The organism is Prodigiosinella aquatilis (genome assembly GCA_030388725.1).
Lineage (GTDB): Bacteria > Pseudomonadota > Gammaproteobacteria > Enterobacterales > Enterobacteriaceae > Prodigiosinella > Prodigiosinella aquatilis.
In genome coordinates this window covers 977,677-1,439,049 of record CP128857.1, presented here as the reverse complement: position 1 = coordinate 1,439,049, position 461,373 = coordinate 977,677, and the positions used below count along the sequence as shown (strand labels likewise).

Genomic DNA, 461,373 nt, shown 5'->3' with positions numbered 1-461,373 from the left:
CAACCTTGCCATTGCGGTCGCTCACCTTGATTGAAATCACACCCTTGGTAGCACGGGATTTCACTGGATATTCGATGACCGCAGTACGCTTGCCAAAACCATTCTGCGTTACCGTCAGAATATCGCCTTCACCTCGAGGAATAATCAGGGAAACCACCCGATCTTCACCCTGCAAGTTGATACCTCTCACGCCTGTCGCTGTCCGGCCCATGCAACGTACTGCGCCTTCGGAGAAGCGAACCACTTTACCGGCAGCAGAGAACAACATCACTTCATCGCTACCATCGGTGAGATCAACCCCGATCAGCTCATCACCGTCATTCAGATTCACAGCAATGATACCGGCGCTGCGTGGACGGCTGAATCCGGTCAGTGCGGTTTTCTTCACTGTACCGCTGGCCGTTGCCATGAACACACTCTTCCCTTCTTCGTACTCACGTACCGGTAGGATAGCCGTAATACGTTCATTTGGCTCCAACGGCAACAGATTCACGATCGGGCGACCGCGTGCTCCACGGCTGGCTTCCGGCAACTGGTAAACTTTCATCCAATAGAGTCGGCCACGACTGGAGAAACACAGGATAGTGTCATGGGTATTAGCCACCAGCAGGCGATCGATGAAATCTTCTTCTTTAATACGCGCAGCAGATTTTCCTTTACCACCACGACGTTGTGCTTCGTAGTCGCTCAGCGGCTGATATTTGACATAACCCTGATGAGACAACGTCACCACCACATCTTCCTGGCTGATCAAATCTTCGATATTGATGTCAGCAGTGTTATGGGTGATTTCCGTACGACGAGGATCGTTATACTGCTCTTTGATCGCTTCCAGCTCTTCGCGGATCACTTCCATCAGACGTTCTGGGTTCTGCAGAATGTACAGCAGCCCGGCAATCTGAGTCAGAAGTTCTTTATACTCATCCAGCAATTTCTCATGCTCAAGACCAGTCAGCTTCTGCAAACGCAGATCCAGAATCGCCTGAGCCTGAGGCTCGGTGAGATAATATTTCCCGTCATGAATACCGAATTCCGGCTCCAGCCATTCCGGCCGTGCGGCATCATCCCCCGCACTTTCCAGCATGGCGGCAACGGAACCCAAATCCCAGGGTTTGGAAATCAATCCCGCTTTGGCATCCGCCGGTGTTGAAGCATGACGAATCAACTCGATTATCGGATCGATATTCACCAGAGCAATCGCCAGGCCTTCCAGGATATGGGCCCGCTCGCGTGCTTTACGCAGTTCAAAGATAGTTCGGCGGGTAACCACTTCACGACGATGACGGACGAATGCAGATAAAATATCCTTCAACGTCATAAGCTTAGGTCTTCCCTGATGCAGGGCGACCATATTGATACCAAAAGAAACCTGCATCTGCGTCTGGGAATACAGATGGTTCAGCACCACCTCACCAACCCCATCACGCTTGATTTCAATCACGATGCGCATACCGTCTTTATCCGACTCGTCACGCAGCGCGCTGATTCCCTCAATACGCTTATCTTTTACCAGCTCGGCGATTTTCTCAATCAGGCGGGCTTTATTCACCTGATATGGAATTTCATGCACGATGATCGTCTCACGACCACTTTTGGCATCAGCTTCTACCTCGGCGCGAGCACGGATATAAACCTTGCCACGACCGGTACGGTAGGCTTCCTCAATACCACGCTTGCCGTTAATGATGGCAGACGTAGGGAAATCCGGCCCTGGTATATGGGCCATCAGGCCTTCGACGCTGATATCTTCATCGTCAATATAGGCCAGGCAACCGTTGATCACTTCAGACAAGTTATGAGGAGGAATATTGGTCGCCATCCCCACCGCAATACCGGACGAACCATTTACCAGCAGATTCGGAATGCGGGTAGGCATAACGTCAGGAATCTGCTCCGTACCGTCATAGTTCGGTACAAAATCGACGGTATCTTTTTCCAGATCGGCAAGCAGTTCATGGGCAATTTTCGACATGCGAACTTCGGTATAACGCATTGCAGCGGCGGAATCGCCGTCAACGGAACCGAAGTTACCCTGACCATCTACCAACATGTAACGCAATGAAAACGGCTGCGCCATACGCACAATAGTGTCATATACCGCGCTATCACCATGTGGGTGATATTTACCGATAACATCCCCGACCACACGGGCCGATTTTTTGTAAGGTTTATTCCAGTCATTCCCGAGTACACTCATCGCAAACAGTACGCGACGATGTACCGGCTTCAGGCCATCACGAACATCTGGCAACGCACGCCCGACAATAACAGACATGGCATAATCCAGATATGAGCTTTTCAGCTCGTCCTCGATGTTGACCGGTGTAATTTCTCTGGCAAGGTCGCTCATGGAGCCGCTATCCCTCTATTAATGCATCCACCCGGGTTCAAAAGGTGAAAAATTATAGCACAAAGCGCAGTTTCTGGGAAAACTCCACACCCGTTACCCGGCTTTTATTCATCAGAAAAAACGTCACCCGGACAGAAAAGAATCGCCACATCACATTTATCCCTTCATACCGACAAGAATAACCAGCCGACTACAACATCGGTTGCAGGATAGATATACTCGCTATAGCGAAAATAAAGACAAGGTTATAAATACCCATGAATGCAGACACCAAACCCCTGAATGTCGATCACCAGGAAATTGCCAAATTTGAGGCAGTAGCCTCCCGCTGGTGGGATCTGGAAGGTGAGTTCAAACCATTACATCGTATTAACCCACTGCGCCTGAATTATATTGCTCAACACGCAGAAGGTATTTTTGGCAAAAAAGTACTGGATGTCGGCTGTGGTGGCGGCATTCTGGCAGAAAGCATGGCCCTGGAGGGAGCCAGTGTTACCGGGTTGGACATGGGTAGCGAACCGTTACAGGTAGCGCGGCTGCACGCACTGGAAAGCGGTATTATCGTTAACTATGTGCAAGAGACGGTAGAAACGCACGCTGAAGCCTATGCTGGTGAATATGACATCGTCACCTGTATGGAATTGCTGGAGCATGTCCCAGACCCACAGTCAGTAGTGAAAGCCTGCGCCAGGTTGGTGAAACCGGGAGGGCACGTCTTTTTCTCCACCATAAACCGTAATGCCAAGGCCTGGCTAATGTTGATTGTCGGTGCCGAATACATTACCAATATGGTTCCTCGCGGTACGCATGACATCAAAAAATTTATCCGTCCGGCGGAACTGTTGCAGTGGGTTGACGCCACTCGTCTGCGGGAGCGTCACATCAGTGGCCTGCATTACAATCCACTAACCGACCGTTTCCGGTTGGGAACAAATGTAGACGTCAACTACATGGTACATACCCGGTGCGACAGTTAAAAAAAACCAAATAATTTTTAAAACCAGTGCCTTTGTAACACTGGTTTTTTTATATCCAAAGCTCAAGAATAGATGCCCCTTCCACTCTCCCGGCTATTTAACGCATTTCGGCGTCAGCAGATTATTCCGAACGCTTCGTACTTGAATCTTCTTCAGATCAAGAAGATAATTTTCACATCGGACAAGAAACCGGCATTCGATCAATTTTTTTATTTTTCCATTCGTTCGGTTGACAAAAAAAGAAGCCGCATAGGGGCTGGGATTTAGCGCATTTGTAACATTTTGTCCCTATGTTATCCACAAACCCGCAGTTTTTGTTCACTTGCAATCACTGACTTTTCCCACTATCTTGTTATCAAAACCAACCCAACCCCCTATATATAGTGTTTGCTTCTGACAAAAAACACTATTTTCGTTTTTGTTATAATAGGGTGTTAAAAGAAATAACAGGTACTAAGCCACATGAATCAGAGTCTGCTCGTTACCAAACGCGATGGCAGTAAAGAACGCATCAATCTGGATAAAATCCACCGGGTGATCGCCTGGGCTGCAGAAGGATTACACAACGTCTCTGTTTCGCAGGTTGAATTGCGTTCCCACATTCAATTTTATGACGGTATAAAAACCGCTGATATCCACGAAACCATTATCAAAGCGGCGGCCGACCTTATTTCCCGGGAAAGTCCTGACTATCAGTATCTGGCCGCGCGTCTGGCCATTTTTCATCTGCGTAAAAAAGCTTACGGTCAATTTGAACCACCATCACTGTACGATCATGTGGTGAAAATGGTTGGGCTGGGCAAATACGATCATCATCTGCTGAAAGATTACACGCCTGAAGAATTTACCCAGATGAATATGTTTATCGATCACTGGCGCGATATGAACTTCTCTTATGCTGCTGTCAAGCAACTGGAGGGGAAGTATCTGGTGCAAAACCGCGTCACGGGCGACATCTATGAAAGCGCCCAGTTCCTGTATCTGTTAGTCTCAGCATGCCTGTTTTCGGGCTATCCGCGCGAAACGCGTCTGGATTATGTCAAACGCTTCTACGACGCCATTTCCACGTTCAGGATTTCACTGCCGACACCCATTATGTCTGGCGTGCGTACCCCGACCCGTCAGTTCAGCTCTTGCGTACTAATCGAATGCGGCGACAGCCTTGATTCCATCAATGCCACGTCCAGTGCGATTGTTAAATATGTTTCCCAGCGAGCAGGTATCGGTATCAACGCCGGTCGCATCCGTGCACTGGGTAGCCCGATTCGCGGTGGTGAAGCCTTTCACACCGGCTGTATTCCTTTCTACAAACATTTCCAGACGGCAGTGAAATCCTGCTCTCAGGGCGGTGTACGTGGTGGTGCGGCCACATTGTTCTACCCGTTGTGGCATCTGGAAGTGGAAAGTCTGCTGGTGCTGAAAAACAATCGGGGTGTGGAAGGTAACCGCGTCCGTCATCTCGACTATGGCGTACAACTCAACAAACTGATGTATCAACGGCTGGTTAAGGGTGAAGACATTACGCTGTTCAGCCCGTCAGATGTTCCCGGTCTCTATGACGCGTTCTTCGCCGATCAAGATGCATTCGAACAGTTGTATGTGAAGTATGAACAGGATGACAGCATCCGCAAAAAGCAGATCAAAGCGGTAGAACTGTTCTCCCTGATGATGCAAGAGCGCGCGTCCACGGGCCGCATCTATATTCAGAATGTGGATCACTGCAATACCCACAGCCCATTTGACGCACAGGTAGCGCCAGTACGTCAGTCCAATCTGTGCCTGGAAATCGCGCTGCCCACCAAACCGCTGAATGACGTCAATGACGAAAGTGGTGAAATTGCGCTTTGCACGCTTTCCGCTTTCAACCTTGGCGCCATTGACAGTCTGGACGACCTGGAAGAGTTGGCGACACTGGCGGTACGCTCGCTGGATGCTCTGCTCGATTATCAGGACTATCCGATCCTTGCTGCAAAGCGTGGTGCTATGGGTCGTCGCACATTAGGTATTGGTGTCATTAATTTCGCCTACTATCTGGCTAAAAACGGCGTGCGCTATTCCGATGGCAGTGCTAATAACCTGACGCACAGAACCTTTGAAGCTATTCAGTATTATCTGCTGAAAGCATCGAATGCATTAGCCCGCGAACAGGGTCCTTGCCCATGGTTCAACGAAACCACGTATGCACAAGGTCTGCTGCCGATTGATACATATAAACGCGATCTGGACACCATTTGCAGTGAACCTTTGCATTATGACTGGGATGCGCTACGTAAGGATATTAAACAGTATGGTCTGCGTAACTCTACGTTGTCCGCGCTGATGCCATCCGAAACCTCATCACAGATCTCCAATGCGACCAATGGTATTGAGCCGCCACGGGGTTATATCAGTGTGAAAGCGTCCAAAGACGGTATTCTGCGTCAGGTGGTGCCTGAATATGAACGTCTGAAAGATGCATATGAATTACTCTGGGACATGCCTAACAATGATGGTTATCTGCAACTGGTGGGGTTAATGCAGAAGTTTGTCGACCAGGCAATCTCCTCTAACACGAATTACGACCCGGCACGTTTCCCGTCAGGGAGAGTTCCGATGAAACAGCTCCTGAAAGATTTGCTCACAGCGTACAAATTTGGTGTGAAAACGCTGTATTACCAGAACACCCGTGACGGTGCCGAAGACACGCAGGGCGACCTGTTGGATACCCCTCAGGACGACAGTTGCGAAAGCGGTGCTTGTAAGATCTGAGTCTATTACAGAGGCTGCTCCACAGCCTCTGTTTTTAACAAGAGAACCATTACTGCCAGATCGAGATACTCATGGCCTATACCACTTTTTCACAGAATAAAAACAACCAACTACTGGAACCGATGTTCTTCGGCCAGCCAGTCAACGTGGCGCGTTACGATCAGCAAAAATATGAAATTTTTGAAAAGCTGATCGAAAAACAGCTTTCTTTCTTCTGGCGCCCGGAAGAAGTCGATGTGTCCCGCGACCGTATCGACTATCAGGGTATGCCCGAACACGAGAAACACATTTTTATCAGCAACCTGAAATACCAGACGCTGCTGGACTCCATCCAGGGACGCAGCCCAAACGTGGCCTTGCTGCCACTGATTTCCATTCCCGAGCTGGAAACCTGGGTGGAAACCTGGGCGTTTTCAGAAACGATTCACTCCCGCTCCTACACACACATTATCCGTAATATTGTCAACGACCCGTCACTAGTATTTGATGACATTGTGACCAATGAGGAAATTCTCAAACGGGCAAAAGATATCTCCGGCTTTTATGATGATCTGATTGAAATGACCAGCTACTACCACCTACTGGGAGAAGGCACACATCAGATCAATGGCAAGAGTATTACTATCAACCTTCACGTATTGAAGACAAAACTCTATCTATGCCTGATGAGTGTCAACGCACTGGAAGCCATTCGTTTCTATGTCAGTTTTGCCTGTTCATTTGCTTTCGCTGAACGCGAGCTGATGGAAGGCAACGCCAAAATCATCAAGCTGATCGCCCGTGACGAAGCCCTGCATCTGACAGGAACGCAGCACATACTAAATCTGATGCGTGCTGGTCATGACGACCCGGAAATGGCGCAGGTGGCGGAAGAGTGTCAACAACAGTGCTACGATCTGTTCGTACTGGCAGCGCAGCAGGAGAAAGAGTGGGCAGATTATCTGTTCCGCGATGGCTCGATGATTGGCCTGAACAAAGACATTCTTTGCCAGTATGTGGAATATATTACCAACATCCGTATGCAAGCCGTTGGTTTACCACTACCGTTTGAAACCCGCACCAATCCGATTCCGTGGATCAACGCCTGGCTGGTTTCAGACAACGTACAAGTGGCACCACAAGAAGTTGAAGTCAGCTCTTATCTGGTCGGTCAGATTGATTCGGAAATCAACGCCGATGACCTGAGCGATTTCCAACTGTAATTTCCATGAATATTTCAACAATTACTCTGCGCATCTCTGGTGCGCAGCTTTCCTGTTCAGACGAACACTCGTCACTGCTGGATGTTCTTGAATCCCACCGGATAAATGTCGACTATCAGTGTCGATCTGGTTATTGCGGCGCCTGTCGTACCCGACTGCTGAAAGGGAGTGTGGTCTACCGACAAGCACCACTGGCCTGCCTTCGACAGGATGAGATTCTGCCCTGCTGCTGCATGCCTGTGGATGATATTGAGCTGGATATATAATAATGCCTTTGTAACTGCACTATTATTCTGTTTATTTTTATAGCTACAGGCGTTGCTTAATCATTTCGGATAACGCAGGTTATTCTAGTTAGCAATATTTCATTTTATGGTTTTCTAGCAAGACACTATACCCCCAAATAATTCGAGTTGCAGGAAGGCGGCAAGAGAGTGAATCCCGATGAGCTTACTCAGATAAGTGATTCGGGTGAACGAACGCAGCCAACACACCTGCAACTTGAAGTATGACGGGTATATTCCCTCATACTAATTACGTTCAATAACAAATAATTGTCGGCACCTGCTTGTCCCGCCATCTTCCGGTCGTCTCAGTGAAGCCATATTGCTCAATCCAGTTGAAAACAGAGCGATGAAATCAGCAGATCGGCAAAGCAATTGGGCAAATTGCAGTATCTCCGATATTATCATTAACAAACAATCCCGAATCAGCAGATAACGGGGGTTTGGTCGCTTGCTGGGAATAGGCAGCAGCCACTCCGTCGAGCGTCGTTCCCCCCCCGATGATGTGTAATGAGATATCGGCTTAATCGGGATATAAAAAACCACTGGAGGCTCATTGATGTTTACGTTTATTCCTGTCGTAATTTTTGTCGCGCTGATCATTGTCTGGTCAGGTATCAAGATCGTGCCACAAGGTTACCAATGGACGGTGGAACGCTTTGGGCGTTATACCCGCACGCTGATGCCCGGACTGAATCTGGTGGTGCCGTTTATGGATCGCATCGGCCGCAAGATCAACATGATGGAACAAGTGCTGGATATCCCGTCACAAGAAATTATCTCACGTGACAACGCCAATGTAGCCATTGATGCCGTTTGCTTTATTCAGGTTATCGATCCTGCACGAGCGGCTTATGAAGTCAGCAATCTGGAGCAGGCTATTGTTAATCTGACCATGACCAACTTCCGTACCGTGCTGGGTTCAATGGAACTGGATGAAATGCTCTCACAACGCGACAGCATTAATACCCGTTTGCTGCACATTGTCGACGAAGCAACCAATCCATGGGGTATTAAAATCACCCGAATAGAGATCCGTGACGTTCGTCCGCCAGCAGAGTTGATTGCTGCCATGAACGCGCAGATGAAAGCCGAACGTAACAAACGTGCTGATATTCTTGAAGCGGAAGGTATCCGTCAGGCCGCGATTCTGAAAGCCGAAGGGGAGAAACAGTCACAGATTCTGAACGCGGAAGGTCTTCGTCAGTCCGCATTTTTAGAAGCCGAGGCCCGCGAACGTGCAGCCGAAGCCGAAGCCCGTGCCACGCAGATGGTATCTGAAGCAATTGCGGCGGGTAACATTCAGGCAATCAACTATTTTGTAGCACAGAAATATACTGATGCGCTAAAAACCATCGGCTCCGCCAGCAACAGTAAAGTGATTATGATGCCACTGGAGGCCAGTAATTTGATGGGGGCGATTGGCGGCATTACCGAACTGATAAAAAGCAGCCAGGATAATCGAGGTCAATGATGGGAATTGAACTGGTGATGGAAAATGCGCACTGGTTCTGGTTATCACTCGGCGGCCTGTTGCTGGCAGCCGAGATGCTGGGTACCAGCGGCTATCTGTTATGGAGCGGGATGTCCGCAGTACTGGTTGGATTACTGGTCTGGCTGGTGCCGATAAGCTGGCCGTGGCAGGGGACCGCATTTGCCATTCTGACCATTATCACCGCCCTGCTCTGGTGGTATTGGCTGCGTAAACGCGCACTAAATCGTCCCCCCTCTACACTGAACCAGCGTGGACAGCAATTGGTCGGACTACGAGTCACACTAACTGAACCGGTCGTGGACGGGTTTAGTCGCGTCAGAATCGGTGATAGTACCTGGCGGGTGACAACCAGACAGGATTTGGCGGCAGGTACGGTCGTGGAAGTGATCGCCGTTGAAGGCATTACACTACATGTCCGCGCCCTTAACACCTAGCGGGAGTTATTCTCTCTCGACGGCAGTACGGTATCCTGATGGCAACACCCGGACAGATGGCTCATAATCGGACACTCTGCATTATTGTCACCAGGACACTCATCGGCCATCGCCATCAAGCGCTGACGCATGTGTTTTAATTCTTCAATCTGTACTTCAATGTCCCGAACTTTTTGCAGGGTTCGTGCTTTGACATCAGCACTGTGCCGCATCGGGTCATTAAACAGCGTGACCAGCTCACGACACTCTTCCAGACTAAACCCAACCTGGCGTGCCTGGCGCAGTAGTGTCAGTTCTTCAACATGATGAGCGTTATAACTACGATAGCCATTTTCACAACGTAATGGTGCCGTCAATAACCCTTTTTCCTCATAAAAACGGATTGTCTTGCTGCTAAGACTGGTTTTTTTGGCTACGTCGCTAATGTTCATTATTCCCCCTTGACCCTCCCCTTGCTGGAAGGTTTAACCTATCCTATAACTAGTGGAAATCATACGACCGGTCAACGAATTTGACCAACGGTTGTGATCACGGGAGAAAATTATTATGTCTCAAACTATTGTATTGTCACTACAGGGTTTGTCCTGCGAGCACTGTATTGGGCGAGTAAAAAAAGCACTGGAAGATCGTCCGGATGTGGAACATGCAGAGGTATCACTAAAGTATGCCAAAATTACCGGCGAAGCAGACAACCACACGCTGATTGCTGCGATAGAGCAGGCTGGCTATAAAGCCAGCCCCGCCACCATACCGGACGTCACCTTGCAGCTTTCCGGTCTGAACTGCCAGCATTGTGTGGCGTCGGTCCGTAAAGCGCTGGAAGCCGTTCCTGATGTTAGTGCAGTGGATGTTTCACTGGAACAAGCGCTGATTTACGGTGACGTAACCCCAGACACACTAGTGCAAGCTGTTGAACAGGCTGGTTTCCATGCCAGCGACACTACAGGTGCTGCTCACCCAAAAACTGAGCCGCTGACACCGATAGCAACTACGCCGGAAATGCTGTCAGCGGCTTCAGTATCCATTCCGGCCATCACTGAAAATACAGATGACGAAGAGAGTATTCAGCTCTTACTGCAAGGTATGAGCTGCGCCAGCTGTGTAAATCGGGTACAACAGGCGCTTGAGAACGTCAGCGGCGTCACCCAGGCCCGGGTCAATCTGGCCGAGCGTAGTGCATTGGTCAGCGGAACAGCATCGCATCAGGCATTGATCGACGCAGTGGAAAACGCGGGCTATGGCGCTGAGATCATTCTGGACGAAGAGGAGCGACGGGCGCGTCAGCAGCAAACAGCACAGCAAAACGTTCGGCGTTTCCAGTGGCAGGCGGCACTGAGTTTACTACTGGGTATCCCGTTGATGTTGTGGGGCGTTCTGGGCGGTAGTATGACATTAACCGCCGGGAATCGTACTCCGTGGCTGATGATAGGTGTGCTCACACTGGCCGTGATGATCTTTGCCGGAGGACACTTCTATCGCAACGCCTGGCGCAGCCTGCGCAACGGCGGCGCCACCATGGATACCCTGGTAGCGTTGGGGACGGGTGCCGCCTGGCTATATTCCATCACCGTCAACCTCTGGCCGGATAGCTTCCCACTGGAAGCGCGTCACCTCTATTACGAGGCCAGCGCCATGATCATCGGTCTAATTAATCTCGGTCATGCACTGGAGCAACGAGCCCGTCAACGGTCATCTCGTGCACTGGAACACCTGCTGGATTTAACCCCCCCGACGGCACGAGCCGTCACTCCACAGGGAGATCAACTTATCCCACTGGCGGAAGTGAAGAGCGGAATGACACTGCGTCTGACCACCGGCGACCGAGTGCCAGTTGATGGTGAAATTCTGCAAGGCGACCTGTGGATGGATGAAGCCATGCTTACTGGTGAGCCGATTCCGCAACAAAAATCAACCGGCGAGAAAATCCATGCCGGTACACTGGTGCAGGATGGCAGCGCCACTTTTCGGGCTGAAGCGATTGGCAACCAGACTACCCTGGCCCGAATCATTCACATGGTTCGTCAGGCTCAGAGCAGCAAACCTGCCATTGGCCAACTGGCAGACCGAATTTCTGCCGTGTTTGTACCAATAGTGGTCGCGATTGCGCTGATCAGCGGAGCCATCTGGTATTTCATCGGACCACCACCGCAAATCATCTACACACTGGTGATCGCCACCACAGTACTGATCATCGCCTGCCCTTGTGCATTGGGTTTGGCGACCCCGATGTCCATTATCTCTGGCGTTGGGCGGGCCGCCGAACTGGGTGTACTGGTACGTGATGCGGACTCACTGCAACAGGCCAGTCGACTGGATGTACTGGTATTCGATAAAACCGGGACATTGACCGAAGGGCAACCACGGGTAGTGAAAATCCATACTTTTGGCGACATCAGTGAGCAACAAGCGCTTATCTGGGCGGCATCGCTGGAACAGGGGGCCAATCATCCACTGGCAAAAGCTATCGTCAACCAGGCTGACGGACTGCCTCTCAGTGAAATCACCCAATTTCGGACATTGCGGGGGTTGGGTGTCAGCGGGCAGGCTGATTCGATATCCTTGTTATTGGGCAATCCGTCACTGCTAAGCCAACACCAGGTTGCACTTACCACCGTCCAACCTGATGGGTTATCACCTCAGCAACGCTTGCAGCAGCAGGCAGAGCGTGGCGTTACCCCGGTGTTGTTGGCGGCGAACGGTCAAATCGTCGCACTGTTCTCGATATTCGATCCACTGCGCCAGGATAGCGCAAGTGCGTTACAGCGCCTGCATCAACAGGGATATCAATTAGTCATGCTGACGGGAGATAACCCGGTGACCGCCAACGCGATTGCCAAAGAGGCCGGTATCGATCAAGTCATCGCCGGAGTGTTGCCAGACGGCAAGGCGGATGCGATTAAAGCCTTACAGGCACAGGGTAAACGCGTTGCCATGATTGGTGATGGTATCAACGATGCACCAGCGCTGGCTCAGGCAGATCTGGGAATCGCCATGGGCGGCGGCAGTGATATCGCTATCGAAACGGCCGCTATGACGCTAATGCGCCATAGTTTGCATGGCGTGGCCGATGCGCTGGCGCTATCGCGCGCTACGCTGCGAAATATGAAACAAAACCTTATGGGAGCGTTTATCTATAACTCGCTGGGTATCCCTATCGCTGCCGGCGTGCTTTACCCCATTACCGGAACACTACTCAGTCCGGTCATCGCCGGAGCAGCCATGGCACTCTCTTCCATCACGGTAGTCAGCAACGCTAACCGATTGCTGCGTTTCACTCCCCGCTCCTGATGTAAACACCTGACCACTCAAGGGTGGTCAAACAAACTCTCTCTTTTCGGTCTAATACCGATACAACTTGTCCCTTGATGCGTTTAGCATGGAGAGATCATCACAGGAGACAATGCGTATGAGGCAACTGCTACGACAAATGGCGACATTTCTGGGTTTTATCTCTCCAGGAGGCTATGCCTACCCCGCCGTCGATGTTCAGGTAGCAAACCAGCGGCAATTTCATCTGGTGGGCAGTATTCACATGGGAACTATTGATATGTCTCCGTTGCCCGTTGAATTACGTCGGCAACTGCAACACGCTTCAGCACTGGTGGTAGAAGCCGATATTTCAGACCAAAGCTCGCCATTCAGCGATATTGAGAGCGAACCACCGCTGGCGGAGCGGCTGGATACAAAAACCGACGCGTTATTGAAAAAATTATGTACCGAGTTGACTTTCAATTATGACAGTATTGAACATCTCCCCGCCTGGCAGATAGCCTTAATGCTACAGGCTCGGCAGGCCCTGATGCTGGGATTGCGACCCGACTATGGTATCGACTATCAGTTGATTACGGCGGCCAGAGAGCAAGGGCTGGAAATTATTGAACTGGAAGGTCAGCAAGCACAGGTAGGATTGCTACAACAATTACCCTATGGCGGAGCGCAACTGTTAGAGGACACATTAATCCACTGGCACACCAACGCCCGGCTACTGCAAACCATGGTGAGTTGGTGGTTAAACGGCAAACCCGTTTTAACTGAGCAGATTCCGCCTACATTTGGCAATGAAATGTCGGAACTGTTAATGAATCAACGTAACCGTCACTGGAAACAACGGTTAATAACGCTGCCTCCCGGGCAGTATGTCGTGGCCGTCGGTGCACTTCATCTGTATGGCGACGGCAACCTGCCCCAATTATTACAGACTCATTGAACAACCTATCCCATGTAAGGACCGTGACATCATGACTCCCGCAGTAAAACTGCTTGAGAAGAATAACATCACCTTTACGCTTCACAGTTACCATCACGATACTGATGAAACCAATTTCGGTGAAGAAGCAGCAAGCAAGCTTGGCCTGGATAAGCAGCAGGTCTATAAAACACTGTTGGTCGCATTAAACGGCGATGCAAAAAAACTGGCGGTGGCTGTCACCCCCGTCGCCAGTCAGCTGGACTTGAAAAAAGTGGCAAAAGCGCTGTCCGCCAAAAAAGCCGATATGGCCGACCCACAAATTGCCCAACGGGTTACGGGCTACCTGGTCGGTGGGATCAGCCCGCTGGGTCAAAAAAAAATTACTGCCTACCGTGATTGATGAAATGGCACAACAGTTTGGCACCATTTTTATTTCCGGGGGAAAACGCGGTCTGGATATTGAACTGGCCGCATCAGATCTCGCGCATCTGCTGAAAGCCAATTTCGCCGATATCGCCAAACGAGACTAAAAAAGTTGGTAGTCGGGGGTTTCGCGGCCAGTGGACTCTCGGCTACCGCTTCGTAACACAGTAGCGGATAACGTTCCCCGTCACACAAAGCGTATCATCGGACCACTCTACACAGTCACCGTTAAATCACGGTTTTTCAGTTCTGCCTGACGATCACCGATCCCTTCTGACATCAGCCCTCATATTGGTCCTACCAATCAAATAGAAAATGTGACCGTTTTAGGCATAACGACAAAAAAAACAACACATCCATTGCCATTTGTTAACACTGGATCAACGATTGGTCATCATTTGTCTTACATAACAAGATTGGTCCTACCAATCAAGTAAGAAATAATAAGTACATCACGTTCTGGAGATACCTGCATGCAAGTCTGGCAACAAGTCTACGATCCGGTCGGTAACATCTGGCTATCAAGCCTCATCGCCGCCATCCCGATTCTGTTTTTTTTTCTTCGCGCTGATAAAGCTCAAACTTAAAGGCTATATGGCAGCTACCTTTACTGTGGCTCTCGCCCTACTGGTAGCACTTTTTTTCTACCACATGCCGGTTGACCGCGCTGTCGCCTCGGTGGCTTACGGTTTCTTCTACGGCCTGTGGCCGATTGCATGGATCATTATCGCTGCTGTGTTCGTCTACAAAATCTCGGTAAAAACCGGGCAGTTCGACATCATCCGCTCATCAATTCTCTCCATCACCCCCGACCAACGTCTGCAAATGCTGATTGTCGGCTTCTCCTTTGGAGCGTTTCTTGAAGGGGCCGCTGGCTTTGGCGCGCCAGTCGCGATCACCGCCGCACTGCTGGTGGGACTGGGTTTTAACCCGATGTACGCCGCCGGGCTGTGCCTGATTGTCAACACCGCCCCCGTCGCGTTCGGTGCCATGGGCATCCCGATTACCGTTGCTGGTCAGGTCACCGGATTGAATAGTTTTGAAATCGGCCAGATGGTTGGCCGTCAGTTACCCTTCCTGACTATTATTGTGCTGTTCTGGATCATGGCGATCATGGACGGCTGGCGTGGTATCAAAGAGACCTGGCCAGCGGTCATGGTCGCCGGCGGCTCATTTGCCATTGCCCAGTACCTCAGTTCCAACTTTCTCGGGCCGGAACTACCGGATATCATCTCGTCGCTGGTCTCATTGGTATGTCTGACAGCATTCCTGCGCGTCTGGAAGCCAGTGCGTATTTTCCGCTTTGGCGATCTCGGTGCCTCAATGGTGGACAAGACGCTTGAGCGCGGCAACTACTCTATCGGGCAAGTGATTCGCGCCTGGATGCCGTTTATCTTCTTGACCGCCACGGTCACGCTATGGAGCATTCCGCCGTTTAAAGCGTTGTTTGCCTCGGGCGGTACGCTGGCAAACTGGGTTATCAATGTCCCCGTACCGTTCCTCAACGAACTGGTCGCAAAAATGCCACCCGTGGTAGCTAACGTTCTGCCGTACGCAGCGGTCTACAAATTTGATTGGTTCTCCGCCACTGGCACCGCCATTCTGGTCGCCGCGCTGATGTCCATTGTTTATCTGCGCATGAAACCCGCCGCCGCCGTGGCCACCTTTACGGAGACCCTTAAAGAGCTGGCGCTACCAATTTACTCCATCGGCATGGTGCTGGCGTTCGCATTTATCTCGAACTACTCTGGCCTTTCCGCCACACTCGCTCTGGCTCTGGCGCATACCGGCCACGCGTTCACGTTTTTCTCACCGTTTCTCGGCTGGCTGGGCGTGTTCCTCACCGGATCCGATACTTCATCAAATGCGCTGTTTGCCGCGTTACAAGCCACCACAGCACAGCAAATTGGCGTCTCCGACCTGCTACTGGTGACTGCCAATACCACCGGTGGCGTTACCGGGAAGATGATCTCGCCACAATCCATTGCCATTGCCTGTGCAGCGGTGGGTCTGGTGGGTAAAGAGTCTGAGCTGTTCCGCTTTACCGTGAAACACAGCTTAATTTTCACCTGCATGGTAGGGGTGATCACTACCCTTCAAGCCTATATCTTAACCTGGATGATTCCATGACGCTGTCTGCTCCACGCCTCACCGACCACTTGGTGGAACAGGTGAAGGCACTGATTCATGAACGAAAATTGGATGCGGGCATGCGCTTGCCCGCGGAACGGCAGCTCGCCACCGAACTGGGTGTCTCTCGCTCATCGCTGCGCGAGGCGATCCAGAAATTGATCAGCGAAGGGGTGCTGATCAGCCGCCGTGGCGGTGGCACCTATGTGCGCTACGAGCGCGAACCCTGGTCGGAACAGCGTATCGTCCAGCCATTGAAAACACTGGTGGAAAACGACCCCGGTTATCGCTACGACATTCTGGAAGCACGTCACGCCATTGAGGCCAGCACTGCCTGGCACGCAGCAATGCGCGCCACCGAGGCGGACAAAGAGAAACTCAGAGCCTGTTTTGATGCTACGTTGAAATTTAAAGAGAGTGACAACCCAGATTTGGCTGCCCAGGCCGACGTGCGTTTTCACCTCGCTATCGCCGAAGCCTCGCACAATGTGGTGCTACTCCAGACTATGCGCGGTTTTTTCGATTTACTTCAGTCTTCGGTGATGCACAGCCGCCAGCGCATGTACACCGTACCGACCATCTTTGCCCACCTCACCGAACAACATGATGAACTGCTGCGGGCAATTCTGGATGGCGACCCGGAACGCGCGAGCAAAGCCGCACGAGCACACCTCGGGTTTGTCCACACCACCATCAAAAACCTGCACGAAGATGAAGCCCGGCAATCACGCATTACCCGGCTACCAGATGAAAATACCGATGTTAAAAGGAAAGACAAGCCATGATTATTTCCGCTGCAACTGATTACCGCGCCGCAGCACAACGCAGATTACCGCCGTTTCTGTTTCACTACATTGACGGTGGTGCGTATGCCGAGCACACGCTGCGCCGCAACGTGGAGGACCTGGCACAAGTGGCGCTGAAGCAGCGTGTGCTGAAAAACATGTCGGCACTAAGTCTGGAAACCACTCTGTTTAATGAGACGCTCTCCATGCCGGTCGCCCTCGCCCCGGTTGGGCTATGTGGCATGTACGCACGTCGGGGAGAAGTACAAGCCGCGCAAGCCGCCGCAGACAAAGGCATTCCCTTCACACTGTCCACCGTGTCGGTATGCCCGATTGAAGAGGTTGCCCCAGCCATCAACCGTCCAATGTGGTTCCAGTTGTATGTGCTCAAAGATCGCGGGTTTATGCGCAACGCGCTGGAGCGCGCCAAAGCGGCAGGCTGCTCCACACTGGTATTCACCGTGGACATGCCGACGCCGGGGGCTCGCTACCGCGATGCGCACTCCGGCATGAGTGGCCCCAATGCCGCGCTACGCCGCTACTGGCAGGCAGTGACCCATCCGCAGTGGGCCTGGGATGTAGGTCTGCATGGCCGTCCGCATGACCTGGGAAATATCTCCGCGTACCTGGGAAAACCGACTGGGCTTGAAGATTACATCGGCTGGCTGGCGAATAACTTTGACCCGTCCATTTCGTGGAGCGATTTAGAGTGGATCCGCGAATTCTGGGATGGGCCGATGATCATTAAAGGAATCCTGGATGCTCAGGACGCCCGTGATGCGGTACGTTTCGGTGCCGACGGGATTGTCGTCTCCAACCACGGTGGCCGCCAGCTCGACGGTGTGCTCTCATCGTGTCGCGCCCTGCCCGCCATTGCTGATGCGGTGAAAGGCGATATCACCATTCTTGCCGACAGCGGTATTCGCAGCGGACTCGATGTGGTGAGGATGATTGCGTTGGGTGCTGACAGCGTACTGCTAGGTCGTGCGTACCTATATGCACTGGCCACTAACGGTAAGACGGGGGTGGCCAACCTTCTGAACCTCATCGACAAAGAGATGCGTGTAGCAATGACGCTAACCGGCGCGAAAAACATTAAAGAAATCTCCCGTGAATCACTGGTGCAAGAAGGTCTGCACGATGTTTTGCTGGCTGAAGGCATTGCGGTTAGATTCTGATACATATCCTGCATCTCAAGATGCAGGTTCCCCTTCCCCCTACCGAAAACACCATGAAGGTTCTGGAGCGATTCACAAAGTAATCATCGATAAAAAGAACCTTTCATGTAATTGCAAGCCATCAGGCATATAACCCTGCATTTTCCCATGTAATGACAGTCAGAATATGATCTATCATCGCCAATGTGTCTATAAGCCCATCGTGAAATCATCAATGATTAGATTTACAGTAATTAATTATTCATATAATTCAATTACAAAATAACCAATATACCGATAAATACATGTTATAATTCAAAACATGGTTTAATTAGGATTTATCACAAAATTCTTTTATTTCCCCACATTATGTTTTTCATATACATGTACACTTAATTAATGAGCCTATCTCACAAACGCTTTAATCTTATGCATGGCGTATAAGCGATACAGTAAGGTTAAAAAGCGGCATGAGTTATCCAACCCCATCGGTTATGGAACCTTCGCTCATTCACGTTTACCTATAAGCAAAGGAGTCGGGATGCATGACACAACACCACTAATATCCACCATGGCTGTAGGTCTGGTACTTGCTTTTCTACTGGGTATTCTGGCGAATCGTTTGCGGATTTCCCCATTGGTAGGTTATCTGCTTGCTGGCGTGCTGGTCGGTCCTTTTACCCCCGGTTTTGTAGCTGATGCCAAGTTAGCGATCGAAATTGCTGAATTGGGGATAATTCTGTTGATGTTCGGGGTTGGCCTGCATTTTTCCCTGAAAGATTTGATGGCAGTAAAATCTATCGCTATCCCCGGCGCCATTGCACAGATTGCGGTTGCCACACTGTTGGGTATCGGTCTTTCTTCCCTGCTGGGCTGGAGTTTGCCAAACGGGTTGGTTTTCGGATTGTGTCTTTCCACTGCCAGTACCGTGGTACTGCTACGTTCACTGGAAGAACGCCAACTCATTGATAGTCAGCGTGGGAAAATAGCCATTGGCTGGCTGATAGTGGAAGATTTGGTCATGGTGCTCACACTCGTGCTATTACCGGCATTCGGCCATATGTTTGAATCGTCGACCACCAATATCTATCAGTTACTGTACGATTTAGGCTGGACACTCGGTAAAGTGATTGCCTTTATTACGCTGATGGTGATAGTTGGTCGTCGTGCTGTGCCGTGGATACTGGCCAAAAGCGCCAGTACAGGTTCACGGGAATTATTCACATTGGCAGTGCTGGCGATGTCACTGGGCATTGCCTTCGGTGCCGTCAAACTGTTCGATGTCTCTTTTGCCTTAGGCGCTTTTTTTGCTGGTGTAGTGTTAAACGAATCAGAACTCAGCCAACGGGCAGCCCACGACACACTACCGCTGCGAGACGCCTTCGCAGTACTGTTTTTCGTCTCTGTGGGTATGCTGTTTGATCCGATGATTCTGCTCAACGAACCTATTGCCGTACTAGGAACACTATTAATCATTGTATTGGGTAAATCAGTGGCCGCTTTTGTACTGGTGAAACTGTTCGGACACTCTAAACGTACCGCGTTGACGATCTCCGTCAGTTTGGCACAAATCGGTGAGTTCGCGTTCATTCTCGCCGGACTGGGTATTTCGATCGGCTTGCTGACCGAGAATGCTCGCAATTTGGTCCTGGCGGGCGCTATTCTTTCTATTATGATCAACCCGCTGCTATTTTCCTTGCTGGGTCGTTATCTGATGAAAACAGAAACTATCGAAGAACAAATCGTGGAAGAGGCGATTGAAGAGGAAAAACAGATCCCGGTAAATTTATGCAACCATGTGCTGCTGGTGGGTTACGGTCGAGTCGGAAGCTTAATCGGATCACGCCTGCACCAGGCCGGCATCCCGATAGTAGTGGTCGAAACTTCACGCACCCGTGTCGATGCCTTACGTGAACAAGGCATCAAAGCCATACTGGGCAATGCCACCAGGCCAGACATTATGGACATTGCGCGTCTGGACTGTGCTCGTTGGCTTCTGCTGACCATCCCCAACGGTTATGAAGCCGGAGAAATCGTGGCCGCAGCCCGTTCCAAACGGGAAGATCTGATCATTATCGCCAGAGCGCATTATGACGATGAAGTTAACTACATTACCGAACACGGCGCCAATCAGGTCATTATGGGCGAGAGAGAAATTGCAGACGCCATGATTACGCTACTGAATATTGATGAAGCACAATCGGTAAAAACATGTCCACTTTAAATCGGAAAACATCAGACGCGAATGCAGCGTCTGATGTTCAATGCGTCAATTACCCTGTGTAACTAATCGCTCAAACAAATCGATATGCATAGGATCGGCATTCAGTGCAGGAATGTAGGCAAATTGCTCCCCACCCGCATGTAAAAAAACGTCCCGGTTTTGTTCCTGAATTTCTTCCAGTGTTTCCAGACAATCCGCAGCGAAACCAGGACAAATGATCTGAATGTGTTTCACACCCTGCGCTGGCAATCCTTTCAGCGTCTCATCAGTATAAGGTGTCAACCAAGGCTCACGACCAAAGCGGGATTGATATGTCATCAGCACTCGCTCTTTCGGTAATCCCAACGCCACAGTCAACGCGTCAGCCGTTGCCGCGCAATGCAACGGATAGTCATCCCCTTCATCAGCATAACGCTGCGGAATACCGTGAAAAGAGATAACCAGTTTATCCGGCACACCATACTCGGCAAAAGATTGTTCTGCGCGATGCTTCAATGCGGCGATATATGCCGGATGTTCCGCATAGTCACGGATAAAACGGATGGCGGGTATCCGCCGATACTGTTTCAAAAGAGTAGCCAGGCCATCCCATACTGCTGCTGTGGTGGAACAGGAATATTGTGGATAAAGCGGTAAAACCGTTAGCTGAGTGACGCCTTGAGTCAACAAACTATCCAACGCAGAGTGCAAACTGGGTGAGCCATAGCTCATACCTAACGCAACGGGGATGTTCGGCAAGCGTTCAGCCAATGCCTGTTGCTGTCGACGACTGAATACCAGCAGCGGGGAACCGTCTTTCATCCAGACAGACCGATACAATTTTGCCACCCGAGGCGCACGAATCGGCAGGATAATGCCATAGAGAATAGGCCACCAAATCCAACGGGTAAGATCCACAACTCGCCGGTCGCTGAGAAATTCGGCCAGATAGCGCTTTATCGCCTGAGGCGTAGGTGAATCGGGTGTTCCCAGGTTAACCATCAGCACACCACGTTTTTCTTGCCTCATTGACATTATCCTCTCCCAGCTACAGGGCTGGCGTATTGTTTTAAATCCCATTATCAGACCGCTATTGTAGCGAAAAAATCGAATAAAAACGGGCAGACAACATGGTTAAAATCAATACTAGCGATTGCTGAAGCTGATGTAGTGAAAAAACCATAAAAAATGCCAGACATAGTGTCTGGCATCATAATTAACACCGTACCGCATAACGACCGAACAGCAATTTGCGACGATATCTATTAGCCCAGAATACCAGCCAGTTCGGCGCTGACTTCACTCACTTTACGAGTACCATCCATTTTATGGTACAGCGTATTACCCGCAGACGCTTCTTTCTGATAGTAGGTCACCAGAGGTGCTGTTTGCTGATGGTATTCCACAAGACGTTTGCGCACAGTGTCTTCATGGTCATCCTTACGGATCGTCAGATCTTCACCAGTGACATCATCCTTACCTTCCACTTTAGGTGGATTGAACTTCACATGGTATACGCGACCTGACGATGCATGAACACGACGACCCACAATACGTTCCACAATCAGCTCATCAGGCACAGCAAACTCGATAACATAATCAACGTTGATGCCCGCTTCTTTCATGGCATCAGCCTGAGGAATCGTGCGAGGAAAACCATCTAGCAAGAAACCGTTACGACAATCATCCTGTGCAATACGCTCTTTCACCAAGGCAATAACCAGTTCGTCGGTGACCAACTTACCCGCATCCATGATTTCTTTTGCTTGCTTGCCCAATTCAGTACCAGCTTTTACTGCTGCGCGCAGCATGTCACCGGTGGAAATCTGAGGAATTCCATATTTTTCCATGATGAACTGAGCCTGAGTACCTTTGCCTGCGCCCGGAGCGCCCAGCAGAATAATACGCATCGCGTAAATCCCCTTGCATGTAATTTTTTTAAAATAAATTTGAAAATCGCCAAACCATACCATTCCATGCGCCCATCCTCAAGGAACGGGCTCGGTTCAGCTTTTTTTCGCGCATGAAATCATGACCCGCCAGTGCTATAACGGGTGTTATGACAGTGTAGACGATGAATTAATTAACAATCCAACAACAAGAAAAAAACATTTTCGAGACATTGCCCCAGTTGTAAAACCGGGGCAACAGAGGACTTAAGCCGTTAACAACTGATTCACACGACGAACAAACTGATTCGGATCATCCAGAGTACCGCGTTCTGCCAGCAGAGCCTGATCCAACAGTAATTCCACCCACTCAGTAAACTGAGTGTCGTCGGCAATATCAGATGCCCGCTTCACTAGCGCATGCTCTGGATTCAGTTCAAAAATGTATTTCACTTCCGGTGCAGCCTGGCCCGATGCAGCAAACAATTTCGCCATCTGAGTGCTCATGTCACTAGCATCAGTAGTAACAATCGCTGGCGTATCGGTGAGCCGATGAGTCAGACGAACATCTTTTACTCGTTCACCCAACAGATTTTTCACACGATCAACAAAAGGTTCCAGCGCTTTGTCTGCTTCCTTCTGCGTGTCGCTTGTTTCATCCGCCAGTTTGTCCAACGCTTCATCCGCCTTGCTGACTGACTGGAAAGATTTACCATCAAACTCCGTTAGATAGCTCATCATCCATTCGTCAATGCGATCGGAAAGCAGCAGTACCTCAATGCCTTTTTTGCGGAACAGTTCCAGATGAGGGCTACTCTTGGCTGCGGCGTAGCTGTCGGCAGTGATGTAGTAAATCTTGTCCTGACCTTCAACCATACGGCCAACATACTCTTCCAGCGATACCGTCTGGACAGCGCTATCAGTATGCGTAGAAGCAAAGCGTAACAGTTTGGCAATCGCTTCACGGTTGCTGCCATCTTCTGCCGGCCCTTCTTTCAGCACCAAACCGAACTGTTGCCAGAATTGCTGATATTTTTCACTGTCGTCTTTCGCCAGTTTTTCCAGCATCTGTAATACACGTTTAGTCAATGCGGTACGCAGGTTCTGAGTAACACGGTTATCCTGCAAAATTTCACGGGAGACATTCAGTGGCAGATCATTAGAGTCGATCAGACCACGAATAAAGCGCAGATAATTTGGCATAAACTGTTCAGCATCATCCATGATGAACACCCGCTGTACATAAAGCTTCAGACCGTGTTTATGGTCGCGGTTCCACATATCCCACGGCGCCTGGGATGGAATATATAGCAGACTGGTATATTCCTGTTTCCCTTCAACCCGGTTATGGCTCCAGCTCACCGGATCGGTAAAGTCATGGGCAATGTGTTTATAGAATTCGGTATATTCTTCGTCGCTGATTTCAGACTTGCTGCGTGTCCATAACGCCTGAGCCTTGTTAATCTTTTCCCAGCTTACTGTCGCTTCGCCACCCTCTTCTTCGCTTTCAGTACGGGACTCAATCTCTACCGGCAAAGCGATGTGGTCAGAGTATTTGCTGATGATGGAACGCACGCGCCAACTGTCAAGAAACTCGTCTTCCCCTTCACGCAGATGCAACGTAATTTCCGTGCCACGCTCTTCTTTGGTGATATCGGCGATGGTGTAATCCCCTTCGCCTGTGGATTCCCAGAATACCCCTTGATCAGGGCTGGTACCCGCAACGCGAGTGCGGACAGTGACTTTATCCGCCACAATGAATGCAGAATAAAAACCGACACCGAATTGACCAATAAGCTGGCTATCTTTTACCTGATCAGAACCCAACGACTCTAAAAAGGATTTAGTGCCTGATTTGGCAATCGTTCCCAGATTATCAATGACCTCATCACGGGTCATCCCAATACCGTTATCGGCAATGGTAATAGTCCGTTTTTCTTTGTCAGTAGAAACTCGCACCCGCAACTCGCCATTGCCTTCATACAGTTCAGCGGCAGACAACGCACGGAAGCGTAATTTATCAGCCGCATCAGAAGCATTGGAGATCAATTCACGCAGGAAAACCTCTTTATTGGAATAAAGTGAATGGATCATCAAATGCAGCAACTGCTTCACTTCAGACTGGAACCCGCGGGTTTCTTGGCCTTTCATACTCATTGTGGCTTACCTCAATATCTGTTTTATTCCGACTGATTAAACAAAGATGAGCATGAGGTGGGGATAAAACAGTGGGATTTCAAGGGAGAAACGAGAAATTAAACGCAGAAAATAGTAAGTAGATGACAGCCGCCGACCAAAACGCCGACAGCCACGAGATCAAAACGTGATTGGATGCCGTCCTGCCAGCGAATGAGATAAGGTGGTACCATCCACCATTTCCAGTTCACCACCGACTGGAACACCATGAGCAATACGGCTGGCCATAACGCCATACTGTGAGCACAACTCGGCAATGTAGTTTGCCGTAGCGTCACCTTCGACTGTCGGATTGGTCGCCAGAATCACCTCGCTGATAGATTCCGTAGACAAACGCTCTTCCAAACGCCCCAACCCGATATCATCAGGACCTATGCCATCCAAAGGTGAAAGGTGCCCCATCAACACGAAATAACGCCCGGAAAACTGACCTGTCTGTTCTATTGCATGGATATCAGCCGGACTTTCCACCACACAGATTTGTCCTGTTTGCCGACGACGCGGATTAGCACAGATAGTACAAACATCCTGTTCGGTAAAGGTACGGCAATCGGCACAATGTCCGATTTCAGACATCGCACGGGTCAACGCCTGCGCCAACCGCATACCACCGCTGCGATCACGCTGCAACAGATGGAATGCCATACGCTGCGCCGACTTCGGCCCCACGCCAGGTAAACAGCGCAGGGCTTCCATCAACGACTCAAGAAGTGGACTGGTCTGCATCAGAACGGCATTTTGAAGCCCGGTGGCAACTGCATACCACCGGAGACTGACGCCATTTTCTCTTTCTGCGTTTCGGCGATACGGCGTGCCGCATCGTTAAATGCCGCAGCGACCAGATCTTCCAGCATTTCTTTGTCGTCTTCCATCAGGCTGGGGTCAATTTCCACACGACGGCAGTTATGAGCACCATTGATAGTCACTTTCACCAGCCCGGCACCCGACTCCCCCGTGACTTCCAGATTGGCAATCTCTTCCTGCATCTGCTGCATTTTCTCCTGCATCTGCTGGGCTTGTTTCATCAGATTGCCTAAACCACCTTTACCAAACATATCGCTCTCTCTATCACTTCGGGCTGCTTATTCAGCAGCAGTTAAACGGGGCGGATACTTTCTTCGTCCAGTTCCGCGTCAAAGAAACGCCGCAGCGTTTGAATATTATTGTCCGTCATAATGGACTGACGAGCCTCGGTCAGCATCTCTTCATAGATAACCTGTCGCCACTCCAGCGGTGTATGCACCGTAAGGTCATCATCTTCAACTACGGTCAGCACTATCGGACGACCGTAGTGTGCCATCAATGTCTCTGCCAGCGTTTTTTGCGCCACAGCACTATTCAGGTGGCGCAGAGAAGAACGCAGATGTAACTGCACAACCCCCACTTCCGGCTCTTTTTTAAAAGCATTCAATGCCAGCTGTTGTACCAGTTTTGGCAACGTCAAACTGTGGACTTCCGCCGCCCAGGCATCCCTTTCTATCGATTCTTCAACCAGACGAGCCACCAATTCCGGTGTTTTCTCATGTTCCAATGCCGAACGCAATGCCTTGGGCGTTGTCGTGACATTTTTCTCTACCACTTCAGTTTTTTTCTGTGCTCGCCAGCGATAAGCTTCCTGCTTTTTCTGCTCCGGCTGTGCGGTTTCTTTAGCAGACATCTGTTGTTGACCACGCTCAGCCACGGAAGCCAGACGCTCCAATGCCGAGGTTACCGGCCGCGTTTTACTGAACGCCGCCGCTTCACTCTTTTTTGGTGGAGTTGCCTCTTGCTTGCGTAACAGTTGGCTACGAGCGTGCAACAGTTGCGCGGTAGAGTCAGACAGCTCACTACTGTAGTTATCGTTTTCCGGACGGCTCCCCGCAGGCTCGGGTTGTTCGGCTGTAGCAGCTGGCGCCGGGTTTTCTGACGGCACCATCGTCCGGGGGTGATTTTCTGTTCGCGACATTGAAGTCGCTGGCTGATGTGGAACAATCACTGGCTCTATGGCCGAAGGAGTCGGTGTAGAAACCGGGGCCTGGGATTCAATGATCTGATTGGGATGAAAAGCCAGCGCCCGCAGCAGCGTCATTTCTACCCCCATACGGCGATCTGGCGCATATGGCAACTCTTTGCGGCCAATCAGCAAAATTTGATAGTAAAGCTGGACATCCGCTGGTGGTAACACGCGGGCCAAATCTCGCAACCGTGGTGCCACCATCGCATAATCATCACCCAATGCAGAAGGCAGTAGCTGCACCATCGCGATACGATGCAGAATGGTGAGTGTTTCTACCAGCAGCGACTCCCAATCAACCCCGCGGGAAGCCGCCTGCGCCAACAGCATCATGACCCGTTCACCATCCGCTTTCACCAGTGCTTCAATTAGCGCCAGCGGTTGTTCATCATCCAATGTCCCGAGCATCTGGCTTACCGCGGCTGTCGTCACCTGCCCCTGTCCAATGGCAATCGCCTGATCGGTCAGACTTAATGCATCACGCAGGCTACCATCAGCCGCACGGGCCATCAGTTGTAACGCCCGCGGCTCAAAAATCAGTTGTTCTTCCTGCAGAACATGTTCCAAATGTGCGCGAATTTGTTCAACATCCAGCGCTTTCAGATGAAATTGCAGACAACGTGACAGAATGGTGATCGGCAACTTTTGCGGGTCGGTGGTAGCCAACAGGAATTTAACGTGGGCGGGAGGTTCTTCCAGTGTTTTCAGCAGCGCATTAAAACTGTGGCGTGACAGCATATGCACTTCATCGATGAGATAAACTTTGAAACGACCGCGCGCCGGAGCATATTGCACGTTATCCAGCAGGTCGCGGGTATCTTCAACTTTTGTACGTGAAGCCGCATCGATCTCAATCAGATCGACAAACCGCCCTTGTTCGATCTCTCGGCAACTGTCGCACTGACCGCAAGGTGTCGCAGTGATGCCCATGTCACAATTCAGCCCCTTTGCCAGCAAACGCGCGATGGTGGTTTTCCCCACACCGCGAGTACCAGAGAAAAGGTAGGCATGGTGAATCCGGCCTAGAGAAAGACCGTTAGCCAACGCTGTCAGCACATGCTCCTGGCCAACCACATCAGCAAAGGTTTGGGGGCGCCACTTACGGGCAAGAACCTGATAGCTCATCAATACCGCAACAGTTGAGTTATTGAAGAGGTGATGCTAACACAGTCTCGCCACTATCGGCGAGACTGTTATGCTTAATGTCCGGGGAAGTCAACCAGGCTGTAACAGTTCACGCCTATGCTTTCAAGACGTTGGCGGCCACCTAAATCGAACAGATTGATAATAAACGCCGCATCAGAAACCTGCCCACCTTGACGACGAATAAGTTTCACAGTGGCTTCAATTGTACCGCCTGTAGCCAACAAATCATCAATCACCAGCACCCTATCACTGGAATCAATCGAATCTGCATGCATTTCCAGCGTATCGACGCCGTACTCCAATACATAGCTTTCACTGACAGTAGCACGCGGTAGTTTACCTGGTTTACGCACTGGAACAAATCCTACGCCTAACGCCAAAGCTACCGGAGCACCAAACAAAAAACCACGGGCTTCAGTACCCACAACTTTGGTAATCTCAGCATCCCGATAATGCATTACCAGCATCTCAATACTCATTGAGTATGCCTGAGGGTTTTCCAACAGGCTCGTGACATCCCGGAACAATATGCCCGGTTTAGGGTAATCTCGAATACTTTTGATACTATTTTTAATTAATTCTGGCTGCAGTGTTACGGTCATAATCTTGTGCCTGATAAAACGTTCTGTTTACTGAATAACCCGCTGCGGACCTTCGCTTCATCAATAATAAAGCGCCATTTACCGAAAAGAAGGAAAGTGGTGATCTACACACGAAAACGCCCAAATCTAGTCAAAGTGCTCGGTAAATGCAACCGCCCCACCAAAATCAACTTGTCTTTTGTTGCTCAGGATCAATAACGGGCAGGCGCAGCATAAAAACCAGCAACACAGCCAAAATAGCCAGTAGCAAGCCTCTGACCCAGGTAATTTCCACCATCCAGAGTGATAAAACAAATGTTGCTATAATTACAGCAATCGCTTTTCCTTTCACCCGTGGTGGCAAAGCACGGTATTGCTGCCAGTGACGAAGATAACCGCCAAACAAAGAACGGTAAAGCAACCAATGATGAAAACGTGGCGATGACCGAGCAAAACACCAGGCAGCCAGTAGCAGGAAAGGTGTCGTCGGCAATAACGGTAATATCACGCCAAATGCCGCCAGAATCACCGCCAACCACCCGATGACGATCAGAAATCCACGATACATGCACACCTCTTTTCTAAATGATAGCTACCCGCATTTAACTTTATCATCACATTTGGCTTTTTACCGGATAATATCCTCTGTACTGTAAAAGCTGAAATAGGGCCTACGTATTGTATCTATCAGGATTAACAGGCAAGCTTGCCGCCCATGCCAATGGTGAGGAAACTGTGTGAATACGCAAACATTGTTGCAAGCGCTGGAACACCAGATAACAACCCTGGCGCAGGAAATCGCCTCTGTTGCCACACATCCCGCTTCACAATCTCGGTTTGATCGTCAGTTGTTCAGCTGTTACGGCACTCGATTAGGCGATTATCTGCATGAAGTACAACAAAACCATCAGCATCTCCGGCAATATGTTGCGGAAAAACGCACCGAACGAGTAGCATTTATGGCGGAAAAGCTGTTGGCGCAAATCACAGCGCTACAACGTGAATTAGCGACGCAGCAATTACGCCAGCAAGAACCAACTTCTGCTCCACCGAAGGATCTTTACCATAAACTATCCGAACATCAAGATTTTGAGCGCCGTCTGCTGGCAATGATTCAAGATCGTGAAAGCCTGTTATATCAACAAACTATACTCAGCGAACAACAACGACTGCAAAAAGAATTGGCTGCATTGGAAGGTCGGCTCCTGCGATGCCGGCAGGCATTGTCTCGTTTAGAAAAACAGATAGAGCGACGGGAACAGGGCCATTAAGCCTCGTGGTATCAGGCAATATCTGCTATATCTAAAAACCGGACTTAGAGCAATAGGAAAGTGGACTCACTATGTCACTGGAAAATGCAGCTCCCGAAGTCAAGCTGGCGGTAGATCTCATTATGTTGTTAGAAACCAATCATGTTGAGCCTGAAATCGTGCTGGCTGCGCTGGATATTGTACGCAGGGATTATCAGCAAAAAACACAGCACAAAGAAGACAACATGGCAAGATAAGGTGTTTGCTCCGCCGGAGCAAGATTGCCCTTTCTTGCTCCGACAGACTCTGGCTTATTCGACATTCAGACTATCATCTGTCTGTTAGCGGGAAACTTCTTTAAACTCAGCGCCCTGATTGTTATGCAGATAAACTTCCAACTGATTGAAAGCAATATTAATATTATTTTCCCGGCACAGGCGATCAATCGCTCGATTGAGCTCATCCACGGTATAGCTGCGGTCACCCAGTTCCCGGACATACAATCGCAGCTCGTGATCCAATGAGCTGGCACCAAACTCCAGGAAAAAAACTTGTGGTTCAGGGTCAACCATAACTCGAGGGTTCTCCCGAGCCGCCTGTAACAGCACCTCTTTTACTTTGTCCAGATCCGAGCCATATGCCACACCAATACGAATAATGACACGCGTAATCGTATCTGACAGTGACCAGTTGATCAGCCGCTCTGTCACAAAGGCCTTATTAGGGATGATGACTTCCTTGCGGTCGAAATCCGTAATCGTGGTGGCACGAATACGGATTTTGCTCACTCCACCGGAAAACGAACCAATGGTGATGGTGTCGCCGATGCGCACTGGACGCTCGAACAGAATAATCAGACCAGAGACAAAGTTGGCGAAGATCTCCTGCAAGCCGAAACCTAATCCGACAGATAATGCTGCCACCAACCATTGCAGCTTATCCCATGATACGCCCATCGAACTTAAAGAAGTTGCAGCACCGATAATCGTAATCAGATAAGTCAACATCGTGGTAATGGCATAGGATGTCCCCTGACGTAGTTGGAGTCGGGAAAGAACCAGTACCTCCAGCAAACCGGGGAGATTTCGGGTCATCACATAAGCCACAACAATAATCAACAATGCGACCAGAAGATTACCCAGTGTCACCGCCTGCAAAACACTACTGCCAGCAACAGAGGTGTTGTAGTGCCACAACGTAATGCTGTCCAGATAAGAGAATACGGTGATCAGTTCTGACCAAATCCAGTAGAACGCCACGGAAAAAACAAGCAACAGCACCATCGTGGCCAAACGCAACGACTGTTGACTGATCTGCTCTAGCGCCAGAGGTGCTTCCGGAACTGGCTCACTGCCTTCCGCGCCCTCTTTAGCCATATTCTGCCGTCTTGCCAGCGCACGACGATAAGCCAGACGACGGGCCGCAACACTGAGTCCTCGGATTATTGTCATATAAACAATATTCCATACCATCCATAGACAGAGTGTTTCTATCCAGCGTGCCGATAGCCGTAAGGTAGTATAGAAATAACCATTGAACATCAAGCCAATCAGGAATAGCGGCATGAGAACAATGACAGTCACAATGATAAGTCTGGCAGTATGACGATCTTTTTCACGCCAACTGTCTCGGCACAATGGGAAAACCAGAACAGTCAGCAAAATCAGGTTACAGACGATAATAATCTGTCCAATAACATCGTCAGCCAGATAAAGTGGCATTTTGTCGCCGATCACTGACCAAAAAACCAGCGGCAGTAATGCGCTCCCCAGCCTCACCGTTTGTCGGCGATAATGCGCACAACGTGAGGATGGAATACTAAAATGGTGTTCACAAAGACCAGCGGGTTTCAAGCTGATATAAGTCATCCCGAATACCAGCCAGAGCAACGCTAAATTTTCACTCAGTAGCCAGGAAAAACTACTGATCTGGCTATCCATCTTTTTCAACCATATCCCCAGGGCAAGAATAATCAGCACCCCGGGTAAGGTTTTTAACACAACCAGCAGAATAACCTGCGGCGTGTGAAGCTGGCTGTCTCGCTTAAGCTGACCGACATCATCCGACAGCTTGTTCATGTAGTTATCAATCGCCTTGCGTCGCCAATAAATCAGCCCGATAGCAAGCAATGATGGCACTACAAACAACAGTGATTGCAGTGTGCCCTGCAATAATTGTGCTGGCTTCAGCGTCAAATGCAGATCATTTACCTGCTGCTTCAGCGCTGATGGCAAATCTTCCAGCCAGCTCCAATCCATTGGTTTATTGCTGTTTACCCAGAAAATCTGCTGCGTTAACGTGTGCTGCAAAGAGGTATTAATACCCAGTAACTGCTGCCTGTTGATTTGTAGGTTTATAGCCAACATCAGTTGATTACCCAGTTGCTTGTTGAGCTGATCAAGCAACTCTCTTCGCATGTCCAGCACTTGTCCCAAAGCATCGGTTACTTCCGCATCAACCGGCTTATTACTGCGTGCTAACAATTTCTGGATATATTCGTCCCCGCGGAACAACACATCACGTTGCTGATTAATATCGAATTGCTCAAGACGTAAGTCAGCAATCTGCGCACTCATGTCACTCAGTGAATCAGCAGAAGGCAGGTTAAGCTGCTGCTGATAGAGAATCCGCGATAATAACAAACTGCCCTTTAATACTGTCACCTGCTCTTTCAGATTACGCTCAGACTGAGAGGCGCGATCCAACCAATTTTTTACCTGAATAGTTTGCTGGACCAGCGTATTGCTCTCTTCGGTAGCTTTGATCAAGCGCTGACTAAGCTTTTGATTTATATCCATTTCCATTTTCACTAATGGATTTTCTTGGATGCGTTGTAAATCTTCGGAATTTTGCGCTTCTTTGGCAGTTTTTTCAGAAAGGTTCAGACGCTTGCCATTAATAATGCCTTGCAGTGCCTGAACCATGCGTTCCAGTTGGTTAATTTGTGCCGCAGTATAATCACGCTGTTTCTGTAATAAATCCTGCAAGGTCGTATTCACCTCCAGGCTTTTACGCTGCTGCTCCATTTGCAACGTCACCAGAGCTTGCTCTGCCTGCAACAATACCTGCTGACTCGAGCGCAAAGGCGCTTGATTCGATTCCAATCCATTGAGTTGGTTACGTAACTTCTGGCTACGCTGCAAAGCAGCAACCAGAGCGCTTTGTACACGCTCTGGTTGAGTTTGCAGAGAAATTAATTGACTGTTGTAGGTAGAAAGGTTTTCCTGAGCAGATTGTAAATCATTCAGTGTTTCGTTCAGATGTGCTTCGAGCTGTTTGAGGGATAGAGATTCTAATGATTTAGGTACATCATCCTTGCTCGTCGCATTGAGAGCATCCAGATCTCCGCTGACCTGTTTTAATTTGGCAGGTGCCTGCGCTGCCTCCTGTTTAAGCTGACTAGTCTCCTGCTTTACCCGATCAATGGTATCCAATACATCAAGAGTTTGTGTTAAATCCTGCTGGGTCAGCTTATCCATCGGCGTGAGGTTTTTTTGTTTATTCAGTATATTCAGCCGACTTTGGATTTCACTATGCGTTGGCAAATCACTTCCAGCTTCCACCGCGGGTGAAAACGAGAGTATGGCAAGACATATCATCGATATGTGTAACATATGACAAAACACAAAATCGAGGCGATAATCAGAAAAAACTGAACGAAGACGGAGCGAAACCACTGGCCAGTAAACCATGATACATCATCAAGTTGATGGAAATACTTTAGCTTACCATGACTCGTTACAACAAAGTATGAGGATTGTCAGGTAAAAGTAACACTTTCCTCCACGCATTATCTACCGGCACAGGATTACTCACGTTGACCGCGCAATGCCGGACTGGTACGAAGCATATCAATTAAAATATCCACCAACAGAGGAGATTCCTCCTTCAGGTTAAAGCTGCTCGGCATAAATAACCAGTTTTCCATGATACCGGAAATATAAGCGCGCGTTACAATAGCGGCCCGCCTTACGTGAAGATTGATAGGCAGCAACCCTTGGCGAATACAGTGCTCCAAGTTTCCTTCTATTTGTAGATAACAATCGAGATACAATTCTTTACGTCCGTTGTATAATGGCATCATTTCCCCGACAAATTCACACTTGTGAAAGATTATTTCCATCATCGAACGCCATCCTGGATCAGACTCGGTGAGCTTCAGGATATAAATCAGTATTTCTCGCATCACATGCAGTGGATTATCGGGAAATTTTGCCTGATACTCGGTTTCGAAATCAGTAATTTTAGACTCTGCTCGCGCCCAAATTTCATCAAAAAGTTCAGCTTTGTTTTTAAAATGCCAATAAATAGCGCCACGGGTCACACCGGCAGCAATTGCGATGTCAGACAATGATGTAGAAGAAACCCCACACTCAGAAAAAAGATGTAGTGCAGCATCCATTATTTGGATTTTTGTTTCCTGAGCTTGTCGTTTGGTTTTTCGTGCCATAGCGCCGCTTTTACAAAAAAGTGCGATTTACATACATTCGAGAATGTATGTAACATAGCATGAGTAGAACATTACCGCAGCAATGGGTTTAAAAGCTTGTGATCCATTGACCAATTTCAAATCGGACACTTGAGGTTTATTTATGAACAAAAACAGAAGGCTTACACCTCTGGCAGCAGTGCTGATGCTTTCTGGCGGCTTAGTGCTCACGGGATGTGATAATAAAGGGAACCAACAGGGGGCACATCAAAGCCTTCCTGAGGTCGGCATCGTCACGGTAGCGGCACAACCTCTCAATATCACAACAGAACTCCCCGGGCGCACGAGCGCTTATCGTATTGCAGAAGTTCGCCCTCAGGTAACCGGTATTATCCTGAAAAGAAATTTCGTAGAAGGCAGCGATGTCAAGGCAGGCTCATCGTTATACCAAATTGATCCTGCTACCTATCAGGCACAGTATAACAATGCCAAAGCCTTACTGTCTCAGGCCCAGGCTAACGCAGCAATCGCTCATCTGACAGTTAAGCGCTATAAACCATTGTTGGGTACCAATTACATCAGCAAGCAGGATTATGACCAGGCGGTTGCTACTGCTCGTCAGGATGATGCATCAGTAGAAGCCGCAAAAGCGTCTCTGGATTCAGCACAGATCAATCTGGCTTATACGCGGGTGACCGCGCCGATCTCCGGTCGAATCGGTAAATCGACCGTCACTGAAGGTGCGCTGGTTTCCAACGGTCAGTCCACAGCTTTAACAACTATTCAGCAGCTTGATCCAATCTATGTTGACGTAACCCAATCCAGTAACGATTTTTTGCGTCTAAAAAGAGAGATGGAAGACGGCACACTGGAGCAGAGTAATGGGAAAGCCAACGTCCGATTATTACTAGAAAATGGGACTGAATATGCCCAAAAAGGTACGCTGGAGTTTTCTGATGTCACTGTAGATGAAACCACCGGTTCTATTACTCTGCGAGCCGTATTTCCCAATCCACAGCATAACCTGCTGCCAGGTATGTTTGTGCGTGCGCGTTTAGATTCCGGTATAAACAACAACGCCATTCTGGTACCTCAACAGGGAGTAAGCAGAACACCACGCGGTGATGCCACAGTAATGGTGGTGGATAAAGATAATAAAGTAGAAGTTCGCTCGATTGTCGCCACTCAGGCTATTGGAGACAACTGGCTGGTGACATCCGGTGTTAAATCTGGTGATCGCGTGATTGTTTCTGGCCTGCAGAAAATCAGACCAGGTATCCAGGTAAAAGCCCAGGAAGTGACCTCCGATAATACCCAACAACCTCAGTCACAGCCCGCTAAGTCTTAACAGGAGCCGGTAATCAATGGCTAAGTTTTTTATAGATCGCCCCATCTTTGCATGGGTAATCGCCATTATGGTGATGCTTACCGGGATGCTGGCAATTGTTAAACTGCCCGTTGCGCAGTACCCGACTATTGCACCACCAGCAGTACAGATCACCGCATCTTATCCAGGTGCTGATGCTAAAACACTTCAGGACAGTGTCACGCAGGTTATCGAACAGAATATGAATGGTATCGATAATCTGCTGTATATGTCTTCCAGTAGTGACTCTTCAGGTACAGCGCAAATTACCCTGACCTTTGATGCCAAAACCAATCCCGACATTGCCCAGGTTCAGGTACAGAATAAGCTACAGTTGGCAATGCCGCTGCTTCCTCGGGAAGTACAACAGCAAGGCGTGAGTGTTCAGAAATCCAGCAGCAGCTTTCTGATGGTTATCGGTTTTATCAGTGATGATAAAAACATGACTCAGCAGGATATTGCTGACTACATAGGCTCCACTATTAAAGACCCAATCAGCCGTGTAATGGGCGTAGGTGATACTGAGTTGTTCGGTGCCCAATATGCCATGCGCATCTGGCTCGATCCTAACAAGCTGAATAACTATCAGCTCACCACATCAGATGTGGTGAATGCCATTACAGTGCAAAACAACCAGATTGCCGCTGGTCAACTGGGTGGTACTCCGTCAGTTCCAGGGCAAAAACTGAATGCGTCCATTATTGCGCAAACTCGCCTTAACTCCCCTGAGCAGTTCTCTAACATAATCCTTAGGGTCAATAAGGATGGCTCTCAGGTGCGTCTTAAAGACGTAGCAAGAGTAGAGCTGGGAGGGGAAAGTTACAGTACTGTCGCACGCTACAATGGTCAGCCAGCCTCTGGTCTCGGTATTAAACTTGCTACTGGAGCCAATGCGTTAGATACCGCCACTGCTATAAAGGCGGAAATAGCAAAACTGCAACAGCAATTCCCGGCAGGGATGAAGGTAGTTTACCCCTATGACACCACACCTTTCGTTACGATTTCGATCAACGAGGTAGTGAAAACCCTGATCGAAGCTATCGTTCTGGTGTTTTTGGTGATGTATCTGTTCTTGCAAAACTTCCGTGCAACGCTGATTCCTACTATTGCAGTGCCGGTAGTATTGTTAGGGACTTTTGCGATTTTGTCTGCGTTTGGTTATTCCATTAATACACTGACAATGTTCGCGATGGTGCTAGCCATCGGTCTGCTGGTAGATGACGCCATTGTTGTCGTGGAAAACGTCGAACGCATAATGACCGAAGAAGGTCTGTCCCCCAAAGAAGCAACACGCAAATCGATGGGGCAGATTCAGGGGGCATTGGTCGGCATCGCGCTTGTTCTATCAGCTGTATTCGTTCCTATGGCTTTCTCTGGCGGTTCAACCGGGGCCATCTATCGACAGTTTTCTGTAACCATCGTGTCAGCCATGGTGCTTTCAGTGTTAGTGGCGTTGATTCTAACCCCTGCGCTTTGTGCCACAATTCTGCAGCCAACCATCAATCATGGTCACGATGAAAAAAGAGGCTTATTTGGTTGGTTCAATAAACTATTTGGAAAAAGTACCACTCACTATTCTGATAGTGTTGCCAGAATACTGCACAGTACCGGCCGCTATGTTCTCCTTTATATGATTATCGTGGTGGGCTTGGGGCTGTTGTTTACACGGATACCAAGCTCTTTCCTACCAGAAGAAGATCAAGGGGTTCTGTTGACCATGGTGCAATTACCTGTCGGGTCGACACAGGAAAGCACACAGAAAGTTCTCGACAAAGTAAGTAATTACTATCTGGAGCATGAAAAAAATAACGTTAAGTCCGTTTTTACTGTTAATGGCTTTGGTTTTGCTGGTCGAGGCCAAAACATGGGTCTGGCGTTTGCCAGCCTGAAAGACTGGAAGGAACGTCCTGGTTCGAAAAATAAAGTTAGTGCTATTATCGGAAGGGCTTACGGCGCACTTTCACAGATTAAAGAAGCGTTGGTCATCCCTTTTAATATTCCGGCTATTGTTGAGCTAGGCACTGCCAGCGGATTTGACTTCGAGCTCATTGACGAGGGTAATCTTGGCCATGAAAAATTGATGGCAGCTCGTAACCAACTGTTGGGAATGATTGCTCAACATCCTGATACGTTGATACGCGTACGTCCGAATGGCATGGAAGATACGCCGCAATATCGGATTGACATCGACCAGGAGAAAGCAGAGGCATTGGGAGTCTCGATTTCTGATATTAACTCAACGCTTTCTACTGCATTAGGTGGTAGTTACGTCAATGACTTCATTGATCGTGGCAGGGTGAAAAAAGTTTATGTTCAGGCTGATGCCCCTTTCCGTATGTTGCCCAAAGATATCCAGAACTGGTATGTCCGTGGCACATCAGGGCAAATGGTCCCTTTCTCCGCATTCTCATCAGCACATTGGGAATACGCCTCACCTCGTCTGGAACGCTATAACGGCTTACCTTCTATTGAACTGGTGGGTGAAGCTACTCCGGGTAAGAGTACTGGTGAAGCAATGGCAATGATGGAGAAATTGGCATCGCAATTACCGAAAGGTATTGGCTTTGACTGGACCGGGATGTCTTATCAGGAACGTTTGGCTGGTAACCAGGCTCCTGCATTGATCGTTGTTTCAGCCATTGTCGTGTTCTTATGCCTGGCAGCGCTGTATGAGAGTTGGTCTATCCCATTCTCAGTTATGCTGGTTGTTCCTCTTGGTGTATTGGGTGCGGTTATTGCAACCAGCATGCGTGGCTTGGAAAATGACGTTTACTTTAAGGTAGGGCTGCTGACCACCATCGGGCTTTCAGCGAAAAATGCTATTTTGATCGTCGAATTCGCCAAAGATCTGATGCAAAAAGAAGGTAAGGGTTTAATAGAAGCAACGTTGGATGCCAGCCGTATGCGTCTACGTCCTATTCTGATGACATCATTGGCCTTCATTCTCGGTGTTCTTCCGCTCGCTATCAGCACGGGTGCTGGTTCTGGCGCACAGAATGCTGTCGGCACCGGTGTGATGGGGGGGATGATTACGGCAACAATACTCGCCATTTACTTTGTGCCTGTATTCTTTGTTGTCGTTCGACGCCGCTTCGATAAAAAGAAAGGTAATGATGTGGTAGATCAATCTATAGAACACCATTAAAAATATCTATTAGTAGTGATTAAAAGGCCGATGACGCGCTGAGGGATCCCCACAAAATCAGCGCTAATAAACCAACACCATACTTCGGTAGGTTTTGGCGAGGTGATTAAGAACAGCGTGCAATGCTGTTTGTTTTAATGTCAGCGGAGAGTGTCGCAAGACATTCTCCGCTAATGTCAGATAATAGATAACCCGTCGTGATTTTACGCTGTTGGCCTGATATCTCAGATGTAACCTTTTATTTTCAGCGTCACAGCCCAACAACCACTGTACGGCTGTGGCTAGTCTCGCCAGCAGACTCAGGACCAACAGGCACCCTGACGTACTACTGTGACCACCACGCAGACCAAAGCCAAAGCGTTCGCTTTTCTCGTCACGAAAGTTCTGCTCAATCTGCACTCTGTAGCTGTAAAGTTTCATCACTCCACGCGGCTTAAATTCGTCTGTGCTGCTGAAAATAGACGCAGCAGGGTATTTCCCCGCCCCCACCCAATAAAATCCCAGCCCAGTGTTTGATATGCCGGAACCAGGCATTCTGGAACCCGGCATCAGCAACAATAATGACCTTCTTATCGGGCGCAATGGCATTGTGTAGCACATCCAGAAAAGCCGTTTGAATTTGGGAGTTCTGCTGCTTGTCAGAAGGGACAACCTGGCGCATCAGGGGGAGGGAGCGGCTATCGGCGCGCAGAACATGGAAAGTCTATGAAGGGTAACCTCCCAGTCGACAGCGATAACACACAATGAAAGTCGCTGAGTCAGTAGTGAGGTAGTATTTTTGAATATCAGTGGGGTATCGCTGTGAAGTGGGACATTCCCCAGCAAACGGTCAATGCGTTTAGTCTTGTTTTTTACCTGTGCAGACCTGGGTAGATATCATCCGATACGGGTCAGGGTGAGCGATGCGCCACGCGTTAAAGCCACAGTCGCATCGAGAAGGGCATTCTGTCGATATTGGTGAAACGAGGCTAAAGCGCCCTGGAAAAAGTTCTGGCATACTTGTCAGGCAGACATAGAGATGATCTTATTGAATTGGTGGAACAATCAGTAGATCACATAACGCTATGCCTGTCCTCTTTTACCCGCCATTACTGGGGATCCCTCAGCGCTGACGCAGCTTTTTTTATTCACTACTTAAGCCAACAAAACGCCTACGCCCCTTGCCTTGAAGCTTCAAACCATATTTCTACACCTCGTTTTCTTTCACTTTAAAATCCAATTGTTGATCAATCAGTCAAAAAAGAGCAACACAAAAGTTATGTTATAACATTATATTAACATCTTTATGAAACCCGTCATCCAGACGAACTATCGTACAAAGGTATTTTATGACATCAGTGATTGTATTTTTTTACAAGGTAGGTCCAGCGAAGATTAATGCATAACCCATTAAGCGGAAAGGAAAGATGTATATCTATACCCAATAGATTTCAAGATGCAGGAAGACGGCAAGAGAGAGTCTCAATGAGCGTACTCAGGTAAATGATTCGGGTAAACGGACGCAGCCAACACACTTGCAACTTGAAAGATGACGATTATATGTTAATGTTGATATTTCCCTTGTCTCACCTCCTTACTACACGGGAAAACAGAAATAATGTTTCACAGTAGGACGCGCTACCGGCGCTCTCGAAATGCTTTGGCTGACTTTTGAAATCCTAGCACTATCCATGCAGGTACTAAGCGCACACCATGCAGCTAAAACACCTCATAAAGATTGTATTGCTGTTCAACGATACGAGCATCGCGGTGTAATTTGTAAAACAAACCTTCGATTCCACACCATACGATGGAAAAAAGAAATGGTGATAATGTGGCTGAACAGATAACCATTAAAGAGATGTACCAGTATAGCGTTTCTCTTTTATTTTAATTATTTATAAAACAATAGGATAAATATTTTTTACTTTTTATTGATACTCATCGGCGAGACAGACATATAAGCTCAACCAAATAACCGGTACCCAATCACGGATTAAAGGTAAAAAAAGGTAAATAAAATTAGACAATGGCCGATTAATATACTGCAATGTGGAAAAATGGGGCAACCCCGATAGCAATGTTAGGTACAAAAAATGACACCAAGGTACAAGTAAGACTGATTTTTTTGCTATAGTTAAGACAGAATAATTTTTGATAGTGAAGTTGGGTCATTCTTTAACATTCACCTCATCGCCTTTGTTTGGTCTTCACCCAGTAATTCGAGGCATACTGAGGGGGCATTCTATCTTCTGCAATTCATCACTCTACCTGTTTAGCAGGTGTTAACCCTAGTAACACTGATCGCGGTTTAACGGAGGGATTGAAATGGATGAGTACTCACCTAAACATTATGATATTGCCCAACTCAGATTCTTATGTGAAAATCTGCGCGATGAAAGTATCGCTACGTTAGGTGATAGCAGCCATGGCTGGGTTAATGACCCTACATCTGCTGTCAATCTTCAGCTAAATGAACTTATTGAACATATAGCTGCATTTATTGTCACCTATAAAATTAAATACCCGAACGACGAAGAACTTTGCGAGCGGGTTGAAAAATACCTAGACGATACCTATATTCTTTTTAGTAACTATGGCATCAATGATGGCGAGTTACGTAGATGGCAGAAATCCAGGTCACAATTATTCAGAATGTTCTCGGAAAAGAGCATCTGTACGGCAGTCAAAACTTAAGCAATAATTTGTCTTATACTTATTCTAATCCAGGAAAATTCATAAAGGTTATTATGAAAAAAATAGATTATTTGATGCGTTTACGTAAATGCACCTCCATCGACACACTTGAACGTGTTATTGAAAAAAACAAGTATGAACTTTCAAACGATGAGTTGGAAATGTTCTATTCTGCAGCTGACCACCGCCTGGCCGAGCTGACTATGAATAAGCTTTATGACAAGGTTCCTGTTGCTGTTTGGAAATACGTACGCTAGTTGTTAATTAATTGCGAGAGCATTAGCAGCGCTAAATACACTGGGCCGGTATCAATATCGGCTTTTGTTTTTATAGGCTATGTAGTGTTATAGCAAAAGTTGTAACAAACTGTATGAGAGAATCGATAATGTATTGTTCTACTTTTAAATTATGACTTAACCAATACAGACAATATAATCACTTCTTTTTTGTCAAATGCATCCTGCCAACAGCATTGATAAATAAAAATTTTGTTTTTTATATTATGCGATAAGCGTACCAAAAACCATTTACGACTGAATAACGATTAAAGAATCGCTGTCGTTAGTCACGAACGGAGAAAGACTGAAATTGACATTACAAAAATGGTGGGGGCCCTGCCAGCTACATCCCGGCACACACATCGTCTGCTGCGGCTGCTTCCTTCCGGACCTGACCGAATTCACAGAGTAGTGTTGCGGGAGAACCGACAGAGCCCCCATTGACAGCTCAACTAGTGTAAAGCGGTGGGCATTATCTGTGATGGACTATGTAATTGCAAGCCTACATCATCTAATCGCTGTTTTCTTACTCGCTACCCGTATTATACTTCCTATTTTATCATCTAAATCAGTATGAGACTTACAATGCCTAACAATAAGGATAATTTTCGTCAACGCGTTTTTCATATTGTTTCGGCCATTCCCTATGGAAAGATTGCCACCTACGGGGATATTGCATGTTTGGCAGGCTCCCCACGAGCAGCTCGTCAGGTTGGCGGAATATTGAAAAATCTCCCTGAATGCACCAAGCTACCATGGCACCGGGTTATTAATCGTAAGGGGGAAATATCGTTGATAGGTAACGACTATCTGCGACAAAAAAACGCACTTGTAGCCGAAGGGATTCAATTTGATGAAACAAACAAAATAAATTTACATCTCTTCCGTTGGCAGTACACATCCTAGATTTCCTTCAGAGTGTATAGCATCAGGGTCGTGGCTCAAGGTTATTACGCTGAAGTTAAATAAACAGATCATGCAAAGAATTATTATAGGTTATGCATCCGTATCGCCAGAGGTCTAGTTGGAGCAGGCCTTGCGATACAGGATAGGACACTGAAAGTTAAGATTACAGGGACCCTGTAGGTTGGAAGCCCTATCATAACGACGATTCCCCTCCCCAGCGAGTATAATTGAAAATGCGATACCACCCAAGGTAGATCATAATTTCATGTGACAGGTCTCTTTTTCTTATTGTCTGATTATAATCTCCTCATGTGGAACTCTCTTATAGCTACTATTCCAGTCAATTTGCTTTTTTATAGACATCTTATTTATAAGGATAAAACTATGAGTCAGGCATTGCAGAATCTGCTTAATCTGCTTAATTTGGAGAAACTTGAGGAGGGGCTATTTCGCGGACAAAGTGAGGATCTTGGATTACGGCAAGTATTTGGAGGACAAGTTGTAGGACAGGCGCTTTCAGCTGCGAAACAGACAGTTCCCATTGAAAGATTCGTTCACTCCTTTCACTGCTACTTTTTATTACCTGGAAATAGTCAAAAACCGATTATTTATGACGTAGAAAAATTACGTGATGGAAATAATTTCAGTACCAGACGCATTCGCGCCATCCAGAATGGAAGGCCTATTTTTTATATGACCGCCTCTTTCCAAAACCGAGAGGTCGGATTCGAACACCAAAATGTCATGCCTCAGGTCCCATTACCAGAGGGGCTACTTTCCGAACAAGAGATTGTACGAAGCATATCGCATCTGTTACCTGAACAATTCAGCGACAAGTTTACTCGCGAAAGGCCCATTGAGATACGTCCGGTAAAATTTCACAACCCTTTCAAAGGCGAAGTAGAGAAACCATGCAGGAATGTATGGTGCAAAGCCAATGGCGACATGCCGGACGATGAACGGACACACCAGTATCTGTTGGGCTACACGTCAGATTGCAACTTCTTATTGACGGCATTACAGCCTCACGGTGTTGGGTTTATGGAACCGGGGATGCAAGTCGCCACCATCGATCATTCAATGTGGTTCCACCGCCCTTTTCGCTTAGATGATTGGCTGCTTTATTCAGTAGAAAGTACTTCTGCTTCTGGATCCAGAGGATTCGTCCGCGGACAGTTCTACTCCCGTGATGGTATCTTGGTTGCCTCCAGCGTTCAGGAAGGTGTAATACGCCGTCATAGTGTTTAAAATTCAGACATAAAAAACCACCTGCTAGAGGTGGTTTAATGGTAAAGGAGTGAAGTCCCACGCCTTGGGATAATTAACGATTACTGGTTGTATGCATTCTCACCATGGCTGTTCACATCCAGACCTTCGCGTTCCTGTTCTTCCGGTACGCGCAATCCAACAGCCATATCCGCAACTTTGAAAGAAATAAATGCGGCGACGCCAGACCATACAATACAAACGACGACGCTGAATAGCTGCACCCACACCTGATGAGTCATGGTTACACCTTCAGCATAGCCCGTACCACCCAGTGAGGCAGAAGTGAACACGCCAGTCAGGATGCAACCGACAATACCACAGACGCCATGAACACCGAACACATCACACGGATCATCGACACGTAACCATCTCTTCAATACCGTCACGCCCCACAGACCTGCGAAACCTCCAGCCAGACCGATGATCATTGCACCGCCGATACCAACAGTACCTGCAGCAGGCGTGATAGCCACCAGACCGGCGATACAACCAGAGCAAGCGCCAAGTAAAGAAGGTTTGCCTCGAGCAACCCACTCACCAAACACCCATGCCAGAATAGCGGCAGCGGTTGCAATCACAGTAGTCAAGAATGCTAGTGCAGCGATACTGTTGGCACCGCTGGCCGAACCGGCGTTAAAACCAAACCAACCAATGTACAAAATAGCGCAACCGATACATACCATTGGCAAGTTGTGTGGTTTAAATGCTTCTTTACCAAATCCAACTCGTTTACCCAACAATAATGCGCCAACCAGGCCGGCAACAGCAGAATTAATATGCACAACCGTACCACCGGCAAAATCCAGTGCACCATCAGCCGCCAGATAACCACCACCCCAGACCATATGTGTCATCGGCAGGTAAGACAACGTGAACCAAATCGCAACGAAAATCAGCACAGCAGAGAAACGGATACGTTCTGCAATAGCACCAATAACCAGGCCAACAGTAATACAGGCAAACGAAGCTTGGTAAGCGACGTGAATAAACTGGTAGAACGTCCCGCTCTGCGAGTTAATATTAATGCCATTCAGCATAAAGTTAGTCAGGCTACCGAAGAACGCATTGCCTGAACTAAATGCAATACTATATCCATAAACTACCCACAGGATACAAACTAAAGCAAACGACACCATTACTTGAGTCAGCATGGATAACACGTTTTTAGAACGGTTTAAACCACCGTAAAACAATGCAATACCAGGTATAGTCATGAAAAGTACCAGAGCGGTACAGATCATCATAAAAGCGTTATCCGCTTTATCAATAGCAACTGTATCTGCCATCGCCCATGTGGGGAGCATGGCTGCCATACCGAGGCTCAACGAGAAAGAAAGTTTCTTCATTTTTCACTCATCCCTATTCATAAAACCAAATCAGGTAGTTGTTATAGTGCGGCTTCGTCAGTTTCGCCGGTACGGATGCGGATAACACGCTGTAATTCAGCGACGAAAATCTTACCGTCGCCAATTTTTCCGGTATAAGCCGCTTTACTGATCACATCAATGACCTCATCAAGCTGATCGTCAGCAATAGCAATATCGATTTTCACTTTCGGCAAAAAGTTAACACTGTACTCTGCACCACGATACAGCTCCGCATGCCCTTTTTGACGTCCGAACCCTTTCACCTCAGTGACGGTAAGCCCCTGGATGCCCACAGAAGATAAAGCCTCACGTACATCTTCCAGCTTGAACGGTTTAATCACTACAGTAACCAGTTTCATCCTCATCTCCCTAACCATTAAGTCCAGGCCTTCGCCCGTCACTATCAAATGTGTATACGCCATCAATAAAGCAAATGGTGTGCCATAAAATGATTTATCTTAACCAAAGCGGTAAAACATGACAGGCTCACGTTAACAAACAGATGATGGTTTATAATATGAGCACTAGAGAAGAATATAGTACATTCTGGTAGCACTATTTTGGTGCAATACGCCTAATTGCAGTGCATCTTAAGGAGGCAAAAAAGAAACAGCTGCTAATTTATGGTGCGTGTCTTTGCACTGAAGAAAGACCACAGGGACTCAAGAGAGCTCGGTAATAGTTTCATGTCGTTCCGTGGCTGTGAGCTCTTTCCCCGCCAATTGCAGTTGATACATTTGATAATAGCGACCCTGAAGGGTAAGTAACTGTCCATGTGTACCCTGCTCCACCATCTTTCCATGATGGAGCACCAGGATGCTATCTGCGTCTACAATGGTCGATAGCCGATGTGCAATTACAATCAGTGTGATTTGTTCGCGGATAAGCTTTAGTGCCTGTTGAACAGCCTGCTCCGTCCCGGAATCAATATTAGCCGTGGCTTCATCAAGGATCAGGATCTTTGGCGCTTGCACCAACACTCGAGCTAACGCCAATAACTGTTTCTGTCCCACAGAAAGGTTATTGCCCTGTTCTCCAATACGACTATGGATACCTTCCGGCATTCGGCGAACCAGTTCGTCAAGCTGAACAGCTTCCAGTGCTGCCCAGACTTTTTCTTCACTGATAGCACGTCCTAATGCCACGTTAGCGTACATTGAATCCGCCAGCACCACTGGATCCTGCTGTACCATAGCCACATTATGGCGCAAAACCTGATGAGACAGTGTTGACAATGGTCGGCCGTCAAGACGAATCTCCCCACTATCAAGCGGGTAATATCCCATCAGCAAATTTGCCAATGTACTTTTACCGCTACCAGTATGCCCGACCAATGCAACAAAGCCGCGTTCGGGTACGGTAAAAGAGATATGTTGTAATACTGGTTTCCCTGCATGATAGGAAAATGTGACATCATCAATATCAATACGCCCGCTGGCGAGCATCTGTTGATCGCTACCGTACTGCTGCTGAGCCCCATCCATCAGTTCAAAAATTCGCTCACCCGCCACTACAGCCTGCTGCAACATAGATTGTTGTGTCGTCAGTTCTATCAATGGCTCATTCAAACGCCCCAGATAGTTAACAAAAGCATACAGAACCCCGACGCCAACAGAACCGATGGAACTGAAACCGAACTGGATCAATAAACCACATAGCACCAGCGCTGAAAACAGGCTCATCAGTGGACGCAACAAAAAGCCGTTCAACCTCAGTGTTTGCACACGTGTCTGATAATGTAACTGACTTGCAGAATTCAGCTTTTCACCGAAACGGATTTGCTGACGGAATTGCTGGATAACATTCATACCATTAATAACTTCATTAAAGCCGTCATTAATATCTGCCAGATAGCTACGCATCCGACGAACGATAGGCGTGCTGTAGCGTTGATAAATTATCATCACAATGATAACTGCCGGGAAAATAGCTAAAACCACTAAAGCCATACGCCAATCCAGGCTGAACATTGCCACCAGCATTGCACCAATCAAAGCAGCACTGCGTAATACGGTGGAAACCACCATCACATAAAGATCTTTTACCACTTCAGTATCATTGGTGACACGGGAAATCAGTTGCCCAACAGGTTGTGTATCAAATGTAGACAGCGGCTGGCGCAACGCAGCATCCATAACATCAATTCGCAACTGCTGCACCACGCCAACCGAAACACGATTGAACACGATGGCCTGAAAATAGTGCAATGTTGCAGCCAGCACCTGTAAAAGCACATAAGCCACGGTCAGGCCCGTGACTATCAACAGCGGGAACTTCCCTTTCGCTACCAGTTGGTCAATGAAATAACTGACTAATGCTGGTCCGGTGACTTCAGCCGCAGCAGCAATCCATAACATCAACACACCTTGGGCTAGTGGTTTACGCCATGGAGAACCATACGCAAGCAATCGTTTCAGCGTCGGCCATAATGGATGGGAATTATCCATCTTTCTTTTCCCCATCAACAGGTAAGTCGTCCAACGCCGCTTCCAATTGCTGATAACGATACATGTCCCGATACCAACCTGCCTGCTGTGATAACGCCTGATGATTTCCTCGTTGCACAATACTTCCCTGCTGAAGAACTAAAATTTCATCGGCATTGGTCAATGCTGAAAGCCGATGAGCACAGATAATTAACGTTCGTTTTTCACCCCACTGGCGAAGGTTGTGCAAAATGCGATGCTCAGTACGACCATCAACAGCTGACAACGCATCATCCAGCACCAATATCTCAGCTTTTAGCAACAAGGCACGGGCGATGGCAATACGCTGTTTTTGCCCCCCAGACAACATCACCCCCTTGTCTCCGACTTCAGTCTGATATCCTTGAGGTAAACGTAAAATATCGTCATGTACACTGGCTAAACGAGCTGCCTCTTCGATTTGCTGCTGAGTAGCATCCGGCCTTCCCAATGCAATATTATTCGCTACTGTATCAGAGAACAGAAAGGGCGTTTGTCCGACAACAGCAAAGCGGTGACGCAAGTCATCCAGTGATATCTGACGCAATGGCGTCTGGTGATAATGAATTTCACCTTGCTCAACATCGAAATAACGCAAAAGTAACGACAGTAAGGTACTTTTCCCTGAACCAGTCTGACCACATAACCCCAGAACATCGCCTGGTTTCAAGGTAAAACTAACGTGGTTAAGCACCGATTGAGTATGGTCGGGATAATGGAATGATTGAATATCCACCACCAAGGTTCCTGCGCTTGCGGGAAGTGAGCAGTTACCATCTGCAACAACCGGCTCCTCCGAGAGTAACTGTCGTATACGGCTGTACGCTGCGCTACCTCTCTCAACGATATTGAACATCCAGGCCAGTGCCAACATCGGCCAAATCATCAGTCCTAAATACATCACAAAGCTGGTTAATAGCCCCAGCGTCAACGAACCATTAATCACGAGCCAACTCCCCCCACCGATAGCCAGCAAGTTTGAAAAACCAACCGCAATATAAATAGTGGGGTCAAAGCGGGCATCAACGCGGGCAACATGGATATTTTTTTCCCCCGCATCCGCAGCAACCAGAGCAAAGCGATGTGACTGATAATCTTCCAGACCAAAAGCTTTAATCATTCGGATACTGGTCAGGCTTTCCTGCGTTTGATCGTTCAATGAGGAGAACGCAGCCTGCGCCGCTCTAAAACGCTGATGGAGCTGCGTACCATAATACTTGATTACCATTGCCATTACCGGCATTGGTACTAATGCCAATAACGTCAGTTGCCAACTGATCTGAGTACACATTACAACCAGAACTGCGCATCCCATCACCAGTGAATCAACCAGCATCAAGACACCTTCACCCGCAGCAAACACTACGCGATCCACATCATTAGTGGCGCGGGCCATCAAATCACCCGTACGGTGATGCAAATAAAAAGCGGGGTTCTGGCGACTTAACTGGCAATAAAAATCTTTGCGCAGTTCTACCGCCAACTGGTAGGACGCACTAAACAACAACACGCTCCATAAGTACCGGAGCAGGTAAATAATAATTGCCGTAAGCAGAAGAATACCAATCCACCGAGTGATAGCTGCAGCAGACATGGTATTTTGAGTAACGCCATCAACAATAATTCCAACTACTTTAGGTGGCAATAATTGCAGAATGGCAATAATGATTAACAGTATTACCGCGCTCAGATATCGTTTCCATTCGCGGCGAAAATACCATCCAAGTTGAGTAAAAAGTCTCACGCAGTCTTAATTCCAGTTGCTAAGCAAGCGTCGTTGTTATATTGAATAGAGAAATATTATACATAAAGCTGATAACTGATAGATTTTATATCTGAAGCGGCAAAGCAGTAGTATGTTTTATACGTTCCATAGCAAAACTGGAAGTTACATCCACCAGACCGGGAATACCATTAACCAGCCGCTTGTAAAAATTATCATAGCTCTTCATATCAGCTACCTGAACCTGCATCAGATAATCATACTCGCCAGCCATCCTGTAAAATGCCAAAACTTCTGGCATATCCGAAACAAAACTGGTGAACTCACGATACCAGGAACTGTTATGCTGCTGAGTTTTCAGCAAGACAAATGCCGTCAACACCAATCCAAGTCGATCGCTATCCAGCAATGCCACACGCGCCCGGATGTACCCATCTTCATCAAGACGCTTAAGGCGTTTCCAGCAAGGTGTCGACGTCAGATTCACTGCATCTGCCAGCACTTGCAATGACAAGGTACAGTCCTGTTGCAACAACGAGAGTAAAGTACGGTCAGTTTTATCTAACATTCCGTCACCCAATAGAAAATATTTCTCCTATTTAGTGCATATGCAGTGAAAAAGGCAATCTTTTTTTCCTGAGTAACCGTTACGCTACTGCTATCGTTGCCAACAGAGTTTTTCATTATGACCAACACCTGGATAAAAGAAGCCATCAGCACCATTGAAGCAGACTATCAACGTTCGGCAGATACCCATTTGATCCGCGTGACATTACCACACTATCCCGGTATTTATTTTTATTTAAAAGATGAGAGCACTCACCCCAGCGGCAGCCTGAAACATCGGTTGGCTCGCTCACTGTTCCTCTACGGCTTAAGCAACGGCTGGATAAAAGAAAACACCCCGATCATTGAGGCATCTTCAGGCAGTACTGCTGTTTCAGAAGCCTATTTTGCCCGCCTGTTAGGGTTACCGTTTATTGCCGTCATGCCTGCATGTACCGCAAAACGCAAGGTGGAACAAATTGCGTTTTACGGTGGCAGTTGCCATTTTGTCGAACAGTCCAGACAGATTTACGCGGTTTCAGAACAACTCGCCCGAGACCTGAATGGTCATTACATGGACCAGTTCACCTATGCAGAACGAGCAACCGATTGGCGTGGTAACAATAACATCGCCGATAGCATTTACCGGCAAATGTCCCGTGAACCATTTCCAGTACCCGATTATCTGGTCATGAGCGCCGGCACTGGGGGTACCTCGGCCACATTAGGACGTTACATTCGCTACAAGGGACTGGATACACAATTGGTCGTCGTAGATCCGGAAAACTCGGTATTTTATGACTGTTATCAGCATAAAGATCCCATGATTACCGGTCAGTATAGCAGCCGTATTGAAGGAATTGGTCGCCCACGTGCGGAGCCGTCGTTCATCCCAAGCGTTATTGATGAAATGATCAAAGTACCCGATGTTGCCAGCATCGCCACTATTTACTGGCTGGAAAGTATTCTGGGCCGCAAAGTCGGTCCGTCCACCGGAACCAATGTCTGGGGGATGTTACAACTGGCTAAAAGAATGGTAGATGAAGGACGCGGGGGTTCTATCGTTACCCTACTGTGTGACAGTGGTGAGCGTTATCTGGATACCTACTACAACCCTTACTGGGTAGCGGAGAACATCGGCAATATTGCACCTTATTTCCAACAATTAGCAGAAAAAACCACCGATGAATTCACACCGGTTTGATCCCCTAGAATCCTTCTCTGAACAGCGGGAGAGTTTTCAGGTACCATATCTTTTTCTATGATACGTGAAGTTATATGACCGACGTTATATAACAGCATGGAGACCCATCCCCGGTAAGGTGAATCAGAATGAAAAGCGCAGTTGTTGTTTTTAGTGGTGGACAGGATTCCACGACCTGCCTGATACAGGCACTGAAGCAATATGATGAAGTCCATTGCGTTACCTTCGACTATGGACAACGTCATCGAGCTGAGATTGAAGTAGCCAAAACGCTCGCACAACAACTGGGAACCAGATCGCATAAGGTGCTTGATGTCGGTTTACTTAATGAATTAGCCATAAGCAGCCTGACCCGTGACAACATTCCGGTACCTGAATTTGAAGCCGACCTTCAGGGACTTCCCAGTACTTTCGTTCCCGGACGTAATATTCTGTTTCTGACGCTAGCCTCAATTTATGCCTATCAAGTTGGTGCCGAAACCGTAATCACTGGTGTTTGTGAAACGGATTTTTCCGGCTACCCAGACTGCCGAGACGAATTTGTCAAAGCGCTTAATCAGGCAATTGCTCTCGGGTTAGCCAAAGATATTCGTTTCGTAACACCTTTAATGTGGCTGAATAAGGCTGAAACCTGGGCCTTGGCCGATTACTACCATCAGTTGGATACGGTCAGAAATAATACACTGACTTGTTACAACGGTATCAAAGGTGAAGGGTGCGGCCACTGTGCAGCCTGCCACTTACGCGCCAAAGGTCTGGAAGAATACCATCGGGACCCCGTTGGGGTCATGGCATCACTGCGCCATAAGACAGGCTTGTAGTAATTATACAAAGACGTTCAGACAATTATCACTGTCTAGTCTGAACACCGTCCTTTGATATGACTCTCTCATCTATTATCTGAGATGGCTGTAATCTCAAACACAATTTGGTCCATTCTCCGGAGAATGGACCGGACGAATATCCTCCAAACGTACTGCCTCAAGGCAGGTAGAAAGCACTGTTTACATGATGAAATGCCCAATATTATAGCCACGAACAGTGATATGGGTTTGTGTTGTCTTACAATAGTCGTCTCAGGAAAGAACCTGTTCACTTGATACGCACGACAAAGGTTCGCAGCCAGGTGAATCTGCCACACCAGGCCGCGAACGATATCACAGTTTTAAACGAGACAGATTCCGTCCGACTAGCGAGGCACCAATCCCTGGAACCTCCTGTAGTTGTTCTATCTGGGTAAAAGGACCATTTTGTTCACGGTAGGTAACAATAGCTTGTGCTTTTTTCAAGCCGACCCCATTCATAATCGCCGCCAGTTGCTCTGCTGTTGCCGTATTGATATTTACCTCGTCTTCATCGCTGTCAGCTATGATTGCTTTTTCCAGTTTCTGTTTTGGTACAGACGATCTCATAACCTCCGATGATTTTTCCAGTGCACCTTTCTGTTCAACCGTAGTGGCTTGTACCATTACCGTTAAACCAGATAATCCCATTCCAACAATCAGGCAAAGCGCTTTTATTCCTGACTTTTTCATGCTGTTTCCTCCTTGTGTTTGACAGCATCATCACATTGCCGCAACGTCAGATAATCAGCAAACCTCAAAGTTAAAATGTGGAAAAGGCCGCGAAAGCGGCCTTTGTTTATTGCAGAGATTTGCAAATGTTTGCGAGGACGATTACTGTTCCTGGACGACTCTACCCAGTTTGATTGTTGCTTTGCTACGCAGGCTGCTAATCAGCGAATCAAACAGTGTGCCAACAGCCCCTTGTTCAAGCTGGGAAACAAACTGCGTTTTCTGTTGTTCTTCCAGGGTGTGCGGCTTAACGCTATCTAGCGCTACCAACACAATATTACCGGCCTGATCCTGAGCAATTCCATAAGAAGGTTTATCCTTCTGCGGATGTGGCAAAGAGAAAACAGACTCAGCCATCACATCATTCTGAGCAACAGAGGACATAGTTCTTGGTTCGCTGAAACTCAAGCTTGCGGCCTTGAGACTATCATCCTTGCCTTGTTTCAGATCGACCAGAATTTTTTCAGCTTCTACCCGGGCCTGTTGCTCCGCTTTCTGACGCTTCAGGGTCTGAACCACCAGATCATGAACCTGGTCCAGTGGTTGAGTAGTTTCAGCTTTATGATCAGTGATCCGAAGAACAAAAGCACGATCACCATCAACGGTGATGACATCAGAGTTATTGCCCGGCGCACCATTTTCACCTAACAGGGAACCGCCAAAAATAGCCTGGGTTACCGGTTGGAAATTCAGCGCTGCTGGCGGCTTGTCACGTGTAAACCAACCCGTCGATATAGCTTTGGTGCCTGAAACCTGCTCAGCCGATGCCAAAGATTCGTTATCATTGGTGGCAGCGTCACTCACTTTCTGCTGCAACGCATAATATGCATCCAGCGCCTTCTCGCGCTTAACCTTGGCAACCACCTCGTCTCTGACATCATTCAGTGGCTTGATACGCTGAGGCTGAATGTCATCCAACCGAACAATCAGATAACCGACTGAAGACTTGATCACACCAGATAATTGGCCCTTCTTCGTCAGGTTAGCCTGTTTCAGTTCATCCACCGTGGAATCAGCATCCATCCAGCCCAGATCACCACCCTTAAGACGAGAAATGACATCTGTCGATTCTTTTTTAGCCAAGGTAGCAAAATCAGCCCCTTTCTTCAGCTTATCCAGAACAGCGTTAGCATCAGATTCACTTTTAACCTGAATCACGCTATATCTCTTACGCTCTGGCTGAGAAAAATCGCTTTTATGCTGATCGTAATACTGAGTAACGGCTGCATCATCTACCGTGGTTTTATCCATGATAGCGGCAGCATCCAGCATGATATAGCTGACTTTAAACTGTTCAGGCGCGAGATAACGACTCTTGTTCTGATTATAGAAGTTCTGTATCTCTTCATCGGTAACCGTTTGGGTTTTCGCACGATCAGCAATATTGATAGTCGCAGTACGAATAGTCCGGTCCTGTGCCGCCATAGAAATCAAGTTATCGATTTCCTTCGGTAACAGAAAATCGGTATTACCTAGTCCATGAATCAATTGCTGTGTAATCAACTGTTTGCGTAATAATTGAGCGTAAGCATCGGCTGTCAGACCAAGACGACGAACCTGAGCCAGGTATTTTTCGTTATCAAACCGATTATTGGTCTGGAATGCGGGCACTGCAAAAATCGCCTGTTTAACTTGCTCATCGCTAATGCTCAAACCAAGCTTATGTGCATACTGATCCAACAACACTTCATCGATCAATTGTGACAATACCTGATTACGCATCTGCTTCATGTAACCATCGTTACCAGCCAAAGCGGAAAAATTGTCCCCCAGCATTTCCTGCTGACGGCTACGCTCGTTCTGTACCGATTGCTCCAGTTGAGCACGGGAAATTTCCTGTCCATTAACCTTCGCAGCATAATCACCTGAGCCACTAACCAGGTAACTGCCTACGCCAGTCAACACAAATGAACCGATGATCAAGGCCAGAATAATTTTAAGCACGACGTTATTAGCGGCCGCGCGTAAATTGTCCATCATAATGTGACAACACTCCGCTGTAGAATGGATAAAACTCCCTGCGCAAGCCGTAGCCATACGTCCTTGCTATTGCTATAGCCGAAACCGGCTAGGGCGCATTCAACCTTTTGACTGATAATAATAATCCTGACTATCAGTAAAAAAGGCACACCATAAAATGGCGTGCCCTCTATCTTACCCTACCAGTAACTTTGCGTCAGGTAATGTTTCCGGGAGAAACCAGCATTCCCAGAGCTTTTCTGTTCAATGATCAGTTAACTGCATCCTTCAGCACTTTACCGGCACGAAAGCCCGGCACTTTTGCTGCCGGGATACTAATTTCTTTTCCAGTCTGTGGGTTGCGGCCAGTACGTGCTGCGCGTTCACGCACAGAAAAAGTGCCAAATCCCACCAAAGCAACATCATCTCCTGTTTTCAGAGATTCGGTAACAGACCCGATAATTGCATCTAACACCCGCCCTGCTGCCGCTTTGGAAATATCAGCATCTGCGGCAATTTTATCGATCAATTGTGACTTGTTCACACTTTCATCCCCCTCTGAAATCTTGTAATCATGATGTCTTTTTTAAAAACACGATACGTAACTTTCATATAGATTCTGTCAAGTCATCCCAAACGTTATCGATAAACCTAACAGTGCTCTAAATTAGCGGTACAAAAAAAGGCTGGCAAGCATCATTTCACCTACCAGCCCTTATTTTATCAATGGTTTTTGCTATAGGTCACTATTTGGCCGTAGCTGTGACCACTTGCATACCATAAGGTGCATTCAGCAATGCTATAGACAGAACTTCCTCAATGCATTTCACTGGATGAATATCCAAGTCAGCAATGATATTCTGTGGAATTTCTTCCAGATCACGTTTATTCTCTTCAGGAATCAACACTGTTTTAATCCCACCGCGATGAGCTGCCAACAGTTTTTCCTTCAATCCACCAATGGGCAAAACCAACCCACGTAGCGTAATCTCACCAGTCATGGCCACATCCGCTCGAACCGGGTTCCCCGTCAGACAAGATACCAGCGCGGTACACATGGCAATCCCCGCACTTGGACCGTCTTTTGGCGTTGCCCCCTCGGGCACATGTACATGGATATCCCGTTTCTCATGGAAATCCGCATTGATACCCAGTTTATCTGCTCGGGCTCTTACTACTGTCAGCGCTGCCTGAATGGATTCCTGCATCACTTCACCCAATGAACCGGTATAGGTCAACTTCCCTTTACCTGGCACACTAGCCGTTTCGATAGTCAGCAAGTCCCCACCCACTTCCGTCCAGGCCAGCCCGGTTACCTGACCGACTCGATTTTCATCATCTGCCCGGCCATAGTCATAACGCTGTACACCCAGAAAGTCCTTCAGATTATCGCCAGTGACTTCAATATGCTTGACAGATTTATCCATCAGTAATGTTTTCACTGCCTTACGGCATAGTTTGGAGAGCTCTCGTTCCAGATTACGCACACCCGCTTCTCGAGTGTAATAACGAATAATGCCAGTAATAGCACTATCCTCAACGGTCAACTCACCTTTCTTCAGCGCATTGCGCTCAATCTGCTTTGGCATCAAATGCTTTTTAGCGATATTGAGCTTTTCGTCTTCGGTATAACCGGACAAACGAATCACTTCCATACGGTCCAGCAGTGGTGCCGGAATATTCATGGAGTTGGATGTCGCAACAAACATCACATCAGAAAGGTCATAATCGACTTCCAGATAATGATCGTTAAATGCCACATTTTGTTCAGGATCAAGTACTTCTAACAATGCCGATGCTGGATCACCACGCATGTCCGAAGACATTTTGTCGATCTCATCCAATAAGAACAGTGGGTTTTTCACCCCCACCTTCGCCATTTTTTGGATCAATTTACCTGGCATTGAACCAATATAAGTCCGTCGATGACCGCGGATTTCTGCTTCATCACGCACTCCGCCTAACGCCATACGGACATACTTACGCCCGGTCGCTTTGGCAATAGATTGACCCAAGGATGTTTTACCCACTCCCGGAGGCCCGACCAGACACAGAATGGGCCCCTTGATTTTACTCACGCGACTTTGAACAGCAAGGTATTCCAGAATACGATCCTTAACACGTTCCAGACCATAATGATCGGTATCCAGCGTTTCCTGTGCCTTAACCAAATCTTTTTTCACTTTACTGCGCGCATGCCAAGGAACCTGGATCATCCAGTCAATATAGCTACGAACCACTGTCGCTTCAGCAGACATCGGCGACATCATCCGCAACTTCTGCAACTCAGCTTCGGTTTTCTCCCGCGCCTCTTTCGGCATATTAGCGGCATCAATCTTACGTTTCAGCGCTTCATGCTCATCGGGCGTATCATCCATTTCACCCAGTTCCTTCTGAATAGCCTTCATCTGCTCATTCAGGTAATACTCACGCTGGCTTTTTTCCATCTGTTTCTTAACGCGGCCACGGATCCGTTTTTCAACTTGTAACAAGTCGATTTCCGATTCCATCATCGCCATCAGGTACTCCAGACGCTCGGTCACATCTGACATTTCCAGTACAGACTGCTTATCCGCCAACTTCAGCGGCATATGCGCCGCTATCGTATCAGCAAGACGAGCTGCATCTTCAATGCTGTTCAGTGAGGTAAGTACCTCAGGAGGGATTTTTTTATTCAGCTTGATGTAGCCTTCAAACTGATTAATAGCCGTGCGCATGAGAACTTCTTGCTCACGCTCTTCAATTGCCGGCGAATCCAGATACTCGGCCTGAGCAGCAAAATGCTCACCGCTGTCAGATAACGTCGTAATACGAGCTCGCTGTAGGCCTTCTACCAGTACCTTAACAGTGCCATCGGGCAATTTCAGCATCTGAAGAATGGAGGCTACCGTCCCCACCGAGAAAAGATCGTTAACACTTGGCTCATCCGTTGATGCATCTTTCTGCGCCACCAACATGATTTTTTTATCATGATCCATGGCGGCTTCAAGGCACCGAATCGATTTCTCCCGACCAACAAACAACGGAATGACCATGTGCGGATAAACCACCACATCGCGCAATGGCAATACGGGGATTTCTATGCGTTCGGAACGCTCAGGGTTCATAGAGCTCTCTCTTAGTTTCATTTCCGCCAGGTTAAGGGAATCTCGTGAAACTCGGTCATCACGGGTTTCACCTCTAGGTATCGAGTATATGGGGATAAATGTCTTACATTCAACGACCAGAATACGCGTAAAAACGAATGGGGGGGATAAACCCCCCCATTTTATCGCTTAGTTTCATTTTTTCGGCTATTTATTCGCCAGAGGCCTGCTGAGCTTCCGGTTTACCGTAAATCAGCAGCGGTTCAGATTGGTCAGCGATGACTGATTCATCAATCACAACTTTATCAACATTTTCCAGAGAAGGCAGATCGTACATAGTATCCAGTAAAGCAGCTTCAACGATGGAACGAAGACCACGTGCTCCTGTTTTACGAGCCATTGCTTTCTTGGCAATTGCTGTCAGTGCTTCATCACGAAACTCCAGATCCACACCCTCCAGTTTAAACAGTGCCTGATACTGTTTGGTCAAAGCATTCTTCGGTTCACGCAAAATCTGGATCAGCGCCTTCTCATCTAGCTCTTTCAATGTCGCGACAACAGGCAAACGGCCAATAAACTCAGGAATCAAACCAAACTTGATTAGATCACCCGGTTCAACCTGGCTTAACAGCTCACCTTCCGTCACTTTCTGTGACGGACCTTTGACTGTGGCACCAAAACCGATACCACGCCCAGTATCGGTACGCTGTTCAATAACCTTGTCCAGACCAGCAAAAGCACCACCGCAGATAAACAGAATTTTAGACGTATCTACCTGTAAAAATTCCTGTTGGGGGTGTTTACGCCCCCCCTGAGGAGGAACCGCTGCAATAGTGCCTTCAATCAGTTTCAACAGCGCCTGCTGAACCCCTTCACCCGAGACATCACGAGTGATAGATGGGTTGTCTGATTTACGAGAAATTTTGTCAATTTCGTCAATATAGACAATACCACGCTGTGCCTTCTGTACATCGTAATCACATTTTTGCAACAGTTTCTGGATAATATTTTCGACATCTTCACCTACGTAACCGGCTTCGGTAAGCGTAGTAGCATCCGCCATGGTGAAGGGGACATCCAGAAAACGTGCCAGCGTTTCTGCCAATAGCGTTTTACCGCTACCGGTTGGGCCAATCAGCAGAATGTTACTCTTACCCAGCTCAATACCATTCTTACTGTCACCGTTCCGTAAGCGCTTGTAGTGATTGTATACCGCGACTGCCAGTACTTTTTTCGCCGGTTCCTGACCGATGACATAATCATCCAGGTGGTGACGAATTTCGTGTGGCGTTGGTAGCGCACTACGTTCACGATGCGGGGCCACCTCTTTAATCTCTTCGCGAATAATGTCGTTACACAAGTCAACACATTCATCGCAGATATACACTGACGGCCCGGCAATCAGCTTACGAACCTCGTGCTGGCTTTTGCCGCAGAAAGAGCAGTACAGCAACTTTCCTGAACCGTCTTTGCGCTTATCTGTCATCAGTAAACCTCTTCTTTAGTCTCTTGCCCGCAGGACAACCATACAGCGATAGCGCCACAGCGATCACCGACATTTCTAGCCAATACGCGCAACAACGACTCGCACAACAGACTATTCGGCCGAACACTGATTCTAACTACTACAAACCACTCCCTCGCGCATAACATTATTCACGATGGGTTAATACGGAATCTACCAAACCGTAGTCTACCGCTTCATTAGCGGAGAGGAAACGATCTCGCTCAGTATCTCTTTCTATCGATTCAAGAGACCGTCCCGTATGAGTGGCCATTAATTTATTCATCCTTGCTTTCACTTTAAGGATTTCTGTGGCATGGATTTCAATATCTGTGGCCTGTCCCTGAAATCCTCCCAACGGCTGATGAATCATCACCCGTGAGTTAGGTAAACAGAAACGCTTGCCTTTGGCACCAGCCGTCAACAAGAATGCCCCCATTGATGCAGCCTGCCCCATACAAATGGTGCTAACATCCGGTTTAATAAACTGCATGGTGTCATAAATCGACATACCGGCAGTAATGACCCCGCCTGGAGAGTTAATATACAGGTAGATGTCCTTTTCAGGATTTTCGGCTTCCAAAAACAGCATCTGAGCCACAATCAGGTTTGCCATGTGATCTTCTACCTGACCAGTCAGGAAAATCACACGTTCCTTCAGTAATCGTGAATAAATATCGTAAGAACGCTCTCCACGCGAAGTCTGCTCAACCACCATCGGCACCAGAGCCATATGTGGAGCTTGTGTTTCTTGTTCGCCACTGTATGACATTAATGTCTCCTAGATAAATACATTCGGCGTATATCGCCTGATTCTACTTGAGATATAGAGTGAAGACCATGCTCAGGCATCCAGTTCGCCAATCCCTTTAATACAACAAAACCAATCGAAAAATCCTGAAGGTGCGACATGTACTGTTGCTAATCAATTGGGGTATCCTGCATCCGTTTTCAAGCTTACACCAGTGATTAATCTTGATTAAAGCCTTATCGTTATGAAAACAGGCTTCATCACTAATGATAGTGCAAATTCGGTAGCGTTAGCCGGGGATTTCATATCAACGACCGTAAGTAGCCGGGTAGAAAAAAGCCCACAGCGGCAAGACTGCGGGCTCTACCTGACTCAACGCTTCCCCAAGGGGAATCGTTATTATGCGGCAGTGGTCTGGTTCATCAGCTCATTAAAGCTGACAACTTTTTCAACCACTTTCGCCTTGGATAACAGCATTTCAACCGCCTGTTCTTCCAAAGCGACATTGCGCATATTGTTCATCATTTCTTTATTTTTTTTGTAGAAATCAATGACTTCTTTTGGATCTTCATAAGCAGAAGCCATTTCTGCAATTAATGTATTAACGCGAGCGTCATCCACTTTCAACTCGTTGACACTAATAACTTCACCTAACAGCAGCCCAACAACCACACGGCGTTTGGCCTGTTCTTCAAACAACTCGCGTGGTAATTCCAAAGCCTGCTTTTCATCGCCACCGAAACGCTGTGCGGCCTGGCGACGGAGAACATCAATTTCACCATCAGTCAGTGCAGCAGGGACATCGATTTCATTCGCTGCCACTAGCCCATCGATAACCTGTGATTTCACACGGTTACGTATAGCACTTTTCAGTTCACGTTCCATGTTTTTACGTACTTCGGCACGCAGGCCGTCAACAGAACCGTCTTCAACACCAAAACGCTCGATGAATTCAGCCGTCAATTCTGGTAGTTCACGCTCTTCAACCTTTTTCAGCACAATAACAAACTTGGCCGCTTTACCTTTCAGGTTTTCAGCATGGTAATCTTCAGGGAAATTTACATCAATCGTAAATTCTTCACCGGCTTTATGACCCACAACACCATCTTCAAAACCAGGGATCATACGATTCTGACCCATTGCCAGTACAAAATCGGACGCTTTACCACCTTCAAACACCTCACCGTCAACAGAACCGGTGAAATCGATAGTTACACGATCTTCTGCCGCGGCTGCGCGATCAGTTTCTTTCCATGTTGCCTGCTGTTTACGTAACGTTTCCAGCATGATGTCAACATCTGCATCAGTCACTTCAACCAACGGTTTTTCGACTTCAATCGTATCCAGACCTTTCAGCTCCACATCCGGATAAACTTCAAACTCCACAGAGTAAGTGAAATCAACACCTTCCTGATATTCACCCGGAACATAGTTCGGAGCACCAGCAGGATTAACTTTTTCTTTGATGATGGCGTCAACAAAATGACGCTGCATCAAATCGCCCAGCACGTCCTGACGCACGGAAGCACCATAACGCTGAGCAACGATGTTCATTGGCACTTTGCCTTTACGAAAGCCGTCGATACGAACTTTTTTAGACACGCTGATCAGTTCGTTCTTAACAGCAGTCTCGATACTATCAGCAGCAACGGTAATCGTTACTCGGCGCCCAAGGCCTTGAGTGGTTTCAACAGAAACTTGCATCTTGTTACCTCAAAAAATCACAGTGCTCGGTCAACCCCAAGAGCCATTTTCATGAAGAACATCTCAGTAGATGTTCTGCTGATCACAGTCTCACAGAACCAGGATGGCTACTTTACCAGAGCCCTGTTCCCTTTAGTCAGAAGCGTCCCGAATACATTCCGGAAAATAAGACGCAGCATTATAGCGATATAGATAGAATGAGTCGAGGAGAGTAACCACTCTATTAGAGAAGGAGATTCACACTTTTCGCACCATAGCATCCATGCACTCTCGAAAAGCGTGCCTGAAGGTCTAAATTGTCAGCCCTGCGCCACCACAAGGCGGAGAAGAAGGCACTGCATTTTTCAGGTCATTCCACTCTTTTGGGGTATAAGTATGCAATGCCAGCGCATGCACCGAATCCGCCAACTCTTCGGCTAATACACTATAAATTGCACGGTGGCGACTGATCACCTTCTCACCGGAAAAATGCTCACTGACCACGACAACTTTGAAATGGCTTTCAGAGCCAGCAGGTACGTTGTGGCGATAGCTTTCATTGATCACTTCAAGGTGCTCTGGTGCAAATGAGGAACGTAATTTAGCTTCAATATTCTCACGAATCATACAATTACCCTTTTAGAACTTAGGGAAAGGAGCAATATCTATCGGTGTTTTCATCATGTTATGAACTCTCTGTTCAATTCAATATTAGCGGTGTTTTCACTGATATGAATAGCTTTACTCAAGTGATAAGTAACAAAAAAACGCGCACACCGCCAGCGTGTATTACGCCGTCAGTTTATAGTAAAAAATTAAACGTCTGGATTAGCCCGAAAAAGAGAGCATTCGGACGATATTAACCACTCTCAGCTCTTTCCCTTATTAGTGGCAATGATATGATGGCAGGAATGTTTATCAGCTAACGCCCCTAATCATTACTGAGAAAATACGCATGTTAAAAAAATTCATTTTACCCCTGTTCGCCGCACTCATACTCGCAGGATGCGCGAGCAAAAGTAATACGCTTGAGATTACTCCCAAGATTACGCTTCCTTCGCAGGATCCTACATTGATGGGGATAACAATTAGTATCAATGGTGTTGATCAGCGAGCTGATCAAGCCTTGGCCAAAGTTAACCGTGATGGTCAACTGGTTACCCTGAAAGCTTCCCGCGATCTGCGTTTTCTGTTACAGGAAGCCCTGGAAAAACAAATGGCGGCCCGTGGTTATATGATTGGTACCGGTGGCCCAGTAGCATTGCAGATCGTTGTTAATAAACTGTACGCCGATGTCACTGAAGGCGACCTGCGTTATAGCATCACTACTCGTGCGGATGTTTCTATTATCGCTCAGGCAACAAATGGTAATAAACAAGTAAAAAACTATCGTGCTACTTATGACGTTCAAGGCGTATTGACCGCCACCAATGAAAAGATAACCAAAGCAGTTAATCAGGTGTTAGGTGATGTCATTAACGATATGGCACAAGACACCAGCATAAGTAGTTTTATCAAGACCAATTCCCATTAACTGTTCATTCCGCTTCCCTTGCCCTGATGAAACCTTTCAGGACAAGGGAAAGGATCTCTCATGTTAAGTCGTATTTTCGCACTGTTAAGTCAACGTAATGCCATTTTTCTGCTGGTGTTGGGATTCGCTTCCGGACTACCACTGGCATTAACGTCAGGTACGCTTCAAGCATGGATGACAGTGGAAAATATCGATCTGAAAACGATAGGTTTTTTTTCACTGGTCGGTCAAGCCTACGTTTTTAAGTTTCTCTGGTCCCCGTTGATGGATCGTTACACGCCGCCTTTTGCCGGACGCCGTCGAGGGTGGCTTCTACTAACTCAACTTGCTCTGGTAGTTTCCATTACGTACATGGGCATGCTCACACCATCAAGCGACTTATGGTTACTTGCCACATTGGCCATTTTCGTCGCCTTCTGTTCGGCCTCACAAGATATTGTTTTCGACGCTTACAAAACGGATCTGTTACCCGCCCAGGAACGGGGTAGTGGCGCAGCAATATCCGTATTGGGCTATCGCTTGGCCATGCTGGTATCGGGAGGTCTGGCATTATGGGTAGCCGACAGATTTTTAGGATGGCATCTTACCTACTGGCTCATGGCTGGATTAATGCTGCTTTGTGTTATCGCTACCGTATTCGCCCCTGAACCAGACAATAAGCCAGCACCACACAATATGGAACAGGCGATTGTTGCACCATTGAAAGACTTTTTTGGCCGTAATAATGCCTGGCTCGTGTTGATATTGATCGTTCTGTACAAGCTCGGCGACGCTTTTGCTGCCAGTCTCAGCACCACATTTCTCATTCGTGGTGTGGGTTTCAATCCAGGTGATGTCGGACTAGTGAACAAAACGCTGGGGCTGTTTGCCACCATCGTAGGCGCACTCTACGGTGGCCTGCTGATGCAGCGTTGGTCTCTATTCAGAGCTTTAATGATATTTGGCATTCTTCAAGCGGTGTCCAATGCCGGATACTGGTTTCTCGCGATCACTGAGCGGCATATGCTAACGATGGCCAGCGCCGTTTTTCTGGAAAATATTTGTGGTGGTATGGGGACGGCGGCATTTGTAGCCTTACTGATGACACTTTGTAACAAGTCATTTTCCGCAACACAATTCGCGTTACTATCAGCGATTTCAGCGATAGGACGTGTATATGTCGGTCCAATATCAGGGTGGTTTGTCGAATATTATGGCTGGGGATGGTTTTATCTGTTCTCTATTTTTATCTCTATTCCTGGATTACTACTGCTACTGTTATGCCGACGCACCCTTGAATATACACAAATAAATGACACCTTCATGCCACGGGATTCGTATCCTAAATTTTATACTGCTGCGGTAAGGATGTTTTTCATCGGTTGTGTAGTCGTGGTTGGTGGTGCGGCCTTATGGATACTTCATCGACTGGCGTGGTTTCACACCACTAGCGTCTTTGATGGTATGTTGCTACTGGGAATGACATTGGCAATATCCGGTATTCTTCTAGGCGGCCTACTGGATTACCTATCGTTACGCCGTTTGTAAACTTGTTTACTGCATCGATGAAACATAGAAATAAAGCACTAATAAGTATTTAATCACTTCGTTGAATTATTTTTTCCCTGTCAGGATAAAAGAAGAAAAAATTTAATTTTGCTACTGTAGTAATTATTTCAACTGTTTTTTTATTATGACGGTACACCATTCAGTGTTATGCATTACATCTGCAAAATTAATCCACAGAGTCAATTGTATTTTTTAACATGAATCCATATTTTCTTTTAAAATATGTTACTTACTGTTTTTAAAATAATTTTTCATAATAGGTTACATATGTGACAAACAGAGCAAATTTTAGCAACAAAAAAGTGACATACCCTTAATAATGTTTACAGTACGGTAACATTCCCGTAAAATGCCCGCTCGCGTAAATGACAATAGAGCCCTTGTAATTGAGGTCGCTAGATGAGACTCAAGAAATACAATAAAATTTTTGGGATGTTGTCTTTATTTGCAACTACTTTACTACTTAGTGGTTGTGATATGGCACTAATGAACCCCAAAGGACAGATCGGCTTAGAGCAACGTTCGTTGATACTGACAGCCCTTGGCTTAATGTTGATCGTCGTTATCCCCGTGATCGTTATGACGATTACTTTTGCCTGGAAGTTCCGTGCGTCCAATGAGAAGGCGAAATATACGCCAAACTGGTCCCACTCCAATAAAATCGAAGCCGTAGTCTGGACAGTGCCAATTATCATTGTTGTGATCCTGGCTACCATTACCTGGAAGACAACTCATTCGCTTGATCCATACAAGCCACTGGATTCTGATATCAAACCTATCACTGTCCAAGTCGTTTCCCTTGACTGGAAGTGGCTGTTCATTTACCCCGAATTGGGTATCGCCAGTGTAAACGAACTCGCTTTCCCGACAAACGTACCTGTTTCGTTTAGGATTACGTCTGATTCAGTGATGAATTCCTTCTTTATTCCTCGTCTTGGCGGACAGATCTACTCGATGGCTGGGATGCAGACGAAGTTACATTTGATCGCAAATGAACCTGGGAAGTATAAAGGAATTTCAGGCAGTTATAGCGGAAAAGGATTTTCTGGAATGAAATTTACCGCTATCGCCACACCTACCCGAGAAGCATTTGATCAATGGGTCGATAACGTCCGTAAATCATCCCATACACTGAGTAATATGGATGAGTTTGACAAACTGGCGCAGCCGAGCGAGTACCATCCAGTGGAATACTTCTCGCAAGTACAACCGGATCTGTTCCGTCAGATCATCAAAAAATTCACTGGCAACGACATGATCATGCAACACCATGATGAAAGTGCATCTAAAAAAGATGACACGCCAAATCATGAAAACATGAACATGAGCGAGCACTCCTCTCATTGAGGAACCGAGGGATAATACGATGTTCGGAAAATTAACTCTTGATGCGATTCCATACCATGAACCAATCATCATGGTCACCGTCGCAGCGATCATTCTGGGTGGATTAGCGCTGTTGTCCGCTATCACCTATTTCGGCAAATGGAAATGGCTGTGGTCGGAGTGGTTTACCTCTGTTGACCACAAAAAAATCGGCATAATGTACATTATCGTCGCTTTTGTCATGATGCTGCGCGGTTTCGCTGATGCCATCATGATGCGTACCCAGCAGACACTGGCCTCTGCTGGCGAAGCCGGATTCCTGCCGCCTCACCACTATGACCAGATTTTTACCGCACATGGCGTTATCATGATTTTCTTCGTGGCAACGCCTTTCGTCGTGGGTTTGATGAACCTTGCCGTTCCGCTGCAAATCGGTGCCCGTGACGTTGCCTTCCCCTTCCTGAACTCGCTCAGTTTCTGGTTTTTTGTGGCTGGTGTGATTCTGGTTAACCTTTCGCTCGGGATTGGCGAGTTCGCACAAACTGGCTGGGTAGCCTACCCGCCCCTTTCAGGTAAGGAGTATAGTCCTGGCGTAGGTGTCGATTACTGGATATGGAGTCTACAGATATCCGGCATAGGTACCACACTGACCGGGGTGAACTTCTTCGCCACGATTATGAAAATGCGCGCACCGGGCATGAGCCTGATGAAAATGCCGGTTTTCACTTGGACAGCATTATGTACCAACATATTGATCATTGCTGCGTTTCCGATCCTGACGGTTACTATCGCATTACTGACGCTTGATCGTTACCTTGGCACCCATTTCTTCACTAACGATATGGGTGGCAATATGATGATGTATATCAACCTGATATGGGCGTGGGGACATCCAGAAGTTTACATTCTGATACTGCCGGTATTTGGTGTTTATTCCGAAGTAGTAGCGACATTCTGTAAAAAACGTCTGTTTGGGTATACTTCCCTGGTTTGGGCAACAATTGCCATTACCATTTTGTCTTTCATTGTCTGGTTGCACCACTTCTTTACAATGGGATCCGGTGCAAACGTCAATGCTTTCTTCGGCATAGCGACCATGATTATTTCGATCCCAACCGGGGTTAAAATATTTAACTGGTTGTTTACCATGTATCAGGGACGCATCCAGCCTCACTCTTCAATGTTGTGGACTATCGGTTTCATTATCACCTTCACTATTGGCGGCATGACAGGTGTACTGCTGGCGGTTCCCGGCGCCAATTTTGTGTTGCATAACAGCCTGTTCCTGATTGCTCATTTTCACAACGTGATCATTGGTGGTGTGGTATTTGGCTGCTTCGCAGGTATCACGTATTGGTTCCCGAAAGCCTTCGGTTTCACATTGAACGAAACCTGGGGTAAACGTGCTTTTTGGTTCTGGATCATTGGTTTCTTTGTCGCCTTTATGCCGCTATATGCATTAGGTTTCATGGGCATGACCCGTCGTCTGAGTCAACACATCAACCCGGAATTCCATCCGCTGCTGGTAGTGGCATCAGCTGGTGCCGGATTAATTGCACTCGGTATTTTATGCCAGATAATCCAGTTCACTGTTAGTATCCGTGATCGCCATCTGAATCGCGATCTGACGGGTGACCCATGGGATGCACGTACACTGGAATGGTCGACATCCTCTCCACCGCCGTTTTATAACTTTGCCATTGTTCCACACGTTAATGAACGCGATGCCTTTTGGGAAATCAAAGAGAAAGGTGATGCTTATCGTAAACCAGCTAAATATGAAGAAATTCATATGCCTAAAAACACTGGTGCAGGGGTAATCATCGCAGCGTTTGGCCTGGTGTTTGGTTTCGCCATGATATGGGATATCTGGTGGATGGCGATTATCTGTTTCGTCGGCATGATTTCGACCTGGATCATACATAGCTTTAACGAGGATGTTGATTACTACGTTCCAGTTAAAGAAATTGAGCACATCGAGAATCAGCATTTCGATCAAATCAGCAAGGCAGGCGCGAAAAATGTCCACTGAAACTCTGACTAACCATAATGCAGCCCATGTTGAGCATGGGCATCATGATACAGGAGCGACCAAAGTATTCGGCTTCTGGATCTACCTGATGAGCGACTGTATTTTGTTTGCGTGTCTGTTCGCAACGTATTCAGTACTGGTGAATGGCGTAGCGGGTGGCCCAACAGGAAAAGATATTTTCGAGCTGCCCTTTGTTCTGGTTGAAACCTTCGCGTTGCTTTTCAGTAGTATTACTTACGGCATGGCTATCGTTGCCATGAACAAGGGCAAAAAATCACAGGTTACCACCTGGCTAGCACTGACGTTTCTGTGCGGTCTCGTGTTTATCATGATGGAAGTTTACGAATTCCATCACCTGATTGCCGAAGGATTTGGCCCGGATCGCAGTGCCTTCCTGTCTGCCTTCTTTGCACTGGTGGGAACTCACGGTATTCATGTGACGTCCGGTCTGATTTGGATCATTATCATGATGATTCAGGTATCTCGCCGTGGTCTTACTGCTACAAATCAAACACGGCTGATGTGTCTCAGCCTGTTCTGGCACTTCCTTGACGTGGTATGGATTTGTGTCTTCACCGTTGTTTACCTGATGGGGGCGATGTAATGAGTCATTCAACATACGATCAGGCAGGCGCCAGTCACGGCAGCGTAAAATCGTATCTGACAGGTTTTATATTATCGATTATCCTCACTGTCATTCCCTTCTCCATGGTGATGACTGGCTCAGCTTCCAATAGTACCGTTATTCTTACCGTGGTAGGTTGCGCGATAATTCAGATCCTGGTGCATTTAGTGTATTTCCTGCATCTGAACACGTCTTCAGAAGGACGGTGGAATGTGGTAGCACTTGTCTTCACCGTCCTGATTATCGGAATTGTGGTAACGGGTTCCATATGGATCATGTGGAGCACACACTACAACATGATGCTTCAGTAACAGAGCCGTAAATGATGATTAAGCAATACCTGCAGGTCACCAAACCAGGAATTATTTTTGGTAATCTAATTTCTGTTATTGGCGGTTTTTTACTGGCAGCCAAGGGAGTCATTGATTATCCCTTGTTTGCTGCGACGCTGATTGGTGTGTCACTGGTTGTCGCATCAGGTTGTGTCTTTAACAACGTAATCGATCGTGACATCGACAAAAAAATGGAGAGAACCAAGAACAGAGTGCTGGTTAAGGGTCTTATTCCACTGAAGGTAACTCTAGTTTACGCGTCTCTGTTAGGTATTGCTGGTTTTGCATTACTGTACATCGCAGCAAATCCGCTGGCCATGTGGTTGGCAGTGATGGGTTTTGTGGTTTATGTCGGCGTATATAGTCTTTATATGAAACGGCATTCTGTCTACGGCACATTGGTTGGCAGTTTATCCGGGGCTGCGCCTCCGGTAATTGGCTATTGTGCAGTCAGTAATCAGTTTGATGCGGGAGCCTTTATCCTGTTACTGATTTTTAGTCTTTGGCAGATGCCACATTCCTATGCCATAGCTATTTTCCGTTTTAAAGATTATCAGGTAGCCAATATTCCCGTGTTACCGGTGGTAAAAGGTATCTCTGTCGCTAAAAATCATATCACGCTCTACATTCTGGCATTTATGATCGCCACGCTGATGCTTTCTATCGGCGGTTATGCAGGTTATAAGTATTTAATTGTAGCTGCAGCTGTCAGCGTATGGTGGCTGGGAATGGCACTTTCTGGTTATAAAACACTCACTGATGACCGGGTATGGGCGCGAAAATTATTTGTGTTCTCTATTGTGGCGATTACTTCATTAAGTATCATGATGTCCGTAGACTCCATCGCTCCGGCACAAGAAGCATTACTCACCTACCTGCACTGATCAACCGTTTCACACTATAGCAGACGAGAATGCTCGTCTGTTTTTTTACACCCTCCTGTCGTCATAGCCAATCACATATCAGTTAACAAAGCTGTCGTTTACGGGTTGACGCTTAGCGAACTAAAATAGCGCTGACTGATAGCTAGAGGTATTAATGAACGACAATAGAATGACACCTACAGAATTGCGTGCGACATGGGGACTTGGCGCAGTATTTTCTCTACGCATGCTTGGCATGTTCATGGTTCTCCCGGTTTTGACCACCTACGGTATGGCCTTGCAGGGTGCCAATGAATCTCTTATTGGTATTGCGATCGGAATTTATGGCCTGATGCAGGCAATATTTCAAATTCCGCTGGGCCTTATGTCAGATCGTATTGGCCGTAAACCACTGATTGTTGGTGGATTGCTTGTATTTGCTCTGGGGAGTGTTGTTGCAGCTCTCAGCAGTTCAATATGGGGGATTATTCTCGGACGTGCTATGCAAGGTTCCGGCGCTATCTCTGCGGCGGTGATGGCGCTACTTTCTGATTTGACACGTGAACAAAACCGAACAAAGGCAATGGCTTTTATTGGTATCAGCTTTGGCATTACTTTCGCCATTGCGATGGTTATTGGCCCTATCGTGACGCACACTCTGGGGCTACATGCCCTATTCTGGGGGATTGCAGTATTATCCGGTCTGGCGATTATCATCACATTGATATTAATTCCCACCTCATCAACGCATATTCTTAATCGAGAATCCGCAATTGTCCGTGGCAACTTCAGCAAAGTATTAACGAATAGCCGCCTGCTGAAACTGAATGCCGGTATTATGTGTTTGCATATTCTGCTGATGTCGAGCTTTGTCGCGTTACCTCGAATAATGGAACAGGCTGGTTTAGCACCGCAGAATCACTGGAAAGTCTACCTGGGAACCATGCTTATTGCCTTTGCTGCAATCATTCCCATCGTCATTTATGCCGAAGTCAAGCGTCGCATGAAACAGGTATTTATCTTTTGTATCCTGATACTTATTACCGCTGAACTGGTGTTATTCATTTCGGGCCATCGTCTGTGGTATATCATTTTCGGGATTCAGTTATTCTTCCTGGGCTTTAATGTCATGGAAGCACTACTACCATCGTTGATCAGTAAAGAGTCTCCTGCCAGTTATAAAGGTACGGCGATGGGTATTTACTCCACAACACAGTTTATTGGCGTTGCCATCGGCGGAAGTATGGGAGGGGCTCTGTTTGATTTGCACGGTGCACCGCTGGTGTTTGGTGCAGGGGCCGTAGTGGGTATAGCATGGCTGCTGGTGAGTTTCACTATGCAAGAGCCACCGTATCTAAGCAGTTTAAGACTTACTTTATCGGATCTTGCCCTACAGGATAATGCTCTGGTTCAGAAACTGTGTACGGCTCCTGGCGTTGCCGATGTCGTCATCGTTCCGGACGAGTACAGTGCCTATGTAAAAATCGATAATAAAAAAACCAGTAGGCAAAATCTGGAACAATTGCTCAGTCAATGCTGATAACGCCGTAGTATTGTCATGGAAATCATCACATTGAGCTCTCGGGGGAACGTCGAAAATGGTGTTCCCCCAAGTCTGTTTTTCTCAATGGACAGGCACTACCGCTATGCGAGTCCTTTAGCACTAATCACGGAAGTTGCTGAACTGAAACGGTTGCCCTAATTCAGCACCACGCACCAACGTAATAACGCTTTGCAACTCATCACGGGATTTGCCTGTTATCCTAACTTGCTCACCCTGAATTTGTGCTTGCACTTTAAGCTTGCTGTCTTTGATCAACTTGACGAGTTTTTTCGCCAACGCGGTTTCGATACCTTGTTTCAGTTTTGCCTCAACACTATATGTCTTGCCGCTGCGTTCCATTTCTTCTGGGATTTCCAGCGCACCACCGTCGATCCCGCGTTTAGACAGTTTCTCCCGCAAAATGTCTACCAACTGTTTTACTTGAAAATCAGACTCACTAGTGACCTTGATCGTTTGCGCTTTCTCATTTAGATCAAAGCTGGCAGGAATATTACGAAAATCCCAACGGGTACCGAGTTCACGTGTGGCATTTTCTACTGCGTTACGCGTTTCCTGCATATCAATTTCCGAAACTATATCGAAAGATGGCATAATTTTCTCTCCTGACAAAATCGCTGCCGAGCATAATAACCGTTCCCATCTCATAAACAAAATGCGAGGCAACACGAGGATTATTGTGGTTAGACTTTATTCTACAATCACAGCTTATTAGTCTGTTCTAGGCTACTGGTAGGGGGAACAGCCTATTATAGGCCTAAACAAGAACGAGAGTTCCCGCCTTTATAAAGGGAGATATGCATGAAAATTACCGTTCTTGGTTGCGGTGCAATCGGACAACTATGGCTCGCAGCTTTACATCGGCAGGGCCATGACGTACAGGGATGGTTACGTATTCCACAACCGTTTTGTCCAGTGAATGTCATGATGCTGAATGGGCAGCACTGTAATCTGAATCTAACTGCAAACGATATTGAACATCTGGCACAAAGCGAATTATTACTGGTAACACTCAAGGCATGGCAAGTTTCTGATGCTGTGACCAGCCTGATCTCACGGCTTGATCCCAACTGTACCATTCTGCTGTTGCATAATGGCATGGGTGCCCGTGAAGAGCTGCCGACGCTTAAGCAACCTGTACTGCTTGGTGTGACAACCCACGCTGCACGTCGCGATCCCACTACCGTTGTACATATGGCTGCTGGGATAACACATATTGGTTCAATAAATGGCGTTGATACGCAAAGCCACTTTGCAGAAATACTGCACCATGCCCTTCCGGATGTTGCCTGGCATAACAATATTACCGTTACCTGCTGGCTGAAATTGGCGGCAAACTGTGTCATCAACCCGCTTACTGTTGTACACCACTGTACCAATGGTGAATTACGGGCTTACCCGCAATTACTGCAATCTCTTTGTCAAGAAATTGCACTGGTGATGGAGCGTGAAGGGTTCCATACTTCAACCGAAAGCCTGCTACTCTATATAAACCAGATTATTCAGAATACGGCAGACAATACATCCTCCATGCTGCAAGACGTATTGGCACAAAAACACACTGAAATTGATTACATCACGGGTTATCTGTTGAAGCGCGCTCGCGTTCATGGATTGTCATTGCCGGAAAATAGCCGTTTGTTCGAATATATTAAGCGAGAGGAGAGTGACTATGAACGCATCGGTACTGGTATGTCTGGCACCTGGTAGCGAGGAAACGGAGGCTGTCACCACTATCGATCTACTGATAAGGGCTGGTATACGGGTGGTCACCGCCAGTGTGGTGAGTGATGGTCATCTTGAAATTATCTGTTCCCGTGGTGTCAGACTGGTAGCGGATGCGCCGCTGGCTGCTGTCGTCGACCAAGAATTCGATGCTATTGTTCTTCCGGGAGGGATGCAGGGTGCAGAATGCTTCCGTGATAATCCGTTACTGATTGAACGAATTCGTCAGACACACCAGGAAGGAAAAATTATCGCAGCAATCTGCGCTTCTCCTGCAGTGGTATTGGAATATCACCAGATCTTCCCGATGGGGAACATGACCGGATATCCGACCCTGAAAGCGCAAATCAGCATAGATAAATGGGTGGATAAACGAGTGGTTTTCGATCCTCGTGTCAATCTACTGACCAGCCAAGGACCAGGCACCAGCATGGACTTCGCACTAAAGCTGATTGATCTACTCTTGGGAAAAAAGAAAGCGGCGGAAGTGGCGGCACAATTGATATTGCCGTCGGGAATTTATAACTATCAAGACTGAATGCAAAAAGGCGCGCCTGCGCCTTTACAATCGCTCTACTATCGCCGCCGCTATGTGCACATTGTCACCAACCTCAGACGTGCCAGTGTTTTCCTCAGGGACGATAAACTTTCACATTACTAAAGCCCTGTTCGCGCAGATAAAGCGCCTGTAATCGGCTCATCACACCACGCGCACAATAAAGCAAATAGGTTTTGCTTTGGTCCAAATCGCCAAACTCGGTCGCCAGCTTATAGAAAGGCAAACACTTGATCGTTACCTGATCCAGCAACAACGGCTTCTCTTCCTGCTCATCAGGCGAGCGGATATCCAGCAAAACATCATTGGCGACGAAGCCCGCCACGGTTTCCACCTCAACGACTTCCTGACGGGTTTGCTCTGCAATCTCACGGATATCAATATTGCGGGCTTCGCTAACCACTCGGTCCAGAATGGAAAAGTCAAAATGAGCTTCTTCATGCTCAATTTTTGCTTTTACCGCTTTTACCGTCGGGCTCTTGGAAATCACACCACAATATTCCGGCATGGTCTTGGCAAAATCTTCAGTGCCCAGCTCGCGCGCCAGCTTGATAATGTGTTCTTTATCATGAGAAATCAGTGGGCGCAAAACCAGTGTATCGGAAGCATTATCGATCAAGCGTAGATTGGTCAGCGTCTGGCTGGAGACTTGCCCCAATGCTTCGCCGGTAACCAGTGCTTCCACACCATAACGCTCGGCAACTCTCGACGCCGCACGCACCATCATACGCTTCAGGACAACACCCATTTGGCCATCATCGACGTTCTCCAGAATTTCTCCCACCACTGGCTCAAAATCAATAGCGACAAAACGAACCCGGTGTGAACTGCCAAAACGATTCCAGAGATAATGAGCAACCTGCTTCACACCGATTTCATGTGCCGCTCCGCCTAAATTAAAAAAGCAGTAATGGACACGGCAACCACGACGCATCAACATATAACTCGACACACTGGAATCAAAACCGCCGGAAATCAGAGATAACACATCCTCCTGGGTACCAATCGGGAAGCCGCCGATACCTTCATGGCGCCCTTTAATCAACAGCAGGCGATCCTGCTCGATTTCCAGATGCACCGTAACCTGTGGAGCAGTCAGATTGACACGCGCGCTTTCGATATGCTGGTTCAAGCCACCACCGACATAACGCTCTACATCCTGAGAGCTGAAATCATGCTTACCACGCCGCTTGACTCGGACACAAAAGGTTTTCCCTTCCAACTGTTCCCGATACATTGCCAGTGTTTGTTCAAAAATATGGTGCATATCCGTATAGTCACGATCTTCGACTTCCAGAATATGGTGGATGCCAGGAATTCGAGTCAGCGCATCACATATGCTATCGTGCTGAAACTCGTCTTGTGCCCGAACTTCAATATGATCCCAGTGACGGACAACCGCCAGTGTTTCATCATGGGATTTTAAAACGTTACGAATATTACTGGTGAGAATTTTAATAAAACGTAACCGCACAGATGAGCTTTTGATGGTAATTTCTGGGAACAATTTAATGATAAACTTCATGGTGGCTTTCGTTACTTGGTCTGAAAGGCGTAAATAAATTTACCCCGAGCGCTAAAATCGCGTTATCGGTAAAACCAGCCGTTTATATGACGGTTTTACCAATAGCATCTAAAGCGCGGAGTATATCACCATATTGCGGATGGCTGCGTGCTTTAAGCGTATAATTGCAGCGATATTTCAAGCTGGTACGCTGATAATTGAGTGGCGTCCTCACAGCCAGACGAGAATAAACAGGAGTCTGAAATCGACTATGCCGAAAAAAACTGAACAACCCGTCAGCTTTGAAAGTTCACTCAGTGAACTGGAGCAAATCGTAACGCGTCTGGAATCTGGCGAATTACCGCTGGAAGAAGCGCTGAATGAATTTGAGCATGGCATTCAACTGGCGCGCCAGGGTCAACAAAAACTTCAACAGGCTGAACAACGTGTGCAGATTCTATTAAATGATGACCCGGAAGCAGCATTAACATCTTTCACTCCGGATAATGAAACGCTATGACAGATTTCGATACGCAGCTAAATGTTCTCTACCAGCGCAGCAATGCTGCTTTGAGCTGCTTTATCTCAGCACTACCTTTTCAGCGTAGTCCATTGGTAGACACCATAACTTATGGCACGCTTCTCGGAGGGAAACGGCTGCGTCCGTTTCTGGTTTATACTACCGGACACCTTTTTGGATTAGCCACAGAAAGCCTTGATGCACCAGCGGCAGCGGTTGAATGTATTCATGCTTATTCACTCATTCATGACGATCTGCCCGCGATGGATAATGACGACCTGCGCCGAGGACAACCTACCTGTCACATGAAATTTGGCGAGGCCAGCGCCATTCTGGCAGGAGACGCGTTGCAAACGCTGGCGTTCTCTATACTGGCTGACGCGCCTATGCTGCATGTCAGTGACCGTGACCGGTTGGCAATGTTATCTGAACTGGCTCAGGCCAGTGGCGTCAGCGGAATGTGTGGTGGTCAGGCGCTGGATCTTGCTGCGGAAGGACATCAGGTGGATCTGTCCTCGCTCGAACAGATCCATCGCCACAAGACCGGCGCATTGATTCGAGCCTCCGTGCGATTAGGTGCACTGGCGGCTGGCGAGCGTGGACGGGATGCCTTACCTTATCTTGATCGCTACGCCAATGCTATCGGGCTGGCTTTTCAGGTTCAGGATGACATACTGGATGTCATTGGTAATAGCACCACGACGGGGAAACGTCAGGGAGCCGATCAACAATTGGGGAAAAGTACCTACCCCGGCTTATTGGGTCTGGAGAACGCGAAAGCCAAAGCTCGAGATCTTTATCAGGAATCTTTAGCCGCGCTGAATGATTTGGTGGCTTCCAGTGATATTCCATTAGTCGTAACACCACTGCAAGCCTTAGCGAATTACATCGTTGAACGCGATAAATAACACCAATACAAGCAACTCCTTAATGGGCATCCGATGAGCTTTGATATAGCGAAATATCCCACGCTGGCGTTAGTGGAAACTCCAGAAGAATTGCGTCTGCTGCCAAAAGAAAGCCTGCCAAAACTATGTGACGAACTACGGCAATATTTGTTAGATAGCGTTAGTCGTTCGAGTGGCCACTTTGCTTCCGGTTTGGGTACAGTTGAGTTAACGGTCGCACTACATTATGTCTATAACACCCCTTTTGATCACCTGGTGTGGGATGTAGGCCATCAGGCTTATCCACACAAAATTCTGACCGGACGCCGTGATCGTATATCCACTATCCGTCAGAAAGACGGTCTGCATCCGTTTCCCTGGCGCGAAGAGAGCGAATACGATGTTCTCAGCGTGGGACACTCATCCACGTCCATCAGTGCCGGGCTGGGTATGGCCGTGGCGGCCGAACGTGAAGGTATGGGACGACGTACCGTCTGCGTCATCGGCGATGGTGCCATTACAGCAGGAATGGCATTTGAAGCCATGAATCATGCAGGCGATATCAAGCCCGATATGCTGGTGGTTCTGAACGATAACGAGATGTCGATTTCAGAAAATGTCGGTGCATTGAATAATCACCTTGCTCAACTGCTGTCTGGGAAGCTTTATTCCACCCTGCGTGAAGGCGGTAAAAAAGTCCTTTCGGGATTACCCCCCATCAAAGAATTGATGAAACGGACTGAAGAACATCTGAAAGGCATGGTGGTGCCTGGAACCTTGTTTGAAGAACTAGGCTTTAATTATATTGGCCCGGTTGACGGTCATGATGTTCAAGCGCTTGCGCAAACACTGAAAAATATGCGTAGCCTGAAAGGTCCACAACTGCTGCATATCATGACCAAGAAAGGCAAAGGTTACGCACCTGCCGAACAAGACCCCATTAGTTGGCACGCAGTGCCAAAATTTGACCCGGCCAGTGGCACTCTGCCTAAAAGCAAAGAAAGCCTGCCGACCTACTCCAAGATTTTTGGTCAGTGGTTGTCTGAAACGGCCGCACAAGACAGTACACTGATGGCTGTCACTCCTGCCATGCGCGAAGGGTCAGGGATGGTGCAATTTTCCCGCGACTATCCGCAACAGTATTTTGATGTTGCGATCGCTGAGCAACATGCCGTTACCTTTGCCGCCGGTCTGGCAATTGGTGGTTATAAACCTGTTGTAGCTATTTATTCAACGTTCTTGCAACGCGCCTACGATCAAGTGATTCACGATGTCGCCATCCAGAATCTGCCAGTACTGTTTGCCATCGATCGTGGTGGCATTGTCGGTGCTGACGGGCAGACTCACCAGGGTGCTTTCGACCTGTCCTTCCTGCGTTGTATTCCCAACATGGTAATCATGGCTCCCAGCGATGAAAACGAATGCCGTCAGATGCTGTATACCGGTTACCATTATCAAAAGGGCCCAACGGCAGTACGTTATCCCCGAGGCTGCGGGATCGATGCCGAACTCATGCCGTTACAGGCATTACCCATCGGTAAAGGTATCATCCGTCGACAAGGTGAGAAAATTGCCATACTAAACTTCGGCACACTGCTGCCAGAAGCGAGGACAGTAGCTGAAACGTTGAACGCTACGCTGGTGGATATGCGATTTGTCAAACCGCTGGATGAAGCATTGGTTGAGACATTGGCGAGCACTCATCAAGCATTGGTGACACTGGAAGAGAACGCCATTATGGGCGGAGCCGGCAGTGGCGTGAATGAATTCCTGATGTCAAAACGACTTTTGGTCCCGGTGCTAAACATCGGATTACCGGATCGTTTTATTCCTCAAGGGGTACAGGGAGAGATTCGGTCCGATCTAGGTCTGGATGCTGTGGGTATTGAGCACCAGATAACGCAATGGTTGGCATAAAGGGCTGATAAAAAAACAAGGTAGTAGCGACGCGTCCCTGATAGTGTTCACTTAGAACAATGGCTACAAAAATACGGAGTGAGATCCTAAGGAAAAGGTATCGTCACTCCGTATCGGCTATCCTGATTGCTTCACTGACCGGTATCCATGTTTAAAAAAGATTCCAGGCATCCAGGGTGACAGCTGCTGCCAAAACTCGTTGCCAGAAAATGTAATGGATTACGATGCGCAAACGGTTTTTGGCAATTTAAGCGCTTTTCTTATCATGAGCCAAAATGGTCATAACCCTTCAGATTCAGTTCAAGGGGTTTATCATGCTGAAAAAAACGTAATCCTTCAGAAGAGGGACCAATCTGCCCGATACAGGTATAGCGAGCCCCCAGATGGCCCAGGGCCACATCCAGGGCACCACGATTAAGCTCTGGGACGGTAAAACACAGCTCATAATCCTCACCACCACTGAGCGCCAAGTTCATTGCCCAGGATGGATCGGCGTGCGCCAGCAAGGCATCAGAATAAGGTAATGCATCAAGGTTGATTCGCGCACCACATCCACTTGCTTTCAAAATATGCTGGATATCGGATACCAATCCATCGGAAAGATCGATAACCGCACTGGCCAGATCGCGCAGCGCCTGCCCTTGTAAAATCCGCGGATGTGGGCGTAAGTGGCGTTGAATCAGCGTCTGATGTGCTTCAGGATCAGTAACTTCCCATTGATTCCGCAAAATCGCCAGACCAGCCGCACTGTCCCCCAGTGTGCCAGTGACGTAAATCCAGTCACCAATACGAGCCTTGCTACGTGTCAATGCACGCCCGACCGGAACCAGGCCATGGATAGTCAGTGTCATACTCAGCGGACCGCGAGTCGTATCACCACCGATTAACTGCATGCCATAGTAATCTAACTGCTCAAACAAGCTATCACTATAGGCCGTCAACCACGCGTGGTCGACTTCCGGCAATGTTAATGCCAGCGACAACCAGGCAGGATCAGCGCCCATGGCAGCCAAATCGCTCAGGTTAACCGCCAGGGATTTATAAGCCAGATCAGCGGGATCAATATCAGGCAGGAAATGAATCCCGGAAACCAGTGTATCGGTACTTATCGCTAACAGTTGCTTGTCAGCGACGGTTAACAGAGCACAATCATCACCGATTCCCAGTTCGACATCCCGGCGTGAAGTTCTTACCCGATCAAAATAGCGGGCAATAATCTCAAACTCACCTTCAACCATAACCCTTCCAGACTGTGGTGAATCAAAAAAGCCAAGGCCGGTAAACCGGCCTTGGCTATCTTATCTTCTGCCTTTACGTATGTGAGGAGCAGCTTTATCCAGCACGCCATTCACAAATTTATGACTATCTTCTGCACCGAAAGTCTTGGCCAGTTCAATGGCTTCATTAATTGCCACTTTATAGGGCACATCCTCACGTTTGCTCAATTCGAACAGAGCCAAACGCAGAATGGCTTTTTCCACCTGACCTAATTCTCCCAATTGACGGGACAGATAAGGAACCATCAAGGCATCAAGCTTATCAGCCTGACTGGCAACCCCCGACAGGAGTTCACGAAAATAGGTGATGTCGACATCTTTGACATCCTGCTCGCTCAAAAATTGTAGTTCAATATCGGCAATATCGTTCTTTGATAACTGCCAAGAATAAAGCGCTTGAACCGCACATTCACGAGCACGGCGACGAGCAGCAGGTTTCACGGAATTCCCCTTAACTTAATAAATCAGGCTTACTTGATAGCGTTTAATACATTAATCATTTCAAGTGCGGTCAGGGCTGCTTCCGCCCCTTTATTACCCGCTTTGGTGCCTGCACGCTCAATGGCCTGCTCAATACTTTCTGTCGTCAATACCCCGAAAGCGACCGGAATATCACTACTCATGGCGACATGAGACAAACCAGAACTACACTCGCCGGCGACCAATTCAAAATGCGCAGTACCACCACGGATAACCGTTCCCAGAGCAACTACGGCATCGTACCCACCATTTTCAGTGCTTTTGGTCAGCGCACGGACTGCCAGCGGTAATTCATAAGCACCTGGGACCCAAACGACGGTAATGTTCTCATCTTTAACCTGGCCAATACGTTTCAGTGCATCGATGGCACCTTCCAGCAGGCTATCATTGATAAAATGGTTAAAGCGGGCAATAGCAATCGCCACACGGGCATTAGGAGTAGCAACAACACCTTCAATAACGTTCATAGCTTTCCTTTGACTGTTTTATTACCCCGCAGGGGGGCGGATTCTATCATATTCTTTTGGTCGGCGTATCCGCTTTTGTCGGAGCAGGAGAGCCGCCTGACACCGGTTATTACTCTGGGTGGTCAGTACTGTGGCTTCAGGATAATCCGCAGGTCCGGCCCAACCAATCGGACATCTGTCATTGAGAATTCAGGTGCCCGCGCCAACGTCTCCAGTCCCGGCAACACACACAGCGGACGAGCCAAATCCCCAAGCAGTTTGGGTGCCATGTAGATAATCAACTCATCCACCACATTTGCTTGTAGTAACGCCCCGGCAAAGCGAGCACCGGCCTCCACCCACACCGAGTTAATCTGACGTTTTCCCAGCAGCATCATTAATGCCACCAAGTCGCTGCCATCACCTTGTTGCGGAACCAAAAGCTGTTCAACCGTATCTGGCCACGGTTGTTGATCCCGCTGGGGACGCGCCAGCCAGGTCATACCCGGCTGATGGATAATACGATGCTGCGGTTTCACCCGCAGTTGGCTATCGACAATAATCCTCACGGGCTGACGCAGTTGGTCTTGCGGATAGACACGTTGCGTATCCTCATCCAATTCCGACCAACGGACGGTAAGTGAAGGGTCATCAGCCAGCACAGTAGCACTACTGCTCAGAATAGCGGCACTCTGTGCCCGAAACCGCTGCACATCCTGCCGTGCCTGCGGTGATGTAATCCACTGGCTTTCACCGGAAGCCATTGCCGTACGTCCATCCAGCGAAGCCGCCATTTTTAACTGTACATAGGGGAATCCGGTACGCATCCGCTTGAGAAACCCCCGATTAAGCTTTTCGGCTTCTGCCATCATGACACCGTGGGTAACATCGATACCGGCCTGCTGCAAACGATACAAACCGCGCCCTGCCACCTCGGGGTTGGGATCCTGCATTGCCGCGACAACTCTTGCTACTCCCGCCTCAATTAATGCATCAGCGCAAGGCGGAGTACGGCCATGATGGCTGCACGGTTCCAACGTTACATACACCGTTGCACCGTTGGCCTGCTTTCCCGACATTCGCAAAGCATGGATCTCTGCATGAGGTTCACCGGCTTTATGGTGATAACCTTCGCCGACAATTTGTCCATCACGCACAATGACGCATCCCACATTCGGATTCGGCATTGTCGTAAAGCGACCACGCCGCGCCAGCGCCAATGCATGAGCCATATAAAATTCATCAGACTGTATAGCCATCCTGCGAGTCCTTTTTGCGTGAAGAAAAAACAGTTTTATTCTTCTGAAAGAAGCGGGTTAATCTTGCAAACGGGCAATTTCTTCACCAAATTCGCGGATATCTTCAAAACTACGATATACCGAGGCAAAACGGATGTATGCGACTTTATCTAACTTTTTCAATGCATCCATCACCAGATTTCCCACCATCTTGGCAGTAACTTCCCGTTCACCAGTAGCCCGGAGTTGGGATTTGATATGACTAATGGCCATTTCAACGTCATCGGAACTGACGGGCCGTTTTTCCAACGCCTTTAGCATTCCACTACGCAGTTTATCTTCGTTGAAAGGTTCACGGACATCATTACTCTTGATTACCCGGGGCATCACCAGTTCGGCCACCTCAAAAGTCGTAAAACGTTCATTACATACCAGGCACTGTCGGCGGCGGCGGACCTGAGAACCTTCCCCAACCAAACGGGAATCAATAACTTTGGTATCAACAGCAGAACAAAATGGGCAATGCATAAGATTTCCCGACCATAACCATCAACATGGATATAGTTTACCCTGAATTCCCCGCGTGACCAAAATCCCGACACCAATCCGCGTGTGAAACACCCGCATTTGACCGAACTCGCGACAAACTGTAAAAAATTCATGTTAATTATACGAAAGAGTAACGGTTTAAGCTTTATTGAGGCTAGATCAGCTAAAGTAGCCCCGCGATGTGGTCGTCCTATGCGCCAGTTTAGTGAAAGCTGCCGATAGCGATTAGACCCACCTGTAATATCGCAGACCTACCCTATCGTCTGCGCATGTTCAATAACCGGAGAACCCCTAATGGGACCAGACCCTAATCCTCACCCGAAAAACAGAGTCATCCACCGGTAAGCCAGCTTTTTTGCTGCCTTGCCGGTAAACAGGCAAGGCAGTGACGTCTTCGTTCGTCCCTGCTGAAAACAATGAACTGCACGCTGGTGTATCGCCGCCACGTGTTGTTTTTAGTCGTGGTATCTCCGATACCGCGGCAGGGAGATTTTTATGTTGTTTATTCGTCTCACACGGCAGCTGTTGGCACAGCTCAGCCGCCATTTACCACGCCGCCTGTTCCAGCGCGATCCGCTGCCAGATGGGCACCTGACTGCCACTCACGCGATGGCAGATACCATGGCCGAACGCTGTCTACGTCTTTCCAGACTAGGTGAAGTCGCGCTATATCAGGAATTTGCCAGTCATCCAGAAGGGCTACTGCCTGTCGAAGTGGTGCAGGCAAGAGAAACACACGGCGAAAACCGTATCCCCGGAGAGCAACCCGCGCCCTGGTGGATCCATCTGTGGCACTGCTACCGCAACCCGTTTAACCTGCTGCTAACACTGCTAGGGATGGTTTCCTACGCCACGGAAGATATTACCGCCGCGTTGGTGATTGCCCTGATGGTGTTAATCTCCACCCTGTTGCACTTCATTCAAGAGGCACGTTCAGGTAAAGCGGCTGACGCCCTGAAAGCGATGGTCAGCAACAAAGTGACGGTACTACGCAGCGATGCGCAGACCGGCTATAGCGACTATCAGGATATTCCACTGGTTCAGTTGGTCCCCGGTGATATCGTCAAACTCGCGGCCGGGGATATGATCCCGGCGGACTTGCGGGTACTGCAAGCACGCGATCTGTTTATCAGTCAGGCTTCGCTGACGGGTGAATCCATCCCAGTCGAGAAAGTGGCTCAGTCCCGGCAACGGAACAGTGTAGCTGCACTGGAATGCGATACGCTCTGTTTTATGGGCACCAATGTGGTGAGTGGTACCGCGTTGGCTATCGTGATCGGCTCTGGGGCCAATACCTGGTTTGGCCAGCTAGCTAGCCGCATAGTTCATCAACCCGGAGAAGAAAATGCCTTCCAGCGGGGTATCAGCCGGGTCAGTTGGCTATTGATCCGTTTCATGCTGGTGATGACGCCGGTAGTGTTGGTGATCAACGGCTATACCAAAGGTGACTGGTGGGAAGCAGCCTTGTTTTCACTCTCTGTTGCCGTAGGCCTGACACCAGAAATGCTGCCGATGATCGTCACCTCGACGCTAGCCAAAGGCGCAGTGAAACTGTCGCATCAAAAGGTGATCGTCAAACGCCTGGATGCAATCCAGAACTTTGGCGCCATGGATATTTTATGCACGGATAAAACCGGCACGCTGACACAGGACAAAATTGTACTGGAGTGCCATACCGATGCGTTTGGCCGCGCCAGTCAGCAGGTACTGCATCGTGCCTGGCTCAACAGCGCCTACCAGACCGGATTACGAAATCTGCTGGACCAGGCGGTACTAGACGTTATGCCACCCGATCAACAGCATTCTACCCTGTCTCGCTGGCGGAAAGTGGATGAAATACCGTTCGACTTTGAACGTCGTCGTATGTCGGTAGTGGTGAGTGAGAACCACAGTGGACATTTGCTGATCTGCAAAGGGGCACTAGAAGAGATGCTCAGCGCCTGCTCACAGGTACGGCGGGGCGAACAGTTGCTGACATTAGATGATCAATTGCTGACACAAATCCGCCAGTTGACTGATGATCTCAACCGCCAGGGGCTGCGTGTGGTGGCTGTCGCCAGCAAAATGATGGCAGCTGACCGCCAGGATTATAGCCGTGTAGATGAATCCGATTTAATTCTGGAAGGCTACATCGCCTTTCTTGATCCGCCGAAAGAAAGCACCGCGCCGGCACTAAAAGCGCTGAAAGATAACGGTGTAACGGTCAAGATCCTTACCGGCGACAGCGAACTGGTAGCAGCCAAAATCTGTCGGGAAGTTGGTATTGAACTCGAAAGCAGTCTCATCGGCAGCGATATTGATGCGCTCACCGACAAACAATTGGCCACAAAAGCACTCACCACTACACTGTTTGCTCGTTTAACGCCGCTACACAAAGAACGGATTGTGAGGCTGCTACGGTCTGAAGGACATGTGGTGGGCTTCATGGGTGACGGTATCAATGATGCTCCAGCTCTACGTGCCGCAGACATCGGTATCTCCGTTGATTCAGCAGTGGATATCGCCCGTGAAGCCGCAGACATCATCCTGCTGGAAAAAAGCCTTATGGTGCTGGAACAAGGCGTGATTGAAGGACGTCGCACGTTTGCCAACATGCTGAAATATATCAAAATGACTGCCAGTTCTAATTTTGGCAATGTTTTCAGTGTGTTAATTGCCAGTGCTTTTTTACCGTTCCTGCCAATGTTGCCGTTGCATTTGCTGATTCAGAATCTGATGTACGATATTTCGCAGATTGCCATCCCGTTTGACAATGTGGATGAAGAGCAACTCCGACAGCCACAACGCTGGAACGCCAGAGATCTGGGGCGTTTCATGGTGTTCTTCGGTCCCATCAGTTCGATTTTTGATGTACTGACATTTGCGCTTATGTGGTGGGTTTTTCATGCCAATACACCGGAACTACAGACGCTGTTCCAGTCTGGCTGGTTTATTGAAGGCCTATTGTCGCAGACGCTGATTGTGCATATGATTCGTACCCGCCGGATTCCCTTTATCCAAAGTCGCCCGGCATGGCCACTGGCAATGATGACACTGTTGATCATAGGAACGGGTATTGGACTTACCTTCTCGCCATTGGCTGGCTTCTTGCAATTGCAGGCGCTGCCCCTCAGCTACTTCCCGTGGCTGATCGCGATTCTGGGTAGCTATATGTTGTTGACGCAGGCAATGAAAGGCTTCTTTGCCCGTCGCTATGGCTGGCAGTGATACCTCTGCTTCTATTCCTCCAATACAGCGGGCAGCGTCCCGCTGTATCTTTATTTTTCACTACAATTCAGCATTCTCCACCTATCTTTCCCTGAAAGTTGTCAGTCACTATAGAGGAGATTAAATCACCTCTACACTGATGATCATTAAATAGCTCATGTACACAGTCCAAGGGAGAAACACGACATGACCATCCGCTATCGCCTCATCTTCATGCTGTCGGCTATGGCATTGCTGGCAGGCTGCGCCCAGCCTCAAACAACCCATGTACAAAATGAACTCGGTCAGCTCAATCAGAAACTGCGAGATCTGTCCGATCGCGCCGCAGCACTGGAACAGCAAAATTCGCTGAATGCCAACTCAACCTCCGGGGCATATCTGTTGCCTGCGGCGAAGGACAGCGCACTCATTGATAGCAGCATCGGCAGACTGAGTCTGTCACTCAGCCAGATCGAGCCCGAGGCCAATGGCACTCGTGCATTGCTGGTGTTCCGCACGCTTAATGACACAGTTTTGCCCGCTTTTAGTGTCCAGATCAACTGGGGCCCGCTCGATCCAGTCAGCGGAAAACCGTTGGATATTGATATGCAAACCCTGTCACTGACAGTTCCACAACCCTTGATACCAAAACCAGAAGTCACCGTAGAAGTCAGGTTATCTGGCTTCTCCCCAGAACAACTCGGGTTTGTACGTATACACCATATTATTGCCGAACCATCAACTCATGGTGTTAATGAGTCCGCCGGGACGTCAGGACGGAATTAATATCCAGAACTAAAAAACCCGCCAATTGGCGGGTTTTTTAGTTCAACTGAAGGTCAATCTTTATTAAAAATCCGAAAAACCAACAGATTACGGCAGCAGTGACGGTTGGTCAGCCCCTTCTTTCTCTACTTTCTGCTGAAGCATATGTTCACGCTTCATACCGAGTTTCAGCGCCAGCGCAGAAGCTACGTAGATAGAAGAAACCGTACCAACTGATACCCCGATCAACATGGAAAGTGCAAAACCATTCAGCATCGCACCACCAAAGATATACAGCATCAGTACCACTACCAGCGTAGTGGCGGATGTCATAATCGTACGGCTCAAGGTCTGCGTCAGAGAGACATTCATGATTTCATACGATGTACCACGGCGAATTTTACGGAAATTTTCACGGATACGGTCAGAAACCACGATACTGTCATTCAGTGAGTAACCGATAACGGACATCAGCGATGCCACAATAGTCAGGTCAACCTCTATCTTGAACAGTGATAACACCCCTAACGTAATAATGACGTCATGAGCCAAGGCAATAACTGCCCCAAGGGCCAAACGCCATTCGAATCGGAAGCCCACATAAATCAGGATACAAATCAGTGCAGACAGCAATGCCATAGCACCGGCTTGCGCCAAATCACTACCCACGCTGGGGCCGACGAACTCAATCCGTTTTACTACTGCATTCTGCCCGATTTTCTGGTTAATCACGCTCAATACCTGATTACCCAACTCCTGTCCAGAATTGCCCACTGACGGTGCCATGCGCACCATAAGATCACGGCTGCTGCCGAAATTCTGAACCAGCGGATCAGCAAAACCCGCTTGTTTAAGCGCATTACGCATCACATCCAGATTGGCTGGTTTCTCAAGGTGAATTTCAATTACCGTACCACCGGTAAAATCTAACCCCCAGTTAAAACCACGAACACCTATCAGGACGAGAGCGATAACCACCAGTGTCCCTGAAATCAGGAAGGCAAGATTATCCCAGCGCATAAAGTCAATGACCTTACGCCCGTAGTTGAGTTGCTCAACAGTATATTCCTGTGCCACAACACACTCCTCAGATAGACAGCTTGTTTATGCGTTTACCGCCGTAAAGCAGGTTAACGATGGCACGAGTACCAACAATTGACGTGAACATAGAGGTAAGTACCCCGATGGTCGTCGTGATGGCAAACCCTTTTATGGAACCGGTACCGACGGCATACAGGATCACCGCAGTAATCAACGTGGTCACGTTCGCATCAATAATACTGGAGAATGCGCCTTTATAACCTTCATGGATCGCCTGCTGAACAGTACGGCCGTTCCTCAGCTCCTCCTTGATACGCTCGTTAATCAGTACGTTGGCATCAACGGCTACCGCCAGCGTTAGCACGATACCCGCGATACCTGGCATCGTAAGTGTTGCCCCTGGCAACAGCGACATCACGCCAATAATCAGCACCAGGTTAGCGATCAACGCAGTGGTCGCTATAACGCCGAACTTACGGTAGTAAACCACCATAAACAGAATAGATGCCACCAATCCCCATAGGCAGGCTTCCAGACCCTGTGTGATGTTCTGCATCCCTAGTGTCGGCCCGATGGTCCGCTCTTCAACAATCTGAATAGGTGCAATCAATGCACCAGCACGCAGCAGCAGTGACAGCTGACGCGCTTCATTTGGATTGCTGATACCTGTAATTCGGAAGCTATTCCCCAGACGAGACTGAATAGTCGCAACGTTAATCACTTCTTCATGTTTCACCAGGATGGCGCGACCTTTGGCATCTTTCTTACCACTGTCTTTATACTCTACAAACAGTGTTGCCATCAGCTTACCGATGCTGTTCTTGGTGAAGTTGGACATGATGTTTCCACCAGTGCTGTCCAATGAAATATTCACTTGCGGACGGTTATATTCGTCAGTGCTCGAAGTAGAGTCAGTAATGTGGTCACCGGTCAGAATCACGCGTTTGTATAGCACTACCGGAGAGCCATCCTGCATGTACTTCACTTCTGAGTCGCCTGGTATATGACCACTGGCCGCCGCCGCTGCGTCAACATTACTGTTTACCAGACGGAATTCCAGCGTTGCGGTAGCCCCAAGGATCTCCTTGGCTCGCGCGGTATCCTGAATCCCCGGCAATTCAACAACAATACGGTCTGACCCTTGACGCTGCACCAATGGTTCAGCCACACCCAGCTGGTTTACGCGGTTACGCAGAATGTTAATATTCTGCTGTACAGCATATTCGCGAGCTTCCCTCAAACGGGCATCACTCATCACGGCATGCAGTATGTCGTTACCTGAAGCATTGATAACCAGATCACGGTGACGTGGCGTCAGATAGTTAACAGCTTCATCGCGGGTCTGACTGTCGCGGAAACGAATCTCGACACCATAATTATCTGACTTACTAACTGAAGAATAAGGGATACCTTTATCACGAAGGTCGCTGCGCAGGGAATCCATGGTCTGCTCTTGCAGTTTACTTAGCGCGGTACCCATATCCACTTCCATCAGAAAGTGAACGCCGCCACGCAGATCGAGCCCTAGCTTCATGGGCTCGGCTCCCAGCATTCTCAACCACTGCGGTGTAGCCGGAGCCAGGTTAAGCGCCACTACAAATTTATCGCCCAGCGCGCTGAGCAGCGCTTCCCGGGCACGAAGCTGAATATCAGGATTAGAAAAGCGAGCCAGAATCGCACCATTTTCCAGTGCAATCGACTTACTGACGATGTTTTGTTCTTTTAATACTTTCTGGACCTGGACCAGCGTAGATTCACTGGCGGCGACACCTCGCGCGCCAGTAATCTGTACCGCCGGATCCTCACCATACAGGTTAGGAAGTGCATAAAGCAGACCGACAGCAAGAATCACGATCAGCATGATGTACTTCCACAAAGGATAACGGTTCAACACGGTAGTTCCCTTCGGGAAAGTCGAAAATTACAGGGCTTTCATAGTACCCTTCGGCAACACTGCCGCCACGAAATCACGTTTGATAATGACTTCATTATCATCATTCAAGGCAATCGAAACATAACCAGTATCGGACACTTTGGTTACACGGCCAACCAAGCCGCCGGTGGTCAATACTTCATCACCCTTGCTGATAGAATCCATCAGCTTTTTGTGTTCCTTGGTACGTTTTTGCTGGGGACGCAGGATCATGAAGTAAAAGATCAGACCGAAAACAGCCAGCATAATAACCAGAGAGTACGGGCTTCCCTGAGCCGGAGCACCAGCGGTTGCTGCTACAGCATCGGAAATGAAAAGACTCATTTAAGTTTCCTCTTTGTTATCAACACAAAAATGTTATCAATAAAACGATATTTAAAGGTGACCACCCTTATCATCTACAACATCCTGTTCAGCCAATGGCGGAACCGGCTTACCCATACGCTGATAAAACGCGGCCACAAAGTCCTCTAATCTACCCTTTTCAATGGCCTGACGTAAACCTGCCATTAGCCGCTGATAATAGCGCAAATTATGGATAGTATTGAGTCGTGCACCAAGTATTTCGTTACAACGATCAAGGTGATGCAAGTAGGCACGGCTATAATTGCGACACGTGTAGCAATCACAGTGTTCATCCAATGGTCCAGTGTCGTCCTTATACCTGGCATTACGGATTTTTACTATCCCATCGGTGACAAACAAATGACCATTACGGGCATTGCGCGTTGGCATTACGCAGTCAAACATATCAATGCCACGTCGCACCCCTTCAACCAAATCTTCCGGTTTTCCGACCCCCATAAGATAACGGGGTTTATCTGCCGGAATTTGCGGACAGACATGTTCCAGAATACGGTGCATGTCCGCTTTAGGTTCGCCAACAGCCAAGCCGCCCACAGCGTACCCATCAAAGCCAATGTCTACCAGTTCTTTTACCGAGACATCTCGTAAATCTTCGTAAACACTACCTTGAATAATTCCAAACAGCGCATTCTTGTTACCCAGTTCGTCAAAACGCTGACGACTGCGTTGCGCCCAGCGCAGCGACATTTCCATTGAGCGCTTGGCATAATCCCAGTCAGCAGGATACGGCGTACATTCGTCGAAAATCATCACAATGTCGGAGCCCAGATCATGCTGGATTTCCATGGATTTTTCCGGGCTCAGAAAAATGGCATCACCATTAATCGGGTTACGGAAATGGACACCCTCTTCCGTAATTTTACGGATATCTCCCAGGCTGAACACCTGGAAACCGCCGGAATCAGTAAGAATAGGCCCGTGCCACTGCATAAAATCGTGCAGATCACCATGCAGCTTCATGATTTCCTGCCCAGGACGCAGCCACAGATGAAAAGTATTACCTAACAGGATCTGCGCACCGGTTTCCTTGACTTCTTCCGGTGTCATTCCTTTAACCGTACCGTAAGTACCTACCGGCATAAATGCCGGTGTTTCCACTACACCGCGTTCAAATACCATGCGACCACGGCGAGCGCAACCATCGGTATTTAATAATTCATACTTCACTTAACCTCCAGCATCAGAGAAACAGTCTGATGTCATTGTTGATTGCTTATAAAACAGTCATACCCACAGAACCTGGTCTGTAGTACGTCATAAAGGGAGTTACCCGATTTTTTCCTGCTCAGCCTCAGCATTGCGCGTGATAAACATCGCATCTCCATAACTGAAAAAACGGTATTGCTCTGCCACTGCCTGCTGATAGGCGCTCATGGTATGGTGATACCCGGCGAAGGCTGAAACCAGCATGATCAACGTGGATTCAGGCAGGTGAAAGTTAGTCACCAGCGCATCGATCACCCGATAGTGGTAACCGGGATAGATAAAAATGCGGGTATCACCAAAAAAAGGGGAAATTAATCCATCCTGGCTGGCCTGCGCCGCACTTTCCAGCGAACGGACTGACGTGGTGCCAACAGCAACAACCCGATTGCCTCGCGACTTACAGGCCAATACCTCATCCACCACATTCTGTGGGACTTCAGCGTACTCCGCGTGCATGATGTGCTCTTCGATGGTTTCGACCCGTACAGGTTGGAAAGTACCCGCTCCGACATGCAAAGTGACAAACGCCATCTTCACACCCTTGGCACGCAGAGCAGCCAGCATCGGTTCATCGAAATGCAATCCAGCGGTAGGTGCAGCCACCGCACCTGGTCGCAGGCTGTAAACCGTCTGGTACAGCTCCCGATCGCTTTCTTCATCAGGGCGGTCAATATAAGGCGGCAATGGAATATGGCCAATATCATTGAGGATGGTCAGCACATCGCGCGCGTCATCAAAGCGAATCTCAAACAAGGCATCGTGACGGGCCAGCATCGTTGCCCGTACGCCCTCATCTTCACCAAGAATCAGCACCGCATCGGGTTTCGGCGACTTAGACGCACGAACATGTGCCAGTACACGGTGTTCATCCAGCACTCGCTCCACCAGCACTTCCAGTTTGCCACCGCTGGCTTTACGACCAAACAGGCGAGCCGGAATCACTCGGGTATTGTTGAAAACCAGCAGATCGCCAGCATCCAGTTTGTCCAATAGATCGGTAAACACGCCATGCGTTATCTTTCCTGTCGGCCCATCCAGTGACAGTAAACGACAACCACTGCGTTGTGGCTGTGGATAATGGGCAATAAGAGATTCAGGAAGTTCAAACGAAAAATCGGTAACACGCATGACAATTCACTTAGCTTTTCGACATAGTAAAAAAAGAGGCGGCCTAGTCTAGAGCCGAGAGAGGATGGCTGCAAGAAATAAGCAAGGAATACAGATAAATTGCACTATACTGGGCAGATGAATTTTCTCGCGCACCTCCATCTGGCCACACTGTCCAACAGTTCTCTGATCGGGAATCTGATGGCTGATTTTGTACGGGGTAATCCCCAGGACCATTATCCGTCTGACATTGTGGCAGGCATCCGATTGCATCGTCGCGTCGATGTCCTTACCGACAGTCTGCCTGAAGTACGGGAAGCCTGTCGCTGTTTTAGTGCGGACTATCGCCGAGTCGCCCCGATCACACTCGATGTTCTGTGGGATCATTTTCTGTCACGGCATTGGTCGACTCTGGAACCTACAACGTTGCTGGATAACTTTATTACTACGGCGCAATTGCAAATAGTTCCCCATTTGTCCCAAACGCCAGATCGCTTCCAGAACCTAAACCGTTATTTATGGCCGGAACGTTGGCTGGAGCGCTATGCCGAGCTCCCCTTCATTGCCGATGTACTGCATCGGATGTCAGTGCGTCGCCCGCGCCTAGCCGCACTTTCCGGATCTTTTAGCGATATTGAACGTCACTACCACCAATTTGAAACATTATTCTGGCAATTCTATCCTCGTATGATGCAGTTGGCGAAAACGGGTCAGCTTTAGATCTTAAGCTGGTCTGCTATAGTTTTGTCGATACTGCTTGCCCTTTTACGATACTGCTTGCCCTTTTAGACAAAGGGATTAATTTAAGTATCAGGGGTAAATACCAATTGATTCGATAGACAAAAGCTATCTCATTGATTGGTCACTTTACCTTTATTCACTAGTATGGAGTCCCTATACTTACTAACGTTTTCTACATCAATCCATCATTCACAATTATTTACAGGAGTAATTATGGTCCTGGTAACTCGTCCAGCCCCCGACTTCACTGCTGCAGCTGTTTTAGGAAGCGGAGAAATTGTTGAAAATTTCAACCTGAAAAAGCATATCAGTGGTAAACCTGCTGTGATCTTCTTCTGGCCGATGGATTTCACTTTCGTTTGCCCTTCCGAGCTGATCGCATTCGATCACCGCTATGAAGAGTTCCAGAAACGTGGTGTTGAAGTTGTTGGTGTTTCTTTCGATTCTGAATTCGTACATAACGCCTGGCGCAAAACGCCGATCGATAAAGGCGGTATCGGCGAAGTGAAATATGCAATGGTCGCAGATTCTAAACGTGAAATTCAGAAGGCATATGGTATTGAACATCCAGATGCTGGCGTGGCACTGCGCGGTTCTTTCCTGGTTGACAAAAATGGTATTGTCCGCCATCAGGTTGTTAACGATCTGCCGCTAGGCCGTAACATCGACGAAATGCTGCGCATGGTTGACGCATTGCAGTTCCACGAAGAGCATGGCGAAGTATGCCCGGCTCAATGGGAAAAAGGTAAAGCCGGTATGGGTGCCTCCCCTGATGGCGTAGCTAAATATCTGTCTGAAAACGCGGCCAAGCTGTAAGAAACCACTTCTCCCGGTTATTCGTTTTCATCAGTGTTAAAAAGCCAATTGCTAACGCAATTGGCTTTTTTCTTATCTTTAAGATTTATCTAACGGAAAATACCTGGCAACAGCAATGCCGTTATCAACAGGTAGCTGTTTCAAGTTTTTTGCGACGTTGATAAATGGCATAGCTTAGCAACAACATAACTATCCACAGCACCCCGACATACAGAGAAATTCGGGTATCAGGGAAATAACCAATCAAACCAATAATAAAAATCAGGAAAACCACCCCGACAACTGAGGTGACAGCGCCACCACGTAACGGGAAGGCCAGCGCTTTTGCTTCTTCACGGCTGAGTTTGCGACGAAAGGCGATTTGAGAACACAGGATCATAATCCACACCCATACTGTCGCAAATGTTGCCAGAGAGGCGATCACCAGAAAGACTTTTTCCGGCATGATGTAATTCAGGTACACCGCCACCAACAACGCCATGGTCATCACCACTACTGTCACCCAGGGAATGCCATGTCGTGAAAGTCGGGTAAAGATCCTGGGTGCTTGCCCTTGTTCCGCCATGCCGTGCAACATACGTCCGACACCAAAAACATCGCTGTTAATCGCGGAAAGCGAGGCAGTAATTACCACAAAATTCAGAATACCCGCTGCGGCGGTAATGCCCATATGCTGGAACGTCAGCACAAACGGGCTACCGTTAGTCCCTACCTGATTCCATGGATAGATGGACATAATCACGAATAGTGTACCGACATAAAATACCAGAATACGCCACGGCACTGAGTTGATGGCCCGGGGAATCGATTTACGAGGGTCTTGCGCTTCCCCAGCGGTAATACCGATAATTTCCACACCGCCATAGGCAAACATCACCATTTGTAGTGAAATAATCATTCCCATAACCCCATGGCTGAAAAAACCACCGTTGGACCACAGGTTATGAATACCGGTCGATTCACCACCATTGCCGATTCCCCAGACGATAATACCGACACCAGCGATAATCATGACAATAATGGTTGCCACTTTGAAAAAGGACAACCAGAACTCCAATTCACCAAACACCTTGACGTTCATCAGGTTAATCGCGCCGATGATCATCACCACGCTCAGCACCCATACCCAGTGCGGGACATCGGGAAACCAGACGCTCATGTAGATGCCAAAAGCGGTAACATCGGCAATCGCAACGATCAGCATCTCAAAACAATAGGTCCAACCGGTGATATACCCCGCCAACGGCCCAAGGTAATCCAGGGCGTAACGTGAAAAAGAACCGGCCTGGGGGTTATTGACCGACATCTCCCCCAAGGCGCGCATGATAATGTAGGCCACCACGCCCCCTATCAGATAAGCCAGCAACACGCTGGGTCCCGCCATCTGAATAGCGCTGGCTGAGCCATAGAACAAGCCGGTACCAATCGCCGAACCTAAAGCGATAAAACGGATGTGCCGCGCACTTAACCCACGCTTGAGCTTGGATTGTTGTTCCATAAATAAGCAACCCTGTTTTACAAACGAAAAAACCACAGGCGCTGCCTGTGGTACAAAATTCAAACAATCACGACTTAAAGATGCACCCTGACTTCTTGATGACCAGACACCCGGTCGTAAATAATCGCCACCAGCAACACCGCCATGGATGGCGGCAGCCAGGCCAACCCTTGTTCACTCAACGGCAAATGCAATATCCACGGTGGCAGCAACGGCTGGAAGGCGGACGATTTTATACCATCAACCATGCCAAATAACAGGCTAACCAACATCACCGGCGCGATAATGTGCGCACTGTTATTCCACCAGCGAAGCGTAAAACTCAGTAAAACCAGCACAATACAGGGTGGATAAATCGCCGTCAGCACCGGAATGGACATTTGAATCAAGTGGCTCAATCCCAGATTAGACACCACCATTGAAAACAGCCCCAGGGTGAAAACCAGTGTACGGTAGGAAAAAGGCAGATACTGGGAGAAAAACTCCGCACAAGCGCAAGTCAGCCCTACCGCGGTCACCATGCAGGCGGTAAAAATCAGCAATGCCAGAAAGCTACTGCCCATATTACCAAAGGTGTGCTGAACATAAGCATGCAGAATTTCAGCCCCATTCTGCGCTTCCGGCACCAAAACACCGCTGTTCGATCCCAACTGGAACAGACTCAAATAAACCAGTGTTAAACCAACACCCGCAATCAACCCCGCCAGCATGGTGTACCGGGTAAGCAGGGCAGCATCGACGACCCCTCGGGAACGGGCGGCGTTAACTATCACAATACCGAATACCATCGCCCCCAGCGTATCCATAGTGAGATAACCGTTAATAAACCCGCTGGAAAAAGGTACATGCTGATAGATATCAGTAGCCGGAATGGGAGCACCGACAGGCCATAATAGCGCCGCCGCACCCAATATCGTCAGAGCGATAATTTTTACCGGTGCCAGAATATGGCCGACAGTATCCAGCAAACGCCCCGGATACAGGGAAATCCCGATGACAATCGCAAAATAAATCAGGCTATATATCAATAGCGGTGTGGTGCCCTCACCCACCAACGGTGCAATACCTACTTCAAACGATACTGTTGCGGTACGAGGGGTTGCAAACAATGGCCCGACGGCCAGGTAGCATACCGTCGCCAGCACAACGCCTGCTTTCTTGCCAATCGGACTGCTCAAGGTATCGATACCACCGCCAACCCGTGCCAAGGCAATAATGGTTAGGACCGGTAGCCCAACGGCAGTGATCAAAAAACCGAGTGCGGCGATCCAGACATGTTCTCCCGCTTGTAAACCCACCATCGGGGGGAAAATGATATTCCCCGCGCCGACAAACAGGGCAAAGGTCATAAAACCCAATGCCATGATATCTTTGGACGTTAAACGATGACTCATAGTTATGTCGTGTTGCCTGTATAAACTCGCTAAAAAAGAAAAAAACCGGGTAGAAAAATCAGCGACACCAGATTTTCATTCGGGCAATGTGCAGAATTATTGAAATAATTGATTGGCGTATATATCCGTCATCTTTCAGGTTGCAGATGCATTGGCTGCGCTCAGTTATCTGGCTGCCATCTTCCTGCATCTTGCAATTTATTGGATATAGCCACAATGGGGGCTAAGTAAAGCGTTTATAGCGAAAAAATACAATACTTGATCTAAAAAGCAGAATATTAAACTAAATTTAATTATCAAGATGGCATATTGAGTTAATTTAGGACAATCGACCAATACATGATTTGTGCATCATAAGAATATTTAGTGCAATAAAATCCCATTAAATACTTAAATTGTACAAAATAAAACCATAATAAAAACTTATAGAAATAAAAAACGCCGGCGAAATATGCCAGCGTTATAACAAACATAAACGGGTACTGAATCACCACACACGCTGGGCGATATCGACCACGAGTTTCAGCTTGTTCCACTGAGCGTCTTCGCTCAGGCTGTTGCCCTCTTCCGTTGACGCGAAGCCACACTGCGGACTCAGACAAAGCTGTTTTATGTCGACATATTTTGCCGCTTCAGCAATACGACTTTCTACATCCTGTACATTTTCCAATTCGCCATTTTTAGTCGTGATAAGCCCCAGTACAACTTGTTGGTGTCCCGGCTTGATATAGCGCAACGGCTCAAATCCCCCTGCACGCTCCGAGTCATACTCCAGAAAGAAAGCATCGACATTCACTTCACCAAACAGGGTTTTGGCCACCGGTTCATAGCCCCCTTCGGAAATCCAGGTCGAACGGAAATTCCCCCGGCAAACATGCAGTCCGATAATCAGATCGTCTGGTTTGCCAATCAACGCTTTATTCAGCACATCCGCATAAATACGGCACAGTTGTTGTGGATCTTCACCACGTTCACGGATTTGGCGCTTCTGATCGTCAGAACACAGATAAGCCCATACCGTGTCATCCAGTTGCAAATAACGGCAACCTGCATCATAAAACGCTTTAATGGCATCACGCCAAGTCTGTGCCAAATCGTCAAAGTAGGTGCCCAGATCGGGGTAAATGGTGCTATCAATAGCCTTACGACCGCCACGAAAATGCATCACGCTTGGACTGGGTATGGTCATCTTCGCCACCGCATCGCCCGCAATAGCGTTCAGATAACGGAAGTCTGCCAGCATGGGATGTTGTGGGTTGAAACTCACTTTACCGGTTACTTTTATGCCACGGGACTTGGTCTGAATACCGTTGAACTGAATGCCTTGCTCGGCTTCATAACGCTCAACACCGTTCAACCCTTCAAAAAAATCAAAATGCCACCAGGCACGACGAAATTCACCATCAGTCACCACCTGCAATCCGGTGTTCCGCTGCAACTCAACCGCACGCAGAATTTCCTGATCTTCTATGGTCCGCAATTGAGCGGCGTCAATCTCACCTGCCTGAAACTGCTCACGAGCCTGTTTAATTGCTGCGGGACGCAACAAACTACCGACAACGTCGGCACGAAACGGAGGAAGTGTTTGTGTCATGTTTTGCTCCTGACAGCCTGTTGACAGCGCGATTACTGCCACAGAGTTATAGTTTCATTATAAAATAATTACGCCGCCGCATTTAATAGACATCTAGACGGCTAAAAGTGATAGCATATTGGCATGAGTATTAATCAATGACAAGGGAGTAATTTTCACATTGCATGAAATAAATTCATCTTTCCGTGACAAGTATTCATGAATGTATAGCGAGGTTGGGTACCGCAAACAACACCGAGCAGCAACAACGTAGCTGCGGCGGCGTGGATAGCGGATTTCATCAGGTATTTAAGTCAGGCTAACGGTTTAGCCGTATTTTGGTTCAGGGCGAAAGACACTATCAACCGGTTTGGCAGGGTAAACATAAAGCGAGAACCAATACCTTCTTCGCTAATAACTTCCAGCCTGGAGTCATGATGGCCAAGGGCGTGTTTCACGATAGCCAGTCCCAGTCCGCTACCCCCGGTCTGGCGGGAACGGGCTTTATCTACACGATAAAACCGCTCGGTCAGGCGAGGTAGATGTTTGGGGGCAATACCCGGCCCGTTATCGCTCACCTGAAACTGTGCGCCCGATGGCGTCTGTTGCCAACACACCTCAATACGGGTTCCCTTCGGCGTATGATTCACCGCGTTATACACTAAATTGGAAACCGCGCTGCGCAGCTGATCTTCATTACCGAACACTTTTAATTGTTCATTAACACGAAAAATGATCTCATGGCGCCCTTGACTCAGCGTCTCCGCTTCACGCTGTAACACCCGCAGCATCAGCGGAATGTCCACTTCCTCGCTCAGATCGATAGCGGTTGCCGCCTCGATGCGGGATAGCGTCAACAGTTGTTTAACCAGACCATCCATCCGCCGCGTCTGCTCCTGCATGGTATTGAGCGCTTTTGCCTGTAAAGTGGCATCCAGCGATTCATCACTCATCATTTCCAGATAGCCTTGCAACACTGTCAATGGTGTACGCAGCTCGTGACTGACATTAGCAAAGAAATTACGGCGGGCACCTTCAAGCTGACGCATCTGCGTCACGTCGCGAGCCACTATCAGCAGTTGTCCCTCTGAATAGGGCATCACGCGGAACTCGACATGGTACGAATTATTCAACAGCAACATCAGCGGCCCACTGAAGTCCCGTAACTGCATATATTCGGTAAATTCAGGATAACGCAGTAAATTGAGAATATTTTGACCATTATCCTCTGGCCAACGAAATCCCAGTAGATGCTGGGCCAACCGATTACACCAGATCATGGTGCCTTCTTCTGTGGTGATCACTACCGCGTCAGGTAGTGACTCAGCGCCGCTGCGAAAACGTTTGATCAACAGAGCCAGTTCGCGCCGACGTCGACGGTTGCGCAACTGCATCTGATAAAGACCATAAAACAGCGGTTCCCAACTCCATCGACCGGGAGGTGGCGTCATGCTGCGGTCAATCCACAGCCAATGAGAGAGTTTAAGCTGATTGTAAAAATTCCAGAATAAAGCCGCCAGAACAAAGACCAGAAGAAACCAGGGCAGATAACCAAAAATCAGCCCAAGCAACAAAGCAGGAGTACAAAAAAAAGCCAGCTCCAATGCCAGCTTTTTCCAGGATAAACGTTCTAGCACGTTAGAAAATCTCCAAAACTAACGCTGTCAGTAACGCGTCGAGAAACGATAACCGGTTCCACGAACGGTCTGCACCATTTTGTCATGCCCACTGGTCTCCAGCGCTTTACGAAGACGGCGGATATGAACATCAACAGTACGATCCTCAACATAAACGTTAGTGCCCCAAACATGATTCAGCAACTGTTCACGACTATATACCCGTTCAGAGTGCGTCATAAAGAAATGCAGCAATTTAAATTCAGTTGGCCCCATATCCAGCGCGTACTCATCCGTCGTCACTCGATGTGAAGAAGGATCAAGGCTTAACCCGCGCATTTCAATCAATTCATCCACCGCCATGGGTGAAATCCGACGCATCACAGCCTTGATACGCGCTACCAGTTCCTTGGGGGAAAATGGTTTGGTAATGTAATCATCTGCACCAACTTCAAGCCCACGTACCCGATCTTCTTCTTCTCCGCGCGCGGTAAGCATCATTACCGGAATATCCCGGGTCAGTGTTTCACGTTTCATGTGCTTGATGAATTGCAAGCCTGAACCGCCAGGCAGCATCCAGTCAAGCAGAACCAATTCAGGGTATGGTTCAGTCAGCTGGTTTATCGCGCTATCATAATCTTCCGCCTCAACTGGCTGATAACCGTTCTGTTCCAGCACAAAGCACACCATCTCACGGATAGGCGCTTCATCTTCCACAACCAAAATACGTCTTGCCATCGTTAATCCTGCCATTAATCATCGCTATTAGCGTGCGGAATGCATTATGCGTCACTTTTGTGACAGATTTATGAACAGAAACCTGCCCCCGGATACACTCTTCTGGTCTGATTTAACCTGACGTAATTACTACTATTCTTTGCGACAGCACTAAACTGACCACCTATAATCGCCGATGATAACTATTACATACCCCATCAGCAGGGAGTTTCATGCGAATTATTCACACTTCTGACTGGCATCTTGGTCAATATTTTTATACCAAGAGCCGTGCCGCTGAACACCAGGCCTTTCTATGCTGGTTGATTCATCAAGTTCAACAACACGATGTGGATGCAGTAATAGTAGCAGGTGACATTTTCGATAACGGAACCCCGCCCAGCTATGCACGGGAGATGTATAACCGTTTTGTCGTGGATTTGCAGCACACCGGTTGTCAGTTGGTGATACTTGGCGGAAACCATGACTCAGTGGCCACGCTGAACGAATCCCGCTCCCTGCTGGCCTGCCTGAACACGCAGGTCATTGCCAGCAGCGATAACGATATTGACCGGCAAGTGCTGGTACTGAATAACCGTCAGGGGGAACCGGGTGCCCTATTGTGCGCCATTCCTTTCCTGCGTCCGCGCGATTTGCTAACCAGCCAGGCTGGCCAGTCTGGTGCAGATAAACAGCGAGCGCTGCTGGACGCCATTGCCGAACATTATCAGCACTGTTACCAGGTTGCCTGTCAGCGACGTGATAAGCTGGGATTGCCGTTGCCCATCATTGCCACTGGTCACCTCACCACTGTCGGTGTCACGACATCGGATTCAGTACGTGATATTTATATTGGCACGTTGGAAGCCTTTCCAGCTCAACTCTTTCCCCCTGCCGATTATATTGCCCTCGGGCACATTCACCGCCCTCAACGAATCGCAAAGACCGAACACATTCGTTATAGCGGCTCCCCCATCGCATTGAGTTTCGATGAGTTGAATCACGAAAAATCCGTTTATCTGGTCACATTTGACCAGGGATCACTCCACACTGTCGATACGTTGACCATCCCAGAAACACAGCCGATGCAGTTGATCAAAGGCGATTTGATAGAAATTGAACGTCGCCTGAACGGATTCAGGGAGTATCAGGGAGCATCGCCAGTCTGGCTGGATATTGAAGTCGCCACACAGGACTACCTGAATGACATTCAGAAACGGATTGAAGAACTGACGGTGGGGCTACATGTTGAAGTGCTGCTGCTGCGCCGGGCACGAGAACAGCATTTACAAATGCTGATACAGCAGGAAAAAGAGACACTGAACGAACTGAAACCGGAAGAAGTCTTCGAACGGCGCCTGGCGTTGGAACCCGACCTGGAGACACCACGCCGGCAACGACTTCAGACACTGTTTACGCAGGTCATGCATGACATCGTACAGGATGAACACCGGCAGGAGGACAAGGTATGAAAATACTCAGCCTGCGTTTAAAAAACCTCAACTCGCTACAAGGCGAGTGGAAAGTTGATTTCACTCGCGAACCTTTCGTCAGTAATAGCCTGTTTGCCATCACCGGGCCGACCGGTGCTGGTAAAACCACACTGCTCGACGCCATCTGTCTGGCGTTATATCACCAGACACCGCGGCTGAAAGTGACACCTACTCAGAATGAACTGATGACGCGACATACCGCTGAGTCGCTGGCCGAAGTTGAATTTGAAGTCAAGGGTATTGCCTATCGGGCCTTCTGGAGTCAACGTCGGGCCCGTAATTCACCGGAAGGGAATCTACAACCACCAAAAGTCGAGTTAGCTCGGTGTGCCGACGGCAAAATTCTGACAGAAAAGATCAATGACAAGCTGGCGATGATTGCCGATATCACCGGCCTTGATTTCGACCGGTTCACCAAATCCATGCTGCTATCCCAAGGGCAATTCGCCGCTTTTCTCAACGCCGATGCCAACGAACGGGCAGAATTACTGGAAGAACTGACAGGTACGGAGATTTACGGCCTCATTTCAGAACGGGTATTTGAGCAGCATAAAGAAGCACAGATTCAATTGGATACATTCCGCGCACGCGCCAGCAGCATCGAATTGCTGAGTGATGAACAGCGTGCGGAACTGGAACATCAGTTGTCAGCACGACAACAACGAGAGCAGTCACTGAGTCTACAACGTGATGAAATCCTCGCACATCAGCGCTGGTATGAAGCACTGGCGCAATGTCAGCAGGCACTCACTGCCACGCAACAGCAGCGCAGTCAGGTAGAGCAGATGCAACAACAGGCTCGACCACAACTGGAACGACTGGCGACAGGTGAGCCAGCGGAAAAATTACGTCCTCTTTATGATACGCAAGAACGATGTCAACGTGAAAAAACGTTACTGGCCCAGCACATTACCGACTTGACTGACCAGTTGACCAACCAGCAATCCGTCGTGGCTTTACTGAAATCACAAGCCGAAAAAGCGATAGTGGCGCAACAGGAGCATGCCGATTACCGTCAGCAACAGGAAACCCTGATCAACGAACAAGTCCTACCGCTGGACCACCATATCGCCACGCAGCAGGAGCAACGCAACCGGTATCAGCACGCGCTAGAGCAGCAGCGTAACCAACAGAAAGCCGCTATCGGCAAGCTAGAGCAATTACGTCAGCAGTATCACCAAACCCAGGAACGGTTAAGGCAAATTGACATTTACCGACAGCAAAACCTGATGTATCAACACTGGGGAAGCCATATCCCGCTTTGGCAGGCCCAGTTCCCACAGCAACGGAAACTATTACAGGAACTACTGATACTACAGGACAAACTTGCACAACAGCAGGAGCAGTCAGAACATCTGCAACGTCAACAGGTGAAGCTCATCGAAAAACGTGATGCACAGCAGACCGCCACCGGACGAGCGCAGCAGTTACTCGAGCAACATCAGCAACGCCACCAGCAACAGGAACAACAGTTGCCAGTAACAACGCTCCAGCAGCAGCTTGTCCAACTCACCACTCAGCGACCGCAACGGCAACAACTCTCGACCAACGCCACAGTCCTGCACCGATTATCCAACCAGTATCAATTGCTGGATGCACAGCAACAGGCGTCTCAACACCGCATCGAGCAGTTGGAAGCATTACAGTTACGACAACGTCAGGAGTATCAACAGCAGGCCCAACACCTGATCGATTTAGATAAACGCTATGAACTGGAACAGCGGATTGCCAGTCTGGAAAACGAACGGAGTCAATTACAACCGGGTAAAGAGTGTCCATTGTGTGGTTCTACACATCATCCGGCAGTTGAACGCTATCAGACACTGCGCGTTTCAGAAACCCAGAATCGACTGCATGCCCTACGTCAGGAAGTGGAAACACTGAAGGCGACGGTGATACAAACAGAAACGCAGCTACAGTTATTACAGCAACAGCGTCAGCAACAACAAACTGCACTGTTAAATGTTTCTCAGGAACATGAGGCACTCCAACAGGAATGCCAAATGCTAAGTGAACACTTACTTGTAAACTTCAACCCACAGCAGCCAGAAACACTTACCACCTGGCTGGAACAGTGCGATGAGCAGGAACGATCACTCCAGTCCCAGATTACAGAACGAGAGCAAAATCAGCACCAGGTACAAAAAAGTAAGGATTTACTGACCGCAGCCAATCAGCTATTGCAACAAACGGAACAGCAGATGGCGTTGAATATCCAGCAACAACACATGCTGGAAACCACGCATATCGAATTGCAACAAACACGAGAAAAGGCCGAGCAGGAGCAAAATCGCCTGCACCAATCTATCACGCAGTCACTTATGCGCTTCGGTCTGCCAATTCCCGATACTGACGAGCAAGAATCATGGCTTGGTCAACGTCAGATGGAGTGGCTGCGATGGCAGGAGAACGAGCACGAACAACATCAGCAAACCCCTCTATTATCGTCACTGAATACCGAAATTGAAGGTGATGAACGGCGTTTGCGTGAAATAGACGAAGCCATCAAAACACAACAACAGCAATTGACGGAAACGACGCAGTCGCTGGAACAAGCTCAACAGACCCGCTGGCAGTTATTCGGTAACAAACAGGTCGGTGACATTCTTGGGCAATTGCGTCAGCTCAGTCAGAAGCATGAACAATACCGTCAGAAGTCTCAGGCACAATGGCAGCAAGGACAGTCTGCGTTCAGCCGTCTTAGCGGTGAAAAAGGCAGTCTGGAACAGCAATATCAACGAACTCAAACGGCTTATCAGCAGGCGGTACAGCATTTTGATACCGCGCTGCAACAAAGCCAGTTTGATAATGAAGACACCTTTAAACTCGCGCTGTTGGATGAAGCCGAGCGTAACCAACTTATGGCGTTGAAAGAAAAAATCAGTCAGCGACAGCAGCAGGTTGAGGCACTGTATCAGCAGGCGGAACTGGCGCTGGCACAGCACCTGGCCAGAAAACCGGATTCACTGTCAGAAGACATTAACCCGTCAGATATCAATCAAACGCTCGCTGGATTGAGCAATGAGCTTAAAACCGAGGTTCAACGACAAGGAGAGTTACGTCAACAACTGGCCAGTGACCAGCAACACCGACTCAAACAACAGGTATTGCTGGATGATATTACCAAAAGCCAGCAAGGATGCGACGACTGGGGTTATCTTAACTACCTGATCGGCTCGCAAAAAGGCGACAAATTCCGCCGTTTTGCCCAGGGATTAACACTGGACCATCTGGTCTATTTGGCCAACCGCCAACTTTCACGCCTGCATGGCCGTTATCTGCTGCAACGTAAAGCCTCTGACACGCTGGAGTTACAGGTAGTAGATACCTGGCAGGCGGACGCCGTTCGGGATACGCGAACCTTGTCCGGCGGGGAAAGTTTTCTGGTCAGTCTGGCGCTGGCGCTGGCGCTCTCCGATTTGGTCAGTAACAAAACACGCATTGACTCACTATTTCTGGATGAGGGCTTCGGTACGCTGGATGGCGAAACGCTGGATTCCGCGCTGGATGTACTGGATAACCTGAATGCCTCTGGCAAAACGATTGGCGTAATCAGTCATGTTGAGGCGATGAAAGAGCGAATTCAGGTACAAATTCGGGTAAAAAAACGCAATGGTCTGGGCATCAGCCAACTCGACAGTGAGTATGCGGTGAAATAACAACTTGCGGGCCACGATATCCCCAATGCCGTGGCCCGATGCAACACTCGCGGCACGAGAAACGACGACATACGCTGACCGTGAATCCGTTATGAGACTATTTTATCTTACTTTCCCCCAGCGCAATTCGTTATCATGCGCACTGTGAATAAAATCGCGTGTCTTCACCACACGCCAGCCTGGGATAACATAAATGCTGTGGTTTAAAAATTTAATGATCTATCGCCTGAATCGCGATATCAGCCTGTCAGCGGATGAGATGGAAAAACAGCTGGCCGCCTTTGCCTTTACACCGTGTGGCAGCCAGGATATGACCAAAAGTGGATGGGTTTCACCGATGGGTTCCCATAGCGACGTATTTACTCATGTTGCCAACGGCCAGATTATTATCTGCGCACGCAAAGAAGAGAAAATTCTACCCTCACCAGTCATTAAACAGACCTTGCAGGAAAAAATTGAAAAACTGGAAGGCGAACAACACCGTAAACTAAAAAAAACCGAAAAAGACGCTTTAAAAGATGAAGTTCTGCACAGCCTGTTGCCTCGGGCTTTCAGCCGCTTTGGTCAAATCTGGTTATGGGTAGACACCGTCAACAATCTGATTATGGTTGATGCCGCCAGCGCAAAAAAAGCCGAGGACACACTGGCCTTACTGCGGAAAACCCTCGGTTCGTTACCAGTAGTCCCGTTAACAATGGAAAACCCGATCGAACTCACGCTTACTGAATGGGTGCGATCTGGTGAGACACCTGCTGGTTTTACACTCCAGGATGAGGCAGAACTGAAAGCCATTCTGGAAGAGGGTGGCGTTATCCGTTGCAAAAAACAGGCACTGGTCAGCGATGAAATTGCTGCCCACATCGAAGCTGGCAAGGTGGTGACCAAATTGGCGCTGGACTGGCAGGAGCGAGTACAACTGGTACTGTCCGATGATGGTTCGCTCAAACGACTGAAATTTTCCGATATGCTGCGTGAACAAAACGACGATATAGACCGGGAAGACGCGGCACAACGCTTTGATGCGGACTTTATCCTGATGACTGGCGAGTTGGCCGCGTTGATCAAAAATCTGACGGAAGCCTTAGGTGGCGAAGCCCAGCGTTAAGAACGTTGGTGCGTAAAGGCATCCCGCCGAATAATCCGGCGGGGTGAGTGGCGTTATGACAATTACAGTTTGAAGTGTCCGATGGTTGAGGTTAGTTCTTCCGTTTGAGATTGCAGCGCTGCGGAAGCCGATGCGGATTCCTGTACCAGTGCGGCATTCTGCTGCACCATCGAATCCAATTGCGCCACCGCTTTATTGATCTCCTGAATGCCGCGCATCTGCTCCTCAGAAGCTTGTGTTATTTCAGACATTACTGTGGTCACAGTAGAGACACCACTCACTATTTCATTCATGGTGTCGCTGGCCTGACGGACCTGTCGAGACCCTTCGGTAACACTCTCTACCGTCGCTTCTATCAATGTCTTAATTTCTTTTGCCGCCTGCGCGCTACGCTGTGCCAGCCCGCGAACCTCAGACGCCACCACGGCAAAACCGCGACCTTGCTCGCCGGCACGCGCGGCTTCCACCGCCGCGTTAAGAGCCAGGATATTAGTCTGGAACGCAATACCATCAATAACACCGATGATATCGCCAACCTTACCAGACGCGACGACAATCTCATCCATCGTGACGATAACATCGGATACCACTTTACCGCCGGTACTGGCATCACTCGCCAGTGATAGCGCACGAGCATTGACCTGTTGAGCGGATCCTGCCGACTGCGTCACGGTAGCAGAGATCTCTTCTAACGCCGCAGCCGTCTGCTGCAAACTCGCTGCAGAGGCCTCAGTTCGAGAGGAAAGATCGTTATTCCCGGCAGCAATTTCACCTGTAGCCACTTGTAGCGAGGCACTGATATCCCGGATTTGCAGCATGATCATGCTGAGTTTATCGATGAAAGTGTTAAATGAACGGGCAATCTGCGACACCTCATCATGACCGTCATCCGGCAAGCGAAGTGTTAAGTCATTGGTACCACTGCTGATGTCGTCCATCGCGTCACGAACTTGCAACAAGCGCCTCAGCGAAGAATTAATCAGGAATCCCACAATCAGTGATCCCAGAATTGCAATCACCACCAGCGTACTCACCGACGTCCACAACAGTGAATGCATTCCGGCCGTAGCTTCTTTTTCATCCAACGCCACCAGCATGTACCAGTCAGTCCCCTTGACCACCTGAGCACGTACCAGTTTATCACTGCCACTGATCACAACATTCACCGGATGTTCCGCTTTTAGCACCTCACTCAGATTGATGCCAGGTGCAATATCCGCGATTTTCTTCAGCGTCAGTTTCTCATCAGGATGTGCAATGATAGTACCATCCGCTTGAATCAGAATGCCGTAGCTGTCAGGCGTGGGATGGATGGATTTAACATTGGCAATGACACTTTGCATCGTCACATCGCCGCCCAACACGCCTTTCACCGTACTGCCATCCAGCACTGGCGCAACAAAAGACACGACAATCGTGTTGGTCGCCATATCCAGATAAGGTGCGGTGACAACCGGTTTGCCCTCACGTACCGCCTGTTGATACCAGGGACGGACTGTCGGGTTATAATCGGCAGGAATATCACCAGGATCGGAGAACTTCGCTGTCTTGTTGGCATACCCCATATAAACGTTAATAAAATTTCCTGCGGCAGCCATCTGCTTGAAAGTAGGAATCGGGTGATCATTGGTCAGTGCAACATTATTCAATGATGCAATCATCTGTTTTTTGGACTCAACCCAGTCCCCGATGGCGAGACTATGGCTTGATGTCACTGCTGTCAGAAGGTTATTGATGGACTCTGTATTGTATTTGTCCGTCACCCGATAGTTAAAAAAGGTATTAATAGCCAAGGAGAGCACAATGATGGTCGTACAAACAGCCAGAATACGTGAACGTGTCGTTTTAAGCATAGTTAACCACTTATGAAATGATTATTTATACCCGCCATCGTTCAAGTTGCAGATGTATTGGCTACGCGTTCAGTTACCCAGCCCATCTCTGGACCTCGCCCCGTTGGGGCAGTTGTAAGCGGCGTTCAAATCTGCCCTTGGCAGAGTTGTCACCCTAGCCACTTACCTGAGTAAGCTCATCGGGATGTTCTCGTTTGCCGCCTTTCTGCCACTCGAAGTTTATTGGGTATGTAATCATGCTGATTATTTTAAATAAAAACCCAGATATTCCATTTTGTGAGAGCAACAATATTCCTGCCAAATTCCCGCTAACCCTCATTTCCCCAGAAGACTTGATTAAAAGATCTGTCCAAAAGGAAAAATCTGCTCAAAGAGAATAAGAGAAAAATCAGATTAATCTCACAGAAAAAATACAACGACTTGCATTTATTTTATAGAGTTTTAATTTATTTTTTAATATAAGAAAATATTATGAATTAGAAAAAGTGAAAGGATGTACTAAATATTCAATAAATTCAATGAATTATTGAGTCCTCTCTCATGCTATTCTCCTGCATCTTGAAATCTATTGAGTATCAAGGTGTATAAAAACAGGAGAGTATCGGCTAATAACATTTCATTATTAGCCATCATAAGAAGAGATAATTACGTACCGTGATTACAAGTATTTGCAAAGATAGGATGAATTTTCAGATACCTGTAAATTGAATTCACTTTTAGCCGGTACGAAAAAAGACTCACCGGGCATAAAAACCTGCCAGTCCGGCGAACCGGGCAATAATACATTTAAGGCGCCGCTAATGACTGTCATCTCTTCAGCCTGACCGGTACCAAAAGTATACTCCCCTGCTGCCATCACGCCGACACTAGCGCGGCCAATGCTGCCGCTATCAAATCCAATTGATTTCACTTTCCCTGAAAAATATTCATTTACATTCAGCATAGTGCGCTACCTTTTCGTCAAAAAGTCGATAAAATTCATATTAGAAGGAGAAAAGGCTGGCTGTCACGATTTATTCTGCGAATTTGTGCAGCCACTGGCATTGTCTCACGCTATCGGTAAACGCAACGCTTGTATTACATCGGTCACAATGGATGGCAATGATTGTGTGGCATCAATCCTGTAATGAGCTACATCCTGATAAAACGACTCACGCTCCGCCAGAACTTCCGCTATTTCTTCAGCGATCGGTCGCCCGGTTAATGTAGGCCGCTGATGTGCCTGTGGACTTTCTTCCAGACGTTGAACCAGCGACGAAGCTGGCGCATACAGATAAATAACCATACCCTTTTCACGCATGAAACGCCGATTCTTCTCTAACAGAACCATGCCGCCGCCAGTGGCAATAACCCGATTCGGCATCGTGACTGCCTGCAATGCTTCACTTTCCCGACGACGAAACTCTTGCCATCCTTTTTGAGCTACGACATCGGCGACAGTCATATGACTGGTCTCCTGCATAAAAATATCCGTATCCACAAAGGTATAACCAAGAGTCCGCGCCAGTTCACAACCAACCGTGGTTTTACCGCACCCTCTGGCACCAACCATAAAAATGGGCTGTGTCATCTAAAGATGTATCCTTATTTTTCTCTCAGGCCGGTCACCAACGAAGAATGTCGTTGGCCATACCAGCTGCACAAGCCTCAAATCATACAAGTAAAATTCATTAATAAGGAAGACTCTGGTGTGGTAATGATCGGGAAAATCATCGATATTGATGCCTCCAGTGCCAATTTCCGCACTTTTTTTGCTGAAAGCAGGCAATTGAGAATAATTAATGATGATATCAAATTATTTTCTGGCCTTCGAAAAAGAAGTGACATTATAGATATGGATTCGATGTTCTGGTGATAAACGCAGGAGACGATGTCCTTTCATAACCCCATTTTCGACGGCCAAAGAGGTCCCGTCACCTCGACGACATGGAGACACGTTTTATGACTATGATTCCCGAAATCCCAGTGGAACGATTCGCCGCCTTTTCGAATGGTGATCATGGCGGCAACCCCGCAGGTGTTGTGATCTGCAACACTTTCCCTGATCCCTCGGTCATGCAACGTCTTGCCGCCGAGATCGGTTATTCCGAGACAGTGTTTGCGATGCCTGATAGTGGTGACTGGCGTGTTCGTTACTTCGCACCAGCCATGGAAGTGCCTTTCTGCGGTCATGCGACGGTCGCGCTTGGCGCAGCATTGGCGACGAGACAGGGAGACGGACACTTTCGGCTCCAACTCAAAAACGGACAAGCCGCCGTCGAGGGGCGCACATCTGGTCGTTTGACGTGGGCTACTTTACAATCCCCGTCAACAACGATGAAGATTGTGCCACCCGTTTATCTTTCGAAAGCCCTTGATTTATTCGGCTGGTCAAGTACTGATCTCGACCCGCACATCCCACCAGCGATTATCAATGCTGGCGCCAACCATCTTCTGCTGGCCCTCAATAACCGCGAAAGCCTGCGTGACATGACCTACAACCTTGATGCTGGCAAAACAGTGATGGATGCTGAATCACTGGCGACGATCATGATCGTTTTTTCCGAGACAGCCCAGCGCTTCCATGCGCGCAATCCGTTCGCTGCTGGCGGCGTCTACGAAGATCCAGCGACAGGGGCTGCCGCTGCCGCCTTGGGGGGATATTTACGGGAAATTCATTGGCCCCATGGCGGTAACATCACGATCATACAGGGCGAAGACATGGGCATTCCATGCCAACTCGATGTGGAAATCACGGATACCCCCGGTGCCAGTATTCGGGTCGGTGGCTGTGTCCGGAGGCTATGATATGCAAATAAAGATAAAGATGCCGTCATGATCATCAACGCTGGCGACTTTAATAACCCCCAAGTCGTAGAACTTCTTCACCTTCATTTGCAGGGTATGCACGCTAACTCCCCACCCGGCAGCGTCTTTGCGCTTGATCTGTCCGGCCTGAAACGGCCGGATATAGCCTTCTTCACCGCGTGGGAAAACGACCAACTGCTTGGTTGCGGTGCATTACGCGAACTGTCGCCGACCCACGGCGAAATCAAATCGATGCGAACCGATCCTGCACACTTGCACAAAGGTGTGGCTGCGAAAATACTCACGCATCTGCTCGCCGTCGCCCGTAGCCGCAGATACCAGACAGTAAGTCTTGAGACCGGCTCTGGAAATTCGTTCGATCCAGCAGTGGCACTCTATTCGCGATTTGGTTTCATCAAGGGTGAGGCATTCGGGAATTATACCGACACGAACTTCAGCCAGTTTTTCCATCTGGATATGACGGCAACATAGTATCAGCGCTACTTGCTTGCAATACTGCGCGGTCAATATAGAGGCTTAATTGACGCGCAGAGAAAACCGGATCATCACGTCACTGGATTGTCCGGGTTGTTACTGACGTAATCCAATAGCCAATCGGTTAAACGCGCTCATCAGCGAGATAACAAAGCAAAGATCTGATATTTCCTGGTCACTGAAGTGTCTTTTCAGCGGCTCAAATGCCTCGTCAGGCGCATGGGTATCAGCGACGTCCGCCAATGATTCTGCCCAGGCAAGAGCGGCCTGTTCGCGATCACTAAAATGATGGCTTACCCGCCAGCCGGCCAAGCTATCCAATTTCGCTTCTGATACGCCACCGGCACGCAGCAACGCTGCATGCATTTCCAGACAATAAGCGCAGCCATTGATCTGCGAAATCCGCAAATTAACCAACTCGATCAACTGATTGCCAAGAGAACTTTTCTCTAGCGCTTTCTTTGTCGTAAGGAAGCCTTGATAGGCATCAGGCGAAAGCATTTTATAAGGTAGGCGAAGGGTATTGGTATTCATGGGTATTCTCCATAGAGTAATGAAAGTGTTGGTCTCTTGCCCAGATGTCGTCAGACGGGCAAGCTAAAGTGCAAACCTTTTGCCAGCAGTCCCTGACGAAAATAAAAACGCTGCGCCAACACATTAGCCAGGCCGGTATCCAACACCAGATGCGTACACGCCAGGCGTTGTGCTGTCTGACGAAGTTCTTCAATGATCTGTCGGCCGATACCGTAACATCGTACCTTCGCCGTAGCCGCCAGGTCATCAACATAGATAAAGCGGCCATACAGTAAATTTTCCAGCAAGCGATAGCCGGCAAAGGCCACGACCTGATCTTCCTGCCATGCTGCAAGCATTCGATAGCCCTGCCGAATCTGTCTCGAAACTTGTTCAACAAAAACGTCTTTGCTGATGAGACGGGGTCTCAGTTCTTGTGCGACAACAAAACAGGCCAGGCAATCACGTTCGGTGTCAATATGGCTTAAACGAATAGTTTCCATAGCGAAACTCCTTGTCAGAAGTGTTGCCATGTTAGAAAAATAATGGCCTATTCAATAGATACAAGAATCGATATTCTCAATAGGCCATGAAGATGGATTTTAGTTATCTCACACCGCATCGAGAGCAGGCAGTACCGATCTATTTACAGCTGTATCGCCGCTTTCGTGATGCAATCACCGAAGGCAAGTTGAATCCAGGGGAACGGGTGCCGTCAGTACGCAGCCTTGCCAGCGAACTGAATCTGGCACGCGGCACCGTCGAAACTGCCTACCAGATGCTAAGCAGCGAAGGCTATTTCATATCCCGAGGCCCCGCCGGCACCATTGTATCGCCACAATTGACCCGGTTGCGCAACGTGACTACGCAGCCCACATCGAAGAATAGCGGACGACAGTCTCAAGCCGAACTATCTGGGCTCAAGGCATTTCAGCCAGGATTACCCGCATTGGATGCCTTTCCTCGCAAGACATGGGCGCGACTTGCCGGACGCCAATTACGCGCCATGAATGCAACCGTCATGGCTTATCCTGATCCAATCGGATATGAGCCGCTGCGCCAGGCAATTGCCGTTTATCTAGGTATTTCCAGAGGTATCGATTGTACCCATGAACAGGTTTTCATCACGACTGGTTATTGCAATTCACTGGACCTGATTTTTCACACGCTATTGCAAGTGGGCGATACCGGATGGTTCGAAGAACCCGGTTATTTATTTGCCAGACAATATCTCGAACACACTGGAATGCGCCTTGTTCCCGTGCCCGTGGATGGTGAAGGACTGATCGTTAGTGCTGGCCTGCAAAACGCGGCTGACGCTCATTTTGCTGTTGTCACGCCGACACATCAAAGCCCGCTGGGTGTTGCCTTGTCGTTACCTCGACGACTGGCCTTGATGGAGTGGGCCAGTGCCCGGCAAGCCTGGATTATTGAGGACGACTATGACAGTGAGTTTCGTTACTGTGGTCGGCCACTTCCCGCCTTAAAGAGCCTGGATCAATATGGTCGTGTCTTGTACACCGGAACGTTCAGTAAAGTGCTCTTTCCCGGGCTACGCCTTGCCTATCTGGTTGTACCAAAAAAAGAGATAAAAAAATTCCGGGAGACAGCAAACCGACTTCAGTGCAATAGTTCCATTCTTACACAAGCAACGGTTGCTGATTTCATGGTTCAGGGGCACTTTGCCCGCCATCTCAGGAAAATGCGCGCGCTCTACGCAATACGGCGTCGCTATCTGATCGATGCCTTGGTTCAGGTATTCGGTGAGAAATTACAGATCTCTCCGTGGGCAAACGGCCTTCATGTGCTGGTATATCTTAAAACAAAACATAGCGACGACATCCTGGCCTCATTGGCGAATGAGCAGGGACTGGCAGTGCAAGCGTTGAGTAATTGGTCTATGTGCAAAGGCTCACCGTCAGGGCTCATGTAGTCCCCCCTGAATTTAGTCTTACCGCACAATGGAGTTCTCTGGTTAAAATACAACCAACGGAGGCTCATCATGAAGAAAGCGCGTTTCACTGAAACTCAGATCCTACGTGTTCTGAAAGAGGTTGAAGGTGGTCGGCATGTGAAGGATGTGTGCCGAGAAAACGGTGTGTCGGAAGCCAGCTATTACAATTGGAAAGCCAAATATGGTGGCATGGAATCCTCTGATATCAAACGAATGAAAGAGCTGGAAGAGGAAAATCGCCGGTTAAAGCAAATGTACGCATCCCTTAGTTTAGATCATGAAATTCTTAAGGATGTTGTATCAAAAAAACTTTAACGGTGCCTGAGAAGCGTGAGCTGGTGCGTTACGTCATGACGGAACATCAGGCCAGCGAACGACGCGGGTGCCGGATTATCGGTATTAGTCGAAGCCTGTTGCATTATTGCCCGAACACGGCGCGGGATCTGCCCGTGGTCGAGGCATTACAAAAACTTGCACATCAGCATCCGGCCTATGGTTTTGGCCTTATGTTCAATAAGTTACGTCAAGCAGGATTATCGTGGAATGCAAAACGGGTTTACCGGATCTACCGATTATTAAAACTGAACCTTCGGTGTAAAGGAAAAAAACGCTTACCTAACAGGCATCCACAGCCGTTGGTTATTCCGCATAAAATGAACCACTGTTGGTCAGTTGATTTTATGAGTGATGCCTTGATCGACGGGCGGCGATTCAGGTTATTTAACGTCGTCGATGATTTTAATCGGGAAGCGCTGGCAATCGAGGTTGATTTGAATATACCAGCTCATCGCGTTGTACGCATCCTGGAGCGGTTAAGTGCTGAAAGAGGCTATCCGGCATTTATACGCAGCGATAACGGGCCAGAACTTACAGCCGCTGCTTTAGCTGAATGGGCAGAGTTGCACGGCGTGATACTCGATTTTATTCAGCCAGGCAGGCCAATGCAGAACGGATTTATTGAGCGATTTAACAAAACGCTACGAACAGAAATACTCGATATGTATCTGTTCAGAACACTGTCAGAAGTCCGTGTGCTAACAGAAGACTGGCGCGCAGAATATAACGAAGAACGTCCGCATAGCTCACTGGGTGATATGCCACCCGTTATCTATGCGAGGCAAAAACTGGCCGGAGATCCTCATTGGCGGTGGTACTAAAAACCGGAGGGACTACACTCATACTGGGCTTTACCAATCTCGCCACACCGGAGCAGGCCCTGGAAAATGTGCTGCGCTTAGGTAAAGCGTTGGGGAAATTCTAGCCCTCATCCTTAAGCCAGGAGAGGCTTATCTTTGACAATACCGGGATAATGGAGCAGGTCACTGCACCCCGCATCAGATCAATTCGTTGATGTCATGATAAGCCGCCAGATCAGGGACGTCCCCCGATGGGGTTCAAACTGGTTTCGTCTTGTCGGGTTCTAACCGATCATCAAGCACTAACTGGAAAAAGGCGAGATCGAGCCATCGCCCAAATTTTGTGCCTACTTGCGGCAGCAGACCAACGTCCACAAACCCGAGTTTACGATGCAGTTCGATCGAGACAGTGTTGGTCGCCTCAATGCCAGCCACCATTACATGTTTGTCAAGGTCACGAGCGCGCGCAATCAGCGCGTTCATCAGTACCTTACCTGTCCCGTAGCCGCGTCGATCCTTATGTACATAAACGGAATGCTCCACCGTATGGCGGTAGCCGTCGAAAACACGCCAGTCACCGAAGGAGGCATAACCGAGTACGGAATCCGCATCATCGACAGCCACCAGCACCGGATAGCCCTGACGGCGCCTGTCTGCGATCCAGACTTTCCGATTATCCGCGTCGACCGCCTTCTCGTTCCAGATCGCAGTGGTGTTGAGTACAGCATCGTTGTAGATCGCCGCAATACTATCGGCATCATCATCATTTGCATCACGTATTTGCATAGTTCTCTCCGGATCATCAATATGGTTAAACGTGCCGCCAATCCACCAAAATGAACAGACTAACGGCAGAATGGTATGCCACCCCACCTCACCAGTCTAATAAATTAGACATATGAAAATAATATTCTGCAAAATTAACTGAAATATACCAATAAAACGCGCTACCCATCGGTTGAAAACACGACATTCGTCCACTATAGTATTACTCAGAAAACAACAAGGAGAATACCATCGACAAGCGCATCGGTACTCGCATCAAGATGGAACGGGAAAGTCGCGGCTGGTCATTAACCGAGCTTGCTGAGCGCTCGACCGTATCTCGGGCCATGATTCACAAGATCGAGCGCGGTGAAAGTAGTCCGACCGCAACGCTGCTCGGTAAACTTTCTGGCGCTTTTCAGCTCAGTATGTCAACACTCATCGCACGCGCCGAGTCCCAACAAGGCCGCCTGCTCCGCAAGGCCGATCAACCGGTCTGGACCGACCCACAGACGGGGTATCAGCGCCGACACATCTCGCCGGACTCAGACATACCGCTCGATCTGGTTCGCATCGAGCTGCCAGCTGGAGCCCAGGTTCCCATGCCCGCGTCCGCTTATGCCTTTGTGCGTCAAATCATCTGGATTTTGGAAGGTACGTTGGTCTTTCTGGAGGGCGATACAAAGCATGAGATGTCAATCGGAGACTGCCTCGAACTCGGACCGCCATCAAATTGTACCTTTCAGAACGAAAGCAATAAACTCTGCGTTTACGCGGTCATCGTCCTGCATAGGACATAACCAATAATAGCGTCGCCAGGGTCGGATATTGTGGGCTGTGAGCATAGACAAATTCGACCAGCCAGCCTCAGCGTAGATCAACCCAATTCGGTTGCTAATCACGGCACAAAGCAAAAACCCCGCCTAAAAGCAGGGTTGGACAATACAAATCAGCGGCAATCAATAGGTGTGGAAATATTCCTGAATCACTGCCGGATTCGTGGTTTTAGTCAATGCCAGCATCAGCAGAATACGAGACTTGGCTGGGTTAAGTGAATCAGAAACCAGGCCGGGCTGGTTAGCATCCGGTGGCACAATACCATTGCCAGTCCGGGTGGAACGAACCACGATAATACCTTTACTTTCAGATTTACGAATACCAGCGTCACTACGTTTGGAAACGGATCCCGCGCCCATGCCAGCGTAGACAATCCCCTTCACGCCATGCGCAATAGCGCTGTCATACATGTATTCCGGGTCGTCCTGATAGCCATAGATAATATCCACTTTCGGCAGCGATTTCAGATGCGTCACATCGAATACAGAACGAGTGGTATGGATTTTGTCCAGTCGATTCTGATAGTAGATATGACCACCAATAATCACGCCCAGATAACCCTCTTCCGGCGCTTTAAAGGTATCCAGTGTAGAAGCATTGGTCTTGCTGATAAAACGTGCAGAACCGATACGATCATTGAGTACCACCATCACACCACGACCACGTGAATTCTTGTCTGCCGCGACTTCCACTGCTTCAAACAAGTTCATCGGGCCATCGGCACTCATGGCCGTTGCCGGACGCATGGACGCTGCAAACACAACGGGTTTATCGCTTTTCACGGTCAGATTGAGAAAATACGACGACGCTTCCAGCGTGTCTGTACCGTGGGTGATCACGACACCATCCACATCGTCACGCGCCAATAGTTCATTAACCCGGTGACTCAGTTTAAGCAACACGTCACTGGTCATATTTTCACTACCGATGTTGGAGATTTGCTCTCCTTTTATATTTGCCATCGTTTTTAGTTCTGGCACCGCATTAATCAGGACATCAACCCCTAATGCACCAGCTTTATAACCCGTAGTCTGCGTATTAGTGGCCGCAGACCCGGCGATAGTACCGCCTGTTGCCAGGATAACAATGTTCGGCAGTTTTTCTGCCGCGTTGACCATGAAAGAAAAACAGAGGACAAGAATTACAGAGAGAGTTTTAAACAATTTTTCCATAACATATTCCAACTCATATGTCAGAGCGACAAACCAGTCAACCAGAATTCTGGGAAGGTGATTTGTCTGTTTTTTATTTTCGGTATATCCATACTGCTGATTGAATGTATCAGCATCGACGCTTATCTTGCTCCAGCACTACTAATCTGTATAGCTGATGATTGCTAACTGGAGAGCTAAGTCACTGAATGGTCAAAGTTTAGAAAACTCAGTCTTCCTATTATCGCCAGGACGTAAAACCAGATGACTCACGATTAATCAGGCATCGTCCACACCTCTTGCGCGATATTGACAATATGACGTAACTTCGCCCACTGCTGTTCCTCCGTTAACAGCGCCTCTCCGTGAGTCGAGGAAAAACCACATAGCGGACCAAGCGCCAGTTGTTGTAAAGGCACATAAAGCGAATCAGTGTTAACCGCCATTTTTATCGCTGCCGAATCTTCCAGTTCGCCTTTGTGGGGAGTGACAACACCCAGCACCACCTTTTGATGGGTAATATGTCGCAATAACTCCAGGCTACCGGAATAATCATCGTCATACTCCAGAAACAGGCCATTAACATTCACACTGGCTATCACATAACCAATGGCGTCATAGCCGTCCTGGTAAATCCAGGAAGGCATCGCACTTCCGCGGCAAATATGCATACTGATGTACATATCCTCAGGCCGCACTTCCAGCACCAGATTAAGAGTCCGGACACAGATATCCAGCAGATACTGGAGATCGATACCCGCTTCCTGCTCTTTTTCCCTCTCCCGTAGATCAAAGAGATAGGCCAAGAAAACGTCATCCAGCTGTAGATAACGACAGCCCGCATCATAAAAAGCCAGAATCGCCTTACGATAGGCATTGGCCAAATCGTCGCTGTAGGCTTCCAGTGACGTGTAAAATGTATTCTCCCGGATGCAGGAATGCATCAACATGGTGGGACTCGGCAACGTTTGCTTTGCCAGACTCCGACCATCAATACCAACGGCTTTATGCAAAAAACGGTAATGTTCCAGAAAAGGATGTGAAACATCAAAATCAATTTTATCCACCACACGGATATGATGAGTACGTGGCTGAACAGTATTAAAAGATTCACCACCCGTATCGTTATAGCTTTCAAGACCTTGTAAATGGTCAAAAAAATCAAAATGCCACCAGGAACGCCTGAGTTCACCATCAGTAATCGCCCGCAGGCCACACGCTTTCTGGTTTTCCACTACCCGCAGAACTTCTTCATCTTCAATTTCAGTCAGTTTGTCGCGAGACAACCTACCTTGTTCCCATTCAGCACGCGCTTGTTTCAAACGAGAAGGTTGTAGGAAACTGCCGACATGATCGGCATGAAAGGGGGGGTAGTTTTTTTTTACTGTACGGCTCATGCCAACTTCATCCTTTTCATTAACAAGCCACTGTCAGCGCATCAATGCGCTATTTTTTAACTCAACACCATCACGATAATGCGAATCTCACAATATAACGGCTAACATGCATCGTTTTCAGGTACATACCACATGCCTACGATAGCGGGTAACATATTTAAATGGTAAAGCTCAAATAACTATATCTAATCATTATTTTCGAAATCTTATTTAAATTTTCATTTTAAGCTGTAATTATTATCTTTTCGGGCGCGGTAACCGTACCAATCGCGATTAACATGCGTTCAGGGCTATATTCCGTAAAAACCTTTCGTTTTCCCGACGCAGTTCATCGGTAAGAAAATCGATAAAATAACTCAGTGCTACCGAGCGATGCTTTCCGGCCATGGTTTGTACCTGGAGTGTTCGCTGGCTAAGCTGCTCACTGTCCACCGATTTCAACGTCAAATTATCTTCTCGCGCCCGATACAACACGGAAAAATGGCTACAAGCGGTAATGGCATTCGGAGTCTGTAATGTGAAGTAGTAAAGAGCGGAGAAATTGTTACAGCTAAGCGTGGGTTCAAGAAATGTCCCGCTCATCCGACATGACAGATCAAATAGTTGGCGAATAGTGGTGCCCGAATGTGAAAGCGCTAGCGGGAATTCATGCAGATCCTCCATGTGTATTTTTTTCCGTGCCAGCGGATGTTCGTCCCTCATCAGCAGCAAAACTGGTGCGGGATAGACGGCGATAACCTCAACACCTCGTTCTGGCGCCAGACAAAACTGCAAGGCGATATCACATTCACCATTACGCACCATTTCTGAAACCTGCATAGCGGAACCCACCACCAAGTGAAACGTCACTGACGGTGTTGATTGCCGGAAACGGGCAAACAATCCTGGCAGCAGATCAAATGCCATGCCATCAGTACAGGCAACGCGCACAAACGTACGCCGTACCGCCTTCAATCCTTGAATTTCAGCGATGGCATAGTCCATATCCATCAGGCTTTTGCGCACATGGTTTTCCAGAATCTGCCCGGCATCGGTCAAAACCATACCGCGGGCATGACGCTCGAACAGCGGTACACCAATCCGCGTTTCCAACTTCTGAATCTGCCGGCTAATGGCGGAAACCGCCACGAACAATTGCTGGCTGGCCGCACTTAACGAACCCATATTCGCGACAGCCAGAAAATAACGTATTTCACTACTGTGCATGAGAATCCCCAGTCCGCCTCTTTTTTGTGCAAAGAGATTTATATTAAAAGCAATGCTTGCTTGCAATTATTATTATTGTGGCAAGGCTGAGTTTTGGTTTAGAAACCAATAAACATTAAAAAAACCAAACAGCCCCATAAGGCATGACAAGACAGGGTAACCATGACCGTTGAACAAGCCGTAAGACAAGCACTGGACTTTTTTGATAGCGGAAATTTTAAACAGATACTGGCACGGCGCGTTGCCATCGCCACCGAAAGCCAGCGCCACGATCGTAACGAGGCGCTGTACCATTATCTCAATGCTGAAATCATACCCACATTGCAAACTATGGGTTTTGAACTGCACCAGGTAGATAACCCGCAAGCCACCCATCGCCCTTTTCTGCTGGCGACTCGAACCGAAAACACCGCTCTTCCCACACTGCTTTGCTACGGTCATGGGGATGTGGTGTTCGGTGATGATGAAAACTGGAGCAACGGTCGTTCTCCGTGGCAATTGACTGAAGACGGTGACCGTTGGTACGGACGGGGCAGCGCAGATAACAAAGGCCAGCACTCCATCAATTTCACTGCACTAGAACAGGTTTACCAAGCGCGTGGTGGACGGTTAGGCTTTAACTGCAAATGGATTTTTGAAATGGGGGAGGAAATCAGCTCCCCTGGATTAGCTGAAGTCTGCCAGCAATATCGAGAACAGTTGCAAGCGGATATATTTATTGCCTCCGATGGTCCGCGTCTAAATGCAGAACGCCCTACGTTATTTCTCGGATCCCGCGGCTGCATCAATTTCCGTTTGAGTATTCATGCCCGCAACAAAGACTACCACTCTGGTAACTGGGGAGGCTTGTTAAGCAATCCCGGAACTCAGTTAGCCAACGCTATCGCCAGTCTGGTAAACCAACAGGGTCAATTGCAAGTTGAAGCACTGAAGCCACCACATTTGACTCCCGCATTGCGGGATATCCTCAGCGATATTACCCCAGGTGGCAATGCCACCGATCCTGATATCGATAGTCAATGGGGAGAAGCAGGATTAACAGCATCCGAACGACTATTCGGCTGGAACACCTTGGAAATACTGGCCTTCTTGACAGGAAATCCACAGCGCCCCATGAATGCTATCCCCGGGCACGCCACGGCTGTCTGCCAACTACGTTTTGTGATCGGAACCGACTGGCGGAATCTGGCCCAGCATCTTCGGCACCATCTGGATGCCCAGGGATTTACCATGGTTGATATTTCAGAAGTCCGAGGCACACCTGCCACCCGGTTGGATCCAACCGACCCACTGGTGAACTGGACACTGGATATCATGCGTCAGAGCAGCGATAAAAAACCGGCACTATTACCTAACCTCGGTGGTTCTCTGCCCAATGAAGTTTTTGCCGATATCCTTGGGTTACCGACATTATGGATCCCGCATTCATATCCTGCCTGCGGTCAGCACGCCGTGGACGAACATATGCTGATCTCCGTCGCCCGGGAAGGGCTACAGATAATGACCAGGCTGTTCTGGCAACTAGGGGAACAGGGAAACGATATTTTGGCCAGACACCGTGCGCACCGCGCATCTTCTGACATTCGCTGAGGTGAACCATGAGTACATTATCCAGCCAGCTTGATTCACCCGCTGCAACGCTCCGTCCCAGTCTGTACAAAACGCTGTTTGCCACGTGCATCGGTAACGCGTTGGAGTGGTTTGATATCGCAGTGTATGGTTTTTTCGCCATTTATATTGCCCACGCATTTTTCCCGACCCAAGATTCGGCAGTCTCCTTGCTACTGACCTTCGGCAGTTTTGGTATAGCGTTTCTGATTCGTCCACTGGGCGCTGTGGTGCTGGGTGCCTATGCCGATCGCGCCGGACGCAAAGCGTCCTTGCTGCTCTCCATCAGCCTGATGCTACTGGGCGGCGCTATCATTACATTTATGCCAACCTACGCGGCGATTGGCCTGGCGGCCCCCATCCTGATTATCCTGGCCCGCCTGATTCAGGGTTTCTCTGCGGGTGGAGAATTCGGCAGTTCTACCGCCTTTCTGGTTGAGCACTTTCCCGAGCGCCGGGCCTTTATTGCCAGTTGGCAGTTTGCTACCCAGGGCGCCAGCACTTTGTTGGCGTCAGCGTTCGGCCTGGGATTATCACAATTTCTGAGCGAAACGCAGATTCAGGACTGGGGATGGCGTATTCCTTTCGCTTTCGGATTAATGATCGGGCCGGTTGGGTTGTACATTCGCCGGCACATTCATGAGCCGGACAGTTTCCAACAGGCGGAAAAAAACGCCACGCCGGTAAAAACGATTTTCACCCGTCAGAAGAGCCTGTTTTTTACCGCTATCGGTTTGATGGTGATTTCAACCGCCATCAATTACATGCTGAATTATGTACCAACATATGCCACCAAGACATTGCATCTGGCCTCGACTACCGCATTCAGCGCCACACTGATCGCCGGTATTATCCTGACCGTTGTCACACCTTTGATGGGACTGTGGGCAGAAAAAATCGGCCGTCTGCCGCTTATGTGGGTGGCACTGCTGTTACTTATCATCACCATCTATCCGGCATTCTGGCTGATGACAAAATACCTTTCGCCACTATCTCTCATCATCGTGGTCGCTTGGATGGCGCTACTGAAGTCGGTTTATTTCTCTGCCGTTCCTTCCATGATGGCAGACCTGTTTCCGGTATCTACCCGTGCCAGCGGCATGGCCATCAGCTATAACGTCTCCGTAACGGTCTTTGGCGGCTTCGCACCGTTTATCTGCACACTGCTGATCAGTGCAACCGGTAGCAGCCTGGCCCCCAGCTATTACCTGATGATAGTGGCATTACTGAGTGTGACTGCCTTGTGGAAAACACAGCAGACCCATCACTGATGTCTCGATAATTGACGCAACGGACTGCAACACCATGCGTCGCCGGTGGCGCATGGTGTTTATCAGGCTTCATCCGGTAATGTGGTATCGCTGGCACCCAGCGCTCGCTGAAGTAATACCGTATCCACCCAGCGTCCATGTTTCATGCCAACTGAACGCAATGTGCCAACCATTTCAAAGCCCAGAGATTGATGCAATCTCAGCGAAGCATGGTTTTCGCTATTTCCTATTACAGAAATCATCTGCCGGTAACCCTGGCTTTCCGCCAATGTCAGTGCCGTCGACAGGAGCTTTTTCCCGACACCTTGCCCTTGGCCATCAGGATGAATATAGACTGAATCTTCCACGGTAAAACGGTATGCCCGACGTGTGCGATACAGCGAGAGATAACAATAGCCAATCACCAGATTGTCTCGCAACGCCACCAGCCAGGGTAGCTTTTCAGCGCGGACATTCCTGAGACGAGCCTGCATTTCGGCAATATCGGGAGGTTCTGTCTCAAAGGTTGCGATACCATGCAGAACATGATGGCTATATATCGTCTGAATCGCAGCGATGTGATGATCTTTAGCTTCTTCAATAACGACCGGGCTCATGCATATTCCTTATTGATGTTTAGCAATGAGAGTAAAACTTTCATTTTCTGGTGAATAGAGCCTGAAACTTATACACGGTATAAAGGAAACTTTGCTATGGCCAGGTTGAATCCGGATCTGTTGGCAACATTTGCCATTGTTGTGCGGGAAAGCAGTTTTTCAGCCGCCGGAGATATTCTCGGGCTGACACAACCGGCAGTCAGCCTACAGGTTCGTCAGTTAGAGCACTATTTTGGATTGCGACTGGTGGAACGTGCCGGAAAAAAACTCCGCCCGACCCCGGCGGGAGAAACACTACTGGCACAAGCTGAACGAGTCAGGGTTGTACTCGATGATGTACAACAGGCCATGGCTGATTATTCACAGGATGCCATCGGCAGTGTGGTACTGGGGACTGGCGCCACAGCTTGCATTCATCTGATGCCCCCCCTGCTTCGTGAACTTCGACAAGATTATCCGCGAATTACTGTCGGCATTCGCACCGGCAATACACGGGACATTGTCAAAGCCGTGGCAGATAATCAGATTGATGCCGCGTTGGTCACAATGCCGGCTAGCGGACGAAATCTTGTTATCTCACCCTTACTGGAAGATGAATTCGTCGCGATATTAAGTAAAGACTGTGCCACAGCCCTCCTTTTCGATGCCGCGACACTGAATCGTTTACCCTTAATTGTATTTGAATCAGGCAGCAGTACCCGCAGTCTGATTGATGACTGGTTCAGTGCCTCGGGGGAAAAAAACGTTCCGGTGATGGAGTTGGGCAGTATTGAAGCTATCAAGGAAATGGTGGTCGCTGGATTGGGATACAGCATTATTCCCCGCATAGCCGTGACACCCGAATTATTACGGCGTGGTGTCTGCGCCCATGCGCTAACACCACCACTCAGCCGCACACTAAGTATTGTCCTACGACAGGACAAGTTACTGAATAAAGTATTAAAAATTGTGCTTAACCGTCTTGAAAAAACTGCCCTGGCAAAATAAATAGAAACAAGGCAGTGATTCGAAAAAATAAAAAAACACCCAACCTCAGTTAGTGGCGTAACCGGAAAGCATCATACCGGACGTTCAGCATATCCTCACGCTTAACCGGTTTAAGGGAAGAGATCCGATGAACCGATGACTTTCCAGGTCATACCGTCAGACTCCATACTCAGCATCTGTTGTATCTTTTCGTAGATTTCAGCAGCAGACATGCCTTTATATGTCCCCTGGCTATAAAAAGTAAACATATCCAGATTTTTACTGCTGTTTTGCTGATTCATCCGTGCGGCATTTTCGGATGTCACCGGTTGACCGGTAAACACATCAAACGCTTTCCAACTACCATCCGGGTAACTAGTCATGGAGACTAACGTTCCACCATACAATGGAATACCATTCATCATCTCCAGAGAATGTTTTGGAGACACGCCTTCTCTTTGTTTTTCCTGTTTGTCCCTGACTTCCTGCTCTGCGGTTTTTCCCTGAAAGTCACTAATACTTTCAGCTAATTTGGAAGCATTTGACTTATTTTTTCCGTCAGGGGATAACGTGACCTTCGTACTCGCATCAGGGTTAGTAAATAAGTTCGCCAGCGCATCATTACTTGTAGGTACCGAGGATAAATCCCCTTTACTCACTGAACTTATGGTTGTTATGAGCGGGTAAAAAGACTTTACATTCTGACTATGTGTTTCAAGACCCGATATAGCCACGACGTAACTCCTTTCGTCTATTGAATTAAACCTCTGTATACCCATCATCTTTCAAGTTATCGATGCGTTGGCTGCGTTCAGTTACTCGGTCCATTCCTGAAATCCGCCTTAGGGACCGTGGTAAGCAGTATGCTTCTGGCAGATTTGTCACTCCTCAAATCATTCACCTGAGTGAGCTCATCGGAATGCTTTAGCTTACCGCCTTCCTGCAACTCGAAATCTATTGGGCACATATTTCTGATGGTGGCAATTGTCAGTCGTGGTTCACGCACAACTCGGTCAAGCAAAAGAATGAAATTGAGAAATCTGACCACCCCATCAATACATATAACCTTTTTCCATATAAAAATAATTTATGAAAAAAAAATGAATAAAGTACCATGCCGTTACATTTACTAACGCTTATTACTTATTTTGTAAAAATACTTACAGTTACTAGCATATGAAATATATCGGCCATGTTAATTTTTTTGTTAATACATAATTGGAATAATAGTGTTCAATTATTGAGCTTATAAGAAATATTCACACTATTCCCCTCACGACATCGACAAGACTCGCCGACCCATACCATCCCTATTACCCAGTCACAGAAAGCAATAGTTGCGGAATAACGTCATGAATTCGTCATATAGGGTTGTTATGTTTTATCCAGAATAATCTTACTGTTAAGATACCCATGCATACCTTATCTGCCCCGAAGCCACGGTTACCCTCAGTGCATTCTCCCAGTGCGCGCGACTTGTGTATTACGACACCCGATGTTTCTCCGGCTACGGAAAATGCCAGCGTATTACAGATCTTTGGTCAGCATAAAGATCTGGTCAGCTTACCAGTGGTCGAAAATGGCCGACCATTCGGATTAATCAACCGGAATATTTTCCTCTCTCAGATGGCCCGTCCTTTCTATCGCGAGTTGTACGATAGAAAAAGCTGCATTGCTTTCATGGATAAAAATCCGCTGGTAGTAGAGGCTTCTGCCTCCTTAAGTGACGTAACAGATAAAGCGGTGATTACCGGCGATAAATTTCTGACTGATGGGTTTATCATCGTTGAACAAGGGCAATATCTCGGCATTGGCGTGGGCATTGACTTAATTAAAAACGTTGCCGATATGCATGCACAAAAACACCGGCAAATCATGCAGAGCATTGAGTATGCCAGCGTTATCCAGGGAGCGATGCTGTCATCCTCACATCAGGCAATGTCTGAAACGTTGGCAGAGTGGTGTCTGATATGGGAACCGCGTGATTGTGTCGGGGGAGACTGTTACTACTTCAAACCCTATGCTCATGGCTGGCTGGCCGTAGTGGCGGATTGTACCGGTCATGGTGTTCCTGGTGCGTTCATGACACTGATTTTTGCCTCGGCACTGGAGATGGCGCTAACCCTACATGGACCGGAACAACCCGCACAGCTATTGCAGACTATCAATCGCCACATCAAAGATACATTGGGGCAGATTAATCATGTCGGACAGAAACCCTCCTCTAATGATGGCTGCGACGCCATTCTTATGTTTATGGAAACCGCCTCATCTACCCTTAACTGGGCCAGTGCGCGCATACCCGCTTTCATACTTAAAGCCCGAAATAGTGAAATCACTATGCTTGAGAACGATCGCATGGGCGTTGGGTATACTGACACACCTTATGACTACACTTGGCCAGCGTTCCAACAAACGCTGGCACCACAAGATATTGTTTTCACGACCACCGATGGACTGACCGATCAGATCGGTGATGAACGACAGATCATGTTTGGTAAGCGTCGCTTGCAAAACTTGTTGCTGCGTTTTCAAACACTCCCGATGCATGAACTGGCCAACCAGTTAATGCAGCAACATAACGCCTGGCAAGGCGAACAATATCGACGAGACGATCTGACATTTTGGGGTTTCAGGCAATAAACGAGATTATCAATTGGGTGGTTCAACGATATGTCAGACACGAATTACGACGGTTTTTTTGACCTTACACAACAGCAGGATCTTACACTGTATTACGTGGGGTACTTTTCACAAAATATCATCTGTTCCCTGGCGGAGACAGTGAAATTGCAACTGGAAAAAAAACAGGTACCTGCCAATGTTCGCCGCAAATTGTTTTCCAGTTTTGTAGAAATAGTTCAGAACATCATCCGCTATTCAGCCGCTAATCTGACATCAATTGATCACCCAAATGAAATGCGGCATGGATTGGTATGCATCGGCCATGAAGCAGGGAAATACTATCTACTCTGTGCCAATCGGGTCCATCCCTATGACATGGAAAAACTGCGAGTGCGTCTGGAACCGCTACGTCACATGACGCTCGAAGAAATCAAACTCGCCTACAAAGCCTCGTTACGTGATGATACCCCGCCCCAGAGCAAAGGCGCTGATATGGGGTTACTGACTATTGCACGCGATGCCAGTGAACCCCTGCAATTCACCTTTCGGAATGATGAATCAACGGGGTTTCCCACGTTTTATCTAAAGGCAATTATTTAACATGACAGAGACTATAACGACAGAGAATCTTCATATTGCTGGCACGCCAAGCTCGCCAACCGTAGATTTTTATTTTGATACACATCAGCTCTCTCTTTCCGGTGAGTCCTATCCTGAAAATGCGGCGGCGTTTTACAACCCGCTCATTACGCGGATTCAGCATTATCTCACCACCATACAGGTTACAGACATCCTTCTTGACAAGAAGATCAATGTGCATGTGTCGTTGATTTACTTCAACAGCTCCAGCACCAAGATGCTGTTCAGCCTATTTAACCTTCTCAATCAGGCTGCTGAAAACGGGCTTCCCATTGTCCTACATTGGTATCACGACCAAGACGATGACATTACAGAAGAATTCGGACAAGAACTGCATCTGGATTTCCCGGCACTTGAATTTCATAGCCATATTTTGGAGTAACACCATGAGCACCAATGAACTGTTTACACCAGAGTATGATATTTTGCTGTCAGCACGTCACGTCGCCGCACAACTGGATATGCCAGCTGAAATATATCGGGACAATCTGATGCTGTTATCAGAACATTACCAGCGTCTGGTTCGGGAGACCTACCGACTGATTACCCGCAGTGATCGTGCCGAAAAGGAACTTACACGCCTTAATACCCAACTTCACACATTAGCAGTCGAGTTGGAATACAAGGCGACCCATGATCCGTTAACCGATATTTTTAATCGCCGCGCGATTATCGATCTTGTCGACGAAACGCTGGCACAGAAACCAGCCGCGCTGATTGTGCTGGATATTGATCATTTCAAACAGGTCAATGATACATTCGGTCATCCCACCGGCGACACTGTGATTTGCAATTTGGTTTCACGCATTCGAGAAGTATTGCAGGGACAAGGCTATATTGGCCGCGTGGGCGGCGAAGAGTTCACTATTCTGTTGAGTGAATATACGCTGATGCAGGCAGTCTCTATTGCGGAACAGATCCATCACAGTCTCAACCAAACCCCATTGCTGCCCCAGCGAAAAGTAACCGCCAGTTTCGGCATCAGTTGGACACCGGCTCAAGCTCGCTTTGACACACTCTACAGCATCGCTGATAACGCGTTGTATCGGGCTAAAAATAAGGGTAGGAACCGTGTCGAATATAGCGTCGATGCCATCATAGAATAGTGGTGGTTAAATAAGCCGCCACCGTTGCCGAACGAATATTCCCGCCAAAGCGTCGCGCTCATCGGCTGCGTTTTCATGGTCTGTACTCATGGTTCGCTGATGGAAATTCTCCTGACCGGCTGGGGCCACGATGCCCACAGCGATGATGCGACAATCATCCCTCCCCCCAACCATGCAAATACGCTCAGCCGCTCTTGCAACCACAGAGTGGCAAATATGGCACCAAAAAAAGGCTCCGACCCCATCAATAATGAAGCCCGTGTTGGGGTGATTCTGCGAACGGCATAGTTTTGAGCAAAAAAGGCAAACATCGTGCAAAACAGCACCAGATATAACGTCGCTGACCAAAACGCCCAGGTCGTTGGTAATGGCGGGATCCCCTGCTGAGTACAAAGCAACAGGATCAACGAGCCGCCCGCAACAACACCGGTTTGCACTGCGGTAAGCGCCAACGCGGGAACATCATGATGCTCCGTCAGTTTTTTGGTCAGACAGACCATCAGTGCGCGTAGCAATGCCGCACCCAGTACCAATACATCGCCGACATTCACCTCAATATTGTCGTCTGTGTGGGTTAACAGTAGCGCACCACACAGTGACAATGTGACTGCAACGAACACGGCAGTTTCTGGCCGCTGGCGAAAAATGGACCACTCGACAAATGGCGTCAGTACCACACACATGCTGATCAGAAAAGCGGCATTACTGGCGCTGGTATACATGACACCGAAGGTTTCACACAGGAAGATCGCCAGCAAGAGCAGGCCAAGGATAGCACCCGGCAGTAACGCCTGACGATAATGATTGCGCAGCACCGGCAGCAGTAAAACAAATGTTATGATAAACCGGATAAACAGGAACCCAGCTACTGGATAAAATAGTATTGCACCTTTCGCCACACCATAGCTTGTCCCCCAGATAACCGCGACAGCCAGTAGCATTAACTCCGCATAACCACGGGTGCTTTTGTGTAGTTTATTCAGCATCGATTATTCTCTCAATACCACAATAGGGAATCGGATTACGGGAATATGCGTGTAATCAGTTATTTTCCATAAAGGTGTTGATATAGCTTCTGAACAGTTTCCCGGCACCGTAAATAGGGCCGACACCCAGCACCGCATAGACTACTTTGATCAGGAATTGCGACAAAATCATCTCTTTGATTATCTCAAAACTCAGTACATTATAGAATGCCAGGGTACAAAAAATAATACTGTCCAGGGCGGAAGCTATCACGGTACTGGTAATCACGCGGATAAACAAATATTTTGATTTGGTCAGGAGCTTTATTTTATACAGTACATAGGAATTAACGTTTTCAGAAACCAGATAAGCGAGAAACGAGGCCACCAATACGACCATCATACTATGAATAATGCCATTATAAGTATGGCCGTACTCCCACTGTGGCAGTGACGGGATCAGGCTAGTAATCCATAATGCCAATATAAAAAAAAAGACGAAAAAAAAGCTGATGATAATCGTTTGTCTGGCCAATTTTAAACCATAAAACTCATTAAGAATATCCATTAGAATGAATGTAATTGGATAAACAAATCCCGCAGATGGAACAATCATCTTCAGTATGGGAATATAAACGGGTTTAACACCTGCGATAATAGAGAAAATAAGAATAACCGTTAATGCAATACTGATTAGAACATAAACATGCCATGAGCGATCATGACGATCGCTCATAGCATAAGTAGTCGTAATATCTTTCCCACGATAGAGATTTTTATATAAGGCATTCAGTTCATGTCGACTAAGGTCTTCTGATATTTCACTATCAGCAAGTTTCTTTAAATCCATATTGATAGTTTCTCCTGTGGCCAGCACCATAATATTGGCTGAAAATCCCCCTCTATAGTTAAAACCTAATAATTTAAACTTTCTGTTCGACCTCATGTACAATATTTCCTCTACATATATCCTAAAAACTTTATACTCTGAAAATTTACATTACTTTGAATTGCCGGAATAATCGCTTGCTCAATAAATCGTTCACGAGCATCAATGACTTTTAATCTGACACCAAAGAATTCCGCAATATATTGTAAATCCTCGCTGACAACACCATCGCCAAGATCAATAGTTAATGCCGTGACTTTACAGCCATACTGCGATAGCTTGTAAAGAAGATAGCTACTATCTACCCCGCCGCTAAATAAGGTGAGAATATGTTGTGTGTGCTTAGCAATAAAAGACAGATCTTCCAAACTCCTCACTTCCAGAGAACGCGTCATTTTCGTTTCCTTTTAGCTGTGTATTGTAATGATAATGACTTGCTGCCTGGTCAGTATCGCTGATCCGTCCACGTGGAATAATAGTGATAAACAAATAACTCTTTTGCATTATGAGAACAAATCAATACATGGGTTTAATGCCGTACATGGCTGTTTTCGTCCAGGTCGTTGAGTCTGGCAGCTTTTCAGCCGCTGCCGAGCAACTTGGCACCACGGCATCATCAGTTAGCAGGCAGATAGCCAGCCTGGAACAGGCGTTGTCAATAAAATTACTGGAGCGCACGACGCGCCGGCTCAAACTCACCGCCGCTGGCACGGAAGCTTATGCCTACTGTAGTGAGATGATTGAGTCAGCAAAAAATGTGATGGAAATAGCAGACCGCTTCTGTAACAGCCCTCAGGGGCTGGTGAAAATCAGCGCCCCCAGAGCATTTGGCCGTGATTTAATCACACCGCACATTGCCGAGTTTTTACGGCTGTATCCCCATGTAGATGTGCAGCTAATGCTGACCGACAGGCTGGTTGACTTGATTGGCGATGACATTGATTTAATTATCAGAATTACAGATGATCCTCCCGCCGGACTGGCCGCAAGACCACTCATTCGCGTTAATCATATTATTTGTGCCACAAAAACTTATTTAGATGAAAAAGGTACGCCTCAGCATCCTCTTGATCTGACGCAACACAGTTGTATTTATTTAGGTGAAACACCTGGCGATAATTGCTGGAAATTTAAAAATACCGTCACTGGAGAACAAAGCAGAGTAACGGTAAGAGGCCGTTATGCCACCAACCATAGCAAAGCGCGGCTTGATGGCATCCTCAACCATTTGGGCATTGGCTGCCTGCCTTTTTTCACGGTACAAGAAGCAATTGAAAAACAGCAAGTTATTCAGGTACTACCACAGTGGGACTATATGACAACCTATTACGGAATGTCGTGGATCCTTTATCATCCCAATCGCTATTTACCCTCTAAATACCGGGTTCTCATCGATTTTCTGACGGAAAAGATTTTAGTCCGCAAACAGACCGGCAACCCTTCGCCACAGTGAAAACGGCACCCACAACCTTTCGCAGTGTGGGTGCCGTTCCATCGGATGGGTTCATTATGAGAGTTTACTGCCAGAAAGCCCGGCAGTAGCAAGCTTCATTAATCAGCTTTTTTTCACAAATTCAGATTTCAGCTTCATCGCGCCAAACCCATCAATCTTGCAATCGATATTGTGATCGCCTTCGACCAGACGAATGCCTCTGACTTTCGTCCCGATTTTCAATGTCGAGGAACTGCCCTTTACTTTCAAGTCTTTAATCACTGTCACAGTGTCGCCATCCGCCAGCAAATTACCATTCGCGTCTTTGACTATCAGGCCTTCGTCCTGAGAAGCAGAGCTGCTGTCTGCCGACCACACATGACCACATTCCGGACAATTGAATAACTCGCCATCTTGCCACGTATATTCAGAATTACATTTTGGGCAGCTCGGTAACTGAGGCATCGGTAAACTCCTAAAAAGATAAAAAAATAGAGAAAAAGTGTATAAAATCATATAAAAATGAATTTGCTCACCACTATTTTATCTTGTTGTCATCGTGGTGAGTAGCCATCTTTTACAATGAAATTACCGCGATTGCCTCAACCATCGTATCAAAGGAGAAAATCAGCGCGCCTGACCGAGGCTGGCTAAGCATTTCCGATCAAAACCCCGGCGGCAAAAACAAGTGCACCCCCCAACACGACCTGCAACGCAGCACGCCAGAATGGTGTTTCCATGTAGCGCTTTTGGATCCAGGCAATACTCCATAATTCACAGAATACCATCACAAAGGCGATGCTGGTTGCCATCCAAAAATTAGTGATAAGATAAGGTAATGCATGACCCAAGCCACCCAGGGCCGTCATCACGCCAGCCGCCAATCCTCGTTTGATCGGCGATCCCCTTCCGGAAATTGTCCCGTCATCAGCCGCCGCCTCCGTAAACCCCATAGATATCCCCGCACCAATCGATGCGGCCAGACCAACTAAAAAAGTGGTCCAGGTTGACTGTGTTGCGAACGCTGTAGCGAAAACCGGAGCCAGAGTCGAAACAGAACCATCCATTAATCCTGCCAATCCCGGTTGTACCCAGGTCAGGATAAACTGGCGATGTGCGAGAGCATCCTCCTCCGAACGCACATCATCAGGCAGCATCTCTTTTTCCAGGCTCGCCACGAGATCAGTGTGCCGGGCTTCCATTGCTGCCAGGTCGCCGAGCAATCGCCGAGTATCGGCGTCACTCGTACGTTGTGCGGCTAATATGTAAAACTGATGTGCCGCCTCTTCCATTGCAGCGACTTCTGCCCGAATCCGGGCAATACCCAGATTTTGAACCAACCATAGTGGTTTACGATTGTAATAACCGGCAATATGCTCGCGTCTTATCAGCGGAATAATGTTCCCAAATCGACGCTGATGCAGAGATATCAGCCGTTCGCGATGACGGTTCTCCTCCTTTGCCATCGTCAGGAGCATTTCTGCCGTCGCTGGATAGTCCTCTTGCACATGTACCGAGTACGTCTGGTAAATACGGGCATCATCCTCTTCAGAGGAAATTGCCAGTGAGAGGACCTCTTGCTCATTAAGCTCGGAAAACTGACGCCGTCTATCAAATCCAGACCACACATTGACCCCCTAAATACCAAAAATAAATAACAGAATGTAACGTTAATTTAAGATGTCTCAGAATTACTTTCCCTTGCCGACAGCAGATGGGTGCTTTCGGTAATAACAAGGCAAACCAACATGTTGATTCAAATCCATTAAAGATGTCATTGTTACAGGCAACAACGATCAAGAGCTCATTGTTGATAGAAAAATGCCTGGGGAACCGCCATAAATTTTGCAGTTGCCCGCGCCAACTGCTTCAATTCTCCCCGAAAACAGATAGTAGATTCCAATCGAAAGATATTTTTTCTTTGCGATAAAACCCAAGATGTAATCGACAGGTAACTACCCACTGGTATTGGAGTAGAAAATCGCACCAATAACTCTACGGTTAGAGCATGAATACCCCGGGAAAAGAGGCAATTTGTCATGGTTGCATCCAGAAGCGTCGAGATCAGACCACCGTGCAATAATCCCGGATAACCCTGGTGTTCAGGTGTCACCAGAAAATCGGTGGTAACCGCACCATTGGCCATTTCACGGAACACCAGCCCGAGAGCCAGTTGCCCCGCGGATGGATCACCACAAGCGATACATTGCGAATGAATCTTCTTCGTTTCCGTATATAAGCTATTCATAATGTGTCTCCATGGGGGAAAAGAAGCCCCCCTTAACCAGGCTACTGTTTGGAGGACTCATCCACAATAATCCGTGTCCGAGTCATATAAATTACTACGACACACTCTGCCCATCCATACAGTAGCATCAATGGTTTCAATCAGTTTTTTATTGCATTGCTCCTATGCTGAACAATCCTGACATCAAAATAATTGAATTCATTTTATTTCAACTAACAGCCGTTACTTTCAATCAATGGCACCAACGTTCTGGTCAATAAGCACATTGGGTCTGGGCTGACGGCTACATTTATGGCATATGCCACATAATAACCTTATTTATTGCCTATGTAATTATTTAATCTTACCGATATTTTATGACCAATAACGGACTCATTAACCACTCTTCAGTATCGGAGAATTGCCCATGCAAACCGAAATGATTAATCAACGGCGTGGATGCCCCATATAGCTTGATGTAGAGAAGAGGTAATTTTCGGGGGTAAATGGCGAACTGTGCACTCAGCAGTGATGACAAATCAGGGAAGTTCATCACGCCCCATGATTAAAACATATATAATTCATATGGATATATTTAATCACCTACCGATAATACCACGGATACTCTCCGTATTCTCTCTCCGTGGAAAGTAACAAAGCCTTTAAGTTTCATTGTAAAAGTGTGCAGATGATCACCTCAAGTTTATCTTTAGAATGCCGTTGGTTGTATTCAGGCAATCACGCTTTTCAGCTTAAGTGGTAGACATATGTTAAAAACAACACAGTCTCGCTTTACTGTCTCCATCCTCGGTTTTTTCGTCCTGCTGATCATTGTGACCGTGGTGGTTATCAAGCAATTTGTGGCGCCACAGTTGACCGATAATGAAGAACGCCTCGTGCGCTATCAAGTTGACTCACTTGCAACCACAATCATAGAACAGATGAACCGCGTGCAAGCACAGCAACGCAGTATTACCGAAGCCGCCAGCGTGATGGACAGCGCATCCATTGATGCCTTACTGCCAGCACTGGTCAATCAGTATCAGGATACCAACGTGTTTGGTGGCGGTATCTGGCCGCTGCCGAAACTGCGTGATCCGGAACGCGATAAGTTTTCGACCTTCTTCGCTCGAGACGACAACAACCAGCTCAAAGTGAATACCTACTGGAACTCGGCGGAAGCGGATAAGTATTACGAACAACCCTGGTATAAAGATGGTATGGCTGCCGCCAAAGGCGTGTGCGCCTGGGCGAAAGCGTATCAGGACGCAGCCAGCCCACAGCCCCGAACCAACTGCGCGATGGGCATCTATCGCAACGGCAAGGCCTGGGGTGTCGCCACCATCGATGTGACGCTCGGTTTTTTTAATAACCTGGCGAAAAAAATGGGCGACGCCATTAACGGTCGCGTACTGATTATTGAAGCTGATGGAAAAGTGGTGGGTAATGCGGCACTGGTCGGCGCTGCGCCCAAACTGGAAAATCTTAGTACGCTCACCTTGCCAATGGCGGCACCACTGCGGGCCATGTTGGTAAACGCCGGTAAAGAACCGATTCAAAGCCAATATGACGCTGAAGACGGTAACCATACGTTGTTCGTTCAACCCATTGCCGGCAGTCCCTGGTATCTTGCCAGCGATGTTCTTACCAGCCAGTTGACTTCACAAACCAGTGATATGCTGATACGTCTGGGTGCCGTTCAACTCCCGTTGGCCATTATTCTACTTCTGGTATTGTTGGGTTTTATCCGCACGATGATGAAGCGCCTCAATAACCTTAACGACAATATTCTATCGCTCTCAACGAGCGGTGCCGATCTGACTCAGCGCCTTCCCGTCAGTAATAGCCCGGAATTCAACAGTGTTTCCCAGAGCTTCAACCATTTCATCGCCTATCTACAGGATATGATGCATCAGGTTGGTGACAGTACACTGGCGATCACCTCCGCGTCACGCCAGATTGCCCGCGGTAACATGGACTTATCATCACGTACTGAGGAACAGGCCAGTTCGATTGTGCAAACGGCGGCCTCCATGGAAGAGCTAACCGGCACGGTCAAACAAAATGCCGACAATGCCACCCATGCCAACAAACTGGCCAGTGAAGCGTCGCTGGTCGCCGAACGGGGAACACAGGTGGTACAGCAGGTGGTTTCGACCATGGGTGAGATCAATACTTCATCACACAAAGTCGTCGATATCATCAGCGTCATCGACAGCATCGCTTTCCAGACCAATATTTTGGCGCTAAATGCCGCTGTCGAAGCCGCCCGTGCTGGCGAACAAGGTCGAGGATTTGCCGTGGTCGCATCAGAAGTTCGCAGTTTGGCACAACGCTCAGCCAACTCGGCACGTGAAATCAAAAAATTGATTGAAGAGTCTGTTGCCAGCATTGACGCAGGTAGCAACCTGGTAGAGCAGGCAGGACAAACGATGGATGAGTTGATGCAAGGGGTGAACAATGTGACGACGCTAATAGGCGAAATCATGTCCGCCAGCCGGGAGCAGAGCATGGGCATTGAACAGGTGAATCAGGCTATTAACCAACTGGATAGCACCACTCAACAGAACGCCGCACTGGTTGAAGAGGTTTCTTCCGCCGCCCGTGCGATGGAAGAACAGAGTGAGCAGCTCGAATTGGTGGTGCAAAGCTTCAAACTCTGATTCTGACCAGCCACGCCAGGGACGAACCGAAAGTCAGGTTCGTCCCTCCTCGCGCCACCGGGACTCTCCCATTACATATGATGAATATCCCCATCTGACGTTAGCGGTAAGCCGAACTATCTTGCTTGAGATTACCAGCCTGATGTCAGCTTGAGTTCCTCTCTGCATTTTTTTCACTGTTCCCTTATACTACCCCTCTATAACGATGATGAATGGCGAGAAAAAACCGGGAATGATGAATAACGACGTGCTACGTAGCGTGCGCTATATGCTGAATTTAAATAACGATCATCTGCTGGCAATCCTGACGCTAGCGGAAATGACGGTGCCTCTTCAGCAATTGGCAAGCTATGTGAAAAAAGAGGATGAAACCGGCTACCAACCGTGTCCTGATATTGTGATGAGCTATTTTCTCAATGGGTTGATTCTGCAAAAACGCGGCAAAGACGAAAACCAGCCCGCACTGCAAGTCGAGCGTAGAGTCACCAATAACATCATCCTGAAAAAACTGCGCATCGCATTTTCGCTGAAAACCACAGATATTCAGGAAATACTGGCCACCCAGGATTTCAAGGTCTCTCAGCCAGAGCTGACAGCCATAATGCGTTCACCGGATCATAAAAATTACCGCGCCTGCGGTGATCAAATTCTACGCTACTTTCTAAAAGGATTAACCGCTCGAGTTCGTCAGCGTTGAGCATCCTTGTGATATTCTGCCTACTGTCGGCATCAGGCTGCTACCGGTGCCATAATCGACATCGGTAACGCCGCGACCGTCAATGCCGGGTGACGGCAGAATTCCACTACCTCGCCGACCACCAGCAGGCTGGGTGACTGTGGTTGATAACACGCCAGCAATTCCGGTAATGTCGGCGGTTAACAATCGCTGTTCCGGCTGAGTGCCGCGCTCAATAACCGCCACTGGCGTCTGTGCAGACAACCCATATTCGATCAAACGCTGACATAAGCGGTTGCTGTGGCTTAATCCCATGAAAAACACCAGCGTTTGTTGCCCATCCACTAAAGTCGGCCAGTCCAGTTGCGGCTCACCATCTCGTGAGTGCCCAGCCGCAAAGCGTACCGACTGCGCGCAAGCCCGATGCGTTAATGGCAGTCCGACTGCCGCCGCACAACCGGTCGCCGCCGTGATTCCGGGAATCACATGGCACACAATATCTGCCATTTGCTCACTGCAAGCCTGTTCCGCAGCAGCGATGCGGGTGCGACAAAGCTGCATCAACGTCAGTTCCAGATGATCTTCCACCTGTTTCATTTCATCAATGCGCTGCGTGGCGATAGCAAACCACTGCAGGCTACCCTCTTCCGGCAATTTCTCCGTGCTACTGCGCGTACAGGCGAGACGGCGCAGACGCTCAAAATCACTGGCGCGAAGCAAGTAAAAATCGAATCGTTGTGGAAGAGTCTGCCACCATCATCGTTTCTCCCGAAAAATCATCAATCAGGTAATGCAATTAACACACCAGTTAGCCAGAGATTGATATCCACTACCAGCGCCGCCTATGACCATTGCCGTTCATAACGGGATGGGAGTGATAATAACGGACAGCTATTCGCTAGCCAAAGAAGGCGTTACTTCAGTGGTTGACAGAGAGACACGGTGGACATCATCTTATTCAATAAGATGGTTACCTTTATGTCCTGATCAACACGACATCAACACCACCCCATTAATGTCAACAATGCGAGAGGAGAGAAAAATGACACTGAATGAAGCCGTCATTAACCGCCATACTGTCAAGGCGTTTGACTCAGATAAAACGCTGCCGGAATCCCAGATTGAATCCCTGCTTAGTGTACTGCGCAACAGTCCTTCTTCTGTGAATTCTCAGCCCTGGCATTTTGTTGTTGCATCAACGGCAGACGGGCGGGCGGCCATCGCAAAATCGACCGCCGGTGCGTTCGCGTATAACGAACCTAAAGTATTGAATGCATCGCATGTTATTGCATTGTGTATGCATACCGATATGGATGAACAGCATTTGAACAATATCCTGGCTCAGGAAGAACAGGATGGTCGTTTTGTCGCGGAAGGGTCTAAAGCCGGACAGGATAAGAGTCGTCGTTCCTATGTGGACATTCACCGCTACGAACTGCGGGATATGCCGCAGTGGATGGAAAAACAGGTTTACCTGGCACTAGGGGGATTGCTTCTAGGAGCAGCAGTATTAAGCATTGACGCCACGCCGATGGAAGGGTTTGACCAGCGCACACTGGATATTGAACTGGGGCTGCGTGAACAAGGGCTGACTAGTGTGGTACTGGTCTCGCTGGGGGTCAAAAGCGACAAAGATTTCAATGCTGTATTACCTAAATCACGCTTACCACGCGAGCAGATTTTCACCTTTATCTAGACCGAAGTATGTTCCCAACCTGGCGGGAATCGATGCAATGCTGAGACTACACTCTCGGTTGATTGATACCCGTCCGCTCGCCAACAACGACTACTCGATCGTTCGATCCTCTCCCCCAATATATAGCCGTACCACGCATTAGTGTCGCTTCTCATCTTTCAGCTCAGACGCCGAACAGCGCCCTTCAGCTCTGATTAGTTTGAGTTCTTGCAACCTCATACGTGCCATTGCCAAAGAGGTTTGCGAGAAGCTTCCACGTTTTACTTGTGACAGCTTGTTGGCCGCTGGGCTAGTATAGCGGTAAGAGAAGGGTTGAATACCCGTGGTACCACAAGTGCACCTAACCGTCTGTTTTCAGCGGTATCGGCCTTATTTTCATCCGCCGGTTTCATCACTTCGATAGTTTTGGATAATAACGGTTTGTTTTCCTGTCATCTCAGTGCCGTTATGATTACCAACTGGCTGATTTGTATAAGATGATTTTCATTTACAGCACCAATATGCAGGTAGCAAGATTTCGTGATACAAAACGAGAACAACAAAAATCACAATAAACCTTAAATTCAATGGACTAGAAAACATAACCGCATGAAAACCACCGACAACCTCGATTCACACACGCCAATGATGCAGCAGTACTTAAAGCTGAAGGCTGAGCACCCGGAAATACTGCTGTTTTACCGTATGGGTGACTTTTATGAGCTGTTTTATGATGATGCCAAACGGGCATCTCAACTACTGGATATTTCGCTGACCAAGCGGGGTGCTTCGGCGGGTGAACCGATCCCGATGGCGGGTGTTCCTTATCACGCGATAGAAAACTATCTGGCGAAACTGGTTCAGTTAGGCGAGTCCGTGGCTATTTGTGAGCAAATTGGTGATCCAGCGACCAGCAAAGGTCCGGTAGAACGCAAGGTGGTCCGAATTGTTACACCGGGCACCATCAGCGATGAAGCCTTATTGCAGGAAAAGCAGGATAATCTGCTAGCTGCCATCTGGCAGGATAGCCGTGGCTTCGGCTATGCCACACTGGATATCAGCTCCGGACGTTTTCGCCTGGCCGAGCCGACGGATCAAGAAACGATGGTAGCGGAGTTACAGCGCACTAATCCCGCTGAACTGCTTTATCCGGAAAACTTTGAGACGATGTCGCTCATCGAGCATCGTCGTGGCCTGCGCCGTCGCCCATTGTGGGAATTTGAACTGGATACCGCACGCCAGCAATTGAATCTGCAATTTGGCACCCAGGATCTGACCGGCTTTGGCGTCGAACAAGCCAAACTGGGGCTGCGTGCCGCCGGTTGTCTGTTGCAATATGCCAAAGACACGCAACGGACATCGCTCCCCCATATCCGTAGCATCACCATAGAACGGCAGAAAGACGGCATCATCATGGATGCAGCAACATGTCGCAACCTTGAACTGACGCAAAACCTTTCTGGTGGTATAGAAAACACACTGGCAGCAGTGCTCGATTATACGGTCACTGCGATGGGCAGCCGCATGCTGAAACGCTGGTTGCACGTACCCAGTCGGAATACCCAAACCCTGACCCAACGACAGCACGCTATCGCTGACCTACAGAATATTACCGCTGAACTGCAACCCTGTTTACGTCAGGTTGGTGATCTCGAACGGATTTTGGCACGACTGGCACTTCGAACAGCTCGCCCGCGCGATCTGGCCCGGATGCGTCATGCTTTTCAACAACTGCCCGAAATTCATATGCAGTTATCTTCGATTCATGCAGACCATGTGCATCATCTGGCGAGCCAAATTGGTCAGTTTGATGAACTGAGAGCGTTGCTGGAACGTGCCGTGGTAGAAGCCCCACCGGTGTTGGTGCGTGATGGCGGCGTCATTGCTACCGGTTATAACGCCGAGCTGGATGAATGGCGCATGCTGGCAGACGGCGCCAGCGATTATCTGGATAAGCTGGAAATCCGGGAACGGGAAAAACTGGGCATTGATACGCTAAAAGTCGGTTTTAACGGCGTTCATGGTTATTACATTCAGGTCAGTCGCGGTCAGAGCCATATGGTGCCGATACACTATGTCCGCCGCCAGACACTGAAAAATGCCGAGCGTTACATTATTCCCGAATTGAAGGAATATGAAGACAAAGTGCTGACATCGAAGGGCAAAGCACTGTCGCTGGAAAAAATGCTGTATGACGAGCTGTTCGATCTGTTGCTGCCACATCTGGCTGAACTGCAACAGAGTGCCAGTGCACTGGCTGAACTGGATGTACTGACCAATCTAGCGGAACGCGCCGAGACGCTGAGCTATGTGTGCCCCACGCTGAGCGACAAACCCGGCATCAAAATTGTGGGCGGCCGTCATCCGGTGGTGGAACAGGTACTCAGCGACCCTTTTATTTCCAACCCACTCTCGCTTTCTCCCCAGCGTCGGCTGTTAATCGTAACCGGCCCGAACATGGGGGGTAAAAGTACCTATATGCGTCAGGCGGCACTCATTGTACTGATGGCGCATATCGGCAGCTATGTACCTGCTGAGCAAGCCATCATCGGCCCGGTGGATCGCATATTCACCCGGGTAGGTGCCGCAGACGACCTGGCTTCCGGTCGATCCACCTTTATGGTGGAAATGACGGAAACAGCCAATATTCTGCACAATGCCACAGAAAACAGCTTGGTACTGATGGATGAAATTGGCCGGGGTACGTCAACCTACGATGGGCTTTCTCTGGCATGGTCCTGTGCAGAAAACCTCGCCAATAAAATCAAGGCCATGACACTGTTCGCGACTCACTATTTCGAGCTGACGACCCTGCCAGAAAAAATGGAAGGCGTGGTAAACATCCATCTTGATGCCATGGAACATGGCGACACGATTGTCTTCATGCACAGTGTTCAGGAAGGTGCGGCCAGTAAAAGCTACGGTCTGGCAGTCGCCGCCCTGGCTGGCGTGCCTAAAGAAGTCATCAAACGGGCGCGACAAAAACTGAAAGAACTGGAGTCACTTTCCAATAACGCGTCCGCCAGCCATGTTGACGGGTCGCAGTTAACACTGCTCAGCCCCGAAGAGGAGCCTTCACCAGCACTGGAAGCCCTTGAGTCTATCGACCCAGATACTCTCACACCACGTCAGGCACTAGATTGGTTGTACCGCCTGAAGACGATGCTGTAATCCGTTGAGGTCAGAAAGGATATTATATAGTAAGGGCTGCGGTCTGGCCCTTACTCATTAGACTGCGTTCGCGTGAAAAATCATAATAATCAAGAAAGTATTACCATACGGGTATGATACGTTACTGGTTGCCAGATAATCACCGGAGCCTTCATTCGCGGTTCATCAATCGCAATTAACTGATGACGATTACGAAATTTCAGCGGTTTCCCATCACTATCCAAAACTTCCAGTTCATTACTATTTTTGGGTCGAAAATAACGCTTCTCACCATTGAAACCGGTCAATACCAGTTTCTCTGCCGTCCGGCGCCACTGCCCATATTCTGCGGTAGTTTTTAGACCATCTTCCCCACTCTGATAATATTTTTGTAAGGCAAAACGGCCGTCTTTACTCAGAAACAGTGAAACTTCGATATTGGCACAATCACTACTCGATAGCGTACCACGGTAATTCTGTGCCATCGGTCGCAAAGGTTCTTCCTGAATCGGAGAAAATGAACGACAACCGATTAACACTGACAACACAAAAACCAACAACCCCCTTATCATCAGTTTATTCATCCTGATTCTCCTGTCGTATCTCCTTGTTGAGCGCAGAACATCATCTCTATTGTCGGGCAATTTGCCACTCAGTAAACGATAATTCCAGATTATTATCATTATCTGATAGCCAAATAATTCCTTCCTGTAGCGTAGCTTGTAATGACATATTACGCTGCACCAATCCTGCTAATTGATTAAGCTGCTGGTCATCCAGAAAACGTATCGTCAGGTTTTTGAATGCTACCACTTTCTCCGCCATACTTTGCCGCCAAACCTGTGCAGCGCGTTCACCATAAGCATAAAGCACCACATGAGGCGATAAACTACAGGCTTTTTTGAGTCGCCGTTCATCCGGCAACCCGAGTTCAACCCATAGTTCCAGTTGCTGTGAATCGCTATGCTGCCAGATTTCCGGTTCATCATCCGCACTGAGTCCTCGGGTAAAACGCAGATTATCATCAGCATGGCAAATCCAGGCTAACAACCTTAACATCATACGCTGATCGGTTTCGGAAGGATGTTGGGCAATCGTCAGACTGGCATCGTGGAAAAACTGCCGATCCATATCTGCTATGTTGATTGCCGCTTTATAAACCGTTGCTTTTAACGCCATTATTCACCTCATTGAGTAATGCAGCCAGTGTACTTGAGAATGTGCAATGCTCACAGTAAAGGTGACACTTGCGCCGTTAATCGCGGATTAGGCTGTTGCATAATGCTGATAAGCTGTGAATGGCTATGCTATAGTCGAATGAGATAACAGAGTTTATCTTCGTAGGCTTACGTAGTCCGTTAACATAATAACGTATGATGCATGAATGCCTACCGGGTTGAGCTCTAAGGGAGGATCTTGTGCAACAATACAGTGAAATAGTACGCCGTCTATACGCTCAAATTGCCAGTGGTGATCTGGGCTATGTACCCGACGCACTGGGTTGTGTATTAAAAACCCTGGATGGAATCGCCACAAACAGCGAATTGCCGTCCTCAGTCAGGGAACAGGCGGCTTATGCCGCCGCTAACTTATTGGTGAGCGATTATGTCAATGAGTAATGAATATCAACCCATCAATTGTGATGATTATGACAACCTGGAGGCAACCTGCCAGCAGCATCTTACGCTAACGGTAGAGTTGCGTAATGGAGAAATCATTACCGGGAAAGCCAGCGATATGGTTTCCCGAAAACATATTGAATATTTGGTGCTTGAAGATGCTGGTCACCTCCATGAGCTTAGGCTCGATCATATCCTCAGCTTTAGCCATCCGGAAATAGGCAAAGTTGTTGTCAGTGAGCCTTAAATCGCTACTATAAACGGACAACTCAGGTTGTCCGTTTTTTTATCTTCACCGCTGCCAGTCAATATGCCAACCATCTTCACCGTGTTGCACCTGCCCTTCCATCGTGATAAACACACCCACAGCGGCAATAATTTGCTCATTATAAAAGAGTAGTGGCGTGCGTTCCCGCTGCCAGGGCGGAACACCCATCTCCTGCCACAACTTTTTTATCTGACGGCCATGTTGTCTACCCACTATATGAATTTTCCCTTGCGCCATAAACCGGACTGTTACCTGCTCTCCCTCTCGTGGAGAGCGCACATGAGTGCCATGAGACGCTAGCATTAAACACCCCAACCCATCCGGTAATACAAGTGACGACGACGCCAGTTGCCACGGCAGAATGCAAGATTTGAGTGAATCCATCCGTGGTAATAAATAAAGTTGCTGCCGAAAACGCCTGACTTGCACATTGCCCAGTTGTAATTGCGGCTCCGCATCCTGTTTACTCATTGCCACTTCTTGCCATACGCGTTGCAACTGATCACGGGAAGGCATCTTCGCACCTTGCTTTGCTATCCAGCGACGCAACAATGCAAAACGACGTGCCGGGCTCAATGGCATCAGTGCATCAATGTACAGAGCACCATCGGCATCGCTTATTGCCTGTAACGACTCGGCCAACAACTCATCCAGTAATTGCTCTTGTTCTGCGCACAATGCAGCACTACGTGCCACAGCAGAAAGAAAATGCGGCCAACGCTGTTTTAACAAAGGTAATACGTGCAGACGTAAAAAATTGCGGTCAAAACGATCATCGCCGTTGCTGTCATCCTCAATCCAGGAAAGCTGTTGTGTCTGTGCATACGCTTCCAGTTGAGTACGGGAAAATGTCAATAATGGGCGCAATAAAACATGACCGTTCGACGAGGAGTGTTCAGCCATTGAGGCTAGTCCTGCCGGGCCGCTCCCTCGTTTGAGCGCCAGTAGAAAAGTTTCGCTCTGGTCATCCAGATGTTGGGCAGTCAGTAACGCTTCACCGGGTAACAGATGATTTTTCAATGCCTGATAACGCGCCTCACGTGCCGCTGCCTCAATCCCTTTCTGCCGGGCATCGACATCCACATGCAGCACATCAAACGGAACCTGCCAACGCTGACATTGCTGGCGACAATGCTCTGCCCAGCTATCCGCCAGAGGGTTCAAACCGTGATGAACATAAACCGCCCGCAAGGAAATATGATGTTGCTGTCTGATGCGCGTCATCAGGTTCAGCAATACACTGGAATCCAATCCGCCGCTGTAGGCCACCAGACAATGAGAATACATTGCAGTCCTGCGACACACCTCAGCCAGCAAAATCTCTTCGCTGCTCATATCATGGTTACCGTTCATACAATTCAAGTGGCAGTCCATCAGGATCACTGAAAAAAGTGAACCGACGCTGGGTTTCCTCATCAACACGTAGAGGCTCACAGATCACACCGAATTGCGTTAGCTCAGCGATAGATTGTTCAATATCTTCAACAAAGAACGCCAGATGACGTAAACCACAGGCCTCAGGGCGACTCACTCGGGTTGGTGGTTGAGGAAATGAAAACAGCTCAACAAGGTAATGACCATTTAATGCCAGGTCGCCCTTCCAAGAATCACGCGACGCACGGTAAACCTCATGCAATAGTGTAAAACCCAGCACATCACAATAAAACCGCTTACTGCGTTCGTAATCAGATGCGATGATGGCAATATGATGAATATCTTGAATTTTAAGCATCACTCTCTCACGGTTTCAGTGCAAATAGTTATTCAGTACGGCAACACCCGGCATAGGCGAAAATCGTCCTGTCCGTCCCATAATAACAAAAAGTCCGCGCTCATTTCTGATTGCGGACTTTTACCGATATTTAAATTACTGTGTCAAACCAATAGCGTTTGGAAACTTGAAAGGAATCAACAGTAACCGTAATTCATCAAACGCTGATAGCGACGATTAAGCAATTCCTGCTCACTAAATACATCCAGATCACGCAAGTCAACCAACAACTGGGACTTCAGTGATTCAGACATCGTTTCAATATCACGATGAGCCGAGCCAAGTGGCTCAGATATAACGCTATCGATCAAATTCAGCTCTTTCAAGCGGTGCGCGGTAATACCCATCGCCTCAGCGGCCAGAGGTGCCTTATCGGCACTTTTCCACAGAATAGATGCACACCCTTCGGGGGAAATAACAGAATAGGTGCTATATTGCAGCATATTCACCTTGTCACCCACACCGATGGCTAATGCTCCACCAGAACCACCTTCACCAATAACAGTACAGATAATCGGTACACTCAAACCCGACATTTCGCGCAAATTACGGGCAATCGCTTCAGACTGACCGCGCTCTTCCGCACCTACGCCCGGGTATGCACCAGGAGTATCAATGAAGGTAATGATCGGCATTTTGAAACGCTCGGCCATTTCCATCAAGCGCAATGCCTTTCGATAACCTTCTGGCGCTGGCATACCAAAATTGCGACGAATTTTTTCTTTGGTTTCGCGACCCTTCTGGTGACCGATAATCATCACCGGACGCCCATCCAGACGAGCAATCCCACCAACGATGGCTTTATCATCAGCGTAAGCTCGATCTCCTGCCAATTCATCAAAATCAGTAAAGATGTGCTTAACATAATCCAGCGTATATGGGCGCAGTGGATGGCGAGCCAACTGGGCGATTTGCCAAGCACCCAGATCAGCGAAAATTTTACGTGTCAACTCAACGCTTTTTTCGCGTAGACGCTTAACCTCTTCGTCCAGGTTAATATCCAATTTTTCGTCTTGACGGCTGACTGCGGTCAGCGAGTCAATTTTCGCTTCCAACTCTGCAATCGGCTGCTCAAAATCAAGAAAATTCAGACTCATAGTATTCCTATATTAGTCAAATTCCAGTTCTACCTGTTCATTACCCACTAAAGTGCGCAAATCATTCAGCAACACATCGGTCGGCGTGACACGCCATGCAGCACCGAAGCGTAACCGGGCACGCGCATTCTCCCGTTGGTAGTAAAGATGCACTGGAATCGTCCCTGATCGATGGGGTTCCAACGACTGACGGAGACGGTTTAACAACTGGTCATCAATTTGCCTGTCAGTCAGCGAGATAGCAAGTCCGCGAGCATATTTTTCCCGCGCGTCGCTGATATCCATTAACTCGCGGACCGTCATTTTAAGTCCACTGCTGAAGTCATCAAAGCTGACCTGTCCGCTGGCAATAAGAATGCGATCTTTTTCCAGCAGATGCTGGTATTTTTCCAGTGCATCGGTGAACAGCATGATCTCAAGACGCCCGGAACGATCGTCAAGAGTACCAACACCAATCCGGTTTCCACGCTTAGTCACCATAACTCGGGCAGACAGTACCAGACCGACTGCTGTGGTAAGCTTTCCCCGTTCCGTGGGGTGCATATCTTTTAAACGTAAGCCTCCTGCATAACGCTCAATTTCCTTAAGATACTGGTTAATCGGGTGGCCGGTCAGATACAAACCCAGCGTTTCCCGCTCACCATCCAGAACAACCTGTTCCGGCCATGGAGACACTGTACTATATGATTGCTCTACCTGCCCCGGCGCCTCCGCCAGGACACCAAACATGTCCACTTGCCCGATAGCTTCCGCTTTAGCGTGCTGATCCGCAGCTTTCAGCGCATCCCCCAATGAATTCATCAGCGCGGCCCGATGAGGTCCAAGTCGGTCAAAAGCCCCCGACATAATCAGCTTTTCCAGTACCCGTCGGTTAAGCTTTTTAGTATCAGCACGTGCGCACAGGTCAAACAGCTCCTTGAAATAACCATCTTTATTCCGCGCTTCAATGATTGCTTCAATCGGCCCTTCACCCACGCCTTTAATCGCGCCAATGCCGTAGACAATCTCTCCGTCATCATTCACATGGAAATGGTACAGCCCACTATTGATATCCGGCGGCAGAATTTTCAGGCCCATGCGCCAGCACTCGTCCACCAGACCCACAACTTTATCGGTGTTATCCATATCCGCTGTCATCACGGCAGCCATGAATTCAGCCGGATAGTGCGCTTTTAACCACAGTGTCTGATAAGAGACTAGCGCATAAGCCGCAGAGTGCGATTTGTTAAATCCATAACCCGCGAATTTTTCCACCAGGTCAAAGATTTTCATCGACAGCTCACCGTCGACGTTCATTCTCTCCGCGCCCTCTTTAAACACAGAGCGCTGCTTGGCCATCTCTTCCGGCTTTTTCTTACCCATCGCTCGACGCAACATGTCCGCGCCACCCAGAGTATACCCTGACAGCACCTGGGCTATCTGCATCACCTGTTCCTGATACAGGATAATACCATAGGTCGGTTCCAGCACCGGTTTGAGTGACTCATGCTGCCATTGGATATCGGGATAGGAAATAGCTTCTCGACCATGCTTGCGGTCAATAAAGTTATCTACCATACCCGATTGCAAGGGCCCGGGACGGAACAAGGCCACCAGCGCGATCATATCTTCAAAACAGTCAGGCTTCAGGCGCTTAATCAAGTCCTTCATGCCGCGCGATTCAAGCTGGAACACCGCCGTGGTTTCCGAGCGCTGTAGCATGTCAAAGCTCTTTTTATCATCCAGCGGAATAGCGGCAATGTTGATCGGATCCTGCCCGGCCCGAGCCCGACGCGCGTTGATCATCTCCAGTGCCCAGTCAATGATGGTCAGGGTTCGCAGGCCAAGAAAGTCAAATTTCACCAGCCCGGCGTATTCCACATCACTTTTATCAAACTGAGTAACTGGGTGATGACCTTCCGGATCACAATACAGTGGCGCAAAATCAGTGATTTTCGTCGGTGATATCACCACACCACCGGCGTGTTTACCGGCATTACGCGTCACCCCTTCGAGCTTGCGCGCCATGTCGATCAACGCTTTGACTTCCTCATCGGCATCATAAATTTCGCCTAATTGAGGCTCGGCGGCAAATGCTTTTTCCAGGGTCATACCAGGATCGAGTGGTATCAGCTTGGAGATTCGATCCACAAAACCATATGGATGCCCCAGTACGCGCCCTACGTCACGGATTACCGCTTTAGCTGCCATCGTACCGAAAGTAATAATCTGGGAAACGGCATCCCGACCATACATATCCGCGACGTGGTCAATGACCAGATCACGTTTTTCCATGCAAAAATCGACGTCAAAGTCTGGCATGGAGACACGTTCCGGGTTAAGGAATCGTTCGAACAACAGATCGAATTCAAGCGGATCAAGATCAGTAATCTTCAGCGAATACGCCACCAACGATCCGGCGCCTGAACCTCGCCCCGGACCAACCGGTACATTGTTATCCTTAGACCACTGAATAAACTCCATCACGATAAGGAAGTAACCGGGAAATCCCATCTGGTTGATGACTTTCAACTCAATATCCAGACGTTCATCATATTTTTGACGTTTCTCAGCCCGATCTTCTTCATTCGGGAATAGATACATCAGACGCGCTTCCAGCCCTTCTTTCGCACGCTTAACCAGGTAATCTTCCGTGGACATATCACCCGTAGGGAACTGCGGCAGGAAATACTCTCCCAGCCGAATAGTGACATTACAACGTTTAGCAATCTCCACGCTGTTAATCAGCGCTTCAGGAATATCCGCAAATAGCTCGCACATTTCCTCTTCGCTGCGCATGTATTGCTGCGAACTGTAATTGTGCGGACGTTTGGGATCGTCCAGCGTAAATCCATCGTGAATGGCAACGCGGATTTCATGCGCATCAAAGTCGTCTTCACTGATAAAGCGAACATCGTTGGTCGCGACCACGGGCAAACCATGCTCCACCGCCATTGCCACGGCAGAATGCAGATAACTTTCTTCATCAGGACGACCAGTACGGATCAACTCAAGATAGTAACGATCAGGAAAATGCTGTTGATAAAAAGCCAAACATTGCGTTGCCTGCGTCTGATTACCACGTAATAAAAATTTCCCTACATCACCATGTCGCCCACCTGATAGCAATAACAAACCATGTTGATGCTCAATCAGCCATTCACGTTCAATGGTCGGCCCAACAGGACCGTAGCCCCGCTGGTAAGAACGAGAGATCAGTAGCGTCAGGTTCTGATAACCTTCATTATCCATTGCCAGGATAGTGAGTTGAGACGGCTCATCGCCCAACTCTTCACTTGAAACCAGTAAATCAGCACCGACAATAGCCTTAATTCCAGCACTGTGCGCACCGCCGTAGAATTTCACCAGGCCACACAGGTTGGTGAAATCGGTAATCGCCAGCGCTGGCATTCCCAGCGACGCTGCTTTTTTTACCAACGGCCCGACTTTCGCCAGTCCATCGATCATGGAATAGTCACTGTGAACACGCAGGTGAACAAAACGTGGTTCGGCCATATCCAGATCCTAGAATGTGTCAAGTAATTAACCTGATAACATAATAAAATTATCAGGCAGATAAGTAATATGTATTTCTACTATGCCAAGCCCAACGCCCGTTTAACCGGAGCGAAACTGCGCCTGTGATGATGGGTAGCCCCTAAGGTAGCCAGTTTTTCCAGGTGATAAGCGGTAGGATAGCCTTTATGCTGCGCAAAACCATAAGCGGGGAAAATCTTGTCCAACGCTTCCATTTCCCAGTCTCGCGTGACTTTGGCAAGTATTGATGCGGCACTAATCTCCGGTACGAGGTCATCACCCTTCACCACCGCCAACGACGGCATGGGTAGCATTGGACAACGGTTACCATCGATTAAAACATAATCAGGCGTCAAGGCCAAACCAGCGACTGCGCGTTGCATTGCCAACATTGTGGCATGCAGAATATTCAGCTGATCAATCTCTTCCGGTTCTGCACGTCCCAGACTCCAGGCTAGCGCCTTGTCCTTAATTTCGTCATACAGAGAAAGACGGCGTTTTTCACTCAATTTTTTCGAGTCTGCCAACCCGACAATCGGGCGATTAGGGTCAAGAATCACTGCCGCAGTAACAACTGCGCCCACTAACGGGCCTCTCCCTACCTCATCAACCCCGGCAATACAGGTTGCCTGAGGGTAACTAAATGATTTATTCATAATTTTGATAATTCCAGTACTGCCTGAGCAGCCTGCTCGTCAGCATTACAGCGAATCTGTTCATGCAACGTCAGGAAATCACCCTGCAACGTGGCGGCCTCTTCTCCTCTTTGCAGCCAAGGCATCAGAGCTGCCGCCAACTTGTCCGGAGTGCAATCCGCTTGCAGTAACTCTTTAACCAGTTCACGACCAGCCAACAGATTAGGTAACGATACCCAAGGGGTTTTTACCAGTTTCTGGGCCAACCAGAAGGTAAACGGCTTCATTCGATAACCCACAACCATCGGGCATTTTGCCAACATACACTCCAGTGCAGCCGTACCGGAAGCCAGTAATGTGGCGTCACTGGCCACCATAGCTTCGCGGGCATGACCATCCAACATGTGAACTGTCAATTCCGGTGCTACTACATCTTTTACCTGCTCAAACTGAGCCCGACGTTTGCTATTAACCAACGGCACCACGATTTCAAGTTCTGGGTAAGTTTGTCGTAGCAACTGCGCCGTTTTAAGAAAATCGGCACTCAGCATTTCCACCTCGGTACTCCGGCTACCTGGTAGCAACGCCAGACAACGTGCATCCACCGCCAACCCCAGAGCAATGCGGGCAGCCTGTTTATCGGGATGTAATGGCATGGCATCAGCCATGGTATGACCGATAAAACGACAGGGGACATTAAAACGATCATAAAACGCTTTTTCAAAAGGCAGAAATGCCAGAACCAGATCTGTTGACCGGCCAATTTTGAAAACCCGTTTCTGTCGCCAGGCCCATACTGATGGGCTGACATAATGAATGGTTTTGATTCCACGCTGCTTCAGACGTCCTTCCAGCGTGATATTGAAATCAGGTGCGTCAATCCCAACAAAAACATCTGGCTTCAATTCACTGAAGCGGCGTGTTAAATCACGACGAATCTTTAATAAGCGAGGCAGACGTTCCAGTACTTCGACCACTCCCATGACGGCCAATTCCTCCATTTCGTACCAGGCTTCACATCCTTCCTGCAACATCTGCGGTCCGGCAACGCCCACAAAACGGACATCCGGTATTTTGGCCTTAAGTGCGCGAATTAATCCGGCACCAAGAATATCGCCGGAGGTTTCCCCGGCGACTATTCCGATAATGAGTGGGCGCGGAGTCATAAATCAGCGGATAATACCGCGCGTCGAGCGGGCAAAGAAGTCGAGAAACACTTGTACTGCCGGATGACCAACGGCCAGTACTTCAATCTCGGGTTTAACATCGTCGAGTGTTCTACCACTGCGGTAAATTAATTTGTAGGTGTTACGAATAGCATGCTGGGTTTCTTTATCAAAACCACGGCGTTTCAGACCTTCAATATTAATCCCGAACGGTGTGGCGTGATTGCCTTGGGCAATAACATAAGGTGGAACATCCTGCGCTACGCCGGAACAACCACCAACCATAACATGCGCACCAATAACACAAAATTGATGAACCGCCGTCATCCCGCCGATAATAGCGTAATCACCGATGTAGACATGGCCACCCAACGTTGCATTGTTAGCCAAAATACAACGGTCACCAACCATGCAGTCATGGGCAATATGTGTATTGATCATCAGTAAATTGTCGTTACCGACTTTAGTCAACCCACCACCTTGTGCCGTGCCACGATGAATACTCACACTTTCGCGAATACGGTTACGATCGCCAATCTCGACACATGTCGGCTCTCCCGCATATTTCAGATCCTGATTAACTTCACCAATAGAGGCAAACTGATAAATTTCATTATCACAACCAATTTTAGTGATACCGTTAACCACAACGTGAGATTTGAGTACCGTTCCTGCACCGATTTCGACCTGAGAACCGACATAACAAAACGGACCGATATGCACACCGGCACCGATAACAGCACCCTCTTCAATAACCGAGCTGGGATGAATAAAGGCAGTTTTATCTATCACGCTATCAAACCTCCCGACGACGAGCACACATCATTTCAGCTTCACAAGCCACTTCTCCATCGACTTTGGCTACACCTTTAAAACGGGCGACACCACGACGTTCTTTAATAAACTCGACTTCCAGGATCATCTGATCACCTGGTTCTACCGGGCGTTTAAAACGGGCTTCATCAATGGCAGCAAAATAATAGAGTTCGCCAGGTTCAAGTTTACCAACACTTTTAAATGCCAATATTCCGGTTGCCTGCGCCATTGCTTCCAAAATCAGTACACCGGGGAAAATAGGCTTCCCTGGGAAATGCCCCTGAAAAAAAGGCTCATTGAAAGAAACATTTTTAACCGCACGTAAAAATTTGCCTGCTTCAAAATCCAGTACACGATCCACCAACAAAAAAGGATAACGATGCGGTAACAACTCCAGAATTTCTTCAATATTCAGAGTATGGGTGTCAGTATTCAAAATACTCTTCCTGTCCATATAAAATTGATGTCATCAACAACACGACTTGCATAGTCCCTAAAACAGGGAACATCAAGCAGGCCGCAAATAAGGATTAAGCGCCTTTGCGCTCGTCTTGCTTGTAGAACACAGCGGAGATAAATATTGGTGACTAGATTTTTCCGAGCTTGCGCTCAACAGCTTTCAGCCGCTTACTCATATCATCAATATTCATTACCAATGCTGCGGTCTTACGCCAGACTTTATTGGGCTGCAACGGAATTCCTGAGGAATAGACTCCAGGTTCAGTGATAGGCCGCATTACCATACCCATGCCTGTCACTGTTACTTTGTCACAAATTTCCATATGACCATTAATTACGCTGGCACCACCAATCATGCAATAACGGCCGATCTTCAAACTTCCTGCCATAATTACACCACCAGCAACTGCGGTATTGTCGCCAATCACAACGTTGTGTGCAATCTGGCATTGGTTATCAATGATGACACCATCACCGATGATCGTATCATCCAAAGCGCCACGATCGATGGTAGTATTGGCACCGATCTCAACGTGATCACCGATTTTAACCGTCCCTAGTTGTGGTATTTTTATCCAGTTACCACGATCATTCGCGTAGCCAAAACCATCTGCACCAATCACTGCTCCTGATTGAATCAGACACGCTTTACCCAGCACGACATTATGGTAAATAGTTACATTAGCCCATAAACGGGTTCCTGCACCAATTCTGGCATTTTTTCCAATAAAGCAACCGGCACCGATCACCACGCCATCGCCTAGTACGGCACCAGATTCAATGACTGCATTGGCACCGACTGATACAGAATCCCCCAAACATGCATCGGAAGCAATCACTGAGGCAGGCGATATATCCTGAGCCGGAGTCGGCGTAGTATCCATCAACTGCGCCATACGCGCATATGTCAAATAAGGATTCTTTACTACCAACGCAGGAATCTTGCAATAAGGTAAATCCGCTTCTGTCAGTACTACAGCTGATGCTTGCGTATCTGCCAGTTGTTCACGATAGCGGCTATCAGATAAAAAAGTGATCTGACCTGCCAGTGCTGAATGCATCGACGCAACAGCGGTGACGACGATATCGCCATCACCGTGTAATTGAGCATCCAACTGTTGTGCCAAAGCGTCCAGTCGAATTGAAAGCATGTATTATTTAGCCTGTGTCAACACGTCAGCAGTAATATCTTTTGCATTATCCGCATAAGCAATAGCATTAGCGTCAATCACAATGTCATAACCCTGCTTTTTAGCAACGGCTTTTACAGCATCCTGAATACGGCTCAAAATCTTGTTACGTTCTTCCACCTGACGGCGACGGTTATCCTGATCGAAAGCCTGTGCTTTGGTAGAAAATTCTTTGCGCTGTGCCATGATCGCCTTTTCCATTTTACTGCGGTCACTGGCTTTCATTGTCGAGCCATCACGCTGTAGTTTCTGCATTTTCCCCTGCAGATCGCGTTCCATAGCCTGTAGTTCAGAAGCTCGGCCTTTGAATTCATTTTCCAGTTGTTTAGCAACTGTTTCTCGCTGTGGCAGCTGTTGAAAAATGCTGGAAATATTGACAATTGCAATTTTGTCAGCAGCCTGCACGCTAGCTGAAACAGCCAACACGAAACCAAGACCCGCAGCATACAACCACTTTTTCACTATAAAACTCCTCACCCTAACTGATTTGTGCTTTTCACACATTTTTAATCTGCACAGTACAATGGTTTCGGCACACTAGCTTGAACACCGGCGCCATAATATCCGTGCGACGCTTGCCTATATGATCAGATTACCAGGTCTTACCAATATTAAACTGGAACTGCTCCGACTTATCCCCACTATATTTCTTAATCGGTTGGGCATAAGAGAATACCAATGGCCCAAGTGGTGACATCCATTGTAGCGCAATACCGGAAGAAATACGGATGTTACCAGGGCTATTATAATCAGGTACTCCAGCAGCCACTGTTTGTGCTGTATTTTCCCAGTGGGTATCCCATACCGTACCAGCATCCACAAAGAGGGAAGTACGTACTGAACTGGCATACTTCTCACTGATGAACGGTGTCGGAACGATTAATTCACCACTCATCACTGCCATAGCATTCCCGCCAACAGCATCACTGCTATTGTCGATCGGGCAATTGGCATAAGACGCCACACCAGAAGCACAATTGTAATAAGCCGCCTTCGGGCCAATCGTGTTAGAACGGAAACCACGCACGGTACTGGAACCACCAGCATAGAAATTATCGTAGAACGGCACTCCTTTTCCGCCCAAGCCATCGGCGAATCCGGCTTTGGTCCTGCCCATCAACACCCAGTTATGACTTTCACTCAGCGGTAAATAGCTCGTTGAATCAAAAGTCAGCTTATAATATTCGTTATCCGAACCTGGCACCGTTACTTTCGCATTCAGAGAAGTACGATTACCTGCTGTTGGGAAATAGCCACGATCGAGGTTGTTATAAGTCCAGCCGGTCTTTGCAAAGAAATCGTCCGCCGATACGTCGGCACTGCTAGTAGAGTTAGACTCAGTGACAACTTCAGGATGGACGCCCATTTCCCCCAGATAACGCCACATAGACACTTGTGGCTTCATATCCGATAGATCATTGTGGACATAATCTAAACCAACGTTCAGCGAGTTATTTTCGTTAACCGGGAAACCTAGTGTGGCGCCGGTTCCGTAACTGCGGTCAGTATAGTCGGACAAATCAGCATTATTGGCGTCAAAATTATTATAGAAGATTCGTCCACCTAAACTAACTCCGTCGACCGTAAAATACGGGTCGGTCATGGAGAGTTCAATATAGGTCTGGTAATCATTCTTCGTACCACTAATCCCCACAGAATTACCGGTACCCAACCAGTTATCCTGTTGCACCCCAGCTTGAAAACTGACACCACTTTCCGTACCGAAACCGATACCAAAGTTAAAAGTACCGGTGTTTCGTTCTTTTACCTTATAGATGACATCTACTTGATCCGGTGTTCCTGGTACACGCTGGGTTTCAACATTTACGCTTTCAAAATAACCCAAACGGTCGAGACGTTCTTTACCTTTTTCGACCAAATTGTTAGCAAGCCAACCGCCTTCCATCTGGCGCATTTCCCGCCGTAACACAGAATCTTTGGACGTATCATTACCTTCAAAACGGATACGGCGGACAGAAAAGCGATTGCCCGCATCAACATTGATATTCAAGCGAACCGTTTTATCCGCATCGTTGATTTCAGGCTGGGTAACCACACGTGGATAGGCATAACCATACCGCCCCAACAGTTTCTTGATATCATCTTCCATCCGGGTCACTTTAGTGCCGTTATACAGCGCTCCCGGCTGAATTTTGGTCAACGCTTCGATCTCAGCCGAATGGCCAGCCAGATTGCCACGGACCGTCACACCAGACAGCTTGTACTTCTCGCCTTCGGTCAGGTTAATGGTGATGTAAATACCTTTTTTGTCTGGCGTCAGGCTAACCTGCGTTGAATCGATTTTGAAACGTGCATAACCACGATCCAAATAGAAACTACGCAATGTTTCCAGATCACCGGAAAGTTTTTGCTTCTGATATTTACGATCGCCGACAACATTCCACCAGGGAACCTCATCACGTAGTTGAAAATGAGAAATCAACTCATCAGAGTTAAATGCCTTATTCCCAACAATATTAATCTGCTGGATTTTCGCTGATACCCCTTCCGTGAACACCAACTTAAGGTCTACACGATTACGCGGCAGCGGAGTCACTATTGCTTTTACCGTAGCGCTATATTTACCCACGCTATAGTAAAAATCTTCCAGACCCTTCTCAATATTGGAAATCGTTGTGCGATCAAGTGCATCGCCTACACGAACACCGGAGGCATCCAGATTCTCCTTCAGCATTTCGTCCTTAACCGATTTATTGCCGGAGAAAGTTATACTGGCGATCGTTGGACGTTCTTTAACTTGGACAACCAGTGTTTCGCCATCACGCAGGACTCGGACATCCTCAAAGTTTCCGGTCGCAAATAAAGCACGAATGGTATTACCGATATCTTCATCACTAACGGTATCCCCCACTCGGACTGGCATACTAAGTAATGCCGCACCGACGGCAACCCGCTGCAGGCCCTCGAAATGAATATCTTTCACTACGAACCCGTCTGCACCGTATACGGTGGCGCTGCTGAACAGCAGCGACGCTATGAGCAACTTTTTCATCGCCATCGTTGTTATGCGCTTATCCTAACCTGGTCTCACACCTAAAGGCGGGAGAAATCATTAAAAAGTGCGAGCCCCATTAACATCATCAGCAACACCGTGCCAATGCGATAACCGAAGTTCTGCACACGCTCGGAAACCGGCTTACCCTTCAGTTTTTCAAGCACCAGAAAAAGCAGGTGACCACCATCTAATACCGGTAGAGGAAACAGATTGATGACCCCCAGATTGACGCTTATCAATGCCAAAAACATCAGGTAATAAATCAATCCATAATCCGCTGACATCCCTGCCCCCTGAGCAATCGATATCGGCCCACTCAGGTTGTTCAACTTTATATCGCCGGTAATCAACTTACCCAGCATACTGACCGTCAGCTTCATTAATTGCCAGGTTTTATCGCTGGCTTCATAAATCGCGCCAAACGGCCCATACTGACGTACCGTTCTATACTCATCGGGCAATGGTATGACTCGAGGGACAACACCAGCGAAACCCACATAGTGACCTTGTCCCACAGACTTCTTGTCTGGCGTCAGAGACAACGTCAGGGTTTCCCCTCCTCTTTCAACCTCCAGAGTGACTACATTACCTGGGTTATCACGTATCGTGGTAACAAACTGCTGCCAACGCGTCAGCGGTTGACCATCGACTTTAACGATCCTGTCCCCGACATCTAAACCCGCCTTTTCTGCGGCGGAATGAGGCTGGACTTGTGTTAATACTGCGTCGATCTGCGGTCCACGAGGAACAATTCCCAACGAAACGGCAGGATCCTGTTTATCGGGCTCAAAATGCCAGTCACGCAGATTCAACGTTTTCCGTTCAATCTGCGACGAACCCAATGGCGCGGTACCAATGATAACTTCAGGATCACCAATCTTGCCAATCAGAGCCAGACGTGCACTATCCCAGTCAGGCGTTTCGATACCGCCAATGGTCTTTAGTTCCATTCCTGGTGAAATTTGCGCGTGCGATGCAATCGAATCGGGCAAAACTTCACCAACCACTGGACGTATGCCCGGTACTCCGATGATAAACACCATCCAGTATGCAAAAACAGCGAAGATAAAATTGGCAATTGGGCCGGCACTTACAATCGCAGCACGTTGCAAGACAGTTTTATTATTGAAGGCTTGGTGGAAAAGTGCTGTCGGGACATTATCAATCCGGCCATCCAGCATTTTAACATAACCACCAAGAGGGATGAGTGCGATAACGTATTCTGTACCATGACGATCATAACGTCGCCACAACGCTTTACCAAAACCAATCGAAAAGCGTTCGACTCTGACGCCGCACCGGCGTGCGACCCAGAAATGGCCGAATTCATGAACCGTTATCAATACACCTAATGCAATGATAAATGCGGCCAGATTCCAGAGGATATTTATCATAAACAGGCCTTAACCTTTTCCCTAAATAGCTTTAAAAATCAGTAGCATCAGGCAAGAAAAAACCGGTACTGCCGCAGTAAGACTATCTATACGATCCAAAACACCACCATGACCAGGTATCAAGTGACTACTGTCTTTTAGACCTGCTTCACGTTTGAACATGCTCTCGGTCAGATCACCCAGAACCGAAGCTAACGCGGCCACAATAGAGCAAACCAGCAACGTTGTCATTGATGTCGCCAGCGGCACATAGTGACTAAAGAGTAACGAAATCAGCGCGGAAGTCACTAATCCTCCAACCAAACCTTCCCAGGTTTTTCCTGGTGAAACCTTAGGTGCAAGTTTACGCTGCCCGAATAGCCGACCAAACATATAGGCACCACTGTCCGCTCCCCATACAAGCAACATGACATACAACAACCACCAGGCACCGGCGTACGGATTAGACTCGTAGTTATACTGCCGTAATGCCAACATTCCCCAGAAAAATGGGACAATAGTCAATACACCGAAGAGCAGGCGAAGTATCCGTGAAGAACGCCACAATGATGCTGACGCCGGATAAAACAGAACCAGTAGCAGAGCCAGGCTCCACCAAACTAACGATGACCAGAGTGACATCCTGACTTGCAAGATAGATACAGGATGATGATATGGCGGAAGGGTGAATAGCATCAGAGCCAGCAACAAGCCACAAAAAATCGCCAACCAGACTCGATGAGTATAGGATGCAAATCCGGCAAATTGCCCCCATTCCCAAGCTGCAAGCATACATACCGCCAACGTAACCAGGGCAAAACCCACAAGCGGCAATAAAAACAGTGCAGCGATAACAGCAGGAATAAGAATCAAAGCAGTTATCAGACGGTACTTCAGCAAAAGTTCTCCCTAGGATACATCAGTATCAATAGGTGTTGTTCCCCCGAAGCGACGCTCACGTTGTGCAAATGCATTCAGAGCACCTTCAAAGACTTGTTCATCAAAATCGGGCCAGAGAACATCGGTAAAATAAAGCTCAGCATAGGCAATCTGCCACAGTAGAAAATTGCTGATACGGTGCTCACCACCGGTTCTTATTACCAAATCCACAGGCGAGAGATCACTCAGACAGATGTAACGGCATAGAGTTTCTTCATTGATGGTATCAGGGCGTAAAACGCCTTCCTGTACCTGCTCCGCTATCTTTCTGACACTCTGAATAATATCCCAACGGCCGCCATAATTTGCAGCGATATTCAGCGTAAGCCCAGTATTATTTTCTGTCAGATGTTCCGAGCGGCGAATCCGTTCCTGTAACCGAGTATTAAAACGACTGATATCGCCAATAATACGTAACCGGACGTTATGTTTGTGAAGATTTTTTACTTCACTATCGAGCGCCCGTACAAACAACTCCATCAAAGACGTCACTTCCTGCGTCGGACGATTCCAGTTTTCGCTGCTGAACGCATATAGCGTCAACGCATCAAGATGATGACTGACAGAAAAACTCACAGCACGACGAACAGACTTTACCCCCGCCTGATGCCCGAATATCCGCAGTTTACCCCGATGTTTAGCCCAGCGCCCATTACCATCCATAATAATGGCGACATGACGTGGCCCAACGGGTAACTGATTCTGACTACCTTGCTGATTTTCGGACGGCATAACGTGTACTTAATTTCCTCAAATAAGAAAAACGGCTGTTTATCCGTGACGTTCGATCTGACCAGCGCAAAAATCGCGAACAGGTAGAACCTATTGCCATCGTTGACCGTCACACCTATCCCCCACACCAAATGGCGCAGACTATATCATTTCAATGGCACGTGAACAAACGCGCGATCAACTAAGGTTGCTGATATCGCAACAATGTCTGGGTGGCAATACGTCTGGCCCAACGATCAATAACAAGAACGTCGTCCACACTGTCAGGCTCGGGTAAAGCAAGCTGTTCCAACACGCTCTGGTTGACCGCAGCAATATCAGTAAAACGGATACCCGAACGTAGAAATGCCTCTACCGCAACTTCATTAGCGGCATTCAGTGTGGTTGTGGCGGCCTGCCCTTGATTACAGGCTTCAATGGCCAGCCGCAAACAAGGATAGCGATGATAATCTGGTGCCGAAAATGTCAATGCGCCAAGACGACAGAAATCCAACATCTCTACGCCGGAATTCACTCGTGCCGGATATGCCATCGCGTGGGCAATCGGCGTACGCATATCGGGAGCGCCCAACTGCGCCAGCACACTGCCATCCCGGTAACGCACCATGGAATGGATGACCGACTGAGGATGAATGATAACCTCCATCTGTGCTTCCGAAGCATTGAAAAGCCAGCGGGCTTCAATGTATTCCAGCCCTTTATTCATCATGGTCGCCGAATCCACTGAAATTTTGCGTCCCATCGACCAGTTAGGGTGAGCACAAGCCTGATCGGGGGTCATTGTACTCATCTCTGTTAGCGGGATTTCACGAAAAGGCCCACCAGACCCAGTCAAGATAATTCGCTCGACACCGTATTGAATCAGGGAACCATGCCCCAACTGACATTGGATTTGCTCAGGCAAACTCTGAAAAATGGCATTATGCTCGCTGTCTATGGGCAACAATTGTGCACGGCTTTTTGAAACAGCTTCCATAAACAGACGGCCGCAGGTAACCAGCGACTCTTTATTGGCTAACAGCACCTGTTTATCGGCTCGGATAGCCGACAATGTTGGCAACAATCCTGCCGCCCCCACAATGGCCGCGATGACCTGATCAACATCATTCAGCGCCGCTAGTTCACACGCAGCTAGCTCTCCCGCCATTACTTCTGTACGACAACCATGCTGGCTTAGCTGCTGGCGTAATTCCCGAGCAGAAATCTCATCTGCCATTGAAGCATAGGTTGGATGGAATTCCAGGCATTGTTCCAGCATGCGGGATACATTACGTCCGGCGACTAATGACTTGACCGAAAATTTATCAGGATTGGCCCGAATGACCGACAGTGAACTGACGCCAATCGAACCGGTAGAACCAAGGATGGTCAGTGTCTTCATGAAATGCTCTGAATAACTGCAATTGATTACAGGGAGGTAGCTCAGTCTGAAACGATTGACATAAACTGTCTATGACCGTTATAAAAAAATAACCCTGCATCAAGGGAACAATAAAAAATAAAGCGCCGCAGGGAGAGAAGGAATACATCCTGTTCCTACCCGGCGACGCCGACCCAAACTGATGGATTAAAAATCCATCAGTTCGCTTTCTTTATCAGCCAATGTGGCATCAACCTTTTTGATGTAACTGTCAGTCAGTTTCTGAATTTCATCCTGAGCACGACGTTCTTCATCTTCACTGATGGTCTTGTCTTTCAGTTGGGCCTTTAACTTGTCATTCGCATCACGGCGGACGTTGCGGACAGAGACGCGACTTTGCTCAGCTTCACCACGGACGACTTTGATCAGGTCCTTACGACGCTCCTCCGTCAACGGCGGCAGCGGTACACGAATAACTGAACCTGCCGACATAGGATTAAGCCCCAGATCGGATTTCATAATTGCTTTTTCAACTGCTGCTCCCAACGTGCGATCGAATACTGTGATCGACAAAGTACGGGAATCCTCTACTACAATGTTGGCAAGCTGACGCAACGGGGTTGCAGTGCCATAATATTCAACATGAATACCGTCCAGTAAGCTGGGAGAGGCACGGCCGGTACGGATTTTGCCGATCTGGTTCTTAAAAACCTCAACGCATTTTTCCATGCGTGTTTCAGCATCTTTTCTGATTTCATTAGTCACGTTGTGAACCCTTGAAAACTGGTTGCCTGTCAGATCACGTCTCGACATGATCCGGTGAATAATTTACACCAGCGTCAGCTGGCAATGTATGGCGCTATCTTGTGCCACCAAAACAGAATATTACCTTACTTTTGTCGTCAGCCGTTATTACTGATCAACGTACCCTCTTTTTCACCCATCACGACACGCCGCAATGCACCCGGTTTATTCATATTAAACACCCGGATTGGCAAATTATGGTCTCTCGCCAAAGTGAAAGCAGCCAAGTCCATAACTTTAAGTTCACGTTCCAGTACGTCCTGATAGCACAGTGTTTCGTACAGCGTGGCATTGGGATCCTGTATTGGATCGGCGGAATAAACGCCATCGACCTTGGTGGCTTTCAATACCACATCAGCTTCGATTTCAATGCCGCGCAGACAGGCAGCAGAATCGGTGGTAAAAAAAGGATTACCTGTCCCGGCGGAAAAAATCACTACGCGATTATTACGCAACAGGCTGATGGCTTCTGCCCAACTGTAATTATCACAGACACCATTCAACGGGATAGCAGACATCAAACGGGCGTTGACATAGGCACGGTGCAATGCATCACGCATCGCCAGGCCATTCATTACCGTAGCCAGCATACCCATATGGTCACCTACAACACGGTTCATGCCTGCTTTAGCCAAACCGGCACCACGAAACAGGTTACCACCGCCTATTACCACTCCGACCTGGATATCCAGCTCAACCAGTTCTTTTACTTCCTGAGCCATACGATCCAGGATGCTTGCATCAATACCGAAACCTTCGGCGCCTTGCAGGGCTTCGCCACTAAGCTTGAGCAGGATACGTTGATATACAGGTTTTGAGTTGGTTGCCATGGTGTTTTTGTCCTAACAGGCTGTCATCGTATTGAGGGTTATTACAATGACACTGAGCGACCTAGGATAAAGATACGCTCAGTGCCACGAAACTATTTTTAAGGTTGGATAAAAAGGAACCGCCGATTGGCGGTTCCTTTTTATAATTAAGACTGCTTACTCATTGCTGCGACTTCAGCAGCAAAGTCAGTTTCAGCTTTCTCAATGCCTTCACCTACTTCAAAACGGATGAAGCCGCTTACACTGGCACTATGCTCTTTCAGCAACTGACCAACCGTTTTGCTTGGATCCATGACAAAATGCTGACCAGACAGGGAGATCTCACCGGTGAATTTACGCATGCGTCCTTCAACCATTTTCTCTGCAATTTCACGCGGTTTTCCGGATTGCATCGCAATATCCAGCTGGATCTGATACTCACGAGAAACAACGTCAGCCGGTACGTCTTCGGCGTTAACATATTCTGGTTTGCTAGCCGCAATGTGCATAGCAACGTGTTTAATCAGTTCTTCATCAGCACCTGTGGCCGCAACGAGAACACCGATACGTGCGCCATGCATATAAGAGCCCAAAGCATCACCAGTCTGAACAGCAACACGGCGAATGTTGATGTTTTCACCAATCTTGGACACCAGCGCAGTACGGCCTTCTTCAAACTTCGCTTTCAGTACTTCAACATCGGAGATGCGCTCATTCAGTGCAGCATTGATAACATCTTCACCAAAAGCTTTAAAACCGGCATCTTTAGCCACGAAGTCAGTTTCACAGTTCAGTTCAACAACAACACCGTATTTGCCGTCTGCAGAAATTTTGGTCAGGATAATACCTTCAGCGGCAACACGTCCTGCTTTTTTCGCAGCTTTAGCCTGGCCTGATTTACGCATGTTGTCGATGGCCAGCTCAATGTCACCATTCGCTTCAACCAGTGCTTTCTTACATTCCATCATGCCGGCGCCAGTACGCTCACGCAGTTCTTTTACCAGGGCAGCGGTAATTTCAGCCATTATCTTTTCCTCGGTTATCTCATGGGGGAGATAAGTAAAAGGGGGCCGAACAGGCCCCCTAACCAACATATGTCATACCTGGTTAATAAGGGCTCAAAAGAGCCTGTCTTATTATTCAGCTTCGACGAAGCTCTCTTCTGCCTGTTCAACCAGATCCTGAGAACGACCTTCACGCACAGCAGTTGCGACCGCACTCAGATACAGGTTAATTGCACGAATAGCATCATCATTACCAGGAATAATGTAATCAACGCCGTCTGGATCGGAGTTGGTATCAACGATAGCAAATACCGGAATACCCAGGTTGTTTGCTTCTTTGATAGCAATGTGTTCATGATCGGCATCAATAACGAATAGCGCGTCAGGCAGGCCGCCCATGTCTTTGATACCACCAAGGCTGTTTTCCAGCTTGTCCAGTTCACGAGTACGAACCAGCGCTTCTTTCTTGGTCAGCTTGTCGAAAGTACCATCCTGAGACTGCGTTTCCAGATCTTTCAAACGCTTGATGGACTGACGAACGGTTTTCCAGTTAGTCAGCATACCGCCTAACCAGCGATGGTTCACGAAGAACTGATCACAGTTGGTAGCTGATTCTTTTATCGCTTCGCTTGCTGCGCGCTTAGTACCAACGAACAGAATTTTACCCTTGTGAGAAGCAATTCTGCTCAGCTCAGCGAGAGAGTCGTTGAACATCGGTACGGTTTTTTCAAGGTTGATGATGTGAACTTTGTTACGTGATCCAAAAATGAAAGGTTTCATTTTCGGGTTCCAGTAACGGGTCTGGTGACCAAAGTGTACACCAGCCTTAAGCATGTCGCGCATGGAAACAGTTGCCATGATTACCTCTAAATTAAGTATGGGGTTATGCCTCCACGTGTCCCATTACACCGACTCTGAATGCAAGCACCAGAGCACCCCGGCAAATGTGTCGACACGTGTGTGTTATATACACATAGTGAGTTCTATGAAGATTCAGCCACTTCTGTCGCAGAAATATAGCCGAATCGTCGGCGCGCTTTATACCATAATCAGCCTTCAGGCACCAACTTTTGTTGTGTGTTATACCAATGTTATGGAATCATGATTTGGCAGTGTCTGGCGAGGCTGATACCATAAGTTACTATCTTGTTGACTCTATTTCGTTAAAAACAACGACACTTGTGGACAAATTTCAATGGCAATATCAATTAAAACAGCTACAGATATCGAGAAAATGCGTGTAGCCGGGCGCTTGGCTGCTGAAGTATTGGAAATCATCGAACCTTATGTGGTTCCCGGCGTCAGCACCGGTGAACTGGATCGTATCTGTCACGATCATATCATCAATAAACAGCATGCGATCTCAGCATGCCTGGGCTACCACGGTTTTCCGAAATCAGTCTGTATTTCTGTTAATGAAGTAGTGTGCCACGGTATTCCCAGCGATGAAAAAATTCTGAAAGATGGCGACATTGTCAATATCGATGTCACCGTCATCAAAGATGACTTTCATGGCGATACATCAAAAATGTTTATTGCCGGGAAACCCACCATTTTGGGAGAACGCTTATGTCGGATCACCCAGGAAAGCCTCTATCTGGCGCTCAAGATGGTTAAACCGGGCATTCGTCTGCGCACTCTGGGTAAAGAAATTCAGAAATATGTGGAAGCCCAGGATTTCTCCGTGGTACGTGAGTATTGTGGCCACGGCATTGGCAAGGGTTTCCATGAAGAACCCCAAGTACTGCATTACGATGCCGATGACGGTGGTGTGGTGTTACAACCCGGCATGGCGTTCACGATAGAACCGATGGTCAATGCGGGTGATTTCCGCATTCGCAGCATGAAAGATGGCTGGACAGTAAAAACCAAAGATCGCAGCTTGTCGGCACAGTACGAGCATACTATTGTGGTGACAGAAAACGGCTGTGAGATAATGACGTTGAGAAAAGATGACACCATCCCCAACATCATCACACATCAGGAATAAACACCAGCCGGCAATCGCCGGCTTTATTATGGTGGAAGATTTCTGTTTACTCGCTTTCGGGCCGCCACAAGTGGTGTTTAAAATCACTCTCTACGATTTCATATGGGTTGAGTAACATGATCGACAGAGACCTTCCGCACGATACACCAGAGTCCGCCGTACCGGTCCATATGACCCCCATCTCGCCATTAACCTTCAGCGATGACATGCTCGAATGCCAGACGCTAAAACAGCATCTGGAACAATTCCAGCTGTGGTTGGCTGATGAGTTCAAAGCGGGTGTCAGTGCGGAGATATTAATTGATGCAAGAACTTTATTTATCGATCATCTGTTGCAGCGTCTATGGCGCTTTTATGGCTTTGAAAACGTACAACAAACCGCTCTGGTCGCGGTAGGCGGTTACGGTCGTGGTGAGTTGCATCCGCTTTCTGACATTGATCTGCTGGTATTAAGCCAACAAAAGCTGAGTGAAGCCCAGTCGCAAACCATCAGCGCGTTTATTACCTTACTGTGGGATTTGAAACTGGAAGTCGGTCATAGCGTCCGTACACTGGATGAATGTCTGCATGAAGGGCGAGCCGACATTTCCGTTGCTACCAACCTGATTGAATCTCGAATGATTTGTGGCGATGTCGCGCTTTTCCTCACACTTCAGAAGCATATTTTCAGCGACGATTTCTGGCCATCAGCGATGTTTTTTGCAGCAAAAATTGCTGAACAGCGGGAACGTCATCAACGTTATCACAGCACCAGTTATAACCTGGAGCCTGATATTAAAAGCAGCCCCGGAGGTTTACGGGATATTCACACCTTGCTATGGGTCGCCCGTCGCCATTTTGGTGCTACATCCCTGAATGAAATGGTGGAATTTGGTTTTCTGACCGAGGCTGAACGCAATGAATTGAACGAGTGCCAGAGTTTTCTCTGGCGTATCCGCTTCGCGTTACATCTGATTTTACCTCGTTACGACAATCGACTATTGTTTGACCGTCAACTCAATGTTGCCCAGCTTTTACAATATCAGGGAGAAGGCAACGCTCCGGTAGAACGAATGATGAAAGACTTCTATCGAATGACGCGGCGAGTAGGTGAGCTGAACCAGATGCTGTTGCAACTGTTTGATGAAGCTATTCTGGCACTGGACACCAGTGAAAAACCGCGTCCTCTTGATGAGGAATTCCAGTTGCGCGGCACCCTGATAGATCTACAGGACGAAACGCTGTTTGAGCGTAAACCTGAATCCATCATGCGTATGTTTTATGTGATGGTACGCAATAAGGAAATTACTGGTATCTATTCCACTACGCTGCGCCAGTTACGCTATGCGCGGCGTCACCTCGCCCAACCCTTGTGTGCCATTGAGGAAGCGCGTCATCTGTTCATGATGATACTACGCCATCCTCACGCTGTGAGTCGGGCACTGTTACCGATGCATCGCCACAGCGTATTGTGGGCTTATATGCCCCAGTGGGGAAACATTGTCGGACAAATGCAGTTTGATCTATTCCATGCCTACACGGTAGACGAGCATACCATCCGGGTACTGATGAAACTGGAAAGTTTTGCCGATGAATCCACCCGTACCAACCATCCACTGTGCGTGGAGCTTTATCCACGACTTCCACAACCCAACCTGCTTCTGCTGGCCGCACTGTTCCATGATATCGCCAAAGGTCGGGGAGGAGATCACTCTGAGCTGGGTGCCAAAGACGCACTTGAATTTGCCGCCCTGCATGGTCTGAACTCGCGGGAAGCTCAGCTTGTTTCATGGTTGGTTCGCTGCCATTTGCTGATGTCAGTCACCGCACAGCGCCGTGACATTCAGGATCCGGTGGTCATTCAGCATTTCGCCGAGCAGGTTCAAAGCGAAACCCGGCTGCGTTATCTGGTTAATCTGACGGTGGCGGATATCTGCGCCACTAATGAAACGCTCTGGAACAGTTGGAAACAGAGTCTGTTACGCGAACTCTACTTTGCAACCGAGAAACAACTACGTCGTGGTATGCAAAACACACCGGATCTGCATGAACGGGTACGGCACCATCGCCTACAGGCGTTGGCATTGCTACGCATGGATAACATTGACGAAGAAGCACTGCATGATATCTGGAGCCGCTGCCGCGCTGACTATTTCCTACGTCACTCACCCAATCAGTTGGCCTGGCATGCACGCCATCTGCTGGAGCATGATACCAGTAAACCACTGGTGCTGATCAGCCATCAAGCCAGCCGTGGCGGTACTGAAATATTTATCTGGAGTCCAGACCGCCCTTATCTGTTTGCTGCCGTAGTCGGCGAGCTGGACCGCCGAAATCTCAGTGTTCATGACGCCCAGATTTTTACCAGCAGGGATGGAATGGCGATGGATACATTTATTGTGTTAGAACCGGACGGTAGCCCGTTGGCACAGGATCGTCACGAAATGATCCGCTATGCGATCGAGCAGACATTAACGCAACGTGATTACCAAAACCCGCGTATCCGTCGTCCATCGTCCAAGCTAAGACACTTCAGTGTTCCCACGGAAGTCAGCTTTCTACCAACACATACCGAACATCGTAGTTATATGGAGCTTATCGCGCTCGACCATCCCGGTTTGCTGGCCCGTATCGGAGAGATTTTCGCCGACCTTAACTTGTCATTACACGGTGCACGAATTTCCACCATTGGTGAACGTGTAGAGGATCTATTTATACTGGCGGATGATGAAAGCCGGGCATTAAGCCCCGAATTGCGTCTTAAGCTACAAGATCGGTTGACAGAAGCCCTTAACCCAAACGATAAAGTAAACTTGTCTTAATTGTTATTTCAGTAAATCAGGAAAGAGAAACAGAATGCAGCAACTACAGAACATCATTGAAACCGCCTTTGAACACCGTGCGGAAATCACGCCCACTAACGTAGACAGCGCGACACGTGACGCGATAAACCAGGTAATCAGCCAATTGGACAGCGGGTCATTGCGTGTCGCTGAAAAAATCAACGGCCAGTGGGTCACACATCAATGGCTGAAAAAGGCGGTATTACTCTCTTTTCGCATCAACGATAACTGTGTGATGGATGGTGCCGAAACCCGCTATTACGACAAGGTACCGATGAAGTTTGCAGATTACGATGCTGAGCGTTTCCTACAGGAAGGTTTCCGCGTTGTACCGCCCGCCAGCGTTCGCCAGGGTGCCTATATCGCTCGCAACACGGTGCTGATGCCTTCCTATGTCAATATCGGCGCTTATGTTGATGAAGGCACCATGGTGGATACGTGGGTTACTGTCGGATCTTGCGCACAGATCGGTAAAAATGTTCATCTGTCTGGCGGTGTTGGTATCGGTGGCGTACTGGAACCATTACAGGCCAACCCGACAATTATCGAAGACAATTGCTTCATCGGTGCTCGTTCTGAAATTGTAGAAGGTGTCATTGTTGAAGAAGGGTCCGTCATCTCCATGGGCGTGTTCATTGGTCAAAGCACCAAGATCTATGACCGTGAAACCGGTGAAATCCACTATGGCCGGGTACCGGCTGGCTCCGTGGTCGTTTCCGGTAATCTCCCCTCTAAAGATGGCAGTTACAGTCTCTACTGCGCCATTATCGTGAAAAAAGTGGATGCCAAGACCCGTGGTAAAGTGGGAATTAATGAGTTATTACGCACCATCGACTAAACTTCTCTGGCGGGTTAAATAACCTGCCATTTTTTTATGACCGGTAAACTATCACAGACAACACAGACCAGCTACATCACTATAGTGACATGATTTACAACAAAAAGGTGGTGCTATGTACGACAATCTGAAAAGCCTGGGTATTACCAACCCGGAAGATATCGACCGCTACAGCCTACGACAGGAAGCCAGCAACGATATTCTGAAAATTTACTTTCACAAAGACAAAGGTGAATTTTTCGCCAAAAGCGTCAAGTTTAAGTATCCCCGCCAGCGTAAAACCATTGTGGCTGACAACGCCGGGCAAGGTTATAAAGAGATCAATGAGATCAGCCCAAACTTGCGCTATGTCGTCGATGAGCTGGATCAGATTTGTCAGCACGAACAGGTAGAAGTGGATTTAAAACGCAAAATTCTTGATGACCTGCGTCATCTGGAGAGTGTCGTGACCAATAAGATCAGTGAAATCGAAGCCGATCTGGAAAGACTGACCAAAAACCGCTAATCCTTTCCAGCACATGCAATCCGTTACTTTAACAGGACCTGTTCACTGCTAATCCTGTGCTTAGGGTGCCACCATGTCAGGTTCCTTCTCGAGGAGCACGAAACGTGGTGGTTGCCCTATCCTACTTAAACTCAACAGGCAGTAGACCCCGGCCTGTTATTTTGTCTGCTCGGCATTATCCTTGCGAATCAATCAGCCCCGCCCATTGCTCCACCCATTGAGATGAGAGCACTTCAGGCTCTGGATGTTCAGTTGCATCAATTTCCAGTACCTGACCAATGCGTTGCGCCCCGATCTCCTGCAACAACGAATCAAACTGATGACCACCACCACAGAAATGCTCATAACTACTATCACCCAGAGCAATCAAACCATAATGTAACGCTGGCTGATAACCGCCCTTCTCTCGCAGTGCCTCATACAGCGGTGCAATAGACTCCGGCAATTGCCCCTGGCCAGTAGTAGACGTGACTACCAACACATAATGCTGACAGTATGCCAACCAGGACTCTAGCGAAGCGTCCTCAAACACAGCCACTTCGTGACCATGTTCTTTGAGAATACTTTCCGCTTCTTCAGCAACCAACAACGCGTTCCCATAAACCGTGCCAACAAAAATGCCTATCTGCGCCATGATACTGACTCCCTTATGATTAATGCCGCAATCAAGTCAGCTATCCTGCCCCGGACAATCGGGAAACTCAACCCTTTCAAATTCAGGGAGATTCCCCTGCCATCCCAATTGCGCCATGACACCTTGCCACGGGTCATCCCAGCGAGCTTCAAACGTCAGCATGTCTCCAGTGACCGGGTGTGACAACGTTAATCGGCTGGCATGTAACATCAACCGACCACAGGAAAAATGTGTTTCCATTCCACGATTCTGACGTAAATCACCATGGGAAGAGTCGCCAATAATGGGATGCCGTATATGTGACATATGCCGGCGTAGCTGATGTTTACGACCCGTTTCAGGCTTCAGTTCCACCAGACTATAGCGGGACGTTGGGTAACGACCAATTGCTACTGGCATTTCCGCCTGAGCCAATGCCTGATAATGGCTGACCGCTGGTTGAGGGCCCTTATTCATATTGGCATATTTATCAGCAATTTTATCCAGCTCTTCCGTTAGTGCATAATCAATCACACCAGAGTCAAAGACGTACCCGCGCACCACCGCATGATACGTTTTCTGGATTTGATGCTGCTCAAATTGGACCGAAAGTTTACGTGCCACCTCACTCGACAGCGCCAGCAACAGGAGTCCTGAAGTTGGCCTATCCAGGCGATGAACCGTGAACACATGCTGGCCAATTTGATCACGTACCGTCTGCATAACAACGACTTTTTCCTTGCGATCCAGCCAACTACGATGGACCAACCAACCTGACGGCTTATTCACGGCCACCAGATACTCATCCTGATAAATGATTTCAAGCATCTGATTGCCCGCTTAACAACACATCGAGCCGCCCCAGTTCAAACAACAGTGGCTTCACCCCTTCCAGAGTGTCATCCAATGCTTCTTCAAAGTATGGCAATAGAGAAAAACGTGATGGCAAAGGTGCGTTGCTATCCAGCAGCCTATGCATACGGGGTAACAAGACCCACTGCAACCATTGCTCGGGACGCATGGTATCAATACAAAAGGGTTCAACACTGTTAAACGCTGTGGAATCTGGCGGGGACGACTGCCAGAAAGGGCTCTCTTTCAACACGCGCTCGGTTTCAAACAGCGCCTGACGAAGCTGGATTTCTACACTCATGCAAGTATCTCGACAGACCAACAACAAGGCGGCAAAGCATAGCATTGTTGCTTCCTCCGATCACTCAACAGCCAATTTTGACAGAAAAAATGGGGGTACTGATTGCTCAGTACCCCCGATTCGTTTTATAGCAATCCCGCTACACAATTGCATCCCTGCTCATCCTTGAAAACTTTTCCTTGAACGGTCTTCCTAACCAACAATCCTTGCTGGCGATCCCTCTTTCATCCTTGACGGTCGTTCCTTCATGATCATCCTGATCATTTCTCCTTTAGGCTCCTGCCCCACCAGCCTTCCCTATGCTGGCTCTCATTCTCCTTCCTGGAGGTGTCCCTCATTCTTCCTGAAAAAAGAGTCTGGTCATAACAGAACGCTGTTACCTTCTTCATGATGGTATGAAATACGCTGTTACTGTGTCGCTCTACTGAATAATAAGATGTATTAATTAAACTGAATCGGCAAGCCACTTACACGGTGTAATAACCACACAAATTATGAAGGAAGGTAATAGAAATCATTAATCCCTTAATTAATAATGAAAAAAATAAATATAAATGTAAGTTACATATTAAAGAGAAGAGATAACTTACAAGTAATGTAAGAGATATCTTACAAGACAGAAAGCGAAACACGGTTCAGTAATGCAGAATCAATGGCTGGAGCTTATCGAGGAAGTCAGATAGTGTGGGGGCCAGAACATTCCGTTGCCTGGTACCAAACTCTTCCAGAATAACTTCGCCACTAATATTACATAAAGATATAAGCGCCATTTCAGTATTTGTAGTGGCTAAAAACAATGTTGGTGGCAATTTCAGTCTTTTCTGTGTCAAAAGATGACCAATCAGATTCTCTTGCATACGGATAAAATCATCCTCACTCCATACCTGCAATAAAGTGCAGGCAATATCACCGTAGCTCGCTTCCATATCGCCTGCATATTGACAGGTAAAAAATGCATGAGCGGCAGGATGGATACGTATGTTCAGCGCACGTTCGACGCCATCCAACCGAGATGCTAAACCGGAAGGTTGCGGCAACCATTGCACACGATGATCATCACTGGCAACAATGCATGGTGACTCTACACCATGCAACGCTTCACTGGCCGGAGGATACCCCATCTCCAGCTGCCATAAATCGACATAACGTTGTGTAAACGTGCTCAGCGCCTGTACTATCTCATGCTCCATAATGTCTCTCATCATTTTGTCTGCCGGGTTACACTCATTGCCATTATATCTGGCTGATTATCCCTATAGTGCGGGATATGGTCGACGGGTAAGACAATAAAATGCGCGGAAATGCGCAACTTTTCCTGCTAACTGGAACCACCATTGGCAAAAACGATAGCAGCACGTTAAGGTAGAGACAAACCGGTAAAGCATTACGTGATTGTCGTAACATACTGCATTTCAAGGAGTAAAATTGATTACACATATTAGCCCATTAGGGTCAATGGATTTGTTATCGCAGTTGGAAGTAGACATGCTGAAAAGCACTGCCAGCAGCGATCTTTATCGCTTATTCCGTAACTGCTCACTTGCTGTACTGAATTCCGGCAGTCAGACTGATAACAGTAAGGAGTTACTCTCCCGCTACGAAGACTTTGACATCAACGTGCTACGTCGTGAGCGTGGAGTAAAACTGGAATTGGTGAACCCTCCTGAAGAGGCATTTGTCGACGGTCAAATTATCCGGTCACTGCAAGCCAACTTGTTTGCCGTATTGCGCGATATCCTGTTTGTTAATGGGCAAATTGCTTATGCGAACTATTATCAGCACCTGAATCTGGAAGATTCGACGCATATTACCAATCTGGTATTTTCCATTCTGCGTAATGCCAGATCACTACATGTGGGGGAAGAACCAAACATGGTGGTGTGTTGGGGTGGCCACTCGATCAAGGAAAGCGAATACCTTTATGCACGCAAAGTTGGCAGCCAACTGGGATTACGGGAATTAAATATCTGTACCGGATGTGGTCCTGGCGCAATGGAGGCCCCGATGAAAGGCGCCGCCGTCGGCCATGCTCAGCAGCATTACAAAGAAGGGCGTTTTATCGGCATGACTGAACCGTCTATCATTGCCGCCGAACCGCCGAATCCATTAGTGAACGAACTCATCATCATGCCAGATATCGAAAAACGACTGGAAGCGTTTGTCCGACTCGGTCATGGCATCATCATTTTCCCAGGCGGTGTGGGTACGGCTGAAGAGTTTCTTTATCTACTGGGGATCATGATGAACCCGGCAAACAGTGAACAAGTTCTGCCCATCGTGCTGACTGGACCAGAAGAAAGCGCGAATTACTTCCAGGTGCTGGACGAGTTTATCGTCAGCACGCTGGGCCGTCAGGCACGCCGTTACTACTCGATCATTATCAATGATGCGCCCGAGGTGGCCAGACAGATGAAAAAGGCCATGCCGCTGGTTAAAGAACAGCGCCGCCATACGGGTGATGCCTATAGTTTTAACTGGTCAATGCGCATTGAAGCAGACCTACAGCGACCTTTTGAGCCTACACACGAAAATATGGCAAACCTCAATCTGCATCCAAATCAACCCGCAGAACAACTGGCCGCGACATTGCGTCGAGCTTTCTCTGGTATTGTCGCAGGTAACGTCAAGGAATCAGGTATTCACGCCATTGAGCTAAATGGTCCATATAAATTGCATGGTGATGCGGAAATCATGAAAAACATGGATAAGCTGTTGCAAAGCTTTGTCGCCCAGCAACGCATGAAACTTCCAGGCAGCGCCTATATTCCTTGCTACGAAATTTGTACCTGACAACCTCGATACCAATGGTGAAAACGACGTTACTATCGGTAGCATCAGGACTCTGCTTATGCTCGTACATCTATTAATTATTGATGCGCTGAATCTGATCAGACGTATCCATGCGGTACAGGGTTCTCCCTGTGTCACGGCTTGTGTGCATGCAGTCAACCAACTGATACAACACAGTCAACCGACCCATGCAGTAGCCGTGTTTGACGATGAAGATCGCTCGACAAGCTGGCGCCATCAATTATTGCCGGAGTATAAGGCCGGACGAAAGGCCATGCCGGAAACACTGCGGCAGGAGTTGTCGCAGATAAAAGAAGCGTTGCTCACTGTAGGGATCAATAGTTGGCATTCGCCCGGTGATGAAGCCGATGATCTGGCGGCGACGCTGGCAAAAAAAGTCGCCGCTCAAGGGTTACAAGCGACGATTGTCTCCACGGATAAAGGATATTGCCAGTTACTGGCACCAACCATTCAGATTCGTGATTATTTCCAGAAACGCTGGCTGGATTTACCTTTTATTCAGCAGGAATTCGGCGTCACCCCACAACAATTACCCGATTATTGGGGGTTGGCAGGCATCAGCAGCAGTAAAATTCCAGGGGTCAGTGGCATTGGCCCAAAAAATGCAGCTCAGTTACTACAACAGGCCGGTTCATTGGACAATCTTTACCAGCAATTGGACCAACTACCTGACAAGTGGCGAATTAAACTGGAGCAACAGCGCGAGATGGCTTACTGCTGCCGTCAAGTGGCAACGCTCAAGACTGACCTCACACTTCACGGTAATCTGCAACAATTACGATTGCGCACATCGGCTGGGTAATCCCAGCCCATTCTGAGCAATAACAAATCACCCGCGCTCATCGCGCCGCCCCGGCATAGCACTCCAGATACGTCGGGCATGTATTGTGACTTCTTCTCGATCGTGGTAGAGCTGTTTGGCGTGAACTTCAGAATTGATACCGTTTTCCTGCAAACGCTCGGTAAGCAAGGCCAGATTCTGCATCACTTCCTCATAGCGTTTTTTCATTGGCAACTTGAGGTTGAAAATAACTTCACGACACCATCCATTAACCAACCAGTCGGCCATCCGGTTAGTCACTTTCGCCGGTTTCTCCACCATGTCACATACCAGCCAGGAGATATTGTTACGGGGGGGTTCGAAACGGAATCCATCGACCTGATGATGAGTAACCTGTCCGGTATCCATCAGACTGGGCGCCATCATTCCGTTATCAACAGCGTGAACCATCATGCTGCGTTTCACCAGTTGATAAGTCCAACCACCGGGACAGGCACCCAGGTCTACCGCATGCATCCCGCTGGCTAGCCGCTCATCCCACTCATCGGCGGGAATAAACACATGGAAAGCCTCTTCAAGTTTCAGGGTAGAACGACTGGGAGCGTCGGATGGGAACTTAAGACGCGGAATCCCCATGTAGAAAGGAGAGTTATTATTAGGGTAGGAGTACCCTACATAACAATATCCTGGCGCGATAAATAGCACATGTATCACGGGTTTATCAGCCCTCTCCTGCGCCAGCAGGATATGATGTTCACGTAAAACGGCACGCAAGGGTACCGTAAATTTGCGACAGAACGTCATCAGCTCTTTACTTTCATTGGTGTCAGGCACTTCAACCCGCAGTTCACCGGCGCACTCCAGTACCCCCGTCAACATACCTACAATCGGCGTGATACGATCTTCCGGAGGCAAGTCCCGCAACAATTCGCCACAGACCATCATCTGCCGGACAAAAATCAGTTCCCGAAACGGCAATTCCTTAATCAAACGGTCAGCATCTTCATGTTGATAACATTCGAATATCACATAACCGCTGTTATCCTTTACTCGCACGAAACCGTATACATTGTAACGAGCAGCTTTATCGGTAATTTCCGCTGCACACTCTTTTTCAAAACCGGGCCGACAATACAAAATAACTTTATTCATGCTATTCAGCCTTTTTCTTTGAACGTAAGGCACCAATCAACAACAGTATCCAACCCACCAGGAAAAATACGCCACCCACCGGGGTAATATAGACCCAGAATTTCAGGAGAGAGAGTGCCAGACAGTAAAGACTACCGCTGAATAACACCGTGCCAAGTCCTAAAAAAACGCTGCTCCAGTAGAACCACAAATTGCTTCTCTGATTCATGGCGATAGAAAGGGCCAGTATCACCAGAGTATGAAAAGCCTGATATTGTAACCCGGTATGTAACCAGCTCAGTTCAACGTCACCTAGAGATTTACTCAACACGTGAGCACCAAATGCCCCCAGCGCGACATAAATAAATCCGCTAATGGCAGCAAATACCATCATGAAACGACTGTTCATCGTTGTTATCCATTCACAAAGAAAGAGAGATCTGAAACCGTTATGGTATCAGCGTGTATTGTGATCATAACGAAAGCGAAATTTTTCCTGCTCACTGGCCGCCCGAGAGAGTATCCACTGGCGAAAGGCGGCTATTTTACCCAGTTCGGCCTGACTGTCATGACATACCAGATAAAAAGCGCTCTTGCTAACCAAAACATCACTAAACGGACACACCAACCGGCCCGCTTCAAGTTCTGTCTGTGCCATCACGTTATTGGCCAATGCCACGCCCTGCCCATGAATGGCAGCCTGTAATACCATAGCGCTGTGACTGAAAATCGGCCCCTGTTGCACATTAATCTGCTGAATGCCCAGTTGCCGGGTATAAGCCAACCAGTCCCGGCGGGAAGCGTCATGTAGCAAAGTGTGCCAAATTAAATCTTCCGGTGTTTTCAGTGGATGTGCTCCCGTCAGCAATAGCGGGGAGCACACCGGTAACAAATACTCGGCATAAAGCTTTTCCACCCGTAAGCCCGGCCAATTACCCCGTCCATAAAAAATGGCGACATCCACATCATCAGACAGACGATCCTCTTCTCGATCCACTGCCTGAATTCGCACATCAATGCCGGGGTAATCCGAGTTGAAACTGGACAACCTGGGTACCAGCCAATGGATAGCAAAACTAGGCAACAGACTGACGGTCAATGCCCCTTTGGCACTGCGGGCCTGTAGCTTACGCGTAGCTTCATTCAGCGCAGAGAAAATTTCTTTTATATCCAGAAAATAACTTTGCCCCTCCTCGGTAAGCAGCAACGAACGGTTGCGCCGTCGGAAAAGCTTCAAGCCAAGAAAATCTTCCAGAGACTTGATCTGGTGACTGACGGCAGCCTGAGTAACAAACAACTCTTCAGCCGCTTTGGTAAAGCTTAAATGGCGAGCAGCCGCATCAAATACGCGTAGTGCATTGAGTGGAGGTAGTCGTTTTGACATAAACGGATTTCTTTTATTTACCGGGAAGTAACGTGTAATACACACTCATATACACATTAGTTTTTATAATCCGAGGCATTATAAATTGTCCGTTGAGGATGCACCAGCAAATACCTATATTAGTGCTACTTCCTGAGCCGGAACGAAAAGCGCGAAGGGGAAATCCTGATGTGCTTTTGGCTTGTGGTTGTGATGTTGTGTTTGCTATTTGTTTATTGTCTGCCTTTTCAGACACCGGTAGCTCAGCTACTTTTTCACTTCCTGTATTTACCCTGTCTGTCTATAGTGATTTTGTATAGCACCGCGTACTTGCGGTGCTTTTTTTTGCTATGAATGTTCCGTTAGTAACCCAAACACTATCAATGAGTTACTTAGCTTCACTCATTTGTTCTATATCGGAGCGGTTAATCTGTTGCTCGTTACCCGCGACGTCTTTGTATTTAATCATACCGGTTTCATCATCCACTTTGGGTTTTCCTTGCGCCACAATATCCCGCCCGTCATGGGTATGCATAACGTAATTACTGGAACAGGCCGCCATAGAGAATACCATCATAACCACTGCCAAAATTAATATATTATTCTTCATAATAAACTCCCGGTAATTTTAAAAACCCACTAATTGAATTTAAATGCCATAAAACTCCATTTATTAACAATGCTAAGGTTAGCAACCTTTATTCGTTTTGTCAGAATATGCGCTTAAGCATTGTCTGAAACTTGTTTCGACGGCAAGAATGCGACAAGATCTGCCGCTCAATAGAGGACTGCTATGAAACTGTTCAACGCCGCCACTTTTCGCCAACAATTCCCAGCATTACAGCAGCCTGGGGTCTACCTTGACAGTGCCGCCACGGCGCTGAAACCACAGGCAGTTATTGACGCTATCGAACAAAGTTATTCTCACCATATCGGGAATGTGCATCGTAGCCAGCATCATGGTGCCCAGGCGTTAACTCAGCAGTTTGAAGATGCCCGTGCGTTGGTCGCCGAATTTATCCATGCGCAAGACAGTCGAAATATTATCTGGACCCGTGGCACCACCGAAGCGATCAATCTGATTGCGCAAAGTTATGCTCGCCCACGACTACAACCTGGTGATCAGATCCTGGTAAGTGAAGCCGAGCACCACGCTAACCTGATCCCTTGGCTCATGGTGGCGCAGCAAACCGGCGCACAAGTCGTCAAGCTGCCAATTGGCACGGATTTAGTGCCAGATCTCAACCAACTGGCCACCTTACTGACACCCCGGACCCGGTTGCTGGCACTGGGGCAAATGTCAAATGTCACTGGTGGGATGCCTGATTTGGGAAGAGCGATTACGCTGGCACATCAGGTGGGGGCCGTCGTGGTTGTAGATGGTGCTCAGGGCGTTGTCCATCACACACCCGACGTACAGTCGCTGGATATCGACTTCTATGCCTTTTCCGGTCACAAGCTGTATGGCCCTACCGGGATTGGCGCACTGTATGGCAAACCTGACCTGTTGGAATCCATGCCACCATGGCATGGCGGTGGGAAAATGATGACGGATGTTTCTTTTGCCGGTTTTGCTCCGCAGGTTGTTCCTCAGCGTTTTGAAGCCGGAACACCACATATTGCCGGTGTGATCGGACTCGCTGCCACGCTACGCTGGTTGGTCGAACAAGATATGGACGCCGCCGAGCAATACAGCACGGCATTAGCTGGAGAGGTGGAAACCCGGCTGGCCACGCTTCCCGGCTTTCGCAGTTTCCGCTGTCCGGGTTCCAGCTTACTGTCATTTGAATTTGACCAGGTACATCACAACGATCTGGTTACGTTGCTGGCAGAAGACGGTATTGCGCTGCGTGCTGGCCATCACTGTGCACAACCGCTGATGAACGCGTTAGGTTTGAAAGGGACATTACGCGCCTCTTTTGCCCCTTATAATACCGAACAGGACGCAGACCGATTGGTTGAAGCCACCCGGAAAGCACTTGAATTACTTACTGATTAAATGACACAACATGAATAACCCACAACCTACACAGCATCCGTTTGGCACACTCATCACCACAGAAGATTTGGCACAACAATTTAACGCCTGTCGTTCATGGGAAGAACGTTATCGCCAGATTATTTTGCTGGCCAAACAGCTTCCCGTGTTACCCGAAGCACTAAAACAGGATCAGATAGCACTGTCAGGCTGTGAAAATCAGGTTTGGCTGGGTTATCAGCGTCGGGATGATGGCACTCTGCATTTTTACGGCGACAGTGACGGCCGTATCGTGCGCGGTTTGCTGGCAATACTGCTCACCGCCGTAGAAGGGAAAACACCAGAATACCTGGGCCAGCAAGACCCACTGGCGCTTTTCGAACAATTGGGTTTACGGGCACAGCTCAGCGCGTCACGAGCCAGTGGATTGTCAGCGCTGGCGATACGCATTCACGACATCGCCGCACAGAAATGCTAATTTACGCAATCGGTCTCTGCCGCTGCGCTTTAGCCATCATTTTTTTCAGCGCATGTGACACCGCCACAAAACCAAATGTCGCAGTGACCATTGTTGCCGCGCCGAAGCCAGAGGCACAGTCCATCCGCTTTACACCTTCTGCCGTGCTGCGTGAAGCACAAACAGAGCCATCGGGTTGAGGATAGACCAGCGGTTCACTGGAAAACACGCAGTCAATACCCAGCTTACCCTTGCTGTTTTTTACAATATTAAAATCATGTTTCAGCCGTTCGCGCAATTTCGCCGCCAGCGGATCCTGAATGGTTTTGGCAAGATCTGTCACTTCAATACGCGTTGGGTCAATTTGCCCACCGGCACCACCGGTTGTCACCACCGGGATCTTATTACGTCGACAATAGGCCAGTAATGCGGCTTTAGGACGCACGCTGTCAATGGCATCAATGACATAGCTGAAATTTTGAGTCAGCAACTCTGCCATATTGTCTGCATTGATAAAATCGTCCACACAAGTCACGCGGCACTCAGGATTAATCGCTAAAATACGCTCGGCCATCACGTCGGTTTTCGGTTGGCCGGTATACTGGCGCAGTGCATGGATCTGCCGGTTGGTATTGCTAACACACACATCGTCCATATCAATCAGGGTAATCGCGCCAATGCCGGTTCGCGCCAGTGCTTCCGCCGCCCAGGAACCGACGCCGCCAATGCCAATCACACAAACATGTGACTGGGCAAACAACGCCAGCGCCGGCTGGCCGTATAAACGAGCGGTACCACTGAAACGTTGCAAATAACCCTCGGATAATGGCGTACTCATTACAATCAACCTTGCAGAAATAAAAATAAAACGGTACGAATCATACCTCAGCGACGTTCATTTGCAGAGCAAATTACTTCTGATGTCAGGCAGTAACCTCGCGACGATTAAAAATTTCTTCTGGACAATTTATCCCATCCTCGATCATGTTAATGATCATAATCCCATTCGGTAATAACAGAATCGGCCTCAGCCCGTATGCAGTTCAGGAAAAACGATGAAACTTGAATTAGTAAAGGCGACAGCATCTGACATTAACTTTCTCTTACAACTACGAGAGTTAACGATGGGGAAGTATCTGACTGAAATAGGAGCCGCCAATGACAAAGCATCCTACCTTAAACGGATCTTGTATAACTTTGAGGATGCTCAATTGGTTATGATTAACGGACAACTCGCCGGACTATTCAAGAGCAGCTTTATTGCCGAAAAAGATCACTGGTATCTGGTGCAAATCCAGGTCCATCCAGATTTTCAAAATCTTGGTATCGGCAAAATACTCATCACTACCCTGCTTGAGCACGCCCGCGCAGAAGGAAAAAATGTGCTGCTGAGCGTATTGAAAAACAACCCGGCCAAAGCACTTTATTACCGATTGGGCTTTAGAACGACAGAAGAAAACGAATACGAGTATGTGATGGAATACCAGACCAGTAGGAAACCTGTATGAAAATTGCCGTATTAGATGATTATCAGGACGAGGTAAAAAATCTGGCGTGTTTCTCGCTGCTGGCAGGACATGATGTGCAGATTTTCCATGAAAGTTATGCCGACATCAGCGAACTGGCTGAAAAACTTCAGGATATAGAAGCGATCGTGCTTATCCGGGAAAGAACCGCGATCAACGACGAGTTATTGTCCAGACTTCCGCATCTGAGACTCATCAGCCAAACCGGAAAAATCAGTAATCATCTGAGCATTGCCACTTGCACCCGACATGGCGTGGCGGTGGCGGAAGGTATCGGTTCCCCCATTGCACCGTCTGAATTGTGCTGGGGACTGATTATGTCGGCATCGCGTTATATTCCCCAATACTCTGCGAATTTATCAAAGAATATCTGGCAGCATTCAAATGCACTTGGGCTGGGAAGAACGCTCAACGGACTGACATTGAGGATCTGGGGCTATGGAAAAATAGGTCAACACATCGCACAGTATGCGAAAGCGTTTGATATGCGAGTACAAGTATGGGGAAGTGAAGCTTCAAGAACCAAAGCGCAGGAACACGGGTTTACTGCTGCAAAGACCAAAACCGAGTTCTTCGCTTCAGCAGATATCCTCTCACTGCATTTACGGTTGAACGAAATGACCTACGGATGTGTGACGAAGGCTGATCTCGAACAAATGAAACCTGATTCGCTATTGGTAAATACCAGTCGGGCAGAATTGATCGAGCCAGGGGCGGTATATCAGGCATTAAGTGCCAATCCGACTAAACGTGCGGCATTGGATGTATTTAATATCGAACCGGCCACATTGGAAAATGAGCCGCTTCTCTCTTTGCCCAATGTCCTCTGTACGCCACATCTGGGTTATGTAGAGAAAAATAGTTATGAACTGTATTTCAAAGTGGCATTTGAAAATGTAATCGCATTTGCGCAGGGAACCCCCACCAACCTGGCCAATAACTTATTGCCGCTCAGTTAACGTCGAGAAATATCAAATCAATAATGAAGTATCGCAGTAACAGTATTCAGCAGAGAAAGTGCGGGCTCGTTTATCAGCCGCACTTTCTCAAACCTTACTGGCACAGATTTAATTCTGGGGATTATCGACCAATAGCCCACCACTGCCATTACCGGATGAACGATTGCTGGCACTGAACAGCGTGCCGGTGTTCCTCTGCCCAGGTGCGCTCTTCAACACCCATACACGGCCATAATGATTATAGAAACCAGCGGCATGACCTGCTTGTTTACCTATTCCCTGATAGATATCGAAATGCTGCCCTTTGATAGCACCACCCACATCCAACGCCACCATCAGGCGCATTTCATATTTGCCCGTAAATTTTCCGTCATTATCCAGCAGTGGTACTTCGGCCAACAATGAGGTACCTGCCGGGATCAGGGAACGGTCTGAAGCCACGGAAGCTTTCGCAACCAACGGAACTGCACTCGCGCCCTTGACTTGTGTCGCCATCATCGGCTTAAAGAAAACGTAAGAGGGATTTTGTTCCAGTAATTCACGGACTTCAGCTTCTGTATGGCACGCGGCCCATTTACGGATTGCCTGCATGGACATATCTTCTTTCGCCACTTCACCACGGTCAATCAATACTTTACCGATACTACGATAAGCGTACCCATTCCTGCCGCCATAGCTAAAAAAGGTCAGCGGCTGCCCGTCACCGAAATCAACATAACCGCTACCTTGTACTTCCATCATAAAGTTATCCATCAGCGAGTTAGTCCAGGCAATGACCAGACTATTACTCAGCGCCCCAGCATAAATAGCACGACGATCAGGTAAACGATGGTTTTTCCTGACCCGAGGCATCGCATACAGCGGATAACGGAATTCTCCCTGACGATAATGGCGGGCCTGCAACACTGGCGTGTAATAGCCAGTAAATTGGACATTGCCGAAACTATCAACACCTTCCATTTGCCAGGCACTGAGACCGTACTTATTTAAATCTCGGGTATCACCGCCCGCCACGATCCAACTTTCGATAGACTGGAAAATGTCGTTGTTGCGGTAGTATAGCTCGGGAGATGCCGCCTGAATCTGGGTAACCTGATTAACAAAGTCTTTGGCATTCACTGGCTTACTGGTGGCATTCGGTTCATTCACCAGTTCCAAAGGCTGATTGAGATGCCCATCTTTATATTGCTGCCCGCGATCAGTCGGCCTTGTCTGGCACCCGGCCAGGATAGCGATCATCGCGCCAGTCAGCACATACTTACTCCACCATCCTTTCATTTCCAGCGCTCTCTTTATCTTTTAACTTTTACGAACACAACGTAGAACGATAACAAACAGCTATGGAGAATTAAACGCGCAGAGACAAAACCTTTCCCATTACGCTTAAAAAACAAACCATTCGACGACAAAAGCATCACTCATCGGTTCAATCGTTAACTATTTTAAAAAAGGGGTTGCATACCAATCCATGCAGAGTATAGTGCGCTTCCACAGACGCGGGGTGGAGCAGCCTGGTAGCTCGTCGGGCTCATAACCCGAAGGTCGTCGGTTCAAATCCGGCCCCCGCAACCAATTGATGTCCCAGAACATCATAGAAGAAATAAAAAAGAAAGACGGACGCGGGGTGGAGCAGCCTGGTAGCTCGTCGGGCTCATAACCCGAAGGTCGTCGGTTCAAATCCGGCCCCCGCAACCAATTATTATTAAACACCCTGACGGGTGTTTTTTACTTTTCAGGGCTTATCGCCTCTGATGCCTCCCGACACCCGAGATTACCGCCACCGTTAACTGATCTGGCTGGCAAAATACGCCTTGATCCCCTCCAGAATAGACGTTGCTACCTGTTGCTGAAAACGACTGGTGCGCAGTTTACGCTCTTCTCCCAGATTGCTTATAAACGCCGTTTCCACCAACACTGACGGAATATCGGGAGCTTTCAATACCGCAAACCCGGCCTGATCGACGCGATTCTTGTGCAAACGGTTAACTTTACCCAACCGATGTAAAATCTCGCTGCCAAATTTAAGACTGTCGTTAATCGTAACAGTTTGCACCATATCGAACATGGTGTGGTCGAGGTAACGATCACCACTCATGCTCACGCCGCCTATCGAATCCGATTCGTTCTGAGAATGAGCCAGAAAACGCGCCGCCGAGCTGGTTGCGCCTTTTTCGGATAGTGCAAACACCGATGAACCACGGGCTGCACGGCTGGTAAACGCATCGGCATGAATAGAGACAAACAGATCGGCTCGCTGCTTACGCGCTTTGGCAACACGCACTCTCAGAGGGATGAATACATCCTCGTGGCGCGTCATGTACACTTTCATATTAGGCTCACGCTCAATCAGTGCCTTCAGACGATGCGCGATTTGCAGCACCACATCCTTCTCACGGGTTCTGCGCATTCCGATAGCTCCCGGATCTTCACCACCGTGCCCAGGATCCAGCATGATAATCAACGGTCTGTCACGCCCGATTTTGCCCGGTTTTGGCATCTCCGGCGGCAACGCTTGCTCCAGATCACCCTTATTGTAATCTTCCAGCAACGCCAGTAATGGATCTTTCGCGTTATCGTAACGTCCCACCAACGGATACAGATCCATCACCAGGCGATTTTTAAAACCGGCGACAGGCGTCAGCGAAAACATGTTGGGATTAACACTTTGTTTCAATTCAATCACTAGCCGGACCGTATTTTTATCAAACTGGCCGACACGTGCTTCTTTTATCAGCGGGTCATCTTTGCCAAATTGCCCGCTCGCATTTTTCAGGACGCTGTTAAGCACCACATTATCAATGTCAATGACAATCCGTTTCGGATGTTCAAGCGTAAACTGCCGGTATTTCAGCGGATGATTCGATTCCAGCGTCACACGGGTATAAGAGGAGGACGGCCAAACACGTACGGCAATCACCTGCGATACAGCCGCTGCCATACTGACACCACTGACGCTTAATAACCAGGTAGCCGCTGCGCCCTGCAACAAGCGCCGCCGAGTCAGATGATTATTTGAATGAGACATGCAACTCCGCTTTCTTTACCGTATGAACCTGATAGATGATAAATGAAAATATCAAACATAAAAACGCGAAAAACTTTAACGAATCTATCACTGACTGTCATGCAAAAATCATTTTTCTACTTTATAAGTAGTTTAATCCACATCAGCTATGTCTCACTTTTCTCCTGATGACTTATCACTTGCCTTTTGCTTCATGAAGAATAAAAATACAAAAATATCGAATAAAAATTCAAAGAGGGCTCGCAGTGAAGGAACGTAGTACAGAACTGGTTCAAGGCTTCCGCCACTCAGTTCCCTATATCAACGCCCATCGGGGTAAAACGTTCGTGATCATGCTCAGCGGTGAAGCTATCGAGCATGAAAATTTTGCCAATATTGTCAATGATATCGGGCTATTGCACAGTTTGGGAATCAAACTGGTGGTGGTTTACGGCGCACGACCGCAGATTGACACTAACCTGTTGGCCCATAACCACGAGCCTCGCTACCATAAACATATCCGAGTTACGGACCGCACCACGTTGGAACTGGTAAAACAGGCGGCGGGTATGCTGCAATTGGATATTACGGCACGTCTGTCCATGAGTCTGACCAACACGCCACTTCAGGGTGCGCATATTAACGTCGTCAGCGGTAATTTCATTATCGCCCAGCCGTTGGGTGTCGATGATGGTGTCGATTACTGCCATAGCGGACGCATCCGTCGTATTGATGAAGAAGCATTGCACCGTCAACTGAATAGTGGAGCCATCGTCCTGCTCGGGCCAGTGGCTGTTTCCGTCACCGGTGAAAGCTTTAACCTGACATCGGAAGAAGTCGCCACCCAACTGGCGATCAAGCTCAAAGCCGAAAAAATGATTGGTTTCTGCTCCTCACAGGGCGTGACCAATGAGCAGGGTAATATTATTTCCGAAATGTTGCCTGAAGCTGCGCAACAACGCATTCAGATACTGGAAGAACAAGGTGATTTCAACTCTGAAACCATCCGCTTCCTGCGAGGCGCGACGAAAGCCTGTCGCAGTGGTGTACGTCGCAGTCATCTGATCAGCTATCAGGAAGATGGTGCCCTGGTGCAGGAATTGTTCTCCCGCGATGGTATAGGAACCCAGATCGTGATGGAAAGCGCCGAACAGATTCGGCGGGCCACCATTAACGACATCGGCGGCATTCTGGAACTCATTCGTCCTCTGGAGCAACAAGGTATTCTGGTTCGTCGCTCACGCGAACAACTGGAAATTGAGATTGATAAATTTACCGTAGTAGTGCGGGATAATCTAACCATTGCTTGCGCAGCACTTTACCCTTTTCCGGAAGAAAAAATCGGTGAAATGGCCTGCGTGGCAGTTCATCCTGAATATCGGAGTTCCTCTCGCGGCGACCAGCTACTGCAACACATTTCAGCACAGGCCCGGCAACAAGGGCTAAAACGGCTGTTTGTATTGACCACCCACAGTATCCACTGGTTCCAGGAACGGGGTTTTCAACCGGCAGAAGTCGACGTATTGCCGAAGAAAAAGCAGGAACTCTATAACTATCAGCGCCGCTCCAAAATTCTGGTGACTGATCTCTAATCCGCAGTACTTTACTTGCGCGTGGTGCTCACTTCACCACGCGCATCATGTCATCAATATCTGAATCTGTTCGGCTAATCCACTGTAACGCAGAGTCGGCGTTTTCACTGCCCGACACAAAACAGGTATGTCCGTATACAGCGATAAACGCTCGCGGGCGCGGGTAATCGCGGTATAAACCAGTTCCCGGGTCAATACCGGCAGGAAATGGTTCGGCAACGCCAGGGCCGTATGCTCAAACTCGGATCCCTGAGATTTATGTACCGTCATGGCATAAGCCGTTTCATGGCGCGGCAACCGATTGGGAGCCACGGACTTGGTACTACCATCTGGTAACTGAAAGTAGACTCGCAAATCGTTATTCTCATTCAACAACGCGATACCGATATCGCCATTAAACAATCCTAGTACCGCGTCATTACGTTCAATCATGACCGGCCGTCCCACATACCAGTGGCTGGTGGGATTTGTACTGTGTCGTATCAGTCCGGCCTGATGTAAAGCTTGCTCAATTCGCGGGTTAAGTCCCGATACGCCAAACGGCCCTTCACGCAGGGCGCACAATTGACGGTAACGCTGGAAAGCCCGCAGGATCGCTTCTGGTGTATCACCGACGCCGATACGCGTCAGGTAGTCACGGTAACCGGCGACAGCTTGAGACAGCAACTGCTGGTAATCCTGATTATCAGACAGCGGTTGACAGGTAATATCAGCATGCCCTTGTTGCAGCACACGTTGCACCTGTAGTTCATCACCGTCATTCACCGCCTGGGCAAGTTGACCGATTCCCGACGATTGCTCAAAGCGATAGCTTTTACGCAGCAAGCAAATGCTGTCTGCCACGCTGCGCTGTGTCTCCATCGCAGTATGTGTCAGCGGACAACCGGTAAGTCGGGACAATTGCTGACTGCGACTGCGGCTATAACCTTGTTCGGCCGAGCGACAGATATCACCCAATACGGCACCGGCTTCCACAGAAGCCAACTGGTCACGGTCGCCAAGGAAAACGACACGGGCATGAAGGGGCAAGGCGGCTATCAAACTCGCCATCATTGGCAAGTCGACCATGGAAGCTTCATCAACCACCAGAACATCCAGGTGCAACGGATTTTCCTGATGGTAACGCAGCCGGTTGCTATCCGGTACGGCCCCCAACAAACGGTGAAGCGTTGTCGCCTCTTGCGGGAAAACGTGTTGCTGTCCGGCACTGAGCAGCAGGTCACCCAGCGCCGACCCTAATGACTCTGTCAAACGCGCCGCCGCTTTACCTGTCGGTGCGGCCAATTGAATGCGCAATCGTGCACCGTGATGCAGTTGAACCAACGCCGCCAGCAATCTGGCGACCGTGGTGGTTTTCCCCGTTCCCGGGCCACCGGAAATCACAGTGATACGCCGTGTCAGCGCCACCGCAGCGGCAATTTTCTGCCAATCAGTTTCCGATGTAGCGATGCCAAACAAACTATCCAGTACCTGACGTACAGCCTGTTCATCAACGGGCTGATCGTGGCGATCACTGGCAATGAACTGCGCCACCCGACATTCACTCTGCCAACTACGCTGCAAGTAAAGCCGCCCGTGTTGCAGTACCAGTGGTGTTGCTGTACTGCCATCGCCCACCGCTGGACAAACTGACAGCCGACGATGCCACGCCGCTGTATCAGGCTCCCCGACCGATTGCCATACGGCCTGAGACAGCTCTGGATCACGCCCATCAAAAAAATCACGTGGATGCAATTGCGCCAGTGGTAAACAAACATGCCCTGCCCCGGCATGATGGCTCAGACTGGCCGCCGCCAATAGCAAATGCGGTTGATCATCATCTGCCAGCATTCTGGCAAATTGCAGATCCAGCGAACGCAGTAATTGGCGCTGAAAAGCGGTTTCCAATAGATCAATCATGCCCGGCACGCTGTTCCCCCTCACTGCCTTTCCCCTGGAATAGTTGGTCCATGCCTTCTACCAAACCCTGTGGCGGACAGTAGAAAAACACGCCATTTCCGGGATAGGTGGCGTCAATACCCCGTAAAAAAAGATAGAACACACCGCCAAAATGCTGCTGATAATCATACTCAGGCAGCCGATGACGTAGGTAGCGATGTAATGCCAGGGTATACAATTGGTACTGTAGATCATAACGGTGTTCCGCCATCGCCTGCATCATCGCGGACTGGGTATAAGCGCTGGCATCGGCCCCCAACCAGTTGGATTTGTAATCCAGCAGGTAATAACGCCCCTGCCAGCAAAACACCAGATCAATGAACCCCTTAAGCATTCCTTTGACCTGCTGGAATGCCAACGGCGGACATTGAGCAGAAAGAGGATCAAACGTCTTGGTCAGGCTATCCAGATTTCTGGCCTGCATCGCTTGCTGAATGGGCAGATAGAATTGCATTTCTGCCTGCTTATGTCCGTTATCCAACCCGGCGAGCTGAATACCGTCCTTATTCAGCGGGGTAGTCAGTATGGTTTCCATCCACTGTCTGAGTACTGAACACCAGCTCTCATCAATGCCATATGCCTGTAGTTGCGTCATCAGCCAGTCATCATCAACGGGTTGGGTAAAATCCAGCGATTCAAACAAGCCATGTAAGAAAGTGCCCGGCGAGGCACCTCGGGGAAAAGTATGTGGCGTTAACTGTGACTCCGGCTCCTGCTGCCGCTCCCCCATGGCTTCAATATCAAGGCGGGGTAATAAATCCTGCACAACTGAAGAACCATGCTGCTGTAATCCGGAATAACTGGTCACCCGCCAGCCATCACGTAATACGCGCGTATTCTGGCGTACCTGCAACTCCTGCTGGTCTGCGCTCAGTGGCTGCCACGGTTGCTCATCCTCCGGTTTCACCAGACAGGTGACCACGCCATCCGCTGCCATGCCATCCAGCTCGGCAATGAGCCCCGCGGCGTCCGCAGGCATTCCCCTCTGTAACAGATACCCCAGGGCGCTCTGGTGCATGTCGCTATCGCCCTCTTTCTTTTGGGAACGCTGGTAAAGCGGAGCCACCCCGATACTACAGTGATAAATGGCCCGGGTCATCGCGACATAAAGCAGACGCAGATCTTCCGCCAGGCGTTCTTCTTCCGCCAGCATCTGGCTCTCTTCACTATTTTGCAAATCCAGCAGTGCCTGAAAACTTTCCCGGTCATGATAAAGACCCTGCGACTGTTGCCGGAAATTACCGATAAAAGGCAACCATACCAACGGATATTCCAGTCCTTTAGATTTATGGATGGTGACAATTTGTACCAGATGCTGATCACTTTCCAGACGAAGCTGTTGATTTTCCGCCTGTGGATTGGGCTGCATGATCTGCTGCGATAACCAACGCACCAGTGCGTGTTCACTGTCCAGAGATGAAGAGGCTTCCTGTAACAACTCACCAACGTGCAGAATATCCGTCAGTCGTCGTTCCCCATCACGACTGGATAACAAATTTTCAGCCAATTGGTGACGGCGCATCAACGCCCGCAACATCGGCAGCACACCACGCTGTTGCCATAGAAGACGATAACCTGCGAACTCATCCACCAACGCATCCCAGTCCGCTTCATTATGATTCAATGCCTCTATCGCTGGCGCATCTAACCCCATCAATGTAGTGGCCATGGCGCTGCGCAGTGTCCGCTCCTGCTCCGGGGCCAGCACGGCGTGTAACAGCCAAAGCACATCCCGGGCTTCAGGTGTGGTAAATACGCTGTCGCGGTTTGAGAGATAAACAGAAGGAATATTCAGGTGGCCAAGCGCTTGGCGCACCAGGGTTGCTTCATGCCGACTCCGTACCAGTACGGTAATATCCGCCGCCTGCACTGGCTGGCGTTTATCACCGTTCACCAACCAGGCCTCGTGGCGTTGCCCCGCCATCAGCCAGTCACGGATTTGAGATGCACACTGTCGGGCCATTATCTGCTGGTATTCACTCACACCGACACCTTGTGTTCCCGTTAACCAGAACTGCAATGCAGGACTTACGGTTCCCTGATACTCAAAGGCCAGTGAGCGGTTGGACTCGGCCGGTTTGACCGCCATAAAAGGGATCTGCGAAAAAATAAATGGCGCATCGACGCGCTGAAACAGGCAGTTCACGGCATTCACCATATCCGGGGAAGAACGCCAGTTGGTGTCCAATGTGTAATGTGCGGTCACATCGTCCCGCGCACGCATGTAGGTAAAAATATCCGCGCCGCGGAATGCATAAATGGCCTGTTTCGGATCACCGATCATCAGCCAGCCACATTGCGACTGATCTGCATACAAGGTGCGAAAAATACGATACTGCTGGGTATCCGTATCCTGAAACTCGTCAATCATCGCCACCGGATAACGGTCGCGGATAGCGTGCGCCAGTTGCTCTCCCCCGGCCTGTTGTAACGCTTCATCCAGACGGGCAAGCAGGTCATCAAACCCCAATTCGGCTCGCCGTTGCTTCTCCTCACGTACCGAGCGGCGGATCGCTTTCAACGCCAACCAAATCATCAAATCCCGTAGTGACAGAGACTGCTGTAAAAGCTGATCCACAGCATCAAAAACCGCATGTGATGGAGGTTCACCCTTGACCGTACGCTGATTCAGTTCTGACTGGCCAAACCGCGCCAAATCCTTGGGCAATTGATAGTCTACTGTTGGTTGTTCCTCGGCCCACTGGGTCACATTGCGTAACCAGTTGGGTCGATTACGGCTGCTATAACGCCGTTTATCAACACCCGATGCACTGATTAACGCGTCCAGTTCCGGGGCAGATTCCCGCCATTGCTGTTTGAAACCGTCGATAATGGCAATGATTTTCTGATGCCGCTCGACCAACGTTTCACTTTCCTGCGGCGGCAGGCGCAGCGCAGGCGTATCACCGTGCAAATAAGGCGTCAGCTCCTGCAACAGTTTTTCCGGCCCGCTCCACAATGTCCCGATTACCCTCGCCATATCCAGTGGCAACGGGTAGCAATAGCGACGCCAGAAATCAGCACAAGCCTGACGACGCAATGGTTGTTCATCTTCCAGCAGATCCTGTTCAAACAGCACCCCAGACTCGAACGCATTGCTGGTCAACATGCGCTGACAGAAACCGTGAATCGTGTAGATAGCCGCATCGTCCATTTGCCGTTCGGCCATCAACAGCGTTTCCGCGGCATCGGCTCTCGACGCTTCCGGGATCTCCGCTAACAATTGCATCATCAATGGGTTATCACTCTGACGGCGGATACAGGCCAAACGCAGCTCATGAATCCGCTCACGGATACGCTCACGCAGCTCTTCCGTCGCCGCTTCGGTAAACGTCACCACCAGAATTTCATCCACTGACAACGGGCGCAGATAAGCCGCTTCTTTACCCAACCCCAGTAATAAACGCAGATACAGTGCCGCCAGTGTGTAGGTTTTTCCGGTACCTGCCGAGGCTTCAATCAACCTTTCGCCAAACAATGGTAACGTGAAAAAATTCAGTGATTGTGGGGGCGCATTGGTCATTTATTTTCCACCTGCTCAATGGGCAGCGTTTTCTGCAACGACGACGCATCGGGATAGATTGTCCATCCCTGAGGCGCCGCGTAATCCGCCTTATCATGATGACTACCGGAAACCTGAGACAGCACCGCCAATCCCTGCGGTTTCAGCGCTTGTTGAAAAAAGTCGGCCAGTTGAGTGAGCGTTATCGCGTTCACCTGTTCGATCAACTTTTGCCGCGTGTCAAAGGCAAAGTTTTCCCGCTCCAGATCGTTACGCAGACGACCAGCTTCTTCATCCAGCGTCTGCGGACGCTGGCGCAATTCGTTAATCAATCCCTGTTTATTCTGCGCAAACTCGTCTGGAGCCATCGCTTGCAGGCGTTCTCCGGCTGTGGCATAAAAATTCTGATAACGCTGAAACAGATAAGCCGGTTGTCGGCTGTTGCTTTGCAGCAGAAAACCAATACCCCACTGACGACCGATGGAGAACGGCGTAGCAAACACCGCATACCCTAATTGTTCTTGTGTTCTGAGCTGGCTATAAAACCAGGGATGCAAGATTTGTCCCAGCAAACTGCTATAGGCCATACTCTGTACCTCATCATAGCCAGCCGGAATGTAAACCGCCGCCAGCGCAGAATCCGTACTGCTGCCCACCTGTTGCAGAGTGGCACGCTGAGCCTGGGTAATTTTCACTTTTTTGCTTCGCCACCATTGGACGCCGCCACAGCCCAGACGCCTTTTCAGGCTCTGCGCCAGACGGACCACATCATCCGGCAGCAAGTTTCCCACCACCATCATTTCCGGTGTAGCTTGTTGCAGCAGCGCGTTGCGATAATCCATTACATCTTGCAATTGTATGCCGCTGAGCAACTGACGACGCTCTGAGCGTTCCGTGTAAGGAACACGGGACAGCGCCTGTATCGGCTGTATCGCCTGTTCATACGCTTTAGCCTTATCTGCCGCATCCAGCTGTTGGACATACCAGGACTTTGCCTGCGCTAACTGCTCTTGCGTAGGCATAAACGAGGAGTAAACATCAATTAACGACTGCAATAATTCGGGTAGGTGCTGGGTATAGCCACTGGTCTCCATAACCACTCCACCATTACTGCCGGTAGAAAAACCAATGCCGCCCACCGATGCTTGATAACTCAACTCATCCAATGCCAACCCGGCCAGATAATCATGCAGTGCAAACAACACCTGATGACGCGCCGTATCGTCAGCCATTTTATTGCGTAACAGTAGGGTGATATTGGCTTTCGGTTCATCCGCAAAGTAGCGGCTGGGCATATACAGCACACGCAAACCGGGTTGCTCCAGCAACATTTTAGGATGATCAATCGTGGTATCCGTCTTGATCAACGAAAAATCATCCGGAATATAAGGGTTGGCCGCAGGCAACGTCAGGTTGATACTCTTTTCTTGTTGCTGCCATTTGGCTATCTGGTCAGCCCTGATTTTGTCGACCTGATAAGGTGCCTGAACAAAGTAGGCCATTCTGTTATGCGGCTCATCCGGACTGATGAACCAGATACGAGCGTTCTGTGGCGTCATACCGTCCAACCTTGCCGCAATAGCGTTGGGATCATAACGATCGGCAAGATAAGACGCGTCCAGGGTATGTTCAATCGGAACACGCAGCATGGTATCCACCAGCCACTCGATATAGCCCATATCACGATTGATCGAGGGATAACGGAAATCCACATTCAGTACATGCGCGATCTCATCAAAATAGCGTGGCTGAATCCCATCCTGACGTATTCTGTGCAGATAACTGAAGATCGCGGCAATCACCTCATCTTTCTGCGCCAGTCCTTTATCTGTAAGATTCGCGGAAATAGTCAATATCCCGCCATTACGCTCAACTATGGGATTGGCACCCGCGTTGATCGAGTCCACCAGTCCCTGCTTCTGTAGCCAGTCTGAAAGTGTATTCTGGCTGCGATTACCAATCAAATAACTGATATAGGTATCTGTTTTGCTTCGAAATGCCTGACTATTATTCTCAATTCTGAATTCAAGGCGCAGCTGCTTTCGTGGTTGAGCCGGCACGTAATGAATAATGACACCACGCTGTTTTTCAGTCACAACCGGTACCGTAATCTCTGGTACACGAGCTCGATGGTTGGCAATACGGCCAAAGGTTTCCGCTGCGATTTTGGCCATTTCCGCCAAGGGTTTATTACTATAGATAACGCCCTTCATCAGGTTTGCGGAGTAATAACGCTGATAAAAACGGACCAGTTCATCATGCAGATTGCTGCCTGGTTTATCACGCAAGGTTTCCAGGTTCCCCCCCGCGAACCGAGAACCGGGGTGTGCCGGGTTCAGTGTCTCAGCGCTCACTTGTGACATTCTCAATCCGTCTCGTGAACGGGCCATAGTCAGTTCGGCATTGACGGCATGGCGTTCACGATCAGCATTGACCGGATCCAATAAAGGCTCCGCGATAGCATCTGCCAGGCGATCAACCGCGGGTTGCAAAGCATCATTTTCAACTTCCAGATAAAACGCGGTACGGTACGATGCGGTGCTGGCGTTATGGCTGCCTCCGTGTTTTTTCAAAAACTCGGACAAACTTTCCGGCTGCGGATAACGTTTGGATCCCATCAACAACATATGTTCCAGATAGTGCGCCAATCCTGGCTGGCTCTTCGGGTTATCCAATGAGCCGATCGGCAGTGCCAGCGCGGCCAGAGAACTGGTTGCCTGCGGATCAGAAACCAGAAGCACCGTCATGTCATTGTCCAGCTTGATCGCTTGATATTGCCGCAAATCGTTGGCGCTTTTATTGATGGTTTGCGGCAAAACCTGCCAACCGGTATCGGCCCAACTGATCGGAAGCCAGAAAATCAGTAACAACAATCCGGTGATCCAGACATACTGTCTACGCATGCAACGCTCCAAATACTTCACGTGGATATACTCACTTTCTTGCCGTACTGATTAAAACGCACTGGTGGTAACAGCCAGGTTTGCGCCGCATCAATAACCTGCTCCACCCGCTCACTGTCCATGACACGGATAATCCGCTGGAGGTAATAATCCTCCCCTTCGCCCGATATCATCCGGTTTCCCTGCCAGGCATCCAGCAGTTTGAGCCGGGCTTTTTGCCGAATGGCTTCATCTGACGACAGACGGTCAGCTTCACGATCATAAACTTCCGTCAACCAGGCACTGCCAGACCGATTAAGCAATAACAAAGGCTTATTCATTCCCTGTTGATACCCGTCGACCATCACTGCCAGGGACTCCCGCGCCTGCTCTCTACTCAAAGCCGGGAAGCGCCAGCCGGTATCCTGGCTACCATAGCTACGACTCTCTCCCTGCCCACCCATCAGGCAATAGGCTAAATGTTCCAGCCACAACATCATGCCATCTTTCATCGCCAACTTGCCGGGGCGCCAGCGTAACAAACCATCATGTTGAATCTGCGTCAGCCAGCCTGTTATCCGTATGCCATCCAACTCGATATCCAGTTCCTGACTACCGAGCGGGTCAGGTCGCCACTCTTCACGTACCTTGGCGGCCAGTTGACCCATTTCTTCCTGCTGAGTCTGCCAATACAGTTGACCGAAAGCACCGTAAGGTAACTCTCCTGCCGCCCGAACATGCTGATACAAACGTTCAGCATCGCCACCATTAATCAAGGCGTTGAGCAGTTGAATATTCATCTGATAACGGTTCAGACCATCAACCTGAAAAGGTTCCTCTTCCTGCATGTCACTTCCTTCCAGCAGGAAACTCACCCCCAGACGCATCTGGAAGAACGCCTTTATCGGATGGCGGTAAAAGCGACTTAAATCATCCAAAGTTATCTCGCGGTACGTTTCATGCGGTAAAGGATGATCAAAAATCGGCTGACTTTCTCCCTGACGGCCTGCCGCCGCCAGCCATTCCGCCGCAAAACTTTGCGGAACCGGATCTGGAATAAAATTGGCGGTATCGAACGGCATCCGTGAATGTTCATGCCACAAATGTGCTATTACCCTGTCTGCACTGGCATCAATATCCAGATCCTCATCACCCGGTAGATAATGGCTTTGGGCAATATAGTCCATCAGTTCACTGACCAGCACAGACGGAAAACGCCGGGTGTTATCCTGTATTGAACGTCCGATAAAACTGATATAGAGGCGCTGTTGAGCAGAAAGCAACGCTTCCAGAAACAGATAACGATCATCATCACGGCGACTACGATCCCCCCGACGAACCGGTCGGGTCATTAAATCAAAACCTAATAGCGGGAGTGTTCGCGGATAGACGCCGTCATTCATACCCAGCAGGCAGACAACATTAAAGGGGATAGAACGCATCGGCATCAGGGTACAAAAGTTAATTGCCCCGGCGAGAAAACGCTGACTCAAACGCGCCTGATCAAGCTTTCTGGCCAGTTCATCCCGCAACAACGTGATAGGAACCACCTCGGGGTAACGGGACTGCTCTCCCATATTGATAATCTTTTGCCACTGCTCTTCGATCAGTGTTAACGCGGCTTCGGTATCATCATCCGGTTTAAAGAAGGTCTCCAATAATTGACGACACAGCGGTTGCCACGCCTCTATTTCACGAGCTTGACGCAAACATTCCCGCCACCGGCTAAGCTGCATCAACAGTTCGGCCAATTGCCCAGCCAGTTCGGCTATCAAACCACTGGATTCATCGTAAGGTAATACGCCTTGCCAGTCTCCTGACTGGCTATCCATCGCATAACCGAGCAACATCCGTGTCAGACCGAAACGCCAGGTATGCTGACCAGTGGCAGGCAGGTTCAGATCTCGAACGTTATCATCGTCCAGCCCCCAGCGAATACCCGACTCGGCCACCCACAGCCGCAACCGCCGCAGACCGTCTTCATCAATGCCAAAACGCGCTGCCAGCGCCGGGACTTCCAGCAACGCCAGCACCTGTTCCGCAGTAAAACGGCTGTCAGGAAGATCCAGCAACGAGAGCACCGCCTGTAAGGCCGGATGTGCATGGCGAGCTCGCTGGTCTGATATAGAGAAAGGCAAGTAGCGGTTTTCAGGCGCATTCCCGAATACCGCCTGAATAAACGGGGAGTAGCTGTCAATGTCCGCTACCATCACAATGATGTCCCGTGGCATCAATTCAGGATGGTCGGCCATCATTGCCAGCAATTGATCATGCAGGACCTCAACTTCGCGCTGAGGGCTATGGCAGACATGCAGAGAAACCGAGTAATCATCGGGCAACAGTTGTCGCTTCTGACGACTGTTGTCCAATGTCTCCTGATCGGTGGCAATTACGCTGCGATTTTCCAGATCAAGAATATCGTGCTGAAGAGTCGAAAGCAGATTATGGGCATCGATATCCACAAAAGCATCAATACTGCGCACCTCATCCAGCTGTTCCAGCAGATAGAGATGATCACGCCCCAGCTTGCCCCATGAGGCAAGTAACGGATTTCCCACGCTCGACTCACCACTCGCCTTGAATAAGGATTCAGCCTGATTGGGCTGACGAAACAGGGGCCGACTCATCGTCGTTATCTGGCTGTTTTGATACAGCAACCGTTGTCGACGCTTTAGTTTGGCCAGAAAGGTTTCATCCTGAATATCACTCCAGTAATCCCGGCATGGGTTGGTAAACAAGAGATGGACATCAATATGTTGTCCCAATGCCCGCAACGCCTGCAAATAAATAGGGGGAAGCGCCGAAATACCGCAGATAAATACTCGCACAGGTAATCCCGGCGGGCATTCGTCGGCACCCGCCAGAAGACCGATAAAACGTTCATAAAGACTGGCATGATGCCATCGCGGTTGTCCCAGTTGATGAGTGTAATCCACCAGCGCACGCCAGAGCGGAGCCTGCCACTGTTGTGCATCGCCGATGTCTGCTACCCATTCGTTCTGTTGCCAGCACGTTATCCAGTCAGGACGATAAATCAGATACTGATCAAACAGATCGGCAATACGCCCGGCCAACTGGTGCAGTTTACGTTTGTCAGCATCCTCTTGTAGATAGTGTTCCAACAGGGTGAACGCCGGATCCTCCAGATGTTGTGGCAGCAAATGCATCAGCTTCCAGGCCATGGCATCTTTACTAAAGGCACTCTCTGGCGGAATATCCGGCATCAAAAGGCGATACATCTCCCACAGAAACACGCCGGGTAAAGGGAACCGGATATTAGCGGCAATGTTGAAACTGTTTGCCAGCTCTATCTGCAACCACTGCGCCATACCTGGACTCTGAACCAGAATCACTTCCTGCTGGAAGGGATTACTCAACGGTTGCCTCGCGATCAACGCTGCCGCTACGTCTTTTAAAAGATCCAGCCGATTTGAATGATAAACCGTGAACATCCTGACTCCTGACTATCCACTGCCATTTAAGGTGTAGTTTGCGTCTGCACGCCCAAAGAATCTTCCGCTACGATACGGCAAAACCAACGGGTAAGTACGGCCCGGTAACGATAAGGAGTTACTGTGGTTACCGTCACGCTACGACACGCCGGGGTACGGACTTGCTCTGTCAGTGTCATTGACCACCCTGACGGCAATGAGGTGACCCGCACCTCCTCCCCAGCGGCCGAGCCATAAACATCTAGCTGCTGATGTGCGAATCGCCAGGCCTGACGCTGCTGCCATTGATGCTGCAACAACTGTTGAAGCACCTGATGATATTGCAATAATCCGGCCAGCGAAACTGCAAACAACAAAGCCGCAACCAGTGTTTCCGGTAAGCTGAACCCTTGCTGCGCCGACGCCAATCCGCTATCACTCACTGGCACACTGACTCTCCTGCGATTCAGGGCAGGAATCAAACCATCCCTGAGCTAATGGGCGCAAGACCAGCCCAGTGGCTGAAGCCAGGCTTTCCACCCGGTGATAGAACAATAACGGTGTGGTCTGTGACGAAAACGCGCCCTCGCCCCGCAGAATGCCACGGCCATTTTCCGGCGAAAGTCGCAGACAAACCCGCAGTATTTCCGCAGATAACCGCTGACACTGCCAGTCGCTTTGGTCTCCCTGCCACTCGAGACTTAACCCCCAACTCAGTGACGAAAGCGCTCGATTGAACGCCCGCCAATATTGTTGTTCATCACTCCCTATTTGCACAGCCGCATCTAGTTGCCGCTGTAATCCTCCCAACAGTAACAATCCGATCATCAACAGTAACATCACCATCAACAATGAGCTGCTTCCGACCTGACTATCCTTTTTCATCATTTAGCCTCACGACCAGACGGCCAACCTGCTGCTTAATCTCAGGTCGTCGCGACCAATATCCCGCCAGTTGTATCGCATAGCGCGTGTTGTCTCCGCCGCTTTGCGGCAGAACCTGAAACTGCGTTATCGTTACCTCATCGGGGTCGAGAAGTTTTTCCCAGCGTTCGCCCTGACATAAGCGTCTACCGGTTTGAATCTCCAGCGCGCCGGAACGTAAGCGGTAACTAAAAAATTCCGCCTCTGGCTGATCAGTCTCATCCCATTTTCCATTACGATTAACGTCGTAAGCCACCGTCAGGCAGTTTTGCGCCGGGTTTACCGTATCCGGGATGAGGGTTAATGCGCTGCCGCTACAGGTACCAGCACAGAAACCGGCCCGGCGGATGTCTTTTTCAATGCTGAATAATGTCTGACTGAGAAGCTGCTCCAGCCGGAAATAATGTGCGCTATTCTGACTCTGAGCACGCAGCACCGGATAAATCTGTGCTGTAGAAAGTATAATCAAACTACTCAAACCAAGAGCCACCATCATTTCCAACAGGGTAAAGCCGCTTTGCCCGCACTGATTATGGTTATGGTTGTTCAGCATACAGAGATCGCCAACACTGGTTGAAATTCGCTGCAAAGCCGTAATCGCCCCCGAACCGAAATGACCAACCGCACGCGCCCTGCGGGATTAGACAGCGTCAAATGTCCGGATTGCGCTGTATTGCGAAATCCATAAAATAAAAATTGATCTGCCGTTGTTTCTGCCAAATCAATGTGCTCCGCTGAGCGAGTGTAATACCTGGAGCTATCTGGCGGGCAGATCGGCATTTCCAGGCCACTGCCAACACACCAGCGATCTCCGCTCTGTTTGATCCAAACCGAATATGTTTCATTATGCCAATAGGCATTAGCCTGAATGCGGGCAATAAAGCTCAGCAGTTGCCGAGCGCCTTGTTCCAGTATTAATGCCTGACGATATCCCAGCCAGCTGTGTAATCCACCTCCGGCCAATAATCCTACGATTGTCATTACCATTAATAATTCAGGCAGGGTAAACCCCTGCTGCCATCCTTTGCGTTTTTTCATACTCACAGTGTAGAGGACGAAGACCGGAGCGAAAGAACGGCGTATTGCTTTTTCAAAGCAGTACGCAATGTTTTTCTGCAAACAGGTAACGGCGGAATAGTGGTGCGTAATTGACTGGAAAAAAACGTGAAAAAACCGCCCTAAAGGCGGTTCAGATGGGCACAGCTGGATTAGATGGCAACAGGTGCCTTGATGGCGGGATGCGGATCATATCCTTCAATATCAAAGTCTTCAAAACGATAGTCAAACAGTGAAGCCGGACGACGTTTGATCACCAATTTTGGCAGTGGACGTGGCTCACGACCAAGCTGAAGATGTGTTTGATCCATATGGTTGTTGTAGAGATGAGTATCACCCCCGGTCCAGACAAAATCACCGACCGCCAGGTCACACTGCTGGGCCACCATATGAACCAGTAAAGCATAACTGGCGATATTGAACGGCAGGCCAAGAAATATGTCACAAGAACGCTGGTATAACTGACAGGACAGTTTTCCATCAGCCACATAGAACTGAAAAAAAGCATGACACGGCGCCAACGCCATCTGATCCAGCTCACCAACATTCCAGGCCGATACGATAATACGGCGAGAATCCGGGTCCTGTTTCAATTGAGTCAGCACGTTCTCCAACTGGTCTATATGGCGACCATCCGCCGCCCCCCATGAACGCCACTGCTTGCCATATACAGGGCCGAGGTCGCCGTTGTCATCGGCCCATTCATCCCAAATAGTGACACTATTATCATGCAGGTAGCCCACATTGGTATCCCCATTCAGGAACCACAGAAGCTCATGAATGATAGAGCGTAGATGACAACGTTTGGTCGTCACCAACGGGAAGCCGTCCTGCAGATTGAAACGCATCTGATGACCAAAAATCGACAGTGTACCTGTGCCAGTGCGATCGTTCTTCGGCGTCCCTTCATCAAGCACTTTTTTCATCAATTCCAGATACTGTTTCATACAACCTCGTCTAAAGATTAATAATCGCCGTTATTGTTTTGCAGACTGATGCCGATATGCCCATATCATCATCAGAATCCCCACCAGCACCATGGGAATGGACAGAATTTGCCCCATACTGATAATGCCGTCGAACAACCCCAGTTGAGCATCCGGCTGACGGAAAAATTCGACAAAAGTACGGAAAAGTCCGTACCCGATCAAAAATAGACCGGAAACACTTCCCATCGGACGTGGTTTGCGGATAAAAATATTCAGAATGATAAACAGCACCACACCTTCCAGCAGCATCTCATATATTTGCGAAGGATGGCGGGGCAATAGGCCATACTGATTAAAAATCGCCTGCCATTTGGGGTTAGTAGCGGCCAACGCCATATCTTCACTATGGGAACCAGGAAACAGCATTGCCCAAGGCGTATCTGTCGTGACGCGTCCCCATAATTCACCGTTGATAAAGTTACCCAAACGCCCGGCACCTAAGCCAAACGGAATCAATGGCGCGATAAAATCCGCAACCTGAAAGAAGTTGCGTTTGGTCCGGTGAGCAAACCACAACATCACCGTAATAACCCCTATCAGCCCACCGTGAAAAGACATCCCCCCATCCCATACTTTAAATAGGTAGAGCGGATTCTCGATGAACAATGGGAAAGCATAAAACAACACATAACCTAAACGACCACCAACAAACACACCGAGAAAACCAAAATAGAGCAGGTTTTCAACTTCATCTTTCGTCCAACCGCTTCCTGGCTTGTTTGCCCGGCGTACAGCCAACCACATAGCGAAGACAAAGCCGACCAAATACATCAATCCATACCAGTGCAGTGAGACTGGCCCAATAGAAAAGATCACCGGATCAAACTTGGGAAATACCAAATAGTTCGTCGTCATCGATCACCACATCTCGTTGTTTTGTCCCTGATTACGGGGCTTTTGATAGACAGGAGGAAGAAACGACATTCTTCCACACACTGCGGTTGCGCATCATAGCATAGCGCATCAGGACAAGCGGCTCAGTTGCAGGAAAAGATCTGTAAAATATGGGTTCAGTTAAAGATGGCTAAGCTAAAAAACGAGCTTGATAAAACCGTGCCGACAGACGCTGCATCGCCACATCCCCCCTAATATGAAAATATCAGGTAATGATTAACGACCACCACGAATCAACCCTCCCAGGCCACGCTCTTCAATGAAGATCGAGGCCCACTGCCGCACTTCACTGGCCGTTTGTGCTTTCAACACTTTATTCGCCAGCAGTTGCGCCTCTTCTTGCTCGATATGTCGCAATAAGTATTTCACGCGCGCCACACTGCGCCCGTTCATACTCAAAGTCCGGTAGCCCAACCCCATCAGCAATAACGCGCCCATCGGCTCTCCCGCCATTTCACCGCACACAGAAACCGGCAGGCTATAGCGCTGACAAGTGGTAATGATCATGTGTAATGCCTGCAACATGGCCGGATGAAGGCTGTCATACAGCGATGCCACATGAGGATTATTGCGATCAACAGCCAACAGATACTGCGTTAAATCATTGGTTCCCACCGAAACAAAATCAATACGTGCAGATAGATGCGGTAGCAAGAACAGTACTGACGGGACTTCAATCATGATACCGATACGGGGTCGAGGTTGTAGGAAGCCCAGCATCTCTTCCACTTCGCTGGCGGCCTGGTCAATCAGCCTTCGGGCCTCATCGATTTCATCCAGACTGTTAATCATCGGCAGTAAAATATTCAAGTTGCCAATATAAGCGTTGGCACGCAGCATCGCCCGCACCTGAATCAGGAATATTTCAGGCTGATCGAGTGTGACACGAATTCCACGCCAGCCAAGGCAAGGATTCTCTTCACTAATGGGCAAATACGGTAGCTGTTTATCAGCACCGATATCTAACGTACGCAGCATAACCGGGCGCGAAGGATAGAGACGCAGCATTCCTTCATATTGTGCCATCTGCTCTTCTTCTGATGGAAAACCGTTCTGTAGCATAAACGGAATTTCAGTACGATATAGCCCAACGCCATCAACCTGATTAATAAAGTGTTTTTCATGCTCGGCACTTAACCCGGCATTCAACATCACGTTTACCCGTTCGCCACTTTTCAACATGGCAGGACGGTCCATATCATCTTCAGTCAACCGGGTCAGTTCGTCTTCCTCACTGATAAGTCGCTGGTATTCCTGAATCAGCACGGGTTCCGGATCTACCAGCAATTCGCCGCGATAACCATCCAGAATCAGCATACGCTGATGTAGCAATTCTGGTTGTATATCAGCGCCCATCAACGTCGGAATCCCCATCGCCCGCACCAGGATAGCCGCATGAGAGTTGGCCGCACCATCATAAACCACCACGCCAGCCAACCGTTCCGCCGGAAGTTCAGCCAGCAGCGTCGCTGTCAGTTCATCAGCGACCAGAATAAAGCGCTCCGGCCACTGCGAAATACTTTGGGCATTATCATCAAGGTGAAACAGTAAACGTTGGCCCAACGCCCGTAAATCCCCAGCCCGCTCGCGCAAGTAGGTATCCTTCAGGACAACAAATTGCTCGGCAAAGCGTTCAATAACGACTTTGACTGCCCATTCCGCCGCGTTACCCTCCCCCACTTCCTGAAACAACTCTCGTTTCAAGCGGGTGTCATTCAATAAATGAGAATAGAGATCAAAAATCGCCGCGCTTTCTTTCTGTGCACCCGCGGTGAAACGTTTACTGAAGCGACGGAACTCGGCGGTAGCCTCCTCAATAGCCAAGAGTAAACGGGAACGTTCCCGTTCGGTATCCAAAGTGGAGGTGGGGAAAACCTGATCCAGCGAAGGTTGGCTACAATCTTGCCAACCCGGAGCAATCGCCACGCCAGAAGAGGCAGCCAGTGCCTTTATACGGGTCTGCCGATATTGTCCAAATAACGCTTTCATTTGTGACTGTGACAGAATAGCTGCCATCTGAGTGGCCAGCGTCACCATAAAAGATTCTTCATTCATGTCAAACTGGCGGTGCTCACACTGCTGAACAACCAGAACACCCAACAGTTGACGACGATGGATTATTGGCACACCCAGGAAGGAGCGAAAACGCTGTTCTTTAACCGCAGGAATGAATTTGAAACTGGGGTGGCTTTGCGCATCCGCCAAATTGATAGGTTCAGCCCGCTGCCCCACCAGACCAACAATACCTTGACCAAAAGCCAACGTAATAGTGCGACCCCGAGGTTTTTTCAACCCCCGGGTCGCCATCAGGTAATAACATTGGCGATCATGATCGGCCAGATAAATGGAACAGACCTCTGTATCCATCGCCAGACAGGTTTCATTGACCAAAATATCCAGCGCATCATTCAGTTGAGCTGTAGCCGCGACTTTCTCGATAATTTCTCGCAAACGCGTGAGCATGATGTACTGAATTATCCTCTTTTTCGTCTGGAACCTGATGACATCCGGGCAGCAGCATTCTCCTGTAACTGTATAACTGGAGTGATAAACTCCTTCATCACCCGCCGATAAACATCCCGTTTAAAAGAAACCACCTGACGTACCGGATACCAGTAGCTCACCCAACGCCAACCATCAAACTCAGGCGTGCTACTGCTTTGCATATTGATATCTGATTCATTACACATTAACTGTAGCAGAAACCATTTTTGCTTTTGCCCGATACAGACTGGTTTTGTATCCCAACGCACCAAACGTTTTGGCAATTTATAACGAAACCAGCTACGGGTGAAAGCCAAGATACGGACATCTTTCTTCCGCAAACCAACTTCTTCGAACAGTTCACGGAACATCGCCTGTTCTGCACTTTCACCTGGGTTAATCCCACCCTGGGGAAACTGCCAGGAGTGCTGACCGTAGCGACGAGCCCAGAGAACTTGCCCCTGCCGATTACAAATCACAATTCCAACATTCGGGCGGTAGCCATCATCATCGATCACCGGACTACCTCAATAAACGTAAAATGCAAAGATAAGCTGATTGTTTCACACTCCCGCCAGACGGTAAACCACCGCTTAACATCGTTGACTTTATAATAAAATCTCGGTAACTCACAGATAAGATCAAAGTTATAAACATACAAAGCGTCATTGTATCGGTTTATTCACTTTTTCTGTGGACATCTTTGTGAAGAACATCATGAAAAAGTGAGTAAAACTTCTTTCTCTTGCAGAAGTACTTTCGGTTAAAATTTAAAATAGTTTTTTAATTTCATGATGTTATTTCTATCCTCTACCACATTTATACCCGTGTATAACCTGACAAAAAAAACGGATCACTAAAATCGGTGAAATATCACGCTACGGACATTTCATCCACAGACGCTGAGGTAATATCAAACAAAAAACCGGCAAAACCAGCAAAAAAAGCGGCCGTCAAGGCTGTAAATGGAACCAGTGATCCCAACTTATTCCACTTATCCCAAAAAACTGTGGATAACATGGTGTGCAATCCTGTTCATTCCCGGTGTCTTACCGTGCACAAGTTAATAGTGATATGCTGAGTGATAAATATCATCAAGAAAAAATCCAGCAGAATCATGTTATTATTATTCTTATTCATGGTTAGCGTTATCTATTTTCTACTATCACCGCTGAGTGTGCTTTTTTTAATCAAAATCAGGTAATGGTATGTATTCACCTTCGATCCACAACATCCCACCAGAGAATGAGCAGGAGTTGCTGCAACATGCCCGTGCGCTGGCAGGTTATAACCTGGCAGAACTGGCAAACATGGCCCAACTGCCGATACCTGCCGATCTGAAACACGATAAAGGGTGGACCGGCGTTCTGTTGGAGCGTTTTCTGGGAGCCAGTGCGGGCAGTAAGCCTGAACCGGATTTTCCACAGATAGGGATAGAATTGAAAACCATTCCCGTGGATGAAACCGGGCGGCCATTGGAAACGACCTTCGTTTGCGTGGCACCGCTAACTGGCAACAGTGGCGTTACCTGGGAAAACAGCCACGTGCGCTATAAACTGGCGCGAGTGTTGTGGATTCCGGTTGAAGGTGCGCGTCATATTCCGCTGGCCGAACGCCGTATTGGTGCACCATTATTATGGAGTCCCAATGCAGAAGAAGAGGAAAAACTGAAACAAGACTGGGAAGAACTAATGGATCTCATCGTACTGGGCAAGGTAGAAAGCATTACTGCACGGCATGGTGAAGTGCTGCAACTGCGCCCCAAAGCGGCTAATAGCCGGGCATTGACAGAAGCCATCGGCGAGTATGGTCAGCCGATTATGACACTGCCTCGTGGTTTTTATTTAAAAAAAGCATTTACCGCCCCGCTGCTGGCTCGTCACTTTTTACTCTGATTTGTCACGCATTATATTGCCTCCAGACTAACCGGGCAGCGTATAATTATTGTTTACGTTTTGTTTAAAGGTGCAATGTTACGATGTTCGATTGGATTGCAGATCCCAATGCCTGGTTGGCGTTAGGTACACTCACCATCCTGGAAGTTGTTTTGGGTATCGACAACATTATTTTCCTTTCTCTGGTTGTCGCAAAACTCCCAAAAGCGCGGCAAAACAAGGCCCGTCGCATCGGTTTGCTTGGGGCGATGTTAATGCGCCTCGGGCTGTTGGCCTCCATCGCCTGGGTTATCCGGCTGACAAACCCACTGTTTACCGTAATGGGAAATGTAATCTCCTGCCGTGACCTGATTTTGCTCTCCGGGGGACTGTTCCTGCTATGGAAATCCAGCAAAGAAATTCATGAAACCATTGAGGGAGGATCAAAAGATCACGCTTCAATGGTGTACTCGTTTTGGGGCGCTATCGTGCAGATCATGATGCTCGATATTATCTTCAGTCTGGATTCGGTGATCACCGCAGTCGGCTTGTCTGACCATCTGTTTATCATGATGTCTGCCGTCGTGATCTCCGTTGGGGTAATGATGTTCTCTGCCCGTCCTATCGGTGAATTCGTGGAGCGTCACCCTTCAGTGAAAATGCTGGCCCTCGCCTTCCTGATTCTGGTGGGATTCACTCTGATACTAGAGGGTTTCGACATCCATGTGCCGAAGGGTTACATCTATTTCGCCATGTTTTTCTCAATGTCGGTAGAAGCGCTAAATCTGGTGCGTGGTAAAAAGTCGGATAAAGCCGTCTGAATAACACGGGGAAACGGGTGGACATACTCGTTTTCCTGACATATTTTTTCTAAATATCAGTTATTTTCTTCCATTAATCCTAATTAAATCATCAAATCTCTTTGGTAAACTGGTCGAACAACCTTCAGTTTTTTTGCTGTTAACAACAGGTACACCACCATGAACGTTTGGATGAAAACGGCGCTCACTCTGGCATTGATTACTCAGCTCTCCGGCTGTGCAAGTGACTACGTCATTGCCACACAGGAAGGCCAGATGCTGTTAACCAAAGGCAAACCCACATTGGATAAAAACACCGGGATGCTCAGTTATACTGATGAAAATGGCAACCATCACCAGATTAACCGCAACAAAATCTCCCAGATTATTGAACGCTAACCGCCACGCGCCCTGGTCCGATACGCTAGATTACACGTAAAGACGCTTTCCCCTCTGACGAGGCTTGGTTATAGTCAGACTGAGGTGCCTTGACGAGCACCTGCTCCTCTCAGACAAAAAGGAAGCTGGCAATGCAATATCACCGTATTCCCCACAGTTCTTTAGAAGTCAGTGTGCTGGGTCTCGGCACGATGACATTTGGTGAACAAAACAGTGAATCTGAAGCCCATGCCCAATTGGATCACGCCATTGCCGCCGGGGTTAATCTGATTGATGCTGCTGAAATGTATCCTGTTCCTCCACGCCCGGAAACCCAGGGACTGACCGAACGTTATATCGGCTCCTGGCTGAAAAGCCGTGGTGGACGTGAAAAACTCATCATAGCGACTAAAGTCGCAGGCCCGACACGTGGTAACGATAATGGCATTCGCCCGCAGCAAGCACTGGATCGTAAAAATATCCGTGATGCGCTGAATGACAGCCTGACACGGCTAAATACGGATTACGTTGACCTGTACCAGTTACACTGGCCGCAGCGGCAAACCAACTGTTTCGGCAAGCTGAGCTACCAATACAGTGATGAAAAACCGACAGTAACACTACTGGAAACACTGGAAGCCCTGAATGAGCAGGTACGGGCGGGTAAAATCCGCTATGTCGGCGTATCCAATGAAACACCGTGGGGTGTGATGCGCTACCTGCAACTGGCGGAAAAGCATGACCTGCCACGCATTGTATCGATCCAAAACCCGTACAATCTGCTCAACCGCAGCTTTGAGATAGGTCTGGCAGAAATCAGTCACCATGAGGGGGTGGAGCTATTGGCCTACTCAGGTCTGGCGTTTGGTACTCTGACTGGCAAGTATCTTAATGGCGCTAAACCGGCAGGAGCGCGTAATACTCTGTTTAGTCGCTTTGTCCGTTATTCCGCCCCACATACCCAGCATGCCATTGCCGAATATGTCGCATTGGCACAGAAATATAGCCTCGATCCGGCACAAATGGCACTGGCATTTATCCGCCAACAACCCTTTGTCGCGGCAACACTGCTGGGAGCGACATCAATTGAGCAACTGCAGATCAACCTTGCCAGCCAGGATCTGACATTAAATGCAGAATTACTGGCCGAACTGGAGGCGATCCACTGTCGTTTCACCATTCCGGCGCCTTGATCTTTATCGGTTTACCATGCAGCATCGCTTCTCACAAAGATGATGCTGCATCTACCGTCAGAACGCCATACTGAACGGTACTCTGGCACTGTCATCCTTTACATTGGCCGCACGATCTCCCTGATATTCAAGCAATATAGGGTTCTGATATTTCATTAAAATGATTAAAAAACGATTTATTAATTTTCATCTATACATTCACCCTGGCAATTTAAAAACATGTAGTTTTCCTGGCGAAAAGTGTTTATTCCTATTCGCGTCATCGAAATACCATCGTGCTTGTTATTTGTTGTGCAAGGGTTAATACATAATTCAATTAATGGGTTGATATACTTGTCACTTTTCGAGTTTCCGTTGCGTTAATGGCACGCAATTACGTGGCCCATCAAAGCCATTTATTTTATCTTTTATGACGAAACATGAACAAATAAACAAAATGACATCAATATTAATACCATCAAAAAATCGCTATTATTTTCAACAATAGATTATTATTAAAGGATAAGGTTTTTAAGAAACAGTGTGGATATAATTTGGAAAAAGGAATAATAAAAAGACGAGAAATAAAAAACCTCGTCTTTTTCAGAAGAAGATTATTTAATTGACTGTAAAAGAGTCTGGCGCTGTTTTTCCAATGTGGTTACACGGCTACATACATCATGCCCAAAGCGCTGAAAATCCATTTCTTGATTGTTCCATTCACTTTGAATCGCTTTCTGTAACCCCCCCAGATTCCCCATTATCGCCTGCAACGGATTACTGCCGCCATTGGACATTTGCTTAACACCCATTTCATTCAGACTATCCTGCAACACCCCACCCAGACTGTTCTGCACAATCTGACGACCGTCCTGTTCTACCTGCTTAATCGCGTTATGATGGAACGTCAGACCGTCGCTACGGTGCTCAATAATACGCTCCATCTGCTGTTTCAACTGTGTATCCAGCGCAGTCAAACGATTACGCACACCACTGTCGCTACCCAGTTCTTGCACAATCACTTTATCCAGTGCCTGATTTGCTTTCTCCAGATGTTGCTCTGCACCGTTGTCAATCCACGGAAGCTGCTCGCGCAGTGCCGCTTGATACGATTTTGCCTGCTGGCGCTGGGAAGCATTAAGGGATAGCGGCACTCCGTTTTGTATCACGTCTCCCTGCGGGGAAAACTGTAAATCACCGCTAGCGCCCACCACCTTAACACTTTGCGGGCTAATGATGATGTCATCCTGAGGTTGGACACTACACTGATAGCTCGCCTGGGCTTGCCAGGCAAACAACATCAATATACCGAGGGTCATTCTACGCAACATATCTTTCTCCTGAAAAAACAGCGCTAAAAGCGGCAACAGGCGTCATCTCCGGTCTGAAAGACAAGAGATGACCGACAGATAGAAAGGCAGGATTAAGCGAGGTTAGCAGGCAAATCCCACCAAATATCAAACAGATCACTAACGCTTACTTCTGTCAACTGATGATCTTTCAGCCAGCTCATCACCTGTTGGCGATGTTCATCTGTGCAGTTACCTTGCTTTTGCAGGCAAATCAGCCCTTCCCATTGCAGATAACCACTCCCTTCAAATGCCAGACCGTTTGGTTCAATCACGTCGTCCACAAATTGATCCAGTATACGGTCGATCCCATTAACATCGGTCCCTTCGGCGAAGCGCCAGTTTACTGAGAAACCCAATTCCTTAAATTCGTCAATATGCATTTTTTTGCGTAAACGACGGCTACGATTCTTTGCCATTAGTTCATCCTCTCAAACATAAGATCCCAGACACCATGCCCCAAACGCTGGCCACGTGCTTCAAATTTCGTTAACGGCCGGGAAGCTGGCCGCGGTACATAGTCATTATTCTCGGCAAGATTGCGATAACCAGTGACTGAACTCATCACTTCGAGCATATGTTCTGCATAAGGTTCCCAATCGGTCGCCATATGAAATACGCCGCCGACCTTAAGCTTACGCAACACCAACTCCACAAACGGCACCTGCACAATGCGCCGTTTATTATGTCGTGCCTTATGCCACGGATCGGGGAAAAACAACTGCACCATCGACAGGGAACCATCAGGAATCATTTTTTCCAGCACTTCTACCGCGTCATGACACATGACGTGCAAATTGCCGAGATTGGCATCCTGAGCTGAAGACAGACAGGCCCCCACACCAGGCCGGTGGACTTCTATTCCTAAAAAATTCTGCTCTGGATGCTGCTCTGCCATCGTCACCAGCGAAGCGCCCATCCCAAAGCCGATTTCCAGCACTACTGGTGCATCACGCCCGAACAACTGGGTAAAATCCAGTGCGTCATCCTGGTATTCCACGCCCATCACCGGCCAAAAGTTATCCAGCGCTTGTTGTTGCCCTTTCGTCAGGCGTCCCTGGCGGCGAACAAAACTGCGAATCCTGCGCAGCGGACGCCCGTTTTCATCAAATTCCGGGGAGATGACATTATTAATCATAGTGCGTTATGTGAGTCCGATTTCATTAAGGAAACGCGCATTATGCAAGGATACCGGTGTTTAGCAAGTAAACAGCGTCGGAAAGTTCCGGTTTACAGCGCATTCACTCTGTGCTGGAATCCCAATCAAATTTTCACCTGCCGGATAATACCCTATTTCAATGATGCAAACGCAACCGTTCACTCGACAGGTGCTGGATTGGTATGAGCGATATGGTCGCAAAACCCTACCTTGGCAACTGGAAAAAACGCCGTATAAAGTCTGGCTGTCAGAAGTAATGTTACAGCAGACTCAGGTGACTACCGTTATTCCTTATTTTCAGCGGTTCATGGCAAAGTTTCCCGATGTAACCGCGCTGGCAACGGCACCGTTGGACGAAGTGCTGCATTTATGGACCGGGTTAGGTTATTACGCCCGCGCCCGTAATCTGCATAAAGCCGCCCAGATTATCGCGACAAAGCATGGTGGAATATTTCCCACTACGTTTGAAGCCATCGCCGATTTACCGGGTATTGGCCGTTCAACCGCCGGTGCCATTCTTTCGCTGGCACTAGGACAGCACTACCCTATTCTGGATGGCAATGTAAAACGCGTTCTGGCTCGTTGTTATGCCGTCGCTGGCTGGCCGGGGAAAAAAGACGTGGAACAGCGATTATGGGCTATCAGTGAGGATGTCACTCCGGCACTGCACGTCAACCGCTTCAATCAGGCCATGATGGATCTGGGGGCTATGGTATGCACTCGCAGCCGGCCAAAATGCGAGCTGTGTCCACTGAATAATTGCTGCATCGCCTATGCCAACCACAGTTGGACGGAATATCCCGGCAAAAAACCCAAACAAGCACTGCCAGAAAAAACGGCCTGGTTTTTACTGCTGCAACAGGATGATACGGTCTGGCTGGAGCAACGTCCGGCCATGGGATTATGGGGAGGGCTGTTCTGTTTTCCACAGTTCAATAATCGGGATGAACTAGAGAGCTGGTTGCGACAACGTGGTATAAAAACAGACCAGCTGCAGCAGTGGGTGGCATTTCGCCATACTTTCAGTCATTTTCATCTGGATATCGTGCCGTTATGGATCAATGCCGCGACATATCGTTCTTGCATGGATGAAGGCACCGGTCTTTGGTATAACTTAACGCAGCCTCCGTCCGTCGGGGTAGCCGCTCCGGTAGACCGGTTGTTACGTCAGTTGGCTAAGCCACGATCAGCATCCGTTGATTCTTGAGCGATAAAAGAGGAATAAGCATGAGTAGAACGATTTTTTGTACTTTTTTACAACAAGACGCCGAAGGACTGGATTTTCAATTGTACCCCGGTGAGTTGGGAAAACGCATTTATAACAACATTTCCAAAACAGCCTGGGCACAGTGGCAAACCAAACAAACCATGCTGATTAATGAAAAAAAACTCAGCATGATGAATGTTGAACACCGCAAATTGTTGGAACAGGAGATGGAGAAATTCCTGTTCGAGGGGCAGGACGTTCACATTGACGGATATACTCCGCCAGACCATTGATTAGTGAAGGACCCATGGCCTTGAATTCGTCCCTATCCCTATACGGTTTTATACGATGAAGAAACTGTTAGTTTTGCTGCTCGTCGCCCCATTGCTGATCTCCTGCTCCAGTAAAAAGGGGTACGTTGACAACGAAGCTTTTATCAAAGATACCAACGCTTTTGATATTCTGATGGGGCAATTTGCCAACAATATTGAAAACATCTGGGGCATCAATGAAGTGCTGATAGCCGGCCCCAAAGACTACGTAAAATACTCCGATCAATATCTGACACGTAGCCATATCAACTTTGAGACGGGGACAATTACCGTCGAGACGATTTCAGCCACCGACTATCGAGCTAGCCTGCGTCAGGCGATTATCACCACGCTATTGATGGGAGACGATGCCAGCAACACTGACCTGTATTCCGATGCCAATGATATCCAGATCAGTCGTGAACCGATGTTATACGGTCAGGTGCTGGATAACACCGGGCAACCGATTCGCTGGGAAGGCCGAGCCGGTGCCTTTGCCGATTATCTGCTTCAGACCAAACTGCAAAGCCGCACCTCCGGGCTGCATGTTATCTGGTCTGTTACTATCCAGTTAGTGCCTAACCACCTTGATAAGCGTGCTCACAAGTATCTGCCTATCGTGCGCCAGGCATCTGAGCGCTACGGTATTGATTCCTCACTGATTCTCGCCATCATGCAGACAGAGTCCAGTTTTAACCCTTATGCCGTGAGCAATTCCGACGCTCTGGGATTAATGCAGGTCGTTCAACATAGCGCCGGACGCGACGTATTCAAGATGAGAGGAAAATGGGGAAAACCGAGTCGCAGCTATCTGTTTGACCCGGAAAAGAATATTGACACGGGCACCGCTTATCTGTCGATTCTGAAAAATGTCTATCTGGCGGGCATTGAGAACCCCACATCACGGCGTTACGCCATGATTAGCGCTTACAATGGCGGTGCAGGCAGCGTACTGCGAGTATTCTCCAATGATAAGAATAAAGCGGTGAATATCATTAACGGGATGTCGCCAAGTGAAATCTACCAGACACTGGTAACACGTCACCCGTCTGCCGAGTCACGCCACTATCTGTACAAGGTCAATTTGGCGCAAAAGAACTACCGGCTTGGCCGCTATACCCAATAGATTTCAAGATGACGGGTATAGTCACAAATGATATAGCCAGCAGGAATACCCTGCTGGCTATATTTTCCCCGTTGTTGGCAAATAATCAGCCTAAAAATATTAACGCGTGATGCTCTTGAACTGCTTTGTAGTATCCGTTAATGCTATTTCTGTCGGTAGACGTTCCATCGAACTGGCACCATAAAAACCATCACATTGTGGACAGTGTTCCATGATGTATTGCGCATCTTCCGCACTGAATACATAAGGTGTGGTCAGCATATTTTGCTCATGCGCCAGACGGATCATGTCCACTTCCAGAGCGTACCCCATACCGGTCCGCGGAAGTTGCCGTATGCCAGCAAACCCGCCAACGAACCACGTCCGGCCATTCGATAACGACCTGAGTTATATGATGTTCAGGTCAATGCCACCCACTTCTTCACACTTCGCCGACAGACCCATACCAACTCCTCCACCGATAATCGGTTCACGACAGGCAATCATCTCCCGAAATGTTGCCAACAACTGTTGACGATTTTGCACAGACATTTTTTCTCCTTATTTGAACAGAGCCCTAAACGCAGCCACTGCCGCGCTGGCAAACAAAGGATCGTTAATATGATACGGCAAGTGGATTATCTGCCGTTTCTCCGTTTGATTTACTGTCATTTCCAACGTCTGACTAAAGGCCTTTTGTGCCGACGGATCCCAAAATGCCTGGCCAGGAGCATCCAGTGCAGAAAAACCGCCATCCGGGATCAGAAAACGAACTTCGCCTTCGCAATGGTTAAGCTTGTTACCAATCCATTTCGCCATAGCGATATTCTCTTCCACCGTAGTACGCATCAGAGTGACCTGCGCATTGTGGTTGTAAAATAACCGACCGGCGTATTTTTCAGGGATGGTGGAAGGATGGCCGAAATTCACCATATCCAATGCGCCACAGGAAACGACATATGGCAGTTGTGTTCGGGCAATGGCATCAAAACGTTCCGGCGTACAGGCCAATACACCATCAAATAATAAATCACACACTTCGGTGGTCGTAAGGTCGAGCACACCCGCCAACAAACCGCTATCCACCAGTTTTTCCATTGCCCGACCACCACTGCCGGTAGCATGGAATACCAGACAGTCAAAATCGTTTTCCAGCGCCTGGCAGGCAGCCTGAATGCAAGGTGTAGTGACGCCGAACATGGTCAGCCCCAGCGCCGGTTTATCATCATGGTTTTGCTGCGTACGGAACTTCACGGCTCCGGCCATCTGGTGCGCAGCATTGCCCAGCACCTGACGAGAAATTCGGTTCAGGCCGGATACGTCGGTAACCGAGTACATCATGCTGATATCGCTAGCACCGATGTAACCTGAAATGTCGCCCGACGCCATGGTTGAAACTATCAGCTTGGGCAAGCCAATGGGTAGAGCCTGCATCGCCGGAGTGATCAACGCGGTACCACTGGATCCTCCCAACCCTAACAAACCTGCGACATCTTCACGAGATAGCATAAAACGCTCAAACGCTTGCGCCATGGCGCTAATCGCACATCCACGGTCACCGCAGAATATCGCTGCTGCCCCCTGTGGATGATAAGACGCCACAGTGCCAGCGCTGATATCAGTTCCCGCATCCTCAGTCAACGACTTGGTAGAAAGGTCAACAGTGACAGTATCAAGTCCGGTTGCCGCAATCAGATCTCGGATGTAAAACAGTTCTTTTCCTTTAGTATCTGATGTAGTTGCAATATAAATACTACCTGATCCCTTCCCCATTGACTCCTTTCCTACATCTGGTTAATCTATAAAAACACTTAATAATTAGCATGTTAAGTAATTTTATTATCAATACATAATGAGACTGCCGTATCAATATCGCAAATCGCTAAACAATCAAATGAGATTGAGGTCTCACAAAAATATTGTCGTTACTGTATGTTGTAGCGTAAAAGTTGACATGGCAGGTGTATCACCCATTTTATTATATTGCCGTCAATACAGCGGCCTGCTGTCTGACCATAGCGTGATAAAAATAATGAGGCCTACGTGACTGGACAGGAAATGACACTCACATCCACACGAGCACGAACCCGCCGGCTGTTGATTGAAACCGCCATAAAAATGTTCGATCAGGAAGTTTTTCCTTCGATTACCGACATCGCCGCCGAAGCACAGCTCTCCCGTGCGACAGCGTATCGCTATTTTCCTACTCAAAGTGCGTTGGTTTCTGCTGTAGTCGCTGAAAGCCTGGGGCCAATTCTCGCCTGGCATCCTACCCAGCCTGATGCAAAATTACGGGTTGCCGAGCTACTGAGCTTCGCCTATCCACGGATGTTTCAGCATGAAGGTGCATTGCGGGCGGCATTGCAGCTTTCGCTGCAACAATGGGCAGATCGTCAGGCAAACCGCCAGCATGGTGACAGACTGGTTCGTGGTAATCGCAAGCGATTGCTCCAACTGGCGACCGAACCCTTGACAGGTAAGATCACGGAACAGGAGCAACAGCGGGTCATTTATGCTCTGTCACTGATTTACGGCTCTGAGGTGTTTCTGGTTTTGAAAGATATCTGGAACTTGGACAATGGCGAAGTTCAGGATGTCACCCAATGGGTGGCCAAGGCAATTTTACGCCAGGCTGAAGAAGACGCCAACAAGGCCGTAAACATATCGTCACAGTAATAAGCAAATGCTATGATTAATTGATTACACAGCCAGAAAAACCATAGAAATACCTTATTTAATCAAGTTATTCTGGCTTTCTACGTATTTCTCTTATAACCCTCTTATTTCGATTCTTTACCAATCCAGACAATTTTTGCCTCCCTTGTTAAGAAAAGGTAGCATCGCTGACGTTTTTAACGCCGCCCTCCCTGTTGGTTCGGGTTGTACGGCGCGCAGAAAACCTGATTTACAGCTAACTGATTAAAATAAAACATCAATTTCAGACTCCTGAATGACAGACAAGGGAATTAAACCGGTAATGAATCAGCATAAAAATACAGATACCGAGCACCATGCCGCGAAACGGCGCTGGCTGGACTCACATGAAGCGGGATATCACAAAAGCATGGGAAACCGCCAGGTACAGATGATCGCCATTGGCGGTTCCATCGGTACCGGATTGTTTCTTGGCGCAGGCGCCCGTCTGCAAATGGCAGGACCGGCACTGGCTCTGGTTTATCTGGTCTGCGGGATATTTTCGTTCTTTATTCTGCGGGCGCTGGGAGAGCTGGTTCTACATCGCCCTTCCAGCGGAAGTTTTGTTTCCTACGCACGGGAATTCCTGGGGGAAAAAGCCTCCTACGTAGCAGGATGGATGTACTTTCTTAACTGGGCGATGACAGGGATTGTCGACATTACCGCGGTCGCGCTTTATATGCATTACTGGGGCACTTTTGCTGATGTGCCTCAATGGGTATTTGCGTTAAGTGCGCTGGGTATTGTCACCACCATGAATATGATCGGCGTAAAGTGGTTTGCGGAAATGGAGTTCTGGTTTGCACTGATCAAAGTCGCGGCGATCTCCCTCTTTCTGATTGTCGGAACCCTGTTTCTCGGAAGCGGCAAGATGCTGGGTGGTAATCCCACCGGCTTTCATTTGATCAGCGACAATGGCGGCATGTTCCCACACGGTTTGTTACCTGCATTAGTTCTGGTTCAGGGCGTTATTTTTGCCTTTGCTGGCATTGAGCTGATCGGTACCGCCGCCGGAGAGTGCAAAGATCCGGAAAATATGTTACCCAAAGCGGTGAACAGTGTTATCTGGCGCATCAGCTTATTCTACGTAGGCTCGGTGATCCTGCTGGTGTGCCTGCTGCCGTGGAATGCCTATCAAGCTGGAGAAAGTCCGTTTGTCACCTTCTTCAGCAAACTGGGTATACCCTACATCGGTACTATCATGAATCTCGTGGTATTGTCAGCCGCGCTTTCCAGCCTTAACTCTGGGCTTTACTCGACTGGTCGCATTCTGCGTTCCTTGTCGCTCGGCGGCTCCGCACCGAAGTTCATGTCCAAGATGAGTAGCCAGTCCGTACCCTATACCGGCATTCTGGTGACGGTGGGTATTTATATCATTGGTGTATTCCTGAACTACATCGTGCCATCACAGGTATTTGAAATTGTTTTGAATATCGCATCCCTCGGCATTATCTGCTCCTGGGGGTTCATCATCATCTGTCAAATGAAACTACGACAGGCCATCAGGGAAGGAAAAGCCAAACCCGTATCGTTCAGAATGCCCGGTGCACCAGTAACCTCCTGGTTGACACTGGCATTCCTGCTAGGGGTATTGGTTCTGATGGCAATGGACTACCCGAATGGAACCTGGACTATCGCCACCATTCCCATATTAGCATTGGTGTTGATTGCTGGCTGGTATGGTTTGCGCAAACGGCAAAAAGAGGTCAACCGGCCGGATGCTGAGCACAAAAGTCTGGTCAATTGAGCGTAAAACCCCGGGAATTCCCGGGGATTATCTGGGTTGGTTATGTGGTGCTTACTGTGCAATCACATGTGCATACAGTCGCTTGCTGCCATCGTCTTGCGCCACGCTGTAAACCCCTTGCAACTCCGGTGCGAAACCCGGCATCAGATTGATTCCCTCCTCTAACGCCAGGAAATAACGTAGTACCGCGCCGCCCCATACTTCTCCCGGCACCACACAAAGCACTCCCGGTGGATAAGGCAATGCGCCTTCTGCCGCAACACGACCTTCAGCTTCATCCAGCGCAATGAACTCGATATCGCCCCGGACAAAAGCGCTATTGGCTTCCTGCGGCAACATCACCACTTCAGGGAAAGAGGATTTACGGAACATCGCTTTTTGTAGCAGTTTCACATTATGGCTGACATAAAAATTATGCATTTCCTGACATAACTGGCGCAGCGTGTAACCTTCATAACGCTGCTCATATTTATGATACAACCCCGGCAACACGCTACTCAGCGGTGCATCCTGTTCAATCAACTGCTCAAAACGAACCAGAGCCTGCACCAGATGCTGCATCTTGACACTATCTTCCGCTGGCGTTAGCAGGAACAGAATGGAATTAAGATCGCATTTCTCCGGGATAATGCCGTGTTCACGCAGATAATTCGCCAGAATTGTGGCCGGAATACCAAATGGGGTGTAATCACCGGTAAGCGCATCAATTCCTGAGGTGGTCAGTAACAGTTTACAGGGGTCGACAAAATACTGCTCCGGCGCATAACCTTCAAACGAATGCCAGCGATCACCCGGCCTGAAATTGAAGAAACGGACATCCTGCGCCATTACGTCGGTTTCGTGATCCTGCCAGTGGATCCCGCCGACACTGACCGGGACAAACGGCCGGATGAGTGAGCAGCACGCCAACAGTTGCTTGCGAGTCTCGATCCCTAACTTGACACACTCCAGCCATAAACGACGGCCACCAGCACCTTCATGCATCTTGGCATTGACATCCAGCGCGGCAAACAGCGGATAAAACGGACTGGTCGATGCATGCAGCATAAACGCATTGTTCAGGCGTTTGTGGTTGCAAAACCGCTTCTGCCCTTTAATGTGAGTATCCTTTTTATGGATCTGTGACGTTTGGGAAAAACCAGCCTGCTGCTTGTGTACCGACTGAGTAACGAAAATACCGGGATCATTCTCGTTCAGTTCCAGCAACAGCGGAGAGCACTGTTCCATCATCGGAATAAACTGCTCATATCCCACCCACGCGGAATCAAACAGGATGTAATCACACAGATGGCCAATACTATCCACCACCTGACGGGCGTTATAGATGGTGCCATCATAAGTACCAAGCTGAATCACCGCCAACCGGAAAGGACGCTGTTCATCAGCACGTTCCGGCGCGACCTCCCGCACCAGCTCACGCAGATAGGTTTCATCAAAACAGTGCGCATCAATACCGCCAATAAAGCCAAACGGATTTCGCGCCGTTTCCAGATAAACCGGTGTAGCGCCAGCCTGAATCAACGCGCCGTGATGGTTAGATTTATGGTTATTACGGTCAAACAACACCAGATCGCCACGGGTCAGCAGTGCATTAGTCACCACTTTATTGGCTGCCGAGGTCCCGTTCAGCACAAAATAGGTTTTATCCGCGTTAAATACCCGGGCAGCAAACTTTTGCGCCTTTTTAGCGGCCCCTTCATGAATCAGCAGATCGCCTAGTTTGACATCGGCATTACAGATATCCGAACGGAACACATTTTCGCCATAAAACTCATAAAACTGACGGCCCGCCGGATGCTTGCGAAAGAATTGCCCTCCCTGATGTCCCGGGCAGGCAAATGTACTATTTCCCATAGCGGCATATTTGATCAGCCGACCAAAGAAAGGTGGCAACAGCGCGCGCTGATAACCTTCCGCTGCCTGTTCCAGAATTTCTGCGTGTTCGCCAGACTCATCCAGCCACAACCACTCACTGCCAGGTGGCAGCATTTCCAGACTGTCATTCGTTTGCTCCCGCGCCACAAAAGCCGGAATAGCAAAACCGGTGTGATGCAGCACCGACAAAATGCCGCTGCGCGCTTCTTCCACCGAGACGACTACAGCGGCGATATCGGTAAAATCGGTCTGACTCAACGCCACAATCGGACGCGTTGTGATTATACGGGGGGCAATCGCCGCATTAGCCGCAATTTTTAACTGTTTCATGTAACCAAACCCAAAACGGTTAAGGATGAGTGTACGTGCCTAAAAGACACAGTGCAGGAATAAGGTTCCCAACCAACTACAATGCCAATCAATCACGACAAATGCATGATCTACAGCGTTAAATTGCCGATAACGAATGGGAAAACTGGGATCAGCACCATCCGATAGACATCAGTAAAATCAGAGGAGTTACTCTATTTTTAATCATGCCTAACAGTGAGCGTCATTATGCTTCACCGCATGGTGACAAAGGATAAACGGGGAGTGAAGAAAGCAGAAACAGAACCACCGGCATACTGTGACATCATCAAAGTTCTGGCACATTGTTTCCGCACCATGAGCATTGAATCTGGCATATCAGCGGCCCTCTATAACCACGAGTGAATGGAAAGTCATAAACCGCGCAATAGTGGCACTCTTTTAGGTCAAATTCAAGAAAACAGACTCACTCATCAGGACGGATTACCAAGTGGTATAACACTCATTTTGTACCGACGGGTGTCATCCATTACCCGTATTGATGACTAATACAGCATTAGTGACTGAAAATAGAGCAACCGTACCGAGTTGTGACAGAAACCCGTTGACGACGTTAGTGATATACGGTTTAATGCGCCCCGTTGCCCGGATAGCTCAGTCGGTAGAGCAGAGGATTGAAAATCCTCGTGTCCTTGGTTCGATTCCGAGTCCGGGCACCAAAATTTAGTTTCAGGATGTCCTTATGCGTCCGGGAACGTTAAAAAATCAGTAAGTTAAAAAGAATCTGGAGTACCAATGGGTACTACCAGATTTTTTGACATCCGTAGTTTTTGGGGGCTTAATTGGGGGCCTGTCGGTTCGATAAACTACGGAGCCCCCGCCATGCCTCTGACTGATACCGCCATCCGCAACGCCAAGCCGCTCGATAAACCTTACAAACTCAGCGACGCACAGGGTCTATACCTGCTAATCAAACCTAACGGTTCTAAACTCTGGCATCTTAAGTACCGCTTCGGCGGCAAGGAGAAGAAGCTGGCGTTTGGCGCTTACCCGACAGTCTCGCTTGCCAGTGCCCGTAAACTGCGTGAAGAAGCCCGAACTATTCTCAGCGCAGGAGACGATCCCGGCGTAAAAAAACAGCACGACAAACAGGCGAAGAAAAACGGCAATACCTTTGAAGCCATTGCTCGTCAGTGGGTGGCCGCGAACATTCGCTGGAGTGAGGCACACGCCGCCAAAGTCCTGCGTTCACTGGAACTACACGTTTTCCCGCTCATCGGCAATGCCCTTGTCACCGACCTGAAAACCGCCGATCTGCTGATCCCGCTACGGGTGGCAGAGAAAAAGGGTTGTCTGGAAACGGCTGCACGTATACAGCAACGCACGACAGTCATCATGCGTTACGCCGTACAAGAAGGACTGATTGCCAGCAATCCGGCCAATGACCTCTGCGGCGCTATCACCCCACCACCGAAAAATCATTACCCTGCCCTGCCGCTGGAAAAGTTACCGGAACTGCTGGAGCGCATTGAAAGCTATTCAGGCAGAGTATTAACCCGGCTGGCGGTACAGCTTAATTTGCTGATCTTTATCCGCTCCAGCGAATTGCGTTTTGCCCGTTGGACAGAGATCGATCTGGATAATGCCATGTGGACACTTCCCGCACAGCGTGAGCCCATTACGGGTGTGCATCACTCAGAGCGCGGCGCAAAAATGAAAACGCCGCATCTGGTGCCGCTGTCAAAACAGGCGGTAACGGTGCTGAAACAGCTCAAGCTGCTATCCGGCAACGGGGATTTGCTCTTTCCGGGCGATCACGATGCGCGTAAGCCAATGAGTGAGAACACCATCAACAAGGCGCTGCGCACAATGGGCTATGATACGCAGGCGGACATCTGCGGGCATGGCTTTCGCACAATGGCCTGTAGCGCATTGATTGAATCTGGCCGCTGGTCAAAAGATGCCGTGGAGCGGCAGATGAGCCATCAGGAGCGCAACCACGTTCGCGCCGCCTATATTCACAAAGCGGAACACCTCGACGAACGGACTCAGATGATGCAATGGTGGTCAGATTATCTCGATGCCTGTCGGCAGAAATTCATCCCGGCTTATCGCTTTGAGAAGTCGATTAAGGTTGCCTGAGCCAGACTGATATTCCGATGGAATAAGCCGCATCTGATCGAAAAGAGGCGGCTTATCTTGTTTCTCCACGCTGCTGTTGTATCAGAGCTGAGGCGGAGCGCAGCAGAGCGTGCACCGAACATCCCTGATAAAACAGCGGATTTTTCACCATCGCAATTACCTGTGTTTACAGGGACAAGCGTTATGACAGGGCGCGCTTGTATGGCTTTTTAATGGATGCGAACAGCAGAAATTAAAAAGTGACGTGAGGCGAGTAAATTCCATTTCGTAGAAATGGCTAATTTGCGTCGCCCGAACCCACCCGCGAGCGTTCGCCCCCAAGGGGAACCGAGCAGGCCGGGGGGGGAGCCGAATAAATTTTGCCGCCCCAGCGAGCAAAAAGACGCGCCCACGCGTCGGTTTATTTGGGGGGCTTGCCCCGCACACCGTCGCCGATAAGTCTCCGGCCACAAGCCGGTAGCGTGGCGCGACCAACCCATTTAAAGCCGCGTTTCCCGTTATTTCGCATCGAGCTTGCGAGAAAGAGAAATAACAGGCTAAAACGCGCGTCTTAAAGGGGTTGGTCGCGCGTAGCGCGCGACGGTGTGCCGCCGTTGACCTTGGGGGTTTTGGCGTGGCGTCCAGCCGCGACATTACCCCCATGTGCCAGGTAATAAGGGCGTCCAGCCCGCATGAACTGGCGCACGCCGTTTTGTGTCGGGAAATGTATTTTCCGGCACAGGGCTGCATTGCTGCCACTGCATTCGCCTCACGCGCTCGCCGCATACATTCGCCCCATACCATAGGGCGAAGTCATGAGGTGAGAGCATGGGGCGAACAAAAAAAGTAAACTGTCGCGCTTCGCTTGCCTTCTCCCGAACCGTTACCGACCTAGTTCGATAACGGTTCGGGAGATCCTGTTTTACTTTAACGATTTTCTGACTTGCGGTAACGGGAAGGCCAGATTTCCGCAGGCGAAACACCCAGTGCTTCCGCAATCAGCTTTTCTCCTTTCGGCCAGTGTTTTGTTAACGCGTTTGCCAGCGTGGAAGAGGCCAGTCCCGCGTTACGCGAAACCGCCGCCAGTGTTGTTCCTCGCTTTTTCAGTGCCGCAATAATATCGGCGGGATGCCAATCCTGTTGGTTCATGCCTCCCCCTCATTAATACACTTCACGCCATCAGCAGTACGTATCCAGCGCGGGGCTTCCAGTTCAGCGGCAAAATACCAGACCAGTTCAGCCAGCAGACCGATCAACATCCGCTCCGCCTCCGGCGACAGCGCCCGTCCTGTCAAAAGCTGCGCCAGCACAAGGCAGTAATCACAAAGTAACTCTGAATTGGGATCAAAACAGGGAGAGACGGCGGGAAGGGTATCAACGGTGAGGCTTTCGAACAGATGGCGAGGAACGGGCTGATTCAACGTGGGCCTCAACAGCGCAAGACAGGCGGCAAGCCGCCCGCAGAGCGCCAGCCTCAGCGCCGGATCGTCGCTTTCAATCAGAATTTCGGCAAAGTTTTCGCAGTGACCGGCCAGTACGGTGAAATCCGTGGCAGCGCTGAAAGGAAGGGTAAGTAACGGGTGAGTCTGGGTGAGGGTTGTAGCCATAATGGCAGCCTCCAGTATGTGATGTTTAAACCACCACCGAAGAGACCAATCTTGCGGGTGGTGGACTGAACGGAGTTGGTCTTACCGGCCATACTGGAACCGGCGCACCTTGCGGTGCCCCCGCTCAGCCCACCATAATTCGGTATAGCTAAGCATACGACATAAAAAAAGACGCAAGACGCGTCATATGTCGCCAGTATGGTATTCGGGAGACCAATCCCGGCACCTGATTTTGCAGGTACGGGTAAAAGATAGCGCGGCGATGAATTAACCGCAAGCGATTTTCTACGCTCATAAACTGTGCAAACAAATACGCCAGTCATCAAAATGCTTGAACCTAATATTGTAGTTAGCTAATTTAGCCAAATTAGCTAATACACCTTTAGTCACCCATACAGTATGAATGAACAGGACATCTACCACCATATTAAGCAGGCACTGGACAAAGCCCCGCGTAACCAGTACACCGTCGAGCTGCATCTGCAAATGATCAAATATGCCGACGAGCTGGAACACATTACGGCAAAAGCCTTTTGCGAAGGCACCGGTCTGAGTCAAAGCCTTGGCACTGAATTCAGCAAAATGCGTAACTTAACCCGTCGGCTGAAAGCCGCCGGTCTGAACACCGATCTGCTGTAACCCGCTTACGGCACGTCATCGCGCGAAACGAGATATTTAATGGCTATCAAAAAAACCGAACTCTATTCCTCTCTGTGGGCAAGCTGTGATGAACTGCGCGGCGGGATGGACGCCAGCCAGTACAAGGACTATGTGCTGACCCTGCTGTTTATGAAGTACGTTTCTGACAAATATAAAGGCGATCCTTACGGGATGATCGTTATCCCGAAAAGGGCCAGCTTTGACGATATGATCGCGCTGAAAAACGATAAAGAAATCGGCGATAAAATTAACAAAATCATCCGCAAGCTGGCGGAAGAGAACGATTTGAAAGGCGTTATTGACGAGGCCGACTTTAACGATGAAGACAAGCTTGGTAAAGGCAAGGAGATGATTGACCGCCTGACGAAGCTGGTCGGTATCTTCGAGGGGCTGGATCTTTCCAGCAACCGGGCCGATGGCGACGATCTGCTGGGCGATGCCTATGAATACCTGATGCGCCACTTCGCCACCGAATCCGGTAAAAGTAAGGGACAATTTTATACTCCAGCAGAGGTGTCGCGTATTCTGGCGAAGGTGATCGGCATTACGGCCGATACGCCGCAGGATGCCACGGTATACGACCCCACCTGCGGTTCCGGCTCGCTGCTGTTGAAAGTCAGCGACGAAACGCGTCGCGGGCTGTCGATCTTCGGGCAGGAAATGGACAACGCCACCAGCGCACTGGCGCGTATGAACATGATCCTGCACAACAATGCCACCGCTAAAATCTGGCAGGGCAATACCCTGAGCGATCCGCAGTGGAAAGAAGCCAACGGCAAGCTGAAAGCCTTCGATTTCGCCGTGGCCAACCCGCCGTTTTCCAATAAAAACTGGACCAGCGGACTGGATCCGAAAAAAGATCCGTTTGAACGCTTCGTCTGGGGTATTCCGCCGGAGAAGAACGGTGATTACGCCTTTCTGCTACATATTATCAAGAGCCTGAAAAGCACCGGCAAAGGGGCGGTGATCCTGCCGCATGGCGTGCTGTTCCGCGGCAACGCCGAAGCGAATATCCGCGAAAACCTGATCAAGCAAGGCTATATCAAGGGCATTATCGGCTTACCTGCCAACCTGTTTTACGGCACCGGCATCCCGGCGTGCATTATCGTGATTGACAAAGAGCACGCCCACAGCCGCAAAGGCATTTTTATGATCGACGCCAGCCGAGGGTTTACCAAGGACGGCAACAAGAACCGCCTGCGCAGCCGGGATATTCATCGCATCGTGGACGTATTCAACCACCAGCGCACGGTGCCCGGATACAGCCGGATGGTGCCGTTAAGTGACATCGCCGGGAATGATTATAACCTTAATATCCCCCGCTATATCGACGGCGGCGAACCGGAAGATCTGCACGATCTGACCGCACACCTACAGGGCGGCATTCCGGCGCGCGATGTTGATGCTTTACAGGACTACTGGCGGGTATTCCCTACCCTGCGCAACGTGCTGTTTGCTGACGCTCGCCCCGGCTACTGTCGCGCGCAGGTAGAAGCCCGGCAGGTTAAACCGACCATTCTGGCGCATCAGGAATTTAGGGATTTTGCCACTCGCAGCCTGCTGCCATTTAAGGCATGGGTAAAAGAGGCGGCGCTGAATGAGATCGGCAAGGGCGATAAACCCAAGGCGCTGATCCACGATATCGGCGAGATGCTGCTGTCGCAGTATGCTAACAGCGAGTTGCTGAATAAATACAGCGTGTACCAGATCCTGATGGACTACTGGGCCGACACCATGCAGGACGATGTATATGTGATCACGCAGGACGGCTGGAAAGCCGCCGCTTCGCTGCGTGAGATCCTGCCAGCTAAGGGTAAGGACGGTAAAAACATCTGGAAAGAGGTGCACGATTTTGAATTTGACAAGCGGCGCTACAAGGCCGACGTGCTGCCTCGTTCACTGGTGGAAATTCGTTGTTTCCCGGAACTGCTGGATGCGCTGAACCACGCACAAGAACGCAGTGAAGAAGCCAGCCGTCAGTTAGCTGAGTTTGTCGAGGAGTCGGCAGGGGAAGACGATTTGCTGGCCGATGCAAGGAATGACAAGGATAAGGTGACGCAAAAGCTGGTCAATGCCCGCCTGACAAAATTGAAGAAAATCACCGCCGACCCGGATGAACTGGCGGCGCTGAACCGTTGTCTGGCACTGATTAAAGCAGAGGCTAATGCGAAAAAAGCACTGAAAGCCGCACAGGAAGCACTAGATCGCGCGGTGTTTAAACATTATCCCACGCTGGATGAAGCGGCAATCAAAGCGCTGGTGGTGCAGGACAAATGGCTGGCGACGTTGCAGGCCGGGATTAAGGCAGAGATTGAGCGTATCACCCAGCAACTGGCGGAGCGCGTGAAGGAGCTGGAAGAGCGCTATGCCGAGCCGTTACCGGTGCTGGAAGCGTCCGTTGAAGCGTTGAGCGAGAAAGTGGCCGGGCATTTACGAGCGATGGGACTGGTGTGGTGATGGTGGAATTAATTGTGGACAAACAACAGTCGGGTGCAGCGGTGAAAGGAGTACCTGCGGGGTTTAAGCTGACTGAGGTGGGGGTGATTCCGGAGGATTGGGGTGTTTACTCTTTAGGGGAATTATCAATTTCTATAGCCTCAGGGAAGACAAACACGCAAAGCAACGGAGAGTATCCGCTTTATGGTTCAACAGGTTTAATCGGCACTTGTAAATCTGGAGAATATGAAGGTAATGCATTACTCATTGCTCGTGTTGGGGCTAACGCTGGTAGATTAAACTTTGTGACAGGGGAATACGGTGTTTCCGATAATACACTTATAGTTAAGATTAAGCCTCAATATAACATTTCATTATTTTATTATATTTTGCTTCAAAAAAATATTAACTCTTTGATTTTTGGATCCGGGCAACCACTTATAACAGGTTCATTACTCAAAAGAATTGTTATAGCAGTACCTAGGGAAGATGAACAAAATAGCATTGCCAATGTTCTGATAGAAATTGACACACTTATTATCAAGTTGGAAAAATTACTCTCAAAAAAACAGGCCATAAAAACAGCCACCATGCAGCAACTACTGACTGGTAAAACCCGTTTGCCACAGTTTGCCATGTGGGGAGATGGGACGGCGAAGGGATATAAAAAGAGTGAGTTGGGGGATACTCCTGAGGACTGGGATATTTCAACCTACGGTCAGGTGTTTTCATTTCTATCCACATCGACAAATGCAAGAAGTGATCTTTCTGATAATGGAGAGTATGGATATATTCATTATGGTGACATCCACACGAAATGGACCAACAATCTAAATTTGGAAAGTAATACTATCCCCAGAATATCAAGCGAATTGGTGTCTTCTTCGTTTATCGAAGATGGTGACATTATTATGGCTGATGCCTCAGAAGACTATGCTGGTATAGGGAAAAGTATTGAGATTCAAGGTGTAAGGGATAATAAAATAGTTGCGGGATTACATACTTATTTGTTGCGTGATGTGAATAATATATTTGTAGACGGTTTTCGGGGCTACTTACATTGTATTCGTGCCGTTAAAGCTTGCATTGACCGACTGGCAACGGGTATGAAGGTCTTTGGGGTATCGAAGAACAACCTGAAAATAATCCCCATTCCTGTTCCTCCAAAAGAAGAACAAACCGCTATCGCTGCCATCCTCTCCGATATGGACAAGGACATTCAAACTCTGCAACAGCGTCTGAACAAAACCCGTCAGCTTAAACAGGGGATGATGCAGGAACTGTTAACCGGGAAAACCCGTTTAATATAGAAGGGAAAGCACATGGCTTATGACTACAGCGCCAACCTCAACCCGGAAAAAGCCCTGATCTGGCGCATTGTCCATCGGGACAATATCCCGTGGATACTGGATAACGGCTTGCACTGCGGCAACAGCCCGGTACAGGCTGTAAACTGGATCAATATCGGCAACCCGGAGCTTATCGATAAGCGCGCCGGGCATCCGGTGCCTGCCGGGACGGGCGGGACGCTGCATGACTATGTGCCGTTTTACTTTACTCCCTTCTCGCCGATGCTGATGAATATCCACAGCGGGCGCGGCGGCATTAAGCAGCGTCCTAATGAAGAAATCGTCATTCTGGTCAGCAGCCTGCGGCACGTGGCGTCGCAAAATGTCCCTTTCGTGTTTACCGACAGCCACGCTTACTATAACTGGGTCAACTACTACACCCGTCTGGACGACTTGAATCAGATCGACTGGCCTATCTTACAGGCGCGGGATTTCCGGCGCGATCCGGACGACCCAGCCAAATTTGAACGCTATCAGGCCGAGGCGTTAATCTGGCAGCACTGCCCTATCACGCTGCTGGGCGGGATGATTTGTTACAACGATGGCGTCAGGTTACAATTAGAGCAGTGGCTATCGCAACGCAATCTGTCAATGCCCGTTCACACACGGGCCGGGTGGTACTTCTCATGATGACATATACACAAGGCAATTTACTGGACGCGCCCGTGGAAGCACTGGTGAATACGGTTAATACCGTCGGCGTCATGGGCAAAGGCATCGCGCTGATGTTCAAAGAGCGCTTCCCCGACAATATGAAAGCCTATGCCCTCGCCTGCAAGCAAAAGCAGGTGATGACCGGCAAGATGTTCATTACCGAAACCGGCGAACTGATGGGGCCGCGCTGGATTGTCAATTTCCCCACCAAACAGCACTGGCGCGCCGACTCCCGCATGGAGTGGATTGAAGACGGCTTGCAGGACTTGCGCCGCTTTTTGATCGAAGAAAACGTGCGGTCCATCGCCATTCCTCCGCTGGGCGCGGGCAACGGAGGACTGAACTGGCCGGACGTTCGGGCGCGGATTGAATCTGCGCTGGGCGACCTTCCGGGCACGGAAATCCTGATTTATGAGCCTACCGAAAAATACCAGAACGTAGCTAAGAACACCGGTGTAAAAAAGCTCACTCCCGCCAGAGCGATGATCGCTGAACTGGTGCGCCGTTACTGGGTGCTGGGGATGGAGTGCAGCCTGCTGGAAATTCAGAAGCTGGCATGGCTGTTGCAGCGCGCCATTGAACAGCATCAGCAGGAAGACGTGCTAAAACTACGGTTTGAGGCGCACTATTACGGCCCATATGCCCCCAACCTGAATCATCTGCTTAACGCGCTGGATGGCACCTATCTGAAAGCCGAGAAACGCATCCCGGACAGCCAACCGCTGGATGTGATCTGGTTCAACGATCGGGAAAAAGAACACGTCCACCTCTGGCTGAACAACGAGGCCAAAGAGTGGCTACCGGCGCTTGAGCAGGTCAGCCAGTTGATTGACGGCTTTGAATCGCCGTTTGGTCTGGAGCTGCTGGCAACCGTTGACTGGCTGCTGACCCGAGGACAATGTCAGCCCACGCTGGATTCCGTGAAAGAGGGGCTGCACCAGTGGCCTGCCGGTGAACGCTGGGCCAGCCGTAAGATGAAGCTATTTGACGATAAGAATCTGCAATTCGCCATAAACCGCGTGATGGAGTTCCATTGCTGAAAATTAGCCTGTCCCAGCAGGCGTAATTGTTGCAGTCAGACTGGATGCGGACAGCGCGGAAAAACCGGAGCGTACACACTGTACGTGAGGATTTTGAGCACTGCCCAAGTCCAGTCTGGCAAATAAAATAGCCTGGTGGGACAGGCTCTAAGGAGAGCGCCTTTTGAGCACCATAGGCCAGCGCGAACGCGCCACACAGCAGCGTTTGATTCAGTTTTTTGTTAAGGATTTAGGATATCGCTATCTGGGGCGGAGCGCTGGATATGCCGGTGACAGCAATATCGACACGGACATACTGAGCGCGTGGCTGAAACGGCGTGGCGTCAGCGATATGCTGATTACCCGCGTGCTTCGGCAACTGGATTCCGCCGCCGCGCTGGGCGAAGGCAAGAAGCTGTATTACGCCAATAAAGAGGTCTATCGGCTGTTGCGTTACGGCGTGAAGGAAAAAGAAGGCGCGGGTGAGCAGAATCAGACCGTGTGGCTGATTGACTGGGCAAATCCTGAAGCCAATGATTTCGCCATAGCCGACGAGGTGACGGTAAAAGGCGAGTACAGCAAACGCCCGGATCTGGTGCTGTACGTTAACGGCATCGCGCTGGGCGTGATTGAACTTAAACGCTCGTCTGTCCACGTCAGCGAAGGCATCCGCCAGAATCTCGACAATCAAAAGAAAACCTTTATCCGCAATTTCTTTACCACCATGCAACTGGTCATGGCGGGCAACGATACGCAGGGACTGCGCTACGGCACCATCGAAACGCCGGAAAAATATTATCTGGAATGGAAAGAAGAGAATACCGATGCATATACGCATAAACTCGACTTTCATTTAAGCCGCCTTTGCAACAAGTCAAGGCTGCTGGATATCGTCCATAACTACATGGCCTTTGACCTTGGAGTGAAAAAACTCTGCCGCCATAATCAGTTTTTCGGCGTCGAGGCGGCTAAACAGCATATTGCCCGTCGTGAAGGCGGGATCATCTGGCACACACAGGGATCGGGAAAAAGCCTGACGATGGTCTGGCTGGCGAAGTGGATCCGCGAAAATGTGCCGAATTCACGCGTGCTGATTGTGACCGACCGCACCGAGCTGGATGAACAGATCGAAAGCGTGTTTATGGGTGTGGATGAAGAGATTTATCGCACCTCCAGCGGTAACGATCTTATCGCGACGCTCAATCACCCTAACCCATGGCTCATCTGCTCGCTGGTGCATAAATTCGGTCGTCGTAGTGAAGTAGAAGACACTGCGGCAACCGACGACTTCATCACCGAGTTGCAGCAATCCCTGACCAAAACGTTCCGCGCTAAAGGCGACCTGTTCGTCTTCGTCGATGAATGCCACCGCACACAGTCCGGTAAATTACATAACGCGATGACCGCTATTCTGCCGGAAGCCCTGTTTATCGGTTTTACCGGCACGCCGCTGATGAAGAAAGATAAAAAGAAATCAGTGGAGGTGTTCGGCCCTTATATCCATACCTATAAGTTTGATGAAGCAGTGGCCGACGGCGTGGTGCTGGATCTGCGCTATGAGGCCCGCGATATTGACCAGTATCTGACGTCTGAGAAAAAGGTTGATGACTGGTTTGAGGCCAAAACGCGCGGCCTGTCGAATTTGGCCAAAACCCAGCTTAAGCAGAAATGGGGCTCAATGCAGAAACTGCTGTCCAGTAAGTCACGGCTGGAGCAGATTGTTAACGATATTCTGCTGGATATGGATACCCGCCCACGACTGATGGACGGACGCGGTAACGCCATGTTGGTATGCAGCAGCGTGTATCAGGCTTGTAAGGTTTACGAGATGTTCAGCCAGACCGATCTGGCGGGAAAAGTGGCGATTGTAACCAGCTTCCGTCCCGATGCTGCCAGTATCAAAGGTGAAGAAACCGGCGCGGGCCTGACCGAGAAACTGTACAAATTCTCGACCTATCGCAAAATGCTGGCTGACTATTTTGAACAAAGCGAAGAGAAGATTGCTGGGCGTATAGCCGAATTCGAGCGGGACGTTAAGCTGCGCTTTATAAATGAACCGGGGCAAATGCGTCTGCTTATCGTAGTGGATAAGCTGCTGACCGGCTTTGATGCACCGTCTGCCACCTATCTTTATATTGATAAAACCATGACAGACCATACGCTGTTTCAGGCGATTTGTCGGGTAAATCGGCTGGATGGGGAAGATAAAGAATACGGCTATATTATCGATTATAAAGATCTGTTCCGCTCTCTGGATAAAGCGATAACCGATTACACCACGGGCGCGTTTGACGATTATGATCGGGATGATGTTGATGGCCTGCTGAAAAATCGTCTGGAGCAGGCAAAGCTGGATCTCGACAGCGCGCTGGAAGTGGTTCGTAGCTTGTGCGAACCCGTCAGGGCACCGCGCGATTTGCCGGACTACCAGCACTATTTCTGCGGCCAGTCGGGGGAAAACCAGACGATATTAGGCGAAAAAGAGGCGCTGCGCCTGTCGTTCTACCAGAATGTCGCCCGCCTGCTGCGCACTTACGCCAACCTAGCAAATGAAATGCAGGAAGCGGGTTATACCGATGAGGAAGTGGAAAGCATTCGCGCCGAAGTCGCTAAATTCGAGAGACTGCGCTACGACATTAAACTGACCAGCGGCGATCTGCTGGACATGAAGCGCTTTGAGCCCGCCATGCGCCACCTGCTGGATATGTACGTTCGCGCCGACGGTAGCGAAGTGCTGATGGATTTCGAAGAGTTAAGCTTGATTGAGCTGATTGTTGAAAAAGGCGCAGCAGCAACCGCTGCTCTGCCGGACGAGATCCGCAATAATCAGGATGCGATGGCAGAAACCATCGAAAACAACGTTCGTAAAACCATCGTGGATGAAAACCCGGTGAACCCGAAATACTACGGGCGCATGTCGCTGTTGCTGGATGAACTGATTACTCTTCGCCGCCAGAATGCGCTTGATTATCAGCAGTATCTGGAACGTATCCGGGATTTGAGCAAGCAGGTCATACGCCCAGAACAAACCAACGGAGCATCCTACCCTAACTCAATGGACACACAGGCGAAACGCGCGTTCTATGATAATTTCGGTCATGACGAGGTGCTGGCAACCCGTATTGATACGACAATCCGCTATACCAAAAAAGCGGAGTGGATTGGCGATCGTTTTAAGGAAAGAGAGCTTGCCCGTGCACTGCGCGAAGAAACCGCCAGTTATAACGTAAATATTGATGACGTTCTTGAGCTTGCCCGCAAGCAAAAGGAATACCACTGATGCAGGTCATGCAGATAGGCACGCTGCGCTTACAGATCAATCGTAAAGCGATTAAGAACTTGCATATCAGCGTCCTGCCGCCTGACGGCAAAGTCCGCGTTTCAGCCCCGGAACACATGACAGAAACGGCGATACGAATGGCGGTCGCATCCCGCTTTCGCTGGATCCGAAAACAACAGCAGGATTTCGCCAGACAGCCACGCCAGTCCGAGCGGGAGATGGTCAGCGGAGAATGCCACTATCTTTGGGGTCGTAAATATCGCTTGTTTGTGATCGAGCGTCAGGGACGTCATGAGGTGAAAATTGCGGGAAATAATAAACTCCAGCTTTATGTCCAGCCGGGAACCAGCAATGACAATAAAATGCTGGTATTAAACGAGTTTTATCGACATGAACTGAAACAGCAGGTTGCCAAATTACTGCCCGAATGGCAGACAAGAACCAGCGTTTCCCCGACATTCTGGGGCATCAAAAAGATGAAAACCTTTTGGGGCACCTGTAATACCACAACAAAACGGATCTGGCTCAATCTGGAACTGGTCAAGAAGCCGCCGGAATGTTTGGAGTATATTCTGGTGCATGAACTGGTTCATCTTCTGGAGCGTCATCATAACGAGCGTTTTCGTCTGCATATGGACCGGTTTATCCCTAACTGGCGTGAGCGGCGGGACTTGCTAAATATGATGCCGCTGGCGTTTGAAGCATGGGAATATTGACGGTCTCTTATTGAGTTCAGGTGTTCGTTGTTGTTTAAGTTTATTTATTGGTGATTTTGTCTATTGTGGCGCGACAGTGAGGAGACTTTTTAAACTTTCTGATGTGAAGGCGTGCGACGTGATAAATCGCGCAGGCAGCTTTTCATGACAACCATCGCAAAAAAAAAGCGATTTTTTATGGGGGCTTTAGTGGGGGCGCTGTTTGGACGATGTTTCAATAAAACCAATAACCAACAGTAAGTTAATCGTGAGTATGATTCCGAGTCCGGCACCATCTTCAGAGCCTGTTCGTTAAGGGATGAGATCCTTAACGGGCATGACATAAGTACCCGAATCGACTTCATGTGATAAATATGCTTATCGCATCGATTGTTGAACACTCGGGACTAAGAAGCTAGAGAGTGTCTGTAAACACTTTCTAGCTTTCTCTCGTCCTTCCGATGAGAATTCTTACAGTTTCCTACCGGTAGTGTCAATCTTCTGTAAAGGAAAGCGCCATTTTTTGCTTTCAGTCACCTGGATCTGACCTGGTATTATCCCTGTCTGTCAAATACCTCGTCCAATGCCAACCGTAAACTGTCCATATTTCCTTCGACATACTCCAGTGTGACCGCAACACTTGAATGTCCAAGGAGTGTCTGAACCACTTTCAGGTTACGATCGGGTGATTTCATCATATCGGTAGCAATGGTATGCCGGAACCGGTGCGGGGTGATGGTGCACTGACACTCCTTCGAGAGCCGACGGAAGAAAGCACGCAGCGGTTGATAAGCCATAACGTCAGTTAGCATGTTTTTTCGTCCATCAAACCGGCTTGCGTTAAACAACATATCACTGTGTGTTGCGCCGCGTTCTGTGGCAACCATAATCAGTCGTTCTAGTCTGGGCCGCAGTAATCGGGTGATTGGAACCCGGTGCTCTCGGTGATTTTTAGACGCTTCTGATCGTAAATTTATCCACCCTTCCTCGAGTTGAACATCTTCCAGACGAATATTGAGCAGCTGATTTTGTCGCATCCCCGTATAGCGAAGCGTATCTACTACGCTAAGCCAATACCACGCAGGCCGCAGTGCAGAGCGTATTTTCTCAGTAATGCCAAGGCCCTCCTCTTTTTCCCTGGCCTCCAGCAGTAAATAGATTTTCTTGATCTCTGACTCAGTGAGCGTTTTTTTACGCTTAATATCGGGTCTGACAACAACGCCATTAAAAGGGTTGTCTTTCAGGGGAATGATTTGTTGCTGTAATACATGATTATAAATCGCCCGCATATGCGCGACTTTGTTATTCCATGTTATGGATGAGAGACACTGTTCATTTAATATATACCGGCGCCAATTCAGCACGGTCAGTCTGTTGACCTGACCAGGTAAAACTTTATCTTCTGTATAGCGCCGGAATGAATTAACAACCTTTCGATAACTCAACTCGGTAGCCGGCCTTAATACCTTACTGAAAAAATAATCCTGCAATATATCGTCATAATTAATCAAATCCATTTCACTCTCCGTATTATTCAATTAAAGATGTCATTAATACTTATTTATTAGGTGCCAACCATGGGCTATCAGAAAGCACCACACCTTTCTTGAAAACCTGCGCTACCGGGATCATATAACCTGACATTTTTGTAAAACGCCCTTCTCTACCATCGTTCTCATATTTTCTGTAGATATAAATCCCCTTGCCATTCCTTGAATAATGCCTGTTCAGGGCTTCAAAGGTTTTTTGAACCTCATTTTTATCTGCTTCAGCATTATTCCGCGTTGCCAGGTAACGGTAAAAACAATCAGGCGTTTGAATGAAAACATACTGCGCCATAATATGAAGCAGGCTGTCCTGCGCATTAACGCTTAATGTTCCCTCCTCTGTGGAATCAATCAGCCAGTTCCAGAAACGCTCTCCCGAGGTGAATGTCTCGTCAGAGATTGGCTGAAGCAGAGCCTCCGCAGGGGAGAGACTCTCGGAGGAAGCAGAGCCAGAGATATCCGTGGGTTCAGCGCCGGTCATTTTATCCAACAACGTCAATAATTCCCCCGGCGTCCCTCCCTCCAATGGCGTATCTGTCCCCGATACGGCCTCATCAACTGGCTCGGATTGACTGATGGCAGAGACCAGTTCCGACCCGGGGAGAGAGACAGGTACGCCATTCGGCGACTGAGAGTCATTATCATTATTCTTGGCAGAAACAATGGGGCTGATAACGAATTCATCGGTGGGATGTTCGGCAGACGCCTGAAGTGCACTCTGGCGTAAAGACTCAGGATTTTCTGCTGCAGAGTTGACCGAAGACAGGAGAGAGGTGTGTTGAGCAAACAGCCCACATTTTTCGCGGGCCTCACTCACGGCGACATGAAGGATAGCAGCAGCAGACTTATCGCCCGACAGGTAAACCAGCAACGCGTCCATCAGTTGCGGCCAGCGTGCCACCCAGCGCAAGCCTTCACAGGGTAGCAAGCGATAAGCCGATGTGGCAGCCCGGACCACTGAATTCGTTGTCTGATCACAAAATCTCACCCGCCAGGGCGCATCAGGCACCTCGACCCCCGGATACCACCGGCGACCATCCTCATGAAAAGCAGCCATCTGCTCCAGGCTGCCCAGATCATGCAGCAATGCTGCCCAGAAAATGGCGGTGCACCAGGCAGCACTCTGTGCAGCCTGTTCTTCCGGGGGTGCCCCCGGCGGCAGCATCCATCCCCGGGACAACCTGACCGCGCAAACGGCCACTTCCAGCGCCTCATCCAGCATGCCTCCCTCACGGGCGTAAGGCCCAGTGGACGCTGCCGGCAACTGCTGTAGTCTGACCGCCAGCCGCCTGACCGGATCCAGCCAAAACGCGTCCCATACCTGTCGGGAGAAAGGACTGTTGTCCCATAGCTGCTGTAGCGCCTGTTTTCTGGCCCGCGTGGACAGAAGCTCGTCGGCATTTTGCGGTGAAAACCACCCTCCGGTATTCAGATTCTCTGATACCACAGCAACCTGATGTGACATATCTACTGTCAGAGTATGTAGCTTGCCTGCAATCCACTTTAGCATTGCCGCCCCGTATCAATCACTCGTAAAGGGGCATTACGCTATGCTTTATCGTTATCCTGGCAAGCCGGAACTGTTTATTGATTATCTCCATTAACCTCTTGATCTTTTTTTTTGGATCTGCATGAAGAATTTCAACGGGTGAAAAATAAAGGGATGTGCATGAATGTGTTTTTTCAAAGGTAAGACACAGGCATGAAATCAGACCGTTTCTTGCTGGCTACGATTGCCTCCAGTTGGCTTTTGCTCTGCGCCGCCATCACCCTAATCATCACCGGAAGAGGCATCACATCAGGCTCATTGGTGGTGTTCGGCATACTTCATTTTTCCCCATTGCTGCTCAATCCGTTATCACGGGTGATGCTGTTGTTCAGAAAATCCCCTTTCGTGTTGATGAAAAAACGACACAGAGTATGGCTGCACCTCAACCCCTGGCTCTCTGTTGGCCAGCCTGGTTTGAGGGACATCAACCATTTTTGGGATGCGTTAATACACACGCTCAGTACCGGCTTAGCCTCTCCTGGACGCTCGCTTATCCTGTCATCGCATCTGCTAAGCTCTCGGCGGCTAGCAAGACTGTTACGCCACTTTCCCCCAGAGCATTACCAATACCGCATCCTGGGAAGGCCATTGGGCCGTGCAGAACGGTCAGGACTTCAGCTTGAGACACTCCTGAAGGAATGGCGATGGTATTCCCCCTCAGTGCACTGTGGTGTTCTGGTGATACGCAAAAAAGACAAAAGGCACTAACTGCTGTCATGGAAACGGATGAAAGCCACGGAAAAGGCCTGCAGGAACCGCTGCGAAAATGAGGAAGCCGCCGCGCACGACCATCATCTGCTGCCTCTCCCATTAATTTGCAATGCTGAATGAACAATTTCCCGTTATGTCCCTCCGGCGATGTATTCATACTGGCTACATAAACCGTTTCGATCTGAACGATCGAAATTGTCCGTTATACAACGGCAATCTGTCTGATTATGGTATTCACATCGAATACAAAGAATAACGCACCATCGATACAGCGCCTTATTTCAACACCAGGGAAAACCATGAACCTTAACGTCACGTCACTGCTTTCACACCTGGTCCTTGAACAGGACGATAAGCTCAGCGTGCTGCTCAGCGCCGCCGCGACGGAGAGTAAAAAATCAGGGGACCCATTGGCGGTCAGGTTCAAACCAGGTATCCGAGAATATGTCACGCAAGTCTCGGCGAAGTTGGGGATCTCAGCCTCCGAGTTTATCAATGTTTTGATTGAAGGCGTGATCCGGGAGACCCTGTCTCCCTTCCAGGCTCGGGCAACACAAGTTGTTGAACGTTTTCAGCTACTCATGGATGCCCATGATCTGAAGATCACCGATGTTGCTACACTGCTGTCTCAGTGGAACATCGGTCTCAGTGTCCTGGAAAACCGGGAACGGACGATGGATTATTTGACGGCACCGTTGCTTTCAGAGATGGCTGACTGGTTTAACGTCAACAAGGCATGGCTTCGGGGTGAAGTCGCCACACCAGGGATAACCTCAGGCAATATTACGGACTGGCACAGTCTGTCTAAACAAATTGATAATAAAATAGCTGAAATACCAGAAGCCCCATTACCTCAGATTATCTTATTGCGCGATGACCTCGCACCACCGGTCGATATGCGCAGTCATGAAACACTGATTAGTGTCTGTCTTATTCAATTTAAAAAGATCAATGGCATCAGGCTGCGCACCGTTGAATATTTTGGAGAGCAAATACCTGATGGTGAGCATGAGCCGTTTATTTCAGACTTTCTTTCATATTGTGGTGTGCTGGAAAAAAAGGGGCGTGCTTCTATTACAACCGCTGTAGCCGATGCTGCCATATTATCCCTGCTCTCATCCGGAAAAGTTCTGCCCATCATGGCCGTGGACAAAATACTTTTTTCAAAACAGTTATCCGCGTGGCAAACAGAAGAATTAATGCCACTCAGATTTTCTGAAAAATAGGCAACACCGGCGTGGTTAAAATAAATAGATGACATGAACTAATTAATTAATCCGTTATTCAATAAACAAATAATTTTAATCGGTGCGTCAGCATCAGGGAATTCTTTTACCTAAAAAACATAAACTGCACAGGAAAATACAATAATGAAAGCCACATTAATAACACGCTGCCTGATGGTCGCCAGTCTGGCATCTTCACTGCCCACGGCGCAGGCAGCCGGTACCTGGTTTGAAGCCCGTAACGATGCGATGGGAGGAACCGGCGTCGCCTCCTCAAAATACGGCGCAGCGCCGCTGCTGAACCCCGCCCTGCTGACAAAGTCGGGCCCCAGCGATGATATCAGCATTATCCTGCCTGCCGTGGGCGCCCAGGTCAGTGACCCAGATAACCTGCAGGACGGTTTCGATAACGTCAAACACACCTGGGACAATCTGGAGAACACCACCGGTACCGGTCATTCCGCTTCTTCAGCCGCTGACCTCAGAAAATCGCTGACCGATATCTCTGGTCACAGCGGTCGTGCAGATGCCGGTGTCGGTGCGGTGATTGCGGTACCGAATGCCACCCTGCCGTTTGCCCTGGTCATTAAAGGCTGGGGACAGGCGAAAGCGCACGCCGTGGTGAGTGACAGCGACCTGACGTATCTCGATGCTGCCAGCACCGGCCTTGTTCAGCCTGATGACTCCACGCTTAACAACCTGACTTCGCGGGCTGAAGGTGTAGCCGCACTGATCAGTGAGTACGGTATTGCCATGGCACATCCGTTTACCCTGGGAAAGGTGCCGGTGTCCGTGGGGATCACCCCAAAATTCCAGCGTGTTGATACCTGGAACTACAACGTGGCCATCAACAACTACAGCACGTCCGACTTTCACAGTGGTGACTGGCAGCGTTCAAAGAGCGGCGCCAACGTTGATCTTGGTTTTTCTGCTGACCTGACTCCCGAGTGGACGGTAGCACTGGCAGTACAAAACCTCGTGGCACGCAGTGTCGATACCCGCAAAGTGAATGGCCTGCAGGACAGTTTCAACATTCGCCCTCAGGCCACGGCCGGTACTGCGTGGAGCAATGGACTCGTTACCTTCGCGGCCGACATTGACATGACGCCCGCCAGTGGATTCGCCTCCGATGAAAAAAGACAGTATGCCAGCATCGGTGCCGAACTTAATGCCTGGTCATGGGCGCAACTACGTGCTGGTTACCGCGCTGACATGCGTAACAGTGGCAACAATGTCGTGACGGCCGGCATCGGTATTTCTCCGTTAGACGTCGTTCACCTCGATCTGACCGGCATGGCCGGAACGGATCGTACCTACGGTGCCGTGGCCCAGCTTTCTGTCACTTTCTGATACCGCCAGGGGCATGTCCAACATGACCCTTTCCCCTTAACGGAGAAATACCATGACAACCTCAAAACAACACCGCGTACCTGTGATCCTTTTGGCTATGGCAATCGTCCTGGGTGCTACAGGATGCAGTAATAGCGATCTGGGCACTTTAACACGTCAAATCAGCGAGTTCGGTTCTTCTTTTTCACCATCGACAGCGTTATCTAATAACGGGAAATCACCTGAATGGGGTGAAGTCAGTAAAACCCTGACGGTTCATGCTGATGTCGATACGGCCGCCGCAAGGCTGAAACGTTATTACCGCTTCACGTCGGACGATGAAATCACCGCCGCAAAAAACAGCGGTAAAGGAAATTCAGGATGGGTGGCTAGCGCAATGGCAGAAGGGACTGACTGGAGCGCTCAACCGGGATCTTATTACCGGATGAGCCGCATCTGGGGGAAAGCAGACCATCTGACACTGGAAGTCAGCCGCGAAGGGAGCAACAGCCAGGTCGCTGCAACCTATCGCTCAGCAGACCCGTCCCACCTAAAAGAGGACTGGACGAAAAAACTCTGGACACAAATTGGCCCGGTGGCGGAAGGAGAAATTCGCTGATTTTTAACTATAATGCCATGAATTAGCGGGGTGGGAGACTTTCAATGTTGGATCTGAATTCACAATTGAACGGCATCCCCCCTTATTACTGATGCTGAAGAAATTGTTCAAAAAAGAGGGAGAAAACGCATTCAAAATACAGAAAAAAGTATTTCCAATGGGCTAAATAGGCCAGTGGAAATAAAGTCACATTAAGTGAACTTCATCTTGAAAACACGTCCAATGGATTAATTGCTATCGTCGGTAAAGGACACAACAACACCGATGCTACTATCAAAAATGTGTTCATCAAATTTAACCTTTATCAAGGTGACACTGTCGTCAGCGACACCATTGACTCAGCCACAAATCTATTACCTGGGCAAAACGTTAAGGTGCAAGCGTTTGTCAACACGATTAAAGGTAAACCGGACAGTTTCAACGTCACTGAAATAACTGCATATTAGCCTCTTCTGGCCATAAAAATTTAGCGCTAACTCAATGTATTAAAAGCCTCTGCAATGCAGAGGCTTAAGTTTAGGTTTATACAGCGTGTACAGCGCAGCTTTTTAGGCGCAATGGCCAGTTTCCCAGCCAATGCGCCGGTGTAAACATGACCCGGCGACGTTCACCATTCAGTGCATTTCCCGTCACCACTTCACCAGCAACCCCCGTCAGAGACAACTGAATATAAGCCATTCCTGACGCCACGGGATCGATATCAATACAAGAAACCCAGAGATGCCGGGACGGATTAAAACCTTTCTCCTTTATCACCTCAGCGATAGCCAGAAGCATTCCAGCAGAACCGCAAGCTGGCTCGTAAACAGTAACAAAGGGCTTATCTATCAGTATGTTTTTGATATCACCCAACTGTATCTCAGCCATCATCCGGGAAACGCAAAATGGTGTGAAAAATTGGCCTCGTGCTGATTCACCAAGCTCCAGTTGCATGTAGAGCGAACCAAGAAAATCACTGCTTTCAGCCGCAAGCCCCATTGCAACTTCTTCCAGTAACATGGACATCCGTTCTGCATCTTTTGCCTCATACTGGCGAACAGTCTCCATATACTCCTGCTCCAGCAGGTCATCAAAACAGATACCGTTATGAATCGATGCGGCCGCGAGAGTAATAAAGTCGCGAAAGACCTTCTGCCGGTGATGGTAGCGGGCGGTTTCGTTAAAAATGGATATGAATTGCTTCTTATGATCGACCATGATGTTCATCGCATATCTCCAGGGGAAATATGCCCTGAAGGGGATATTTCCCCTTCAGGATGGTGAGAGAGACGGAACGAGGTTCCGCCTATGTAACTGCTGAATAAAGCACAGGCTTACCAGTCATGGACAGCAAACCCGCTTAGTACCTCACCGCAACAGTCAAAGTGGATGAGCGAGATATTTAATCGTCTCATCATTACGTAGATCAGCCTGCGTGCATTTTTTGAAAATCCACGCTTCTTCAGAACCAGCAGCGGGAAGCTGAAGGCACTTAACCGCACCAGATAGCCGGTGCCAGTAAGATGGATCCACTCTGAATCCCCCCACTCACACCGCTGATGACCGAGGCGATGACACAACTCAGCGTCTTGCTCAGTCAGATGTGCGGTACTGCAAACAACATACCGGTAAAGTTCTTCAGGTTGCGCGTATTCACCCGCTGTGCGACTCAACACCTTATTGTCATTGACCATTTCACACATCCTTCACCTGCGGCACATCGACCTGTTCGTTCACCGACAACGCGTCTGCCGGGAAAGACAGCAGTTCAGCCGAAAACGACCCCGTCCCACACTTGCCGCTATCAACATGGTCTCCGCGGTCATAGCAGTCATAACCCCGAATACCGTTGACCGGCTCCTGATACCAATGTCGGATTTCACAGTCAAATACGGCTGAAATTTCCCCCATTAATTCACTGGAGGGCGGATACGATGGTGAATCAAACTCCAGTCGCAGACTGTTTATACGGTCGCGATGCCAGAGAACGTTATGACCGCAAGGCCACTCCATCCCGTGGACCCGACTGTAAAGGCTACCCGTACTGGACATTCCCGTCAGCAGATGGCCATTACCGTTAAGTTCCGCCGCAAGCCGGGAGGGAATAATCATCAACATGTCGCAATGGCAGGCACGATCAGGTCTTTTCCCCAGTTTTTCCCAACAGGCGCCGCCATCGATATGAGATGACCAGGTGGCCACACCAAACCAGTCAACGTACTGTCGGGTCATTAACGGCGTCATTATCTGGCGTGCTGCCAGAGGGATCGTCTCCCATCTGACCGCACTCAGACCTGATTGCATCCAGATACGGTCAATCTGCCTGACGGTATCTGGATTGAGCACGGCATCTTTCTGCAGTAACTCCAGCCAGTGCTGAAAAGCCAGATTTGAGGCGATGGCCGGGCCATAACCGTGAGACACCAGCCCCGGGAACGGGAGGTATTCCACATTTTTGGCCGGCTTCAGTATCCCTGCTGCGCCGGCCAGAAACAGCTGAATACTCTGTTGTACGGCGTGACGGTAGAGCGGAACTTCATCGCCCGTCACCCACTGCAGCATGACATCGATAAATACAGAACGACCGGTGATTTCCAGACGATTTTTGCACCATTCAAACATGGTTACTTCTCCTCTTTTGGACATAAAAAGAGGGAGACTCCCCACTGGGGGAAGATCTCCCCCTGTGGGTGGTGAAATGAATAAAACGGGTCAGCCCCGTTTACGGGTGACTGATGAACCCGAGCGTTGCACCGGCCTCAAGGCCGGCAATCAACTCATCAGCCGCAGTCAGATAAGGCGAACGCGGCCGGTAAGCGGTACCGTCAAGATGAGTCAGGTGGTACTTGTCCACCAGGTCATTAATCGCTTCAAAAGGTTTGATACCCGCTTTTTGCAACGCGTCCACACAGGCTTCATCGCATAAATCGGTATCATTCAACGTCAGGCCAAAGTGCCTGGCCAGCAGTGCCGATGCGGTGGCCTGCCAGAATTGTTGTGTCTGCATCATTATCTCCATCAGGCCACTTCTGAGGCCGTTAATGCCGATTCAGTGCCAATCTTCAGATTTAATAAAAACGCTGAAGCCTCCCGTGCCTGACGGCACGCCCGGAACAGGGCCCTTTTGTCTTCCTTGAGGGCTTTTAGCCAGCCACTGATGTAACTGTCATGCTGCACCTCGCCGTACACGCCAAGCTCTGCGCAAAGAAAAGCGCTGCCCAGCTCGGCGATGAGCTCCTCGAACGCATAAATCGGATCCCCAAATTGTCGAGTCGAAGAAGTTATCCCTTCCCGGTTCAGCCGTTTTTGATGGCCACTGGCATGCACCAGTTCGTGAAGTAATGTGGACCAGTAATCTGCCTCGGTAAAAAACTGCCCGGAAGTCGGCATCACTATCTGATCCGCGACCGGCCGATAACATGCCCGGTTTTGATTCAGAAAGTTTACGGCCACACCACTGGCATTGAATATCTCCAGTACACGGTTCATCACCGGTGCAGAAACCGTCTCCGTCTCTTCCTGCGTCAGAATAGTGGCCGGTTCATCGGACAACGCTGCCGGCAGACCGTCACATTGTTGCGTATTAAACAGTTGCAGGGGTTTGAGCATGGCGCGGGACGCCATCACGGGTTTCCCGTCATCATCGACAAGCTTGTTGCCCTGGTCATCTTCAGCCTGGACCTCAAACGGCTTGAAAATCACGGCCAGGCTACAGGTTTCGCCAGTACGGATATGTCCTCCGGCACGCTGTGCCTGCCGGTAGGTGAGCCAGCGATCGGAGCTGAACCCTCGCTCCTCTGCCGCCATCCATAACAGGGGGATATTTATCCCGCTGTAAGCGTTACCGGTCGTGGCATTCGCCGGCAGAGAACTGCCGGCAGGCTTTTGTGCAGCACGCCAGGGTTTTCGCCAGGGCGCGGTCCCCTTCTCCAGGGCAGCAACAATTTTGTCAGTCACCTGCTGATAAAGGTCAGCACGTTCAGTTTTCGGTGCCCTGCGGGCAGAAGACGTTTTTTTCATGGGATAAACCTCAAAAAGGCGTATCCCGGCCAGTGGCGCGGAATACGCCACTGGGAGTGGAAGAAAATTATCGGTTATCGGGTAAAAGAGGGGATGATTTCACCCTCTGGAGTAACCGAATTGATACGATATTTACGCAGAGAAGCGGAAGTAAAACGGAACATGATAAGTCCCCCTCTGTGGTTAACAGGAGAAACTTCCCGGAAGGAAGTCTCTCCGGGAAGCCGTGTCATAAAATTCGGTGTCACCACGTGTTGAGGGCGCCATCGCTAAAACGATAACGATACAAAGCCAGATCGCGAGCCATTCTACGGGCTGCTTTCATGGCCTGACGTGCAGAACGCCAGTGACCACAGGTGCAAAAATACTGCACCTGCCAGTCACGGGAACTGCACCCCGTTCGACACGCGACCGAAGCGGTAAATTGCCCCAGCCCGTTTTGAAAGACTTCGGGACGGAAGCTCAGCTGGCCCGTTCGATTGGTGAACCAGTCGTTGTCATGCTGCCCCAGCACAGTAGAAAAATGTTCCAGGGCGACGGCTGCTTTATGTAAAGCAGAAATGAGGATTTTCATGGTGTTTCTCCTGCAGTGAAGCAGAGAAACCTTCACCACCTGCGGGGGAAGTTTTCCCCGCGTGGGTGATTAGTTAAGTAGCCCTGTTAGGACCTCGGTGAAGCGCTATCAGAAGTCTTCGACAGACTCCACGCCTTTATGGAATCCATATTCCCAAGCATATTCATCTACAGTTTGACCAAGAAGAATGAGCTCAGTGATATACTTTTGAAAAAGATAATCAGGTATCAGATTGGACTCGCAGGCTTTCCCGAGCTGTCCAGCAATCCAAATTATCTCGTTGGCCCGTGATGGGAAGCCATCTACATCGACGTCATCCGGAATACCACAGCGTTCTAATGCACGTATAGTGAGTAATGCCGCTTCCATTTCAGAAACGAGCACGATGAACTCAATATTTGACCGGGTACAAGCGTGAATACGTTCGACAGTAATGTCATATACAGACATGGCAATATCCTCTGATAACAGGGAAACCATGCCCGAAGGGAGCAAAGTCCCTGCAGGGTAAGAAAATCTGATGGCGAAGTGCCATGGGGTAACAGCAATTAAGAGTAAAACGTGTGAAGTGAGCCTTAACCCGAAGGTCTCTGTTTTCAAAGGATAAACAGATTTAACTTAACCGCCCGAAAGCGCCATCTCTCAGGTCATGATGGCATTGGCATGTGATTACCCGAAGGCGTTCCTCTCAAATCACCGGAACATTGGCAGTTGTCGAAGACAACGTTAGCGAATTAATCGTACACAATATGCCCAGACTCGGCAATACCATCAACGCAAAGATTTTTCCATTTTGTACGATAAAACCAGGTCATAAATTGTATTAGTGTGATTACCAAGAGATACTGACAGGTCTTTTTATTAGGACACGATAACACCTGGCAGTCTGCAATGAGCGCAGGCTGTGTGAAAACATTTTTGGTCGCAGAGACTGCCAAAAACAGAGCTGAAAACCGCGCTCATACGTAAAATTCGGCTCTAACTAACCAGTCGCTCAATTTCAGATTTTGCGTAGACGCGCGCACTTCAGTTTTTGGTCAGGGTTTTCACACAGCCAGAGCGTGAAGCGGACGTTTCCACTATCCCATCAAGGCAGTCTTCAACAGGTCGATTTCAGAAACCTTCGTTAGTTTTCAACCATTCTATTTCTTGATGTGTTAACGCTCTTCCTAATAAAGAATTCCTATGCGGATAGCGACCGAACTGCTTAATAATCTGTCTGTGTTTTTTCATATTCGATAAATTCTCTGTCACCTACAACTGCGCACAACTTCACAGCCTCGCTATGGATTGGAGCTGACCCTAAGTTTTACGATCAGCCCAATCAATCGTAGTCCCTGCGCGGTCTATATCAAAAACGAGGTAATAGTGGTGTGTTGCGCCGTTTGGTTGGATGTAACGAGCTTTCTGGGCGCGACTATGCGTAAACCTGTGGCGAGGTCATCCGTGTATAATGGCTCTGTCGCGTTAGACGCCATGCGCTTTCGCCATGTCAGGGAGCTAAATTTTTCCAGATGTCATAGCCGATATACGCTAGCGTTGAGGTAGCAAACAGGGCAAAAATGATGAAAACGTAGCGGAATCTACCCTGACTTGCGGCAATTTGCGTCTCCAGATGGCTCTTTTGCTGGCTCACCGCCTCGGTCAACGCCTGCAGGCTGGTTTGCAGAGACTCAATAGCCTGGGTTGGTGGAGTCAAATGCTGCAGCAGTGCTGCCTGGACGTCGGTGGACAGCGTTTCAAGGCCGCTTAATACTTCCCGCCGAACGCTTTCCTGCCGTTCCGCGAGCGTGGTCCGCGCCGTTTGCACACCTTGACTCACGCCCTTGAGCTGCTGGTCAAGTTCGCTTACCGACTGCTTTATTTGCTGCTGGGCCTGCATGACACTTTCCAGCTGTTCAGCCAACCGCTGGTCACGCTCTCGCGTCGACCGTTGCTCGCTGGCATTGCCGGCGCTGGCGTCCTCCAGGGATTGGTTAACCGCCAGCAACTGCTGCAACAGGGCATCAGCGCCGTCGATACCCGTTTTCTGATACCGTCGGATTGCATCATTTTGCTGTCCAAGCACGTTCGACAGTTTTTCAATGACTTCACCAGTCGCGTTTTTCAGTTGGCCGTCATAGTGCGCCGACTGTTGGCTCAGCGAGATGCTAATATCCTGTTTTTTTCTTCCACCTGCTGCAAAATAAATTCCTGCAGCGAGCTTATCGCCTGAGGAATATCATCGTCTTGCAGCTCCCGTAACGTTTTCCCCAGCGGCTGAATGATTTCTTCGGTGCTTGCTACCGCATTAAGGATATCATTGATTTCCTCAACCTTATCTTTGGTGTCCAGAACATCTTCATGGAGTTTTTTCATCGAACCCTTAAGGGGATCGAGGGGTTCCTTGAGGATTTTTACCATTAGCTCGGCGAGCGTTTTTTCTTTATTTTTTATTTCACTGGTCACGTTCATATCTTACCCGGAATACTTTTCAGTTAAATTCATTAAATCTTCCCGCTGATTTTTCAACGCTACGCAGGATAAAATTTGTAATAGCGCATCACAGTCGTCACGTTCCTGAAAGGCTGAATCCAGACGTTCATTTAAGGTGTTGAGATACTCTTCATCAAGAAAGTGAACAAACCGCTTGCAGCGAGCAAGATCCTCCTTTGAATCCGCGTCAATTTTCTTTAAATCGTCCTTGTACGAGGCGATCTGTTGCTCAAGCGCTGTCTGACGCCGCAGGGATTTATTTTGCTCTACCCGCAACACATCGAGAGTCATCCCCTCTTTAGTGAGTTCGCTTTTGTATTCATTCCGGACGTTCTCTGCGGCAGCCATCCATTGTGAGGTCCACAACCGAATGACTTCCGCTTTGGCATTATCAGCGGCATGGATGACGCTGTTTTTGTCCGATGAATAATTCGCCGAACTAAGATAGGCGTCGATCCAATAGTCATTGAGCGTATAGCGAATAGCACTGAACTTTTCATCAAGAATATCCTGCACCGCCTGCCGCGTAGGTTCAATATTCTTGCGGGCCACTTTTTGCCAGTACGTTGACTGACTTGCTACGGCCAACTGGATCTTTTTAATTTCACTGCAATAGTCGGCAATCATACGGTGTAAAGTCGTACATTTTTCGCTTTTGTACTCTGCAGGCAATTTAATTACTGCGGCCTCTTCCGCGGCTTTATCGATAAGCCGTCGGCTGACAGATAACGAGTTATCTTTTAATAACCTGTTCGTTTGGTCTATTTTTTCCTGCGACCGGGACATCGCCTTTTCCCAGGTCGTCATTGTAGTTTCTGTCTTTTGTTGCTGTTTTTTTAGCCCCAACAGTCCCCTTTCGATTGCCGCCGTTTTTTTCTCCTGAATATATTTAACGCTAAGGTGGGTATCCAGGGTGCTGCGCAGCCGTCCGAGCGGGCTAGTCGATGCCGCAATCTGTTCCAGCAGTTCGCTACGCAAGCGGCTGACCATAGGGGCAACCCGGGCATACAGGGAGCTATCGTTTTCCGCCATACTCAACCAACTGCTGCCAAACTCAAGTGGAAAGTAGAGGTTCTGGTCTTTCACCGCATCGCTCAGGCTGTTAAAGCGTTCAATCTGTTCAATAAGGCGCTGACGTAGCTGCGTGATATCGAAAGCCGGATCGTTGCGAATCAGCGTCTTCACCGACTGGGCTGAGTAAGAATAGGTCGTCACGATGCGAAACCGATGCGGCATCGCCTGCCAGTCCTCAATACCCGGCAGGGTGATAACCTCCGGCTGCAGGAAGCTCAAATCGTCGCCACGACCAATCAGCAGGACCAAATCAGCGAAGGGAAGATAGGTCTTCGCCATTTGATTTACATGCTTTTGCTCTTCCATATTGGCGGGATTATCACCAGGCAGATCCAGAATACGCACGCCGGGCGCACCCGAGGTTTGTATCCTGAAAAAACGCCCCGGAATATGCACAATACAGGAAGAATCAACAACCAGTTCACCTCGTTCCATCTGCTTTCTGAGCTGCGCTAAAGCCTCTGTCATATCGTCGTCAGAGACAAACCAGCTCGTTTTCGATTGCACAAACAATCCCCAGCGCTGGTCCGTTGAACGACGATATTCCATGGCGGTGGCGGTGGCCGATTTCCCGGCTTCCCGCCCGCCGCGCAGCACGTGCGATAGCGTTGCCATCTGCTGCAGATCGATGCCCATCAGGTCGAGCAGTAAGGTGGTTTTTCCGACCTGCGTCTTACCAAAGATGACCACGTACGGTTCGGCATCGCTTTCCCTGAGCTGTATCCTTTCCTGAACGTCATGACTTAATGTCTTAATCAGCCGATCGTAGGCGCGAAAAGCCCACTCCGACTGCCGTGACTCTAACCGCTGCCAATAATCGATAACCTTCCCGGACGTCATCTCACTCACCACGGCTGGTGATTAACACTTGCAGACCCGAAGCCGATGAACCCAGCTCAGTGCGCAGGTCGTCGATAAGGGCATTCACATCGGCAATCGCTTTCGCGAGCCGATCCTTGCGCATCAGCATTTCGTCCATGTGATAACGAGCACGTAACGTTTCGCTAATCCGCTTACGCGCCGCGTTCATCGTATCATCGAACTGATTGCGTAAATGCTCAATATGGTGGTCATGAACGCTGGCAAGCATGACGTGTGCCTGGGTGCTCGCTTTTTTCTCGAAGGTGCGCATTCGCGTTACCGCAGCCACGGTCACGTAGGCCGCCGCCACAACGGCGGTTACCGCAACGGCAGCAGGATGCATCATCACCGGTGCGGGGGGAAGGGGTGAACCCGTCGGGTCAATGGAAGGCTGATCCTGGCCAAAGAGCGCGCCGAGGATATCGGAATCGCCGTCGCTGACAACGTCAATCGCCAGCACCGCCGCCAGTGATTTTATTGCGGTCTTGCCAAGATCAACCCCTGCGTTGAGGGTTTGAACCCCTTCTGCCGCGACGTTACCTGCGGATATCTCGCCATCGTCCTGCTCAAGCGTGACGTAGGGCCGCAGCTCTTTGCAAATCTCAGGCATGGCGTACACAAGGCGGGTGTACTCCAGCGAGAGCACCGGGATCAATTCCACGCTTTTCCTGAACTGTTTATTCACCACTATGGTGTTTTGCGCATTCGACGTGTCGCCATGATTTAGCAACATTTTGATATTACTTATTTTTTCTGCATCCAGCTGTTCGTGTTGCACGGGCTGCCCGGCGCTATTCATATAGCCAAGTGCTACCAGCTTGTCCAGCTTCGGTGATGTAGGCAAGTTTGGGCGATCGTTGCCGTTTGGTATGGGCTTGAGTTTCGCCGCCGTCAATTGTTTCAGGCTGTTCACATAGTCGTCGAAGAAATCAGCTGATGCGTCCTGCCATGAATCCTGAACCAGTTTCTGCAATTTGCCTTTTGTCTCACTGGTGGTATCAAATGCATTCGATACCCAGTTGGCAAATCCCTCATGCTCCTTGACCAGCCTGCGGTCCATATTCGCCTTCGCCGCTTCAAAGGTTTTAGCGATGCACGTTTTCACCTTTTTGGTGTGCTCTTCCCGCAGTTCCTGCACTGCGCCGTCAAACACTTCCAGAGCTTCGGCCAGCACCTGGCTGCCATCGTCCTGGCCTCCTTTATCACTATGGTAATACAGACGTGACTGGGTGCGGATCATATTCATGACGCGCGGCAGATCCTTACTGACAATCCCAGTAAGGTGGGTTAACTGGAGATAACGGTTGGTTTGTCCGGAAAAGTTAAGGTCGTCAATGGCCCGGCGTAGGTGCGGCATCCATTCTGTTATGTATTCCGGATCGTCGGTGCCGGTTAAAATAATGTTGTTATCCGTATATTCGGTAGCGAGATTGAAGGTTTCAGCCGCGCTTTTTCTTAATTCAGCTTGCCGTTGCGGATTATGGCGATACGCTTCTGTCTTGGAGATGACAATATAAGGTTTACAATTCTTAAGCTCTTTTTCCAGCATATCTTTGACGATTTCGAGCTGCTGCTGGTTTGCCAGTCGCGTCTCGTCGGTCACGATGATACAACCGCCTGCCGCGATCATCGCCTGACGCATCAGTTCCTGCCATTCACGATTCTCACGCTCTTGTTTTTCATAGCCAGGCAGCAGTAACCAGGCCTGGTTATTGCGGGTAAAATAACGCTGCGGTACTTTCAATACCGGCAGTAAATCCCCGGCATCAGGATCGCAGACCGTGCGCTGAAACTCGTTGACGTCGACGCTGACATCCTCCAGCGTCAAATCATTTCCAGTTTCGACCAGGCGGCGGACATAACCCTGCGTCACTTTAGTCTCACGACTCTCGAGGATCAGTACCGGCATTTTCTCGCCGCGTCCTTCATTACTGCGTAACCAGCCGCTACTGTCATGATGCAGGTCATACAGGCTCGCCATCAGCGTCGTTTTACCCGCCCCTTGCGAGCCGCCTATCGCCACAATCCAGGTATCGGCGAGCACTTCAGCAAGCAGCAGTCGTCGCATGACCTCAAGTAATTTTTCATCAAGCGCCTCGCCGTCAAGTGCGGAACAGGCCCCACGTAAACGACGCAAAGCATTATTCAGCGCCTTGAGCTGGATTTCAGGTGATTCCATTGTCATTTGTTATCCTCAGCAGGTCTTAAAATTGCGAAACCTGATTTTATCAGGCTCTGTCGCGTTAGGCTCGCGAACATCGAGGCAAGTTTCGCGCATCCGGGGGGCGATTGGAAAACGGAAATTATCCTACGCTAAGCCTGTGTTTTTGAGCAGGCATGAGTTGACGGGCTGCTTTCTGCTTTGAGCGAGGCAGGCGTCCAGTTTGCAGCAAATATGACTTGAGAATATTTAGATGAGCAGGTTGTTACAAACCAGAATCTACCTCCCTTCTCATAAGGAATTCGTCATGAAATACACCATCAACACATAGTGCTTCTTTATCGATTGCCCATTCAACGAACCCATAAGAGCGGTAAAGTGATAATGCGACTTTGTTCGTCGTAACAACTGATAGTTTTATAGTTTTAACTGAACCAGCAGCTTCCAATGCCGCTGCCATTAAACCGGATGAAAGCCTTAAACCTCTCGCTTCTTCACGTACATACATTCCCCAGATAGTGGCGACATGGCTTAACTTTGCTGAAGATGTGCTGCTAACCCCAATCATGCCCTGCAGCAGGTTATCAGTATCGAATCCACCAAAAACATGATTGGTTCGTAACCTATCAGCAAAGAAATGATCTGGCTTCTGGCTCCAATCTTCATAAGATGCACCAAAGGCATCAGGATGAAGTCGCAAAGCTTCCAACCTTACTCTTCTAAAATTGCTAAGATCACTTTCGATTATTCGCCGTATCATAAACTCCTTCACTTTAACCTCCTTACTATCAGTTTTTTAAATGGTTAGAGTCAGCTATCTATTCGTATTTATCATAAAGCCCTTCATAGACATTGCCTAATAGCCTCTCAGCACAATTTTTATCCGTCCAAGTCGAAACACCATTTTAGCTAAGTCCGATCTTGGCACAGAGCGGTCGGCAAGATGTGCTCAATGACTGTTACGAGCGAGGACGTTTTAAAAAAGTGATATTTGATGGATTGATTGTATGGAACTAAATGATTAGCATCTGCTCTTTCGGACAAAGAAAATGACTGTTAACGATTCCCTCTTGGCATTCTCTCTCGCAGCACTGTTACTTACTCTTACTCCCGGCCTCGATACGGCACTTATTCTTCGCACCGCTTGTGCTGAGGGCGGCAAAAAAGCTTTTCAGGCTGCCCTTGGCATTGATGCTGGCTGCTTTATATGGGGCGCGCTGGTCGCGTTAGGTCTTGGTGCTCTGCTGGCGGTTTCAGAGATGGCTTACACTGTGCTAAAAGTTTGTGGAGCTGCCTACCTGAGCTGGCTGGGCTTACAACTGCTGATACGCCCCCGATCGTCTTTCAGTAACAGCGATGGGAGCAACGGTTCTCAGGGGAACTGGTTTATCAGAGGAATGCTTGGGAATGTGCTCAATCCCAAAATGGGTATTTTCTATGTCTCTTTTTTGCCTCAGTTTATACCTACCGCCCACTCTCCTTTAATATGGACTTTTGTCCTTGTTAGCATACACGTAACAATTGGGACTATGTGGTCAGTCACACTCATTTTATCCACGCATTTTGCGTCAGCTATATTGAAGAAAAGTAGCGTTGTCAAAGTCATGGACAGAGCAACAGGGGGCTTGTTTTTATGCTTCGCGGCTAAACTGGCTGTAAGCACGAGATAGCTTTGGGTAGGTTATTTCTGTCCGCTGGCACATAACGGCCGGTCTTTTACTAAGGTAAGTTTAAGACTAGCCGCGTGCGCCCTCAAGAATGAGGGCCGCCTCGGATTGTCAGGCTGATTGCGCCAATTGCCGCTGCAGAACCTGCAGGCTAGTTCCTGCCCCCGCCCATGCAGCAGCCGAGCCGACCACATATAGGTTTTGCTTGGCGCGTGAGATGGCTACATTGATAATGTTTGGCGGGCTTGCCGCCCACTGGCGCGCCCTTTGCTGGCTAGCTTTCGGCGCACCTAGCAACAGGATGACTGTGTCCGCCTCTCGGCCCTGGAACGTGTGGATCGTGCCTACACGGTCACGACTCCACTCATCCCACTTTACTCCCAGCGCCCGCAGCAGATCAGTCTCACTGTCGAGACGCCGATGCATGTTCTGCTCTACGATCTTGAATGGTGTGATGATAAAGACGTCCGGATTTGTAATGCCCGATGCGGCCAGCTCTTTGAGCATTCGTACAACCGTGTCACCCTCGTCGGGGCACCACTTCGTCTCAGCATTGCCATTGACGTCGATCCAGCGAGATCGCCCCAACGCTGAGCCGATTGATCCTGGTCTTTTAGGCCCGACAGCATGGACCATCTGCCCGGCATAGGCGATGGCGTTAGAGACATCGAACATTGGGTTCTGGCAGCGCCTATGAACGAGGAGTGGCAGCCCGACCTCTCGATCACCTATGTCCGTTACAAAGGTGGATTTGAAGCGCGATGCCTGATCCGCAAGGGTCTGCGTAGATGCAGCGGGGGCAGACCATTCGCTCTGTTCAATGTCGAAGAACTTGCAGATTTCGGCATTCAGCTTCTCGGGAAGTGAAACCACAGGTGGAATCTGCAACGGGTCACCCACCACGATGGTGCGTTTTGCCCGCATGATCGCTCCAACTGCCGCCTGGGGAACGGCCTGGCCCGCTTCATCGACCAGAAGCCAGCCAATACTCTCTGGTGGCAGATCCCCGAACATCGTCCGTACTGAGGCAAACGTCGTGGACACAGTCGGCACCACCATAAAAAGGCTCGACCAAAGATCGGGGAGAAGTTCACGGTGAGCGGGGGACTGGAATGCACCAGCCACCATGCCCGACATCAATAGCCCAAGGTTGTGTTGCAAGCGGCTGGCCGAAGCATCGATGAACGTTTTATGCACCGACAGGGCGGCGGCGAAGAGATCCTCACGCAGGCGATGAACCTCATCGGGAAGCCATGGCGCAGTCAGGTGGATAGCATCGTGCTTGCGTTCGAAGAAAATTTCGTCAACGACTCTGTCGCCCATGCGGTTTCGTGCCTGTGCCTCGGTTGCCTTCAATTCCGAGACAGCCTGACATCTGCTGGAGATTTCATGGTCGAGTTGCTGTAACTGGGACTGAGCATTGTTCCACTCAGTCCTTGCAAGTTTCAGTGCGTCGTCCGTACCCCGCGCCCGTAAAACTGATTGCTGCAAGGTCGCCGAGAGCTTCTGCAGTGTCGATCTCCACGATTTCCAGGTCGCAGTCCCGAACAAGCGGGAGAAGAAACCTGGACGGCCAGCAAGATGGCTATCGAGCAAGGTCTTGTCCTGCTCGCTCTGCGACTTTGCCTTCTCCTGCTCCTGATGGCAGGATTCAGCAATCTGGTGTGCCTGTTCGACGGCTTCATTCAGGCTCGGACGACACTGTTTCAGTCTTTGAAGTTCGGTGGTAGCTCCCTTGAGCGCCTGGATATCCCGGCGCATCCCTTCGATGCTGGCAATTTCGGCGTCTACCGTCTCCTTGAGTTTAAGGAATGCGGTTCGCGCTTTCCGCCAAGCCGCAGCAGCGTCCGCTTCGTTGGTACTGGGCCGCTCATTGACGACCACGCTGGGCATCACGCGATCGATGATTACGCCAGTTCGTACGTCCTTGATCTCACGCATGACGTTTATGCCGCGAGCTGCTTTCAGGTAGGTAAGGAAACCGCCGTCCTCATTCCACCAGAAACCTTGCTGGAACGCGCCTCTGTTGCTGCTCTTGCCGAGTGCAGCGGCGATCAATCCCCAGGTTTCGACAGGATCGGAGAGAGTGTCGCCCTCGGCTTCGAAATAGCCAGCTCGTTTAGGGTTCGCGATCAGGTCGCTGATGGACCGGAAGTAGGCGATCTGTTCATGGCGACCATTGGCTTCCTTGAGGGGAAGTTCTTTGCTGACGTTTTCGACCGCTTTGTTATTGGAGGACGCTACGACGATCTCATGGCCCTTCAAGGATGCATGTAACCTGTAGAAGTGCAGGAAGGCATTGGATCCGAATGCCAGCTTCTCGCCTGTTGTGGAAAAGGCATCCTGCGGTTTGTTGAAGCCGGACATCGCCGTGGCCCGATCGAGAATGCAACCAACGACGATATCCCGGAGAAGAGTGGTTTTTCCGGTTCCCGGCGGCCCATTGACGCCGATGATTCCCGGAGCATCAATCAGCTCAGCACGCGCTGCATTCACGGCGGCCTGTTGAAGCAACACTAATGGATGACCGCCTTGCGAAGGCCAACGAGCCTGCGGCATGAGCGACGGTGCGACGAACGGTTCGACTGCGGAAATGGGCGACAGCACGTCGATTTTCTGGTCAGGCCTGCCAATTCCCATGTAGCGCCGCAAACCGGTTCCGGCCTTGCCCGTTTCGATCAATTTGGCTGCTTCACCGAGATCTTCAAGGTAGAAGGAATTTAGTAAAGAAAGCTCAGGCGGCGCCTTGGCCTTGAAATGATGAAACACCTTAATCGCGAATGTGGGTGGTTCAACCAAATGCACGGGCACACCGAACCGCGACACAAGCCATTTATAAGCGTCAAGAACGATATCCAAATCGATCGGTATGGGTTCTCCATCCTCGTTGTGGCGACGAACCATTCGGTCCAGATGCTCGATAATGCGCGGCTCAACATTCGGCCAATTCCCTAAGCTCCCAAGCTTCAGATCGAGAGCAGGCTTGAGCGCCCAGGCAAAACTGGAAACGGCGACGCCTTTGTCCTCAAGCACATAGCCTTCCTTGTCGATCAGGATCGAGCCGATGGCCGCTTTCTTGCCGTCCGGGCGTGAACATTCCTCATCCTCGCCAAAAACTTTGACTAGTTCGTCCGTCGCCTTGTCGAGAGCGATGGCGCCGAGGACGACCTCGAAATAAAGCCTATGGTTGGGCTTGCTGCGGGCATTTGGTCCCCATGGGACGCCTCGCTCCAATAGAGCAACCCTGGAGCGGTCGCCAGTTGCCATATCCTCTGGGCGCTTATAACCTTGAGGCGACAGTGCTTCGATGGCTGTCCATGCTGCCAGTATCGCGCGCGCATCATTTGCCTTAACTGGCGGAGAGAAATACGTAAGCGGACCGAGGTCGATCTGGTCCTTGCCGAATTGCTGTTGCATTACAGGATCTGGAGTAGCCTTCGGTCGCAGTTGCACAACCGTTGCAGGCTTATCGCGGGGCACAACTTGGGGAGATTGTGTGGGCGCCGAACCAAGATTACTTGCTGATGGACTGGAACCCGACATGGAGGCCACTCTGCGACTGCTAAGTTCGGTTAGGGCTTGCTCGATTTTAGTCGTCAGCGTCCGCGCCCTGGCAGTGTTGCGAAAGGTCAGCTCGCTCAACAGCTGTTCAAGTTCACTAACATTGTTGCGAGACTGTTCGAAGATTGCTTCCAGATCGAAGATTGATTTTTGCGCATACTGCCGTGTCTTCATTTATTTCTGCGGCTCCATATCCCATCAGTTGATAGATTTTATGCTAATTAGCTTGACTTCTAAAACTGTTAACTTCCGCTCCTGGCACGAAGCGGTCAGGTTGAAGGACCGTAAGGTCTGCGATGAGCTAAAAGCTGTCTGTCAGATTGGGTAGGGATCTAAGCCACAAAAGTGTCAGCTCAAATCTGCGCTAATACACATAAATTTGTGAACACCAAGCGATTTTGTCGTACTTTAATTACCACGCGATTCTGTCGTAGTCGCTAATTACCAAGGGAAATTGACGGTTATCTTTAACCGTGTTCTTTGAATGTTTTGTTTGTGCATTTGAGGAACGCTAAGGATGATTGTGTTGAATTCCAAAGCTCAATTGACAGTTGATGTCATCGCGAAAGTGGCTGAGCGTAAAATTACGATAGCCAATGCCGCTAAGCTCCTCAATAAATCCAGACGTACTATTGAACGTTATTTACAGCGTTACCGAAGCCAAGGACTACAGTTTGTTGTTCATGGTAATTCCGGCAGCGAGCCTGTTAATAAAACGCCAGATAGGCTTAAGCAGCAAGTTCAGTCGCTAATCCGCGAGAAATACTATGATCTGAACCTGTTGCACCTTGCCGAGATGCTTGAGACTCATGAACATATTGTTGTTAAGCGCGAGACACTGCGTAAATGGGCACATGATATCCATCATGTAAAACGGGCGAAGCGCAGGCGTAGCCGTGTTCACAAACGCAGAGAGCGAATGGAAGCGCCAGGGTTAATGCTGCAAATGGACGGCAGCACACATCGCTGGTTCGGTGATAGGAAGTCGTGTTTAATCGCCATGATTGATGATGCTAACAGCGATATTCATGCTGAGTTCTTTCCGTCAGAAACGACTGAAGGATGTATGAAAGTAATGCGCTCAGTCGTTGAGAAATACGGTGTATTTAAAACCCTGTATGTTGATCGTGCCGGAATATTCGGTGGCCCTAAACGCTGCAATTTCTCCCAGATGCAGCGGGCCTGTGAGGAATTAGGGATTGAGATCATCTTCGCTAGTTCTCCTCAGGGTAAAGGTAGGATTGAACGCGCCTTCGATACCCTGCAAGACAGGTTGATACCGGAGTTACGACTCAACAAAATTACTGACATGACGGGCGCAAATAGCTACCTCCAACACGTCTTCATCCCCCAGTTCTGGCGTAAAAACCTGGTTGTAAAATCAAGAGCATCAGACACCGAATATACACCTGTACCACGCTACACCAATCTTGATGATATCTGCATCACCAAGGTCTACCGGAAAATACGCAACGACCATACGTTTAGCTACGGCGGAAAATTCTACTTCATCGACTCACCGCTTAAGCACTCAATCGCAAACCAGAAAATTGAAATTCGCACAGGTAAAAATAAGCGGTTTGAAGCTTACTTCGCTGGACGACAGCTACAGGTAACAGAAGTCACTGAGCCTGAAAAAGTGTCCTCGGAAGACAATGAGATCCAGAAGAAGCTAGAAGTATTAGCACTGGCTGACAGGCTTGGAAATGTGGCAGAAGCTTCCCGACTTAGTGGCGTTTCCCGCGATACGATTTACCGCCATCGTAAGCTGATTAAACAAGGTGGAATTGAATCGTTAAAACGTCAGGAAACGCCGGATCTTCATCACAAAAACCGTACTGACAGAGCTATTGAGGAAGTCGTCATCGAATTCTCCCTGGCTAACCCACACCTGGGTCAATCAAAGGTATCACGGCTGCTCAAATCCGAAAGAAACGTCGATATACACGCTAGCGGCGTTCGAAATATCTGGCTGAGGGAAAACATGAATACTACTGCGTTACGGCTGGCAAAGCTTGCCGAAGCGCGGCAACATTGATAGTGTGATTACGTCAAAATCGCCTGGTACTTATACCGTCAGTATCCCTTGGTAATCACACTAATACACATAAATTAATACACATAAATTTGTTACACATAAATTCATCTGAAGATAGACCTCTACTCCCAATCACATTTCTTTTAAATGAACCCTCATCGACATCAACATGGTAAATAAAACTATCAGCAATACTGAATTGATGCTCCCGCCAGTTTGCATCTAAAACAATGGCCGAGGATATCCGTGTCGTCAGTCCAGAATAGTCGGGCATATTAACATCACCATCGTAAATATAACGCCAGAATACCCACCCAACACCCAGCATCTTTTCTGGTAATACGCCGAATAAGATTAATGTCGAGATTAATAGAATTAACATCAGTCCCCCTCAGCAACATCATTTCGATAATAAACCTGTTTAATATAGCGCCCACGGCCATCACCGTGACCTAAATCCATTGAAACCAGTGCCAGGACTTCGCTATCGTTAAAACCATTATCTTTGTGATATTTTGAAAGTTCGCGGGCAAAATTATAGCGCATGCTATGTGGTGCTTTCTCACCATTCAAACCAGCTTTACGAAGAAAATATCGATACCGGTTAATTGCCTGATGAATGCCTGGCTTGTCAATAAATTTACCATTGCGCTCTCGGGCTTCTTTTTCTGCATACAAAATTGCCCTTCGGGCTTCATTGCGATCAATGATTGTTGTATCACGGGGACGGCCACCTTTCGTACCAAACACAACACGAATGGATTTATCACCACGTTCAACGGCCTGTTTCCAGGTTGATAATGATTTGCAGGCCTCAACCGACTCTTTCGTTCTTAATCCAAAAACATAGGCCAGTCTCATCGTGGCAGCCACACCGCGATCCTGTTTTTCAATTTCATTAAAGGCTTTTAAAAACTCATCTTGTGTTAACGCCGTTTTCGTTCCATCACGATTTACACCTGAAATACCGAGCGATTTATTATTCAGTCGTTCATTTTTAGGGTCTGCCAACCGGTGTTTCCCCGCAGCACTGAAGATCCCCCTTAATACTGACATTTCATTCTGCAGAGTGCGATTGCTCAGATTTAAACTCTTTCGGTATTCAATATAACTCTCTACGTAACGCACTTTTAACGCGTCAACGCTGCGTAACTTGATACCTGTATTGTTAAGGTGTTCAAGAAAGTAACGCCCAATACGCTGACGATCTGCAATAGTCGCGTATCCCCCTGCCCCGGCTCTGGCAAGCGAAATGAACGCTTTCCTGAAACACTCAATCTTGGAACGGGTACTTTTCTGCTTCATTCTTCTCCCCTGCGCAACATTCAGACAAAGCCTTTCTGCCGTGAACCACGCATAAGTGGCACCTGGCAGAAAGACTCACAACGATGACCAATACGTTGGTCAGACGTCCATGCGTGTCGGTTAGTTTGCCATCCTGGCCGTCAGATACTGTGTAGCATGGCGAGGCTGTGTTGAGTTGTTGCAGGAGCCCGTTAAGCACTCTGTGCGACGGTTTTTATGCTCCCCGTTCACCCGGTTTCGGTGAACGCCTCAGTACCTGGACGATGTCCTCCTTTTTCATGTAGTCAGGACTTAAAAAAGTCATTAGTTGAAGTTTCAAGTTTTGCGGACGTCCGTGAAAACGGACGCAAAACGGATACGTAATTACGGAGCGATTTGGTGATTCTCGTGAAAAACACTTAAAATCTCTTTCAAAGCCGCGTATTACGTGATGTTGACGTTGTCCGCCTTGCGGCGTCACTTGGTACTCGTTTCACTCGAACGCAAGTGACGCCGCGCTCCTCTGCTCTCAATGCGTACGTGGAAGATGCCAAATTTTCAAATTGGCATATCCACGGTCTGCAAAGTTTGCAACCGGAAGCTGACGTCAAAGCATCAAATCGAAACGAGTAAAACATTCGCAGAATGTATCTGCGATAGAAGATTCTGCATAAAGCAGATCGTAGTGAAGTGAACCTTCATCGCTGTTGCGATCCTCGTTTTCAAAGGTTAAACGAGGGTACCGCCCGAAGGCGCCACCTCTCAGGTTAAGGTGGCATTGGCATGTGATCACCCGAAGGCGTCCCTCTCAGACCGCTGGGACATTGGCGTGTTGCGCGAGGCAACGTTACAACAAACGTGATGGTAGATCAGCTTTACGTTATCTTCAATAGATTAAACATGAAGTTCATAATTGCCCATTTTCCGGGAGAGTGGCTTTTTTCGAAAGCATTCTCTCGGAGAATCTAAACTGTTGTTGCAAGTTTAAAATGTCACCTGTCTGTGCAATATTGAAATGTCACTTTTGTGTATTTAATCAATGTTCTTCAGTAGCTCAATTCTGTATTATGAAGGGCTTATCGGTTTACCAAGGGAAGATAAATGGCTGATATTGCATCTATTACAGCAGGCTTAAACGCTGTCAAGCTGGCCTTTAATATCGCAAAAGACCTGAAAGAAGCTACCGCAGCATTTAATGAAGCAGAGTTTCGCTTAAAACTTAGTGAATTATATTTGAATCTGAGTGATGCCAGGATCAACCTGGCTGAAGCACAGCAAGAAATAAACACTCTCCAGGCAGAGATTACGTCTCTCAAGACTCAACTGAACACCGTGGATGAATTAGTATTCAGGGACGGATTTTACTACCGGGTAACGCCAGTATACGGGAAACCAAATGACCCATTTTGCCCTAAATGTTATGAGGGTACTCCTAAGAAATTGTCTTCTGTCATGGTCGCGACAGGAATACACTCTCATTTTGGCCATCAGTATTGCCACGCTTGCCAGAGTCACTTCTGATATAAAGGGGCTGGCTAACGTTTCAGGCTGGCTCTGAACTCTTCCGGGTTTACCAGCACCGGATTGATAGCCGCAGTTGCTCCTCAATTCTGGCCTGAGCCCGGCATTTCGGCATACATTAATGTCATAGAGTTAATAGGGATTGTGCGCGGGAACTGCCAGAAATTTCCGTCCTATATAGGCTATAGCCTCCGCAATAAGAACTTATTTCAGTTGATTTCTCGTACAGAAATGCAATCTTCTTAGGATTATTCTTAAGGGGTTAACTTGAATGCTTCAGACTACACGCTTATTCCTGTTATCAGCTTTACTTATACCTTTCCTTTTTAGCAATATGTCCACAGCAAAGGGTACGGTATCCGACGCACAGGTAAAACAGGCCATTATTGATGAATCAATATTGGCATACCCTGGAACGTGTGCATGCCCCTTTAACAGTGCCAGAAATGGCAGCTCCTGTGGCGGTCGCAGTGCATGGAGTAGAGCGGGTGGATACTCACCGATCTGTTACAAAAAAGAAGTCACGAAAGAAATGGTTAAACAGTGGCGGGATTCGCACCCAAATAATAGCTGATAGCTCTGTTTGCATGTTCATGCCGCCCGTTAAGAAAGTGTCCAATATATGGGGTTCACTTCATTGCTGGGCGGTTTTTTCGTTCACGTACAAAGACTACCTTGAGGATCGTTAAATCTCAAGACAATCATGCATCGTGGGCATACAGAGGAGCTGAGCATGCTTACACTGATCATCTTTTTGATATTATTAATTTCTGCATGTGTTTTTTGCTTTGATCCACCAAGAAGGGGATACGATAGAAATGAGATAATCCCCTACAAAATGAAATTATCAATTAATAAGTACCGGCTTTACATATACTCATCTGGAAAAATAAGACAATACCTCTTGCTCTTATTTATTTTATCTCTGTACTATTCAATAGCAGAGCCGTTTAAATCTGAGTTAATAAAGAACCTATCCTACTCATTGATGGCTGCGTTCATTTTTGACACTGGACTTAACTTTAACAAAGAAAACATCACCAAGGGTGTAATATCCCAACGATGGCACAATGATTTATATTCAGCATTTGAGAGAATAAAGGCAATAAATAAAATACTTTGCCCAAAAAACTACGCAATAAACAACAAAGACCTATCGATAGCTATTACAGCATCACTCTTCAAAGATAATGATAACTCATTCGCAAAGCGCGACTTGAGCTTGATGTGGGATTTATCTTCTGAAAAATACCTATCCTACAAAGAGATCGTTATAAAGAAAGGCGATAAACTTTACTCAGCCTCTCTAATATTTATAAATGATGATTATAAATTCCTACTGAATTTCAGTATGGATAAAGAAGTCTTCACTTCCTTCCCCTCCATAATGAAACCCTCTCTTAAAGTTTTTAGAGTGTTATCAAATTTAGTAAACTCAATAAAAGATCCATCGAGATTTAGCTTAACAATAGAGTCACTGGAAAAGGAATTATTTGATTATCTAGTGTTAAGGGAAGAATTATTTAATGACATTGAAGAAGTAATGGGCAGCTATGTTCAGAGGGCTCCATAGGCCAGGATAGCCCTCATTATTTACCATAACACCCTACGTTGCACGGCCTTGTTTTCTTAGAACGGCTTAAGTGTAAGTCGGGTCTGCCAGCGGGGTGTTTAATACCGTATACCCCAGCAGGGTTAAGAAATCATGCAAGAACGTCTTGACCATCAATTGTTTTCCTATCGTGTTTTACTAGGCACGATGCCGTGTTTGCTGCTTCACATGGGACCCTCGAAGAGAACCAAGTCCGCCTCCGTGCTTTCTTTGTCAGCCAGGTCTAGGCGCAATGCTCTGCCTGGCCACGGAAACAACGACGCTCAGCCTGGCCTCATTATTTCCCCGCCGGATAGTTATTTTTTCATCACACGCGCACGAAGGTTCAGCGCCACGTTATCTCCACATGCAATTACCGACGGACCACCGCCTCGCTTCCGACTTTTACTATAGGCAGATCTTCGGAAGTGTACCAGTCAAAAACGGGCCGTTTTGCCCCCGCCCCCCCCTCCGTCCGGGCATTACGTAGGCGGTGATACTACATCTAGTGGCTAAATTCAGTTTATAAACCACTGCATGTAGTAATTGGTGCCAAACTCAGTAAACCACTTCAATCTCCGAGAGCAATGGATTGCTGAAACAATCCGCAGTCCCCATGTCAGATGAGCGGGATAGAATCGTTAGTGAATGGCTCAAAGAACATCCTAGAAAGGGACTCACTGCACCTTGGGCAGCAGAAAAATCGCGAGATAGTGATTGAGCTATTGATCAAATTTGTGGCCGCGATGGCAGGTTATCGATTGAGCAAGTACGAGCGATACGCGAACTTGCCAAAGAATATTCAGCCGAGGAAATTTTCGTTCGTATTGGTGCAAAGGACATTGCTCAGGTTAATCGTATACTTGAAGGCAAAACATATTCACGGAAGAGGATGGTAATGAGTCTGTCATCAAGCAAAAATACTTAGCGTACGTTTCCGTACGGTTGGGCACAGACCCCTCTTACGGCACTCCCTTATTAAAAATGGACTGCTGCCGGGGCAGACCAGAAGCATCACGGGCCTAAAGCTGGCAGATGTTAACAAAACAAACAGATGAGACTGAGATTAAAAATTTGCGATGCGTCGACAAGTTCCGCCAAAATTTCTCTCGGATAGTCAGCCTGCGGATCGACAACGACCTGCCAGGCCTCCTCGCGTAGCTGCCAGCAATTCAACTGCTCATCCCATTCGGCTAGAACCCGCTCATTCTGATCGGTCACGCCGTAATACATCCCCTCGCCATACGCCTGACAATCCACCGCGAAGATCCACAGACGCAGATGCCCGAGTCGGCGAAGTAAATTAAAAATGGAGTTCAAATCGCGGATATTGATACTTACATTAGACATAATTGATTTCCTTATCATGTTTTCAATATTAATCACCTTTAGTTAAAGTCACGCAAAGAACAATCCATTGTTTTGTCCGTGACAGGTAGTCAGCATACAGTTACCCACCGAAATTACCGATGCCGACATTATAACCATATGTATATTATAGCATATTTTTAAAAATCGTTTCATTTTTAATCTATTTATTCTCCAGACCCGGTAACACCAGTTTTCGGATCTACATGCGAAGAAAGGAGAACTATCCCATTCGGCTAGAACCCGCTCATTCTGATCGATCACGCCGTAATACATCCCCTCGCCATACGCCTGACAATCCACCGCGAAGATCCACAGACGCAGATGCCCGAGTCGGCGAAGTAAATTAAAAATGGAGTTCAAATCGCGGATATTGATACTTACATTAGACATAATTGATTTCCTTATCATATTTTCAATATTAATCACCTTTAGTTAAAGTCATGCAAAGAACAATCCATTGTTTTGTCCGTTACAGGTAGTCAGCATACAGTTACCCGCCGCAATTACCGATGCCGACATTATAACCATATGTATATTATAGCATATTTTTAAAAATCGTTTCATTTTTAATCTATTTATTCTCCAGATCCGGGAGTTGGGGTTTTCGGATCTCCGCAAAATGAAGAGAGTTACGCAAGTAATCATAACTTATTGCGTGCATCAAATTTCTCTTTAAAAATGCACTTATAAACTATTGCATCAAATGTGTTCTTGTGTAATTATTATGTCTGTTTGCAGTCAATTTTTTATTAAAAGGGTGCAGGTAATGAAAGATGCCAAATCAAAAGACCTCTCTGAGTTGTTTAACACCATTACAGTGCGTAATGTTCGTACTGATGTGGATGAAGCTATCACGCGGCAGGCTAAAGCCGCCGGCAAATCAAAGAGTGATTTTGTGCAGGAGCTGCTGACTGCCACGTTTGGCGATCTGATTGGCAACTTTGTCCGGACCAGTGAACTGGTAAAACTCATGGATAAAGAAGTGGAAAAGCTGACCGGTGCCAGACTTAATGAACACTGGTTTCAATGGCAGCTGCCGGTTGAAAACCAGCAGTACTGCCGGATTTTAGGGATCAGCTCAGAGGAACAACTGCAGCAGATATTAATGGACGGAATGGCCAGAGAGCTGCTCACGCTGCGGGCGGAGGTATACCGGAATGCAGATGTGATCCCACATGGAATTTCCCTGTATTTCGCCCTGTTCACCGAAGCCGCGAGGCGTGGAACGCCACCGCTGCTGAGGGAATTTCACCGGACCCTTTTCTGGTGGATCAGTGAAAAGCAGTTCTTTGATGAAATTAACACGATGAGAAAGGCTATGCGGTTTGAGCCTCTGCAGGCTGAAAACGATCCACTGATCTGAAACGAGAAAAGCCACCCCGAGGGATGGCTTTTCCAGTACTAACTTTAACGCACGGGTCCGAAGAAATCCGCGCCTTGATGGGGTAAATCTACCAGTAACTGGTACGCCCGTCAACCTGACCCTCAGTTTAGCCCGGGAGGGCTGTATGCAGCTGGAAGACTATATCTCGGCCGGGCGGCTGAACATTTACACTGACGTGCTGAAGCTGAAACCTGGTGAAGAACTGGGCGGGTATAACTGGAACAAAGCCGTTTCCGCAGCCATGCAACCGCTGATGCACTGCCTTGAGGTGACGCTCCGTAATGCCATCGATTACAGCATTCGTCATGACCCAATGCTCGGAGCAACCGGACTCTGGCGTACCGATGCCAACTGGATATTTGATTTACCCCGCTACATCGGTGACAAGACCTGGATACGCCAGAACAAGCGTTACAAAATGGATGATCACGGCCGCAAGCTCATCCGTAACGACAAACCGGTTTATGACCGGACGGCCTGGGAGGAAGATTGTATCCGTAAGGTGTCAAAACGTATCCGTGCTGCGGGCAAGGATCCAACGGCAGAGCGAGTGATTTCCGGGCTGGATTTTGGTTTCTGGACAAACTTTCTGACGAAAAACTACGATGAACCGAGGAATCGTTCGCTACTCTGGCCCCAGCTGCTACCGTTGGTGTTCCCCGGTGCACCGGCCGGTACACGCCGCCATGTGCTGGAAAAGAAATTTACCCGTGTACGTGATTTGCGTAACCGCCTGGCTCACCATGAAGCGGTCTGGAAATTCCAGGAGGAAGATCCGATCTCCGGTGCGCCGGATTACAACCGCCCGGTATATGGTCTTCAGGCGTCGCTGCAGCTGTTGCGTCGGGCATGGAAAGATATGCTGGAGGCTCTGAACTGGCTCAGTCCTGCAAGGCATGCTGCGTTTCTGGCTGAAGGTCATCACCTACGTTTCGAGGCACTGGCCACGCACGACGGTTTGCTGAGTTTTATCGGACGCGCGCAGTTGATGTTCGACCTGAACGTGTATCGCAGTAAAGAGGTCAGAAAATTATTGAGGGGGATCGGTCAGCAAAAAATCATCCGCCTGACCAGCGGTACCCGGATCATTGCCATCATCGGCCCCGATTTTATCCGGACCATCTGACCAGTCCCCTCCCTTGCGGAAGGGGACTCTTCACAAAACTGTGAAGACTGAACGGCCTCCGGGTTCACGTACCATCTTCAGCAAGACGTGAGACAGTCCCACTTTCTTTCCGCATAGCCTGACATGCAACGCTGACGCAAAGCGTTATTATCGTTTCGCCATCATTCACACGCGTCGAGTACGTTACTCCCTGAAGATTAAGTCTCACTAAACCGATTGGCGAAGCACAAAGTTTTCAGCCTTTCTCCACAGATCACGGGCATCTGGCACGAAGAATGGGACATTGTGCGTTCCGCCGCCAGAGCCGTGGGCTGATACCCAAGTAGTTGCTTCTGGCCTACTACCAAAAGCGGCGCCTGCCTCAACGAGTTTATGAATCCCCTGAGGATCTTCTCCGATAGTGAAAGCATGTCTTAAGCTTGGGTGATTATTAAAATATTCAATATTATCAATCGGTAATACTGCAACAAGTAACGTGTAGTGACTACATTCCGAGTGGCTACACGGAAAACTGACCCAGAAATCGGGAGACCAGTCACCAACGCATGCAGGATTCACATGCCAATCCCAGCCAGCAAGGTCAAAAAATGCTGCCCAGCGTGCTTCCAGCGCAGTTTTGAACTGTAGCCCTTTGTAAATTGCACCCATTATTGAGGCTCCTGTTTATCGTAGTAGTTGATAGTCGCGCATCCAATGAACCGTAAGTTGCTTATTAATTGCCGGTACATCATCCAACATAGCCAGAAAGTAGAAATGAGGTGATCCAGACCGCTTTAGTACTTGATAACGATGGGTTCCATCTCCGAAATGAAATCCACCATATTCGTGCACACATAACCAGACAGATGAAATAGGCCATCCTTTTGCGATATGAAGTATTGCCTTCCCTAGTTTCGGGTTGGTAAGTTCCACCCAGAGACTGGAATCCGTCAGTCGAAAGTAGGGATGAAGAAGAGGGTCAAAATCAGCAAAAGAGGCTTTCCCCAGGACCATAGACGCGATATCTACTTGTACACAGTCGGCAGGCTGTAATACCCCTGGATCAGGTAGGCCAATCGTATGTTTGCGCCCCGAAACAGACAAATCCCAGTTAATTTCTGTCTGTCCTGCCGTTGGCCATTTTTCCGGAGACAACCCCTGTCAACGCCACGATCTTTGAGCGTTACCGTCTTATATCACTGGCGCTAACAAAACCAACAGGGAAGAAATCTCAGCGTTCACTGAACGGTGACGATATGCTTGATGCGTTGAAGCCATTACAGTCACGCTCTGACGAAATTTTCGGTAAAAGAAAATAGCTTCAATGATATGATACACAAAGGAATACCTCGGGAAGCTGGGGTAAAGTGCGGGTGTCACAGAACCCCGCATCGCTTCACGGTGTCATGCATAAATTTTAGATCTTCCTAAAGGACAAATTATGAACACAGACAAAAACGGACAACTGAACCAAAATAAGAAACATGAAGGTTTTGCTCAGGATGGGCTGGATACATCTAAAGCCAAAAGATTATTAGAAACAGTACAAAAGTCATCGAATGAACAAAACAGCCAACAAAAAAATAGGAATAAAGGTGATAGTAAATGAATGAAGAAAAACTTAGTCACCTAAAAAATAGCCTCAAAATAATAATAGGAATAAGTAGTTGGCAACCTGCTGACATACAGCTTGAAAAAATACACGTCGCACTCATAGCATCATCCAAAACATTAGATGCAAGAAAAATATCAAAAATCGTACACAGCATTTATGACAAACCAATAGAATTACTTATTCTTAAAGGCTTAAAGGCTTAAAGGCTTAAAGGCTTAAAGGCTTAAAGGCTTAAAGGCTTAAAGGCTTAAATACAGCCTTTGCTATGACTGCACTTCTAAAAATACAAGAGCTCGAAAGTGAGTTAAAAAAAAGAAAAACGACATCATGAAAAAATAGCCAGTCTAAAAATGAAATGAATCCACGTTGGTATCAAGAAATATCTTCGAATGATGGCTTAGACACTTCAAAAACCAAACGATTATTAGAAGAAGCACAGATAAAACCGACAGTTACAGATAATAAAAAGAAGGATAGTAAATAATGCACTTATCATTCAATATCTCCCTATTCAAAAAGGCTATTGAAGAAGAACTTAATATAGTTGAATGGCACCCAACAACAGAACAACTTGAGAGGATGAGAAGTGAACTTTTAGAGTTAAATGGAAGTGAATATATTTTTGAAGTTGATAAAATTATTTCAAGTATATACGGAAAGCCTATAAAACGGATGATTTTCAATGGGTTGGACACATCAAAAGCCAGTTCGCTTCTTGCAAAAATCAATGCTCTTCCGAACGGAAAATAAAAGAGAACCACATGAATGCATAAGATCATTGAAGTTCAGAAAAAGGAAATCAATGAGCTGTATAGTAACTACACTACTATGCTCATGTCCTTCTTAAATGAGGAATGTGATTTTGATGAGGTACATTCTACCGGTGAGTCATTGTTTAGTTATCTTGAACAATGCACAGCACAAAATAACTCATCAGAAAACCTCAAAGAGTCTACTTGGAATCAATGGCTTGCAGAAACATGTATTGATATTCTTGAGTTAATATCTCAGCATTACCAGGTCTATAGAATGCAAAAGAATGACAATACATTATCACCAAGCTCAACGGCTTTTGCGGCGATGCAGCGACTAGTCAAGAGTTATGACCGTGATAAAGCAAAACTTATTCTCTGGCAATTTAAAAAAATGAACTTGCCAGTCTACGGCTTTGATAAAAAAGGGAAAAGCCATATGACAAAAACACACGAAAGATGGGCCGCTTTTGGTTTTGGGATATTTTTCATTATATTTTTGCTGACCGTAGCAATATTTATACCTAACCCTTCACAATTTCAATATACCCTTTTTAGGATTGTGCTATCACTAGCAGCCGCAGGATTCACAACTTTTGTCCCTGGTTTTATTGAAGTTAAATTTTCAACTTGGTTAAGAGCCGGTGGTGCCCTTGCAATATTTGCAGTTGTGTATTGGATAGCTCCAGCTGCGTTATAAAATATGGTTCGCACAATGACGTTATGCTAAAGAGGCCACTGCGGGAGGAATTTTCGCAACGGCCTTATCAATATATGGACATTTCTAACGAGCCACTGATTAGACAATTTATTGAGCTTTGACATAAAGGTCAGTTACAATGGAGAAAAATATAATATAAAAACAATACTTTTCATCGACCAAACCTATCATTAAACCGTTGATTACTGACTCTACGACTCATTTTGCTGTTGCAGTTAGGGCACAAATGTTGCTTTTTACCTTCGATCGTCCAAGTGTAGTATTTTCTTTTAAAACCTGTGCCACAAACATCACAACGGCTTGGTTTAAAAATCGCGCCAAGAATAACAAGTAAAACAATCCCACCGATGACCCATTCCATGACATCTCCCAATGAAAAAGCCCGCATACTGCGGGCTTCAGTCGTATACTTCTCGCCAGTGGCCAATAGTGGCTGCGAGAATAACCAGCTCATCATTCCTAATTTCACACAAAATCCGATAATCTCCCACCCGATAGCGCCAGAACTCACACAGATCCCCTTTGAGCGACTTCCCGGACTGACGTGGATCAACTAAAGCAACAGTCCTCAGGTCCATGAAATCCACAATACTTCGCGCATTCTGCTTGTCCATCTTACGTAACGCTTTGAGCGCCCGGTTGGAATAATTAATCGTCCAGACCAAGTGACTTCCTCACGTCTTCCGACGAATGAACTGATTCATCACCATGTCGGACTCGCGCTACTGCTTCAGCCGATAGGTAGTGGGGTCTGAAGCCCAATCGTACGAAAACGTACGCTAAGTATTTTTGCTCGATGACAGACTCATTACCATCCTCTTCCGTGAATATGTCTTGCCTTCAAGTATACGATTAACCTGAGCAATGTCCTTTGCACCAACACGAACGAAAATTTCCTCGGCTGAATATTCTTTGGCAAGTTCGCATATCGATCGTACCTGCTCAATCGATAATCTGTCATCGCGGCCACAAATTTGAGCAATAGCCCAATCACTATCTCGCCATTTTTCTGCTGCCCAAGGTACAGGGAGTCCCTTCCTCGGATGCTCTTTGAGCCATTCATTAACGATTCTATCCCGCTCATCTGACATGGTAAAGGCTGTTCACCGGATAATGCGGCCTGTGAAAGGTTCTTTGGTCGCCTGAAAACGGAAATGTACTATGGTCATGAGTGGTCAGGCGTGACACCTGAGCACTTTATGCAGCATGTTGATGCCTATATACGATGGTATAACGAACATCACATCAAGTTGTCGCTGGGAGCACTCAGCCCGGAAATGTACCGTCGACAACTCGGCATCGCGCAATAAAACCGTCCAAGAAAACATCCGCATCCCCATTACCGTCTTATATCACTGGCGCTAACATCGGAGATTGAAGTGGTTTACTGAGTTTGGCACCAATTACTACATGCAGTGGTTTATAAACTGAATTTAGCCACTAGATGTAGTATCGCCGCCCGGGTAATGCCCGGACGGAGGGGGGCAAAAACAGGGGCAGAGCGGCCTGTGTTTGACTGGTACACTTCCGAAGACCTGTCTATAGTAGGGGTCTGAAGCTCAACCATACGAGAACGTACGTTAAGTACATTTTTTGAGCAATTCATGTGGGTAATGAATCTATGTAAACCAGTTCGTCGATTAATATTCTGATGACGGAAATTTCTGGGGTTCCGGCGTAGAACCCCAGACAGGAGGGGGCATCATGCTACTTAAGGAGACTACCTGTTCTCATGCTGGCAGAAGTTGAGCTCAAATGGTTTCGAGTTCCAAAATCTCTTGGGTATTTTGCTCAAGCATCATGGAAAGTTTGGAACCAAGCCACCGTCCAGCACCTGGATAAACCAGCTCTTTGCACGCACCTTCAATCACTGTAAACAGAAATTCCTCAGCCTTTTTATGTGATTTCTTCATGTCATGGTACTTCGGAGTGTCCAGCGTGTAAGAGCAGCCAACGATAAATGGGATTTCTTCGTTGTCATATAAGCAGCATTCAAAATCGAATGTGATCCGGCGCTTATCCGACAGGATGATTGTTCCAGGATAAACACGATGGCTGTGCATACGGTAAGTTTCAAGCTCAGTATCAGGAGCAAGGCCAATATTGCTGAGTTCAGGGAAAATGTTTGCAAAATATTTTAATGATGTGGATGGGCGCTCTTCGTTGAGATATATTTTTCGCTTAACCTCAACGTAGCCATCCAATATGCCTTGATCATTTAACGCGATTTTTTCTTCTACTTCAGTTTTCCCGGTAATACCTTCGGCAAAATCAAGGCGGGAGCCCAGCACGCGATAAGTATTGCGACCTAATTCTTTAGCAGTCAGTGATACCGGGTAACTGATTTTACCATTGACTACGCGACTGTTTTGACGGATAAGAAAACCACGCTTCCTCAGTGTAAGGTTAGGTGTATCGAAGTACTCTTTAACTTTATAAACTTCTTCGAACGGGTTATCACTGTCTTCAACCTCAAAACCGTAGAAGTGGCTTGCCTGTTTAATTTTATCCCAAACTTTTTTATATCCCTCAAGCCGCGATATTTTAAAATGGTCATTTTTCAACAATGCTTTAAATTCACGGGAATTAACTTCCTGCATTGGTTTCCAACGCTCAATGTTCTTTTCAAATAGCATTTTTATCTCCTAGTTTTTAATATGAACATATCCATATTCAATGGAATAAGTTTGTCTTCATTAACCCATCAATGAAGAATATTTTTGATGAAATAACATACATAGCCACGGCGTAAATTATATTAAACTTACGTTCATTCATGTTATCAAGTAATCTGCCTCCCAGCAGAGTTCCAATCATCGACGCGAAGACCATCGCGCTAACAGCCCATAGAATGGACTCACTTCCTGTTTTACTCCCTGTATCGGAAAGGAAGCCATAAATTATCGCTATGACAGCTGGGATTTTGATCAGATGTAGGCTGAACTGGCAGGCTGTTGAAGTAGCAACTATTTGTTGTCTGGTCAGGTTAGTTTTAAGGAAATAAGGTGCAAGAACTGCTCCATTTGCTCCAAAAAGCATGCTTACGGGAGCAGAGAAAGTCCCTACAAGATAAAAATTAACCGGCCGGGACATTCCTGAAACATTTCTCCTACTCCCCGAATAAGTGCTCCAGAAAATCACGGCACCAACCACCATCATGAAATAAGGAGAAACATCATCATAATCACTGAACAAGTGATAAAGAATGAATGTCGATAGTGCGATCGCAGGAAGTGCGCCTGACATATACTTTAGCCACACAATTACATCAATGTTTCGCCAGTAGGCTATAAGACGGGTAGCATTGCTGACCAGGCTTACGCAAGCATGCATAGGCAGAACAAGGCGCGGGTCGGGTAAAATGGTATAAAGGGCGCTTAATAATAAAACTCCTCCAACACCGGTAGTTGCCGCAATTGCTGATGTACCGGCAGACAGTAAGGCTAACGCCCCAGCCAGCTCCCACGATATCAACATTTAATGCCCCTCGCCTGAAACCAGACTGACTGTTTTCGTGTCAGAAATTACTTTATTCTTCAGCAACCCTGAAGCAGACAGGCGCGATCTTATATATTCTACAGCATCGTGTAGTGCATCTTCACCGTTGCTTTCGTAGATATAGTCAGCCCTTGATCTCAATAAGTTATCAAAGAGAGTTCGAATGAAATCAAGTTCATTAACATCTGCTTTTTGCTTGAATTTCCGCTTAAGGTAGCGTTCAGCTAATATGCTTTTGTCAGCAGTGCAAAATAACGTGATATAATTTTTTGAGAGATAGCTGTCTAATACATCTTTCTCTTGGGACGTAAACGGATTTGGTCTCTTCCATAACTGGCTGTATACCGCTTCACTGTAGTGTGATCGGTTAAATATCACCCCACTGTTAAACATGTATTCCCGCATATAACGGTCAAACTGTTCTCCATCCTGGTGCCCAAGCATTATGCAATCAAAAGGTACCAGGTTTGAACGGATCTCATTAATAAGTGTCGTTTTTCCGCTGCATTCTACGCCTTCAATAATAATTCCCTTAATATGAGAATTTGGCGCTAAGATACTATCCATTTTAATCTTACTCCCAATGACTATAAGGGTGCTGCCCGATGTAAGAACCGTAATATCTATGGTCATGAGTGACGTCTTCCCCTATCCAGTCTGGCAAGGGGATAGTTTCATCTTCCCGGGTCATTTCAACCTCAGCAAAGCACAACCCTTCATTTACACCTCCAAAAATATCCACTTCAAGTATTAACTCGTTAACCAAAACCCTGTAGCGCGTCTTTTCTATTATATTTCCCCGCGCTAAGTCCGATAGCATCTTGCACGCATCTGGGTAAGGGATACGGTAGTCATATTCCTGACGTTTTAACTCACCCGCACTCTTGACAGTTATCCATGCTTCTTTATCAATAACCCGCACTCTTATTGAGTTTATTTTATTATCGACAGTCAGATAACCCTGAATGATTTTCTGTGTATTAACAATATAATCACGCCATTTATCTGACGTGATCAGAAACTTGCGCTCTATTTCAAACATTGGCTTTTGATCCTGGATATTAAAGGGAATTTCGGAGTTCTTTATTCAGGTCATCTGGGGAAAACTCAAGGTTTTTGAAAATATGACGTTCGAGTTCCTTTTCCTGCTCATATCTTTTATCCCATGAAACTCCATGTTTTTCCCAGCTTTCGCGATAGGTTTCACGTAAATAATCCAGTCGGGCATCAAACGAGACAATTTCAACAAACTGCACACGCCAGTCTGCATAATGAAGTACCTTGAGCTCAATACCTCCCTCAAGATAGCAGGGGTTACCCGTTGAACCTATCATTCCAAGGAAAGCAGCAAACTCCGGATGCGTTTCTTTAAACATGTCTGATACAATTAATGTTTCGTGAGTATTTTTATATTGCTCTCTTAACTCTTCCCAGATTTTCAACTCCTTATTTGTTGGGTAATACCCCCACTCCGGCTTAGGGTCCAGAGACTTAAGAGATGCTGCTTTAAATGCATCGTGCAATAAGCAACCAGCCTCAAGTAGTGGGATATTTATTTCAACCCCAGAATCATGCAACTGACGACCAATTAATAAACCTACCTCAGTGACCTTTTCGCAATGATTTCGGATAGGGGCTGGTACAGAATAATCTTCAAAAACTTTATAGCATTGTTCAACTGATGGGATTTTCATAACATTTTTCCTTAAACTCACTGTAATAAGAAGACTTTTCTCGTTGAGAACAGGCCGGTTAGTAAATAGTTAAGCCGGGCTGAAATTTTTAAAACCCCTAAAAACCAGGAATATCTTTATATATTTCTTCATAAAGCTTGATGTCCTCCGGATGATCAACTTCCCCCCATATTCCTTCCAGAGGTATGGCTGAAACTGGCAGATCATATTGGATTAGCATGCTAAATAAGGAGGTCATATCCAGGTTGTTGATGGCTTCCATACCCGCAGCATCGGCGATGCACGATTTGATTGCCATCCATCCCTTAGCAGTGATCCTGAAAAGCCCCATATACTGCCCGTCAATACGGTCAGAAGAGCTTGCTCGTCCACCAATTCTATCCAGTATACGATGCTGGACGGTCTGAATATCTGAGTCATTAGCCTTGCTTAGTGACTGGCTATCACTGAGCTGAAAGTTCTCAGCATCAGAATAGGGATCGCTGAATCTGGCTTTCCATAATGCTAGCCAGTTTGGATCATAAATCAGTGCAATATCCTCACTGCTTTGCATCAACGACTCAACCGCACTGGCGGGGTAAAAGATATCGCCATAGCTTATAATGGTTGTAGACGTTGACAGTATTGGGTCTGCGCAATAAAGCGACCCGGCAATATTTGTGGTATCCCAGTGCGGATTACTAACCGTCCAGTCAAATCGATGATTTATCTCGTGGGACATATATCCTGTAACTGCACCAATTTCATTTAAACCAGCCAGTCGCATTGACTGCAATTGACGGTCCAGCAGGCTGCGCCCATTAACAATTACAGTGCACTTAGGCGCAGCTTCGGTGAGCACCCCCAGACGTGATCCGCGTCCTGCCGCCAGTATTAATCCATGCAAGGTGTATCTCCATTCAATAAGGTGCGTATTAATGACAAATCGCTTTGCGAAAAAGGAACCTCACGTTCCGGATGCCACATCAATCCCATCCATTTACGTTCAGTGCAAAAAAAACCCTCAATAAGTCCATCAGGCGAAGCCGCAAACGACGTCAATGGAGCAGGCAGGCTACTTACACCATATTTATGAAAAGAGTTAACTTCGGCATGTTGCGGCCATGACACTGGATGCCTGCTAGCAACGTGCCCACAGACTTTGTTCAGCTCTCCTCCGCAAAATGCAACTAATGCCTGCATACCGCGGCAGACCCCCATAACGGGAATCTGTGCTTGCAGAGAATGTTCCATGCAGATTTTTTCTACCTTGTCCCTTTCAGTGACGTCACCAGAAATTGCCGAGACGTCTCCTCCCCCAGTCAGAATGATCAAATCAATCTTGTGTGAAGCGAGAATAAATTCCGCATGCTTAGCGACATTTGGCAGCAGCAGGGGAGATGCATTTAGATGATCAAGCAATAACAACCAGCTATTATCGAGGCCATCCCGGCATTCGTTTCTGTCAGCAATTCTGTCAGAACGCATAGTCAGTGCAACGCGCTTCATTCGATCACTTCAACCCGCTCAACAGAACAATCAAGCCGAAGCTTTCGGGCTGATGACCATGTATTGAATAGCGCTTCCCCCGCACCGATGATTGCCGGAACCTCAAGTTCTGCGGCTCTGATCGCCATGTGAGAATTAGACCCCCCGTATGCTGTGATTAGAGCGCCAATATCCTGGCTAAATAACCAGTCAAAGCCAGGGTCAGCGTTAGGGATCACCACTATTGCTCCTTTGAGATTTGCCTGGTCGGACTGCTTAACATTTCCCTCTGCTATTTTCCGGGTGATGAAATTTGGTCGGGCTGCGGGTATGTGAAATGCAGTGACTTCTTCTTTATCAGCAATCAGTGGTGGAAGCGTAAGCGCATGAGTTTCACGGTAACTTTCCCGGCCTCTGGACACTGAATGTTCAAGCGTTTTTTTCAGTCCGCTACTATTTGTTCTGGATTCAATAATATCGATGATATCGGCATGAGAAAGAGCATCAGCATCGAAGCCCAGTTTTGAACCCATTTCTTTAATGATATCCAGCACCTTTGATACGGAGCGGCTAAATATGAACTTAGCTTCTTCACGTGCAACAATGGATTGCTGAATAAACTCCATAAGTGCATAAGCACTGAGGTTCAGTCCTACTTTCTCAAGCGCCGTTTCCAAGACTCTTTCTTCATCAGGATCCAGATGCCACCCGGTGCGACGTTTTGCAAATGGCCACTCAGAAGACAGGTAACGTTCGGGATCCTGAGCATAAGAAGGCACACGGATGTCATACGTTCCTGGACGGAGGTGGCCGTATATTTTCAGAAATTCATCGCGCTCAAGCCGAGGCAGATCTTCAAGAAGCCGGGAAGCAGGGGCGCGTAGTGACGCCATAAAGTTGATGTATGTTCCTTCTGAAATAATTCCTTCGCTGACAGCTGAGCGAAGGATATCCATACCTATAAACGCTGAACGAGCAAGTGCGGCAAAAGGTGCTGTGCCGTACTTTTTGCATTCAGCGAGCATTTGATAAATCCTGGCGATGTCAGATACCGATGAGAGCTCACTTTCTTTCTGTAAATTGATAAGCTTATTAAGCTTTGTCTGGTCGGCCGCTATTCTTTTCCTGCCGCTTCCATACAGATAGCTTTGGGTGAGGCTGAGTAATGCGCTTTTTACAGAAGTTCTGTCGTTATCGGAAAGTCCTTCAAGCTTCTCCAGCTTTTTATCTATGTCAAAAGTGAAGCATGTTGGGATCACTTCAAATTCAACCTTGTCATGTAAATGAGGATTCGCTTCCAGCCTTTTGAGGCATGATGAAACGAACCGCTCACATACTTCCTGTGATAGATCTGCTGGGACAAGTGAATTGAAACTCGCCCGCACGTCTACGTAAGGAATGCCGTGAAGACTGACAATCAGAGGAATGTAACGGGTATCCCGATATCCGTATTTACGCCTCTCTGTCGCCCAGACCGAGTCCGTAATCAAAAACCTGTATAAAGACAGCGCAAGTTTCCGCGGTCTTACTCCAACGATTTCTGCCGGGTTCCAATCCGGCATAATGCCCAGCATCCCCTGCTGCCCGGACAGTCTGGAATCCGGGGCCAAAAACTCTGATGTAGCATTGCGGATTTGGCTGACAAGCTTTTGATGACTGTCTGCATCAAGCTCTGTAACCGGTGATGCGATAAAGGGTCTGACCTGCAACAGTACGAGTTCACCACTGGAGCTGATTGCAAATTCAATATCAATTGCCTGTTTATCGCAGAATGATTCCAGCTCACGAAGGAGGGATATTACACGCGTCAGGAGGCCATGATTTATATCTGCATTGCCAGCCGAAATATACGTATGTAGATTCGAACCACGCCCGGAGGTAACTAAAGAAGTATCATCACTCAGGGTGTAATTAATTACATCGTAGTGCGATCCTGTTCGTGGATCGCGGTTAAAAGCAACACCACTCATTTGAGTTTTTTTCAGAAAAGGCTGTACCAGAACCTTATCGGATGGATCTATCCGCCCATATGATTTAATGACGGCACTGACCGTTGATATGACAACCTTCTCGGAACGAACACATTTTTCAGAATGGAATGCCCCTGCGCCACTACCATTACTGGAATCTTCAAGCCCACAACTGGATCGAATGATAATATCCGCAGTCAGCATGTCAGAAGTCATGATTTCCCGCACAATACCTTCATGATTATCAACCCACTCTGTAACCGTGAATGAAAAAACAGGCAATACAATCCCTGTTTTTAATTTTCCGTGTAGTTGTTCAAGTGTGTCGGATTTTGTTTTGAATTCGAGTTTCATTTTTTATGCCCAACCAGAAATTAGCGTCATGCTTCATCATAATATTTGTTCATGTTATGCACGGTTTAAGGGGCTGGAATTCAATATATGAATAGCCCATCAAGTGTGTTACATTTCATTCCGAGCATAACGCTGATGACATCCTTGCCTGGCGAGAAATAAATTAATCATTACTTTCATGTAGATAGCCAAGAAAGGACTCTTCTTTCAAGAGGTGTCAAATATTGCAAGGTTTTATTTCAAAATGATTACAGTTAAGTTTCAGTGCATTATAAATACGGTTACTTTCTCATTTCGGACTAGTTTTTAACTCCAAACTAACTGACATTTAAGGTGGAATAGTTTGATGTAATTTAAAAAAATAAATTTAAACCCCGAAAAAACTCATATATAGTATTTGTTTATTTTTTAAATAAAGCCTGATCAGGTATGCGGCAAGTCCAAAAAATAGCTATTTAGAAAGCAAGGCCTTAAAGGAGCAAGATTAGCTGCAACCTAAGAATAGATCAAAAAACAATCAACGCTCCGACTAAAGAAATATCAACGCGAACAGTTTTCACACAACCTGCAAAGGGTGGTGAGTCAGGAGGAACTGGTGATTAATTTGAGTTTAAATAGTCCTGTGATGCATAGATTTAAATGCGAATTGATAGAAATTGATGCGAAAAGTATCTACTGCCTCTGATTGCTATATATAGAAGAGCCTGCTTACCTTCACCGGTTTAGATGACTGAGTTCTGCTCCCTGGTATCTTATCAGTGATAAAACAGATGCTGATCAAAACAGCCTAGATACACATCTTGATATTCATGTCGGTGCTGTTATCAGTCAGGCTGGAAAGCTGCTTGGCACTCGCATTATTCAGACAAATCAAACTGGCTATCTGGAACTGCTTGACTGGACGCGATCTCTTGGAATTCTCAAACGAGCCGGCATCGAAGGAACCGGAACGTTATGGTGCTGCATTAACACGTTTTCTCATTAAAAATGGTCTTTATATTGTTGAAGTCAACCGACTAGACCGCTCTAAACGCCGCCTTTGTCAACGCCACGATCTTTGACCGTTAGGGGGTGTGGATGTTTTCCTGGATTGCTTTATTGTGCGATCCCGAGTTGCCGACGGTACATTTCCGGGCTGACTGCGCCCAACGATAATTTAATACGCCGTTCGTTATACCACCTGATGTAAGCATCTACATGCTGCATGAAGATTTCAGGTGTTATGCCCAACCATTCGCGACCATAATACATTTCATTTTTTAACCTGCCGAAGAACCCTTCACATGCAGAATTATCTGGCGAACATCCTTTACCATGTCAGATGAGCGGGATAGAATCGTTAGTGAATGGCTCAAAGAGCATCCGAGGAAGGGACTCCCTGTACCTTGGGCAGCAGAAAAATAGCGAGATAGTGATTGAGCTATTGATCAAATTTGTGGCCGCGATGGCAGGTTATCGATTGAGCAAGTACGAGCGATACGCGAACTTGCCAAAGAATATTCAACCGAGGAAATTTTCGTTCGTGTTGGTGCAAAGGACATTGCTCAGGTTAATCGTATACTTGAAGGCAAAACATATTCACGGATTGAGTAGCGTGGAGCATTACCAGAGCAGAAAATCAATCAGCTAACAATATCGTCAACTCAGGCGCATTTTCCGTTCGCTGCTGGCTAACAAGCAGCGTATGCCCTTCGGCTTTATGGGCGTTTTACCGAACAGGCCGCTAACATAGCGTTTCGGAGCTGATAAGGTAGGGAGAAAGCCACGCTTTTACATCTTCGGCTAGTATGCCCGTTTCGACATCTATACCAGCACTTTTTAAAATTTGTATACCAGCACCCTGATTACGAGGATCGGTATCGAGGATACCGACTACAACTCTCTTGGGTCTCTGATTCGATAACGCTATTGCACATGAGGGGGTCCTCCCGGCAAATGAGCAGGGTTCAAGGGTGACATACACGTCACACTCGCTGAGATCGCCTGTGAAAAGCGATAACGCATCAGCTTCTGCATGATATCCTCCGGGCTCACGCGTATATCCCTCCGCCACAATTTCGCCATGACGAACTATCACACACCCTACAGGTGGGTTAGGCAGACAATTTGGCAGAGCTTGTTGTGAAATACAGAGCGCCTTTGCCATAAATTTCTTATCCATTTCACCTCTATTCTCTCTATGTCCCGAAGTAGAACAAACTACAGCAGTTTTGGCACAATGCGTACAGAGCATTGTCTCTTATTAGGTTAATAAAACTGGCATTGCTAAAAAGCTGAGTATGAGTAAAGAAACTTCATATCGTTATCTCAGAACAAGGATTGAAAACGGTCGCTTTTCAAGCATAATTATATTAACCTGTAAAAATAGTTACTTTTTTAAAAAGGATATTATTTTGAAAAGTAAGCAAAATTTTCTGAAAGATGAAAAATCCGACTGGGACATTGAGCTGGGTTTACTTGAGCAAAATTCTTACTCCGCTGATTTGAAAGAAGCTGTAAGTGCTACTTTCAAAGTAGCAAGTACTGTGCTTTCTTTTTTACCGAATAAAAAAAGTGACAGTTCTACCCTTACTGACAAAGCCTATTCTGAACACCTGCGATATTCTTGGGAAGATCGCCCCTATGAGTCTGAGAACCGAGAATTATAAAGGCCAAGCTTGTCCTGGCCTTTATTTGATTATTTGGTACCTTTGCTTATCGCCGTCTTAGCTGCATCAACAGCAACCCGCCCTCCTGCTTCTCCAGCTGCTTGTGGCATTTTTCCCCCATCACTCATAGCCCTAGCCATATCGCCTACTTTTATTCCCACCCAGCTTAAAGTAGTGAGCCAGAACATCGGGAAAACAACATACATCATCCCCAACACCATATTCATGATCCAGCCATCACGCGGTGAACTCATAAATTCCACAAGAGGGGCACTAAGATTTAACATCCCCTGTTCTGCCATGGTTTGGTAGAGGATGGTAATGAGTCTGTCATCGAGCCATCCCGCCAGTTCCCACCAGAACGTGATGAACATCAGAGCAAACAGCGCAAACGAAATGGTCACCACCGTCTTCGGCTCATAGGCGCTGAACATCATCAGTACCGGGATCACAATGATGATCATCATTTCCAGGAGTGCCTGGATCATCGGCAATGCCTGTTTTAGCGCGTCAAAGCCGGGTAAGGCTTCCGCCTGCTTTAGCCCCAAACCTATTGAAGAGACAAGTCGGGTGACGTTGCCGGTCAACCCGGAGGCCGTATCACTACTACCAACAGCGTAAGTTTCTCCGCTACCCGATAAACCGACATTACGGGGACTCACCAGCCAACGCAGCGCCATCTCTTCCCACTGCGCTTTACTGAATTGCCGTTGCAGCCCTGTCCTTGTTGAATCATCGATATTGGCCAATACCCTTGTTTTGAGGCCGTTGGTACTGTCAGACCACCACTGTTTACAGGTCGGATAGCCGCCTTTTCCCACATTGGGATAGCCGCTGTCCCGGACGTTGTCATAAGGCCACTGACTGCGTGGTTCAATAGACGTGTAGTAGTCATAATAACCGGCTGTATTAAGAAAATAGCTGCTGCCAATCCACCCCACGGCGTTGATGGTGGCATCACTCAGCTGGCTGTTGCTGTTCTTAAGCTTAAAGTACGAACGGGAGTAGCACTGGTCAGCAAAATCCTGCACTTCCTGCAGCACGATGGGGTCCCGAATTTTGGTATTCTGCACGTCAAAGCGCAACTGACGGAGCTGGTCGCCACAGGGGATTGACGCAATCATCGCCTGCGTGATGCCTTTGGAAATCAAATGCAGAAGGTACCACCACACTGGCACCTCGGCCGTCTTTCCGGCGAAATCGTTGACCAGCCCTTTATAACCGGAGTTCTGTGGTGTGGGTACGCTAACCCCACACTGTTTCGCCCGCGAACTGTCAAATTTAATGGTGTTGATATCGACGGGCAGCAGCGGAATGCAGCAGAACAACATCACGCAAAATGACACGTAGAGTGCATGCTCAACCCGCGGCAATGCCAGAACACCTTTGTTACCCTCATCGGCCCCCTCTTCCCGCACCTTCAGCCAGATACCCAGCACTTTGAAAACCAGAGGAAGGGCGAACAATCCCGTACTGAGAAGAATGTTCCACAATGCGTTGTTCAGCATCCAACCGAACAACACCAGAAAATACTCCAGAAAACTATTAGCCGTCATGACATCCCCCCCTTATGCCAGTATGGAGCGCCAGGCGGCGAGTTCGAGAACCACGATAAACCCCACTGCCGTCCACTCCAGACGTCGAAGTGATCCCCTCAGAGACTTTTTAACGACCGCTGGGCGCACGAGACAAAACCAGACCCAACCCAGCACGACATACAGCGTCAGCCGCCACACAAACAGACCGTAGCGGCTGGCACTCAGCCAGTGCCGTACTTTTTGCCCATCCGGGTCAAATTCAAACAGCACTGAGGCGAACAGAAACAGACCGGTGGTCAGTGCCACCATCACCAGAAAAATCAGCACGAACTGGCCCGTCCGCCCCAAACGACGCTGCTGTTTTTGTGACGTCGGTGTCTTCATTGTTGCTCTCCTGATTTTTGACTCATGCTGCTAAAACCCTGGTCCTGGCTTCCGCTGTGCTGCTGCAGACGACTGTCCTGATTGCGTGCTCCCTGGCGTTCCAGGGTAGTGAGCAAGCTGTTATTGCTGATGGATTTCCTCAGCGCCATTTCGTTACTCAGAGCAGCAAGCTCCCGGTCCAACGCATCGATACGACGGTCACCTTCCGCCAGTGCTTCTGGCTGGTCAGCCGCATTCGGTTCAGACTGACCGGTGGTCAACATGCGGCGCATGGTCAACGCCTGCTCCACGGTGTCAGACATGGCCAGTTCTCCTGCGAGGCGCTGTACCAGTGCGGCGCTGTCCGGGTCATCTTTCAGGGACTGGATGACCCCGCGGGTCACCACCAGGCTGCCCGTTTTCAGTTTGGCCAGGTTATCGGCGGTGGGCGCTTCTGAGCCGCCGACCAGTTTGTCTAACTGCTTGAGGTTCTCTTTGGTGGCATCTTCAAGCATGGGGGAGAAACCTGTGCCGGCGACAGTGCTGCCGGCGGCGTTTTCATCTCCTCCGCTGCCGCATTCACTGGCCTCACGGCACGTCCGGATAGACCGGTCGCCCAGCACTTTCACCACGGCTGCCGCCGCATTCTCCGAGTTTGAGTAGCGCTGGCATACCGAACCGTTGCAACTGGATGCTCCCACGGTGCTGTTACTGGTGACCGGCAGGTTGTTCATCATGTTGTAGCCGGCTTTGGCGAGGTCATGCGTCGGCTTAATCGACGGTTGCCCTTTGCCACCGCGTTTCTGTCCCCCAATCCAGGTAGCCCCGTCCTCACCGGTCGCTTTCTGCAGTTTCTGGTCACTGCTGACCGCATCACCGTCACTTGAGGCGACGATGTTCTTGTACTCTTCGGTCACGGCCGCCTGCGTCCACTTGTTTCCCATCGTGTAGTCGGCCATTTTATTGGCCAGGTTCTGACAGTTCAGTTTGGCTTTATCAAAACTCAGGCCAGCCTGAAGCACACCGTTGGTCAGCATTTCATACAGACCCGGATTAGCACGCTGTATCACCATCGCCGGCATGCTGGCCACCGCGCCAGTGGCGCCCTGAATAACTGTACCCATCAGGTCTTTAAACCCGCTGGTCACGCCATTAAGCTGGTTACCCACCGTCGTTTTAATGTCGAAGTTGCCGCACATCAGGTCACTGCTCAGGCCACCGCTCATCCCCAGGCGCGTCATGCTGTTGCGGGAGGCGGGCGGAGATATCACCGAACCCCCGCCAATCGAATAAAACAGGCCATCACTGATAGCCCCGTTGGCGGAGACGCCACTTGCAGAGGCGGTGACCTCGGCATATGCAGACGAAACGCCGCCGGTCAAGATAACCAACAACGTCAGTGGCAGAAGCGGATGGGTTTGTTTTTTCTTTTTCATAGCGGAAGTCTCACGAAAAGTCGGTGCTGAAGAGGAAAGTCTGCCCGCGACGTTTGCAGCAGCTATAGGGTTGCCAAAGCGCCCAGGCGTAATTACCGTCCTCGGCCACAATTGCGCCGGTATCAGGGAAAACAGCACAGGTGGTCGACAACGCCGGAGAAAGGCGTTGCCATTTATGGTTCTGAGTACCGGTATTCTCTTCTACCGGCTCCGGGGGCCAGTAACCTGGTGACCGCTGACCAACGAGCGGCTGATAAACGTGAAGCTGGCCGGTGCGGGTGATCACATCGGCCACGCGCTGAGCGACAACGGCTGCAGATTTATAGCTGTCTTCCTGCGTGACAAAGCCGCTGCGCGGGTAAATATTGCCCCACATGTTGGCGCTTGCCTGACTGCCGAGTTCACGTTGACCAGGGATGAGTGCTTCCGGGTACAGGGCTTCAGGCAGACCACTGCGCCATACCAGAGCATCCAGCGAACTGACAAAGTAAGGAACAAAAGGCGTGGCGGCAGATTTGCAGGAATACCCGGCAATCTGTCCCCCGATAAGCGTGGTAGCCGGATGACCATAGGCATCGGCATAATGAAAATGCAGATTTTGTTTGCGCAGCCCGGGCGCTTTCATTTCCTGCTGGCCGCCACCGGCGCTGATGCCGCTAAGCGCGCCAATAATGCCACTTTCCCCGCTGCCGGCCGCATCACTGACGGTGGCCATTTCTGTCCAGGGATTATCCCCCAGGCCGGAATACGCAGATACCACGGCTTCCGGGATAAAATGCTCAACTTTTACCGACGTTTTGACAGAACAACCAAAGGGAGTACACAGCAACCAATAGCAGATCCCCTTCACCTTCCAGCTGATGCAGGATACGCTGGCCGCGCTGGAAATCAGGCTGGCGGTATTGACGCTGGCCATACACAGTCCGCTGCCAGTCAGCAGTGTGGCCAATAACAGCCGACGCGAACGCCACACGGAACGTGTCATTGGTTTGCCCCCCGCCAGTCCGTCATGTGCCGCATGGCCACATTGACGTCAGTGGTCCCGTAGACCACCCATTTATCGTCAAAAACAACCGCAGGGTATTTGGTCAGCCCCAGTGACCAGGCTTTCATCAGCCCCTGATACGCGCTGGCCAGTTGTTGTTGTTGCGATTTGAACGCTGACGAGCTCAGAACATCGCGGGCCTGCTTTTCGGCAAGGGCGGGATTTGCCGGTAAGGTGCCAAAGATACCCGTCTGCACACGCTCAGGCGCATCGAGGTACACCACAGGAATATCAGGAGAAGAAGAGGTAACGGGATGGGTGCTATCAGTATAAATGACCGTGCCGGCACAGGCACTGGCAGACAGGCACAGTGCCGGCAAACAGCTGGTGAGTTTTTTCATAGAGAACACTCCTTAAGCGGATAACCCGCCTAAGGTGCGTCGATACGGTATTCACGTCAGTAAACAACTCAATATCTGACAGTGAAAATTTATTCGGGTTACTCGACCGCTTCCTGGAGGGTAAGCCGGAACCCCAGTTACTGAACTAAAACCTCACAGCGGCCTTTTTGCCTCCCGTTTAATTTCCGCCGTACCTGGATATTCAGATAATTCTATCCATACTCAAACATCAAAAAGACTTGTTAACAGGTCCTTTTGGTTACATTGTAAAGACCTGTTAAACGGTCTTTACAGGTGTTATATGCCAAATATCATCCTAAGTGATACGAGTGCTAGTGTCAGCGAACTCAAGAAAAACCCTATGGCGACAGTCAACGCCGGGGAGGGCTTTCCAGTTGCCATACTTAATCGCAACCAACCTGCTTTTTATTGCGTCCCTGCCGAACTGTACGAGAAGATACTTAATGCACTCGACGATCAGGAACTGGTGAAGCTGGTAGCCGAACGCAGCCACCAACCCCTGCTTGATGTGGATCTGGATAGCTATCTATGAGCTACACAGTCAAATTCAGGGAAGATGCGCTGAAAGAATGGCAGAAACTGGATAAAGCCATTCAGCAACAGTTTGCAAAAAAACTGAAAAAATGCTGTGAAAATCCACATATTCCTTCAGCTAAACTTCGTGGAATAAAAGACTGCTACAAAATAAAACGTCGAATGTCTGGTTTTCGCCTGGCTTACCAAGTGATTGACGATAAATTAATTATCGCTGTTGTCGCTGTGGGTAAACGGGAACGAAACGATGTTTATAATCTGGCTAGCGAACGGATGAGGTAATGTTTCTGCCAGAAGTAAACCGGATCCTTAATCCTGCCGAAGGCTTCCTCTCCTCCCTTTAAAAACAAGCTAACGCGCCTGCGGCTTGTTCAACTGGCGTCGTCTGCCCAAAAGATTTGAGCAGTCGCCGCCAGTTTCCGATCACCCCTCGTTGAGCGTGACAACGTCCAGCGATTTCAGCAGCCACATCATGTCAGTGGCATCCGGCACATTGATATACCACCGGGCCCCCCGGGCATATTCATTATCATCTGGCCAGACCGAGTTACCAGCGAGGGTGATCAACAGATCCAGCGTGGTACCGGCCTTATCCCCCAGATGGATGGAAAGGCAATTGAGCATACCCACTCGGTGCGGCCGTATGGAGAGAGTCACCGGTGAATGCAGGCGCCGACGGATATTATCTTTCAGCTTCATCAGCTGACGGTGATCACTTTCACCAATATATGCATCCCCTTGCGGTGGCACATCAAACATGACGGTAAGACTCATTTCGTTATCGTTGACCACCGTCGGTGGTGACATTCCACGTCGTCTCATGCTGCCCTCATTTCAGTGAGTATTCCCCGAGCTTTGTCGAGCTTACGTGCCACATGGAACGCCGCATCCAGTTCACTGCAGTGATGTTCATTCATCAGTGCCCGCCGCTCCGCTTTCTCTTCTTTTTCCGTCATCCCAAGCGCCAGGTACAGGCTGGGAGGAACGGCCCTGAACAACGCCTCTACCCGTTTGGCCAGCACCACGCCTTCGGTATAGCACCGCGGCAGTTTGGTCGCCGACAGCAGCATGGCTTTTTGCTCCACGGTGAGTTTCTTAAAGCGAGAGATTTGCTCGACCTCATCCGGCGGCATGGTCAGGCACAGCCACCACTCGGCCATGTTAAGCATTTTTTCCGCCGTATCGGGGTAGTCCGCGAGGTTCTGTGTGGCCAGCCACAGCCAGGCGCCAAGCTTACGCCACATTTTCACCACCTTGGTCATGTAAGGTGAGAGCAGCGGGTTGGTGGTCACAATATGGGCTTCATCGATAACCATATTGATTTCCCGATCGAGGTACTGATCGCGCTCGGCAATATTGTTCACGGTATTGACCAGGGCAATGACGGCCACCGCCATCTGCGCTTCATAACCTTCACGGGCCAGCGTACCCAGGTCAATCAGCGTGACGTCCGCCTCTGGCCACGGCGTACCAGGACGGTTAAACAACTCACCCTCAAAGCCTTCGGTAAACATACGTAATGCTTCGGACATTTCTTCCGCACGCGCACGCCGGCTGGCCGTTCTGCGCTCGCGGCCGTCTGCGTCTTTCGCGTTATCACGCGCAATATTTTCCAGCGCATGCATCAAATCCTCTGGCAACATTTGACGACTTTCACCGAATGACGTGCGTGCCGCGGCTAAAATTGCTTCACGCAACATCCCACGGTCAGCACGGGTCATACGTGCTTCCTCTGCGGCTTCCCCGCCGGTGACCATCAAACGCGCCGCAATTTCCATCTCGCCCAGGATGTCACGTTTTTCATCCTCTTCATCATCGTCAGTGCCGGCATCGAGTTCTGGTAGTGCCGACTCATCCGTTACCAGCTCATCCGGTGATGCCTGCAGCAGCAGATGGGCATCCGCAAAGGGTGCCAGAGAGACCCCTTTCCCCGGCTTCACGCTGATTTTATTGACGGTCAGCCCCAGCGACTCACAGTAATCGGCAAACAGCCCGAAGGAGTTACCCGCTTCCAGCAGGAACAACCGTGATCGGTGAACCGCCATCAACTGAGACAACGCACTGCACAGCGTGGCCGACTTCCCGGAGCCTGTCGGTCCGAACAGCAGTAAATGTGCATTCTGCGTACGGTCGGTTTTGTTCATCGGGTCGAAGGTCAGCGGCGCACCACCGCGATTGAAGAAGGAGAATCCAGGATTGCCAGTGCCGGTGTCCCGGCCAAAGACCGGCAGCAGGCAGGCAAAATGCTGCACAAACGTCAGCCGACTGTACCAGTGATTTTTATCCACCGTCGGGTTAAAGCACATCGGCATCGCCCGCAGGTAACCGTTCAGTGGGGCCACATCATGTTCCGGATTCACCGGCTGTAGTCCTGCATTGAGCAGTTTGGCGCTGATATCGAGATAACGCTTGTCGAGGGTATCGAGATTGGGTGCCCGGATGAGAAAAGTCAGCGCCGCACGGTACAACTTATGCCGTTCCCCCAGGTATTCACGGGCTTTGTACGCATCCTCGCGGGCACGAGTGGACTCGATATTTTCGCCCATGGCATTGCGACCAAGACGATTGAACTCCTCTTCCAGCACATCCTGCGGTTGAACTATCAGCGTCATGGCAATCATGGTGCCTTCCGGCATCAGATCCATCAGGGTATTGATGTTCTCCCCCCGCCGGACTTCACCGGTCAGATGGCCGGTCTGGGGCGCGCGACGTAAACGTTCAACCGGTACCGCCTTGTGAGCGACGTTATCAAACCACCATACACCACGCTCGGCATCGCTGCGCGGGCGCGTAAACCACAGCGTTTCACTGAAATCATTGAGGATAGGCAAGCTATCTGGCTCGCCGTCGTCGTGCCGGGCGGCACGGTAGAGCACGTCCGGGGCGACCCATTGCGGGCTGGGGTTAAACCAGCGCAGCAACCAGCTGTGGATCTGTTCACCGTTTTGTCGCTCACAGCGAATACCGGCTCCAACCATGGCCGACGTCAGGCGGTCACATACCTGATTTAACATGATGGCCGGCGGCAACGGATCACGCGCATTCTTTTCGACGTAACGATAAATCACCATCCGTGTACGCCGGGTCTGGCCACGCCAGGGGGCACCGGTGACAATCTTGTCGTCAAAGAGCCCCTTTTCTACTGAGATGCTTTTCATATGCCGTTCGGTTTCGGCCAGCCAGGCCTGAGTAAACGGCGTTCCCTGCGCCCAGGGTTTCACATAACCCCGCAGCTTATCCATATACGCCGTGACATCGGTTTCATCCTGGCAGTAAAACTGCGCCACCCACTGGTTGCCATCGAGTTCCGGCAAGCTGTCCTGCAGCGCATCTTCCACCACGTCGCGGATCTCCTCCAGACGTTCGGCCGGGCGGCCTTCTGTGCCGACAGGGATCACTTCAAACACGGCACCGACGGAAACACCGTCATCAAGTAACAGGCATCGTCCTTCAGGGAGATATTCCCCCCAGGGCATATAATCGATAATAGAAGGCTGTTGGCTGTAGGCCCTGGCCTCATCACGGTGAGTAAACGTCCCTTCACGGCTGAATGGCTCATGCCCTTCGACAGCAAAAGGGCCGCTGCCGGTAAGGTGCACTTCAGAGGCGTCCGTTTGACGGCGAAACAATGAAAACATTACAGATCTCCTGTGCGTTCGCCCGGCAGGGCGTATTGGATCTGCCTGTAGAATGGAAATACGGTGCTATACCCCGGCACCGGCGCATTGCCCTCGGCGATGTGGGGGTAGACATACATCACCATGTCGGGATTAGGCAGACGCGGAAACGTCTGCTGAATTTCATTTTCCTGAGTACGGCTGTAGCTTTCCGCCATCGGCGTTGACGCAGTGCGTTCACGATCATTTAGCGCCCGACGCAAGGTCGCCCGACCCTCGCCGGTGGCATGAGTCGTCGAAGCCCCGTCATTCCACAACTCCAGCATGGTGCTGTCACCGGGTGGCAGCATGGCATCTTTACTGGTACTGCAACCGCTCAGCAGCATCAGTAACACTGCATACAGCAGCGGTGTTCTATTCTTTTTCATGCACCTGTCCACCTTTCTTGTAGAGTTCATCCGCTGAGACAAAGTCCCCTATTTAGTCCAGTCCCGTGCCAGCCTGGCTCAGGCTGAAGTCATACTTCACTTTGCGACCTTTCTCTTCATAATCAATCGCCAGCTGCCGGGTGATATGGACCGCCACCTTCATGCCCGGGGGCACATAGATGGCATCAAAGGTCTGGCCATAGCGGGCTTTCACCCAGTCCGCCATATCCCGCATCCCCCCGGAGACGGCTTTACCGAGGACAGACTGTCCGGCATCGCCCGTCAGCGTTGATGTCACACCACCATAAGCGTTCGTCTGCGCAGTATTTTGGTTCTGGGCCAGCGCATCGCCAGCGGCGCTGCTGGCAGAGAGCGCAAAGAGTGTGGGCAAATAGGTCGATGCGTTCGATTTCCGCTCGCCAGAGAGACAGGGAATACCGTTTTCATCTGACAGCCAGCCAATACTGCCAGCATTGTTGCCGTTGTTTCCGCCCTGGCTGTCGGTCTGCCCGGCAGGCCGTGGCAGGGTACGTACTGTGCCATCAGAAAAAACAAACGTGATGCTGGTCACCGAGCCGCGCACGCACGACAGCGTCCAGTCACCGGTCGCCGTGCCGGAGACAATTGCGCCCTGCACATCCGGCAGGTCGATACCGTTCGCGGTCAGGTTGTCTTTGCCAATAAGCACTTTGAAGGGATAAGGGTCGGTGACTTTTCCATCGATAGGGACGCGTCCGAGCAACGCGGTCATCGCCCGGCTGCCAATTAATGTTGAATTTTCAGGCAGGGTATATACCGGATCAACGGGGCCCTCGGCGGCATTATTGCCACTGAGGGTTTTGCCGGCATTGGTTTTATTGGCCAGTTCGGCTTTCTGACGGGTGATGGCATTATCATCCAGGAAGGAGGTCGCAAAGGAAAAACCGTTGGCAATGTTGGTATTCCCCTCTCCAACCGGTTTGCCGCTGGCATCTATCGCTACGCCGTCTTTAGGTTCAACCCACAGGAGACCATCGCTCCCTGTTGAGGGCACGGCACTCCCGACGCCTCCGCCATCGAGCCCCAACCCCACCGGGATATCACTGCCGATGGTAGAAGGATTTCCTGTCATCGTTCCCTGACCGCCGTTGCCTTTATCCTTCAATTTCTGCATGAGGTCGCCAATCTGTGCAGTCAGTGCTTGTACCTGGCCTTTCAGATGGCTTTGTTCTTTATCTGCCGTTGACTGCGCATTGATCACCGCCTGATTGATACGCTCATCAACGTTCTGATTGCTCTGCTGCAGGTTTTTATTTTCTTCCGCCAGAGCCTTGTTGTCGGCGTCAAGCTGGTTTTGCCGCTTCGTCACCGTCTTCAGGCTGCCGACCAGCGTGCGCAGGGTGTCCTGAGGCGTGTCCCCTTCAATGCCCATCGCCTTCATGTCCTCCGGCGTCAGGTCAGGCACTGCCGTTCCTGCATTGGCCTGCGCGTTTTTCTCCCCACCATCTGTTGAGCAGGATTTGACACCAATGAACACCGTGCCGAGGATAGCCAGCGGCACCATGAGTTTGACCAGACCATTGGATTTTATTTTCATTTACGGGTACTCCGCGTCTTTTTACCGTTGACCAACGGCACGACGGGTTCGGACAAGAATGCGCTTTCCGGACGGCCTTTCGTCACCAAATACAACACCGTGGTATCCTCGGGCGTCCCTGCATTCCCTAACCACCGGTGCTGAAAAGTCGCCGAGACAAACTGCCCCTCCAGTTCCCGGGGATCAAGAATGACTTTTGTCGCTGCCGTGTTACGCACCTGCAGGGCAACGACGCTGTAACCGTTAAGGCCCCAGGCCGCCAGCGGACTGACGGTCACTGGCGCTGAGGGATAGAGAGTAGTGATCCGGGAAGGCACTTTAAGCGCGACGGTACTGATACCCGGCACCGCCTCCACGGTGCGCAGTGGGCCGTAGAGGCTTTGTGCGGCATAGCGAGTCAACGCCACCGGTAACGGAGCATTCAACTTTGCTGGCTTGCGCCGTTCTGTCATCGCTTCATTCTGAGTCGATACCGATTGACCATGGCGACTTCCGGTACCGCTGACCTGAGTTTTGTCGCTGGCCGACGCCGATGACACGTCGCCGTCATACACCACCTGAACCGGTTCGCGGGTCGTTTTTCCCACCGCGGCGCTGACATCGAGCAAAATGATTTCGCCGTTTTCCTTGTTCTGCAACTGCAGACGCGTCACAGGAAAGGCATCACTGGCATCCAGATAGACCGCGCCCCCGCTGCTTTGTACTCTCAACTTGCCGTTAAGGGAGGGTGGGAACCCGACCCGCACGTTTTTATCCACAAACACGATCCGCTCTTGCCCCACGTTGAGAGGAATTTGCAGAGGGATCCGCTCCCACTTCATCAGCTCCACGGCATGAGCCACACCAACCGTTGTCATTATCAGTCCCATCGCGGCCAGGATTTTTAGTTTCACTGGAACACCCCTGTTTTTTTCTCAGGTGCCTGAACAGGTATGGCTTCCAGGCGCTGCGGCACACCGCCATAACAATCCATCGCCAGCCCGAACGGATTACGTTCAGGGTCGCCCTCCCAGCGGATCACTTTTATCGGATAACGCACCATCGCCCGTTTCACCGGTTCGGTGTGGTAATACTCGTCCGCCACCAGATCAAGGCGGGCCACCCATTCATCCTCGGATTTGATCTCTACACTCTTGCTGCTGTAACCGCGTTTGGGGATCTCATAGACCACGCGCACGCGGTCTTTCAGCTCGCCGCTGTTGGTGCGAAACTCGGCATCCTTATTCAAAAAATCCTGACAGGCCGGTGTCAGATAAGGGCTCATCTGAGCAATTTTGGCTGGATAATCCACTTCCCCATTTTTAGGCCAGGCATTCAATTGCTGAAAGATATAAAACGCAAAGCTGTATACCGTGGAAGGTGGCACTTCCCACCATTTTTTGGTGCTGCCCGAACGGAGATCGGGCGGATTGTGGATAGTCAGGTTTCGGGGAGCCAGCATCCAGCCGGTGCTGGTTGTCACCATCGCGACAAACAACATGGCGCACACCATACGCAGGGTGAAAATATGGTTGTCCCGGGCGCTGACCGCATTGCGAAAACGGCTCATTGGATGGCTCCCCGTTTAAAGGGACGCGTACGCCGCAGCGCCCACGCCTGACTGTGAATGACCAGCCCCCGGAAAAGCCCAGCGCGAGCACGCAACTCCTCCAACCGCCTCCAGAGATAGTTATCCGGTTTGCCGCGTTTGTAATTGCTGACCCAGCGGCCACCAATAAACACAACCATGATGGGCATGATCAGCATGCAGGTCGGGATCGCAATCCAGCCCACTGCGGGGATGAAGACCAGGGGGAGGGAAACGGGAATACCGAGCAGAAACCCCACCGCAGCCGCCAGCAGGAACTCACCGGCAGTGAAGCCTTTCCAGACAACGGGCGGGGTATTCAGACGGTCGGGTAAAAACTCGATCACGGCCATACTGCCCCCTTAAAGAATGTCGCTGGCTTTGGTGACAAGCCAAATAACCACCACTAGCAAAATGACACCGATGATCACGAAGGTGCCAAACTCCGTCCAGGTCGCCTTACCCTGACGGACGTGATGGAAACAGCTGATGGCCGCATTGGCGACCACGATGAAGGCAACCGCCGCTATCACCAGACCACCCAGGGTCAGGCCATCACGCAGATAACCTTTGATAGTGGCGTATGTGCCGCTCCCGCCGCCGGAAGTCGGCTGCTCGATTGACGGCAAGTCAGCCAGCGCATTGCCGACATAAAACAGGGTACTGCCTGCCAGCAGCGCAAACCTGTTTCGAAAGAAAGTCATTAACTTCATTGAATTATCCTTACTTCAGTGAAAAAAGAAGAAGAGTGTCAGGAGCAGCAGCACAACCAGACGAATAGCCGTCTCCGGCAGCTTGCTCATGGGAATGGATTTATCAGAGACGCCGCGGTAGGCGGTCACCAGCACCCAGGCAACAAACAGAAAAAGTACCGCCCCGAGGAGTCCCAGAATGAGAAGATTGAGAGATGCCGGCTCCATGCCACCGCCGGTGCCGGCACTCCAGCCTGACTGCTGAGCACTGGTCATGGCCATTAGCGTCCCTCCTCACGGTACTGACCGGTGACTGACATTGGCACCGAAGGCTGAGCCCGGGACGGTTCCAGATAATGCGCAATACCTTGTTTCATCGTGGTGATATCGCGTGTTGCACTGAGATAGTCGAAGTAAAAGCGGGCATTCTGGTCATTCTGATTGGCCACGACTCGAGCTCTGTCGAGACCGGCCTGAACCTGGTCAAGCTGACGCATCACCAAAGCCAGTTCATCTTTTTCGGAAGCCTGCGTCTGGAACGTGCTGAAGCTGCACATAGCCAGCAGCAGCACGTAGATTCCGGGGGTTGGGCGCATGACGCTCTCCTGTGTGTTTAAGGTTGCGGGGAAAGACTGACGCAACCAAACAGGGAGAGCAGCAGGAAACTATTTATGGCGCGGTGATAATTAAAAAAGTAATTGGCGGGGAGTAGTCAAACAGCAAAGCAAGGGATGTTTTGTACTAAGCATCCAGGAGTCCTTCATCTCTAAGAGCTTATAAACTCAATTTGAGCGTTTAAAAAGCGTGATTTCTCTCAGTTACATTTTCCGAGCAAAACTCAGTTACAACCATCGAAAAACTATGGAGGAGGTAGCAATTCTTAAAGTTGACTCGGCCCTTTATTAGGGAAAAAATTTGATTTATATCAAAAAATAGCATCATTTCCTTATTGACGATGAAGGTGCTCAGGAACAACATTCTAAATGTTCGATAAATGTGGAACATTTGAAATATTGTTCTTAGCAGAAATGTTAAATTTTAACATAGGATAAACATGACTAATGGAAACCTCTGGCGACTCTGGCCGCTGGTCATAGGGACGTTTGCTCTTGGGCTGGATGCCTACGTGTTGGCAGGACTGTTACCTTCCATGGCGAAAGACTTGCAAACGACACAAGGCAGCATTGGCTTAGGTGTAGCATTATTCACTGCAGCCTATGCTGTTTCAGCCCCTTTACTTGCCCCTGTCTTTGCTTCCCGAACATCTGCCCGTTTTGCGTTGATTTCAGGTATCGTCATTTTTATTGTAGGGAATCTGATCACGCTGCTGTCTCATTCCCTCAGTTGGCTTTTGTTCTCTAGGTTATTTGCAGGGTGTGGCGCAGGTATCTTCTCACCACTGACCTCTGCCTGTGCGGCCGGTATGGTTGATGAGTCGCATAAAGGAAGAGCATTAGCATTAGTACTTGCAGGACTTAGCGTGGGCACAGCCCTAGGGGTTCCTGCCGGCCTGATGGTAGAAAATAGATTTGGATGGCGGGCAACTATTGGGCTGATCGCCCTGTTAGGTATAATTTCTCTGGCAGGAATGCTTCTCAATAGACTAACGTTTTCAGCACCAAAGGCCATTCCTCTGAAGGAACGATTGTCCGCACTGACTTCCAGATTACCCCTGATGACACTAATGGTCACGTTGCTAACTGGTATCGCTTCCCTGGGACTTTATACTTTTATTGCAGAAATAAGCGCAGATAAAGGTATGGGGCGGGAAATTCCAATGCTGATCTGGTTCTGGGGTATTGGCGGATTGATCGGCGCTATGTTTGTAGGGCAAGTCATAGATAAATTAATTTCACCCTGGTTAACCACTCTTATCCTGATTGCTTTGTTAATGAGTAGTTTTATCGCCTTTGGGTATGGTTCATTTTACTTGTGTTTGGCTGGCACGTTTTTCTGGGGGCTCGCAGGATGGTCAAGTATCGCTCCGCAGCAGCATTCCCTGATCAATTACGCACCAGAACATACCACGTCACTAATTGGTTGGAATTCATCTGCAAATTATGCAGGTGGGTCAATAGGGGTAGTGATGGGTGCCACTATTTTGAATAATCATCTCCATTCAAGCTCATTACCGTTATTCTCAATATTCGTGGCTCTTTTAGCACTTATTATTCATCTGATGAAAAAGTTCATAAGCAACGACGCACAATAATTTGGGAGATTAATATGTACGAAATTTTCTTTAGTGAAAAGGTTGAGGCTTTAAAAAAATCTGGCCAATACAGAAATTTTGTTACGCTGAATAGAATTTGCGGCAAGTACCCTCTTGCAGATATTACAGCAGACCATTCTTCTGCTGTAGTATGGTGCAGCAATGATTACTTGGGGATGTCCCAACACCCAGTGGTAAGAACGGCTATGCATACTGCTGTTGATCTGTATGGAGCTGGTGCAGGAGGCTCCAGAAATATTGGTGGAAACCACGAACTCTTTGAGAAACTGGAATCCAGCTTGGCTGAATGGCATAATAAGGAGGCTGCATTAGTTTTTCCTACCGGATTTAGTTCCAACGATGCGACATTACAATGCCTATTGCACCTAATGGATGATGTAGTAATTATCAGTGATGAACTTAATCATGCCTCGATAATTAACGGAATACGGGCAGTAAAGGTTCAGAAGGAAATATTTCGCCATAATGATGTTAAACATCTTGAGGAAATTCTTTCTGCTTATCCATTAGAACGTAAGAAATTGATTGTATTTGAATCTATTTATTCAATGGATGGTGATATTTCACCTATTCCGGAAATCATCAGGCTGGCAAAAAAATATAATGCCATGACATTTCTGGATGAAGTACACGCCATCGGTATGTATGGCAATAGAGGTGCAGGCAAAGCGGATGAAATGCATGTGGCAGATCAAATTGATATTATTCAGGGAACGATGGGGAAAGCTATTGGCCTTATCGGTGGATACATTGCGAGCTCAGCAATCGTTATTGATACCATACGTTCCTTTGCCACCGGTTTCATCTTCACAACTTCACTACCGCCCGCGATCGTTGCTGGATGTCTTGCCAGCCTGAATTACTTAAAAGACCATCAGGAATTAAGAGAGAGTCTGCATAATAATTCGACATTACTAAGATTTGCACTGGATGAAATGAAGATCCCTGTAATGTCGTGTTCCAGCACTCACGTTATCCCTATCCTTGTCGGAGACGCCGGTAAATGCCGCGCGGCCGCTGAGCGCTTGCTGAAAGAGCACCATGTCTATCTGCAACCAATTAACTTTCCCTCCGTTCCCGTCGGGACAGAACGTTTTCGCGTTAACGCAACACCGAATCACACCCGCCAACAAATCATGCACTTGGCATCCTCACTCAGAGAAACTTTTGAATACTTCGGGATCCCTCTTGTCGCCCAAAATATCATTAAGGCAGAGGCTGTATAAATGGAGACAACGTCTTTCCTCATACAACAAGCTGAAAGATGCCAGATTGACGATCTAATACGGTTTCGGTCCTGTCTTCTTGAAAAACCATCCTCTACGTCTTACGCATGCCGGACACAAGAGGAACGGTATATCTGGAGAGAGCAGTATCGGCAATGGCTTTATGATGTGTTGGAGTACGACACAGGCATAAGAATTTTTGTCGCTTTAATTGGCCAAAAAGTTATTGGTTGCTCGACAGGTATCATTGATCGCAGGGCACCTGCCCGAGATTGTATATCAGGATACTGTGGCTGGGTTCAGTCAGTAGTCGTTGACCCCTCTTTTCGAAGGCAGGGAGTGGCAGCCTCATTATTGAAGTCGCTAACAGAATGGTTTTCTGAAAGGAATGTTTCAAAAATTCTTCTAGAGTCAACGTCAGGATCTGAAACGTTTTACTTAGCGCAGGGATTCACTCCTGAAGTTGAAACTCTATTCATGCGGGAAATTTAATGATGAATATCCTTATTATTGGGTTAGGGTATGCAGGAAATCGATTTTATTCTGCGTTCAAAAGCATTACTCATACAGAGGAAGTTAATTTCGCATATATAAATCGAACGGAAATTTCGCACACATTGCCATGTTATGAAAGTATCAAGGATGCGTTGGAAAAATTCAAACCGGAAATCATCGTTATTAGTGCAACGGATAGTCAGCATATTAACATCATTGAGTCCCTTTCTAATTACGATGGATTTATTATCTGCGAGAAGCCTTTAGCGACGCCTGGAGATGGATGGAAAGCGGCTTGCAACAGCCTCCAGAACCTTAGCGGATTTGCACTGGACCTTGTTGAACGTTATTCCTTTGCAACTGTTCTGCTGAAATCTCTGATTGTTGAGAGAAAATGGAAACTGATACGTGCAAGTTTCTTCTGGGGGAAAAATCGCATCAACGATTATAGACCGACATGCGGTGTGATGAGTGAGGTTATACATCCCTTGGACCTAATAACCTGGATATGTAATGACAATCACTCACTCAGTATTAAAAGTGTATCTGGGGTGAGATCTGACTTTTCCATTTCTGGTGATCATATTCTCGATACGGTTTTGCTTACTGCTGAACTTAATGGTGTCCCAGTTACTGGATTTAGCAGTTTTGTGAATATTCAGCGTCAGAGAAATGTTGACTTCTCATTTACGGATGAATTTGGAGAAGTTATACATTCCAGAATTACATACGATACACCTTCCTGGGACTGCGATCATCTCCGCATATGGTCAGTGAACTCAGACGGAAGTGAGAATATTATTATTGATAAACAACAAGAGAATAATGTTGAGAATTTGGCGACTATCTATAAGCTCTCCAAACTATGCAGTGATGTATACGGCTATGTAAAAGAAGGCACCCCGCCGTCACAATCGTTCCCAGGTCTCGAAGCAGCAGTTCGATTACAGGAAACTCTGGATTACATCCAAGAACACGCAGTTACTCCTGAACCAGCCCGCTATACTCACCTTGGTGAAAGAAAGTTATTGCTTAAAGAGTCATCACTGGAATTGCTTGGATAATATTCATTCTGGCATCAATTGCTATTAGCATCTGATGCCAGATTTTAATCTTTGAGGATAATTTCAAGAAGCCCTGGAAATTTGTCGCTAAGAAGATTTCTGCGCAGGCTGATCCAACAGTTACGGCCTTCTGGTATTGTCCGAGTTAGCCCTGCCTCACGCAATATGCGGGTATGGTGGGTAATCGTCGATCTTGGCATTCCAGGCCCAAGTGACAAGCTGTTTACTCTCTTGGTAGAGGCAAGCATCCTTACCATATTCAGTCGTATAGGATCGCTGAGCGCGAAAAGCACACGCTCCAGACTTACCTCACTTCGTTTCGGATGGGAATAAACTCGTGACATTTGAACCTCCTTACAGATAGACGAAATATGAAAATATTCCCAGAAATAAGAAGATTACACGTATAATATGAGACAGTATATTTTGTAGGATGCTTTTACCATATTCTTCACATTCAGAGATATTTTTTGAATGCCCCGGTCACCACTGACAGCACAAAACCCAACATTATCGCCGAGGGTAACAGCAGCAGATTAGGCCACACCGCCGTCGGCCAGGCCAGATACAGCATACAGGGTCCATACATCGCCGGTTTCACATAACGCTTGGCATGATGATAAACAAAACTGGATTCATAACCGGCGCCGTAACGGCGTAAATCACGACGAACGAGTCCGTCAACGATGCCAGTAACGCTCACCATAATGAACAGCGGTATCGACAGCACCAAAATAGCCACGCGAATGGCGAAGATCACCGTTACATACACCGTGGCCTGTAAATAATCCCAGAGTGCCATCGCCAGCCAACTGCCTACCCGGTTCAGTGCCTCAATAGCACCGCCCTGCCCCTGTATGTGGCGGGCGTGATTAAGCCAACTGATAAAGCCGCTGTCCACGAACACCCACTGATATGCCTGTTTTATCCACACACTCATGACCGTCACCGGCTGTGATAGCATCAGGCTGCGGGTGAAACCTTCAGACAAGTAGCCACTTTCCGTCAGCATCACCTGCCGGCTGTGTTCTGCGCCTTCGCTGGCCCAGATAAATGTCATGCCGGCATATTCGATAAGCAGACTGACCAATAGCGATGCCAGCAGGATCCCAATAATCTTCCAGGGCAGTAGCCAGAACAAGGTAATGAACAGCCCGGGCTGTTTGGGCGGGACCGTCTGTTGTCGGGGTTGAACTTTCTCCTCGGCCATTATCCCTCCGTGGATAATGCCGCCAGGGCATCAGAAGGCAATGTGCTGCCCGTCCACCAGGTCTCACCGGTGCGATAATTCTGCTGCATGTACTCTGCGATGCGGCTGATACTTTCCGGCATAAGTAGGTCGTTACCGCTTCCCGGCAGCGGCATCCGGATTTTCCACAGGCGTCCGCCCTCAAGCAAAGCAAATGCCTGGCCTTTGGGCAGGTTGATAATATCTGCCGGCGTTATCATCGGCATTCTGGCCAGCGTCACCTGATCCTGCACGTTACTGTTAAAATCCGTTCCTTCTCCCGGCCGAGAAACGTCGGTCACGCCAGACGTCAGGGTTTTGTTGTAGACGTCCACTTCGGGTAACTGTTTGGTCAGCAATTCTGCTGTGCTGTTTTCACGCACCCTCAGCATAATCAGCGAGTTGAAATTACCCACCACCTGATTGGCTTTCGCCCGGCTGCCCACCCGTGCCTCGATATCAGACAGGGTCTGCGTATACGCCGTCACCTGGATACCGGCGCCGCCCCCCTTGTTAATAAGCGGGATGAACTCATCCCCCATCAGCTCATTGAACTCGTCACAGTGCAGGTTAATCGGCACTTTCTTTGGCGTCGCCGCGTCGGTTTCATCAGCAAGGCCAAATTTATAGATATGGCCGGCGACAGAGACCAGATCGGCAAACATGCTGTTGCCAACGGCAGAGGCCACCTCGGAGTCGGACAGCGCATCGAGGCCAACATAGACAATGCCTTTCTTGCGGATCACCTCCTGCCAGTCAAAGATGGGGCGTTTGTCGTCCATATCATTGTAATCCGGGGCCAGAAGCGCGGCGGTTTTGCCGGTAGTCAGCTTCTCCAGCAGAGGCAACAGGGAAGCCACGATTTTGTCAAAATAGGTGCGGTCATAGCGGACGGCACTACGCAGGCCGTCCAGCACCGGATCCCACAGCTTTTTCCCTTCATCAGAACTCAGCGTCATTTCAATGGCCCACACTCTCAGCGCATTGGCCTGACCCTGCATATTGCGCGGCAAGTCCTTTTCTTTGAGCATGCCGGATGACAACAGGTTTTCCACCTGCTCCAGAAGATGAGGCGCCCGGGACGCCAGCATGTTCTCAACGTAGGTTTCATAGAGCTCGCCAATGTTGGTCACATAGCGCAAGATCAGACTGTAATCAGGACGTTGTCCGAGCGCGACCAGCGCCCGGGTAATGATGTTCACAAAACGCCAGGCGAATTCACGAAACGCTGCCGAATTACCTTCACCAGACAGTTGTCCCGCGACGCGGGAGGCCACCTCAGAGATGCGGCTGAAGCGGCCAATGGCGTTATAGCGCGCACTGATGTCAGGCCAGCCCAGATGAAAGACGTAAAACTCGTGTTCCCTGCCCGACCGTCGGGCCTCTGCCCACATGCGTTTGAGCAAATCGGCATCGCCTTTGGGATCGAACATCACCGTGACATCGCCACGACGAATATCCTGCGTGACCAGCACCTCCGCCAGGCGAGTCTTACCCACTCGGGTGGTACCGATAACCAGTGTGTGTCCCACCCGTTCGCTCAGATCATATAACACGTCGCCTTCGTTTGGCTCCACGCCATGATAGACAGGACTACCGCCCACCGGCGGTAAAGGGCGTACCGGATTGAGCAACGTATCCGCCTGGGTCAATCGGCACAGCCACGGCAGGCTGTACTCCAGCCGTTTTTCCAGATCCCGGGCCATACGATAGATAACCGAAGGCTGAACATAATATTCTGCTTCAGGACGCCGCGCTTCGAGCAGGCGTTGCGTGTGTTTTTGCGTCCACTGAAATCCGCGCCCCAGGAACAAATACCGCTGGCTGACGGGGATTTGCCGGCTACTCAATTCATAGCGGGGCAACTGCCGGATATTGCGACGGTAACGCAGGATACGCAGTCCTTGCCGGGTACGTTGAAGAGCCAACACGCCAAAGCCGGCAGCGGTGACCCAACTGACAGAAGGGGCCAGCGCAACCGCCCAGGGGGCCGTCAGACAAATATAGGTCGCACTCCAGGCCGTCCCCGCCGTATACAGCTCCACCGCTGGACGCAGTAGGGATTCCATCACATAGCGATCGCTCATCGGTCCCTCGTTTGCCAGCCGGCGCCACCGGCAAGAAGTGTTAACAACCGGCCGCCGCTTATCAGCGTAATGTCGGGAACAGCGCTCAATGCTTCGCGGCTGACCTCCCCCGTTCGTCCCGTATGCACAAAGAAGCCGCGACACCTTTCCTGACGAACTAATTCACCGAAATCCCGGACATCGCCTGACTGAATACAGGATGAAAATCGCTTGGCTTGTATCAACCAACGCTGGCCGTTGATCCACACCTGTCCATCTATCCCGCCGTCGCCGCTATAGCGGACATTGCGCTTAATCCGGTAACCCTGACGGGCAAAGGCAGTCAAAAGCATCTCTTCAAACACGTAGGGATTGATTTTTCGCAGATAGACAAGCCTGGCTGCGTCATCGCGCAGTTGTGGAAGTCTGACGAGAACGCGGCTCGCCTGACGCTGATAGCGACGGTGGCGTCGCTGGCTCACGGGGAAGCAGATAAAAGACAGCGCCAGTAACACCAGGAGCAGGAGCAACAAACTCAACCACAAGCCCGGCGTTCCTTGCCGGATGGCACTGATAATCTCAGCACCAGGAGAAGCAGGGATCATTGTGCTAGCCCCTTTTCAGTGATAATCAGGGGGTAATGGGTCAGTTGCAGGCGGCGGGCCAGGTCACTGCCGGAAACGGGCACCATGTTGTTGTCCGGTAGCAGTGACTGCAATTCCTTCAGGTGAGCCTGGTCGGCAACATTCACCACAAACCCGGCTGCATTAAGCCGCTTAAGATCGGCCCCACGCTGAGCCAGCCATCGCCGGGACAAATCATCGTCGCCAATAATAAAAATGGGCGGCATCCCGGGAAGCGTGAGCTTTCTGGCGGTCACCGTCCCTGGCGTAAGCTCCGGTGTATGGACGGGTAACATAGAAGCCGCCGACACCTGCGCGGGTACAGAGGGAGGCGCCAGCGGTTCAGGAGGGGTCAATTCACCGGGCTGGGCATTCACGGCGTCAAAATAAGGGTCTGTCGGTTCCCCGCCCAGGTCTCCCACCACAGTCAGTGCTGCATAACCCGCGGTAGCCCCTCCAATAGCAAACAGCATTACAATCATTTTCAGGATTTTCATTTTGGCTCTATCCAGGTGAGTTGATTACTGACCAGTGCAACACCATTGAATGGTGTTGGCATCAGGGCCTGCGGTCCTGATGTGGCCAACTGAACGGGTGCGAGGGTGTCGAGCTTGCGACGGACAATGGCAATATAGGTCGCTGCCGCTTTGCCGCCGGCAGGATGGTGATAACAACCCGCCGCTTTTATCCAGCTTCCCGGACTGGCGTCATAGCAAGTGCGCAGGATATTCGCCGCGACGCGTAAGTTGGCATAAGGGTCGAAGGCATCGTAAAACGAGGCAAACAGATGTCCGTTCCAGCCCAGATTGACCTGAGCAATACCCACATCAATCCGCTTGAGCGGGTATTTCCGGATAAACTGAAGCAGTGCCTGCCAGGCGGCGTCTCGGGTCTCAAAACGATATCCTTTGCCCGCCACATTGATGGTCCAGGGCCACGGGCGTTCACCATAGGGAAGACGCCGTGAACTTTCCGTCAAAGCCAGGGAGTACAACGACTCGGCCGGCACGCGGGCCGCTGCCGCGATGGCATGATAAACCGGCGGGATTTGTTGCAACGGCTGACCACGCTTTGCAAAAACGCACAGCGGTAGCAGCAGAAGTGCTGACATCAGAATGCGGCGAGTTGCCATCCGTGTTCCCCTTGTTGCAGGATCACCGGCATTTGCCCCTGCCCGTAGGTCAGCCACAATCCGCGATCGTGATTTAAGGTGATTTGACGGCTTCTCACCCGGTCGACCGGAATGTTGTGGCTCAATGCCCATTTGCGCACCGTGTCGTCTTTGCCGTCACTGCCCACCAGATAGATATCAACCGGGCGATTGTCGGCCAGCACAGCGGCCAGACGCGCATCACAACGTTCACAGTTTTCACGCACGAACAACGCCAGGCGCCCGTTGGTGTCATGGGCAAGCCCTGAAGCATTGCCCATATTGACCGACAGCGCATTCGGATAGAGCCGGTTCCAGGCGGCGTTCACTTCGCGCTGAAATGCCAGTTCTTTTTCCGTGCGTCGGTACGCCTCTTTAACCCACAACTCCGCCAGACGACGACGTTCTGAAGAACTTTCGCTTTCCACACCCAGTGTCGTCAGGGGGTCAAGTCCCGGAGACTGGATCCCCCGCTTACCTTGTTTCAACTGCTGGTACTTTTGCCACTCGGTATCACTGAGCCCCCATTGCTGGGCCGATTGTTGGGACTGAAGTTGGGTCGATTTATCCCGCAGGCTATTCGCCGTTGAAGTGGTGCCGGTCACACTGTTGACTGTTTGCGCGCTGGCGATCCCCATTCCCCAAAACGCGCAAAAAACCACTACATTGCTGATTTTCATCATGACTCCCTTTTACTGCGCACTGATGCGCTGTGGTATGCCGTTAACGGAGAACAAAGCCTCATTGCCCTCCAGGCGTCGAAGCTTCCATCCCCAGGCAGAGTCACCCGGTGACAGAAGCCGCATCTGAGATAAGGTCGTCGCGCCCCGGGGAGCAACGACAGCGAACGTCTGACCACCGCGCTGTTCAATGCCGGTCAGGATAAACGGCGCAACCAGTGGCACCGTTCTGGCTGACCGATGAGACTTTTTTGCGGGAGTCGTCTTATGTTTTTTTTTCTGAAGACACCGCATGACCCGATGAGGCGGCTGGGGTTTTTTCTACCAGACTGGCTTTGAGTGTTTCGAAACTGGCTTTTAGCGATGAAAAATCCAGGGCGCGCGCCTGACGACCATCAAGTTCATACTGCAGCGCTCTTTTCTGCTCATCGATTTTAGTTTCCAACTGTTCGATTTTTTGGTTTTGGTCAGAGATTTGCCCGTCCAACGTTTTACCGAGCGTCCTCATGCCTGACACCACGCCTTCTTTCAACGCGAAACGCTCGTCTCGTTCAGCAACGTGTTTTTCCAGAGAGGCGACTGACGACGAGAGCTGACTCAACTGACCGCTACGAAGTGCTGCTTCGAGAGAGTGAATTCGAATGTCCATGTTGTTGACTTGTAGATAGAGGATCACACTCAACACACCGGGAACCGTTGTAAATAATGCGGCCAGACCATATGCAAAACGCTTTAGCAGCGCACGCCGACTTAAGAGGAACATTGGACGCCGGGCGGGGGGGAAAGTTTTCAGTACCACCGCGCCCCGTTTTCTCGGGGTCTAAGGTCGGCTCTTGTTCTGGCAATGCTTCGGTGGTCATTGCACGTCATCCTTTCAGTTGTTCAGAAAGGTGTAAGGTGCAAAAACAGGAAGAATAAGGCGATGCTTAACTCAACATCGCCGTTTAAAAATTAGCAGTTAATAACCGACGAGCAGTTTGCCCAGATATCCGCAGGTCATTGCACCGCCACCGGTCCTGCATTGACAATAACTATGTGTGCTCAACTGCCCGCCACAGGTACTAGCAGAGTTGTTATCGCAAATGCTATACGGGCACTGATAGATGTTTATGTTTGTTGATTCACCACCGCTTGCTACCCATACACCGTCTTTGCATGACAGTATTCCGCCAGAAGCATCATGGCTTATATCCCCATTTCTGCTACACGGAGCGCCAGCAGCATTCACTTGATCCAATTGCAGCACACCCCCTCCGGAAAGGTTGCTATCCGAACGGACACTGCCCCCTCTTACCTGCCCTCCGGTGTAAATATTTTTGTTATTGATAGCCCGAATCCAGTCATTATCTGTCATTGTAAAACCGCCACCGTGGGTTTCATTCAGCCAACCGTTACTTCCCCTCGATATGAGCCAGCCACCATTACTGCGGATATCACCGCCGGCAGTCACATTGCCACTGAAATTCCCTGTCTGAGCATTCACCGTATTGGTGTTATTGAGATTATTACTCCCCATATCAATATTGGTATGCATACGGTTCAGGTCCGGTTTACCCGTTACCGAGAAACGGTAGAGACGGTCACTTTCTTCCCGGGCAACGCCCAGTTCGTCTGAAGGGATCAGCGCCCCAACATGCCCGCTGGATGTGCTCACCCCAAAACTGGCCAGTGGCACACTCCAGCTCGCCATGGCACCGGTCACATTGGTGTTTTTCCAGACGTAACCGCCCATGCCATCGATATCTACTGAAATATTTCTCAACGCCGTGTACGGTAGACTTGCTCCACCCTGCGTGATCACCAGTGCCTGCAGTTGGTCGGTATTCGTGGCATTGCGCGTCACCACCGCACTGATTTGTTGTCCGTCGGCGGTGGTATTGCTAAACCCCGCTTCCAAAAGACCGGTATTTTTAAGTATGGTCGGTGTGACGATGACCGGTGCAGTGGTACTGGCCGCGGCCAGTAATGTGTCATAGTAACGGCCCACATAGGTTTTCACCGACGCCCTGAAACGGGATAACTGAGATGCCGTCACCTGCCATCCACGCTGCTGGATATAATCGTTGTAATACCCCATTGACCAAACCGCGACGATCAGGAGAATTAACAGTCCGATACCGGTGCTCATCATGGCCCAGCCACGGTCGGCTGACTTACCTTTCATTGACATATATCACCACATCAGAATAGGGTCAGAAATAGAGAGGATCATGGACAGCAGCGCACTGTAACCCAACCATGGCCCCATCGGGCCACCGCGGGAAACCGTACTCGAACCGGCATACCAGAGGATAAAACCCATCACTCCCCCCATGAGTGAGAACAGGGAAAGTGGCGAACCAAACCAGGCACCTAACCCAGCAACCAGCCAGACATCGCCCAGGCCAAGCACTTCACGATGAGCAAACCGTTCTCCCAGTTTTCGAACCAGTAATCCGGCGATCAACAGGATAAGTGACATTATGGCGTGGGAAGAGGGGGTGCGGACGATTTCCTGGACTCTCAGGAGATAAATAATGTTTACCGAAGCAGAACGGCTCCGCGCAATTGAACTTTACTTTAAATACGGCAGAAAACTGGCTCCTGTAGTTCGTGAACTGGGTTACCCCTCTAAAAGAAATCTACGACGCTGGATCCGTTTATGGGAAGCGAGTGACGGTGCTACAAAATCCATACTCCGTAAGCCTCGTTACTCTGATGTGCAAAAGCAGGCTGCTGTTGAACATTATCTTAACCATGGCTGCTGCCTGGCGTTTACCAGCAGGACTCTTGGTTATCCCTGCTGTGATGTATTGGCTCGCTGGGTTAATGAACGTCATCCCGGCAGACGGCTTATTTTCACCAGTACGATCAATCAAAATGCACCTTTTGAACCTGAGGTGAAACGTCAGGCTGTCATGGCGCTTTGTACACGGCATGTACCTGCCAGAGAAATCGCCATGAACGTTGGCATCAGTCGCACGGTATTGTACAAATGGAAAGATGAAATCATCGGCGATGAGGCTTACCAGTCCATGCGCAAACATGAAAAGCCGTCTCTTACGGAAGAGCGCGACACGCTGCGCGAAGAAGTTAACCGACTTAATCAGGAGATACGTCGACAGCAGATGGAGCTCGATATCCTGAAAAAAGCGGAGGAAATCATAAAAAAAGACCCGGGCATCAGCGTCAGCACTCTGACAAACAGGGAAAAGACGCAGATCGCTGATGTCCTGAGAGGCTCGTACCCGTTGACAGAGCTGCTGCGAGTCCTTGAACTTGCACGGAGCAGTTTTTTTACCACCGGACAGCTCTGCGCTCGGGAGATAAATACGCGACCGTACGTATCGCAATAACAGAGATCTTCAACGGTAACTATCGTTGTTATGGCTATCGCCGTCTGCACGCTATGCTACGGCACAAAGGCCAGCGACTCTCTGAGAAGGTTGTACGCAGACTTATGGTGGAAGAACAGCTTGTGGTCAGTCGAAACCGTCGGCGCCGCTACAGCTCATACTGCGGAGAAATCGGCCCGGCACCTGACAATCTTCTCGCCAGAGACTTTAACGCGGAACAGCCTAATCAAAAATGGCTGACAGATATCACGGAGTTCCAGCTGCCGTCAGGCAAAGTATGGTTGTCACCTGTAATCGACTGCTTCGATGGTAAAGTTGTGAGCTGGTCGTTGGGTACACGCCCGGATGCAGAACTGGCGAATACCATGCTGGATGGTGCAATCAGCACATTAACCGCAGGCGAACGACCAATAATCCATAGCGATCGAGGCGGGCATTACCGCTGGCCAGGCTGGCTTAAGCGTGTGAATGCTGCCAGTCTTATCCGTTCGATGTCCCGTAAAGGCTGTTCACCGGATAATGCGGCCTGTGAAGGATTCTTTGGTCGCCTGAAAACGGAAATGTACTATGGTCATGAGTGGTCAGGCGTGACACCTGAGCACTTTATGCAGCATGTTGATGCCTATATACGATGGTATAACGAACATCGCATCAAGTTGTCGCTGGGAGCACTCAGCCCGGAAATGTACCGTCGACAACTCGGCATCGCGCAATAAAACCGTCCAAGAAAACATCCGCACCCCCAAAACGGCCATAAATCTTGGCGTTGACACTAGCGCTCGATCAATCCGCTGCATCCGCTTCTGCTCCGTTCTGGACTGCTGAACGATGATCCAGAAGTTATCGTGATTGATGCTCAAATTCAGTACCGACACACTGCTTTGCATCAGGTAATGAAGATCATCCACCGTCAGTTGGCTCAGTTGACGCACTTCCTCAATCGTCATGCCCAGCGACTCGCACCGGCGGATGTTGCCAGATTTCAGCTCCATAAGGAGATGTGTCAATATGGTGTTCGTTGCCTGAGATAAATTCTGGCTCACCGTAACCCCCGTTAATCCCCAAGTCCGTAAGTAACCAAAAGCCCGTTATCCAACGGGTAGAGCACGCCATGAAAATCAGCACATTACTCATCATCCCTCCCCTCCGGAAACCGTTAGAGACAACATGGATGCCGTCGATGCTTGACCGTAAATCCCTTTATTCAGCTCTGCACGTCGACCGGCCAGCCATCCAGATATTCGCGCGTTGGAATCCCCGCGGCAGCGCCTTACCTCACGAACGTTAACGTCGGACAGTGCCGGGCCGCATCGCTGTGCCAGCCAATTTCGCAGGACACCTGATTCTTTCTCTGTTGGGGCAAACGGCTCCAGGACATTCCATACCCCCACCACCCAACCTTCCCGGAACTGGTCTGCCCGGTTACGTTTTGTCCGCAACTTGAGTCGTTTAAGCTGGTATGCCGAACGCATATGACATGTGGTGGCATTTTTAAGTTGACGGGACAGCACAGTAAAAACGTACAGCGCCACGTCGGGACGTTCGTTCAGTCCATAAAAATGCAATGAGCGCCGGTCACGCTGCCGCCCCACTCGAGTGACCGTGCGATACCAACTGAACCAGCAACGGCAGCCCGTTGCCATGCAGACGACAGCAGCCAGCGCATTCAACCATCCGGGAATACTGATAGCGTCGGTATACACTTGATAACTCACCGCTTCCTGTACAGCACAAACCGCGACATCGTCCTGCGAAAGGTTGTGTCGTTGCATCAGCACCTGCGCAAGGCGCACAGCCCGGGCCGCTTCATACGCGTTATTGTTACGGGTACCCAGAGCCATCAGCTTCCGGATACGGCGCAACAGCTTTTCATTATCACCGGTGATCATCGTTCCTCCCCGTTCCAATATGTTGATGGTGTTCCCTGACTTCCTGACAGCCGACACAGAACCTGACACCGCGTACTGCTCGACGGCGCGCTTCGGGGATAGTGGCCCCGCAGTCCTCACAATAATGATGTGATGGTTTATCAGAGCGCACTTCATTAAGGATCTGGCTTAAACTTGCTCTGAGCTGCTGTTCTGTCACGGCCTGCGCCATTTCATCATTGAGATCAAAGTTCATGGGAACCTCCTTTCGCCGCATCGCGCTGCAACTCACGCAGGCGGCGTAACACGCGGATCAGCCGCATCATTTTAACGACATGCAGATCATCAAAAACAGGCTGGTCGCTTATCACAGGCGAACCGAAAAAATTTAGGCAGAACATGAACATATTAAAAGGTTCGCTCGAAAAGCTCCCGGTCATTCCCGCTAGGAAAAGCACAAATTCATTGCTGCTTTGAGCAGAGGCGCTATAGCCAGCCGAGTGTTCGGTTTTATCTTCAGAAATACTGTCTGTGCACCCCATCGCCTCGGCGAGTTCAAAAGCCAGCCGATAAGCCATATCCTGCAAGTGCTCGATATCGTCCTGTAATGCGGGGATATGCCAGATATCGTTGACCGGCTCCAACCCAACCGCCGCAAACGCCACGGAGGAGACAGAACGGTCGGTTTCATCAGAAGATTCAGATAACGCAGAAAATAGGTTGTCCGTATTAAAGGCCGGGCGGGCTTCAGTCTGCCCGCTGATAACGGTGGAGCCACCATAGAGATCTGGCTGGGTTTCAGTTCTGTCAGTGGGACGTTTCTGATCTCCGTCCATCAGGGTCTGCATGGATGAAGGTAATGTCGGGACAAGCAATTCAGCCTTGTTATCCGGCGACGGTTCAGGTCGGGTACCCGCGCCGGTCAGGGTACCGGAACGCAGGCCGGTGAGGTGAGGTTCCCCATCAGACTGTGGTGGGAGCTGGGTGATCGCTTTGCCTGATGATGCAGGCTGTGGTGACTCCTGATATATGACGACCGGCGGCTTAGGCGGGTCACCAAACATTTCCCGACGCTGCTGCTCTTTCGGATCAAGTTCAATCAGCCAACGGTCATAATTTAAAGAGGGGTGAGGTAATGCCTTGAGCAGTTCACCGATAAGCTCATCACGGAACATTTCGAGGGAGTACAAGTCTGGGTTATTAAACGACTCACTCGTCTTTCTGAAAACATCATCATATGTTTGGGTGGTATCAACACTGGTGCAATACTCACTCCATGTTTTTTCGGCGGCGGACCGCAATGCAAGCAAAGGCATCACTTGCCCACGGCTCAACCCAGACTTCAGCACATCAGGCATATAGGGATAGAGATATTTTAACGTATCTTCCATACGACTGATCGAAGAGTTATGGATCGGATAACCTTCCTGATTAAGCAAATCTGAGAGTTCCCTAAGCGAAACATTTCTTCCGAGCTGTTTCTCGCTGATAGCCCGTGCGTTATGAATCCCTAAGGCTTTTTCAAGGTAGGTCAGGTCGCCCCGGACTTCATTTTCAGCCAGATGGCCAATCAAGCACTTCAGCCGTCCCGGCCATGGCTTAACAATGGTCTGGATCCGATAAAAACGGTCTTCTCCGGTTTCTTGCCATAATTCACAGAGGATCTGATAACGAGTATTCCCTCCGTCGCTGAAGATATACACATCCTCACCGTCCGGATCGCGTGTCACTTTAGGAATGGAATCCAACCCGCGCGCGCGGATTGAGGACTTAATGTCATTAAACCGGGGATTACGGGAAGTTCGCGGATTATCTGGATTGGGACGCAGCTGATCCAGAGTAAGCACCATCGCCATTTCACTGACAGGAGGTACCAGCGGTGAAACATTGCTTTCGGAGTTCAGCAGTGACGGTGATTTCCCCCGCTGAAGCATGGCATCTGAAAGATTCACTTTGTTGTATTTGCTCATCAGTATGTCCCTCCCTGAACGGCAGGAGCCCGAAGAGACTCAAAACGCGTAAACCTGCTGTCAAACCGCAGTCTGATCATACCGATGGGTCCCTGACGCTGCTTGCCAATGATAATTTCAGCAAGTCCTTTATCTTCCGTGTCCGGGTTATAGACTTCATCGCGATAAACGAACATGATGACGTCGGCATCCTGCTCCAGCGCTCCGGAGTCACGCAGGTCACCATTATTTGGTCGTTTATCTGCACGGGATTCAAGAGAGCGGTTAAGCTGCGAGAGCGCCACAACTGGACATTTCATCTCCTTGGCCAGTGCCTTTAGCGATCGGGAAATTTCAGCGATTTCCTGCGTCCTGTTCTCCTGATCAGGGCAGCGCATCAGTTGTAAATAATCCAGCATGATAAGCGACGGTTTACCGTGTTTACGGGCACTGCGACGCGCTCGAATGCGAAGCATTGGCGGTGTCAGGTAGCTGCTATCATCAATAATCAACCGGTCGCGCCATTCATTCGCAATGAGGCCTGCTACGTTGCTGATACGCGCCCAATCTTCATCCTCTAACAGTCCGCTTTTCAGACGCTGAAGTTCCACATTTCCCAGAGAGGAGATCATACGCATCAGTAACTGTTCAGTCGGTTGTTCAAGGCTGTACACCTGAACGACGCTGTCTCTCTGCTGCTCAAGCGCGCCAGTGACTATCCCCATCGCCAGTGCCGTTTTGCCCATCGATGGACGACCGGCCAGCAACACTAAATCACTGGCCTGCAGCCCGCAGGTGCGGGTATCAAGATCATCAAAACCTGTCGGCGTACCAGTTATCCCATTACCGGATTCATTACGTATCTCCAGATCACTGATAAGACGCTCTAGCCCCTCAATCACAGACGTGCCTTTTTCCGGCTCCGCTTTTTCGGCAATATCAATGATCCGTTTTTCAGACTGTTCCATGATGGCGGATATATCAGCCCGCGGGGCTGATACTTCCCTGGTCAGATCGTTGCCTAGTGCGGCGAGCTGACGTGCGCGGCTATACCTCGCCACAATTTCACTGTATGCCACAATATTGGCGGCACTGGGCGTGTCTTTACTGAGTGTGGCGGAGTAACTAAATCCGCCCACCAGTTCGAGCAAGTTCTGTTGTTCAAGAGAGTCGGTCAACGTGATGAGGTCAATGGGCTTGCCCGCATCGATCAGACGTTTCATTTCACGAAAATAGATTTGATGAGCTTTACTGAAAAAATCCTCTGCTGAAATGATGAGCGCGACATCATCCCAGCGGTCGTTATCGAGCATTAACCCGCCTAAAATGCTTTGTTCGGCCCCGTAAGACACGAGGCCTTTCAGCTTATCTTTATCCAAATCAACCGGTTTCATAGGCTCACCTGCCCTTCAGTTTTCAGTGAGTCGAAACGGCTCTGCCATTCAGGGAAAAGTTCGCAGGCCAGTTGGTGCATGGTGGAGAATGCAGAATCACTGACACGCCCTGTTTTCTTTTCCAGACGATGGGCCGGCTGACCAACCGCATGTCCTTCAACATAAATTTCAAGGTCATAGATAAAGGTGCTAAGCAGAGAGACATCAATCTTCTCGCAGTGCGCACTGTATCTGCCGTCATTAATGATTTCTTCGAGCTGCTGGTACGTTGCGCGAGCAAGGCGGGTGTACTTCATGCAATTAATCAGAATGCGGATTTCGGGGAGCTTCAGACCAAGTGCGGAAAAAGGCAGCAGGTTCTCCATCATATTGACAGTGCCACGGATGAACTCCCTGACATCAGGCAGTATGGGTTTTACCACGCCCACAGCTGTCTGTGTCGCCGCAAGAACAATCAATTCCAACATAATGGAACGGGCACCTTGGGAATCAACGATGATGACGTCATAAGACTGGAAAAGGGGATGCTGCAGAACATTGCGTAAGCGTAACCGCCCGTCCGGAGCGTGCAGCATGGCAGTAGGAAGCTGAGCGTGGGGATCGTTGGAAACAATCACATCCAACCCGTCAATAACACTATTGGATATGATGCTGGAAGGCTGACTTAGATCCGCAGTCTGCATGAGCAACTCATACAAACCTTTGGGTGCTTCGTAGGTGAGAGAGAAAATGCTACTGGCCGTGGGCTGAGCATAATCACCATCGATGAGAAGGACTTTTAGATTTGCATCGGCAAGGAAACCGGCAAGGTTGGCTGCTTGAGTGGATTTACCTTCCCCACCCTTGGTAGAAATTACTGGAATTACATGCATTTAGGCACCTGATATTTATCTCAGGATGCGAACTTGCATTTAAATCACAAGATAGTAATGAATTTAACAATTAGACATAAGGATTGAAAATCCTCGTGTCCTTGGTTCGATTCCGAGTCCGGGCACCATCTTTCCTTTTTTATGCCTCCCTATAAATCCCTATGTTATTGCGATTCAATAAGTTGGCGTGAAAATCTTTTCCGATGCGTTTTGATTTATCCCTTCGTATCGGGGAATTTGTGGGTCAGATTGCGGGTCATTCAGTTCGATGAACGGGAGTGACCCTCATATGTTAACTGACAGCAAAGTCCGATCCGCGAAACCTCTCGCAAAATCATACAAGCTCACCGACTCGCAAGGCCTGTACCTCACGGTATCCACCAGCGGCGCTAAGCTATGGTATTTCCGCTATCGCCTCGGCGGTAAAGAAAGCCGTCTGGCCTTTGGCCCCTACCCGCAAACCACGCTGGCGGAAGCCCGTGAAAAACGCGATGCGGCGCGTAAACTGCTGGCGTCCGGCATCAGCCCTTCTCAGCTTCGCAAGACGAACAATCCCACCGTTGAGGAATCCCGCACCTTTCAGTATGTCGCTCAGGCGTGGCACACCAGCAGCCTTAAGCTCTGGTCGGACGCGCACGCCGATAAAATTCTCATCTGCCTGAAACGCTACGTTTTCCCTACTATCGGCGCGATGGATATCGCTCAGGTTGAAACCCGCCATCTGGCACAGTTGGTTAAGGCCATTGACGACAAAGGCGTGCATGACGTCGCCGGACGAGTGCGCCAGCATCTGACCAAAATCATGCGCCACGCCGTCCAACAGGGCGTAATCAAATACAATCCGGCTTACGATTTGGACGGCGTCGTGACCCCGGTGGCGACCCAACATCATCCCGCCCTGCCGCTGAAACGCCTGCCTGAACTGCTGGAGAAGATAGATAGCTACAAAGGCCGGATGCTGACCCGTCTGGCGCTGGAGCTGAATCTGCATGTGTTTCTGCGCCCCAGTGAACTGCGGTTTGCCCGCTGGGATGAATTCAACCTCAAAACGCATATCTGGAGCGTGCCCGCCCAACGCGAAGCGGTAAACGGCGTGAGGTTTTCAGCGCGTGGCGCAAAGATGAAGGATGAACATCTGGTGCCGCTGTCACGGCAGGCGGTCGCTCTGCTGAAACAGATTCGGGCGCATTCCGGCGAATCAGTCTTCGTTTTTCCAGGTGCACATACCCTGAACAAGCCGATGAGTGAGAACACCATTAACAAAGCGCTGCGCGTGATTGGCTACGACACCCAAACCGAAATCTGTGGTCACGGCTTCAGAACAATGGCCTGTAGCGCCCTGAACGAGTCCGGGCGCTGGTCAAAAGACGCCATTGAGCGGCAGATGAGCCACAAAGAGCGCAACGGCGTGCGGGCGGCCTATGTGCATAAAGCGGAGCATCTGGAAGCCAGAATCGAAATGATGCAGTGGTGGTCGGATTATCTGGACGTAAACCGTGAAGGATATGTCGCGCCGTATATTTATGCGCGAAGTTATACGGCTGGCTAACGCGCTGCGCTTGTTGGCTCCTGACGGGCTTTCTATGTGATAGAAAGCCCGTCAGGAGCGTTGTCATAAAATCATTCGAGCATTCTGCCAAACGTTTCTTACACGTTAGGATTTGCTACATCGACTGACTCAAACCACCGTTCAACCTTTTGGTTCAATACCGCGCGTCTGGAGTTCCTTACGCAGAACACGCTTTATCCACGTAGCCAATGTCTTATCGCCATCCTTATGGGCTTGCTCTTCTAATTGCGCACGAAACTCGTGGGACAGTCGAATTTGATACTGGTCTGTTTTTGATTTTTCACTTGACATTGTAATTACAAATTCCATAGCATGGTATAGTTGTAATTACACCGCAATTACATGGTGTTTTGCAACAGTAAAGAGCGAAACCCGGTAGTGCTAGGAACACTAACCGGGCTTCTGACCACAACATTATGAGGACTAATGCTATGGCTGACACTGATAGTAACACGGGCTCGTCTTATCAATCACTGCCGGATTGCGAGTGCCTGTATTCTGCCATGAACGCCGCGCTGGCTCATTTGGACTTTTCAAACATGGACGATGACGAACTCTCGCAGGTGGCAGAGTATTGCGCCGAAACGCAGGCCGGGCTTTGCCATTGTCTGAATTTCATTGGCGATGCGCTGATTACCTTTGCCGATAATGATGTGTGCGAATCGACGCCAGAAAGCTTGTGCCAGTTGGGACATGGGTTAACTGCAATCAGTTTACTCATCCCGGCGCTTAACGATATGCACAGACGCACACACGCTCCCACCCGCCCGATAAGCCTCTGAACCCGAGCCTGATTAAAGCTCTGCCGTGAGTCATTCACGGTCAGGGCTTTTTTGCTGCCATAACTGAATCCCCCTAATTCTTGATATGCGATATTGAGTTGTTTGCAGGCCTCCTCCTCTTTTCCCGATAGCCTTCCCTATCGGCTGATTTCAGTAGGGAGAAGACATGCCCGCAGGTTTTATTTTCGCAACGCTGACAGCGCCCAGCAGGCCATTCAGCCACGACGCAGGACGCGACGGGTTTAGGCGGGTGGATGCCTGCGCCTCGCGGGCATTCACCCGTGGTGTGAGGCGAGTAAATTCAATTTCGCAGAAATTGCTAATTTGCGTCGCCCGAACCCACCGGCGAGCGTTCCCCCAAGGGGAACCGAGCAGGCCGGGGAGCCGAATAAATTTTGCCGCCCCAGCGAGCAAAAAGACGCGCCCACGCGTCGGTTTATTTGGGGCGACAGCCCCGCACACCGTCGCGCGTAGCGCGCGACGGTGTGCCGCCGTTGACCTTGGGGGTTTTGGCGTGGCGTCCAGCCGCGACATTACCCCCATGCGACACAGAATAAGGGCGTCCAGCCCGCATGAACTGGCGCACGCCGTTTTGTGCCGGGAAATGTATTTCCCGGCACATGGCTGCGATGCAGTCACCGTACTCGCCTCACGCTATCGGCGCATCACATGGACCCATGCCATTCACAGAAATCTGAGTCGATGCCATGAGGCAATAACGCTAAAAGAAAGAACAACCCGGTAAAATGCGAAGGAGGAGCCATGCTGATTTCCGATTACCGTAAACGCCGAGCGCGTAGTCACGAAAAGATCCAGATACTGCTCAATTTCCTGAAACAAGAAACCTACAGCGACTTTAAAACGCTGATGCTGCTTTTTGATTATAAAAATCACAAACCGCTTTACCTGTTGCTGGCAAAAGCCATCGACATGGGATTCATTCAAAAACAGACGTTTTGCACAAGGGTGGAGAAAATCTCACTGTGGGGGATCACCAACGACGGATTAGCCGTTGTCATCACGCCAGATGATGATGGTTTTCCTGTACGGTTCGAGCCTGCGAAAGTCACCGGCTGGATGCTGGAGCAGCATCTTGATAACCAGCTCGCACGGCTCATTCTGGAAAAGAAAGGCGCTTATGGGTGGGTTAGCGGCGCTTGCTCAACGTTCCGCAGCCGCTATCAGGTATATCATCGACCGGACGGAGTGATAACGTTACCAGACGGAACCGTCATCGCCGTGGAGACTGAGCGCCGTCTGAAAACCAAGGCCCATTATCAGGCAATTATCACCCAACATTTGATAACTCGTACTCAAAAACTTTGGATGTACGTCTTCTATATCGTGCCCGATCCGCAGATAAAGCGAGCTATTGAACGGATGTTCAATAGCGTAAAATACGCCATCATCAACCATCAGCATATCCCGCTGGAAGCGAAGCACCGCAATGTTTTTCGGATTTATACGTTTGAGGAATTGAAGGGGTTAGATTTGAATCTTGGCTAATTGCTGAACAATCATGTGAAGTATATACTCAAAGTATGTACAAGAGAGGAGCACCATCATGAAACACCGCGTCAGCGTTACCGTAGACAAAGACAATTATCAGGTTCTGAGTGCTGCCGGAGTCAATATTTCCGGGCTGGTGAATGATGCCATTGGCAAAGAAGCCCGCCGCATCAAGGCTGAGGAGTGGAAGAAGGAAAACCGCGAAGGGATGGAAGAAGTCGCCCGATTTATCGCACAGAATGGCTCATTTGCGGATGAAAACAGGAACTGGTGATCATGCAATTCATTGTTTATCAATACAAACGTGCCAGCCACTACAAAATGTTTGTCGATGTGCAGAGTGATATTGTCGACACACCCAAGCGGCGCATGGTCATTCCACTTATCGAATCACATCATCTGTCTGAGAAAGTGAATAAAACGCTGTTCCCTCAGATCCGCATCGACGGCGAAGATTATCGGCTGATGACCACGGAACTATCGAGCGTTCCGGTTGAGGTTATTGGTGAAGAGATCGCGGATCTTGGCGACTACGCGGATGAGATTAAGGATGCTATTAATCTTATGTTTTGGGGGATTTGAGAGAGTTTCTAGTTGGTTACATCACATTTTATTCATAGTGATCTTAGTAAATGAGTATGATCAGTAATGGTACGATTTGCTGGGATACTTACAGGCTGTAAGTATCCCAACAAAACGGACTATTCATTTTTAGGGAATGTACGAGCGCGGTATCAATTTCAAATTGATAAACTCCCAACCAAATCCCCCAGTGTCACCATCAACATCATCGGGTCAATCGGTGAAGGTTCAAACCCCACTCGTAGGTAAAAATCACGCGCTTCATCAGACAGCGCATGAACCAACATCCCGCGAATGCCGATAGTATCCGCCACCTGAATCACCCGCAGCCCAGCGTCCCGTACCAGCGCCCGCCCTACCCCCTGACCATGCAATGATTTATCTACTGCCAGACGACCCAGCACCACGACTGGGATCGGATCGGGCATATTGCGGCGAAAGCGTCCGGGGGCAGCATTCGTTGCCACGGCGCTGGAGGCCAATGAGTAATACGCCAACACTTTTGAGCCATCGCAACTGACGAAAGTTCGTGATGCGCCAGTGACCTGATTTTTCATCGCCCGTTGTTTCAGCCAGTTGTCCATAGACTCCACGCCGCAACAGAATGAGGAAAGTACATGTTCGGCGTGGAGTGGCTCAGGGGCAGAGATCATTTTTTCTGCTCCCACGGAGCAGGTGTTTGCATGGTTTTGCGCAGCGCGGCATTTGGTGCAGGAGCCTGATCTAAACGGGCAAGGAATTCCTGATAAGCATCGGGATCTGCCATGATGATGCGCTGATCGATCAACGCTTCCTCTGCGGCGGCACGCGCAGCCTCAAGGACAAAATCAGTACGATTTTTTCCTCTGGCCTTAGCTGCACGATCAATCAGATCCCGTTCTGCGGGTTTGATGCGTAAATTCAATGTTTCGCGTTTAACAGAAACGCTGTTCGTCGCTGGCATGATGTTATCCTCCGTCTTACTCTCTGGATATTAATCATACAGCAATCGTAACGCTAATGTCATTACGATTTATCGACATCACAGGGAATCGAACCGAAGCAACGAACCGGACATTTCTGTATCGTATATGACCCATCATTCTGATCTATCTATGAAAAAATGGGTCAATCTACGGGTCTTGACAATAACCACGGTTAAAATTCATGCTACATTTCAATTTACTAGAAAGCTGAATGATTCCGAGTCCGACCATATTTTTGTTTTGGGACGTTCCTATACGCAAAAAAAACATATAAAAATCATTGAGTTGATGAAAATCTGGAGTACCTCAAGGTACTATCAGATTTTTTATATCCGCAGTTTTTTTAAAATTTCCGGAACATCGTTAACATCTCGATTATGTATGGAGCCTTATTCTATGCAGCATAAAATCCAAATCCGTGATCCTTATCTTGAGCATTCCGAAACCTGCCTCTGCCATAGCCCGGCCTTTGTCCGCATTAATGCAATGTTAACCAGGGAGGCAGCAAAAGCACCTCCTATCACTGCGGCGACCGTATCTTACGCTCTTCCTGGCGCACACTCACAGCATGGCACCGCAACTGCGGACACCGTGCATATAAAGATATTTATCAATGTACGGATCTTTGATGGCATATCGGATCATCTGCGTGATGGCCTCCAGGTTATTGTCGAGGGAAATCTCATCAAAGCGATTGAACCGGAAGATCGGACTTTTCCTGACGAAGCGGAGATTATCGACGGCAAGGGAGGAGTGCTGATGCCAGGACTGATTGACGCACACTGGCACGCAATTATGGCTCGGCCTTCTATGATGACTGCCATGACGTCTGATTTTAATTATATACAGGCACTGGCAATTGCCGAGGCGCAAGCAACATTACTGCGCGGCTTCACTACAGTGCGCGATATGGGCGGTCCGGTATTCGGGCTTAAACGTGCCATTGATGAGTGTATCACCAGTGGTCCGCGCATTTACCCATCTGGCGCATTTATCTCTCAAACCGGTGGTCATGGTGACTTCCGCATGCTGAGCGATATTCCCCGCGCACCTGCTGATAATTTAAGTTACATCGAGCGAGTAGGCATTACTGCTATTGCTGACGGTTCGGATCAGGTGTTATTACGTGCCAGAGAACAGCTGATGCGAGGGGCGTCGCAGGTCAAATTTATGGCGGGGGGCGGTGTGGCATCAATGTATGATGGTATTGATGTTACCGAAGGCTCAGTGTCCGAAATCAGAGCGGCGGTTACGGCGGCTGAAAACTGGGGGACCTACGTCACCGTTCATGCCTATACCACACGCGCCGTGACCATGGCAATTGAAGGCGGGGTGAAGTGTATTGAGCACGGGCAGTTGGTCGACGAAGCAACGGTGCAACTGATGGCCGAAAAACAGCTCTGGTGGTGCTTACAACCGTTCCTGGATGATGAAGATGCGGTGCCAATGGCAACGCCCGCCTCCCGTGCCAAACAGCTGTTGATGTCAGCGGGCACGGATACCGCCTACAGTCTGGCGAAAAAGCACAATATCAAAACCGCCTGGGGCACTGATACACTGTTTGATGCGCATCTGGCAACCCGTCAGGGTGCGCAACTGGCGAAGCTGGTCCGCTGGTACACGCCTCTGGAAATCCTGAAAATGGCCACCAGCGTCAATGCAGAGCTGTGCGCCATGTCCGGCCCGCGTAACCCGTATCCGGGAAAACTTGGTGTCGTGGAAGCGGGGGCGCTGGCAGATATGATCCTTATCGATGGCGATCCGCTGAGCGATATCCAACTGCTTGCCCAACCCGATGGAACATTTCAGGTGATTATGAAAGACGGCATCATTTATAAAAATACACTGGAAAAGCAGGCTTAATACTCGTCGTAGCGAGTTAAGGGATGTCAATGGTGAATGTGCGCGTCTTTTATAAACACACTGCCGCTCATGGCCATCGCCCTGTTTATGCTAAGCGGGTGTGTTGCACAGCAAGCCCCCGTCTTCTCCCTGCTCGGCTTCTGCTTTCCTGGCTGGATAGTCTGCGCCTTGCTTGGCATCGTCGCGGCGGTTATCGCATGGGTGATTTTCATTCGCCTCGGCATCGACGACGCGCTTCCGGCGCGATTACTGGTTTATGCCTGCCTGGCGCTTGCCGTGACGTTCATTTCCTCTCCGCTGATATTTGCGCGCTAATCATCCAAACCGAGCGGACACAAGCGCCAGGTGGCGCTAATCACAGGCGGTGTAATAGTTATCGCGGCGGCGTGCCTTGGCTGGTATACCCTGTATCAGGATGCCCGTCGTCCGATGTCAGAAGATACGGTTATTGACGCTAACGTCGTTAACGTCAGCAGCTCAGTGCCGGACCGAATCGTGTCGATCAACATCAAGGAAAACGGGGGGCTGTACACCAAGGTGAGGTGATATTTAAAGTTGATCCGTATTTATATTAATTACGGATTGAACATCAAGTTGGCGACCCAAACTTTGGCCCGGCTTCAGCCGTTAATGGCAAAAGGCTATGTCACGGCACAGCAGGTGGATAATGCCGCTACCGCAAAACATAATGCCGAAATCAGCCTGAAGCAAGCGCTGAAACAGTCAGTGGCGACAAATGCTCTGATCAGCAGCACGGCTGCGTCTGAAGCGTTGGTCACAGCTCACCGTGTTGCACTCGCTATCACGCAGAAGGAACTGAAAAATACTCAAAATCTGACTCCGCACAATGGCCTGGTGGTGGGCCTAAACGTCTCATCAGGAGAGTTTGTTATACTCGATCAGGCTATATTTATGCTTATTTGACGCGGTAACAGATTGGTTAGATATGGAAACTGGTCAGTCAGCTTGCGTAGACCAGATATACGTCGAGAATACAGCGTCTTACAACTAACTCCAAGGCGCTTTTCCTGTGTTATGATGTTTTCACCAAGTAGCTGGTTCAGTACAACATCCAGCTCCCGGGAGGTTATCCCCTCTCCCCGGATGCTATTCCGCTCCTGTTCAGCCAGCAGAGGGATCTGGCTCCATGTCTTCAACATACGGGCTAAAGACTGTAAGGAAATTTCCGGAGACACTATCCGCATGGCTGCCAATGAAGCTCCTCCGCCAGTGAGTGCGCGCAGGGTACTGTACAACCACTCCGGCCGTGCCGTACTTAGGATAAGCACCGACAAAGGGTGGGAGTATAACCGACAGAGCAATGACAGTTCCTGCAAGGTGGTCAGCATGGATATCAGTTCATTCGGGAGGTAGACCACCACACGGCTGTCGGACGTCATTTTGCAAAGCCAGTCAGCAAACCCATCTCTGTTACCCGTCATAATGATGACGCAGCAACGTTTTTCAGCGTTCAGCAGGGTTTCAACGCCGCGTGCGACACATGGGCAAGCAGTCAGTATATAATCTACAGCGGAACTGCGTATATCATTAGCCAGGGAATTCTCTCCCGGACGGCAATGGCTTTCTGTCAACATATAACCTCCGGTTGCAGCATATTCTGCCGCACTTTAAAGCAACCCTGACGGGCAGGGTTGCATATGACATTTAGATAATGGTCCCGATCTGGGTTTAAGACGGGAACGTCTTGCTCTTGCGGTGCACCAAATATGACCAATCTGTTGTTTTAGCTTGTTATTGAATAATTAACTTAACTTTTCCTAATAATAAGGCGGTAACTTTCTTTACGTTTTATTTATCCATTTAGAAATAACAATACTATAGGGACCGAAACAAAAATCATTGAGAATTAACTTATATAAACATCTTAAATAACATATTATCACTATCCAGTATCAATTAAGTACATGGCCACAAATTATGAAAATAGTAACTCTAGCCCTAATAGATAATTTGCAATTAAGGAAGCGATAAAATATAAAACTCGCCTGATTACAAAACATCATGGTGGAGGTAATAGTTATCCATCCAGGCACTAAAAAATTATTCTTTCGCTATAAATCATCGTGCAAATATTTAATCCTCCAGTTCGAAATCAGACCAAAAAGTTCCGCCAGGGCTTCCTAGCATGGTGAACATATTTTCGTCCCGCAAGAATAACTGTCAATAATGAACCAGAATATGTTTTTACTGGTAAGTCATCGTAAAAGTCGCGACACTATTCGCAAAACCAGACTCGATCGTGCTTAGTGTCTGGTAATAACGAGCCTGTAGCGGGATGGTCATCGTCGTAGAAGCCTCACCGATCAACAGCGGCGAGCCTAATGGCAGTGGATCGCCTTTATATAGCAACTGGACTGCGACCCCCGTTGCAGTTCCTTCTATATTGCTTAGATTAAGCAACCCTTTTGCTGCATCGTGAATATTACCGTCAACCTGTAAACTGACCATCGTCTTTGGTGTACAGGCTAACTCAATATTCACGTTCTTCGTATTACTGCTGGCAGCCGGCTTGCCAATACCGCTGAATTCCCTCTTTTTGACGTCACCCATAGGCACGCTGATATTGCTGTTACTGATGGAACAGCCTGTCGACTGCACATTAAAACCGTAAAACCCAAACTCTGACTCCGGGGATTGCCAGGTAGACTGATTATTTCTCAGTACCAGTGCCCCTACTTTTGTCGTCTCCACCGTACCTGATGAGACCGGACCGGTTTTGTAAAGAACATACCCCGGCATAGTTTCTAAGCCGACATTTAGCTTTCCAGCTGCGCTACACAGCAACCGCGTATTGCTATCACCCCCTATCGTATTTGAACCATCCACTGATTTTCCAAAAGAGCTACCGGTACAGCTAGTAGATGCTGCATAGACCGCATAACCAATACCTGGGACGTTCGTGCTGTACACTCGGCGGCCATCGATCATCATCAGATAATTTCCGTATGCTTTAACGCCATATTCCTGATAAGTCAGCACTGGGGCGTAGTTCACACACGAAAATGGTGTGATATTTGATAATCCTACTCCCACAATCGCCCCTACAGGTGCATCACGGGGCACTGTCAGTTGGGGGTTCGTTCTGTAGTTATTCGATGGCTGAGTTGAGCACTCATACGCCGCCGCCATTTTTGAAAACAACATCAGTAGTGAAACGCTCAAAAAAAGAATAATACGCATAATATCTCCTGTCATTGACAGACAACCGTCACACCAGGGACAGATGCCGAATTTGCTGTTAACCGGTAAGGGGCGCTGCATTGCCCGCCTTGCCATTTCACCTGAACCGTTCCCTGCTCAGGCACACCTGTCAGCCAGACTCGCCTCTGTTCATCCACAATACCTGCCACCGTACGCTTTTCATTCTGTACGCTGGCCGCGGCACCAAAGGGGATACTGGCGCCCTGCAGGGTAAACATCGCCTTTTTCCCGGATGCCGTCGGGAAGTCCGCCAGCGCCAGCGCGCCATTTGTCGGCACGATGGTGCGCGTATCGCCCAGTACGTCGATGTCCTCTCCCAACGACGCGGTATCCAGCGTTAATCGGGTTCGCTGATAAGGGCTGACATAAGGCACGACGGCGTAACCCTGGTTGTTGGTGTATACCCCAGTGTTATTGAGTAGTTTCAGGTCAGCGGCATCTTCAGCCCGTACCAGCGCCGTTGTCTCGCCTAATGGTTGCGTTAATGTCAGTCCATAAGGATGGAGAACAATGCCCCCCTGTGCGCCATACGTGAACTGCTGGCTCTGCTGCGAATAGTTATAACCTGCCTGATATTCCCCCGTTCGCCCCTTGTAATTCATGGCAACGTTACCCATAGTATCCGCATGCTGGCTGTTGTAACCTTGCTGCGCGCTCCATGAGAGGTTCTTACCGGCGAGAGCCGTTCCCGACAGACCAGTCATCATCGTCGTATCCCCCCGTTTATTACTGGTACCTGACATACTTAACCAACTGTCAGACAAGAACCTGCTCAGCGGAATTTGTACGGACAGCGAGAACGTCTGGTCACTGCTGTTAAAACGTGATGCCTGCGAATAGCCATAGTTCAGGGCATAATTGATCCCGTTATAATTGCTGCTATAACCCATATTAATTGTCCGGTCTTTATCGCCACCCCAGTAATGCTGCTCATAGGCTGACAGATACAGGTTGCCATAATCTCCCAGACTCTGATTGATGTTAGCCTGTGTTCGGCTACGCCTAGTATGGGTATCACGCCAGTTTTTATACGCTCGCTGTTCGTCTTTAGTCTGATAATCCGCTGGCATGCTGTCATAGAAATCACCATTGGCCTCGTTAAAATCATGGTAACCTGGAGTCGAGTAGCGATAGCCAAGGATGGTAAACGTCGTGCCGCTGGTGACCAGATCTTTCGAATACTGGAAACGGAAGGAACCACCTGTGTCCGTATCATAGGCAAACTGGCTGCGAGAGAGTGTTCCATCCAGCGATACCGATCCTAAGTCCCCAAGGCCTTTTCCTACCCCTAAAGCCACAGAGGCATAGTTATCAGAGAAAATGCCGCCGCCATAAACCGTTGTGGTCCACGGCAGGCCATATATGCCCGTTCCCTGAATAAAAGATGGTTCTTTGCCAGCATTATCGCCTGAATGATATTTTCCGGCCGCCAGTGCATATTTAAAGCGCCCTTCACGCTGCATCACAGGCACAGCAGAAAATGGCTGCATCGATCGTCGTTCTGTTCCATCCGACTCGCGAATGATGATCTCCAGTTCCCCGGATGAGGAAGTAGGATATAAATCATCAATCGCAAAGGGGCCGGGTGGTACATATGACTGCCAGATAGTGCTCCCGCTCTGACGTATGGTGACCTGCGCATTGCTACGTGCTATTCCCCTGACAATCGGCGCAAACCCACGCTGGCTCTCTGGCAGCATATTATCATCGGAATAGAGTTGCAGACCGCGAAAGGTAAAGCTGTCGAAGACATTCGACTGCGTTTGTCCTTCCCCCATCACAAACTGACTTTTCAGCATTTTGATATCCCGCTGCAAAGAGGTACTGATATTGTCCCACTGACTACCGCCATGGCTGCTGCTGTAAGCACTGTAATTGCGCAGACGCCAGGCCCCTAAGTTAGCGCCAGATCTCAGGTTAAAATAATCACTGTTGGCTGTTGCCGACGTGTTAGTATTGCGTGTCGTAGCGCCTGAATAGCTGTAATTGAGAAACAGCATATTCAAACCATCATCCCATTCCGTTTCAGGAACATATCCCTGTGGGTTGCTGGCCACATATTGTTGTGGGACAGTAATGTTGAGCCGTCGCTGAGGAAAATCAAAATCAGTGTAGCTTTCAGGTAATAGCTGCTCAATCCCGGTGATATTACTGTTCATATCAGCCTGCATAAATGCGGGTGTCGCATGCTTAGCAACCCCCCACTGCAGCAGATCCCCGGCTGTTATCGCTGGCGTCAGTTTCTCATTCTGTAATATAAACGTAATATCACGTTCAGCGACATAGCTTCCGTTAAGGTAAACGGATACAGCATAAACACCCGGAGCCTGCCCCCCTGCGCGGCTGAATTGTGAAAGATCGATTCTCTGAGACGTATTACCACGGATCTCAATCGCATCCGGGGAAAAATAATCTTCCGCGCTAGCATTGGCTGCATAGAGATTAAGTAAAATCGCTGCAACAGACAGGACATGCTCTGGTTTCAGAAGTTTTTCATTATAATTAAATTGTCTCATAGGAATATCTTTTAAATTATTATAATGTGACTTCATGCTCAGCAGTTACACCGCCAAAGTCATTTATTGCACTCCACCGAATTTTATTTCCCGGCGTAGCGTTCTGGCTCAGCGATATTTCCTGTCCCGGCAATACCATAGGTGTGTTTTTTATTTCTTTACCGTTCACTTTTATATCGTAAAATGAAACGCTGTAAGGTGTTGGATTAGAAACAACAAGCACGCCATTCTTTCGGGAAAATATCAGTTTTTTCCATGCCGTTGCTGGATCCCCATTCAGACCAGCCGGTCGGTAAATGAGTTTCATCTTGGTTTTCACTGCAATAAGCAGTTCATTGCTGACATTACTGTTCTTGGCAGGAATACTTTTAATATTCAGCCAGTAAACCGACTCTTTATCCTGAGGAAGTTGGTTATGACTTAAAACCACCCGCACTGAATTTTGTGTATGAGGCTCCAGGCGAAAGAGAGGGGGAGTTGTCACAAACGTTTCATCATTATCATCTCCGCTCTCTTTCTTATTCACCCATGATTGAATAAGAAAAGGTCTGTCGTCAGGGTTACTGACACTAATGGACGTCTGCTTGCTGTCACCAGCATAAATAACGCGAGTACCACCGATCTCCACACCGGCAGAAACAAACATTGGTAATAAAAATAGAAATGATAAAAGCGTATTTCGGGAAAACCGGAACATTTGTAAATCCTGTGTTTAGCAAAACAGGGCCACCACCAGCCCTGTGATATTTCGATATTACGGATATGTGATAGTGAAGGATGCTGTTGCGTCGGCATCGCCAGCGGTAATGTTATCCCCCGTAGCCATGTATTTTGCGACGTATGCCAATTCATTTACGCCAGTAGATGACAGCGTTTTCGCGGCTGATGCTGTGCTAACCGGGATCAGTGTGCTGCTGTCATCTTCATAGATAGCCACCCCAACACCCGTTGCTGCCTGCGCGTCATTCGTAAGGCGTAGAATCGAGGGGTTACCCGGTGCGGTTGGGCCATCAAAACGCACTTTTGCGGTACTGGCTGATTCCGGACAAGTAGTCAGTGAAATAGTAAAGCGGGTTGGTGATGAAGTTGACCCAGCGCCATGAAACGCAGTAGTTGACACTGTTCCCATAACCACGGTCTGATTATCAGAAGAAGCATCTACGGTACACGCTGTATCTGTAATGCTCCCGTTAAAATAAATCGTTCCGTCAGCTGCACTGGCATATTGTGTCGAAAACAATGCCGCGATCGTGGCGATTAATAAAACTTTCTTCATGACATTTCCTTGGATAAAAAATTAATAAGCGATTGGTTACATAAATTAACCGATATAAAATGGCTGCGACGCGTTACATATAATGACGTGGTCAGTCCTACCTGTGTGTAGATTTAAGGCTGATGAGTCCGATATGATTGATAGCAGGTGCTCATTGCTATCCGTTCGCGAGGTGTATTATGCGAAATTTGGTTTAGGAATATATAAGGAATACCTTAAAAACTTATTTTTATATTTCCATTCAGACATCCTTAACAATCTTTACATTTAAATAAAAAGAATAAGGATTTCCTTATATAAAACTCTTTCCGTCATTTATATTATGGTGAAATGTCAAAGATTAAATATGATACTCTCTTATACTCATCACATCAGGCCCCACGTCTGCCAAAGACACTGCTGTATTTATTTGCGATGGCGCTACTGTTTTGCATAGCTGTCGCGTCTATTTTTTATCTTTATTACACCGTCAACAATACGGTCTCAGACTATCGACGTCAGATGAATTCCGCTGCTTATAGCGCACAGTATTTCTTTAATAAACGCGAGTCCATGTTGCAATCAATGGCGACAGCTGTAGTACTTTTACCGAAAGGATTTCAGGCTGAAAAAGTGCAAGACTCCATTACATTTCCAGAAGTTACCGTTCACCCGCTAAGTGGTAGCGGAAGTCCAAAAAACCATGGTGTAATGTTGACCTACAAAGACCAGGTTGAATTTGCACGAAGTAAAACCCAGCTTATTTACACGTCGGCTAAGACTGGCAAAACGACTACGGTATTATCGTCACAAAGTGACATGCTCAGAATAACGCCGGAAAGCGAACGCGAAATAGTGTCGTTTCTGTCAGATCAGAAATGGCTGACGGGGAATAATGGTGCGCTACCTATCGCCTGGTTTAATCCCACCGGGGATGAAGATGACCGGCTTTACCTTTATACACCGGTGGATGTCACAGACCCAACGTCAGGTTGGTTGGGGCTCACTTTTAGCGGTATTACTTCCAGCATCGACTTTTCACCGCTACAGGGTGGCAAATACGACCTCATTGATCCGCAAGGGTTGCTGGCTTTACATGGAAACCATATACCCGGTCAGAATGTGTATTGGGTTGGAAGGTCCATTGCCGATACATTCGGTGTAGCCGGTGGACGATGGTTTCCGGAGTATCTGATATTACGTAAATCAGTAGGTCACGGTGGTTGGAGCCTGGCCTACTCCGTGCCCGTTTCTCAGTTAATTAAAACGAATCTGCCTGTTTTCCAGGCCGTAGGATTAATGGCTTCAATGCTCATGATATTTGTCATGTTGAGTATCGGGTATCTGTCACGGCGAGTTTTACAACCGGCACTTAGCCAGTATTCCGCACTAATCGATAGCGAAGCGCTGAATCGAAAACTGATAGCGACAGCCCCGGTAGGTTTAGCTCTGGTGCGTTACAGAGACGCAGAACTTCTGTTTTTCAACGAGTTGACGCAAGTGTGGATAGAAAGCGACCAGTCGTGGTTTACCCGCATCTCAGAGAATAATGAACCATCCATCACTCACGAAATTATTCTGCAAGATGGACGCACAATTCAACTGAGTTGTACGCCGACATTCTGGGGAGGAGAGGATGCCATTCTGTGTGTGCTCAGTGATATTTCACGGTTAAAAGATACCGAACGCTCTCTGGTCGAAGCCAAAAGTGCGGCAGAATCGGCAAACCAGGCGAAAACCCTTTTTCTCACAACAATGAGTCACGAAATACGTACACCGCTCTATGGAATCCTGGGAACGCTTGAGTTGTTCACACTCAGTGGATTAAGCGGGCAACAGCGCGAGTATATGAAAACGCTGTTGCATTCATCATCGAGCTTGCTGCGCATTGTTAACGATAGTCTGGATCTGTCCAGTATTGAGGCCGGTCAGTTAACGCTGGAAAGTACGCCCTTCTCGCCCATGGAACTTGCTGAGTTGGTAGTTGAAACGTATGCGGCAAAAGCCGAGAACAAAGGTCTGCAGATCTACGCTATCTCTGATACCAGCGTCCCGTATCTGCTGACAGGTGATGCTACCCGGATACGCCAGGTACTGGATAACCTTATTAATAACGCGATCAAATTTACACTATCAGGCCATGTAGTGTTGAGGGTTTATGTCTCACAGCACGTTGGCGACAATGTCAGTATGGTCTTTCAGGTGGTGGATAGTGGTATAGGTATTTCATCCGAGCATTTGCCCCGGTTGTTTGATCCCTATTTTCGCCCGGCAAACAAACTCTCCGGACAAGAGTCTGGTTCCGGTCTGGGGTTGTCTATTTGCTCGCGCCTGGCTCAGCTTATGCAGGGTAGGCTGTGGGCAATCAGTGAACATAACCTGGGCAGCCGTTTTACCTTTGAGGTGACATTGCCCCTGGCGAATGACAACAACATACCGCCATTACCTAATCTACTGCCAAAGCCTGTTTACGTCGATGGTGCAGTGCCTGAAATCGTCTACAACCTTTGCGAATGGTTACGCGACTGGGGGGCTCAGGCACTACCTTTTCGCAACGTGACAGCCAGCGATTGCGCAAGAGGAATACTGATTCAGGCCTGGCCACCACCTGTTCATACATCAAACTGGCGGGGTAAGCGGATTATCGCGCTGCCGCCAACGTTAGTCCATGAACGCAAAAGTGAACATGACACCATTATTACTGGGGCTTACAGCGTGACCGCAATAGGACGCATAGTGCAGTCAATGCAGCACAGCATGATTCCCGAGGCACCGGTAACAACCCCGTTCGTTGCAGAAAAGTTTGGTTTACGTTTGCTGATCGTTGATGACAGCCCGATAAGTCACATTATCTTACGCGAGCAGCTCGAGCTGCTCGGGTGCACTGTCGCCCTGGCCAGTAATGGTCATGAAGCCATTGATTTTTCTGATATTTCAACATTTAACGCCGTGATAACAGATTTGCGCATGCCTGATCTGGACGGATATGAAGTCGCCCGCAGGCTCCGGAAAAAGGGATATGCAGGGCAGATAATCGGCCTAACTGGTAACACCTGCCAGAAGGAAGAAAAAGAAAGGGGATACGCGGCAGGGATGGACTACCAGTTGCGTAAGCCTCTGTCGCTATCACAGTTGCGTGCGTTGTTGCGCACAATGAACAAAAGCAGGAGCTGACGTTATGCTGTCGAATTACAAAGTACTGGTTCTGGATGAGCAACCGCATAACATAATACACATCCATAGGATGTTACATGCAACTGGCCTCTTTGATGTCCACATTGCCAGCGATGCATCCGGGGCCCTGTCCCTGCTGGAAAATCACCATTTCCATCTGGCAATCATTGATATGAGTATGCCTGGAATGGATGGCCTTCAGTTTATTAGCGAAATCAGTAAACGGCAAATGAATACAATGCTGATGTTGGTCAGCTCGCATTCACGAAGCTTGATGAACAGCGTCAGTCTGGTAGCCAAAGAGTATGGCCTGGCCGTTATTGGTACCTTCCAGAAACCTTTCAGTGATGAAGCACTGCGACTCCTCCTGCAGCAGATCAGGTCCACGGTAGGTGAAATCCCGACAAAAAACCGTGGTGATATAAGTACTCAACGCATATTCGATCAGCATATGGTTGAGAATGGCCTTAAGATGGGGGAGATAAAGGCCTGGTTCCAGCCAAAAATTGATTTAGGCAATGGCAAAATTGTTGGTGCTGAAGCCCTGACCCGCTGGGATCATCCGGAGTATGGCTTCATGATGGCAGGCTCGTTTCTCGACGCGATACGCCGCTATACGCTCCAGAAAACGCTTTTATTCAGAATGTTGAATGATGCGCTTGATGCACATTTGCTGTGGCAACACAGTGGATACACTGTGCAGGTATCTGTCAATCTTCCCGTTCCGTTGCTTAACGATCCACAACTTTCCGAGGAGTTGTTTCAGCAGGTTGCCGCCCGTGAGGTTGAGCCAAAGAATGTATGCTTTGAACTGCTGGAAGATGAGGCAATTTCTCAGCCTGTAAATTATTATATGGGGACCAGCAGGTTGCGTTTAAAAGGGTTCGGCCTGGCACAGGATGATTTCGGACGTGACTACAGCTCGATGCATAGCCTGATCTCCACCCCACTTACTGAACTGAAGATCGATAAGTCGTTTGTGAAGGGGGTTGCTGATGATGAGATCCGAAAAACAGCGTTGATCACGTCGGTACTACTGGGCAAACAACTGGGCCTGACCGTCACCGCAGAAGGCGTTGAAACCACACGCGATTTGCAGTTTCTTCGCGGTATCGGGTGTGACTGTGCTCAGGGATTTTTGATCTCTGCGGCCATTAGCGCGGAGGATTTTGGGCTACTGCTGATCTCTGAAAGCAGTGATTTGTATTCGTTATCTTCGTTCGCTTAATAGGTTAATATTGGCTATGCAGGTGACCCCATTCAGTAAAATCACGCACAGCTCGCGTAGGCAACATTGGGTTTTTTTTGCCTTAATTCCTATAGTGATACTGCTGGCTGTCGGCATGTATTGGGGTACTCAGCGTGCCATTGAACAGGAGCAACGTCGTTTTACGTTGGATTTTTCGACGCTGCTTGGCTACATCAACGAGCAGGAAACGTTCTTACGCCAGTTGCAAAAACAAAACGAACAACTGGCAACCCTGCCCTTCCTGCGGGTTGCCAGTTTTCATGAAGTATCATCCCCGGCGGACTGGAACAGCCGGTTGTTCGAAGGCCGGGAATCAGCCGTAGACATGCCATTTTCTCTGGCCTGCCAGGGGCAGAGAGACTGTCCTAATGTGCCAGGCTCGCTCTTTGCCATAGGTAGCTACCTGTCCGATTTCTACTCCTCTTTCTGGGCCTCTTCCTATTTTCCAGCAGCCGCTGTTTTCTTTGTTAATGAAAGTGACAGCGTCAGTATTGGTGTTCCTGCCGTGAATGCCAATGCGGGTTACGAGCCGATTAACGTGCAGACATATCGCGCCGTTACCGTTGCGGTACGTCAAAGGCTGCGAAGCACTCCCCATCAGGGCTGTCAGAATACAGACAGTACAGATGATATTGTCTGGTTTAGATCCCCGTCGCTTCCCGAGGGAATTATTGGTCTTATTCAGGCGGGTTTTCCTTCCGGCGTCTGGAGCAATTCATCCCATCATCCCGCTTGTATCTATGCCGCGACGCTGCTGAATCGCTCGCGGATCGGCGTGCTGGAGCGGACCGTGAATCCAGCACCTAAGCATTTGTTCTGGTTACAACACCAGGACAATACCTGGCTATCCCATAAAGGGCACGGCCTGTTAATAGGCAACGGTGAACTACCACAGCTTTCACGCACGGGGTTGCATTATACCCTTCATGGGTTGGTGCTAAAGGTGACCGATCAGACGGAAAGCTGGACAGGTATCTATCGGATGAACTATTCCAGTTTTTTCAGAGATAACCTCTGGTTACCGTTAGGTACGCTGTTGATGTTATTACTCAGCACGCTGGGATATGTGTTCTATATGCGCTGGTATAACCGCCGCGTGATACTGCCCGCGCAGGAGGCTCAACGAGAAATACTGGAAAGCGATGCCTTCAACCGAACGCTAATCCAGACCGCCCCTGTGGCTCTGTGCCTCATTGCCCGAGACAATGGTCGTCTGGTCTTTGCGAATACTCTGGCACTGGACTGGCTGAGTGCAACGCAGGGAGAACCGCTACAAAATACGGAAGCGATGTCGACCTTGCTCAGCCAAGTTCAGCACGCGGTTCAGGATGGTTCGATTGAACGACTTGCTATTTCCAGTGAACGAACACTTTATGTTGCTTATGCCCCCACACGCTATATGCAACAGGATGTCACCCTCTGTGCATTTGCGGATGTAAGTTCGCATGCGGAAATGGAACGCAACCTGACCCGAGCCAGGAAAGCGGCGGATGAAGCTAATGAAGCAAAATCCACATTTCTGGCCACCATGAGTCACGAAATCCGCACACCGCTTTATGGTGTGCTCGGTACGCTGGAACTGCTTTCTCTGACGCAACTGAACCATCAGCAACGTCAGTATGTGGATCGCATTGAGGATGCCTCGCAGATACTATTGCAGATTATCAGCGATATTCTGGACATCAGTAAGATTGAGGCCGGGCAGCTCCAGCTGGAACAGAGTGCATTCAACCCATGCGAGTTAGTACAACGCTGCACGGGAACGTATGCGGGAATGGCTTCCCGTAAAGGGCTGCTGCTTTTTTCAGTCATAGCGACAAATATTCCCGCGAAGGTCAAAGGTGACCCGACACGGCTGCGCCAGATCCTGAGTAACCTTATCAGCAATGCCATCAAATTTACTGAGACAGGGTTTGTCATTGTACGCCTGAGCCAGGTGAACAGCGCACCTTCAGGCACACGTATGTTAATGGAAGTATGCGACAGCGGCGTGGGCATCAGTAAGCCCCGTCAGGAAAAACTCTTTACACCGTTCTACCTTGCTGACACTGAGCACAATATTTCAGGAGGGGCCGGCCTGGGGCTCTCTATCTGTGCACGCCTGGCCGAGTTGATGAACACCACAATTCAGATCAGAAGCGAATCCATGATGGGCAGTAAGTTTTTCTTCGAGTTAGAGCTCGAAACTGCGCCTGAAGAGGATTCAGTCAAACCTGAACTTAATCAGGCAAGAGTCTGGGTACGCACGCCTCACCCGGAGCTAACAGAAAATATCTGTGCCTGGTTAACCCACTGGGGCGCGAAAGCGATGGCAGTAGATGAGATACCAGAAACAGCTGATTCGTCTGCAGTGATGCTGGATGTCATACGCAGACCACATCACCTGACTGTCGACTGGCAGGGACACTACCTGCCGCTCTCTTTATCCGGTGATACCGGGACATCAGGTATAGATGCATACAGTATCAGCAGTATCGGATTTGGGATTGACCACCTGTTGCGCGACCAAACACATGTTCCCGCCGATGAATCAGAGTTACCGCGTTTTCATCTGCGAATTTTGGTGGCGGAAGATAATCTGCTGAACCGGATTACGCTACAGGAACAACTGGAAAGACTGGGGTGCGAAGTCACGCTTGCAGAAGATGGCGAAGAAGCGTTAGCGCTGTGGGATATTGGCCCGCATGACATAGTGTTAACCGATGTAAACATGCCTTATATGAACGGTTATGAACTGGCTCGTAAACTTAGGTCAGAAGGCGTCAGCCTGCCCATTATTGGTGTGACTGCTAATGCCATGAGGGATGAAGAACAACGATGCCTTGAAGCAGGCATGAACGCCTGGCTGGTGAAACCGATTGAATTACGTGAGCTGGTTTCACTTTTACGCCTGTATCTTCCATACGGACAAATTGCTCCCCTGAGCGACGCTTACGGGATTGAGCCGGAAGAACCCAATGTCCTTGACAAGCATCGACGGCTTTTTTTGCAAAATATGTGGGATGACTGGCACGCTTTAGCATCTGGAGTCTCCCAGAAAAATGTGGAAGAGGTCATAATGATCCTGCACCGTATGCGTGGCGCCCTCGTCCTGGCGCAGCAGCGGGAGCTGGCGTCACGGATGGAGCAGCTTGAACTGCAAATGCAAGCATCCGGACTGGATAAAGCCTGTATAGCTGAGGTGGTTACGATAGCAGAGGACATTAATATCCTGCTCGTTCGTATCGAAACAGAATCACTATAATGAGAAAAGAAATAAAAATACTACACGTTGTTCTGCTGGATGATCACCAAGTTGTTCTGGCAGGAATGAAGGACTTCCTGGATCAAGTGCCTAATGTGTGCGTCGACGCCACCTTTGCCACATCCGCCGAGTTAATCAAACATGTTCGTCAGAACAAGCCTGACGTCATTATTACCTATTACAACATGCCGAAGGATGAGGTCCATACCGATGGTCTAAAATTGATCGCTTATCTTTTACGCACGTTCCCGGAGGTCAAAATACTGGTGCTGACCATGATTACTAATCAGATGATCATCTCGGCACTCTACGACACGGGGGTCTCGGGCGTCTTACTCAAACAAGACCCACTGAGCGAAGTTTTGTCTGCGCTTCTCGCAGTGCGCGCTAACACCAGATACTACCCACCATCATTTCAACAAGATATGCTGCGTGCTGAGCGTGAGACTTTTCTGCGCGAACGCGTAAATAGCCTGTCACCCAGGGAATACGAAGTGTTACGCTATTATGTTGCCGGCGAATCGCTTTCCCAAATTGCCGAAAAACTGCATCGCAGTGCCAAAACAGTCAGCATTCAAAAGAACTCGGCAATGCGAAAACTGAATGTCACGTCAAATCAAGAATTAATCCGATTTTGCGTAGAAAATCATATTTTTGATTAATTTTTAATTTTAGCATGATGCAAAAATAATTACGCCATGCTGAAACAGGGGATGGAAGTTTTTTCATCCCAGTCTGATCGTCCGCAGAGCGTTTTCCGCAAGGTTATTATCTGCTGCTGTCCGGCCATCTTCTGCATAGTAAATCCGCGCTGCCCACTGGTTCAGCGCATAAACGAACGCCTTCGCCAGCGCTAAGTCCAGGGACAGAGTTTTCACCTTTCACGCTGCCAGTTTTCCAGTGATTTAAGAAGCGTTTTCGTTTTCATCTGGTGTTTGGCAAGCCGCTGCTCTGCCTTGTGCCTTTTTTTAGAAATGTCCGCAGTAACGGGGGCCCCTGGGCAAATCTAATCATTAACGATGACGTTAACGCTATGAAAATTGTTAATGAAGTATTGCTTCCTTTTCCAAATTTCATCTCTGGTTTTAATTATTTACTCTAAGAATAAAGAATGGGAGTTATTTATTTCAAATGAGTCTCGTTATGAAAACATTCTTGTCATGGGTTTTAAATTTACTTGTCACATAGGCTCTGATACAATTACTCGCCGTGCCCTATGACAACGTTGAAATATATTTTTATTATGGGAACGCTATAATGATAGACTTTTTTGATTTAGATTATGATTCATTATCCAAAAAGAGATCATCCGAGCTATTTTCGCTTAGAAAAAAAACGTTTAAAGATCGCCTTAACTGGAGAGTGAGTTGTGAGCAAAACATGGAATTTGATGTGTATGATAATAAAAACACCACGTATATCTTTGGTGTTTTTGAAGGGAGTATTATTTGCAGTTTGCGGTTTATAGAAACAAGATTCCCTAACATGATAATCGATACATTCAAACCCTATTTTACTCAATTGCATTTACCGGAAGGTAATAATATTGAAGCCAGCCGTTTGTTTATTGATAAAGAGCGTATTAGGGCCCTTCACCTGCAACAACACCCGATCAGTTTACTTCTTTTTTTATCGATGATTAATTATGCAAGAAGTCTGGGCTATGAAGGTATTTACGCAATTGTCAGTCATCCGATGCTGATTATATTCCAACGCTCCGGTTGGCAAGTTTCTGTTGTTGAAAAGGGGCTTTCAGAGAAGCATCAGAATATTTATCTGATCCATATGCCTGTGGATGAGCATAACCAGCATCTATTGATAAAACACATCAACAAGAAATCACCCCTCTTAAATAACACATTAAACGCGTGGCCATTATCATTCTGTGTCAGGGAGAATCGGTCTGATCAGTTTCAGCTCGACCCCAAGCCTTATGGCATGTTTGGCATTGGTAACACCTAGTTTTTTGACAGCATTACCCACATGATATTTTACTGTGGTGAGTTTGATCCCCAAGATAAGGGCGATTTCTTGATAAGATTTCCCCATGCTTGCCCAGTAAAGTATTTCATTTTCACGCTTGGAAAGTATTTCTTTTTGGTTTTTTTTATTAAATTGATGAGTGTCATTGATCTCTTGATAAAGTGTTATCAGTTTTTCATGCGTTGTTAATAACAACATTTGCAGGTCATTTTTCTTGTCGACTATTATCTTTTCTATATCATCATCGCAGGACTTGTCCATGATGATAGACAGAACAACCAGGTTGTTATTATGGTCGTGAAGTACAAAGGTATACCCATTAATGACATCATAGTTTTTAGCCATATTAAAAATCTTGGGCATTTTTAATCCTGAGCTGATCATGATGTTTTCATCCCATAAAAAGGGGGTAAAACAGCATGATGCCGTGATCAGAACGGGATCGATGAATTGAAGGTTATTTTTAGTATAAAAATCAAACCATTTCATTCTGTTGGAAATGATGGCGAAATCATTCGGATTCTTTTTATTCATTATGGCATAAGCGTATTTGATATTGTTAAATACTTTTAAGTTTTTTTCCAAATAGTTTTTTATGGATATATTAATAGACGTATTATTAAAGAATGAATTAGACACCCAATTATCTCCTTGATAAAAACATATCGCAATCGTCCTAGTATACCATAAGATCCTACTGTAGGATAATTGTCTGACAAAAATGGATGCCTATTAGAAAGTTACTCGGATATTTTATTCTATGAAAATGAGCGTAATATACTGATTACGATTGTATCATAATACACGATTCCGCCTAACTAACATCAGCCAATAAATACCAGAGAGAAAAGAAAACTGGATAACCTGAATATGCCAGCATTCTACTTTCTCAAGACTGAATTGAATAAATTCGTTAGCGTGTTATGTTATTTCTTTCTTTTTGAAGGCCATCGTTGTTTAAATGCATGTGCATTTTTATCTGGTAAATAACAACAATATAGTTTATTTATAAACGGCAGGGCTGTAGGAAGAGTCTCACTCGTTTATCACAAAGTGAGACTAAAATTGACAGATTATTAACTATTCGTAATAATGGTAAAAATTTTCCCTGGTGTTGGCCAAAATGGCACCTGATCCTTTAAACGGGATCAGTTTTTTTATACTCAAAACACTTTATTCTTGTGCAGGAACAATAAAGTTTTTTATCAATGATTGATAGATAGACTAAAGTACAGTCTCACACTGTACTTTATTGGTAAAAGGTCTTCATTTCGTCTTCTTTTATGAATTAATAAGCTCGCTAATTCAGTGGCCCACCCGGTCACAGGGGGGACTTCCTTCTTGTCAGATACTGATCTGTCCTTGATTTAATACCCACCTTGTTTTCAAATCAGTCAACGAAAGCGAGGTCCCTATAGCAAGACAACAATATACCCCGAAGTTTAAGCGTCGAACCGTAGCATTACTGCTCGAAAGCGGCAAGTCCGTAGCCTATATGACACAGCAATTTGATATCAAAAAGAATATACTCTGCAACTAAAAAAATGCTGTTAATGGTTTTAAACTTTTGGATCCAGTGATCATTGGCAGTAAGGTCGAGGGAATCATTATCACCATCACCACAAGCACGATGACGAACAGGCCGATGCCGGACATGGCGAAAAAATGGACATAACGCGCCCGATCAAATCCGCCAAATACCATCACCAAATAGGATAGCTACACCGGTTTCCAGATCAACAAACTGGACAGAACCAACACGAGAGCACACAGTAGCACTAACAGATAAAACCCCTTTTATTACATTTTTATTTTGTTGGCACCATCGGCCAGTCGATCTCCGGCGCGGTAGTAATATTGAGGTGACTCAGCAGTACGACTTAGGTTTTCCAGTCGGTCAAGGCCACTTTTTCCCCGTCGGTTTCCAGTACCAGATCCACCGCGTAAGTGAGTTCCGCAATATGCTGCGGTCGCTGGCGCACGCGGCGCAGCAAAACGTCGGGGAAAGTCTCGTCAGAGAGCGGAGCATCCGTATGGTTAAAATCCACCAGCAGCTTCGTCTGCTGCTGCGCATTCAGCAGCGGCAAGCGGGCCACGACAGCGCTATCATCCGCCGCAGTCAGCGCTTCCAGAACCACCAGCCAGCTCTGCACCATATTGTCGATAGTGGCCGCGTCAAATAGCGCCGTGCTGTACTGAGCTCTCAGGCTCAGGGCGCTTTCTGTCTGCTGAATAAAGAAGAACAACTCAAAAAGAGAGTGACCACTTTCCACGATTTCAGTCACGGCTGAGGTGCCGTCAAAGCTAAGCTTCGGCTCCGGCGTACTGTTCAGGACGAAGGCGTGCTGGAAAAGCGGATGAAGATGCTGTTCACGCGGAATGTTAAGGTGTTTAACTAGTTTCTCAAAAGAGAGAGAGCGATTTTCCAGCGCCTCTTTTAGCACCTGCTTCACATGCGTAATAAGCGTCTTAACATCACCCTCTTTTGGCAACCTGGCTCTTAGCACCAAGGTATTAATCAAGGGTGCGACGGCGGTCAATAAGGCCGCCTTATTTCTGTCAGCGACCGACGAACCGATAATCAGGTCGCGCTGGCCAGTATAGCGGCTGAGAAGCAGATAAAAAGCGCTTAGCAAAATGGTGAATCTTGTCGTCTGATAGCGTTCCGCCATCTGATCCAGGCGCCTGATGGTGCGGCCAGGAATAGCGGCTTCAAGGGTAGCAGAGGGGTGGATCATTGAAGCGCGAGCCTGCCGATCCGTGGGGATATCCAGCCGCTCAAAATCGCGTAGCTGTTCAAGCCAATAGTTCAGGTAAGCCTGCTGCTCATTTTCGCCTGAAACGACAGTTGGTTGCGTATCCGGCGGCACTTCTGTTTCCGACAGGCACCAGGATTTATCACGCAGCGCGCAGCGATAATAGAGAGAGAGATCGCGAGCGATTAAATGCGCGGACCAGGCATCAAAGACGATATGGTGGAAAGCGATAACCAGCCAGTGACGATGATCATCACTCAACAAGGAAACGCGCAGCGGTGGTTCGTCAGCGATGTCAATAACCCTGGCGGCTTGCTGACGTACCCAGCACGCTACATCGTCGTCTGTCGCCTCCCCGTGACTCTTCCCCGTTTCTGCCAGCGTCGACTGAGCGATCTGTGCCAGCGGCTCTCCGGGAACGTACACCACCCGGTTGCCGCTAAGCTTAAAACGCGCCCGCAGGCTGGGATAACGTTGATACAGCGCCTGGAAAGCCCGCTCCAGCGCCGTTTTATCCAGCGGTCCCTGAATCGTGACTTTGACCACCTCATTAAACGCCGCCGACGCGCCGCACTGTTGCTCGACAAACCATATTCTCTGCTGGGCAGGGGACAGTGCACGCTCCACTCCCGACGCCGATTCTGGTTTGCACGCCGCGATTTTCCGCTGCGCCAATAGCCGCCGCAAAACTTTCAACTGTCCTGCTGACAGCGATTGAATCTTTTCCTTAAGAACGTCGTCATGTGCCATGAGCAGTTATACTTTTTTCAGTAGTTGATCGATTTCCGCCTCTGACATTTCATGCAGTTGGTCAAGCAAATGCTCTAACTGATGGTCATCAACGCCCTTACTCAACTCAGCGGCGATAATGTTCGCCAATCCGGTTACGGTTGGGTTATCTAAAACCCACTCCATCCTGATTTCTACGCCGAATTCCTGTTCCAGCCGTGCCGCCAGCTGCATAGAGGCAATGGAATCGCCGCCTAGCTCAAAAAACGAATCGTCGGCGTTAATGCTTTCCTGCTTCAGTATTTGCTGCGCAATATGCGCGATGCTGGTTTCAAGCCCAGCCCTAGGCGGGACGCTGCCCGATCCGCCTGAAAGCGGAACACCGCCCTGAAGCAAGCGGTGCAACGCTTGCTGACGCCACGCCGCGCCAACATCTTTACGCCTTATTTTTCCACTGGACGTCCGCAGCAGAGTGCCGGAACGCACCAGTGCAATATCAAACACGCGAATACCATGCTCGGCGGCCACCGCTTTACGGATAGCCGATATCGCCTGACGCAGCTGTTCGCTTTCTCTGGTACGGCTTTCTGCCACGATGATGACTTCGTCACACCCATCGACGTCGATCTGGACTACGGCACATGCCTGGGGCTTAAGGCTGTGATGGGATTTTTCGACCGTATATTCAATGTATTGCGGGGGATAGTTTTTACCGTTGACAATGATTAGATCGGACAACCGACCGGTGATAAACAGCTGTTCGTTCAGGACAAATCCAGCATCGCCAGTCTTGAAATAGCGCCCCGGATCGTCAGGCACCTTGCCATTAAATCGTTGCTGTAGCACCTGCCCCTTCGACCAGTATCCCTGCGCAACGCTTGATCCCGTGACCCATACCTCTCCGACGCGGCCTTCTTCCTTCGGCTGTCCGCTTTGCGGGCAGATAATTTTGATCGGCTGCGCGATGAGGCCAGAGGAGACCAGCTCCAGATCGCCATAAGGCGTCGCCTCGACCTCGCCACGAGCGAGCAAAAAAGCTTTATTGACGCGCAGGGTTACCGGCTCGGATGAGACTTCAGCCGCCGACACCATCAGAGTTGCTTCAGCCAGCCCATAGCAGGTCAGAAACGCAGAGTAACGAAAGCCTGTCGGTGCGAAAACGTCGGCAAAGTTACGCATAGTTACGGCGCGTAACGGCTCAGCACCGTTAAACGCTACCTTCCAGTTGGAAAGATCCAACGCCTCAATATGCTCCGGCTGACTTTTTTCCAAGCAGAGCTCATACGCAAAATTCGGGCCACCGCTGATAGTCGCTTTATAACGGCTAATCCCTTGCAGCCAGAGCATCGGCTGGCTAATAAAATTAATCGGCGCGGTAAAATTGCATTCGTAACCGATCACCAAAGGAGTCAATAAGCAACCGACCAAACCCATATCGTGGTAAGGGGGAAGCCAACTGAAAAGCACTGACTCGCTGGAAAGTTCGAAACGTTGCGCAATAAGCTGAAACTGACTGAGAAGATTTTCCCGACTGATGTTCACGCCTTTCGCATCGCCTGTAGAGCCGGACGTGTATTGAATAAAAGCCAGGTCTATGGGTTTGATATCAGGCGGAGGCCCGTTATCGGGCGCATCAATGACGGGGCTGTCAATTTCAATCACTGGAGGAGAGGAACCGGCGCCTAGCAATGTAACAAGCTGCTGTGTCTCCTCCAGAGAGAACCTGTCAACCAGCATAGCTTTGGGGGCGGCGTCATAGCAGACAGCATGAAAACGCGCTTTTGCCCGCCGCGAGTGGGGAAAGGGCACGGGAACAGCAACAGCGCCCGCAAAGAAACAGGCCAGCAGCGCCACGATAAACGCAATGCCTGGCTCGGCGATGACCAACACTCGCTCATGCGTCAGCTTTTGTTGGTGAAGACGGGCGGCCAACCCCTGAGCGCGTTGGGCAAGCTCCCCAAATGTGATGCTCTGCTGCACGTCCAGGTTTTTTGTTAAAAATCGGTAGGCCAGCTTATCAATGTGAGTAAAAAAACACCGATTGAAAGCGTTAGCCAAAGCGTCTCCAGCCATAAGCGTAATAATCCTTTAATAGTTATTTTGCCTTGTTACGAGTTTGTAATGCAACAAACCCGGAAAATACAATTTAACTTATTGATTAAATACAAATAAGATAAAAACACCCTTACAAATAATCAGGGGAACGCAATGATATACATAACAATTTTTTACATATTATCATCCTATTTAGCATAAAGTAAACATCACGTTCACTTATTGATTGTTAAGTGGTATTTTCTTTAAATCAGATTATTGAGACATGCGGCTGCGAGAGAAAGAGAGGGGGGAAGTCAGTGAACAAGGGTTTACCAGGCTGGTCGTCAAACAGGTATAGCGTCAGTGAATGGCGCGTTTACTTACATCACCTCAGCGGGAGTACGAAAACATGTTGATTTCCCTTTCCATCGCTAACTACCGCTCTATTTGCGATCTTACTATGCCGCTGGGCCGTCTGAACGTTATTACAGGTGAAAACGGCAGCGGGAAATCCAATCTGTATAAGGCACTGCGCCTGTTAGCTGAGACGGCAAAAGGCGGCGTGATTAACTCTCTGGCGGAAGAAGGTGGCCTGACATCCACCTACTGGGCTGGCCCGGAAATGCTCTCTCCCGGTATGCGCCGCGGTGATACGCCCATTGAAGGGGGGCGTCGTAACCATACGCTGCGCCTCAAGCTGGGGTTTGCCAGCGAAAGTTTTGGCTATGCGATTACGATGGGGCTGCCCACTCCGAGTAGCTCCGCCTTTTCACGCGATCCTGAAATTAAGATTGAGTCCATTTTTAACGGCCCCAGCTATCGTCTCGCCTCATCGCTGGTTGAACGCAAAGGCAACATGATCAAAATTCGTTCAGGACGGGAATGGCAGGTGGTTACGCAGCATGTTCCGGTCTATGACAGCATGTTCGATCAACTGGCCGATCCTGTCGCTGCCCCTGAGGTTTTCCATGTGCGCGAGATGATCCGTAACTGGCGCTTCTACGACCACTTTCGTACCGATAAAGATGCGCCGGCTCGCCAGGCGCAGCTAGGTACCCGCACCCCCGTGCTACATCAGGATGGACGAGATCTGGCGGCGGCGCTCCAGACAATTATGGAAATTGGTGACCGAGAGGCGCTTACCGTCGCCATTGATGATGCGTTTCCAGGCTGTCGGCTGGAAGTGCTAACTCACAATGACGGACGCTTTTCTCTAGCTTTTCACCAGAAAGGACTGCTCCGCCCCCTTTCAGCGACAGAGTTATCTGACGGCACATTACGATTTGTTCTCTGGGTCGCGGCGCTGCTAACGCCCCGCCCACCTGAGCTTATGGTGCTAAACGAGCCGGAAACCAGCTTGCATCCCGATCTGCTGCCAGCGCTTGCGCGACTAATCCTACAGGCATCACAGCATACGCAAATTTGGGTGATTTCGCATGCCAACCGCCTGGTTCATACACTCGCACAGGATCCCGAATGCCAAACGATTGAGCTGGAAAAAGAGCTGGGGCAAACCCGGATCAAAGGGCTAGGGATGCTGGATACCCCTTTATGGCACTGGCCGAATGAAAAATAGCGTCAATACTCAGAGCACAACATAGGCCACTGCGTGATCTGAACCTCAGCCGAAATTCAGGTCACTGAGTCTGGGCAATCAGACTTATTGGACCTTGTACATAATTCTGTGGTGCGACACAAGGTTGTTCCTGTGATTATTTCAGCCAGTATTCAGTAATTTATTAAGGTTAGCCCAAGAGCTCATATCCGGATATTGGCGGACACATTGTTGAGCATAAGTCTTCGACTTGTGAGCTTTTAAGCCCGCTTACAAGAAGAGCGAAGTGAGATGATCTTTATAAATGGGTTCTCGATGTTTGGGTACTCGTGATGCTGAAGGATTTATGAGTAATTTTGATACAAATAATTTAAATGTGAGTGTATGGAGTGCATATCAACATCTGTAGAAAATTATCGCGCAAACTATCATCTCTTTCGGGAAACCAGGCAACGCCAACCTGCCAGCTTGCATGTTTTCCTCTGATCTGAACGAGCTTCCCCTCCGATGGTAAAAAATGCCTTACACCCATTCGCAAAACAGCACTAGATGAGATCAAAATTCTCGCCTTTCCAGAAAGGCTACTGGCATGTACCAGATCTGAGCAGTGAAGACGTTTTAGCTCTGGTTGAGAGTATTGATGACAGTCCATCTTTAGCGCGAATAAGAAGCCTTGTGAATCAGTATGATATTGCAACAGGAGTGAGGTTCATTGAATTGGGAGCAGATGGAAATTTTTATAATTCATACGCTGTTTGCATGCCGGATGGCCAGATGCATGTTCACCGCGAACTTCATGCTTTTGAGCACCCGGACTTTGCCTGTGATAATCGATTCACTGTATTTGATACCCCCTGGGGAGTGAAAGTAGGTATTCTTATCTGCCGGGACAATAATCTGGTTGAAAACGTAAGGGCTACTGCACTTATGGAGGCTGATATCCTGATTGCTCCTCATCAAACTGGAGGGACAAACTCCCGTAGACACCGCATGGAATGAAGCCAATACCTGCTGAACTGTGGCAGAAGCGGTATGACAATCCTGAAGCATTGAGATCTGCATTGCCGAGAGATAGCGGACGTGAATGGCTTATATGCTGGCTCCCCTCCAGAGCTCATGATAATGGGATGTTTATTCTCTTCACTAATGACGTCGGGTTGGATCATGGAGAAGTACGCACCGGGAATGGCATGATTCTTGACCCATACGGACGAAATGTAGAAGAAACAGATTCATTTGAAGATACCATGATCAGCGCCGAACTGGATTTAAGTCTACCGGAAATGTCCACTGAAAGACGGTGGGTCCATGGTCAACGGCCTGAACTTTACGAGATACTGAATGAACATCAGGGTTACGAACGCGATGTCCGTAATACGAGGTTTTCAACCAAACCACCTTCTTTTGATAAATATAGTAACTAATTGATTAATTAAACATTACTTAAAATTCTGATAGCCTGATATTTAGCCTGGATTTATCATCCGGGCTTCTTGTATCTACGAGATTTTGCAACTGAAGAATAGTTCCTAGTCCTTACCCTGAGAATCGTTTGTCGTGTTGTTTTGAACTTGCAGTCAACTGCGCTGATACTTACCGACCCCATTGGAGTTTTTGATGGGGAATGGCATATATCCTGGCACTAGGGTCAGGCCAATCAATGACGTCCTTTCTCCAGTACGTCTGTGTGTTTCGAATGTCATTTCTGCCACGTCACCGAACGGTGACAGATATCGTCACATTGCTACTTCGTTTTTCATGAGCCTAAATGACTGATCACACAACCTTTCGTACTGACTGACAGCAAATTAAAAATATCATGGATGTAGGGGAGATAAATAAAGTTAATCATTAATAGTGACGTTAATGCTATGAAAATTGTTAATGAAGTATTGCTTCTTTTTCCAAACTTCATCTCTGATTTTAATTATTTGCTCTAAGAATAAAGAAGGGGGAGTTATTTATTTAAAATGAGTCTCGTTATGAAAACATTCTTGTCATGGGTTTTAAATTTACTTGTCACATAGGCTCTGATACAGTTACTCGCCGTGCCCTATGACAACATTGAAATATATTTTTATTATGGAGTTGTGAACAAAACATGGAATTTGATGTGTATGATAATAAAAACACCACGTATATCTTTGGCGTTTTTGAAGGGAGTATTATTTGCAATTTGCAATTTGCTGTTTATTGAAACAAGATTACCTAACATGATAATCGACACTTTCAAACCCTATTTTACTCAATTGCATTTACCGGAGGGTAATAATATTGAAGCCAGCCGTTTGTTTATTGATAAAGAGCGTATTAGGGCGCTTCACCTGCAACAACACCCGATCAGTTTACTTCTTTTTTTATCAATGATTAATTACGCAAGAAGTCTGGGCTATGAAGGTATTTACGCAATTGTCAGTCATCCGATGCTGATCATATTCCAATGCTCCGGTTGGCAAGTTTCTGTTGTTGAAAAAGGGCTTTCAGAGAAGCATCAGAATATTTATCTGATCCATATGCCTGTGGATGAGCATAACCAGCATCTATTGATAAAACACATCAACAAGAAATCACCCCTCTTAAATAACACATTAAACGCGTGGCCATTATCATTCTGTGTCAGGGAGAATCGGTCTGATCAGTTTCAGCTCGACCCCAAGCCTTATGGCATGTTTGGCATTGGTAACACCTAGTTTTTTGACAGCATTACCCACATGATATTTTACTGTGGTGAGTTTGATCCCCAAGATAAGAGCGATTTCTTGATAAGATTTCCCCATGCTTGCCCAGTAAAGTATTTCATTTTCACGCTTGGAAAGTATTTCTTTTTGGTTTTTTTTATTAAATTGATGGGTGTCATTGATTTCTTGATAAAGTGTTATCAGTTTTTCATGCGTTGTTAATAACAACATTTGCAGGTCATTTTTCTTGTCGACTATTATCTTTTCTATATCATCATCGCAGGACTTGTCCATGATGATAGACAGAACAACCAGGTTGTTATTATGGTCGTGAAGTACAAAGGTATACCCATTAATGACATCATAGTTTTTAGCCATATTAAAAATCTTGGGCATTTTTAATCCTGAGCTGATCATGATGTTTTCATCCCATAAAAAGGGGGTAAAACAGCATGATGCCGTGATCAGAACGGGATCGATGAATTGAAGGTTATTTTTAGTATAAAAATCAAACCATTTCATTCTGTTGGAAATGATGGCGAAATCATTCGGATTCTTTTTATTCATTATGGCATAAGCGTATTTGATATTGTTAAATACTTTTAAGTTTTTTTCCAAATAGTTTTTTATGGATATATTAATAGACGTATTATTAAAGAATGAATTAGACACCCAATTATCTCCTTGATAAAAACATATCGCAATCGTCCTAGTATACCATAAGATCCTACTGTAGGATAATTGTCTGACAAAAATGAATGCCTATTAGAAAGTTACTCGGATATTCTATTCTGTGAAAATGGGCATAATATATTGATTACGATTGTATCATAATACACGGTTCCGCCTAACTAACATCAGCCAATAAATACCAGAGAGAAAAGAAAGCTGGACAACCTGAATATGCCAGTATTCTACTTTCTCAAGACTGAATTGAATAAATTCGTTAGCGTGTTATGTTATTTCTTTCTTTTTGAAGGCCATCGTTGTTTAAATGCATGTGCATTTTTATCTGGTAAATAACAACAATATAGTTTATTTATAAACGGCAGGGCTGTAGGAAGAGTCTCACTCGTTTATCACAAAGTGAGACTAAAATTGACAGATTATTAGCTATTCGTAATAATGGTAAAAATTTTCCCTGGTGTTGGCCAAAATGGCACCTGATCCTTTAAACGGGATCAGTTTTTTTTATACTCAAAACACTTTATTCTTGTGCAGGAACAATAAAGTTTTTTATCAATGAATGATAGATAGACTAAAGTACAGTCTCACACTGTACTTTATTGGTAAAAGGTCTTCATTTCATCTTCTTTTATGAATTAATAAGCTCGCTAATTCAGTGGCCCACCCGGTCACAGAGGGGACTTCCTTCTTGTCAGATACTGATCTGTCCTTGATTTAATACCCACCTTGTTTTCAAATCAGTCAACGAAAGCGAGGTCCCTATAGCAAGACAACAATATACCCCAAAGTTTAAGCGCCGAGCCGTAACATTACTGCTCGAAAGCGGCAAGTCCGTAGCCTATATGACACAGCAATTTGATATCAAAAAGAATATACTCTGCAACTAAAAAAATGCTGTTAATGGTTTTAACCTTTTATTTTGCTAAGTGATACCGCAATATCATCAGGAATGTAGTGATCTGATCCTGATTGCAGCCAAAAGTTCGATTTATTTAACAAAACCCCCTTTTTACGAAATATCAAAAAAGCGTGGTTTCAAGACTGATTTCTTCCACACGGATGATCCCGGATATGTCAAAGCCTTCCACATCAACCTCGAACTCCTCACTAGACATATATTTCTGATTCAGAGTATGGGGATCACATCCGTCAGGAAGAGTAACAACCACGATAGGAAGTCACTAAGAAAATGCCTTATATGCCCATTTTGCACAGCAGTGGCTGAAAAATACGCTGAACATCAGCATTATCATCAACCCCTTACGACACTCCGGTATATATTCCGCCAGCAGCGTTACGCAGTTGGGCATTACTGCCCTTCGCTTAAGTGGAATTATTACCTGTAAGTTGCCAGTTGCTTATTTTATAAAATTCAGAAGGTTATCACGAATAGACGACTTATTTAGCTGTTTCACTATCCAAGGACTGAATACAAAAGGAGTGAGCTTTATTACCTCCAGGATATCCGGCAAGGCTATCCACTGATGTTCCATTACCTCGTCGGGATTGGGATGAACATCCGATACGGCATAAGCAGCGAACACAGGGCAATATTCATTTTCAACAATTCCCGAAGCATCCCGAAACATGTAGTGAAAATTATCGTCGATGATAGTTACATTGCTGACGTGCATATTCAGTTCATCACCGGTGCGACGTCGCACTGCATCCTCTGGTTTTTCCCCTGGTAGCGGATGACCGCACACGGAATTCGTCCAGACACCTGGCCAGGTTTGTTTATCTATTGCTCTGCGGGTGATGAGTAATTGGCGCTGATCATTGAATATATAGCTTGAAAAACCCAGGTGTAGCGGCGTTGACATGCTATGCACCTCGGTTTTTGCCATTTCTCCAATGACGTTGAAGGATGCGTCTAACAGTACGACGTTTTCTCTGTGAAGCATTCCAGTTACTCCTGTATAAAAACAGTGAGCATAATGCCCACTGGGAAATAATTATGACTTCGCTAAAAGAGGAGGAATGACCGGCACTTCAGGTGCGTTATCAATATCCTTCTGCGTCATACGAAAAGCCTCCGGATAATGTTCGCGCTGAGTCCGGCGTTCAGGTTCGGTATCGCGCCAGGTATACAAACAATGCTGGCATTGATATACCGTCCAAATACCGGTTACTGGCGATTTGGCCATGACGTCAATCTGTTCATCTGTACAACGTGGACATATCATACTTATTCTCCTTAATTACGATTGGCCAGAAGAGCGGTCAGTTTCTCCACCCAACGCACTGTTTCAGGCAGGTCTTTTACCGGCTGACTGTAATGTCCACGCATATCGGGTGCGACAGGTGTGGTGGCGTCAATGATCAGCTTGTCGGTGATACCTGCGGGGCTTGAGCCAGGATCGAGTTCCAACACCGACATGTTGGGTAGTTGCACCAAATCGCCCGCCGGATTCACTTTTGACGAGAGTGCCCACATGACCTGCGGCAGGTTAAACGGATCGACATCCTCATCCACCATGATTACCATTTTCACATAACCCAGACCGTGCGGCGTGGTCATCGCACGCAGTCCTACCGCCCGGGCAAAACCACCATAGCGTTTTTTGGTGGAGATAATCGCCAATAGACCGTGGGTATACATGGCATTAACTGCTTGTACTTCGGGGAATTCCGCTTTTAATTGCTGATAGAGAGGCACACAGGTTGCCGGCCCTATCAGATAATCAATTTCAGTCCAGGGCATGCCAAGATAAAGAGATTCAAAAATCGGCTTGGTGCGATATGAAACTTTATCGATACGCACCACCGCCATATTACGCCCCCCCGAGTAGTGGCCGGTGAATTCGCCAAAAGGCCCTTCAATTTCGCGTTTACGCCCTTCGATCACGCCTTCAAGAATGACTTCTGACCCCCAGGGCACATCGAAACCGGTCAGTGGAGCGGTAGCGATAGGATACGGGCGTTCACGTAACGCGCCAGCCATTTCATACTCCGACTGATCATATTTAAGGGGGGTGGCGCCCATCAGCGTGATAATAGGATCATTGCCCAAGGTAATCGCAATGGGCAAATCTTCACCCCGCTCTTCCGCTTTATGCAGATGCAAAGCGATATCATGCATCGGCACCGGCTGCAAACCCAGCTTACGTTTGCCTTTGACTTCCATGCGGTAGATACCCACATTCTGTTTGCCGAAGTGATTCGGATCGAGCGGATCACGGCTAACCACGCAGGCTTTGTCGAGATAGAAGCCACCATCGCCATCGTTCAATCTAAATAGCGGCAGAATGTCGAACAGATTAATGTCTTCACCGTCCATCACATTTTCCGCCCAGGCTGGGTTTTCGCGACGTTCCGGTGCCACTGGAAAATTATCCCAGCGACGGATGAATTCATCAATTTGCTGCTTCACTGGTGTGTTAAGGGGCAAACCCAGTGCGATAGCATGGTTTTGCCACGAACCAATGGTATTCATGACAACATGTGCATCCCTGAATCCACTGATGTTAGTGAATGAAAGTGCCGGCGCGCCTTCGCCGATACGTCCGGTGGCGTTCGCCGCCGCCGCGATATCGGGCTCGGCTTGCACCTCTTCGCTGATGTTGAGCAATTGCCCCTGCTCATCCAGCGCCTTTAAATAACTACGCAGATCATCAAATGCCATTTTTAATCCTCATGTCTCAGGTCATTATTCAGTTTTGAATCTCGCAACCCTTGCCAACGTTGCGCCTTGGGATAATCGAGGCCGAACTGATCGAGGACGCGTGCAACAATGTGGTCTGTCACATCCTCAATAGTTTCGGGATGGTTATAAAAAGCCGGCATAGGAGGGACTATCGCCACCCCCATGCGTGACAAGGCCAACATGTTTTCCAGATGAAGGGTGCTAAGAGGCGTTTCGCGGGGAACCAGGACAAGCTTACGTCCCTCTTTCAATACCACATCTGCAGCGCGTCCGACGAGGCCGTCGGCATAACCGGCACGGATACCAGCCAAGGTTTTCATACTGCAAGGAATAATGATCATACCGTCGGTATGAAAAGAGCCTGAAGAGATCGACGCAGCCTGGTTTGCCGGGCCGTGCACCACATTCGCCATATCGGCCACATCGCGGGTAGTGTAAGGTGTCTCAAGCTCAATAGTGGTTTTGGCCCACTTCGATATGACAAGATGGGTTTCAACCTGAGGTATCAATTTAAGCGCCTTTAGCAAGGCAATGCCTAGGGGTGCACCTGTCGCGCCGGTGATCCCAATAATTAGCCTCATGGCATTTCCTCCCGCACATTGTTCGTATAAGAACAAAATTCCACGATAGCCTGTTATCTCGCGACAAACAAGCTAGTCGTGAAAAAAAGTTCTTACACGAACTTTATGGCAATATTTTACTCAATCAGGCGGGTATTGCCGCAGCCACCACTTTTTGCGATGGTATGGCCACAGTTTGAATTGATGAAATCACGTTACAATGACAAAAGTTCTCGGAAATATCCCATTTCACCTGATGCGACAGCTTTTCCAGGAACATACTTCGCTATGGCAAAAATTACTGCCTGAACTCACTAAGCAACAATATGTCGTGCTCTGCGTCGTCGCCGAGCAGCCGGGAATTGAACAGATGGATTTGATTGATGCGGCGCTCAGCACCAAGGCCACGCTGGCTGAAATGCTAAAGAGGATGGAAAAAAAAGGTCTGTTAGTAAGACATCAACGTGACGATGACAAGCGCCGACGCTTTATCTTTCTGACCAACGAAGGGCTACGGGTATTGCAACGCGCCCGTCCGGTGGCCAACGATATTGACGCTGCGTTTCTGTCACGAATTTCTGCCAATCAACGCGATGACCTGGTATGTCTGCTACAGGCCATGTTGGATACTTAAGGATTTTCGCATATCCTCGTAGCGAGTTGATTCCCTGGCCTGTGTTAGATCACCAGCTAAATAGCTATATGGACGTTGCCGGTACATATTCAATACAGTATCCACCCTGAAAAGCGCCGACATGAGCAAATGCGGCTTCTCCAAAGTGCATCCCGGCAACCAGGAGTTTCTCTCTGGCGGCTGATTCCAGAATCATTTTACGTGTTTTTACCGCCTGCCCGGGGTCGTAATCAAAGGCGATGGAGACATCCGGATGTAAAACCTGAATATACGGAAAATGAACGATATCGCCCCAGATCAGTAGGCGCTCTCCGCCCGAATCAATGCGGTATCCTGTATGCCCTGGAGTATGTCCCGGTAACAGAATGGCCCGGAGGCCGGGAACCACGTCATCCTCATCCAAGAGGTGCAGATTCTGACGGTATACGTCAAGGACACGCCGGGCCAGCGAAAAATTACCCTTTGCCCTTTCGCTAGCCCCACATAAATTATCATCATCCAGCCAGTATGCAGCTTCACGCGGATGAATGCAGAGTTTCGCGCCGGTAAACACGCTATTGCCATCAGAATCGATCAGGCCGCCAATATGATCAGGATGCCCATGAGTCAGAAGGACAGTATCAATATCCTGTGGGTTAACGCCTGCGGCAAGCAGATTATTTACCAGTCTACCGCCCTTCTGGTTCAGGCCTCCGGTGCCGGAATCTATAAGGATAGTTCTCCCCATACCACGAACGAGATAACAATTAATATGAATATTACCAGGAACTGCAATACTGGCAGATCGCTGTATATGTTCAGCTTTATCAGACTCTATGCCGGATAACATATTCAGGTCTATGGTCATGTCACCATCACTGGTTGCCATAACGGAAAAATTACCAATACTTTTTGTCACCAAGGGGAAATTGCTCATCGTCAGGTCTCCTGAATGCTGAGTGTTAATTGCGCGAATATATCTGCGATGGTGCAGATCCAAAGCAGCGGATCCGCGCCATCAGGCCGATCTCCTGCTGAATTACAGCCTCCAGGTCGCTAATGAAAGATGCCATAACTTCCGGTGTACGGTGCGGTTCAAGGCGGTAGCGGACTTCTGCATAAACCGGATGCCCACGTCCGTGCCGGATGGCAATGTATATGATGTGTACTTTATCCGGTTCAGCTTGCAGTATGCCCGTGCAGAGCTCTGCGCACCGATGAGTCAGCGCAGGAAGTCCGGTTAATTCATCGAATTTATCGTCAGAGATATAAAAAGAAATATTTGGCATCAGGAATCTACTCTATAGGAGAAACAGAACCGTTTTTCAGTTGCTTCGTCATCGGTTCGTAACGGTAAATACCTGCGGAAGAACCAGAAATAAGTCCTGAATCTTTCTGTGACAACACGTAGAGCCAACGTTGTGCCGGTGATTTTTCGAGCCCCACTGCCCGTAATTCAAGCGGCATCACCCCTATTTCACATTCAAGAAAGTCAACAGGGGATAGGCTAAGTACCATAATCTCATTTTCCGCAACAGCTGGCGCAGCATTCACTCCAGCATAGAGATTCCGGTGCCAGTCTGAAATATGCCGCTGCCAGCGGGAAAAATTTCCGCCACCTTTTTGTCTGTATTCCTCACTGTCAAGCACACTAAGATCCCGAACAGTATGGATAGCCAGATACACAGGACATCCGTCGGTAATAGCCCTAAACCGTTGAGATGTACTGAATCCGGTTACTGAGACAAGCGCCGGTAACTTCTCTGAACTATAAAATTCATTCCATCCGGTTTCACTGTCCGGGTCGGTATAAGTGCATTCCACCGTATAAAACATTAGCTGACCTCTTCTCTTACCCGTGAGTCATACGCTGACTCATATTGCATAATGATGTTTAGTCATGCTACATGTCTGAATACACGGCAGAAATCGATTTAATCTCATCCTTCAGTGACATTATGTCAATGTAGGGCATCATTACCCGGAGGCAGAAATGCGTCGTAAAATACCCAGTACGTCAGCTCTCATGGCCTTCGAAGCGGCAGCAAGGCACGGCAGCTTTGCACGCGCAGCCGGGGAACTGGCCCTGACCGAAGGCGCTATCAGCCGGCAGATTGCACGGCTCGAAGACTTCCTGGCATGTAAACTGTTTGACCGGGCGGGGAACAGAGTTAGTCTGAGTTCCAACGGCGCCAGGTATGCCCTACAGGTGCGTGAAATTCTTGAACGTCTGGACAGGGATAGCCAGTATCTGAGAGGCTTACCTTCAAGCAGCGCAAGCCTTGAAATTGCTGTCATTCCGACATTTGCTAGCCGGTGGCTTATTCCCCGCCTGGGCCGCTTCCAGGATAAGCACCCTGGAATTACTCTCCATCTTGCTGAACGAACCGAACCGTTTGTGCTTCCCGGAAGTGGTTTTGATGCCGCGGTTCATTTTGAACACCCCGCCTGGGCAGGCATGAGTATATTCCGCCTATTTCAGGAGGTACTGGTGCCAGTCTGCCATCCGGCACTCCTGACGGGGAAAGATATCAACGTTTTACTGAACACACTGCCACGCATACACCGACGCCAGAACCCGGACGCATGGGAAAATTACGCACATGAGACAGGCATTGTGCTGGAAACCCCTTCAGCCGGCGTCCGCTACGATCTGCACACCATGTCAATTGCATCAGCTCTGGCTGGACTGGGCGTCGCACTTGTTCCTCGGATCTACATCGAAGCGGAAATTCATGAGGGAAAGCTGGTTGCTCCGTGGCCGGAAGCAAAAACAGTAACAAAAAACTTCTGTCTCGTTCTTCCAGGAACCGCAGCTCAGAATGAAGGAGCGCTAACCGCTTTCCGGGAATGGCTATTGGAAGAGGCGAGAAACTGATGAAAAATACCTCTGCCAGACAACGTAACGGAAGACGTAAAATCAAAATAAATTCATATCTGACTACGAGTTAAAAACGTGGATTTCACACGGTTGGCGAACTACCCAACATCGCTCCTGACGCGATGCCGAGATTGAAAGCCGGGATTTCGTTCGGTATTAAGGAGCATAAATACCTTTGCTCCTCCCCTTGGCAAAGGAGGAACAAAGCATAACGATTTTAGTGCTTAACGCTTTCAATAAACGTCTTGCGGGCAGTTTTCGACCCCAGACGTTCAGCTTCATCAAGTAATTTCAGCGCCTTATCAACGTCCCCGGCTTTCACGGCTTTCTTAATTGCGTTGTTGTAGTAGTTTTCAGAATCCGACAGCAGCGGTTGAGACGGTTTGGCTGGCATCGCAGAAGGTGCCGGTTGCTGGCCAACGACGACGGGTGCAACGGCCGACGCATCTGTGGCGCTGTTAACGTTCAGAGCCTGGCCGATCATGATGTTTCCAGATTTCTGCTCGGCACGGACTTTAATGCTCAGGATGCCGGACGACGTATGACGGGCCACCGGATCCGGAATATCCGGCACGGCGTTACCGACACCGGCAGCATAAGCTTTCGCCGGGTTAGTCATCTGGGTGGTTTCAGCCAGATCTTTTTTAGTGGTGTACACCAGCAGGTAAATTTGTTTTTGACCCAGCGCTGGCGTCAGTTTCAAGGTACCTTCCAGGCGATCGCTGGAGACAATGCCTGGTTTTTCATACGGGAAGTAGCTTGACGGGTAATAGGCCGCCGGGCGCATCTGTTCGTCCAGAACCAACACATTAGGTGCGTAGACGGTTTTACCGTTCGCGATGCTGGTCAGGGTTATTTCCAGCGACCCACGGTCCGCAGGCAATGCAAACGCACCTACTGCCCCCTGAATATCCCCCTGATTAATTTGTACACCGGTGGTACTCAGCGTGACATCCTGTGTTACTGGCGGAACCAGCGGCGTCCAGGGTAAATGATGTAAAGTCTGAGCAGAGATCATTGGCGCAATTGACGCATCATTTTGCGCCGCATTCACTCCCGCAGGTACAGTAGCCAACAGGCTCAGCGACAGACACAGTGACAGCAGATTTTTTTTCATCGTTATTTCCTTTTGAATCACCATGAAGGCTGGCAGTTATCGAATGACATTCCGCCAGCCAGGGCATCTTAAAGCCAATATAGAACTCAGCTTTTCCCTATAGCCTTCGTGTTGTGGGAAGGCGGCAACCGAACTCATCCCCGGGAGCGTACATCAGTACGTGATCGGGGTGAGTAAGGATAGCCAACGCACCCACAGCGCGAAGGATGACGGGAAAAGTTACCACCAGATTTCCATCTGGGCTCCGAAGGTGACTTCACTGTCTTTACCACGGCTGAAAGTCTGTAAACTGGTGTCGCTCATGGCCAGGCCGTTATTTATACCGCTGTCGGTGTCATAACCCCATTTTTCATCCCATTTTGCGTACGTGGCGAAGACGCGGATGGCCGGGCGAGACCAGATGCTATCGCCTGCCTGCCACTGTTGCGCCAGCGTGACTTTATATTGTCCGTTGGTATCGCTGGTGCGCTGAGATTTCACATTGTCGTAACCGACTTCCAGCAAGGTGCTCATGACTGGCGTCCATTTGTACATCGGACGGACACCCACGGTATACCAGGTGGTGCCGTTGTTGTTGTCACGGTTGACATCCTGATACATCGCTACGTACATCAGGCCCCAGGTATCGTTGAAGTCAATCGCACCATGGTCGATTACACGCACCATATGGCCATTATTATTGATGCTGGCACCATTGGAGTGACCGGTTGCCGCCCCCGTCGTCGGGTCAGTCATTGAATCAGTGGCGTATTGCAGTACAAACTTGTTGTAGCCGTTATAGATGCTTTGCGTGTGTTCTGCGGTCAGCATCACGCCATCTTTGGTCGCATCATTAGCAAGGGAATAGCCGTCACGTGCATTGGCACGCCCGTAATCCACTCCCAGTTCAAGTACACCACCGGGGTTTAGGTTCAGACCGGCCAGGCGCGCATCAAAAACGTCGTTTGACGTCGGCACTTCGTTACGCTGGTTAGCGATATAGCCATAAGATCCGCCGCTTTCGGTGTTACGCGTCGCCGCTAAAGACAATTTACCAAAGCCCAGATCCACATCTTCCAGACCAGCACCCGGGCCGGAGATATCCCAGTAGTAGAAATCGATCATGTGGACGTCATGACGCTGATAGAAACGTTTGCCGGCCCAGATTGTCGATCCCGGCAGCCATTCGATCAGGTTTTTACCTTTGACGTTCGCTTCGCGGAAAGCCGGACTGGTTGATTCCCAATCGTTCTGTTGTGAAACGGAATACGCCACGTTGGTGTCAAAATAGAAGCTCTTATCCCCTTCTTTCCACACTTCCTGCCCAAGCTTTAACTCGGCATAAGTCTCACATTCGTTACCCAGACGGTATTTGCTGTCAGCCCCTGTCGTTTTGAAACACTGTTGCTCACCACCGCTGCCGGTCCAGCCGATACCAGAACGTGCGTAACCAGTGAAGTCCACTGCCATGGCTTGTGTAGAAAAAATGCCTGCCGCAATAGCCAGCGGCAGAGAGTATTTACGCAGAGTTATCATCATTATTCTCCTGTAGGGGGATGCGTGCTTTAAACGCCAGGCTCCGGGTGTAGCCGTCGGCACGCAGTCCCGTCCTCGCGGAACAAGTGACAGCGATGTGGCGGCAAGCCAATAGCGAATGTTGCACCTTCTTCTACCAGCACCACGTCGTTCTGGCGGTACACCAGGTTTTGACGGATAGCCGGGATCTGGATATGAATCTGAGTTTCGTTGCCGAGCTGTTCGACCACCTGCACCAAACCGGACAGCGCCACTTCGGCGAGATCGCTCGGTAATAAGTGTTCGGGACGGATCCCCAGCGACAGATTGGAACCAACCGTGACCTCGTGGCCTTCTACCGGTAGCCAGACACGCTGACGATCTGGTAATTCGATTTGCACACGCTCAGGTTCAGCACCGGTGACTTTCACCGGCAGGAAATTCATTTTTGGTGAGCCAATAAATCCGGCAACAAAGCGGTTGGCTGGATAGTGGTAAAGCGTGAGGGGCTTACCGATTTGCGCCACGCGACCGGCATCAAGCACCACGATCTTATCGGCTAGCGTCATGGCTTCGACCTGATCGTGGGTGACGTAAATCATTGTGCGTTTCAGACGTTTATGCAGACGAGAGATCTCAATACGCATCTGTACGCGCAGAGCAGCATCGAGGTTGGACAGCGGTTCATCAAGCAAAAATACGTTGGGTTCAGCCACCAGCGTGCGACCAATCGCCACACGCTGACGCTGTCCACCGGAGAGCGCTTTGGGGCGGCGGTCCAGCAGATGAGCCAGTTGCAGGATCTCGGCCACCTGATTCACCCGCTGGGCGATCTCCACTTTTTTGCTACCGGCCAGCTTTAGGCCGAAAGACATGTTTTCCGCCACCGACATATGGGGATAAAGGGCATATGACTGAAACACCATGCCGATGCCGCGTTCAGCCGGAGGAACTTCATTCATGCGCTTGTCGCCAATCAGCAACTCGCCGGAGGTAATGTCTTCAAGACCAGCAATCATGCGTAACAGGGTGGATTTCCCGCAACCGGATGGCCCGACAAACACCACGAACTCGCCCTCTTCAATCTCAATGTTTACGTCTTTTGAAATAACTATTTCGCCAAAGGCCTTATAGAGATGACGAAGTGATACGCCTGCCATACCCGACTCCTGAACTGACTGGTAAAAAGTCCTGTGAAGCAAGGCAAGTGTGAGGTAATGAGCCTTGTCAGCAAGGAAACTGAATGTCAGTGACATAGCGTGAGGGAAATAACAGATTGGGTAATCATCCGTAACAAAGTTTTTCATGGGGGAGGACAAAGGAGGATGAGCCTTTTGCATAACAGGCTAAAAGTTCACACCAAAAGTCAAATTCGTGATCTTAACGGCAAAATGCTACCCCGGTTTTTGCGTGTTCCTCCACAGAAAGCGCGGCAGTGTTAACTGGATCACACAACCAGAGCCGGGGGCGTAGAGCTGGGGATGATGAAGCCATACGGCCTTATCGCCGACACTAGTCCGGTACGCTTTTCTTCATCTTTGATAAGCATCCAAACTTCATATAAAAAACCCGACTCCCGACAGAAACTCAAAAGGATTGGATTATGACTATCAGCATCAAGACTTTTCACATAAAGAAATTGGTCAAACGCACTCTGGCACTGTCAGCGCTGGCTGCACTGGTACTGTCCTCTTCTGCTTTTGCCAAAATAGAAGAAGGCAAACTGGTTATCTGGATCAACGGAGACAAGGGCTATAACGGGCTGGCGGAAGTCGGTAAAAAATTCGAGAAAGACACCGGCATTCCAGTCTTGGTGGAACATCCAGATAAACTGGAAGAGAAGTATCCGCAGGTGGCTGCCACCGGCGATGGCCCGGACATTATCTTCTGGGCCCATGACCGCTTTGGTGGCTACGCGCAGTCAGGTCTGCTGGCTGAGATCAACCCGGACCAGGCCTTCAAGGACAAACTCTTTCCTTTCACCTGGGACGCCGTAACCTTCAACGGCAAGCTGATTGGCTATCCGGTCGCCGTTGAAGCGCTGTCGCTGATTTATAACAAAGACATTATCAAGACCCCCCCGAAAACCTGGGAAGAGATCCCGGCATTGGACACTGCACTACGCGCCAAAGGTAAAAGCGCCATCATGTGGAACCTACAGGAACCCTACTTCACCTGGCCAATCATCGCCGCTGACGGCGGTTACGCATACAAGTACGAGAACGGCAAATACAACATCAAAGACACCGGTGTGGACAATGCAGGTTCACAGGCAGGTCTGCAATTCATCATCGATATGGTGAAGAACAAGCACATCAACGCCGATACCGACTACTCCATTGCTGAAGCAGCCTTCAACAAAGGTCAGACTGCGATGACCATTGACGGTCCGTGGGCATGGTCAAACATCGACAAGAGCAAAATCAACTACGGCGTTACCCTGCTGCCAACCTTCCACGGAAAGCCATCCAAACCGTTTGTCGGCGTACTGTCCGCAGGCATTAACGCTGCCAGCCCGAACAAAGATCTCGCGAAAGAGTTTCTTGAACACTATCTGATAACCGATGAAGGTCTGGCCACCGTCAATAAAGACAAACCGCTGGGTGCAGTGGCGCTGAAGTCTTATCAGGAAAAGCTGGAGAAAGATCCGCGTATTGCCGCTACCATGGCTAACGCAAAAACGGGTGAAATTATGCCGAACATCCCGCAGATGAGCGCCTTCTGGTACGCTGAGCGCAGTGCAATTATCAATGCCATCAATGGCCGTCAGACCGTGAAACAGGCGCTGAAAGAAGCGGAAACTCGCATCATCAAATAACACGTAAATAAAACGGCGGGAAACGCCTTCCCGCCGCAGCAACCTGAAGGATGACGACTCTATGCAAGCAGCTCAAACCGGACTGCCTATTCGCAAAAAACGGCAGATAAGCGATGTTCTGAAAAGGCTGATTATTGGCCTGTTCGCACTGATCACCGGTTACCTGATCGTACTGATGTATGCGCAGGGAGAATATTTGTTTGCCATGCTGACGCTGCTGCTCTCCTCCGTCGGCCTCTATATTTACACCAATCGCCGCGCTTATTCATGGCGCTACGTGTATCCCGGTCTGGCCGGTATGTCGTTATTCGTGTTGTTTCCGCTGGTATGTACCATTTTTATCGCCTTTACCAATTACAGCAGTACCAACCAACTGACCTTTGAACGCGCCCAGTCAGTACTGATGGATCGCCAGTTTCAGGCCGAAAAAACCTATCCATTTGGCCTGTATCCGGCAGGTGAAAAGACGGTTCGCTGGCGCCTGGTGCTGAATGCGCCTGATAGCGGCGCTATATTGGTGTCCGCACCGTTTGAGTTCAACGCCACCACACCGCAGACCCTGACGCTGGCACCCGCGCCGATGCCGCAGGGTGAAAAAGCCGGGCTGCGGGTGATTACCCAAAACCGCCAGGCGCTGGGAGAACTGACAGCAAAGCTTCCCGATGGAGAAACCCTGCGCATGAGTTCACTGCGCCAATTTTCTGCCAGTCAGCCGCTGTATAAAAAATCCGCAGATAGCAAACAGCTGACCAATGTGAAAACCGGCGTCACTTACCGTCCCAACATGAAGAGCGGTTTTTATCAGGCGGTGAACGCCAACGGCGAATGGCAGGCCGAAAAGCTCAGCCCCGGATTTACCGTCAATATCGGCTGGGCCAACTTCCTGCGCGTGCTGCATGACGACGGCATCCAGAAACCGTTCTTGTCTATATTCGTCTGGACCATTATTTTCTCACTGCTGACCGTGGTCCTGACCGTGGCCGTCGGCATGGTGCTGGCCTGCGTGGTGCAGTGGGAGGAACTGAAAGGCAAAGCGGTTTATCGGGTGCTGCTGATCCTGCCCTACGTGGTACCGGCGTTTATTTCCATTCTCATTTTCAAAGGATTGTTCAACCAGAGTTTCGGGGAAATCAACCTGATGCTCAGCAGCCTGTTCGGCATCAGACCGGCGTGGTTCAGTGACCCGCTGACCGCCAAGACCATGATTATCATCGTCAATACCTGGCTGGGTTATCCGTACATGATGATCCTGTGTATGGGCCTGCTGAAAGCCGTTCCCGAGGATCTCTATGAGGCCTCCGCCATGGACGGCGCAACGCCAATGCAGAACTTTTTCCGCATCACGCTACCGCTGCTTATCAAACCGTTGACGCCGCTGATGATCGCCAGTTTTGCCTTTAACTTTAACAACTTCGTGCTCATTCAGTTGCTGACCAATGGTGGCCCGGATATGCTCGGCACCACCACACCCGCCGGCTACACCGACCTGCTGGTCAGCTACACCTACCGCATCGCTTTTGAAGGTGGAGGCGGGCAGGACTTCGGGCTGGCTGCAGCCATTGCGACGCTGATTTTCATTCTGGTGGGTGCGCTGGCGATGGTGAATCTGAAAGCCAGTCGAATGAAGTTCGACTAGCCGACCAAGGAGAAATAAGAAATGCCCATGGTTAAACCGAAGTCGCAAAAAATCAGACTGCTCGTGACGCATCTGCTGTTACTGTGTTTTGTGGCGCTGATCCTCTTCCCGCTGCTGATGGTGTTTGCTATCTCGCTGCGGCCCGGCAACTTCGCCACCGGGAGTATTATTCCCGATCACGTGTCGTGGGATCACTGGAAGCTGGCACTCGGCATGGCAGTGACCAACGCCGATGGCAGCATCACCCCGCCGCCGTTTCCGGTGATGCTGTGGCTGTGGAACTCAATCAAAATTGCGGTGATCACCGCGATAGGTATTGTGTCGCTCTCTACCACCTGCGCTTATGCCTTTGCCCGCATGCGCTTTCGCGGCAAAAGTACTCTGCTGAAAAGCATGTTGATATTCCAGATGTTCCCGGCGGTACTTTCACTGGTGGCGCTTTACGCCCTGTTCGACCGCCTCGGCCAATATGTGCCGTTCCTTGGGCTGAACACCCACGGCGGAGTAATTTTTGCCTACATGGGAGGAATTGCGCTACACGTATGGACCATCAAAGGCTATTTCGAAACCATAGATAATTCGCTGGAAGAAGCCGCGTCACTCGACGGCGCCACGCCGTGGCAGGCGTTCAGGCTGGTACTGTTGCCGCTGTCCGTGCCGATCCTGGCGGTAGTATTTATTCTGTCGTTTATCGCCGCCATCACCGAAGTTCCGGTCGCTTCGCTGCTGCTGCGTGACGTCAACAGCTACACACTGGCAGTCGGTATGCAGCAATACCTTAACCCGCAAAACTACTTGTGGGGCGACTTTGCCGCCGCCGCGATTTTATCGGCAATACCCATCACTGCCGTGTTCTTGGTGGCCCAACGCTGGCTGGTTGGAGGCTTAACAGCCGGTGGTGTGAAAGGATAGATTTATACCCTGAATCACTCGGGTTGCAGGAAGGTGGCAAACTCAAGGCTCGTCCAGGCGCATGACCGTATCCTGTGACCGGGATGAGTGAGTCCTGCCGAGCATCGGTGACATGAAGTATGACGGGTAGAGTGCAAGGCCCTCGTTGTTTTTTTGGTAGTACCTCTGTGTCTGACGTTCTTTCGGCGGCCTGAAAAGGCCGCTTTTTTTATATTTTCAATCAGGATAGCGACAAAAAAAGGGTTTCCATTTAATCCCGGAAACCCTTTCCCATTTCGATAAAGCATTTGATCAACGCGACAAAACCTAACTCACTGACACTTTCCTGCGCCGTTTATCCAGGTCCTTGATCAACTTATTGACGTCATCGTTAGCAAACATCGCTTCCAGCGTGCAGGTCAGTTTGCGCCGCCAGTTGGGGTACTCGTCTATGGTGCCGGGAATATTGACCGGTTCGTGCATATCCAGCCAGTCTTCCGGCTGAAGTCCCAGCAAGGCGCAGGCACTGTCAGCCATATAACGTTGCAGGCCACGGCTGAGCGTCGGGGTCATGCCCATCGCATCGGCTTTATGACCGGTATTCTTTGGCACACAGCCATAATTGTGCAAGCCGTCGAGCAGGCCCTGTCGCGCACGCGCACGGTCGACGAACAGCTCATCCAACACCGCTTCATCAGGATACAGACCGAGTTTTTTACCTAGCGTCAGATCGTCGGCTTGCCAGTAACCACGCAGCGTTGGCAGGTCATGGGTGGTGATAGTTGCTATCGCCTGTACCGGATAGGACTGTGGCGCACGGAAATTGTTATCGGTATCACGCTCGAAGTACAATACTTTGTAGGAGTACACCCCGCTTTCACGCAATTTGCTGACGATCTCCGCCGGTACCGTACCGAGATCTTCGCCGATCACCATGCAGCGATGCCGCTGGCTCTCAAGCGCGAGGATCGCCAGCAGATCGTCCACCGGATACTGCACATAGGCGCCGTTATCCGCCGTTTCCCCGCAAGGGATCCACCACAACCGCAATAATGTCATCACATGATCAATACGCATTGCGCCACAGTTGGTCATATTGGAACGCAGCAGATCGATAAACGGCTGATAGGCACGCTTGACCATAACGTGTGGATCCATTGGCCGCAGATCCCAGTTTTGGCCGAGAGGGCCGAGAATATCCGGTGGCGCGCCCACCGAGGCTTTCAAGCAATAGACATCGCGATCGCCCCAGGTTTCCGCGCCACCTTCTACCACGCCCACCGCCAGATCTCGGTACAAGCCGATCGGCATGTCAGCCTGCTGGCTATCGTGGTAACAACGGGCCAATTGCCATTCAGCCAGCCACTGCAACCAGAGATAGAAATCAACCTCGCTTTCGTACTGTTCACAATAGGCTTTCACCGCAGCACGTTGTGCGCTGCGATACTTCTGCGGCCAGTGCGTCCAGCCACCCGGTTCATCACCCTGCTTCGCCAGATGAGCATACAACGCATCAAAAACCGCCTGCTGATAGAGGCTTTCTCCACCTTCACGGACAAACCGCTGATATGCCTTTTGCATAGAATCGCTGTCGCGGCGTGTCACAAATCGCTGATGTGCCAGATGCAATCCAGTCAGTTTCAGCGGCATGACGCGGGCATAATCCACCCAGGCACTATCGCGGACTTCTTTAAGGATTTTCTGCGTTTGCGGCTCATACCACCAACGCTGAGCCTCTTCACTCAGTTGAAAATCCTCAACCGCGTTGACGTCAATATAAATCACGTTCAACCAGCGCCGCGAGGACGGGCTATAAGGACTGGCGGCCACCGGGTTACCAGGGTAGAGCGAATGAATCGGATTGAGGCCGACGAAGGCACCGCCGCGACGACCTATCTCATTGACCAACTGACGAAGATCGCCGAAATCACCAATGCCCCAGTTATTTTCCGAACGCAGCGTATAAAGCTGCACACAGACACCCCAGAGCTTTTTGCCCGCCATCAGTGCATCAGGTTCATAGCAACGCTTCGGCGCAACAATGATCCGACACACCCAGTTTTGACTTTTCTGGGTCAACGTCAGTTGGTGATAGCCGGTCGGAATTTTACCGGGCAGCGCCAGCGTCATTTTTGCACTGGTGCGGCCCTGCTGGACCGCACCGTTTTCCAGCTGTAATTGCCACTGAAATTCACCTTCACCAGCGATCGGTAACGCCAGACGGTTGCCTTTAATAAACACCTTCACTACCGGTACCGGCGAGGGAACGGCCTGTTGCTGACCGGGTTGCCAACCCATCGCCTCAAGTAATTCCCGTTTTGTGGCCGCAGCAATAGCCTGTTGTTTACCGTGAGCGTTGATGTATCCGGCAACGATCCCCGCTTCGATTGCCGCCTGTTCGAGTTGCTTGCTCTTCATTCCTGCCCCTTTAGCGCTTCGCCTGCCAGATCCGCTGCTGATAATCGCGGATCGAGCGATCTGAACTGAACATGCCGACACGAGCGGTATTGATAATAGTACGTCGTGTCCATTGCGCTTTATCACGGTACAACGCGTCAACCTGCTGTTGCGCCTGGCAGTATTGGGCAAAGTCGGCCAATACCAGATAAGGATCGCCGCCAGTCAGCAGGCTGTCGATCATCAGGCTGAAGGCACTCTCGTCACCGTCACTGAACATACCGCTTTCCAGATCTTTCAGCGCCGCATCAAGGTGTCTATCTTTTTTGCGCCACTCCAGCGGATCATAACCGCCCGCTTTGAGGGCTTTAACCTGATCGACCGTATTACCGAAGATGAAGATATTCTCTTCACCGACCTGCTCGGCGATTTCGACGTTGGCGCCATCGAGCGTGCCGACGGTTATCGCGCCGTTCAGGGCCAGTTTCATGTTGCCGGTGCCGGAAGCTTCCGTCCCGGCGGTCGAGATCTGCTCAGAGATATCCGCCGCGGGGATCATCAGCTCAGCCACCGATACGCGGTAGTCAGGAATAAATACCACTTTGAGACGATCGGCGACAATCGGATCGTTGTTGACCTTTTCCGCCACCTTGTTAATCGCATGAATAATATTTTTTGCCAGATAATAACCCGGTGCCGCCTTGGCACCGAACAGGAATACGCGTGGCGCCCTATCCATCTGCGGGTTCTCGCGCAACTGGCGATAGAGTGAGACGATATGCAGCAAATTGAGATGCTGGCGTTTGTACTCGTGCAGGCGCTTGATCTGTACATCAAAAATTGCCTCCGGGTTCAGAGTGATGCCCATACGTTGCTGAACGTAGGCGGCCAGACGCACTTTGTTGTCATATTTGATCTGCTGATAACGCTCGCAGAAGGCCGCGTCATCGGCGAATTTTTCTAACCCGTTGAGCGCATCAAGATGAGTGATCCATTCGCTTTTCAGGCTCTCATCAATCAGCGCAGAAAGCGCCGGATTGCACTGTTTCAGCCAACGGCGCGGCGTGATACCGTTGGTCACGTTATGGAATTTATTCGGCCAAAGCTGGTGATATTCAGGGAACAGATCTTTCACAACCAAATCAGAATGCAATGCTGCCACACCGTTGACCGCAAACCCGCTGATCACGCACAGATTAGCCATATGTACCTGCTTGTTCTGATGCACCGACAGCTTCTCCCATACCGCATTGTCGCCCGGCCACTGTTTTTCCACCAACTTTTTAAAGTGGGCGTTGATCTGCTTAATCAGCGAGAAGTGGCGCGGTAACAGGCTACGGACCAGTTTCTCATCCCAGCACTCCAGCGCCTCCGGCATCAGCGTGTGGTTGGTGTAGGCGAAGGTTTTGCTGGTAATAGTCCAGGCGGCATCCCAGGTCAATTGATGTTCGTCGATCAGAATGCGCAGCAACTCGGGAATAGCAATAGTCGGGTGAGTGTCATTAAGCTGGATAACCTCAAAAGCAGGCAGATCTTCAATCTTACGGCCAAGGAAGTGATGGCGGCGCAAAATATCTCGCACCGAACAGGCGCACTGGAAATATTGCTGCATCAGACGCAGGCGTTTGCCCTGCTGATGATTGTCATTCGGGTAGAGCACCTTGGTAAGTTTGGCGGCATCAATGCCCTTTTGCTCGGCCTTCAGGAATTGTCCGTCGTTGAACAGCGTCAGGTCGAACGGGTGGAGATCCGTTGCCTGCCAGAGGCGCAGCGGCTGACTGACGCCGTTACGGTAGCCGACCACCGGCAGATCCCAGGCTTCGCCACGCAGGCTGAACGCAGGCTGCCACTGCTCCACTCCGGCGCTGTTTTTCGTCAGTTTCCCGCCAAAGGAGACGTCCACCGCCAAGCGGCTGTTGTGGCTGAACCACGGATAGCTTTCGCGATGCCAGTCATCCGGCGCTTCCTGCTGTTTGCCCTCCTCAAATGACTGACGGAATAAACCATACTGGTAGTTCAGCCCGTAACCGGTAGCCGGCTGGCCAACCGTCGCCATTGAATCAAGAAAACAGGCAGCCAGGCGTCCCAGCCCGCCGTTGCCCAGCGCAGGATCGGTCTCCTGTTCCAGCACATCAGCCAGTTCTACGCCTTGCTCAGACAGCACTTCACGCACACTGTCGTACCAGCCGAGGTTAATCAAATTGTTGGCAGTCAGACGGCCAATTAAAAATTCCATCGAAATGTAATTTACGTGACGCTGATCCTGTTCCTGCACCAGAGGTCTCGCAGCGAGCTGTTCGGACAGCGCGCTGCTGACTGCCTGCCACCACTGATGCGGCGTCATATCCTGTGCGCTTTGCAGACCAAACCCTTGCCACTGGCGGGTCAGGGCATCCTGAAACTGTGTTTTTTCTAAGGTGAGTTGTGACATAGGTCCTCTCTGAACAGGTAATTTTGCAGACGATAACGGTATGCTGAAGGGAAGCCTGCTGAGCGGCATCATCCCGCCGGGGATTAGAGAGGGAGGAGATAAAGGGCGTAGTACAGACGGAATTAAGTAGCGTAAAAACAAATAGTAAAACTGTGATGCAGTGCAACTTACCAACACATAAAAACGTAACAATATTGTTATACCCGCTGCATTGAAAGACCTTGGTAATAATATTAATTACGCATTGTAAAACAAATATACCTCCCGTTAGTTTACCGTCATAAGAATGGATAACCATGCTAATCCCTTCGAAACTCAGCCGCCCGGTGCGGCTACAAAATACCGTAGTGCGCGAGCGCCTGTTGGCCAAACTTGCCTCTGCGCAAAATTACCGTCTAGTACTGGTCGCCTCGCCTGCCGGTTACGGAAAAACCACGCTGGTTGCCCACTGGGCAGCCGGAAAAAACGATATTGGCTGGTATTCTCTGGACGAAAGCGACAATAAACCGGAGCGTTTTGCCAGCTATCTGGTGGCCGCTATCCAACAGGCCACCGGCGGGCACTGCGTCAAAAGTGACGCACTTAGCCAGAAACATCAGTACGCGAACCTGTCGGCGCTGTTTGCGCAGCTATTTGTCGAGCTGTCTGACTGGCACCGCCCGCTGCTGCTGGTGATTGACGATTATCATCTGATTTCCAATGACACCATCCACGAAGGGATGCGCTTTTTCCTGCGCCATCAGCCGGAAAATATCACTCTGATGGTGCTGTCACGCACCCTGCCACCATTAGGCATCGCCAATCTGCGTGTGCGAGATCAACTGTTGGAGCTGAATGCCGCGCAACTGGCCTTCAATCATGCCGAAGCCCAACAATTCTTTGACTGCCGTCTGTCAGAGCCGATTGAACGGGCTGAAAGCGGCCGTCTGTGTGACGACGTCGCGGGATGGGCCACCGCGCTGCAACTGATTGCACTCTCAGCACGCCAGTCCAGCGCATCTACTGCGTCAGCGCAGCAGTCAGCTAAAAAACTGGCCGGACTGAACGCCAGCCATCTTTCAGAATATCTGGGAGATGAAGTGTTGGACCGCGTTGATGCGCCAACCCGTAACTTCCTGTTGCGCTGTTCACTGCTGCGCTCGATGAATGATTCTTTGATCGTCAAACTGACCGGCGAAGATAACGGCCAGCAGCGACTGGAGGAGCTTGAACGTCAGGGGTTGTTTATTCACCGCATGGACGACAGCGGTGAATGGTTCAACTTCCACCCGTTATTTGCCACGTTCCTGCGCCAGCGCTGCCAATGGGAACTGTCGGACGAGTTACCGGCTATTCACCGCCTCGCGGCAGAGGGATGGCTCGCTCTGGACTTCCCGACAGAGGCTATTCATCACGCACTCGGCGCAGATGACACCCATTTACTACGCGATATACTACTGCAACACGCATGGTCGTTGTTCAATCAAAGCGAACTGACGTTGCTGGAAGAGTGCTTGAATGCGCTACCGTATGAATGGCTGATTCAGGCTCCGAAACTGGCGCTACTACAAGCCTGGTTGGCCCAAAGCCAGCATCGTTACAGTGAAGTAGAAATGCTGCTGGAACGCGCCGAAAACGAAATGCAACGCCGACACATCGAGATGGATAAAACCCTCAACGCCGAATTTGATGCGCTGCGGGCACAGGCCGCCATTAATGACGGCAAGCAGGATGAAGCCGAGAAACTGGCGACGCATGCGCTGCGGTATCTGCCCTATTCCAGCTATTACAGCCGCATTGTCGCCACCTCGGTGACCGGCGAAATTCAGCACTGCAAGGGTGATTTAAGCCGCGCGTTGCCCCTGATGCAGCAAACAGAACAGATTGCCCGTCGCCACGAAGCTTGCCACTATGCCCTGTGGGCACTGCTGCAACAGAGTGAAATTCTGATTGCACAGGGGTTTTTGCAGGCCGCTTATGAAACACAGGACAAGGCGTTTGAACTGGTACGTGAACAGCATCTGGAGCAATTGCCGATGCACGAATTTCTGCTGCGGCTGCGCTCACAGCTTTTGTGGTCATGGGCGCATCTCGACGATGCTGAAAACGCCGCCCGTGACGGACTGAAAGTGCTGGCTAACTTCCATCCCCAGCAGCAGTTGCAGTGCCTGGCCATGCTGGCCAAATGCTCACTGGCCCGCGGACATCTCGATAATGCGCACCATTACTTACAGCGCTGCGAAAGCCTGCTACAAAACGGCCAGTACCACACTGACTGGCTGACCAATGCCGACAAACCTCGGGTGATTTACTGGCAAATGGTCGGCGATAAAACCTCGGCGCGCAGTTGGCTTAACCAGACGTTCAAGCCCGGCATGGCCGACAATCATTTCCTGCAAGGCCAGTGGCGCAACATTGCCCGCATGCAAATTCTGCTGGAACAGTTCGACGAAGCCGAAGTCGTGATTGATGAACTTAATACCAATGCCCGTCAGTTGAAGCTGGTAAGCGACCTCAATCGCAACTTGATCCTCTGCAACCTGCTCTACTGGCGCACCGGACGTAAAAATGAAGCCCAGCGTGTATTGATTGAAGCGTTGGAACTCGCCAACCGCACCGGGTTTATCAGCCATTTTGTGATTGAAAGCGAGATGATGGCGCAGCAGTTGCGCCAACTTATTCAGCTCAATTTACTGCCGGACATGGCACAGCGCCGGGCGCAGCAAATCCTGCGCGATATCAATCAGCATCACCGGCATAAATTCGCCCATTTTGACGAAAGCTTTGTGAATAAGTTACTGACCCATCCGCAGGTACCAGAACTGATCCGCACCAGTCCGTTGACCCAGCGCGAATGGCAGGTACTGGGGCTGATTTACTCCGGTTACAGTAATGACCAGATTGCCGGTGAGCTGACGGTAGCTGCCACCACGATAAAAACCCACATTCGCAATTTGTATCAGAAACTCGGTGTCACGCACCGTCAAGATGCGGTGCGACAGGCGCAACACCTGTTGCAGGTGATGGGCTACGGTGCCTGAACCCAATCAACAACAACGTACCTCATAACCGAACCGCCAGCCACTGGCGGCTTGATGAGAAACATATTGTGCAAACTGTTGGTCTCGGGAACGGTGACATTCAAGTAGAAATTGTGGCTCATCAGGTACAGCGTGTAACTGTCTGCCAGGGGTCGTCAATAGGCCATTCCACCTATCCTTCCCTGAATTCATTGTTTTTACCTATTACAATGATTAAGTCATTCTGGTCAGAAACCCCCCCTTCATCCATTTCAAAATGGCACATGCGAGCCTATAGTTGCTGTAGCTTTTTTTTTAAAAGCATCTGCAAGGACATTTCGAGTAGATGCGGGCCTACATCGCTTTTTAGTCAAAAATATCAACAAATAACAGGAGTGCTCGATGGAAGATAAAAATGCAAGTTCCGCTGGTAAGTGTCCAGTCATGCACGGCGGTGCCACATCTGCGGGCATGTCCAACATGGAGTGGTGGCCTAAAGCCCTGAGCCTGGACATCCTGCACCAGCACGACAGCAAGACCAACCCGATGGGTGCGGCCTTCAACTACCGGGAAGAAGTCAAGAAGCTCGATGTCGAAGCGTTAAAACGAGACCTGAAGGCATTGATGACCAGCAGCCAGGAGTGGTGGCCGGCAGACTGGGGGCACTACGGTGGCCTGATGATCCGTATGGCCTGGCACTCGGCAGGGACCTATCGCATTGCTGATGGTCGTGGCGGCGGTGGTAAGGGCAATCAGCGCTTTGCACCGATCAACTCCTGGCCCGACAACGTCAACCTGGATAAGGCACGTCGTTTGCTGTGGCCGATCAAGAAGAAATACGGCAACAAGATCAGCTGGGCTGACCTGATCATCCTGGCTGGCACGATTGCCTATGAATCGATGGGTCTGAAAACCTTTGGTTTCGCCTTTGGTCGGGAAGATATCTGGCACCCCGAGAAGGATACCTACTGGGGTTCAGAAAAAGAGTGGCTGGCCCCCAGTGGCAGTGCTAACAGCCGCTACTCTGGCGAGCGCGATCTGGAAAACCCACTCGCCGCTGTGATGATGGGACTGATCTACGTGAACCCGGAAGGCGTAGATGGCAAACCCGACCCGATCAAAACCGCCCACGACGTGCGCGTCACTTTCCAGCGCATGGCCATGAACGACGAAGAAACCGTGGCCCTGACCGCTGGCGGCCACACGGTGGGCAAGTGCCACGGTAACGGTGATGCGAAGCAACTAGGCCCCGATCCCGAAGCCGCTGATGTAGAAGATCAAGGCCTGGGCTGGATCAACAAGACCAGCCGCGGCATTGGCCGCAACACGGTGACCAGCGGTCTCGAAGGCGCGTGGACCACCCACCCCACCCAGTGGGACAACGGCTTTTTCCACCTGTTATTAAACTATGACTGGGAACTGAAGAAGAGCCCGGCAGGTGCATGGCAGTGGGAGCCGATCAACATCAAAGAAGAAGACAAGCCAGCCGATGTCGAGGATCCTTCTATCCGCCATAACCCGATCATGACCGATGCCGATATGGCCCTGAAGATGGACCCTGAGTATCGGAAGATTTCGGAACGCTTCGCCAAAGACCAAGCCTACTTCTCTGAAACCTTTGCACGCGCCTGGTTCAAGCTGACCCACCGCGACATGGGACCGAAGGCACGCTACATTGGCCCAGATGTTCCGAAAGAAGATCTGATCTGGCAAGATCCGGTGACTGGCGGTCGCAAGGATTACGATGTGGCCGACGTCAAGGCAAAAATCGCAGCCAGCGGGCTGAGCATCAGTGAAATGGTGTCCACGGCCTGGGATAGCGCCCGCACCTTCCGGGGTTCGGACAAGCGCGGTGGCGCCAACGGCGCACGCATCCGTCTGGCCCCACAAAAGGACTGGGAAGGCAATGAACCAGCCAGGCTGGCCAAGGTGCTGGCCGTACTGGAAGGTATTGCGGCACAGACCAAGGTCAGTGTGGCCGACGTCATCGTCCTGGCTGGGAATGTCGGAGTCGAGCAAGCTGCCAAAGCGGCGGGTTTCGACGTCGTCGTACCTTTCGCACCTGGCCGTGGCGATGCCACACCGGACATGACGGATGCCGAGTCGTTCGATGTGCTGGAGCCGTTGGCCGACGGTTACCGTAACTGGATGAAGAAGGACTACGTCGTCAACGCCGAAGAGTTGTTGCTTGACCGCACTCAACTGTTGGGCCTGACCGCGCACGAGATGACGGTTCTGGTAGGTGGTATGCGCGTCCTCGGCACCAATCACGGCGGCACCAGGCATGGGGTGTTCACTGATCGTGCGGGTGTTCTGACAAACGACTTCTTCGTCAACCTGACCGACATGGCTTACACCTGGAAGCCTGCGGGGCGCAACCTGTACGAAATTCGCGACCGCAAGACAGGCGCCGTGAAATGGACCGCCACGCGTGTCGATCTGGTTTTCGGCTCAAACTCGATACTGCGTTCCTACGCTGAGGTCTACGCACAAGACGACAATAAGGGCAAGTTTGTGCAGGACTTCGTTACGGCATGGACTAAGGTCATGAACGCCGACCGTTTCGATCTGGCTTAATGTCGACTGCGGGCTAACCCGCCAAAACTCAATCGCGGAAAGACCGAATAGCACAATTGCTTTTCGGTCTTTTTTTGCACTGTTGAACTTGCTGATCTGTCTTTGATTTAGTCCTTACCTTGTTTTCACATCAACCAACGAAAGCAAGGCCACGATGACAAGACAACAATATACCCTGGAGTTCAGGCACAGAGCCGTTTAGCGATCTCCCGGTTTGTCATCAACGAAGATCGCTATATATAAAACCCGTCTTACCTAGCACCATCAAGACAGTATCATTGAGAAGTAGCCACCAATCAGAGCAAGAACTGTCGTCAACGCATAGCCAACCGGATAGGGTACGGCAGCGATGGAACTACCAGACTCCTCTATGATCGCGTTCAAGCCCGGTGTGCTATTGCGGGCTCCCGTGGCGGCACCGTCGGCGATGATCGAGTTCAGACCAAACACCTTGATCCCAATCCAGAAAGCAACAAACGGCGGCACTAGTGCTCCAATAACACCGATCAATGCAAGCCACAGTATCGTGTCGCCGCCAAGAGCAGTAATAACCTTGGGACCAACATTGGCCGAAAGGACAGCGACAAAGGCATTCAGACCGAAATCCTGAAGAAAGCTCCGCGCGCCTTCGTGTACAGGGCCACCGAAGTCAGGATTTCGGCTTCGGAAATAACTCACGCCCACACCCGCCATGATTACCCCGGCTGATGTTCCGAACGCAAAGGGGATACCCGAAATCGTAACTGTAACAATACCCACGAGATAGCCCACCAACATGGCTAGCGCGAGATAAAGCACCTCTGACTTCATGGTCGGCAGGATGGCATGTCCGCCCAGTCGCTTTGCCGTTTTCTGTAGTGCCACGTCTGGGCCACTCAGTCGCAGTACGTCACCGAACCGGACATCACTCTTTGGCCCGAGAGGCAGTTCAGTACCGCCACGAAACAGGGCCCGCACGGCGACGCCGCCCGGCATAATCCGGCCAAGATCCGATAAACTCTGCCCTGATAGTTTGTGCGAGCTAATGTGTACATCGGCAACCTCTATCGGGACATTCCGAGCCAGCGGGTCATCGGATTCCGGACCAATCAACTCGCCCTCTTCCAGGATAAGGTTGTCCACATCCGCACGCACCGTGACGATGTCATTCTTTTCCACCGTCGGGTCACTGTCCAGGTCAACAATCTCGCCGCCCCGTACGACGCGCAGGATGGGCGCTTCGGGAAAGTCTTCGGCCAGTTGCGACACCGTGCGACCGATGAACTTTTCATGTGTGACGGCAAAGGCGCGGACGCCGAAGGGAGAAAACCCCATAACCAACGCACCGGGGGCACCTGGCACAGGATGCGTAGCACCACCGCTGAACTCGGCCTCCGCCAGTTTCGCGTCGGCGACAGCGTTTCGACCGAAGATGCGTGGAAGATAGCGGATCAACAGTATGATGCCCACCGTAGACAGAACATAGCTGATCGCATAAGCGGCCGCCATATTGGCACCGACTTCCGCGACCGTCATGCCCGCCGGTGGCGTATACGCCCCACTGGCCAGTGCGCCCTGACCGACACCCAGGATCGCCGTGATGGTATAGCTTCCCGAGATCAACCCGGTCGCATAGCCCGGTGCGAGACCTACCAGCTTTGCCCCGAAATAGCAGATGACCCAGTTCAGACTCCAGACGATCAGTCCGATGCAGACAAACGCCAGGCCACCCTTTCGCAGACCTGAAAAGAACTGCGGTCCCACCTTCAGCCCGAGGGCATACATGAAGAGCAGCAGCATGAAGGACGACAAGATGCCCGGAATCGCATAGGTAATGCCATACGCGGCTTCGGCGATCATCGAGAGCACGATCCCCACCAAAAGGGTACCTGCCGTAGACCCGAGGGAAATAGTCTTGAAGCTGAACTTTCCGATCAGCGTGCCAAGGGCAAGTGCGAGCAGGACAAACGCAATAGGCTGGTTGCCCAAGAGCTGGAAAAAGCCGTGAATTCCCGTCTCCGTCACAGGACGGATCGTGTCGAACACCTGCCCAATAACGCCGCTGGTCGGTGGGGTAGCATCGCCCTGGGCTACAGCAGACCTGGCGATGAAAAGCAACGGCAATCCCAAGCTATTGATGGCGGATTTCAGGATCGTCCTGTCACCGCATTCGAGATCAGCCATGATGGAACCCCGGCTTCGCCGTAGAGTTCAGAATCGGGTTCTTCGTGAGGTGATCGATCGCTCGCTTGATATCGTCGAGAAGCAGTTGCGCCAGATCCCGACTGACCCCATGACGGATCAGGATGCGTTGGACGACCGTTTCCTGACGGTTCATTGGCAATGGATAGGAAGCGATCTGCCATCCGCCCATCCGTACCCGTTCCGACAGATCGTAAAGCGTGAAGCCTTGAACCGTATCGGTTAGCTTGTAGGCAACTGCGGGAAGACCGCCATGACCATCATAGACCATCTCAAAACACTCGATCGCCGCCAGCTTTTCACCCAGCCATTGGGCAGTGTCAGAGCAGGCCTGCTGGACCGCTGTATAACCCTCGCGGCCAAGACGCAGAAAGTTGTAATATTGCGCGATGATCTCGCCGCCGGGGCGCGAGAAGTTCAACGCAAATGTGGCCATGTTGCCACCGAGGTAATCCACGTAGAAGATTAACTCTTCGGGCAGGTCTTCCTGGGATGCCCAGATCACCCAGCCCACACCAAGGGGGGCCAGGCCATATTTGTGGCCAGAGGCGTTGATAGATTTGACACGTTCCAGCTGGAAATCCCAGACAAGGTCGCGCTGAATGAAAGGGGCGATGAATCCGCCGGATGCCGCATCCACGTGGATGGGAATATCGAGCCCGAGGTCATGCTGCATTGCATCGAGTTCCTTCGCCAGGGCCTCAACGGGTTCATAGATACCAGTGAAGGTGACACCCAGCGTCGCCACGACACCGATCGTGTTTTCGTCGCAATACTGGCGTAGGTCTTCAGGTTTCAAACCAAGGGCGTCTCCTTCCAGTGGCACCTCACGGATCTCAACATCGAAATACCGAGCGAATTTCTTCCAACAGATCTGCACCGGACCCGTCACGATGTTTGGCTTGCTCGTATCCTTACCTGCTGCTTCCCGGCGCTTACGCCATGCCCACTTGAACGCCAGACCGCCCAGCATGGCCGCCTCGCTTGATCCGGTCGTTGAACACCCCACCGTTTTCCGAGATTTATTAGCGTGCCAGAGATCAGCAATGATGTGGACACAGCGATTTTCGATTTCGGCTGTTTGGGGGTACTCATCTTTGTCGATCATGTTTTTGTCGATCGAGTCGGTCATGAGTTGCTTGACCTCGTCCTCCACCCACGTGGTGCAGAAGGTTGCAAGGTTCTGGCGAGCATTCCCGTCCAGCAAAAGTTCATCCCGGACAAGCGCATAGGCAGCGCGAGGTTCAGTACGACCTTTTGGAAGCTGATACTTGGGGAGGCTGTCTTGTGAGGCTTTCGTGGCATAAATATCCAACCGACTGGACTGGTTATTTAAATCAACGTGATGGATAGGCATTTCATCGTTCCTCTGGAGAGATACTTACTGCTAGCGGAAAAAGCGCCGCTTCGCTCTTGTTTGCGAACGCAACCGTAATGACAAGCTATACCCAATAGATTTCAAGATGCAGGAAGGCGGCAAGAGAGCGTCCCGATGAGCTTACTCAGGTAAGTGATTCGGGTAAGCGAACGCAGCCAACACACCTGCCACTTGAAAGATGACGGGTATAAACACGCAGTACCACCCAGAGCGCATAGCGCCCTCCTGCGTTCAATCCAGTTGCATCCCTGAGTGGTACGCCGGAGCGTCTTTCAACGCTTGCCGGGACAGATTTACCAATATAAATAGAGTAGTACATGACATCAGTCTCTGTGGCAGCAGCCACCAAATCGAGGTCACGGACATACCGTTCGGATGTCGAGCACGCCTTGTCGTGGCGCGCTGAATCTGGCTTCCTGAATAGAGATAATATTCTTGAACTTGTAGCAAAATTTGGTCAGGAGTTAGTAATCTATTACACTCAGCGAATAGAATTACCAAAATACTGTCATAAGAAGAGAACTGGATAGCCGGGTGGTAACGTTGAAAACCTTACATTTTAATAATGAAAATGTTCCTGTTATTACCGGAGAAACAGTTGAGTTAGCCGATTTTTCCGAATGTGAATTTACGCGGAGAAATCTAAGTGGAGCTACCTTTATTTCATGCAATTTCTATGATAAAGAGAGGAATATGGGATGTTCATTCCATCATGGAAATATAAGAGAAACCAAATTTATTAACTGTGATTTATCATTAAGCTCTTTTAGCTATGCCGATATTTTTGGCGCAGAATTTCTGAACTGTAGATTGATAGGTGCAGATTTTGAAAACGCCAGCTTTGCAAATTTAATTGCCAAAAATAAATTTTTCTGCTCGGGCAAAATAGAGAATTGCAATCTCAGCAATGCAAACCTGGCAGGCATCATTATGGAAGATTGTATACTGAGGGAAAACAAATGGTTTGAAACAGATATTACGAAAGCTATATTTAAAGGCTCGGATCTCTCTAATGGCGAGTTTTCAGGTATCCGATGGACTGATGCCGATTTCACCGAATGCGACTTAAGAGGCTCATCGCTTCATGGACTCGATTTACGAAAAGTCAACCTTACAGGGGTTAAATTGGACGCATGGCAGATTTCCTTTTTGATTTCAGAATTAGGTATTATTATCTCCTGATTAAGTGAACCATAATTTGTGGCACTTTCTTATTTTTAATATAAAAATCACAGATGAAACGAGTATTACCCGAGGCAATAACTCCACTCAAGACAATATTCACTAATACAGTAACCACTCCCTGAACTGAAATTAATCTCACTATTATTGGTGTCATATTATTTGAGTGAACAATAACACCGAACAGAATTATCACATAGAAGGCAGTAATAACGCCTTACTCAAAAGTAACCGCAATATTGCTCGGTCTACGCTCGACTCCGGGGGGGTATTGATGTATTGCCACAGTGACTTCGCTTTCGTTGATTGGTTTGAAAACAGAGTGAACACAAAATCAAGGGCAGATGGCTTCAACCCGATTGGCTCCGGCCCCAAATATTCACTTAATCGTATAATGTAAATCAGCGCATCTACACCAATGGTTAAAGACTGAACGCAACCTTCTCGTCTCAGGGACATAACAATAGCAAAGAAGGGTTATCGATTTTGTACGCGAAACAGGGCAAAACCATCCCAGCCTTTACTTCCAACGGTCTGCAACGCGGTGCCGGTTAACACCGGTAACCCCTTCACCGCGGTCAGCATCTGGCAAATTCCTTCGGCATGCACGTCACGCTGCACATCAACAATCGCGCCGCCGCGGATAACATTATCCATAATGATTACGCTTCCGACACAACTGAGCTTGATAGCCCATTCCAGATAAAGCAGACTGTTCCGTTTATCGGCATCAATGAAGATCAGATCAAATGGCGGCTGATGCTGTAAAGTTGGTAACGACTGAGCCGCTTCGCCGACAATAATTGTCACCTGATCCTGCAAACCGGCCCGCAGCAGATTCTCACGCGCCACCTCCGCATTGACGGCTTCTTTCTCCAACGTGACCAGATTGCCGTTCGGCGGCAGCGCCCGCGCCATATATTGAGTACTAAAGCCCCCCAACGTGCCGATTTCCAGTACCCGCCGTGCACCACTGATCTGTACCATTAGCATCAGAAATTGCCCTTGCAGAGAGGACACATCGTGTGGCGGCAAGCCCCGATCAGCATTCAGCGCCAGGGTTTGCGCCAGATTAGCATTCTTCGGAAGTAAACTACGTTCCAGGTACGCATCTACATCCTGCCATTTCTGCTGCATACTGATCCTCCGGTGAATACGAAAATAACAATATAGCAAGAATATCAATTCAGCCCGACAGTTCCAGGCGTAAGTCATTTATTATCAATTATCATTTTTGTCGCCAAGCCAAACAATACCGTTCCCATCAGGTAACGTTGTACCTGCAACCAGGTGGGACGGTTGGCAAGATATACGGCAATTGTGCCGGCACTGATCGCAATAATGGCATTGACAGTAACACTGATAATAATTTGCATAAAACCAAGAAATAGAGATTGATATAAAACAGAGCCATGTTCAGGTGAAATAAACTGTGGCAATAAAGAGAGATACATAACAACAGCCTTAGGGTTAAGCAGGTTGGTAATCAATCCCATCGTAAACAATTTTCTATTACTATCTGGCGGTAATGCTTTTACCTTGAATGGAGATTTACCACCTGGTTTCACCGCTTGCCATGCAAGATAGATTAAATAGCAAACACCGGCAATCCTTAATGTGTCATAGGCAAAGGGCACCATCATCAAAAACGTGGTGATACCAAAGGCGGCACACAACATATAAAAAACAAAACCAGCTGCCACGCCAAGCAATGAAACTAATCCAGCCATTCGCCCCTGACAAATCGAGCGAGAAATCAGATAAACCATATTTGGGCCAGGTGTTAGTACCAGACCCAATGCAATGAAAGCAAAACCAACCACATTATGAATTTCTGGCATAACACATCCCTCATCATCCCACGGATTCAGTGCGCGAAATCTACAAAATTACAACATAGTTAAACTAAACCATCAAACTCATTAATGATTCCGACAACAAGTTAAAGGCATTGCTAATTGAATGATATATGGATATTTTTTGGTGATAAGTTCACTGTATTGATGTTTTAAATTTCGTTATTTTTATGGCGTTTGCTTTTCGCCGGTGCGCACAAGAGTGATCTTATCCTGTTTATGCAGATAACGCCCGGTTAGCGTTGCACCCGCCGTCGCGACGATCAGTGGTATCAAGAAACCAGACTCGACATGCGTAAACTCCACGATCAGCACAATGCTGGTGAAAGGCATGTTCATTGCGGCACCAAGAAATGCGGTGGCTCCCACAAGAGCGAAAGCGCCTGGCGCATACTCCGGGAACCACAGGTTCCACACTGCTCCGGTAATATACCCAAGCAGCGCACCACAACTCAGGCTGGGGGTCAATAATCCACCTCGGGAGCCGGCTTTCAGCGAGCCCCACACCACTCCTGTTTTGCAGATTAACAGCAGTAGCGCCAAACTTATTGACAACTGGCTGGTAAAGCTCATTTCGGCAATACCTTTCCCGTTGCCAAGCAATTCCGGTAGCCAGAGAACCAGTACGCCCATCAACGTGAAATTAATCAGGTTGAAAATAAGCAGGCGCTTATTCTGTGGTATCGATTGCTTGGCAGAGTGCATCATACGAGAAAATAGCCAGGCTGCCGCACCGAAAATAGGGCCGACCAGAAGTGCCCAGATAACCAGGCTACTTGATATATGGAATGTAGCATTGAGAGGATACTGATAATTGTCACCCAGTACATAACGGGCGGTGAGTGTGGCAAGTACACTGGTGAGCAGCGCACAGAAGGTCAGTTTCAGTCCGGTTTTTTTTAACAAAACCTCCATGGAAAACACGGCGCCAGCGAGCGGCACATTATAGACTGCGGCTAAACCGCTGCCAGCGCCACAGGCTATCAGGACACGCGCCTGTTCAGGGAGTAAGGACCAACGCTGGCTTAAGTGAGAGGCGAATAACGAGCCTAGCTCGCGAGGCGCGGTTTCTCGCCCCAGAGGCGATCCTAACCCCACGGTCACTATCTGCAAAACAATATGGATCAGCGTCTCCCTGATCGGCATGCTGACGGCACAGTTCTGTAGTGCGGCGGAGATGCTGACCAGCTTGCGTCCATAACGATACAGCAGCATCCATCCCGCGCCAGCTACCACGCCGCACATCATCATGGTCAGAAAGCGACGTGAGGGAACAGCCGCAGTGACGCCATCGAGAAAATGTTGTTGACCCAAAATATGATTCAGGCTGTAGCCATAGGCCAGATGCTGAACAGCATGCAGTAGCAACGTCAAGAGAATGCCGCCTATTCCCGCCACAATCCCGGTCAACACCAGTCCAGTGATGAAGCGCCAGTTGAAAAGGGGAAAATATGACATAGTTCACCATCGTGGATTAGCCGTTACGGGTATACGATATACTTCCGATATTGCAGGAGGAAAGTGTTCACCTTAATCACTGAATCATCTACATTTCCGTCGATTCGCGCACCGCTTTCCTCGTAGCTTAAATTATTTATACTATAAATAATTGACGTATATCATGTGTTTGTAGCGCTGCGCTTGTGTTTAAACTACATTTTTAACCTTAAATTTGATTCAACTTCATCTATCAATGATGTTGGAACCTCTTGTATATCAGCGAGTTTTCTCCAACCAGATACCGTCTCGATGGTTTCATCAATGATGTTGTTGATGCGCCCTTTGGTAAAAAGTGGGCTCAACTTTTCAAGTGAATAAAAATCCTGGCGAACAAAATCATCCCGTTTGCCATTCAAGCTCATCCAGTGACAGTTTATCCATTGGCTTCCCGGCTTGTAGCTGTAGGCTAAGTCGTAGGCTGGAGCTAACGACCACGTATCTCCGCCTAAAATGAAAGCCACGTTTTTGGAGTGATCGTCATGGTTTCGAGCAACAATATTGAATGTCATTCTTCTTAACAACTGTTCGGCATCAGTTGCTGACAATTTAAGTTGCCTTGCCACACTAAAAAGCTCTGAGTAGGAAAATGAACCCGGCTTTTTATAATCGACGTGTGCAATACCATTTAGTGTCTGGACATGGACTTTTTTGTTCCCGAGGCGGTCGAATCGTTGTGTGATGAAATGTCTGCGATTTCCTTCAGGTAATAACCGACACGGCATCATGTTAATGCCACAGCTTTTAGCCATTAGGTAATAAACATATTCCATCGCACAGAATCCCAAAGGATCACCGAAAGTCTCCTGGTTCTTATTGTGTTCGCTTACACCGTCAAATTTCATTAAGTAATGGGTAAACCCAGCAGGAACACTGGATTGGCCTGAACGAGCCTGAGTAAAGTCTGCATTAAAAGCTAAAACAGCTTTAGGTCTTGCACCACCGGCACTCATACCGACGGAAAGCAAAGACAGCATGGCTTCTCTGTCTTCCTGACCATCCTTGTTAAGCTCAACGTCGAAGTTGCTTCGAGAATCCAATATTTCCTGTGCGATAGAAATCAGGGCGTTAATCTCAACCTGTTTCGTTGCATTTAGCCCCCTCATTTTAGTTGCGGGCATATACTCAAGCGCCCCCATACCACGTTTCCCGGTATATTGGAGCCTTTGGAGTGGCGTAATTGCGCTGGGAGATTTACCTTGTGCGGCGACCCATGCATTAAGTACCGCGTTGCCAAAATCATCAGGCAGTGAATCTGCGATTAAGCCGGGCAACCCCTTAAAGGTATTAAAATTCAGTTCCGGGAAACTATAGATGCGTTTTGCTAAAGGCATTTTCAGAGGAGCGAGTTCTATGCCTTTCTTGATGAAACCAGGATCGTATTCGAAAGCACCAAGCCCGGTGTCCGTATCAAAACTTACGGCGCCGACCACATGGTCTTTATAACTGACATTGATAACTTCCATCACCATTCTGCTACATCCTCTTCATTGTTTTTTCGTTGCCCCGAGGCGCGTCGCCGCTTTTTACCCTGTAGCCTGGATAGCTGGAGCGGCGAAATCTGTTGCCTAGGAAGAAAACGCTCTAGTTGCTCTGTTAAATTAAGCGCGGCCATGATGGCAACAAAAACGTCTAGCTGAACTCTCCCTTTTTCCGCATTAAGGACTGACTTTCGCGTGATCCCGGCACGTTCAGCTACTTCTACCTGGGTCAGATCATTGTTCAGTCGAGCCTGTTTTAAACGCTCGCCTAGCTCTTCAGCAATCGAAGATGCTGATCTTTCAAGAAAACTCATAATGATCCTTAAATGGTACTTTATATCTTGAAAATATAGTTAATGAGCCAATTATAGCACATAACAGCATTTAATTATGTCGTCAGTTAAAGTTCAAAATTAAGCACACAATGCGATAAAAACCGCTTAAAGTGACAAATACAGGACATTAAAATATAAAGACTCTAATACCAATAATAAAAACCGCGTGATGGTACCCGACGTAATGGAAAGGCCATAACCTTGGGAATCTGTTGATCATCATCATTAATAAAATTGGTACGACAGAGTATGTTTTTTTCACTCCCATGACAGAGGAACACATGATGCCTTATTTGCTACTTACACTCGCTGCTATGTTCTGGGGAGGAAACTATGTGGTGGGACATATCCTGGTCAAAGGGGCAAACCCTGTCGTTATGACCGAAGCACGTTGGGCGCTTACAGCTGCGCTGCTGATGGGAATTCATTATAAACAGGTGTTATGCAACAGGAAAAAGCTCATTCGCGGTTTTCCTGTGGTTATGTTCCTGTCTGTTTTTGGTCAGGTACTCTTCCCTCTGACGCTGTACATCGGGTTGCAGTATACTTCCGCGCTGAATGCCGCGATATATATGTCTGCGACACCTTGTATTGTTTTGATAATTAATAAATTTGTCTTCAATGATGAAATATCGGTAAATAATTATCTTGGTGTGATTCTGAGCACTATCGGCGTGTGTTATCTGGTTCTCAAAGGTCAGTTAACCAGCCTGGATGCTTTCAAGCATTTGAACCAGGGCGATTTGTGGACAATGGGTTCAGCTATCAGTTGGGCTTTTTATTGTTCATTTCTAAGGAAAAAAGATAAAACCATTCCCGGCAATGTTTTTGTCGCCGTCAGTTCCCTGACGGGATCGGTCATCCTTATTCCCATATTAGCCGCTTATCTGCTTGTCAATGGTCCCGTGGATGTCTCTTCCTACCACCATGTTGGATTTATAACCGGACTTGCCTATTTGGTACTGTTCCCCTCCTGGCTGTCTTATTTGTTTTGGAACCGCGGTATTGCTGAAATTGGTGCCACCCGAGGAGAAATCTATACCCATATTATTCCACTGTCTGGCGGCATTTTCAGTGTTGTGTTCCTGGGAACCACATTTGAATCATTCCACCTTATCAGTGCCGGGCTCATCATGGTCGGGATCTGGCTGTGCTCAAAAACGCTGGCTAAGCCGTCACCTAAGACAGCGCTTTCAGAATAAATAAGGTTTTATCCGTTACTATTTTTAGCACCGACTCGGATTCATTGCGCATCACCAGCCAGCTGGCAGATAGTCCAACAGTGACGCGATGGCATACACTGCGCTGGACAGATACAGCAACACAATGCTGACCTGCAACAGTGGGTGGGTGATCCAACTACATTGCCAGCGAGGTACTTTGTCACCATGCTTACGTGCCCCTCGCAGAATCAACATCGGCATAACCGACAAGATCACCCCACTGAATACGCCGGCAAAATACAGTGCGTTGACGAATGACACCAGGCCGCTGTAAGCCAGAACGAACGGTGGCAACACCACTAACAGCAGCACGCTGAAACGACGCAGCGGTTGCTCATCACGGCCCAGTTTGAACTGATCGAAAATATTGCTCAGAAAGCTGCCGCCCAACCCCCAGTAAGAGGTCAACATCGCGCACAGCGCAAAGATGTTAGCGGAGAAAAACGCCCACTGCCCCAGCGCCTGGCCCCACGAAATAGTTGCTACGTCGGAGATACTATTCAGTCCGCCAAGCGCAATCACCGACATCGGCACCGCCGTCAGCAGCACAAAGGTCATCACCATGCCAACGATAATCGCCTTTGGCAACTGCTCAGGCTTGTCCGAGAAGCCGCGCGCCATTTCCGGCACGATATATTGTGCCGAAAAACAGAACACCACCACATTGAATACCGGCACCATAAAACGCCAGTCCCCGTCCAACAGATTGTGCATCTGAGTCGTGTCTTTCAATAGCGTCGCGACTACCAGGACGCTCAGCATCACCACCATGCCGATACTGATAAATTTCTCACCGCAGCCAATCGCTTTCAGCCCAAGATACAGCACCCCCGCAGCTGGAGCGAAGAACAGTAGACTACCGATCGCTGGGGAAATACCGAGCAAAGACTGCAACAACTTGCCACTGCCGGTCATATAAGCGGTGAGCGCCCCCACACTGTTGACGCAAACCGAGGCAAACATCAGCCAGGAGCCCATGCCACCGACATAACGCTTTGCCAACCCGCTCAGTTGCAAGTGGGCATGAGTACGCAGTGTGGATTCAGCGACATACAGCATGGTAATGGTGGTCAGCACACCGACCAACACCAACCAGAACAGCAATGGTAAGAAGCCGGATTTGCTGGAAGCGTAGGCAATAGAGAGGACACCAGCGCCAATGTTGGTACCAACGATCATCGCCACCCCTTCGAGAAAACTCAGAGGTTTGGCCGGTGCAGGTGCTCGTGCCACGGTGGAAATCGCTGAAGAAACATAGATATTATCAGAAGACATGTATCATCCTTTCTCCCCCGGTAGCGCCGGCTAGCGGGATAGGTTAATTTGCCAGTGGTTAACAGCCACATCGCTATACCCGATAGATTTCAAGGCGGGTATGCGCAGGCATTTCAGCTCCAGATACACCTAAATTCTGTAGCGCGGTCCATCACACCTGATCCTGACGGTTTCACATCGTCAAAGGGTGCCAGTTACACCATTCATTCACATTTTTGAAACAATAAGTTTTATTTATGCAGAATGTGGCCCTGTAATCTAGAGCCAGTTGCAAATAATTGAAGGGTCCAATTTCGATCATGAGATGATGATTTATTGGTGCGGCATCTTGATAAAACAACCAATAACCATATGAATAATAAATGATATAACAAATACATCGTCAGTATTACGATGTACTGGCTGTCACCTTTCAGCTGTCAATCGTCTCGCGGGGCACAATATGATAGCCAGGCGATCACGCAACACAACATTAACCATCCTTGAACAATTATCAGGAGGAAAAGGGAAATAAAAGTACGATAACAGAGCAAAATCGTTTACAGGCAAAGCGACGGGTAGTCGGCCTAACCACGTCAGAGTAAAGCGTACGTCAGATCGACCAGATTAGGGGGTGATTCTTCTTGCTTAAATATAGCATATGCCATATTGTTCTATATGTAGCACCTGCTCTTTTGGTTGATCAGAAGGATCGTTTCCAAACCTTAACATAAAGAGAAACTTTGCGACCAGGTAGCCTGCCGAAGCGTTAAACTGAATCAAAGTTCGGATCTCTGCGTCAAAAAGGAATTTATGCAGATGAGCTCGAATAGTCGACATAGCCAATTTACCCGAGGATGTAACAACGGCGGGCTACGATATAAACAGAGGCTTCACGCCGGACATTAACCAACACGCTAAAAAACCGTCTGATGTACAGTGATTGACTGTCTGATTCACGGGAAAACACATGTCTGGACAAGCCCGCAGCGCATCCGGACCAAAGCATAAAGAGATATCTATGAATTACCATGACCTCAGAAAGATCATCACATTGCGTAAATTGGGCCTAAAAAAGCGTAGCATTTGGAAAATGATGTGGTCTTCTGACGCAACAAAACTAAATTACCCGCAATTTATACAACAGCTGCAACAACTCGAATCCTCCTATCAGCAGAACAAGCTGCATTCAGATAACGAAATCAACGAGCTGTACGCGCTTCTCAAAAAGGATTTTCTTGAGCAAGTTAACAAATTCGATCTTCAGCGGGAAAAGTTGCAAATCCGCTGTCAGGCGCTCAGCCCGGTTGAAGCTATTGGTCATCCTCAACATCAGGACTATCCCATTATTCGAGGTCATGAAAAGATGATCGAGGCGGATTTTATGGGGAGCCGGGGCCAGGCGTTTACCGATCACTATCACAACAGCGAATATTCACTACAGCAGATCCTTGAACTACCACTAAAGAACGACCAGCAACGGGCTGATTTTATTGCCGCACTCAATGCAGTTTATCGACACCTGAAACTATGTGATAAGACCGTACATTGTAAAAACGATGAAATCGTCCTGTGCGGCAAGCAGGTAGATAGTGCCGTGATGGCAGATCAAAAAATTTTACTGATCGGTCTACAGCCGAGGATTCTGGAAAACTTGTCGAGCAAACAGCCTATTCGGGTAATCGATCTTGATCCGAGCAATGTAGGCCAGCACAAATATGGCGTCACCATCGAAGATGAATCGCAGACCGAGACAGCCATCGATTGGTGTGACCAGATCCTGGCGACCGGATCAACGTTGGTTAATGGCACCATCTGCCAATTTTTACAATCTCAAAAACCGGTTACTTTTTTTGGTGTCACGATCTCAGCAGCAGCCAAGATCTTGAATCTGGATCACTACTGCTTTTGTGGGCGCTGACACCACACACAATATGGCCACAAAACCAACCGGAGGCATCTTAACTTCGGCAATAAAAACGAAAATAGCAACCAGTGAACGAATTCATGTTCTATTTAAAACGCTCGTCAGATAGCGTCTGATGTGGATTCATCCCCTGCAAATACCAGCCATCACGGGTTCCCTGAACATTATCGAAAGCTTGAATATAAGGTTTGATATCAATAATGGGTGTGCCGTTCAGCAGGTCCAGACCTCGAACATGCAAGACATTTTTCTCCCGGCGTTCTAATTGCACAATAGTGAGACCAAGTGGATTAGGCCGTCTTGGTGAGCGAGTAGCAAAAACACCGCGCTCCTGAGTATCCAGGAACGGTTTTACCTTAAGGCTATGGCTGTTAGAACGATGCAGGTGAAACAGCAAATAAAGGTGGGAGAATCCCTCAATATCTTGTAATCCTTCGGCATAGTCATCAAAAAGCACGATAGTCCCACAAGAGTCGGAGATACCATATCCTTGTAATGGTACGCCATCGACGGATTCGAACGCTGTCATAGCCTTACCGATTTCAGAAAACTCAATCATTTGATGCTCATTAACAGTAGATGGTGACAATATTTTACCGCTTGAATAGAGCATATGCTATGAAAGAGTGACCTTGATACCCAAGGCTATCGTTAATCAAACTGCTGCTGTTCCCTAAGCTATCCACTAAAAGATAAAGGGGATGAAGCACTTCACTTTCCTTTTATAGTCAAGCCAGGCATTACCATAGCGCTGTTCGGCCATTTTCTCACTTTTGGGAATCGCATCAGCGAAGTATTGGACAATATTGGTCAGCGGCGCAATTACCCCAAACCAGTTGCCCGCCAGCAGTCCGAAACTGGCAAAAATCAGAAAGTCGCCAAAATAATTGGGATGACGAGACGTCGCCCAAAACCCGGAGCAGAGGATCTGACCTTTATTTTGCGGATTTTGTTTGAAGCGGCGCTTTTGGTAGTCTCCGCCAAAGTGATAGAGGGTGCCGAGACTATAAACCACGATGGCTACCCATTGAACTGTGCCAAATGGCCCTTGCAATTGACTGGCCCAGTAAAAAGGCAGGCAATACAACCACCCGAAGATGTTCACCATCATCACCGCCAACAACGGCACCTGTTGCGTAGGTAACACATCCTTGAGTTTGGATGCAGCAGTATTGCCGTACCATAGTGTCAGCACAATATTCATATGAAGCAGATAGATACCGACAAAGGCCAGGATTAGGGCTTTATGGTTTATATCACCCCCACCAAAATAGCAAAATACCAAGGCAACCGGCCCCATCGCATTAAATCCCCACAAAAACATCGGCCGGGTATCCCGTGCCTTTTGGCTCGTCACGAAGGCCAAAACAGACATGACTAATAATACGACAACCACTGCAATCCAAACGTCCATTATCGATTCCTTATCCGGTTAGGGTTGTTTTACATCAGCCCCGTTTTCAGGGGAGAAACTATGCTGAGTTGTGGTTAAAATACGCTGCCAGGCGCGTCTTGGGGTGGGTATTCCCGACTGACGGTGCTGACCAAAACGCGCAAAAAAAACCAGTAATCCGGTGAGCCGGACAGTGTCAGCCAAAGCGCGCCGCGCAGTGGCGTGCTGCACCAGCACACTGAGCGGATGCAAGCTCCACCCCCACGACTGTAACATCAGCCACAGTTGGCCAAGCTTCATTCCGGCGATAAACAGATTTTCGTCGCTCTCATGTTCAAGACTCAACGCCAGGTATTGCGGGCCTTCCACCACCAGTTCGGCCAGCCCTTTCGCCATGGAAGCAGGCAATCGCAATCGTTTTGCCAGCCAGTTTAGCCTGGGATGAAACGCAATCCGAAAAAACCACCTAAATCCCCATGACACCGGCCCAAACAGATGATGCAGATAAAACCCATCTTCGGCGGCCTGCTGCTCATTGAACCGAATATAGTGATAAGTTTCCCGCCAGGCCTGTTGATCGGCAAAATCAAGCGATGCATAGTTTGCCGTGAGAAAAGCGACGTCATGACGCGTCGGTTCGTCATATTTGATATTGCAGGTCACCGGTGAGCGGTCAAATAACGCGTATAGTTGCGCCAGTTGTTGTTCATTCACCGGTGTCGGCTGATAAGCTGTTCTGACCGTATGCCGATCGCTGATCCTTTGCACCCATTGCTGATATGCCGCCACATCAGCGACACAGGGTGTACCCGGCACAAACGATATCAACATACCGCTCGAGCCGTTCTGCCGCGCCCCCACCCACTGCCAGTCAAGCGGATAGCCTGAATACTTGAGCAACGTACTCAAGTATTCAAAGAAGATCCCACAACTCATCAGCATCTCGCGCTCCAGCGAGGGTAATCCCTTGAGGGCGCGCTGCCGATCAATCGAGACTTCACCACATCGGGTAACCGCATCGTAGTGAACAGACCAAGGCTGGCAATTATGTGATGATGGCGCTAACCGTGCGATATTAATGGCGTTTTGCAATGCTTGTTCAAATGTGTCATTCACCATGATGAGATTCCCCTTATCGCTCAATAGACCCACCGGGAACCACCACAATATCCGTGTCAGTCATCAATGATCCCTGTAGCGGAAAACACAGTGCGCATACCCAATCCAGGCTATACCACAACCAAAACTGCCGGCACTCCAGTTGGTCAGGATGCGATACCAACGCATTATGCCAATCGATGCGGATATCGCTGAGCCGATAGGGAAGTCCACAACCATGACTTTTTAAAAATGCTTCCCGAATGGCCCAGGCCGCACACGCCTGAACCCGGCCCCAATGCCGTTCACTGCCAGCAAAGGCGTAACGCCACGCCGTCGTACCAAAGGTGCGATACTGCTGAAGGTCGATTCCCACCGCAGTATCGCTGGTCGCCCCGGCATACCATGAATGCGAATGGCTGATCGACACCGCACGTTCGCCCAATAGGGGATGTTTACCCACCGGCTGACCACTCGGCCGATGGGTCAGTGTAAAACCCGCCACCTGAGAGGTGCCATCCCCGGTTTGCCAAACCCGATTCAGCAGTGCTACCGCCAGTTCACGTGCCCGCTGTTTCACCATCCGTTGTTGTAGGGCAACCCCTATCGTGTGGCATTCGGCAACCGAAATGGTAATACCGCGGTTATGATGCCCGCACCTAACCCATGGCGGAACAACGCCGTCCTTATGATGGATAACCATCGGCGATCCGCTCACCCGCTATCTCCTCAACCACCTCAGCCAGTTGATCAAACTGGCTCACCAGTCTTTGAAAAAGCGGGGTTTGCATCTCTTGTGCAAAGGCGTCCATCGAGCTTATGTGAATAATCTCAATAAAATGAAATGGCGCTTCCGCCACCTGACTGACCTCAACCACTTCAAAGGCCAATACGGCGTCAAGACTCTCGCAAGCGCAATAATCCGTGGTTTCAACCCAATGACGAAATGCCGAACGCTGAGTAATATCTTTCAGGCGAATTTTATGGACGATAACCTTCATCTACACTTCCTTTTTAAGACGATTGTCTGATGACAAGGTGATAGTTAATACCGCCGGTACCAAAGGCGTTGATCGCCGCCTTGCGTTGACCATCCTCAGACAGCCGCCAGGGTATGGCCCGTTGCGGCACCTCCGCCGGGACATCGCCCAAGGGTAAATCAACATTGAGTTCAGACACTGGCGTGGGGGGGATCCGCTCATGTTCGAATGCGCTCAACACTTTACACAAACTGAGCGCGCCAGCACCGGCGAAACAGTGACCGAAGTTGTACTTCGCCGACCCAATATACAGCGGTGAATGCTTGTCACGGTGGTAACTGTACTTCAGTGACATCACTTCCGATTTATCCCCAAGTTCGGTTCCGGTACCGTGTGCTTCAAGATATTGCACTGTTTGGGCATCGATGGTGATCAGACTCAGGGTTTTCTTGATCGCCAACGCCTGCCCCAATGGATCTGGCGCCGTCATGGAACAGCTATCGCAAGAACCCGATATCGCTTCAATGGTGGCAATCGCCAGAGGTACAGGGTGATGGGTCAGCATAACAAAACCGCCGCCATCTCCCGGCGTAAACCCGTCAGCGCCTTGTGAAAACGGGCGAATACGCGAGACCGAAAGCATCATCTGCGCGCTGCACAACACCAGATCCCGCTCTAATGTCGCCGTTTCGATGCCGCCAACAATCACCGCGTCATAACGTCCCGCTTGCAGTGCCCTGACCGCATCATGCACTGCGGCCAGCGAACTGGCACAAGCGGCTTCCACCGCATAGCAATCAGCGCTAATGCCAAAATATTGCGCCAAAAGCTGTGCTGTCCCGATGCCGCAGGCACCGTACCAACTCCAGTGGTTAATCGAAGGCAGCTCAGGCAGAGGGATTGCTCCTTCTGAACCCGGCAGGCCGGACCATAATGCCCTCATAGCCTGTAGCCGATCCGCGCTTAACGACAAATTACTGGCAACGATGATCGCCACACGCTCGAACTGGCGAATCTTTTCAGACCAGGAATGGCAGCTATTCAGCGCATACAATTGCGTCACATCCAGGCGCTGTTTTTTAGCCGGCATCATCGGTTTTTTCAACGCCACTTCACTGGGAGAATGCGCTGGGAAACTCATCGTACGATGAATATAGGTACTGAGTTTTTGTTGGGTGGTGCGCACAAACGCCTCAGCATTAAGCTGCGCCGGACTATGCTCCCGCAACGCATCTTCACCCTGCTCCAGCGTCTGCCAAAACTGTGATTTGTCCAATCCCTGACCAGTAATCGGTTGATAGTCGACAATCGCGACACGGTCATCCACGGCGGGAGTCAATGACTGCGTTTGCGCTACGTTGACCTGCCAACGCCCGCCAGTAAAGGACCGGCCTTCACAACTTTGATGCTGGCACAGCATCATCTCAACGATCTGGCAAAAAACCTGGTTGGCTCCGGCAAAGTACAACGCAGCTGGATGGTCTGCCTCAGGTTGCGGCGCCCCATCATGGGTGGTCACAACATCCCCGAGTTGGGTCAGTACGGGCCACCCTTGCTCATGTGCCACCGCGAGGGGACACACCACCAGACTGATCGCCCCTTCCAGCCAACAGACATCTTGCGATACCCCTTGTTCGAGCAGCATGTACGCCTGGGGACGATGGTGAAAACATTGAACAGAAGTCAACACCGCCATCTGGCTGTCATGATAGCGAAAACAGTCCTGAGCCAGTTGCAATAAACGTAGCCCGCCCTTGTCAGCACCGTCGAGGGTCTGACATTTACCGCGCGTATGAGCAAAGTGAGCGATTCGCGCAGGAATGCTGGAGGCCATTTCCCCCACCCGATCATGGGATGAACACCCAAGCGACTCCGCCAACGGTTGTTTATAGTCGTCAAGCCGACGCATCACCTCCGCCGCCGAGCAACCTTGTGCCTGAAGTTTTTCGGCTAATGCCCGTAACGCGCTCACTTTCGTCGCATTGCGGTAGGCGGCATCACTGCCCAGGTGAATAGCACAAAACTGATCGCAGCAGTCACGTAGTGATTCCGGCAGCACCAGCCCCGCCAGAGCATCTTCGGCAGCCCGCAGTGCCAGACGGGTTTCCCGGCTAACGGCTTTCCTGAATAAAGGCGGAATAGAAAACTTTTTAAAATCAAACCCGGAATCATCCACCTGCCGACCTTGAATTGGTCGAGATGTCTCGCTCCACGCCAGCGGAGACGCTGACCGAAACATCATTTCCCAATCCGCAATAGTGTCTAGCGCCCGAAAATGGTCAACACCGGGCAACACGCAACCCATGCTGACCACCGCCAGTGGTGCGATGTGTTTATCATTACTCATACCGCGATCACCCCGGCTAACTGCTTACGATCAACCTTGCCATTGGCGTTAACCGGCAAACTCTCGGTGATCACCAGCTTATTGGGGATCATATAAGACGGAAGTTTCTGTTGCAGGAACTGTTTTAATTCCAGCAAACCCGGCGGCACCGCGCCAGTCTGTAGACTGATCACCATGATTAACGTCTGCCGGAGATCTCCAAGTTCGACACATAGCGCCGCCCGATCAATCGCCGGATGCTGATGAAGTACCGACTCAATCTCGCCTAACTCCACTCGATAACCATTGATTTTGACCATATCATCAATACGACCACGGAATACCAGCCCCTCTGGCGTCATCTCTACCCAGTCTCCGGTGGCATGGCATTGACGTTGATGCAAAGCGGCCTGCCGGGGAACGACCACATTGCTGTAGCCCGGCGTCACACACGGCCCACTGATCAGCAACTCACCGCTTAAGCGCAGTTGTGCCGTCAGCGGATGTCGGTCACCATTTTCATCTTCGAGCTGTGCCGTTAGTCCTTCAAGGGGAAGTCCAATCGGCACCTGTTTCAACATAGCCAGTCGCGCCCGATCAATCGCATAGGCCACGCAGACATTGGTTTCTGTGGGGCCATACCAGTTACTGACCCGGCATGGCTGAGGCAAACAAGGCAAGAGCCGTTTTAACGCCGTGACCGGATAGGGCTCGCCAGCGAAAATGACTTGCCGCAGAGATTGACCGAGCGTCGGGTTCAACAGTGTACTTTTTTCCAGCATGGCTAAAATGGAAGGCACACTGTACCACACCGACACCGCATGCCTTTGCAGCCCCTGTGCCAACGCGGTGCAATCTTTCTGTTCGCTTTCGCGAATAATCCAGGTGGCAGCACCAACATAAGCACTGGCAAACAGGTCAAAGGTACTTAAATCAAATGCAAAACTGGCGTGATTGGACAGAACATCCTGCGCTGTCAGTTGCGTATCCCGCACCGCCCACTGGATAAAAAAGCCCAGCATTTCGTGGCTGATTTGCACCCCTTTCGGCGTACCTGTTGAGCCTGATGTATATAAAATGGCCGCGATGGGATTGCGGTACACCACACGCCCAACCGGTTGCTCCGCATCGAAAGAGAGTTGGCTATCGAGTGTGGCTAACCACGCTGTATCAATAATCAACGCCGGGGCGGCGGCGGCAATAATGCGTTCAATACGCGATGACGGCTGACTATAGTCAATGGGAATGTAGTGGTTACCACTTAGCCAGGTAGCATACATCGCCGCAACCGCATCCAGACTTTTCGGCAAATTAAGCAAAATAGCCTGACCCGATAATCCGGCTTGTTGCAAGGCCGAGGCCATAACATGAGCACGAGTGACCAATTGCCGATAATTCCAGTGTTGATCACCGCACAACAATGCTGTCCGTTCTGGCGTTTGTTGGGCGTGCCTGATGAGACTGTCGATAATCACGGAAATGGATATTGTCATCGGTTAAGCCTCCGCGACACTCGCGTTCTCTTCCTGATGAGCGGATACATTAACCGGCACGCCGACTTCCAGAGCCGATGCCACCAGGATCGCATACGCCTCGTCCAAATCTTCCCGGGTATGTTCGGAGGTGATGCTGATGCGTAAACGCGCATCTCCCACACTAACACCGGGGAAAACGACCGTCTGACAAAACATTCCCCGCGCCCGAACCGCACGACCAAAGAAAAGCGTCTTGGCATCATCGCCGACCACAATCGGAATAATGGCCGAATCAGAGTTCTCAAGATCAAAACCGGCATTAAGTAATCGAGTACGGAAATAGTAAATATTGTCCCACAGTTTGGCTAAACGCTCAGGTTCACGCAGCATCACATCAATTGAGGCGATCACCCCCGCCGCCACGGGTGCCGGAATAGTGGCGGCAAAAACATAGGAGTTGGAATAAAAGCGTAAATACTCAACCACGTCGCCATCACCACAGACATAACCGCCCAGACCGGACAGCGCTTTACTCATGGTTCCCAGTTCCAGATCCACCTGACCTTTCATATTGAAGTGTTCGGATGTTCCGGCCCCGGTTTTCCCTAAAACTCCCGTGGAGTGCGCATCATCCACCAGCACACGTGCGCCGTAACGTTCGGCTAGCTTCATCAACCTGGGCAGGTCGACAATATCGCCATGCATACTGAACACCCCATCGGTCACAATCAGTTTACCGCCAGGATGATCGGCATATTTAGCCAGGGATTTTTCCAGACTCGTCAGGGAGTGGTTGTAGATCTTGCGTTGCGCGCCAGCCAGCTTACAGCCATCCTGAATACTCATGTGATTGATGGCATCAGTAAACACCAAATCGTGTCTGCTGGTCAGCGCCGAGATGCAGCCCAAATTAGCCGAGTAACCGGAAGGATACACAATGCAATCATCACGGCCTTTAAGTTTGGCCAGTTTGCGCTCCAGCTCTAAATGCAGCACATTACTGCCGGCGATAATACGACAGCCGGTATTGGTGGCTCCATATAAGCTGGCCGCATCCTGAATTGCATGAATGATTTCCGGATGATTCGACAATCCCAGATAGCTGTTGGAGCCGAACATTAAAAACTCACGGTGTTGACCGGTCGCTTCATCAAACATGACGGCCCGGTTTTTACACGGCGTTTCCAGTGGCATGCCATAGAAATAGAGCTGCCGCTTCTTTTTATCCTGGTAAAAAAGATGAAACTCCCGCGCCTTGTGGAAAATATCCGGATGCTCTATCCCCACAAAATCACGCATGGTGCGTGGATCGCCGATCTCGGCATTGATCGCGGCGGATGTCGCTGTTGGCGGGGTCACCTCTACCGTCGTGTCGGCATCATCATGGTCATTGACGGGGGCGGATTGCCCTTTCCCGCGTTGTTCAAACCAATCCTGACCTTTTTCTTGCACCAGACACGCCGCTAAACACTGCTTCAGCGCAGACAGCGTGTTGCAGTTCGCGATGGCAGTTTCGCTATTTAATTGCAGCGTATCGAGTAGTTCACTCTGAGCGGACGCCACCGACACCGAGTCAATCTTCAGATCACTTTCGATTCCAGCATCCAGCACCAGCTCATTGACATCATAACCACTATGATTGGCAAAGATCTGACAGACAAGATTGCCAAGCCAAAGGTCAGCATCCCCGGAGAGAGCAATTGCTGTCGGCTCGACTTTTTCCGACAATTGAAACTCGCGTTGCAAAATACCGTCAAGCGCGTCCTGGATGGTGTTTATATCCTGAATCAACAATGGCGTATTAAGCTGAAACTGCCTGCACAGCAAAACAACAATCTCTGCCAGTGCGATGGAATCCACCCCCAGATCATTTTCCAAATGGCTGGTTAACGATAGATCCGACACGTTGTATCCGGTCAATCGCGCGAAAGTGTGCAATACAGATTGTTTCAGGGTTTCATAGGTCTCGGTCGTTACATCGTTCATGCCGCACCTCCCTGCTCCGGATGCGCCTTCAGCCGCTGCACCAGCTCAACCATGCTCTGCACGGTGGCGAAATTTGCCGGGTGAATCTCTTGCATGCCAATCGAGACCTTGCTCTCTTGTCTTAAAAAATCCACCAGATCAAAAATCGCCGCCGAATCAACTATATTCAGCTCAAACAAGGGCGTTTGGCTATCCAGGCCATCCTTCTCACCATCCAAAAACTGAGTAGCGATATGGTTTATCAATTTACTTTCTAACATTGTGAACTCCCGTTGTTATGCGTTGTTTTCTCGCCGACTATCAGTGTACGAGGACCGGATATATCCATGATCCGGGCATTGCTGAATCCTGCCTGATGAAACCGGGACAGATACTCCTGAGGACTGCTTTCGATACCACCATCGGTGGATACCAACATGTTTAGCGAAAGTAGCGCGGTAAACTCAGGGCCTGATTTATCCGCATTCAGCGGCGTTTCAGAGGCGATAAACCGACCGCCGACCGGCATCGCATCATAGATATTTTTCAAGATGATCAATTGTGTTTCAGGAGCGTAGTCATGCAGCATCCATCCCAGATGGATCAGGTCATAATCACCAATCGGCAGATCACCGCTAATCACATCCCCTTCAAGCACCTGGATCCGCTGCCCGTAACCTTGCTGAACCAACTTGTCACGCAAAAACGCCGACGTTTGGGGCAGCTCGCAAATCGCCAGATTAACGCCCGAATAGGCATTGGCTACCGCGATAGGCAAACTCCCAATCCCACTGCCAATATCTAAAAATGCCTGATGCTGTGAGAAGTCATAATCCTGAATAAACCCGTCGATAAAGGGGGCGGCGAATTTTCCCAGAAACTCCTGAAAATCAGTTACGTCATCTGGGTTCTGGTACAAAATATCGAACCAGCTTCGATCATCGCCGAAGACGGTCTGCCGCTGGTGGGTATCGTTTTCAACAGCTGCTTTCAACTCTCCCCATAGCGGGTATAGAAAAGTGTCGATATGACGGCCCAGCCATCCCAGCCACTGTGGTTCATCGCTGACCAAAAACGCCCGGTGTTCCTGCGGCAAATGGTAAAGGCCGTCCTGTTTTTCAAGATATCCCATCGCTTGCAAGGCAATGAGTAACTGCTCGCTCGAACGCAGGGGACAGTTGAGTAATGCGGCCATCTGTTTAGCGCTGCGATCCTGATCACGCAGGTGATCAAACAACTTTAATGACAGCGCCGTGATCAGCGTTTTGGACTGAAAAAAGCCCATCATCTGGTTGACTGCGTCTTGTTTGGTTAATGTCATTTCAGCGTCCTTACTCTAAAAATGTTGATAGCTCGTCGCACACCGTGGCAAACGCACTGACAAAGCGATCGATCTCAGCTTTGCTGATGGTCAGTGGCGGTTGAATTCGAATAACGGTTGAGCTGTTGGCAGTAATAAAGGTCAGAATGTTGTGATCCTGGCAAAGCTTGGTCACAAATTTCATGCAGAACATTTCACCCAGTGATTGTTCCATACGCTCCATCGCCGCCTTTAAGTGGGCTTGTACCGGATCAGGCAGGAATTTCCAGGTTGTGTGCCAATCACCAGGCAGTCGGGTGGCAAATTCGCGGGCCGAAGCATCAACAGCACCAGCGAAGGTTTGATCGAACTGGATCCCTAACATCAAGCCGCGTCCGCGGATTTCCGCCACAAAGGGGTATTGGGCAGCGACATCGGTAAGCGCCTGCTTAAAATACGTGCCCAGCCGCTCGGCGTTCCCAACCAGATCCTGAGCCAGAATTTCTCTTAACGCACTGAGTGCCACCACCGCCGCGATATTCCCGCCGCCAAAGGTCGAGCTGTGCATCAAAAAGCGGTCTGCGGTGCCATAGGCCCGTTGCCAAATATCGGCTCGACATAGCGTGGCGCCAATAGGCATTACCCCGCCGGACAGTGATTTCGATAGCATCAGTACATCCGGTTCGATCCCCTCCCACTCACAGGCAAAGAGCTTCCCGGTGCGCCCCAACCCAGTTTGCACTTCATCAACCATCAGTAAGGTGTCGGTTTGGCGACAGATCTCCTGAACGGCTCGCAGATATCCAGGCGGAGGAACATGGACCCCGCCTTCACCCTGAATCGGTTCGATCATTAACGCACCGATGTCATCACGGCTTAAGGTCTGCCGCAGTGCCTCAATATCAGCAAACGGTACTTCAATCATCGACGCCAGCAGTGGCTTAAAATGACGGCGGTGTTTTTCTCGTCCGGTAATGGATAACGCGCCCAGCGTTTTGCCATGGTAGCTATTTTTCAGATATGCAATGCCAGCTTTGCCCGTCGACGCTTTGGCCAGCTTCATTGCCGCCTCGACCGCCTCCGTCCCTGAATTACTGAAGAACACTCTTCCCATATTGCCAGGGGCGAAATGGCAGAGCACTTCGGCCAATTTGGCAGCTTGCTCGGGGATCGAAATATACTGAATAAAATTGGGCCCCTGAGCATCGAGATAGGCTTTTAACGCATCGACGATCGGTTGTGGATTGTGACCCAGATTGATGCAACCATAACCGGCCACCATATCCAGAAAGGCTTCGCCGTCAGCGGTAAACAGCTGAGTACCCGAGGCCCGCCGGAATACATTGTCACAGTGTTGCAGTTTGAGAAATTCCACCATCATCGGGTTAATAAACTGATGGTAACGATCCAGAGTATCTTCTCTGGCAGGATCCTGAGCAATAATCGCGTCGATAAAGGCTAACTGCGACGCTGGCTGTTGTTCAGTATCAGGTTCATCGGAATAAATATCATGGTGATAGTAACGCTTGAGATTGATCACCCGTTGACGATCAATCCGCTCACCATAAGAGGCCAGTGGATAGACCAGAAAACCATGTTTTTCCGCAAGCTCCCCGATATCGAGCACCTTATCCAGCGCCAGATAGCGGCCCAACGAGAAATTTTCCCGGCGATTTTCCAATGCTAAAACAATGGTTTCCGCCATACAGCCATTCAATTGCTGTTTAATGGTGACGTTCAGTGACTCACCACCCAGTTTGACCGCATCGATGGCCGTAACGCAGCCGCCGTCGATAATCAAAATGTCGTCCCGATCGGGACGCGTGTCAGAATTGATATCTCTGGGCAGTGCCACATCAATAAAGACCGACCCCGGTTGCAGTTTATACGGGTCAATCACGCCCCCGGCGGATGTTGCGGCGACAAACAATTTACAACGCGGGTATAAATCCTCGGGATCACTGGTCAACGTGACGCGTGAGCGATACTGCTCCGGCAAATGGCTGAGCAACTCGTCTTTATCTTTATGGCCAGCCCGATGCAGCAAATGCAGGGAAAAACCCTGGGCGAGCAATAGCTGGCTCAGCGCCAAACAGATGGACCCCGGATAGCCGACAATCGCAACCGGCTCCTGCTCTGGTTGAATATCCAGCCAGGACTGAATCTGCATCAGCGCTTTGTAACCCGCATAGGTGGTTAACGAATTACCAGAGGTCACCGGAACCGGTGATTTCTCGGCGGTGGCTTCACCACGCCGCCCGACGATGGAGGTGAAGCCGCCTAAACCGACCAGTTCAGCGCCATCCTCGACCAGTTCTTCGATACCCGACACCACACGATTGGCAATGCCGCGGGCATCAGCCAGCATCTCATCCGCGACCAGAGGCATGTATTTGATCACCCCTTCACAGGTGGCGCCGGTCGCTGAGGTAATTTTGGCAAAGTTCATGAAAGGGACCAGGTTTTCCCGGCGCCAAAGGTCTCGTTTGTACCCGCTATGCAACTCCGTCGAATTACGCTGTAATAAATCGAGCATTTTGACATAGCGTTTTAAACCAACCGAGGTTGGATGAGCGATAAATCCAAACTTCATGATATAGCTTCCTTGTTTTGACCTTGGTCGAATGAAGTGCTTGTCGATTCGGGCTGGCGAGCCGCCCAGTCTTTGCGCTCTTGCAGCGCTTCCCGGTCGCAGGGGTCGCGTTGCCAGCCTTTGGCTGTGGCTAACGAAATGCCATCCCCTTCATTGTTATGCCCCAGTACCACTGAAAACAGGTTCAGTCGTTTGGGTGTCATCAATGCATGACGAATGGTGTCCTCATCAAAATGAGTGAGTGTTTTACCCTGAATATGAAAATCATCCACCGTCTGTTCAAACGCAGGTTGATCAACGTTCACCAGGCGCATCTGCCGCGATGTGCGGTTAAACAAAATGCGCTCCTGATAGGTGTTGATGACCGACAAGCCGCCATTGCAAAAATAGAAAATGGTGATGCTTTTATTGAGTAACTGCGGATGGGTGAGAATGTTGTCGATAAAGGCGGGTAAAATATCCGGCACAATCCCTTTGGCCCCATCGCCGATAAACGCCACCACATGAGTGGGACTGGTATGCGCCAGATAGCTGGTGGCCAGTAATGCATCGCCCATCAAGGCCCGACCATACCAACCCGAGAAACCGCGCCGCGTCTTGGCAACATTGCGTACCGCTGAAATACCACAACGCCCCACATCGTAAACCCCGGTAAAATCGAAATTTTCCGTCTTGATTAAATTCTCGATAACCCGATTCAATTGGCAAAAAAAGTAGTTCGCCGACATCGGCAGGCTGGGTAACTGGCTAACAACATCTGAAGGGGAATCCAGATAGGCAGCGATGAGCGCTTTACGTTTCTCCCGTAGTGCCGCATCGACATGCAGATTGGCTTTCACCGCCCGGAGGAAAGTCAGGCAATCCATATGCAGTTTCAAATCGGCATACGGCGATAAGTGTCGTTCATCGTGCGTGAGTTGTACCAAATGCACCTTGCGCTCGAGCCGACCATCAGAGAACGGTGTGGTGATCTGCGCCACACGGCTTTTGATCATAAACACACTTTGATCACTCATTGGATTGAGTTTGTCGTTGGTATGCAGGAAGTTGTAAACCCGGGGGCTATAACCATAAATGGCCAGGGTTCCCAAATAGTGGGGATTGCGCTTGCCCTGATAATATTTCGGTGCCGAACCCGGATGCGCTAACGAATCCACCAGCGCCAGGCCGGCAGCATCGGCAATTTCATGAACCAGGGCATACTCATCGTCACTGACCGGTCCTAACTGCCAGACCAGTTTTTCCGGCCCGTCATTAATCAGCGCCATGGCTTGCTCAAAACTGTCGCTTATCGGTGGGCAGTCATAGGCTGGCAAACCAGAAACCGGCGGCAAGTCACCAGGCACCGGCTCCAACGAGAGAGTCGATTCCAGTACATTTTGCGTCGCTAAAATAACGACCGGCCCCTGGGCCTGATGGTAGAGCCGAAACACTTCAGCCAGGCCATCAGTAATCCCGTCGACATCATCAATATAGACATACGGAATACGTTTGGCAGCCAGGACATCACGCATGTCTTCAGTCGGCGTCTGTGTGCCCTGGAAGCTATACCACTGATTATTACGATTCTCTGCGGCAACGATGATGCCCTGTGCTGCCGTCTCTTTCAGATTGATCAGTGTGCCTTTAAATTCATCCATCATGCCGGAGGTCACAACCCCCAGAAAAGGCATACGATAAAGCTGCCAGTTCGCCATGGCGCCACAGGCAATGGCATGCTCGTTAGGACCACGCAGAACTAACGCACCATGCGCTTCGGCATGTCTGTCCAGATAACCGATCAGATTAGAGATGATCGAACCGGTATAGTAAGACACCAACCAACGGCTGGCGGCGGTACGCTCAAAAAATTGAATCAGTTGCTCGGCCAGGGTGTTATGAAGTGCCAATGCCCCAATCGGTTTGACACGGCGGTTGGTGTAATTCATCTCAAAAAAGTCCATCCACAAACACAGCAGTTCGGTTTGGAAGATGGCGGGGTCTTCACTGCGGACAATTTCCCGATACTGCTGGGGTAGATAACGAAACGACGAACGGACATCACGAATAAAGGTTACTGTTGAGAAAGTGGTATAAAAAGCGGGGATCCCACCTCTCTGCATGGCGCTATAAAACGCGTCCAGATCCCGGTCAATTTTCTCAATGCTATCGTCAACATTCCCCAACGAGGTTTGATCGTAAAACAACATTCCCATCTGAAATTCAGGTTGCTGTTCCAGAGCATGGGTATAAATAATTTTCCCCGTCGCTTCGGCAAGACTGGCACACTGGATGACTTGAATATTGAGCGCTTTGCTCTGATTTTTTAGAAAATGAATAGCTTTTTCGCGGGCTTCGGAATAAAGCGGGTCCGACGCTAATTCAGATAACTTCAGCGGGAGTTCTGATTGAATATGCACGCGATTGAACACATAGTCGCGAATATCATTTAACACGCTGAGCCCGGTTTGAAAAAACGCGGGATTGCGCGTCACAACCACCACACCCACAGTGAGGGTGTCAGGTTCCATCCCTGGACAGGGGGCTTGTTCTGCTTTCCAGGCCTGCTCATAAGAAGAGCAGCCTGCTTGTCTTGTTTGTCCTATCATGGTTGTCATGACCGAATCCTTATGCAGCCAAAATATAGTTATGACGTCGGCCAATCAGACAAATTTGGCACGACACAGCCCGTAACGACGTTGCCGTGACTATGGCCACACGCATCGCCATCGTTGTGTTGCATTCATTACAGTGATGTAAATCAGATCGTGACAGCCCGGTTAACCGTCATGGTTGCGCTCCTCCTGGTGTTGGATAATGACCGTCCCGCTATCTCCATCGAGGATCAACATGTCGCCACTATTGATCATCTGGGTGGCGGTTTTCAGGTTCACCACGGCGGGTATCCCAAACTCACGCGCGACAATACAACTGTGTGAAAGTGTGGAACCAATATCCGTGACAATACCGGCCGCCAGGGCAAATAACGGCGTCCAACTGGCATCGGTAAAACGAGCAACCAGAATTTCGTCTGGCTGGAACTCACCGGCCTGGACCTGTAAGTCAGTAATCACCCGCGCTTTGGCCACTACGTTGCCAGGACTGGCCGCCAGGCCAGTGAGTGACCGGATGGTTTTATCATCCTGCGTGGGTGCTTTCACTTTGGGGGTATAGGGACCGACAATCGCCATCGGCGGTTCTTCGGCATGTAAATTGAATAGATGTTGATGGCGATTCTGATCGAGCCGCGCTTTGGAAAATGCCTGTTCAGCGGGGATGGTCCCCGCCACATAAGCACGGAACTGTTCAAAATCGACATAGGGCAGATCGACACTACTGACAACCCCTTGCGCGTCCAGACGCCGTAAGACTTCCAGCATGATGCAACGGTAGAACCAGGTCTCGGTGATAAACGTTGGCCGCGTCGCTTCACGGCGCTCGGCCATCATGCCATACAGCTTGATGAGGGTTTTTAGCTTGAAGCGGCCCGACCAGGACATCGCATTGAACAGTGCTTCACTATCCTGTTGGCGCAGCAGTTCCGTTTCCCTGAGCTTCTTGTGCAAATCTACCGGGTGTTGCAAATACATCTTCATTACTTGCAATAGATAACTCGGGTCATCACGCCAACGCGGGATGCTCAGATCAAACTCCTGGCGACCGCGAGAACCAAATTCAACCAGAAAATCTTCAAAATCGCCCTGCCAGAAAGCTCGGGATATTTCATGGTCAGGTAGCAGGGTGACTAACTCATCGGCACGATGCTGTTCAAATAACGCTTTTAATTCAGTCTGTTGATTAACTGTCGTAACCAATTTGATGATACCGAGCGTCACTTCGATCGTGCGCAGGTTATTCATCGACGCCTTGATGCGATTTTGCAGTCCTTTACCATCCTTGATATGGCGTTCACAGGCTTGCGCCAGCGCATCGTAAAGGGCAAATGATTGCAGAAAAAATGGCATATACGCCGCACAGCTATCGAGAAAAAAGCGGTCAATCCGTTGCAACTCTTGATCCAACTGCTGAAGCGTCATGGCGGTTAAATCAAGCCGCAGAAACCGTTTGGTTTCATCCTGACGCAGGGCAATCATCTGCTCGACGGTCCTGGCGGCGCTGCGCATATTGCGGACTTGCTGTTTTAGCCAGTACCAACAACTCTTGGCATAATCCCAGCCCTGCACGCCCACACCATAGGGGTTTTTATAGTCCCTAAAATCGATCTCGTCCGTGGCATAGCGAGTGGTGAACTTCATTTCATTACGGGTCGGTGGACACTGCCTGAGCATATAGGCCGAACCGGAAATATTCAGATAAACATAGCCCTGGATATAGCCCATATAGATCTGCCAGTGACTAATATCGGCAAGCCCCATGGTCTTGATGGCTGGGCCATGAATGTGCTTTTGATAGAACTGACAGAATGACAACCCCAGTGGCGTCATCAGCCCCGTCACAATCTCTCCGGTATCCATCCGCGAGAAAAAAGCGCCGTCCCTCACCACCGGGTCGCTTTCCCACGGATTGGCGTAGATAACGTTAGCCGCTTTGGCCGATGTGGTTACCGGACGCGCCTGTAATAACCAGACTTTGTCATCTTTCACCGCCCATTCAATATCCAGTTCGGTGTTATAGATAAGCTGGGCCTGTCTGGCCAGCGTGACCAACTGTTGCAACTGAGCTGGCGTCAGACTGGGGAGATTCCGTTTGGCCTCCGGGGTTTGCAACAGTGTCACCAGACCATGTTCGTCCCGCTGGCAGTAATTCGGTTTGTGGCGAATCTGCTGATCACATAGCTCACCGGTGGCTTTATCCAGCGTGAAACTATCCGTAGTGACTTGCCCGGAAACAACGCCCTCCCCCAGCCCCCAACAACTGTCAATCACCACCTTATCGGTGCTCCCTGACAGAGGGTCTTGAGTAAACATCACTCCCGCCGCATCGGCATCAACCATCACTTGCAGAATTACGGCAATGGCGCTGTGCGACGCAGGCTCATGACGATATTGAGCCGCTCGCTCAGCCCAAAGCGACGCCCAACAAGCCTGGACTTTGTGCAACACTGCCTCTGAACCCTTCACATGCAGGTAAGTCTCGTACTGCCCGGCAAATGACTGACGTTGACCATCTTCATCCAATGCCGAAGAACGAACCGCAATGGTCGTGTCATGGCCCAGATGTTGATAAGCATCATCAATAGCCCGCTTTAGCGAGTCGGGAATATCGGCACGCAGGATGGCGTCACGCACCGCAATCAGGTCGCCATCAGTTAATTCCGCCCCCGGCACTGCTTCTTCAATAAACTGTTGGTAGGCTTGTGCCGTCACACAAAATGCCGAAGGTACTGGCAGGCCCGCATGAATCAGGTTGTTGAGTGAGTAACCCTTACCGCCCAAGTGGTGATGTTCAAGTGCCTTGTCACCAGATATTTCAACAACCAGTGGTTGATTCATCCCGCCACCTCCATGGCATTTTCCGTATCCATGAGTTGTGCTTTAACCGCGTTGGCTGCATCAAGTCCCGACAGAATGGCACTCTCGATATTGCCGACACCCACACTGTCCTGATTAGCAAAATAAATATTTTCAAATGCCTGACTGGCAGTTTCGAATACGCCTTCAGCTTGTTGTCCCACGACCGACGTCACCAGTCCTGCAGGCCAATACCAGATCTGGATGTCCTCAATAACTTCGGCGCCAATCCCTATGTTGCGCAGAACTTTGGCAATTTCGGCATAGGTTTGCTGTTGTAGCGCTAAAAAAGCATCCTGTGCGGTACGGTCTTGCCGTTCTGACCGCGTCGTGGGTTTAAGCAATGTCAGCACGCCCACATCCACGTCAGCATGATCGTCCATCCAGTTGGCAACCAGGCAAGTCCCCGCTTTACACCAAGAGAACGGATCTTTATTGCTGTCCGGTTCGATCATATAGCCACCAAACGAATGGCCCAGCACCGGTTTTGACAGGAATACATTCGCCAGATAGTAGTCTTCATGACGAATTTTCTTGATGGCCGCCAACTGGTTGGCCGGCAATCCCGGCAGCCATGTGGCAAGTTGTGTTTTAGGTGCGGCCCAAATGATCTGTTGAGCCTGCACTTGGCGAGGTTGACCATTGATCGTGAACTGGATGCATGCACCATTGTGCTGCGGCTCAACCGCTGTCAACTGGACATGGTTTTGCAACGTGACATTGCGCTGATGGCTTAGATACTTACACAACCCCGCACTGATACTGCCATTACCGCCAGGCAGGGTGACCAGGTTTCCGCGCAGATAGCCCACCAGAAAGTGCAAACCGACATAGGCGGAGACATCATGAATATCCAGACACTCAACCCGCAAAGTGGTGGATACTGCATTCTCAACCAGTTTGCCCAGTCTGGCGGGTGGCCGCAGCTGTTCCGGTAACCGGCCAAGCTTATCCGGCTCAAACAAATAGGTGTAAAGGGAAATGTTATCGAGCAACTCCATATACGCTTTGCTCCAGGAACCGTTCGGTGTCCAGGGCAGGCGTGGATAAAAGTCGCCGCGAGGAGAGAACTTATCCAGAAAGGTATAAAGATCGGCAAAGATCGGGTCACCAAGTTGCTTGGCCGCTACCACGTAGGGTTTACCAATTATCGCATGCAGAAAAAGCTGGCTGGTCAGCCCCCAGACCGAGAGTTTGAGCAGATAACGCGGTTGCTTAATAAAGCCAACCACAATTTCACCTAAGCATTTGAGCAATAAAAAGGTATCAAAAAAGACCAGCGTGTCCTTTTCGTTGGACTTGTATTTTCCCTCCAGACCAATCTTTTTCAGTAAGCGCAGCATATTCGAACCGGGAAACGGTTCTTGAAAACAAACACCGGCGGTGGGATGCTTTAACCGGTTAAAGGTGTGGTAGCGGGCATTCCCCCCGAAAGTGGAACTTTTTTCAAGCACCAACACCCGTTCATGAGTAAATTCACTGGCCGCCGTCAGTCCGGAGGCACCACCGCCGATAATCACGACATCATACTCATCCCCCAAGGGAGCAGAAAACGATGATTCAGAAGAGGGTGTGGGCAGAGAAAAAGACGTGGTCGGAAAGGTTCGCGGCTTAGGCTTACGGTGATACTGACCGCGCAGCATGTAAAGCGCGGCCAGCGCAAATACGCCATCCAGCAACATGACCTGGGGCTGGGACTGATGCAAAATCACCACAAAGACAGCCATCATCAAAAGCTGGGCGTAGATCACCAGCGTCGTCCAGAGTGGGTTGAGCATTAATATCACTCCCGACCCAAACAGCACCACTCCCACAAGGATATTGATCACATCACCATGTGCGCCCAGCCAGATACTCGCCGCCGCGTACCAGGTTCCTTGGTTGGCAATTGCCGCCTGCCGAAGAACAGCGGGAACATTCTCAAATTGCGGGAAAGCTTTCGCCAAACCGGCAAGCATATAGAGGATGCCGAAGAGCCGTTGAATAATCATGATGATGTTCCCCTTAAACCGAGTTTACGGGCAATAATCTCTTTCTGGATATCATTGGTACCGGAGAAAATTCGACTCGGGATCATATTCAAAAGATGGCGAACCAGGCCGAGTTCCTGATCCATCGCTGCTCCGCCAAAAGTTTGAATGGCATCCAGACCGGATTGAACCGCGTACTCGGAAATCAGCAGTTTACTCATGGCGATATCGGCTTCGGCATCCTGACCCTGATCATGTTTCCAACAGGCGCGATAGAGCATCAACCGACACTGCTCCAGGCGCAGTTTCATATCGATAATTCGATTAGAGACAGATTGGAACTGACCGATCGCCTTACCAAATTGCTGGCGCGCTTTGGCATACTCTAGGGTCGTTTCTAAAAGGCGCGCCAATCCCCCCACAAACAGGGCTGACAAACAGCCTTTTTCCCAAATCATTGAATCATGGAAAATAGCCCCGCCCGCACCTTCCATCCCGATACGCTGTGATTGAGGAATAAAAATGTCGTTGAAAACGATCTCACTCCAGGGGCAATTAGAAAGACAATCTTTCGGGATCACCTCCCCTACGTTCAGGCCCGGCGTGCCTTTCTCGATAAGAAAGGCCGACACGCCCAGGAACCCGTGATCAGGATTTGTTTTCGCATAGATGATAAATACATCGGCAATCGGCGCATTGGTAATAAAAATCTTTTTCCCATTAAGAATATATCCCCCCTCGCAGGGTTGGGCTGTCGCCTTCATATTGTAAATATCGGAACCTGCATCAGGTTCGGTGGCCGCATTCGCTGCAATTAATTTCCCGGTCACTAACGATTCAAGATATTTATCTTTCAATTCACTTGAACCAAAACGATAGAGAGGAATAACACAAGCGCATAAATGGGCACATAATGAAAACGATAATCCAATATCACGGCTTCCTTTTCCCAGGGCCTCGATCATCAATGCAGTATCAAGCGCCCCCAGCTCCGAGCCGCCAAATTGGTGAGAAACCGGACCATGTGCAAATCCATAAGCAGCGGCCTTTTTCCATAATTCAGTACTTAAAATCTTCTGTGATATTCGCGTTTTTGCATCTTGATCTAATACATCGCAAGCAAATTTATATGCTGACTCATAAATATCTGACTGACTATTTGACAGGTTAAAATCCATAAAACACTCCATTGCTTCCATTGCTACAACGGTTAATTGACTTCGCTATTATCTTTAATGTTGATGAGCACAAAATGCAACATTGGAAAATACGTCGTAATGTGAATAGCTTTCCGGTTACCAGTAACATGGTTACATACCCATAATTAACACATGGTTTAACCTTTGATATATAATAAATTTCCAATAAAACAATAATACATAATATTTTACAAATTACGCTTTTAATAAACAAATATTAAACAATCCAGATCTTACATAAGCGTTTGACGTCGTTCTGACTTACGGAGCAGTGAGAATATTGATGCACTTTTAATATTGATTTAGCTAAGTATTTTTATTACAAGTAAATGGAGGCCATTGTTAAACCGACGCTAAAACGACACTGATGACCGAAGGTCATCAGCTAGGGATTCATTAAGCTTATTGTTACAATCTGGTGAAGAAGAATTGGTGTATCGAGGCAAACCGTGACCATATCATGATATAAATTTATATATTATGGTGTTCCTATGCGTGATTTTTTCTGAATGGAGTGTTAACTGGTCAGTTGGATTAATATTGTATTTTATACAAAACCTCACTTTCCAATATTATTTAAATATTACAATATCATTAAACTTACAATTCAATAAATCCCGAAATTAGAATAGCAAAAATAAACAATTCCATCCAAAAATAAAATACAAAAACAACATAAGAGTAATTACCCAATGCTCGAAAGATTGAATAAATAAGCATATTACATAATAATGAATATAGATGTCCTGGATAACTTTAGTTGCAGGATGGCGGCAAGCGAAAAAATATCGGTTATTGCACTCACATAGTAAAACCGTATTTTATATTACATCATCTGGTTTGGCATGACGGCCCATATACTTGCCATCATGCCAATGATTAATCCGAACGCTAATGGTTCAGGCGGACAACGTCAGGCTGTAGGTTTTATATCCCCCGGACAAATTTCGGGCGCGGAAGCCATGTTGCATGAGTAACCGATAGGCAACATGACCGCGTAAACCCGATTGACAACCGATTAGAATTTCCTTGTCTTTCGGTAGTTCATTTAAGCGACCGCGTAATTCATCAACCGGGATATGTAATGCTTCCGGATATGTACCAATCGTTTTCAACTCTTGTGAGGTACGTATATCCAGCAGGCACTGTCGCTGATGGTCAATATTCACAATGTCGGCGGCATGGCAAATCTTGGTATCACCATTAATCACGTTGCTCGCCAGCATACCTGCCTGGTTAACCACATCACGCGCACTATTAAAAGGAGGCGCATAAGCAAGCTCAAGGTATTCCAAATCCTGAACTTTCAGATGTGCCCGCTGTGCCACCGCTATCACATCAATACATTTATCAATGCCAGCCTTACCCACCGCCTGCGCCCCGAAAATATCGCCAGTAATGGGATTGAACAGCAACTTGAATGAAATCGGAGAACTGCCAGGATAATAACTCGCATGATTGGGTGTATGGATATACACCTTCTGGTAGTCCATTTGTAAACGTCCCAGCGCTTTTTCATTCAATCCCACACTGCCGACAGCATGATCAAACACTTTACAGATAGCCGTACCCTGACTGCGCTGATAGCGACGCTCACCACCCAACATATTCTCGGCGGCGATACGCCCTTGACGGTTGGCAGGGCCGGCCAGAGGGACCAGCATCTCATTACCCGTCACCCATTCTGCAGTTTCGACGACATCACCGACGGCATAAATATGCGGGTCAGATGTCCGCATAAATTCATCAACCTGAATACCGCCATGCTCTGCCAATGTTAATCCGGCACTGTTAGCCAACTGGGTGTCAGGCTTAACGCCGATAGCCAGCAGTACCATGCCAGTAGTCAACTGCTCCGTATTGCTTAGTGTAATTTGCAAACCATCGTGATCATCAATCTGTTTTATCGCGCTTAGGCCGGATTGCAAACGCAAGTCCACACCCTTCTGACGGATCACCTGATGTAATGCGGACGCCATCTCGATATCAATAGACGCCATGACTTGTGAACTCAATTCCAGCAATGTGACCTTGAGCCCCAAATGTACCAGGGACTCCATCATTTCCAGACCGATAAAGCCGCCGCCGACCACCGTTGCATGCGTCACTTTATGCTGCCGGATATGCGCCAGAATATTATCCATATCGGGAATAGTTCGCAGAGTGAACACACCAGGAAGCGTAATGCCCGGTAACGGGGGAATGATAGGACTGGCACCCGTGCTTAACAGCAATTGGTCATAATTTTCGCTGTATATCTCACCGGTGTGCTTATTTTCAATCTGTATCACTCGTTTGGCAGCATCAATATTCAACACTTGATGTTCAATACGCACATCAATGTTGAAGCGCTGAGTAAAATCCTGCGGTATTTTTAGCAAAAGTTGTTGGCGTTCAGGAATTTCCCCACTGATGTGATAGGGCAGGCCACAATTGGCGAAAGAAACATAGGCGCCACGTTCCAATAGAATGATTTCGGCTGTTTCAGATAAGCGCCTGGCCCTGACCGCCGCAGAAGCACCGCCAGCAACCCCACCCACGATAATGATTTTGACTTGACTCACAGCAAACTCCTTTTTTATATCTTGGAGACAAAAAACACTTTTTCTCAATTACAAACGATTTAAGGGAATCTTTAAGTAACTGACGCCATTTTCCTCTGCTGGCGGGAACGTACCAGCGCGGATATTTACCTGGACGGAAGGTAACAAGAGTGTAGGCATCGGCAGAGTTTCATCCCGCGCATGGCGAAGCGCCACAAAGGCTGCCTCATCCACACCATCATGGACATGAATGTTATGCGCGCGTTGTTCCGCAACCGTACATTTCCATAGGGGACCACGGCCGGACGGCGGATAGTCATGACACACATACAGACGTGTATCTGCCGGGAAAGAGAGGATCTTACTGATGGAACGATAGAGTGCCTGAGCATCGCCGCCAGGAAAATCACAGCGGGCCGTGCCGACATCCGGCATGAAAAGGGTATCACCCAGGAAAATGGCATCATCAATATGAAGTGCCATATCCGCCGGGGTATGGCCGGGCACATGCATCGCCTGCAACGATAACTGACCGATTGACAGCATTTCACCGTCTTTCAACAAATGGTCAAATTGCGAACCATCCGGCAAAAATGTGCGTTCAATGTTAAAGATATCCTTGAAGATCTTTTGTACTTCAACAATTTTTTCGCTTATGGCGATCTTCCCGCCGACCTGATCGCGTAGATAGTGCGCCGCTGAAAGATGGTCCGCATGAGCATGGGTTTCCAGCAGCCAATCGACGGTAAGATTATGTTTTACCAGATAATTAATTAACTTATCAGCGGACGCGGTATGCGTGCGCCCAGATTTGGGATCGTAATCCAGAACAGGATCAATAATCGCGGCATGACCACCAGTCTGATCATAAAGAACGTAACTGACGGTGCTGGTGGCAGTATCGAAAAAACCCTCGATATGTAGTGTCATGGTTAACTCCTTACTGGCGGGTTTCGGTCTATTGCCTTAAACAACAAGACTTGAATTAAATATACAATATTATATTATATAACATTGTAAAGTGTTTTGTTGAACTATACCTTAGTTTGAAAGGATCCCTATGGATAACGCGACGATTAGCCAGGAAAAAATTGACCAGGAAAAAATGCGCGACGCCGCCGCAACAGCCACCATGGTATTACGTGCATTGGCTAATGATGATCGTCTGCTGTTGATGTGTCATCTCAGCCAGGGAGAGGCATCAGTAGGTGAAATGGAGGCGGCGTTGGGTATTTATCAACCAACATTATCGCAGCAGTTAGGTGTGATGCGCCGGTTACAACTGGTTGCAACGCGTCGTGAAGGAAAACAGATTTTCTATCGTATTGATGACCCTAAAGTCCTCGTTTTACTCAATACGTTATATCAACTTTACTGTCCAAAAAATGAAATAGAAGGCGCAGGTCATGACCATTAATATTGAGCAGTTCACGCCATTGATGAGTTTTCTCGGAGGAATGTTGATTGGGCTTGCAGCATGGATATTGATCCTTTTCTGTGGCCGCATAGCAGGGATAAGCGGCATCCTGGGCGGATTACTCTCTCCAAAAACGACGGATCGCACCTGGCGACTCGCCTTTCTGATCGGCATCATCGCATCACCGATCTTGTATAGTCTGGTCGCCCCGTTACCTGCCAGTAAGATCGACGCCCCCTGGCCTGTGTTGATCACCGCCGGATTGCTGGTCGGAATAGGCACACGTTATGGTTCCGGCTGTACCAGTGGCCACGGTGTGTGTGGGCTATCGCGCTTATCATTGCGCTCTCTGGTAGCCACACTCACCTTTATGTTGGTGGCCTTTATCACTGTCTGGCTAATGGGTTCACAAATTTAACCCCCCAACTATCTATTCACACTATTTACACCGAAAACCGGTTAAAGGATCCGTATGAACTTACTTTTTTCACTGTTGGCCGGGGTCATATTTGGCATCGGGCTACTGGTCAGTGGGATGGCAAATCCCGCCAAGGTTATTGGATTTTTAGATATCACTCGTATTTGGGACCCTTCATTGGCTTTTGTTATGGGAGGCGCAATCAGCGTCGCCTTTTGCGCTTTTCGTTCTATCAGGAACCGCACACAATCAGTTTATGGTGGGCCGATAAGTTTGCCGACCCGTACGCATATTGATAAACGGTTGGTGGGTGGTGCCATTCTGTTTGGTCTCGGCTGGGGATTGGCAGGAATCTGTCCCGGGCCGGCATTGGTGCTACTCGGTACGGGTGCGACCAAAGGCATTGTATTTGTGGTGGCAATGCTGGCCGGCATGCTGATTTTTGAACAATTAGAAAAAACCAGACAAAGGCATTAATCATGCCCACGCCTACCAGTTCATTCGCTCAGGAAAAAACATGTTCATTTCATTAGTTTTAGGTTTGTGTGTAGGGGCTATTTTAGGGATAACCGGTGCAGGCGGCGGCATTTTTGCCGTTCCTGCCCTGGTCATTGGCATGGGATGGAGCCTCCCACAGGCCGCACCTGTCGCTCTGGTCGCGGTAGCCGGGAGCTCCGCCTTGGGTGCCGTCGAAGCCTGGCGCAAGAATCTGGTGCGCTATCGTGCTGCAATTGTGATGGCATTGGCCGGTATTCCTGTCACCGCTGCTGGCGCTTTTGTCGCTCGCCACACTTCCCCCACGCTACTTACCTTACTTTTCGCCGCCGTAATGATCGTGGTAGCTGTTCGTTTACTACGCAGCCAACACAAAAAAACCACGACGGATACACAAGAGATCACCACTTATCGTGTCGTGTTAGATGAACATACTGAACGATTCGTGTGGACGATGTGGACCTGGTTACTGTTTTTAAGTTTTGGTGCCATTACCGGATTTATGACTGGGCTATTAGCTGTTGGGGGCGGATTTATTATCGTCCCTTTGCTGCGACAATTTACCCCATTGACCATCCACGGTTGTATCGCTACTTCACTGCTAGTCATCGCGCTGGTAAGTTCCGGCGGTATTGTTACCACTGTTATGCATGGCGCATCATTACCGCTCCCCATGACCGTATGGTTCGCACTCAGCACGGCTGCTGGCATGTTCATTGGTCGAAAAATCGGCAATTATTTGCCTGATCATATCGCTCAACTCAGTTTTGCCGGATTATTGATCATTGTGGCACTGGGGATGGCGATAAATGCCACGCTGATTAGGTTTGCCGCCTAATCACTCTTTGACGGTGGTTAAACCACCGTCAGATAATATCCCTCAGAAACTTCAGGTGGTTATTTAGTTTATATATCCCCTTTATCGTTCAGGTTGCATGTATGTTGGCTGCTCTCAATTACTCGCCTCTTGGTTATAAAGCAAACACCCCTCTGGATAGCCGTTACTTGATCCTGCTAAATACTTTCCCTGGTGAGGATATTAAGCACCACTCAGATTGAGTCCTTCATGAGATAGTCTCAACGGTGATAATGAGAAAGAAGAGTAAAGCATCAGCGCCAGGGATGGCGCGGCTTGAGTTTGTAAGGATGTGCTTGCAGCGTCTTTACGAGCTCCCGATTATCACTGTTATGTCCATCGGGTCATAAAACTCAAACCGGCAGGTTATCTGCTGACGTTGGTATCTACCTCAACAGGATCGACATGGGTCATCATGTTCAGAACGGAAAAATTATCCAGCACCGCTTTCCTCGCGGCAACAGCAATATCATGACCTTCTCTGACTGACAATGTGCCATCAATTTCCAAATGCACATCGACGATAATCAGATCGCCCATCTTACGGGTTTTCAAATCGTGAATGCCGGATACACCTTCGGTTGCCAGGATGGTATGTTTAATTTTTTCTTCTATTTTCGAATCAGCGGCTCTGTCCATCAGATCGTGCAACGAATCCCACATGAAAGCCGCCCCCATCTTCGACACCATCAAACCCACAACTAATGCGGCGATCGGATCGAGTAGTGTGAATCCCATCAGGTTTCCGATGATACCCACCGAGACAACCAGGGACGAAGCGGCATCCGAACGGGCATGCCAGGCATTGGCGACCAGCATGCTTGACCTGACCCGCTTTGCCACAGCCAGCATATAGCGAAAAAGGAGCTCTTTAGATACCAGCGCCACCAGTGCCACCCACAGTGCAATGATATGCACTTGTGGGATAGATGCCGGGTCCTGAATTTTATGACCAGCGGACCATAGCATTCCTATACCGACGACCAGCAACAGCGTCCCCAACGCGAGAGATGCCGCATTCTCATAACGGTGATGACCGTAAGGATGGTCATCATCAGCTTCTTTCTTGCTTTTATGATTGGCGACCAAAACCACAAAATCAGCGACCAGATCAGATAATGAATGAATACCGTCGGCAATAAGACCCTGGGAACCAGAGAATACGCCGATCGTGACTTGACCCAGAGTAAGAAATACATTTACAACGACACTGACCCAGGTACTTTTACGGGCAGCGTTAAAACGTTCTGACTGTTTGGTGTCGTGTTCATCAAATAGCATCTCTTTTTCCATAAAATATTCCTGCTAAAACCAGCATTGATAATTAGTGATTAACTTATGGTAATTATTCAGAGTGTGGTTTACCGCGGCAAAACCACACCAGCGTCACAGAGATGCAGCACATCGAAGACAATAGTGAATGGCTACGACTCTGAATGACAATCCAGTTTTAGGACTGGGATTGCTGTCCAAAGTGATAACCCGCCGGTTAACGGCGATGCTTATTATCTGGGGTTTTATTTGTTCTGTAAACTGCGCTGTTACACTCTCCATAGTCTATCCTTTAATAAGTCCTATCTTCTGGATTTAGCATGAATAAGAACCGCCAGCATTTCACCGGCCTTACCACCCGTGAAGCTGATCTGCGCCTGTCAGAGTTCGGCCCAAATCAATTGACTGCCAAACCCCCCCACCCGGTTTTGATGGTATTGCGGGAAACATTGACTGAACCGATGTTTTTGCTGTTGATTGCAGCAGGCGCTATCTACATGTTGCTAGGTGATATTCACGAAGCCATGTTGTTGGTGGGTTTTGTGCTTATTATTGTGGTCGTCACCGCCTTGCAGTCACACCGAACCGCCAGGGCGCTAGCCGCATTGAAAGAGTTGTCCTCGCCCCACACACACGTCTTGCGTGATGATGAATGGCAACAGATCCCAGCAGAAAATCTGGTTCCCGGCGATGTAATACAAATAGGTGAAGGCGAGCGTTGTCCGGCCGATGGTCAGCTGCTATCCGCACATGAGCTTGCTGTCGATGAATCACTGCTCACCGGTGAATCTGTCCCGATTGCCAAATTTGTCTTGTCTGCTGATGCTCCCCGTACTCGTGCCGATCTTTGTGCCGGGACCGTCGTCACTCGAGGACAAGGCATCCTGCAAATAACGGCTACGGGCACGCTCACGCAGTTGGGGCAAATTGGCACCAGTCTGGCCGAAATGGAAGACACACCTTCGCCTTTACAGCAGGAAATTCGTCATTTCATCCGGCGCTTTACTCTATTTGGCGGGGCAGTCAGCTTTATCGTGCTGTTATTGATAGGTCTTATACGCGGCCAATGGGTAGAAGGCTTTCTTGCCGGGATCATGCTGGCAATGAGTCTACTGCCTCAAGAATTCTCCGTAATTCTTACCGTATTTATGGCACTCGGCGCACGGCGGATTGCCACACACGGTGTACTGACCCGCCGACTTTCTGCCATTGAGACGTTAGGTGAAACACGCGTGTTGTGCGTGGACAAGACCGGCACGCTCACCCGCAATCGTATGGCGGTAAGAATGTTGTCGGTGGGCGATGATCTGTTAGATGTTAATGAAATCCAGGTCAGCACATTGCCAGAGGCATTCCATGAACTGGTGGAGTACGGCATTCTGGCCAGCGAACTTGAGCCATTGGACCCAATGGAACTGGCCATTCATCAGATTGGGAAAGTACAACTCTCAGGCACCGAACATTTGCACAATAACTGGGTCCTGGCGCGGGAATATGAAATTGCCCCAGACCTGTTGGCCATGAGTCATCTCTGGCAGGCACCTGGATTCAAACATTTTCCGGTCGCCTGTAAAGGTGCGCCTGAAGCCGTGGCTGATCTTTGTCATCTGCCGCCACAAGCGTCACAGGCTATGCTGGCGCGTGCTGATGAAATGGCCAAACACGGTCTACGTGTGCTGGCGGTAGCCCGGGCACAACATAATCACGAAAACTGGCCAGAGATTCAGCACGACTTTGTCTTTGAGTTACTCGGTCTGGTCGGGTTGGCTGATCCACTGAAAACCGAAGTGCCACAAGCCATTACCGCATGCCATAACGCCGGGGTACGTGTAGTCATGATCACGGGAGATCACCCGGCTACCGCCCGGGCCATTGCTGATGAAGCCGGTATTCCATCATCACAGGTTATCACCGGCGACCAGCTGAAAAACATGACCGATGAGGAACTCAGTCTAAAAGTCAGCAGCGTCAATATATTTGCCCGTATTGCCCCTATTCAAAAGTTACGATTGGTGAATGCGTTTAAGCGCGGTGGTGATGTCGTCGCCATGACCGGGGACGGCGTTAATGACACTCCGGCGCTGAAGGCCGCACATATTGGGATCGCCATGGGCAACCGCGGTACCGATGTAGCGCGACAAGCCGCTGATCTGGTATTGGTCGCGGACGACTTTGCGGCTATTGTTCAGGCCATGCGCATGGGGCGGCGCATCTACCATAATTTGGTCAAAGCAATTACCTATGCTATCGCCGCACATCTACCGATTATCGGTATTGCCATGTTGCCCCTGCCCTTCGGCGCCCCGATGATGCTGACACCGGCACTTATCGCCTTTCTGGAACTGGTGATCAGCCCAACCTGCTCCATTGTTTTCGAAGCGGAAACCGCCCCCGAACGCTTGATGCATGAACCCCCTCGGTCACAAGGAATGCAACTGTTCAGCAAAAGAACACTGCTGCGCAGTGTGGCTCAGGGGGCGTCCGTCTTTGCTGCAACAGGGTTGACCTATTGGATTGCGCGCACGATTGGAATGGAAGAGGCCGAAGCTCGCACACTCGGCTTCCTGACATTAGTGCTGGGAAATCTGGGATTGGTTTACGTCAATCGGGATCTTGACTCGCACTGGATGGCAGTAAACTGGCAATTTGTCAGTGTGGCTGTCGGTTCACTGGGACTCATGCTGTTGATTATTCATCAATCGACGCTAGCTGCTTTATTTGGATTTTCTCCACCGGAAACAAAATATTATGCACTGATCATCGTCTGTGTCATCACGGGCAGTCTGTGCGCAGCGCTGGGGGGAAAAATCGTTGATATATTTATTGATAAGTTAAAAAAATAATGAATTCCAAATTTTCACCTGTGATGAAAAACTAATTATGATATCGAGGTGACATATATGTATTACTTACTTGGAATAATCGCTATCTGTGCAATAGCGTGGCTGACAAGTCTTCCCGTTCAGAATGACGTCGTCGATTTTATATATTGGAGAAATCAGATAATTCAGCTTTCCGGATTATTGTCCACGGTTCTGCTCAGTACACTGCTTATTTTTGCCACCCGTCCATCCTGGATTGAACAACGATTAGGTGGGTTGGATAAGCTGTATTTGTTGCATAAAAAAATGGGTATAGCTGCCTGCATTATGATCACCATCCACTGGCTCTTGTCAAAAGCGCCTCGCTATCTGTCTGAGTTCGGTTTCATCCGCCTTGGACCACATCGGAATCATGGCGCGATTCCATGGCGAGGCTTTATGGTCGATATGGGTGAAATAGCATTTTATGGAATAGTGATCATTGTCATCATCAGCCTTATAAAAGCACTACCCTACAATCAGTTCAAAATAACCCACAAAATTGCCGCCATTGTGGCTGCATTAGCGCTAATTCATGGTGCTTATCTTGTAACACCCGCCTTGCGTTGGACATCATTCGGTATATTGACATGGTTGACATCCGCTACCGGTTTTTGCGCCGCCCTCTTTTGTCTCAGTGGTCAAATAGGCAAAAAGCATCGATTCTCAGGACATATCATCGCCAGTAGATCGCTTAATGACGATGTCATTGAAATAGATATCAGCGCAGCACAAGGATTTGTGGAAAAATATCAGCCAGGCCAGTTTGCTCTGGTAACCCTCGATGAAAAAGAAGGCTCACATCCGTTTACCGTGATGAAATATAATAGAAAAAACAGCATATTAACATTTGCAATTAAAAAATTAGGGGATTACACGGGTAAATTACACGCTTCAATTAAAAATGGAGCATCCGTTTCTGTAGAAGGCCCTTATGGTCGATTCATCCTACCGTCTAACAGCAACACTACAACTTATTGGATCGCTGGCGGCATCGGTATAACACCGTTTATTGCATGGCTAGAAGCGCTGGTTGAACGGAATGAAAAAAGACCACACACCACACTGATATATTGCGTCAATAACCATCAGGATTTGATCTTCGAGGAGCAATTAAAACGGCTCACCGAACTGTGTGGCATTACTCTGAAAATTTTAGTACAGAAACAGGACGGATTATTAGTCCCGTCAACACTAAACAACTATCAGCATAGCGACTATTGGTTTTGTGGGCCAACAGGCATGAGAGAAATGCTATTAACACACCTGCCCAAAAACAGAATTCACTTTGAAAACTTTAATTTCAGATGACAGGCGATACTGATCTTACCCGCCATTAGTGGACACGCGACTCGGTGAGTAAACTCTCAACCAGAGGTGATTACTCATGACAAAACCGGCATCAACCAGTAAAACGCCCCGCAAACAGTACACGCCCGAATTCCGTAATGAAGCCCTGAAACTGGCTGAACGCATCTGTGGAGGCATGTGGGCAATATCTATTATGGCTGGCACCAGGACCCGGACTTGCTCTGCTTGGTGCATTGTTAACCGGCCTTGGCTGTTCAATGGTGTTTCCCGCAATGGGTGCAGAGGTCGTCAAGCAAGTACCGTCACACTTGCGTGGTACGGCAATCGGTGGATTCGTTGCATTCCAGGATCTCGCCTATGGTGCCACAGGACCGGTGGTGGGGTTGTTCGCCGATCATTCGAGTTATTCATCAGTATTTCTGATCGGTGGCCTCGCGGCGACCGTTGGTCTTTGGATCTCAGCTGTCAGTAGACACCGATTGGTCAACTAAGCACTCCTTATACCCAATGCATCATCGCGCTTATGGGCCCAGTGCAGAACAGAACGGGTATCATGAATATCGCTCATCCAGACGCAGACCTGAAAGAAAGATTTAGCTAGATCGATGCCGATAACTTTTATCGCGTTCATGATGCTGTTCCTCTGAAAAAAGAATACTCAACATAAGTGTGGCAGGACTTGAACTGAGGGAGACGTCCATCACATCACTACACCCCGGTAAAAAGGAGTTGGTGATGACTAGCGGACGTTACTAACATTGCGCTGTGTTCATTTATCGTAAGCAGGTCAGCGCGCCTGTTCTTATCTTGCTGAATCAGTGAAGAGCAAAGTCTTTAACTGACTAATGGAATTTTGAAATTAGGTGGCAATATGCAAAACGTGGTTATCGAACAATGGCATGAAAAATACCGTCAGGACTTTATTAGCTTATCTCTTGAATGGTTGAAGAAATATGTCTCCGTTGAGCCAGTTGATCTTGAAATACTTAACGATCCTGAAGGCTATATTCTTTCAAGAGGAGGAGCTGTTTTTTTCGCTCGTTTGAATGGTGAAACAGTCGGAACGGTTGCGATGATCCCAGGCAAAGGTGAGGCGTTTGAACTGGCTAAGCTGGCTGTGACAGAAAAATATAAAGGCCTCAGAATAGGACAACTTCTCATGGAACGTTGTATACAGTTCGCAAAGGAACGTAAGGCGAAGAAAATATTCCTTTTCACCACAGGTGTACTGGTGGCTGCGGTTAATCTTTATCGCCGAAATGGGTTTACAGATGTGGACCTGACAGAGAATAAATATGCTGAGGCTGATATGCGTATGGAGCTGATTTTACAGAGCTAACCAGTAATGAAAGCCCTGAGACATTCGACAAGCTTTTTATTGCTTCAGTAAGGACGAGTTTCACTCTTCCAGTGCCAGTAAATATTTCGCGTCGTCGTAACGGGTGTAAATGCAAGCTAATTAGATACTCCGCATTGTGTAAACTCATAGCAGAGAAGATGCATCAGGACTGGTCGCCGGAACAAATCGCTGGCAACATCACAGTGCCAGTGGTGCCCCCTCTGGCAGGATAGTTGACACCCCAGACTGAAAATCTCTATGGGGCAACGGAGCCTGTTATGAAACGTTATTCACCAGAGCGTAAGGCCGCTGTATTAGCTAAATTACTTCCTCCTTACAACATGACCGTCACCGCACTTGCACAACAGGAAGGGATATCGGAAGCTACCCTTTATCATTGGCGGGTCCAAGCCAAATTGGAGGGAAAACCAGTGCCCGGTGCCAACAAAACCACAGACCTTTGGTCGACAGAAGCCCGTTTTGCCGTCATCGTTGAAACCGCCACACTCAGTGAAGCCGAACTGAGCGAATACTGCCGTCGCAAAGGGCTTTATCCTGAACAAATAGCGCAGTGGAAACAGGATTTTCTCCAGACGCCACAAGTCGATACCCGGCAGTCGCAAAAACAGGCCCAAAAGAAAATCAAAGGGCTGGAGCGTGAATTGGCGCGCAAAGAAAAGGCCCTGGCGGAGGCGGCAGCCCTGCTGGTCCTGAGAAAAAAACTGAATCAGTATTACGGCGAGGCGGACGAGGACGACTGACCCCCGCTCACGAACGCGTGCAACTGATCCGATGGATACGTGAAGCCATGAACGCCGGTGTACGTCTGATCCCCGCTTGTCGGGAAGTAGGGTTAAGCCTGAGCACCTGGCGGCGCTGGAATCACCAGGCTGAAGACCGTCGTCCCACGGCAGAGCGGCCGCGCTGCTGCACCGCACCGTGTTACGTGAACGGTGTTACCGCCATCCGTTAGTGTTACATGCCGACAATGGTGCGCCGATGAAATCCCAGACGCTGAAAGCGAAACTGGAAGAACTGAGCATCACGGGTTCGCACAGCCGACCACGAGTCAGCAACGATAATCCGTATGTGGAGTCGCTGTTCAGAACGCTAAAATATGTTCCGTCGTGGCCGTCATCAGGCTTCCTGGATCTGGCTGAAGCCCGGCGTTGGGTGGAGGGCTTTAGCCGGTGGTATAACAAGGAGCATCGGCATGGCGCGATCAGTTATGTCACACCAGAACAACGGCATCAGGGAGAAGATATAAGCCTGCTGGCAAAACGAAAAGCCTTGTATGACATGGCTAAAAAAGCCCGACCGGAACGGTGGTCAGCCTCATGCCGTCAGTGGCAGCGGGTAGATGTAATAATGCTGAATCCAGACAAGCCAGAAACCGGGCTAAAATCTGTAGCGTAAAAAACGAATAAGGGTGTCAACTTCGTTGGCAGCTACCGATCCCTGGTGTCCGCTACTCTGAGCGCGGTGCAAAAATGCGCACCCCGCATATCGTTCCCCTCTCCCGGCAGGCCATCGCTATTTTGAAACAGATACGGGAAATCTCCGGGCATCAGGTGCTGGTATTCCCCGGCGACCATAACCCGTATAAACCGATGTACGGAAACACGGTCAACAAGGCGCTGCGTCTGATGGGTTATGACACCAAAAATGACATCTGCGGCCACGGATTCCGGGCAATGGCCTTTAGCGCACTGATGGAATCTGGCCTATGGTCACAGGATGCCGTTGGGCGCCAGATGAGCCATCAGGAGCGCAACAGCGTGCGGGCAACGTACATCCATAAAGCAGAATACCTTGATGCCCGAAAAGCGATGATGCAATGGTGGTCGGATTATCTGGATATGAACCGAGAAGGGTACGTTGCACCATACATTTACGCGCGACAGCATAAGGCGCACTATGCCGCGAGGTTGGTATTATTGGTAGATGGGGTTAAATCGGCGCTTACATATATGCTGTGTAACTATGAGCCTTCCCAAATTACGATGGATTGTTTGTACATAGCAAGATTCATGATAGCAACAACTCACATATCAACAGATTATCGTAATAGACAGAGAATTTTTATGATTAGTATCAGGCTGGAGCCATCAAAGGGAAAAAATTTTCCGATGTCTATCCGAAGTTGAAATATCACATATTTCAAAAATATAAACCCTGATAAAAAGCAGGCCTTGCTCCAACGGTGGAACTCGCGTGGTCAGCCGTGTGGCTTAGGCAAAGCGTACGTAGTCCGGCGCACTCACCAGAATACCAAGCTCCTCCGCGCAAAAGGGCACGTTCGCCGTAGTTACGAAGATACACTTGATCCCCATCGGCTTGCTGATGCCAGGGGGTTATTCCTAGCGTCTGTAAAATTTGTGGTGCAACCAGATGGTTTTGCATTTGAATATCGTTGAAGGCCCCATCCATCAGGCCAGACGTATTGCTGCTATCTCGTGGCTCTCCGTTGAAGTTTAAGATCCTCGAGCTGAGTACAGGCGTCCCTGCATTGCCGATTCTACTGTTCTCAGGTGATTCAAATTTTGTACTGTTGAAACTTCCCGGCGTGACCAAAGCACCAGAATTAATATCGACAGCCCACCAAACGGTTTGCTCAACGTCTCCCGCAGCAGCATCGTTATCCCGAATAACCTGAATCTCGCCTTGGTGTAGTCTTGCCCCCTCCTGCCATTCCCATAAATTTCCACAAAGGTCGCCTATTCCATCAGGGCTACCTGCATGGTACCAACCAGCAGGACCCGATGCCGTCAGGGTCGTGGGGTTACCGTCGGTAGCTCCAACTTCACCTTCAACTCTCCGCCCAGAGTCTGCTACCGTCCGATGAGAGCGGCCATAGTAAGTGTTACCGTCCTCAGCAAACTGATGGTGCCTACACCAGAACATTAACGCTGACCATTCTGCGTTGGTACCAATATGCCAGCCGGGTCCATTTCTCATCACTTTTTCACGAAACGCAGGTAAATTAAGGCCCGATGCCGGTTCCTGATTCGGCAAACTCAGCAACTCCCCCCGATGAATACTACCTGGATAGCAGCCATAAAAGAATTCAGCAATTCCTCTGCCATGCATGATGAAAGCCGGATGAAGCTTATCTCCAAGGCCGGTTGCCACCTCTTTCATCGTAAAGCTCGGCATGACATACATATAACTGGGTTGACCGCAGGCGGTATACAAAACCGTACGACGTCCCTGTGATTCAGCCTCAACTTTGGCACGCAGCGCGTCTTTGTTAATAATCATCATGACCCTGACTTCTCCTATTTATAATATGGGCCATCAGTCATGGCCCTGCTTGTATCAAGCTTCCAAGAGTGATGACATCATCGGCTGTAACAATCTACCCACTTCACAGTCAAGCAACGCAGACCGTTGAAGCAGCTCTTCCGTTTTGGCACCAATAACTAAATGCACGTACGCATTGACCTGATCTTGATTCATTTGGTTATAGCGATCGGCAAACGCCATTTCAATGCTGTCACAAATAACGGCCCCAGCATTACTGACGTAGTCGGGCAAGTAATGAATTCCACGTGAAATGAGTTGTTCTTCGGCAATCGGATGGTTGAACGGTGAGTTGGCACTGCTAACTACCCATTCGGTCTCTAATAGCGGGACATTATCCACCGTCAAAATACCCGACAATGACGCAACACAAAACACGTCACTAGGCTGTTTAAACAACTCAGCTTCGGTTACTCGTCGTACACCTACGGGAAATATAGCGACGGGATTGATGTCATACCCAACGACGTCACAACCAAACTGCATACACTGTCTGGCGACCTCAGTCCCAACCTTTCCCATACCGTGAATAGCAATAAGGGGTTGAGAGATATGGCTTAGACGAAGCGTAAGTATTTTAAAAATTGAACTCCAGACGCCATAACCCGTCGCCGTTGACGTATCAATCTGCGGATTATCCATCGCATTCAGGATCCAAGGAGTGTACTTACGAAGATATTCCATGTCTTTACTACACGTATTAATGTCACAACCGGTAAACATCGTGCCTCTATAGCGATTGAGTAGCTCACCTATCGCGGCCAGGACTTCTGGTTGCTCGGTAGGTAAACGTCGACTGTTGACGACGATTTTTCCGCCACTAAAACCGGTATCATACAGTCCATGTTTTAGCGACATGCGCTGGGCAAGCATGACAGCTTCATTCTCCTGATGTTGGCGAGAATGATAACTGCGCCAGCGTATGCCGCCGTTTCCAGGTAATAGTTTTATCTGAGTTGAATAAGCCAGGGTAAATGAGGTTTCATCATTCACTTCAATGGTTTCAATCTGGTACTGATAACCGTTAAGTTGTGTTAAAGACATGATTTTATCCTGTTAAAAAGTAGTTTATTACTCAACAGCCCCAGATTTAAATAAGCAATCACGAATACCCGCCGGGGTCGGTTGCTTTAAAAAATCGGCCATGCTAATCGCGTTACCAAACTCCTGTTCCAGCAACGCCATCAGGCGAAGTGCCATGAGTGAGTGCCCACCAGAATCATAAAAATCTTGGTAAATTGAATCGGGAAATTGACCCGTAATGGCTAGCCATACTTGATCGATGCGCTTTGCAACAGCATCTTGGGCGCTACTTTCCTCTGCATGCGCGATGCGTGACTCCACTTCGTCAGTTTCGCCCTCACCCATCCACCAAACCTGGGGATCGAAAGGATAAAGTGGCAATGAAACTCCAGTGGACGACGACGCACAGAGCAATGGCCAACAGATATCAACACCTGCGCGCCAGATTTTTTGTAATGCCTGCACCCACAAAGCGGATTCACTTAAAACATCGTCATGACGGCGTAACGTTCGCACAGTGGTGGTCTTGTGCTTTTGATTGCACAACTGTGCAACAAGCGAAGTCAATGTAGAACCCGGTCCCACTTCAATGAAAAGGGTTCTCCCACCGACAGGAATATTTTGCAGTGCCTGATAATAGAGCACGGGTTCACGCGCATGGCGAGACCAGTACTGCGCATCGAGTTGGGCAAGATCGCAAACTTCTTCTGCTTTTAGCGCAGAGATATAGCGCACACCGTTTTGTGCACTCGTAACACGGGGAACAACGCCTTCCAGTTTGCAAAGGATAGGGTCCATCATGTTCGAGTGAAAAGCATGTGACACAGTGAGAGATTTACAGCGTATCCCCGCCTGACGCAGCCGTTTCTCACAGTCACTTAGCGCCGCCGTGGTGCCAGACAGCACACAGTTGGTCTCGCCATTGACCGCTGCCAGAGACACGCCCGCGCTGAGCCATTGCCGAGAGGTCGTTTCGCCTAACTCGACGGCAAGCATTGAGCCATCTTCTAACGATGCCATCAACCTTCCACGCTCTGAGGCAAAGACCAGTGCCTGCTCGATGGAAAACGCGCCAGCAGCCCAAGCAGCAGCTATTTCCCCCACGCTATGACCGATGACCCAGTCTGGCGTCACACCGCAACTCATTAGCAACTCGGCCAGGGCGATCTCTACAGCTACAAGGGCAGGTTGGGTAACCGCAGTATTGTTAATTGATTGAGGGTCAGCTTTGCCATTAAACAAACCTGAAATATCTACCTGTTTCTGCCTGAGCAGGATATCTATTTTATGCTGTACTAATCGATTGAATACCGCATCTTCTCTCATCAGCTCACAGGCCATCCCGATGAACTGGCTACCTTGGCCCGGAAACTGGAATACCACACGAAGACGCCCTTTCCCGCTGTCGTTCATCCCTTCCTTAACCACGACGTTTCCTTCATCATCTTTGCCTAAAGTGCCGCGATAACGCATCCCTTTCCTGCCCGACTGCGCACGCCAGGCTGCGGAGCAGATGTCTTTTCCCGAGAGCGATTGTCGATAGCTTTTTACCAGTTGATACCAAGCATTTTCGGAACGTGCAGACACAGGAATCACTTCAGCAAACAATGATGACGCCTTGTCGACTTTAGTACGCATTGTCTCCGTCGGCCTGGATAAGACAACGTGCGCATTACTTCCACCGATGCCAAAAGCACTGACTCCGATCGCACGACGTGGATCGTCTTGTTCCCAGCACTGAGCATCCTGTAGCACCTCAAAAGGACTGTCTTGCAGATCGATTGATGGATTAGGAGCAGAGAAATTAATTTGCGGCGTCAACCAACCATGTTTGATTTGTAAAGCAGACTTAATCAATCCCGCCATTCCGGCTGCGGTTTCAAGGTGACCGACATTGGCCTTAACCGCACCGATGGCGCAAAAGTTGCGTTGATCGGTGAATGCGCCAAACACGTTTTTCAATGCCGAAAACTCAATCGGATCGCCAGCAAGCGTGCCAGTTCCGTGAGTTTCAATAGCACGAAAATCATCAGGCTTAAGCCGCGCATCCTGTAATGCCTGGTGCAGAAGTCGCTGCTGCCCTTCAAGACTGGTGGTAGTAAAGCTGACTTTCTGAGCACCGTCGTTGTTCATCGCCACGCCGTCAATGACAGCAATAATTTCATCACCGGCGTCAATGGCATCCTTTAAACGCTTCATGACCACGACCCCCACACCGCTGCCAAAAACCGTACCGCTGGCATCCGCAGAAAAAGGTCGGCAGTGTCCGTCAGTGGCATAAATCATACCCTGCTGCGCGACATATCCTTCAAGTTGAGGGATTCGAAGGGTACAGGCTCCAGCCAGAGCCAGACTGCATCGACCACTGCGCAGTGCATAAACAGCTTCGCAAACCGCCACCAGTGAAGTCGCGCAGGCTGCTTGCACATTGACAACCGGCCCGCCAATCCCGAGATGCCATGCCGCGCGGGTACTGAGATAGTCTTTGTCGTTAGTGATCTGCTGCTCAAAAGCGGAAGGTTCCAAACGGGCAAATCGCAGAGATCCGCTGGCTTGCCGCAGATACTCAGAACTGCTGCAACCGGCAAATAACGCGGCATCAGGCAATGCGCCGGGAATAATTCCGGCACTTTCAAGCGCATGCCAGGCGCATTCAAGAAACACCCGATGTTGAGGGTCCATCAGCGTTGCCTCTCGTGCACTTAACCCAAAAAAACAGGCATCAAACCGGGCAATATCATCCACCAGCGGCGCAGCCATCGCGACGTACGAAGATGCCCAATGCCCTCCACTCTTCTGTTCGAGCGGAACAATTGATTCGACGCCATTGATCAGGTTATGCCACCACGTGTCGACATCACTGGCGCCTGGAAAACGGCAGGCCATTCCGATCAACGCAATTTTATTGTCGTTAAGATTCTGCTTTTCCATTGAACGTCCCTCATTTAGAAGCGTAACGCGCTAATATCCCAACGAGGAGTATTGCCACTCAGTAAATCTGCACATATCTGCCCCATGAGCGGCGTAAATTTGAATGCCCACCCACCCGCAGAAACCACCACATTCTCTCCCCCGTGACAGCGACCGCTGACGGTATCAAGATAGAATTGACGTTGCGGATTGGTCGGTAGCACTGCCAGACAACTTGTTGCATAGTGTTGGTCTGGCGACAGAAATGGCATGTGTTTGCGCGCAAACTCAAGTGCCCGATCGACATGCTGGGGATTCGCGCGATAGCCAGGAGCGTTGTCATCCGAGATCGGATCAACTTCAAAATCAGTGCCGAGACGGTCAAATCCGTTGACCGACCATGGGTTAGGAGGAAAACCGTAAAAGAGATTACTATCACTGGCAACCGGTGGCTGGAAAGCAAACCAGAAAGGGTCATTTGTTGCTTTACGTTGGCTTCGCAGCATACTGATACAGGCCATCTCAAAGGTTGACAGCGCCAGGTCAATATCCAGCTCACCCAGCAACCTTTTGCTTCCCGGCCCGCTGGCTACCAACACTTTACGCGCTCGGTAGCGGTGGTTGTCAGTAATCACCGTAACACCATTTGCATCCGGTTCGATAGCCGTGACACTCTGCCAAAATTGAAAGTTTACATTTAGCTCGCTGGCCAGAGCGTAAAGCGTTGATAGCGTACCCTTTACATCAATTACCCCGCCATCCTTTTGCAGAAAACCTTCGTAGTTCGCATCGAAATGGGTAAAGCCATAGTTTTGTTCGATGGCCTTTATGCTGAGGCGCTCATAGGGCAGATCCATTTCATCCATTGACTTCATAGTCTGAGTAATTTGCCCCTCATTGGTCCAAACGTCGGCATCCCCAAACCATAGGCTGCCAATACGATGAACCAGTTTGCGGTCAGCGTTACACTCAAGCTCGCGCCATAATTTATCGGCCTCCAACGTGAGGCGAAAAATTTCAATTTCCGAATATTGCAGCCGCCAGTGACGTTCTTCTCCACTTGTGCCTGCAAGCTGGGTCATTAATCCATGTTTATCAAGCACCAATATTTTATGGTCTTTATTATTCCTGGCATAATTCCAGGCAGCCGATAAGCCTATTGGACCGGCCCCAACAATAATGACATCCCACTCTACAGACGAATGCATACCTACCTCTTTATAGTGTAAATGAAACTAACTTAATAAAATAGAATGGCTAATTACAAAGAAAACTTTTTATCTGATTAATAGGAACAAGAACGATCAGTGTAAAATATTTCTCTCGGGGGACTTCTTGAAATAATTGACGTACCCCTATTTTTCCCATTAATTCCCCACTAACCCCAACGGCCAGCAATGATTGCCATTCGCGAGCCCAAATGGCGCTAGAGTTCCAGATACCCGATGTTTCGACTTTACCCAAAAGGGTTTCAGCCGTTTCATGGTAATAAGACACTACGCTATTATCAGCCAGCTCAGCTATTTTCCATCCACTGCCAGTGATAGTTCCAGCATGATGACCTTTGTGGTCAATAAAAAAGTCCGTGTGCGAGTTTTGATCGCCTACAGAAGGGCCGTGAGTATTTTTGGCATTGAAATTAATACTAGCTATTTCCGTTACCGAAATAATAGACACATCAGAATAGTCTCTTTCCTTGAAGAGCTTAATTTTAATTTCACCCGGCGCAATGCCTTTATCTATTTCAGCACGAACCCAGTTGGCGAGCGTAATTAGCTCTGACAATACATTATTATTGCCTTGAATAATTTCCATTTTAATGACCTGTATTAAAAAGATGTGGATATTAATCCATTACGGTCTCGGTATTTTTAAACCACGCTTCTCCTTTTCCTCTTTCCGTATCAGTGCCGGCATCAGCAAATAAGGTCACGACCTGTTGATGTTTTTTTAGAGTGGAGGCAAGTTTCCACGCTGTCTTCCAGTTCGCCGCTGACGAAGCACCAATTTTTACGCCGGTAAGTTGGTAAAATTCATACATAGCACTTAGCGCTTCGCGATAGGAAACTTCATTAAAAGGCAGATTTTTTGGCATTAATTCACTGATAAATGGTTGACGAAAACCAAAACCTAACCCGCCAGCTCCCGCAAACTTTGCCTCGCCATTTGGCGCATTCAAGGTACCGTAAGGAAGCTCTGTCGGTGTGGTTCCCCAGGCAATCAGCTGTGGATTATGTCTGCTTAGTGCCGCGAATACCCCTGAGAACGTTCCACCGGTACCTACTGCAGAAACCCAGCCGTCAACACGTGTTCCATTAAGCTGATTAATAATTTCGGCGCCGGTCTGATATTGATGTACGGCGGTATTAACCAAATTCAGATGCTGCGAGAGAAGCGTCCAACTACTGTCATCCCTTGCAATCTGCTGACTGCGGGCAATGATGCCTAGCAAAAATTGTTTACAGTCGACCAACGTAACAATGGCGTTCGCACTCTTCAGAGTATCAATTAGCATCTCAGAGGAGGAATCAGGTATGACGACCTGAACAGGGATACCACACACATCTCCAAGTTTAGCTAATGCCTTGGCCATGTTTCCGCCAGAAGAATCCAACAACTTCAGCTCTCCTTTGGAGAAATCATGCTGATTAATAGCATCACAAAACAGGCCGAAGGCAGTACGGTCTTTTACTGAACCAAAGGGATTATTAAATTCGTACTTCGCGAGAATAGTGGCATGCCCTTCTGGTGAGGGAACTGGAATAAGCGGCGTTCGACCTAATTTGGCATAAAACTTTTTCAACTGAGGGAACAGTCTGAAGGCTTTTTCAGTGTCTGGGGCTGCACTTTGAGGGTTAAAAAGTTCAAATTTCATCACATACTCCTAATCTGACAATGAGTTATGTTTACCAACACACCTTTACTGGAGCAGTTGGCGTAAAAATTCATCAATATCCTGCTTAAAATAAAAGTGCCCACCGGGCCACGTTGTCACCTGGCTGTTTGTCACTGTTTCGCGCCATCTCTCAAGCTGAGAAACGCCAAGCAACGGATCGTTTTCACTACCAAAAATGCGTAATGGAAGGTCATTGATCGGCAGTAATGCCAGTTGGGCCAACAGTTCTAGATCCTGGAGAATAAAGTCAGCCACGCTGGTACGAGTGAGGTCGTCCAACTCCATCACACCACTTTGCTCACTGTGGGCCAGAATGCTTTCAACCAAGGCCTTTCGCGTTTTTGCCTTGTTGAGCTCCACTAACTCTTCGGGCACTTTTTGAGCAGACAGCACCAACTGGCGAATGGTGAATCGTGTGTTGCGCAATGAAGATGCCACATGCAGTGCCAGTAATGCCCCCATGCTATGACCAAAAAAGGTTATCGGCGCAATGCCCAATAGCGAATGCAGCGCGTTGGCGCACACAGTAATCGCTTTTTCTGCACTCGGCCAGGGGCGCTCTGTGCCCTGTGTTTCACGTCCAGGATATTGCACAACAAAAAGGTCACATTCTTCAGGAAGCCTTTGCCTCCAGGGCTGATAAAACGAAGCGCTGCCACCGGCGTGCGGAAATACAACCAACTGCTGTTTAGCTGGCGCACTGCTGCTAGCGCTATATCGAATAACGCATCCGTTATGACTGGCTTGCTGTATCATAGCTTAAGCTCTACAGGCAGTTTCGGCTGTTGAAATGCGTCTTCGCTAAGACGCGCGCGCAAGGCAAGGCGGTCAATTTTTCCGATCCCTTTCATCGGTATAGCATCGACAATGAGCAGTTTTTCAGGAGCCTTAAATGATGCAAGTCCCTGCTGTTCGAAGAATCGGCGCACCGACCCCAAAGTAAGTTCAGCAAGATCGGTGCAGACAAACAAACAGGGAACCTCTCCGTAGAGAGGATCGTTCATACCTACACAAGCAGCATTGTTAATAGCAGGATGTTGTAAAGCCAATTTTTCAATCTCATCAGGTGAGAACTTCTCCCCTCCGCGATTGATAGCATCATTGACTCGGCCATCAATAAACACATTACCCTGCCCGTCTATATGCGCCAAATCGCCTGTACGATAGAAACCTTCGCGGGTAAAGGAGGTACTGTCGGCAAGGGGATTTTGATAATAGCGGGTGATGGTATAAGGCCCGCGAGTGATAAGTTCACCAGACTGCCCAACAGGAACGTTGTTTCCCGCTTCATCAACAATCAGGATTTCATCTTCATTGCACAGCGGACGTCCCTGTGAGTGAAAGCGAATAACGTCATCATCGTCAATATGGTTAAAACAGAGCAGACCTTCACTCATGCCATAACACTGCTGTAAAGTAATACCGAGTACTCCAGTGGCAACTTCAGCAAGTTCAGGAGTGACTTTTGCCCCGCCCACTTGCACATGCCAAAGAGAGTCAATATGACGTGGGAACTGACGTTGCAGGCTGCTCCACTGTGAAAGCAGCGTTGGGACGAGGGTAGTATGCGTCACCCCACATCGCGCAATTATCTCAAGTGAATCTTCGGCCGACAACGTATCGGCAAGCGCTACCGCACCTGAGCGTAATAGCGCTCCCAATATTCCCGGACAGTTGATGACAAATCCATGTGAAACGGGCATCACTGCCAGATAGACCGAACTCTGGTCGAGACAAAACACCTCGCAACCACGCTCAATCATATAACTATAGCCGCCATTTTTTCTGGCAATAGCCTTGGGGAGACCGGTGGTACCGCTGGAGAGGAGCATCATTACAGTGTCATCCGGTGACATTGTAATGAGTATTTGCTCGGGTACCGAGTCGAATGCAGAACAGAAAATCTGAAGATTCAAGCAACGAGTATCTTCCTGTCGTTCGCCATAATCTTCTACCAATACCACATCGACGTGAATCCCTTCCCGTTGCAACTTCTGCAGGCTAGCCAACGCGTTGTAGCGACGTGAGCTACGTTGAAGAGCAATAACTTTGGGTGAAGTCATGCGTAAAATATGACGCAACTCTTTTTCACGATACGAAGGAAGAATAGGGACAGGTATAGCGCCAAGCATGAGAGTGGCAAGCATGAGGACTACTGCCTCATGGGTATTACGCAATTGTAGTGCCACTCGGTCTGACTTCACGATGCCAAGCTGCTGAAGACGATAACTGCAAGACGCCACTTTATCTGCAAGCTGGGCATAGGTAATAACGCTATCTCGGTCAAACAACGCGGGACGTTGGGTCTTTTGGCTGAGTACCTTGAAAAGGTGTTGATTCAGTGAAGCGGTAAGCTTTTCCATTTCAACTCCATCATGTGCATGATAATTGCCTGATTTAAGTAAATTTTCAGTCATCATCATGCTGGGTAAAGAGACTTTATCCGTTTCCAGTCTGGCTGGAGGTCACTATTACTCACATGGAAGAACAAAATTTAAGTAACGCTATCTTGTAATTGCTCGTCTTACTAAAACACCACGACTGACCGTCAGTCAATAAATTTCACACATGCTATTTGTTAAAAATTTATACAAATGCTTCTCATTCACTAATTTAATTAATTAAATTAGTGAAATAGGTTTGCTCCTGAAAATCACCGGCGCGTCCCTAAAGAAACAATTTCATCCAATGTATAATCGTGACTACTCCACAAAGAGACCGGAGCATCGAACTGCTTCTGAAGTCGAACCTGCAACGCTACCGTTTCCGCCGAAGTCAGCCCCAAATCCTGTCGCAACTGCCAACTGCCATCGGCATCTTCAAGTACTTCATTCGGCACACCTATCTCGGCCAGCATAGTAATTAAAGTTTCTATGTTCATCATGGAGTTACCTTTAATTTAAATGATAGTGATAATTATTAACGTTGACCGCCAGTCAGTCAATGGTTATTTTGTCATGAAATTTCGTCAGTTTTAAAAAAAGAACACTAACAATGTTTGACTTTTATTTAGGGATGATACTTTGGGAAAGTTTATCGGTAGGAGAGGCTTTAAATGGGGCGGAATGCTATTGGTTGGTATAGCGATTCAGAACGCTAATGCTGCAGATGACACGCTGATTGTGACTGCCGAGGACGACCCGACTCAGGAAACCGCGCAGATGGGATATGTTGCAACCAAGTCTCAGGTTGCCACTAAAACGCTCAGTTCTCTGAAGGAAACACCACAGTTTATTTCGGTAGTGAACCGCGAGCAAATGGACGTACAGGACACGTCCACCGTCAGTCAGGCACTGCGTTATAACTCCGGTATCTCCATCGAGCGCTTTGGTGCATTTGCCAGCAACGTCGATTTCGCCCGCATTCGCGGTTTTGATGCCGATTTTTATCTTGATGGTTTACGGGTGATTGGCAATAGCGGGATTTGGAGTCCACAGATTGAAGCGTGGGGACTGCAAAGCGTTGAGGTTCTGCACGGTCCTTCATCAACGCTGTATGGTCAAGGAGGGGCTGGTGGAATTATTAATCAGGTCTCTCGGCGCCCTTCCGCTACGCCTTCCCATCAGGTAAAACTCGAAGGAGGAAACCATCATACCGGCTCTTTAAGCATCGACTCCACCGCTCCCTTAACTGAAGACGAATACTGGCTTTATCGTATCGATGCCCTGATCGGAACTCAAGGTTCACAAATCGAAGACACCAAACAACAGCGGCTTTATCTTGCTCCCTCACTGACTTGGCAGCCGGATGACCGCACAAGTTGGACCCTAATGTTACACTACCTGCGTGAACCAAAATCGGGTTATTACAATACCTTACCAGCCCAGGTGCTCGGCCTGCTTCCTAATCCGCGCGGAAAAATTGATACCGATAAAAACTACAGCGATCCGTCGCATGAAAATTCCGCGCGAACACAATATGATTTCACCTCGTTGTTTGATCATTTGTTCAACAGCGGATGGCGGTTTAAACAAAACCTGCGCTATTCCCACGTTGATTCTGCCGTAAGACGTGATTTTACTCGCGCAATCACCGCAGATCTCAGCCAACTCACTGCCGTCTATCAGGACGCTCCCAGCATCGCTAACAGCATTGCGGTAGATAATCAGGCCCTTTATGAGTTTTATACCGGTGCGGTAAATCACCACATTTTAGGCGGCTTAGATTATCAAGCTGGCAAATTCAATAAAAATTTATGGGTATCACAAACCGTGACGTTTGACCCCTGGTCTGCAAATTACCGTCCTTCATTTGATCCAGTTGCGACATCGCATACCTCGACAACCCAATATTTCAACCAGATTGGCGTCTATAGCCAGGATGAACTGGTGTGGCAGGGATGGCATCTGCTGCTGGGTGGCCGCCATGACTGGTCACAAATGCGTACCCAAAATAATCTGACGCAAACCAACGTTAAAACCAATGATAGCGCATGGAGCTATCGTGCAGGTTTGAGTTACCCCTTTAGCAACGGGCTTGCACCCTGGGTGAGCACCTCAACCTCATTTCAGCCACTGACAGGCACTGATGCTAACGGAAAACCGTTCAAGCCGACCCACTCAACCCAATATGAAACAGGTTTAAAATTCCAACCGGACGGCAGCAACCTGTTGGTGAGCGTCGCTCTGTATCAACTCAGTCAGCGCGACACCAATACCATCGACCCTCTTAATCCCAGTTACTACACTCAGACCGGCGAAGTCCGCTCGCGCGGCGTAGAAGTGGAATCGCGAGCGGCGCTGACTAAAAACCTGAGTATGCTGGCCTCATGGGCATGGGTTAACAATGTGGTGACCTCGGCGACAGATAATACGCAGGGAAAACATCCGGTTGGCGTGCCAGCACAAAATGGTTCACTCTGGCTCGATTATCGCTTCAATCGAGGGCCACTTCAGGGGCTATTGGCAGGCGTCGGGGCTCGCTATCTTGGTGCCAGTTGGGGTGACGGCACCAATACCTTCAAAGTACCGGCAACTTGGCTGGGTGACGTGTCGCTTCGCTATACCCCAGGGGCATGGGACTCTCGCCTCTACAATCTTGAATTGGGCCTCACCTTCACCAACATCACCAATAAGTCGTGGGTTGCCAGCTGTACCAGCGCGCCTTATTGCAGTATCGGCGCAGAGAGAAGCATAATCGGCTCAGTTAGCTGGAGCTTTTGATTCATGAAGATACAACGGCGTACTTTTATTCGCGGCATGCTGGCATTCAGCGGTCAGGCTCTGCTGCCCCCAGCAAAAGCAGCGTCCGACCTGCCTAACAACCAGTCGGTGCGTGATATTGCCAATCGTGACGTGACGCTGCGCAAACCTCTACGGCGTATTTTCCTTGGGGAAGGTAATCTATTTTATACCGTCGCGGCACTGTGCCGCGAAGATCCGCTAGAGAAACTTGTGGGATGGAGAGATAACTTTCGCACCGCCGATCTCGACAGCTATAACCTGTACTGCCGCAACTTCCCCAAACTGGCCGAATTGCCCACCTTTAGTGGGATACAGCAAATGCAGTTTGATCTTGAAAGGCTGATTGTCCTGCGACCGGATGTCATGGTGCTGAATCTCAATACGCGCAGAGCGGTTGAAACCAGTGGAATGATGGACCATCTTACGGCTTCTGGCATCCCGGTGGTGTTTGTCGACATGAGCATTCACCTGATGGACAATACTGCACGCAGCATTACTCTAATGGGTACACTTTTCGAGCAACCTGCACGCGCAGCCGCCATAAACCGTTTCCGCCAGTACCATCTGAACATTATATTCGACACGCTGGCACGTGCTCACCCGTCCATCCCACGCGTACTGATGGAACGAGCAGCGGGGTTGTATGACGATTGTTGCCTCTCATGGGGTAAAGAAAACTTTGGAGAAATGGTGTCTGTGGCCGGTGGCAATAATATCGCCGCAAAACTGATTTTTGGCACTTATGGGACGCTGAGCCAGGAAACGGTCATTGCCTCTCATCCGGACAAGATCTTGGTGACGGGGAGTAATTGGCAACTGTACGCCCCTAGAGGCGACTGGGTACATCTAGGGCCTAACGCAAATATTGCACTGGCAAAACACAAACTGGAAAAACTTATGCAACGTCCGGCCTATCGCTTCCTGCCGGCTGTCAAATCGCGGAAGGTCTACGCCATCTGGCACCCTTTTTATGACCATCCATTTAATTTTGTTGCTATACAACGGCTGGCAAAGTGGTTTCATCCGACGCTTTTCGCCAAGGTCTCGGCAGAACAGACCTTGGCCGAACTGTTTGAGCGTTATCTACCGATACCCTGGCAACCCGGTTATTGGACATCACTGGACGATGACGAAAATTAACGGCATCCCAGAAGGCGCAGAAACTCTAGTGATAGCTGGCTTCCCAGTGAAGATTTATTATCTTCATCAACCACCATGGCATTATCTACCGCGCCATGCATACCGTGATACATCAGGATTGCGGTCAGACGCGGATTCTCCAATTGCCAGGATCCAGCGGCAATGCCGTCGTCGAGAATAGTCTGTATTTGCTCCAGCACGGCATCCCGATCCTGATTGCCTCGGGTATGGTAATGGTGGTCGTGATACAGCGCATCGTGAAGTTCCATCCCTTCAAGATAGGCGGCAACCCCGGCATCACACCAGGCACGCAGTCTCGCGACGCCATCCCTGGGTTCACAGGCATCGACTGCCTGCTGGATTTTGATAATAAAATGCTGGGTAAATCGTTCACGTAATGCATATAGCATTTCATTTTTTGAGAGAAAATAGTGATAAAAGGTTCCTTTCGCCACTTGAGCATCGCGAACAATGTCACTCACGGTGGTTGACCCAAAACCTTTATCAATAAACAGCTGTTGTGCGGCGTCCATCAGTTCATCTAGGCGAACTTCTGCTGGTTTCGTCCGAGGCTGTAACTCTTTACTTTTTTCTGGTGTTTTCATCTTTATTTCACTCCCGGTTTAATGCACATCGTAACCAATGTTATCTCCATTGACCAGATGACCAATGGCCAAGAAGGTAATCATGCCGAACATTATTGACCGACGGTCAGTCATAATTTATGATGATAATGATTATCAGTATTATCAACAACATTTCGCGAGGGGCTCTTTATGCACAACTTACACCGTGTTTCGTTAGTTATCGCTATATGTCTTGGGACCTTTATGGCTTCACTAGACATCAGCATCGTTAATGTGGCACTCCCCACCATGCTCAAGTCGCTTAAAACCAGTATGTCCGGTCTACAGTGGGTCGTTGACGCTTACGCACTTTGCCTCTCCGCATTGATCCTCTCATCAGGCCCACTGGGAGACAGGTTTGGCCGCAAGCGAATTTGGTTAGGTGGCATTGTGCTGTTCACGCTGGGCTCCATTATCTGCGCCTTTGCTGGTAGCCTCGCTGGTCTGCTAATTGGTCGAGTGATACAGGGGATCGCCGGGGCAGCCGTAATCCCTGGGGCTTTATCACTGCTGACGCACGCATTTCCCGAGGAGCAGCAACGTATACGGGTGATTGGTATCTGGTCCTCCGTCAATGCTTTGTCACTGGTTGTAGGCCCGATATTAGGCGGTATTTTGGTTCACAGCTCAGGATGGCCGAGCATCTTTCTCATCAACATTCCAATAGGTATCATCGCGTTTTTACTGGGAGCATGGGGACTTATCGAAAGCTCGCACCCTGAACATGCGGCACTCGACCCCATCGGCCAGACACTTAGCATTCTCTGGTTGGGCTTACTGACGTTTGGCTTAATTTCGGCAGGTCAATATGGATGGCACAACCCCTTGGCATCTTGGCCGCTATCGGGCGCACTGATTCTGTTTGCTTTGTTCATCTGGGTTGAAACAAAGGTTAGTCGCCCGCTGGTTCCGCTAATTCTGTTTCGCAAAACAGATTTTACCGGGTATAACCTGGCTTCTGCGGTGCTGGGTTTTTCTTCTTATAGCAGCGTGTTCTTCGTCTCTCTATTTTTGCAGCAAGCACAAGGCTGGAGTCCAATTGAAACCGGCTGGAGGATGGCACCCGAATTTATTGCAATGGCCATAATGGCTTCATCGTTTGGTCGGTTGTCAGCAAGATTCAGCGTGAACAGTCTCGCCATTGCCGGATACGGGTTGGTCGGCATTGGACTGCTGCTGCTGGCTCAGTTACAGGCTGACAGTCACTACCTGAACACCGCAATCTTTTTAGCCGTCCTGGGTATGGGAATGGGGCTAGGTATGCCGGCGACTAGCGCACTTGTGATGCGCAGTGTCCCTGCCCAGCGTTCAGGAATGGCTTCGGCGTTGATGAATGCACTTAGGCAAACAGGGATGACTCTGGGAATTGCACTTTTAGGTACGTTAATGAGTCTACGCGCGGTTAAACAGTTGAGTGAACGGTTAAACGATAACCATATTCCCCAATCTTTTGATATTGCTCAATCCGCAATTGTTGATCACCGACTGATCGGCGACCTTACGTTACCACCTTTTACATTAGCAAAAATGACCAGTGACGCATTTGCCAGCGGGTTTTCCATCGCCATGCTGTGGGCGGGCGCAGTAAGTTTAGTCATGACCGTGTGGCTACTGGTCATGCTCCATCCCCACTTTCGTCATTCCTCAATTCAACACCCAATCATGGTAAGTAAATCTCAAGATTAAGAAGAGGAAATTTTATGTTAGCTCAAATAAAAATAGACCCAATTGAAGAGTTGATTGACTTTGCTTTATGCGTTGACGCCTGCATGGTTCCCCCGTCCGCGCTCGCTTTTCAAAGCAAACGCCTGCTGGATAATCTTGGCTGTCTGGCCGCTGGCTATAACCAGACCGGCGTAGATGCAGCATTAAAATTAGCGCGCCGCTGGAGTGGTTGTACCGAAGCACACATTTTGGGCAGTAGTGAGCGTCTGGCGGCGCCGCAGGCCGCTTTTGTTAATGCAGTAAGAGCCAGATCGCTGGACTATTGCGACGTGTTATCGCCAGGTTGGCACCCCAGCTCATCGGATATTCCGGTCGCATTGGCCGCCAGTGAATTGTCAGGGGTATCCGGTTTAGATATGCTCGCTGCACTAGCGGTCGCTCAGGACTTTGGCCAGCGCATCAATCTTGCGGCTCAGGCCAATGGATTTTTCTACCGTGGTTTTGACTCAAACATTCTCGGTTTATTCTCGGGGACGGTCATTGCTGCACGCCTGCTAAAGCTGAACCGGGAAGCATTTACTTCCGCTATTGGGCTGGCGTTTGATTTCGGAATTGGGACCTTTCAGCACTACCAAGATAAAACGCTGGCAGTTCGCATCAGCCAAGGAATAGTGGCGCGCCATGCTCTGGAAGCAGCGATGCTAGCTCAGGAAGGGATAAGTGGTCCGAAACGAGTACTGTGCGGTGAAAACGGTTTTTTCAACTTGTATGCGCCGGGAAAACCCGATCTATCGCAATTAACCCATAAACTGGGTTTGCAATTTTTAGGTGAAGAAGCCACCTGTTTTAAACTATATCCTCATTGCAGCATATTACTTTCCCTGACGGATACCCTGCTTAAAACTAATTTACCTAAAACGTTAATAACCGATCCCAAAACCCGCCTCATGCTGAATGCTTCGCCTACAATGCGCATGGTATGTGGTGCGGACTATGCGCCTGAGAAGACCCCTGCGATTGACGCCCAGTTTAGTGCCCGATACGTGATTGCCAACGCCGTTCTGCGGGGAAAAGCCACCTCGGCCGAATTCAGTGCCGAGTCAGCGCAAGATCCGCAGGTGATGGCCCTCGCAAAGCGTGTTGAAATACGCGAGCAGCCTGAATTCGAACGTTTTGACAAGTTTGAACTTCATATCATGCCAGAAGGAAATCCCCCGATAATTATTAAGTCAGCCTTCGGTCGTGGTTGGCCGGAAAATCCGACCGACTTGCAGGACATTCGTAATAAATTCATCACCTGTTGTTCGTTATCAAACTGTGAGCAATTTCAAGCTAACAGCAATACGTTAATTAATATTGTGGAAAATTTAACTAATGCGCCATCAATTGACGCACTCATTTCTTTACTAAGCCTGAAACCTTTCTGAAAGAGGTAAAATTATTTTTTGGCGAATATTTTAATTTCAACCCATTGACATACCCACAGGTTACTTTTGTTAATACAGTGAGAGTCCCTCAGAGATAAAAAGGTGATCATTCTGGTAGTCTTGACAGGAAGATAATTCTGATTTGGCTTATTTATTAGCCATTTACTGGCAAAGGCGATCCCACTCAGGGGAGTCAATTTCCTGCTTTCATGTATCCTTGGTAAGGGGGTGAACTCACGTTGTGCAGATAAAATAATGTTATAGACTGACCAGTATCAGCTAAAGCTATTTTCGGCGTAGGGCAACAGCTCGCTGATTCGGTTGTTGGGCCAGGTCGGCAAGCGGGTCAGTACATCCCGCAACCAGATATACGGGTCGTGGCCGTTGAGTTTGGCGGTTTCCAGCAGACTCAGGATAGCCGCCATCCGTTGCCCAGCACGCAACGAACCGGCAAACATCCAATTCTTGCGCCCAAGAGCCACCGGACGTATCGCATTTTCACAGCGGTTGTTATCTATGGGTACTCGCCCGTCATCCAGATAGCGCAGTAAGGCCGGCCAGCGTTTCAGGATGTAGTCCAACGCTTTGCGCAGCGCGGAGTTGGGCGCGGCCTGCGGCTGTTGCAACACCAGCCACTGATGGAAGACCTCCAGTCCAGGTTTCGCATAGCGCTGTCGCCATCGGCGTTTTTTATCCGCCGGACGCTGTTTGATTTTACGCTCAAGTTGGTACAACTCACGGATGCTGTCGAGGGCCAGTTTGGCCACCGGGCTTTTATTGATGGTAAACAGTTCAAAGAACTTTCGTCGGGCGTGCGCCCAACAGCCCGCTTCCAGGGCCTGGCCGCTGTCGAACAACGCCTGGTAACCGGCGTAACCATCTACTACCAGAGTACCGTGCCAGCCATCAAGGATGTCGCGCGCATACTGTCCGCTGCGTCCCGGCTGACAGTCATACAGCACTATCGCCTGCTCGGCGCTTTGAGCGGTAACATAGGCCCAGAGATAACCACGTTGAGTTTTACCCTTGCCGGGGTCGAGAATGGAGAGCGTGGTTTCATCGGCTTGCAGCACCGGATGTTGCAGCAGGTCGTGATGCAGGCGCTCGGCCAGCGGTTTGAGCGCCGCGCCCACGGCGCCGAACCAGCCCGCCAGCGTACTGCGCGGGATATCAACACCGCTGCGTTGATAGATAACCTGTTGGCGATAGAGCGGCAGATGATCGAGGCATTTGGCGCTGACCACCTGCGCCAGCAACCCTGGGCCGGGCTGGCCTTTTTCTATCAGCTGTGCCGGCAGCGGAGCACTGACCACGGTATCGCAGTGTTCACAGCTGAACTGCGGGCGGATATGGCGATGCACGATAAAACGCGCCGGCACATACTCCAGCCTTTCGCTGATTTCATCACGGATAAAGCGCAGGGCATGGCCACAGTCCGGGCAGCTATCGGATGCCGGGGCAAGGTGAATATCCTGGCGTGGTAGTTCCGGCGGCAGCGGTCGGCGTTTGGGCACGGCGGGTTTGTCGGCTTCAGGTTCGGGTAATAACGTGGCCAACTGTTGTTCAATATCGGCGGCATCAGCCTCGATATCTTCATCGAACAGTCCGCGCTGTTCACCCTGGAAGGCTTCGCTTTTACGCCCGAAGCGCCACTGGCGGGCATTTTTTAGCGCCTCTTCCAGTTGCTGGATATAGCACGTTTGTGTCTGGTTTTGCTGCGTCTGCTGCTCGAGGTCCGCGAGTAATTTCAACGCCAGAGCGCGCAGTTCATCGGGGTCTTTTGAGGTCAGCAAGGCATCGATATTCATGCGACCATTTTATCAGCGTGGCACCAGATTGTCATTGATAATCAATATATTAAATACTATTTTTGTTATTTCCAGCCGGTTAAATCCAGGCCATCCACCCGCTGCCAGTCGATGCCTTTCATCAGCCAGTCTGCCTGCTCGGGTGACAGCAGCCAGACGACATCACCTTGCCGGGGCCAGATAAAGTGGCCCTGATGAAGACGGCGGGAACGGTCACGGTAGCGTCATTGCGATGATGTTTGAGCCAATAATAAAAGGTGGCAGGGTTCAAATCGTGTTGCTGACAATAGTGCTGTCTGGTTAATCCACTCTGTTGCCAGGCATCGAGATGCTGTTGCCGCTCACTGTGAGAATACCGTTTTGCCATATTTCACCTCCGATTCGTTGTATTGAATGAGGGAAGCATGTGGCAGCAGAGCTTTGTTAACAATACGAGTTCGCCGTACGCTTACTCCAGACAAGCCAGAAACCGGGCTAAAATCTGCAGAGTAAAAAACGAATAAGAGTGTCAACTTCGTTGACAGCTACCGGGTGGTCTCAGTCCAGAACAATTTGAAAACGATAACCTCGCTTAGGCCTGTGTCCACATTACTTGGGTAGGATCAACTCTCATATAGCAGCTCTTGCTAAGGTGATTTACCATCACAAACAACAATATGAACCCCATCATCAATTAAACCATCAGTCACATGAATTTTACCGTGTTTCGAAATCACTATAGCTTCAATATCAGTTTGTTGGTTTAAGTAAAAAATGGCGTCATGAATGTAAGATAAAAATCCAGCGGTACTCCAAATTTCACCATCTATAGAATATTTGGAAAAAATCGTAATGCTGGCAATATCTGTTGAAATTGGCATTCCCGTCTGAGTATCAAGCAGGTGATGATAGCGCTGACCATTGGCTTCGAAGAAACGTTCATTGATACCAGAAGTAACCATAGAACCTCCTGTAAGCGGCATAACGCGAACTACCGACCCACGTTCAGCTAAAGGATTTTGAATGCCCACATTCCATGCCTGGTTGGTCTTATTAGGCACATTACCAATAGTTAATACATTCCCTCCTAAGTTAATGAAACCATGTTCAACACCAGCGCTCACCAGTTTCTTTTTCACTTCATCGGCAAAGTAACCTTTGGCAATTGCCCCTAAATCGATTTCCATGTTTGATTGAGTCAGGTAAACGGACTGTTCATGTTCATTCAGAACAATATTGTGCGGATCAACCAAAGGGAGTTTTTCAGATATTTCATCTCGCATTGGTACTCTGGCATTTTTAAAGCCAATACGCCACGTTTTGACCAAAGGCCCAATGGCAATGTTGAAGGGATTTTTTGAATCCACACTAATCGCTTTGGCTATTTTTATTAGTTGAAAAAGATCTGGTTGTACGACAACGGGGGCAATACCTGCGTTTTGGTTCACGCACATTAATTCAGAATAAGGCTGATTCACTGTGAATCGCTGGGCATATTGATAGAGCTGGCGGTAGGCATCCTTGATGAGTTGTTCTCCATTCGGATGGTAAATTACTAAATCAATGAATGTCCCCATCATCTGGAATCTGGTTTGATATTTTGTCATTTTCATTATTTTGCGGATTAGCATGGCATTAATAAATCAGAGGGAAGCATACTCCCTCTGATTTACTGTATTTCACTGAGATCAAATCTGCTCGGCTACACTCTCACCAGCAATTCGACCATAAGTAAAGATATCAATTAACGCGTTTCCACCCAGACGGTTACCTGCGTGGATACCTCCAGCAACTTCACCTGCCGCATACAAACCAGGAATGATGTTGCCTTCTTTATTGATAACACGCGCTTTAGTATCAATTTTTAGTCCCCCCATCGTGTGGTGCACCGATGGTTGCCGTGGTGTTGCGTAGAATGGTCCTTGTTCCACTTTCAAACCGAATGCACTCTTATGGAACTCAGGATCATGACCCTGATCTACATAGATGTTGTACTGATTGATCGTTGCCGTTAATTCAGCTGCTGGAACACCAATTTTCTCAGCCAGCTCATCAAGTGTATCCGCTTGAATGATGATACCTTCTTTGATTTCTCGTTCGATGGTTTCATCAGATGTATTCGCGGCTGTCTGACGAATCTTCTCATCGGCAATCATGTATATGACGCTACCGTTATCGAAAAAGGCCTCAGCGAGTACATCACGACTTCCGCACTCATCAATAAAACGTTTACCTTGTTGGTTCACAAAGACAAAGTTCTCTGGTGGTACGATCAATCCTGTTAGCAGTGCGCCAGATTTCGGGTCGCCAATTGGCATCAGCTGAACAAAGCCCATACCCACTAACTCTGCACCAACTTTCTCACCAATTGCGATGCCATCGCCAATAAGTGCCGGAGAGTTGGTTGTTTTAATATCATCTGCAATTTCTCTCCAGTAAGTATTGTATTTTTTGATCATCTTTGTGTTGGCACCGAAACCACCTGATGCGAGCACCACACCATTATTTACACTGAGTACCAGCCTGGTACCATTTGCCTGTGTTGCTTTGATGCCAACAACTTTACCCTTTTCAACAATCAAATCCGTTGCACGGGTATCGGTGATTATTCGGCCCCCTTTTTCTTGAATTCGCTTCTGTAGTTTATCAACAAACTCAACACCCTTAGGACGTTTTGGCTTGTGCGCACGACGCCACAATGCACCTACAGGGATTTCAACCACACTGCGATCAAAGTCGATGCCTTTATCACTCAACCAATTGATTGACTCCATAGCATTCGAGGTTAAGGTTTCCACTAAGTCGTATTGACCATAAATGGATTGACCATTCAGATCGGTACGTTTACCTCCCAGGTAAGTCTGGATGCGATGTAGCTCAATAGAATCGAATAGATAGTGTTTACCGTTTTCCACATCAACAAAGTAGCTATTAAGCTGTTTTTTAAGTATTTTAAAATCAGCAAGATACCCATCTACAAACTCTGATTCCGGCGTATCGGCAATCGCCATCAAGTTTTCTTTTTCCCCCGGTAGAGCACGGAAGCCATTCTGCCACTCGGGCTCCGCTGCATTTACCCAACCGCCAGTGCGAACGGTGTTACCACCAATGGCCGGGAATTTTTCCAGTAAAATGACTGATTTGCCTTTATCAAGGGCAGTAAGGGCTGCGCTCAAGCCTGCACCGCCGCCGCCAACAACCACGATGTCAACGGTTTCTTCAATAGTTTCAGATGACCATTCAACCGGTTTTCTCGCTTTACAACGAAGCGCTTCAGAGTTACCGCCAGCAAGGTCAACCGCATTTGAAACACCATCAATAACCGCCTGGCTACTTACCGTTGCGCCAGAAATTACATCAATATTTAGCGTTTGGTCATTGATAATTTGTTGAGGAATACGCTCAAATGCTGGATTCGCAATGCCATCAGACTCTTTTGAGGAATCAACAAAAATATCAAGGATCTTATCTTCCGAAAAGGCCACCGTTACCGGTAAGTCGCTGTTATGACCTCGTCCGTAAGCCGTATATTTACCCGGTTTAAATTCAATTTTAACGTTTTGCAGTTCTTTAATGCGTTGATGTTTTAGTGCTTCAGCCGCACTATCCACAATCATATAGTCCATGATTTCCCAAAGCGGAGTCGGTATTTGTAATTCTCCCTGTTGGGCAATATCAGCAAATTCTGCACACTGCTCATTGTTTAGAGCCTTAGCGGCCCAAGTCGGCTCAACCAAATAGCCTTTACCGACACTCACTATATCGTAACCTTGTGAGAGCGCCTGTTCTGCATCAGCACGCTGGACAATTCCCCCTACGCCAATGACCGGCACTTTTGCTACATTTTCCGATTGAAGTTGACGATACTTAGTGATGAGTGATTCTTTATCCTCTGGATCCACAATGGAGTTACGTGCCCAGTTCCCCATAGAAAAGTGGAAATAATCCAGGCCACAGATTGCGAGTTTATCCAAAAGATACATAGTATCGTTAAAGCGGATTCCCGGTTCTTCCAGCTCTTCTGGCGAGAAACGATAGCCGATAATGAAATCTGTTTTCTCATGAGATAAAGCAACTTGTTTGACCTTTTCCAAAACCGCAAGCGGGAATGTCGTACGTTTTTCAATGGTCCCACCCCATTTGTCATTTCTGCGGTTTGAGTGAGGAGAGAAAAATTGCTGGATGAGGTAAGTGTTAGCACCGTGGATCTCAACACCATCAAAACCAGCCAGAATGGCACGACGAGCGGCATTACCAAAGTTTTCAATCATTGCTTCGATCTGAACTTCAGTCATTTCAAGTGGTGTTTCTGCATTATCACGCAGAGCTGCAACAGGACTTGCCGATATTGGCTGGTGACCACCGTTGTATTCCGGATTTGCCATACGTCCTGCGTGATAGATCTGCAATATCGCTTTTGAGCCCTTTGCCTTGATCGCATCAGCTAATTTTTTCAAGCCAGTCACTTTGCTATCCGTATCAATCCCTAATGCACCAGGAAAAGCACGACCATAATTTTCAACAAAAGCACTTTCAACAATAACTGCGCTTGCATCACCAGAACGAGATTCGTAATAGGTGATCATCTCTTGCGTCACTCCGCCATCAAAAAAAGCAGATTGAATCGTCATTGGTGCCATTACAATACGATTTTTTAGCTTGTTTCCTGATTGAAATAATATTTCTTTGATTAACTGGCTCATGAATTTTCCTTTAGCAAATCTCTTCTCATATGGAACGTTTCCGCATCATTATTTTTATTTTTCTCAACATCATAATGACGATGTGAAAGTTCTTGTTATGACGTCTTGCTGTTGTTCTCGTGTAAGTGAGTTAAAACGCACGGCGTAACCCGATACACGAATAGTGAGTTGAGGATAATCTTCCGGATGTTCCATCGCATCCAGCAGCATTTCACGGTTCATCACGTTCACATTGAGATGCTGTCCCCCTTCTATAGCCTCGTCATGGTGGAAGTAACCATCCAGCAAGCTGGCCAGATTTTTACCGCGGACCGCATCATTTTTGCCAAGAGCACCAGGGACAATGGAAAACGTATAGGAAATCCCATCTTTAGCGTAAGTGAATGGCAAACGTGCCACTGATGTCAGAGAAGCGACAGCGCCTTTCTGATCCCGCCCATGCATCGGGTTAGCACCCGGACCAAATGGTGCGCCAGCACGGCGGCCATCTGGTGTGTTCCCCGTTTTCTTACCGTAAACAACATTAGAGGTGATGGTCAGCACTGACTGAGTTGGTGTGGCATGGCGGTAGGTTGGATGTTTCTGAATTTTCTTCATAAACCGCTCAACCAGATCACAGGCCAGTTCATCCACCCGAGCATCATTGTTACCGAACTGCGGGTAGCTGCCGGAAATTTCAAAATCGACAGCAATACCCGCTTCATTTCGAATGGGTTTGACCTGCGAAAATTTAATCGCTGAAAGTGAATCAGCCGCAACGGATAGCCCTGCGACACCACATGCCATAGTACGATAGACATCACGATCCATGAGCGCCATGAGGGAGGCTTCATAGCTGTAACGATCGTGTGAGTAATGGATGATATTCAGTGCGGTTACATACTGAGTGGCAAGCCAGTCAAGCATACTGTCATAACGTGCCATGACATCTTCAAAATCAAGTATTTCCGATTTTACTGGCTCAGTTTTTGGCCCAACTTGTACGCCTGATTTTTCATCAATACCGCCATTGATTGCATAAAGTAATGCTTTAGCAAGGTTAGATCTGGCACCGAAAAATTGCATATGCTTACCGAGGATCTGTGGGCTTACACAGCAGGCGATAGCATAATCGTCATTACCAAAATCGTTTCGCATCAGATCGTCGTTTTCGTACTGAATTGAAGATGTATCAATCGAGACTTTCGAAACGAACTGTTTGAATCCGTCAGGAAGTTGCTCAGACCACAGGACGGTCAGGTTTGGTTCAGGCGCAGCCCCCATGTTGTATAACGTTTGCAAATATCGAAACGTGGTGCGCGTGACAAGGGTGCGACCGTCTGTCCCCATTCCGGCCATCGCTTCAGTAGCCCATACCGGATCGCCGGAGAACAGCGAGTCATATTCCGGAGTACGCAGATAACGAACCATTCTCAGTTTCATGATGAAATGGTCAATAAGTTCCTGAGCCTCCTGTTCATTAAGCAGACCAGCAGAAAGATCACGCTCAATGTAAACATCCAGGAAGGTTGAAGTGCGGCCAAGTGACATGGCTGCACCATTCTGGGATTTTACTGCGGCAAGATAGCCGAAATAAGTAAACTGAACCGCTTCCTGCGCAGTTCGTGCCGGGCCAGCCATATCAATACCGTATTTCAGCCCCATTTCGTGAATGTCATGTAATGCTTTAATCTGGTCTGCCAGTTCTTCACGTAACCGCAGTACCGAAGTGGGGTGCTCTGCGTTTTCCAGCATTGGCTGAGTGGATTCAAACTGTGCTTGTTTGTCCTGAATAAGGAACGCCAGGCCATACAGCGCAATGCGACGATAGTCACCTATAATGCGACCCCGTCCGTATGCATCTGGTAAGCCAGTAATCACACCAGATTTACGGCAGGCAAGGATATCCGGGGTATAAAGTTCGAAACAGGCCTGGTTATGGGTTTTACGGTAATCCGTAAAAATTTTTTCGGTCACCGGATCCAGCTCTTTGCCGTAAACTTCACATGAATTTTTCACCATGCGAATACCGCCGTAAGCAATAATTCCTCGCTTAAGCGGCTTATCTGTCTGGAGACCAACAATTTTTTCTTCAGTTTTATCGATATAACCTGCGTCATGCGACGTGATTGTAGAAGGCAGGGACGTATCGAAATCAACGGGAGCGTGAGTGCGGTTTTCCTGTTTTATCCCTTCAAGAACGATATTCCATAATTTAGTTGTCGATGGGGTGGGTCCTGCGAGAAATGCGCTATCGCCCTCATATGGAATATAGTTTTGTTGAATAAACTCCCTGACATCGACCGCTTTCTGCCACTTATCGCCGACAAACCCCTTCCAGGCTTCAGTCATCATTCGCGTGTCTACTTTCATTTTAGTTACCTCATAACTTAATATTGACCGATCGTCTAATAATTAATGCTACTATCCCATTGTTTTGCTAATATTCAACAATTGTGTTTTTTTTCATCGTGTTATCGTGTGGTTTATTGATAAATATCAATTCCACGCTGATTAATCGCTGTCAGATCATGTACTGGAGCGTTTTACTGGCAATCGGAGTTTGAAAAACTGGGGAAGAAGGTGAAAATCATCAGCCCACAGTATGTAAAACCTTTTGTTCGTGGGCAGAAAAACGATGGCAATGATGCACTGGCTATTGCTATCGCACTGATGTTACAGCGTACCGAAAAATGGTGACAGATTGTTCCTGCACAGTCAGAACCTGATATTTATACTGGTCCCAGAGACCGTCCATGTGTTGAGGCGACTGTATGCGGATTGCCATTTGGCACAGGAATTCCTGATGTCGGATAGATGTAAGCAACAACCAAAAACCTGTTCAGTGCTTGCAAAACGGAGGTAGTCCATAGATATAAAATGTAGCATCGGAGATACTCAGCTTGCGACAGACTTCCGGTATCGGAGTCCCCAGTTCAGCCTGCTTCAGGGCAAAACAATCTGCTCTTCGGTAAATCGTGATTTTTTCATCGGCACCACCGCCTTTCAGGCGAGGATTCATCATGCCGGAATTCTGTTTCTGAATGGAGCAGGATGGAGCAGGATTTTGGGTCAGGGTCAGACGTCCATTACATCACTACAGCTTGTGTTATTATCCAACACATTGATCATGCGGAGATGAATGATGGCAGGTGAAACGCGCGGTCGCGGAAGGCCCCGGAAAACAGAAAGTACATATTCAGATACCCGTAATGACCTGATCCGCAGCGGACTGGAACTTCTGACACAAAATGGATTTCTTTCAACTGGTGTCGACGCCATTGTAAAAAATGCAAATGTACCGAAGGGCTCATTCTATTACTACTTCAAAAGTAAAGAAGAATATGTGCAAACAGTTCTGAATACATATGACAGTTTTTTTGAACACAAACTGAAGAAACATCTTCACAATACATCCTATGCTCCAATGGAACGTATCGAAAACTTTGTTAATGATGCCTGTGAAGGGATAAAAAAGTACAATTTCACTAGGGGATGTTTGGTAGGAAATATGATGCAGGAGAGCCCAGGACTCCCTTCATCATTTATAAAACAACTTCAGAATATTCTGGATAACTGGCAGCACCTTGTTTCTGTTTGCCTGTTTGATGCTTTATCCACAGGAGAGATAATGTCTGATGTTAATGCGAAACAACTGGCAGCTATTTTCTGGAGTGGCTGGGAAGGAGCGGTAATGCGTTCTAAGCTATATTGCACGATGCAACCTATTTACGATTTCTGGAACTACTTTAAAATTTCTGTCAGATATCAGAATGAACTACGGGATCTAAAACTAAAATAGTCAGAAGACTCGAAAGTGATAGGGATAAACGTCCCCATTCTCTGGACCGTATGCCTATTTATAACTCGACTGATCATCGTTAATTTGTATTAGTCACGACTAATACAATAGGTAGTAACGGTTTTTTCCACTATAAAACTTTTTGTATAAGGCATTCAGTTCATGCCGATTGAAATCTTCTGATATTTCACTATCAGTGAGTTCCTTCGGGTCCATACTGATGGTTTTTCTCATAGCGAGAATCATGATATTGGCTGATAGTTTCCCGCTATAGTTAAAACCTAATAATTTGAACTTCCTGGTGGACGCCATTTACAATCCTTCCTCTATGATATATCCCAAAAGCTTTATATCATGTGGTTTATTTTTATCTACTAACAAGCTGAGTTGGCGAATAGTTTTTCCATTACGCATTTTCTTTTTTAGATAGATCCGGCGCAATCCGCGACCCCAGTAAAAACTGTAGTTTTTATCTGGAATATTGGCAAGGCGGATCGTCGCGCCGGTGAATTCAAGTGGGGTGACCGTCCACGTAATTATTAGTGGCAGACACAAGTGCCCGCCAACCTGACATTTGAAATTGGCAAAAGTAAGGACTCACAGGATTGGTACTATGATCAGACCTAGCCCGGCAGTTGGATAATTCAGTTCAACACCCATGTCGGCGCATCACCACGGGTACTGAATATCGCTATTGCCGCAGCCAGTAATAATGGTATGACGACGCCGGCCACTACGCCGCAACTAGTGGTGAAGGTCAACGATCAACTACTGAGCACGCTAAAGTACAGCAATGATAAAGCCATTTACCGTGAAGCCATGCAAAGCGGTAAATACCACGAGGTCCATATCCCGCTACCTGAAGGCATTCTGAAAAAGGATGTCAATCGCGTCACACTGGAGTTGCAAGATGGTATGGTGATGTATGATGCCATCAGCCTGCGTGAGCCGCCGTCTGAAGAGGAATAATCGACGAGTTATCCATAACAAGCATCCCCCCGCTTACACGCTGTCTCTTATACACAAATCCTCCGGCAAAATTGTCGGGGGATTTTTTTGAATCTTTTCTCCGTTTGTTGATCTCTATCTGATACTCCCCCCTGTTTCTGGTGTGCTGTTATGGTGTTTTCTGATTGTTATTCATGGGCTGACGACATTTTTGGATCCGCTGAATTAGGGGATTTACGCCGTACCCGGCGGCTTGTCACCCTGGCTTCCTCACTGGCTCAATACACTGGACTGTCTATCGTGAAATCCTCCCATTCTTCTGCTGAAGTTGAAGGTGCCTATCGCCTGATGCGCAACCCTGCCGTTTTGCCTGACGCCATTGCTGACGCCGGTTTTGCTGCGACGACCAGAGTCGCTGCTGAACACCCGCTCCTGCTTGCTCTGGAAGATAGCACCTCACTGAATTTCAGCCACAGTACCGTTCGGGAAGAACTGGGTAACATCACCAACAGCCAGCGCGCCCGTGGGCTTCAGGTACACTCCGTCCTGCTTTATGCGCCAGGTTGTGCTCATATGGTCGGTCTTATTGAACAACAGCGCTGGAGCCGTGAATCAGACAGTTACGGTAAAAAACACCAGCGTAAACAACGCCCTTATGAAGAGAAAGAGAGTTACAAATGGCAGAAAGCTTCTGAGCATATGGCACAACGGCTGGGTGAAATCCAGTCACGGGTTATCCCTGTCAGCGACAGGGAGGCAGATATCTGGCATTACCTTGACTATAAACTCAGCCAGGGACAGCGGTTCGTGGTCCGGGCGGCACAGAACCGCCTGCTGGCGGAGGCTCCCGGTAAACTGTTCAGCCTGCCGGCGCATCTGACAGAGGCAGGCAGTCATACGCTGAATGTGGTACAGAAAGGTGGGCGGGCAGCCCGTCAGACGCAAATGTTTATCAGCTACAGCGTCGTGCAGTTGAAAAAAGCAACCGGAGAGGCATCGCTGTCATTAACGTATATCTGCTGCCGGGAAGCGGCTCCGGAAGGGGCCTGCTGGCATCTACTAACCTCAGAGAAGGTGGAAAACACGGAACAGGCAAGGGCCATAGTGGGTTATTACGAACGGCGGTGGCTGATAGAGGAATACCACAAGGCATGGAAAAGCGGCGGCGCACGGGTGGAAGAGTTGCGGATGCAGACGCGGGACAATCTGGAGCGAATGGTGACAATCCTGGCGTTCGTGGCAGTGAGGGTGCTGGCGTTACGGGAGGGAGGCGTGAGTGAAGAAACACAGAACGAAAGTTGCGAATCGGTGCTAAGTGAGGTGGAGTGGAAGTTGCTGTGGGTGAAGCAGGAAGGAAAAACGTTACCGGAAAGTCCCCCGACAGTGAAATGGGCCTGCCTGTCACTGGCAAAACTGGGGCGATGGTATGACAGTAAGCGAACGGGAAAACCGGGCTGGATAGTCATATGGGATGGCTGGTTCAAACTTCAGGATATGGTTGAAGGCTACAGACTGGCAAAGTCTCTTGATCAGGAGATCTGATCAAGAGACAGGCTTACACGGGGGGATGTTATTGATGCTGTCACCACAGTAGTCACTCCCTGTATTTAATCATCAAAATACAAGCGTCCCTTCTTTGGTTCCCCTGGTGTTGGAGGATGACAGATCTCGTTATTTCCAATAAAAAACAAGCAAGCAAATTATAATTTAAAAAATAATAACTTATGTCCAGCCAATAGCCAATTCATCAGACCAACTAAACGATAGCGCAATGCAAATGTTTAAGTCAACGTATTAGTAGACATAAAGGTGCTATTTGTGTCTACTTTTTATGATTTTTAGGCATTCATTACAGTTTTACTCATTTATTCTCCTATAGCCTCGCCGCCTCACCACTGGAAATATATTGGCTCGCAACCTCACGAGTGTTCTGTTTTTCCACAGAAATGGAATCTTGTTCCGCTCAGGGTTGGATGACATCACGGCGTGATATATAGTGGCCTGAGAAGCTATTGCTGAAGGAATTACCATGAAAACAACCAATGCCCAGCGTAAAGTAAACATCATTAAAAATATTGAATATCTGATGCGTACGCGCGGAGAAACCAAAGCCTCTTTTTCAAACCGCACCGGCGTTACGCGAACCACAATCTATAAAATACTTGATGGTCGCGTTAATAACGTGCAGCAATCGACCGTTAACA

General features: G+C 48.9%; 392 protein-coding genes, 3 tRNA genes, 1 other RNA gene, 21 pseudogenes and 1 other annotated feature (2 of these 418 cut by a window edge). Of the genes and pseudogenes, 164 read left to right on the top strand and 253 right to left on the bottom strand.

What is annotated here, in order from left to right:
- On the bottom strand, window positions 1-2,350 hold the 5' portion of the coding sequence (gyrA, locus tag PCO85_06735; protein WJV55107.1) for a DNA topoisomerase (ATP-hydrolyzing) subunit A. It extends 290 nt beyond the left edge of the window; the window shows 2,350 of its 2,640 coding nt (coding positions 1-2,350); its start codon is at window positions 2,348-2,350; its stop codon lies off the left edge, out of view.
- A gap of 257 nt (window positions 2,351-2,607) precedes the next feature.
- On the opposite strand from gyrA, the gene ubiG reads away from it, so the two are divergent.
- The 6 genes from ubiG to PCO85_06705 all read left to right on the top strand — a co-directional run bounded on the left by ubiG (window position 2,608) and on the right by PCO85_06705 (window position 9,490).
- Window positions 2,608-3,327, top strand: a complete 720-nt coding sequence (gene ubiG, locus PCO85_06730) for a bifunctional 2-polyprenyl-6-hydroxyphenol methylase/3-demethylubiquinol 3-O-methyltransferase UbiG (protein WJV55106.1) — start codon at window positions 2,608-2,610, stop codon at window positions 3,325-3,327.
- Between the two features lie 462 nt (window positions 3,328-3,789).
- Entirely contained in the window at window positions 3,790-6,075 is a 2,286-nt protein-coding gene (gene nrdA, locus PCO85_06725; GenBank protein WJV55105.1) for a class 1a ribonucleoside-diphosphate reductase subunit alpha, read from the top strand.
- Between the two features lie 71 nt (window positions 6,076-6,146).
- The gene (gene nrdB / locus PCO85_06720; GenBank protein ID WJV55104.1) at window positions 6,147-7,277 is read left to right on the top strand and encodes a class Ia ribonucleoside-diphosphate reductase subunit beta; all 1,131 of its coding nucleotides are present in this window, start codon (window positions 6,147-6,149) and stop codon (window positions 7,275-7,277) included.
- Between the two features lie 5 nt (window positions 7,278-7,282).
- Window positions 7,283-7,543 (top strand): class I ribonucleotide reductase maintenance protein YfaE, encoded by a 261-nt coding sequence (gene yfaE / locus PCO85_06715; protein ID WJV55103.1) that lies wholly within the window; start codon window positions 7,283-7,285, stop codon window positions 7,541-7,543.
- Window positions 7,544-8,120: 577 nt separating this feature from the next.
- A complete protein-coding gene (locus PCO85_06710; GenBank protein ID WJV55102.1) occupies window positions 8,121-9,035 on the top strand; it encodes an SPFH domain-containing protein in 915 nt (304 codons plus the stop codon).
- Window positions 9,035-9,490: an NfeD family protein gene (locus tag PCO85_06705; GenBank protein ID WJV56016.1), complete on the top strand. Its 456-nt coding sequence runs from the start codon at window positions 9,035-9,037 to the stop codon at window positions 9,488-9,490. The genes PCO85_06710 and PCO85_06705 overlap by 1 nt, the downstream gene beginning before the upstream one ends.
- Here the strand turns inward: PCO85_06705 and cueR are convergent.
- The gene (gene cueR, locus PCO85_06700; GenBank protein ID WJV55101.1) at window positions 9,487-9,921 is read right to left on the bottom strand and encodes a Cu(I)-responsive transcriptional regulator; all 435 of its coding nucleotides are present in this window, start codon (window positions 9,919-9,921) and stop codon (window positions 9,487-9,489) included. The two genes, PCO85_06705 and cueR, sit on opposite strands and share 4 nt — an antisense overlap.
- Before the next feature lie 115 nt (window positions 9,922-10,036).
- On the opposite strand from cueR, the gene copA reads away from it, so the two are divergent.
- The 7 genes and pseudogenes from copA (at window position 10,037) to ybaL (ending at window position 20,398) form a co-directional block, all read left to right on the top strand.
- Window positions 10,037-12,778 carry a copper-exporting P-type ATPase CopA gene (copA, locus tag PCO85_06695; GenBank protein ID WJV55100.1) on the top strand — a complete coding sequence of 914 codons (2,742 nt, stop codon included), beginning with the start codon at window positions 10,037-10,039 and terminating at the stop codon, window positions 12,776-12,778.
- Between the two features lie 118 nt (window positions 12,779-12,896).
- On the top strand, window positions 12,897-13,697 hold the full coding sequence (locus PCO85_06690; GenBank protein ID WJV55099.1) for a TraB/GumN family protein: 801 nt from the start codon (window positions 12,897-12,899) through the stop codon (window positions 13,695-13,697).
- A 31-nt stretch (window positions 13,698-13,728) separates the two neighbouring features.
- Window positions 13,729-14,209 (top strand): annotated as a pseudogene (gene ybaK, locus PCO85_06685) (Cys-tRNA(Pro)/Cys-tRNA(Cys) deacylase YbaK).
- Between the two features lie 366 nt (window positions 14,210-14,575).
- A pseudogene (lldP, locus tag PCO85_06680) lies at window positions 14,576-16,232 on the top strand (L-lactate permease).
- Complete coding sequence (gene lldR / locus PCO85_06675; GenBank protein WJV55098.1) at window positions 16,229-17,017, top strand: transcriptional regulator LldR; 789 nt, start codon at window positions 16,229-16,231, stop codon at window positions 17,015-17,017. Before lldP ends, lldR begins: the two are co-directional and overlap by 4 nt.
- Window positions 17,014-18,195 (top strand): FMN-dependent L-lactate dehydrogenase LldD, encoded by a 1,182-nt coding sequence (gene lldD, locus PCO85_06670; protein WJV55097.1) that lies wholly within the window; start codon window positions 17,014-17,016, stop codon window positions 18,193-18,195. Before lldR ends, lldD begins: the two co-directional genes overlap by 4 nt.
- A 520-nt stretch (window positions 18,196-18,715) precedes the next feature.
- Entirely contained in the window at window positions 18,716-20,398 is a 1,683-nt protein-coding gene (gene ybaL, locus PCO85_06665; protein ID WJV55096.1) for a YbaL family putative K(+) efflux transporter, read from the top strand.
- 45 nt (window positions 20,399-20,443) lie between these two features.
- Here the strand turns inward: ybaL and hemH are convergent, their stop codons facing one another.
- The 8 genes from hemH to PCO85_06625 form a co-directional block, all read right to left on the bottom strand.
- The gene (gene hemH, locus PCO85_06660; GenBank protein ID WJV55095.1) at window positions 20,444-21,406 is read right to left on the bottom strand and encodes a ferrochelatase; all 963 of its coding nucleotides are present in this window, start codon (window positions 21,404-21,406) and stop codon (window positions 20,444-20,446) included.
- A gap of 236 nt (window positions 21,407-21,642) precedes the next feature.
- Entirely contained in the window at window positions 21,643-22,287 is a 645-nt protein-coding gene (adk, locus tag PCO85_06655) for an adenylate kinase (GenBank protein WJV55094.1), read from the bottom strand.
- A gap of 246 nt (window positions 22,288-22,533) precedes the next feature.
- Window positions 22,534-24,417: a molecular chaperone HtpG gene (gene htpG / locus PCO85_06650; GenBank protein WJV56015.1), complete on the bottom strand. Its 1,884-nt coding sequence runs from the start codon at window positions 24,415-24,417 to the stop codon at window positions 22,534-22,536.
- Between the two features lie 165 nt (window positions 24,418-24,582).
- On the bottom strand, window positions 24,583-25,188 hold the full coding sequence (recR, locus tag PCO85_06645; protein WJV55093.1) for a recombination mediator RecR: 606 nt from the start codon (window positions 25,186-25,188) through the stop codon (window positions 24,583-24,585).
- Window positions 25,188-25,517 carry a YbaB/EbfC family nucleoid-associated protein gene (locus PCO85_06640; protein WJV55092.1) on the bottom strand — a complete coding sequence of 110 codons (330 nt, stop codon included), beginning with the start codon at window positions 25,515-25,517 and terminating at the stop codon, window positions 25,188-25,190. The genes recR and PCO85_06640 overlap by 1 nt, the downstream gene beginning before the upstream one ends.
- A 41-nt stretch (window positions 25,518-25,558) precedes the next feature.
- Window positions 25,559-27,580 (bottom strand): DNA polymerase III subunit gamma/tau, encoded by a 2,022-nt coding sequence (dnaX, locus tag PCO85_06635; GenBank protein WJV55091.1) that lies wholly within the window; start codon window positions 27,578-27,580, stop codon window positions 25,559-25,561.
- Window positions 26,168-26,232 (bottom strand) — a sequence feature (DnaX frameshifting element). (Overlaps the previous gene by 65 nt.)
- Window positions 27,581-27,654: 74 nt before the next feature.
- The gene (gene apt, locus PCO85_06630; GenBank protein ID WJV55090.1) at window positions 27,655-28,203 is read right to left on the bottom strand and encodes an adenine phosphoribosyltransferase; all 549 of its coding nucleotides are present in this window, start codon (window positions 28,201-28,203) and stop codon (window positions 27,655-27,657) included.
- Between the two features lie 166 nt (window positions 28,204-28,369).
- A complete protein-coding gene (locus PCO85_06625) occupies window positions 28,370-28,750 on the bottom strand; it encodes a DUF454 family protein (GenBank protein WJV55089.1) in 381 nt (126 codons plus the stop codon).
- A gap of 169 nt (window positions 28,751-28,919) precedes the next feature.
- On the opposite strand from PCO85_06625, the gene PCO85_06620 reads away from it, so the two are divergent.
- Window positions 28,920-29,453 carry a primosomal replication protein gene (locus PCO85_06620; GenBank protein ID WJV55088.1) on the top strand — a complete coding sequence of 178 codons (534 nt, stop codon included), beginning with the start codon at window positions 28,920-28,922 and terminating at the stop codon, window positions 29,451-29,453.
- A gap of 71 nt (window positions 29,454-29,524) precedes the next feature.
- On the top strand, window positions 29,525-29,689 hold the full coding sequence (gene rsmS / locus PCO85_06615; protein ID WJV55087.1) for a pleiotropic regulatory protein RsmS: 165 nt from the start codon (window positions 29,525-29,527) through the stop codon (window positions 29,687-29,689).
- Between the two features lie 84 nt (window positions 29,690-29,773).
- On the opposite strand, the gene mscK is transcribed toward rsmS, so the two are convergent.
- Together mscK and acrR are read right to left on the bottom strand one after the other, a co-directional pair.
- Window positions 29,774-33,046 carry a mechanosensitive channel MscK gene (mscK, locus tag PCO85_06610; GenBank protein WJV56014.1) on the bottom strand — a complete coding sequence of 1,091 codons (3,273 nt, stop codon included), beginning with the start codon at window positions 33,044-33,046 and terminating at the stop codon, window positions 29,774-29,776.
- A 194-nt stretch (window positions 33,047-33,240) separates the two neighbouring features.
- The gene (gene acrR, locus PCO85_06605; protein WJV55086.1) at window positions 33,241-33,882 is read right to left on the bottom strand and encodes a multidrug efflux transporter transcriptional repressor AcrR; all 642 of its coding nucleotides are present in this window, start codon (window positions 33,880-33,882) and stop codon (window positions 33,241-33,243) included.
- Between the two features lie 142 nt (window positions 33,883-34,024).
- Between acrR and PCO85_06600 the strand changes: the two genes are divergently transcribed.
- The gene (locus PCO85_06600) at window positions 34,025-35,209 is read left to right on the top strand and encodes an efflux RND transporter periplasmic adaptor subunit (protein ID WJV55085.1); all 1,185 of its coding nucleotides are present in this window, start codon (window positions 34,025-34,027) and stop codon (window positions 35,207-35,209) included.
- A gap of 16 nt (window positions 35,210-35,225) precedes the next feature.
- Complete coding sequence (locus tag PCO85_06595) at window positions 35,226-38,372, top strand: efflux RND transporter permease subunit (protein ID WJV55084.1); 3,147 nt, start codon at window positions 35,226-35,228, stop codon at window positions 38,370-38,372.
- A gap of 63 nt (window positions 38,373-38,435) precedes the next feature.
- Here the strand turns inward: PCO85_06595 and PCO85_06590 are convergent.
- A pseudogene (locus tag PCO85_06590) lies at window positions 38,436-39,386 on the bottom strand (transposase).
- 1,293 nt (window positions 39,387-40,679) lie between these two features.
- On the opposite strand from PCO85_06590, the gene tomB reads away from it, so the two are divergent.
- Both tomB and PCO85_06580 read left to right on the top strand, forming a co-directional pair.
- A complete protein-coding gene (gene tomB / locus PCO85_06585) occupies window positions 40,680-41,048 on the top strand; it encodes an Hha toxicity modulator TomB (protein WJV55083.1) in 369 nt (122 codons plus the stop codon).
- A gap of 53 nt (window positions 41,049-41,101) precedes the next feature.
- Window positions 41,102-41,305: an HHA domain-containing protein gene (locus PCO85_06580; protein WJV55082.1), complete on the top strand. Its 204-nt coding sequence runs from the start codon at window positions 41,102-41,104 to the stop codon at window positions 41,303-41,305.
- Between the two features lie 355 nt (window positions 41,306-41,660).
- Here the strand turns inward: PCO85_06580 and ffs are convergent.
- An RNA gene (gene ffs, locus PCO85_06575) (signal recognition particle sRNA small type) lies at window positions 41,661-41,757 on the bottom strand.
- Window positions 41,758-41,911: 154 nt separating this feature from the next.
- Between ffs and PCO85_06570 the strand changes: the two genes are divergently transcribed.
- Both PCO85_06570 and tesB read left to right on the top strand, forming a co-directional pair.
- Window positions 41,912-42,232 carry an MGMT family protein gene (locus tag PCO85_06570; protein ID WJV55081.1) on the top strand — a complete coding sequence of 107 codons (321 nt, stop codon included), beginning with the start codon at window positions 41,912-41,914 and terminating at the stop codon, window positions 42,230-42,232.
- A gap of 384 nt (window positions 42,233-42,616) precedes the next feature.
- A complete protein-coding gene (tesB, locus tag PCO85_06565; protein ID WJV55080.1) occupies window positions 42,617-43,480 on the top strand; it encodes an acyl-CoA thioesterase II in 864 nt (287 codons plus the stop codon).
- An 80-nt stretch (window positions 43,481-43,560) separates the two neighbouring features.
- On the opposite strand, the gene amtB is transcribed toward tesB, so the two are convergent.
- The 5 genes from amtB to PCO85_06540 all read right to left on the bottom strand — a co-directional run bounded on the left by amtB (window position 43,561) and on the right by PCO85_06540 (window position 49,624).
- Complete coding sequence (gene amtB / locus PCO85_06560; GenBank protein WJV55079.1) at window positions 43,561-44,847, bottom strand: ammonium transporter AmtB; 1,287 nt, start codon at window positions 44,845-44,847, stop codon at window positions 43,561-43,563.
- 41 nt (window positions 44,848-44,888) lie between these two features.
- Window positions 44,889-45,227, bottom strand: a complete 339-nt coding sequence (glnK, locus tag PCO85_06555) for a P-II family nitrogen regulator (protein WJV55078.1) — start codon at window positions 45,225-45,227, stop codon at window positions 44,889-44,891.
- Window positions 45,228-45,530: 303 nt separating this feature from the next.
- Window positions 45,531-47,315: a SmdB family multidrug efflux ABC transporter permease/ATP-binding protein gene (locus PCO85_06550; GenBank protein WJV55077.1), complete on the bottom strand. Its 1,785-nt coding sequence runs from the start codon at window positions 47,313-47,315 to the stop codon at window positions 45,531-45,533.
- Window positions 47,308-49,077, bottom strand: a complete 1,770-nt coding sequence (locus PCO85_06545) for a SmdA family multidrug ABC transporter permease/ATP-binding protein (GenBank protein WJV55076.1) — start codon at window positions 49,075-49,077, stop codon at window positions 47,308-47,310. The genes PCO85_06550 and PCO85_06545 overlap by 8 nt, the downstream gene beginning before the upstream one ends.
- A gap of 85 nt (window positions 49,078-49,162) precedes the next feature.
- A complete protein-coding gene (locus tag PCO85_06540) occupies window positions 49,163-49,624 on the bottom strand; it encodes an Lrp/AsnC family transcriptional regulator (protein WJV55075.1) in 462 nt (153 codons plus the stop codon).
- A 117-nt stretch (window positions 49,625-49,741) separates the two neighbouring features.
- Here PCO85_06540 and PCO85_06535 point away from each other — a divergent pair, with 117 nt between their 5' ends.
- Entirely contained in the window at window positions 49,742-50,806 is a 1,065-nt protein-coding gene (locus tag PCO85_06535; protein WJV55074.1) for a PLP-dependent cysteine synthase family protein, read from the top strand.
- Between the two features lie 128 nt (window positions 50,807-50,934).
- Window positions 50,935-51,627, top strand: a complete 693-nt coding sequence (queC, locus tag PCO85_06530) for a 7-cyano-7-deazaguanine synthase QueC (GenBank protein WJV55073.1) — start codon at window positions 50,935-50,937, stop codon at window positions 51,625-51,627.
- A gap of 336 nt (window positions 51,628-51,963) precedes the next feature.
- Here the strand turns inward: queC and PCO85_06525 are convergent, their stop codons facing one another.
- The 8 genes from PCO85_06525 to bolA form a co-directional block, all read right to left on the bottom strand.
- Entirely contained in the window at window positions 51,964-52,341 is a 378-nt protein-coding gene (locus PCO85_06525) for a helix-hairpin-helix domain-containing protein (GenBank protein WJV55072.1), read from the bottom strand.
- A 141-nt stretch (window positions 52,342-52,482) separates the two neighbouring features.
- Window positions 52,483-54,360, bottom strand: coding sequence for a peptidylprolyl isomerase (ppiD, locus tag PCO85_06520; GenBank protein ID WJV55071.1), 1,878 nt, complete (start codon window positions 54,358-54,360; stop codon window positions 52,483-52,485).
- A 250-nt stretch (window positions 54,361-54,610) separates the two neighbouring features.
- Window positions 54,611-54,883: a nucleoid-associated protein HU-beta gene (hupB, locus tag PCO85_06515; protein WJV55070.1), complete on the bottom strand. Its 273-nt coding sequence runs from the start codon at window positions 54,881-54,883 to the stop codon at window positions 54,611-54,613.
- A gap of 202 nt (window positions 54,884-55,085) precedes the next feature.
- The gene (gene lon / locus PCO85_06510; protein ID WJV55069.1) at window positions 55,086-57,446 is read right to left on the bottom strand and encodes an endopeptidase La; all 2,361 of its coding nucleotides are present in this window, start codon (window positions 57,444-57,446) and stop codon (window positions 55,086-55,088) included.
- A 190-nt stretch (window positions 57,447-57,636) separates the two neighbouring features.
- Window positions 57,637-58,911, bottom strand: a complete 1,275-nt coding sequence (gene clpX / locus PCO85_06505) for an ATP-dependent protease ATP-binding subunit ClpX (protein ID WJV55068.1) — start codon at window positions 58,909-58,911, stop codon at window positions 57,637-57,639.
- 166 nt (window positions 58,912-59,077) lie between these two features.
- Complete coding sequence (gene clpP, locus PCO85_06500; protein ID WJV55067.1) at window positions 59,078-59,701, bottom strand: ATP-dependent Clp endopeptidase proteolytic subunit ClpP; 624 nt, start codon at window positions 59,699-59,701, stop codon at window positions 59,078-59,080.
- Between the two features lie 378 nt (window positions 59,702-60,079).
- The gene (gene tig / locus PCO85_06495; GenBank protein ID WJV55066.1) at window positions 60,080-61,384 is read right to left on the bottom strand and encodes a trigger factor; all 1,305 of its coding nucleotides are present in this window, start codon (window positions 61,382-61,384) and stop codon (window positions 60,080-60,082) included.
- A 291-nt stretch (window positions 61,385-61,675) separates the two neighbouring features.
- Window positions 61,676-61,990, bottom strand: a complete 315-nt coding sequence (gene bolA / locus PCO85_06490; protein ID WJV55065.1) for a transcriptional regulator BolA — start codon at window positions 61,988-61,990, stop codon at window positions 61,676-61,678.
- A 328-nt stretch (window positions 61,991-62,318) separates the two neighbouring features.
- Here bolA and PCO85_06485 point away from each other — a divergent pair, with 328 nt between their 5' ends.
- From PCO85_06485 to PCO85_06450, 8 genes are all read left to right on the top strand, one after another.
- Window positions 62,319-62,897 carry a lipoprotein gene (locus tag PCO85_06485; GenBank protein ID WJV55064.1) on the top strand — a complete coding sequence of 193 codons (579 nt, stop codon included), beginning with the start codon at window positions 62,319-62,321 and terminating at the stop codon, window positions 62,895-62,897.
- Window positions 62,898-62,957: 60 nt separating this feature from the next.
- Complete coding sequence (ampG, locus tag PCO85_06480) at window positions 62,958-64,424, top strand: muropeptide MFS transporter AmpG (protein WJV55063.1); 1,467 nt, start codon at window positions 62,958-62,960, stop codon at window positions 64,422-64,424.
- A 420-nt stretch (window positions 64,425-64,844) separates the two neighbouring features.
- Window positions 64,845-65,792 carry a cytochrome o ubiquinol oxidase subunit II gene (gene cyoA, locus PCO85_06475; GenBank protein WJV55062.1) on the top strand — a complete coding sequence of 316 codons (948 nt, stop codon included), beginning with the start codon at window positions 64,845-64,847 and terminating at the stop codon, window positions 65,790-65,792.
- 19 nt (window positions 65,793-65,811) lie between these two features.
- Window positions 65,812-67,803 (top strand): cytochrome o ubiquinol oxidase subunit I, encoded by a 1,992-nt coding sequence (gene cyoB, locus PCO85_06470; protein ID WJV55061.1) that lies wholly within the window; start codon window positions 65,812-65,814, stop codon window positions 67,801-67,803.
- A complete protein-coding gene (locus PCO85_06465) occupies window positions 67,793-68,407 on the top strand; it encodes a cytochrome o ubiquinol oxidase subunit III (protein WJV55060.1) in 615 nt (204 codons plus the stop codon). Before cyoB ends, PCO85_06465 begins: the two co-directional genes overlap by 11 nt.
- Complete coding sequence (locus PCO85_06460; protein ID WJV55059.1) at window positions 68,407-68,739, top strand: cytochrome o ubiquinol oxidase subunit IV; 333 nt, start codon at window positions 68,407-68,409, stop codon at window positions 68,737-68,739. The genes PCO85_06465 and PCO85_06460 overlap by 1 nt, the downstream gene beginning before the upstream one ends.
- Window positions 68,740-68,753: 14 nt before the next feature.
- A complete protein-coding gene (gene cyoE, locus PCO85_06455; GenBank protein WJV56013.1) occupies window positions 68,754-69,644 on the top strand; it encodes a heme o synthase in 891 nt (296 codons plus the stop codon).
- A gap of 154 nt (window positions 69,645-69,798) precedes the next feature.
- The gene (locus tag PCO85_06450; protein WJV55058.1) at window positions 69,799-71,163 is read left to right on the top strand and encodes an MFS transporter; all 1,365 of its coding nucleotides are present in this window, start codon (window positions 69,799-69,801) and stop codon (window positions 71,161-71,163) included.
- Window positions 71,164-71,286: 123 nt separating this feature from the next.
- On the opposite strand, the gene PCO85_06445 is transcribed toward PCO85_06450, so the two are convergent.
- Window positions 71,287-71,778, bottom strand: coding sequence for a YajQ family cyclic di-GMP-binding protein (locus tag PCO85_06445; protein ID WJV55057.1), 492 nt, complete (start codon window positions 71,776-71,778; stop codon window positions 71,287-71,289).
- Between the two features lie 207 nt (window positions 71,779-71,985).
- Between PCO85_06445 and panE the strand changes: the two genes are divergently transcribed.
- Both panE and yajL read left to right on the top strand, forming a co-directional pair.
- Window positions 71,986-72,894: a 2-dehydropantoate 2-reductase gene (panE, locus tag PCO85_06440; protein ID WJV55056.1), complete on the top strand. Its 909-nt coding sequence runs from the start codon at window positions 71,986-71,988 to the stop codon at window positions 72,892-72,894.
- Entirely contained in the window at window positions 72,857-73,447 is a 591-nt protein-coding gene (gene yajL / locus PCO85_06435) for a protein deglycase YajL (protein ID WJV55055.1), read from the top strand. Before panE ends, yajL begins: the two co-directional genes overlap by 38 nt.
- Before the next feature lie 94 nt (window positions 73,448-73,541).
- Here the strand turns inward: yajL and thiI are convergent, their stop codons facing one another.
- Window positions 73,542-74,990 (bottom strand): tRNA uracil 4-sulfurtransferase ThiI, encoded by a 1,449-nt coding sequence (gene thiI / locus PCO85_06430; GenBank protein ID WJV55054.1) that lies wholly within the window; start codon window positions 74,988-74,990, stop codon window positions 73,542-73,544.
- 250 nt (window positions 74,991-75,240) lie between these two features.
- Here thiI and xseB point away from each other — a divergent pair, with 250 nt between their 5' ends.
- Genes xseB through dxs form a run of 3 tightly spaced genes read left to right on the top strand, consistent with a single transcriptional unit; the run spans window position 75,241 to window position 78,293 of the window.
- Window positions 75,241-75,489 (top strand): exodeoxyribonuclease VII small subunit, encoded by a 249-nt coding sequence (gene xseB / locus PCO85_06425; protein WJV55053.1) that lies wholly within the window; start codon window positions 75,241-75,243, stop codon window positions 75,487-75,489.
- Window positions 75,486-76,397: a (2E,6E)-farnesyl diphosphate synthase gene (ispA, locus tag PCO85_06420; protein ID WJV55052.1), complete on the top strand. Its 912-nt coding sequence runs from the start codon at window positions 75,486-75,488 to the stop codon at window positions 76,395-76,397. The genes xseB and ispA overlap by 4 nt, the downstream gene beginning before the upstream one ends.
- A 33-nt stretch (window positions 76,398-76,430) precedes the next feature.
- A complete protein-coding gene (gene dxs / locus PCO85_06415) occupies window positions 76,431-78,293 on the top strand; it encodes a 1-deoxy-D-xylulose-5-phosphate synthase (protein ID WJV55051.1) in 1,863 nt (620 codons plus the stop codon).
- Window positions 78,294-78,556: 263 nt separating this feature from the next.
- On the opposite strand, the gene thiL is transcribed toward dxs, so the two are convergent.
- The 5 genes from thiL to nrdR form a co-directional block, all read right to left on the bottom strand.
- Entirely contained in the window at window positions 78,557-79,531 is a 975-nt protein-coding gene (gene thiL / locus PCO85_06410) for a thiamine-phosphate kinase (protein ID WJV55050.1), read from the bottom strand.
- Between the two features lie 60 nt (window positions 79,532-79,591).
- The gene (nusB, locus tag PCO85_06405; GenBank protein ID WJV55049.1) at window positions 79,592-80,011 is read right to left on the bottom strand and encodes a transcription antitermination factor NusB; all 420 of its coding nucleotides are present in this window, start codon (window positions 80,009-80,011) and stop codon (window positions 79,592-79,594) included.
- A 29-nt stretch (window positions 80,012-80,040) separates the two neighbouring features.
- The gene (gene ribE, locus PCO85_06400; GenBank protein ID WJV55048.1) at window positions 80,041-80,517 is read right to left on the bottom strand and encodes a 6,7-dimethyl-8-ribityllumazine synthase; all 477 of its coding nucleotides are present in this window, start codon (window positions 80,515-80,517) and stop codon (window positions 80,041-80,043) included.
- A gap of 122 nt (window positions 80,518-80,639) precedes the next feature.
- Window positions 80,640-81,755, bottom strand: coding sequence for a bifunctional diaminohydroxyphosphoribosylaminopyrimidine deaminase/5-amino-6-(5-phosphoribosylamino)uracil reductase RibD (gene ribD / locus PCO85_06395; GenBank protein WJV55047.1), 1,116 nt, complete (start codon window positions 81,753-81,755; stop codon window positions 80,640-80,642).
- Window positions 81,756-81,812: 57 nt separating this feature from the next.
- Window positions 81,813-82,262, bottom strand: a complete 450-nt coding sequence (nrdR, locus tag PCO85_06390) for a transcriptional regulator NrdR (protein WJV55046.1) — start codon at window positions 82,260-82,262, stop codon at window positions 81,813-81,815.
- Window positions 82,263-82,781: 519 nt separating this feature from the next.
- Between nrdR and mgtA the strand changes: the two genes are divergently transcribed.
- The gene (mgtA, locus tag PCO85_06385) at window positions 82,782-85,490 is read left to right on the top strand and encodes a magnesium-translocating P-type ATPase (GenBank protein ID WJV56012.1); all 2,709 of its coding nucleotides are present in this window, start codon (window positions 82,782-82,784) and stop codon (window positions 85,488-85,490) included.
- Between the two features lie 186 nt (window positions 85,491-85,676).
- Window positions 85,677-86,255, top strand: a complete 579-nt coding sequence (locus PCO85_06380) for a DUF3251 domain-containing protein (GenBank protein WJV55045.1) — start codon at window positions 85,677-85,679, stop codon at window positions 86,253-86,255.
- Between the two features lie 87 nt (window positions 86,256-86,342).
- On the opposite strand, the gene secF is transcribed toward PCO85_06380, so the two are convergent.
- From secF to queA, 5 genes are all read right to left on the bottom strand, one after another.
- Complete coding sequence (secF, locus tag PCO85_06375) at window positions 86,343-87,311, bottom strand: protein translocase subunit SecF (GenBank protein WJV55044.1); 969 nt, start codon at window positions 87,309-87,311, stop codon at window positions 86,343-86,345.
- A gap of 10 nt (window positions 87,312-87,321) precedes the next feature.
- On the bottom strand, window positions 87,322-89,169 hold the full coding sequence (gene secD, locus PCO85_06370) for a protein translocase subunit SecD (GenBank protein WJV55043.1): 1,848 nt from the start codon (window positions 89,167-89,169) through the stop codon (window positions 87,322-87,324).
- Window positions 89,170-89,196: 27 nt separating this feature from the next.
- Window positions 89,197-89,532: a preprotein translocase subunit YajC gene (gene yajC, locus PCO85_06365; GenBank protein ID WJV55042.1), complete on the bottom strand. Its 336-nt coding sequence runs from the start codon at window positions 89,530-89,532 to the stop codon at window positions 89,197-89,199.
- Between the two features lie 51 nt (window positions 89,533-89,583).
- Complete coding sequence (gene tgt, locus PCO85_06360) at window positions 89,584-90,741, bottom strand: tRNA guanosine(34) transglycosylase Tgt (GenBank protein ID WJV55041.1); 1,158 nt, start codon at window positions 90,739-90,741, stop codon at window positions 89,584-89,586.
- 99 nt (window positions 90,742-90,840) lie between these two features.
- Complete coding sequence (queA, locus tag PCO85_06355) at window positions 90,841-91,908, bottom strand: tRNA preQ1(34) S-adenosylmethionine ribosyltransferase-isomerase QueA (protein ID WJV55040.1); 1,068 nt, start codon at window positions 91,906-91,908, stop codon at window positions 90,841-90,843.
- A gap of 117 nt (window positions 91,909-92,025) precedes the next feature.
- Between queA and PCO85_06350 the strand changes: the two genes are divergently transcribed.
- Window positions 92,026-92,607 carry an ACP phosphodiesterase gene (locus PCO85_06350; GenBank protein WJV55039.1) on the top strand — a complete coding sequence of 194 codons (582 nt, stop codon included), beginning with the start codon at window positions 92,026-92,028 and terminating at the stop codon, window positions 92,605-92,607.
- A 234-nt stretch (window positions 92,608-92,841) separates the two neighbouring features.
- Complete coding sequence (locus PCO85_06345; protein WJV55038.1) at window positions 92,842-93,444, top strand: peroxiredoxin C; 603 nt, start codon at window positions 92,842-92,844, stop codon at window positions 93,442-93,444.
- 124 nt (window positions 93,445-93,568) lie between these two features.
- Here the strand turns inward: PCO85_06345 and proY are convergent, their stop codons facing one another.
- From proY to phoB, 5 genes are all read right to left on the bottom strand, one after another.
- A complete protein-coding gene (proY, locus tag PCO85_06340; protein WJV55037.1) occupies window positions 93,569-94,942 on the bottom strand; it encodes a proline-specific permease ProY in 1,374 nt (457 codons plus the stop codon).
- A gap of 74 nt (window positions 94,943-95,016) precedes the next feature.
- A complete protein-coding gene (gene brnQ, locus PCO85_06335) occupies window positions 95,017-96,336 on the bottom strand; it encodes a branched-chain amino acid transport system II carrier protein (GenBank protein WJV55036.1) in 1,320 nt (439 codons plus the stop codon).
- 487 nt (window positions 96,337-96,823) lie between these two features.
- A complete protein-coding gene (locus PCO85_06330) occupies window positions 96,824-97,930 on the bottom strand; it encodes a cobalamin-independent methionine synthase II family protein (GenBank protein WJV55035.1) in 1,107 nt (368 codons plus the stop codon).
- Between the two features lie 293 nt (window positions 97,931-98,223).
- Window positions 98,224-99,546, bottom strand: a complete 1,323-nt coding sequence (gene phoR / locus PCO85_06325; GenBank protein WJV55034.1) for a phosphate regulon sensor histidine kinase PhoR — start codon at window positions 99,544-99,546, stop codon at window positions 98,224-98,226.
- Between the two features lie 27 nt (window positions 99,547-99,573).
- Window positions 99,574-100,263 (bottom strand): phosphate response regulator transcription factor PhoB, encoded by a 690-nt coding sequence (phoB, locus tag PCO85_06320; GenBank protein WJV55033.1) that lies wholly within the window; start codon window positions 100,261-100,263, stop codon window positions 99,574-99,576.
- A gap of 212 nt (window positions 100,264-100,475) precedes the next feature.
- Here phoB and sbcD point away from each other — a divergent pair, with 212 nt between their 5' ends.
- The 3 genes from sbcD to rdgC all read left to right on the top strand — a co-directional run bounded on the left by sbcD (window position 100,476) and on the right by rdgC (window position 106,499).
- The gene (gene sbcD / locus PCO85_06315; protein ID WJV55032.1) at window positions 100,476-101,714 is read left to right on the top strand and encodes an exonuclease subunit SbcD; all 1,239 of its coding nucleotides are present in this window, start codon (window positions 100,476-100,478) and stop codon (window positions 101,712-101,714) included.
- Window positions 101,711-105,394: an SbcC/MukB-like Walker B domain-containing protein gene (locus PCO85_06310; protein ID WJV55031.1), complete on the top strand. Its 3,684-nt coding sequence runs from the start codon at window positions 101,711-101,713 to the stop codon at window positions 105,392-105,394. Before sbcD ends, PCO85_06310 begins: the two co-directional genes overlap by 4 nt.
- 193 nt (window positions 105,395-105,587) lie before the next feature.
- Complete coding sequence (gene rdgC / locus PCO85_06305) at window positions 105,588-106,499, top strand: recombination-associated protein RdgC (protein ID WJV55030.1); 912 nt, start codon at window positions 105,588-105,590, stop codon at window positions 106,497-106,499.
- Window positions 106,500-106,561: 62 nt separating this feature from the next.
- Here rdgC and PCO85_06300 read toward each other — a convergent pair whose 3' ends face one another.
- The gene (locus PCO85_06300) at window positions 106,562-108,352 is read right to left on the bottom strand and encodes a methyl-accepting chemotaxis protein (protein ID WJV55029.1); all 1,791 of its coding nucleotides are present in this window, start codon (window positions 108,350-108,352) and stop codon (window positions 106,562-106,564) included.
- A 236-nt stretch (window positions 108,353-108,588) separates the two neighbouring features.
- On the opposite strand from PCO85_06300, the gene PCO85_06295 reads away from it, so the two are divergent.
- Window positions 108,589-108,732, top strand: coding sequence for a hypothetical protein (locus PCO85_06295; protein ID WJV55028.1), 144 nt, complete (start codon window positions 108,589-108,591; stop codon window positions 108,730-108,732).
- A gap of 278 nt (window positions 108,733-109,010) precedes the next feature.
- Here PCO85_06295 and ppnP read toward each other — a convergent pair whose 3' ends face one another.
- Together ppnP and aroL are read right to left on the bottom strand one after the other, a co-directional pair.
- Window positions 109,011-109,295 carry a pyrimidine/purine nucleoside phosphorylase gene (gene ppnP, locus PCO85_06290; GenBank protein WJV55027.1) on the bottom strand — a complete coding sequence of 95 codons (285 nt, stop codon included), beginning with the start codon at window positions 109,293-109,295 and terminating at the stop codon, window positions 109,011-109,013.
- Window positions 109,296-109,400: 105 nt separating this feature from the next.
- Window positions 109,401-109,922 carry a shikimate kinase AroL gene (aroL, locus tag PCO85_06285; GenBank protein WJV55026.1) on the bottom strand — a complete coding sequence of 174 codons (522 nt, stop codon included), beginning with the start codon at window positions 109,920-109,922 and terminating at the stop codon, window positions 109,401-109,403.
- A 377-nt stretch (window positions 109,923-110,299) separates the two neighbouring features.
- On the opposite strand from aroL, the gene PCO85_06280 reads away from it, so the two are divergent.
- Together PCO85_06280 and PCO85_06275 are read left to right on the top strand one after the other, a co-directional pair.
- The gene (locus PCO85_06280) at window positions 110,300-111,139 is read left to right on the top strand and encodes a PhzF family phenazine biosynthesis protein (GenBank protein WJV56011.1); all 840 of its coding nucleotides are present in this window, start codon (window positions 110,300-110,302) and stop codon (window positions 111,137-111,139) included.
- Window positions 111,140-111,166: 27 nt separating this feature from the next.
- Window positions 111,167-111,631: a GNAT family N-acetyltransferase gene (locus PCO85_06275; protein ID WJV55025.1), complete on the top strand. Its 465-nt coding sequence runs from the start codon at window positions 111,167-111,169 to the stop codon at window positions 111,629-111,631.
- Between the two features lie 99 nt (window positions 111,632-111,730).
- On the opposite strand, the gene PCO85_06270 is transcribed toward PCO85_06275, so the two are convergent.
- Together PCO85_06270 and PCO85_06265 are read right to left on the bottom strand one after the other, a co-directional pair.
- The gene (locus PCO85_06270; GenBank protein WJV55024.1) at window positions 111,731-112,168 is read right to left on the bottom strand and encodes a carboxymuconolactone decarboxylase family protein; all 438 of its coding nucleotides are present in this window, start codon (window positions 112,166-112,168) and stop codon (window positions 111,731-111,733) included.
- Window positions 112,169-112,218: 50 nt separating this feature from the next.
- Complete coding sequence (locus PCO85_06265) at window positions 112,219-112,650, bottom strand: GNAT family N-acetyltransferase (protein WJV55023.1); 432 nt, start codon at window positions 112,648-112,650, stop codon at window positions 112,219-112,221.
- Window positions 112,651-112,742: 92 nt separating this feature from the next.
- Between PCO85_06265 and PCO85_06260 the strand changes: the two genes are divergently transcribed.
- Both PCO85_06260 and PCO85_06255 read left to right on the top strand, forming a co-directional pair.
- Window positions 112,743-114,080, top strand: coding sequence for a PLP-dependent aminotransferase family protein (locus PCO85_06260; GenBank protein WJV55022.1), 1,338 nt, complete (start codon window positions 112,743-112,745; stop codon window positions 114,078-114,080).
- Between the two features lie 69 nt (window positions 114,081-114,149).
- A protein-coding gene (locus PCO85_06255; GenBank protein WJV55021.1) for an IS3 family transposase occupies window positions 114,150-115,258 on the top strand; the annotation gives its coding sequence in 2 pieces (ribosomal slippage) (window positions 114,150-114,402 and window positions 114,402-115,258; 1,110 coding nt in all).
- A 237-nt stretch (window positions 115,259-115,495) separates the two neighbouring features.
- On the opposite strand, the gene PCO85_06250 is transcribed toward PCO85_06255, so the two are convergent.
- On the bottom strand, window positions 115,496-116,023 hold the full coding sequence (locus PCO85_06250) for an N-acetyltransferase family protein (protein WJV55020.1): 528 nt from the start codon (window positions 116,021-116,023) through the stop codon (window positions 115,496-115,498).
- 230 nt (window positions 116,024-116,253) lie between these two features.
- Between PCO85_06250 and PCO85_06245 the strand changes: the two genes are divergently transcribed.
- Entirely contained in the window at window positions 116,254-116,802 is a 549-nt protein-coding gene (locus PCO85_06245; GenBank protein WJV56010.1) for an XRE family transcriptional regulator, read from the top strand.
- Between the two features lie 159 nt (window positions 116,803-116,961).
- Here the strand turns inward: PCO85_06245 and PCO85_06240 are convergent, their stop codons facing one another.
- From PCO85_06240 to PCO85_06230, 3 genes are all read right to left on the bottom strand, one after another.
- The gene (locus PCO85_06240) at window positions 116,962-118,011 is read right to left on the bottom strand and encodes a type II asparaginase (protein WJV55019.1); all 1,050 of its coding nucleotides are present in this window, start codon (window positions 118,009-118,011) and stop codon (window positions 116,962-116,964) included.
- Window positions 118,012-118,265: 254 nt separating this feature from the next.
- Window positions 118,266-119,387, bottom strand: coding sequence for a 5-methyltetrahydropteroyltriglutamate--homocysteine S-methyltransferase (locus tag PCO85_06235; protein ID WJV55018.1), 1,122 nt, complete (start codon window positions 119,385-119,387; stop codon window positions 118,266-118,268).
- 273 nt (window positions 119,388-119,660) lie between these two features.
- Complete coding sequence (locus tag PCO85_06230) at window positions 119,661-120,593, bottom strand: LysR family transcriptional regulator (GenBank protein ID WJV55017.1); 933 nt, start codon at window positions 120,591-120,593, stop codon at window positions 119,661-119,663.
- A gap of 162 nt (window positions 120,594-120,755) precedes the next feature.
- On the opposite strand from PCO85_06230, the gene PCO85_06225 reads away from it, so the two are divergent.
- The gene (locus PCO85_06225; GenBank protein ID WJV55016.1) at window positions 120,756-122,183 is read left to right on the top strand and encodes a M20 family metallopeptidase; all 1,428 of its coding nucleotides are present in this window, start codon (window positions 120,756-120,758) and stop codon (window positions 122,181-122,183) included.
- A gap of 8 nt (window positions 122,184-122,191) precedes the next feature.
- On the top strand, window positions 122,192-123,472 hold the full coding sequence (locus PCO85_06220; GenBank protein WJV55015.1) for an MFS transporter: 1,281 nt from the start codon (window positions 122,192-122,194) through the stop codon (window positions 123,470-123,472).
- A gap of 62 nt (window positions 123,473-123,534) precedes the next feature.
- Here PCO85_06220 and PCO85_06215 read toward each other — a convergent pair whose 3' ends face one another.
- On the bottom strand, window positions 123,535-124,068 hold the full coding sequence (locus PCO85_06215) for an N-acetyltransferase family protein (GenBank protein WJV55014.1): 534 nt from the start codon (window positions 124,066-124,068) through the stop codon (window positions 123,535-123,537).
- Between the two features lie 96 nt (window positions 124,069-124,164).
- On the opposite strand from PCO85_06215, the gene PCO85_06210 reads away from it, so the two are divergent.
- Window positions 124,165-125,055, top strand: coding sequence for a LysR family transcriptional regulator (locus PCO85_06210; protein ID WJV55013.1), 891 nt, complete (start codon window positions 124,165-124,167; stop codon window positions 125,053-125,055).
- Between the two features lie 110 nt (window positions 125,056-125,165).
- On the opposite strand, the gene PCO85_06205 is transcribed toward PCO85_06210, so the two are convergent.
- Entirely contained in the window at window positions 125,166-125,768 is a 603-nt protein-coding gene (locus PCO85_06205) for a hypothetical protein (protein WJV55012.1), read from the bottom strand.
- 679 nt (window positions 125,769-126,447) lie between these two features.
- Between PCO85_06205 and PCO85_06200 the strand changes: the two genes are divergently transcribed.
- The 4 genes from PCO85_06200 to PCO85_06185 are packed head-to-tail and all read left to right on the top strand — an operon-like array spanning window position 126,448 to window position 129,404.
- Complete coding sequence (locus PCO85_06200; GenBank protein ID WJV55011.1) at window positions 126,448-127,677, top strand: SpoIIE family protein phosphatase; 1,230 nt, start codon at window positions 126,448-126,450, stop codon at window positions 127,675-127,677.
- Between the two features lie 30 nt (window positions 127,678-127,707).
- Window positions 127,708-128,259, top strand: coding sequence for a SiaB family protein kinase (locus PCO85_06195; GenBank protein ID WJV55010.1), 552 nt, complete (start codon window positions 127,708-127,710; stop codon window positions 128,257-128,259).
- Between the two features lies 1 nt (window position 128,260).
- Window positions 128,261-128,680, top strand: coding sequence for a DUF1987 domain-containing protein (locus PCO85_06190; protein WJV55009.1), 420 nt, complete (start codon window positions 128,261-128,263; stop codon window positions 128,678-128,680).
- A 4-nt stretch (window positions 128,681-128,684) separates the two neighbouring features.
- Window positions 128,685-129,404: a GGDEF domain-containing protein gene (locus tag PCO85_06185; protein WJV55008.1), complete on the top strand. Its 720-nt coding sequence runs from the start codon at window positions 128,685-128,687 to the stop codon at window positions 129,402-129,404.
- An 86-nt stretch (window positions 129,405-129,490) separates the two neighbouring features.
- Here the strand turns inward: PCO85_06185 and PCO85_06180 are convergent, their stop codons facing one another.
- The 3 genes from PCO85_06180 to PCO85_06170 are packed head-to-tail and all read right to left on the bottom strand — an operon-like array spanning window position 129,491 to window position 131,653.
- Window positions 129,491-130,390 carry an EamA family transporter gene (locus PCO85_06180; protein ID WJV55007.1) on the bottom strand — a complete coding sequence of 300 codons (900 nt, stop codon included), beginning with the start codon at window positions 130,388-130,390 and terminating at the stop codon, window positions 129,491-129,493.
- A gap of 55 nt (window positions 130,391-130,445) precedes the next feature.
- Entirely contained in the window at window positions 130,446-131,315 is an 870-nt protein-coding gene (locus PCO85_06175; GenBank protein WJV55006.1) for a queuosine precursor transporter, read from the bottom strand.
- 14 nt (window positions 131,316-131,329) lie between these two features.
- Window positions 131,330-131,653 carry an argininosuccinate synthase gene (locus tag PCO85_06170; protein ID WJV55005.1) on the bottom strand — a complete coding sequence of 108 codons (324 nt, stop codon included), beginning with the start codon at window positions 131,651-131,653 and terminating at the stop codon, window positions 131,330-131,332.
- A 146-nt stretch (window positions 131,654-131,799) separates the two neighbouring features.
- On the opposite strand from PCO85_06170, the gene PCO85_06165 reads away from it, so the two are divergent.
- Window positions 131,800-132,711 carry a LysR family transcriptional regulator gene (locus PCO85_06165; protein ID WJV55004.1) on the top strand — a complete coding sequence of 304 codons (912 nt, stop codon included), beginning with the start codon at window positions 131,800-131,802 and terminating at the stop codon, window positions 132,709-132,711.
- Window positions 132,712-132,813: 102 nt separating this feature from the next.
- Here PCO85_06165 and PCO85_06160 read toward each other — a convergent pair whose 3' ends face one another.
- From PCO85_06160 to PCO85_06145, 4 genes are all read right to left on the bottom strand, one after another.
- Entirely contained in the window at window positions 132,814-133,155 is a 342-nt protein-coding gene (locus PCO85_06160) for a zinc ribbon domain-containing protein YjdM (protein WJV55003.1), read from the bottom strand.
- Window positions 133,156-133,340: 185 nt separating this feature from the next.
- On the bottom strand, window positions 133,341-134,318 hold the full coding sequence (locus tag PCO85_06155; protein ID WJV55002.1) for a ferritin family protein: 978 nt from the start codon (window positions 134,316-134,318) through the stop codon (window positions 133,341-133,343).
- Between the two features lie 176 nt (window positions 134,319-134,494).
- Window positions 134,495-134,938 (bottom strand): PaaI family thioesterase, encoded by a 444-nt coding sequence (locus tag PCO85_06150; protein WJV55001.1) that lies wholly within the window; start codon window positions 134,936-134,938, stop codon window positions 134,495-134,497.
- Between the two features lie 343 nt (window positions 134,939-135,281).
- Window positions 135,282-135,470 (bottom strand): hypothetical protein, encoded by a 189-nt coding sequence (locus tag PCO85_06145; GenBank protein ID WJV55000.1) that lies wholly within the window; start codon window positions 135,468-135,470, stop codon window positions 135,282-135,284.
- Between the two features lie 214 nt (window positions 135,471-135,684).
- On the opposite strand from PCO85_06145, the gene PCO85_06140 reads away from it, so the two are divergent.
- Both PCO85_06140 and PCO85_06135 read left to right on the top strand, forming a co-directional pair.
- Complete coding sequence (locus PCO85_06140; GenBank protein ID WJV54999.1) at window positions 135,685-137,580, top strand: methyl-accepting chemotaxis protein; 1,896 nt, start codon at window positions 135,685-135,687, stop codon at window positions 137,578-137,580.
- 232 nt (window positions 137,581-137,812) lie between these two features.
- Window positions 137,813-138,277: a DUF1456 family protein gene (locus tag PCO85_06135; protein WJV54998.1), complete on the top strand. Its 465-nt coding sequence runs from the start codon at window positions 137,813-137,815 to the stop codon at window positions 138,275-138,277.
- A 32-nt stretch (window positions 138,278-138,309) separates the two neighbouring features.
- Here PCO85_06135 and PCO85_06130 read toward each other — a convergent pair.
- Window positions 138,310-138,754 (bottom strand): annotated as a pseudogene (locus tag PCO85_06130) (SAM-dependent methyltransferase).
- A 544-nt stretch (window positions 138,755-139,298) separates the two neighbouring features.
- Between PCO85_06130 and nfsB the strand changes: the two are divergent.
- Window positions 139,299-139,952, top strand: coding sequence for an oxygen-insensitive NAD(P)H nitroreductase (gene nfsB, locus PCO85_06125; protein WJV54997.1), 654 nt, complete (start codon window positions 139,299-139,301; stop codon window positions 139,950-139,952).
- 144 nt (window positions 139,953-140,096) lie between these two features.
- Here the strand turns inward: nfsB and PCO85_06120 are convergent.
- Window positions 140,097-140,344, bottom strand: a pseudogene (locus tag PCO85_06120) (integrase).
- Between the two features lie 196 nt (window positions 140,345-140,540).
- On the opposite strand from PCO85_06120, the gene mutS reads away from it, so the two are divergent.
- A complete protein-coding gene (mutS, locus tag PCO85_06115) occupies window positions 140,541-143,102 on the top strand; it encodes a DNA mismatch repair protein MutS (GenBank protein ID WJV54996.1) in 2,562 nt (853 codons plus the stop codon).
- Window positions 143,103-143,191: 89 nt separating this feature from the next.
- Here mutS and PCO85_06110 read toward each other — a convergent pair whose 3' ends face one another.
- Entirely contained in the window at window positions 143,192-143,665 is a 474-nt protein-coding gene (locus PCO85_06110; protein ID WJV54995.1) for a copper resistance protein NlpE N-terminal domain-containing protein, read from the bottom strand.
- 46 nt (window positions 143,666-143,711) lie between these two features.
- Complete coding sequence (locus PCO85_06105; protein ID WJV54994.1) at window positions 143,712-144,260, bottom strand: YaeQ family protein; 549 nt, start codon at window positions 144,258-144,260, stop codon at window positions 143,712-143,714.
- A gap of 239 nt (window positions 144,261-144,499) precedes the next feature.
- Here PCO85_06105 and PCO85_06100 point away from each other — a divergent pair, with 239 nt between their 5' ends.
- Window positions 144,500-144,700 (top strand): YaeP family protein, encoded by a 201-nt coding sequence (locus PCO85_06100; protein WJV54993.1) that lies wholly within the window; start codon window positions 144,500-144,502, stop codon window positions 144,698-144,700.
- Entirely contained in the window at window positions 144,687-144,947 is a 261-nt protein-coding gene (gene rof / locus PCO85_06095) for a Rho-binding antiterminator (protein WJV54992.1), read from the top strand. Before PCO85_06100 ends, rof begins: the two co-directional genes overlap by 14 nt.
- Window positions 144,948-144,992: 45 nt before the next feature.
- Here the strand turns inward: rof and tilS are convergent, their stop codons facing one another.
- The 19 genes from tilS to rpsB form a co-directional block, all read right to left on the bottom strand.
- Window positions 144,993-146,303 carry a tRNA lysidine(34) synthetase TilS gene (tilS, locus tag PCO85_06090; GenBank protein ID WJV54991.1) on the bottom strand — a complete coding sequence of 437 codons (1,311 nt, stop codon included), beginning with the start codon at window positions 146,301-146,303 and terminating at the stop codon, window positions 144,993-144,995.
- A gap of 7 nt (window positions 146,304-146,310) precedes the next feature.
- Complete coding sequence (locus PCO85_06085) at window positions 146,311-146,700, bottom strand: VOC family protein (GenBank protein WJV54990.1); 390 nt, start codon at window positions 146,698-146,700, stop codon at window positions 146,311-146,313.
- 176 nt (window positions 146,701-146,876) lie between these two features.
- The gene (gene accA, locus PCO85_06080) at window positions 146,877-147,836 is read right to left on the bottom strand and encodes an acetyl-CoA carboxylase carboxyl transferase subunit alpha (protein ID WJV54989.1); all 960 of its coding nucleotides are present in this window, start codon (window positions 147,834-147,836) and stop codon (window positions 146,877-146,879) included.
- A 12-nt stretch (window positions 147,837-147,848) separates the two neighbouring features.
- Complete coding sequence (gene dnaE / locus PCO85_06075; protein WJV54988.1) at window positions 147,849-151,331, bottom strand: DNA polymerase III subunit alpha; 3,483 nt, start codon at window positions 151,329-151,331, stop codon at window positions 147,849-147,851.
- 80 nt (window positions 151,332-151,411) lie between these two features.
- A complete protein-coding gene (gene rnhB / locus PCO85_06070; GenBank protein ID WJV54987.1) occupies window positions 151,412-152,008 on the bottom strand; it encodes a ribonuclease HII in 597 nt (198 codons plus the stop codon).
- Window positions 152,005-153,153 (bottom strand): lipid-A-disaccharide synthase, encoded by a 1,149-nt coding sequence (gene lpxB / locus PCO85_06065; protein ID WJV54986.1) that lies wholly within the window; start codon window positions 153,151-153,153, stop codon window positions 152,005-152,007. The genes rnhB and lpxB overlap by 4 nt, the downstream gene beginning before the upstream one ends.
- A 3-nt stretch (window positions 153,154-153,156) precedes the next feature.
- Complete coding sequence (gene lpxA / locus PCO85_06060; GenBank protein WJV54985.1) at window positions 153,157-153,945, bottom strand: acyl-ACP--UDP-N-acetylglucosamine O-acyltransferase; 789 nt, start codon at window positions 153,943-153,945, stop codon at window positions 153,157-153,159.
- A gap of 4 nt (window positions 153,946-153,949) precedes the next feature.
- The gene (fabZ, locus tag PCO85_06055; protein ID WJV54984.1) at window positions 153,950-154,405 is read right to left on the bottom strand and encodes a 3-hydroxyacyl-ACP dehydratase FabZ; all 456 of its coding nucleotides are present in this window, start codon (window positions 154,403-154,405) and stop codon (window positions 153,950-153,952) included.
- 151 nt (window positions 154,406-154,556) lie between these two features.
- A complete protein-coding gene (gene lpxD, locus PCO85_06050; protein ID WJV54983.1) occupies window positions 154,557-155,579 on the bottom strand; it encodes a UDP-3-O-(3-hydroxymyristoyl)glucosamine N-acyltransferase in 1,023 nt (340 codons plus the stop codon).
- Window positions 155,580-155,582: 3 nt separating this feature from the next.
- Window positions 155,583-156,080, bottom strand: coding sequence for a molecular chaperone Skp (gene skp, locus PCO85_06045; protein WJV54982.1), 498 nt, complete (start codon window positions 156,078-156,080; stop codon window positions 155,583-155,585).
- Window positions 156,081-156,210: 130 nt separating this feature from the next.
- Window positions 156,211-158,637 carry an outer membrane protein assembly factor BamA gene (bamA, locus tag PCO85_06040; GenBank protein ID WJV54981.1) on the bottom strand — a complete coding sequence of 809 codons (2,427 nt, stop codon included), beginning with the start codon at window positions 158,635-158,637 and terminating at the stop codon, window positions 156,211-156,213.
- Window positions 158,638-158,672: 35 nt separating this feature from the next.
- The gene (rseP, locus tag PCO85_06035; protein ID WJV54980.1) at window positions 158,673-160,028 is read right to left on the bottom strand and encodes a sigma E protease regulator RseP; all 1,356 of its coding nucleotides are present in this window, start codon (window positions 160,026-160,028) and stop codon (window positions 158,673-158,675) included.
- Window positions 160,029-160,049: 21 nt separating this feature from the next.
- Entirely contained in the window at window positions 160,050-160,907 is an 858-nt protein-coding gene (gene cdsA / locus PCO85_06030) for a phosphatidate cytidylyltransferase (protein ID WJV54979.1), read from the bottom strand.
- 9 nt (window positions 160,908-160,916) lie between these two features.
- Window positions 160,917-161,678 (bottom strand): (2E,6E)-farnesyl-diphosphate-specific ditrans,polycis-undecaprenyl-diphosphate synthase, encoded by a 762-nt coding sequence (gene ispU, locus PCO85_06025; protein ID WJV54978.1) that lies wholly within the window; start codon window positions 161,676-161,678, stop codon window positions 160,917-160,919.
- Window positions 161,679-161,859: 181 nt separating this feature from the next.
- On the bottom strand, window positions 161,860-163,059 hold the full coding sequence (ispC, locus tag PCO85_06020; GenBank protein WJV54977.1) for a 1-deoxy-D-xylulose-5-phosphate reductoisomerase: 1,200 nt from the start codon (window positions 163,057-163,059) through the stop codon (window positions 161,860-161,862).
- Window positions 163,060-163,245: 186 nt separating this feature from the next.
- Window positions 163,246-163,803, bottom strand: a complete 558-nt coding sequence (frr, locus tag PCO85_06015; GenBank protein WJV54976.1) for a ribosome recycling factor — start codon at window positions 163,801-163,803, stop codon at window positions 163,246-163,248.
- A gap of 137 nt (window positions 163,804-163,940) precedes the next feature.
- A complete protein-coding gene (pyrH, locus tag PCO85_06010) occupies window positions 163,941-164,672 on the bottom strand; it encodes a UMP kinase (GenBank protein ID WJV54975.1) in 732 nt (243 codons plus the stop codon).
- Between the two features lie 146 nt (window positions 164,673-164,818).
- The gene (tsf, locus tag PCO85_06005) at window positions 164,819-165,676 is read right to left on the bottom strand and encodes a translation elongation factor Ts (GenBank protein ID WJV54974.1); all 858 of its coding nucleotides are present in this window, start codon (window positions 165,674-165,676) and stop codon (window positions 164,819-164,821) included.
- Between the two features lie 111 nt (window positions 165,677-165,787).
- Entirely contained in the window at window positions 165,788-166,513 is a 726-nt protein-coding gene (rpsB, locus tag PCO85_06000) for a 30S ribosomal protein S2 (protein WJV54973.1), read from the bottom strand.
- Window positions 166,514-166,850: 337 nt separating this feature from the next.
- Here rpsB and map point away from each other — a divergent pair, with 337 nt between their 5' ends.
- The 4 genes from map to PCO85_05980 all read left to right on the top strand — a co-directional run bounded on the left by map (window position 166,851) and on the right by PCO85_05980 (window position 171,810).
- A complete protein-coding gene (gene map / locus PCO85_05995) occupies window positions 166,851-167,645 on the top strand; it encodes a type I methionyl aminopeptidase (GenBank protein ID WJV54972.1) in 795 nt (264 codons plus the stop codon).
- 116 nt (window positions 167,646-167,761) lie between these two features.
- Window positions 167,762-170,446 (top strand): bifunctional uridylyltransferase/uridylyl-removing protein GlnD, encoded by a 2,685-nt coding sequence (gene glnD, locus PCO85_05990; protein WJV54971.1) that lies wholly within the window; start codon window positions 167,762-167,764, stop codon window positions 170,444-170,446.
- A 34-nt stretch (window positions 170,447-170,480) separates the two neighbouring features.
- On the top strand, window positions 170,481-171,305 hold the full coding sequence (dapD, locus tag PCO85_05985; GenBank protein WJV54970.1) for a 2,3,4,5-tetrahydropyridine-2,6-dicarboxylate N-succinyltransferase: 825 nt from the start codon (window positions 170,481-170,483) through the stop codon (window positions 171,303-171,305).
- 115 nt (window positions 171,306-171,420) lie between these two features.
- The gene (locus tag PCO85_05980; GenBank protein ID WJV54969.1) at window positions 171,421-171,810 is read left to right on the top strand and encodes a DUF3461 family protein; all 390 of its coding nucleotides are present in this window, start codon (window positions 171,421-171,423) and stop codon (window positions 171,808-171,810) included.
- Between the two features lie 175 nt (window positions 171,811-171,985).
- Here the strand turns inward: PCO85_05980 and PCO85_05975 are convergent, their stop codons facing one another.
- The 4 genes from PCO85_05975 to syd form a co-directional block, all read right to left on the bottom strand.
- Window positions 171,986-172,444, bottom strand: a complete 459-nt coding sequence (locus tag PCO85_05975) for a flavodoxin (protein ID WJV54968.1) — start codon at window positions 172,442-172,444, stop codon at window positions 171,986-171,988.
- Between the two features lie 36 nt (window positions 172,445-172,480).
- Window positions 172,481-173,251, bottom strand: coding sequence for a tRNA pseudouridine(65) synthase TruC (truC, locus tag PCO85_05970; GenBank protein ID WJV54967.1), 771 nt, complete (start codon window positions 173,249-173,251; stop codon window positions 172,481-172,483).
- On the bottom strand, window positions 173,244-173,576 hold the full coding sequence (locus PCO85_05965) for a YqcC family protein (protein ID WJV56009.1): 333 nt from the start codon (window positions 173,574-173,576) through the stop codon (window positions 173,244-173,246). The genes truC and PCO85_05965 overlap by 8 nt, the downstream gene beginning before the upstream one ends.
- A 635-nt stretch (window positions 173,577-174,211) precedes the next feature.
- Window positions 174,212-174,766 (bottom strand): SecY-interacting protein, encoded by a 555-nt coding sequence (gene syd / locus PCO85_05960; protein ID WJV56008.1) that lies wholly within the window; start codon window positions 174,764-174,766, stop codon window positions 174,212-174,214.
- A 235-nt stretch (window positions 174,767-175,001) separates the two neighbouring features.
- Here syd and ppnN point away from each other — a divergent pair, with 235 nt between their 5' ends.
- Complete coding sequence (gene ppnN, locus PCO85_05955; GenBank protein ID WJV54966.1) at window positions 175,002-176,366, top strand: nucleotide 5'-monophosphate nucleosidase PpnN; 1,365 nt, start codon at window positions 175,002-175,004, stop codon at window positions 176,364-176,366.
- Between the two features lie 58 nt (window positions 176,367-176,424).
- Window positions 176,425-177,189: a flap endonuclease Xni gene (gene xni, locus PCO85_05950; GenBank protein ID WJV54965.1), complete on the top strand. Its 765-nt coding sequence runs from the start codon at window positions 176,425-176,427 to the stop codon at window positions 177,187-177,189.
- Window positions 177,190-177,216: 27 nt separating this feature from the next.
- Here the strand turns inward: xni and rlmM are convergent, their stop codons facing one another.
- The 4 genes from rlmM to PCO85_05930 all read right to left on the bottom strand — a co-directional run bounded on the left by rlmM (window position 177,217) and on the right by PCO85_05930 (window position 180,272).
- The gene (gene rlmM, locus PCO85_05945; protein ID WJV54964.1) at window positions 177,217-178,320 is read right to left on the bottom strand and encodes a 23S rRNA (cytidine(2498)-2'-O)-methyltransferase RlmM; all 1,104 of its coding nucleotides are present in this window, start codon (window positions 178,318-178,320) and stop codon (window positions 177,217-177,219) included.
- Between the two features lies 1 nt (window position 178,321).
- Window positions 178,322-178,708 carry a DUF423 domain-containing protein gene (locus PCO85_05940; protein WJV54963.1) on the bottom strand — a complete coding sequence of 129 codons (387 nt, stop codon included), beginning with the start codon at window positions 178,706-178,708 and terminating at the stop codon, window positions 178,322-178,324.
- 48 nt (window positions 178,709-178,756) lie between these two features.
- On the bottom strand, window positions 178,757-179,683 hold the full coding sequence (locus tag PCO85_05935; protein WJV54962.1) for a transcriptional regulator GcvA: 927 nt from the start codon (window positions 179,681-179,683) through the stop codon (window positions 178,757-178,759).
- 367 nt (window positions 179,684-180,050) lie between these two features.
- Window positions 180,051-180,272: a YgdI/YgdR family lipoprotein gene (locus PCO85_05930; GenBank protein WJV54961.1), complete on the bottom strand. Its 222-nt coding sequence runs from the start codon at window positions 180,270-180,272 to the stop codon at window positions 180,051-180,053.
- A gap of 183 nt (window positions 180,273-180,455) precedes the next feature.
- On the opposite strand from PCO85_05930, the gene csdA reads away from it, so the two are divergent.
- Window positions 180,456-181,661 carry a cysteine desulfurase CsdA gene (gene csdA, locus PCO85_05925; GenBank protein WJV54960.1) on the top strand — a complete coding sequence of 402 codons (1,206 nt, stop codon included), beginning with the start codon at window positions 180,456-180,458 and terminating at the stop codon, window positions 181,659-181,661.
- A gap of 10 nt (window positions 181,662-181,671) precedes the next feature.
- Window positions 181,672-182,118 carry a cysteine desulfurase sulfur acceptor subunit CsdE gene (gene csdE / locus PCO85_05920; protein ID WJV54959.1) on the top strand — a complete coding sequence of 149 codons (447 nt, stop codon included), beginning with the start codon at window positions 181,672-181,674 and terminating at the stop codon, window positions 182,116-182,118.
- 1 nt (window position 182,119) lies between these two features.
- Here csdE and tcdA read toward each other — a convergent pair whose 3' ends face one another.
- Window positions 182,120-182,935 carry a tRNA cyclic N6-threonylcarbamoyladenosine(37) synthase TcdA gene (gene tcdA, locus PCO85_05915; protein WJV54958.1) on the bottom strand — a complete coding sequence of 272 codons (816 nt, stop codon included), beginning with the start codon at window positions 182,933-182,935 and terminating at the stop codon, window positions 182,120-182,122.
- 217 nt (window positions 182,936-183,152) lie between these two features.
- Between tcdA and PCO85_05910 the strand changes: the two genes are divergently transcribed.
- Complete coding sequence (locus PCO85_05910; GenBank protein WJV54957.1) at window positions 183,153-183,605, top strand: N-acetyltransferase; 453 nt, start codon at window positions 183,153-183,155, stop codon at window positions 183,603-183,605.
- Complete coding sequence (locus PCO85_05905) at window positions 183,602-184,582, top strand: D-2-hydroxyacid dehydrogenase family protein (GenBank protein ID WJV54956.1); 981 nt, start codon at window positions 183,602-183,604, stop codon at window positions 184,580-184,582. Before PCO85_05910 ends, PCO85_05905 begins: the two co-directional genes overlap by 4 nt.
- A gap of 108 nt (window positions 184,583-184,690) precedes the next feature.
- Here the strand turns inward: PCO85_05905 and mltA are convergent, their stop codons facing one another.
- Window positions 184,691-185,860: a murein transglycosylase A gene (gene mltA, locus PCO85_05900; GenBank protein ID WJV54955.1), complete on the bottom strand. Its 1,170-nt coding sequence runs from the start codon at window positions 185,858-185,860 to the stop codon at window positions 184,691-184,693.
- Window positions 185,861-186,077: 217 nt separating this feature from the next.
- Here mltA and PCO85_05895 point away from each other — a divergent pair.
- A tRNA-Met gene (locus PCO85_05895) sits at window positions 186,078-186,154 on the top strand.
- Between the two features lie 46 nt (window positions 186,155-186,200).
- Window positions 186,201-186,277: transfer RNA gene (locus tag PCO85_05890), tRNA-Met, on the top strand.
- A gap of 88 nt (window positions 186,278-186,365) precedes the next feature.
- On the opposite strand, the gene amiC is transcribed toward PCO85_05890, so the two are convergent.
- The gene (gene amiC, locus PCO85_05885) at window positions 186,366-187,607 is read right to left on the bottom strand and encodes an N-acetylmuramoyl-L-alanine amidase AmiC (protein WJV54954.1); all 1,242 of its coding nucleotides are present in this window, start codon (window positions 187,605-187,607) and stop codon (window positions 186,366-186,368) included.
- A gap of 245 nt (window positions 187,608-187,852) precedes the next feature.
- On the opposite strand from amiC, the gene argA reads away from it, so the two are divergent.
- Complete coding sequence (gene argA, locus PCO85_05880) at window positions 187,853-189,178, top strand: amino-acid N-acetyltransferase (protein WJV54953.1); 1,326 nt, start codon at window positions 187,853-187,855, stop codon at window positions 189,176-189,178.
- A 45-nt stretch (window positions 189,179-189,223) separates the two neighbouring features.
- On the opposite strand, the gene recD is transcribed toward argA, so the two are convergent.
- The 13 genes from recD to PCO85_05815 all read right to left on the bottom strand — a co-directional run bounded on the left by recD (window position 189,224) and on the right by PCO85_05815 (window position 208,298).
- Window positions 189,224-191,077, bottom strand: a complete 1,854-nt coding sequence (gene recD, locus PCO85_05875) for an exodeoxyribonuclease V subunit alpha (protein WJV56007.1) — start codon at window positions 191,075-191,077, stop codon at window positions 189,224-189,226.
- The gene (gene recB, locus PCO85_05870; protein ID WJV54952.1) at window positions 191,070-194,639 is read right to left on the bottom strand and encodes an exodeoxyribonuclease V subunit beta; all 3,570 of its coding nucleotides are present in this window, start codon (window positions 194,637-194,639) and stop codon (window positions 191,070-191,072) included. The genes recD and recB overlap by 8 nt, the downstream gene beginning before the upstream one ends.
- Window positions 194,636-197,521, bottom strand: coding sequence for a pitrilysin (gene ptrA / locus PCO85_05865; GenBank protein WJV54951.1), 2,886 nt, complete (start codon window positions 197,519-197,521; stop codon window positions 194,636-194,638). The genes recB and ptrA overlap by 4 nt, the downstream gene beginning before the upstream one ends.
- 17 nt (window positions 197,522-197,538) lie before the next feature.
- Entirely contained in the window at window positions 197,539-200,952 is a 3,414-nt protein-coding gene (recC, locus tag PCO85_05860) for an exodeoxyribonuclease V subunit gamma (GenBank protein WJV54950.1), read from the bottom strand.
- 26 nt (window positions 200,953-200,978) lie between these two features.
- Entirely contained in the window at window positions 200,979-201,380 is a 402-nt protein-coding gene (locus PCO85_05855; protein WJV54949.1) for a prepilin-type N-terminal cleavage/methylation domain-containing protein, read from the bottom strand.
- On the bottom strand, window positions 201,367-201,816 hold the full coding sequence (locus PCO85_05850) for a DUF2509 family protein (protein ID WJV56006.1): 450 nt from the start codon (window positions 201,814-201,816) through the stop codon (window positions 201,367-201,369). The genes PCO85_05855 and PCO85_05850 overlap by 14 nt, the downstream gene beginning before the upstream one ends.
- The gene (locus PCO85_05845; protein ID WJV54948.1) at window positions 201,803-202,408 is read right to left on the bottom strand and encodes a prepilin peptidase-dependent protein; all 606 of its coding nucleotides are present in this window, start codon (window positions 202,406-202,408) and stop codon (window positions 201,803-201,805) included. The genes PCO85_05850 and PCO85_05845 overlap by 14 nt, the downstream gene beginning before the upstream one ends.
- Window positions 202,402-202,893: a prepilin peptidase-dependent protein gene (locus tag PCO85_05840; GenBank protein WJV54947.1), complete on the bottom strand. Its 492-nt coding sequence runs from the start codon at window positions 202,891-202,893 to the stop codon at window positions 202,402-202,404. Before PCO85_05840 ends, PCO85_05845 begins: the two co-directional genes overlap by 7 nt.
- 170 nt (window positions 202,894-203,063) lie before the next feature.
- On the bottom strand, window positions 203,064-203,858 hold the full coding sequence (gene thyA, locus PCO85_05835) for a thymidylate synthase (protein WJV54946.1): 795 nt from the start codon (window positions 203,856-203,858) through the stop codon (window positions 203,064-203,066).
- 30 nt (window positions 203,859-203,888) lie between these two features.
- A complete protein-coding gene (gene lgt, locus PCO85_05830; GenBank protein ID WJV54945.1) occupies window positions 203,889-204,755 on the bottom strand; it encodes a prolipoprotein diacylglyceryl transferase in 867 nt (288 codons plus the stop codon).
- A gap of 255 nt (window positions 204,756-205,010) precedes the next feature.
- The gene (gene ptsP / locus PCO85_05825) at window positions 205,011-207,257 is read right to left on the bottom strand and encodes a phosphoenolpyruvate--protein phosphotransferase (protein ID WJV54944.1); all 2,247 of its coding nucleotides are present in this window, start codon (window positions 207,255-207,257) and stop codon (window positions 205,011-205,013) included.
- A gap of 11 nt (window positions 207,258-207,268) precedes the next feature.
- The gene (gene rppH / locus PCO85_05820) at window positions 207,269-207,796 is read right to left on the bottom strand and encodes an RNA pyrophosphohydrolase (GenBank protein WJV54943.1); all 528 of its coding nucleotides are present in this window, start codon (window positions 207,794-207,796) and stop codon (window positions 207,269-207,271) included.
- A 355-nt stretch (window positions 207,797-208,151) separates the two neighbouring features.
- Window positions 208,152-208,298 (bottom strand): hypothetical protein, encoded by a 147-nt coding sequence (locus PCO85_05815; GenBank protein WJV54942.1) that lies wholly within the window; start codon window positions 208,296-208,298, stop codon window positions 208,152-208,154.
- Window positions 208,299-208,486: 188 nt separating this feature from the next.
- On the opposite strand from PCO85_05815, the gene mutH reads away from it, so the two are divergent.
- From mutH to PCO85_05795, 4 genes are all read left to right on the top strand, one after another.
- The gene (gene mutH, locus PCO85_05810; GenBank protein WJV54941.1) at window positions 208,487-209,173 is read left to right on the top strand and encodes a DNA mismatch repair endonuclease MutH; all 687 of its coding nucleotides are present in this window, start codon (window positions 208,487-208,489) and stop codon (window positions 209,171-209,173) included.
- A gap of 83 nt (window positions 209,174-209,256) precedes the next feature.
- Window positions 209,257-209,973, top strand: coding sequence for a TerC family protein (locus tag PCO85_05805; protein ID WJV54940.1), 717 nt, complete (start codon window positions 209,257-209,259; stop codon window positions 209,971-209,973).
- 159 nt (window positions 209,974-210,132) lie between these two features.
- Window positions 210,133-210,351 (top strand): YgdI/YgdR family lipoprotein, encoded by a 219-nt coding sequence (locus tag PCO85_05800; protein ID WJV54939.1) that lies wholly within the window; start codon window positions 210,133-210,135, stop codon window positions 210,349-210,351.
- A 131-nt stretch (window positions 210,352-210,482) separates the two neighbouring features.
- Window positions 210,483-211,523: an NADP(H)-dependent aldo-keto reductase gene (locus PCO85_05795; protein ID WJV54938.1), complete on the top strand. Its 1,041-nt coding sequence runs from the start codon at window positions 210,483-210,485 to the stop codon at window positions 211,521-211,523.
- Window positions 211,524-212,116: 593 nt separating this feature from the next.
- On the opposite strand, the gene PCO85_05790 is transcribed toward PCO85_05795, so the two are convergent.
- The 3 genes from PCO85_05790 to trmB form a co-directional block, all read right to left on the bottom strand.
- Entirely contained in the window at window positions 212,117-212,833 is a 717-nt protein-coding gene (locus PCO85_05790; protein ID WJV54937.1) for a DUF2884 domain-containing protein, read from the bottom strand.
- A 92-nt stretch (window positions 212,834-212,925) separates the two neighbouring features.
- Window positions 212,926-213,270 (bottom strand): YggL family protein, encoded by a 345-nt coding sequence (locus tag PCO85_05785; GenBank protein WJV54936.1) that lies wholly within the window; start codon window positions 213,268-213,270, stop codon window positions 212,926-212,928.
- Entirely contained in the window at window positions 213,270-213,989 is a 720-nt protein-coding gene (gene trmB / locus PCO85_05780) for a tRNA (guanosine(46)-N7)-methyltransferase TrmB (protein WJV54935.1), read from the bottom strand. The genes PCO85_05785 and trmB overlap by 1 nt, the downstream gene beginning before the upstream one ends.
- 160 nt (window positions 213,990-214,149) lie before the next feature.
- On the opposite strand from trmB, the gene mutY reads away from it, so the two are divergent.
- Genes mutY through mltC form a run of 3 tightly spaced genes read left to right on the top strand, consistent with a single transcriptional unit; the run spans window position 214,150 to window position 216,654 of the window.
- Window positions 214,150-215,217: an A/G-specific adenine glycosylase gene (mutY, locus tag PCO85_05775; protein WJV54934.1), complete on the top strand. Its 1,068-nt coding sequence runs from the start codon at window positions 214,150-214,152 to the stop codon at window positions 215,215-215,217.
- Window positions 215,218-215,237: 20 nt separating this feature from the next.
- Complete coding sequence (locus tag PCO85_05770) at window positions 215,238-215,510, top strand: oxidative damage protection protein (protein WJV54933.1); 273 nt, start codon at window positions 215,238-215,240, stop codon at window positions 215,508-215,510.
- Between the two features lie 55 nt (window positions 215,511-215,565).
- Window positions 215,566-216,654: a membrane-bound lytic murein transglycosylase MltC gene (gene mltC / locus PCO85_05765; GenBank protein WJV54932.1), complete on the top strand. Its 1,089-nt coding sequence runs from the start codon at window positions 215,566-215,568 to the stop codon at window positions 216,652-216,654.
- Window positions 216,655-216,753: 99 nt separating this feature from the next.
- On the opposite strand, the pseudogene PCO85_05760 reads toward mltC, so the two are convergent.
- Window positions 216,754-217,185: pseudogene (locus PCO85_05760) on the bottom strand (phosphoenolpyruvate hydrolase family protein).
- Window positions 217,186-217,194: 9 nt separating this feature from the next.
- On the bottom strand, window positions 217,195-218,406 hold the full coding sequence (locus PCO85_05755; protein ID WJV54931.1) for a Tm-1-like ATP-binding domain-containing protein: 1,212 nt from the start codon (window positions 218,404-218,406) through the stop codon (window positions 217,195-217,197).
- Between the two features lie 285 nt (window positions 218,407-218,691).
- Between PCO85_05755 and PCO85_05750 the strand changes: the two genes are divergently transcribed.
- Both PCO85_05750 and ansP read left to right on the top strand, forming a co-directional pair.
- Complete coding sequence (locus tag PCO85_05750) at window positions 218,692-219,309, top strand: TetR/AcrR family transcriptional regulator (GenBank protein ID WJV54930.1); 618 nt, start codon at window positions 218,692-218,694, stop codon at window positions 219,307-219,309.
- Window positions 219,310-219,610: 301 nt separating this feature from the next.
- Window positions 219,611-221,074: an L-asparagine permease gene (gene ansP / locus PCO85_05745; GenBank protein WJV54929.1), complete on the top strand. Its 1,464-nt coding sequence runs from the start codon at window positions 219,611-219,613 to the stop codon at window positions 221,072-221,074.
- A gap of 51 nt (window positions 221,075-221,125) precedes the next feature.
- Here the strand turns inward: ansP and PCO85_05740 are convergent, their stop codons facing one another.
- The gene (locus PCO85_05740) at window positions 221,126-223,279 is read right to left on the bottom strand and encodes an ornithine decarboxylase (GenBank protein ID WJV54928.1); all 2,154 of its coding nucleotides are present in this window, start codon (window positions 223,277-223,279) and stop codon (window positions 221,126-221,128) included.
- A 622-nt stretch (window positions 223,280-223,901) separates the two neighbouring features.
- Here PCO85_05740 and PCO85_05735 point away from each other — a divergent pair.
- Window positions 223,902-223,977, top strand: a tRNA-Phe gene (locus PCO85_05735).
- Between the two features lie 163 nt (window positions 223,978-224,140).
- On the top strand, window positions 224,141-225,400 hold the full coding sequence (locus PCO85_05730; protein ID WJV54927.1) for a tyrosine-type recombinase/integrase: 1,260 nt from the start codon (window positions 224,141-224,143) through the stop codon (window positions 225,398-225,400).
- Window positions 225,401-226,306: 906 nt separating this feature from the next.
- Here the strand turns inward: PCO85_05730 and PCO85_05725 are convergent.
- The gene (locus PCO85_05725) at window positions 226,307-226,528 is read right to left on the bottom strand and encodes a helix-turn-helix transcriptional regulator (GenBank protein WJV54926.1); all 222 of its coding nucleotides are present in this window, start codon (window positions 226,526-226,528) and stop codon (window positions 226,307-226,309) included.
- On the bottom strand, window positions 226,525-226,986 hold the full coding sequence (locus PCO85_05720; protein WJV54925.1) for a hypothetical protein: 462 nt from the start codon (window positions 226,984-226,986) through the stop codon (window positions 226,525-226,527). The genes PCO85_05725 and PCO85_05720 overlap by 4 nt, the downstream gene beginning before the upstream one ends.
- 399 nt (window positions 226,987-227,385) lie before the next feature.
- On the opposite strand from PCO85_05720, the gene PCO85_05715 reads away from it, so the two are divergent.
- The 7 genes from PCO85_05715 (at window position 227,386) to PCO85_05685 (ending at window position 237,100) form a co-directional block, all read left to right on the top strand.
- Entirely contained in the window at window positions 227,386-227,625 is a 240-nt protein-coding gene (locus PCO85_05715) for a transcription factor (GenBank protein WJV54924.1), read from the top strand.
- A 39-nt stretch (window positions 227,626-227,664) separates the two neighbouring features.
- Window positions 227,665-230,103, top strand: coding sequence for a type I restriction-modification system subunit M (locus PCO85_05710; protein WJV54923.1), 2,439 nt, complete (start codon window positions 227,665-227,667; stop codon window positions 230,101-230,103).
- Window positions 230,103-231,392 carry a restriction endonuclease subunit S gene (locus PCO85_05705; GenBank protein WJV54922.1) on the top strand — a complete coding sequence of 430 codons (1,290 nt, stop codon included), beginning with the start codon at window positions 230,103-230,105 and terminating at the stop codon, window positions 231,390-231,392. Before PCO85_05710 ends, PCO85_05705 begins: the two co-directional genes overlap by 1 nt.
- Window positions 231,393-231,404: 12 nt before the next feature.
- Complete coding sequence (locus tag PCO85_05700; protein ID WJV54921.1) at window positions 231,405-232,061, top strand: DUF4433 domain-containing protein; 657 nt, start codon at window positions 231,405-231,407, stop codon at window positions 232,059-232,061.
- Window positions 232,058-233,125: a macro domain-containing protein gene (locus PCO85_05695; GenBank protein WJV54920.1), complete on the top strand. Its 1,068-nt coding sequence runs from the start codon at window positions 232,058-232,060 to the stop codon at window positions 233,123-233,125. Before PCO85_05700 ends, PCO85_05695 begins: the two co-directional genes overlap by 4 nt.
- A gap of 163 nt (window positions 233,126-233,288) precedes the next feature.
- Window positions 233,289-236,384 carry an HsdR family type I site-specific deoxyribonuclease gene (locus tag PCO85_05690; GenBank protein ID WJV54919.1) on the top strand — a complete coding sequence of 1,032 codons (3,096 nt, stop codon included), beginning with the start codon at window positions 233,289-233,291 and terminating at the stop codon, window positions 236,382-236,384.
- Complete coding sequence (locus PCO85_05685) at window positions 236,384-237,100, top strand: SprT family zinc-dependent metalloprotease (protein WJV54918.1); 717 nt, start codon at window positions 236,384-236,386, stop codon at window positions 237,098-237,100. Before PCO85_05690 ends, PCO85_05685 begins: the two co-directional genes overlap by 1 nt.
- 533 nt (window positions 237,101-237,633) lie before the next feature.
- On the opposite strand, the gene PCO85_05680 is transcribed toward PCO85_05685, so the two are convergent.
- Both PCO85_05680 and PCO85_05675 read right to left on the bottom strand, forming a co-directional pair.
- Window positions 237,634-238,596, bottom strand: coding sequence for a site-specific integrase (locus PCO85_05680; protein ID WJV54917.1), 963 nt, complete (start codon window positions 238,594-238,596; stop codon window positions 237,634-237,636).
- 40 nt (window positions 238,597-238,636) lie between these two features.
- Window positions 238,637-240,136 carry a TraI domain-containing protein gene (locus PCO85_05675; protein ID WJV54916.1) on the bottom strand — a complete coding sequence of 500 codons (1,500 nt, stop codon included), beginning with the start codon at window positions 240,134-240,136 and terminating at the stop codon, window positions 238,637-238,639.
- A 192-nt stretch (window positions 240,137-240,328) separates the two neighbouring features.
- On the opposite strand from PCO85_05675, the gene PCO85_05670 reads away from it, so the two are divergent.
- The 4 genes from PCO85_05670 to PCO85_05655 all read left to right on the top strand — a co-directional run bounded on the left by PCO85_05670 (window position 240,329) and on the right by PCO85_05655 (window position 244,060).
- Entirely contained in the window at window positions 240,329-240,883 is a 555-nt protein-coding gene (locus PCO85_05670) for a hypothetical protein (protein WJV54915.1), read from the top strand.
- Window positions 240,884-241,248: 365 nt separating this feature from the next.
- The gene (locus PCO85_05665) at window positions 241,249-242,112 is read left to right on the top strand and encodes a hypothetical protein (protein ID WJV54914.1); all 864 of its coding nucleotides are present in this window, start codon (window positions 241,249-241,251) and stop codon (window positions 242,110-242,112) included.
- 144 nt (window positions 242,113-242,256) lie between these two features.
- Window positions 242,257-243,462, top strand: a complete 1,206-nt coding sequence (locus tag PCO85_05660; protein WJV54913.1) for a conjugal transfer protein TraF — start codon at window positions 242,257-242,259, stop codon at window positions 243,460-243,462.
- 52 nt (window positions 243,463-243,514) lie between these two features.
- Window positions 243,515-244,060: a hypothetical protein gene (locus tag PCO85_05655; protein WJV54912.1), complete on the top strand. Its 546-nt coding sequence runs from the start codon at window positions 243,515-243,517 to the stop codon at window positions 244,058-244,060.
- A gap of 522 nt (window positions 244,061-244,582) precedes the next feature.
- On the opposite strand, the gene PCO85_05650 is transcribed toward PCO85_05655, so the two are convergent.
- The 13 genes and pseudogenes from PCO85_05650 to PCO85_05590 all read right to left on the bottom strand — a co-directional run bounded on the left by PCO85_05650 (window position 244,583) and on the right by PCO85_05590 (window position 255,976).
- The gene (locus PCO85_05650; protein ID WJV54911.1) at window positions 244,583-245,266 is read right to left on the bottom strand and encodes an N-6 DNA methylase; all 684 of its coding nucleotides are present in this window, start codon (window positions 245,264-245,266) and stop codon (window positions 244,583-244,585) included.
- Window positions 245,267-245,373: 107 nt separating this feature from the next.
- Complete coding sequence (locus PCO85_05645; GenBank protein ID WJV54910.1) at window positions 245,374-245,733, bottom strand: DUF5983 family protein; 360 nt, start codon at window positions 245,731-245,733, stop codon at window positions 245,374-245,376.
- A gap of 1 nt (window position 245,734) precedes the next feature.
- The gene (locus PCO85_05640; GenBank protein WJV54909.1) at window positions 245,735-246,661 is read right to left on the bottom strand and encodes a DUF1281 domain-containing protein; all 927 of its coding nucleotides are present in this window, start codon (window positions 246,659-246,661) and stop codon (window positions 245,735-245,737) included.
- A gap of 100 nt (window positions 246,662-246,761) precedes the next feature.
- Window positions 246,762-247,049: a TA system toxin CbtA family protein gene (locus PCO85_05635; GenBank protein WJV54908.1), complete on the bottom strand. Its 288-nt coding sequence runs from the start codon at window positions 247,047-247,049 to the stop codon at window positions 246,762-246,764.
- 8 nt (window positions 247,050-247,057) lie between these two features.
- A complete protein-coding gene (locus PCO85_05630; GenBank protein ID WJV54907.1) occupies window positions 247,058-248,059 on the bottom strand; it encodes a zincin-like metallopeptidase domain-containing protein in 1,002 nt (333 codons plus the stop codon).
- A gap of 244 nt (window positions 248,060-248,303) precedes the next feature.
- Window positions 248,304-248,633, bottom strand: a complete 330-nt coding sequence (locus tag PCO85_05625) for a hypothetical protein (protein WJV54906.1) — start codon at window positions 248,631-248,633, stop codon at window positions 248,304-248,306.
- Between the two features lie 108 nt (window positions 248,634-248,741).
- Complete coding sequence (locus PCO85_05620) at window positions 248,742-249,083, bottom strand: hypothetical protein (protein WJV54905.1); 342 nt, start codon at window positions 249,081-249,083, stop codon at window positions 248,742-248,744.
- 861 nt (window positions 249,084-249,944) lie between these two features.
- Window positions 249,945-250,111: pseudogene (locus PCO85_05615) on the bottom strand (replication initiation protein).
- Between the two features lie 14 nt (window positions 250,112-250,125).
- Window positions 250,126-250,701: a hypothetical protein gene (locus PCO85_05610; GenBank protein ID WJV54904.1), complete on the bottom strand. Its 576-nt coding sequence runs from the start codon at window positions 250,699-250,701 to the stop codon at window positions 250,126-250,128.
- Between the two features lie 71 nt (window positions 250,702-250,772).
- Window positions 250,773-251,081, bottom strand: a complete 309-nt coding sequence (locus PCO85_05605; GenBank protein ID WJV54903.1) for a hypothetical protein — start codon at window positions 251,079-251,081, stop codon at window positions 250,773-250,775.
- A gap of 9 nt (window positions 251,082-251,090) precedes the next feature.
- A complete protein-coding gene (locus tag PCO85_05600; GenBank protein ID WJV54902.1) occupies window positions 251,091-253,022 on the bottom strand; it encodes a hypothetical protein in 1,932 nt (643 codons plus the stop codon).
- Between the two features lies 1 nt (window position 253,023).
- On the bottom strand, window positions 253,024-255,228 hold the full coding sequence (locus PCO85_05595; protein ID WJV54901.1) for a hypothetical protein: 2,205 nt from the start codon (window positions 255,226-255,228) through the stop codon (window positions 253,024-253,026).
- A gap of 241 nt (window positions 255,229-255,469) precedes the next feature.
- Complete coding sequence (locus tag PCO85_05590) at window positions 255,470-255,976, bottom strand: GNAT family N-acetyltransferase (protein ID WJV54900.1); 507 nt, start codon at window positions 255,974-255,976, stop codon at window positions 255,470-255,472.
- 277 nt (window positions 255,977-256,253) lie between these two features.
- Here PCO85_05590 and PCO85_05585 point away from each other — a divergent pair, with 277 nt between their 5' ends.
- Window positions 256,254-256,874 (top strand): LysE family translocator, encoded by a 621-nt coding sequence (locus tag PCO85_05585; protein ID WJV54899.1) that lies wholly within the window; start codon window positions 256,254-256,256, stop codon window positions 256,872-256,874.
- Window positions 256,875-256,982: 108 nt separating this feature from the next.
- Here PCO85_05585 and PCO85_05580 read toward each other — a convergent pair whose 3' ends face one another.
- Complete coding sequence (locus tag PCO85_05580) at window positions 256,983-260,606, bottom strand: AAA domain-containing protein (GenBank protein WJV54898.1); 3,624 nt, start codon at window positions 260,604-260,606, stop codon at window positions 256,983-256,985.
- Between the two features lie 343 nt (window positions 260,607-260,949).
- Here PCO85_05580 and PCO85_05575 point away from each other — a divergent pair, with 343 nt between their 5' ends.
- The gene (locus PCO85_05575) at window positions 260,950-262,470 is read left to right on the top strand and encodes an ISNCY family transposase (protein ID WJV54897.1); all 1,521 of its coding nucleotides are present in this window, start codon (window positions 260,950-260,952) and stop codon (window positions 262,468-262,470) included.
- 55 nt (window positions 262,471-262,525) lie between these two features.
- Here PCO85_05575 and PCO85_05570 read toward each other — a convergent pair whose 3' ends face one another.
- Both PCO85_05570 and PCO85_05565 read right to left on the bottom strand, forming a co-directional pair.
- A complete protein-coding gene (locus PCO85_05570; protein ID WJV54896.1) occupies window positions 262,526-262,852 on the bottom strand; it encodes a hypothetical protein in 327 nt (108 codons plus the stop codon).
- A complete protein-coding gene (locus PCO85_05565; protein WJV54895.1) occupies window positions 262,852-263,775 on the bottom strand; it encodes an integrase domain-containing protein in 924 nt (307 codons plus the stop codon). The genes PCO85_05570 and PCO85_05565 overlap by 1 nt, the downstream gene beginning before the upstream one ends.
- Before the next feature lie 1,080 nt (window positions 263,776-264,855).
- Here PCO85_05565 and PCO85_05560 point away from each other — a divergent pair.
- The 3 genes from PCO85_05560 (at window position 264,856) to PCO85_05550 (ending at window position 266,848) form a co-directional block, all read left to right on the top strand.
- Complete coding sequence (locus PCO85_05560; protein WJV54894.1) at window positions 264,856-265,275, top strand: hypothetical protein; 420 nt, start codon at window positions 264,856-264,858, stop codon at window positions 265,273-265,275.
- A gap of 334 nt (window positions 265,276-265,609) precedes the next feature.
- Window positions 265,610-265,849 carry a hypothetical protein gene (locus PCO85_05555; protein WJV56005.1) on the top strand — a complete coding sequence of 80 codons (240 nt, stop codon included), beginning with the start codon at window positions 265,610-265,612 and terminating at the stop codon, window positions 265,847-265,849.
- 159 nt (window positions 265,850-266,008) lie between these two features.
- Window positions 266,009-266,848: a hypothetical protein gene (locus PCO85_05550; GenBank protein ID WJV54893.1), complete on the top strand. Its 840-nt coding sequence runs from the start codon at window positions 266,009-266,011 to the stop codon at window positions 266,846-266,848.
- A 1,056-nt stretch (window positions 266,849-267,904) separates the two neighbouring features.
- On the opposite strand, the gene PCO85_05545 is transcribed toward PCO85_05550, so the two are convergent.
- Window positions 267,905-268,216: a hypothetical protein gene (locus tag PCO85_05545; protein ID WJV54892.1), complete on the bottom strand. Its 312-nt coding sequence runs from the start codon at window positions 268,214-268,216 to the stop codon at window positions 267,905-267,907.
- 787 nt (window positions 268,217-269,003) lie between these two features.
- On the opposite strand from PCO85_05545, the gene PCO85_05540 reads away from it, so the two are divergent.
- Both PCO85_05540 and PCO85_05535 read left to right on the top strand, forming a co-directional pair.
- Window positions 269,004-269,600 carry a hypothetical protein gene (locus PCO85_05540; GenBank protein ID WJV54891.1) on the top strand — a complete coding sequence of 199 codons (597 nt, stop codon included), beginning with the start codon at window positions 269,004-269,006 and terminating at the stop codon, window positions 269,598-269,600.
- A gap of 145 nt (window positions 269,601-269,745) precedes the next feature.
- The gene (locus PCO85_05535; GenBank protein WJV54890.1) at window positions 269,746-270,747 is read left to right on the top strand and encodes an Abi family protein; all 1,002 of its coding nucleotides are present in this window, start codon (window positions 269,746-269,748) and stop codon (window positions 270,745-270,747) included.
- Between the two features lie 207 nt (window positions 270,748-270,954).
- Here the strand turns inward: PCO85_05535 and PCO85_05530 are convergent, their stop codons facing one another.
- On the bottom strand, window positions 270,955-271,395 hold the full coding sequence (locus PCO85_05530; GenBank protein ID WJV54889.1) for a hypothetical protein: 441 nt from the start codon (window positions 271,393-271,395) through the stop codon (window positions 270,955-270,957).
- Between the two features lie 15 nt (window positions 271,396-271,410).
- Window positions 271,411-271,881, bottom strand: a complete 471-nt coding sequence (locus tag PCO85_05525) for a hypothetical protein (GenBank protein WJV54888.1) — start codon at window positions 271,879-271,881, stop codon at window positions 271,411-271,413.
- A 286-nt stretch (window positions 271,882-272,167) separates the two neighbouring features.
- Between PCO85_05525 and PCO85_05520 the strand changes: the two genes are divergently transcribed.
- From PCO85_05520 to PCO85_05505, 4 genes are all read left to right on the top strand, one after another.
- Window positions 272,168-272,335, top strand: coding sequence for a hypothetical protein (locus tag PCO85_05520; protein ID WJV54887.1), 168 nt, complete (start codon window positions 272,168-272,170; stop codon window positions 272,333-272,335).
- On the top strand, window positions 272,332-272,544 hold the full coding sequence (locus PCO85_05515; GenBank protein ID WJV54886.1) for a hypothetical protein: 213 nt from the start codon (window positions 272,332-272,334) through the stop codon (window positions 272,542-272,544). The genes PCO85_05520 and PCO85_05515 overlap by 4 nt, the downstream gene beginning before the upstream one ends.
- Window positions 272,545-272,824: 280 nt before the next feature.
- A complete protein-coding gene (locus PCO85_05510; GenBank protein WJV54885.1) occupies window positions 272,825-273,091 on the top strand; it encodes an S-(hydroxymethyl)glutathione dehydrogenase in 267 nt (88 codons plus the stop codon).
- A gap of 15 nt (window positions 273,092-273,106) precedes the next feature.
- The gene (locus PCO85_05505; protein ID WJV54884.1) at window positions 273,107-273,793 is read left to right on the top strand and encodes a hypothetical protein; all 687 of its coding nucleotides are present in this window, start codon (window positions 273,107-273,109) and stop codon (window positions 273,791-273,793) included.
- A gap of 172 nt (window positions 273,794-273,965) precedes the next feature.
- Here the strand turns inward: PCO85_05505 and PCO85_05500 are convergent, their stop codons facing one another.
- The gene (locus PCO85_05500; GenBank protein ID WJV54883.1) at window positions 273,966-274,175 is read right to left on the bottom strand and encodes a hypothetical protein; all 210 of its coding nucleotides are present in this window, start codon (window positions 274,173-274,175) and stop codon (window positions 273,966-273,968) included.
- A 37-nt stretch (window positions 274,176-274,212) separates the two neighbouring features.
- On the bottom strand, window positions 274,213-274,428 hold the full coding sequence (locus PCO85_05495) for a type II toxin-antitoxin system RelE/ParE family toxin (GenBank protein WJV56004.1): 216 nt from the start codon (window positions 274,426-274,428) through the stop codon (window positions 274,213-274,215).
- Window positions 274,429-274,908: 480 nt separating this feature from the next.
- On the opposite strand from PCO85_05495, the pseudogene PCO85_05490 reads away from it, so the two are divergent.
- Window positions 274,909-275,124 (top strand): annotated as a pseudogene (locus tag PCO85_05490) (IS3 family transposase).
- 441 nt (window positions 275,125-275,565) lie between these two features.
- Here the strand turns inward: PCO85_05490 and PCO85_05485 are convergent.
- The 8 genes from PCO85_05485 to PCO85_05450 form a co-directional block, all read right to left on the bottom strand.
- Complete coding sequence (locus PCO85_05485; protein ID WJV54882.1) at window positions 275,566-276,450, bottom strand: hypothetical protein; 885 nt, start codon at window positions 276,448-276,450, stop codon at window positions 275,566-275,568.
- 37 nt (window positions 276,451-276,487) lie between these two features.
- Window positions 276,488-277,291 carry a sulfite exporter TauE/SafE family protein gene (locus PCO85_05480; protein WJV54881.1) on the bottom strand — a complete coding sequence of 268 codons (804 nt, stop codon included), beginning with the start codon at window positions 277,289-277,291 and terminating at the stop codon, window positions 276,488-276,490.
- Entirely contained in the window at window positions 277,292-277,879 is a 588-nt protein-coding gene (locus PCO85_05475) for a hypothetical protein (protein ID WJV54880.1), read from the bottom strand.
- A 7-nt stretch (window positions 277,880-277,886) separates the two neighbouring features.
- Window positions 277,887-278,354: a CYTH domain-containing protein gene (locus tag PCO85_05470; GenBank protein WJV54879.1), complete on the bottom strand. Its 468-nt coding sequence runs from the start codon at window positions 278,352-278,354 to the stop codon at window positions 277,887-277,889.
- A gap of 19 nt (window positions 278,355-278,373) precedes the next feature.
- On the bottom strand, window positions 278,374-279,006 hold the full coding sequence (locus tag PCO85_05465; protein ID WJV54878.1) for an HD domain-containing protein: 633 nt from the start codon (window positions 279,004-279,006) through the stop codon (window positions 278,374-278,376).
- A 97-nt stretch (window positions 279,007-279,103) separates the two neighbouring features.
- Window positions 279,104-279,847, bottom strand: coding sequence for a phosphocholine cytidylyltransferase family protein (locus tag PCO85_05460; protein ID WJV54877.1), 744 nt, complete (start codon window positions 279,845-279,847; stop codon window positions 279,104-279,106).
- A gap of 32 nt (window positions 279,848-279,879) precedes the next feature.
- Window positions 279,880-280,494 (bottom strand): gamma-glutamyl-gamma-aminobutyrate hydrolase family protein, encoded by a 615-nt coding sequence (locus PCO85_05455; GenBank protein ID WJV54876.1) that lies wholly within the window; start codon window positions 280,492-280,494, stop codon window positions 279,880-279,882.
- Window positions 280,491-282,797: a PEP-utilizing enzyme gene (locus tag PCO85_05450; protein ID WJV54875.1), complete on the bottom strand. Its 2,307-nt coding sequence runs from the start codon at window positions 282,795-282,797 to the stop codon at window positions 280,491-280,493. The genes PCO85_05455 and PCO85_05450 overlap by 4 nt, the downstream gene beginning before the upstream one ends.
- An 845-nt stretch (window positions 282,798-283,642) precedes the next feature.
- Between PCO85_05450 and PCO85_05445 the strand changes: the two genes are divergently transcribed.
- Complete coding sequence (locus PCO85_05445; protein WJV54874.1) at window positions 283,643-283,858, top strand: hypothetical protein; 216 nt, start codon at window positions 283,643-283,645, stop codon at window positions 283,856-283,858.
- A gap of 34 nt (window positions 283,859-283,892) precedes the next feature.
- On the opposite strand, the pseudogene PCO85_05440 reads toward PCO85_05445, so the two are convergent.
- Together PCO85_05440 and PCO85_05435 are read right to left on the bottom strand one after the other, a co-directional pair.
- A pseudogene (locus tag PCO85_05440) lies at window positions 283,893-284,108 on the bottom strand (IS3 family transposase).
- A gap of 412 nt (window positions 284,109-284,520) precedes the next feature.
- Window positions 284,521-284,958 carry a bifunctional diaminohydroxyphosphoribosylaminopyrimidine deaminase/5-amino-6-(5-phosphoribosylamino)uracil reductase RibD gene (locus tag PCO85_05435; protein ID WJV54873.1) on the bottom strand — a complete coding sequence of 146 codons (438 nt, stop codon included), beginning with the start codon at window positions 284,956-284,958 and terminating at the stop codon, window positions 284,521-284,523.
- A gap of 118 nt (window positions 284,959-285,076) precedes the next feature.
- On the opposite strand from PCO85_05435, the gene PCO85_05430 reads away from it, so the two are divergent.
- On the top strand, window positions 285,077-285,445 hold the full coding sequence (locus PCO85_05430; GenBank protein ID WJV54872.1) for a hypothetical protein: 369 nt from the start codon (window positions 285,077-285,079) through the stop codon (window positions 285,443-285,445).
- A gap of 29 nt (window positions 285,446-285,474) precedes the next feature.
- On the opposite strand, the gene PCO85_05425 is transcribed toward PCO85_05430, so the two are convergent.
- From PCO85_05425 to PCO85_05405, 5 genes are read right to left on the bottom strand one after another with little or no spacing between them, the layout of a single operon-like run.
- Complete coding sequence (locus PCO85_05425; protein WJV54871.1) at window positions 285,475-287,001, bottom strand: conjugal transfer protein TraG N-terminal domain-containing protein; 1,527 nt, start codon at window positions 286,999-287,001, stop codon at window positions 285,475-285,477.
- A 12-nt stretch (window positions 287,002-287,013) separates the two neighbouring features.
- Window positions 287,014-287,367 carry a hypothetical protein gene (locus PCO85_05420; GenBank protein ID WJV54870.1) on the bottom strand — a complete coding sequence of 118 codons (354 nt, stop codon included), beginning with the start codon at window positions 287,365-287,367 and terminating at the stop codon, window positions 287,014-287,016.
- Entirely contained in the window at window positions 287,364-288,782 is a 1,419-nt protein-coding gene (locus PCO85_05415; protein WJV54869.1) for an integrating conjugative element protein, read from the bottom strand. Before PCO85_05415 ends, PCO85_05420 begins: the two co-directional genes overlap by 4 nt.
- Before the next feature lie 10 nt (window positions 288,783-288,792).
- Window positions 288,793-289,767, bottom strand: a complete 975-nt coding sequence (locus PCO85_05410) for a TIGR03756 family integrating conjugative element protein (GenBank protein WJV54868.1) — start codon at window positions 289,765-289,767, stop codon at window positions 288,793-288,795.
- Window positions 289,764-290,168 (bottom strand): TIGR03757 family integrating conjugative element protein, encoded by a 405-nt coding sequence (locus PCO85_05405; GenBank protein ID WJV54867.1) that lies wholly within the window; start codon window positions 290,166-290,168, stop codon window positions 289,764-289,766. Before PCO85_05405 ends, PCO85_05410 begins: the two co-directional genes overlap by 4 nt.
- Before the next feature lie 301 nt (window positions 290,169-290,469).
- Between PCO85_05405 and PCO85_05400 the strand changes: the two genes are divergently transcribed.
- Both PCO85_05400 and PCO85_05395 read left to right on the top strand, forming a co-directional pair.
- Window positions 290,470-290,721 carry a type II toxin-antitoxin system Phd/YefM family antitoxin gene (locus tag PCO85_05400; GenBank protein ID WJV54866.1) on the top strand — a complete coding sequence of 84 codons (252 nt, stop codon included), beginning with the start codon at window positions 290,470-290,472 and terminating at the stop codon, window positions 290,719-290,721.
- Window positions 290,718-291,005, top strand: a complete 288-nt coding sequence (locus tag PCO85_05395; protein ID WJV54865.1) for a type II toxin-antitoxin system RelE/ParE family toxin — start codon at window positions 290,718-290,720, stop codon at window positions 291,003-291,005. The genes PCO85_05400 and PCO85_05395 overlap by 4 nt, the downstream gene beginning before the upstream one ends.
- A gap of 141 nt (window positions 291,006-291,146) precedes the next feature.
- On the opposite strand, the gene PCO85_05390 is transcribed toward PCO85_05395, so the two are convergent.
- Genes PCO85_05390 through PCO85_05345 form a run of 10 tightly spaced genes read right to left on the bottom strand, consistent with a single transcriptional unit; the run spans window position 291,147 to window position 299,199 of the window.
- Complete coding sequence (locus PCO85_05390; protein ID WJV54864.1) at window positions 291,147-291,545, bottom strand: hypothetical protein; 399 nt, start codon at window positions 291,543-291,545, stop codon at window positions 291,147-291,149.
- Window positions 291,542-294,361, bottom strand: coding sequence for a conjugative transfer ATPase (locus PCO85_05385; GenBank protein ID WJV54863.1), 2,820 nt, complete (start codon window positions 294,359-294,361; stop codon window positions 291,542-291,544). Before PCO85_05385 ends, PCO85_05390 begins: the two co-directional genes overlap by 4 nt.
- Window positions 294,361-294,768: a TIGR03751 family conjugal transfer lipoprotein gene (locus tag PCO85_05380; protein WJV54862.1), complete on the bottom strand. Its 408-nt coding sequence runs from the start codon at window positions 294,766-294,768 to the stop codon at window positions 294,361-294,363. The genes PCO85_05385 and PCO85_05380 overlap by 1 nt, the downstream gene beginning before the upstream one ends.
- A 52-nt stretch (window positions 294,769-294,820) precedes the next feature.
- Window positions 294,821-296,344, bottom strand: coding sequence for a TIGR03752 family integrating conjugative element protein (locus PCO85_05375; GenBank protein ID WJV54861.1), 1,524 nt, complete (start codon window positions 296,342-296,344; stop codon window positions 294,821-294,823).
- The gene (locus PCO85_05370; protein ID WJV56003.1) at window positions 296,341-297,213 is read right to left on the bottom strand and encodes a TIGR03749 family integrating conjugative element protein; all 873 of its coding nucleotides are present in this window, start codon (window positions 297,211-297,213) and stop codon (window positions 296,341-296,343) included. The genes PCO85_05375 and PCO85_05370 overlap by 4 nt, the downstream gene beginning before the upstream one ends.
- A 20-nt stretch (window positions 297,214-297,233) precedes the next feature.
- Window positions 297,234-297,893, bottom strand: a complete 660-nt coding sequence (locus PCO85_05365; GenBank protein WJV54860.1) for a TIGR03746 family integrating conjugative element protein — start codon at window positions 297,891-297,893, stop codon at window positions 297,234-297,236.
- The gene (locus tag PCO85_05360) at window positions 297,890-298,264 is read right to left on the bottom strand and encodes a TIGR03750 family conjugal transfer protein (protein ID WJV54859.1); all 375 of its coding nucleotides are present in this window, start codon (window positions 298,262-298,264) and stop codon (window positions 297,890-297,892) included. The genes PCO85_05365 and PCO85_05360 overlap by 4 nt, the downstream gene beginning before the upstream one ends.
- A 9-nt stretch (window positions 298,265-298,273) precedes the next feature.
- Window positions 298,274-298,624, bottom strand: a complete 351-nt coding sequence (locus PCO85_05355) for a TIGR03745 family integrating conjugative element membrane protein (GenBank protein ID WJV54858.1) — start codon at window positions 298,622-298,624, stop codon at window positions 298,274-298,276.
- A gap of 15 nt (window positions 298,625-298,639) precedes the next feature.
- A complete protein-coding gene (locus tag PCO85_05350) occupies window positions 298,640-298,885 on the bottom strand; it encodes a TIGR03758 family integrating conjugative element protein (GenBank protein WJV54857.1) in 246 nt (81 codons plus the stop codon).
- Window positions 298,885-299,199: an RAQPRD family integrative conjugative element protein gene (locus PCO85_05345; GenBank protein ID WJV54856.1), complete on the bottom strand. Its 315-nt coding sequence runs from the start codon at window positions 299,197-299,199 to the stop codon at window positions 298,885-298,887. Before PCO85_05345 ends, PCO85_05350 begins: the two co-directional genes overlap by 1 nt.
- Before the next feature lie 458 nt (window positions 299,200-299,657).
- Between PCO85_05345 and PCO85_05340 the strand changes: the two genes are divergently transcribed.
- From PCO85_05340 to PCO85_05325, 4 genes are read left to right on the top strand one after another with little or no spacing between them, the layout of a single operon-like run.
- Window positions 299,658-300,815 carry an MFS transporter gene (locus tag PCO85_05340; protein ID WJV54855.1) on the top strand — a complete coding sequence of 386 codons (1,158 nt, stop codon included), beginning with the start codon at window positions 299,658-299,660 and terminating at the stop codon, window positions 300,813-300,815.
- A gap of 14 nt (window positions 300,816-300,829) precedes the next feature.
- Window positions 300,830-302,062 carry a 5-aminolevulinate synthase gene (hemA, locus tag PCO85_05335; GenBank protein WJV54854.1) on the top strand — a complete coding sequence of 411 codons (1,233 nt, stop codon included), beginning with the start codon at window positions 300,830-300,832 and terminating at the stop codon, window positions 302,060-302,062.
- On the top strand, window positions 302,063-302,554 hold the full coding sequence (locus PCO85_05330) for a GNAT family N-acetyltransferase (protein WJV54853.1): 492 nt from the start codon (window positions 302,063-302,065) through the stop codon (window positions 302,552-302,554).
- Window positions 302,554-303,621 carry a Gfo/Idh/MocA family oxidoreductase gene (locus PCO85_05325; GenBank protein ID WJV54852.1) on the top strand — a complete coding sequence of 356 codons (1,068 nt, stop codon included), beginning with the start codon at window positions 302,554-302,556 and terminating at the stop codon, window positions 303,619-303,621. The genes PCO85_05330 and PCO85_05325 overlap by 1 nt, the downstream gene beginning before the upstream one ends.
- Before the next feature lie 457 nt (window positions 303,622-304,078).
- Here the strand turns inward: PCO85_05325 and PCO85_05320 are convergent, their stop codons facing one another.
- From PCO85_05320 to PCO85_05275, 10 genes are all read right to left on the bottom strand, one after another.
- Window positions 304,079-304,831, bottom strand: a complete 753-nt coding sequence (locus tag PCO85_05320; protein WJV54851.1) for a TIGR03747 family integrating conjugative element membrane protein — start codon at window positions 304,829-304,831, stop codon at window positions 304,079-304,081.
- Window positions 304,831-306,936, bottom strand: coding sequence for a type IV conjugative transfer system coupling protein TraD (gene traD, locus PCO85_05315; protein WJV54850.1), 2,106 nt, complete (start codon window positions 306,934-306,936; stop codon window positions 304,831-304,833). Before traD ends, PCO85_05320 begins: the two co-directional genes overlap by 1 nt.
- Window positions 306,933-307,520 carry a restriction endonuclease gene (locus PCO85_05310; protein WJV54849.1) on the bottom strand — a complete coding sequence of 196 codons (588 nt, stop codon included), beginning with the start codon at window positions 307,518-307,520 and terminating at the stop codon, window positions 306,933-306,935. Before PCO85_05310 ends, traD begins: the two co-directional genes overlap by 4 nt.
- The gene (locus tag PCO85_05305) at window positions 307,517-308,035 is read right to left on the bottom strand and encodes an integrating conjugative element protein (protein ID WJV54848.1); all 519 of its coding nucleotides are present in this window, start codon (window positions 308,033-308,035) and stop codon (window positions 307,517-307,519) included. The genes PCO85_05310 and PCO85_05305 overlap by 4 nt, the downstream gene beginning before the upstream one ends.
- Complete coding sequence (locus tag PCO85_05300) at window positions 308,032-308,670, bottom strand: transglycosylase SLT domain-containing protein (GenBank protein WJV54847.1); 639 nt, start codon at window positions 308,668-308,670, stop codon at window positions 308,032-308,034. The genes PCO85_05305 and PCO85_05300 overlap by 4 nt, the downstream gene beginning before the upstream one ends.
- Window positions 308,649-309,326: a TIGR03759 family integrating conjugative element protein gene (locus PCO85_05295; GenBank protein ID WJV56002.1), complete on the bottom strand. Its 678-nt coding sequence runs from the start codon at window positions 309,324-309,326 to the stop codon at window positions 308,649-308,651. Before PCO85_05295 ends, PCO85_05300 begins: the two co-directional genes overlap by 22 nt.
- A 54-nt stretch (window positions 309,327-309,380) precedes the next feature.
- Window positions 309,381-309,593 carry a hypothetical protein gene (locus PCO85_05290; GenBank protein WJV54846.1) on the bottom strand — a complete coding sequence of 71 codons (213 nt, stop codon included), beginning with the start codon at window positions 309,591-309,593 and terminating at the stop codon, window positions 309,381-309,383.
- A gap of 40 nt (window positions 309,594-309,633) precedes the next feature.
- Window positions 309,634-310,131: a hypothetical protein gene (locus tag PCO85_05285; GenBank protein ID WJV54845.1), complete on the bottom strand. Its 498-nt coding sequence runs from the start codon at window positions 310,129-310,131 to the stop codon at window positions 309,634-309,636.
- A 195-nt stretch (window positions 310,132-310,326) separates the two neighbouring features.
- Window positions 310,327-311,538 (bottom strand): shufflon system plasmid conjugative transfer pilus tip adhesin PilV, encoded by a 1,212-nt coding sequence (gene pilV, locus PCO85_05280; protein ID WJV54844.1) that lies wholly within the window; start codon window positions 311,536-311,538, stop codon window positions 310,327-310,329.
- A 3-nt stretch (window positions 311,539-311,541) separates the two neighbouring features.
- Window positions 311,542-311,829 carry a hypothetical protein gene (locus tag PCO85_05275; protein WJV54843.1) on the bottom strand — a complete coding sequence of 96 codons (288 nt, stop codon included), beginning with the start codon at window positions 311,827-311,829 and terminating at the stop codon, window positions 311,542-311,544.
- A 55-nt stretch (window positions 311,830-311,884) separates the two neighbouring features.
- On the opposite strand from PCO85_05275, the gene PCO85_05270 reads away from it, so the two are divergent.
- Window positions 311,885-313,419 (top strand): IS3 family transposase gene (locus tag PCO85_05270; protein WJV54842.1). Its coding sequence is split into 2 segments (ribosomal slippage): window positions 311,885-312,641 and window positions 312,641-313,419, totalling 1,536 coding nucleotides; the frame shifts between segments, so codons are not numbered across the junction.
- A 57-nt stretch (window positions 313,420-313,476) separates the two neighbouring features.
- Here PCO85_05270 and PCO85_05265 read toward each other — a convergent pair.
- From PCO85_05265 to PCO85_05235, 7 genes and pseudogenes are all read right to left on the bottom strand, one after another.
- Window positions 313,477-313,695: pseudogene (locus PCO85_05265) on the bottom strand (STY4526/YPO1902 family pathogenicity island replication protein).
- Entirely contained in the window at window positions 313,640-313,840 is a 201-nt protein-coding gene (locus tag PCO85_05260) for a hypothetical protein (protein WJV56188.1), read from the bottom strand. Before PCO85_05260 ends, PCO85_05265 begins: the two are co-directional and overlap by 56 nt.
- On the bottom strand, window positions 313,837-314,592 hold the full coding sequence (locus PCO85_05255; protein ID WJV54841.1) for a DUF2786 domain-containing protein: 756 nt from the start codon (window positions 314,590-314,592) through the stop codon (window positions 313,837-313,839). The genes PCO85_05260 and PCO85_05255 overlap by 4 nt, the downstream gene beginning before the upstream one ends.
- Window positions 314,579-314,827 carry a TraR/DksA C4-type zinc finger protein gene (locus tag PCO85_05250; protein WJV54840.1) on the bottom strand — a complete coding sequence of 83 codons (249 nt, stop codon included), beginning with the start codon at window positions 314,825-314,827 and terminating at the stop codon, window positions 314,579-314,581. Before PCO85_05250 ends, PCO85_05255 begins: the two co-directional genes overlap by 14 nt.
- Entirely contained in the window at window positions 314,817-316,541 is a 1,725-nt protein-coding gene (locus PCO85_05245; protein ID WJV54839.1) for a ParB family protein, read from the bottom strand. Before PCO85_05245 ends, PCO85_05250 begins: the two co-directional genes overlap by 11 nt.
- On the bottom strand, window positions 316,541-317,914 hold the full coding sequence (gene dnaB-PI / locus PCO85_05240) for an SPI-7-type island replicative DNA helicase (protein WJV54838.1): 1,374 nt from the start codon (window positions 317,912-317,914) through the stop codon (window positions 316,541-316,543). The genes PCO85_05245 and dnaB-PI overlap by 1 nt, the downstream gene beginning before the upstream one ends.
- Window positions 317,911-318,786 (bottom strand): ParA family protein, encoded by an 876-nt coding sequence (locus PCO85_05235; protein WJV54837.1) that lies wholly within the window; start codon window positions 318,784-318,786, stop codon window positions 317,911-317,913. Before PCO85_05235 ends, dnaB-PI begins: the two co-directional genes overlap by 4 nt.
- Window positions 318,787-319,075: 289 nt before the next feature.
- Between PCO85_05235 and PCO85_05230 the strand changes: the two genes are divergently transcribed.
- Window positions 319,076-320,335 (top strand): integrase arm-type DNA-binding domain-containing protein, encoded by a 1,260-nt coding sequence (locus tag PCO85_05230; GenBank protein ID WJV54836.1) that lies wholly within the window; start codon window positions 319,076-319,078, stop codon window positions 320,333-320,335.
- Between the two features lie 141 nt (window positions 320,336-320,476).
- Here the strand turns inward: PCO85_05230 and PCO85_05225 are convergent, their stop codons facing one another.
- Window positions 320,477-320,647 (bottom strand): hypothetical protein, encoded by a 171-nt coding sequence (locus PCO85_05225; protein ID WJV54835.1) that lies wholly within the window; start codon window positions 320,645-320,647, stop codon window positions 320,477-320,479.
- 140 nt (window positions 320,648-320,787) lie between these two features.
- Here PCO85_05225 and PCO85_05220 point away from each other — a divergent pair, with 140 nt between their 5' ends.
- The 4 genes from PCO85_05220 (at window position 320,788) to ccdB (ending at window position 323,229) form a co-directional block, all read left to right on the top strand.
- Window positions 320,788-321,138: a hypothetical protein gene (locus tag PCO85_05220; GenBank protein ID WJV54834.1), complete on the top strand. Its 351-nt coding sequence runs from the start codon at window positions 320,788-320,790 to the stop codon at window positions 321,136-321,138.
- Between the two features lie 762 nt (window positions 321,139-321,900).
- On the top strand, window positions 321,901-322,644 hold the full coding sequence (gene mobC, locus PCO85_05215) for a MobC family replication-relaxation protein (protein WJV54833.1): 744 nt from the start codon (window positions 321,901-321,903) through the stop codon (window positions 322,642-322,644).
- Window positions 322,645-322,702: 58 nt separating this feature from the next.
- On the top strand, window positions 322,703-322,921 hold the full coding sequence (ccdA, locus tag PCO85_05210; protein WJV54832.1) for a type II toxin-antitoxin system antitoxin CcdA: 219 nt from the start codon (window positions 322,703-322,705) through the stop codon (window positions 322,919-322,921).
- 2 nt (window positions 322,922-322,923) lie between these two features.
- Complete coding sequence (ccdB, locus tag PCO85_05205; protein ID WJV54831.1) at window positions 322,924-323,229, top strand: type II toxin-antitoxin system toxin CcdB; 306 nt, start codon at window positions 322,924-322,926, stop codon at window positions 323,227-323,229.
- 158 nt (window positions 323,230-323,387) lie between these two features.
- Here ccdB and PCO85_05200 read toward each other — a convergent pair whose 3' ends face one another.
- Window positions 323,388-323,882 carry a GNAT family N-acetyltransferase gene (locus PCO85_05200; GenBank protein WJV54830.1) on the bottom strand — a complete coding sequence of 165 codons (495 nt, stop codon included), beginning with the start codon at window positions 323,880-323,882 and terminating at the stop codon, window positions 323,388-323,390.
- A complete protein-coding gene (locus PCO85_05195; protein WJV54829.1) occupies window positions 323,879-324,172 on the bottom strand; it encodes a DUF1778 domain-containing protein in 294 nt (97 codons plus the stop codon). Before PCO85_05195 ends, PCO85_05200 begins: the two co-directional genes overlap by 4 nt.
- A gap of 418 nt (window positions 324,173-324,590) precedes the next feature.
- Between PCO85_05195 and PCO85_05190 the strand changes: the two genes are divergently transcribed.
- The 3 genes and pseudogenes from PCO85_05190 to PCO85_05180 all read left to right on the top strand — a co-directional run bounded on the left by PCO85_05190 (window position 324,591) and on the right by PCO85_05180 (window position 326,978).
- Entirely contained in the window at window positions 324,591-326,057 is a 1,467-nt protein-coding gene (locus tag PCO85_05190; GenBank protein ID WJV54828.1) for an amidohydrolase family protein, read from the top strand.
- Between the two features lie 36 nt (window positions 326,058-326,093).
- Entirely contained in the window at window positions 326,094-326,372 is a 279-nt protein-coding gene (locus PCO85_05185) for a YtcA family lipoprotein (GenBank protein WJV54827.1), read from the top strand.
- A 30-nt stretch (window positions 326,373-326,402) separates the two neighbouring features.
- Window positions 326,403-326,978, top strand: a pseudogene (locus PCO85_05180) (multidrug transporter subunit MdtN).
- Here the strand turns inward: PCO85_05180 and PCO85_05175 are convergent.
- The 5 genes from PCO85_05175 to PCO85_05155 all read right to left on the bottom strand — a co-directional run bounded on the left by PCO85_05175 (window position 326,957) and on the right by PCO85_05155 (window position 333,071).
- Window positions 326,957-327,652 (bottom strand): hypothetical protein, encoded by a 696-nt coding sequence (locus tag PCO85_05175; GenBank protein ID WJV54826.1) that lies wholly within the window; start codon window positions 327,650-327,652, stop codon window positions 326,957-326,959. The pseudogene PCO85_05180 and the gene PCO85_05175 sit on opposite strands and share 22 nt — an antisense overlap.
- Window positions 327,653-328,262: 610 nt before the next feature.
- The gene (locus PCO85_05170) at window positions 328,263-329,258 is read right to left on the bottom strand and encodes a fimbrial protein (GenBank protein WJV54825.1); all 996 of its coding nucleotides are present in this window, start codon (window positions 329,256-329,258) and stop codon (window positions 328,263-328,265) included.
- Window positions 329,259-329,269: 11 nt separating this feature from the next.
- Window positions 329,270-331,795, bottom strand: a complete 2,526-nt coding sequence (locus PCO85_05165) for a fimbria/pilus outer membrane usher protein (protein ID WJV54824.1) — start codon at window positions 331,793-331,795, stop codon at window positions 329,270-329,272.
- A 19-nt stretch (window positions 331,796-331,814) separates the two neighbouring features.
- The gene (locus PCO85_05160) at window positions 331,815-332,492 is read right to left on the bottom strand and encodes a molecular chaperone (GenBank protein ID WJV54823.1); all 678 of its coding nucleotides are present in this window, start codon (window positions 332,490-332,492) and stop codon (window positions 331,815-331,817) included.
- Window positions 332,493-332,549: 57 nt separating this feature from the next.
- Window positions 332,550-333,071, bottom strand: coding sequence for a fimbrial protein (locus PCO85_05155; protein ID WJV54822.1), 522 nt, complete (start codon window positions 333,069-333,071; stop codon window positions 332,550-332,552).
- 330 nt (window positions 333,072-333,401) lie between these two features.
- Here PCO85_05155 and PCO85_05150 point away from each other — a divergent pair, with 330 nt between their 5' ends.
- The 4 genes from PCO85_05150 (at window position 333,402) to PCO85_05135 (ending at window position 341,379) form a co-directional block, all read left to right on the top strand.
- Window positions 333,402-336,224, top strand: a complete 2,823-nt coding sequence (locus PCO85_05150; GenBank protein WJV54821.1) for an ATP-binding protein — start codon at window positions 333,402-333,404, stop codon at window positions 336,222-336,224.
- Window positions 336,225-336,228: 4 nt separating this feature from the next.
- A complete protein-coding gene (locus PCO85_05145) occupies window positions 336,229-337,452 on the top strand; it encodes an EAL domain-containing response regulator (GenBank protein WJV54820.1) in 1,224 nt (407 codons plus the stop codon).
- 115 nt (window positions 337,453-337,567) lie between these two features.
- Window positions 337,568-340,717, top strand: coding sequence for a response regulator (locus tag PCO85_05140; protein ID WJV54819.1), 3,150 nt, complete (start codon window positions 337,568-337,570; stop codon window positions 340,715-340,717).
- Complete coding sequence (locus tag PCO85_05135) at window positions 340,717-341,379, top strand: response regulator transcription factor (protein ID WJV54818.1); 663 nt, start codon at window positions 340,717-340,719, stop codon at window positions 341,377-341,379. Before PCO85_05140 ends, PCO85_05135 begins: the two co-directional genes overlap by 1 nt.
- Window positions 341,380-341,445: 66 nt before the next feature.
- On the opposite strand, the pseudogene PCO85_05130 reads toward PCO85_05135, so the two are convergent.
- A pseudogene (locus tag PCO85_05130) lies at window positions 341,446-341,672 on the bottom strand (transposase).
- A gap of 302 nt (window positions 341,673-341,974) precedes the next feature.
- On the opposite strand from PCO85_05130, the gene PCO85_05125 reads away from it, so the two are divergent.
- Entirely contained in the window at window positions 341,975-342,679 is a 705-nt protein-coding gene (locus PCO85_05125) for an acyl-homoserine-lactone synthase (GenBank protein WJV54817.1), read from the top strand.
- Here PCO85_05125 and PCO85_05120 read toward each other — a convergent pair.
- From PCO85_05120 to PCO85_05105, 4 genes and pseudogenes are all read right to left on the bottom strand, one after another.
- The gene (locus tag PCO85_05120; protein ID WJV54816.1) at window positions 342,596-343,339 is read right to left on the bottom strand and encodes a LuxR family transcriptional regulator; all 744 of its coding nucleotides are present in this window, start codon (window positions 343,337-343,339) and stop codon (window positions 342,596-342,598) included. The genes PCO85_05125 and PCO85_05120 overlap by 84 nt on opposite strands.
- Before the next feature lie 897 nt (window positions 343,340-344,236).
- A pseudogene (locus PCO85_05115) lies at window positions 344,237-344,488 on the bottom strand (cytochrome b/b6 domain-containing protein).
- Window positions 344,489-344,580: 92 nt separating this feature from the next.
- Entirely contained in the window at window positions 344,581-346,206 is a 1,626-nt protein-coding gene (locus tag PCO85_05110) for a condensation domain-containing protein (protein ID WJV54815.1), read from the bottom strand.
- Window positions 346,207-346,212: 6 nt separating this feature from the next.
- Complete coding sequence (locus tag PCO85_05105; GenBank protein WJV54814.1) at window positions 346,213-348,258, bottom strand: AMP-binding protein; 2,046 nt, start codon at window positions 348,256-348,258, stop codon at window positions 346,213-346,215.
- A 331-nt stretch (window positions 348,259-348,589) separates the two neighbouring features.
- Between PCO85_05105 and PCO85_05100 the strand changes: the two genes are divergently transcribed.
- From PCO85_05100 to PCO85_05085, 4 genes and pseudogenes are all read left to right on the top strand, one after another.
- Window positions 348,590-349,798, top strand: coding sequence for an AAA family ATPase (locus PCO85_05100; protein ID WJV54813.1), 1,209 nt, complete (start codon window positions 348,590-348,592; stop codon window positions 349,796-349,798).
- A 509-nt stretch (window positions 349,799-350,307) separates the two neighbouring features.
- Window positions 350,308-351,201, top strand: a pseudogene (locus tag PCO85_05095) (nitrilase-related carbon-nitrogen hydrolase).
- A 677-nt stretch (window positions 351,202-351,878) separates the two neighbouring features.
- Window positions 351,879-351,974 carry an acyl-homoserine-lactone synthase gene (locus PCO85_05090; protein ID WJV54812.1) on the top strand — a complete coding sequence of 32 codons (96 nt, stop codon included), beginning with the start codon at window positions 351,879-351,881 and terminating at the stop codon, window positions 351,972-351,974.
- Window positions 351,975-351,990: 16 nt separating this feature from the next.
- Window positions 351,991-352,467, top strand: a complete 477-nt coding sequence (locus tag PCO85_05085; GenBank protein WJV54811.1) for an acyl-homoserine-lactone synthase — start codon at window positions 351,991-351,993, stop codon at window positions 352,465-352,467.
- Here the strand turns inward: PCO85_05085 and PCO85_05080 are convergent.
- The 6 genes and pseudogenes from PCO85_05080 to PCO85_05055 all read right to left on the bottom strand — a co-directional run bounded on the left by PCO85_05080 (window position 352,384) and on the right by PCO85_05055 (window position 357,369).
- The gene (locus PCO85_05080) at window positions 352,384-353,127 is read right to left on the bottom strand and encodes a LuxR family transcriptional regulator (protein WJV54810.1); all 744 of its coding nucleotides are present in this window, start codon (window positions 353,125-353,127) and stop codon (window positions 352,384-352,386) included. The genes PCO85_05085 and PCO85_05080 overlap by 84 nt on opposite strands.
- Before the next feature lie 1,241 nt (window positions 353,128-354,368).
- Window positions 354,369-354,458 (bottom strand): annotated as a pseudogene (locus PCO85_05075) (hypothetical protein).
- A gap of 42 nt (window positions 354,459-354,500) precedes the next feature.
- Window positions 354,501-355,046: an isopentenyl-diphosphate Delta-isomerase gene (gene idi, locus PCO85_05070; protein ID WJV54809.1), complete on the bottom strand. Its 546-nt coding sequence runs from the start codon at window positions 355,044-355,046 to the stop codon at window positions 354,501-354,503.
- Between the two features lie 51 nt (window positions 355,047-355,097).
- Window positions 355,098-355,328 (bottom strand): non-oxidative hydroxyarylic acid decarboxylases subunit D, encoded by a 231-nt coding sequence (locus tag PCO85_05065; GenBank protein WJV54808.1) that lies wholly within the window; start codon window positions 355,326-355,328, stop codon window positions 355,098-355,100.
- Between the two features lie 11 nt (window positions 355,329-355,339).
- Window positions 355,340-356,767 (bottom strand): non-oxidative hydroxyarylic acid decarboxylases subunit C, encoded by a 1,428-nt coding sequence (locus tag PCO85_05060; GenBank protein ID WJV54807.1) that lies wholly within the window; start codon window positions 356,765-356,767, stop codon window positions 355,340-355,342.
- A 2-nt stretch (window positions 356,768-356,769) separates the two neighbouring features.
- The gene (locus tag PCO85_05055; GenBank protein WJV54806.1) at window positions 356,770-357,369 is read right to left on the bottom strand and encodes a non-oxidative hydroxyarylic acid decarboxylases subunit B; all 600 of its coding nucleotides are present in this window, start codon (window positions 357,367-357,369) and stop codon (window positions 356,770-356,772) included.
- A 199-nt stretch (window positions 357,370-357,568) separates the two neighbouring features.
- Here PCO85_05055 and PCO85_05050 point away from each other — a divergent pair, with 199 nt between their 5' ends.
- Window positions 357,569-357,982: a MarR family transcriptional regulator gene (locus PCO85_05050; GenBank protein ID WJV54805.1), complete on the top strand. Its 414-nt coding sequence runs from the start codon at window positions 357,569-357,571 to the stop codon at window positions 357,980-357,982.
- A 64-nt stretch (window positions 357,983-358,046) separates the two neighbouring features.
- Here PCO85_05050 and PCO85_05045 read toward each other — a convergent pair whose 3' ends face one another.
- The 3 genes from PCO85_05045 to PCO85_05035 are packed head-to-tail and all read right to left on the bottom strand — an operon-like array spanning window position 358,047 to window position 359,797.
- Window positions 358,047-358,898, bottom strand: a complete 852-nt coding sequence (locus PCO85_05045; GenBank protein WJV54804.1) for an MBL fold metallo-hydrolase — start codon at window positions 358,896-358,898, stop codon at window positions 358,047-358,049.
- Window positions 358,899-358,923: 25 nt separating this feature from the next.
- A complete protein-coding gene (locus tag PCO85_05040) occupies window positions 358,924-359,250 on the bottom strand; it encodes a hypothetical protein (GenBank protein WJV54803.1) in 327 nt (108 codons plus the stop codon).
- A gap of 7 nt (window positions 359,251-359,257) precedes the next feature.
- Window positions 359,258-359,797: a sugar ABC transporter gene (locus PCO85_05035; GenBank protein WJV54802.1), complete on the bottom strand. Its 540-nt coding sequence runs from the start codon at window positions 359,795-359,797 to the stop codon at window positions 359,258-359,260.
- A 157-nt stretch (window positions 359,798-359,954) separates the two neighbouring features.
- Between PCO85_05035 and PCO85_05030 the strand changes: the two genes are divergently transcribed.
- Complete coding sequence (locus PCO85_05030) at window positions 359,955-360,839, top strand: LysR substrate-binding domain-containing protein (protein ID WJV54801.1); 885 nt, start codon at window positions 359,955-359,957, stop codon at window positions 360,837-360,839.
- Between the two features lie 220 nt (window positions 360,840-361,059).
- On the opposite strand, the gene malM is transcribed toward PCO85_05030, so the two are convergent.
- The 3 genes from malM to malK form a co-directional block, all read right to left on the bottom strand.
- Window positions 361,060-361,959, bottom strand: coding sequence for a maltose operon protein MalM (gene malM, locus PCO85_05025; GenBank protein ID WJV54800.1), 900 nt, complete (start codon window positions 361,957-361,959; stop codon window positions 361,060-361,062).
- 219 nt (window positions 361,960-362,178) lie between these two features.
- Entirely contained in the window at window positions 362,179-363,474 is a 1,296-nt protein-coding gene (locus PCO85_05020) for a maltoporin (GenBank protein WJV56001.1), read from the bottom strand.
- A 29-nt stretch (window positions 363,475-363,503) separates the two neighbouring features.
- Entirely contained in the window at window positions 363,504-364,613 is a 1,110-nt protein-coding gene (gene malK / locus PCO85_05015; protein ID WJV54799.1) for a maltose/maltodextrin ABC transporter ATP-binding protein MalK, read from the bottom strand.
- 443 nt (window positions 364,614-365,056) lie between these two features.
- Here malK and malE point away from each other — a divergent pair, with 443 nt between their 5' ends.
- The 3 genes from malE (at window position 365,057) to malG (ending at window position 368,819) form a co-directional block, all read left to right on the top strand.
- A complete protein-coding gene (gene malE / locus PCO85_05010) occupies window positions 365,057-366,271 on the top strand; it encodes a maltose/maltodextrin ABC transporter substrate-binding protein MalE (protein WJV54798.1) in 1,215 nt (404 codons plus the stop codon).
- A gap of 61 nt (window positions 366,272-366,332) precedes the next feature.
- Window positions 366,333-367,907: a maltose ABC transporter permease MalF gene (gene malF / locus PCO85_05005; protein WJV54797.1), complete on the top strand. Its 1,575-nt coding sequence runs from the start codon at window positions 366,333-366,335 to the stop codon at window positions 367,905-367,907.
- Window positions 367,908-367,928: 21 nt separating this feature from the next.
- A complete protein-coding gene (gene malG, locus PCO85_05000) occupies window positions 367,929-368,819 on the top strand; it encodes a maltose ABC transporter permease MalG (protein WJV54796.1) in 891 nt (296 codons plus the stop codon).
- A gap of 306 nt (window positions 368,820-369,125) precedes the next feature.
- Here the strand turns inward: malG and malQ are convergent, their stop codons facing one another.
- Window positions 369,126-371,216: a 4-alpha-glucanotransferase gene (malQ, locus tag PCO85_04995; GenBank protein ID WJV54795.1), complete on the bottom strand. Its 2,091-nt coding sequence runs from the start codon at window positions 371,214-371,216 to the stop codon at window positions 369,126-369,128.
- Window positions 371,217-371,226: 10 nt separating this feature from the next.
- Window positions 371,227-373,626, bottom strand: coding sequence for a maltodextrin phosphorylase (gene malP / locus PCO85_04990; protein WJV54794.1), 2,400 nt, complete (start codon window positions 373,624-373,626; stop codon window positions 371,227-371,229).
- A 296-nt stretch (window positions 373,627-373,922) separates the two neighbouring features.
- On the opposite strand from malP, the gene malT reads away from it, so the two are divergent.
- Both malT and katG read left to right on the top strand, forming a co-directional pair.
- On the top strand, window positions 373,923-376,646 hold the full coding sequence (gene malT / locus PCO85_04985; protein ID WJV54793.1) for an HTH-type transcriptional regulator MalT: 2,724 nt from the start codon (window positions 373,923-373,925) through the stop codon (window positions 376,644-376,646).
- A 381-nt stretch (window positions 376,647-377,027) separates the two neighbouring features.
- A complete protein-coding gene (katG, locus tag PCO85_04980; GenBank protein ID WJV54792.1) occupies window positions 377,028-379,202 on the top strand; it encodes a catalase/peroxidase HPI in 2,175 nt (724 codons plus the stop codon).
- A gap of 264 nt (window positions 379,203-379,466) precedes the next feature.
- Here katG and PCO85_04975 read toward each other — a convergent pair whose 3' ends face one another.
- Window positions 379,467-381,365 carry a hypothetical protein gene (locus tag PCO85_04975; GenBank protein ID WJV54791.1) on the bottom strand — a complete coding sequence of 633 codons (1,899 nt, stop codon included), beginning with the start codon at window positions 381,363-381,365 and terminating at the stop codon, window positions 379,467-379,469.
- Window positions 381,358-382,740: a glutamate decarboxylase gene (locus PCO85_04970; protein WJV54790.1), complete on the bottom strand. Its 1,383-nt coding sequence runs from the start codon at window positions 382,738-382,740 to the stop codon at window positions 381,358-381,360. Before PCO85_04970 ends, PCO85_04975 begins: the two co-directional genes overlap by 8 nt.
- A gap of 564 nt (window positions 382,741-383,304) precedes the next feature.
- Between PCO85_04970 and PCO85_04965 the strand changes: the two genes are divergently transcribed.
- Window positions 383,305-383,943, top strand: coding sequence for a pentapeptide repeat-containing protein (locus PCO85_04965; protein WJV54789.1), 639 nt, complete (start codon window positions 383,305-383,307; stop codon window positions 383,941-383,943).
- 477 nt (window positions 383,944-384,420) lie between these two features.
- Here the strand turns inward: PCO85_04965 and PCO85_04960 are convergent, their stop codons facing one another.
- The 5 genes from PCO85_04960 to PCO85_04940 form a co-directional block, all read right to left on the bottom strand.
- Entirely contained in the window at window positions 384,421-385,080 is a 660-nt protein-coding gene (locus PCO85_04960; GenBank protein ID WJV54788.1) for an O-methyltransferase, read from the bottom strand.
- Between the two features lie 74 nt (window positions 385,081-385,154).
- A complete protein-coding gene (locus PCO85_04955; GenBank protein WJV54787.1) occupies window positions 385,155-385,784 on the bottom strand; it encodes a LysE family translocator in 630 nt (209 codons plus the stop codon).
- Window positions 385,785-385,967: 183 nt separating this feature from the next.
- Complete coding sequence (locus PCO85_04950) at window positions 385,968-387,257, bottom strand: chloride channel protein (GenBank protein ID WJV54786.1); 1,290 nt, start codon at window positions 387,255-387,257, stop codon at window positions 385,968-385,970.
- 194 nt (window positions 387,258-387,451) lie between these two features.
- A complete protein-coding gene (locus PCO85_04945; GenBank protein WJV54785.1) occupies window positions 387,452-388,768 on the bottom strand; it encodes a type II toxin-antitoxin system HipA family toxin in 1,317 nt (438 codons plus the stop codon).
- Window positions 388,762-389,091 (bottom strand): helix-turn-helix transcriptional regulator, encoded by a 330-nt coding sequence (locus tag PCO85_04940; protein WJV54784.1) that lies wholly within the window; start codon window positions 389,089-389,091, stop codon window positions 388,762-388,764. Before PCO85_04940 ends, PCO85_04945 begins: the two co-directional genes overlap by 7 nt.
- A 305-nt stretch (window positions 389,092-389,396) precedes the next feature.
- Between PCO85_04940 and PCO85_04935 the strand changes: the two genes are divergently transcribed.
- Window positions 389,397-390,314 carry a DMT family transporter gene (locus PCO85_04935; protein ID WJV56000.1) on the top strand — a complete coding sequence of 306 codons (918 nt, stop codon included), beginning with the start codon at window positions 389,397-389,399 and terminating at the stop codon, window positions 390,312-390,314.
- Window positions 390,315-390,365: 51 nt separating this feature from the next.
- Here the strand turns inward: PCO85_04935 and PCO85_04930 are convergent, their stop codons facing one another.
- Window positions 390,366-391,610 (bottom strand): amino acid permease, encoded by a 1,245-nt coding sequence (locus tag PCO85_04930; GenBank protein WJV54783.1) that lies wholly within the window; start codon window positions 391,608-391,610, stop codon window positions 390,366-390,368.
- 1,000 nt (window positions 391,611-392,610) lie between these two features.
- On the opposite strand from PCO85_04930, the gene PCO85_04925 reads away from it, so the two are divergent.
- The gene (locus PCO85_04925; protein WJV54782.1) at window positions 392,611-393,510 is read left to right on the top strand and encodes a DUF364 domain-containing protein; all 900 of its coding nucleotides are present in this window, start codon (window positions 392,611-392,613) and stop codon (window positions 393,508-393,510) included.
- A 91-nt stretch (window positions 393,511-393,601) separates the two neighbouring features.
- On the opposite strand, the gene tsaA is transcribed toward PCO85_04925, so the two are convergent.
- The 17 genes from tsaA to PCO85_04840 all read right to left on the bottom strand — a co-directional run bounded on the left by tsaA (window position 393,602) and on the right by PCO85_04840 (window position 418,738).
- Entirely contained in the window at window positions 393,602-394,075 is a 474-nt protein-coding gene (gene tsaA / locus PCO85_04920; protein ID WJV54781.1) for a tRNA (N6-threonylcarbamoyladenosine(37)-N6)-methyltransferase TrmO, read from the bottom strand.
- A 126-nt stretch (window positions 394,076-394,201) separates the two neighbouring features.
- Entirely contained in the window at window positions 394,202-394,930 is a 729-nt protein-coding gene (locus tag PCO85_04915; protein ID WJV54780.1) for a DUF1295 domain-containing protein, read from the bottom strand.
- Between the two features lie 18 nt (window positions 394,931-394,948).
- The gene (locus tag PCO85_04910) at window positions 394,949-396,028 is read right to left on the bottom strand and encodes a prodigiosin biosynthesis protein PigM (GenBank protein WJV54779.1); all 1,080 of its coding nucleotides are present in this window, start codon (window positions 396,026-396,028) and stop codon (window positions 394,949-394,951) included.
- Window positions 396,029-396,041: 13 nt separating this feature from the next.
- Window positions 396,042-396,725 carry a 4'-phosphopantetheinyl transferase superfamily protein gene (locus tag PCO85_04905; protein ID WJV54778.1) on the bottom strand — a complete coding sequence of 228 codons (684 nt, stop codon included), beginning with the start codon at window positions 396,723-396,725 and terminating at the stop codon, window positions 396,042-396,044.
- On the bottom strand, window positions 396,694-397,008 hold the full coding sequence (locus PCO85_04900) for a RedY (GenBank protein ID WJV54777.1): 315 nt from the start codon (window positions 397,006-397,008) through the stop codon (window positions 396,694-396,696). Before PCO85_04900 ends, PCO85_04905 begins: the two co-directional genes overlap by 32 nt.
- 13 nt (window positions 397,009-397,021) lie before the next feature.
- On the bottom strand, window positions 397,022-399,334 hold the full coding sequence (locus tag PCO85_04895) for a polyketide synthase (protein WJV54776.1): 2,313 nt from the start codon (window positions 399,332-399,334) through the stop codon (window positions 397,022-397,024).
- Window positions 399,331-400,806 (bottom strand): AMP-binding protein, encoded by a 1,476-nt coding sequence (locus tag PCO85_04890; protein ID WJV54775.1) that lies wholly within the window; start codon window positions 400,804-400,806, stop codon window positions 399,331-399,333. Before PCO85_04890 ends, PCO85_04895 begins: the two co-directional genes overlap by 4 nt.
- A 3-nt stretch (window positions 400,807-400,809) precedes the next feature.
- A complete protein-coding gene (locus PCO85_04885; protein ID WJV54774.1) occupies window positions 400,810-402,774 on the bottom strand; it encodes an aminotransferase class I/II-fold pyridoxal phosphate-dependent enzyme in 1,965 nt (654 codons plus the stop codon).
- Complete coding sequence (locus PCO85_04880; GenBank protein ID WJV54773.1) at window positions 402,771-403,034, bottom strand: acyl carrier protein; 264 nt, start codon at window positions 403,032-403,034, stop codon at window positions 402,771-402,773. Before PCO85_04880 ends, PCO85_04885 begins: the two co-directional genes overlap by 4 nt.
- The gene (locus tag PCO85_04875; protein ID WJV54772.1) at window positions 403,028-404,074 is read right to left on the bottom strand and encodes a methyltransferase; all 1,047 of its coding nucleotides are present in this window, start codon (window positions 404,072-404,074) and stop codon (window positions 403,028-403,030) included. The genes PCO85_04880 and PCO85_04875 overlap by 7 nt, the downstream gene beginning before the upstream one ends.
- A 10-nt stretch (window positions 404,075-404,084) precedes the next feature.
- Window positions 404,085-406,646 carry an aminotransferase class III-fold pyridoxal phosphate-dependent enzyme gene (locus tag PCO85_04870; protein ID WJV54771.1) on the bottom strand — a complete coding sequence of 854 codons (2,562 nt, stop codon included), beginning with the start codon at window positions 406,644-406,646 and terminating at the stop codon, window positions 404,085-404,087.
- Window positions 406,643-409,243, bottom strand: coding sequence for a biosynthesis protein PigD (locus PCO85_04865; protein ID WJV54770.1), 2,601 nt, complete (start codon window positions 409,241-409,243; stop codon window positions 406,643-406,645). The genes PCO85_04870 and PCO85_04865 overlap by 4 nt, the downstream gene beginning before the upstream one ends.
- A gap of 162 nt (window positions 409,244-409,405) precedes the next feature.
- Window positions 409,406-412,078, bottom strand: coding sequence for a PEP/pyruvate-binding domain-containing protein (locus PCO85_04860; protein ID WJV54769.1), 2,673 nt, complete (start codon window positions 412,076-412,078; stop codon window positions 409,406-409,408).
- The gene (locus PCO85_04855; protein ID WJV54768.1) at window positions 412,075-414,087 is read right to left on the bottom strand and encodes a DUF6041 domain-containing protein; all 2,013 of its coding nucleotides are present in this window, start codon (window positions 414,085-414,087) and stop codon (window positions 412,075-412,077) included. The genes PCO85_04860 and PCO85_04855 overlap by 4 nt, the downstream gene beginning before the upstream one ends.
- Window positions 414,084-415,244 carry an acyl-CoA dehydrogenase family protein gene (locus PCO85_04850; GenBank protein ID WJV54767.1) on the bottom strand — a complete coding sequence of 387 codons (1,161 nt, stop codon included), beginning with the start codon at window positions 415,242-415,244 and terminating at the stop codon, window positions 414,084-414,086. Before PCO85_04850 ends, PCO85_04855 begins: the two co-directional genes overlap by 4 nt.
- 920 nt (window positions 415,245-416,164) lie before the next feature.
- Entirely contained in the window at window positions 416,165-417,829 is a 1,665-nt protein-coding gene (locus PCO85_04845; GenBank protein ID WJV54766.1) for an FAD-dependent oxidoreductase, read from the bottom strand.
- A 48-nt stretch (window positions 417,830-417,877) separates the two neighbouring features.
- Window positions 417,878-418,738, bottom strand: a complete 861-nt coding sequence (locus PCO85_04840) for an MBL fold metallo-hydrolase (GenBank protein WJV54765.1) — start codon at window positions 418,736-418,738, stop codon at window positions 417,878-417,880.
- 130 nt (window positions 418,739-418,868) lie between these two features.
- Here PCO85_04840 and PCO85_04835 point away from each other — a divergent pair, with 130 nt between their 5' ends.
- Genes PCO85_04835 through PCO85_04820 form a run of 4 tightly spaced genes read left to right on the top strand, consistent with a single transcriptional unit; the run spans window position 418,869 to window position 420,976 of the window.
- Window positions 418,869-419,225 carry a metalloregulator ArsR/SmtB family transcription factor gene (locus PCO85_04835; protein WJV54764.1) on the top strand — a complete coding sequence of 119 codons (357 nt, stop codon included), beginning with the start codon at window positions 418,869-418,871 and terminating at the stop codon, window positions 419,223-419,225.
- The gene (locus PCO85_04830) at window positions 419,215-419,643 is read left to right on the top strand and encodes a YeeE/YedE family protein (GenBank protein ID WJV54763.1); all 429 of its coding nucleotides are present in this window, start codon (window positions 419,215-419,217) and stop codon (window positions 419,641-419,643) included. The genes PCO85_04835 and PCO85_04830 overlap by 11 nt, the downstream gene beginning before the upstream one ends.
- 54 nt (window positions 419,644-419,697) lie before the next feature.
- On the top strand, window positions 419,698-420,120 hold the full coding sequence (locus PCO85_04825; GenBank protein ID WJV54762.1) for a YeeE/YedE family protein: 423 nt from the start codon (window positions 419,698-419,700) through the stop codon (window positions 420,118-420,120).
- A gap of 40 nt (window positions 420,121-420,160) precedes the next feature.
- The gene (locus PCO85_04820) at window positions 420,161-420,976 is read left to right on the top strand and encodes a sulfite exporter TauE/SafE family protein (GenBank protein WJV54761.1); all 816 of its coding nucleotides are present in this window, start codon (window positions 420,161-420,163) and stop codon (window positions 420,974-420,976) included.
- 384 nt (window positions 420,977-421,360) lie between these two features.
- Here the strand turns inward: PCO85_04820 and PCO85_04815 are convergent, their stop codons facing one another.
- Complete coding sequence (locus tag PCO85_04815; protein ID WJV54760.1) at window positions 421,361-422,287, bottom strand: cation diffusion facilitator family transporter; 927 nt, start codon at window positions 422,285-422,287, stop codon at window positions 421,361-421,363.
- 299 nt (window positions 422,288-422,586) lie between these two features.
- Here PCO85_04815 and PCO85_04810 point away from each other — a divergent pair, with 299 nt between their 5' ends.
- Together PCO85_04810 and PCO85_04805 are read left to right on the top strand one after the other, a co-directional pair.
- A complete protein-coding gene (locus tag PCO85_04810; GenBank protein WJV54759.1) occupies window positions 422,587-425,109 on the top strand; it encodes a cation-translocating P-type ATPase in 2,523 nt (840 codons plus the stop codon).
- A 57-nt stretch (window positions 425,110-425,166) separates the two neighbouring features.
- A complete protein-coding gene (locus PCO85_04805; GenBank protein ID WJV54758.1) occupies window positions 425,167-426,438 on the top strand; it encodes a ferric reductase-like transmembrane domain-containing protein in 1,272 nt (423 codons plus the stop codon).
- Between the two features lie 487 nt (window positions 426,439-426,925).
- Here PCO85_04805 and PCO85_04800 read toward each other — a convergent pair whose 3' ends face one another.
- Entirely contained in the window at window positions 426,926-427,069 is a 144-nt protein-coding gene (locus tag PCO85_04800; GenBank protein WJV54757.1) for a hypothetical protein, read from the bottom strand.
- A gap of 240 nt (window positions 427,070-427,309) precedes the next feature.
- Here PCO85_04800 and PCO85_04795 point away from each other — a divergent pair, with 240 nt between their 5' ends.
- From PCO85_04795 to PCO85_04785, 3 genes and pseudogenes are all read left to right on the top strand, one after another.
- Window positions 427,310-427,777, top strand: coding sequence for a GNAT family N-acetyltransferase (locus PCO85_04795; protein ID WJV54756.1), 468 nt, complete (start codon window positions 427,310-427,312; stop codon window positions 427,775-427,777).
- Between the two features lie 278 nt (window positions 427,778-428,055).
- Window positions 428,056-429,193 (top strand): annotated as a pseudogene (locus tag PCO85_04790) (transposase).
- A 38-nt stretch (window positions 429,194-429,231) separates the two neighbouring features.
- Window positions 429,232-429,690: pseudogene (locus tag PCO85_04785) on the top strand (site-specific integrase).
- A 247-nt stretch (window positions 429,691-429,937) separates the two neighbouring features.
- Here the strand turns inward: PCO85_04785 and PCO85_04780 are convergent.
- From PCO85_04780 to PCO85_04740, 9 genes are all read right to left on the bottom strand, one after another.
- On the bottom strand, window positions 429,938-431,041 hold the full coding sequence (locus tag PCO85_04780; GenBank protein ID WJV54755.1) for a hypothetical protein: 1,104 nt from the start codon (window positions 431,039-431,041) through the stop codon (window positions 429,938-429,940).
- Between the two features lie 54 nt (window positions 431,042-431,095).
- Window positions 431,096-432,124: an NAD(P)-dependent oxidoreductase gene (locus PCO85_04775; GenBank protein ID WJV54754.1), complete on the bottom strand. Its 1,029-nt coding sequence runs from the start codon at window positions 432,122-432,124 to the stop codon at window positions 431,096-431,098.
- Between the two features lie 27 nt (window positions 432,125-432,151).
- Window positions 432,152-435,034: a type I polyketide synthase gene (locus tag PCO85_04770; protein WJV54753.1), complete on the bottom strand. Its 2,883-nt coding sequence runs from the start codon at window positions 435,032-435,034 to the stop codon at window positions 432,152-432,154.
- A gap of 14 nt (window positions 435,035-435,048) precedes the next feature.
- Window positions 435,049-436,221 carry an FAD-dependent oxidoreductase gene (locus PCO85_04765; protein ID WJV54752.1) on the bottom strand — a complete coding sequence of 391 codons (1,173 nt, stop codon included), beginning with the start codon at window positions 436,219-436,221 and terminating at the stop codon, window positions 435,049-435,051.
- 49 nt (window positions 436,222-436,270) lie between these two features.
- On the bottom strand, window positions 436,271-436,828 hold the full coding sequence (locus PCO85_04760; protein WJV54751.1) for a hypothetical protein: 558 nt from the start codon (window positions 436,826-436,828) through the stop codon (window positions 436,271-436,273).
- A gap of 31 nt (window positions 436,829-436,859) precedes the next feature.
- A complete protein-coding gene (locus tag PCO85_04755) occupies window positions 436,860-437,888 on the bottom strand; it encodes a pyridoxal-phosphate dependent enzyme (protein WJV54750.1) in 1,029 nt (342 codons plus the stop codon).
- 45 nt (window positions 437,889-437,933) lie between these two features.
- Window positions 437,934-438,665 (bottom strand): alpha/beta fold hydrolase, encoded by a 732-nt coding sequence (locus PCO85_04750; GenBank protein WJV54749.1) that lies wholly within the window; start codon window positions 438,663-438,665, stop codon window positions 437,934-437,936.
- Window positions 438,662-440,272, bottom strand: a complete 1,611-nt coding sequence (locus PCO85_04745) for an AMP-binding protein (protein ID WJV54748.1) — start codon at window positions 440,270-440,272, stop codon at window positions 438,662-438,664. The genes PCO85_04750 and PCO85_04745 overlap by 4 nt, the downstream gene beginning before the upstream one ends.
- 290 nt (window positions 440,273-440,562) lie before the next feature.
- Window positions 440,563-440,793 (bottom strand): phosphopantetheine-binding protein, encoded by a 231-nt coding sequence (locus PCO85_04740; protein WJV54747.1) that lies wholly within the window; start codon window positions 440,791-440,793, stop codon window positions 440,563-440,565.
- A 181-nt stretch (window positions 440,794-440,974) separates the two neighbouring features.
- On the opposite strand from PCO85_04740, the gene PCO85_04735 reads away from it, so the two are divergent.
- Complete coding sequence (locus PCO85_04735) at window positions 440,975-443,071, top strand: TonB-dependent siderophore receptor (protein ID WJV54746.1); 2,097 nt, start codon at window positions 440,975-440,977, stop codon at window positions 443,069-443,071.
- A 3-nt stretch (window positions 443,072-443,074) separates the two neighbouring features.
- Window positions 443,075-444,232, top strand: a complete 1,158-nt coding sequence (locus tag PCO85_04730) for an ABC transporter substrate-binding protein (GenBank protein WJV54745.1) — start codon at window positions 443,075-443,077, stop codon at window positions 444,230-444,232.
- Here PCO85_04730 and PCO85_04725 read toward each other — a convergent pair.
- A complete protein-coding gene (locus PCO85_04725; protein WJV54744.1) occupies window positions 444,229-444,837 on the bottom strand; it encodes a TetR/AcrR family transcriptional regulator in 609 nt (202 codons plus the stop codon). The two genes, PCO85_04730 and PCO85_04725, sit on opposite strands and share 4 nt — an antisense overlap.
- A 171-nt stretch (window positions 444,838-445,008) precedes the next feature.
- Between PCO85_04725 and PCO85_04720 the strand changes: the two genes are divergently transcribed.
- Both PCO85_04720 and PCO85_04715 read left to right on the top strand, forming a co-directional pair.
- Window positions 445,009-446,544: an MFS transporter gene (locus PCO85_04720; protein ID WJV54743.1), complete on the top strand. Its 1,536-nt coding sequence runs from the start codon at window positions 445,009-445,011 to the stop codon at window positions 446,542-446,544.
- 14 nt (window positions 446,545-446,558) lie between these two features.
- Window positions 446,559-447,950 (top strand): MmgE/PrpD family protein, encoded by a 1,392-nt coding sequence (locus tag PCO85_04715; GenBank protein WJV54742.1) that lies wholly within the window; start codon window positions 446,559-446,561, stop codon window positions 447,948-447,950.
- Between the two features lie 275 nt (window positions 447,951-448,225).
- Here PCO85_04715 and PCO85_04710 read toward each other — a convergent pair whose 3' ends face one another.
- The 5 genes from PCO85_04710 to pflB form a co-directional block, all read right to left on the bottom strand.
- Window positions 448,226-449,758: an IS66 family transposase gene (locus tag PCO85_04710; protein ID WJV54741.1), complete on the bottom strand. Its 1,533-nt coding sequence runs from the start codon at window positions 449,756-449,758 to the stop codon at window positions 448,226-448,228.
- 65 nt (window positions 449,759-449,823) lie between these two features.
- Complete coding sequence (locus PCO85_04705) at window positions 449,824-449,940, bottom strand: hypothetical protein (GenBank protein WJV55999.1); 117 nt, start codon at window positions 449,938-449,940, stop codon at window positions 449,824-449,826.
- A gap of 444 nt (window positions 449,941-450,384) precedes the next feature.
- Window positions 450,385-451,350, bottom strand: coding sequence for an FAD:protein FMN transferase (locus PCO85_04700; GenBank protein ID WJV54740.1), 966 nt, complete (start codon window positions 451,348-451,350; stop codon window positions 450,385-450,387).
- Between the two features lie 75 nt (window positions 451,351-451,425).
- Window positions 451,426-454,440 carry a flavocytochrome c gene (locus PCO85_04695; GenBank protein WJV54739.1) on the bottom strand — a complete coding sequence of 1,005 codons (3,015 nt, stop codon included), beginning with the start codon at window positions 454,438-454,440 and terminating at the stop codon, window positions 451,426-451,428.
- A 69-nt stretch (window positions 454,441-454,509) separates the two neighbouring features.
- The gene (gene pflB, locus PCO85_04690) at window positions 454,510-456,792 is read right to left on the bottom strand and encodes a formate C-acetyltransferase (protein ID WJV54738.1); all 2,283 of its coding nucleotides are present in this window, start codon (window positions 456,790-456,792) and stop codon (window positions 454,510-454,512) included.
- Between the two features lie 126 nt (window positions 456,793-456,918).
- On the opposite strand from pflB, the pseudogene PCO85_04685 reads away from it, so the two are divergent.
- Window positions 456,919-457,095: pseudogene (locus tag PCO85_04685) on the top strand (IS110 family transposase).
- A 199-nt stretch (window positions 457,096-457,294) separates the two neighbouring features.
- Here PCO85_04685 and PCO85_04680 read toward each other — a convergent pair.
- Window positions 457,295-457,410 (bottom strand): annotated as a pseudogene (locus PCO85_04680) (transposase).
- A 154-nt stretch (window positions 457,411-457,564) separates the two neighbouring features.
- Between PCO85_04680 and PCO85_04675 the strand changes: the two are divergent.
- The gene (locus tag PCO85_04675; GenBank protein WJV55998.1) at window positions 457,565-458,221 is read left to right on the top strand and encodes a TetR family transcriptional regulator C-terminal domain-containing protein; all 657 of its coding nucleotides are present in this window, start codon (window positions 457,565-457,567) and stop codon (window positions 458,219-458,221) included.
- Window positions 458,222-458,341: 120 nt separating this feature from the next.
- On the opposite strand, the pseudogene PCO85_04670 reads toward PCO85_04675, so the two are convergent.
- A pseudogene (locus PCO85_04670) lies at window positions 458,342-458,533 on the bottom strand (VUT family protein).
- A 330-nt stretch (window positions 458,534-458,863) separates the two neighbouring features.
- Between PCO85_04670 and PCO85_04665 the strand changes: the two are divergent.
- From PCO85_04665 to PCO85_04655, 3 genes and pseudogenes are all read left to right on the top strand, one after another.
- Window positions 458,864-459,190: a polysaccharide lyase family protein gene (locus PCO85_04665; protein WJV55997.1), complete on the top strand. Its 327-nt coding sequence runs from the start codon at window positions 458,864-458,866 to the stop codon at window positions 459,188-459,190.
- A 150-nt stretch (window positions 459,191-459,340) separates the two neighbouring features.
- Window positions 459,341-460,711, top strand: a complete 1,371-nt coding sequence (locus PCO85_04660; protein ID WJV54737.1) for an IS4 family transposase — start codon at window positions 459,341-459,343, stop codon at window positions 460,709-460,711.
- Window positions 460,712-461,198: 487 nt separating this feature from the next.
- A pseudogene (locus PCO85_04655) lies at window positions 461,199-461,373 on the top strand (helix-turn-helix transcriptional regulator); it runs 440 nt beyond the window's last position.

What these genes read in the sequence shown, in the direction of transcription:
- ubiG (WJV55106.1), top strand. Translation starts at nt 2,608, where the DNA reads ATGAATGCAGACACCAAACCCCTGAATGTCGATCACCAGGAAATTGCC.
- nrdA (WJV55105.1), top strand. Translation starts at nt 3,790, where the DNA reads ATGAATCAGAGTCTGCTCGTTACCAAACGCGATGGCAGTAAAGAACGC.
- nrdB (WJV55104.1), top strand. Translation starts at nt 6,147, where the DNA reads ATGGCCTATACCACTTTTTCACAGAATAAAAACAACCAACTACTGGAA.
- yfaE (WJV55103.1), top strand. Translation starts at nt 7,283, where the DNA reads ATGAATATTTCAACAATTACTCTGCGCATCTCTGGTGCGCAGCTTTCC.
- PCO85_06710 (WJV55102.1), top strand. Translation starts at nt 8,121, where the DNA reads ATGTTTACGTTTATTCCTGTCGTAATTTTTGTCGCGCTGATCATTGTC.
- PCO85_06705 (WJV56016.1), top strand. Translation starts at nt 9,035, where the DNA reads ATGGGAATTGAACTGGTGATGGAAAATGCGCACTGGTTCTGGTTATCA.
- cueR (WJV55101.1), bottom strand. Translation starts at nt 9,921, where the DNA reads ATGAACATTAGCGACGTAGCCAAAAAAACCAGTCTTAGCAGCAAGACA.
- copA (WJV55100.1), top strand. Translation starts at nt 10,037, where the DNA reads ATGTCTCAAACTATTGTATTGTCACTACAGGGTTTGTCCTGCGAGCAC.
- PCO85_06690 (WJV55099.1), top strand. Translation starts at nt 12,897, where the DNA reads ATGAGGCAACTGCTACGACAAATGGCGACATTTCTGGGTTTTATCTCT.
- lldR (WJV55098.1), top strand. Translation starts at nt 16,229, where the DNA reads ATGACGCTGTCTGCTCCACGCCTCACCGACCACTTGGTGGAACAGGTG.
- lldD (WJV55097.1), top strand. Translation starts at nt 17,014, where the DNA reads ATGATTATTTCCGCTGCAACTGATTACCGCGCCGCAGCACAACGCAGA.
- ybaL (WJV55096.1), top strand. Translation starts at nt 18,716, where the DNA reads ATGCATGACACAACACCACTAATATCCACCATGGCTGTAGGTCTGGTA.
- hemH (WJV55095.1), bottom strand. Translation starts at nt 21,406, where the DNA reads ATGAGGCAAGAAAAACGTGGTGTGCTGATGGTTAACCTGGGAACACCC.
- adk (WJV55094.1), bottom strand. Translation starts at nt 22,287, where the DNA reads ATGCGTATTATTCTGCTGGGCGCTCCGGGCGCAGGCAAAGGTACTCAG.
- htpG (WJV56015.1), bottom strand. Translation starts at nt 24,417, where the DNA reads ATGAAAGGCCAAGAAACCCGCGGGTTCCAGTCTGAAGTGAAGCAGTTG.
- recR (WJV55093.1), bottom strand. Translation starts at nt 25,188, where the DNA reads ATGCAGACCAGTCCACTTCTTGAGTCGTTGATGGAAGCCCTGCGCTGT.
- PCO85_06640 (WJV55092.1), bottom strand. Translation starts at nt 25,517, where the DNA reads ATGTTTGGTAAAGGTGGTTTAGGCAATCTGATGAAACAAGCCCAGCAG.
- dnaX (WJV55091.1), bottom strand. Translation starts at nt 27,580, where the DNA reads ATGAGCTATCAGGTTCTTGCCCGTAAGTGGCGCCCCCAAACCTTTGCT.
- apt (WJV55090.1), bottom strand. Translation starts at nt 28,203, where the DNA reads ATGACCGTAACACTGCAGCCAGAATTAATTAAAAATAGTATCAAAAGT.
- PCO85_06625 (WJV55089.1), bottom strand. Translation starts at nt 28,750, where the DNA reads ATGTATCGTGGATTTCTGATCGTCATCGGGTGGTTGGCGGTGATTCTG.
- rsmS (WJV55087.1), top strand. Translation starts at nt 29,525, where the DNA reads ATGTCACTGGAAAATGCAGCTCCCGAAGTCAAGCTGGCGGTAGATCTC.
- mscK (WJV56014.1), bottom strand. Translation starts at nt 33,046, where the DNA reads ATGTTACACATATCGATGATATGTCTTGCCATACTCTCGTTTTCACCC.
- acrR (WJV55086.1), bottom strand. Translation starts at nt 33,882, where the DNA reads ATGGCACGAAAAACCAAACGACAAGCTCAGGAAACAAAAATCCAAATA.
- PCO85_06600 (WJV55085.1), top strand. Translation starts at nt 34,025, where the DNA reads ATGAACAAAAACAGAAGGCTTACACCTCTGGCAGCAGTGCTGATGCTT.
- PCO85_06595 (WJV55084.1), top strand. Translation starts at nt 35,226, where the DNA reads ATGGCTAAGTTTTTTATAGATCGCCCCATCTTTGCATGGGTAATCGCC.
- tomB (WJV55083.1), top strand. Translation starts at nt 40,680, where the DNA reads ATGGATGAGTACTCACCTAAACATTATGATATTGCCCAACTCAGATTC.
- PCO85_06580 (WJV55082.1), top strand. Translation starts at nt 41,102, where the DNA reads ATGAAAAAAATAGATTATTTGATGCGTTTACGTAAATGCACCTCCATC.
- PCO85_06570 (WJV55081.1), top strand. Translation starts at nt 41,912, where the DNA reads ATGCCTAACAATAAGGATAATTTTCGTCAACGCGTTTTTCATATTGTT.
- tesB (WJV55080.1), top strand. Translation starts at nt 42,617, where the DNA reads ATGAGTCAGGCATTGCAGAATCTGCTTAATCTGCTTAATTTGGAGAAA.
- amtB (WJV55079.1), bottom strand. Translation starts at nt 44,847, where the DNA reads ATGAAGAAACTTTCTTTCTCGTTGAGCCTCGGTATGGCAGCCATGCTC.
- glnK (WJV55078.1), bottom strand. Translation starts at nt 45,227, where the DNA reads ATGAAACTGGTTACTGTAGTGATTAAACCGTTCAAGCTGGAAGATGTA.
- PCO85_06550 (WJV55077.1), bottom strand. Translation starts at nt 47,315, where the DNA reads ATGGATAATTCCCATCCATTATGGCCGACGCTGAAACGATTGCTTGCG.
- PCO85_06540 (WJV55075.1), bottom strand. Translation starts at nt 49,624, where the DNA reads ATGTTAGATAAAACTGACCGTACTTTACTCTCGTTGTTGCAACAGGAC.
- PCO85_06535 (WJV55074.1), top strand. Translation starts at nt 49,742, where the DNA reads ATGACCAACACCTGGATAAAAGAAGCCATCAGCACCATTGAAGCAGAC.
- queC (WJV55073.1), top strand. Translation starts at nt 50,935, where the DNA reads ATGAAAAGCGCAGTTGTTGTTTTTAGTGGTGGACAGGATTCCACGACC.
- PCO85_06525 (WJV55072.1), bottom strand. Translation starts at nt 52,341, where the DNA reads ATGAAAAAGTCAGGAATAAAAGCGCTTTGCCTGATTGTTGGAATGGGA.
- ppiD (WJV55071.1), bottom strand. Translation starts at nt 54,360, where the DNA reads ATGATGGACAATTTACGCGCGGCCGCTAATAACGTCGTGCTTAAAATT.
- lon (WJV55069.1), bottom strand. Translation starts at nt 57,446, where the DNA reads ATGAACCCTGAGCGTTCCGAACGCATAGAAATCCCCGTATTGCCATTG.
- clpX (WJV55068.1), bottom strand. Translation starts at nt 58,911, where the DNA reads ATGACAGATAAGCGCAAAGACGGTTCAGGAAAGTTGCTGTACTGCTCT.
- clpP (WJV55067.1), bottom strand. Translation starts at nt 59,701, where the DNA reads ATGTCATACAGTGGCGAACAAGAAACACAAGCTCCACATATGGCTCTG.
- tig (WJV55066.1), bottom strand. Translation starts at nt 61,384, where the DNA reads ATGCAAGTTTCTGTTGAAACCACTCAAGGCCTTGGGCGCCGAGTAACG.
- bolA (WJV55065.1), bottom strand. Translation starts at nt 61,990, where the DNA reads ATGATTCGTGAGAATATTGAAGCTAAATTACGTTCCTCATTTGCACCA.
- PCO85_06485 (WJV55064.1), top strand. Translation starts at nt 62,319, where the DNA reads ATGTTAAAAAAATTCATTTTACCCCTGTTCGCCGCACTCATACTCGCA.
- ampG (WJV55063.1), top strand. Translation starts at nt 62,958, where the DNA reads ATGTTAAGTCGTATTTTCGCACTGTTAAGTCAACGTAATGCCATTTTT.
- cyoA (WJV55062.1), top strand. Translation starts at nt 64,845, where the DNA reads ATGAGACTCAAGAAATACAATAAAATTTTTGGGATGTTGTCTTTATTT.
- cyoB (WJV55061.1), top strand. Translation starts at nt 65,812, where the DNA reads ATGTTCGGAAAATTAACTCTTGATGCGATTCCATACCATGAACCAATC.
- PCO85_06465 (WJV55060.1), top strand. Translation starts at nt 67,793, where the DNA reads ATGTCCACTGAAACTCTGACTAACCATAATGCAGCCCATGTTGAGCAT.
- PCO85_06460 (WJV55059.1), top strand. Translation starts at nt 68,407, where the DNA reads ATGAGTCATTCAACATACGATCAGGCAGGCGCCAGTCACGGCAGCGTA.
- cyoE (WJV56013.1), top strand. Translation starts at nt 68,754, where the DNA reads ATGATTAAGCAATACCTGCAGGTCACCAAACCAGGAATTATTTTTGGT.
- PCO85_06450 (WJV55058.1), top strand. Translation starts at nt 69,799, where the DNA reads ATGAACGACAATAGAATGACACCTACAGAATTGCGTGCGACATGGGGA.
- PCO85_06445 (WJV55057.1), bottom strand. Translation starts at nt 71,778, where the DNA reads ATGCCATCTTTCGATATAGTTTCGGAAATTGATATGCAGGAAACGCGT.
- panE (WJV55056.1), top strand. Translation starts at nt 71,986, where the DNA reads ATGAAAATTACCGTTCTTGGTTGCGGTGCAATCGGACAACTATGGCTC.
- yajL (WJV55055.1), top strand. Translation starts at nt 72,857, where the DNA reads ATGAACGCATCGGTACTGGTATGTCTGGCACCTGGTAGCGAGGAAACG.
- thiI (WJV55054.1), bottom strand. Translation starts at nt 74,990, where the DNA reads ATGAAGTTTATCATTAAATTGTTCCCAGAAATTACCATCAAAAGCTCA.
- xseB (WJV55053.1), top strand. Translation starts at nt 75,241, where the DNA reads ATGCCGAAAAAAACTGAACAACCCGTCAGCTTTGAAAGTTCACTCAGT.
- ispA (WJV55052.1), top strand. Translation starts at nt 75,486, where the DNA reads ATGACAGATTTCGATACGCAGCTAAATGTTCTCTACCAGCGCAGCAAT.
- dxs (WJV55051.1), top strand. Translation starts at nt 76,431, where the DNA reads ATGAGCTTTGATATAGCGAAATATCCCACGCTGGCGTTAGTGGAAACT.
- thiL (WJV55050.1), bottom strand. Translation starts at nt 79,531, where the DNA reads ATGGTTGAAGGTGAGTTTGAGATTATTGCCCGCTATTTTGATCGGGTA.
- ribE (WJV55048.1), bottom strand. Translation starts at nt 80,517, where the DNA reads ATGAACGTTATTGAAGGTGTTGTTGCTACTCCTAATGCCCGTGTGGCG.
- ribD (WJV55047.1), bottom strand. Translation starts at nt 81,755, where the DNA reads ATGGCTATACAGTCTGATGAATTTTATATGGCTCATGCATTGGCGCTG.
- nrdR (WJV55046.1), bottom strand. Translation starts at nt 82,262, where the DNA reads ATGCATTGCCCATTTTGTTCTGCTGTTGATACCAAAGTTATTGATTCC.
- PCO85_06380 (WJV55045.1), top strand. Translation starts at nt 85,677, where the DNA reads ATGACCATCCGCTATCGCCTCATCTTCATGCTGTCGGCTATGGCATTG.
- yajC (WJV55042.1), bottom strand. Translation starts at nt 89,532, where the DNA reads ATGAGTCTTTTCATTTCCGATGCTGTAGCAGCAACCGCTGGTGCTCCG.
- queA (WJV55040.1), bottom strand. Translation starts at nt 91,908, where the DNA reads ATGCGTGTTACCGATTTTTCGTTTGAACTTCCTGAATCTCTTATTGCC.
- PCO85_06350 (WJV55039.1), top strand. Translation starts at nt 92,026, where the DNA reads ATGAATTTTCTCGCGCACCTCCATCTGGCCACACTGTCCAACAGTTCT.
- PCO85_06345 (WJV55038.1), top strand. Translation starts at nt 92,842, where the DNA reads ATGGTCCTGGTAACTCGTCCAGCCCCCGACTTCACTGCTGCAGCTGTT.
- proY (WJV55037.1), bottom strand. Translation starts at nt 94,942, where the DNA reads ATGGAACAACAATCCAAGCTCAAGCGTGGGTTAAGTGCGCGGCACATC.
- brnQ (WJV55036.1), bottom strand. Translation starts at nt 96,336, where the DNA reads ATGAGTCATCGTTTAACGTCCAAAGATATCATGGCATTGGGTTTTATG.
- PCO85_06330 (WJV55035.1), bottom strand. Translation starts at nt 97,930, where the DNA reads ATGACACAAACACTTCCTCCGTTTCGTGCCGACGTTGTCGGTAGTTTG.
- phoB (WJV55033.1), bottom strand. Translation starts at nt 100,263, where the DNA reads ATGGCAAGACGTATTTTGGTTGTGGAAGATGAAGCGCCTATCCGTGAG.
- sbcD (WJV55032.1), top strand. Translation starts at nt 100,476, where the DNA reads ATGCGAATTATTCACACTTCTGACTGGCATCTTGGTCAATATTTTTAT.
- PCO85_06310 (WJV55031.1), top strand. Translation starts at nt 101,711, where the DNA reads ATGAAAATACTCAGCCTGCGTTTAAAAAACCTCAACTCGCTACAAGGC.
- rdgC (WJV55030.1), top strand. Translation starts at nt 105,588, where the DNA reads ATGCTGTGGTTTAAAAATTTAATGATCTATCGCCTGAATCGCGATATC.
- PCO85_06300 (WJV55029.1), bottom strand. Translation starts at nt 108,352, where the DNA reads ATGCTTAAAACGACACGTTCACGTATTCTGGCTGTTTGTACGACCATC.
- PCO85_06295 (WJV55028.1), top strand. Translation starts at nt 108,589, where the DNA reads ATGCTGATTATTTTAAATAAAAACCCAGATATTCCATTTTGTGAGAGC.
- ppnP (WJV55027.1), bottom strand. Translation starts at nt 109,295, where the DNA reads ATGCTGAATGTAAATGAATATTTTTCAGGGAAAGTGAAATCAATTGGA.
- aroL (WJV55026.1), bottom strand. Translation starts at nt 109,922, where the DNA reads ATGACACAGCCCATTTTTATGGTTGGTGCCAGAGGGTGCGGTAAAACC.
- PCO85_06280 (WJV56011.1), top strand. Translation starts at nt 110,300, where the DNA reads ATGATTCCCGAAATCCCAGTGGAACGATTCGCCGCCTTTTCGAATGGT.
- PCO85_06275 (WJV55025.1), top strand. Translation starts at nt 111,167, where the DNA reads ATGATCATCAACGCTGGCGACTTTAATAACCCCCAAGTCGTAGAACTT.
- PCO85_06270 (WJV55024.1), bottom strand. Translation starts at nt 112,168, where the DNA reads ATGAATACCAATACCCTTCGCCTACCTTATAAAATGCTTTCGCCTGAT.
- PCO85_06265 (WJV55023.1), bottom strand. Translation starts at nt 112,650, where the DNA reads ATGGAAACTATTCGTTTAAGCCATATTGACACCGAACGTGATTGCCTG.
- PCO85_06260 (WJV55022.1), top strand. Translation starts at nt 112,743, where the DNA reads ATGGATTTTAGTTATCTCACACCGCATCGAGAGCAGGCAGTACCGATC.
- PCO85_06250 (WJV55020.1), bottom strand. Translation starts at nt 116,023, where the DNA reads ATGCAAATACGTGATGCAAATGATGATGATGCCGATAGTATTGCGGCG.
- PCO85_06240 (WJV55019.1), bottom strand. Translation starts at nt 118,011, where the DNA reads ATGGAAAAATTGTTTAAAACTCTCTCTGTAATTCTTGTCCTCTGTTTT.
- PCO85_06235 (WJV55018.1), bottom strand. Translation starts at nt 119,387, where the DNA reads ATGAGCCGTACAGTAAAAAAAAACTACCCCCCCTTTCATGCCGATCAT.
- PCO85_06230 (WJV55017.1), bottom strand. Translation starts at nt 120,593, where the DNA reads ATGCACAGTAGTGAAATACGTTATTTTCTGGCTGTCGCGAATATGGGT.
- PCO85_06225 (WJV55016.1), top strand. Translation starts at nt 120,756, where the DNA reads ATGACCGTTGAACAAGCCGTAAGACAAGCACTGGACTTTTTTGATAGC.
- PCO85_06220 (WJV55015.1), top strand. Translation starts at nt 122,192, where the DNA reads ATGAGTACATTATCCAGCCAGCTTGATTCACCCGCTGCAACGCTCCGT.
- PCO85_06215 (WJV55014.1), bottom strand. Translation starts at nt 124,068, where the DNA reads ATGAGCCCGGTCGTTATTGAAGAAGCTAAAGATCATCACATCGCTGCG.
- PCO85_06210 (WJV55013.1), top strand. Translation starts at nt 124,165, where the DNA reads ATGGCCAGGTTGAATCCGGATCTGTTGGCAACATTTGCCATTGTTGTG.
- PCO85_06200 (WJV55011.1), top strand. Translation starts at nt 126,448, where the DNA reads ATGCATACCTTATCTGCCCCGAAGCCACGGTTACCCTCAGTGCATTCT.
- PCO85_06195 (WJV55010.1), top strand. Translation starts at nt 127,708, where the DNA reads ATGTCAGACACGAATTACGACGGTTTTTTTGACCTTACACAACAGCAG.
- PCO85_06190 (WJV55009.1), top strand. Translation starts at nt 128,261, where the DNA reads ATGACAGAGACTATAACGACAGAGAATCTTCATATTGCTGGCACGCCA.
- PCO85_06185 (WJV55008.1), top strand. Translation starts at nt 128,685, where the DNA reads ATGAGCACCAATGAACTGTTTACACCAGAGTATGATATTTTGCTGTCA.
- PCO85_06180 (WJV55007.1), bottom strand. Translation starts at nt 130,390, where the DNA reads ATGCTGAATAAACTACACAAAAGCACCCGTGGTTATGCGGAGTTAATG.
- PCO85_06175 (WJV55006.1), bottom strand. Translation starts at nt 131,315, where the DNA reads ATGAGGTCGAACAGAAAGTTTAAATTATTAGGTTTTAACTATAGAGGG.
- PCO85_06170 (WJV55005.1), bottom strand. Translation starts at nt 131,653, where the DNA reads ATGACGCGTTCTCTGGAAGTGAGGAGTTTGGAAGATCTGTCTTTTATT.
- PCO85_06165 (WJV55004.1), top strand. Translation starts at nt 131,800, where the DNA reads ATGGCTGTTTTCGTCCAGGTCGTTGAGTCTGGCAGCTTTTCAGCCGCT.
- PCO85_06160 (WJV55003.1), bottom strand. Translation starts at nt 133,155, where the DNA reads ATGCCTCAGTTACCGAGCTGCCCAAAATGTAATTCTGAATATACGTGG.
- PCO85_06150 (WJV55001.1), bottom strand. Translation starts at nt 134,938, where the DNA reads ATGAATAGCTTATATACGGAAACGAAGAAGATTCATTCGCAATGTATC.
- PCO85_06145 (WJV55000.1), bottom strand. Translation starts at nt 135,470, where the DNA reads ATGAACTTCCCTGATTTGTCATCACTGCTGAGTGCACAGTTCGCCATT.
- PCO85_06140 (WJV54999.1), top strand. Translation starts at nt 135,685, where the DNA reads ATGTTAAAAACAACACAGTCTCGCTTTACTGTCTCCATCCTCGGTTTT.
- PCO85_06135 (WJV54998.1), top strand. Translation starts at nt 137,813, where the DNA reads ATGATGAATAACGACGTGCTACGTAGCGTGCGCTATATGCTGAATTTA.
- nfsB (WJV54997.1), top strand. Translation starts at nt 139,299, where the DNA reads ATGACACTGAATGAAGCCGTCATTAACCGCCATACTGTCAAGGCGTTT.
- mutS (WJV54996.1), top strand. Translation starts at nt 140,541, where the DNA reads ATGAAAACCACCGACAACCTCGATTCACACACGCCAATGATGCAGCAG.
- PCO85_06110 (WJV54995.1), bottom strand. Translation starts at nt 143,665, where the DNA reads ATGAATAAACTGATGATAAGGGGGTTGTTGGTTTTTGTGTTGTCAGTG.
- PCO85_06105 (WJV54994.1), bottom strand. Translation starts at nt 144,260, where the DNA reads ATGGCGTTAAAAGCAACGGTTTATAAAGCGGCAATCAACATAGCAGAT.
- rof (WJV54992.1), top strand. Translation starts at nt 144,687, where the DNA reads ATGTCAATGAGTAATGAATATCAACCCATCAATTGTGATGATTATGAC.
- tilS (WJV54991.1), bottom strand. Translation starts at nt 146,303, where the DNA reads ATGAGCAGCGAAGAGATTTTGCTGGCTGAGGTGTGTCGCAGGACTGCA.
- PCO85_06085 (WJV54990.1), bottom strand. Translation starts at nt 146,700, where the DNA reads ATGCTTAAAATTCAAGATATTCATCATATTGCCATCATCGCATCTGAT.
- accA (WJV54989.1), bottom strand. Translation starts at nt 147,836, where the DNA reads ATGAGTCTGAATTTTCTTGATTTTGAGCAGCCGATTGCAGAGTTGGAA.
- dnaE (WJV54988.1), bottom strand. Translation starts at nt 151,331, where the DNA reads ATGGCCGAACCACGTTTTGTTCACCTGCGTGTTCACAGTGACTATTCC.
- rnhB (WJV54987.1), bottom strand. Translation starts at nt 152,008, where the DNA reads ATGAATAAATCATTTAGTTACCCTCAGGCAACCTGTATTGCCGGGGTT.
- lpxB (WJV54986.1), bottom strand. Translation starts at nt 153,153, where the DNA reads ATGACTCCGCGCCCACTCATTATCGGAATAGTCGCCGGGGAAACCTCC.
- lpxD (WJV54983.1), bottom strand. Translation starts at nt 155,579, where the DNA reads ATGCTTTCAATTCGACTGGACGCTTTGGCACAACAGTTGGATGCTCAA.
- bamA (WJV54981.1), bottom strand. Translation starts at nt 158,637, where the DNA reads ATGGCGATGAAAAAGTTGCTCATAGCGTCGCTGCTGTTCAGCAGCGCC.
- rseP (WJV54980.1), bottom strand. Translation starts at nt 160,028, where the DNA reads ATGATAAATATCCTCTGGAATCTGGCCGCATTTATCATTGCATTAGGT.
- ispU (WJV54978.1), bottom strand. Translation starts at nt 161,678, where the DNA reads ATGCCGTCCGAAAATCAGCAAGGTAGTCAGAATCAGTTACCCGTTGGG.
- ispC (WJV54977.1), bottom strand. Translation starts at nt 163,059, where the DNA reads ATGAAGACACTGACCATCCTTGGTTCTACCGGTTCGATTGGCGTCAGT.
- pyrH (WJV54975.1), bottom strand. Translation starts at nt 164,672, where the DNA reads ATGGCAACCAACTCAAAACCTGTATATCAACGTATCCTGCTCAAGCTT.
- tsf (WJV54974.1), bottom strand. Translation starts at nt 165,676, where the DNA reads ATGGCTGAAATTACCGCTGCCCTGGTAAAAGAACTGCGTGAGCGTACT.
- rpsB (WJV54973.1), bottom strand. Translation starts at nt 166,513, where the DNA reads ATGGCAACTGTTTCCATGCGCGACATGCTTAAGGCTGGTGTACACTTT.
- map (WJV54972.1), top strand. Translation starts at nt 166,851, where the DNA reads ATGGCAATATCAATTAAAACAGCTACAGATATCGAGAAAATGCGTGTA.
- glnD (WJV54971.1), top strand. Translation starts at nt 167,762, where the DNA reads ATGATCGACAGAGACCTTCCGCACGATACACCAGAGTCCGCCGTACCG.
- dapD (WJV54970.1), top strand. Translation starts at nt 170,481, where the DNA reads ATGCAGCAACTACAGAACATCATTGAAACCGCCTTTGAACACCGTGCG.
- PCO85_05980 (WJV54969.1), top strand. Translation starts at nt 171,421, where the DNA reads ATGTACGACAATCTGAAAAGCCTGGGTATTACCAACCCGGAAGATATC.
- PCO85_05975 (WJV54968.1), bottom strand. Translation starts at nt 172,444, where the DNA reads ATGGCGCAGATAGGCATTTTTGTTGGCACGGTTTATGGGAACGCGTTG.
- truC (WJV54967.1), bottom strand. Translation starts at nt 173,251, where the DNA reads ATGCTTGAAATCATTTATCAGGATGAGTATCTGGTGGCCGTGAATAAG.
- PCO85_05965 (WJV56009.1), bottom strand. Translation starts at nt 173,576, where the DNA reads ATGAGTGTAGAAATCCAGCTTCGTCAGGCGCTGTTTGAAACCGAGCGC.
- syd (WJV56008.1), bottom strand. Translation starts at nt 174,766, where the DNA reads ATGGAGCATGAGATAGTACAGGCGCTGAGCACGTTTACACAACGTTAT.
- xni (WJV54965.1), top strand. Translation starts at nt 176,425, where the DNA reads ATGCTCGTACATCTATTAATTATTGATGCGCTGAATCTGATCAGACGT.
- rlmM (WJV54964.1), bottom strand. Translation starts at nt 178,320, where the DNA reads ATGAATAAAGTTATTTTGTATTGTCGGCCCGGTTTTGAAAAAGAGTGT.
- PCO85_05940 (WJV54963.1), bottom strand. Translation starts at nt 178,708, where the DNA reads ATGAACAGTCGTTTCATGATGGTATTTGCTGCCATTAGCGGATTTATT.
- PCO85_05935 (WJV54962.1), bottom strand. Translation starts at nt 179,683, where the DNA reads ATGTCAAAACGACTACCTCCACTCAATGCACTACGCGTATTTGATGCG.
- PCO85_05930 (WJV54961.1), bottom strand. Translation starts at nt 180,272, where the DNA reads ATGAAGAATAATATATTAATTTTGGCAGTGGTTATGATGGTATTCTCT.
- csdA (WJV54960.1), top strand. Translation starts at nt 180,456, where the DNA reads ATGAAACTGTTCAACGCCGCCACTTTTCGCCAACAATTCCCAGCATTA.
- csdE (WJV54959.1), top strand. Translation starts at nt 181,672, where the DNA reads ATGAATAACCCACAACCTACACAGCATCCGTTTGGCACACTCATCACC.
- tcdA (WJV54958.1), bottom strand. Translation starts at nt 182,935, where the DNA reads ATGAGTACGCCATTATCCGAGGGTTATTTGCAACGTTTCAGTGGTACC.
- PCO85_05910 (WJV54957.1), top strand. Translation starts at nt 183,153, where the DNA reads ATGAAACTTGAATTAGTAAAGGCGACAGCATCTGACATTAACTTTCTC.
- PCO85_05905 (WJV54956.1), top strand. Translation starts at nt 183,602, where the DNA reads ATGAAAATTGCCGTATTAGATGATTATCAGGACGAGGTAAAAAATCTG.
- mltA (WJV54955.1), bottom strand. Translation starts at nt 185,860, where the DNA reads ATGAAAGGATGGTGGAGTAAGTATGTGCTGACTGGCGCGATGATCGCT.
- amiC (WJV54954.1), bottom strand. Translation starts at nt 187,607, where the DNA reads ATGTCTCATTCAAATAATCATCTGACTCGGCGGCGCTTGTTGCAGGGC.
- recD (WJV56007.1), bottom strand. Translation starts at nt 191,077, where the DNA reads ATGATTGATCTATTGGAAACCGCTTTTCAGCGCCAATTACTGCGTTCG.
- recB (WJV54952.1), bottom strand. Translation starts at nt 194,639, where the DNA reads ATGACCAATGCGCCCCCACAATCACTGAATTTTTTCACGTTACCATTG.
- ptrA (WJV54951.1), bottom strand. Translation starts at nt 197,521, where the DNA reads ATGCGTAGACAGTATGTCTGGATCACCGGATTGTTGTTACTGATTTTC.
- recC (WJV54950.1), bottom strand. Translation starts at nt 200,952, where the DNA reads ATGTTCACGGTTTATCATTCAAATCGGCTGGATCTTTTAAAAGACGTA.
- PCO85_05850 (WJV56006.1), bottom strand. Translation starts at nt 201,816, where the DNA reads ATGAAAAAGGATAGTCAGGTCGGAAGCAGCTCATTGTTGATGGTGATG.
- PCO85_05845 (WJV54948.1), bottom strand. Translation starts at nt 202,408, where the DNA reads ATGCTGAACAACCATAACCATAATCAGTGCGGGCAAAGCGGCTTTACC.
- PCO85_05840 (WJV54947.1), bottom strand. Translation starts at nt 202,893, where the DNA reads ATGAAAAAACGCAAAGGATGGCAGCAGGGGTTTACCCTGCCTGAATTA.
- thyA (WJV54946.1), bottom strand. Translation starts at nt 203,858, where the DNA reads ATGAAACAGTATCTGGAATTGATGAAAAAAGTGCTTGATGAAGGGACG.
- lgt (WJV54945.1), bottom strand. Translation starts at nt 204,755, where the DNA reads ATGACGACGAACTATTTGGTATTTCCCAAGTTTGATCCGGTGATCTTT.
- ptsP (WJV54944.1), bottom strand. Translation starts at nt 207,257, where the DNA reads ATGCTCACGCGTTTGCGAGAAATTATCGAGAAAGTCGCGGCTACAGCT.
- PCO85_05815 (WJV54942.1), bottom strand. Translation starts at nt 208,298, where the DNA reads ATGTTATCCACAGTTTTTTGGGATAAGTGGAATAAGTTGGGATCACTG.
- mutH (WJV54941.1), top strand. Translation starts at nt 208,487, where the DNA reads ATGTATTCACCTTCGATCCACAACATCCCACCAGAGAATGAGCAGGAG.
- PCO85_05805 (WJV54940.1), top strand. Translation starts at nt 209,257, where the DNA reads ATGTTCGATTGGATTGCAGATCCCAATGCCTGGTTGGCGTTAGGTACA.
- PCO85_05800 (WJV54939.1), top strand. Translation starts at nt 210,133, where the DNA reads ATGAACGTTTGGATGAAAACGGCGCTCACTCTGGCATTGATTACTCAG.
- PCO85_05795 (WJV54938.1), top strand. Translation starts at nt 210,483, where the DNA reads ATGCAATATCACCGTATTCCCCACAGTTCTTTAGAAGTCAGTGTGCTG.
- PCO85_05790 (WJV54937.1), bottom strand. Translation starts at nt 212,833, where the DNA reads ATGTTGCGTAGAATGACCCTCGGTATATTGATGTTGTTTGCCTGGCAA.
- PCO85_05785 (WJV54936.1), bottom strand. Translation starts at nt 213,270, where the DNA reads ATGGCAAAGAATCGTAGCCGTCGTTTACGCAAAAAAATGCATATTGAC.
- trmB (WJV54935.1), bottom strand. Translation starts at nt 213,989, where the DNA reads ATGATTAATAATGTCATCTCCCCGGAATTTGATGAAAACGGGCGTCCG.
- mutY (WJV54934.1), top strand. Translation starts at nt 214,150, where the DNA reads ATGATGCAAACGCAACCGTTCACTCGACAGGTGCTGGATTGGTATGAG.
- PCO85_05770 (WJV54933.1), top strand. Translation starts at nt 215,238, where the DNA reads ATGAGTAGAACGATTTTTTGTACTTTTTTACAACAAGACGCCGAAGGA.
- mltC (WJV54932.1), top strand. Translation starts at nt 215,566, where the DNA reads ATGAAGAAACTGTTAGTTTTGCTGCTCGTCGCCCCATTGCTGATCTCC.
- PCO85_05755 (WJV54931.1), bottom strand. Translation starts at nt 218,406, where the DNA reads ATGGGGAAGGGATCAGGTAGTATTTATATTGCAACTACATCAGATACT.
- PCO85_05750 (WJV54930.1), top strand. Translation starts at nt 218,692, where the DNA reads ATGACACTCACATCCACACGAGCACGAACCCGCCGGCTGTTGATTGAA.
- ansP (WJV54929.1), top strand. Translation starts at nt 219,611, where the DNA reads ATGAATCAGCATAAAAATACAGATACCGAGCACCATGCCGCGAAACGG.
- PCO85_05740 (WJV54928.1), bottom strand. Translation starts at nt 223,279, where the DNA reads ATGAAACAGTTAAAAATTGCGGCTAATGCGGCGATTGCCCCCCGTATA.
- PCO85_05730 (WJV54927.1), top strand. Translation starts at nt 224,141, where the DNA reads ATGCCTCTGACTGATACCGCCATCCGCAACGCCAAGCCGCTCGATAAA.
- PCO85_05725 (WJV54926.1), bottom strand. Translation starts at nt 226,528, where the DNA reads ATGAACCAACAGGATTGGCATCCCGCCGATATTATTGCGGCACTGAAA.
- PCO85_05720 (WJV54925.1), bottom strand. Translation starts at nt 226,986, where the DNA reads ATGGCTACAACCCTCACCCAGACTCACCCGTTACTTACCCTTCCTTTC.
- PCO85_05715 (WJV54924.1), top strand. Translation starts at nt 227,386, where the DNA reads ATGAATGAACAGGACATCTACCACCATATTAAGCAGGCACTGGACAAA.
- PCO85_05710 (WJV54923.1), top strand. Translation starts at nt 227,665, where the DNA reads ATGGCTATCAAAAAAACCGAACTCTATTCCTCTCTGTGGGCAAGCTGT.
- PCO85_05705 (WJV54922.1), top strand. Translation starts at nt 230,103, where the DNA reads ATGGTGGAATTAATTGTGGACAAACAACAGTCGGGTGCAGCGGTGAAA.
- PCO85_05700 (WJV54921.1), top strand. Translation starts at nt 231,405, where the DNA reads ATGGCTTATGACTACAGCGCCAACCTCAACCCGGAAAAAGCCCTGATC.
- PCO85_05695 (WJV54920.1), top strand. Translation starts at nt 232,058, where the DNA reads ATGATGACATATACACAAGGCAATTTACTGGACGCGCCCGTGGAAGCA.
- PCO85_05685 (WJV54918.1), top strand. Translation starts at nt 236,384, where the DNA reads ATGCAGGTCATGCAGATAGGCACGCTGCGCTTACAGATCAATCGTAAA.
- PCO85_05680 (WJV54917.1), bottom strand. Translation starts at nt 238,596, where the DNA reads ATGGATTTGATTAATTATGACGATATATTGCAGGATTATTTTTTCAGT.
- PCO85_05675 (WJV54916.1), bottom strand. Translation starts at nt 240,136, where the DNA reads ATGCTAAAGTGGATTGCAGGCAAGCTACATACTCTGACAGTAGATATG.
- PCO85_05670 (WJV54915.1), top strand. Translation starts at nt 240,329, where the DNA reads ATGAAATCAGACCGTTTCTTGCTGGCTACGATTGCCTCCAGTTGGCTT.
- PCO85_05660 (WJV54913.1), top strand. Translation starts at nt 242,257, where the DNA reads ATGAAAGCCACATTAATAACACGCTGCCTGATGGTCGCCAGTCTGGCA.
- PCO85_05655 (WJV54912.1), top strand. Translation starts at nt 243,515, where the DNA reads ATGACAACCTCAAAACAACACCGCGTACCTGTGATCCTTTTGGCTATG.
- PCO85_05650 (WJV54911.1), bottom strand. Translation starts at nt 245,266, where the DNA reads ATGAACATCATGGTCGATCATAAGAAGCAATTCATATCCATTTTTAAC.
- PCO85_05645 (WJV54910.1), bottom strand. Translation starts at nt 245,733, where the DNA reads ATGGTCAATGACAATAAGGTGTTGAGTCGCACAGCGGGTGAATACGCG.
- PCO85_05640 (WJV54909.1), bottom strand. Translation starts at nt 246,661, where the DNA reads ATGTTTGAATGGTGCAAAAATCGTCTGGAAATCACCGGTCGTTCTGTA.
- PCO85_05635 (WJV54908.1), bottom strand. Translation starts at nt 247,049, where the DNA reads ATGATGCAGACACAACAATTCTGGCAGGCCACCGCATCGGCACTGCTG.
- PCO85_05630 (WJV54907.1), bottom strand. Translation starts at nt 248,059, where the DNA reads ATGAAAAAAACGTCTTCTGCCCGCAGGGCACCGAAAACTGAACGTGCT.
- PCO85_05625 (WJV54906.1), bottom strand. Translation starts at nt 248,633, where the DNA reads ATGAAAATCCTCATTTCTGCTTTACATAAAGCAGCCGTCGCCCTGGAA.
- PCO85_05620 (WJV54905.1), bottom strand. Translation starts at nt 249,083, where the DNA reads ATGTCTGTATATGACATTACTGTCGAACGTATTCACGCTTGTACCCGG.
- PCO85_05600 (WJV54902.1), bottom strand. Translation starts at nt 253,022, where the DNA reads ATGACGTCCGGGAAGGTTATCGATTATTGGCAGCGGTTAGAGTCACGG.
- PCO85_05595 (WJV54901.1), bottom strand. Translation starts at nt 255,228, where the DNA reads ATGACAATGGAATCACCTGAAATCCAGCTCAAGGCGCTGAATAATGCT.
- PCO85_05585 (WJV54899.1), top strand. Translation starts at nt 256,254, where the DNA reads ATGACTGTTAACGATTCCCTCTTGGCATTCTCTCTCGCAGCACTGTTA.
- PCO85_05580 (WJV54898.1), bottom strand. Translation starts at nt 260,606, where the DNA reads ATGAAGACACGGCAGTATGCGCAAAAATCAATCTTCGATCTGGAAGCA.
- PCO85_05575 (WJV54897.1), top strand. Translation starts at nt 260,950, where the DNA reads ATGATTGTGTTGAATTCCAAAGCTCAATTGACAGTTGATGTCATCGCG.
- PCO85_05570 (WJV54896.1), bottom strand. Translation starts at nt 262,852, where the DNA reads ATGTTAATTCTATTAATCTCGACATTAATCTTATTCGGCGTATTACCA.
- PCO85_05565 (WJV54895.1), bottom strand. Translation starts at nt 263,775, where the DNA reads ATGAAGCAGAAAAGTACCCGTTCCAAGATTGAGTGTTTCAGGAAAGCG.
- PCO85_05560 (WJV54894.1), top strand. Translation starts at nt 264,856, where the DNA reads ATGGCTGATATTGCATCTATTACAGCAGGCTTAAACGCTGTCAAGCTG.
- PCO85_05555 (WJV56005.1), top strand. Translation starts at nt 265,610, where the DNA reads ATGTCCACAGCAAAGGGTACGGTATCCGACGCACAGGTAAAACAGGCC.
- PCO85_05550 (WJV54893.1), top strand. Translation starts at nt 266,009, where the DNA reads ATGCTTACACTGATCATCTTTTTGATATTATTAATTTCTGCATGTGTT.
- PCO85_05545 (WJV54892.1), bottom strand. Translation starts at nt 268,216, where the DNA reads ATGTCTAATGTAAGTATCAATATCCGCGATTTGAACTCCATTTTTAAT.
- PCO85_05540 (WJV54891.1), top strand. Translation starts at nt 269,004, where the DNA reads ATGAAAGATGCCAAATCAAAAGACCTCTCTGAGTTGTTTAACACCATT.
- PCO85_05535 (WJV54890.1), top strand. Translation starts at nt 269,746, where the DNA reads ATGCAGCTGGAAGACTATATCTCGGCCGGGCGGCTGAACATTTACACT.
- PCO85_05530 (WJV54889.1), bottom strand. Translation starts at nt 271,395, where the DNA reads ATGGGTGCAATTTACAAAGGGCTACAGTTCAAAACTGCGCTGGAAGCA.
- PCO85_05520 (WJV54887.1), top strand. Translation starts at nt 272,168, where the DNA reads ATGAACACAGACAAAAACGGACAACTGAACCAAAATAAGAAACATGAA.
- PCO85_05515 (WJV54886.1), top strand. Translation starts at nt 272,332, where the DNA reads ATGAATGAAGAAAAACTTAGTCACCTAAAAAATAGCCTCAAAATAATA.
- PCO85_05510 (WJV54885.1), top strand. Translation starts at nt 272,825, where the DNA reads ATGCACTTATCATTCAATATCTCCCTATTCAAAAAGGCTATTGAAGAA.
- PCO85_05505 (WJV54884.1), top strand. Translation starts at nt 273,107, where the DNA reads ATGCATAAGATCATTGAAGTTCAGAAAAAGGAAATCAATGAGCTGTAT.
- PCO85_05500 (WJV54883.1), bottom strand. Translation starts at nt 274,175, where the DNA reads ATGGAATGGGTCATCGGTGGGATTGTTTTACTTGTTATTCTTGGCGCG.
- PCO85_05495 (WJV56004.1), bottom strand. Translation starts at nt 274,428, where the DNA reads ATGGACAAGCAGAATGCGCGAAGTATTGTGGATTTCATGGACCTGAGG.
- PCO85_05485 (WJV54882.1), bottom strand. Translation starts at nt 276,450, where the DNA reads ATGCTATTTGAAAAGAACATTGAGCGTTGGAAACCAATGCAGGAAGTT.
- PCO85_05480 (WJV54881.1), bottom strand. Translation starts at nt 277,291, where the DNA reads ATGTTGATATCGTGGGAGCTGGCTGGGGCGTTAGCCTTACTGTCTGCC.
- PCO85_05475 (WJV54880.1), bottom strand. Translation starts at nt 277,879, where the DNA reads ATGGATAGTATCTTAGCGCCAAATTCTCATATTAAGGGAATTATTATT.
- PCO85_05470 (WJV54879.1), bottom strand. Translation starts at nt 278,354, where the DNA reads ATGTTTGAAATAGAGCGCAAGTTTCTGATCACGTCAGATAAATGGCGT.
- PCO85_05465 (WJV54878.1), bottom strand. Translation starts at nt 279,006, where the DNA reads ATGAAAATCCCATCAGTTGAACAATGCTATAAAGTTTTTGAAGATTAT.
- PCO85_05455 (WJV54876.1), bottom strand. Translation starts at nt 280,494, where the DNA reads ATGAAGCGCGTTGCACTGACTATGCGTTCTGACAGAATTGCTGACAGA.
- PCO85_05450 (WJV54875.1), bottom strand. Translation starts at nt 282,797, where the DNA reads ATGAAACTCGAATTCAAAACAAAATCCGACACACTTGAACAACTACAC.
- PCO85_05435 (WJV54873.1), bottom strand. Translation starts at nt 284,958, where the DNA reads ATGGATAAGAAATTTATGGCAAAGGCGCTCTGTATTTCACAACAAGCT.
- PCO85_05430 (WJV54872.1), top strand. Translation starts at nt 285,077, where the DNA reads ATGAGTAAAGAAACTTCATATCGTTATCTCAGAACAAGGATTGAAAAC.
- PCO85_05425 (WJV54871.1), bottom strand. Translation starts at nt 287,001, where the DNA reads ATGACGGCTAATAGTTTTCTGGAGTATTTTCTGGTGTTGTTCGGTTGG.
- PCO85_05420 (WJV54870.1), bottom strand. Translation starts at nt 287,367, where the DNA reads ATGAAGACACCGACGTCACAAAAACAGCAGCGTCGTTTGGGGCGGACG.
- PCO85_05415 (WJV54869.1), bottom strand. Translation starts at nt 288,782, where the DNA reads ATGAAAAAGAAAAAACAAACCCATCCGCTTCTGCCACTGACGTTGTTG.
- PCO85_05410 (WJV54868.1), bottom strand. Translation starts at nt 289,767, where the DNA reads ATGACACGTTCCGTGTGGCGTTCGCGTCGGCTGTTATTGGCCACACTG.
- PCO85_05405 (WJV54867.1), bottom strand. Translation starts at nt 290,168, where the DNA reads ATGAAAAAACTCACCAGCTGTTTGCCGGCACTGTGCCTGTCTGCCAGT.
- PCO85_05400 (WJV54866.1), top strand. Translation starts at nt 290,470, where the DNA reads ATGCCAAATATCATCCTAAGTGATACGAGTGCTAGTGTCAGCGAACTC.
- PCO85_05395 (WJV54865.1), top strand. Translation starts at nt 290,718, where the DNA reads ATGAGCTACACAGTCAAATTCAGGGAAGATGCGCTGAAAGAATGGCAG.
- PCO85_05390 (WJV54864.1), bottom strand. Translation starts at nt 291,545, where the DNA reads ATGAGACGACGTGGAATGTCACCACCGACGGTGGTCAACGATAACGAA.
- PCO85_05385 (WJV54863.1), bottom strand. Translation starts at nt 294,361, where the DNA reads ATGTTTTCATTGTTTCGCCGTCAAACGGACGCCTCTGAAGTGCACCTT.
- PCO85_05380 (WJV54862.1), bottom strand. Translation starts at nt 294,768, where the DNA reads ATGAAAAAGAATAGAACACCGCTGCTGTATGCAGTGTTACTGATGCTG.
- PCO85_05375 (WJV54861.1), bottom strand. Translation starts at nt 296,344, where the DNA reads ATGAAAATAAAATCCAATGGTCTGGTCAAACTCATGGTGCCGCTGGCT.
- PCO85_05370 (WJV56003.1), bottom strand. Translation starts at nt 297,213, where the DNA reads ATGGGACTGATAATGACAACGGTTGGTGTGGCTCATGCCGTGGAGCTG.
- PCO85_05365 (WJV54860.1), bottom strand. Translation starts at nt 297,893, where the DNA reads ATGAGCCGTTTTCGCAATGCGGTCAGCGCCCGGGACAACCATATTTTC.
- PCO85_05360 (WJV54859.1), bottom strand. Translation starts at nt 298,264, where the DNA reads ATGGCCGTGATCGAGTTTTTACCCGACCGTCTGAATACCCCGCCCGTT.
- PCO85_05355 (WJV54858.1), bottom strand. Translation starts at nt 298,624, where the DNA reads ATGAAGTTAATGACTTTCTTTCGAAACAGGTTTGCGCTGCTGGCAGGC.
- PCO85_05350 (WJV54857.1), bottom strand. Translation starts at nt 298,885, where the DNA reads ATGGCCATGACCAGTGCTCAGCAGTCAGGCTGGAGTGCCGGCACCGGC.
- PCO85_05345 (WJV54856.1), bottom strand. Translation starts at nt 299,199, where the DNA reads ATGCGCCCAACCCCCGGAATCTACGTGCTGCTGCTGGCTATGTGCAGC.
- PCO85_05340 (WJV54855.1), top strand. Translation starts at nt 299,658, where the DNA reads ATGACTAATGGAAACCTCTGGCGACTCTGGCCGCTGGTCATAGGGACG.
- hemA (WJV54854.1), top strand. Translation starts at nt 300,830, where the DNA reads ATGTACGAAATTTTCTTTAGTGAAAAGGTTGAGGCTTTAAAAAAATCT.
- PCO85_05330 (WJV54853.1), top strand. Translation starts at nt 302,063, where the DNA reads ATGGAGACAACGTCTTTCCTCATACAACAAGCTGAAAGATGCCAGATT.
- PCO85_05325 (WJV54852.1), top strand. Translation starts at nt 302,554, where the DNA reads ATGATGAATATCCTTATTATTGGGTTAGGGTATGCAGGAAATCGATTT.
- PCO85_05320 (WJV54851.1), bottom strand. Translation starts at nt 304,831, where the DNA reads ATGGCCGAGGAGAAAGTTCAACCCCGACAACAGACGGTCCCGCCCAAA.
- traD (WJV54850.1), bottom strand. Translation starts at nt 306,936, where the DNA reads ATGAGCGATCGCTATGTGATGGAATCCCTACTGCGTCCAGCGGTGGAG.
- PCO85_05310 (WJV54849.1), bottom strand. Translation starts at nt 307,520, where the DNA reads ATGATCCCTGCTTCTCCTGGTGCTGAGATTATCAGTGCCATCCGGCAA.
- PCO85_05305 (WJV54848.1), bottom strand. Translation starts at nt 308,035, where the DNA reads ATGAAAATCCTGAAAATGATTGTAATGCTGTTTGCTATTGGAGGGGCT.
- PCO85_05300 (WJV54847.1), bottom strand. Translation starts at nt 308,670, where the DNA reads ATGGCAACTCGCCGCATTCTGATGTCAGCACTTCTGCTGCTACCGCTG.
- PCO85_05295 (WJV56002.1), bottom strand. Translation starts at nt 309,326, where the DNA reads ATGGGGATCGCCAGCGCGCAAACAGTCAACAGTGTGACCGGCACCACT.
- PCO85_05285 (WJV54845.1), bottom strand. Translation starts at nt 310,131, where the DNA reads ATGTTCCTCTTAAGTCGGCGTGCGCTGCTAAAGCGTTTTGCATATGGT.
- pilV (WJV54844.1), bottom strand. Translation starts at nt 311,538, where the DNA reads ATGTCAATGAAAGGTAAGTCAGCCGACCGTGGCTGGGCCATGATGAGC.
- PCO85_05275 (WJV54843.1), bottom strand. Translation starts at nt 311,829, where the DNA reads ATGTCACTTATCCTGTTGATCGCCGGATTACTGGTTCGAAAACTGGGA.
- PCO85_05260 (WJV56188.1), bottom strand. Translation starts at nt 313,840, where the DNA reads ATGATGAGTAATGTGCTGATTTTCATGGCGTGCTCTACCCGTTGGATA.
- PCO85_05255 (WJV54841.1), bottom strand. Translation starts at nt 314,592, where the DNA reads ATGATCACCGGTGATAATGAAAAGCTGTTGCGCCGTATCCGGAAGCTG.
- PCO85_05250 (WJV54840.1), bottom strand. Translation starts at nt 314,827, where the DNA reads ATGAACTTTGATCTCAATGATGAAATGGCGCAGGCCGTGACAGAACAG.
- PCO85_05245 (WJV54839.1), bottom strand. Translation starts at nt 316,541, where the DNA reads ATGAGCAAATACAACAAAGTGAATCTTTCAGATGCCATGCTTCAGCGG.
- dnaB-PI (WJV54838.1), bottom strand. Translation starts at nt 317,914, where the DNA reads ATGAAACCGGTTGATTTGGATAAAGATAAGCTGAAAGGCCTCGTGTCT.
- PCO85_05235 (WJV54837.1), bottom strand. Translation starts at nt 318,786, where the DNA reads ATGCATGTAATTCCAGTAATTTCTACCAAGGGTGGGGAAGGTAAATCC.
- PCO85_05230 (WJV54836.1), top strand. Translation starts at nt 319,076, where the DNA reads ATGTTAACTGACAGCAAAGTCCGATCCGCGAAACCTCTCGCAAAATCA.
- PCO85_05225 (WJV54835.1), bottom strand. Translation starts at nt 320,647, where the DNA reads ATGTCAAGTGAAAAATCAAAAACAGACCAGTATCAAATTCGACTGTCC.
- PCO85_05220 (WJV54834.1), top strand. Translation starts at nt 320,788, where the DNA reads ATGGCTGACACTGATAGTAACACGGGCTCGTCTTATCAATCACTGCCG.
- mobC (WJV54833.1), top strand. Translation starts at nt 321,901, where the DNA reads ATGCTGATTTCCGATTACCGTAAACGCCGAGCGCGTAGTCACGAAAAG.
- ccdA (WJV54832.1), top strand. Translation starts at nt 322,703, where the DNA reads ATGAAACACCGCGTCAGCGTTACCGTAGACAAAGACAATTATCAGGTT.
- ccdB (WJV54831.1), top strand. Translation starts at nt 322,924, where the DNA reads ATGCAATTCATTGTTTATCAATACAAACGTGCCAGCCACTACAAAATG.
- PCO85_05200 (WJV54830.1), bottom strand. Translation starts at nt 323,882, where the DNA reads ATGATCTCTGCCCCTGAGCCACTCCACGCCGAACATGTACTTTCCTCA.
- PCO85_05195 (WJV54829.1), bottom strand. Translation starts at nt 324,172, where the DNA reads ATGCCAGCGACGAACAGCGTTTCTGTTAAACGCGAAACATTGAATTTA.
- PCO85_05190 (WJV54828.1), top strand. Translation starts at nt 324,591, where the DNA reads ATGCAGCATAAAATCCAAATCCGTGATCCTTATCTTGAGCATTCCGAA.
- PCO85_05185 (WJV54827.1), top strand. Translation starts at nt 326,094, where the DNA reads ATGTGCGCGTCTTTTATAAACACACTGCCGCTCATGGCCATCGCCCTG.
- PCO85_05175 (WJV54826.1), bottom strand. Translation starts at nt 327,652, where the DNA reads ATGTTGACAGAAAGCCATTGCCGTCCGGGAGAGAATTCCCTGGCTAAT.
- PCO85_05170 (WJV54825.1), bottom strand. Translation starts at nt 329,258, where the DNA reads ATGCGTATTATTCTTTTTTTGAGCGTTTCACTACTGATGTTGTTTTCA.
- PCO85_05165 (WJV54824.1), bottom strand. Translation starts at nt 331,795, where the DNA reads ATGAGACAATTTAATTATAATGAAAAACTTCTGAAACCAGAGCATGTC.
- PCO85_05160 (WJV54823.1), bottom strand. Translation starts at nt 332,492, where the DNA reads ATGTTCCGGTTTTCCCGAAATACGCTTTTATCATTTCTATTTTTATTA.
- PCO85_05155 (WJV54822.1), bottom strand. Translation starts at nt 333,071, where the DNA reads ATGAAGAAAGTTTTATTAATCGCCACGATCGCGGCATTGTTTTCGACA.
- PCO85_05150 (WJV54821.1), top strand. Translation starts at nt 333,402, where the DNA reads ATGTCAAAGATTAAATATGATACTCTCTTATACTCATCACATCAGGCC.
- PCO85_05145 (WJV54820.1), top strand. Translation starts at nt 336,229, where the DNA reads ATGCTGTCGAATTACAAAGTACTGGTTCTGGATGAGCAACCGCATAAC.
- PCO85_05140 (WJV54819.1), top strand. Translation starts at nt 337,568, where the DNA reads ATGTATTGGGGTACTCAGCGTGCCATTGAACAGGAGCAACGTCGTTTT.
- PCO85_05135 (WJV54818.1), top strand. Translation starts at nt 340,717, where the DNA reads ATGAGAAAAGAAATAAAAATACTACACGTTGTTCTGCTGGATGATCAC.
- PCO85_05125 (WJV54817.1), top strand. Translation starts at nt 341,975, where the DNA reads ATGATAGACTTTTTTGATTTAGATTATGATTCATTATCCAAAAAGAGA.
- PCO85_05110 (WJV54815.1), bottom strand. Translation starts at nt 346,206, where the DNA reads ATGGCACATGACGACGTTCTTAAGGAAAAGATTCAATCGCTGTCAGCA.
- PCO85_05105 (WJV54814.1), bottom strand. Translation starts at nt 348,258, where the DNA reads ATGGCTGGAGACGCTTTGGCTAACGCTTTCAATCGGTGTTTTTTTACT.
- PCO85_05100 (WJV54813.1), top strand. Translation starts at nt 348,590, where the DNA reads ATGGCGCGTTTACTTACATCACCTCAGCGGGAGTACGAAAACATGTTG.
- PCO85_05090 (WJV54812.1), top strand. Translation starts at nt 351,879, where the DNA reads ATGGAATTTGATGTGTATGATAATAAAAACACCACGTATATCTTTGGC.
- PCO85_05085 (WJV54811.1), top strand. Translation starts at nt 351,991, where the DNA reads ATGATAATCGACACTTTCAAACCCTATTTTACTCAATTGCATTTACCG.
- idi (WJV54809.1), bottom strand. Translation starts at nt 355,046, where the DNA reads ATGCTTCACAGAGAAAACGTCGTACTGTTAGACGCATCCTTCAACGTC.
- PCO85_05065 (WJV54808.1), bottom strand. Translation starts at nt 355,328, where the DNA reads ATGATATGTCCACGTTGTACAGATGAACAGATTGACGTCATGGCCAAA.
- PCO85_05060 (WJV54807.1), bottom strand. Translation starts at nt 356,767, where the DNA reads ATGGCATTTGATGATCTGCGTAGTTATTTAAAGGCGCTGGATGAGCAG.
- PCO85_05055 (WJV54806.1), bottom strand. Translation starts at nt 357,369, where the DNA reads ATGAGGCTAATTATTGGGATCACCGGCGCGACAGGTGCACCCCTAGGC.
- PCO85_05050 (WJV54805.1), top strand. Translation starts at nt 357,569, where the DNA reads ATGACAAAAGTTCTCGGAAATATCCCATTTCACCTGATGCGACAGCTT.
- PCO85_05045 (WJV54804.1), bottom strand. Translation starts at nt 358,898, where the DNA reads ATGAGCAATTTCCCCTTGGTGACAAAAAGTATTGGTAATTTTTCCGTT.
- PCO85_05040 (WJV54803.1), bottom strand. Translation starts at nt 359,250, where the DNA reads ATGCCAAATATTTCTTTTTATATCTCTGACGATAAATTCGATGAATTA.
- PCO85_05035 (WJV54802.1), bottom strand. Translation starts at nt 359,797, where the DNA reads ATGTTTTATACGGTGGAATGCACTTATACCGACCCGGACAGTGAAACC.
- PCO85_05030 (WJV54801.1), top strand. Translation starts at nt 359,955, where the DNA reads ATGCGTCGTAAAATACCCAGTACGTCAGCTCTCATGGCCTTCGAAGCG.
- malM (WJV54800.1), bottom strand. Translation starts at nt 361,959, where the DNA reads ATGAAAAAAAATCTGCTGTCACTGTGTCTGTCGCTGAGCCTGTTGGCT.
- PCO85_05020 (WJV56001.1), bottom strand. Translation starts at nt 363,474, where the DNA reads ATGATAACTCTGCGTAAATACTCTCTGCCGCTGGCTATTGCGGCAGGC.
- malK (WJV54799.1), bottom strand. Translation starts at nt 364,613, where the DNA reads ATGGCAGGCGTATCACTTCGTCATCTCTATAAGGCCTTTGGCGAAATA.
- malE (WJV54798.1), top strand. Translation starts at nt 365,057, where the DNA reads ATGACTATCAGCATCAAGACTTTTCACATAAAGAAATTGGTCAAACGC.
- malF (WJV54797.1), top strand. Translation starts at nt 366,333, where the DNA reads ATGCAAGCAGCTCAAACCGGACTGCCTATTCGCAAAAAACGGCAGATA.
- malG (WJV54796.1), top strand. Translation starts at nt 367,929, where the DNA reads ATGCCCATGGTTAAACCGAAGTCGCAAAAAATCAGACTGCTCGTGACG.
- malQ (WJV54795.1), bottom strand. Translation starts at nt 371,216, where the DNA reads ATGAAGAGCAAGCAACTCGAACAGGCGGCAATCGAAGCGGGGATCGTT.
- malP (WJV54794.1), bottom strand. Translation starts at nt 373,626, where the DNA reads ATGTCACAACTCACCTTAGAAAAAACACAGTTTCAGGATGCCCTGACC.
- malT (WJV54793.1), top strand. Translation starts at nt 373,923, where the DNA reads ATGCTAATCCCTTCGAAACTCAGCCGCCCGGTGCGGCTACAAAATACC.
- katG (WJV54792.1), top strand. Translation starts at nt 377,028, where the DNA reads ATGGAAGATAAAAATGCAAGTTCCGCTGGTAAGTGTCCAGTCATGCAC.
- PCO85_04975 (WJV54791.1), bottom strand. Translation starts at nt 381,365, where the DNA reads ATGGCTGATCTCGAATGCGGTGACAGGACGATCCTGAAATCCGCCATC.
- PCO85_04970 (WJV54790.1), bottom strand. Translation starts at nt 382,740, where the DNA reads ATGCCTATCCATCACGTTGATTTAAATAACCAGTCCAGTCGGTTGGAT.
- PCO85_04960 (WJV54788.1), bottom strand. Translation starts at nt 385,080, where the DNA reads ATGCAGCAGAAATGGCAGGATGTAGATGCGTACCTGGAACGTAGTTTA.
- PCO85_04955 (WJV54787.1), bottom strand. Translation starts at nt 385,784, where the DNA reads ATGCCAGAAATTCATAATGTGGTTGGTTTTGCTTTCATTGCATTGGGT.
- PCO85_04950 (WJV54786.1), bottom strand. Translation starts at nt 387,257, where the DNA reads ATGTCATATTTTCCCCTTTTCAACTGGCGCTTCATCACTGGACTGGTG.
- PCO85_04945 (WJV54785.1), bottom strand. Translation starts at nt 388,768, where the DNA reads ATGGTGATGGAAGTTATCAATGTCAGTTATAAAGACCATGTGGTCGGC.
- PCO85_04940 (WJV54784.1), bottom strand. Translation starts at nt 389,091, where the DNA reads ATGAGTTTTCTTGAAAGATCAGCATCTTCGATTGCTGAAGAGCTAGGC.
- PCO85_04935 (WJV56000.1), top strand. Translation starts at nt 389,397, where the DNA reads ATGCCTTATTTGCTACTTACACTCGCTGCTATGTTCTGGGGAGGAAAC.
- PCO85_04930 (WJV54783.1), bottom strand. Translation starts at nt 391,610, where the DNA reads ATGTCTTCTGATAATATCTATGTTTCTTCAGCGATTTCCACCGTGGCA.
- PCO85_04925 (WJV54782.1), top strand. Translation starts at nt 392,611, where the DNA reads ATGAATTACCATGACCTCAGAAAGATCATCACATTGCGTAAATTGGGC.
- tsaA (WJV54781.1), bottom strand. Translation starts at nt 394,075, where the DNA reads ATGATTGAGTTTTCTGAAATCGGTAAGGCTATGACAGCGTTCGAATCC.
- PCO85_04915 (WJV54780.1), bottom strand. Translation starts at nt 394,930, where the DNA reads ATGGACGTTTGGATTGCAGTGGTTGTCGTATTATTAGTCATGTCTGTT.
- PCO85_04910 (WJV54779.1), bottom strand. Translation starts at nt 396,028, where the DNA reads ATGGTGAATGACACATTTGAACAAGCATTGCAAAACGCCATTAATATC.
- PCO85_04900 (WJV54777.1), bottom strand. Translation starts at nt 397,008, where the DNA reads ATGAAGGTTATCGTCCATAAAATTCGCCTGAAAGATATTACTCAGCGT.
- PCO85_04895 (WJV54776.1), bottom strand. Translation starts at nt 399,334, where the DNA reads ATGAGTAATGATAAACACATCGCACCACTGGCGGTGGTCAGCATGGGT.
- PCO85_04890 (WJV54775.1), bottom strand. Translation starts at nt 400,806, where the DNA reads ATGACAATATCCATTTCCGTGATTATCGACAGTCTCATCAGGCACGCC.
- PCO85_04885 (WJV54774.1), bottom strand. Translation starts at nt 402,774, where the DNA reads ATGAACGATGTAACGACCGAGACCTATGAAACCCTGAAACAATCTGTA.
- PCO85_04880 (WJV54773.1), bottom strand. Translation starts at nt 403,034, where the DNA reads ATGTTAGAAAGTAAATTGATAAACCATATCGCTACTCAGTTTTTGGAT.
- PCO85_04875 (WJV54772.1), bottom strand. Translation starts at nt 404,074, where the DNA reads ATGACATTAACCAAACAAGACGCAGTCAACCAGATGATGGGCTTTTTT.
- PCO85_04870 (WJV54771.1), bottom strand. Translation starts at nt 406,646, where the DNA reads ATGAAGTTTGGATTTATCGCTCATCCAACCTCGGTTGGTTTAAAACGC.
- PCO85_04865 (WJV54770.1), bottom strand. Translation starts at nt 409,243, where the DNA reads ATGACAACCATGATAGGACAAACAAGACAAGCAGGCTGCTCTTCTTAT.
- PCO85_04860 (WJV54769.1), bottom strand. Translation starts at nt 412,078, where the DNA reads ATGAATCAACCACTGGTTGTTGAAATATCTGGTGACAAGGCACTTGAA.
- PCO85_04855 (WJV54768.1), bottom strand. Translation starts at nt 414,087, where the DNA reads ATGATTATTCAACGGCTCTTCGGCATCCTCTATATGCTTGCCGGTTTG.
- PCO85_04850 (WJV54767.1), bottom strand. Translation starts at nt 415,244, where the DNA reads ATGGATTTTAACCTGTCAAATAGTCAGTCAGATATTTATGAGTCAGCA.
- PCO85_04840 (WJV54765.1), bottom strand. Translation starts at nt 418,738, where the DNA reads ATGACACTACATATCGAGGGTTTTTTCGATACTGCCACCAGCACCGTC.
- PCO85_04835 (WJV54764.1), top strand. Translation starts at nt 418,869, where the DNA reads ATGGATAACGCGACGATTAGCCAGGAAAAAATTGACCAGGAAAAAATG.
- PCO85_04830 (WJV54763.1), top strand. Translation starts at nt 419,215, where the DNA reads ATGACCATTAATATTGAGCAGTTCACGCCATTGATGAGTTTTCTCGGA.
- PCO85_04825 (WJV54762.1), top strand. Translation starts at nt 419,698, where the DNA reads ATGAACTTACTTTTTTCACTGTTGGCCGGGGTCATATTTGGCATCGGG.
- PCO85_04820 (WJV54761.1), top strand. Translation starts at nt 420,161, where the DNA reads ATGTTCATTTCATTAGTTTTAGGTTTGTGTGTAGGGGCTATTTTAGGG.
- PCO85_04815 (WJV54760.1), bottom strand. Translation starts at nt 422,287, where the DNA reads ATGGAAAAAGAGATGCTATTTGATGAACACGACACCAAACAGTCAGAA.
- PCO85_04810 (WJV54759.1), top strand. Translation starts at nt 422,587, where the DNA reads ATGAATAAGAACCGCCAGCATTTCACCGGCCTTACCACCCGTGAAGCT.
- PCO85_04805 (WJV54758.1), top strand. Translation starts at nt 425,167, where the DNA reads ATGTATTACTTACTTGGAATAATCGCTATCTGTGCAATAGCGTGGCTG.
- PCO85_04800 (WJV54757.1), bottom strand. Translation starts at nt 427,069, where the DNA reads ATGAACGCGATAAAAGTTATCGGCATCGATCTAGCTAAATCTTTCTTT.
- PCO85_04795 (WJV54756.1), top strand. Translation starts at nt 427,310, where the DNA reads ATGCAAAACGTGGTTATCGAACAATGGCATGAAAAATACCGTCAGGAC.
- PCO85_04780 (WJV54755.1), bottom strand. Translation starts at nt 431,041, where the DNA reads ATGATGATTATTAACAAAGACGCGCTGCGTGCCAAAGTTGAGGCTGAA.
- PCO85_04775 (WJV54754.1), bottom strand. Translation starts at nt 432,124, where the DNA reads ATGTCTTTAACACAACTTAACGGTTATCAGTACCAGATTGAAACCATT.
- PCO85_04770 (WJV54753.1), bottom strand. Translation starts at nt 435,034, where the DNA reads ATGGAAAAGCAGAATCTTAACGACAATAAAATTGCGTTGATCGGAATG.
- PCO85_04765 (WJV54752.1), bottom strand. Translation starts at nt 436,221, where the DNA reads ATGCATTCGTCTGTAGAGTGGGATGTCATTATTGTTGGGGCCGGTCCA.
- PCO85_04760 (WJV54751.1), bottom strand. Translation starts at nt 436,828, where the DNA reads ATGGAAATTATTCAAGGCAATAATAATGTATTGTCAGAGCTAATTACG.
- PCO85_04755 (WJV54750.1), bottom strand. Translation starts at nt 437,888, where the DNA reads ATGAAATTTGAACTTTTTAACCCTCAAAGTGCAGCCCCAGACACTGAA.
- PCO85_04750 (WJV54749.1), bottom strand. Translation starts at nt 438,665, where the DNA reads ATGATACAGCAAGCCAGTCATAACGGATGCGTTATTCGATATAGCGCT.
- PCO85_04745 (WJV54748.1), bottom strand. Translation starts at nt 440,272, where the DNA reads ATGGAAAAGCTTACCGCTTCACTGAATCAACACCTTTTCAAGGTACTC.
- PCO85_04740 (WJV54747.1), bottom strand. Translation starts at nt 440,793, where the DNA reads ATGATGAACATAGAAACTTTAATTACTATGCTGGCCGAGATAGGTGTG.
- PCO85_04735 (WJV54746.1), top strand. Translation starts at nt 440,975, where the DNA reads ATGCTATTGGTTGGTATAGCGATTCAGAACGCTAATGCTGCAGATGAC.
- PCO85_04730 (WJV54745.1), top strand. Translation starts at nt 443,075, where the DNA reads ATGAAGATACAACGGCGTACTTTTATTCGCGGCATGCTGGCATTCAGC.
- PCO85_04725 (WJV54744.1), bottom strand. Translation starts at nt 444,837, where the DNA reads ATGAAAACACCAGAAAAAAGTAAAGAGTTACAGCCTCGGACGAAACCA.
- PCO85_04720 (WJV54743.1), top strand. Translation starts at nt 445,009, where the DNA reads ATGCACAACTTACACCGTGTTTCGTTAGTTATCGCTATATGTCTTGGG.
- PCO85_04715 (WJV54742.1), top strand. Translation starts at nt 446,559, where the DNA reads ATGTTAGCTCAAATAAAAATAGACCCAATTGAAGAGTTGATTGACTTT.
- PCO85_04710 (WJV54741.1), bottom strand. Translation starts at nt 449,758, where the DNA reads ATGAATATCGATGCCTTGCTGACCTCAAAAGACCCCGATGAACTGCGC.
- PCO85_04700 (WJV54740.1), bottom strand. Translation starts at nt 451,350, where the DNA reads ATGAAAATGACAAAATATCAAACCAGATTCCAGATGATGGGGACATTC.
- PCO85_04695 (WJV54739.1), bottom strand. Translation starts at nt 454,440, where the DNA reads ATGAGCCAGTTAATCAAAGAAATATTATTTCAATCAGGAAACAAGCTA.
- pflB (WJV54738.1), bottom strand. Translation starts at nt 456,792, where the DNA reads ATGAAAGTAGACACGCGAATGATGACTGAAGCCTGGAAGGGGTTTGTC.
- PCO85_04675 (WJV55998.1), top strand. Translation starts at nt 457,565, where the DNA reads ATGGCAGGTGAAACGCGCGGTCGCGGAAGGCCCCGGAAAACAGAAAGT.
- PCO85_04660 (WJV54737.1), top strand. Translation starts at nt 459,341, where the DNA reads ATGGTGTTTTCTGATTGTTATTCATGGGCTGACGACATTTTTGGATCC.